At 70.9% G+C, this 340,935-nt stretch carries 296 protein-coding genes, 1 tRNA gene and 5 pseudogenes; 154 read left to right on the forward strand and 148 right to left on the reverse strand.

What is annotated here, in order from left to right:
• Positions 1-96, reverse strand: a pseudogene (locus ACZ4LX_RS01695) (IS5/IS1182 family transposase); the annotation flags it as partial.
• Positions 97-368: 272 nt separating this feature from the next.
• Between ACZ4LX_RS01695 and ACZ4LX_RS01700 the strand changes: the two are divergent.
• The 4 genes from ACZ4LX_RS01700 (at position 369) to ACZ4LX_RS01715 (ending at position 3,776) form a co-directional block, all read left to right on the forward strand.
• Positions 369-449, forward strand: coding sequence for a tryptorubin family RiPP precursor (locus ACZ4LX_RS01700; protein ID WP_362637633.1), 81 nt, complete (start codon positions 369-371; stop codon positions 447-449).
• Positions 450-563: 114 nt separating this feature from the next.
• Positions 564-1,610 (forward strand): cytochrome P450, encoded by a 1,047-nt coding sequence (locus tag ACZ4LX_RS01705; protein ID WP_467636927.1) that lies wholly within the window; start codon positions 564-566, stop codon positions 1,608-1,610.
• Positions 1,611-1,926: 316 nt separating this feature from the next.
• Positions 1,927-3,129: a S8 family peptidase gene (locus tag ACZ4LX_RS01710; RefSeq protein ID WP_467636931.1), complete on the forward strand. Its 1,203-nt coding sequence runs from the start codon at positions 1,927-1,929 to the stop codon at positions 3,127-3,129.
• A 263-nt stretch (positions 3,130-3,392) separates the two neighbouring features.
• Entirely contained in the window at positions 3,393-3,776 is a 384-nt protein-coding gene (locus tag ACZ4LX_RS01715; protein WP_467636935.1) for a nuclear transport factor 2 family protein, read from the forward strand.
• A 4-nt stretch (positions 3,777-3,780) separates the two neighbouring features.
• On the opposite strand, the gene ACZ4LX_RS01720 is transcribed toward ACZ4LX_RS01715, so the two are convergent.
• Both ACZ4LX_RS01720 and ACZ4LX_RS01725 read right to left on the reverse strand, forming a co-directional pair.
• Positions 3,781-4,617 (reverse strand): ABC transporter ATP-binding protein, encoded by an 837-nt coding sequence (locus ACZ4LX_RS01720; RefSeq protein ID WP_467636938.1) that lies wholly within the window; start codon positions 4,615-4,617, stop codon positions 3,781-3,783.
• Positions 4,618-4,631: 14 nt separating this feature from the next.
• Complete coding sequence (locus tag ACZ4LX_RS01725) at positions 4,632-5,501, reverse strand: aldo/keto reductase (protein WP_467636943.1); 870 nt, start codon at positions 5,499-5,501, stop codon at positions 4,632-4,634.
• Positions 5,502-5,597: 96 nt separating this feature from the next.
• Here ACZ4LX_RS01725 and ACZ4LX_RS01730 point away from each other — a divergent pair, with 96 nt between their 5' ends.
• Both ACZ4LX_RS01730 and ACZ4LX_RS01735 read left to right on the forward strand, forming a co-directional pair.
• Positions 5,598-6,182 (forward strand): TIGR03086 family metal-binding protein, encoded by a 585-nt coding sequence (locus ACZ4LX_RS01730; RefSeq protein ID WP_467636946.1) that lies wholly within the window; start codon positions 5,598-5,600, stop codon positions 6,180-6,182.
• Positions 6,183-6,250: 68 nt separating this feature from the next.
• Complete coding sequence (locus ACZ4LX_RS01735; RefSeq protein ID WP_467636953.1) at positions 6,251-6,883, forward strand: mycothiol-dependent nitroreductase Rv2466c family protein; 633 nt, start codon at positions 6,251-6,253, stop codon at positions 6,881-6,883.
• Positions 6,884-6,912: 29 nt separating this feature from the next.
• Here ACZ4LX_RS01735 and ACZ4LX_RS01740 read toward each other — a convergent pair whose 3' ends face one another.
• The 14 genes from ACZ4LX_RS01740 to ACZ4LX_RS01805 all read right to left on the reverse strand — a co-directional run bounded on the left by ACZ4LX_RS01740 (position 6,913) and on the right by ACZ4LX_RS01805 (position 20,477).
• Positions 6,913-7,674 (reverse strand): sirohydrochlorin chelatase, encoded by a 762-nt coding sequence (locus ACZ4LX_RS01740; protein WP_467636957.1) that lies wholly within the window; start codon positions 7,672-7,674, stop codon positions 6,913-6,915.
• Positions 7,675-7,679: 5 nt separating this feature from the next.
• The gene (locus ACZ4LX_RS01745; protein WP_467636964.1) at positions 7,680-8,603 is read right to left on the reverse strand and encodes an ABC transporter permease; all 924 of its coding nucleotides are present in this window, start codon (positions 8,601-8,603) and stop codon (positions 7,680-7,682) included.
• Positions 8,590-9,378 (reverse strand): ABC transporter ATP-binding protein, encoded by a 789-nt coding sequence (locus ACZ4LX_RS01750; protein WP_467636967.1) that lies wholly within the window; start codon positions 9,376-9,378, stop codon positions 8,590-8,592. The genes ACZ4LX_RS01745 and ACZ4LX_RS01750 overlap by 14 nt, the downstream gene beginning before the upstream one ends.
• A 33-nt stretch (positions 9,379-9,411) precedes the next feature.
• Positions 9,412-10,527 carry an aliphatic sulfonate ABC transporter substrate-binding protein gene (locus ACZ4LX_RS01755; RefSeq protein WP_467636971.1) on the reverse strand — a complete coding sequence of 372 codons (1,116 nt, stop codon included), beginning with the start codon at positions 10,525-10,527 and terminating at the stop codon, positions 9,412-9,414.
• A gap of 245 nt (positions 10,528-10,772) precedes the next feature.
• Entirely contained in the window at positions 10,773-12,116 is a 1,344-nt protein-coding gene (locus ACZ4LX_RS01760; RefSeq protein WP_467636974.1) for a sulfate adenylyltransferase subunit 1, read from the reverse strand.
• Between the two features lies 1 nt (position 12,117).
• Positions 12,118-13,053, reverse strand: coding sequence for a sulfate adenylyltransferase subunit CysD (gene cysD, locus ACZ4LX_RS01765; RefSeq protein WP_467636977.1), 936 nt, complete (start codon positions 13,051-13,053; stop codon positions 12,118-12,120).
• The gene (cysC, locus tag ACZ4LX_RS01770) at positions 13,050-13,595 is read right to left on the reverse strand and encodes an adenylyl-sulfate kinase (protein WP_401961581.1); all 546 of its coding nucleotides are present in this window, start codon (positions 13,593-13,595) and stop codon (positions 13,050-13,052) included. Before cysC ends, cysD begins: the two co-directional genes overlap by 4 nt.
• 23 nt (positions 13,596-13,618) lie before the next feature.
• A complete protein-coding gene (locus ACZ4LX_RS01775) occupies positions 13,619-14,335 on the reverse strand; it encodes a phosphoadenylyl-sulfate reductase (RefSeq protein WP_467636981.1) in 717 nt (238 codons plus the stop codon).
• Positions 14,332-14,511 carry a hypothetical protein gene (locus ACZ4LX_RS01780; protein WP_467636984.1) on the reverse strand — a complete coding sequence of 60 codons (180 nt, stop codon included), beginning with the start codon at positions 14,509-14,511 and terminating at the stop codon, positions 14,332-14,334. Before ACZ4LX_RS01780 ends, ACZ4LX_RS01775 begins: the two co-directional genes overlap by 4 nt.
• Positions 14,508-16,205 (reverse strand): nitrite/sulfite reductase, encoded by a 1,698-nt coding sequence (locus tag ACZ4LX_RS01785; RefSeq protein WP_467636987.1) that lies wholly within the window; start codon positions 16,203-16,205, stop codon positions 14,508-14,510. Before ACZ4LX_RS01785 ends, ACZ4LX_RS01780 begins: the two co-directional genes overlap by 4 nt.
• A gap of 114 nt (positions 16,206-16,319) precedes the next feature.
• On the reverse strand, positions 16,320-16,403 hold the full coding sequence (locus ACZ4LX_RS01790; protein ID WP_309486338.1) for a putative leader peptide: 84 nt from the start codon (positions 16,401-16,403) through the stop codon (positions 16,320-16,322).
• A gap of 168 nt (positions 16,404-16,571) precedes the next feature.
• Entirely contained in the window at positions 16,572-17,171 is a 600-nt protein-coding gene (locus ACZ4LX_RS01795; RefSeq protein WP_467636991.1) for a GNAT family N-acetyltransferase, read from the reverse strand.
• A 135-nt stretch (positions 17,172-17,306) separates the two neighbouring features.
• Positions 17,307-18,587, reverse strand: coding sequence for a helix-turn-helix domain-containing protein (locus ACZ4LX_RS01800; RefSeq protein ID WP_467636994.1), 1,281 nt, complete (start codon positions 18,585-18,587; stop codon positions 17,307-17,309).
• Between the two features lie 252 nt (positions 18,588-18,839).
• Positions 18,840-20,477: an acyl-CoA dehydrogenase family protein gene (locus tag ACZ4LX_RS01805; protein ID WP_467636997.1), complete on the reverse strand. Its 1,638-nt coding sequence runs from the start codon at positions 20,475-20,477 to the stop codon at positions 18,840-18,842.
• A 74-nt stretch (positions 20,478-20,551) separates the two neighbouring features.
• Between ACZ4LX_RS01805 and ACZ4LX_RS01810 the strand changes: the two genes are divergently transcribed.
• Positions 20,552-21,667, forward strand: coding sequence for a YihY/virulence factor BrkB family protein (locus tag ACZ4LX_RS01810; RefSeq protein ID WP_467637803.1), 1,116 nt, complete (start codon positions 20,552-20,554; stop codon positions 21,665-21,667).
• Between the two features lie 146 nt (positions 21,668-21,813).
• Positions 21,814-22,503: a helix-turn-helix domain-containing protein gene (locus tag ACZ4LX_RS01815; protein ID WP_467637000.1), complete on the forward strand. Its 690-nt coding sequence runs from the start codon at positions 21,814-21,816 to the stop codon at positions 22,501-22,503.
• Positions 22,504-22,510: 7 nt separating this feature from the next.
• Here the strand turns inward: ACZ4LX_RS01815 and ACZ4LX_RS01820 are convergent, their stop codons facing one another.
• On the reverse strand, positions 22,511-22,903 hold the full coding sequence (locus tag ACZ4LX_RS01820) for a VOC family protein (protein ID WP_467637003.1): 393 nt from the start codon (positions 22,901-22,903) through the stop codon (positions 22,511-22,513).
• Positions 22,904-23,062: 159 nt separating this feature from the next.
• Between ACZ4LX_RS01820 and ACZ4LX_RS01825 the strand changes: the two genes are divergently transcribed.
• Together ACZ4LX_RS01825 and ACZ4LX_RS01830 are read left to right on the forward strand one after the other, a co-directional pair.
• Positions 23,063-23,758, forward strand: coding sequence for a hypothetical protein (locus ACZ4LX_RS01825; RefSeq protein WP_467637006.1), 696 nt, complete (start codon positions 23,063-23,065; stop codon positions 23,756-23,758).
• A complete protein-coding gene (locus ACZ4LX_RS01830) occupies positions 23,755-24,384 on the forward strand; it encodes a hypothetical protein (RefSeq protein WP_467637009.1) in 630 nt (209 codons plus the stop codon). The genes ACZ4LX_RS01825 and ACZ4LX_RS01830 overlap by 4 nt, the downstream gene beginning before the upstream one ends.
• A gap of 142 nt (positions 24,385-24,526) precedes the next feature.
• Here ACZ4LX_RS01830 and ACZ4LX_RS01835 read toward each other — a convergent pair whose 3' ends face one another.
• Genes ACZ4LX_RS01835 through ACZ4LX_RS01845 form a run of 3 tightly spaced genes read right to left on the reverse strand, consistent with a single transcriptional unit; the run spans position 24,527 to position 27,896 of the window.
• Positions 24,527-26,095 carry a 3-hydroxyacyl-CoA dehydrogenase gene (locus ACZ4LX_RS01835; protein ID WP_467637013.1) on the reverse strand — a complete coding sequence of 523 codons (1,569 nt, stop codon included), beginning with the start codon at positions 26,093-26,095 and terminating at the stop codon, positions 24,527-24,529.
• 53 nt (positions 26,096-26,148) lie between these two features.
• A complete protein-coding gene (locus ACZ4LX_RS01840) occupies positions 26,149-26,925 on the reverse strand; it encodes a CoA-transferase subunit beta (RefSeq protein ID WP_467637016.1) in 777 nt (258 codons plus the stop codon).
• A gap of 53 nt (positions 26,926-26,978) precedes the next feature.
• Entirely contained in the window at positions 26,979-27,896 is a 918-nt protein-coding gene (locus tag ACZ4LX_RS01845) for a CoA transferase subunit A (RefSeq protein WP_467637807.1), read from the reverse strand.
• A gap of 200 nt (positions 27,897-28,096) precedes the next feature.
• Between ACZ4LX_RS01845 and ACZ4LX_RS01850 the strand changes: the two genes are divergently transcribed.
• The 4 genes from ACZ4LX_RS01850 to ACZ4LX_RS01865 all read left to right on the forward strand — a co-directional run bounded on the left by ACZ4LX_RS01850 (position 28,097) and on the right by ACZ4LX_RS01865 (position 32,528).
• Complete coding sequence (locus ACZ4LX_RS01850) at positions 28,097-28,993, forward strand: LysR family transcriptional regulator (protein WP_467637020.1); 897 nt, start codon at positions 28,097-28,099, stop codon at positions 28,991-28,993.
• 139 nt (positions 28,994-29,132) lie between these two features.
• Positions 29,133-30,359 carry an acetyl-CoA C-acetyltransferase gene (locus ACZ4LX_RS01855; RefSeq protein ID WP_467637023.1) on the forward strand — a complete coding sequence of 409 codons (1,227 nt, stop codon included), beginning with the start codon at positions 29,133-29,135 and terminating at the stop codon, positions 30,357-30,359.
• 288 nt (positions 30,360-30,647) lie between these two features.
• Complete coding sequence (locus tag ACZ4LX_RS01860; RefSeq protein WP_467637026.1) at positions 30,648-31,991, forward strand: MFS transporter; 1,344 nt, start codon at positions 30,648-30,650, stop codon at positions 31,989-31,991.
• A 78-nt stretch (positions 31,992-32,069) separates the two neighbouring features.
• Entirely contained in the window at positions 32,070-32,528 is a 459-nt protein-coding gene (locus ACZ4LX_RS01865) for a MaoC family dehydratase (protein WP_467637029.1), read from the forward strand.
• Between the two features lie 144 nt (positions 32,529-32,672).
• Here ACZ4LX_RS01865 and ACZ4LX_RS01870 read toward each other — a convergent pair whose 3' ends face one another.
• The 4 genes from ACZ4LX_RS01870 to ACZ4LX_RS01885 form a co-directional block, all read right to left on the reverse strand.
• Positions 32,673-34,127, reverse strand: coding sequence for a sialate:H+ symport family MFS transporter (locus ACZ4LX_RS01870; protein WP_467637032.1), 1,455 nt, complete (start codon positions 34,125-34,127; stop codon positions 32,673-32,675).
• 63 nt (positions 34,128-34,190) lie between these two features.
• Positions 34,191-34,871 carry an N-acetylmannosamine-6-phosphate 2-epimerase gene (locus tag ACZ4LX_RS01875; RefSeq protein ID WP_467637035.1) on the reverse strand — a complete coding sequence of 227 codons (681 nt, stop codon included), beginning with the start codon at positions 34,869-34,871 and terminating at the stop codon, positions 34,191-34,193.
• Positions 34,868-35,833, reverse strand: coding sequence for an ROK family protein (locus ACZ4LX_RS01880; protein WP_467637038.1), 966 nt, complete (start codon positions 35,831-35,833; stop codon positions 34,868-34,870). The genes ACZ4LX_RS01875 and ACZ4LX_RS01880 overlap by 4 nt, the downstream gene beginning before the upstream one ends.
• The gene (locus ACZ4LX_RS01885) at positions 35,830-36,789 is read right to left on the reverse strand and encodes a dihydrodipicolinate synthase family protein (protein ID WP_467637041.1); all 960 of its coding nucleotides are present in this window, start codon (positions 36,787-36,789) and stop codon (positions 35,830-35,832) included. Before ACZ4LX_RS01885 ends, ACZ4LX_RS01880 begins: the two co-directional genes overlap by 4 nt.
• A gap of 152 nt (positions 36,790-36,941) precedes the next feature.
• Here ACZ4LX_RS01885 and ACZ4LX_RS01890 point away from each other — a divergent pair, with 152 nt between their 5' ends.
• The gene (locus ACZ4LX_RS01890) at positions 36,942-37,637 is read left to right on the forward strand and encodes a FadR/GntR family transcriptional regulator (RefSeq protein WP_467637044.1); all 696 of its coding nucleotides are present in this window, start codon (positions 36,942-36,944) and stop codon (positions 37,635-37,637) included.
• Between the two features lie 43 nt (positions 37,638-37,680).
• Here ACZ4LX_RS01890 and ACZ4LX_RS01895 read toward each other — a convergent pair whose 3' ends face one another.
• Positions 37,681-38,307 (reverse strand): TetR/AcrR family transcriptional regulator, encoded by a 627-nt coding sequence (locus ACZ4LX_RS01895; protein WP_467637047.1) that lies wholly within the window; start codon positions 38,305-38,307, stop codon positions 37,681-37,683.
• Positions 38,308-38,436: 129 nt separating this feature from the next.
• On the opposite strand from ACZ4LX_RS01895, the gene ACZ4LX_RS01900 reads away from it, so the two are divergent.
• Both ACZ4LX_RS01900 and ACZ4LX_RS01905 read left to right on the forward strand, forming a co-directional pair.
• Positions 38,437-39,561, forward strand: coding sequence for an ABC transporter permease (locus ACZ4LX_RS01900; protein WP_467637050.1), 1,125 nt, complete (start codon positions 38,437-38,439; stop codon positions 39,559-39,561).
• Positions 39,558-40,250, forward strand: a complete 693-nt coding sequence (locus ACZ4LX_RS01905) for an ABC transporter ATP-binding protein (RefSeq protein WP_467637053.1) — start codon at positions 39,558-39,560, stop codon at positions 40,248-40,250. Before ACZ4LX_RS01900 ends, ACZ4LX_RS01905 begins: the two co-directional genes overlap by 4 nt.
• 60 nt (positions 40,251-40,310) lie before the next feature.
• On the opposite strand, the gene ACZ4LX_RS01910 is transcribed toward ACZ4LX_RS01905, so the two are convergent.
• The 5 genes from ACZ4LX_RS01910 to ACZ4LX_RS01930 form a co-directional block, all read right to left on the reverse strand.
• On the reverse strand, positions 40,311-41,498 hold the full coding sequence (locus ACZ4LX_RS01910; protein ID WP_467637056.1) for an FAD-dependent monooxygenase: 1,188 nt from the start codon (positions 41,496-41,498) through the stop codon (positions 40,311-40,313).
• 98 nt (positions 41,499-41,596) lie between these two features.
• Entirely contained in the window at positions 41,597-43,033 is a 1,437-nt protein-coding gene (locus ACZ4LX_RS01915; RefSeq protein ID WP_467637059.1) for an exo-alpha-sialidase, read from the reverse strand.
• A gap of 69 nt (positions 43,034-43,102) precedes the next feature.
• Positions 43,103-44,401: a GDSL-type esterase/lipase family protein gene (locus tag ACZ4LX_RS01920; RefSeq protein WP_467721045.1), complete on the reverse strand. Its 1,299-nt coding sequence runs from the start codon at positions 44,399-44,401 to the stop codon at positions 43,103-43,105.
• A 36-nt stretch (positions 44,402-44,437) separates the two neighbouring features.
• The gene (locus tag ACZ4LX_RS01925; protein ID WP_467637066.1) at positions 44,438-45,418 is read right to left on the reverse strand and encodes an acetylxylan esterase; all 981 of its coding nucleotides are present in this window, start codon (positions 45,416-45,418) and stop codon (positions 44,438-44,440) included.
• Between the two features lie 175 nt (positions 45,419-45,593).
• Positions 45,594-46,313: a FadR/GntR family transcriptional regulator gene (locus ACZ4LX_RS01930; RefSeq protein WP_467637068.1), complete on the reverse strand. Its 720-nt coding sequence runs from the start codon at positions 46,311-46,313 to the stop codon at positions 45,594-45,596.
• A 169-nt stretch (positions 46,314-46,482) separates the two neighbouring features.
• Here ACZ4LX_RS01930 and ACZ4LX_RS01935 point away from each other — a divergent pair, with 169 nt between their 5' ends.
• From ACZ4LX_RS01935 to ACZ4LX_RS01955, 5 genes are all read left to right on the forward strand, one after another.
• Complete coding sequence (locus ACZ4LX_RS01935) at positions 46,483-48,078, forward strand: ABC transporter substrate-binding protein (RefSeq protein WP_467637071.1); 1,596 nt, start codon at positions 46,483-46,485, stop codon at positions 48,076-48,078.
• Between the two features lie 217 nt (positions 48,079-48,295).
• A complete protein-coding gene (locus tag ACZ4LX_RS01940) occupies positions 48,296-49,246 on the forward strand; it encodes an ABC transporter permease (RefSeq protein ID WP_467637073.1) in 951 nt (316 codons plus the stop codon).
• Between the two features lies 1 nt (position 49,247).
• Positions 49,248-51,221, forward strand: coding sequence for a dipeptide/oligopeptide/nickel ABC transporter permease/ATP-binding protein (locus tag ACZ4LX_RS01945; protein WP_467637076.1), 1,974 nt, complete (start codon positions 49,248-49,250; stop codon positions 51,219-51,221).
• A complete protein-coding gene (locus tag ACZ4LX_RS01950) occupies positions 51,218-52,225 on the forward strand; it encodes an oligopeptide/dipeptide ABC transporter ATP-binding protein (RefSeq protein ID WP_467637081.1) in 1,008 nt (335 codons plus the stop codon). Before ACZ4LX_RS01945 ends, ACZ4LX_RS01950 begins: the two co-directional genes overlap by 4 nt.
• On the forward strand, positions 52,222-53,157 hold the full coding sequence (locus ACZ4LX_RS01955; RefSeq protein WP_467637085.1) for a dihydrodipicolinate synthase family protein: 936 nt from the start codon (positions 52,222-52,224) through the stop codon (positions 53,155-53,157). The genes ACZ4LX_RS01950 and ACZ4LX_RS01955 overlap by 4 nt, the downstream gene beginning before the upstream one ends.
• An 86-nt stretch (positions 53,158-53,243) precedes the next feature.
• Here ACZ4LX_RS01955 and ACZ4LX_RS01960 read toward each other — a convergent pair whose 3' ends face one another.
• On the reverse strand, positions 53,244-54,143 hold the full coding sequence (locus tag ACZ4LX_RS01960) for a chaplin (protein ID WP_467637090.1): 900 nt from the start codon (positions 54,141-54,143) through the stop codon (positions 53,244-53,246).
• Between the two features lie 360 nt (positions 54,144-54,503).
• Between ACZ4LX_RS01960 and ACZ4LX_RS01965 the strand changes: the two genes are divergently transcribed.
• The 6 genes from ACZ4LX_RS01965 to ACZ4LX_RS01990 all read left to right on the forward strand — a co-directional run bounded on the left by ACZ4LX_RS01965 (position 54,504) and on the right by ACZ4LX_RS01990 (position 57,746).
• Complete coding sequence (locus tag ACZ4LX_RS01965; RefSeq protein WP_467637097.1) at positions 54,504-54,905, forward strand: rodlin; 402 nt, start codon at positions 54,504-54,506, stop codon at positions 54,903-54,905.
• Positions 54,906-55,193: 288 nt separating this feature from the next.
• Entirely contained in the window at positions 55,194-55,427 is a 234-nt protein-coding gene (locus ACZ4LX_RS01970; protein WP_467637100.1) for a chaplin, read from the forward strand.
• Positions 55,428-55,899: 472 nt separating this feature from the next.
• Entirely contained in the window at positions 55,900-56,190 is a 291-nt protein-coding gene (locus tag ACZ4LX_RS01975) for a hypothetical protein (RefSeq protein WP_467637103.1), read from the forward strand.
• Between the two features lie 187 nt (positions 56,191-56,377).
• Positions 56,378-56,788 carry a rodlin gene (locus ACZ4LX_RS01980; protein ID WP_467637108.1) on the forward strand — a complete coding sequence of 137 codons (411 nt, stop codon included), beginning with the start codon at positions 56,378-56,380 and terminating at the stop codon, positions 56,786-56,788.
• Positions 56,789-57,012: 224 nt separating this feature from the next.
• Positions 57,013-57,216 (forward strand): hypothetical protein, encoded by a 204-nt coding sequence (locus ACZ4LX_RS01985; RefSeq protein WP_467637111.1) that lies wholly within the window; start codon positions 57,013-57,015, stop codon positions 57,214-57,216.
• A gap of 119 nt (positions 57,217-57,335) precedes the next feature.
• Entirely contained in the window at positions 57,336-57,746 is a 411-nt protein-coding gene (locus ACZ4LX_RS01990) for a rodlin (protein WP_467637114.1), read from the forward strand.
• Between the two features lie 129 nt (positions 57,747-57,875).
• Here ACZ4LX_RS01990 and ACZ4LX_RS01995 read toward each other — a convergent pair whose 3' ends face one another.
• Positions 57,876-58,376: a DUF5949 family protein gene (locus ACZ4LX_RS01995; protein ID WP_467637117.1), complete on the reverse strand. Its 501-nt coding sequence runs from the start codon at positions 58,374-58,376 to the stop codon at positions 57,876-57,878.
• A gap of 371 nt (positions 58,377-58,747) precedes the next feature.
• On the opposite strand from ACZ4LX_RS01995, the gene rsgA reads away from it, so the two are divergent.
• On the forward strand, positions 58,748-59,926 hold the full coding sequence (gene rsgA, locus ACZ4LX_RS02000; RefSeq protein ID WP_467637120.1) for a ribosome small subunit-dependent GTPase A: 1,179 nt from the start codon (positions 58,748-58,750) through the stop codon (positions 59,924-59,926).
• Positions 59,927-59,995: 69 nt separating this feature from the next.
• Entirely contained in the window at positions 59,996-61,423 is a 1,428-nt protein-coding gene (locus ACZ4LX_RS02005; protein ID WP_467637810.1) for a DNA-3-methyladenine glycosylase 2 family protein, read from the forward strand.
• Here the strand turns inward: ACZ4LX_RS02005 and ACZ4LX_RS02010 are convergent.
• Together ACZ4LX_RS02010 and ACZ4LX_RS02015 are read right to left on the reverse strand one after the other, a co-directional pair.
• Positions 61,348-61,830, reverse strand: coding sequence for a DUF456 domain-containing protein (locus tag ACZ4LX_RS02010; protein WP_467637124.1), 483 nt, complete (start codon positions 61,828-61,830; stop codon positions 61,348-61,350). The genes ACZ4LX_RS02005 and ACZ4LX_RS02010 overlap by 76 nt on opposite strands.
• Before the next feature lie 103 nt (positions 61,831-61,933).
• Entirely contained in the window at positions 61,934-62,923 is a 990-nt protein-coding gene (locus tag ACZ4LX_RS02015) for a helix-turn-helix domain-containing protein (protein ID WP_467637128.1), read from the reverse strand.
• Positions 62,924-63,133: 210 nt separating this feature from the next.
• Here ACZ4LX_RS02015 and ACZ4LX_RS02020 point away from each other — a divergent pair, with 210 nt between their 5' ends.
• The 9 genes from ACZ4LX_RS02020 (at position 63,134) to ACZ4LX_RS02060 (ending at position 76,647) form a co-directional block, all read left to right on the forward strand.
• Positions 63,134-66,904 (forward strand): S8 family peptidase, encoded by a 3,771-nt coding sequence (locus ACZ4LX_RS02020; protein WP_467637131.1) that lies wholly within the window; start codon positions 63,134-63,136, stop codon positions 66,902-66,904.
• Between the two features lie 141 nt (positions 66,905-67,045).
• Positions 67,046-68,671, forward strand: coding sequence for a protein phosphatase 2C domain-containing protein (locus tag ACZ4LX_RS02025; RefSeq protein ID WP_467637135.1), 1,626 nt, complete (start codon positions 67,046-67,048; stop codon positions 68,669-68,671).
• A gap of 113 nt (positions 68,672-68,784) precedes the next feature.
• The gene (locus tag ACZ4LX_RS02030) at positions 68,785-70,527 is read left to right on the forward strand and encodes a pyruvate dehydrogenase (RefSeq protein WP_467637138.1); all 1,743 of its coding nucleotides are present in this window, start codon (positions 68,785-68,787) and stop codon (positions 70,525-70,527) included.
• 85 nt (positions 70,528-70,612) lie between these two features.
• A complete protein-coding gene (locus tag ACZ4LX_RS02035) occupies positions 70,613-71,818 on the forward strand; it encodes an NAD(P)/FAD-dependent oxidoreductase (RefSeq protein ID WP_467637141.1) in 1,206 nt (401 codons plus the stop codon).
• Between the two features lie 177 nt (positions 71,819-71,995).
• Positions 71,996-72,364 (forward strand): (2Fe-2S)-binding protein, encoded by a 369-nt coding sequence (locus ACZ4LX_RS02040; RefSeq protein WP_467637144.1) that lies wholly within the window; start codon positions 71,996-71,998, stop codon positions 72,362-72,364.
• On the forward strand, positions 72,345-73,799 hold the full coding sequence (locus tag ACZ4LX_RS02045; protein ID WP_467637147.1) for an FAD/NAD(P)-dependent oxidoreductase: 1,455 nt from the start codon (positions 72,345-72,347) through the stop codon (positions 73,797-73,799). The genes ACZ4LX_RS02040 and ACZ4LX_RS02045 overlap by 20 nt, the downstream gene beginning before the upstream one ends.
• 62 nt (positions 73,800-73,861) lie before the next feature.
• Positions 73,862-74,770, forward strand: a complete 909-nt coding sequence (locus ACZ4LX_RS02050; protein ID WP_467637150.1) for a dihydrodipicolinate synthase family protein — start codon at positions 73,862-73,864, stop codon at positions 74,768-74,770.
• Between the two features lie 83 nt (positions 74,771-74,853).
• Positions 74,854-75,855, forward strand: a complete 1,002-nt coding sequence (locus ACZ4LX_RS02055; RefSeq protein WP_467637153.1) for a proline racemase family protein — start codon at positions 74,854-74,856, stop codon at positions 75,853-75,855.
• Positions 75,856-75,924: 69 nt separating this feature from the next.
• Positions 75,925-76,647, forward strand: a complete 723-nt coding sequence (locus tag ACZ4LX_RS02060) for a GntR family transcriptional regulator (protein ID WP_467637156.1) — start codon at positions 75,925-75,927, stop codon at positions 76,645-76,647.
• Between the two features lie 182 nt (positions 76,648-76,829).
• On the opposite strand, the gene ACZ4LX_RS02065 is transcribed toward ACZ4LX_RS02060, so the two are convergent.
• Entirely contained in the window at positions 76,830-77,948 is a 1,119-nt protein-coding gene (locus ACZ4LX_RS02065) for an FAD-dependent oxidoreductase (RefSeq protein WP_467637159.1), read from the reverse strand.
• 53 nt (positions 77,949-78,001) lie between these two features.
• Between ACZ4LX_RS02065 and ACZ4LX_RS02070 the strand changes: the two genes are divergently transcribed.
• On the forward strand, positions 78,002-78,694 hold the full coding sequence (locus ACZ4LX_RS02070) for a TetR/AcrR family transcriptional regulator (RefSeq protein WP_467637162.1): 693 nt from the start codon (positions 78,002-78,004) through the stop codon (positions 78,692-78,694).
• Positions 78,695-79,238: 544 nt separating this feature from the next.
• Positions 79,239-81,623, forward strand: a complete 2,385-nt coding sequence (locus ACZ4LX_RS02075; RefSeq protein WP_467637165.1) for a M9 family metallopeptidase — start codon at positions 79,239-79,241, stop codon at positions 81,621-81,623.
• A gap of 164 nt (positions 81,624-81,787) precedes the next feature.
• On the opposite strand, the gene ACZ4LX_RS02080 is transcribed toward ACZ4LX_RS02075, so the two are convergent.
• A complete protein-coding gene (locus ACZ4LX_RS02080; RefSeq protein WP_467637168.1) occupies positions 81,788-82,180 on the reverse strand; it encodes a guanyl-specific ribonuclease in 393 nt (130 codons plus the stop codon).
• Between the two features lie 131 nt (positions 82,181-82,311).
• Positions 82,312-82,902, reverse strand: a complete 591-nt coding sequence (locus ACZ4LX_RS02085) for a TetR/AcrR family transcriptional regulator (RefSeq protein WP_467637171.1) — start codon at positions 82,900-82,902, stop codon at positions 82,312-82,314.
• Between the two features lie 228 nt (positions 82,903-83,130).
• Between ACZ4LX_RS02085 and ACZ4LX_RS02090 the strand changes: the two genes are divergently transcribed.
• Together ACZ4LX_RS02090 and ACZ4LX_RS02095 are read left to right on the forward strand one after the other, a co-directional pair.
• On the forward strand, positions 83,131-85,053 hold the full coding sequence (locus ACZ4LX_RS02090; protein ID WP_467637174.1) for a serine/threonine-protein kinase: 1,923 nt from the start codon (positions 83,131-83,133) through the stop codon (positions 85,051-85,053).
• Between the two features lie 156 nt (positions 85,054-85,209).
• Positions 85,210-85,608, forward strand: a complete 399-nt coding sequence (locus tag ACZ4LX_RS02095; protein ID WP_467637177.1) for an ATP-binding protein — start codon at positions 85,210-85,212, stop codon at positions 85,606-85,608.
• Between the two features lie 52 nt (positions 85,609-85,660).
• Here ACZ4LX_RS02095 and ACZ4LX_RS02100 read toward each other — a convergent pair whose 3' ends face one another.
• Positions 85,661-86,740: a DUF2637 domain-containing protein gene (locus ACZ4LX_RS02100; RefSeq protein WP_467637180.1), complete on the reverse strand. Its 1,080-nt coding sequence runs from the start codon at positions 86,738-86,740 to the stop codon at positions 85,661-85,663.
• Between the two features lie 227 nt (positions 86,741-86,967).
• Positions 86,968-87,816: a (2Fe-2S)-binding protein gene (locus tag ACZ4LX_RS02105; protein ID WP_467637183.1), complete on the reverse strand. Its 849-nt coding sequence runs from the start codon at positions 87,814-87,816 to the stop codon at positions 86,968-86,970.
• 146 nt (positions 87,817-87,962) lie between these two features.
• On the opposite strand from ACZ4LX_RS02105, the gene ACZ4LX_RS02110 reads away from it, so the two are divergent.
• Positions 87,963-88,727, forward strand: coding sequence for a GntR family transcriptional regulator (locus ACZ4LX_RS02110; protein WP_467637186.1), 765 nt, complete (start codon positions 87,963-87,965; stop codon positions 88,725-88,727).
• A 702-nt stretch (positions 88,728-89,429) separates the two neighbouring features.
• On the opposite strand, the gene ACZ4LX_RS02115 is transcribed toward ACZ4LX_RS02110, so the two are convergent.
• Both ACZ4LX_RS02115 and ACZ4LX_RS02120 read right to left on the reverse strand, forming a co-directional pair.
• Positions 89,430-90,215 (reverse strand): hypothetical protein, encoded by a 786-nt coding sequence (locus ACZ4LX_RS02115; RefSeq protein ID WP_467637189.1) that lies wholly within the window; start codon positions 90,213-90,215, stop codon positions 89,430-89,432.
• 323 nt (positions 90,216-90,538) lie between these two features.
• A complete protein-coding gene (locus tag ACZ4LX_RS02120; RefSeq protein WP_467637193.1) occupies positions 90,539-92,260 on the reverse strand; it encodes a PucR family transcriptional regulator in 1,722 nt (573 codons plus the stop codon).
• A gap of 283 nt (positions 92,261-92,543) precedes the next feature.
• On the opposite strand from ACZ4LX_RS02120, the gene ACZ4LX_RS02125 reads away from it, so the two are divergent.
• From ACZ4LX_RS02125 to ACZ4LX_RS02185, 13 genes are all read left to right on the forward strand, one after another.
• Positions 92,544-93,434, forward strand: a complete 891-nt coding sequence (locus ACZ4LX_RS02125; protein WP_467637198.1) for an FAD binding domain-containing protein — start codon at positions 92,544-92,546, stop codon at positions 93,432-93,434.
• A gap of 2 nt (positions 93,435-93,436) precedes the next feature.
• On the forward strand, positions 93,437-94,030 hold the full coding sequence (locus ACZ4LX_RS02130; protein WP_467637202.1) for a (2Fe-2S)-binding protein: 594 nt from the start codon (positions 93,437-93,439) through the stop codon (positions 94,028-94,030).
• 3 nt (positions 94,031-94,033) lie between these two features.
• Positions 94,034-96,418, forward strand: a complete 2,385-nt coding sequence (pucD, locus tag ACZ4LX_RS02135) for a xanthine dehydrogenase subunit D (RefSeq protein WP_467637207.1) — start codon at positions 94,034-94,036, stop codon at positions 96,416-96,418.
• A gap of 249 nt (positions 96,419-96,667) precedes the next feature.
• On the forward strand, positions 96,668-98,125 hold the full coding sequence (locus tag ACZ4LX_RS02140; RefSeq protein WP_467637212.1) for an NCS2 family permease: 1,458 nt from the start codon (positions 96,668-96,670) through the stop codon (positions 98,123-98,125).
• Positions 98,126-98,162: 37 nt separating this feature from the next.
• Entirely contained in the window at positions 98,163-99,314 is a 1,152-nt protein-coding gene (locus tag ACZ4LX_RS02145; RefSeq protein ID WP_467637215.1) for an XdhC family protein, read from the forward strand.
• Between the two features lie 108 nt (positions 99,315-99,422).
• Positions 99,423-103,178, forward strand: a complete 3,756-nt coding sequence (locus ACZ4LX_RS02150) for a S8 family serine peptidase (protein WP_467637219.1) — start codon at positions 99,423-99,425, stop codon at positions 103,176-103,178.
• Positions 103,179-103,420: 242 nt separating this feature from the next.
• A complete protein-coding gene (locus tag ACZ4LX_RS02155) occupies positions 103,421-103,723 on the forward strand; it encodes an urease subunit gamma (RefSeq protein ID WP_362557614.1) in 303 nt (100 codons plus the stop codon).
• Positions 103,720-104,046: an urease subunit beta gene (locus ACZ4LX_RS02160; protein ID WP_467637223.1), complete on the forward strand. Its 327-nt coding sequence runs from the start codon at positions 103,720-103,722 to the stop codon at positions 104,044-104,046. Before ACZ4LX_RS02155 ends, ACZ4LX_RS02160 begins: the two co-directional genes overlap by 4 nt.
• A 1-nt stretch (position 104,047) precedes the next feature.
• A complete protein-coding gene (locus tag ACZ4LX_RS02165) occupies positions 104,048-105,751 on the forward strand; it encodes an urease subunit alpha (protein WP_467637226.1) in 1,704 nt (567 codons plus the stop codon).
• Complete coding sequence (locus tag ACZ4LX_RS02170; RefSeq protein WP_467637229.1) at positions 105,751-106,416, forward strand: urease accessory protein UreF; 666 nt, start codon at positions 105,751-105,753, stop codon at positions 106,414-106,416. The genes ACZ4LX_RS02165 and ACZ4LX_RS02170 overlap by 1 nt, the downstream gene beginning before the upstream one ends.
• Before the next feature lie 67 nt (positions 106,417-106,483).
• The gene (ureG, locus tag ACZ4LX_RS02175) at positions 106,484-107,134 is read left to right on the forward strand and encodes an urease accessory protein UreG (RefSeq protein WP_467637813.1); all 651 of its coding nucleotides are present in this window, start codon (positions 106,484-106,486) and stop codon (positions 107,132-107,134) included.
• Positions 107,131-107,847 (forward strand): urease accessory protein UreD, encoded by a 717-nt coding sequence (locus ACZ4LX_RS02180; RefSeq protein ID WP_467637232.1) that lies wholly within the window; start codon positions 107,131-107,133, stop codon positions 107,845-107,847. The genes ureG and ACZ4LX_RS02180 overlap by 4 nt, the downstream gene beginning before the upstream one ends.
• 91 nt (positions 107,848-107,938) lie before the next feature.
• A complete protein-coding gene (locus ACZ4LX_RS02185; protein ID WP_467637235.1) occupies positions 107,939-108,682 on the forward strand; it encodes an SDR family NAD(P)-dependent oxidoreductase in 744 nt (247 codons plus the stop codon).
• Here ACZ4LX_RS02185 and ACZ4LX_RS02190 read toward each other — a convergent pair.
• Together ACZ4LX_RS02190 and ACZ4LX_RS02195 are read right to left on the reverse strand one after the other, a co-directional pair.
• Complete coding sequence (locus tag ACZ4LX_RS02190) at positions 108,669-109,931, reverse strand: MFS transporter (RefSeq protein WP_467637816.1); 1,263 nt, start codon at positions 109,929-109,931, stop codon at positions 108,669-108,671. The genes ACZ4LX_RS02185 and ACZ4LX_RS02190 overlap by 14 nt on opposite strands.
• Before the next feature lie 222 nt (positions 109,932-110,153).
• Positions 110,154-111,194, reverse strand: coding sequence for a hypothetical protein (locus ACZ4LX_RS02195; protein WP_467637238.1), 1,041 nt, complete (start codon positions 111,192-111,194; stop codon positions 110,154-110,156).
• Between the two features lie 181 nt (positions 111,195-111,375).
• On the opposite strand from ACZ4LX_RS02195, the gene ACZ4LX_RS02200 reads away from it, so the two are divergent.
• From ACZ4LX_RS02200 to ACZ4LX_RS02215, 4 genes are all read left to right on the forward strand, one after another.
• Positions 111,376-111,936 carry a dihydrofolate reductase family protein gene (locus tag ACZ4LX_RS02200; protein WP_467637241.1) on the forward strand — a complete coding sequence of 187 codons (561 nt, stop codon included), beginning with the start codon at positions 111,376-111,378 and terminating at the stop codon, positions 111,934-111,936.
• A 228-nt stretch (positions 111,937-112,164) separates the two neighbouring features.
• Complete coding sequence (locus tag ACZ4LX_RS02205; RefSeq protein ID WP_467637245.1) at positions 112,165-112,521, forward strand: hypothetical protein; 357 nt, start codon at positions 112,165-112,167, stop codon at positions 112,519-112,521.
• A gap of 6 nt (positions 112,522-112,527) precedes the next feature.
• Positions 112,528-113,442 (forward strand): hypothetical protein, encoded by a 915-nt coding sequence (locus ACZ4LX_RS02210; protein ID WP_467637247.1) that lies wholly within the window; start codon positions 112,528-112,530, stop codon positions 113,440-113,442.
• A 44-nt stretch (positions 113,443-113,486) separates the two neighbouring features.
• Positions 113,487-114,464 (forward strand): hypothetical protein, encoded by a 978-nt coding sequence (locus ACZ4LX_RS02215; protein ID WP_467637250.1) that lies wholly within the window; start codon positions 113,487-113,489, stop codon positions 114,462-114,464.
• Positions 114,465-114,719: 255 nt separating this feature from the next.
• On the opposite strand, the gene ACZ4LX_RS02220 is transcribed toward ACZ4LX_RS02215, so the two are convergent.
• The 10 genes from ACZ4LX_RS02220 to ACZ4LX_RS02265 all read right to left on the reverse strand — a co-directional run bounded on the left by ACZ4LX_RS02220 (position 114,720) and on the right by ACZ4LX_RS02265 (position 126,507).
• Complete coding sequence (locus tag ACZ4LX_RS02220) at positions 114,720-115,859, reverse strand: zinc-binding dehydrogenase (RefSeq protein WP_467637253.1); 1,140 nt, start codon at positions 115,857-115,859, stop codon at positions 114,720-114,722.
• The gene (locus ACZ4LX_RS02225) at positions 115,856-116,158 is read right to left on the reverse strand and encodes a putative quinol monooxygenase (protein ID WP_467637256.1); all 303 of its coding nucleotides are present in this window, start codon (positions 116,156-116,158) and stop codon (positions 115,856-115,858) included. The genes ACZ4LX_RS02220 and ACZ4LX_RS02225 overlap by 4 nt, the downstream gene beginning before the upstream one ends.
• A gap of 7 nt (positions 116,159-116,165) precedes the next feature.
• On the reverse strand, positions 116,166-116,825 hold the full coding sequence (locus ACZ4LX_RS02230) for a glycerol-3-phosphate responsive antiterminator (protein ID WP_467637259.1): 660 nt from the start codon (positions 116,823-116,825) through the stop codon (positions 116,166-116,168).
• Between the two features lie 43 nt (positions 116,826-116,868).
• Positions 116,869-118,422, reverse strand: coding sequence for an FAD-binding oxidoreductase (locus tag ACZ4LX_RS02235; RefSeq protein WP_467637262.1), 1,554 nt, complete (start codon positions 118,420-118,422; stop codon positions 116,869-116,871).
• On the reverse strand, positions 118,419-120,092 hold the full coding sequence (locus tag ACZ4LX_RS02240) for a glycerol-3-phosphate dehydrogenase/oxidase (protein WP_467637265.1): 1,674 nt from the start codon (positions 120,090-120,092) through the stop codon (positions 118,419-118,421). Before ACZ4LX_RS02240 ends, ACZ4LX_RS02235 begins: the two co-directional genes overlap by 4 nt.
• 78 nt (positions 120,093-120,170) lie before the next feature.
• Positions 120,171-121,724 (reverse strand): FGGY family carbohydrate kinase, encoded by a 1,554-nt coding sequence (locus ACZ4LX_RS02245; RefSeq protein ID WP_467637268.1) that lies wholly within the window; start codon positions 121,722-121,724, stop codon positions 120,171-120,173.
• Between the two features lie 82 nt (positions 121,725-121,806).
• A complete protein-coding gene (locus ACZ4LX_RS02250) occupies positions 121,807-123,261 on the reverse strand; it encodes an MFS transporter (RefSeq protein ID WP_467637271.1) in 1,455 nt (484 codons plus the stop codon).
• A 246-nt stretch (positions 123,262-123,507) separates the two neighbouring features.
• Positions 123,508-125,061, reverse strand: coding sequence for a peptidoglycan-binding protein (locus ACZ4LX_RS02255; RefSeq protein WP_467637274.1), 1,554 nt, complete (start codon positions 125,059-125,061; stop codon positions 123,508-123,510).
• Between the two features lie 214 nt (positions 125,062-125,275).
• A complete protein-coding gene (locus ACZ4LX_RS02260; protein WP_467637277.1) occupies positions 125,276-125,998 on the reverse strand; it encodes a nitroreductase family protein in 723 nt (240 codons plus the stop codon).
• 47 nt (positions 125,999-126,045) lie between these two features.
• The gene (locus tag ACZ4LX_RS02265; protein ID WP_467637280.1) at positions 126,046-126,507 is read right to left on the reverse strand and encodes a nitroreductase family deazaflavin-dependent oxidoreductase; all 462 of its coding nucleotides are present in this window, start codon (positions 126,505-126,507) and stop codon (positions 126,046-126,048) included.
• 226 nt (positions 126,508-126,733) lie between these two features.
• Here ACZ4LX_RS02265 and ACZ4LX_RS02270 point away from each other — a divergent pair, with 226 nt between their 5' ends.
• The 3 genes from ACZ4LX_RS02270 to ACZ4LX_RS02280 all read left to right on the forward strand — a co-directional run bounded on the left by ACZ4LX_RS02270 (position 126,734) and on the right by ACZ4LX_RS02280 (position 129,362).
• Positions 126,734-126,973 (forward strand): phosphopantetheine-binding protein, encoded by a 240-nt coding sequence (locus tag ACZ4LX_RS02270; RefSeq protein ID WP_467637283.1) that lies wholly within the window; start codon positions 126,734-126,736, stop codon positions 126,971-126,973.
• Positions 126,970-128,217 (forward strand): beta-ketoacyl-[acyl-carrier-protein] synthase family protein, encoded by a 1,248-nt coding sequence (locus ACZ4LX_RS02275; protein ID WP_467637286.1) that lies wholly within the window; start codon positions 126,970-126,972, stop codon positions 128,215-128,217. Before ACZ4LX_RS02270 ends, ACZ4LX_RS02275 begins: the two co-directional genes overlap by 4 nt.
• Positions 128,218-128,441: 224 nt before the next feature.
• Positions 128,442-129,362 carry an alpha/beta fold hydrolase gene (locus tag ACZ4LX_RS02280; protein ID WP_467637819.1) on the forward strand — a complete coding sequence of 307 codons (921 nt, stop codon included), beginning with the start codon at positions 128,442-128,444 and terminating at the stop codon, positions 129,360-129,362.
• 18 nt (positions 129,363-129,380) lie between these two features.
• Here ACZ4LX_RS02280 and ACZ4LX_RS02285 read toward each other — a convergent pair whose 3' ends face one another.
• The 3 genes from ACZ4LX_RS02285 to ACZ4LX_RS02295 form a co-directional block, all read right to left on the reverse strand.
• Positions 129,381-131,789 (reverse strand): endonuclease/exonuclease/phosphatase family protein, encoded by a 2,409-nt coding sequence (locus ACZ4LX_RS02285; RefSeq protein WP_467637289.1) that lies wholly within the window; start codon positions 131,787-131,789, stop codon positions 129,381-129,383.
• Positions 131,790-132,120: 331 nt separating this feature from the next.
• The gene (locus ACZ4LX_RS02290) at positions 132,121-132,486 is read right to left on the reverse strand and encodes a nuclear transport factor 2 family protein (RefSeq protein WP_467637292.1); all 366 of its coding nucleotides are present in this window, start codon (positions 132,484-132,486) and stop codon (positions 132,121-132,123) included.
• A 294-nt stretch (positions 132,487-132,780) separates the two neighbouring features.
• Positions 132,781-133,233, reverse strand: a complete 453-nt coding sequence (locus ACZ4LX_RS02295; protein WP_467637295.1) for a DUF5709 domain-containing protein — start codon at positions 133,231-133,233, stop codon at positions 132,781-132,783.
• A gap of 283 nt (positions 133,234-133,516) precedes the next feature.
• Between ACZ4LX_RS02295 and ACZ4LX_RS02300 the strand changes: the two genes are divergently transcribed.
• Positions 133,517-133,747: a DUF6296 family protein gene (locus tag ACZ4LX_RS02300; protein ID WP_467637298.1), complete on the forward strand. Its 231-nt coding sequence runs from the start codon at positions 133,517-133,519 to the stop codon at positions 133,745-133,747.
• Between the two features lie 313 nt (positions 133,748-134,060).
• Positions 134,061-134,645, forward strand: coding sequence for a TerD family protein (locus ACZ4LX_RS02305; protein ID WP_467637301.1), 585 nt, complete (start codon positions 134,061-134,063; stop codon positions 134,643-134,645).
• Positions 134,646-134,773: 128 nt separating this feature from the next.
• Here ACZ4LX_RS02305 and ACZ4LX_RS02310 read toward each other — a convergent pair whose 3' ends face one another.
• Positions 134,774-135,655, reverse strand: a complete 882-nt coding sequence (locus ACZ4LX_RS02310) for a DMT family transporter (protein WP_467637304.1) — start codon at positions 135,653-135,655, stop codon at positions 134,774-134,776.
• Between the two features lie 154 nt (positions 135,656-135,809).
• On the opposite strand from ACZ4LX_RS02310, the gene ACZ4LX_RS02315 reads away from it, so the two are divergent.
• Positions 135,810-136,970 (forward strand): winged helix DNA-binding domain-containing protein, encoded by a 1,161-nt coding sequence (locus ACZ4LX_RS02315; RefSeq protein ID WP_467637307.1) that lies wholly within the window; start codon positions 135,810-135,812, stop codon positions 136,968-136,970.
• Positions 136,971-137,142: 172 nt separating this feature from the next.
• Here the strand turns inward: ACZ4LX_RS02315 and ACZ4LX_RS02320 are convergent, their stop codons facing one another.
• Complete coding sequence (locus ACZ4LX_RS02320) at positions 137,143-137,985, reverse strand: LuxR C-terminal-related transcriptional regulator (protein ID WP_467637310.1); 843 nt, start codon at positions 137,983-137,985, stop codon at positions 137,143-137,145.
• A gap of 128 nt (positions 137,986-138,113) precedes the next feature.
• Between ACZ4LX_RS02320 and ACZ4LX_RS02325 the strand changes: the two genes are divergently transcribed.
• Positions 138,114-139,790: an AMP-binding protein gene (locus ACZ4LX_RS02325; RefSeq protein ID WP_467637313.1), complete on the forward strand. Its 1,677-nt coding sequence runs from the start codon at positions 138,114-138,116 to the stop codon at positions 139,788-139,790.
• Positions 139,787-141,394 carry an AMP-binding protein gene (locus ACZ4LX_RS02330; protein ID WP_467637316.1) on the forward strand — a complete coding sequence of 536 codons (1,608 nt, stop codon included), beginning with the start codon at positions 139,787-139,789 and terminating at the stop codon, positions 141,392-141,394. The genes ACZ4LX_RS02325 and ACZ4LX_RS02330 overlap by 4 nt, the downstream gene beginning before the upstream one ends.
• 99 nt (positions 141,395-141,493) lie before the next feature.
• Here ACZ4LX_RS02330 and ACZ4LX_RS02335 read toward each other — a convergent pair whose 3' ends face one another.
• The 3 genes and pseudogenes from ACZ4LX_RS02335 to ACZ4LX_RS02345 all read right to left on the reverse strand — a co-directional run bounded on the left by ACZ4LX_RS02335 (position 141,494) and on the right by ACZ4LX_RS02345 (position 142,843).
• Entirely contained in the window at positions 141,494-141,751 is a 258-nt protein-coding gene (locus tag ACZ4LX_RS02335) for a hypothetical protein (protein WP_467637319.1), read from the reverse strand.
• 10 nt (positions 141,752-141,761) lie between these two features.
• A pseudogene (locus ACZ4LX_RS02340) lies at positions 141,762-142,067 on the reverse strand (GNAT family N-acetyltransferase); the annotation flags it as partial.
• A 53-nt stretch (positions 142,068-142,120) separates the two neighbouring features.
• The gene (locus ACZ4LX_RS02345; protein WP_467637322.1) at positions 142,121-142,843 is read right to left on the reverse strand and encodes a hypothetical protein; all 723 of its coding nucleotides are present in this window, start codon (positions 142,841-142,843) and stop codon (positions 142,121-142,123) included.
• A gap of 305 nt (positions 142,844-143,148) precedes the next feature.
• Between ACZ4LX_RS02345 and gcl the strand changes: the two genes are divergently transcribed.
• Entirely contained in the window at positions 143,149-144,924 is a 1,776-nt protein-coding gene (gene gcl / locus ACZ4LX_RS02350; protein WP_467637325.1) for a glyoxylate carboligase, read from the forward strand.
• Positions 144,925-145,173: 249 nt separating this feature from the next.
• On the opposite strand, the gene ACZ4LX_RS02355 is transcribed toward gcl, so the two are convergent.
• A complete protein-coding gene (locus tag ACZ4LX_RS02355; RefSeq protein ID WP_467637328.1) occupies positions 145,174-145,443 on the reverse strand; it encodes a hypothetical protein in 270 nt (89 codons plus the stop codon).
• A gap of 298 nt (positions 145,444-145,741) precedes the next feature.
• Between ACZ4LX_RS02355 and ACZ4LX_RS02360 the strand changes: the two genes are divergently transcribed.
• On the forward strand, positions 145,742-146,143 hold the full coding sequence (locus tag ACZ4LX_RS02360) for a DUF6896 domain-containing protein (RefSeq protein WP_467637331.1): 402 nt from the start codon (positions 145,742-145,744) through the stop codon (positions 146,141-146,143).
• Between the two features lie 371 nt (positions 146,144-146,514).
• On the opposite strand, the gene ACZ4LX_RS02365 is transcribed toward ACZ4LX_RS02360, so the two are convergent.
• The 3 genes from ACZ4LX_RS02365 to ACZ4LX_RS02375 all read right to left on the reverse strand — a co-directional run bounded on the left by ACZ4LX_RS02365 (position 146,515) and on the right by ACZ4LX_RS02375 (position 150,036).
• Positions 146,515-147,972 carry a catalase gene (locus ACZ4LX_RS02365; protein WP_467637334.1) on the reverse strand — a complete coding sequence of 486 codons (1,458 nt, stop codon included), beginning with the start codon at positions 147,970-147,972 and terminating at the stop codon, positions 146,515-146,517.
• Between the two features lie 271 nt (positions 147,973-148,243).
• Positions 148,244-149,143: a 2-hydroxy-3-oxopropionate reductase gene (locus tag ACZ4LX_RS02370; protein WP_467637337.1), complete on the reverse strand. Its 900-nt coding sequence runs from the start codon at positions 149,141-149,143 to the stop codon at positions 148,244-148,246.
• A 50-nt stretch (positions 149,144-149,193) separates the two neighbouring features.
• On the reverse strand, positions 149,194-150,036 hold the full coding sequence (locus ACZ4LX_RS02375; RefSeq protein WP_467637340.1) for a TIM barrel protein: 843 nt from the start codon (positions 150,034-150,036) through the stop codon (positions 149,194-149,196).
• Between the two features lie 465 nt (positions 150,037-150,501).
• Between ACZ4LX_RS02375 and ACZ4LX_RS02380 the strand changes: the two genes are divergently transcribed.
• From ACZ4LX_RS02380 to ACZ4LX_RS02415, 8 genes are all read left to right on the forward strand, one after another.
• Positions 150,502-151,671, forward strand: coding sequence for a lactonase family protein (locus ACZ4LX_RS02380; protein WP_467637343.1), 1,170 nt, complete (start codon positions 150,502-150,504; stop codon positions 151,669-151,671).
• 85 nt (positions 151,672-151,756) lie between these two features.
• Positions 151,757-151,996 (forward strand): YkoF family thiamine-binding protein, encoded by a 240-nt coding sequence (locus ACZ4LX_RS02385; protein ID WP_467637821.1) that lies wholly within the window; start codon positions 151,757-151,759, stop codon positions 151,994-151,996.
• Positions 151,993-152,370 carry a helix-turn-helix domain-containing protein gene (locus ACZ4LX_RS02390; protein ID WP_467637346.1) on the forward strand — a complete coding sequence of 126 codons (378 nt, stop codon included), beginning with the start codon at positions 151,993-151,995 and terminating at the stop codon, positions 152,368-152,370. The genes ACZ4LX_RS02385 and ACZ4LX_RS02390 overlap by 4 nt, the downstream gene beginning before the upstream one ends.
• Before the next feature lie 176 nt (positions 152,371-152,546).
• Positions 152,547-153,056, forward strand: a complete 510-nt coding sequence (gene uraD, locus ACZ4LX_RS02395; RefSeq protein WP_467637349.1) for a 2-oxo-4-hydroxy-4-carboxy-5-ureidoimidazoline decarboxylase — start codon at positions 152,547-152,549, stop codon at positions 153,054-153,056.
• A gap of 29 nt (positions 153,057-153,085) precedes the next feature.
• On the forward strand, positions 153,086-153,478 hold the full coding sequence (gene uraH, locus ACZ4LX_RS02400; protein WP_467637352.1) for a hydroxyisourate hydrolase: 393 nt from the start codon (positions 153,086-153,088) through the stop codon (positions 153,476-153,478).
• 7 nt (positions 153,479-153,485) lie between these two features.
• Positions 153,486-154,418 (forward strand): factor-independent urate hydroxylase, encoded by a 933-nt coding sequence (gene pucL / locus ACZ4LX_RS02405; RefSeq protein ID WP_467637355.1) that lies wholly within the window; start codon positions 153,486-153,488, stop codon positions 154,416-154,418.
• A gap of 228 nt (positions 154,419-154,646) precedes the next feature.
• Complete coding sequence (locus tag ACZ4LX_RS02410; RefSeq protein ID WP_467637824.1) at positions 154,647-156,017, forward strand: 8-oxoguanine deaminase; 1,371 nt, start codon at positions 154,647-154,649, stop codon at positions 156,015-156,017.
• 304 nt (positions 156,018-156,321) lie between these two features.
• Entirely contained in the window at positions 156,322-157,758 is a 1,437-nt protein-coding gene (locus tag ACZ4LX_RS02415) for a nucleobase:cation symporter-2 family protein (RefSeq protein WP_467637358.1), read from the forward strand.
• Between the two features lie 166 nt (positions 157,759-157,924).
• Here ACZ4LX_RS02415 and ACZ4LX_RS02420 read toward each other — a convergent pair whose 3' ends face one another.
• The 3 genes from ACZ4LX_RS02420 to ACZ4LX_RS02430 all read right to left on the reverse strand — a co-directional run bounded on the left by ACZ4LX_RS02420 (position 157,925) and on the right by ACZ4LX_RS02430 (position 160,251).
• Positions 157,925-158,788, reverse strand: a complete 864-nt coding sequence (locus tag ACZ4LX_RS02420; protein WP_467637361.1) for a chitosanase — start codon at positions 158,786-158,788, stop codon at positions 157,925-157,927.
• A gap of 171 nt (positions 158,789-158,959) precedes the next feature.
• A complete protein-coding gene (locus ACZ4LX_RS02425; RefSeq protein ID WP_467637364.1) occupies positions 158,960-159,271 on the reverse strand; it encodes an SH3 domain-containing protein in 312 nt (103 codons plus the stop codon).
• 188 nt (positions 159,272-159,459) lie between these two features.
• On the reverse strand, positions 159,460-160,251 hold the full coding sequence (locus ACZ4LX_RS02430) for a chitosanase (RefSeq protein ID WP_467637827.1): 792 nt from the start codon (positions 160,249-160,251) through the stop codon (positions 159,460-159,462).
• A 108-nt stretch (positions 160,252-160,359) separates the two neighbouring features.
• On the opposite strand from ACZ4LX_RS02430, the gene ACZ4LX_RS02435 reads away from it, so the two are divergent.
• Positions 160,360-161,043 carry an alpha/beta fold hydrolase gene (locus ACZ4LX_RS02435; protein ID WP_467637367.1) on the forward strand — a complete coding sequence of 228 codons (684 nt, stop codon included), beginning with the start codon at positions 160,360-160,362 and terminating at the stop codon, positions 161,041-161,043.
• Positions 161,044-161,064: 21 nt separating this feature from the next.
• Here the strand turns inward: ACZ4LX_RS02435 and ACZ4LX_RS02440 are convergent, their stop codons facing one another.
• Complete coding sequence (locus ACZ4LX_RS02440) at positions 161,065-161,670, reverse strand: TIGR03086 family metal-binding protein (protein ID WP_467637370.1); 606 nt, start codon at positions 161,668-161,670, stop codon at positions 161,065-161,067.
• A 237-nt stretch (positions 161,671-161,907) separates the two neighbouring features.
• On the opposite strand from ACZ4LX_RS02440, the gene ACZ4LX_RS02445 reads away from it, so the two are divergent.
• The gene (locus ACZ4LX_RS02445) at positions 161,908-162,885 is read left to right on the forward strand and encodes a fibronectin type III domain-containing protein (protein ID WP_467637373.1); all 978 of its coding nucleotides are present in this window, start codon (positions 161,908-161,910) and stop codon (positions 162,883-162,885) included.
• An 83-nt stretch (positions 162,886-162,968) separates the two neighbouring features.
• Here ACZ4LX_RS02445 and ACZ4LX_RS02450 read toward each other — a convergent pair whose 3' ends face one another.
• The 5 genes from ACZ4LX_RS02450 to ACZ4LX_RS02470 form a co-directional block, all read right to left on the reverse strand.
• Positions 162,969-164,174, reverse strand: a complete 1,206-nt coding sequence (locus ACZ4LX_RS02450; protein ID WP_467637377.1) for a vWA domain-containing protein — start codon at positions 164,172-164,174, stop codon at positions 162,969-162,971.
• Between the two features lie 4 nt (positions 164,175-164,178).
• Complete coding sequence (locus ACZ4LX_RS02455) at positions 164,179-165,414, reverse strand: sigma 54-interacting transcriptional regulator (protein ID WP_467637382.1); 1,236 nt, start codon at positions 165,412-165,414, stop codon at positions 164,179-164,181.
• The gene (locus tag ACZ4LX_RS02460; protein WP_467637385.1) at positions 165,411-167,174 is read right to left on the reverse strand and encodes an ankyrin repeat domain-containing protein; all 1,764 of its coding nucleotides are present in this window, start codon (positions 167,172-167,174) and stop codon (positions 165,411-165,413) included. The genes ACZ4LX_RS02455 and ACZ4LX_RS02460 overlap by 4 nt, the downstream gene beginning before the upstream one ends.
• A complete protein-coding gene (locus tag ACZ4LX_RS02465) occupies positions 167,171-168,307 on the reverse strand; it encodes a leucine-rich repeat domain-containing protein (RefSeq protein ID WP_467637388.1) in 1,137 nt (378 codons plus the stop codon). Before ACZ4LX_RS02465 ends, ACZ4LX_RS02460 begins: the two co-directional genes overlap by 4 nt.
• A 106-nt stretch (positions 168,308-168,413) precedes the next feature.
• A tRNA-Cys gene (locus ACZ4LX_RS02470) sits at positions 168,414-168,489 on the reverse strand.
• Between the two features lie 234 nt (positions 168,490-168,723).
• On the opposite strand from ACZ4LX_RS02470, the gene ACZ4LX_RS02475 reads away from it, so the two are divergent.
• The 4 genes from ACZ4LX_RS02475 (at position 168,724) to ACZ4LX_RS02490 (ending at position 175,779) form a co-directional block, all read left to right on the forward strand.
• Positions 168,724-171,012 carry a glycosyl hydrolase family 18 protein gene (locus ACZ4LX_RS02475; RefSeq protein ID WP_467637391.1) on the forward strand — a complete coding sequence of 763 codons (2,289 nt, stop codon included), beginning with the start codon at positions 168,724-168,726 and terminating at the stop codon, positions 171,010-171,012.
• A 314-nt stretch (positions 171,013-171,326) separates the two neighbouring features.
• Positions 171,327-174,458, forward strand: a complete 3,132-nt coding sequence (locus ACZ4LX_RS02480; RefSeq protein ID WP_467637394.1) for a CHAT domain-containing protein — start codon at positions 171,327-171,329, stop codon at positions 174,456-174,458.
• Positions 174,455-174,862, forward strand: coding sequence for a hypothetical protein (locus ACZ4LX_RS02485; protein ID WP_467637397.1), 408 nt, complete (start codon positions 174,455-174,457; stop codon positions 174,860-174,862). The genes ACZ4LX_RS02480 and ACZ4LX_RS02485 overlap by 4 nt, the downstream gene beginning before the upstream one ends.
• Positions 174,859-175,779 (forward strand): hypothetical protein, encoded by a 921-nt coding sequence (locus tag ACZ4LX_RS02490; protein ID WP_467637400.1) that lies wholly within the window; start codon positions 174,859-174,861, stop codon positions 175,777-175,779. Before ACZ4LX_RS02485 ends, ACZ4LX_RS02490 begins: the two co-directional genes overlap by 4 nt.
• Positions 175,780-175,963: 184 nt before the next feature.
• Here ACZ4LX_RS02490 and ACZ4LX_RS02495 read toward each other — a convergent pair whose 3' ends face one another.
• Positions 175,964-176,386 carry a MarR family winged helix-turn-helix transcriptional regulator gene (locus ACZ4LX_RS02495; RefSeq protein WP_467637403.1) on the reverse strand — a complete coding sequence of 141 codons (423 nt, stop codon included), beginning with the start codon at positions 176,384-176,386 and terminating at the stop codon, positions 175,964-175,966.
• 202 nt (positions 176,387-176,588) lie between these two features.
• On the opposite strand from ACZ4LX_RS02495, the gene eno reads away from it, so the two are divergent.
• Complete coding sequence (gene eno, locus ACZ4LX_RS02500; RefSeq protein ID WP_467637406.1) at positions 176,589-177,890, forward strand: phosphopyruvate hydratase; 1,302 nt, start codon at positions 176,589-176,591, stop codon at positions 177,888-177,890.
• 193 nt (positions 177,891-178,083) lie between these two features.
• Here eno and aceB read toward each other — a convergent pair whose 3' ends face one another.
• Both aceB and ACZ4LX_RS02510 read right to left on the reverse strand, forming a co-directional pair.
• Complete coding sequence (gene aceB, locus ACZ4LX_RS02505) at positions 178,084-179,703, reverse strand: malate synthase A (protein WP_467637409.1); 1,620 nt, start codon at positions 179,701-179,703, stop codon at positions 178,084-178,086.
• A gap of 234 nt (positions 179,704-179,937) precedes the next feature.
• The gene (locus ACZ4LX_RS02510; RefSeq protein WP_467637412.1) at positions 179,938-180,573 is read right to left on the reverse strand and encodes a nucleotidyltransferase family protein; all 636 of its coding nucleotides are present in this window, start codon (positions 180,571-180,573) and stop codon (positions 179,938-179,940) included.
• A 218-nt stretch (positions 180,574-180,791) separates the two neighbouring features.
• Between ACZ4LX_RS02510 and ACZ4LX_RS02515 the strand changes: the two genes are divergently transcribed.
• A complete protein-coding gene (locus ACZ4LX_RS02515) occupies positions 180,792-181,094 on the forward strand; it encodes a DUF5955 family protein (RefSeq protein WP_467637831.1) in 303 nt (100 codons plus the stop codon).
• A 67-nt stretch (positions 181,095-181,161) separates the two neighbouring features.
• Here the strand turns inward: ACZ4LX_RS02515 and ACZ4LX_RS02520 are convergent, their stop codons facing one another.
• Complete coding sequence (locus tag ACZ4LX_RS02520; RefSeq protein ID WP_467637415.1) at positions 181,162-181,800, reverse strand: response regulator; 639 nt, start codon at positions 181,798-181,800, stop codon at positions 181,162-181,164.
• A complete protein-coding gene (locus tag ACZ4LX_RS02525; protein ID WP_467637418.1) occupies positions 181,797-183,035 on the reverse strand; it encodes a sensor histidine kinase in 1,239 nt (412 codons plus the stop codon). Before ACZ4LX_RS02525 ends, ACZ4LX_RS02520 begins: the two co-directional genes overlap by 4 nt.
• Before the next feature lie 110 nt (positions 183,036-183,145).
• Between ACZ4LX_RS02525 and ACZ4LX_RS02530 the strand changes: the two genes are divergently transcribed.
• Together ACZ4LX_RS02530 and ACZ4LX_RS02535 are read left to right on the forward strand one after the other, a co-directional pair.
• A complete protein-coding gene (locus tag ACZ4LX_RS02530) occupies positions 183,146-184,237 on the forward strand; it encodes an ABC transporter permease (protein ID WP_467637421.1) in 1,092 nt (363 codons plus the stop codon).
• A 109-nt stretch (positions 184,238-184,346) separates the two neighbouring features.
• Entirely contained in the window at positions 184,347-185,027 is a 681-nt protein-coding gene (locus tag ACZ4LX_RS02535; protein ID WP_467637425.1) for an ABC transporter ATP-binding protein, read from the forward strand.
• A gap of 70 nt (positions 185,028-185,097) precedes the next feature.
• Here ACZ4LX_RS02535 and ACZ4LX_RS02540 read toward each other — a convergent pair whose 3' ends face one another.
• A complete protein-coding gene (locus tag ACZ4LX_RS02540; RefSeq protein ID WP_467637428.1) occupies positions 185,098-185,898 on the reverse strand; it encodes an IclR family transcriptional regulator in 801 nt (266 codons plus the stop codon).
• Positions 185,899-186,248: 350 nt separating this feature from the next.
• Here ACZ4LX_RS02540 and allB point away from each other — a divergent pair, with 350 nt between their 5' ends.
• From allB to ACZ4LX_RS02555, 3 genes are all read left to right on the forward strand, one after another.
• Positions 186,249-187,592, forward strand: coding sequence for an allantoinase AllB (gene allB / locus ACZ4LX_RS02545; RefSeq protein ID WP_467637431.1), 1,344 nt, complete (start codon positions 186,249-186,251; stop codon positions 187,590-187,592).
• 2 nt (positions 187,593-187,594) lie between these two features.
• The gene (gene alc, locus ACZ4LX_RS02550) at positions 187,595-188,710 is read left to right on the forward strand and encodes an allantoicase (RefSeq protein ID WP_467637434.1); all 1,116 of its coding nucleotides are present in this window, start codon (positions 187,595-187,597) and stop codon (positions 188,708-188,710) included.
• Positions 188,711-188,802: 92 nt separating this feature from the next.
• Positions 188,803-189,129 (forward strand): putative quinol monooxygenase, encoded by a 327-nt coding sequence (locus ACZ4LX_RS02555; protein ID WP_467637437.1) that lies wholly within the window; start codon positions 188,803-188,805, stop codon positions 189,127-189,129.
• Positions 189,130-189,147: 18 nt separating this feature from the next.
• On the opposite strand, the gene ACZ4LX_RS02560 is transcribed toward ACZ4LX_RS02555, so the two are convergent.
• The 5 genes from ACZ4LX_RS02560 to ACZ4LX_RS02580 all read right to left on the reverse strand — a co-directional run bounded on the left by ACZ4LX_RS02560 (position 189,148) and on the right by ACZ4LX_RS02580 (position 192,508).
• The gene (locus ACZ4LX_RS02560; protein WP_467637440.1) at positions 189,148-189,978 is read right to left on the reverse strand and encodes an aldo/keto reductase; all 831 of its coding nucleotides are present in this window, start codon (positions 189,976-189,978) and stop codon (positions 189,148-189,150) included.
• A 48-nt stretch (positions 189,979-190,026) separates the two neighbouring features.
• Complete coding sequence (locus ACZ4LX_RS02565) at positions 190,027-190,263, reverse strand: hypothetical protein (protein WP_467637443.1); 237 nt, start codon at positions 190,261-190,263, stop codon at positions 190,027-190,029.
• A 377-nt stretch (positions 190,264-190,640) separates the two neighbouring features.
• A complete protein-coding gene (locus ACZ4LX_RS02570; RefSeq protein ID WP_467637446.1) occupies positions 190,641-191,255 on the reverse strand; it encodes a TIGR03086 family metal-binding protein in 615 nt (204 codons plus the stop codon).
• A gap of 43 nt (positions 191,256-191,298) precedes the next feature.
• The gene (locus ACZ4LX_RS02575) at positions 191,299-191,733 is read right to left on the reverse strand and encodes a hypothetical protein (protein ID WP_467637449.1); all 435 of its coding nucleotides are present in this window, start codon (positions 191,731-191,733) and stop codon (positions 191,299-191,301) included.
• 130 nt (positions 191,734-191,863) lie between these two features.
• On the reverse strand, positions 191,864-192,508 hold the full coding sequence (locus ACZ4LX_RS02580) for a TetR/AcrR family transcriptional regulator (RefSeq protein ID WP_467637452.1): 645 nt from the start codon (positions 192,506-192,508) through the stop codon (positions 191,864-191,866).
• Between the two features lie 150 nt (positions 192,509-192,658).
• Between ACZ4LX_RS02580 and ACZ4LX_RS02585 the strand changes: the two genes are divergently transcribed.
• From ACZ4LX_RS02585 to ACZ4LX_RS02600, 4 genes are all read left to right on the forward strand, one after another.
• Positions 192,659-193,582, forward strand: coding sequence for a DMT family transporter (locus tag ACZ4LX_RS02585; RefSeq protein ID WP_467637455.1), 924 nt, complete (start codon positions 192,659-192,661; stop codon positions 193,580-193,582).
• Between the two features lie 376 nt (positions 193,583-193,958).
• The gene (locus ACZ4LX_RS02590; RefSeq protein WP_467637460.1) at positions 193,959-195,176 is read left to right on the forward strand and encodes a sensor histidine kinase; all 1,218 of its coding nucleotides are present in this window, start codon (positions 193,959-193,961) and stop codon (positions 195,174-195,176) included.
• The gene (locus ACZ4LX_RS02595; RefSeq protein ID WP_467637464.1) at positions 195,173-195,895 is read left to right on the forward strand and encodes a response regulator transcription factor; all 723 of its coding nucleotides are present in this window, start codon (positions 195,173-195,175) and stop codon (positions 195,893-195,895) included. The genes ACZ4LX_RS02590 and ACZ4LX_RS02595 overlap by 4 nt, the downstream gene beginning before the upstream one ends.
• Before the next feature lie 192 nt (positions 195,896-196,087).
• Entirely contained in the window at positions 196,088-196,507 is a 420-nt protein-coding gene (locus ACZ4LX_RS02600; protein ID WP_467637467.1) for a PaaI family thioesterase, read from the forward strand.
• A gap of 96 nt (positions 196,508-196,603) precedes the next feature.
• On the opposite strand, the gene ACZ4LX_RS02605 is transcribed toward ACZ4LX_RS02600, so the two are convergent.
• Entirely contained in the window at positions 196,604-197,608 is a 1,005-nt protein-coding gene (locus ACZ4LX_RS02605) for a Gfo/Idh/MocA family protein (protein WP_467637471.1), read from the reverse strand.
• Between the two features lie 591 nt (positions 197,609-198,199).
• Here ACZ4LX_RS02605 and ACZ4LX_RS02610 point away from each other — a divergent pair.
• The 8 genes from ACZ4LX_RS02610 (at position 198,200) to ACZ4LX_RS02645 (ending at position 206,185) form a co-directional block, all read left to right on the forward strand.
• Positions 198,200-199,213: a sugar ABC transporter substrate-binding protein gene (locus ACZ4LX_RS02610; protein ID WP_467637474.1), complete on the forward strand. Its 1,014-nt coding sequence runs from the start codon at positions 198,200-198,202 to the stop codon at positions 199,211-199,213.
• Positions 199,210-200,259, forward strand: a complete 1,050-nt coding sequence (locus ACZ4LX_RS02615; protein ID WP_467637477.1) for an ABC transporter permease — start codon at positions 199,210-199,212, stop codon at positions 200,257-200,259. Before ACZ4LX_RS02610 ends, ACZ4LX_RS02615 begins: the two co-directional genes overlap by 4 nt.
• Positions 200,256-201,116 carry an ATP-binding cassette domain-containing protein gene (locus ACZ4LX_RS02620; protein WP_467637480.1) on the forward strand — a complete coding sequence of 287 codons (861 nt, stop codon included), beginning with the start codon at positions 200,256-200,258 and terminating at the stop codon, positions 201,114-201,116. Before ACZ4LX_RS02615 ends, ACZ4LX_RS02620 begins: the two co-directional genes overlap by 4 nt.
• A gap of 175 nt (positions 201,117-201,291) precedes the next feature.
• Complete coding sequence (locus ACZ4LX_RS02625; protein WP_363076083.1) at positions 201,292-202,455, forward strand: ROK family glucokinase; 1,164 nt, start codon at positions 201,292-201,294, stop codon at positions 202,453-202,455.
• Positions 202,456-202,469: 14 nt separating this feature from the next.
• Entirely contained in the window at positions 202,470-203,060 is a 591-nt protein-coding gene (locus ACZ4LX_RS02630; protein WP_467637483.1) for a hypothetical protein, read from the forward strand.
• Positions 203,061-203,364: 304 nt separating this feature from the next.
• The gene (locus tag ACZ4LX_RS02635; RefSeq protein ID WP_467637486.1) at positions 203,365-203,991 is read left to right on the forward strand and encodes a class I SAM-dependent methyltransferase; all 627 of its coding nucleotides are present in this window, start codon (positions 203,365-203,367) and stop codon (positions 203,989-203,991) included.
• 327 nt (positions 203,992-204,318) lie between these two features.
• Positions 204,319-205,152, forward strand: coding sequence for a PIG-L family deacetylase (locus tag ACZ4LX_RS02640; RefSeq protein ID WP_467637489.1), 834 nt, complete (start codon positions 204,319-204,321; stop codon positions 205,150-205,152).
• A 394-nt stretch (positions 205,153-205,546) separates the two neighbouring features.
• Positions 205,547-206,185 (forward strand): SUKH-4 family immunity protein, encoded by a 639-nt coding sequence (locus tag ACZ4LX_RS02645; RefSeq protein ID WP_467637492.1) that lies wholly within the window; start codon positions 205,547-205,549, stop codon positions 206,183-206,185.
• 51 nt (positions 206,186-206,236) lie between these two features.
• On the opposite strand, the gene ACZ4LX_RS02650 is transcribed toward ACZ4LX_RS02645, so the two are convergent.
• The 3 genes from ACZ4LX_RS02650 to ACZ4LX_RS02660 form a co-directional block, all read right to left on the reverse strand.
• A complete protein-coding gene (locus tag ACZ4LX_RS02650) occupies positions 206,237-207,055 on the reverse strand; it encodes an SAM-dependent methyltransferase (RefSeq protein ID WP_467637495.1) in 819 nt (272 codons plus the stop codon).
• An 82-nt stretch (positions 207,056-207,137) separates the two neighbouring features.
• Positions 207,138-207,389 (reverse strand): DUF397 domain-containing protein, encoded by a 252-nt coding sequence (locus ACZ4LX_RS02655; RefSeq protein WP_467637498.1) that lies wholly within the window; start codon positions 207,387-207,389, stop codon positions 207,138-207,140.
• Positions 207,386-208,252: a helix-turn-helix domain-containing protein gene (locus ACZ4LX_RS02660; RefSeq protein ID WP_467637501.1), complete on the reverse strand. Its 867-nt coding sequence runs from the start codon at positions 208,250-208,252 to the stop codon at positions 207,386-207,388. Before ACZ4LX_RS02660 ends, ACZ4LX_RS02655 begins: the two co-directional genes overlap by 4 nt.
• A 306-nt stretch (positions 208,253-208,558) precedes the next feature.
• Here ACZ4LX_RS02660 and ACZ4LX_RS02665 point away from each other — a divergent pair, with 306 nt between their 5' ends.
• Both ACZ4LX_RS02665 and ACZ4LX_RS02670 read left to right on the forward strand, forming a co-directional pair.
• On the forward strand, positions 208,559-209,011 hold the full coding sequence (locus ACZ4LX_RS02665; RefSeq protein ID WP_467637504.1) for an ATP-binding protein: 453 nt from the start codon (positions 208,559-208,561) through the stop codon (positions 209,009-209,011).
• Positions 209,012-209,157: 146 nt separating this feature from the next.
• Positions 209,158-209,538 carry a hypothetical protein gene (locus tag ACZ4LX_RS02670; RefSeq protein ID WP_467637507.1) on the forward strand — a complete coding sequence of 127 codons (381 nt, stop codon included), beginning with the start codon at positions 209,158-209,160 and terminating at the stop codon, positions 209,536-209,538.
• A 139-nt stretch (positions 209,539-209,677) separates the two neighbouring features.
• On the opposite strand, the gene ACZ4LX_RS02675 is transcribed toward ACZ4LX_RS02670, so the two are convergent.
• Positions 209,678-210,898: a metallophosphoesterase gene (locus ACZ4LX_RS02675; protein ID WP_467637510.1), complete on the reverse strand. Its 1,221-nt coding sequence runs from the start codon at positions 210,896-210,898 to the stop codon at positions 209,678-209,680.
• 997 nt (positions 210,899-211,895) lie between these two features.
• Between ACZ4LX_RS02675 and ACZ4LX_RS02680 the strand changes: the two genes are divergently transcribed.
• On the forward strand, positions 211,896-215,363 hold the full coding sequence (locus ACZ4LX_RS02680; protein WP_467637514.1) for a S8 family serine peptidase: 3,468 nt from the start codon (positions 211,896-211,898) through the stop codon (positions 215,361-215,363).
• 24 nt (positions 215,364-215,387) lie between these two features.
• Here ACZ4LX_RS02680 and ACZ4LX_RS02685 read toward each other — a convergent pair whose 3' ends face one another.
• Positions 215,388-215,729, reverse strand: coding sequence for a response regulator transcription factor (locus ACZ4LX_RS02685; protein ID WP_467637518.1), 342 nt, complete (start codon positions 215,727-215,729; stop codon positions 215,388-215,390).
• Between ACZ4LX_RS02685 and ACZ4LX_RS02690 the strand changes: the two genes are divergently transcribed.
• Positions 215,713-217,320 carry a S8 family serine peptidase gene (locus ACZ4LX_RS02690; RefSeq protein WP_467637522.1) on the forward strand — a complete coding sequence of 536 codons (1,608 nt, stop codon included), beginning with the start codon at positions 215,713-215,715 and terminating at the stop codon, positions 217,318-217,320. The genes ACZ4LX_RS02685 and ACZ4LX_RS02690 overlap by 17 nt on opposite strands.
• Here ACZ4LX_RS02690 and ACZ4LX_RS02695 read toward each other — a convergent pair.
• The 3 genes from ACZ4LX_RS02695 to ACZ4LX_RS02705 form a co-directional block, all read right to left on the reverse strand.
• On the reverse strand, positions 217,209-217,865 hold the full coding sequence (locus ACZ4LX_RS02695) for an AAA family ATPase (protein ID WP_467637526.1): 657 nt from the start codon (positions 217,863-217,865) through the stop codon (positions 217,209-217,211). The two genes, ACZ4LX_RS02690 and ACZ4LX_RS02695, sit on opposite strands and share 112 nt — an antisense overlap.
• 362 nt (positions 217,866-218,227) lie before the next feature.
• Complete coding sequence (locus tag ACZ4LX_RS02700; protein ID WP_467637529.1) at positions 218,228-220,123, reverse strand: alkyl/aryl-sulfatase; 1,896 nt, start codon at positions 220,121-220,123, stop codon at positions 218,228-218,230.
• A gap of 248 nt (positions 220,124-220,371) precedes the next feature.
• A complete protein-coding gene (locus ACZ4LX_RS02705) occupies positions 220,372-220,698 on the reverse strand; it encodes a hypothetical protein (protein WP_467637532.1) in 327 nt (108 codons plus the stop codon).
• Positions 220,699-220,744: 46 nt separating this feature from the next.
• Between ACZ4LX_RS02705 and ACZ4LX_RS02710 the strand changes: the two genes are divergently transcribed.
• Positions 220,745-221,443 (forward strand): LuxR family transcriptional regulator, encoded by a 699-nt coding sequence (locus ACZ4LX_RS02710; protein WP_467637535.1) that lies wholly within the window; start codon positions 220,745-220,747, stop codon positions 221,441-221,443.
• Between the two features lie 181 nt (positions 221,444-221,624).
• On the opposite strand, the gene ACZ4LX_RS02715 is transcribed toward ACZ4LX_RS02710, so the two are convergent.
• Positions 221,625-222,116 (reverse strand): GNAT family N-acetyltransferase, encoded by a 492-nt coding sequence (locus ACZ4LX_RS02715; RefSeq protein ID WP_467637538.1) that lies wholly within the window; start codon positions 222,114-222,116, stop codon positions 221,625-221,627.
• Between the two features lie 293 nt (positions 222,117-222,409).
• On the opposite strand from ACZ4LX_RS02715, the gene ACZ4LX_RS02720 reads away from it, so the two are divergent.
• From ACZ4LX_RS02720 to ACZ4LX_RS02740, 5 genes are read left to right on the forward strand one after another with little or no spacing between them, the layout of a single operon-like run.
• Positions 222,410-223,270 carry a DUF4132 domain-containing protein gene (locus ACZ4LX_RS02720; RefSeq protein WP_467637541.1) on the forward strand — a complete coding sequence of 287 codons (861 nt, stop codon included), beginning with the start codon at positions 222,410-222,412 and terminating at the stop codon, positions 223,268-223,270.
• On the forward strand, positions 223,267-228,528 hold the full coding sequence (locus tag ACZ4LX_RS02725) for a hypothetical protein (protein ID WP_467637544.1): 5,262 nt from the start codon (positions 223,267-223,269) through the stop codon (positions 228,526-228,528). The genes ACZ4LX_RS02720 and ACZ4LX_RS02725 overlap by 4 nt, the downstream gene beginning before the upstream one ends.
• Positions 228,525-229,748 carry an ATP-binding protein gene (locus ACZ4LX_RS02730; protein WP_467637546.1) on the forward strand — a complete coding sequence of 408 codons (1,224 nt, stop codon included), beginning with the start codon at positions 228,525-228,527 and terminating at the stop codon, positions 229,746-229,748. The genes ACZ4LX_RS02725 and ACZ4LX_RS02730 overlap by 4 nt, the downstream gene beginning before the upstream one ends.
• Positions 229,749-229,751: 3 nt before the next feature.
• Positions 229,752-233,789 carry a vWA domain-containing protein gene (locus ACZ4LX_RS02735; protein WP_467637548.1) on the forward strand — a complete coding sequence of 1,346 codons (4,038 nt, stop codon included), beginning with the start codon at positions 229,752-229,754 and terminating at the stop codon, positions 233,787-233,789.
• On the forward strand, positions 233,786-235,627 hold the full coding sequence (locus ACZ4LX_RS02740; protein ID WP_467637551.1) for an RAD23 family protein: 1,842 nt from the start codon (positions 233,786-233,788) through the stop codon (positions 235,625-235,627). The genes ACZ4LX_RS02735 and ACZ4LX_RS02740 overlap by 4 nt, the downstream gene beginning before the upstream one ends.
• 27 nt (positions 235,628-235,654) lie before the next feature.
• On the opposite strand, the gene ACZ4LX_RS02745 is transcribed toward ACZ4LX_RS02740, so the two are convergent.
• The 7 genes from ACZ4LX_RS02745 to ACZ4LX_RS02775 form a co-directional block, all read right to left on the reverse strand.
• Positions 235,655-236,419: an SDR family oxidoreductase gene (locus ACZ4LX_RS02745; RefSeq protein WP_467637554.1), complete on the reverse strand. Its 765-nt coding sequence runs from the start codon at positions 236,417-236,419 to the stop codon at positions 235,655-235,657.
• Entirely contained in the window at positions 236,416-237,387 is a 972-nt protein-coding gene (locus ACZ4LX_RS02750; protein WP_467637557.1) for a fumarylacetoacetate hydrolase family protein, read from the reverse strand. The genes ACZ4LX_RS02745 and ACZ4LX_RS02750 overlap by 4 nt, the downstream gene beginning before the upstream one ends.
• A 144-nt stretch (positions 237,388-237,531) precedes the next feature.
• Positions 237,532-238,470 (reverse strand): VOC family protein, encoded by a 939-nt coding sequence (locus tag ACZ4LX_RS02755; RefSeq protein ID WP_467637560.1) that lies wholly within the window; start codon positions 238,468-238,470, stop codon positions 237,532-237,534.
• 20 nt (positions 238,471-238,490) lie between these two features.
• The gene (locus ACZ4LX_RS02760) at positions 238,491-239,489 is read right to left on the reverse strand and encodes an amidohydrolase family protein (RefSeq protein ID WP_467637563.1); all 999 of its coding nucleotides are present in this window, start codon (positions 239,487-239,489) and stop codon (positions 238,491-238,493) included.
• Positions 239,486-240,616, reverse strand: a complete 1,131-nt coding sequence (locus ACZ4LX_RS02765) for an FAD-dependent oxidoreductase (protein WP_467637566.1) — start codon at positions 240,614-240,616, stop codon at positions 239,486-239,488. The genes ACZ4LX_RS02760 and ACZ4LX_RS02765 overlap by 4 nt, the downstream gene beginning before the upstream one ends.
• Before the next feature lie 23 nt (positions 240,617-240,639).
• Entirely contained in the window at positions 240,640-241,602 is a 963-nt protein-coding gene (locus tag ACZ4LX_RS02770; protein WP_467637569.1) for a cyclase family protein, read from the reverse strand.
• Positions 241,599-242,597 carry a fumarylacetoacetate hydrolase family protein gene (locus ACZ4LX_RS02775; RefSeq protein WP_467637834.1) on the reverse strand — a complete coding sequence of 333 codons (999 nt, stop codon included), beginning with the start codon at positions 242,595-242,597 and terminating at the stop codon, positions 241,599-241,601. The genes ACZ4LX_RS02770 and ACZ4LX_RS02775 overlap by 4 nt, the downstream gene beginning before the upstream one ends.
• A 136-nt stretch (positions 242,598-242,733) precedes the next feature.
• Here ACZ4LX_RS02775 and ACZ4LX_RS02780 point away from each other — a divergent pair, with 136 nt between their 5' ends.
• From ACZ4LX_RS02780 to ACZ4LX_RS02795, 4 genes are all read left to right on the forward strand, one after another.
• Complete coding sequence (locus ACZ4LX_RS02780) at positions 242,734-243,663, forward strand: LysR family transcriptional regulator (RefSeq protein WP_467637573.1); 930 nt, start codon at positions 242,734-242,736, stop codon at positions 243,661-243,663.
• Positions 243,664-243,738: 75 nt separating this feature from the next.
• Complete coding sequence (locus ACZ4LX_RS02785; protein WP_467637577.1) at positions 243,739-244,023, forward strand: alpha-L-rhamnosidase N-terminal domain-containing protein; 285 nt, start codon at positions 243,739-243,741, stop codon at positions 244,021-244,023.
• Between the two features lie 47 nt (positions 244,024-244,070).
• Positions 244,071-244,298 carry an alpha-L-rhamnosidase-related protein gene (locus ACZ4LX_RS02790; RefSeq protein WP_467637837.1) on the forward strand — a complete coding sequence of 76 codons (228 nt, stop codon included), beginning with the start codon at positions 244,071-244,073 and terminating at the stop codon, positions 244,296-244,298.
• A 12-nt stretch (positions 244,299-244,310) separates the two neighbouring features.
• On the forward strand, positions 244,311-244,514 hold the full coding sequence (locus ACZ4LX_RS02795; RefSeq protein ID WP_467637840.1) for an alpha-L-rhamnosidase C-terminal domain-containing protein: 204 nt from the start codon (positions 244,311-244,313) through the stop codon (positions 244,512-244,514).
• A gap of 261 nt (positions 244,515-244,775) precedes the next feature.
• Here ACZ4LX_RS02795 and ACZ4LX_RS02800 read toward each other — a convergent pair whose 3' ends face one another.
• The 3 genes and pseudogenes from ACZ4LX_RS02800 to ACZ4LX_RS02810 form a co-directional block, all read right to left on the reverse strand.
• Entirely contained in the window at positions 244,776-245,639 is an 864-nt protein-coding gene (locus tag ACZ4LX_RS02800) for a hypothetical protein (protein WP_467637860.1), read from the reverse strand.
• A 329-nt stretch (positions 245,640-245,968) separates the two neighbouring features.
• Positions 245,969-246,358 (reverse strand): annotated as a pseudogene (locus tag ACZ4LX_RS02805) (hypothetical protein); the annotation flags it as partial.
• Between the two features lie 150 nt (positions 246,359-246,508).
• A complete protein-coding gene (locus ACZ4LX_RS02810) occupies positions 246,509-250,186 on the reverse strand; it encodes a S8 family serine peptidase (RefSeq protein ID WP_467637580.1) in 3,678 nt (1,225 codons plus the stop codon).
• 443 nt (positions 250,187-250,629) lie between these two features.
• On the opposite strand from ACZ4LX_RS02810, the gene ACZ4LX_RS02815 reads away from it, so the two are divergent.
• Entirely contained in the window at positions 250,630-251,319 is a 690-nt protein-coding gene (locus ACZ4LX_RS02815; RefSeq protein ID WP_467637583.1) for a DUF6882 domain-containing protein, read from the forward strand.
• Positions 251,320-251,506: 187 nt separating this feature from the next.
• Here the strand turns inward: ACZ4LX_RS02815 and ACZ4LX_RS02820 are convergent, their stop codons facing one another.
• From ACZ4LX_RS02820 to asnB, 6 genes are all read right to left on the reverse strand, one after another.
• On the reverse strand, positions 251,507-252,421 hold the full coding sequence (locus ACZ4LX_RS02820; protein ID WP_467637586.1) for an ArsR/SmtB family transcription factor: 915 nt from the start codon (positions 252,419-252,421) through the stop codon (positions 251,507-251,509).
• Positions 252,422-252,699: 278 nt separating this feature from the next.
• Positions 252,700-253,488, reverse strand: coding sequence for a nucleotidyltransferase domain-containing protein (locus tag ACZ4LX_RS02825; protein ID WP_467637588.1), 789 nt, complete (start codon positions 253,486-253,488; stop codon positions 252,700-252,702).
• Between the two features lie 28 nt (positions 253,489-253,516).
• Positions 253,517-253,795 (reverse strand): PqqD family protein, encoded by a 279-nt coding sequence (locus tag ACZ4LX_RS02830; protein WP_467637591.1) that lies wholly within the window; start codon positions 253,793-253,795, stop codon positions 253,517-253,519.
• 56 nt (positions 253,796-253,851) lie between these two features.
• Complete coding sequence (locus ACZ4LX_RS02835; protein ID WP_467637594.1) at positions 253,852-255,096, reverse strand: MFS transporter; 1,245 nt, start codon at positions 255,094-255,096, stop codon at positions 253,852-253,854.
• A complete protein-coding gene (locus ACZ4LX_RS02840) occupies positions 255,093-256,130 on the reverse strand; it encodes a diiron oxygenase (protein WP_467637597.1) in 1,038 nt (345 codons plus the stop codon). The genes ACZ4LX_RS02835 and ACZ4LX_RS02840 overlap by 4 nt, the downstream gene beginning before the upstream one ends.
• Positions 256,131-256,141: 11 nt before the next feature.
• Positions 256,142-258,310, reverse strand: coding sequence for an asparagine synthase (glutamine-hydrolyzing) (asnB, locus tag ACZ4LX_RS02845; protein ID WP_467637600.1), 2,169 nt, complete (start codon positions 258,308-258,310; stop codon positions 256,142-256,144).
• A 580-nt stretch (positions 258,311-258,890) separates the two neighbouring features.
• On the opposite strand from asnB, the gene ACZ4LX_RS02850 reads away from it, so the two are divergent.
• The 3 genes from ACZ4LX_RS02850 (at position 258,891) to ACZ4LX_RS02860 (ending at position 263,556) form a co-directional block, all read left to right on the forward strand.
• Positions 258,891-261,785: a type 2 lanthipeptide synthetase LanM family protein gene (locus tag ACZ4LX_RS02850; RefSeq protein WP_467637603.1), complete on the forward strand. Its 2,895-nt coding sequence runs from the start codon at positions 258,891-258,893 to the stop codon at positions 261,783-261,785.
• 213 nt (positions 261,786-261,998) lie between these two features.
• Positions 261,999-262,865: a class I SAM-dependent methyltransferase gene (locus ACZ4LX_RS02855; protein ID WP_467637605.1), complete on the forward strand. Its 867-nt coding sequence runs from the start codon at positions 261,999-262,001 to the stop codon at positions 262,863-262,865.
• 49 nt (positions 262,866-262,914) lie between these two features.
• Positions 262,915-263,556, forward strand: coding sequence for an MSMEG_1061 family FMN-dependent PPOX-type flavoprotein (locus tag ACZ4LX_RS02860; RefSeq protein WP_467637608.1), 642 nt, complete (start codon positions 262,915-262,917; stop codon positions 263,554-263,556).
• Between the two features lie 56 nt (positions 263,557-263,612).
• On the opposite strand, the gene ACZ4LX_RS02865 is transcribed toward ACZ4LX_RS02860, so the two are convergent.
• The 4 genes from ACZ4LX_RS02865 to ACZ4LX_RS02880 form a co-directional block, all read right to left on the reverse strand.
• Positions 263,613-264,473: an NAD(P)-dependent oxidoreductase gene (locus tag ACZ4LX_RS02865; protein WP_467637611.1), complete on the reverse strand. Its 861-nt coding sequence runs from the start codon at positions 264,471-264,473 to the stop codon at positions 263,613-263,615.
• A 61-nt stretch (positions 264,474-264,534) separates the two neighbouring features.
• Positions 264,535-265,344: a cupin domain-containing protein gene (locus ACZ4LX_RS02870; protein ID WP_467637614.1), complete on the reverse strand. Its 810-nt coding sequence runs from the start codon at positions 265,342-265,344 to the stop codon at positions 264,535-264,537.
• A 123-nt stretch (positions 265,345-265,467) separates the two neighbouring features.
• Positions 265,468-266,739 carry a phosphotransferase family protein gene (locus ACZ4LX_RS02875; RefSeq protein WP_467637618.1) on the reverse strand — a complete coding sequence of 424 codons (1,272 nt, stop codon included), beginning with the start codon at positions 266,737-266,739 and terminating at the stop codon, positions 265,468-265,470.
• A gap of 298 nt (positions 266,740-267,037) precedes the next feature.
• Positions 267,038-267,928, reverse strand: a complete 891-nt coding sequence (locus ACZ4LX_RS02880; protein WP_467637624.1) for a hypothetical protein — start codon at positions 267,926-267,928, stop codon at positions 267,038-267,040.
• Between the two features lie 526 nt (positions 267,929-268,454).
• On the opposite strand from ACZ4LX_RS02880, the gene ACZ4LX_RS02885 reads away from it, so the two are divergent.
• From ACZ4LX_RS02885 to ACZ4LX_RS02935, 11 genes are all read left to right on the forward strand, one after another.
• Positions 268,455-269,477 (forward strand): phytanoyl-CoA dioxygenase family protein, encoded by a 1,023-nt coding sequence (locus tag ACZ4LX_RS02885; protein ID WP_467637629.1) that lies wholly within the window; start codon positions 268,455-268,457, stop codon positions 269,475-269,477.
• Positions 269,474-270,514: an Inducer of phenazine A gene (locus ACZ4LX_RS02890; RefSeq protein ID WP_467637633.1), complete on the forward strand. Its 1,041-nt coding sequence runs from the start codon at positions 269,474-269,476 to the stop codon at positions 270,512-270,514. Before ACZ4LX_RS02885 ends, ACZ4LX_RS02890 begins: the two co-directional genes overlap by 4 nt.
• A 219-nt stretch (positions 270,515-270,733) precedes the next feature.
• Complete coding sequence (locus ACZ4LX_RS02895; RefSeq protein WP_467637636.1) at positions 270,734-272,974, forward strand: iron-containing redox enzyme family protein; 2,241 nt, start codon at positions 270,734-270,736, stop codon at positions 272,972-272,974.
• A complete protein-coding gene (locus ACZ4LX_RS02900; protein WP_467637639.1) occupies positions 272,967-274,805 on the forward strand; it encodes a carbamoyltransferase family protein in 1,839 nt (612 codons plus the stop codon). Before ACZ4LX_RS02895 ends, ACZ4LX_RS02900 begins: the two co-directional genes overlap by 8 nt.
• Positions 274,806-274,838: 33 nt before the next feature.
• Positions 274,839-274,979 (forward strand): hypothetical protein, encoded by a 141-nt coding sequence (locus tag ACZ4LX_RS02905; RefSeq protein WP_467637642.1) that lies wholly within the window; start codon positions 274,839-274,841, stop codon positions 274,977-274,979.
• Positions 274,980-275,735: 756 nt separating this feature from the next.
• Complete coding sequence (locus ACZ4LX_RS02910) at positions 275,736-276,677, forward strand: sterol desaturase family protein (RefSeq protein ID WP_467637645.1); 942 nt, start codon at positions 275,736-275,738, stop codon at positions 276,675-276,677.
• A gap of 42 nt (positions 276,678-276,719) precedes the next feature.
• Entirely contained in the window at positions 276,720-286,184 is a 9,465-nt protein-coding gene (locus tag ACZ4LX_RS02915; RefSeq protein WP_467637647.1) for a non-ribosomal peptide synthetase/type I polyketide synthase, read from the forward strand.
• Entirely contained in the window at positions 286,174-287,856 is a 1,683-nt protein-coding gene (locus tag ACZ4LX_RS02920) for a phytoene desaturase family protein (RefSeq protein ID WP_467637650.1), read from the forward strand. The genes ACZ4LX_RS02915 and ACZ4LX_RS02920 overlap by 11 nt, the downstream gene beginning before the upstream one ends.
• Complete coding sequence (locus ACZ4LX_RS02925; protein WP_467637653.1) at positions 287,853-289,571, forward strand: phytoene desaturase family protein; 1,719 nt, start codon at positions 287,853-287,855, stop codon at positions 289,569-289,571. Before ACZ4LX_RS02920 ends, ACZ4LX_RS02925 begins: the two co-directional genes overlap by 4 nt.
• Complete coding sequence (locus ACZ4LX_RS02930; protein WP_467637656.1) at positions 289,568-290,623, forward strand: MDR family NADP-dependent oxidoreductase; 1,056 nt, start codon at positions 289,568-289,570, stop codon at positions 290,621-290,623. The genes ACZ4LX_RS02925 and ACZ4LX_RS02930 overlap by 4 nt, the downstream gene beginning before the upstream one ends.
• 50 nt (positions 290,624-290,673) lie before the next feature.
• Entirely contained in the window at positions 290,674-291,864 is a 1,191-nt protein-coding gene (locus ACZ4LX_RS02935; protein WP_467637659.1) for a cytochrome P450, read from the forward strand.
• 143 nt (positions 291,865-292,007) lie between these two features.
• Here ACZ4LX_RS02935 and ACZ4LX_RS02940 read toward each other — a convergent pair whose 3' ends face one another.
• The 9 genes from ACZ4LX_RS02940 to ACZ4LX_RS02980 form a co-directional block, all read right to left on the reverse strand.
• Positions 292,008-292,745: a class I SAM-dependent methyltransferase gene (locus tag ACZ4LX_RS02940; RefSeq protein WP_467637662.1), complete on the reverse strand. Its 738-nt coding sequence runs from the start codon at positions 292,743-292,745 to the stop codon at positions 292,008-292,010.
• A gap of 305 nt (positions 292,746-293,050) precedes the next feature.
• Positions 293,051-293,530, reverse strand: a complete 480-nt coding sequence (locus ACZ4LX_RS02945; protein ID WP_467637665.1) for a hypothetical protein — start codon at positions 293,528-293,530, stop codon at positions 293,051-293,053.
• 32 nt (positions 293,531-293,562) lie between these two features.
• Positions 293,563-293,898: an SDR family oxidoreductase gene (locus ACZ4LX_RS02950; RefSeq protein WP_467637843.1), complete on the reverse strand. Its 336-nt coding sequence runs from the start codon at positions 293,896-293,898 to the stop codon at positions 293,563-293,565.
• Positions 293,835-296,057: a CoA-transferase gene (locus ACZ4LX_RS02955; RefSeq protein WP_467637846.1), complete on the reverse strand. Its 2,223-nt coding sequence runs from the start codon at positions 296,055-296,057 to the stop codon at positions 293,835-293,837. Before ACZ4LX_RS02955 ends, ACZ4LX_RS02950 begins: the two co-directional genes overlap by 64 nt.
• A 58-nt stretch (positions 296,058-296,115) precedes the next feature.
• Positions 296,116-297,174, reverse strand: coding sequence for a 3-oxoacyl-ACP synthase III family protein (locus tag ACZ4LX_RS02960; RefSeq protein ID WP_467721050.1), 1,059 nt, complete (start codon positions 297,172-297,174; stop codon positions 296,116-296,118).
• 51 nt (positions 297,175-297,225) lie between these two features.
• Positions 297,226-297,636, reverse strand: a complete 411-nt coding sequence (locus ACZ4LX_RS02965) for a hypothetical protein (RefSeq protein ID WP_467721053.1) — start codon at positions 297,634-297,636, stop codon at positions 297,226-297,228.
• Positions 297,596-299,236 carry a benzoate-CoA ligase family protein gene (locus ACZ4LX_RS02970; protein ID WP_467637674.1) on the reverse strand — a complete coding sequence of 547 codons (1,641 nt, stop codon included), beginning with the start codon at positions 299,234-299,236 and terminating at the stop codon, positions 297,596-297,598. The genes ACZ4LX_RS02965 and ACZ4LX_RS02970 overlap by 41 nt, the downstream gene beginning before the upstream one ends.
• Before the next feature lie 123 nt (positions 299,237-299,359).
• On the reverse strand, positions 299,360-300,328 hold the full coding sequence (locus ACZ4LX_RS02975) for an aminotransferase class V-fold PLP-dependent enzyme (protein WP_467637849.1): 969 nt from the start codon (positions 300,326-300,328) through the stop codon (positions 299,360-299,362).
• On the reverse strand, positions 300,262-301,032 hold the full coding sequence (locus tag ACZ4LX_RS02980) for a hypothetical protein (protein WP_467637677.1): 771 nt from the start codon (positions 301,030-301,032) through the stop codon (positions 300,262-300,264). The genes ACZ4LX_RS02975 and ACZ4LX_RS02980 overlap by 67 nt, the downstream gene beginning before the upstream one ends.
• 561 nt (positions 301,033-301,593) lie before the next feature.
• Here ACZ4LX_RS02980 and ACZ4LX_RS02985 point away from each other — a divergent pair.
• On the forward strand, positions 301,594-302,274 hold the full coding sequence (locus ACZ4LX_RS02985; RefSeq protein WP_467637680.1) for a helix-turn-helix domain-containing protein: 681 nt from the start codon (positions 301,594-301,596) through the stop codon (positions 302,272-302,274).
• A 44-nt stretch (positions 302,275-302,318) separates the two neighbouring features.
• Here the strand turns inward: ACZ4LX_RS02985 and ACZ4LX_RS02990 are convergent, their stop codons facing one another.
• Positions 302,319-303,203, reverse strand: a complete 885-nt coding sequence (locus tag ACZ4LX_RS02990) for a universal stress protein (RefSeq protein ID WP_467637683.1) — start codon at positions 303,201-303,203, stop codon at positions 302,319-302,321.
• 199 nt (positions 303,204-303,402) lie between these two features.
• Between ACZ4LX_RS02990 and ACZ4LX_RS02995 the strand changes: the two genes are divergently transcribed.
• Both ACZ4LX_RS02995 and ACZ4LX_RS03000 read left to right on the forward strand, forming a co-directional pair.
• Positions 303,403-304,308, forward strand: coding sequence for a universal stress protein (locus ACZ4LX_RS02995; RefSeq protein ID WP_467637686.1), 906 nt, complete (start codon positions 303,403-303,405; stop codon positions 304,306-304,308).
• Positions 304,309-304,413: 105 nt separating this feature from the next.
• Positions 304,414-304,872, forward strand: coding sequence for an Hsp20/alpha crystallin family protein (locus tag ACZ4LX_RS03000; RefSeq protein ID WP_467637689.1), 459 nt, complete (start codon positions 304,414-304,416; stop codon positions 304,870-304,872).
• Between the two features lie 82 nt (positions 304,873-304,954).
• Here ACZ4LX_RS03000 and ACZ4LX_RS03005 read toward each other — a convergent pair whose 3' ends face one another.
• Positions 304,955-305,572, reverse strand: coding sequence for a CBS domain-containing protein (locus ACZ4LX_RS03005; RefSeq protein WP_467637692.1), 618 nt, complete (start codon positions 305,570-305,572; stop codon positions 304,955-304,957).
• A gap of 95 nt (positions 305,573-305,667) precedes the next feature.
• A complete protein-coding gene (locus ACZ4LX_RS03010) occupies positions 305,668-307,095 on the reverse strand; it encodes an MBL fold metallo-hydrolase RNA specificity domain-containing protein (protein ID WP_467637695.1) in 1,428 nt (475 codons plus the stop codon).
• 167 nt (positions 307,096-307,262) lie between these two features.
• Here ACZ4LX_RS03010 and ACZ4LX_RS03015 point away from each other — a divergent pair, with 167 nt between their 5' ends.
• The 3 genes from ACZ4LX_RS03015 to ACZ4LX_RS03025 are packed head-to-tail and all read left to right on the forward strand — an operon-like array spanning position 307,263 to position 311,505.
• A complete protein-coding gene (locus ACZ4LX_RS03015) occupies positions 307,263-308,342 on the forward strand; it encodes an alcohol dehydrogenase catalytic domain-containing protein (RefSeq protein WP_467637698.1) in 1,080 nt (359 codons plus the stop codon).
• Positions 308,339-309,109, forward strand: a complete 771-nt coding sequence (locus ACZ4LX_RS03020) for an HAD family hydrolase (RefSeq protein WP_467637701.1) — start codon at positions 308,339-308,341, stop codon at positions 309,107-309,109. Before ACZ4LX_RS03015 ends, ACZ4LX_RS03020 begins: the two co-directional genes overlap by 4 nt.
• Entirely contained in the window at positions 309,106-311,505 is a 2,400-nt protein-coding gene (locus ACZ4LX_RS03025) for a glycoside hydrolase family 65 protein (protein ID WP_467637704.1), read from the forward strand. The genes ACZ4LX_RS03020 and ACZ4LX_RS03025 overlap by 4 nt, the downstream gene beginning before the upstream one ends.
• Positions 311,506-311,554: 49 nt before the next feature.
• Here the strand turns inward: ACZ4LX_RS03025 and ACZ4LX_RS03030 are convergent, their stop codons facing one another.
• Complete coding sequence (locus ACZ4LX_RS03030; protein ID WP_467637707.1) at positions 311,555-312,538, reverse strand: Acg family FMN-binding oxidoreductase; 984 nt, start codon at positions 312,536-312,538, stop codon at positions 311,555-311,557.
• A 385-nt stretch (positions 312,539-312,923) separates the two neighbouring features.
• Between ACZ4LX_RS03030 and ACZ4LX_RS03035 the strand changes: the two genes are divergently transcribed.
• Positions 312,924-313,784, forward strand: a complete 861-nt coding sequence (locus ACZ4LX_RS03035; RefSeq protein ID WP_467637710.1) for a universal stress protein — start codon at positions 312,924-312,926, stop codon at positions 313,782-313,784.
• A gap of 286 nt (positions 313,785-314,070) precedes the next feature.
• Positions 314,071-315,804 carry a sensor histidine kinase gene (locus tag ACZ4LX_RS03040; protein ID WP_467637714.1) on the forward strand — a complete coding sequence of 578 codons (1,734 nt, stop codon included), beginning with the start codon at positions 314,071-314,073 and terminating at the stop codon, positions 315,802-315,804.
• A gap of 24 nt (positions 315,805-315,828) precedes the next feature.
• On the opposite strand, the gene ACZ4LX_RS03045 is transcribed toward ACZ4LX_RS03040, so the two are convergent.
• The 9 genes from ACZ4LX_RS03045 to ACZ4LX_RS03085 form a co-directional block, all read right to left on the reverse strand.
• Entirely contained in the window at positions 315,829-316,521 is a 693-nt protein-coding gene (locus ACZ4LX_RS03045) for a response regulator (protein ID WP_467637718.1), read from the reverse strand.
• 108 nt (positions 316,522-316,629) lie between these two features.
• Positions 316,630-317,277, reverse strand: coding sequence for a CBS domain-containing protein (locus ACZ4LX_RS03050; protein WP_467637721.1), 648 nt, complete (start codon positions 317,275-317,277; stop codon positions 316,630-316,632).
• Between the two features lie 46 nt (positions 317,278-317,323).
• Positions 317,324-318,325: an Acg family FMN-binding oxidoreductase gene (locus tag ACZ4LX_RS03055; RefSeq protein ID WP_467637724.1), complete on the reverse strand. Its 1,002-nt coding sequence runs from the start codon at positions 318,323-318,325 to the stop codon at positions 317,324-317,326.
• Positions 318,326-318,436: 111 nt separating this feature from the next.
• The gene (locus ACZ4LX_RS03060; protein WP_467637727.1) at positions 318,437-319,345 is read right to left on the reverse strand and encodes a universal stress protein; all 909 of its coding nucleotides are present in this window, start codon (positions 319,343-319,345) and stop codon (positions 318,437-318,439) included.
• A gap of 293 nt (positions 319,346-319,638) precedes the next feature.
• Positions 319,639-319,953, reverse strand: coding sequence for a universal stress protein (locus tag ACZ4LX_RS03065; protein WP_467637730.1), 315 nt, complete (start codon positions 319,951-319,953; stop codon positions 319,639-319,641).
• A complete protein-coding gene (locus tag ACZ4LX_RS03070) occupies positions 319,884-320,345 on the reverse strand; it encodes a universal stress protein (RefSeq protein ID WP_467637733.1) in 462 nt (153 codons plus the stop codon). Before ACZ4LX_RS03070 ends, ACZ4LX_RS03065 begins: the two co-directional genes overlap by 70 nt.
• The gene (locus tag ACZ4LX_RS03075) at positions 320,308-320,514 is read right to left on the reverse strand and encodes a universal stress protein (protein WP_467637735.1); all 207 of its coding nucleotides are present in this window, start codon (positions 320,512-320,514) and stop codon (positions 320,308-320,310) included. The genes ACZ4LX_RS03070 and ACZ4LX_RS03075 overlap by 38 nt, the downstream gene beginning before the upstream one ends.
• 163 nt (positions 320,515-320,677) lie before the next feature.
• Positions 320,678-321,349, reverse strand: a complete 672-nt coding sequence (locus ACZ4LX_RS03080; protein ID WP_467637852.1) for a CBS domain-containing protein — start codon at positions 321,347-321,349, stop codon at positions 320,678-320,680.
• A gap of 71 nt (positions 321,350-321,420) precedes the next feature.
• Positions 321,421-322,098 (reverse strand): CBS domain-containing protein, encoded by a 678-nt coding sequence (locus ACZ4LX_RS03085; RefSeq protein WP_467637738.1) that lies wholly within the window; start codon positions 322,096-322,098, stop codon positions 321,421-321,423.
• A gap of 279 nt (positions 322,099-322,377) precedes the next feature.
• Between ACZ4LX_RS03085 and ACZ4LX_RS03090 the strand changes: the two genes are divergently transcribed.
• Complete coding sequence (locus ACZ4LX_RS03090; RefSeq protein ID WP_467637740.1) at positions 322,378-323,274, forward strand: universal stress protein; 897 nt, start codon at positions 322,378-322,380, stop codon at positions 323,272-323,274.
• 141 nt (positions 323,275-323,415) lie between these two features.
• Here the strand turns inward: ACZ4LX_RS03090 and ACZ4LX_RS03095 are convergent.
• Together ACZ4LX_RS03095 and ACZ4LX_RS03100 are read right to left on the reverse strand one after the other, a co-directional pair.
• A pseudogene (locus ACZ4LX_RS03095) lies at positions 323,416-323,837 on the reverse strand (DUF302 domain-containing protein).
• Between the two features lie 122 nt (positions 323,838-323,959).
• A complete protein-coding gene (locus ACZ4LX_RS03100; RefSeq protein ID WP_467637855.1) occupies positions 323,960-324,685 on the reverse strand; it encodes an FAD:protein FMN transferase in 726 nt (241 codons plus the stop codon).
• Positions 324,686-324,853: 168 nt separating this feature from the next.
• On the opposite strand from ACZ4LX_RS03100, the gene ACZ4LX_RS03105 reads away from it, so the two are divergent.
• The 3 genes from ACZ4LX_RS03105 (at position 324,854) to ACZ4LX_RS03115 (ending at position 326,091) form a co-directional block, all read left to right on the forward strand.
• On the forward strand, positions 324,854-325,042 hold the full coding sequence (locus ACZ4LX_RS03105) for a transposase (protein ID WP_467637743.1): 189 nt from the start codon (positions 324,854-324,856) through the stop codon (positions 325,040-325,042).
• The gene (locus ACZ4LX_RS03110) at positions 325,039-325,386 is read left to right on the forward strand and encodes a tyrosine-type recombinase/integrase (protein ID WP_467637746.1); all 348 of its coding nucleotides are present in this window, start codon (positions 325,039-325,041) and stop codon (positions 325,384-325,386) included. The genes ACZ4LX_RS03105 and ACZ4LX_RS03110 overlap by 4 nt, the downstream gene beginning before the upstream one ends.
• Positions 325,387-325,782: 396 nt before the next feature.
• On the forward strand, positions 325,783-326,091 hold the full coding sequence (locus ACZ4LX_RS03115; RefSeq protein ID WP_467637749.1) for a hypothetical protein: 309 nt from the start codon (positions 325,783-325,785) through the stop codon (positions 326,089-326,091).
• 53 nt (positions 326,092-326,144) lie between these two features.
• Here ACZ4LX_RS03115 and ACZ4LX_RS03120 read toward each other — a convergent pair whose 3' ends face one another.
• A complete protein-coding gene (locus ACZ4LX_RS03120; protein ID WP_467637753.1) occupies positions 326,145-327,020 on the reverse strand; it encodes an IS5 family transposase in 876 nt (291 codons plus the stop codon).
• An 82-nt stretch (positions 327,021-327,102) separates the two neighbouring features.
• On the opposite strand from ACZ4LX_RS03120, the pseudogene ACZ4LX_RS03125 reads away from it, so the two are divergent.
• A pseudogene (locus tag ACZ4LX_RS03125) lies at positions 327,103-327,894 on the forward strand (IS30 family transposase); the annotation flags it as partial.
• Between the two features lie 460 nt (positions 327,895-328,354).
• Here ACZ4LX_RS03125 and ACZ4LX_RS03130 read toward each other — a convergent pair.
• The 5 genes from ACZ4LX_RS03130 to ACZ4LX_RS03150 all read right to left on the reverse strand — a co-directional run bounded on the left by ACZ4LX_RS03130 (position 328,355) and on the right by ACZ4LX_RS03150 (position 331,825).
• Positions 328,355-328,780: a hypothetical protein gene (locus tag ACZ4LX_RS03130; protein ID WP_467637757.1), complete on the reverse strand. Its 426-nt coding sequence runs from the start codon at positions 328,778-328,780 to the stop codon at positions 328,355-328,357.
• Between the two features lie 236 nt (positions 328,781-329,016).
• Entirely contained in the window at positions 329,017-329,565 is a 549-nt protein-coding gene (locus tag ACZ4LX_RS03135) for a DUF6082 family protein (RefSeq protein ID WP_467637761.1), read from the reverse strand.
• Positions 329,566-329,988: 423 nt separating this feature from the next.
• Positions 329,989-330,618, reverse strand: a complete 630-nt coding sequence (locus ACZ4LX_RS03140) for a hypothetical protein (RefSeq protein WP_467637765.1) — start codon at positions 330,616-330,618, stop codon at positions 329,989-329,991.
• Positions 330,615-330,809: a DUF5999 family protein gene (locus ACZ4LX_RS03145; protein WP_467637858.1), complete on the reverse strand. Its 195-nt coding sequence runs from the start codon at positions 330,807-330,809 to the stop codon at positions 330,615-330,617. Before ACZ4LX_RS03145 ends, ACZ4LX_RS03140 begins: the two co-directional genes overlap by 4 nt.
• A 461-nt stretch (positions 330,810-331,270) precedes the next feature.
• Complete coding sequence (locus tag ACZ4LX_RS03150; protein WP_467637768.1) at positions 331,271-331,825, reverse strand: ATP-binding protein; 555 nt, start codon at positions 331,823-331,825, stop codon at positions 331,271-331,273.
• Positions 331,826-332,169: 344 nt separating this feature from the next.
• Between ACZ4LX_RS03150 and ACZ4LX_RS03155 the strand changes: the two genes are divergently transcribed.
• The gene (locus ACZ4LX_RS03155; RefSeq protein WP_467721057.1) at positions 332,170-332,913 is read left to right on the forward strand and encodes an SDR family NAD(P)-dependent oxidoreductase; all 744 of its coding nucleotides are present in this window, start codon (positions 332,170-332,172) and stop codon (positions 332,911-332,913) included.
• 9 nt (positions 332,914-332,922) lie between these two features.
• Here the strand turns inward: ACZ4LX_RS03155 and ACZ4LX_RS03160 are convergent, their stop codons facing one another.
• A complete protein-coding gene (locus ACZ4LX_RS03160; RefSeq protein ID WP_467637775.1) occupies positions 332,923-334,311 on the reverse strand; it encodes a hypothetical protein in 1,389 nt (462 codons plus the stop codon).
• A gap of 209 nt (positions 334,312-334,520) precedes the next feature.
• Between ACZ4LX_RS03160 and ACZ4LX_RS03165 the strand changes: the two genes are divergently transcribed.
• The 7 genes from ACZ4LX_RS03165 (at position 334,521) to ACZ4LX_RS03195 (ending at position 340,252) form a co-directional block, all read left to right on the forward strand.
• Positions 334,521-336,041 carry a radical SAM protein gene (locus tag ACZ4LX_RS03165; protein ID WP_467637778.1) on the forward strand — a complete coding sequence of 507 codons (1,521 nt, stop codon included), beginning with the start codon at positions 334,521-334,523 and terminating at the stop codon, positions 336,039-336,041.
• Positions 336,025-336,735 carry an aspartate racemase/maleate isomerase family protein gene (locus tag ACZ4LX_RS03170; RefSeq protein WP_467637781.1) on the forward strand — a complete coding sequence of 237 codons (711 nt, stop codon included), beginning with the start codon at positions 336,025-336,027 and terminating at the stop codon, positions 336,733-336,735. Before ACZ4LX_RS03165 ends, ACZ4LX_RS03170 begins: the two co-directional genes overlap by 17 nt.
• Before the next feature lie 11 nt (positions 336,736-336,746).
• The gene (locus ACZ4LX_RS03175; protein ID WP_467637784.1) at positions 336,747-337,556 is read left to right on the forward strand and encodes a hypothetical protein; all 810 of its coding nucleotides are present in this window, start codon (positions 336,747-336,749) and stop codon (positions 337,554-337,556) included.
• Between the two features lie 17 nt (positions 337,557-337,573).
• Positions 337,574-338,392: a PfkB family carbohydrate kinase gene (locus ACZ4LX_RS03180; protein ID WP_467637787.1), complete on the forward strand. Its 819-nt coding sequence runs from the start codon at positions 337,574-337,576 to the stop codon at positions 338,390-338,392.
• Between the two features lie 25 nt (positions 338,393-338,417).
• Positions 338,418-339,371 carry a nucleoside 2-deoxyribosyltransferase gene (locus ACZ4LX_RS03185; RefSeq protein WP_467637790.1) on the forward strand — a complete coding sequence of 318 codons (954 nt, stop codon included), beginning with the start codon at positions 338,418-338,420 and terminating at the stop codon, positions 339,369-339,371.
• Positions 339,368-339,865, forward strand: coding sequence for a hypothetical protein (locus ACZ4LX_RS03190; protein ID WP_467637793.1), 498 nt, complete (start codon positions 339,368-339,370; stop codon positions 339,863-339,865). The genes ACZ4LX_RS03185 and ACZ4LX_RS03190 overlap by 4 nt, the downstream gene beginning before the upstream one ends.
• 81 nt (positions 339,866-339,946) lie before the next feature.
• The gene (locus ACZ4LX_RS03195) at positions 339,947-340,252 is read left to right on the forward strand and encodes a MazG nucleotide pyrophosphohydrolase domain-containing protein (protein ID WP_467637796.1); all 306 of its coding nucleotides are present in this window, start codon (positions 339,947-339,949) and stop codon (positions 340,250-340,252) included.
• Between the two features lie 46 nt (positions 340,253-340,298).
• Here the strand turns inward: ACZ4LX_RS03195 and ACZ4LX_RS03200 are convergent, their stop codons facing one another.
• Positions 340,299-340,523 (reverse strand): hypothetical protein, encoded by a 225-nt coding sequence (locus ACZ4LX_RS03200; RefSeq protein ID WP_467637799.1) that lies wholly within the window; start codon positions 340,521-340,523, stop codon positions 340,299-340,301.
• Positions 340,524-340,935 lie beyond the last annotated feature (412 nt).

The following is a 340,935-nucleotide window of genomic DNA, read 5'->3' on the forward strand; positions in this document are numbered from 1 at the left end:
TTTGCACCGGCAGTCACCTTCACGGGTGAGGATGACCATGGTGACCCACTCGACCAGGGCGTGAGGCAGGTCGAGTGCGGCAGGATAGGGAACCATCAGGGCTCCTGGGTTGCTGAGTTGAGGCGTCGAACACGTCCCTCAACGGCACGGGAGCCCTGTCCGTTGTGCACCCCGGTCCCACACCGCATCGTCACCCGACCGGTGGCCACTCTGAAAACGCTCATTGACAACATCATTTGCTCTGGGCTGTACTCCTGTCGGCGGTCGGGAGTGATGCGGAATTCCTCGAAAGGGAAGTCCGGATCACGGACATGGCCAAGCCGTGTTTCCGTGCAGGTAAATTCACAGCAAAAGATGGAGGTGCTGTTATGAAGTTCCTTTTTCAGCTGAAGAACAAGATGACGCCGGAGAAGAGCCTGAAGTCGTACGCCTGGTACCTCTGGTACTGAGCCGGCAGACGAGTCCAGCCGGCCGAGGGGCACCGCCCCTCGGCCGGAGCCCGTGCCCGGTGCGGCCCCACAGGCCCGCCGGGCACGGGCGCCTCCCGCCTCTTGGAGACCACGATGCAGATATCCGGTACCGGCAGCCGTGCCCGGGACGTCGCCTTCGCGCCGAGACTCCAGGCGCTCCTGCGAGAGCACCGGGGCGAGGAGGTCTTCCGGCTCGACTCCGACACCGTCGGTGTGGCCGGAGCCGGCCTGATGGACCGTATCCTCGCGGCCCGGCCCGCCACCGAGGCCGAGCGGCCGACCTTCAAGCCCCTCCACGGGCGGTCCGTCTCGCGGGCCGAGGCCGCCGCCGTCATGCAGGCCGTCGGCCGCGATGTCCGTACCGCCCTGAAGAAGCCCGTTCCCGGGAACGCCGACCTTAGTGGTGAGTGGCCGCACGTGGGCCACGTGTACCTGCGTGATCTGATCCTCGGCGCCGACCCCTACCGGCTGCGCGTCCTGATGGACCGCGTCCTGGAGCTGACGCCCCGGCTGACCTGGTCGGTCATCGCCGCCGGGGCGGCCCTGCCGGGACGGCTCCGGCCCGGCGCCCCCGTCTCCGCCATCGCCGGACTCACTGCCGAGGCCAAGGGCTACGGGGACCGCCGCTACGCCATGGGCCTCTACCGCCGAGGGGCGGCTCCCGTCTGCTTCACCGTCTCGACACTCGTGGCCAACGCGCTCTGGCTCGGATCGCCGTTCGACGACGCGACGCCGAACCGGAACATCATTCACGAGTCCCTGCGGCTGCTGCCGCCCTCCTGGAACATCCTGCGGAGGGCCTCCCCGGAGTATCCCGGGCTCGATCCCCGGATCGGGCCCGGCGACGACATCCTGCTCCTGCCCCTGCTGAGCCACCGCGACCCCGCGCTCTGGGAGGACCCCGACGTGTTCCGGCCGGAGCGCTGGGACGGTCTCGATCCGGACGACCTGCCCGGCTACCTGCCCTTCGGCCATGTGTCCGAGCGCTGCTGGGGACGGCACATGGTGATGCCGCTCGCCGAGAGGCTGCTCGACCTGGTGCGCGGCGGCGGTCTGGCCGTCGACCCCGCGCAGACGGCATCGGATGTCCCCCTGGCCGGGCTGATGGGCGTGACCGGGGTCCGGATCGTCCGGCGCTGAACCTTCTGGCCTTCTCGCCTTCCCGGCTCCGCGCTTTCCCGGCTCCGCCCCGTCCGTGACGAGACGTCATGGACGGGGCGGAGCTCTGCGCGCGGGGCTCCCGACCGCTGAAGCAACCGCCGTGACTGTGGGGGCTTGTGACGGATTTGGGTGCGGCCGGTCGTTTTTCTGTGACGAACCGTTGTTGAGGAAGTCACAGGCGCCAGAGGGGTCTTGATCTGTGCGTGTCAATCAGTAAGGGTTTCGAATCAACCCCCGGAGATCTTCCGGCCGGGGGTCAATCCCCCCACAAAGAATGACGAGGAGACCCCTCTTCATGGCAATTCACAAGCACGCACGCCGGTTCAAGCTGACCGCAGCCATCACCGCGGTGGCCGCCGCGGCCGGAGTCACCCTGCTGTCCGGCCCGGTCGCCGGAGCGGCCCCCGCCCCCGCGATGGGCAAGGTCTACGGCGCCGACGCGGCAACGGCCGTCTCCGGCAGCTACATCGTGATGCTGGACCAGAAGGCCGACAAGGCGAAGCTCGCCAAGGAGTACGGCGGCAAGCTGCAGCGCAACTACAGCTCCGCCATCAACGGCTTCTCCGCCAGCGGCCTTTCGGAGACCGAGGCCAAGCGCCTCGCCGCCGACCCGGCCGTCTCCAAGGTCGTCCAGAACAAGAAGTTCCACATCGACGCCACCCAGGACAACCCCCCGTCCTGGGGCCTGGACCGCATCGACCAGGCGGAGACCGCCGGGGACAACGCGTACACCTACCCGGACAGCGCGGGCGAGGGCGTCACCGCGTACGTCATCGACACCGGGGTCCGCACCACGCACGAGGAGTTCGAGGGCCGGGCCAGCTCGGGCTTCGACGCGGTGGACAACGACGACAGCGCCGACGACGGCAACGGTCACGGCACCCACGTGGCCGGCACCATAGCCGGGGCGACGTACGGCGTCGCCAAGCAGGCCAAGATCGTCGCCGTCCGGGTCCTCGACGACTCCGGCTCGGGCACCACCGAGCAGGTCGTCGCCGGAATCGACTGGGTCACCGAGAACCACGAGGGTCCGTCCGTCGCCAACATGAGCCTCGGCGGCGGCGCGGACGAGGCACTCGACGCGGCGGTCCAGAAGGCCATCGCCTCCGGCGTCACCTTCGCGGTCGCCGCCGGAAACGACTCCAGCGACGCCGGCGAGGGTTCCCCCTCGCGCGTCCCCGAGGCGATCACGGTCGCCTCGTCCACCGTGGACGACACGCAGTCCTACTTCTCCAACTACGGCTCGGTCGTGGACATCTACGCCCCGGGCTCGGACATCACCTCGTCGTGGAACGACAGCGACGACGCGTCCAACACCATCTCCGGTACGTCCATGGCGACCCCGCACGTCGTCGGTGCCGCCGCCGTCTATCTGGCGGGGCACCCGGACGCCACCCCGGAGGAGGTCGCGACGGCTCTGACCGACGGCGCCACCCCGGACGCCATCAGCGACGCCACCGAAGGAACGGCGAACAAGCTGCTGAAGATCGTCGAGTAGAACGGTCCGGCGTGTGGGGGGCGGCCGACTCCGCCCCCCACACACCGGCCGGTCGCACCGGGGCGCCTTCCCGCCGGCGGCCACCGCGCTCTCCCCCACGGGGCGCGGCGGCCGGACGGTGCGGGAAGATCGTCCTATGGTGTGCCCATGACGATGTACGCGGCGCCGCCGCCCCGGACGAGCGGAAACGGCCGCCAAAGGCCCACCGCGGCCGGGCCTCGCAAGCAGCCCACCGCACCCGCGCGAACGGCCGGAGGCAGCGCATGAGCGAGCCGCTGCCCGGCGTGGCCGCAGCGGTCGAAGGCGAACTCCGCCTCCTCGACCCGGTGGTCCGGGCCTCCACCGAACTCCTCGTCCAGGTTCTCCACCCCGACTTCTACGAGGTGGACACCACAGGCCGCCGCTGGGACCGCGCGATGGTCATCACCGCGCTGATCTCCGACGAGGCCCCGCGGCCCGGACAGCTCACCGCCTCACGGATGCGCGGGGTCCAGCTCGCCGACGATCTCGTCCATGTCACCTTCGACACCGAGGCCAAGGGCAGGCGCGCCCACCGCAGTTCGCTGTGGAGGCTCACCGAGTCGGGCTGGCTGCTCTATTACCACCAGGCCACCCCCTTCGTCGACGCGGTGGCCACCTCGGGGTGAGGGGTCAGCGACGGGCCGCCCGCTGGGCGCGCGCCGTCCACCGTCCGTCGGTGCGGGTGATCCGTACCGGATGGCCGAAACAGTCACTGACCTGATCGGTGGTCAGCACCTGGCCGGCCGGCCCCCGGGCCATGCACCGCCCGCCGCGCAGCAGCATCGCGTGCGTGGTCGACGCGGGCAGCTCCTCCAGATGGTGTGTGACCAGCACCGTCGCCAGCTCCGGATGCTCTTCGCGCAGCGCGTCCAGGCTTTCCAGCAGCTGCTCGCGGGCCGCCAGATCCAGCCCCGTGGCCGGCTCGTCGAGCAGCAGCAGCCGGGGCTGCGGCATCAGCGCGCGGGCGATGAGCGTACGGCCGCGCTCGCCCTGCGAGAGCGCCGGCCAGCGTGACTGCGTCTTGCCGCCCATGCCCAGCATCTTCAGCAGCCGCTCGGCCCGCTCCCGCTGCCCGGCACCGGGCGACCAGCGCGGGACCGGCTCGACCGAGTTGGTCAGGCCGGTCAGCACCACCTGGCCCACCGTCAGCGGGGAACGCAGCGGATGACGCGGATCGACATGCCCCAGCAGAGTCCGCAGCTCCCGCAGATCGACCCGCCCGAGCGTGCGCCCCAGCACCTCGACCGAGCCCCGGGTGGGATGGGTGACCGCGCCCAGCAGCCCGAGCAGGGTGCTCTTTCCCGCGCCGTTGGCACCGAGCAGGGCCCAGTGCTCCCCACTCCGGACGGTCAGCGAGACCGAGTCGAGCAGCACCTTCCCGTCCCGTACGAGAGAGACCTGGTCGGCCCGGATCACCGGCACCGGGACGGCCGGGGTGTGCTGGGGGGCGGGGGCGGTCGTGGTCACGTGCGGGTACTCCTTCATTCGGCGGCGAGCGCCTCCAGGCGGCTCATGTCCTCGGTCGTCAGCCGGATCTCCCGCGCCCCCAGGTTCTCCGCGAGATGGACGGGTGAACCGGTGCCCGGGGTCGGGCACAGCACGGGGGAACGGTGCAGCAGCCAGGCGAGGGCGATCTGCCCGCGGGTGGCACCGTGGCCCTGCGCGACCTTGTCGAGCTCGGTGGCGCTCTCGCCGGTCAGCGCTCCGTCGGCCAGTGGGAACCAGGGGAGGAACGCCAGGTCATGGGCCTCGCACACCTTCAGCACCGCGTCCGACGCGCGGTCGAGGAGATTGAAGCGGTTCTGCACCGAGGCGATCCCGGTCAGGGAGAGCGCCTGCTCCAGCTGCTCGGCGGTGAGGGTGTCCAGACCGATGTACCGGATCTTACCTTCCTGCCGCAACGCGTCCAGAGCGCCCAGCTGCTCGGCCATCGGCACCTGCGGGTCCAGCCGGTGCAGCTGGTACAGGTCGATCCGGTCGGTCCGCAGCCTGCGCAGACTGGCCTCGCACATGGCGCGCAGCTGCTCGGGCCGTCCCGCGATGTGCCAGTCGCTGTCGCTGGTCCGTACGACACCCCCCTTGGTGGCGATCACGAGGTCGTCGCGGTACGGGTGCAGCGCATCGGCCACCAGCTCCTCGGCCACCTCCGGGCCGTAGTTGTCAGCGGTATCGATCAGGGTGACCCCCTGCTCGACCGCCGACCGGAGCACCGTCAGCGCGTCCTGGCGGTCCCCGCGCGGGCCCCAGTAGCCGGGGCCGGTCAGCTGGGCGGTGCCGTAGCCGAGACGGCGCACCGGCAGTTCGCCGCCGAGGAGGAAGGAACGATCGGGGGAAACGAGCGATGTGGTCATGTATGAACATTAGTCCGGTTCTCCGGCGCCCCTTCGGCCGCTCCCTGTCGCGTTTCTTCAAGACCGGGGACGGTGGTCCTCCCTAACGTGCTGCCCATGAAGACCGAGCACACCCACATGACCGAATGCGCCGCCGAAGCCGCCCGCGTGGCCCAGGGCATCCGCCCCGGACAGCTCGACGCCCCCGTCACCCCCTGCGCCGGCTGGGACGTCCGAGGGCTCATCAACCACTGGGTGCTGTACACCTCGCACGGCATGGAGCACCGCGCCCTGCGTACGGACATCCCCGAGGAGCTCACGGCCCGTGACTTCACGGCCGACGACGACTGGGCCGGGCAGTACGCGGCCCAGCTGGACCGCGCGGTCGCCGCCTGGTCGGACCCCGCCGCCTGGGAGGGCGAGATCGGCACCGGGGCGTCGGCCACCCCGGCCGCGGACACGGCCGCGATGCTCATCGAGGAGACGGCCCTGCACGGCTGGGACGTGGCCCGGGCCACCGGACAGGAGTTCCGGCTCTCGGACGAGGCCGCCGCCCATGTCCTGGGCATCGTCGAACGGACCGCGGCGCTCTACCGCCGGTACGAGGGCTTCGCCGACGAGGTCGCCGTCGACGCCGGGGCCGACGACTTCACTCGCGCCCTGGCCCTGAGCGGCCGCGATCCGCAGTGGACCGCCGCATAGAAGTGGCCCAGCTCCCCGGATGCCGAATGGCCCGTGGGGGTGAGCCACCGGCTGGCTAGGGTCGTTCCATGACCACTCACCGCAGCCCGGACACGGGCAGGGCCGTTGTCGACTTCTTCTTCGACCCGGCCTGCCCGTTCGCCTGGATCACCTCCCGCTGGATGCTGGAGGTGGAACAGCGGCGCGACATCGAACTCCGCTTCCACGCGATGAGCCTCCACCTGCACAACACCGGCAACGAACTCCCCGACTGGTACCGCACCCTGGTCGACAAGTCGGTCAATCCGGTTCGCGTCGCCGTCGCCGCGGCCGGACTTCGCGGCGACGGCGTGCTGCGAGACCTGTACACGGCCTATGGAACCCGCATCCATCAGCAGGGACGCGAGGACTTCGACGAGGTGATCGCCGAGTCCCTCGACGAGCTCGCACTGCCCGCCGAACTGGCCGAGGCCGCGCACGACCCGGCGTACGACGAGGCGGTACGGCGCAGTCACGACGCGGGAAAGGACCCGGCGGCCGACGGATACGTGGGCACGCCCACCCTCCACGTCGACGGGACGGTGTGGTTCGGACCCGTGCTGCGGGCGGTGCCGAAGGGCGAGGAGGCGGCCCGGCTGTTCGACAGCTTCCGGGTGCTCGCCGGCTGCGAGGACTTCTTCGAACTCAAGCGGACGCGCACGGGCGGCCTGGACAAGGGCTGAGCCGCACCCCCGGGCCGAACGGCGGTCCGCTACGCGCTGACCCGGGTGTTCCGGGCGTCCAGGAGCCGCGCCTCGTCGTACCGGTCCAGCAGCAGCCGCGCCAGTTCCGGCGACGGGCCCAGCACACCGGCCAGCACATCCGCCCCGGCCCCGGCCGCTCCCGCCGCGATGCGGTCCGGGAGCCGGCCGGGCGCGATCACGTACGGGGCGACCGCCACCCGGCGCACACCGTCGGCCCGCAGGGCCCGTACCGCGTCCTCGGTACGGGGATGGGATGCGGAGGCGAACGCAGGCCGCACGGAACACCAACCGGTGTGCCGCAGCTCCCGCGCGATTTCAGCGATCACTGCGATCGCCTCCGGGTCTGTGGAGCCCGCCGAGGCCAGGACGAGCCCGGTCGAGCTTCGGTCGCCGGGGCGGACCCCGGCTTCGTGCAGCCGCCGCTCAAGAGCGGCGTTCAGCAGCGGCGACGGGCCCAGCACCTCGGCCTGCCGCACCCGCAGCCTGGGCAGCCGCGCGCGTGCCTCCCGCAGGACCGCCGGGATGTCGGACTTGGCGTGGAAGGCGCGGGTGAGCAGCAGCGGAAGCGCCACCACCTCACCCGCCCCCCGCGCGTCCAGCCCTTCCAGGACCCGGGGCACCGACGGCGCGTTGAAGTCCAGGAAACCGGTCTCCACCCGCAGGCCGGGCCGCAGCGCCCGTACCCGCGCGGTGAGCGCGTGCACGGTCGCCGCGTGCCGGGGATCACGGCTGCCGTGGGCGATGACGAGGAGCACCGGATTCCTGGTCATGGCACTCAGCTCTTCACGAGGAGACCGCGGCTGCGCAGCACCCACCGCTCCAGCGGGCTGAAGATGAGCAGATCGATCGCGATACCGACGAACAGGATCAGGAGAATGGCGAGGAAGATCCCCGGCATGTCCGCGTTGTTGCGGCCGTTCTCCAGCAACTGCCCCAGACCCAGGCCCAGATCGGGCGACGAGGCGATGATCTCGGCGGCCATCAGCGAGCGCCAGGAGAAGGCCCAGCCCTGCTTCAGTCCTGCCAGATACCCGGGCAGGGCCGCCGGCATGACGATGAACCAGGTGCCCCGGAGACCGGTCGCGCCCAGGGTCCGGCCCGCCCGGAGGAAGAGCGGCGGTACCTGGTCGACGCCGGAGACCAGACCGTTGGCGATCGAAGGCACCGCGCCCAGCAGGATGACCGCGAACATCATCGAGTCGTTCAGGCCGAGCCAGATCACGGCCGGTGCCACCCAGGCCACGGACGGCAGGGACTGCAGCCCGGACAGGATCGGGCCGATCGCGGCACGGACGAACTTCACCCGGGCCACCAGCAGTCCGAGCGGCGTACCGATGGCGACCGAGAGCAGGAAGCCGAGCAGACCGCGCGAGACGCTGGTCCACACCACCTCCAGCAGGGTCCCCTGCCGCCACATGTCGCCGACGCTGTCCCAGACCGCGGCGGGCGAGGGCAGCTTGTAGTCCTCGGTCACCTGCGCCCAGACGAGCAGCTGCCACACGACGATGACCAGGGCGACCGCCAGCAGCGGAGGCAGGACCTTGCGCAGCAGCACCTCGCGCACCGGGGTCCGGTGCACCTGTACGGCGTCCAGCGCGTCCAGACCGGCCTCCAGACCGGCCAGGTCGTCCTGCTTTCCCGCGCCGGGCCCGATCCCGCCGGACTCCGGTGCGCCCGACTTGATATCAGTGCTGGCCATGACGGCGGATCTCCCCACGCAGTTGTTCGGTGATCTCGACGGAGAGCTCCGCCACCGCGGTGTCCTCGATACGGCGCGGCTGCTCGATGTCGACCTTCCACTCATGGGCGACCCGGCCGGGGCGGGAGGAGAGCAGCACCACACGCTCGGCGAGGCGGACCGCCTCACGCACGTTGTGCGTGACAAAGAGGACCGAGACGTTCGTCTCGCGCCAGATCCGGGTCAGCTCGTCGTGCAGCACGTCCCGGGTGATGGCGTCGAGTGCCGCGAACGGCTCGTCCATCAGCAGCAGTTGACTGTCCTGGGCGAGCGCGCGGGCCATCGCGACCCGCTGCCGCATCCCGCCCGACAGCTCGTGCACGCGCTTGCCGTACGCCCCGCCCAGGCGCACCAGCTCCAGCAGCCGCTCCGCCTCCGTACGGCGTTCCGACTTCGGCACGCCGCGCAGCCGCAGCGCCAGTTCGATGTTCTTGCCCGCGGTCAGCCACGGGAACAGGGCGTGCTCCTGGAACATCAGGGCCGGCCGCCCGCCGGGGGTCTCGATGGTCCCCCCGGTCGGGCGGTCGAGTCCGGCCACCAGGTTGAGCAGCGTCGACTTTCCGCACCCGGAAGCTCCCAGGAGGGTGACGAACTCGCCCGGGGCGACATCGAGGGTGATGTCGTCCAGGACCAGCTGCGCTCCCGTGGGTCCGGCGAAGGACTTCGAGACATGTGCGATACGGGCGGCGTGCCCGACCTCGACACGGTCCTCGGCCTTGGTGAGGGTGTTCGCCATGGTCGTCACCTCCTGGGGTCTTCGAGCGGCTGGTTACTTGACGCCGAGACCGGCGTCGGCGACCTCGGGCTTGCCCGCGGCCTTGAGGACCTTGTTCAGGGGCTTCAGGTCGTAGATGCCCTTGAGGTCGGGCTCCTCCAGCAGGCCGGCCTTCACCGCGTGCTCGGCCTGCGCGTCGAGCGTGGCGGCCAGCGGGTCGTCGGTGATCTGGATCGACTCCCAGGCCGGGTCGATGATCTCGGCCGGCAGCTCCTTGCCGGTGAGCTTCTTCAGCGCGGTGTTCGCGGAGGCCTTCGCCTTGCCGGGGTTGGCGTTGATCCACGCGTTCGTGTTCACCGAGCCGCGCAGCACCGCCTCGACGACGTCCGGGTGTTCCTTGAGGAACTTCTGCGACACGATGATGTTCGTGATCACGAACTTGTCGTCGGGCCACAGCTTCGACTCGTTCAGCAGCTCCTTCGCACCCTCGGCGACCAGCTTGGAGGCGGTCGGCTCGGGAACCCAGGCGCCGTCGATGGAACCGGACTTGTAGGCGTCCGGGGTCACCTTGTTGTCCGTGCGGACGACGGAGACGTCACCCTTGCCGCTCTGGGCGTCGACCTTCCAGCCCTTCTCGGAGATCCAGTTGAGGAAGGCCACGTCCTGGGTGTTGCCGAGCTGCGGGGTGGCTATCTTCTTGCCCTTGAGGTCGTCCAGGGTCTTGATCTTGTCGGGGTTGACGACGAGCTTCACGCCGCCGGAGGCCGAACCGCCGATGATCCGGAGGTTCTTGCCGCTGGACTTGGTGTATCCGTTGATGGACGGCGAGGGGCCGATGAAGCCGATGTCGATCGAGTCGGCGTTGAGCGCCTCGATCTCGGACGGGCCCGCGTTGAACGTCGAGGTCTTGAGCCGGGTGCCGCCGAGTTCCTTCTGGAACAGACCTTCCTGGTCGCCCACGAGCGCGGTCGCGTGGGTGAGGTTGGGGAAGTACCCGATCCGCACGGTGTCGGCGGAGAGCTTCTTTCCGTCGGCGGCGACGTTCGCCTTCCCGGCGTCGTCGTCGTTCGCCTCGGAGCCGTAGCCGCAGGCGGTGAGCGCCACGGCGAGCAGGGGCAGGGCGGCGGCAGCGGCAATGCTGCGGCGCAGCGTGGTACGGGGGGCAGACACGGGAGGTTTTCCTCTCGGAGGCCCGGTGCTCACGTCCCTCGGAAGTCCGGGGACGCGGCCGGGAAGTCGGCAGGTCTTCGTCTGAACTGGCGGTACAGGCGGTGCGGTTGATGCTGCCGGGCGCGCAGGCAGTGCGCGTACGTCAACGCGCACATCGCGCAACCCCGCCCTGGCCGCTGCCGAGGGCGCCGCTGCCGACACGGCCGCCCTCCTTCGCGAAGGTCGAGAAGACGTCGGTGCTCATGTCAGAAGTCCCACTCCGCGTCGTCGTCCGCCGGTGCCCCGGCCTGAGCGACGGCCGCGAACGAGGCGCCCGCCATCCCGGCCGAGAGGGTGGTGCCGTCCGCCGGGTCGATCAGCAGGAAGGAACCCGTGCGGCGGGAGTCGGCGTACGCGTCGAGCGCGAGGGGCTCGGCCGTGCGGACGACGACCCGGCCGATGTCGTTGGCGACGAGCCGGCCGGGTGCCGGGTGCTGGGAGAGGTCGTCCAGGGTCAGCCGCGAGGGGATGTCCTTGACGATCGCCTTGACCGTGCGGGTGGTGTGCTTGATCAGGACCCGCTGGCCCACGGTGAGCGGCTGGTCCGCGACGTGGCAGACGGTCGCCTCGACGTCCTGGGTGACGGCGGGGGAGTCGTTCACCGGGGCGATCAGATCGCCGCGCGACACGTCGATGTCGTCGGCCAGACGGAGGGTCACCGACTGGGGGGCCCAGGCGATGTCCACGCCGGCCCCGAGCAGATCGATCCCGGCGATCGTGGACGTACGGCCCGAGGGCAGCACGGTGACGGGCTCTCCGACGCGGAACACCCCGGCTGCGATCTGGCCCGCGTAGCCGCGGTAGTCGGGGTGCTCGGCGGTCTGCGGCCGGATCACGTACTGGACCGGGAATCGGGCGTGGCAGGCGGTGAGGTCATGGCTGACCGGGACCGTCTCCAGGTGTTCCAGGACGGTCGGGCCGCCGTACCAGTCCATGTGCGCGGAGGGTTCCACGACGTTGTCGCCGGCCAGGGCGGAGATCGGGATCGTGGTGATCTCCGGGACGCCGAGGGAGGCCGCGTAGGCGGTGAACTCCTCCGCTATGGCGGCGAACACCGGCTCCGCGTAATCGACCAGGTCCATTTTGTTCACGGCCAGCACCACGTGCGGGACGCGCAGCAGGGCCGCGACGGCGGCGTGCCGGCGGGTCTGCTCGACGACGCCGTTGCGTGCGTCGACCAGGACCACGGCCAGCTCGGCCGTGGAGGCGCCCGTCACCATGTTCCGGGTGTACTGCACATGGCCCGGGGTGTCGGCGAGGATGAACCGGCGCCGGGGGGTGGCGAAGTAGCGGTAGGCGACATCGATGGTGATGCCCTGCTCGCGCTCGGCCCGCAGCCCGTCGGTCAGCAGCGCCAGGTCCGGCGCCTCCTGGCCACGCTTGCGGGACGCGTCCTCGACCGCCTCCAGCTGGTCGGTGAGGACCGACTTGGAGTCGTGCAGCAGCCGTCCGACGAGGGTGGACTTGCCGTCGTCGACGGACCCCGCGGTGGCGAACCGCAGCAGAGTGGTGGTCGACAACTGCTCGGCCGACTGAGTAGGTGTGGTCATTTTAGAAGTACCCCTCGCGCTTACGGTCTTCCATCGCTGCCTCGGACATCTTGTCGTCGGCGCGGGTCGCGCCCCGCTCGGTGAGCCGGGAGGCGGCGATCTCGGTGATCACCGCGTCCAGCGTGGTGGCGTCGGAGTCGACGGCACCGGTGCAGGACATGTCGCCGACCGTGCGGTAGCGCACCTGACGGGTCTCGACCGTCTCGTGTTCCTTGGGGCCGCCCCAGTCGCCCGCGGTCAGCCACATGCCGGAACGGTTGAAGACCTCGCGCTCATGGGCGAAGTAGATCCCGGGGAGCTCGATGCCCTCGCGCTCGATGTACTGCCATACGTCGAGCTCGGTCCAGTTGGAGATCGGGAAGACCCGGACGTGCTCACCGGGGGCGTGCCGGCCGTTGTAGAGCTGCCACAGTTCGGGGCGCTGGCGGCGCGGGTCCCACTGGGAGAACTCGTCGCGCAGCGAGAAGACCCGCTCCTTGGCGCGTGCCTTCTCCTCGTCGCGGCGGCCGCCGCCGAACACGGCGTCGAAGCGGTGCTGCTGGATCGCCTCGGTCAGCGGCACGGTCTGCAGCGGGTTGCGGGTGCCGTCGGGGCGCTCACGGAGCTTCCCGGCGTCGATGTACTCCTGGACGGACGCGACATGCAGCCGCAGTCCGTGTTCGGCGACCGTGCGGTCGCGGTACTCCAGGACCTCGGGGAAGTTGTGCCCGGTGTCCACGTGCAGCAGCGCGAACGGCACCGGCGCGGGCGCGAACGCCTTGAGTGCCAGATGCAGCATCAGGATCGAGTCCTTGCCGCCGGAGAACAGGATCACCGGCCGCTCGAACTCCCCCGCCACCTCACGGAAGATGTGCACCGCCTCGGACTCCAGTGAGTCCAGGTGGCTGAGTGCGTACGGATTGTCGGTGCCTTCCGACACAGTCGCGACGGTCGTCACGCTGCACCCCTCTCGCTCAGCAGCGCGTACAGCTCCGCCGCGGACTCCTGCACGGTCTGCTGGTGGGACTCGATCCGCAGATCGGGCGACTCCGGGGCCTCGTAGGGGTCGTCCACCCCGGTCAGCCCGCTGATCTCGCCCGCCGCCTGCTTGGCGTAGAGCCCCTTCACATCACGTACCGAGCACACCTCGACCGGAGTGGCGACGTGCACCTCCAGATATGCGGTGCCCTCGGCCTGGTGCCGCTTGCGGACTGCGTCGCGGCTGTCCGCGTACGGGGCGATGACCGGGACCAGCACCTTCACGCCGTTGGCCGCCAGGAGTTCGGCGACGAAGCCGATCCGCTGGACGTTGGTGTGCCGGTCCTCGCGGGTGAAGCCGAGGCCCGCCGAGAGGAACTCGCGGATCTCGTCGCCGTCGAGCACCTCCACCCGGTGGCCCTCGCCGCGCAGCCGCCCGGCGAGTTCGTACGCGATGGTGGTCTTGCCCGCGCTCGGCAGACCGGTCAGCCAGACGGTGGCGCCCGTCTCCGTCACGCTCATCGAAGTCTCCTGATCATTCGTCATCAGTCGTGCAGCCCGCATTCGGTCTTGCCGCGCCCGGCCCAGCGTCCGGCCCGCGCGTCCTCACCCTCCAGCACCCGCCGGGTGCAGGGGGCACAGCCCACGGAGGCGTAACCGTCCATCAGCAGCGGGTTGGTGAGCACCCCGTGCTCGGCGACGTACGCGTCGACGTCGTCCTGGGTCCAGCGGGCGATCGGCGAGACCTTGACCTTCTGCCGCTTCTCGTCCCAGCCGACCACCGGGGTGCCGGCCCGGGTGGGGGACTCGTCACGGCGCAGCCCGGTCGCCCACGCCGTGTACGAGGTCAGCCCCTCCTGGAGGGGGGTGACCTTGCGCAGCTTGCAGCACAGGTCCGGGTCGCGGTCGTGCAGCTTCGGCCCGTGCTCGGCGTCCTGCTCGGCCACGGTCCGTCGCGGGGTCAGCGTGATGACGTTGACGTCCATCACGGCCTCCACCGCGTCGCGGGTGCCGATCGTCTCGGGGAAGTGGTAGCCGGTGTCGAGGAAGACCACGTCCACCCCGGGCAGCGCCCGGGAGGCGAGATGGGCGACGACCGCGTCCTCCATCGAGGAGGTGACGCAGAAACGGCTGCCGAAGGTGCGGGTGGCCCACTGGAGGATCTCCGGCGCGGGCGCGTCCTCCAGCTCCCGGCCGGCCCGCTCGGCCAGCTCCCGGAGCTCCGTCGCGGTGAGGTCCCCGGTCCGCTGAGTGTCCGTCATATCCCGTCCCCTTCGCCGTCGTTGCGCGCCGGCCCCCGGGTCAGCAGGCCCAGGAACTTCAGCTGGAACGCCCGGTTGCAGGAAGCGCATTCCCAGGCCCCGTGCCCCGCCTCGTGCGGGCGCAGGTCCTCTTCGCCGCAGTAGGGGCAGTGGAACGGCGCGGCGCGCTCGCTCATGACAGCGACTCCGCACTCGCCCTGGCCGCCCAGGTCGCGAAGCGCTCGTCGTCCTCGCGCTCCTCCTGGAACTTCGCCAGGACCCGCTCGACATAGTCGGGCAGTTCGGCCGAAGTGACCTTCAGACCACGGACCTTGCGGCCGAATCCGGCCTCCAGCCCGAGCGCGCCGCCGAGGTGTACCTGGTAGCCCTCCACCTGGTTGCCCTCGTCGTCCAGCATGAGCTGGCCCTTGAGGCCGATGTCCGCGGTCTGGATGCGGGCGCAGGCGTTGGGGCAGCCGTTGATGTTGATGGTGAGCGGTTCGTCGAACTCCGGCAGGCGGCGCTCCAGTTCGTCGATGAGCGCGGCGCCGCGCGCCTTCGTCTCGACGATCGCGAGCTTGCAGTACTCGATGCCGGTGCAGGCCATCGTGCCCCGGCGGAACGAGGAGGGCCTCACCTGGAAACCGAGCGCCTCCAGGCCGGCCGACAGGGAGTCGACACGGTCCTGCTCCACATCGAGAATGATCATCTTCTGCTCGACGGTGGTGCGGACCCGGCCGGAGCCGTGTTCCTCTGCGAGTTCGGCGATCTTGGCGAGGGTGGAGCCGTCGACCCGTCCGACCCTGGGCGCGAAACCGACGTAGAAACGTCCGTCCTGCTGCGGGTGGACACCGATGTGGTCGCGCCACTTGCTGCTGGGCTCCGCGGGCGCGGGACCGTCCAGCAGCGGACGCTTGAGGTACTCGTCCTCCAGCACCTGACGGAACTTGGCGACCCCCCAGTCGGCGACCAGGAACTTCAGCCGGGCGCGGTTGCGGAGCCGGCGGTATCCGTAGTCGCGGAAGATCCCCACGACTCCGGCCCACACATCCGCCACCTCGTCCAACGGGACCCAGGCTCCGAGGCGTTCGGCGAGGCGCGGGTTGGTGGAGAGGCCGCCGCCGACCCACAGGTCGAAGCCCGGACCGTGCTCGGGGTGCTCGACACCGACGAAGGCGATGTCATTGATCTCGTGCACCACGTCCTGCACCGGGGAACCGGAGACCGCGGTCTTGAACTTGCGCGGCAGGTTGGAGAATTCGGGGCTTCCGATGTAGCGCTCGTGGATCTCGTCCAGCGCCGGAGTGCCGTCGATGATCTCGTCCGCGGCGATACCGGCCACGGGGGAGCCGATCATCGTACGGGGGCAGTCGCCGCAGGCCTCGGTGGTGGAGAGGCCGACCGCCTCCAGCTTCTCCCAGATCGCCGGGACGTCCTCGATGCGGATCCAGTGCATCTGGACGTTCTGACGGTCGGTGATGTCCGCGCTGCCGCGGGCGTACTGCTCGGAGATCTCGCCGATGACGCGCAGCTGTGTGGTCGTCAGCCGTCCGCCGTCGATGCGGACCCGCATCATGAAGTACTTGTCCTCGAGCTCCTCGGGCTCCAGGACCGCCGTCTTCCCGCCGTCGATCCCGGCCCGGCGCTGTGTGTACAGACCCCACCAGCGCATGCGTCCGCGAAGGTCGTTGGGGTCGATCGAGTCGAACCCGCGCTTGGAGTAGATCGTCTCAATGCGTGTCCGCACGTTGAGACTGTCGTCGTCCTTCTTGAACTGCTCATTGCCGTTGAGCGGGGTGAAGTGCCCCAGCGCCCACTGGCCTTCGCCGCGGTGGCGTCCTGCCTTGCGGCGCGGCGTGGCGGGCGCGGGCTGTTCCGGGGTAGCGGCCATGACAGTACGTCCTTCGGGACTGCGGGAGGGCGGCTCTGAACTGCACACTCGCGTCTGGGCGCGGCGGTGCGCAGGATGTGCAGAGAAAAGTGGATCGCGGCGGTGCTGGGAATCTCAGCTCGCCGGACAGATGGCGCTGGACATGCGGCCGAGGTCGACGTGGCGTCGACTCACCAAGGCAATTCCAGTTCCAGACATGACGGAAGCGTGTCACGCGGATCTCGGAGCAGTCCACCACTATCCATGATGTGGACGAGACTGTCCCGACAGTTGAGACAATGTGGCGCCCGTCACGCGTGTGACGGGCGCCTGCCGGCCGGAAAACCGGACAACCACGTGCATTTCTTAAGGGAGTTGCTGCGGAAGCTACGGCCGGCCGGATTCCGGCCACGGGCCGGGAGTCACGACCTCGGGCTCCAGTTCCGTCCTGGTGTCGAACAGACGGAAGCCCCGGCGCAGGTAGTTGCCCATGGCGTGCGGCCCGTCCTTGGAGCAGGTGTGCACCCACACCCGCTTCGTCGCGTCCCGTTCCGGCCACCGCTCCGCCAGGTCCCAGGCGCGCGCGACTCCGTACGAGAGCAGATGACCGCCGATCCGGCGTCCCCGGAAGGCCGGGAGAAGACCGAAGTACATGATCTCGACCGTGCCGTCGTCCTGCGGGTCCAGCTCCACATATCCGGCCGGCGTCCCGTCGGCGTACGCCACCCAGGTCTCCGCGCCGGGCCGCCCCAGCACTTCCTCCCACTGCGCGTACGACATCGACAGCCGGTCCGTCCACTGGATGTCGCCGCCGACCGCGGTGTAGAGGAAGCGGCTGAACTCGGGCAGCGGCACCTCCGACCGGACGATCCGTACGTCCGCCCCGGGCACGGCCGAGGGCCGCAGATCGTCGGGCGAGGTCTGTTCCAGGGACCAGATGGTCACCTCGGCGAGGGCGGGGCCGGACGGGTGTTCGGGGTTGCTCATGACTGCCAGAAAACCATGCCCCGGCGCCCGGGCCCAAGCCGGTACCCGGAAGCGGGGCGCACCGGACCTGCGGGAACGGTGATCCTGTGGGGGAGGGCCGACCTGCGACAACCGTGATTCCGCGGGAAAGCGTGGTCAAGGGGCGCTGCGCGCCGCCACCACCACCGGTGCCTTCGACCGGGGCAGCAGATCGCCCGGATACTCCGGGCGGATCACCTCCACCTCGACCCCCTCCCCGAAGCGGTACGGGCGGTGCGCCAGCACCTCCGCGAGATGGCGCCGCAGCCGCGATATCTCGGCCCGGACCGTCACCGTCCTGGTCGGATCGCCGAAGAGGTCCTCCGCCAGCTCGGACGCCGTACGCCCCTCCGGGTGCAGGGCCAGCGCGTACAGCAGCTCGGCGTGGCGCGGGGAGAGCCGTTGCGTCCGGGTGCCCACCGGGCTCACCACATTCACCGCCAGGCTCCCCGGCAGGCTCAGATTCAGCACGACCCGGCGCGGAGGGCTGTCCATCGCCCCGTCCGCCACCTGCACCAGCCAGCCGCCCGGCAGGGGCTCCACCCGGCACATCCCGAGCGAGGGCAGCCACACCCGGCCCGGCTCCAGGGACTTCGGCAGCGGGAGCCGGTCCACCGGAGGCATCCCGGTGACCGCGGCCAGCCAGCCGTTGCCGTCCACCGCCAGGGCCCGGCCGCCCAGCCGGCAGAGCATCGGCGCCGCCACCGACCGCAGCCGGTCGATCGACTGCAGGTGCTGGGTCCTGATCTCGCTCTCGGCCAGCCGTGCGACCGAACCGACCAGGGCGAGCGTCGCCGGATGGAAGGTGGCCGCCGGACCACTGATGTCGACGATCCCCATCAGCCGGCCGTCGCGCGGATCGCGCACCGGTGCCGCCGCGCAGGTCCACCCGTGCAGACTGCGGACGAAGTGCTCCGCGGAGTGCACCTGCACCGGGGCGCGCGCGGCGAGCGCCGTACCGATCGCGTTGGTGCCGATGGTCTCCTCCGCCCAGGCGGCGCCCTCGGCCAGGCAGATGGCGTCCGCCAGCCGCAGCACCCCCGTGTTGCCCTGGCGCCACAGCACCCGGCCCTCCACATCGGTGACCACCATGATCTGCTGGGAGGCGTCCGCGATGTTCACCAGGCCGTCGCTGAGCAACGGCATCACCTCGCCCAGTGCGGAGCTCCGGCGCCGGTGCTCGACCTCGTCCACCTCCAGCGGCACGCTGTGGGTGCTCTGTTCCGGATCGATTCCACTGCGCATCGCCCGGTCCCAGGAGGCCCCGATGGCGGCCCGGGGTGCCGCGAGCATCCGGTCACCGGCCATTTTCGCCGCGCGGGCCCGGTGGATCAGGCGGTTGGCCCGGCCGGGCTCCTGGGCACCGAGCCGCATCACGTCGACCGGGCTTGTCTCCATGCCGGATTCCCCTCTTGCCTGTGCCGAGCCCTGGTCAAGGGGCTACCGGCCCCATCCTGCCGGTGTGGGGGCCCCGTCACCGCAACTCCGCACAATGGTTGCAACCCTCTGCAACTCTGGCGACTGCCCCCCGACCGTACAAGAGTGACGGAACACCGAACGACGGGGTTTCGGCCCCGGAGTCCGGTTGTGTACAGCATGGGGGGTGGTGCCGTGTCGGCGCAGCACCACCCCCTGTTGCTGGCCCCGGGGTCAACGCTCCACGGGCCGGGCCCGTTCCACGACCGAGGCCAGATCCAGGGTGTGCGGCAGCGTTCCGAAGGCCGAGCCCCGGTCCCCGCCCAGGCGTGACGCGCAGAAGGCGTCGGCCACCTCCGGCGGAGCCCAGCGGACCAGCAGCGAACCCTGGAGGACCAGCGCCATCCGCTCCACGAGCCGGCGGGCGCGTGCCTCGATTCCCTGCAGATCGGCCAGCTCGGTCAGCAGATCCCTGATCGCCCGGTCCAGCCGGTGGTCCGCGCCCCGCGCCCGGCCGACCTCCTGGAGGAACGCGTTCAGCGCCTGCGGCTCGCGCCGCAGAGCCCGCAGTACATCCAGCGCCTGCACGTTCCCCGAGCCCTCCCAGATCGAGTTGAGCGGCGCCTCGCGCAGCAGCCGGGGCATCCCCGACTCCTCCACGTATCCGTTGCCTCCCAGGCATTCGAGTGCCTCGGCCACCAGCGGCGTGCACCGCTTCGTCACCCAGTACTTCGCCGCGGGCACCGCGATGCGCAGGAACGCCGTCTCGCTCTCGGTCCCGGCGTCGTACGCGGCGGCGAGCCGCATCGCCAGCACCGTCGCCGCCTCCGACTCCAGCGCCAGATCGGCCAGCACGTTGCGCATCAGCGGCTTGTCCACCAGCACGCCGCCGAAAGCGCTGCGATGCGTGGTGTGGTGGACGGCCTGCGCCACCGCCTGCCGCATCAGTGCCGCCGAGCCGGTCACGCAGTCCAGCCGGGTCGCCGCCACCATGCCGATGATGGTGCGCACCCCGTGCCCCTCCTCACCGATCCGCCGCGCCCACGTACCGTCGAACTCGACCTCCGCGGAGGCGTTGGACCGGTTGCCCAGCTTGTCCTTGAGCCGCTGGATCGCGAACGTGTTGCGGGTGCCGTCCGGCAGCACCCGGGGCAGCAGGAAGCACGTCAGTCCTCCGGAAGCCTGCGCCAGCACCAGGAATCCGTCGGACATCGGCGCCGAGCAGAACCACTTGTGCCCGGTGAGCAGATACTCCCCCTCGCCGGACAGCGGCTCGGCACGTGTCGTGCCGGCCCGCACGTCCGAGCCGCCCTGCTTCTCGGTCATGCCCATGCCCAGCAGCGCCCCGGCCTTCCGCGTGGCCGGCCGCAGTTCCTGCTCGTACACGTGCGAGGTGAGCAGCGGCTCCCATACGGCGGCCACCGCCGGATCCGTCCGCAGCGCGGGCACCGCCGCATGCGTCATGGAGAGCGGGCAGCCGTGGCCCGCCTCGGCCTGCGTCCACACCAGGAAGCCGGCGGCCCGGCGCACATGCCCGCCCGGCCGGTCCCAGGCATCGGTCAGACCGGCGGTGACGGCATGGCCGAGCAGCCGGTGCCAGGCCGGGTGGAACTCCACCTCGTCGATCCGGTGCCCGTAGCGGTCATGGGTCCGCAGCCTCGGTGGATTGTCGTTGGCCCGCGCCCCCCACTCCGCGGCCTGGGCGGACCCGGCGGACCGGCCGAGTGCCGTGAGCCCACTGCGCGCATCGTCGAGAAGGTCTGCCGGAAGGTGCCGCTCCACGGCTTCGGTGAGTGCCAGGTCCGCACCGAATACGTCGTAGCCGAGGAGAGGAGGGGCCTGGTTGGACACTGTGTGGGTGGTGGCTGCCATGCCGATACGGTAAGGACGTGCAGGCAGCAAATGAAACACCCGAGCGGCCACCGGGCCGGCTCCACCGGGCCAGAGTGCTCTACCGCAACGTGTCCAAGCGCCAGCTGGCCTGGCAGTTGCTCAAGGACACCGTCAACTCGTGCATGGAGTACCGCATTCTGGGACTCGCCGCCGAGGCGGCGTTCTTCACCCTGCTGTCCCTGCCCCCGCTGCTGCTCGGACTGATCGGCCTGCTCGGTTACGTCGACGAGTGGACCAGCACCACCACGGTCGCCTCCATCGAGCGCAACATCCTCAGCGCCGCGCACACCGTGCTCTCCGAACGCGGCGTCAACGACTTCGCCAAACCGCTGCTGGCGGACGTCACCACGGGGGCCCGGCCCGACGTCATCTCGATCGGCTTCGCGATCGCGCTCTGGTCCGGTTCCCGCGCGGTCAACGTCTTCATCGAGACCATCACCGTGATGTACGGGCTCGACGGCCAGCGCGGCATCGTCAAGACCCGGATGCTCGCCTTCCTGCTGTACGTGGTGGCGCTCCTGCTGGGCGCGGTCGTGCTGCCCCTGCTGGTGGTCGGCCCCGACCGGGTCGTGGAGTTCATCCCCTGGGGCACCGAGCTCATAAGCGTCCTGTACTGGCCGCTGGTGATACTGCTGTCCATCGCCTTCCTGACCACGCTCTACCACGTGTCCGTCCCCGTCCGCTCACCGTGGATCGAGGACATGCCGGGCGCTCTGATGGCCCTGGCGATGTGGGTGATCGGCAGCTTCCTGCTGCGGATCTATCTGACGAGTACGGTCGAGGGGCCCACGATCTACGGATCGCTGGCCGCCCCGATCGCGGTACTGCTGTGGATCGGCATCTCCGCGTTCGCCGTGCTGGTGGGCGCCGCGGTCAACGCGGCCATCGACCGCGTGTGGCCGTCCGTCGCCACGGCGGCGGCCCGTGCGGCCAACGACCGGGCGCGCGCGGTACAGGCGGCCGAGTTCGTGGCCCGTACCCAGGCGGAGAGCTGGGACGGCGGCCCGGACGACGGGGACGAGGACGGGTACGACGACGGGGACAGCCCGTACATGCCCTCCGAGTTCCCGGAGCGGTGGTCGCGGTTCCTGCCGCCGGACGATGTGAAGTCCCGGCTCCAGCCGAGCCGCGAGAAGGAACCGGAGAGGCCGCAGCCGCCCGCCGAATGAGACCGGCCGCCGGGGGCGGACGGGCCGGTGGCACGGCCGCCGCAAGGCACCGCCGCCGCACCTTCCGCCCTCCGCCGGGACCCACCGCCGCACCCCCTCCCGACGCCCCTCACGTGGCGCCCGCGGCCGTGCGCGAGACTGGTGCCATGGGCGACGACTACGAGGAGCGGGCGTCGCGGATCGACGGCGCGCGGGTCTGGACACTGCGGGTGCCCCCGGGCGTGGTCCATCCCGTACTGCCCGACGGCTGCATGGACCTGCTCTGGACCGGCGGCCGGCTGCTCGTCGCGGGCCCCGACACCCGTGCCGAACCCGCGTCCGGCGGCAGCTGCGCGGGCATCCGCTTCGCCCCCGGCACCGCCCCCGCGCTGCTCGGCGTACCGGCGCACGAACTGCGCGACCGCCGGATCGCCCTGGCCGACCTCTGGCCGGCCGCATCGGTCCGGGAACTCACCGAGCGGATGGCGGCGGCCGCCGATCCGGCCGTCGCACTGGAGGACATCGCCGTGCGCAGGGCCGCGCGCACGGACCCGCCGGACCCGGTGATGAGACGGGTCGCCGCACATCTGGACGGCGGCCGCACCGTCGCCTGGACCGCACGGGCGGCCGGTCTCGGCGCCAGGCAGCTGCACCGCCGCTCCCTGGACGCCTTCGGCTACGGCCCCAAGACGCTCGCCCGGGTGCTGCGGCTGCAACGGGCCCTGGCCCTCGTACGGTCGGGAACGCCGTACGCCGTGGCCGCGCACGCGGCGGGCTGCGCCGACCAGGCGCACCTCGCCAGGGAGATGCGCGAACTGGCCGGCACCACGCTCACCGCGTACTTCGGCGCACCCTGAACGCGCCTCAGCCGGCCGGCGCGAAGAGCGAGACCGCGCAGCCGTCCGGGTCGAGGACCACCGCGTACCGCTGCCCCCACACGGCGTCCCACGGTTCCAGATGGCCCCGGTGCCCGGCCCCGGTCAGCTCGGCGTAGACCGAGTCCACCTCGGCGGGGCTGTCGCAGAGGAAGGCGAGCCCGAGCCGTTCCCCGCCCCTGGCCGGGGTCCACTCCGGGTCGAAGGAGCGGACGACGTCCTCGGTGTCCCACAGCAGGCGCTGCCCGCCCGGGAGGGTCACCTCGACATGGGGCGCCATGTCCGCGTCCGCGGGGATGTCGAGACCGAGCAGGCGGTAGAAGGCGAGTGAGGCGGTCAGATCCGCGGTCGTGAGGGAGATCGCGTCGATGCGTGGAGTCATGCCCCGACCGTAGAGGGGGAGGTCACCGCGGGTCTTGAACATATCGGTCGTGCCCCCGCCCGCCCGTGGCGGCCTCCGGCCCGTGACATAGGTTCGGGTGGGGCCGGGCACCGGCCGAGGGAGTGTGGAGCGGGACGAGAGGACCGGGGGCGGACAGGGATGACACGCGGACGGGCTGTCGCGCAGGCACCTCTGGTGGTGGCCTGCGCGCTGATGGCCTGGCAGGTCTGGCTGCTCTTCCACGTCGCCTCCGCCGAGGGTGCGCGGGTGAGGTGGACCTGCGACGAGGACGGCTGCGGCACCGACGATCTGGCGGGCGGTGCGGCGTTCATGGGTGCGGCGGCCGTCGCGGCGCTGGCCCTGATGGCCCGGCGGTATCTGCACCGGGCCGCGCCGGGCACAGCCCTCGCGCTTGCCGCCGCCGGGTTCGGGACGGGCTGGCGGACAGCCGTGGACACGGGGGACCGCCGGGCGGACGAGTCCGCCGACTGGCTGCTGACCGGGTTCACTCCAGCCGAATGGATCGCTGCCTCCTGGACAGCGGCCGGGCTGTTCGCCCTGGCCGCCGTCGCCGGGGCGGTGAGCAGCCTGCGCCGGACCAACGGACTGCACCGGCTCCGGCTGCGCGGCCGGCTGGCCACCGCCGACGCGGAACTCCGGGACTGGAGCCGGGTGGGGCGCCGCCGGGGCAGGGTCCTGGTGCGGTTCGAGGACGAGGGCGGAGTGGCGCACGAGTTCCCGGCCGTCGTCGGCCGGTCCGCGCTGGGACGCCGCGCGGTCGCGCTGTACGACGTCCGGAGCCCCGGCGACCCGACGGGCAGCCGGGTCTCCGTACCGCGAAGGGCGATCCTGTGAATCCGCGTGCCGTACCGCTGGGCCTGATCGCCGGAGGCGCGATGGCCGCCCTGGTGCAGGGGGCCGTCGACGGCCCCCGCTGGCTGCTGCTCCTCGGGCTGAACGCCACGGTGCTGGTCCTGATGGTGGCCGACCTGGTCACCCGGGTGTCCCGGGCGGGCACGGCGCCGGGCCTGCGTTCGGGCGGGCCCAGGGCCTTCGCGCCCGCGACGGTGCACGGCGTCAGGGCGGTGCACAAGAGGACCGGGCGGACCTCGGGCGACCCGGCATCACCGGAGACCACGTTCGAGTTCGACGTCACGGTCGCGCCGGAGGACCGCGAGCCGTTCCGTGTGAGGGTGCGCCACCCGCTGGACGTCCAGGACGCCGGGAGCAGGGGGACGATGGTCGTCGAATACGACCCGGAGCAGCCGTGGCGGGTGGTGGTCCCGCTGCGTCCCCCCGTGGAGTGGACCCGGCGCGCCCGGACGCCGGCCGGGGACGGAAGGGGAGACGGGTACGGAGGGGGAGACGGGTACGGACGGCCGGGCCGTCGCCTGGAGCCGCCCCGCCCCGCGCTGCCGGTCCTCGGCCTCGGCGTCGTGACGGCGGCCGTGCTGCTGGGGCTGATCCGGCTCATGGGGTGAAAGCGGACGGGGGCCGGCGGACGGGCACTTCGCGGTCCGGGCCGTTGGCTGCCACCCTGCCCGGTTCACGCCGGGCCGTCGGCCACCCGGTTCACGCCGGGCAGCCACCTGCCGGGTTCAGGCCGGCCCCCGACCGCCGGGTTCACTCCGGGCCGTCTGCCTCGCTGTCCAGGCACTGGGCCGGGGAGGTGCCCGGGTCCGTCAGGTCCAGGCCGAGGGCGGCGCGTTCGGTGACCCAGCGGGTCGGGCGGTGGCGGGGGTCGCCCGTCGTGGCGTGCAGCGCCCGCTGTAGCTCCAGCATCCGCGCCGCGCCGATCCGGTCGCCCCAGGACAGCGGGCCGAACGGGTAGCCGAGCCCGGTGGTGACCGCCGTATCGATGTCGGCGGGGGCGGCCAGTCCGCGCTCCGCGATCGACGCCGACACCGACACGATCGAGGCGAGCAGCCGCTGCGCGACCGAGCCCGCCGTGTCCCGTACCACGGAAACGGCGAACGGTTCGCCGCCGTAGGCCGCCCGCGCCAGCACCGCGCGCGCATCCCGTGCCGCCGCCGGTTCCGCTCCCGGGGTCACGGCGAGCACCCGGCGGCGTCCTGCCGCAGGTAGCGGATCCACGCCGAAGGTGCGGCCCGGGGGCAGCCCCTGGGCGGCCACCACCGAGGCGACCGAGGTCCCCCAGACCGGGACCAGCACCAGGGCCCCGGCCGGCGGTTCCTGGCCGGTCCCGACCGAGGCGCCCGTCGCGGTCAGCGCCGCCCGGAGCGCGGCCGCGTCCGCCTCGCCGGCCGGGGACGCGGCGACGACGTGCACCGGCCGGTCCCGGTCGCCGGTGACCGGTGCCTCCGGCGCGGGCGCGGCGGCCTCGGGGCCGTAGGGGAACCAGCCCTCACCCGTCTTGCGGCCGAACAGCCCGGCCGCGAGACGGTTCGGGGTCAGGTAGGACGGCCGGAGCCGGTCCTCGTGGCGGAAGCCCTCCCAGATCGAGTCGATCACCGCGGCGGTCACATCGAGTCCGGTGAGGTCCATCAGCTCGAACGGGCCCATCCGCAGGCCCAGCACGTCCCGCGCGATCCGGTCGATGCCCGCCGGGTCGGCGACCGTCTCCTCCAGCAGCGCGAGCGCCTCGGTCACCAGGCCGCGCCCGGCGTGGTTCACGAGGAAGCCGGGGGTGTCGGCGACCGTGACCGCGCGGTGCCCGCAGCTCTCCACGAGCGCGGTCAGCATCGGCGGGATCGCGGGCCGGGTGGTGGCGCCGGGCACCACCTCGACGATCCGCATCAGCGGGACGGGATTGAAGAAGTGCAGCCCGGCCATGCGCGTCGGGTCCTTGAGCGTTGCTGCGATCCGGGTCACCGAGAGCGAGGAGGTGTTGGTCGCGAACACCGCCGACTCCGGCAGCGCCTGCTCCAGCCGGCCGAAGACCTCCGCCTTGGTCGCGAGGTCCTCCCGTACCGCCTCGACGACCAGCTCGATGTCCGGACCGGCCGCCCACGGGTCGTCCAGCGGGACCAGCCGTCCGACGGCGGCAGCCGCGTCCTCGGCGGTCATCCGGCCCTTCTGCACGGCCCGTTCCAGCATGGACCGCACGAAGCCGGCCGCCTCGGCCACCGCCTCCGTCCGTACGTCGCCCAGCTCGACGGTGTGTCCGGCCGAGGCCGCCCACTGGGCGATGCCTCGGCCCATGGCTCCGGCGCCGACGATCCTGATACGCATGGTGGTTACGGTCCTTCCGACGGGACGGGAGTGACGGGACGGGCGGGTGCGGCTCAGCGGAGATACACGCGGTCCGGGTCGACATCCTCGCGCAGCAGCCTGAGCTCCTCCCCGGTCGGGGGTGGCACCTCGTCGACCGTGTCGGCGACCCGCAGGTCCCAGCCGGTCGCGGCCCGCACCTGGTCGACGGTGACACCGGGATGGACGGCGACCAGCCGCAGCTCCTCGCCCACACCCTCGCGGGCCATGATGCCCAGTTCGGTGATGACCCGGGTGACACCGATGCCCAGCGGGCGGATGCCCTCGGCGAGCGCGCGGTCGGGCCCGGGGGTGGTGCAGAAGTCGAGCTCCGCCGTGAAGGAGCGCGGATGGTGACGGCGCATCACCACGAAGACCTCGTGGGAGTTGGCCATCACCTCGACGGCGCCGCCCGAACCGGGAAGCCGGACCGAGGGGCTCTCCCAGTCGCCGATCACCGAGGTGTTGAGGTTGCCCCAGCGGTCGATCTGCGCGGCGCCGAGGAAGCCGACGTCGATATGACCGCCCTGGAGCACACAGCCGAAGAGCACCGGCATCGAGATCACCGCCTCCGCCCCCGTGATCAGGACCGCGTCGGCGATCGTCTCGGGCAGCTGCGAGGGATGGGCGCCGCACACCCCGGACTCGTACACCACCTCGATGTCCGGGGCGACGGTCAGCCGGGCCAGTTCGGTGGCGAGCGTCGGCAGTCCGATGCCCGCGAACACCGTCCGGCGCGCCGCCAGTTCGCGGGAGGCGACGACGGAGAGCAGCTCGGAAGAGGTGATGGTGCCGGGTGCGGTGACGGTCATGTCCCGTTCCTTCTCGTGTCCTGTGGGCTGATCCGTACGGAGCGGGGACGCGGTCACAGCCGCCGCCCGTAGTTCACCGGTTCGCTGAGCGCCTCACCCACGGCGAGCCCCTCCCAGAACTCGGCGCCCAGCCGCTCGACGTACTCCGCGTGGTCCGCCGTTCCGAGCACCCACTCGTCCAGCCACGCCCGGAGCCGCTCGGGGTCCTTGCTGATGTGCGACCAGGCCCGGTAGAAGGCGTTGTCCCGGTCGTAGTACCCCTGCGCGAAGGAGGGGTGGGCGCCGCGCGGGCATTGGACGACGGCGTCGACCGCGTGCGAGGGGACGAGCGTGCGGTTGGGGTCCGAGCGGATCACCTCGTCGTCGACGATCTCCTCGACGACGACGATCGCCTTGTCGGCCGCGTACACGGCCTCGGCCTGGATGCCGGTCAGCCCCCACATCTGGGTGTTGCCGCCGCGGTCGGCGCGCTGGGCGTGAATGATCGTCACGTCCGGGTTGACCGGCGGTACGACGTAGATCTGCTCGGGCTCGCCTTCCGGGCCGGGATAGGGCGAAGTGACCTTGCGCAGCGCGCTGTTGACGGACGGCAGATCACTGCCGCCGTAGGAGCGCAGCGGATAGAAGGGCAGCCGCTGCGCACCGGCGAGGTAGCGGCAGATCATTCCGTAGTGGCTGTACTCCTCGAAGGCGAGAGGCGCAGGGTCGGCGTTCTCCACCCGGCGGCGGAGCTCCCCGAGCGAACCGGCCGAGGAGTTGCCCACGAAGGAGGAGACCAGACGCGTCACACAGCCCGCGGCGATCATCTGGTCCACGACGATGTCCGCGGTCATCCGTACGACGGTGAGGTCCCGGCGGCCCTGGCGGATGATCTCGTGCCCGGCGGCGGTGGGGACGAGATGGGTGAAGCCTTCGAGGCAGACGGTGGCGCCGTCGTGGACGAACGCGGCGATCGCCGCCTTCATCGACATCGTCTTGTCTTTCCGGACCGTCGTGACCACGGTGCTCCTCTGCGTGTGCGTGCGCGTCGGTCCACCGTGCCAGCGGCTATTGATTGCTGTCCAATACCAAATTAAGGTCGGATCAAGACTTCTGGTTAATCAATTCATTGAGGCGGCCACCGGGAACCACCGAGACCGCCACCAGGAACCAAGGAGAAGGGGAGACGGGCGTGGAGCTGCGTCATCTGTCCGCATTCGTCGCGGTGGCCGAGGAACTGCACTTCGGCCGGGCCGCCAAGCGGCTGCAGATGGCCCAGCCGCCGCTGAGCCAGCAGATCCGTCAGCTGGAGAAGGAGCTGGGGGTCCAGCTCTTCGAGCGCAACACCCGTTCGGTGCGGCTGACCAGTGCGGGCGACTCGTTCCTCCAGCCGGTACGGACCGTGCTCGACGACCTCGACACCGCCGTCCGGGCCGCGAAGGCGGCCGGCCGGGGTGAGTACGGGCGGGTCAGCGTGGGCTTCGCGGGCGCCTCCAGCCACGAGACGCTGCCCCTGCTGACCCGTGCGGTGCGCGCGGCCCTCCCCGGGATCGAACTCGTCATGGCGGGCCAGACCTACGCCAACGTCGCGCTCGCCCGGGTCGCGGACGGCTCGCTCGACCTCGGGTTCGTGCGTCTGCCGGTGACCCAGCCCGGTGTGAGCTTCCGGGTGATCGACGTGGAGGAGCTGGTGTGCGCGCTGCCCTCCGACCATCCGCTCGCCGCCCGGGAGACCCTGCCGATCGAGGTGCTGGCGGGGGAGCCGTTCGTCTCCTTCCCGGCGAACGCCGGCTCGACCGTGCGGGACGCGATGGTCGGCGCCTGCGAGGCGGCCGGGTTCAATCCCCGTGTGGTGCAGGAGGCCCCCGACTCGTACACCATCCTGGCCCTCGTCGCCGCGGGCGTCGGGGTGACGCTGACGGTCACCTCCGTCCAGCACATCCAGCAGAACGGCCTCGTCTACCGCCCGCTCGCCGGAGCGCCGATCCGGCGGCAGGCGGCGCTCGCCTGGCGCGACGACAACCCCTCCGCCGCCCTGCGCGCGGTGCTCGCCGTCGCGGAGACCGCGCTGCCCACCCCCGCCCGCTGAGCTCCCACCGGGTCCCCGCCGGATTGAGACGCGCTGCGTCTTGAATCAGGGGCAACTGGATATTGGACCGGCTCAGTCGCGGGTGCAAGGGTCATTCCGCACCCTTGTCTGTTTCCGACCCGCCCCGGAAAGGTCCCCCGTGTCCGACCAGAACGATGTCGTGATCTGCGAACCGCTGCGCACCCCCATCGGGCGCTTCGGCGGTGCGCTCGCCGGGCAGACTCCGGCCTCCCTCGCCGCCCGCGTCATCGCCGAGGTGGTCGCCCGCACCGGAATCGACCCGGACCGGGTGGACGAGGTGATCCTCGGCCACGCCTACCCGTCGTCCGAGGCCCCCGCCATCGGCCGGGTCGCCGCCCTGGACGCCGGGCTCCCGCAGTCCGTCACCGGCATCCAGACCGACCGCCGCTGCGGTTCCGGACTCCAGGCCGTCCTCGACGCGGCGATGCAGATCAGGGCCGGGTTCAGCGAGGTCGTGATCGCCGGCGGGGTCGACGTGATGAGCGCCGCCCCCTACTACACCCACGAGGGCCGCTGGGGCATCAAGGGCCCCGGCCTCCAGCTCCACGACTCGCTCGCCCGGGGCCGGGCCACCGCCGGCGGAGTCCATCACCCGGTCCCCGGCGGCATGATCGAGACCGCGGAGAACCTCCGCCGGGAGTACGGCATCAGCCGCGCCGACCAGGACGCCCTGGCCCTGCGCTCCCAGCGGCGGGCCGGCCGGGCCATGGCCGAGGGACGCTACGACGCGGAGACCGTCCCCGTCACCGTACGCACCCGCAAGGGCGAGACGGTGGTCACCGCCGACGAGCACCCCCGCCCCGACACCACCGCCGAGCAGCTCGCCGCACTCCGCCCGGTCATGGGCAGGACCGACCCGGAGGCCACCGTCACCGCGGGCAACGCCAGCGGCCAGAACGACGCGGCCGCCGCCTGCCTGGTGACCGGCGCCGCCACCGCCGAACGCCTCGGCCTCACCCCGCTGGTGCGTCTGGTATCCTTCGCCCGCGCCGGAGTGCCCGCCGCCACCATGGGCATCGGCCCCGTCCCCGCCACCCGCGCCGCGCTCGCCCGCGCCGGGCTCACCCTCGCCGACCTCGACCTGATCGAGCTCAACGAGGCCTTCGCCGCCCAGGTGCTGGCCTGCACCCGCGAACTGGGCCTCGGCGAGAAGGACCACGAGGAGCGGATCAACGTGAACGGCTCCGGAGTCTCCCTCGGCCACCCCGTCGGCGCCACCGGTGCCCGCATCCTCGCCACGCTCACCCGGGAACTGCACCGCCGCGAGGCCCGCTACGGTCTGGAGACCATGTGCATCGGCGGCGGCCAGGGCCTCGCCGCCGTCTTCGAGCGCATCGCTTCCTGACCCCTCTCCTCACGTCCGCCCCCAGCGGCGCCGCCCACCGGGCAGCGCCGCCAGGGGTGTTTCCGGACGTACCGCACACTCAGGGGGTGCGCCGCACTCCATTGAGACGTCTGACATCTCACTGCACCAGTAATTCGGTATTGGACCGTTCAAGGTTCCGGCTGGCAACGTAACGCCATCACCTCCGCCGCCGTCCCCCGTCCCCACGCGGCGTGCCGGGCGTCACGGGCGACGCCCCCCTCGCAGTCACTGCCATCCGCTTGATCAACGAAGTTCACGGGAGCCACCATGAGTGCGTCCACCGCCACCGCACGAGAGCGCACCAGAGCCGCGAACCGCGCCGGATTCGGAGCCTTCATCGGCTCCACCATCGAGTGGTTCGACTTCTACATCTACGGAACCGCGGCCGCGCTCGTCTTCGACAAGGTGTTCTTCCCGGAACTCGAAGGCCCCGTGGGCACCCTGGTCGCCTTCGCGACCTTCTGGGTCGGCTTCCTCGCCCGCCCCATCGGCGGCATCATCTTCGGCCACTACGGCGACCGCCTCGGCCGCAAGAAGACCCTGGTCATCACCTTGCTGATCATGGGCATCTCGACCACGGCCATCGGCCTGCTGCCGAGCTACGCCTCCATCGGCATCGCCGCACCGATCCTGCTGGTCGCCATCCGCATGGTGCAGGGCATCGGCCTGGGCGGCGAGTGGGGCGGATCCGTGCTGATCGCCTCCGAGCACGCGCCCAAGGGCAAGTCGGTGCTGTACGGGGCGTTCGCCCAGCAGGGCTCACCCGTCGGCAACACCCTTTCCACCCTGAGCTTCCTCGCGATCAGCCGGCTGCCCGACTCCGCGTTCGTCTCCTGGGGCTGGCGTCTGCCGTTCCTCTTCTCGGCCGCCCTGGTCATCGTCGGCCTCCTCGTCCGGCTGAAGGTCGCCGAGTCCCCGGCCATGGCCGCCCTGATCAGAAAGAAGAAGGTCGTCAAGCTCCCGCTGACCGAGGTCCTGCGCACCCAGCCGATGCTCATCGTCCTCGGAATCGGCGCCTGCACCATCGGACTGTCGGCCACCTACTTCAAGTCGACGTTCGCCCTCTCCTGGGCCACCTCGACCCTCGACTTCAACCGCAGCTCGTTCCTGACGATCATCCTGGTCGCCAACATCACCCAGATCGTCGTCCAGCCGTTCGGCGCCGTCATCGCCACGAAGATGAAGAGCTGGTCCCGCGCGGTCACCGTGATGCTGCTGCCGGAACTCATCCTGATGCCGGCGATGTTCCTGCTGATCCGCACCGAGAACTACGGCCTCGCGATGGCCGGTGTCGCCGTCGCGACCATCCCGCACTGCCTCTACTACGCGGCCCTGGCCGGCATGCTCGCCAGCCGCTTCCCGGCCCACCTGCGCTACACCGGCATCTCGCTGTGCTACCAGCTCTGCGGCACGCTGCTCGGCGGTACGACTCCGATCATCGGCCAGTTCCTGCTGAACCGGACCGGCTCGATCACCGCCGTCATCGCCTACGCGGTCTTCCAGGTGGTTCTGACCCTGGGCTGCATGCTGCTCCTGCTCAGGCGCCCCAACCACGACGAGCAGGCGGCCGCACCGGCCGCCGCGCCCCGCACCGTCCCCGTCACCGCCTGATCCCCCTCACCGGCCGATCCCCTCTGGGACCGGCCGGGGCCCGGGCCCCCGCGAAACCGACAGAGAAAGGCCGGCCCCATGCCGCTTACCGTGCACGGCATCCCGGAGATCCTCACGCTGAACGGGCGTGATCTCGGCCGCTCCGAGTGGAAGGAGGTCACCCAGGAGCTCATCGACGCGTACGCGGCGGTCTCCGGCGACCACCAGTGGATCCACACCGACATCGAGCGCGCCGCCTCCGGCCCGTACGGACGCACCATCGCGCACGGCCACATGGTGCTGAGCTGGGGCATCCCGATGTTCGGCGAACTCCTCCAGGTGCGCGGCGTGGGCCGCGCCCTCAACTACGGCCTCAACCGGGTCCGCCACCCCGCGCCCGTCCCGGTCGGCGCCAGGGTCCGGTTGCACGCCCGCGTCGCCGAGGTCACCGAGGTCGCCAACGGCGGCGTGCAGATGACCCGGTCCTTCACCTTCGAGCTGGAGGGGTCCGGGAAGCCCGCCTGCGTGGCCGAGTCGCTGACCCACTTCTACCCGTGACCCGCGCACAGGACCGCCCCGCCGGCCGGCGGGGCGGTCCTGTGCGCGGTGGAGGGCCCCCGGGCCCCCGGGGCCACCGGCCCGGGACGGGCCCGGCCCCTCCGGCCCCTCCGGCCCCTCCGGCCGCACCTGCCGCTCCGGCCGCTACCGTTCCGCGTGAACGGGCTCGTCCGGAGCCGCCACCGCCAGGTGGTCCAGTTCGGCGTCCGGGTCCATCAGCCGGTTCAGCCGCGCCGGTACGTCGAAGCCGACCAGCAGCACCACGATCACCGTGCCCGCGAAGGTCAGCACCGCCAGCGCCTGCCCCAGGTCCATCCCGGAGGCGAGATGGGCCCCGAGCACCGGCGCGACCGCCCCGCCGAGCGCGCCCACGTTGTACGTGAAGCCGAGCGCCGCGCCCCTGCTCCGGGTCGGGAAGTGCCCGCCGATGTAGCGGGGGAGCAGCCCGGAGATGCCGAAGCTCGTCGCCTGGAGCAGGAAGAGCAGGATGCCGAGCAGCATCAGGTTGTCATGCACCGCGAAGACCGGGTAGACGAAGGCGAGCGAGGCCAGCAGCGTCAGCGCGTACGCCTTCTTCGTACCGATCCAGTCGCCCAGGAAGCCCGCCACCCAGCAGCCGACCATCGTGCCGAAGCCCGCGAAGTACAGGACGTCGGTGACCTGGTCCGTGGTGTAGCCCAGCTCCGTCTTCAGATAGGTCGGCAGCAGGGCCTGGATCGGCCAGGAGTACAGGAACGCGAAGAACAGCGTCACGATCATCGACAGGTACAGCACCCAGCCGCGCTTCCCGCCCAGCTGCACGGCGAACGCGGCGAGCGAGAGCCCCGCGACCACGGAGAGCACCGGCACCATGCCGGCCCCGCCGGGGGTGAAGACCAGGAACAGCGAGAGCGTGGCGACGACGGCGAGGACCGTGTTGGCGGTGGCGCGGGCGCGGGTCAGGAACAGCGGGCGGAACGGATTGGGCCTGGCACCCCGGTCCGCGACCGACTCCGTCCACTCCTCCGCCTCCGGCAGCGCACGCCGCATCCACAGCGCGATGGCGATCGGGACCAGGCCCAGGTAGAACATCCAGCGCCAGCCGAGCGAGGGCACCACCCAGTCGTAGACCTGCGCGGCGAGCACCGAGCCGACCGAGAATCCCGAGATCAGAAAGCCGCTGGCCCGGTTGCGCAGCTGGGCGGGCCAGCTCTCCATGACGTAGGTGGAACTGGCGCTGTACTCGCCGGCCATGCCCATGCCGATGGCCAGCCGGGCGGCGAACAGACTGTGGTAGTTCCACGCGAACCCGCAGGCGAAGGTGCCCACCGAGTACAGCAGGATGCTGAGCACCATGGACAGCTTGCGGCCGTAGCGGTCACCGATGGCGCCGAGCACGGCACCGCCCAGCCAGCGGGTGATGAACGCGGCGGATATCAGGCTGGCGGCCTGCACCGTGCTCAGGCCGAACTCGTCACTGATCTCGGTCAGCACGAGGGTGATGAGCACGAAGTCGAAGCCGTCGAGGACATAGCCGATCCAGGCGGCGAAGAACGACTTCCACTGGGTGCGGCTCACCTGGCGGTACCAGGGGAGCGTGGGGGGTGTTGTGGTCTGCACGGTGACTCCAGGATGCGGGACGGTGCTCACCTTTGAACAGCCGTCCCGCGTGGTGGGGGCAGGTCAGGGCCGGGCGATGCCTGCGACGAAGCGGGCGGTCAGGGCCGTGGGAGCGGTGATGGCGGTGCCGACGACGACGCTGTGGGCGCCGCGTGCCAGGGCCTCGGCCGCCTCCTCGGGGGTGTTGATACGGCCTTCGGCGACCACGGGTACGTCGATGGCGGCCGACAGCTCGGCGACCAGGCCGAGATCGGGGCCGGTCTGCTTCGGCTGGCCGGGAACGTAGCCGGACAGCGTCGTGGAGACGAAGTCCGCGCCCAGCGCGGCCGCCGTGACGCCCTCGGCGAGGGTGGACACATCGGCCATGACGAGGGCGCCGGCCGCGTGGACCGCCTCGACCAGCTCGGCGAACGTGGAACCGTCGGGGCGCGGCCGGTCGGTGGCGTCCGCGGCGACGACGGCGGCGCCCGCCTCGGCGACGGCCAGGGCGTGCCGGACGGTCGGGGTGATGAACACCCCGGTGTCGCCGTCCTTCCAGAGGCCGATGACCGGAAGATCCACGGCGGCGGTGATCGCGGCGACGACCTCCGGATCGTTGGCCCGGATCGCGGCGCCGCCACCGGCGACCGCCGACAGCGCGAGCCGGACCAGGGTGGACGTCTCCCGCATCGGATCGCCGGGAGGCGCCTGACAGGACACGATCAGCTTGCCCCGGAGGGTGGTGGCGAGTTCCTGCGCGGTCATCGGAGGGCTCCCGGTCGGTGGAGGGGAAGGGTGGTGGTGAGGGCGGCCGCGCCGAGCACGGCAGCGTCGTGGCCGAGCAGCGGAGCCTGCGGGACGAGCCTGCGCAGCGGCGCCATCAGCTCCCCGGCGAAGGCCGCCCGCAGGGCGTCCTCGTACAGCGCGCCGATCCGGGGGACCCCGCCGCCGACGACGACCCGGTCGGGACCGAACGCGTTGGCGAGCCCGCCGAGTACGTGGCCCGCGGCGGCCGCGCCGGTGGTGATGGCGGTGACGGCATGGGCGTCGCCCCGCGCGGCGCGCGCGGCGACGGTCTCCAGCCGGTCCACGGGCGCGCCCGTCAGCCGCTCGTAGTGGGCGGCGATCCCGGGCCCGGAGGCGATGACCTCCAGGTGCCCGGTCGCCCCGCAGGTGCAGGGCAGCCCGGCGGCCTCGGGGCTGGGCAGATGGCCGAGGTGTCCGGCGATACCGGCCGCGCCGTGCAGCATGCGGCCGTCGGCGGCGATGGCGCCGCCGACTCCGGTGCCGATGGCGGTGAAGATCAGGGACCCCTGGCCCCCGGACTCCGCGTTCAGGGCGGCGAGCTCCGGACCTGCTGTGGCACGCACGTCGTTGTCGCAGGCCACCGCGTAGCCGGTGCGGTCGGCCAAGCCGGCCCCGAGGGGTGTGCCCGCCCAGCCGCGGATGGAGTCGGTGGCGCTGGTGACCATGCCGGTACGGGGGTCGACGATCCCGGCCGCCGCGATGCCGAGCACCGCGGCGTCGTGGCCGGGATCGACCTCGGCGGCGGCCGCCGCGAGTGCGTCGAGCACCGCCGCGGCGCCGTCCCGGGCCGGGGTGGGCAGGCTGTGCCGGGCCAGGACCGTGCCGTCCGCCGCCAGCAGCGCGGCGGCGATCTTCGTACCGCCGAGGTCGAGCCCGACGACGGGCCCCCCGGCCGGTTCCGGCTGTGCCGTTGTCGTCATCGGACCGGCGGCAGACCGGCGGCGCGCAGCCGCCCGGAGACGAGCGCGACGGATTCGGCGGACAGCTGGATCTGCGGGAACGCCGTGTCACCGCACGCGATGATGCCCAGCAGCTGGAGTGCCGACTTGAACGAGCCGAGCGCCGAGGAGCTGCGGCCCATGTCCGCCTCGGGGCCGACGTCGACCATGGCGAAGAGCTCGATCAGCCGCTCCTGCTCCTTCGCGGCCAGCGTCCAGTCCCCGGCCCGCGCGGCCTCGTAGAGCCGTACGTAACCGGCCGGGTCGACATTGCCGATGCCGGGGACGACACCGTCGGCCCCTGCGAGCAGGGCCGCGTCGACGGTCAGCTCGGAGCCGGTGAGGATGCTGAAGCCCGGGACCGGGCCGTTTCCGCGGTTCTCGCGGCCGCCCAGTTCGACGATGAGACGGCGCAGCCCGCCCTCGTCGCCGCTGCTGTCCTTGAGCCCGGCCAGGGTGCCGTCCTCGGCGAGCTCGCGGATCAGGGCGGCGGACAGCTTGCTGTGTACGGCGACGGGGATGTCGTACGCGAACAGCGGCAGGTCCACCTCGGCGCGCAGCCGGCGGAAGTGCCCGGCGATCTCCTTGGCGTGGGTCCGCGTGTAGAAGGGCGCGGTCGCGACCAGGGCGTCGGCGCCCAGGGCGGCGGCGGCCCTGGCGTGCTCGATGACGCGGGCCGTGGTGGTGTCGATGACTCCGGCGAGGACCGGGACGCGGCCGTCGGCCGTGTTGACGACGGTCTCCAGGACGGTGGCGCGCTGTTCGTCGGTGAGGTAGGCGACCTCGCTGGTGGACCCGAGCGCGAAGAGTCCGTGCACGCCCCCGCCGATGAGGTGCTCGACGAGTCGTACGAGGGACGTGGTGTCGATCTCCCCGCGGGAGTCGAGCGGGGTGCAGACCGGCGGTACGACGCCGTGCAGCGGTGCGGTCAGAGACATGGTGAAAGGCTCCAGCTGATGGGGACACCGATCCGTGGCCTGAGCGGCTATCCGGATCGAGACGTGAGACGTAAGATGTCCTATGTCTGGCTTCACCTTAAACAGATGCTCCTGTGACCGGTCAAGGGGCAACGGCACCTCAGGAGGATGTTGTGGCGCGGCCCACCATGGCTCAGGACATCGAGCGCTGGATCAAGGAACTGATTCTGGAGCGGCGGCTCGCGCCGGGCGACGCACTGCCCACCGAGGCCGAGCTGATGGAGCTCTTCGGGGCCGGACGGGTATCGGTGCGCGAGGCCCTCAAGTCGCTCCAGGCGGTCAATGTCGTGGAGATCCGCCGGGGTTACGGCACCTTCGTCGGCTCGCTCTCCCTGTCGCCGTTCGCCGAGGGCCTCGCCTTCCGCGCGGCCGTCCGGCACCGCCAGGGCGAGCCGGGACTCGCCGAACTGATGAAGGTGCGGGAGGCGTTGGAGGCGGGGCTCGTCGGGACCGTGGCGGCCGGTGTCCCGGACGAGGACCTCGATGTGCTGCGCGCCCTGGTCGCGAAGATGGACGAGGAGGCCGCCTCGGGCCGGGTGGCGCGCTCCACCGACCGGGCGTTCCATCTCGCGCTCTACGCCTCGCTGGACAACCACCTGCTCAGCGAGGTGCTCGACGCGTTCTGGGCGGCGATGGACCGGGTGCGCGAGGACTTCGACGACGGCCACCAGGACCCTTCGGTCACCTGCGACCAGCACCGCGAGATCGTCGAGGCGGTCGCCGCGGCCGACGGCCTGCGCGCGGTGAGGGCGATGCGCACCCACTTCGACGGCATCCGGGACCGGCTGGAGCCGGCGCCGCTCCCGTAGCCGGGGCGGGATGCGTGGCCCGGCCGGTGCGGACGGGGCGGGGTTACGGCCGGCCGTCCCCGTTCGGGCCGGTGGCTGCCGGGCCGGTGTTCCCGGACCCGGTGATCGCGGTGACGGCCATCCGGACCGCCCGGTCCGTCACCGCCGCGCTGTCGTCGCCGTTCTCGATCGCCGTGGTGGCCGCGTTGACGATGCCCTGGAGGAGCAGCGCCGTGCGCCGGGGGTCCTGTTCGCCCAGCTCCGTGAGGGCGCCGATCAGCGGGGTGAGCAGCTCCCGGTGGACCCGTGCGGCGCTCTCCCGTACCACCGCCGCGTCCCGGACCCCGGCCAGTGCCTGGGCGATCCGGTGTTCGCCGCCGCGCACGAGGTCCAGCTGCGAGGACACATAGGCGGCGATCTTCTCCGCGGGTGTTCGGGCCGCCGACATGCCTGCCCGGATGGCGTCCGTCCACCGGGGCATCGCGTCCTCGACGACGGCTGCCAGCAGCTCGGGGCGGCCGGGGAAGTACTTGTACACGCTGTTGCGGGCGAGGCCCGTGACCCTGGCGACCGAGGCGAAGGTCACCGCGTCGGCGTCACCGCCCTCCAGGAGTTCACGCGCCGCCCGCACCAGGGCCAGCCGCTGCTGGGCGTGGTGCTCGGCGACGGTGGCGGCTCTGATCCTGGGCACCGGACCAGTCTAGAAGCCCCCGCGCGGGCCCCCGCGCATCGATGACCCCCCCACTTGGGGACGGTGCGTCCCCATCGTCTATGTTGGCGACACACCGTCCCTAACATCTATCCACCGAAGGGAACCTCCGTGTTCCTCGCTCTGCTGGAACTGCGCGCCGCCCGAGGTCGCTTCCTGCTCATGGGGTCCGTCGTGGTGCTCGTCGCCGCACTCGTCGGCATCGTCTCCGGCTTCACCACCGGACTGGGCGACGACACCGTCTCCGCGCTGCGGCGCCTGCCGGCCTCGCACCTGGTCTTCTCCTCGGACGCCCGGTCCGACCAGTTCGCCCGCAGCCTCCTCGACGAGAAGACGGCGGCCGCCTGGCGTGCGGACGCGGACACCGGGACGGCCCCGCTGGGGGTCTCCATCACCCGCGGTACGACGGACCGGGGCGCCGAGGTCGATCTCGCCGCCTTCGGAGTCGAGCCGGACTCCTTCCTCGCCCCCTCGGTCACCGAGGGCGACGGACTCGCCGGAGCGGGGGCGGACAGCATGGTGATGTCCGCCAAGCTCGCCGACGAGGGCGTACGCGTCGGAGACACCCTCGTCATCGACCGGCTCGGCATCGAGCTGCGCGTCGTGGGACGGACCGAACGCTCCAGCTACGGCCATGTGCCCGTCGCCTACGTCCCGTTGAAGACCTGGCAGCGCATCCGCTTCAGCACCCCGGGCGCCCCCGCGTCCGCGACCGCCGCCGTCCCCGGCCAGTTCAGCGCCCTCGCCCTGCGCACACCGCCGGACGGGACCTCCACGGCCGCCCTCGATGCCCGGCACTCCACCACCACCCTCACCAGGGAGAAGGCGTACGAGGCGGCCCCCGGCTACACGGGCGAGCGGGTCACCATGAACTCGATCCAGGTCTTCCTCTATCTGATCGCCCCGCTCGTGGTCGGCGCCTTCTTCGCCGTCTGGACCGTCCAACGGCAGCCCGAACTCGCCCTGTTGCGGGCGCTGGGCGCCTCCCGGCGGCGGCTGCTCGCCCACACCGTGCTCCAGGCGGCCCTGGTCGTCGTCCTCGGCACCGCGGCCGGTGCCCTGCTCGCCGGAGCGGTCGGGCTGCTCGTCGGGGAGCAGGTGCCGTTCAGCCTGCCCGCCGCCACCCTCGCCGGCACCATGTGCACCGTCGCGGCCGTCGGCCTCGCGGGCACCGTCCTGACCCTGCGCCGGGTCACCCGCGCCGACCCGCTGACCATGCTGGGAGCCAACCGATGAGCCTCGAACTGAGCGGCGTCACCGTCGCGTTCGGCAGCGACGATGCCCGCACCACCGTCTTCGACGGCCTCGACGTCACCTTCGGGCCCGGCGAGATGACGGCACTCGTCGGCCCTTCGGGCTCGGGCAAGTCCACCCTGCTCGCCGTCGCGGGCGCGCTGCTGCGGCCCACCGCGGGGCGGGTCCTGCTGGACGGCGAGGACCTTGCGGCGCTCTCCGAGGCCCGGCGGGCACGGGCGCGCCGGGAACGGATCGGCTATGTCTTCCAGAGCGGCAACCTGCTCTCCGGCCTCACGGTCACCGATCAGCTGCTCGCCGCCGTGTACATCAGCGGCGAACGGCCCCGCGCGTACCGGTCGCGCGCCGAGGAGGCGCTCGCCCGGGTGGGACTGGGACACCGTCTGCGGCACCGCCCCGAACAGCTGTCGGGCGGTGAACGCCAGCGCGTCGCCCTGGCCCGCGCGCTCCTGCTCTCCCCGAAACTGCTGCTGATCGACGAGCCGACCGCCGCCGTCGACCGCTCGCAGGCGGGTGACCTGGCCGCGCTCCTCGCCGAACGCACCCACCAGGACGACTGCGTCACGGTCGTGGCCACACACGATCCGGCCGTGGCGGAGGCCGCCGACCGGGTCGTGGACATGGCCGGGCTGACCGTGGGGCCGGCCCCGTCCGCGCTGCGGGGCCGCTGAACCGGCCTGCGGACGTGCGGGGACGCGGCGCCCTGGTTCCCCGCACGTCCTTGGCCGGGCTCAGCGCCGGATGTCGCCGAACAGATAGCTGCCGGCGCCGTCCAGTGCGGCCCGGCTCCAGTGCGCCACTTCATCCGGGCCCATCGCCGCCCAGTCGGGGGTCCGTTCGACCATGGCGTGCCCCAGCCTGCGGCCGAGGGCGACCAGGCGCGCACCCTCGTCCGACCGCTCGTCGGCGTACCGGTGCAGTGCCTCGGCGGCCGACGACGAGGCGCGCAGCACGCGCTCCAGGCAGAGCGCGTCCCGCAATGCCTTGGTCGCGCCGCTCGCGGTGTGCGGCCGGGTGATGCTCGCCGCGTCGCCCGCCAGCAGAAACGGCGGCTGCGCGACCCGGGGCACATGGAAGTCGGCGACATCGTGGCACGCCAGGGAGGTGTGCGTACCCCGGCCGACGATCTCGGCCCAGTCCGCCGGGAAGTGCTCCTCGGCGACGCGTCGCACGTACTCCTCGCGCGGCGCGCGCCACGAGGGCGGGGGAGGGGAGCCGTAGATGGCGTAGGCCAGCAGCCGGGAACCGTCGACGGCCCCCGGAATGAGGTAGAAGACGCCGTGCCCGCCCCGGAATCCCAGGGTGATCCAGGCAGCGCGCACCAGCTCCAGGGGGCGCGGGTGTCCGGCGAGCGCGTCGAGAGGGAGGGTGCCGCGCCACACCACGTACCCCGCCGGAACCGGCCGCACCCGCGGGGCGACGGCCGCACGGGTGACGGACCGGGGTCCGTCCGCCCCGACGACGATGTCGTAGGGCTCCTCCGAGTCCGCCGTACGGATCACCGCACCGCCCGACGGGCGGCGCAGCACCTCCGTGACGGGCCGTCCCCGGTGATACGTCACGCCGTCGGCGTTCGCCCGCAGCGTCCGCCACAGCAGCCCCCAGTGACAGGGCGTCACCGCACTTTCCTGGCAAGCAAGTTCACGGGCGGATCGTCGGCCCGGCTCCCGTGTGAGCCAGACCCGCGAGAGCACCGGAGCGGTCGGCATGCCGGCGTCCAGATATCCGGCCGCGACCAGCTCCGCATGGAGCGGCGGCGGGACGACGATGCCGAACCCCCGGTCCTCCAGCACCCCGTCGCTGCGCTCATGGACCGTGACCTCGGCTCCGGCCCTGGCGCCCGCGATCGCCATCGCGCAGCCCGCGACGCTCCCGCCGACCACCCCGATGCGTAATCCGGCTCCCGCCACGTCCGCCACCACCCTCTCCGTCACTGTGCGTGGTGACCATTGAACGGGGTGTCGGTGGCCCGCGTCCAGCCGCCCCGTGGCGGCCGGACGCGGGCCCGTCGTCCGGGCTACGGGGTGACGGTCACCGTCGCGCTGCCCGATGCCTGCTTGCCGTCGGACCGGAAGGTCGCGGTGAGTGTGGCGTTCCCCGAGGCACCCGCGGGGATGGTGACCGGGACCTTGATATTGGCGCCCTCACCGGGCCTCGTCGCGGGGAACGCGGTCTGCTTCGCCGTCCAGCCGCTCGGCACGGTCAGGTCGACGGTGCCCGCGCTGCGGGTGACGTCCATCCGGTTGACGACCCGGACCGTCACCTCGGCGCTCGTGCCCGCCTTGAGGGTCGCGGGCGGGGTGATCGTGATGTCGGCACAGGTGCCGCCGAGCCACTTCAGGTCGAACGAGGAGTACGTGATGTGCTCGTAGTTGCCCCGCTCGTACAGCAGGCCGAGCCGTCCGTCCGGCAGGCGCGTCAGAGTGGAATAGGCCGCGGCACCCGCGTCGACGACCTTCTTGATCGGCCAGGTCTTCCCGTTGTCGCAGGACATCTTGACCGTGAGGTTCTTCCGCGACGTGGCCTCGGTGTTGCTGAACAGCAGCCAGGACGACTGCGGGTTCGAAGCCGGGGCGTCGGGTGCGTAGCGCATGACGGAGGCGTTGTTCGCCGGGTCGGGGAGCTCGGTGTCCTGGACGAACGGCGTGTAGGTGACCCCGCCGTCCGAGGAGTACGCGATCGTCCGGTACGGCGCCGACCGGTTGTTGAGCATGACCGTGCCGTCGTTCAGCTCGACCGTCTTGTTCTCGTCCCCGCCGGGCCCGACCGGTGTGCCCATCTGCCACGTCGCGCCGTGGTCGTCGCTGTACGCGCTGACCGCGTAGTTGGCGCTGTTGTTGCGGATGGCGTACTGCTGGATCAGCCGGCCCTTGTGCACACCGTTGCGCAGCTGGATGCCCTCGCCGGACGCCGCGAACATGCCGCCCCAGGCCGGGTTCTTGATCTGCTTGGTGATCCGGCGGTGGGTCCAGGTCAGACCGTCGTCGTCCGAGTAACTGTAGTCGGCCTGAAGGACGTTGGGGTCGGACTCGTCGTTTCCGGTGGCCGAGCCGAAGAAGCCCTGGTTCACCCCGGCCGCGTAGAACAGGAAGATGCGGCCGGTGGTCCGGTCGACCAGCAGGCTCGGGTCCCCGTAGCCGGCGGGGGCGGCGTCCTTGCGGACCACCTGCTGTGCCTGCCACGTCGTGCCGCCGTCGGTGCTGCGGCGCAGCACGATGCCGATGTTGGACGGCAGGTCGCCGAGAGTGGGGCGGGCGTCGTAGGCCGCCAGGACCGTGCCCTTGACCGAGGTGGTCAGGGCCGGGATGCGGTAGTGGGGCGAGCCGACTCCGTCGACGGTCAGGTCCTGGGAGGTGAGCGTGCCGGGGGCGGGGGACACGGCCTGTGCGGTGCCGGTCGTGGCGACCACCAGCAGGGCGGCGCCGAGCAGGGCGACAGGGACTGTTCGCTGCATGGACGATCTCTCTTCTCGGAAGGGGTGGTGCTTCTCGAAGGGTGGGAGACTTGGGGGAGCGCGCCGGGGCTACGGGACGACCAGGGAGCAGACCCGGCTGTTCGCGTCGAAGATCCGCAGATCCTTGATCATTCTCAGGACCATGCGGTGATGGCCCCGCTCGTTGGGGTGGAGCCCGTCGCTCAGCAGCGACAGCGGGACCTGGCCGCCGTTTCCGTTCAGCCAGTCGGCGTGGTGGTCGATGAACACGGCCTTCTGCTGGGCCGCCACCTCGCCCATGACCTGCGCGTACTGCGACAGGTTCACCCGGCCCGGCCACCTCGCCGGGTCGACCGGGTTGGGTGACTGGAGCACCGGCACCGGTGAGCCCGGCAGGGCGCGGACCGAGCCCACGAGCGAGACGAGATTGGCCCGGTAGGCGTCGAGGCCGAGTCCGGACGTCGCGATGTCGTTGGTACCGATCATGATCGAGACGACGTGCGGCGAGAAGGCGGTGACCCGCTCGCCGAACCGTGCGACGAGTTCGGCGCTGGTCGCGCCGCTCACCCCGGAATCGATCACGAAGTCGCGGTTCTTCGGCTTGCCCAGCTCCCAGCGGACGCGCTCCGTCCAGTGCTCCGGGTAGCTGCGCCGGCCGTTGGTGTGCAGTGCGCCGTGCGTGATGCTGTCACCGGTGACGACCCAGGTGGCCGGGGTGTCGCTGTTGAGGATCGTGGAGATCCGGCCCAGGTCGGCGAGATCGGGGCGGGGGCTCTGCGCCACCAGTTCGCTCTCGCCCAGGACCCGGTCCCAGACCGCGGCCCGCTCGATCGTGCCGGTGCAGAACCACTCGCCGCCGGGGTGGTCGCTGTCCACGTTGCGCCCCAGCGCGAGGGCGGTCGCTCCGGAGACGTTCTTGAAGAAGGAGCGCTGCGCCGTCTCGAAGACCGTGCGCCCGCCGGCGTGCAGCCTGGTGCCCGAGGCGTCGACGGTGACGGCGACGGTGTGGCGCTGCCCGTCGTCATAACGTGTCCTGGTCATGACATTAATGAGCACCGTGCCCTTCTCGCGTACGGAGAACTGAAGGGCGCCGCCGCTCAGATTGAGCGTGATGTCGGAGGAGGGGGCGGTGGGGTCCGAGGCGCTGATCAGCGTCATCGCCTGGTTGTGGCTGGTGGTGCGGAAGGTGACCACGATGGTTCCCGCGGTGAGCGGGGCGAGTACGCCGGCCTGGTTCGACAGGTCGACGTACTCGCTGCCGTCCAGGTCCACAGGGGTGTCGTGGTCCAGGAGCGGGCCGCTGCCGGAAGCGGCGGCGAAGGCGCGGGAGCCGAGCTGGGTGCCCAGGGCTGCCGCGCCTGCGGCAAGGAGCATGGATCTTCTGCGCACGGAAGGTGCCTCCGGTCAGGAGTGGCCGGCCTGCCCCTACGGCAGGCCTGCGAACAGGGAGCGCACCCAGGCGAGTTGTTCCCGCTGCTGGTACTCCGCGCCGCCCTCGTGCCCGTTGAACGCGTAGATCCTTACGTCCTTGGGCCCGGCGTAGCCGTTGTAGGCGGTGAAGCAGGTGGAGGGCGGGCAGATGTCGTCCATCATCGCGATGGAGAACAGCGCGGGGGCCGTGGCCCGGGTGGCGAGCAGTGCGGCATCGAAGTACGACAGGGTGGTGAAGACGGACTCGGTGCGGTCGCGGTGGAGCTTGAGGTACTCGGCGATCTCGGTGAACGGCGGGCGGCCCGAAATCTCGGCCCCTCGCCGGAAGTTGCACAGGAACGGCACGTCCGGCATCACCCCTGCCAGCCCGGGCACGAGCCCCGCGACCGCCAGCGCGATCCCGCCGCCCTGACTCACCCCGGTCACCACGATCCGGTCCGGATCGATCTCGGGCCGCTCGCGCACCGCGTCGACGCAGCGCACCGCGTCGGTGAACAGCCGCCGGTAGTAGTACGTTTCGGGGCTCCCGATGCCCCGGGTGAGGAATCCGGGCACGACGCCGGCCGCACCGCCGTCGGGGTCGGCGGTGTCGCCGCCCGCGGCCGACCAGCCCTGGCCGCGGGTGTCCATGAGCAGATGAGCGTAACCGGCCGACGCCCAGAGCAGGTTCTCGTGCGCCAGGCCCCGCCCCCGGCCGTACCCCAGGAACTCCACGACGCAGCCGAGCGGCCGGTCCGCCCCGGCCGGCATCCGCAGCCAGCCGCGCACCGGCTGCCCGGCGAAACCGGGAACCGTCACGTCGTACGTACGGACCTGGGTGAGCCCGGTCTCCACCGGTGCGAACACGGGCTTGTCCGACGCGCACGACCGGGCCTCGTCCAGGGTCCGCGACCAGAAGGCGTCGAGGTCCGCCGGAACGGGAAGTGCCGGCCGGTAGTCGCGGCAGTCCGCGAGGGAGAGGTCCGTGAACGGCATGGAGGTGCCCTCCTGGGAGGTGGTGCGGGAAGGGCCGGGTGCGAGGTGACGCACTGACCCTCAGACAGATGACGTCAGATGTCCTATCGGCAAACGGACCCTAGGCACCCATCGCGTGGGCCGTCAAGGGTCCGCCCGTCCCGTTCCGCAGCCCCCGGGTGGTCGGGGCGGTGGCTCAGCGCCGCGCGCGGGCCTCGGAGATCCGGCGGCGGACGGGGGCGTAGTGCTCCCCGAGCGCCTTGATGAACCCGGCGATGTCGCCCGCCCGCGCGGCGTCCACGATGTTCTGGTGGGCGGCGATCGTCTCCGTCTCGTCGGAGTGTGTGAAGCCGTCCAGGTGCGGCGCGACGATCGCGTACACATCCCAGAACGCCATGGAGAGCTGCCCGATCAGATCGTTGCCGAGGGGGGCGACGAGCAGGGCGTGGAAGGCGCGGTCGGCGGCGACGAAGCCGTTCCCGTCCTGGGCCCCGGTCGCGCGCATGGTGGCCACCAGGCCGTCCAGGGTGTCCAGCTGTTCCGGCGTGAGCAGCGAGACGATCCGGTCGGCCCGGCCGCGCTCGAAGAGCTCGCGTACGTCGACCAGGTCGGACATCACCTGGAAGTCGTCGTCGGGTGAGAGGAGTCCGCGGAAGGTGAGGCTCTCCACCAGCGCGGACAGGCTCAGCCGGCCGACGTAGGTGCCGTGCCCGTGCCGGACCTCGACGATGTCCAGCGCGTTCAGGATCTTCACGGCCTCGCGGACGCTGGAGCGGCTGGCGCCGAGGGCCTCGCACAGGGCGGGCTCGGTGGGCAGCGGGTCCCCGGGGCGAAGCCTTTCTTCGAGGATGTACCGCTTGATGCCGTCGACGACTTCCTGCCGGAGCAGCTGCCGGCCGGGCCTCGTTCCGGACATATGTGAACTCCCCACCTCTTGACCCCTCTCGATTGTCAAGCTACGTTCCCACGCTATCAAGGCATCAGACATCTGACGTCTGATGCTTCAGGTTCCGCGGTCCGTGTGAATCTGCGCCGGACCCCCCGTTTTTACCCCTGACGCCCCACCTCAAGTCCCTGGAGGACCCGTGCCCGAGCTGAGATCAGCCGGTGTCGAGCGCCGCACCTTCCTGCGTTACACCAGTGCCGTGGGTGCCGCGGCCGCCATCACGGCGGGCCTTTCCGCGTGCGGCGGTCCCTCGTCGACCACCAACGGCTCGACGGGCAGGAGCAGCGGCAGCGACCTCATCGAGGCCGGTCTGTCCTACCCGCTGTCCACCGGCTTCGACCCGATGATCACCTCGGGTGCGACCCCGTACGCGGCCAATATGCACATCTTCGAGGGGCTGGTGGATCTCGATCCGGCAACACTCGTGGCACGGCCCGCACTCGCCACCGAGATGCCGAAGAAGATCAACGCCACCACCTACCGCGCCACGCTGCGCAAGGGCGCGACCTTCCACGACGGATCGGCCGTCACCGCCGACGACGTCGTGTTCAGCTTCGAACGCATCCTGGACCCCAAGAACGCCTCGCTGATGGCGCAGTTCGTGCCCTTCATCGACACCGTCAAGGCCGTCGACGCCTCCACGGTCGAGTTCAAGCTCACGTACCCCTTCGCGCTCTTCCCGTCCCGCATCGCCGTGGCCCGGATCGTGCCGAAGAAGATCGTCGAGGCGGACGTCAAGGGATTCGACGCCAAGCCCGTCGGCTCGGGGCCGTACAAGTTCGTCTCGGCGACCCGCGAGGACAAGATCGTCTTCGAGAAGTTCGACGCGTACAACGGCGCGCACCCCGCGAAGGCCAAGAAGATGGTCTGGCGCCTGATCTCGGACCAGTCGGCCCGCGTCAGCGCCATGCAGTCCGGCCGTGTCCAGGCCATCGAGGACGTCCCGTACATCGACGTGAAGGGACTCTCCGCCTCGGCGAAGACCGAGTCCGTGCAGTCCTTCGGTCTGCTCTTCCTGATGTTCAACACCGCCGACAAGCGGTTCGCGGACAAGCGGGTCCGCCAGGCCCTGCACTACGCGCTGGACACCGAGAAGATCATCAAGACCGCCATGGTCGGGAACGCGTCGGCGGCCACGGGCTACGTCCCCGCCACGCACCCCGACTACCACGAGGCCGCCACCGTCTACACGCACGACGTGGCCAAGGCGAAGAAGCTGCTCGCCGAAGCCGGCGTGAAGGACCTCAAGTTCACCGTCCTGACCACCGACACCGGCTGGGTCAAGGACATCGCCCCCCTCATCAAGGAGAGCTGGGCCGCCGCCGGCATCGAGGCCACCCTGGGCATCGCCCAGTCCGCGGCCCAGTACGCCAAGGTCGACAGCGGCGACTTCGAGGTCCTCGTCGCACCGGGCGACCCCTCCGTCTTCGGCAACGACGCGGACCTGCTGCTGCGCTGGTTCTACTACGGCTTCTGGCCGGAGAACCGTTACGGCTGGTCCAGGACCACCGAGTACAAGAAGGTCAAGCAGCTCCTCGACAAGGCCGCCCAGGCCGGCGACGAGGCAACCCGCAAGCAGCTGTGGGGCCAGGTCACCGACCTCGTCGCCGACGAGGTGCCGCTCTACCCGATCCTCCACCGCAAGCTGCCCACCGCCTGGAACGAGAAGGGTCTGACCGGCTTCAAGCCGCTGCCGACCACCGGCCTGTCCTTCCTGGACGTCAGCCCCTCCTGACCGGCGATTCCCGCCGGGCCGTACGGAAGTCCCCGCACAGGCCGCCGTACGGCCCGGCCCCAGCCCTCCCGTCCGGATCGGACCGGGCCGACCGGCCCGGTCCGGACGGGAGCCCCGGACCGGCGCCGCCCGCCGCGCGCCCGACAACCCGGTCCGGGACACCGAGCACCCCCGGTGTCCCGGACCGGACGACCGCCCAATCGCAAGGAACCCGACGATGGTTGCTTTTCTCCGGCTCGCGCTGCGCCGCGTCGCGATGATGCCGGTGATGATCCTCGGCATCGCGTTGCTCGTCTTCGTGGTGCTGCAGTTCTCGCCGGTCGACCCGGCCTTCAACGCGCTCGGGGAGAGCGCCACCCCCGAGGCCCGGGAGGCCTTCGCCGAGGCCAACGGGCTCAACGACCCGTTGCCCGTCCGCTACTTCGACTTCCTCGGCCAGCTGTTCCACCTCGACCTCGGGATGACCGTCCCGCCCAGCCAGCCCGTGGCCGACCGGATCACCGCCGCCTTCCCGCTTACCCTCCAGCTCACCGTGCTCGGGCTCGTCATCGCCATCGTGCTCGCCGTCGTCGGCGGCGTCCTGGGCGCGATGTACCGGGACCGCTGGCCCGACCAGCTCTTCCGGGTGCTGTCCATGGCCGGCGTCGCCGTTCCGTCCTTCTGGCTCGGGGTCCTGCTCATCCAGCAGTTCGCCCTGAACACCCAGATCTTCCCGACCGGCGGATACACCAACATCGCCGACTCGTTCGGCGGGTGGCTCAGAACGATGATCCTGCCCGCGGTGTCACTGGCGGTGCCGGTCGCCGCCTCACTCGCCCGCCTCATCCGCACCTCGATGGTCACCGAACTCGACCGGGACTACGTGCGAACCGCGCAGGGCAACGGTCTGCCGGTCTTCCTGGTCATCCGCTCGGTCCTGCGCAACGCGCTCGTCACGCCGCTCACCGTGCTCGGAGTCAAGGTCGGCTACCTGCTCAGCGGCGCCGTCGTCATCGAAGCGATCTTCGACCTGCCCGGTATGGGCAAGCTCATCCTCGAAGGTGTCACCGGAGGCGACGTCGCCCTGGTCCAGGGCACCGTACTGACCATCGCCATCGCATTCCTGGTGGTCAACGTCATCGTCGACCTGCTCTACCTGCTGGTCAACCCGCGCATCAGGACGGTGTGACATGTTCGCCACGGGCCGTCTGGCCAAGAAGCTCTCCCGACCGGGCGTCGCCTTCCGCGCTCTCCCGGCAACCTCCCGCGTCGCCCTCGGCGTCCTGATCGTCGTCGTCCTCGGCGCCGTACTCGCCCCTCTGCTCACCCAGGACCCCCTGGCCACGGGCAACCCCGTCCAGGCCCCGAGCGGTGAGCACTGGTTCGGCACCGACCGGGCGGGACGCGACGTGTTCGCCCGCGTCGTGCACGGCTCGCGCTACTCGCTGGTCATCGGCCTCGGCGCGACCGCCTGCGCCCTGGTCGCCGGGGCCCTGCTCGGCTCGCTCGCCGCCACCTCGCGCAAACTGGGCGACGAGTCCGTCATGCGCACCCTCGACGTCGTCATGTCGTTCCCGCCGATCGCGCTCGCGGCCGTCCTCGTCGCCGTGTTCGGCACCAGCGTCCCGGTGATCATCTTCACGATCGCCTTCGTGTACACCCCGTCGCTGGCCCGGGTGGTCCGTGCCAACGTCCTCTCCCAGTACGGCGAGGACTACGTCGCCGCCGAGAAGGTCATCGGTGCCCGGCGCGGCTACATCGTGCTCCGTCACGTCGCCGTCAACTGCATGGCCCCGGTCATGGTCTTCGCGACCGTCATGGTCGCCGAGGCCATCATCTTCGAGGCCAGTCTCTCCTTCATCGGCGCCGGTGTGCAGGACCCCGACCCCAGCTGGGGCAGCGTGCTCGCCTACGGCCGGCAGATCCTCCTGGCGGGCGGCTGGTGGGCCACCTTCTTCCCCGGCCTGGCCCTCCTGATCACGGTCCTCGCGCTCAACATCCTCTCCGAAGGCCTCACCGACGCCTCGGCGGCACCCAAGAGTGCCCGCGCCGCCGCCGACCCCGCCGCGACCACCGCGCCGGACCCGGTCGAGGCCGCCGCGACCGTCGACATCGACGCGGCCCTCACCAAGCTCGCCCAGCACATCAACGCCACCGAGCCCGCCATCACACCGGTCCGCGCCGACGCCGAGGAACTCCTCGTCGTACGCGATCTGGCGATCCGCTTCCCGGACCGCTACGGCGAGATCCCCGTCGTCGACAAGCTGAACTTCACCGTCCACGAGGGCGAGACCCTCGGCCTGGTCGGCGAGTCCGGCTGCGGCAAGTCCATCACCAGCCTCGCCGTCATGGGCCTCCTCGCCCGCAACGCCGAGGTCAGCGGCGAGATCCTCTACCGGGGCAAGGACCTGCTGAAGCTCCCGCCGAGGGAACGCCGCGCCCTGATGGGCCCCGAGATCGCGATGGTCTACCAGGACGCGCTCTCCTCCCTCAACCCCTCCGTGCTCGTCGGCACCCAGCTCAGGCAACTGACCTCGCGCGGCGGTACGAAGACCCCCGCCGAACTCCTGGAGCTCGTCGGCCTCTCACCCGAGCGCACCCTGCGCAGTTACCCCCACGAGCTCTCCGGCGGCCAGCGCCAGCGCGTACTCATCGCCATGGCCCTCTCCCGCAGCCCCCGCCTCCTGATCGCGGACGAGCCGACGACCGCCCTCGACGTCACCGTCCAGGCCCAGGTCGTCGAACTCCTCATCCGGCTCCGCGACGAACTCGGCTTCGCCATGGTGCTGGTCTCCCACGACCTCGCCCTCGTCGGCGATCTCTCCCACCGGGTCGCCGTGATGTACGCGGGCCGGCTCGCCGAGGTCGGCGACACCCGGGCGGTCCTCACCGACCCGGCCCACCACTACAGCCGCGGGCTCCTCGGCTCCGTCGTCTCCCTGGAGGCGGGCGCAAAGCGGCTCCACCAGATCCGAGGCGTCGTCCCCGCACCCCAGGGCTTCGGCGCGGGATGCCGGTTCGCCGGTCGCTGCGGCGCGGCGACCGACCTCTGCCGCACCACCACCCCCGCACTCACCGGGCGCGGTGGTGCGAAGGACCACGGCCTCGCCTGCCACCACCCGGCCGGCGCCGCCGCGATGAAGCTCGAAGGGAGCGCCCTGTGATCAGGCTCAACGGCGTTCACGTACGCCACAAGGCACGCAGCGGAGGTCTCTTCAGCCGCGACGCCGTCCACGCGCTGACCGATGCCACGCTGGAGGTCAAGCGCGGCGAGATCGTCGGCCTGGTCGGTGAGTCGGGCTGCGGCAAGTCGACGCTGGCCCGGGTGCTGACCGGACTCCAGAAGCCCACCGAGGGCGAGGTCCTGTTCCACGGGCGTGACCTGTGGGCCATGTCGGGCGCCGAACGGCGGGGCGACTTCGGCTCGGCCGTCGGCGTCGTCTTCCAGGACCCGTCCACCGCGCTCAACCCCCGGCTCACGGTCCGCCAGATCCTGCGTGACCCGCTCGACGTGCACCGCCGGGGCACCCGTGAGGAGCGCGAGGCCCGCGTCGAGGAACTGCTCGACCTGGTCGGCCTCCCCGGACACACCCTGGCCGCTCTGCCCGGACAGCTCTCCGGCGGCCAGCGCCAGCGCGTCGCCATCGCCCGGGCCCTGGCGCTGGAACCCGAACTGATCGTCGCCGACGAACCGACCTCCGCCCTCGACGTCTCCGTACGCGCCCAGGTGCTGAACCTCCTCGTCGATCTGCGTGAACGGCTCGGCCTCGGCATGGTGTTCATCTCGCACGACATCCAGACCGTGCGCTACCTCGCCGACCGCATCGCCGTCCTCTATCTCGGCCGCATCGTCGAGGAGGGCCGGGCCTCCAACGTGGCGGGCAGCCCCAGCCACCCGTACACCGAGGCCCTGCTCTCCGCGACGCCCAGCCTGCTGGAGACGACCGAACGCATCGTGCTCACCGGCCCGGTGCCCTCAGCCACCAACCCGCCGCCCGGCTGCCCGTTCAGCACCCGCTGCTGGAAGGCCGACGAGGCGTGCACCACGGCCTTCCCGGCCGAGACCGTCGGGCCGGACGAACACCGCTGGCACTGCGTCCACCCCCAGACCTCCGCGTCCCCTTCCGGGGACCCGACCCCCGTACCGTCCGCAAGGAGCACCGCATGACCGCCCGAACCCCCCGCTACTCGGGAGTGATCCCGCCCGTCGTCACCCCGCTCACCGCGGACGGCGAGCTCGACCGTCCCTCCCTGGAGCGGGTCGTGGGGCATCTCCTCGACGGCGGTGTCAGCGGGCTCTTCGCCCTCGGCAGCTCCGGCGAGACCGCCTATCTGACGCCCGGACAGCAGGACGAGGTCATCGGGGCCATCACCTCGGCGGCCGCCGGCCAGGTGCCGGTCCTCGTCGGCGCGATCGAGACCACCACCAACCGGGCGATCGAGCGCGCCCGCCGGGCAGCCGAGCTCGGCGCGGACGCCGTCGTCGTCACCGCGCCCTTCTACACCCGCACCCACGACCTGGAGATCGACCGGCACTTCCGGGACATCGCCGCCGCCGTCGACCTGCCGGTCCTCGCGTACGACGTGCCGGTCTGCGTACACAGCAAGCTGGACCCCGAACTGCTGCTGCCGCTGGCGGCCGACGGGGTGCTGGCCGGTGTGAAGGACTCCAGCGGGGACGACGGCTCGTTCCGCCGGCTCGTCATCGGCGCCCGCGAACTGCCGGACTTCTCCGTCCTCACGGGCCACGAACTGGTCGTCGACGCCATGATGCTCGGCGGCGCCGACGGCTCGGTCCCGGGGCTCGGCAACGTCGACCCGCACGGGTACGTACGCCTTCACGAGGCCGCGGTCCGCGGTGACTGGGCGGCGGCGAGGGCCGAACAGGACCGCCTCGTCGCGCTCTTCGACATCATCCGCGCCGCCCGTCCCGGTACCGCGTCCGCCACAGCGGCCGGACTCGGCGCGTTCAAGACCGCGCTGATGCTGCGCGGGATCATCGCCACCAACGTGATGAGCCCGCCGATGCGCCGGCTGGACGCCGCCGAGACGGCGACGATCGCCGAGTGCCTCGACCGCGCGGGACTCTCCCGGGTCTGACGGCGGGGAACGGCACCCGGACGCGAACAGGTCCGGCCGGACAGCAGCACGCTGTCCGGCCGGACCTTCTTCGTGTCGGGGCTACCTCACTTCTGCGCGGCGCGGCTGCGGCGCATCAGCAGGCCGCCACCGAGCACCAGCGCGGCGCTGGCGCCACCCGCGATGCCGAGGTTGCCGTCGGCACCGGTGTGCGCCAGCTGCGGCGGCTTGTGGTGCGTGGCCGGCGTGTGGTGCCAGGTGTGGGCCGGCGGGTTGTGCGGGTGCCACGCGCGGGTGGGCGGGTTGTGGGTCGGGGGGTTGTGCGTGGGCGGGTTGTGCTTCGGGGGGTTGTGGGTCGGCGGCTTGTGGTGGTCGGGCGGGCAGTTGTGGTCGTGGTGGTGTGTCGGGGGCTTGTGCGGCTTCGGCGGCTTCGGGGGCTCCGGCGGGTTGTGGTGGTGGCCGCACGGGCAGTCGTGGTCGTGGTGGCCCGTCGGCGGCTCGTGCGGCTTCGGGGGCTTGTGCGGCTTCGGCGGCTTGTGGGGCTTCGGGGGCTTCGGGGTGTCGACCTCACCCGACTCGTTCTCGCACTCGTTGCCGAAGGCGGGGTTCAGCAGACCCACCACGTCGACCGTGTTGCCGCAGACGTTGACCGGAACGTCGACCGGCGCCTGGATCAGGTTGCCCGACAGCACACCGGGGGAGCCAGCGGCGAATCCGTCGGCGTCCGCGCCCTGCGCGTCACCGGCCTCGGAGCCGCCGTACTCGTCCTCGTTCTCGCACTCGTTGCCGAACGCGGGGTTCAGCGCACCGATCACGTTGACCGTGTTGCCGCACAGGTTGACCGGGATGTGCACAGGCACCTGCACCGCGTTGCCCGAACCCACACCGGGCGAACCGATCGCGGCACCGTCGGCCGAGGCGTCGGCGAACGCGTAGCCGCCGGAGGCGGTCAGGATGCCTGACGCCGCCGCCATGACGAGCACGCTTTTACTCAAGGCTTTTCGCATGGGTTGCCCTTCCTTAGGACATCTCGTGCGGGGGTTTCGACCCGCAAATTCGTACATCAGGCGGTCCAGCAACCGTCGGGCCTGCCAGTTCTGCTGCACGGGCGTCCCGTCGGACGAGCTCGACGACACACATAACGACGACATTGCGTGGGAGAAACGTGGAACTCGTGTGAATCCTGTGACCACTCGGAAGGATTACGGATGTGTGTCCAATTGACGCTTCCGGTCCATTCCGCGTGGACTTTTCGTACGGATGTCCGCGCGGCTTCGGCATTCGAGTGAAAGGAGATAACCAAAGGTCCGGAAGTCAGTTGGTCAGTGCGCTCCGGTACGGGGCATCCAGTACGAGAAGGGTTCATTGTGATCAAGAAGGTCCTGGCTACGGGTGCCGTCGCCGCCTCCATCCTCGGTCTCGGCGCCACGCAGGCGATGGCCATCGGCGACGCCGGCGGTACGACCTCCCTCAACGGCAACGGCGCCTCGCAGTCGTTCGGCAACGCCGAGACGCACGGCGACGGCAGCCCGCAGTTCGGCCTGGTCCAGGGCTCGCTGAACAAGCCCTGCATCGGCCTGCCGGCCAAGGCCAACGTCGGTTCGCTCATCGGTCTCATCCCGGTCGCGGTCCAGGACATCAACGTCCTGTCCTCCCCGCAGAACCAGCAGTGCACCGAGAACTCCACCCAGGCCAAGGGTGACGAGCCGCTGTCGCACATCCTGTCCGGCATCCCGGTCCTCTCCGGCAACGGTGCCGGCAACAGCTGATCCAGCTGTGAACAGGCCCGGACCGTCGGCATTTCCCGTCCGGCGGTCCGGGCCTGCTGCTGCCCTTTGCCGAGTACGCCGGAAAGGGCGGATCACCACTGCGGTGGCAGCAGGTGACCGGAGCTGTGGCATTCGGGCGGATTCGCGAGAATCTCCCCGATGAAGAGTTTCGCTTACCGTCTGAAATCGTTACGAATTGCAGCGGCGGAGTTACGAGCGATCAGGACCGCGCTCGTGCGGCACGAAAGTCGTGACCGCTCCGGACTCCGTCGAAAGAAAGGGTTGAAAGTGAAGTACACCAAGATCGCCGTCGTCGCCGCCGGAACCCTCATGGCGATGGGTGCCGCTGCCCCGGCCTTCGCCGACTCCGGCGCAGAGGGTGTGGCCGCGCACTCCCCGGGCGTGCTGTCCGGCAACACCGTCCAGGTTCCGGTCCACGTTCCGGTCAACGTCTGCGGTAACACCGTGAACGTCATCGGTCTGCTGAACCCGACCTTCGGCAACTTCTGCGCCAACCACTGATTGCCGCACGCCGAATTCGTTCGGCACCGGTCTGCCCCGGATCGCATTCCATGCGATCCGGGGCTTTCCTCTTTTCCGCGCTCCGTCCCGGGAGTTCGCGGCCCCCTCGATGCGGCGGAACGGCCGGAGGCGTTCCGTCGGCCCGGGGAGCGGTGCGCCGGCGGCTGGGGGTGGATATCCGGTCGGGACCGCGTTACGGAGCGCCGGCAATGCACCACCGAACCGTGTCCGCTGTCCCCTCGCGTACGCGCATCAGTGATGAGGCATGCAATCTGCCGAGGTCTGAGGGATCCCGCCAGGGATTGCCGGACCAGCCCTCGGAGGACGGCTCGAGAAAAGCGCGGCCGTCCAGTTGCCCGGCCGCAATCGGATCGTTATTCAGAGGGAAAGCGGCAGAAGTCACAGCTAAAGAAGGCTGGTGCGGTGCGAGAACGCGACCGAAACGGATGCCGCCGCAGAAGGGAACCCGAAAGTGAAGTACGCGAAGACAGCCGCATTTGTCGCCGGTTCCGTGGTCGCTCTCGGAACGGCCGCTCCCGCCTTCGCCGTTACCAACGCCACGGCCCCGAGTTTCAGCCTCGACGGCGGTATCAACCAGGTGGTGGCCGCGGCCCCGCAGGCCGTCGACCCGGTGGTCGGCACCGTCGGCGATGCCGCCGAGGCGCTGCACAAGGACGGCACCGTCACCAAGGTCGCAGGCCAGGCCACCGGTGCGGTCAAGGGCGCCGCCCCGCTCGTGGGCGGCCTCCCGATCGGCGGCTGACCCGCCCTCACCACGGCGTCCGACGCCTCACACCCAGGCACACGCACTTCTCCGGTGCCCCACACCCCGTATCCGTACGGGGCACGGGAAAACCGTTCGAGTGAAGCGCCACAACCATTCCCGCCACCGCGAGTTGATCAGTTCGCTCCGGACAGCCGGGCACCATAAAACCCAGAAGGGCTATCTCATGATCAAGAAGATTATGGCTTCGGCGGCCGTCGCTGCTTCCATCGTCGGCGTCTCCGCGGCCATCGCGCCGCAGGCCATGGCGATCGGCAACGAGGGAGGCACCACTTCGGTCAACGGCAACGGTGCCATGCAGTCCTACGGCAACTCCGCCACCCACGGTGACTGGAGCCCGCAGTTCGCGCTCATCCAGGGCTCGCTGAACAAGCCCTGCATCGCCCTGCCTGCCAAGGCCAACGTCGGTTCGCTCCTCGGTGCCATCCCGGTGTCGGTCCAGGACCTCAACGTCCTGTCCTCCCCGCAGAACCAGCAGTGCACCGAGAACTCCACCCAGGCCAAGGGTGACGAGGCTCTGTCGCACATCCTGTCCGGAATCCCGATCCTGTCCGGCAACGGCGTCGCCAACGACTAGTCGTTCCCGAGGCGCCCGCTGCTTGCGAGGCGTCAGCGGTCCCTGATGCACGCGTGGGGCCGACCCGTTGTCCGGGGCAGCCGGAATTTTCCGGCCGCCCGGACGGGTCGGCCCCACGTCGTGTGCCGAGGCGCGGCCGGGGGCTCCCCCGAAAGGACGGGTCCGCTGAGCCGGCTGCCGTAGTCGCGGCGAAGGCTTCGCGTCGTACCGGGTAAGGGCCATTCATGGACCAGCGCGACAGCCAACGACCGCGGGACCCGCACCGGTACCCGCAGGACAGCACACCGATCTACGACCGTCTCCTCGCCGAGTGGCAGGCGGCGGCCCGCCGTGACGGGGCTCCGCCGGGCGGTGCGGAGTCCGGGCGGACCAGCGTGGGCGGCTTCGTCCCGGGAGCGCGCATCTCCGTCGAGGGCGCGCGCGGTTGACGCCGCGACAACGAACTTGCGCAGGAGTGAACCCATTTGGGTGGAACCGCGGAACCGAAACCTCCGCAAGAGGTTGATCAGTACGTTCCAGAACGGAACGCTCCGAAAGGTGAAGCGTGATGAAGAAGATGATGGCCGGCGCGGCAGTGGCCGTTTCTCTGGTCGGCCTCTCGGCCGCCATGGCCCCCTCGGCCATGGCGATCGGCAACGAAGAGGGCACCACGTCGGTCAACGGCAACGGCGCCAAGGACTCGTTCGGCAACAGTGTGACCCGGGGCGACGGCAGCCCGCAGGTCCAGCTCGTCCAGGGCTCGCTGAACAAGCTCTGCCTCGGAGCACCGATCAAGGCCAACGCGGGCTCACTCGTGGGCCTCTTCGTGCCCGTGGCGGTCCAGGACATCGATGTCCTGTCCTCCCCGCAGAACCAGCAGTGCGCCGAGAATTCCACCCAGGCCAAGGGCGACGAAGCGCTCTCGCACCTGGTGAACGGCATTCCGGTCCTCTCCGGGAACGGCATCGGCAACAGCTGAGCACCGACACACACTGCGGGCGGCCCGGTATCTGGGCCGCCCGCAGTGCGTGGTCGCGGCACCCGGGCACGCGTCGATGCCCACCACTCCGCGGGGGTGGTGGGCACCGGTGCGCGCGCTCGGGGGAGGTCAGCGCAGGCTGCCCACCGGAAGAACGCAGTGGGCGGAACTTGCGATGACCTCCGGGTCGCCCGCGAAGAGGCGCAGCTCCTCCTCGCCCACCGGAAGCCCTGGTGCTCCCTGGGGCCAGGGGCGGGTGGCGAACATCGCGTGCACCTCGCCCTGTTCGGCGGCAGCCGCCAGCCACTGGGGCGGTACGGGGTACTGGGCACTGAAGTGAGGCAGCGTCAGGACTGCCTGGCCGGCCTGGACGAGGAGCTTCACCGGGAGGCCCGGCGTCTCGTCGGCGCGCACCGGGGCGCCGCCGGCCGGGAGTCCGCAGCGGCCCAGGGCGATGCGCATGGCGGCCAGGCCGACAGCGGGCCCTTCCGAGCCGTCGCCCAGTGAATAGACGAGCAGGAAGGCGACGTCGTGATCGCCGTGGGGGTTCTCGCCGCTCCAGCCGATCAGGCTGAGCGTGCCCAACTGGGCCTGGGTGAACGTGCCGGTGGCTGTCTGGGGGGAGGTCATGTCCGGCACCCTAACCGTCCGCGACCGGTCGATCTCCATGCGTATCACTCGATCGAGGGAGAGCCTGTGATATTCCGGCCGCGACACCTGGCACCTCTCCGTTCAGGTCCGAACGGAGGCCCGTGATTAATCGGTTGACGCCGCCCGGCCGCCGCGGGCTATCGTGTGGCTCGTTACGGACGGCGGAGAAGACCGCTGGTGCCGGACCGTGCGGGAAACCGGAGGTGAGGACATTGATGACTGTCGTTGCGGTGGGCGCTGCCCACAAGCCGAAGAGCATCGTTCCCACCCCCGTGGCCACCGGCTGACCTACTTCAAGAATCTCCGCGCCGCAGTGCGCGTTGCCGGGGCCACCCTGTGAAGGGTTTCCCTTGTCTTTCTCGTTTTCTTCTCCCTCTTCTCTCTCCACTCCTCAGGACTCCTCGTCGTCGCACCCGCTGTCCGCCTACGGCTGGGACGACGGCTGGGCGGCCGAGTTCGCTCCGTACGCGGAACAGGGGCTCCTCCCGGGACGCGTGGTGCGGGTCGACCGAGGGCAGTGCGACATCGTCACCGCCCACGGCACGGTCCGCGCGGACACGGCGTTCGTCGTCCCCCGGGACCCGATGCGGATCGTCTGCACGGGCGACTGGGCCGCCGTGGACCCCGACGGTGACCCGCAGTTCGTCCGCACGCTGCTGCCGAGGCGCACGGCCTTCGTCCGCTCGACCTCGTCCAAGCGCTCCGAGGGCCAGGTGCTCGCCACCAACGTCGACCACATCGCCATCTGCGTCTCGCTGGCCGTCGAGCTCGACCTCGGCCGGGTGGAGCGGTTCCTCGCCCTGGCCATGTCCAGCACCGGCGGTGACGCGCTGCTGCACGATGGTCCGGCGGGCGGGGGCGGGACCGCCGAGACCCTTGTCGTGCTCACCAAGGCCGATCTGGTCCCGGACGCGGTCACGCTCTCCCATCTCGTCCAGGACGTCGAGAGGCTCGCGCCCGGCGGGCAGGTGCTGCCCGTCAGCTCTGCCACCGGTGAGGGTGTCGACGTGTTCGCCGCCATCGTCTCCGGCGGAACGAGCGTGCTCCTCGGGGCCTCCGGTGCGGGCAAGTCCACCCTCGCCAACACGCTCCTCGGGCACGACGAGATGGAGGTGCGGGCCACCCGTGACATCGACGGCAAGGGCCGGCACACCACCACGACCCGCAATCTGCTGGTCCTGCCCTCCGGCGGTGTCCTGATCGACACCCCGGGACTGCGCGGCGTCGGTCTGTGGGACGCGGAGACCGGGGTGGGCCAGGTCTTCTCCGAGATCGAGGAGCTGGCCGGGCAGTGCCGGTTCCACGACTGCGCGCACGAGGCCGAACCGGGCTGCGCGGTGCTCGCCGCGATCGAGGACGGATCGCTCCCCGAGCGACGCATCGACAGCTACCGCAAGCTGCTCCGCGAGAACCGGCGCATCGTCGCCAAGACCGACGCCCGGGTCCGCTCGGAGATGCTGCGCGACTGGAAGCGCAAGGGGGCCGAGGGCCGGGCCGCCGTGGCAGCGAAGCGGGGTCGCGTACGGTAGCCGGGGCTCCTGGCCGACGTCCGAAAACCGCGAGTGCGGCAGTGTCCGGGGGTGCACACTGGACGTGTGATGGACGAAGAGACCAGGTACGAGGCGGTGAGCAGCCGCGACGCGCGTTTCGACGGGGAGTTCTTCTTCGCCGTCGAGACGACCGGCATCTACTGCCGGCCGAGCTGCCCCGCCATCACCCCTAAACGCAAGAACGTCCGCTTCTACCCCACCGCGGCCGCCGCCCAGGGCAACGGCTTCCGGGCCTGCCGCCGCTGCCGCCCGGACGCCGTCCCCGGCTCCGCGGACTGGAACGTCCGGGCGGACGTGGTCGGCCGCGCCATGCGGATGATCGGCGACGGTGTGGTGGACCGGGAAGGCGTCCACGGTCTCGCCCACCGGCTCGGCTACAGCTCGCGGCAGATCCAGCGGCAGCTCAACGCGGAGCTTGGCGCGGGACCCGTCGCCCTGGCCCGCGCCCAGCGCGCGCACACCGCACGGGTCCTGCTCCAGACCACCGCGCTGCCCGTCACAGAGGTTGCCTTTGCCGCCGGGTTCGCCAGCGTGCGCCAGTTCAACGACACCATCCGGCAGATCTACGCCCGCACCCCGAGCGATCTGCGCGCCGAGGCGGGCACCGGGCTCGGGGCCGGCGTCCGGGAGGGGCGCGCCGCCGGCATCCCGCTCCGGCTCGCGCACCGGGGGCCGTACGCGGCGCGCGAGGTCTTCGATCTGCTCGCCGCCGAGACGGTCGCCCGGATCGAGGAGGTCGGCGGGGAGACCGGGGCCCGGACCTACCGCCGCACCCTGCGCCTGCCGCACGGCACGGGTGTCGCCGCCGTGGACGAGCGGTCGGCCGGCAACTGGCTGGAGGCTCGCATCCACCTCACGGACCTGCGCGATCTGACGACCGCGGTGCAGCGGCTGCGCCGCCTCTTCGACCTGGACGCCGATCCGTACGCCGTGGACGAACTGCTCGGCGCCGATCCGGCGCTCGCGGCGGGGGTCGCCGCGCGCCCGGGGGTGCGCTCGCCCGGTACGGCGGACCCGGAGGAGTTCGCCGTACGGGCGCTGCTGGGCCCGGTGGCGGCCGGTGAGCTGGTCGAGACGTACGGGAAGGTCCTGGACGTGCCCTGCGGCGGGCTCACCCATGTGTTCCCCGAACCCCGTGTCCTGGCCGGCGCGGTGTCCGGCCCCGCGCTGCGCGCGCTCACCGTCGCACTCGCCGAGGGGGAGGTACGGCTCGACGCGGGGGCCGACCGGGACGAGGCCGAGCAGGCGCTGCTACGGCTTCCCGGGATCGGCCCGGCCACGGCGGCGCTGATCCGGATGCGCGGCCTGGGCGACCCCGATGTGGATCCGTACGGGACACCCGGCTCGGGGCGCTGGCGGCCATGGCGCTCCTACGGTGTACGCCGTGCTTGGGCGGACTGTCAGCCCCAGATGGCCGCGCCCAGCCACGCACCCGCCACCAGCAGGCACGCGAACAGCTCGACGAGCACGGAGTAGCCGGTCGCCCGCATCACCGAGCGGACCGACGCCCAGCCCGCCCCGCGGCTGCCCAGCCGCAGCCTCTCCGCCCCGTAGATCACCCCCACGTACCCGGCGATCGCCCCGACCACCGGGACCACGAAGAAGCCGGTGATCGCGCCGATCCCGCCGAGCATCAGCGTCCGCCGGGGCGCCCCGGACTCGCGGGGGCGGCGGGGCGGCAGCAGGGGTTTCAGCGCCTGGTTCAGCAGCAGCAGAGCGGTGGCCCCGATCAGGACACCCCAGGCGGCCGGTGTCATGTCCGTCAGCGCCCACCACAGCACGGCCGCCCAGACGATCGCCTGCCCCGGCACACCGGGCACCAGCACACCGATCAGGCCGAGCAGCATGACCAGGCCGACGGCGACGAGCTGCCACACACTCATTTGACCAGCCTGCCGGAATCCGGCCGGTCCCGCCCGTCGTCGTCACCCGGCCCCGAGCCCGTCGGCGCAGCTCAGAGGCGCGACGACGGGCGCAGCGGCGCGCTCAGAGGCGCGGTTCGCGGGCGACCCAGCCCCGTTCGTACGCGTGCCAGCCCAGCTGGAGCCGGGTCGACACCGCGGTGAGCTCCATCAGGCCCTTGACCCGGCGCTGCACCGTCCGCAGTCCCAGGTCCAGCTGCTTCGCGACGCTGGCGTCGGTCAGGCCGGCCAGCAGCAGCGACAGGATCTCCAGGTCCGTCGGATCAGGGCCCGTGAATTCCTCGTCGATTCGGCCGCTCTCGGCGAGCCGTAGCGGCATCGCTTCGCGCCACACCGCCTCGAAGAGCCCCCTCAACGACTCCAGCAGTCCTGATTCGTGCACCACAAGGGCCGCTGCCTCCGCGCCCCGACGGGTCAGCGGCACCATCGCCATCGCTCCGTCCGCCACGACCAGCTTGGTCGGAACCCGGTCCACGACACGGCACTGCTCGTCGCGGCTCAGCGCCGCCGACAGCTCCAGGATCCCCGACGGCAGTGCCAGCACCTCGCGCTCGACCACCACCCGGAACGACACCCCGCGGGTGGCGGCCCGCTCCTCCGACTCGTTCTCGATACCGCTGACGGCGATCGGATTTCCGGTGACCAGGGCGCACACCTCACTCGTCGCGCCCAGCTGAATCTGATGGAAACGGTGGGCCACGGCGCTCGCTCCGGTGACCACCTCGACCAGATCGTGCACGGCGGGCTCGGCGGCATCCGCCCGGTACTCCTCGGCCAGCAGCGCGGCCGCCAGCTCCGCCTGCTCCAGCTCATGGCGCTGCTGGGTCAGCAGCGCCCCCAGCGCGACCCCGGGCGGCGCCGCGACCCAGCGCCCCGTACGGGCCGACGACTGGGCGGCCAGCCCCTGCTGCTCCAGCCGCCGCAGCGCCCGCTCGGTGTCCCGCTCGGGCAGTGCCAGCCGGTGTGCGAGATCGGAGACCTCCGCGGCTCCGACCGCCACGAGCGCACGGTAGGCCGACTCCTGTGTCTCATCGAGACCTATGGCTCCCAGCATCCCCGGATTCCTCCCGGCCGCGTTGTTCCCTGTCGAGTCGTGCTGCTCGGCCGCCCGGCCGTGGCGGGAAACAGCCACGGCGTAAACCCGCCGGGGCACATCATCCCTGTACAGCCCCGCACTCTGCCAATGTGGCGCCACCGCAGCACCAACAACATCTGGAATACGGGCTTTTGCTCGTCTTTATTCCGGTTTCACTTGGGGAGAGCGATGCGTCCGATATCGCGTACGGCACTGGGGGCGGCCACCGCCGCCGCCCTCGCCGTCATGGTGATCGCACCGTCCGTGGCAGCGCCACAGGGCGACGCGACCGTCGAAAGACCGCTGACCGGCAGTGCGGCTTCGGCCGCCAGGGGGACGAAGCCGGTCACCGTCACCCTGGTCACCGGCGACAAGGTGCTGGTGAGCACCGACAGTTCGGGAAACGCCTCCGCCGCCGCCCTGCCCCGCGAGGACGGCACGGTGCCCCTCGTGCAGACCCGCCGCTCGGGCCAGGACCTGTACGTGTACCCGGAGACCGCGGTGAAGGCGCTCGCCGGGGGCACCGTCGACGAGGAACTCTTCAACGTCACCGGGCTGATCCGTCAGGGGTACGACGACGCGCACGCGGACTCCGTACCGCTGATCGCGACCTACTCCAAGGACATCGCACGCAGCGCACCCGTCACCCCGCGCGGAGCCGAGCGCGGCCTCGCCCTCCCGGCCATCGACGGTGTCGCGCTCAAGGCCGACAAGAAGCAGACCGCCGGATTCTGGTCGGACGTCACCGGCGCCGGCCGGTCCCGCTCCGCCGCCGGACTGAAGAAGCTCTGGCTGGACCGCAAGGTCGAGGCCGGCCTCGACCGCTCCACCAAGCAGATCGGCGCCGACCTCGCCTGGGCCGCCGGCTACGACGGCAAGGGCACCAGGGTCGCCGTCCTGGACACCGGCGCCGACGCCGAACACCCGGACCTCAAGGGCCGGATCACCGAGTCGAAGAACTTCACCGACTCCGACACCACCGAAGACCGCCAGGGCCACGGCACCCACACGCTCTCCACCGTCGGAGGCAGCGGGGCGGCCAGTGACGGCAAGAAGAAGGGCGTCGCCCCCGGCGCCGACCTGATCGTCGGCAAGGTGCTCAACGACAGCGGCTCGGGTGACTCCTCCTGGATCATCGCGGGCATGCAGTGGGCCGTCGACCATAAGGCCGACGTCGTCTCCATGAGCCTGGGCAGCCAGACCCCCACCGACTGCACCGACCCGATGAGCCTGGCCGCCGAGGAGCTCGGCAGGAGCAAGGACACGCTCTTCGTCATCGCGGCCGGCAACGCGGGACCGACGCTCAACACCGTCTCCTCGCCCGGCTGCGCGCCCAGTGTGCTCACCGTCGGTGCCGTCGACCGCGACGACTCCACCGCCCGGTTCTCCAGCCGCGGTCCGGCGATCGTCACGCACACCCTGAAGCCCGAGATCGCCGCCCCCGGAGTCGACATCTCCGCCGCCGCCGCGGGCGGACGCGGGGTCTACGCCTACCGGTCGATGTCCGGTACGTCGATGGCCACCCCGCATGTCGCGGGCGCCGCCGCCCTTGTCAAGGAACGCCACCCCGACTGGACGGCCCAGCAGATCAAGGCGGCCCTCGTGTCGTCCGCGAAGAGCGACATCCCCGGAGACGTACGCGAGACCGGCGGCGGCCGGCTGGACGTCAAGGCCGCCATCGACACCACCCTCACCGGCGCACCCGCCGTCCAGGGCGGAACCTTCAACTGGCCGCAGGACAAGACCGACCGCACCACTGTGCAGATCCCGTACACCAACACGGGCGACAAGCCGGTGAAGCTCTCGCTCACGGTCCAGGGCGTCACGGGCAACGACGGCTCGGCCGTCCGGTCCTCCGTCGCCGCACTCGGCGCGAAGAGCGTCACCGTGCCGGCCGGAGCAACCGTACAAGTCCCGCTGAAGCTCGATCCCACCGCGAAACTCCAGGACAGCCAGTACGGCGACGTCACCGGCCGGGTGCTGGCCACCGCCACCGGCGGCGGCAAGGTATCCACCCCGTTCTCGCTGTACGTGGGCGCCGAGACCGTCACCCTGCGCGTCAAGCTGATCGACGGCAACGGCAAGCCCGCCACCGGTTCGTCCTCGCTGGACGTCATCGGCACCGACACCGCCACCGGCGAGCGCCGCTTCAACAACGGCTCGGCCGACCAGGTGTACCAGGTGCGCCCCGGCGCCTACTTCGTCTCCAGTTTCATCACCTCGGCCGACCCCGAGGATGCCGCGGGCCTCCTCGCCAGGTCGGTCGGATATCTGGCCAGGCCCCAGCTGAACGTCACCAAGGACACCGTCCTGGTGCTGGACGCACGCAAGGCGCACCGGATCAAGCTGAAGACCGAGGACCGTGCCACCGAGACCCGCGGCACCACCCTTGCCTTCGGCCGCAGCTGGGACGACGTCTGGCTGCACTCCGGGTCGATCTCGGGCACCGGCATCGTCAAGGACTACCTGGTCGACATCCAGGGCAGGGCCCGGGACGGCGACTTCGAGTTCGACAGCTTCTGGCGCGCCTACGCTCCGCAGATCGAGAAGCTGGCGGTCGTCGGAGGCGCCACCCTGCATCCCGTTTCCGCGTCCTACGGGTCCGTCAACCTCGACGGAACCGGCCAGGCCGCACTCGTCGACGCGGGCACCGGCACGCCCGACGAGCTGAAGGCCGCCCAGGTGTCGGGCCGGATCGCACTGGTCCGCGTCGGGGACGGCGGCTCCATGACCGCCCAGGCGCGCGACGCCGCGGCTGCCGGCGCCGTGGCGGTCATCGCGCACCGCCCGTCCGCCGGTCCGTGGAAGCCGTCCGTCGGATACGGTGCGGCGCCCCTGCCCTCGCTCGGCATCCAGGCGGACGAGGCGGCCGACCTGACCGCCGCGCTGGCCGCCGGACCGGTGAGACTGAGCTGGAAGGCCATCGCGTCCAGCCCGTTCGTCTACAACCTGGCCTTCCCCGAGACGGGCACCGTCACCTCGGACCGCACGTACAGGGTCAAGGACAAGGCGCTCAGCACGGTCGAGTCCACCTACGAATCCATGGGCGTCAGGACCGACTTCGTCGATACGCTGCTCGTCGCCCGCCCCTACGGAGCCCGGTACGGCATCGGCGCGTTCGACACCGTTCCCGCTCCGGGAAAGCGCACCGAGTACTACTCGGCGGGCGACAGCACCTGGCAGCAGGCACTCTCGTCCAGCTTCCCGTGGGGCGAGCTCATGATGGACACGTACCGTACGTACAAGGCTGGTTCGAAGCGTACGGCGAACTGGTACCGGGGCATCGTCGGTCCGTCCGTGCCCCGTGACGACCAGGGCGAGCAGATGCTCGCCGCCGAACGCCAGGACAACCTGATCGGTGTCGCGCCGGGCTTCTGGAGCGACAGCGAACACAGTGGCCTCCAGGGCTCCTTCGGTGACATGGGAGGCATGCGGCTCACCAGTGGCGGCCAGGTGATCGGCGAATCCGGCTGGCCGAACGGGGTGTTCGCCGTCCCTGCGGAGGACGCCGCATACGAACTCACCCTGGTGACGCGTAAGTTCGGCCAGCCCGCGAGCGTGTGGAAGCGGTCCACCTCGACCGAGACCACCTGGAAGTTCCGCTCGCACCGGGACGAGAACGCCTACTCGCAGGGCATTCCGCTGCTCTTCCCCGGCTACGGCCTGCCGTCGGACGGCATGAAGACCCTCGAAGCGAAGGACGGCCAGCGGATCGGACTGAGCGTCACGGGCCACGCCGGCTACACACCCGGCAAGGTCACCGAGGCCAAGGTCTCGTACTCGTACGACGGCGGCGGGACCTGGATCGAGGCCACCACCGCTCAGCGGGGCGGCCGTTGGAGCGCGACCGTGAACCACGCGGGCGCGGCCGGAAAGCCGGTCACCCTGAGAACCGAACTGACGGACGCCAACGGCAACTCCGTCGTCCAGACCGTGACCGACGCCTACGCCGTGCGCTGACGTCGCGTCATCCGAGCCGGTCCGCCGGGCGTCCTTCCCGTGGGGGGTGGGGCCGCCCGGCGGACCATTTCCATGACGGGCCTCGGCCACATTTTCCCGATGCCCCGTTTTCGCACGGCCTCCGCGGTGGACAATAAGGGCATGAGTCAGCAGGGGGAGAGGCCCGCCGCCCATGAGGACGACTGGTGGCGCAGGCTGTACGACGAATCCGCCCCGGACGCCGGGGCGAGCCGGGCGGCCGACAGTCTCGACGACCGCTTCGACTCGGCTTCGGACGCGGTGGGGCCCGACGGCGGTGAGGCGTACGAGACCGCGGCCGCGGCGCCCGAGCCGAGGGTGGCGACGTCCGCCGCCACCCGAACGGGGGCGGACTCACCGGCCCCGCCGCCCGAGGTGACCAGCCGCGCCCCGTGGGAGCCGCCTTCCGGCCCCCAGCGGCCCCGCACCTTCGCGGCCCCGCCACCGTCCTCACCGCCCCAGCCCCCGTCTCCGCCCCCGGCTTCCGCGACGCCGCCACCGCCCCCGGCATCCGAGCCGGTCCGGGCCGCTGAGCCGGCGCCTGAAACGGGGACGCGGCGGGCCGGGACACCGGAACCACCGCCGGTCCCGCAGCCGCTCGCCGATCCCCGCATCGCCCAGGACGTCCCCGCCGGGCAGGAGGCCGGGGCGTCGGCGCCCACCAGCCCAGGGAGGCCCGTCGACTCCGAACCCGCCGTCGACTCCGAACCCGCCGCCGTCGCGGAACCGGCCGCCCCCGCTCCCGTCCCCGAGGCGCGGGCACCGCATCCCCCCGTCGCCCACGTGGGTGCGAGGCCGCCCACGTACGAGGCCGAGCCCACCGCGCTGCCCGCGAGCGACCCGCGCGAGCTGGACGGGCTCGTCGCCGATACCGTGCTCGACGGCGCCCGGTACGGCACGTACACCCTGCGGGCCGCTTCCGTACGGGGCGACTCCGCCCGCTTCCGGGGAGAACCGCGGCGTGACGCGCTGCTCACCGCGCGGTTCGGCACCGCGGAGGGCGCACTCGTCCTCGTCGCCGTCGCGAGTGGCGACCGCTCGTCCGAGCACGCGCATCTGGCCGCGGCCGACGCCTGCCGCTGGATCGGTGAAGCCGTCGGGCGCAGCCATGCCCGGCTCTCCGACGACATACGGGCAGGGCGCCGCGGCGACCTCAAGTCCGGACTGCACCGGCTCACCGACCGCGGCTACGGCAAGCTGCGCGCCCGGGCCGCCGAACTCGGCCGCGAACCGCACGAGTACACGACAGGTCTGCGCTGCCTGCTGCTGTCCGCCGACCCCGAATGCCGTACCCGGGTCTTCTTCGGTGTGGGTGGCGGAGGGCTCTTCCGGCTCCGGAACGGCGGCTGGCAGGACCTCGAACCGATCGTTCCGCAGCCCGGCTCGCTCACCGGCGAAGCCGTGGTGGGCTACGGTTCCGCGGTGCCCGAGAGCGGGCCCGAAGGAGACCGGCTGACCATGGATCTGGGGGTCACCACTGCCCCGCCTCCGTACATCGAGGCCCCGGTCCCGCCGCCCGCCGAGCCGTTCCGCTTCCGCGCGTCGGTCGCCCGGCCGGGCGACACCCTGCTGCTCTGCAGCCCCGGCCTGTCCGAGCCGATGCGTGGCGAGCCGGCACTGGCCGAGGAGCTGGCCGGACGCTGGACACCGGCCCGCCCGCCCGGCCTCGGCGCGTTCCTGGCCGACGCCCAGCTCAGGGTGAAGGGGTACGCCGACGACCGGACGGCGGTCGGCGTCTGGGAGGCGTAACTGCCCGGACCGTGGGTTGATGGACTCCGGAGAACCCGTCCGGCCGGGGTTTCACGCCCCGGTATCAGGACAGCCGGACGTGCACGGAGCACAGGCAGAGGGAGTGCGCACCCATGGCCAAGCAGAACGTGTCGGAGCAGTTCGTCGACATCCTCGCCCGGGCGGGCGTCAAACGCCTGTACGGGGTGGTCGGCGACAGCCTCAACCCGGTCGTCGACGCGATCCGCCGCAACCCGGACATCGACTGGATCCAGGTCAGACACGAGGAGACGGCGGCGTTCGCCGCCGGCGCCGAGGCGCAGGTCACCGGCGAGCTGGCGGCCTGCGCCGGTTCCTGCGGCCCGGGCAACCTGCACCTCATCAACGGCCTCTACGACGCCCATCGGTCCATGGCCCCCGTGCTCGCGCTCGCCTCGCACATCCCGTCGGGCGAGATCGGCCTCGGCTACTTCCAGGAGACCCATCCGGAGCTGCTCTTCCAGGAGTGCAGCCACTACAACGAGATGATCTCCAACCCGCGGCAGATGCCCCGGCTGCTCCAGACAGCCATTCAGCACGCGGTCGGCCGGGGAGGTGTCGCCGTCGTGTCGATGCCCGGCGACGTGGCCTCGCAGCCTGCGCCGGAGAAGTCCGTCGAACATGCCCTGGTGACTTCGCGGCCCACGGTGCGGCCGGGGGACGCGGAGATCGAGAAGCTCTGCCGGATGGTTGACGAGGCCAAACGGGTGACGCTGTTCTGCGGCAGCGGCACGGCGGGTGCGCATGCCGAGGTGATGGAGTTCGCCGAGCGGGTCAAGGCCCCCGTGGGCCACGCCCTGCGCGGCAAGGAGTGGATCCAGTACGACAACCCGTACGACGTCGGCATGAGCGGGCTGCTCGGCTACGGCGCCGCGTACGAGGCCACCAACGAGTGCGACCTGCTGATCCTGCTCGGCACGGACTTCCCGTACAACGCCTTTCTTCCCACCGATGTGAAGATCGTCCAGGTCGATGTGCGCCCGGAGCACCTGGGACGCCGCTCCAAGCTCGACCTGGCGGTCTGGGGCGATGTCCGCGAGACGCTGCGCTGTCTGACCCCGCGGGTGAAGGCCAAGAGCGACCGCAAGTTCCTCGACCGGATGCTCAAGAAGCACGCGGACGCGCTGGAGGGCGTGATCAGCGCGTACACGCGCAAGGTGGAGAAGCACGTGCCGATCCACCCGGAGTACGTGGCCTCGGTCCTGGACGAACTCGCTGACGAGGACGCGGTGTTCACTGTCGATACGGGCATGTGCAATGTCTGGGCGGCCCGCTATCTGACGCCGAACGGCAAGCGCCGGGTGATCGGTTCGTTCAGCCACGGCTCGATGGCCAACGCGCTGCCGCAGGCCATCGGGGCGCAGTTCACCGACCGGAACCGGCAGGTCGTCTCGATGTCGGGGGACGGCGGATTCACCATGCTGATGGGGGACTTCCTGACCCTCGTCCAGTACGACCTGCCGGTGAAGGTCGTGCTGTTCAACAACTCCTCGCTGGGCATGGTCGAGCTGGAGATGCTGGTCGCGGGTCTGCCGTCGTTCGGCACGACCAACAAGAACCCCGACTTCGCGGCCGTCGCACGGGCCTCGGGGGCGTACGGCGTCCGTGTCGAGAAGCCCAAGCAGCTGGAGAGCGCCCTCCGGGACGCCTTCACGCACAAGGGGCCGGCGCTCGTCGATATCGTGACCGACCCGAACGCCCTCTCCATCCCGCCGAAGATCAGCGCGGACATGGTGACCGGCTTCGCGCTCTCCGCCAGCAAGATCGTGCTGGACGGCGGAGTGGGCCGGATGGTCCAGATGGCCCGCTCCAACCTGCGCAACATGCCCCGTCCGTAAGGTCCGCGGCAGAGGTGACGAGGCATCAAATGCGGTTTGATGACGCCCTCTTGGCGGGGTCTGGGCAATGTGACATATTACTGCCGTGTTCACGAGACAGCGTTTCGACGTGGTCGTCGTCGGCGCCGGAGTGGTCGGTGCCGCCTGCGCGTACTACGCCGCCCGGTCCGGACTCTCGGTCGCGGTGGTGGACAGCGGACCGGTCGCCGGAGGCACCACCGGAGCGGGGGAGGGGAACCTCCTGGTGTCCGACAAGGTGCCGGGCCCGGAGCTGGATCTCGCGCTCCTGTCCGCCGCGCTCTGGCAGGAGCTGTCCGAAGTGCTGCCCTCCGCGGTCGAGTTCGAGCGGAAGGGGGGCCTGGTCGTCGCGGCAGGCCCCGAATCGCTGGCCACCCTGACCGCGACCGCTGCCGGGCAGCGAGCGGCGGGCGTCCGGTGCACCGCGGTGGCAGCAGATGAACTGACTTCTACCGAACCGCACTTGGCGTCCGGGCTCGCCGGAGGGTTCCTCTACCCCCAGGATGCCCAGGTCCAGCCTGCCCTGGCGGCGGCCCATCTCGTCCGTGCGGCCCGCGACACCGGAGCCGTCCTTCACCCGGGACAGGCGGTCACGGCCGTGCTGACGGCCCCGACGGGCGCGGTGCGCGGCGTACGGACCCGTGCGGGCGATCTGCTCGCCCCGGCGGTGGTCAACGCGACGGGGGTACGGGGCGGGGTGCTGGCGGCGCTGGCGGGCGTGGAACTGCCCGTGCTGCCCAGGCGTGGCTTCGTCCTGGTGACCGAGCCGCTGCCGCCACTGATCAGACACAAGGTGTACGCGGCGGAGTACGTGGCCGATGTGTCGAGCGCGTCCGCCGCTCTGCAGACCTCCCCCGTCGTGGAGGGCACCCGGGCCGGGCCGGTCCTGATCGGCGCCAGCCGTGAACGGGTGGGCTTCGACCGGACGTTGTCCGTCCCTGTGGTCGCACAGCTGGCAGCAGCGGCGTCCGCGCTCTTCCCGGTGCTGGCCCATACCCGGGTGCTGCGGGCCTACCACGGCTTCCGTCCCTACCTGCCCGACCACCTTCCGGCGATCGGCCCCGACCGCCGGGTGCCGGGGCTCTTTCACGCCTGCGGTCACGAGGGCGCGGGCATCGGGCTGGCGCCCGCCACGGCCGCCCTGATCACCGCCTTGATCCGAGAGGAGAAACCGGCCGTCGACCCCGAGCCGTTCCGCCCGGACCGGTTCGACACGGGCCCCGGCCCCGGCCCCGGTGCTGGCCCCGGCTCCGGTACTGGCCCCGGAGGCTGACCGTCCGGTCCGAAGCCACCCGACAGGCCTCCGAGGCCGTCGCCGTGACACGTACACCCCCGAGAAGCCCGTCGTACGCCCCGAGAAGCCCGCCGAACCCTCCGGGAAGCCCGCCGAACTCTTCGGGAGCCTCGGGAAGATCCGGACTGCCCGACCGCCGACTGAGCAGGAGCCCTGGTGAGACGTCCCCGCATCCGTACGGCCGCACGAACCCCGGCAGCCCTGGCCGGCGCCGATCCCGGCCCCGCCTTCCAGATCACCTTCGACGGCCGCCCGGTCCCCGCCCTGCCCGGCCAGAGCATCGCGGCCGCCCTCTGGGCCGCCTCCGTCCTCACCTGGCGCACCACCGGGGTGACCGGACGGCCGAGGGGTGCCTTCTGCGGGATCGGATCCTGCTTCGACTGCCTGGTCACCGTCAACGGCCGCCCCAACCGGCGTGCCTGCCTGCTGCCCGCCCACCGCGGCGATGCCGTCACCACGCAGGAAGGGGACGGGCATGCCGTCACCACGCAGGAAGGGGACGGGCATGCCGGATCCGTCCGCTGAGCCGCCCGCCGCCCGGTACGAGCGCACCGAACTCGCGGTGGTGGGTGCGGGTCCCGCGGGGCTGGCAGCGGCCGTCACCGCGGCCGACGGCGGACTCGACGTGGTTCTGCTCGACGCCGCGGACACGCTGGGCGGTCAGTACTACCGTGCCCCCGCCCCCGGCCTCGGTGCCACCCGGCCCGAGCAACTGCACCACGGCTGGGACGATTTCACCGATCTCATCGCACGGCTCGACCGGCATCGCACAGCAGGCCGGATCCGCCGGCTGGCCGGCCACCACGTCTGGGCCGTGGAACGGCGCGGGGCGGACTGGACCCTGCACGCGGTCACCGGGCCCGACGGCCGGGACGGGGCCGGTACGCTCGACGCCCGTCGGCTGCTCGTCGCGACCGGCTCCTACGAGCGCCAACTCCCGTTTCCCGGCTGGACCCTTCCGGGAGTCGTCGGAGCGGCCGGGGCGCAGGCCATGCTGAAGTCCGGCCTGGTGCTGCCGGGCCGGCGCGTCGTCGTCGCCGGCAGCGGACCGCTGTTGCAGGCGGTCGCGGTCTCCCTCGCCCGCGCGGGCGCCCGGGTTCCCGCGCTGGTGGAGGCCGCCGGATACGCGGCATACGGGCGTGCGCCGATGGTGCTGGCCACCAGCCCCGGCCGGCTCGCCGAGGGGGCCCGGCACGGTGCGGCGCTGGCGCGGCACCGGGTCCGGCCGCTGATGCGCCGGGCGGTCACCGCTGTCCACGGCACCAACCGGGTGGAGGCTGTCACGGTGAGCCGGCTGGACCGCGACTGGCGTCCGCTGCCGGGGACCGGGCACCGGATCGAGTGCGACACCCTGGCCGTCGGGCACGGTCTTGTGCCGCAGCTGGACCTCGCCGTGGGGCTGGGCTGCGCCACCCGGTGCGGCGCGGACGGCTCGGCCGCGCTGGAGCTCGACGAGGAACTGCGTACCACCGTGCCCGGGGTCTGGGCCGCGGGCGAGACCGGCGGCATCGGCGGCGTCCACCTCGCCCTGACCGAGGGCGAACTGGCCGCCCACTCCGTGGTCGTGGACGCGCGCGGCAGACAGGCAGCGGCACGCGTGGCAGCGCTCCGCAGGGCCCGCCGGCGGATGCGCGCGTTCGCCGCGCTGATGGCCGCTGTGCACCGGCCGGGGCCGGGCTGGACCGGCTGGACGACGACGGACACCGAGGTCTGCCGGTGCGAGGAGGTCACCGCCGGCGCCATCCGCGCGGCCATCGGCGAACTCGGCGCCGGAGACAGCCGCACGGTCAAGCTCCTCACCCGGGCCGGAATGGGCTGGTGCCAGGGCCGGACGTGCGGATTCGCCGTGCGTGAACTCGCCGGCTGCGCAGCCGAGACCGGAGGCGCCGACCGCCGCCCGATCGCCTGTCCGGTCCCCCTGTCCGTACTTGCCCGTGCCGTCCGCCCCGAGGACACATGAGGGCGCGCACCCCACGACCCGGCGCACCTGCCCACCTGCGACACACCTTCCAAGGAGCCCGCATGACGACGAACACCCATGAGCGCAACCGTCCCTGGCGGGGCGTCATGGTGGCCACGCCACTCACCTTGCGCGAGGACCGGTCCATCGACTTCGGCGCGTATGCCGCACATGTGCACGACCTCGTCGCCCAAGGGTGCGACGGCGTCGTGCCCAACGGCTCGCTGGGGGAGTACCAGACCCTCACGGACCAGGAGCGCGACCAGGTCGTGCGGGTCGCCGTCGAAGCGGCCGGGGACGGAACGAGGGTGATGCCCGGCGTCTCCGCGTACGACAGCACCCAGGCACGACGTCGCGCCGAGCAGGCGGCCGAGGCGGGTGCGGGTTCCGTCCTGCTGCTGCCGCCCAACGGATACCCGTGCGACGACGCGGCGGTCCGTGCGCACTACGCGGAAGTCGCCTCCGTGGGCCTGCCGGTCGTCGCGTACAACAATCCGTACGACACCAAGGTCGATCTGACACCGCGGCTGCTGGCCCAGCTCCACGCCGACGGTTCCGTCGTCGCCGTCAAGGAGTTCAGCGGTGACGTCCGCAGGGCCTACGAGATCGCCGAGGAGGCCCCGGGGCTCGACCTGCTGGTGGGCGCCGACGACGTCCTGCTGGAACTCGCCCTGGCGGGGGCGGTCGGCTGGATCGCCGGCTGCCCCAACATGCTGCCCGCGGGCTGCGTCGCGCTGTACCGGGCGGCGGTGTCCGGGGACCTGGGCACCGCGCTGCCGTTGTACCGCCGGCTGCACCCGCTGCTGCGCTGGGACTCCAAGCCGGAGTTCGTCCAGGCCATCAAGGCGTCGATGGACATCGTCGGGCGGCACGGCGGCCCCACCCGGCCGCCGCGGCTGCCGCTCGACGACGGCGCCCTGGCTGCTGTGCGCGCGGCCACCGAGAAGGCGCTCGCCGAGGGCCTCGACTAACCGCACCCGGCGACCCGCCGGCACAACCTGAACTCCACCGACGGTGCTTCGCACCGGACCGGCCGGACGAACGAGGGGGACACTTGCGCACGCGTCACATCTTCCACGCCGTCGACTCGCACACCGAAGGCATGCCCACCCGGGTGATCACCGGAGGCATCGGCACGCTGCCCGGCGCCACCATGGCCGAGCGCCGCGCCCACTTCATGGCGCACCGGGACGCGGTGCGGACCCTGCTGATGTACGAGCCGCGCGGCCACGCGGCCATGAGCGGGGCGATACTCCAGCCGCCCACCCGGCCCGATGCCGACTTCGGGGTCCTGTTCATGGAGGTCTCAGGCTGTCTGCCGATGTGCGGGCACGGCACCATCGGGGTGGCCACCGTTCTGGTGGAGACCGGCATGGTGGAGGTCACCGAGCCGGTCACCACGGTGAAGCTGGACACTCCCGCCGGGCTGGTGAGCGTCGACGTCCGGGTCGAGGACGGCGCCGCCGTCTCCGTCACCCTGACCAACGTCCCCGCCTTCAGTGCCGGACTCGGACTCACGGCGAAGGTCGCCGGCCACGGCACCGTGCCCTACGACCTCGCGTACGGCGGAAACTTCTACGCCATGGTCCGACTGGACGATCTGGGACTTCCGTTCGACCGGTCCCGCAAGGGCGAGTTGCTGGCCGCCGGGCTCGCCCTGATGGACGCCGTCAACGCCGGCGACCGCCCGGTCCACCCGCTCGACCCCGCCATCCACGGGCTCAAGCACGTCCAGCTGATCGCCCCCGGCTCGGACGCCGTCCGTTCCCGGCACGCCATGGCCATCCACCCCGGCTGGTTCGACCGTTCGCCGTGCGGCACCGGAACCTCCGCGCGCATGGCCCAGCTCCACGCGCGGGGGGAACTGGCCCTGGACACCGACTTCGTCAACGAGTCCTTCATCGGTACGGAGTTCACCGGCCGGCTCGTCGCCGAGACCACCGTGGGAACGCTGCCCGCCGTCGTTCCCACCGTCACCGGGCGTGCCTGGATCACGGGGACCGCCCAGTACTTCCTCGACCCGGCCGATCCGTTTCCCGAGGGCTTCCTGCTGTGAACCGCCAAGTCCGTGACGGGCAACGTCACATTGTATTCTTGGGCTCCGCACGGTGCTGGAGGAACAGACATGGCCCGCCTGACCTCGCTCAACGTGATCTCGGCGCAGGAGCATCTGCGCGACCAGGTGGCGCACGCACTGCGAGCGGCGCTGATCTCCGGCGAACTGAAGCCGGGAACCGTGTACTCGGCGCCCGCGCTCGCCTCGGACTTCGGGGTCTCCGCGACGCCCGTCCGTGAGGCGATGCTCGATCTGGCCCGTGAGGGCCTGGTCGAGGCCGTCCGCAACAAGGGTTTCAGGGTCACCGAACTGACCGAGCAGGACCTCGACGACTTCACCGAACTCCGCGCCATGATCGAGGTGCCCACCGTGGGGAGGATCGCGCGGATGGGCCTCACCCAGGAGTTGGAGGCGCTGCGGCCCGTAGCGCTGGAGATCGTCGAGGCCGCCCGTCGGCACGACATTCTGGGCTATCTGGAGGCGGACCGCCGGTTCCATCTCGCCCTGCTGGCGCTGGCCGGGAACCGGAGGCTGGTCGATGAGGTCAGCGAACTGCGCAAGCGTTCACGGCTGTTCGGCCTGAACCGGCTGGCCGAGTCGGGGCAGCTGATCGCCTCCGCGGAGGAACACGTACAGCTGCTGGACCTGGTGGTCGCAGGTGACGCCCCGGGGGCCGAGGCCTGCATGCTCGCCCATATGTCCCATGTCCGGTCTCTCTGGGCCGACGGCAGGCAGGACGGGGCCGAGCGCGCAGGCGAGGCGCCCGAAGGGGTGCCGGTCCGGCGGGCCTGAGGTTTTCGCGCTCCGGCCCGCCGGCTCCGAGGTCTTCGGGCTCCGGCCCGCCCGCTCCGAGGCCTACGGGCTCCGGTCAGCCGGCTCCGAGGTCTTCGCGCGGTTCCGGGGCGGCTGTTGCCCCGGACGGAGCGGTGCCCGGCTTCCGCCCGCTACCCGCTCCGCACTGTTGTGTCCGGCGCTCAGGATGGCTGGACCTGGTCGAACAGGGCGAGGGCTTCGGCGGGGTCCGGGCTCACGAGGCGTTCCAGACCGGCTGCCGTGATCTTCGCCCATCGGCCGGCCCGTGCCCACATCCGTTCCTCGAAGGCGCGGACGGTCGCGTCGAGGTCTTCGGGGCCGGCGGCGATGGACTCGGCGAGTTCGGCGCCTTCCAGCAGGGCGAGGTTCGCGCCCGCCCCCAGGGGTGGCATCAGGTGGGCGGCGTCACCCAGGAGCGTCACTCCGCGGACATGGGCCCAGGTGTGGGACACGGGCAGTACGTGGATCGGTCGGTGGACGAACGCGGGGCCGTGGCGGAGGAGGCCGAGGACGGGGGCGGCCCAGCCGTCGAAGAGGGCCAGCAGGCTGGAGCGCGCAGCTTCGGTGTCGGCCGGGTCCAGGTCCGTGTGCCAGTCGAGCGGCGCGCGGAACTGGGCGTACACCTTGACGTGGCCGCCGCTGCCGCGCTGGGCGACGAGCGCGCGGTTCACGCCGTACACGGCCACGGAACCGTCGCCGACAAGCCGCGCGAGGCCGGGGTGGCGGGTGTCGACGTCGTCCAGGGAGGTTTCGGCCACGGCGACGCCCGTGTAGTGCGGCGTCGCGGACGAGACCGCCGGACGGACCCGGGACCAGGCACCGTCCGCACCGACCACCAGGTCGAACGTCTCCTGCCGGCCTTCCGCGCAATGGACCGTTACGCCGTCCCGGCTCCCTGGCACCACCTTCGTCACGACCCGCCCCCACTTCACGTCCAGCGGGCCGAGCAGCAGATCGCGGAGTTGACCGCGGTCGATCTCGGGATTGGCCCGGTCGCCCGGGCGGGGCCGCCAGTCGCGCAGGACGGTCCCGTCCGTGTCCAGGATGCGCATGGCCTGCCCCTCGGGCCGGGACAGGGCCTGGAACCCGGCCAGCAGCCCCGCCTTGTCCAGCGCGAGCTGACCCAGCCCTGCGTGCAGGTCCAGCGTGCCGCCCGGGGGACGGGCATCGGAGGCGGGATCGCGTTCGAGGACCGTCACAAGGTGGCCATGACGGTGCAGGACGCGGGCGAAGGCAAGGCCCGCCGGTCCACTTCCGACCACGGCGATTCGGTGTCTCATGGCGATACACTGTATTGAGATGATGCGCTGTATCGCAACAGTACGATGTGACCATGACTGTGTGGGACCGGCCGGAGCCGCCGAATCGCCCCGTGCCGCTCGACCGGGCGCGGATCGTCGTCGCCGCCATGGCGCTGGCCGACGAGGGCGGACTGGCGGCGGTGTCGTTGCGCAAGGTCGCGGCCCGCCTGGGCGCCGGACCGATGCGGCTGTACGGATACATCTCCACCAAGGAGGAGTTGTTCGACCTCATGGTGGACGAGGTCTACGCCGAGATCCTCCCCGAGGAGCGGCCCGGTGACTGGCGCGAGGCGCTGGGTGTCCTCGCCCACCGCACCAGGCGGGCCGCCCTCCGTCACGAATGGCTTGCCGACCTGCTCGGTGGCCGTGCGGCCCTGGGCCCGAACGGCGTCGCCGTGGCCGAGGTCACGCTGGCCGCCCTCGACGGCCTCGCCGACGTCGACACCGCCATGCGTGCCGTGGAGACGGTCAGCGCCTACTACAACGGCGCGATCAGGCGCGAGATCACCAACCTGCGGGCCGAGCGCGCCACGGGCCTGTCCTTGAGCGAATGGCAGCGCGCCTCCGGCCCGCGTCTGGCGAAGGAGCTGGCCACGGGCCGCTTCCCGGCGCTGGCCAAGGCCGTGTACGACGGTGCGGACGTGGACGCCGAGTCGTCCTTCGCGACCGGCCTGGACTGGGTCCTCGACGCGGTGGCCGTCAAGCTCGCCCGGCCGTCGGCCTGAGGGCTGTCCCGCCGGGAATCGCGGGACAGCCCTCAGGGCCTCCCGGTCGGATCAGGCCGGGCTCGCGGAGGCCGGGCGGAAGACCTTGGGGCCTTTCGGCCTCGGCCATGCCGAGCCCGCGAAATCCGGCGCGACTCCGGCGGTCGGTCCTGACACCCGGTCGCCGCCGAAGTCGTACCTGAACCCGCACCCGAAGTCGTACCTGAACCCGCACCCGAAGCCGTACCCGAACCCACCCCGCACCCGCGCCCCTCTGCCGCGCAGGAGATCGTCCCCCGGCCGCTGCGCCGAGGTGCATCGAGCCGCGATCGGAACTCCTCGGGATGTGGTGGCGCCCCGACAAGCAGGGTGTGGCAGAGGGCAGTTGGCGTGCGGATGAATGTACGCACAGCTCCTTCCAAAAGACATGTGACATGTGCCATTGTACTGACGCGTGCTTGAGGTCGTGCTCATGTCATGAGTCGGATCGGTCGTCCGGGCCTCGACCGCGCCATCCCCCACGCCGCGCAACGTCGTGCGGCACCACACCGCTGGGAGGCGGCACGTGAAGAACCGAACGGTTCGACAGAGATTCACCGGCTTGTCCACCGCGGCCCTGGCCGCCTGTCTCGGCGTCGGCATGCTTTCCGCACCGAGCCGGGCCGCCGAGCCCCGGCCCTCCATACCGGCTGCGATCACCACAACTGCTGCCGCGGGCAAGTCCGTTGCTCCCGGGGCCCCCGAGCCGGGCGGCCCGGCAGCGCAGCCACTCACCGCGCCCGTCCAGGACCCCGGCCACGTGACCGGCACGGCCCTGAAGCCCGCCGACCGGGCACCGCAGACCGCGTCCAGGGACGCGCTGGAGCGGGACTACGACGACCCGCGTGCCACCGCGCCGAGCCACCCGGCCCCCTCGATGAAGGCCAAGTCCCGCTCCGCCGCGCGGGCCGCCGGAATCGCCCCCGCCGCCGCGTGCTCCGTCGCCGACTTCACCAGCCGCACCGGCAGTGGCCTGGTGCAGCAGATCAAGTCGTCGACGACCGCATGCGTCAACACCCTGTTCACGGTCAAGGGCAACGACGGCTACCTCGCCTTCCGCGAGGCCCAGATGGTCACCGTCGCCCAGGCCCTGCGCGACGGATCGGCCGCGTACCCGGGTGACAGCAGCACCGGCATGCCCCAGCTGGTGCTCTTCCTCCGGGCCGGCTACTACGTGCAGTACTACGACCCCGCCACCGTCGGCGCATACGGCGACCCGCTCCGCACCGCCATCCAGGGCGGGCTCGACGCCTTCTTCGCCTCCGCGCACGCCTATGACGTCACGGACGCCAACGGGGAGACCCTGTCCGAAGCCGTCATCCTCATCGACAGTGCCGTGCAGAACGCCCGCTACCTCTCCGTCGTCAAACGCCTGCTCGCCGACTACGACTCCTCGTACGACAGCTCCTGGTACATGCTCAACGCCGTCAACAGCGTCTACACGGTGACCTTCCGAGGCCACCAGGTGCCCGAGTTCGTCAGCGCCGTCCAGGCCGACCCGAGCCTGCTCGACGCGCTCGCCGGCTTCGCCCGCGACCACCTCGGGCTGCTGGGCACGGACCGCTCCTACCTGACCTCCAACGCCGGGCGCGAGCTCGGACGTTTCCTCCAGGAGGAGTCGCTGCGGCCCAAGGCACGCCCGCTCGTCGTCGACCTGCTCGGCCGCAGCTCCCTGACCGGGAACACCGCACCGCTCTGGGTCGGTCTCGCCGAGATGGCCGACTACTACGACCGGGCCAACTGCACCGTGTACAACACCTGCGACCTGGCAGCACGCATCAAGAGCGCCGTCCTTCCCGTCGAGTACACCTGCAGCGACAGCATCCGCGTCCTTGCCCAGCAGATGTCCTCGTCCGACCTCTCGGCAGCCTGTACCAGCCTGAAGGGCCAGGACGCCTACTTCCACGAGATCGCCGGCGACAGTGGACCGGTCGCCGACGACAACAACACCACCATCGAGGTGGTCGTCTTCGATTCGAGCACCGACTACCAGACCTACGCCGGAGCCGTCTACGGCATCGACACCAACAACGGCGGCATGTACCTGGAGGGCGACCCGGGGGCAGCCGGCAACCAGCCGCGCTTCATCGCCTACGAGGCCGAATGGGCGCGCCCCGACTTCCAGATCTGGAACCTCAACCACGAGTACACGCACTACCTCGACGGCCGGTTCAACATGTCCGGAGACTTCGAGGACGGCCTCACCACGCCGACCGTCTGGTGGGTCGAGGGCTTCGCGGAGTACGTCTCCTACTCCTACCGTGACGTGACGTATGACGACGCCGTCACCCAGGCCGCCGCACACACCTACACCCTGAGCTCCCTGTTCGACACCACCTACGAGAACGCGGACCAGACGCGCATCTACAACTGGGGTTATCTGGCCGTCCGTTACATGCTCCAGTCGCACCGGGCTGATGTGGACCGACTGCTGGGCCTCTACCGCAGCGGTGACTGGAACGCTGCCCGCACCCTGCTCACCTCCACCATCGGCGGCCGCTACGACGCCGACTGGAACACCTGGCTGACGGCGTGCGCGGCCGGCGGCTGCACCACCACCAGCCCGCCGACCGATCCCGCGGCCGAGTGCACCGCGAGTGACGTCCGGGAGCTCGGCGAGGACTGCACCCGGAGCGGACAACAGGCCACCCAGGGCAACTACTCCTACCTGTACCTCTACGTGCCCGCCGGAACCGCCCGGCTCACCATCACCACGAGCGGCGGCACGGGCGACGCCGACCTGTACTACAGCGCCAACGGCTGGGCCACCACGGGCGCCTACACCTCACGGTCGACCGGCAGCGGCAACGCCCACACGCTGACGGTCGACAACCCGGCCGAAGGAGCCCACTACATCAGTCTCCACGCCGTGCGGGACTTCGGCGGAGCGAAGGTCTCCACGCAGTACTGACCGGCCGCCGCGGGGCCACGGACGCGGCCGGCCGCGTCCGTGGCCCTCGGAGCAGTCGCAGGGTGCCGGGGGCGGTCTCGGCCGGCCGGAGGTCCGCGCCGCAGGTGGGGGGCTACGGCGCGGACCGGATCGGGGGAGCCGCCCGAAGGCGGCCCGGGTGCCTCTCAGCAGCCGTGGTCGACGAGGTCGAAGGTCTCGTAGTGGTCGGCGGTGTAGTAGTCCTCCTCGAACTCCTCGCCCGTGACGATGCGTCGCGCACCGCGGGTCGAGGAGCCGGGGGTGATCACGGTGTACTCGTGGTAGTAGCCGGTGCTCTGTCCGGGCAGGACGCCTTCGCGGTTCTGGAAGACGGTCCCGTCCTGGCTGTACGGGAAGGGACCGCCGGCGTCGATGAGGTCGAGGGTGTCGTGGGCCTGCGACGGCAGCGCCGAGTAGCAGATGCTGCCGACCGAGGCGGTCGTGGCGTTCGCGGTCGCCGCGATGGGACCGCCGACGAAGAGGACGGACAGGAGGGCGGCGATGCCGCCGAGCGTGGTGATCCGTGGGGGGATTCGCATAGCCACCATGATGACGCGCGTAGATACGGTCCCGTCAACGCCAACAAGGGTGAATTTTTGTGAAGTTAACCGAAGGGAAGGAGAACGCGCGCGCCGTGCGAGCGGGCGCACGCTGTGACTGCGCGGCTCGTTCAGGGGCTGACGGAGCGCCAGACGCGGTCCGGGACCGTGCGCGCGGCCTCCTCGATGTCGATGTCGCCGACCGAGAGCCAGCGGCGCGCGATGCCCGTCACCGGGCCCAGGACCAGGGATTCCACCACGGGCAGGGGGAGCCGCACGAGTTGACCCGACTCCTGATGGGTGTGCAGCCAGGCCGCGAGCGGGGCCAGCCGGGCCTCCTGGGCCCCGCGGATCCGACGGGCGTGCGCGGTGATCTCGCGGTCCGCGGTGACGGAGTGCATGAGCCGGGACGCGTCCGGGTGGGTCTGGACGAAGTTCAGATAGGCCCGTACCACCGCGTGGACGCCGGTACGGGCGTCCGCGGCCCGTGCCAGCTCTCCGCCCAGTTCGTCGAGGAGGCGGCCCAGCCAGGATTGCGCGAGCGCGGCCGGGACCCCCGGAAGGCTGCCGAAGTGGTGGTAGATGCTTCCCGCGCTGACGCCGCTGGCCGAGGTGAGCGCGCTCAGAGTGAGACCGGCCTCGCCGTGCGACGCGTAGATGTCCAGTGCGCAGTCGAGTACGTGTGCGGCGGTGGCCTCGCCGCGTTGCTGCTTCGGACTCATCGGTGCCGCCCCGGCTTCCGGTTCCGGCGTCCCCTCGTGGGCCCGCCCGCCGGTACCCAGAGTAGGAGAACGTTCCAGAATCATTTCCGGAAACAGTTCCAATAGTTACGAGCTGTGCCCCAAACTGAGCACTCGCTGCTCCAATTCGCCTCTGTACCGGGCGGGTTCAGGGAGCGGTGGCGGTCCCGGGGGACTGCTCGACGGGACTCACGGGGAGCGTGCTCGAACATGACCAGCGTGCACAACGACGGCCACGGGGACGGCGAGGACAACCTCGACGGCGGCATCAGGCCGCTGGCCGCCACCGACCCGGTCCGCATCGGGCCCTATCTGCTGCTCGGCAGACTCGGTGCGGGGGGCATGGGACGGGTCTATCTCGCCCGTTCCGAGGGCGGCCGCACGGTCGCGGTCAAGGTGGTGCACCCCGAGCATGTCGCAGATCCGCGGTTCAGGGCGCGATTCCGGCGTGAGGTCGACGCGGCGAGGCGCGTGGGCGAGCGCTACACCGCGCCCGTCCTCGACGCGGCTCCCGACGCGGAGTCCCCCTGGGTGGCCACGGGCTACGTTCCCGGCCTCTCCCTGGAACAGGTGGTCCGGGGCCATGGCGTGCTCCCCGTCGAGTCCGTGCTCGCCCTGGCCGACGGGCTTCTGCGTGCGCTCAAGGACATCCATTCGGCCGGCATCGTCCACCGCGACCTCAAACCCTCGAACGTGATGCTCACGGTCGAGGGCCCCAAGGTCATCGACTTCGGCATCGCCCGCGCTGTCGAGACGTCCGTCGATTCGCTCCTCACCAGTACGGGAATGGTGATCGGATCGCCCGGCTTCATGGCGCCGGAGCAGATCCGCGGCGAGAGCGCGGGTCCGAAGAGTGACGTGTTCACCCTCGGCTGCGTGCTGACGTACGCGGCGACCGGCACGCTCCCCTTCGGCCACGGGGTGAGCAACCAGCACGCGGTGATGTACCACATAGTCGAGGCCGAGCCCGATATCGCGCGGGTCCGCGACGAGGCCCTGCGCACCCTGATCGCCCGCCTTCTGGCCAAGCCGGTCATCGAACGCCCTTCTGTGGACGCGTTGTTGGCCGAGCGCGGAAGTGCGGGAACCGCCCCGGGGGAGTCGTGGCTGCCGGCCGCAGTGGTGGGCCGTCTCGCGCGGCAGTCGGCGCGGCTCCTGGACGCGGAGGCGGCGCCGGTACGGCAGGAGGGCGTCGACCGGGCAACGGTCGGCCTGCGGGCGCCGGAGGAGGTGCCCGAGGTTGTCCCGACCGGCGCGAAGGCCGAGCCGAAGGGCGAACGGGAGCGGCGGCGGCGCCCCTGGATCGTGTCCGTACCGCTGGTCGTGGTCCTGGCCGGGGGCGGCGGCACGCTGGCGATACTTCAGCCGTTCGGCGGCGACAGCCCCGGTCACGCGTCCCCGCCCGTCGCTGCGACGTCGCCATCCGTTCAGGCGTCCGCACCGGCCCCGAGCAGCTCGCCTCCCCAGGGCGGCAGGAGCCCTCAGGCGTCCGGCAGCAAGAAGAAGGGCGACGGTGCAACGGAGGACGGGAGCGCCGGGGGTCCGGCCGGCGGTGACACGTCGTCCGTGGGTGGCTCGGGTGCGGGTTCGTCCGACGGCGGGGAAACCGTCTCGGGAGGCGGCACCGACGCCACGGGCAGCGGGAGTTCGGGGGGCGGAGCCTCAAGCGGCAGCACGGCGGGTGATGGCTCGGGCGGCACCTCGGGATCCACGAGTTCGGGCGGCACCTCCGGGTCCACCACGGCCGGCTCGGGCGGTACTTCGGGCTCCACGGGCTCCACGGGCTCCACGGCCGGTTCGGGGGGCGGGAGTACGGTCCCGTCGTCGTTCACGGGCACGTGGAAGTACGGCGACGCCTACAACGTGGGGCAGCCGGGCACGATCACCATTTCCGGGACCGGCGTCGTGCGCCTGACCGACCTCCCGGTCAACAACTGCCCGTACGAGGCCAAGGTGACCTCCACGGCCAACGGCAACAGCCGGATCAACATCGGCCCGGCCGGGCTCGTCGGAGCCAACCCGGGCTACTGCAACGAGACGCTCGACGCGTCGTATTTCACCCTCAACGGCAACGGCATCCAGCACAACGTCGGCGCCGCCCATGCCGACGGCTACTACTACAAACGGGCCTGAGCCGGCCCGGCCGCCGACCGCCGGCCGCCGACCGAAAGTAGCCGGAATCACCTTCCTCGCGACGTATCCGCAAGCGTGACAGCGCGTAGGCGGGGCATGCATTGCGTGAGTACCTTCGGAAACAGGGGGCGATTCACTGTGCGGGCGGGGGAAAAGATGGAGCGTCAGGATGTGGCCCGACTGCATCGCAGAGTCGGCCGTGCCGATCTGGCGGCGGTCTCGGAAGTGCGGGGCGCGGTGCGGGAGTTATTGCGGTACCGCTGGAAGGAGGAGCCCGCGCAGCTGGCCGAGCTGCTGCTCAGTGAACTCGTGACCAACGCGCTGGTCCATACGGACGACGGGGCGGTCGTCGCTGTCAGTGTGGCTCCGCGGAAGCTGCGCGTGGAGGTGCGGGACTTCGTCCCGGGCATGCCCGTATCGGACGTACCGAACGCCGACGACGGTACGCACGGCAGGGGACTTGTCCTGGTGGAGAGTCTCGCGGACTCCTGGGGAGTCAGCCCGCACGCCCTGGGAAAGATGGTCTGGTTCGAACTGGACGGCGAACGGCCCTGACGGTCCGGTCGGATCGTCAGGGCCGTTTCCCGCAGCGCCGTCGGCCGTGGCATCAGCCGAACTGCTGCTCCAGGTCCTTCAGTTTCTGCTCCAGCGAGTCGAGCCTGGGCAGTGCCTGGGTGTCGTCCTCGGCAGTGAGGTCGACCGTTCTCGGATCGGTCGTGCCCAGCTCAGGCAGGCCCCCGGAGTTCGGGCCGTTCACGGCTTGCAGGGATGGCCGGGGTCGCAGAGGCAGCTGACCCGGCTCGGATATGGCGGGCTCCGCGACGGACTGTGCGGAGCCCGTCGCCGGGGCGATGGCCGGTACGTCCATCGGGGGGCCTCCCCGGCCGACCCGTCCCCAGGCCCGGTTCTGCCGGTTCAGGGCCTTGATCTGCGCCCGGTCCAGCTTTTCCTGGTCCCGCCTGCGGAGACGGTTCTGCTCCTTCTCCCTGCGGTCCTCGCGTACCTCGTCCACGGCTTCGTCCAGCGTGCGTACACCTTCGAGGAGCATCAGCGACCAGGCGCCGAAGGTCTCCCGGGGTGCGCGCAGCCACCGTACGATCCGGATCTGAGGCAACGGCCTCGGCACCAGGCCCTGTTCGCGCAGTGCCGCCACCCGGGTCTGCTTCAGTGCCCGGTCGAAGAGCACAGCCGCCGAGAGCGACATTCCCGCGAAGAAGTGGGGAGCACCCGCGTGGTTCAGGCCGCGAGGAGCGTGCACCCAGTTGAACCAGGCGGCGGCGCCGGCGAAGGTCCACACCAGCAGCCGCGAGCCGAGGGCCGCGTCGCCGTGGCTGGCCTCGCGGACGGCGAGCACGGAGCAGAACATCGCCGCTCCGTCGAGGCCGAACGGCACCAGATACTCCCAGCCTCCGGAGAGGCCGAGATTCTGCGTGCCGAAGCCGACGAGCCCGTGGAAGGAGAGTGCGGCGGCGACCGCCGCACAGCAGAACAGCAGCACATACGAAGCGGTGGCGTAGAGCGCTTCCTTGCGTCTGCGCCTTTCCTCGCTGCGTTCCCAGGAGTCCTCGGCCGCGGGTGTGTCAGACGCGCGCTTGCCACGCGCGACCACCGCCACAGCCGCCATGACCCCCGCCAGCAGTACGGCAGCCGGAAGCAGCCAATCAAGCGATATGTCGGTAAGTCTCATGCGCGGTCCCTTGCGTTGCGATAGGGCGTTTCGGCCGCCATCGTGCCGGGGATCGCGTCGCGTTCAGGCGGTTTCGGTGCAAGAGAACGCCAATGGGGTGGCGGAGCCGACGGATAACCGCGTTCTGGTCGAATGACCGTATGCCGCAAGCGAGTTGTGTTCGATTTATGTCACTCGTGCGGGCGGCGTGGATCGTCGATCGGTACCGCCCGCACGGGCCGTGCGGATCAGGGTGCGGGCGTCAGTTTCCGGACGCGGTCCGCGTCGCAGGTGCGCGGGCAGGTGACGCAGGTGTCCTCGGGGCGCACCGTGTAGAACATGCAGCAGCTGGCCCGGTCCCGAGTGGGCAGCGACTCCCCGTCCGGTCCGGTCAGTTCGCGGAAGCCCGCGTTGCCGACGTACGGCTTCGTGGTGCCCGGCAGAAGCGCCTCCAGCTCGGCCATCGCGCGCCGCTCCTCGCCGAGGAGATGGGCGATGTACCAGAGGCTCTCGACGATCTCGTCCGTCGCCATGCCCCACAGGGCCCGCTTGCCGCGCCGCATGCGCGGGCCGAAACCCTCCAGCACCGGGCCGAGGTGGTCGGCCACGGCCATGAGCACCTCGGCGCGCAGCGCGGCCTCGTCGGCCACCACGTGCGCGCCCGGCAGTTCCGCGGCCGGATCGCCGGGGAGGCAGGAGAATTCCCGTACGCGCACCGTCAGATGGCCCAGCGCACGGTGGAAGGCGACGTCCTCGACCGGGATCCGCGGCACCCGCCGGTGCAGGAACCACGGCACTGTCACCAGCAGGCAGGCCGGCCACGCGTAGCGGTGCAGCCCGAAGCCGGCGACCACGTCGGGCCGGGCCCGTTGCCCGTAGTCCCGCAGCACCTGTGCGTCGTCCCAGGCGAGGAAGGCGTCGAGTCCGCTGCCACCGGCGGCGAGCTCGTGGGCGCCCACCCAGCCGGTGCCGCCGGGGGAGGGCTCGCCGTCCGTGAGCGCCTCGGCGCGCAGGCCGGGGAAGACCTCGGCCAGGCGCGCGTACGCGTCCGTCACCGCCGAGGTCGTCGTGCTGGGGAGCAGAGTGGGCAGGGTCATGCAGGGACCACCGAATCGCGATCGTTTGCAGGTAAGCCTTACCTTACCCGACGCGATCGATGTTTGAACTGCGGCTTCCTCCGCCTATCGTGCACACGAGGCGCCGCGCACGCGAGCCGCGCCCGCGAACGGCCGAGGAGGTACCCGTGGAGCAGGGCGGAGCCCGTGAGGGCATGTGCACACCGCATGCGTCCGCCGCGCCCATGACCGCCTCCTCGTCCCTCCGGGTGCCCGAGCAGGCCCGCGGTGAGCACACCCACAACGAGCCGCCCGCTCCTCGGACCCAGGTGCGGCGGCACTCCGTGCGCGGTCAGATCCTGGACGCCCTGCGCGCCGCGCTCGTCGACGGCGAGCTGGTTCCCGGGCAGGTCTACTCGGCCCCGGCCCTCGGCGCCCGTTTCGGGGTCTCCGCCACCCCCGTGCGCGAGGCGATGCAGCAACTGGCTGCGGAAGGGGCCGTCGAGGTCGTACCGAACCGAGGCTTCCGGGTCGCCGAGCGCGAGCCCGGTGAGCTCACCGACCTGGCCGAGGTGCGTGCGCTGCTCGAAGTGCCCGTCATGCTGCGTCTCGCCCGCACCGTCCCGCCGGCCGGCTGGTGCGCGCTGCGCCCGCTGGCCGACGCCACTGTCGCCGCGGCGGCCGTCGGTGACCGGGCGAGCTACGCGGAGGCGGACCGGGCCTTTCACGGGGCGGTTCTCGCGCTCTCCGGCAACCGGCAGCTCGTGAGGGTCGCCGACGACCTGCACCGCCGCTCCCAGTGGGCCCTGGGCCCTGTCCCGGCCACCCGCCGGGCCGACCTCCTGGCCGACGCCGTGGAACACGCCGCGCTGCTCGACGCGCTGATCGCCGGGGACGTGTCCGTGGTGCAGTCGCTGGTGAGCGAACACTTCACCGGCTCGGCGGACCGCTGACCTCGCGCGACCCGCCGGCCCCGGCCTTCCGGGCTCTCCCGCCCCGGCCGCCGGTCCCGTCCGTCCGGGCGGCCGTCGCCGCGGTCCGCTGTGAGTACTCTGTGCCTCTCATCACATGATCGTTTTCGAGGGGCGGGGATGATGCGGAACCGGGGACTGGGCGGGTCGTTCACCATGCTGGCGGTGCTGGCGCTGGCGTCGGCGGGTTGCTCCGCAGCCGGCAGCTCGGACGGGCGGCCTTCCGGGACGCCGGTTCCCGTGACGGCGTCGCCGAGCGCGAGCCCCACGCGTACGGCTGAGGATTCCGCCCCGCCTTCGCGGGCGCCCTCCGGGACCCCGTCCGCCTCGGTGACCGGGGTGGCCTCCGCGACTCCGTCCGCCCCCGGTGCCGCCGTCGTCCCCGCGCCCCCGACGAGGAAGCCCGCACCGGTGAAATCCCCGGTCGTGCCGCCCCCGCGCGACGGTGGCGGGCAGAACGGGACCCCCGCCACCACGGTGCCGCAGAACCCGAACCGTGGTCCGAACCCGCCGCCTGCTCCACCGCGCCCGTCACCGACGCCCGAGTTGAGCGACGCGCGCTGGAAGCCCGGCGACCCCGTGGACGACCGCACCTGACGGTCCCCGGTCCGGTGGAGACCCGCACCCGACGGCCCTCCGGCCGGCGCGGGCTCGCACCTGGCGTTCCCGGTGGCCGGCCCGTACTCAGTTCGCCTCTGCCGTCCTCGGACCCGGTGGGTCCAGATGCGGTGCCAGCCAGGTCGGCACACCGCCGAGCAGCCGGAACAGCCGGCCGGCCTCGGCGCGCAGCCGCGTCGCCGTCTCCGGTTCGGGCTCGGCGTCCGCCATCGCGATGAGCGCCGGTGCGGTACCGATCAGATAGCCCAGCTCCTCCCTTATCCGCAGGGACTCGGCGAAGCCGTGCCTGGCCTCGGCCAGCTCGCCCTCGCGCAGGGCGATCAGGGCCAGATGGCGCCAGGTCGAGGAGAGCAGCAGCGCGTCGCCCTGGGCGGTGGCGCCCGCATGGGCCCTGCGGTACGCGGCGCGGGCGGCCTGGGGTGAGTCGGCGATGTTCTGCGCGATCAGGCCCCGCCGGAAGTCGAGCAGCGGACGGCCCGGGGCGGCCGGGGCCAGGAGCGCCGCGGCGCGGCTCAGCGCCACCCGGGCCTCGTCGGCCCGGTCCCGTACGCCGAGCAGGGTGGAGGCATAGGCCAGATAGCCGCGCTCGCAGGCGGCCGCCCCGCGCTCGTCGTCGTCGTGGGCCATGGCCTCGGCGGTGCGCAGCGCGTCCTCGGCGTCCGTCCAGCCCTGTCCGGTGTACAGGCACCGCTCGGTCAGCAGGGCCGTGCGCTGGAGGGCCGCGGCCGGGTCGGTGGTGGCGTTGTGTTCGAGCAGTGCCGCAGCGTCCGTCCAGCAGGCGCGTGACCGCAGCCGCCATACCGCTGTCTGGAGCGGCGGATCGTCATCTGCTGTCGTTCCGGAACCAGACATGGCGGTATGCGCCACATTGCCCTCCCCGAGCGCGCCATCGAGCTGTGGAGAGTGTCCGGTCGTCGGGGGTGGCATCGCGGGGCCGGTTGCGTACATCTGCGGCGTTGTCGTCAGGCGGCATGGCGCCGCCATGCCTCGATCCTCCGCCTTGCAGCCGCACGCACCCGGTCCGCTCCTTCACCCACCCCTCGATGGCCGGACGCTCTGAGTCTGGCCGCATCACAGCACGGAATGGCATGCCGGGCCAAGAGGGCGAGGCAATGTCAGGTGAAACTTTTCACAATCGGCGGGAGCCCCGTGGTGGCCGCAACGGCCCCCGGGAGTCAGCTCATACGCAGGGCGAGAAAGAAATCGAGCTTGTCCTCAAGGCGCGAAAGGTCACGCCCCGTCAACTGCTCGATTCGCCCGATCCGGTAGCGCAACGTGTTGACGTGCAGATGCAGCCGGGCAGCGCAACGGGTCCATGAACCGTCGCAGTCCAGGAACGCCTCAAGTGTCGGAATCAGCTCCGCGCGGTGGCGCCGGTCGTAGTCGCGCAGCGGGTCGAGCAGCCGTGCGGTGAACGCGCGACGCACATCGTCGGGGACGAACGGCAGCAGCAGGACGTGCGAGGCCAGTTCGTGGTGGCCGGCCGCGCAGACCCGCCCGGGACGCGCCGCCGCCACCCGGCGGGCGTGCCGGGCCTCCTCCAGCGCTCCGCGCAGCCCCTCGGCCGAATGCACCGAGGCGCTGACCCCCAGTGTCAGGCGCCCGTCGTCGGCGAGGCCGGCGGAGAGCGGGGCACGCACGGCGGCCAGCAGGGCGTCGGCGTGCAGTGCGGGGTCGCTCTTCAAGGCCTCGCCATCGGCCTCGTCCGCCTCCGGCGGGGCATCGGCGAGCGCGGGCAGCGGTACGAGCGCGATGGCCTCGTCACCCGAGTGGGCGACCGCGATCCGGTCCGCGGAATCCGGACCGGCCACCGCCGGGTCGACGAGGATCTCCTCCAGCAGCGCCTGGGCGACGGGCCCGCCCGCGATGCCCGAAGCGGCGCCGCCGGGCGCGTTCGGCTCGTCCCACTCGACCCGGGCCACCACCACCTGCCAGTGCGGCGCACTTCCGAGCCCGGGCAGCAGCACCGGGGCGGCCACGCGCAGCCTGGCGGCGATCTCGGCCGGCGGCGCACCTGCCTGGACCAGCTCCAGAACCTCCTGGGCGAGCCTGCGGCGCACCGAACGGGCCGCGTCGCGCCGGTCCCGCTCCACCGCGATCAGCTGGGTGACTCCCTGGAGCAGATCGAGCCGGGCGGCCGGCCAGTCGCCCGCGTCGGCCTCGACGGCCAGCAGCCAGTCGGAGAGCACCGACTCCCGCACATCGCGCGAAGCGGGCCCGGCACCTTTGCCGTGATGATGGATCGGGAAGAGCGAATACGTCACCCCGCCGACGGTGGCCCGGTGCGGGGCGCGGCGTCCGGAACGCATCGCGGCCAGATGCGCCCCGGCCAGCTCCGCACCGGCCGCTCCGGACAGCGGCACGCCCGCGCCGGCGATCCGCCTGCCGGTGGGCGACAGCACCCAGGCGCGCAGGTCCAGGTCGGTGCCGAGCAGATCGAGGACCACCTCGGGCCCGCCGCCCGCCGGCCCCGAGGTCATCAGCCGGCGGTGCCGGTCCACCACCGCGGCCAGGTCGCCCGCCCGCTCACCGGACACCTGACGCACCACATGCTCGGTGATCGTTGCGAACGCGACGGTCTCGTTCACGGCGAAGAGCGGCAGCCGGTGGCGGTCGCACGCCTCGATCAGATCGTCCGGGACGGCTCCGAGCTCCGCCTCGCCCGCCGCGAGCCCGGCGACCCCGGCCCCCGTGAGAATCCGTACGAACGGCTCCGAGTCCGTCGCGTCCCGGTGCCAGGCCAGCCCGGTCAGCACCAGCTCACCGCCCGTGAGGTAGCGGCTGGGGTCCCGCAGGTCGGTGGTCATCACGCCGCGGACCGGCCGTTCCAGCTCTTCGTCGCCCCCGAGCAGCCGCAGGCCCAGCGCGTCGGTCTCCAGAAGTGCGCGCAGCCGCATCTCGTCGCCGCCGATCTCATTCGTTGGTGCGGGTGAAAACTGGGTATTGCGGTGAGGTCACCGATCCCCGCCATTCGTTCGAATCTACAAGACGAGCGTGGAGAGCAGCCAACTCCTTCATGGTTTCGGTGACTGCACCAGGTGGAGCATCGCTTGTGTACTGGGCCACGCACAGCGTGAACAACTCAAGAACGACCAGCCGAGGGCAGGCCGTCCCCAGCCCGACGAATGTCATTCCCGGCGAACGACCCGATCGACCCGATTGAGAAGAAGAGAGCCAACCATGGACTTCCTTCGCCCCGCCAGCTGGGAGGAGGCGCTCGCCGCCAAGGCCGAGCACCCGACGGCCGTGCCCATCGCGGGCGGTACCGATGTGATGGTCGAGATCAACTTCGACCACCGGCGGCCCAAGTACCTCCTGGACCTGAACCGCGTCGGTGACCTGAACGAGTGGGAGGTGGGCCGGGAGAACGTACGGCTCGGCGCCTCGGTCCCGTACAGCCGCATCATGGACCACCTGCGGGCCGAGCTGCCCGGTCTGGCACTCGCCTCGCACACCGTCGCATCGCCGCAGATCCGCAACCGGGGCGGCGTCGGCGGCAACCTGGGCACCGCCTCGCCCGCCGGGGACGCCCACCCCGCGCTGCTCGCCGCGGGGGCCGAGGTCGAGGCCGAATCCGTCCGCGGCACCAGGATGATCCCGATCGACGCCTTCTACACCGGCGTCAAGCGCAACGCCCTGGAACCGGACGAGCTGATCCGGGCCGTGCACATCAAGAAGGCCGACGGGCCGCAGCAGTACTCCAAGGTCGGCACCCGCAACGCGATGGTCATCGCCGTCTGCGCCTTCGGTCTGGCCCTGCACCCCGAGGCCCGGACCGTGCGCACCGGCATCGGATCCGCCGCCCCGACACCCGTACGGGCGAAGGAGGCCGAGGCCTTCCTGAACGCCGCGCTGGAGGAGGGCGGGTTCTGGGACAGCCGCGCGGTCCTCACGCCCTCGATCGCCAAGCAGTTCGCCCTGCTCGCCGCGGGCGCCTGCAACCCCATCGACGACGTGCGAGGCACCGCGAGCTACCGCCGTCACGCGGTCGGGATCATGGCCCGCCGGACCCTCGGCTGGACCTGGGAGTCGTACCGCGGCAACGGCCGCAGCACCGAAGGAGCCGCCTGATCATGCGCGTCAATTTCACGGTCAACGGCCGCCGCCACGAGGCCGACGACGTCTGGGAGGGAGAGTCCCTCCTCTATGTCCTGCGTGAGCGGATGGGCCTGCCCGGTTCCAAGAACGCCTGCGAGCAGGGCGAGTGCGGATCCTGCACGGTCCGCCTGGACGGTGTGCCCGTCTGCGCCTGTCTGGTCGCCGCCGGCCAGGTCGAGGGCCGGGACGTCGTCACCGTCGAAGGCCTCGCCGACTTCGCCGCCCACCGCTCCGAGGCCCATCCCGGCACCGGCTGCGCCTCCGGCGCCTGCGGTGTCACGGTCGACAAGGCGCAGCGCTGGAAGGCCGCGCCGTCCGCCGAAGAGGCCCGCGAAACCGGCGAACTCTCCCCGATCCAGCAGGCGTTCATCGATGCCGGAGCCGTCCAGTGCGGCTTCTGCACCCCCGGACTGCTGGTCGCCGCCGACGAGCTCCTGGAGCGCACCCCGGAACCGTCCGACGCGGACATCCGCGAGGCGCTCTCCGGAAACCTCTGCCGCTGCACCGGCTACGAGAAGATCCTCGACGCGGTCCGCCTCGCGGCCGCCCGCGCGGAAGAGGCGGTCTAGGCGATGGGCATCACCGGTTCCCCCACCAGCATCAACCAGGGCACGCCCACCAAGGGCGGCATCGGCGAGTCCACGCTGCGCCCCGACGGGATCCTGAAGGTCACCGGGGAGTTCGCGTACTCCTCGGACATGTGGCACGAGGACATGCTCTGGGGCCACACCCTGCGCTCCACCGTCGCGCACGCCGAGATCGTCTCGATCGACATCTCCGAGGCGCTCGCCACCCCCGGTGTCCACGCCGTCCTCACCTACGACGACCTGCCGGCCGCGATGAAGAACTACGGCCTGGAGATCCAGGACACCCCCGTCCTCGCCCACGGCCGGGTCCGCCACCACGGCGAGCCGGTTGCGCTCGTCGCCGCCGACCACCCGGAGACGGCCCGCCGCGCCGCCGCGAAGATCCGGATCGACTACCGCGAACTCCCGGTCATCACCGACGAGGCCTCCGCGACCGCCCCCGACGCGATCCTCGTCCACGAGGGCCGCGACGACCACCACATCGGGCACGTACCGCACCCCAACATCGTGCACCGCCAGCCCATCGTCCGGGGCGACGCGGAGGCGGCCAGGGCCCGCGCCGATGTCGTGGTCAGCGGCGAGTACGTCTTCGGCATGCAGGACCAGGCCTTCCTCGGCCCCGAGTCCGGTCTGGCCGTACCCGCCGAGGACGGCGGCGTCGACCTGTACGTCGCCACCCAGTGGCTGCACTCCGACCTCCGCCAGATCGCCCCCGTCCTCGGACTGCCCGAGGAGAAGGTCCGGATGACGCTCTCCGGCGTCGGCGGCGCCTTCGGAGGCCGCGAGGACATCTCGATGCAGATCCACGCCTGCCTGCTGGCGCTCCGCACCGGCAAGCCGGTGAAGATCGTCTACAACCGCTTCGAGTCCTTCTTCGGCCACGTCCACCGGCACCCCGCCAAGCTCTGGTACGAGCACGGCGCCACCCGTGACGGCAAGCTCACCCACATGAAGTGCCGCATCGTGCTGGACGGCGGGGCCTACGCGTCCGCCTCCCCGGCCGTCGTCGGCAACGCCTCCTCCCTCGCCGTCGGCCCGTACGCCGTCGACGACGTCGAGATCGAGGCGATCGCCCTTTACACCAACAACCCGCCCTGCGGCGCGATGCGCGGCTTCGGAGCGGTCCAGGCCTGCTTCGCCTACGAGGCGCAGATGGACAAGGTCGCCGCCGAACTCGGCATGGACCCGGTCGAGTTCAGGCAGCTCAACGCCATGGAACAGGGCACACTGCTGCCGACAGGACAGCGGGTCGACTCGCCCGCACCGGTCGCCGAACTGCTGCGCCGGGTCAAGGCCAGGCCGATGCCGCCCGAGCGCCAGTGGGAGAGCGCGGGCGAGCACCCGGACATCCGCGCACTGCCCGGCGGACTCTCCAACACCACACACGGCGAAGGCGTCGTACGCGGCGTCGGTTACGCGGTCGGCCTGAAGAACGTCGGCTTCTCCGAGGGCTTCGACGACTACTCCACCGCCCGGGTGCGCATGGAGGTCATCGGCGGCGAACCCGTCGTGACCGTGCACACCGCCATGGCGGAGGTCGGACAGGGCGGCGTCACCGTGCACGCCCAGATCGCCCGCACCGAACTGGGTGTCTCCCAGGTCACCATCCACCCGGCCGACACCCGCGTCGGCTCCGCGGGTTCGACCTCCGCCTCCCGGCAGACGTACGTCACCGGCGGCGCCGTGAAGAACTCCTGCGAGGCGGTCCGGGAACAGGTCCTGGAGATCGGCCGCCGCAAGTTCGGTACGTACCATCCCGCCTGGGCCACCGCCGAACTCCTCCTGGAAGGCGGCAAGGTCGTCACCGACGGCGGCGAGGTACTGGCCGGTCTGGCCGATGTGCTGGAGGGCGAGGCCGTCGACATCGAGCTGGAGTGGCGCCACCGGCCCACCGAGGCCTTCGACCTGCGTACCGGACAGGGCAACGGCCACGTCCAGTACTCCTTCGCCGCCCACCGCGCGGTCGTGGAGGTCGACACCGAGCTGGGCCTGGTCAAGGTCATCGAACTGGCCTGCGCCCAGGACGTCGGCAAGGCCCTCAACCCGCTCTCCGTCGTGGGCCAGATCCAGGGCGGCACCCTCCAGGGCCTGGGCATCGCCGTGATGGAGGAGATCATCGTCGACCCGAAGACCGCGAAGGTGCGCAACCCGTCCTTCACGGACTACCTCCTGCCCACCATCCTCGACACCCCGGCCATCCCGGTCGATGTGCTCGAACTCGCCGACGACCACGCCCCGTACGGGCTCCGCGGTGTCGGCGAGGCCCCCACCCTGTCGTCGACCCCGGCCGTCCTCGCGGCGATCCGGAACGCGACGGGGCTGGAGCTCAGCCGGACCCCGGTCCGCCCGGAGCACCTCACCGGCACCTGACCGGGGCTCCTCCACAGCTCTCCGGGCGGTGCGCGCCTCCAGGGAACGTCACCACGTCCCCGGCCCCCACCGCCCGGGGAACCCAAGTTCCGCACCACTGGCGGTTCTTGATCAATAGTCACCTCTTCTCACGTATGAACAGTCCGTCTCGGGCCGTCCCCCGGGTCGTGCAGCCAGAGCATTCATCCCAAATCCCGCATCTTCACTCACCATCGCGGGTGCCCCTGTGAACCTTGGGAGTCAGGCATCATGACCCAGCAGTCAGTGGAACCGAAGACCGGTGCGGAGGACGCGGGAGCGGGCTCGCGCGTCCCCGCCGGCAGATCGTGGCTCGACCGGTACTTCCACATATCCGAACGCGGATCCACCCTCGCCACCGAAGTGCGCGGCGGCGTCACGACCTTCATGGCCATGGCGTACATCCTGCTGCTCAACCCGCTGATCCTCGGCGGCAAGGACGTCGACGGACACCTCCTCAGCCAGCCCGGACTGATCACCGCCACCGCGCTCGCGGCCGCGGCGACCACCCTGCTGATGGGGTTCGTCGGCAAGGTCCCCCTCGCGCTCGCCGCGGGGCTCAGTGTCTCCGGTGTCCTGTCCTCGCAGGTCGCCCCGGAGATGACATGGCCGCAGGCCATGGGCATGTGCGTGATGTACGGGCTGGTGATCTGCCTGCTGGTGGTCACCGGCCTGCGTGAGCTGATCATGAACGCGATCCCGCTCCCGCTGAAGCACGGCATCACCATGGGCATCGGGCTCTTCATCGCCCTCATCGGCCTCTACAAGGCCGGCTTCGTGGGGAAGGGCACCGCCACCCCGGTGACGCTCGGCCCGGCCGGTGAACTCGCCGGCTGGCCCGTCCTCGTCTTCGCGGTGACCCTGCTGCTGATCTTCATGCTCCAGGCCCGCGACATCCCCGGCGCGATCCTCATCGGCATCGTCGTCGGGACCGTCGTCGCCGTCGTGATCAACAAGGTCGCCGACGTAGACCCGAAGATCTGGAGCAGCGGCCCGCCCGAGCTCAGCGGTTCGGCGGTGTCGTCACCGGACTTCTCCCTCTTCGGCGACGTCGAGTTCGGCGGCTGGGGCGACGTGGGTGCGATGACGGTCGGCTTCATCGTCTTCACCCTGGTGCTGGCCGGCTTCTTCGACGCGATGGCGACCATCATCGGTGTCGGCACGGAGGCTGGGCTGGCCGACGACCGGGGCCGGATGCCGGGTCTGTCCAAGGCGCTGTTCATCGACGGCGCCGGCGGTGCGATCGGCGGCGTCGCCGGCGGCTCCGGCCAGACGGTCTTCGTCGAGTCGGCGACCGGGGTCGGGGAGGGCGCCCGGACCGGGCTCGCCTCCGTCGTCACCGGACTCTTCTTCGCAGCCTGCCTCTTCTTCACCCCGCTCACAGCGATCGTCCCGGCCGAGGTGGCCTCCGCCGCCCTGGTCGTCATCGGCGCCATGATGATGCAGAACGCCCGGCACGTGGACTGGAGCGACCGCTCGGTCGCCGTCCCGGTCTTCCTCACCGTGGTCCTGATGCCGTTCACGTACACCATCACCACCGGTGTGGCAGCGGGTGTCATCTCCTACGTCGCCATCAAGGCGGCCCAGGGCCGGGCCCGTGAGGTGGGCGCCTTCATGTGGGGGCTGACCGTGATCTTCACCGTCTACTTCGCCCTGCACCCGATCGAGAGCTGGCTGGGCGTCAGCTGACACCCCGCCCCCTCACACATCCGCCGAGGAGACCGAGATGCTGGACATCGCCGATGAGCTCGACCGGTGGGCCGGGCAGGGACGCGACTTCGCCGTGGCCACTGTCGTCGCCGTCGGCGGCAGCGCGCCCCGGCAGCCGGGCGCCGCGCTGGCCGTCGACCGCGACGGGACGGCGGTCGGCTCGGTCTCCGGCGGGTGTGTGGAGGGCGCGGTGTACGAACTGTGCCGGCAGGCGCTCGACGACGGGACCACCGTCCGCGAGCGGTTCGGCTACAGCGACGACGACGCCTTCGCCGTCGGTCTGACCTGTGGAGGCGTCATCGACATCCTGGTGACACCGGTGCGGGCGGACGATCCCGCCCGTGCGGTGTTCACCGCGGCGTTCGCCGCGGCGGCGCGGGGGGAGGCGGCGGCGGTCGCCCGGATCACCGACGGGCCCGCCGAACTCCTCGGCCGCCCCCTGCTCGTACGGCCCGACGGCAGCCACGAGGGCGGCCTCGGCGGGCACCTTGAGCTGGACCGCACCGCGGCGGCCGAGACCCGGGCCATGCTGGACGCGGGCCGCACCGGCACCGTCACCGTCGGCGCGGAGGGTTCGCGGTGCGGGCAGCCGGTCACCCTGCTCGTCGAGTCCAGCGTCCCGCCGCCCCGGATGATCGTGTTCGGGGCGATCGACTTCGCCTCCGCGCTGGTGCGGGCCGGGAAGTTCCTCGGCTACCACGTCACCGTGTGCGACGCCCGCCCCGTCTTCGCCACGAAGGCCCGGTTCCCCGACGCCGACGAGCTGGTCGTCGACTGGCCGCACCGCTACCTGGCCGGCACCGGTGTGGACGCCCGTACGGTCCTGTGTGTCCTGACGCACGACGCCAAGTTCGATGTCCCGCTCCTGGAGGCCGCCCTGAAGCTGCCGGTCGCCTACGTCGGGGCCATGGGATCGCGCCGCACCCATCTGGAGCGCCACGACCGGCTGCGCGAGGCCGGGGTCACCGAGCTCGAACTCGCCCGGCTGCACTCGCCGATCGGCCTCGACCTCGGCGCCCGTACACCCGAGGAGACAGCCCTGTCGATCGCCGCCGAGATCGTCGCCGACCGGCGCGGCGGCAGCGGTGTCCCGCTCACCGGTGCCCACACCCCGATCCACCACGGGGGCGCCCCGGCAGCGGCCCGGCGAATCGCACCCGCGGCCTGAGAAGCGGGTCGCGGGTGGCACCGCCCGGACAGGCGGATCCCCGCCGCGGCGGTTTTCCGCCAGCGACATCTGCTGACGAACCGGCGCGCCAACCGTTAGATCAGCTGCATGACTTCGACACCCTCCACACCCGCCGGCCGGGCGAGACCCGTCCGCACGCGGCGCCGAGCCCTCCTGATAGCGACTTCCGTCGCTCTGGTGAGCGGCGCGCTGCTGCCCGTCACGGGCTCCGCCACCGCCGCCGCGGGCCCCGCTCCCGCCGCCACCGACCGGGGCACCCCGGTCCACGCGTACGACATCACGCTGGTCACCGGCGACGTCGTCCACTACACCGATGGCGTGGGCAAACAGGACACGGTCACCGTGGACCGCCCGGAAGGCGCGGTGGGCGGGGTCCACGTCCAGCAGGCCGGGGACGACATCTACGTCCTGCCCGACGAGGCCGACGGCCTGCTCGCGGCCGGCAAGCTGGACCGCCGCCTCTTCAACGTCTCCACGCTCGTGAAGATGGGGTACGACGACAAGCGGTCCGGCTCCATCCCGCTGATCGCCACCTACCCTGCGGGCAAGGCCCGTTCGCTGCCCGCCACCCCGCGCGGCAGCAGGACCGTCCGGGTCCTGGAGTCCGTGCACGGCGCGGCGCTGAAGGCCGGCAAGGACACCGCCCGCGCCTTCTGGGACGACGTCGTCAGGACGCCCTCGGCCCGGTCACTGGGCAACGGCATCGCGAAGCTGTGGCTGGACGGCCGTGTCGAGGCCGCGCTCGCTGACTCCGTCCCGCAGGTCAACGCCCCGCAGGCCTGGGCCGAGGGGTACGACGGCAAGGGCATCAAGGTCGCCGTCCTGGACACCGGCATCGACGCCGACCACCCGGACGTCAAGGACCGTGTCCTGGAGACCAGGAGCTTCGTGCCGGGCGAGGAGGTCGACGACAAGAACGGCCACGGCACCCATGTCGCCTCCACTATCGCGGGTTCCGGCGCCGCTTCGGACGGCGCCAACAAGGGCGTCGCCCCGGCGGCCGGCCTGCTCGTCGGCAAGGTGCTGAGCGACGAGGGGTCCGGTGCCGACTCCGGCATCATCGAGGCGATGGAGTGGGCGAAGGCGGAGGGCGCCGACGTCGTCTCCATGAGCCTGGGCTCCAGCGTCCCGGACGACGGCACCGACCCGATGTCCCAGGCCGTCGACGCGCTTTCGGCCGACGGCGGACCGCTCTTCGTGATCGCCGCGGGCAACGCCTACGGCGCCGGCACCATCGGCTCGCCCGGCTCCGCCGACAAGGCGCTCACCATCGCCGCCGTCGACAAGCAGGACTACCGCGCGGACTTCTCCTCCATGGGCCCGCTGGTGCGCTCCTACGGCCTCAAGCCGGACCTCTCCGCACCGGGCGTCGACATCAACGCCGCGGCCTCGCAGTCGGTCCCGGGCATCGAGGGCATGTACCAGTCGATGTCGGGCACGTCGATGGCGACCCCGCACGTCGCGGGCGCCGCCGCCATCCTGAAGCAGCGTCACCCCGACTGGTCCGGCCAGCGCATCAAGGACGCGCTGATGACCTCCTCGAAGGTGCTGCCCGACTACACCCCGTACGAGCAGGGCACCGGCCGGCTCGATGTGAAGGCCGCCGTCGACACGACGATCGAGGCCACCGGCTCCGTCGGAGTCGCGGCCTACGACTGGCCGCACAGTCCGTCCGACCCGGTCGCGGAACGGACGATCACCTACCGCAACTCCGGTACCGAGGACGTCACCCTCGACCTGGCGACGGACAGCGAATCGGACGCGTACACGCTGTCGGTGAAGCAGCTGACCGTACCGGCCGGCTCGACCGCCGGGGCCGTGCTCTCGCTCGACCCGTCGAAGGCCGCCGCCGGCACCACGTTCTCCGGGCAGGTGATCGCGAAGGACGCCTCGGGCGCCACCGTCGCGCACACCGGCTTCGCGATGAACAAGGAGCGCGAGCTCTACGACCTGACGCTCCGGCTCCGTGACCGCTCGGGCGCGCCGATGGACGGCTCCGTCGTCCTCGCCGCCCTCGGCGACACGAACCTCAGCCCCGTCGAGGTGCCGGGCGACATCACGCTGCGGCTGCCCCCGGGCGACTACACCGCGTGGTCCGCCGCCGAGGTCGAGGGCGACAGCGCCGACTCCCGGGCCATCGCCTTCCTGGCCGCCCCGGAGATCATCCTGGACAAGGCCACCACCGTGACGCTCGACGCGTCGAAGGCGCGCAAGGTCAGCGTGCGGACGCCGCAGGAGACGGAGACCCGGCAGCTGCGCTACGACATGGCGCGCACCGCACCGGACGGCACCGTCCAGCGCGACGCCTACCAGATCCCGCCGACGTACGACCAGTTGTGGGCGAGCCCCACCGAGAAGGTCACCCGGGGCAGCTTCTCCTTCCTGACCCGCTGGCGCCAGGGCGAGAAGCTGATCGGTCTGACGGCCGGCGGCCGTGATGTGCCGGTGGCGGTGCAGGGCGGTTCGTTCCTGGCCGAGGACGGCCGGCAGCGGCTCGCCACTGTCTTCGCGGGCAACGGCGCCCCGGCCGACTACCAGGGCCTCGACGTCAGGGGCAAGGCCGTCGTGATCCGCAGCAGCGAGGCGGTGGCCCCGGCCGACCGTGCCTCGGCCGCGATCGCGGCCGGCGCCAAGGCGCTGTTCGTCGTCAACTCCGGAGACGGCGTGCTGATGGAGTCCTACGCCGACTACGGCACCACGCTGGCCATCCCGGTGGCCTCCGTCCAGCGGCTGGCGGGCGAGGAACTGGTGAAGTCCGCCCGGCGGGGCACGAAGGTGACGGTCCAGCAGCGGAAGTTCGCCCGCTACGTCTACGACCTGGTCGACCGCCACGACGGCACGATCCCGGACCGCTCGCTGGCCTTCGCCCCGGCCACCCGTCAGCTCGCGAAGGTGGAGAACACCTTCTACGGCCACCGGGAAGCCGTCGGCGGCGGCTACCGCTACGACATCCCCGACTACGGCTTCGGCATCGGTTTCGCCGAGTACGAGAAGTACCCCGCCACCCGCACCGAGTGGGTCAACCCGCTGCCGGGCGCCTCGTTCTGGTACGAGGACCACTCCGTGTTCAACGAGAGCGGCACGGACACCGCGCTGGAGCAGCGGAGCGCCGACCTCGACTACACGGCCGGCCGCAGCTACGCCGCCGACTGGTTCGGGCCGGTCGCCCGGCCGCGCCTGGGCACCGCCTTCTGGGGCCCCAACCGCTCGCAGTACGGCGACATCCAGTACAACCTCACGCCGTGGACGGACTCGGGCGCCGGCCACTCGGGCGCCATGCCGGACAAGGAGTACGACACCGGGACGGTCGCCGTGTACCAGGGCGACAAGCTGCTGGACGAGTCGCCGGGGCGCGCCGGATACGTCTGGGACCTGGCCGCCGAGAAGCTGCCGTACCGCTTCGTGCTCGACGCCTCGCGCGACGCGGACACCTGGAAGACCTCCGTGCGCACCCACACGGAGTGGGCGTTCGTCTCGGGCGCGCTGGATCCCGAAGGCCCCTCCCAGGCCGACATCCCGCTCCTCCAGCTCGACTACGACGTGGCGACCGACCTGGCCGGTGACGTCAGGGCCGGCAAGTGGACCGAGATCGGTCTGTCCTCCACCACGCAGGAGTGGCTGGAGGGCGCCGTGAAGGCGACGAAGGCCGCTCTCTCGGTCAGCTACGACGACGGGAAGAGCTGGAGCGCGGTGCAGCTGAAGAAGGACGCGGCCGGTTCCTGGACCGCCCGCTTCAAGACCCCGAAGAAGGGCGCCACCGCTGTCTCGCTCAAGGCGCACGCCGAGGCCGGCGGCGGTCTCGCCGTGGACCAGGAGATCATCCGGGCCTTCGGCCTGAAGTGACCTGCTGAGGTCCTCCTCCGAGGCGGCCGCGCATCCCGGTGACGGGGTGCGCGGCCGCCTTTTTCGCACGTCCCGGATGACCAAAATTTGTCTGCTTTGCCCGTATATGGCAGGCGATAACGCCAGAAAGGGATTTTTTGCGGTGCGGTGCGAGTTGCCACGGCGCCACCCGGAGGCTTATAAGAGGGACGTGGCCAAGGCGATTCCGGGAATTCCGGGGACTGCCGCCATGGAGGTTTCCCATGTTTCTCACTCCGTCCGACACGGAGAAACTGCTGCTGAGTGTCGCGGGAATGGTCGCCCGCGACCGGCGGGAGCGGGGCGTGCGTCTCAATTACCCCGAGGCCGTCGCGCTGCTTGCCTGCTGGGCGATGGAAAGGGCACGCGAAGGGGCCCGCGTCGCCGACCTCATGACCGCGGGGCGTTCCGTCCTCACCCGCGCTGATGTGCTGGAAGGCGTCCCGGAGATGCTCCGTGACGTCCAGGTCGAGGCGACCTTCCCCGACGGGCGCAAGCTCGTCACGATCACCTCGCCGATCCCGTGATCCCCGGCGAGATCCGGACCGGATCCGGCGTGCTGCACATTAATTCCGGTCTCCATTCCATTCGGCTGACCGTGGTGAACGACGGGGACCGGCCGATTCAGATCGGCTCCCATTTCCATTTCTTCGACGTAAATCCCGCACTTTCCTTCGACCGCCCGGCGGCGAGGGGATTCCGGCTCGATATTCCCTCCGGTACGTCGCTGCGTTTCGAGCCCGGCGTCGGCGCGGAGATCACTCTGGTCGCGCTCGGCGGGCGCGCGACGGTGCCCGGCATCGTCGTGCCCGCCGTGTCCGGACAGCCCTTGGTGAAGGAGGCCGTGTGACATGGCACAACTGACCCGCGCCGCCTATGCGGCGCTCTACGGACCCACCACCGGCGACCGTGTGCGGCTCGCCGACACCGACCTCTGGATCGAGATCGAGGAGGACCGCTGCTTCGGCGGCGAGGAGGCCGTCTTCGGCGGCGGAAAGTCCATCCGTGAATCCATGGCCCAGGCGACCACGTCACGCGCCGAGGGCGCCCTCGACCTGGTCATCACCAATGTCGTGGTCCTCGACCACTGGGGCATCGTCAAGACCGACATCGGCGTCCGGGCCGGCCGGATCGTCGCCCTCGGCCGCTCCGGCAACCCCGACATCGCCGACGGGGTCCACCCGGACCTCGTGATCGGACCCGGCACCGACGTCGTCTCCGGCGAGGGCCGTATCCTCACCGCCGGGGCCGTCGACACCCACGTCCACTTCCTGATGCCGGAGACCCTGCACGAGGCCCTGGCCACCGGCACCACGACCGTCATCGGCGGCGGCACCGGAGCCACCGAGGCATCCAAGGCCACCACCGTCACCCCCGGCGCCTGGAACCTCGCGATGATGTTCCGGTCCCTGGAGAACGTCCCGCTCAACGTCATGCTGTTCGGCAAGGGCTCCACCGTCGGCGCCGAAGCCCTGCGCGAGGCGGCGCTCGGCGGTGCGGGCGGGTACAAGGTCCACGAGGACTGGGGTGCCACGCCCGCCGCCATCGACGCCGCGCTGAAGGCCGCCGACACCTACGGTCTCCAGGTCGCCCTGCACGGCGACAGCCTCAACGAGGCGGGCTACGTCGAGGGAACCCTCGACGCCATCGCCGGACGCGGCATCCACGTCTTCCACGCCGAGGGAGCCGGCGGCGGCCACGCACCCGACATCATCACCGTGGCCTCCCACCCCAACATCCTTCCGGCGTCCACCAATCCGACGCTCCCGCACACCGTCAACACCGTCGACGAACACCTCGACATGCTGATGGTGTGCCACCACCTCAACCCGCGCGTCCCCGAGGACCTGGCCTTCGCCGAGTCCCGCATCCGTGCCACCACCATCGCGGCCGAGGACATCCTCCACGACATCGGAGCCCTCTCCATCACCTCGTCCGACGCCCAGGCCATGGGCCGCATCGGGGAGGTGATCTGCCGCACCTGGCAGGTCGCCCACGTCATGAAGCAACGCTTCGGGGACCGGGACAGCCTCCTGCCCGCCGACAACGAACGCGCCCGCCGCTATGTCGCCAAGTACACGATCTGCCCCGCCGTCGCCCACGGCATCGACCATGTCATCGGCTCCGTCGAACCGGGCAAGCTCGCCGACCTGGTGCTCTGGGACCCCGCGTTCTTCGGCATCCGCCCCGCCGCCGTCATCAAGGGCGGCATGGTGGTGCACGCACCCCTCGGCGACGCCAACGCCGCGATCCCCACCACCCAGCCCGTGCTGCTGCGCCCCACCGCCGCCGCCGGGGCCGCCCCGCACCTCTCGGTCGGCTTCGTCTCCCCGGCCGCCCTGGCCGACGGACTCGTCGAACGCCTCGGCCTCGTACGCGAACTGGTCGCCGTGCGCCCCACCCGCCACCTCACCAAGGCCGACCTGCCGAACAACACCGCGCTCCCGGTCATCGAGGTCGACCCGGAGACCTTCGCCATCCACATCGACGGGGAGCTCGTCGAACCGTCGCCCGCCACCGAACTGCCGCTGACCCAGCGGTACTCCATGTTCTGATGGGATCTCTCGCCTCACTCCTGCTCGGCGACGGACGGCTCCCGGTCGGGGCGTACACCTACAGCGCGGGGCTCGAACCCGCCGTCGCCGCCGGGCTCACCCGTGACCGCATCCCCGCACTGCTCAGGGCCCGGCTGCACACCACGGCCGTCACCGAGGCGGCCGCCGCCGTCCTCGCCCTGCGGGCCGCCGCGCGGGACCGCGTCGACTACGAGCCCGTGCAGCACGCCCTCGCGGCACGCACCCCGGCCGCGCCCCAGCGCGAGGCGTCGGCGGCGCTCGGCCGGGGCGTGCACCGGCTGGCCCGGCGGCTGGCCCCGGACGACCCGGCGGTCACCGCGCTAACCGGCCTGCGGCCCCGGCCCCTGCGGCCGGTCGCCCTCGGCGCGCTCGGAGCCGTACTGAAGGTCTCCGAGGAGGAACTGGCACACGCCGTCGTCTACGACGAGCTCCAGACCATCTCATCGGCCGCCCTGAAACTCCTGCCGGGTGACCCGCTCGACTCGGTCGCCTGGATCCTCGCCGCCGAACCCGACGCGGCACGGGCGGTGACCGCCGCCCTCGCCGTACGGAGCCCGGACCGACTGCCCGCCCGTACGGCCCCGCTCACCGAACAGTGGGCGCTCGAACACGCACGACGCGAACGGAGACTCTTCCTTGCCTGAGAACGACACCACCCCCACGCGGTGCAACAACCCCCACTTCCACGAACCCCTCAACCAGCCGCGCGCCCTGCGCCTGGGCGTCGCCGGCCCCGTCGGCACCGGAAAGAGCTCCATCCTGGCCACGCTGTGCCGCGAGCTCGCCGGCGAACTCTCCATGGCGGTCGTCACCAACGACATCTACACCGACGAGGACGCCCGGTTCCTGCGCTCGGCGGGTGTCCTGCCGACCGAACGCATCCGGGCCGTCGAGACCGGCGCCTGCCCGCACACCGCCATCCGCGACGACGTCAGCGCCAACCTCGACGCGGTCGAGGACCTGGAGGAGGCGTACGGGCCGCTGGACCTCGTCCTCGTCGAGAGCGGCGGCGACAATCTCACCGCCACCTTCAGCCCGGCCCTCGCCGACGCGCAGCTCTTCTGCATCGACGTCGCGGGCGGCGGCGACGTGGCGCGCAAGGGCGGGCCCGGCATCACCGGCGCCGACCTCCTGATCATCAACAAGACCGACCTCGCGCCGTACGTGGAGGTGGACGTGGCCGCCATGGTCGCCGACGCCGAAGGGGCCCGTGACGGGCTTCCCGTCCTCGCCCTGTCGAGGAAGGACCCGGCCTCCGTCGCCGAACTCGCCGACTGGGTCAGGTCACTGCTCGCCCGGCACCGCGCGGGCAGCCATGTACCCACGGACCCGGGCCCCATGGCGCCCCACAGTCACTCGTGAACGAACCGGTGGTGGTGGGCGTCGAGTGCGACGCCTCGGGCCGGCACCTGGCCCGCGAGCTGCGGCCCGGCGCGTTCCTCGCCCCCCGCCCCCTGATGCCGGCCGCCGACCGGATACGGATCGCGCTGGTCGGCACCAGGGCCGGGCTGCTGGCGGGCGACGACCTCGGGCTGCGGATCTCGGTCGGTCCCGGCGCCCGCCTGGAGCTCGTCGAACCCGCCGGTCTCGTCGCCTACGACCACCGGGGCGGCAGCTCCCGCTGGCAGGCCCGCGTCGACATCGCGGAGGGCGGCGAACTCCTGTGGCACGGGCTGCCGTTCGTCGTCTCCGACGGGGCGGACGTCGTCCGCGTGATGGACGCGCGGCTTGCCGCAGGGGCCCGGATGCTCTGGCGCGACACCCTCGTACTCGGCCGCTCCGGTGAACGGGGCGGAAGCCTGCGGGCCACGACCCGGGTGACGTACGACGGCCGTGAACTCCTCGTCGAGGACCTCGACCTGACCGACCCGGAGCTGCGCGGACTGCCCGGGGTCCTGGGCCGCCACCGCGTGATCGGCGCCGTCACCGCACTCGGTGCGACCCCGGCGGGCCCGCCGCACCCCTACCGCGCCGAGCTGGCGGGCCCGGGGGCGCAGGTGCGGCTGCTGGACACGGCCGCCCCGACTGTCGAGGCGGAGCTGAGCGCGGTCTGGGAGTCCTGGCTCACCCCTTGATGTGCATCATGCATATGCGGTGTATTGTGCATATCAAGGGGTGTCGTGCGGGGGAGCGGCGCCGGACGGAGCAAGTCGGAGGTACAGCGCAATGACACTGGAGAACAAGGTCGCCGTCGTCACCGGAGGTGCGTCGGGCATCGGCGAGGCCGTCACACGGATCTTCGTCGAGCGGGGCGCCCGGGTCGTGGTCGTCGACCTCCGGCAGGAGGCCGGGGACACCCTCGTCGCCGACCTGGGTGACTCGGTGGCCTTCCTGCGGGGCGACGTCTCCGACCGGGCGGTCGCCGATCTGGCGGTGGCCACGGCCGTCGAGCGTTTCGGCGGGCTGGATGTCCTGGTGAACAACGCGAGCGCCTCACGCGTGCGGCCCTTCACCGAGCAGACCGAGGACGACTGGAAGCTCGCCCTGGACACCGGCCTCTTCGCCACCCGCAACTTCATGCTCGCCGCGTACCCCGAACTCCGCAGGAACCGGGGCGCGGTGATCAACTTCGCCTCGGGCGCGGGCCTCGACGGTCAGCCGAACCAGGCCTCGTACGCCGCCGCGAAGGAGGCGATCCGAGGCCTGAGCCGGGTCGTCGCCAACGAGTGGGCCGCCGACGGGATCCGGGTCAACGTCGTCGCACCGATGGCCAGGACCGCGGGCGTCGCCGCCTGGGCCGAGGCCAACCCCGAGCAGTACGCCCTCTCCGCCGCCAAGGTCCCGCTCGGCCGCTTCGGCGACCCGCGCACGGACGTCGCGCCCGTCATCGCGTTCCTGGCGAGCGACGACGCCCGTTACATGACCGGCCAGACCCTGATGGCCGACGGCGGAGCGATCAAGCTCCGCTGACCGTGTCCGGGGTTCCCGCCGCCGCTGTCCGGTGGCCGCGGGCCCCGGCGCACATCACCGCGGCCGAGCACACCAGCGCCGGGGCCGCCGCCAGGGCGAAGCACACCGCGAGCGGCAGCCGGTCCACCAGCAGTCCGACCAGGGCGCTGCCGCTCGCGGAACCGGCGTTGAACGCGGTGTTCACCCACGCCCCGGCCTGGGTGCGCCGGTCCTCTTCCACCGACGCGTCGGCGATCAGATACGCGGTCGTGAGCGCCGGGGCGACGAACAGCCCGGCGACCGCGATCAGCGCGACCAGGACGAACAGCCGGGGCGAGAGACCGGCCAGTACCAGCGTCGCCCCCAGCGCGGCGGCCGTCACCGGCAGCCGGGCGCGGTCCGACGAGCGCCACCGCACCGCCCCGTAGGCCAGCCCGCCGACCGCGCTCCCCGCCGACAGCCCTGCCAGCACCCAGGACACCGAGGCGGCCGAGTGCAGCCGCTCGGTGAACGCCACGACCAGCAGCTCCAGCGATCCCAGGCCCAGGCCCACGGCTGCCGTCACCACGACCGCGTGCCGCAGCGGGGCGATGCCGCGCAGCCGCAGCCGGGGTGCGGCGGACTTCCCGGACTTCGCCCCGGACGCGCCGCCGCGCGGCACGGCGGGCGAGGTGGCCAGGGCCGTCGCCCCGGCGAACACCAGCACCGCGCCGACGAGCACCCCGGTCGCGGGGCGGGAGACCGTCAACATGACCCCGACGAGCAACGGGGCCGTGATGTACATCAGCTCCTCGGCGACACCGTCCAGGCTGTACGCGCGCCGCAACAGCTCCCGGTCCGGGACCAGCGAACTCCACACCGCCCGCATGACCGGGCCGAGCGGCGGGGTGCAGGCGCCCGCCGCCGCGGCGAGCGCGCCGAGCAGGACGGCAGGGGCTCCCGGCCGCCAGGTGAGCAGGGCCAGGGCGATGAGCAGCGCCGCGTACACCCCTGCCATCGGCGGTGCGATCCGGCGCGCCCCGTGCCGGTCGATCAGCGCGGCACGGGCGGGGGACAGGAGGACGCTCATGGCCCCGAACAGGGCCATGACACCACCGGCGACCGCGTACGAACCGGTGGCGTCCTTGATGGCGAGCAGCAGGGCGAGCGGGACGATTCCGTAGGAAAGCCGCCCCAGCAGCGCGGCGCCGAAGGGGCGCGCGGCGTGCGGGACACGGAGGACGGAGACGTACGAAGGCGCGCGCGGGGGCGCGGAAGGTGTGGACACGATGACATTCCTCGTGAGGGCGGCGCGTCGGCACAGCGCCGTGGGCGTGCGGGGACTCCGGAACGCCGCACCCGGGACAACGGGTGCGGACGGGGCGGGGTCCTACGCACGGAGGAATGACATGCGGGCAAATTATCAGAGTGGACGCGGCGACGGCAGGGGACCTGGACGTCCCACCGAGCGCGGCAGGGCCCTGGACGTCCCGCTGTCCGCCGCAGGGGTCCGCTACCCGCTGATCTCCGGGTTGGCCGCCAGAACGGTCTCGGTGGCCGTCCACAGCCGGTGCAGGAACCCCAGCACCTCCGCCCGCCGGGCCGCCAGGTCACCCGCCGCCCCGATCCCGGTCAGATCGGCGACCGCGGCTCGGAACGCGGGCGTCCGCTCCGCGTGCAGCGCCGGGGCGTCGACCGACAGCACCGTGTGGCAGCGGGCAAGGGTCGCGATGATCCAGAAGACGGCCTCGCGGTGCTCCCCCCGCTCCAGCAGCTCCAGGCTGCCGTCGACGGCGATGGGCCGGGCGTCGGCGGTGAGGTCGCTGCTGAAGAAGAACGGGGTGCGCGCGACCGGCACCGTGGCGTCGAACGTCCTTGCCAGCTCGCCGACATGGTGCCGGACCGTATCGGCGGACACCTCCGCGCAGCCGAGCAGTTCCAGCAGTTCCCGGTGGAACCCCGACAGCCCGTACGCGTCGAGTACCTCGCGCACGGCCCGGTAGCGCAGCCGGATGGTGGGGTTGCGCAGGGCGGCGACCAGCAGGACGTGCGTGGTGACCCCGGTGGGGAACATCCAGGCCGGCACCTGCTCGTGGAAGGGGGCGTCGGGACCGGGCGCGGCCAGCCGGGACTCGACACGGTGCCGGGCGTCCAGGCACCGGCGGCGCACCTGGCTCCGCTCGGCGAACCGGGGTGCGACGGCCGCGTACAGGGCGCGCAGCGCGCCGGTGGGATCGTCGATGACGGTGTCCGTGCGGAAGCTGCCCGCCAGGTGGTACGAGGAGAGCACGGCCTCCGGATCGCGGAGCTCGGCCCACGGTACGTAACTGACCTCCAGCAGCGCGCCCTCGTAACGGAGTTTGCCGGGCTTGGCGGGCGGCGCGTCGGCCTCCGTGACAACCATGACGTCGATGTCGGACGAGACCGCCAGCTCGGCGTCGTCCGGCCGGCCGACCGTCGATCCGCTGAAGTAGGCCCCTCGGTAGCCGGGGGCGGGGCGGGCGTGGGCGGTCACCCAGTGGGCGGCGGCGGCGCGTGCCGTTCCGACTCTCATGCGCGCGACTCCTCGGGGGCGGCCGGGGCGGGCTCCGGACGCCTCGCCTGCCCCCGACTCCTACGGGGCGCGCCCGCCGTTCGTCAAGCGCTTCCGTCGGGTCCCGTGTCCTCGGGCCGTTGCCGGGTAGGGTCGATTTCGTTCCGCAGACCTGTCCCCGAAGCTTCCGGTGAGGCGCGCGATGCGAAAGATCATCTACTCCATGTCGATCTCCCTCGACGGCTTTTTCGAGGGCCCGGACCGGGATATCGGCTGGCACCGGGTCGACGACGAACTGCACCGCTACTTCAATGAGCAGATCGCCGAGCTGGGCGGCTTCCTGCACGGCCGGGTCGTCCACGAACTGATGGCGGACTTCTGGCCCACCGCCGACCAGGACCCGGCCAACGCGGGCCCGATGGCCGACTTCGCCGTCATCTGGCGGAACATGCCGAAGTACGTCTACTCCCGCACGCTGGAGCGGTCGGACTGGAACACCACCATCGTGCGCGATGTGGTCCGCGAAGAGGTCATGGCCCTGAAGGAGCAGCCCGGCGGCGACCTCGGGCTCGGCGGCGCGGACCTCGCCGCGTCCTTCGCGGCGCTCGATCTGATCGACGAGTACCGGGTCTACGTCCACCCGGTCCTCATCGGCCGGGGAAGGTCCATGTTCCCGTCGACGGACACCATGACCGCACTCCGGCTCGCGGGGACGCGGACCTTCGGCAGCGGGGTCGTGGAACTGCGGTACGAGCGGGAGTGAACGTCCTCGCCGGAGCGGGGTCCGGCTCCCGCCCGCCGTGGCGCCGGACGCCCTCGCCCCTGCCGGGCACTCACTGAGCGGCGCAGAATTGAGTCGCTTGCGTGTTCAACTTGCCTGATCCAAGGGAACATTGACTGCATGAGTGACCTTGGCGCAAGGTCTTGGCGGTCGGTGGCGTGGCGGGTGGGGATCCCGGTCCTGGTCTTTGCGGGTAGTACCACGGTGGTGATGACGCTCAGATTCTCCTGGACCCCGCGAGCCGACAGCGACCGGTGGGCCGTGGCGATGGTCGTTGCCGTGTTCCTCAGCGGCTTGGCGGTCAGCGCCTTCGAGTGGCTCCGCGGCAGCGGCAGCCCGCCCGGGCCCGACCCGGCCTGTGCCGACAGGCAGGAGGTCACCGCGGGCCGGGACAGCGAGAACATCGTGGCCCGCGGCGACATAGGCGTCGCCGGGACGGGCTCACCGGGACGGGCCGCGCGAAACAGCCCGGCGGCACCGCTCCATCAGCGCGTGAAGTCCGGCCGCCGCAGCCGGAACACCGTGGCCGGCGGAAACGTCGCGCTCCCGCCGGAGGAGAGGGAGTAGCGGCCGGTGGGTGACGGGGACCGCCAAGAAGTGCGTCAGCAGGTCCGCTCCGGCAAGGGAAGTGTCAACACCCTGGCCGCGGGCGATGTGGGCGACGTACATGTGACGAACCATTACTACAGGGCGAAGTGGACCGGTGCGATCGCGTCGGCCATGATCCTCGTCTTCGGCGCGTTCTATCACTTCGCCCCGGACATCAAGGACGCGCTGGCCAGTGGCCCGCCGCTGCTTGCCACGGTTCAGACCAGGGACAGCGTCGTGAACCACAACGGGGCGTGGCTGTTCCCGGGAAGGCTTCTGAGCGCCGGACAGACCCTCCGCACCGACCAGGTGGCCGCGATCATGTCGAAGCGGTCCGACGAGGTGGACACCTATGAGACGACCACGCTGGTGACTCTTGAGGGCAACCGCAGCCACACCGTTGACATCACGGGCATGCGCATCAAGGTCCGCAGCAAGGCCGCTCCGGCTCCGGGCGGGACCCTGCTCGTCTATCCGTCCCAGGGCGAGGACACCAACATCAAGATCGGGTTCAATCTCGACGAACCGGTCCCCGTCCCCCGGAACGCCGATCGTGAGGGAGAGGCCTTCGGCGGACGCTACTTCGACGACCACTCGGTCTCCGTCAAGGAGGGGGAGGTCGTGAACTTCGGCTTCACCTTCGAAACCGTCGAGTGGGATGTCACCTATGACCTCGTGTTCGACGAGGTCGTGGACGGCCGGCACACCACACAGACCGTGACCAACGGATCCCGGCCGTTCCGCACCAGGGGATTCGCCCCGGCCTACGACCAGGCGGTCGCCCCGGACAGTCGGGACGGGGCCTTCGCCGTCACCGGCCGCGCGGAGGCGATGGAAGCGATGTGCGGCACGCCCTGCACGGTCCGGCTGGCCCAGGGCGCTGCGGCCACGGCGAAGTAGGTGGGGAACGGGTGAAGCCGGCCAGGATGAGCAGGAACCGCGCAATGACGCTGGTGCTGATCGTCGCGGTGATCGTGGCCGGGCTCGCCGGCTATCTGGCAGGACAGCGCGATGCCGGGGCTCCGGACTCCGCCACCCCGCACGCCGACGCGACCACCCGCGTCCCGTCGAGGTCCACCGCCGTACCCAGCCCCAGCCCGACCGGCGACAAGCCGTCCGCCTGGTGCGCCGCCGCACCCAACAAGGTCATCGAACCAAGGCCGAAGGTCGAGCTCCTGTTCTCCACCGCCACCTGGCGGAGCTGCACCACCAAATTTTCCCGCGGTGGAGCCGGGAAGGGAGGCGTCCGGTACAAGGTGGACGCGACGCTGCCGGTCTTCTGGTCGGCGAACCCGGCGGTCGACGCGCTCAACTCGAAGCTCAGGAGCCGTATCGAGGAGGAAGCGAAGAGTCTGCTGGCCGCCGTCGACGGGACCAGGTCCGACGTGGCTCAGGGCACGGAATTCAGCCTCTCCGAACAGCCCAGGATCAACCAGGTCGGCCGACTGGCCGTGATCCAGTTCACCGGACAGGTATATGTCGGCGGCAACCACGGTGGGGTGATCGACGACTGGATCAACATCAACACGGACACCTGGACGATCCTGGACAAGGACCAGATCCTTCTTCCCGCCGCCCGGCGAACCGCGGGTGCCACCCGGCTGGCCAGGCTGATCGCCCCGAAGATCATGGGTGAAAGCGTCTCCTGCACCACGGACGCGGAAACCCTCCTCGCCGGCGGCCAGACCCCCGAGGGAACGGTCACTCCCAGCAGCTATCACAAGAACATGGAGATGGGCCTGCAGTTCGGCGGTCAACTCGTCGTCGACTTCCCCCCGTACTACCTCTTCTCCTACGGCTGCGGCATCGGCCGCGCCACGCTCGATCTCCGCGACCTCAGCGGACTGATCAACCCGGAAGCGGCCGCTCTGGCCATGGCAGCCGTCGCACCCGAGGTGGAGCCTTCTCCCTTCAGAGGCTGAAACGAGGGGTGTTGGGCCTGTTGAACCGCGACGGCGGAATGCCCGTGTCGTCGCGTCCGTCGTCGGCGGCGCAGCCCGGAGCTTCGAAGTTCTTTTGGCGGCAAGGGAGTTACCGGGGCCGTTCGGAGCGCTGACCGACCGGAGCAGCCCGGTCGGGCGGAGACGCGCGCAGCGCCCGAGGCCGCGGACGAGACGGCCCCGCACCCCTCGCGACACGGAGGCGCCCGCCGGGCGGCGGGCGCCTCCGGCAGGGGCTCAGGCCCCCAGCAGTCCGGATGTGTCGAGCACTTGACGGATCGCCCGGCCCGAGGCCAGCTCCTCCATCGCGTCGTTGACGTCGTCCAGCGGGAGTGTGCCGGTGTGCATCTCCTCGACCGGCATCAGCCCCGCCCGCCACAGGTCCAGGAACCGGGGGATGTCCCGGCGCGGGACCGCGTCGCCCATGTACGAGCCGAGCAGGGACTTGCCCTCGCCCGCGAACGCCAGCGCCGGGACCTCCAGAACGCGGTCGGGGGCGGGCAGGCCCACCGAGACGACCTTGCCGCCCCGGGCCACCGCCGCCAGGCACTCGGCCATGACCTTCGGGCTGCCCACGGCCTCCACCGCCACCTCCGCCCCGCCGGACGTCAGTTCGCGGATCGCGCCGAGCGCCTCGTCGGGGGCGTACGTGTGCGTCGCACCCAGACGCAGGGCCAGCTCGCGCTTCTCCGGCACCGGGTCGACGGCGACGACCGGGTAGGCGCCGGCGGCCCGTGCCCCCAGCACCGCCGACAGGCCCACCCCGCCCAGCCCGTAGACCACCGCCGACTGACCGGGGCGCAGGGCGGCCGTGTTGATCACCGCGCCCGCGCCCGTCAGTACCGCGCAGCCGAACATCGAGGCGACGGTGAACGGGATGTCCCGGGGGATCGGCACCACGGACTCCTGGGCCACCACCGCGTACGAGGAGAACGCCGAGACGCCCAGCTGATGGTGGACCGCGGAGCCGGAGGCGTCCGTCAGCAGGGAGGGGCCGTGCAGCAGGGCGCCGGAGCCGTTCGCCGCCGCGGCCTGCGCGCACAGGGCGGGGCGGCCCGCCGCGCAGTCGGCGCAGAAGCCGCAGCTCGGTACGAAGACCAGGGCGACATGGTCACCGGGGGAGATCCGGTGCACACCGGGGCCGGTCTCCTCGACCACGCCGACCGCCTCGTGGCCCAGGGCCATCGGCAGCGGCCGGACCCGGTCGCCGTTGACGACCGAGAGGTCCGAGTGGCACAGGGACGCGGCCGCGACACGGACCAGGACCTCGCCCTCGCGCGGGGCGCCGAGGTTCAGTTCCTCCACCTCGACGGGGCGGGTGGAGGAGTAGGGCCGGGCCGTCGATATGCCGCGCAGGACGACTGCCCGGGTCTTCACGCGCCCACCTCGTCCCGGGGCGCGCAGCGCAGGACGTCGCGGCTCTCCAGGAGCGGGACGACCTTGCCGAGCACGATCTCCCGGAAGTGCGGGGTCGCGCAGTGTGCGGTGAAGTCGGCCTCGGTCGCGTACTCCTCGTAGAGCACGATCGCCTGCGGGTCCTCGGTGCCCTGATGGACCCGGTAGGCGAGGTTGCCGGGCTCCGTGCGGGAGGCGGCGGCCATGGTGTCGAGAAGCGGGAGGACGGTGTCCTGCTCGCCGGGCCTGGTGCGGTAGCGGGCTACGACTACGTATGTCACGTCGGTACTACTCCTGGGGTGGGGCCGGCCGCTTCAGCGCGGACGGCGGGACCGGCGGCAGCTGATCGCGGCGCAGATGCCACAGGCGGGGGTCGGAGGTGGCGGCCGCGGCCGAGCCTAGGGCCAGCGCGAGCGCCACGTCCGCGGGGCACTCCACGAAGCCCGCGGCCACCGACGGGGACATCGCGCGCTGTGCCTGCGCGCTCATCCGGGCGATGATCGGGGCGGGCATGACTTCGACCAGGTCCGGCGCCCCGCGAGAGATCGCGTCCGTGGAGCGGCGCAGATTGGACCGGTCGGTGACGAACACCTTCATCATGGTCAGCAGGCCGAGCGGCCGGCCCTTCTCTATGAGCGAGAGCCGGGTGCTGACGACGCCGTGCGCGCCCATGTTCTTGATGAACTCCAGCGCGCCCCGGTCCTGAGCGAGACCGGGGCTGCTGTCCACGTTCACGAACACGAGCTTCCCCGCCCGGCCCAGCGCCGGTACGACCTGGGGCAGCTGCCCCACCGCGAACGACGCGAGGATGCACACCTTGGCCGGAGCGGTCAGGAACTGCCGCAGCGGCTGGGTGCCGACGACCGACGCGATGACGGGCACCTCGGCGAACGCCGAGGTGAGCCGGGGATCGAGCGGTGCGCCGGACCGGGAAGGGGAGGGGGTCATGGCATGGCCTGCCTGGGATGAGGGGTTCGCGGCTGCTGCTGGATCAGCTCAGCGGAGACGTACCGAATCGGCTGGGAAGGCCCAGTTTGCCAGGGTTGAGAATGCCGGCCGGGTCCAGGGCCGCCTTCACCGCGACGAACGTGGCGAAGCCCGCGCCGAGGGATTCCTCCAGGTAGGGGCCGCGCAGCAGTCCGCAGCCGTGGTGGTGGCTGAGCGCCGCCGCGTGCTTGATGAGGACGGCGTTCGCGGCGTCCCACACCGAGCGGTACCAGTCACGGCGTGCCTCGGGTGCCACCTCGCCGCGCAGCGAGAAGTAGACGCAGGCGCCGTCGGTGTACGCGTGGGACTGGTGCGCGGAGGCAGCCAGGGTGCCCGGCACCGACTGGATCGCGGCGACCACCTCGTCGTAGATCACCGGCAGATCGGCCCAGGACGCGGCCATCTCCAGGGTGTCGGCGACGAAGCCGGGGCCGGGCGTGAAGCCGTCCGCGGACTTGCCGACCAGCATCCGCTCGTCGAGCCAGCGCTCGAAGACGGCCTGCGAGTCCAGCTCGGCGCCGTACGCGGAGCAGACCTCGGCCGCCACCTTGATCGAGGCGTCCACGATCGCCGGGTCGCCCTCGTCGGCGATCAGCAGGAGGTTGGTTCCCGGGTGGCCGAAGTGGGTGCCGGACTCCAGGGTGTCGTACAGCCGCAGCACGGCCGGGGTCGCACCCCGCTGCATGATCGTGCGGCAGGCGTCGAGGCCCTCGGCGAACGTCGCGAAGCCGAACGCGACGGCGTTCGCGTACTCCGGCAGCGGGTGGACGCGCAGCCGGGCCGAGACGATGACGCCGAGCGTGCCCTCGGAGCCGATGAACAGCTGGCGCAGGTCCGGGCCGACGGCGGCGCGGGCGTAGTCGCCGTAGGTGGCGCGGGTGCCGTCCGCGTGGATGACGTCCACGCCCACGACCATGTCCTCGATCTTGCCGTAGCGCGTCGAGAGCTGACCGGCGCCTCGGCAGGCGATCCAGCCGCCGACCGTGGAGACGGCGAACGCCGAGGGCCAGTGGCCGGTCGTGACGCCGTACTCCTCCTGGAGCTGCTTCTCGAAGAGGTCGCCGAACATGCCGGCCTGGACGTCCACCACGTTCGACTCGGCGTCGAAGCCGGTGATCTCGTTCAGCCCGCACACGTCCAGGACGACCCCGCCGAACACGGGCAGCGCCGCGCCCGTGACGTTGGAGCGGCCCGCGGACGGCGTGACCGGGATGCCCGCCTCGTGGCAGATCCTCAGCACGGCCGCGATCTGGTCCGCGTCGGCCGCCTCGACGACCACGGCGTCCGGCGTCGCGGGTCGGCCCTCGGTCTCGCCGATCATCGAACCGGCCCACCAGTCACGGGTCCGGGTGACGACCTCGTCGCGCTCCACGTGCACGGCGTGCGCGGCCTCGCGCAGCGCCTCGATCACGGCCTCGGGAACCTCGACGGGGTTGTTCTGGAGCGCGGCCTCACCGTCGCCGATCGGGGTGTTCTGCGCCCACTTGGCGAAGCTCGGGGCGCCGATCGTGTAGTTGCCCCGGTTGAACGGGTGGGTGATGGTCTGACGGCTGATCATGCTGCTGCCCCTTCGAGGAGTACGGACTTTTCGTGACGGACGGCCGCGAGGTAGTCGGAGACGGAACGCTCCACCTCGGCCTCCGTGAGGTTCAGTTCCCGGCCGAGGATCGCGCCGACCGCGCCCGCCGCCTCGGCGGAGGCGTCCCGGGCGAAGAGCCGGGCGCGGGTCCGGCGGGAGAGGACGTCGTCGACCGAGCGGGCCAGCTCGGCGCGGGCCGCGTACACGACCTCGGCCTTCGTGTACGGGAGTCCGGCGACGACCGGCTCGGCCAGCGTCGGGTCCTCCTGGATCAGGTCACCGACGAAGCGCGCCTCGGTGCCGAAGCGCTCGCCCAGATGGGCGGCGATCCCGCCCGACGCGGCCACGGCCTCGGCGTCGTACCCGGCGCCGCCGAGGAGCGGAAGGTCGGTGGTGCGGCTCTTCGCCTTGCGGCCGAGAACCGTCATCACCTTGTCGATGACGAGTTCACCCATGTGCCGGCTGGTGGTGAGCTTGCCGCCGGTCACCGTCACCATGCCGGTGCGGCCGACACTGATGTGGTGGTCGCGGCGCATGTCGAGCGTCGCGCCCTCCTTGCCGCCGACCAGCGGACGCAGCCCGCCGATCGAGCCGACCACGTCGTCCGGGGTGAGCTTCCCCTCGAAGGCGGTGTTGGCGCCCTCCAGCAGGAAGTCCATCTCCTGGCGGGTGCAGTGCACGTCGTCGGGGGAGCCCTGGTAGTCCTCGTCCGTGGTGCCCAGCACCACGCTGTTGCCCCAGCGGGTGCAGGTCGCGCGGCGGGCCCGGCCCGGGATCGGCACGGTGACCGTGCAGTTGATCCGCACCTTGTCCCACGGCACCACGATGTGCACGCCCTTGGCGGGCCGCACCTGCGGCTTGTGGCCGTCGACGGCCTTGGCGTCCAGCTCGTCCGTCCACACCCCGGTGGCGTTGACGACGGCCCGCGCCCGGATGTCGACGCTGTCGCCGTCCACCCCGACCCGCGCCCCGGCCACCTTGCCGGCCTGCATCAGCAGCCCCTCGGCCTTCGCCCCGTTGAGGACGGTCGCGCCGAGTGCGGCGGCGGTGCGCACGATGGTCAGGACCAGCCGGGCGTCGTCGGTGCGGGCGTCGAAGTACATCAGCCCGCCCTTGAGGTTCTCCGCGCGCAGCGTCGGCGCCTGCGCGAGGACCTCCGGAACGGTCAGCCGCTGGTGGAGCTTGCCGATCCGCCAGCCGCCGACCAGGTCGTACGTCCACAGCAGACCCTCGAAGCCCTTGGCGAGCCGGGCGTCGAAGATGCCCTCCTTCTCCAGGATCGGGAAGAGGAACGGCAGCCGGTGCACCAGGTGCGGGGCGTTCTTGCGGAAGCGGTGCCGCTCCAGGAGCGAGTGGCGTACGAGATTGACGTTGCCCTGCTCGATGTAGCGCAGACCGCCGTGCACCATCTTCGAGGACTTCGACGACGTGCCGGACGCGAAGTCGTCCTTCTCGACCAGCGCCGCGCGCAGCCCCCGCGAGGCGGCGTCCAGCACGGCGTACGCCCCGGTGATGCCGCCGCCGATGACGAGGACGTCGTACGTGTCGTCGGCCAGCTGCCGCTTGGCCGCCGCGCGGTCGAGCAGCAGGGGGGTGCGGCGGGTCGCCGCGGCGCTGCGCCGCGGTTTCCTGGCGGGCATGGTGATCACAACATCAACTCCTGGTGTTTCAAGGTGCGGCGGCCGCGTGGTCGGGCGGCCGCCGCCGTCTGACGGTGAGGGGCGCCGTCAGTGGGGGGTGAGGGGTGTGAGAGCGGGGTCCTTGAGATGGCCGATCAGCACGTCGCGCCAGGCGGCCCGCTGGGCGGAGCGTTCGTCCGGGCCGGTGGACGGCTCGAAGATCCGGCCGCGCGGCTGCGCCTCCACGACCTCCTCCAGCGAGCCCCACATGCCCTGGGCGACACCGGCCAGATACGCGGTGCCGCGCAGGCTGGCGGTCGCCGAGTCGGCGACCCGCTCCAGCGGCAGACCGGTCAGGTCGGCCTGGATCCGCATCAGCGGGTCGCTGCCGGCGACCCCGCCGCCGACCCGGAGCCGGGTGAACGGGGCGCCCATCGTGTCGGCGACTCCGTCGATCAGGTCGCACACCGAGTGCGCGATGCCGTCCAGGACGGCGCGGGCCAGATCGGCGCGGGTGGTGGCGAGGGTGAGCCCGGTGAGGGAGGCGGTGGCCTCCGGGTGCCAGACCGGCGTCCGTACCCCGGCGAGCGCCGGTACGAAACGAGGGGTGCGGCCCGGCCGGGTGGGGACCCGGCCGGCCTCCTCACCGAGCTCCTTCGGCGAGGCGAACAGGCCCAGGTCGTCGCAGAGCCAGCGCAGCGCCGAACCCGCCGTGGAGGTGTAGGCCTCCAGGCTGTAGTGACTGGTGCCGCCCTGCCGGTAGCCGGGCTGGGCGAGCACCCCGGAGATGTCCGGCCTGGGCAGGGCGGGCGTGGTGCCGGTCGCCGCGTCGACGAACGCCCCGGTCCCGTACATGCACATGCCCTGCCCGGCGGCCAGGCCGCCGAGCGCGATCAGTGCGGCGTGCTGATCGCCCATGGAGGCGGCCAGCGGGACGGAGATGCCGAGGGCGGCCGGGTCGGTGGTGCCGAATCCGGCGTCGTCCGAACGGAGTTCGGGCAGCAGGTCGAGGGGGAAGCCGAGGTGGCTGATCCACTCCTCGTCCCAGGCGTGCGCCTTCAGCAGGTAGCCCCCGCTGGAGGCGGCGTTGGTCGGGGTGGTGGCGTGCACGGCGCCGCCCGTGAGGCGCCAGATGAGCCAGGTGTCGACGGTGCCGAAGAGCAGCCGGCCGTCGCGGTGGGCGGCCGCCACCTCCGGGTGCGCGGCGATCTGCCGCGCGGCCCAGAGGAACGGCGCGCGGGCGCCGACCGGCCGGCCCTGGCGGGCGGTGAGGACAGCGTCCCACCGCGCCTCGTGAGCGGTGAGCTCGGCGGCGTACCGCCGGTCCTGCCACACCACGGCGGGCAGCAGCGGCCGCCCGGTGACCCGGTCCCAGAGCATCGCGGTGGCCCGCTGGGTGGAGAGGGCGACGGCGGTGAGCTCGATCCCCTCCGCCCGCGCCGCGCCGACGGCCCGGCGTGCCACGTCGAGGGTGGCCGTCCAGATCTCCATCGGATCCTGCTCGACGGAGAGGTCGTCCGGATGGCTGACCGCGATCGACCGGTAGAACACCTCGTGCGCGGCACCGGAGTCGAGGACGACTCCGGCCCTGGTGCCGGTGGTGCCCTCGTCGATGGCCAGCACACCGCGCCGGGGGGAGGCGCCGGGGAGCGTCTGCGTCATTGCAGCCCTTTCATTGCGAGCATCGCGAGCGTTACGGAGGGGGAGAGGGACCATCGTGTGGTGCGGCAGGCACGGCGGACGGTCAGCGCGCGGTGACGGACTCCGCGGATTCCTGCGAACCGGCCGGCGCGTCGGCCGGGCCCGCCTGCCGGGCAGCAGCCTCGTCGGGCGAAGCGGCCTTCATCGGGTCCCACTTGATGGCCAGACATGTGATCAGGCCGAGCAGCGGGACGATCGAGAGCACCAGGAAGGTGTCGGCGAGGCCGAGCGACTCCTTGATCTGCGGGAAGAGGTAGAGCCCGGCGACACTGCCGAAGCTGCCCACCATCCCGGTGACACCGGTGCCGAGCGCGCGCACATCACTGCTGTACGAGAGCGCGGCGATGGACTTGCCATTGGCGCCGGGACCCGCGGAGTGACAGAGGATGAAGAGCACCGGCAGCAGGAACGCCACGGCCGTCGGGACCTTCTCGAAGGTCAGCCCCATCGCGATCAGGGCGACGAACACCCCGGCGAACCCCGCCGCGGAGCTGAGCCGCAGTCCGAGCCGGCGGCCGAAGTACGCGGACAGCAGTCCGCCCGCGATGCCGAAGGCGTTGAACACCATGGAGCCGATCGTGGCCTTCTCGAAGCTCTCGCCGAAGATCGTCAGGCTGATCAGCGGGAGGTACCAGCCCACCGCGAAGTACTGCATGGACTGCCCGAGCGAGATGACCGAGGACAGGATCGTGCGCGGCAGGTACTCGCCCTTGAAGAGCAGCCCGGCCTGACGGAAGCCGATGGCGGGTGCGGCGGTCGCGGCGCGGGTCGCCTCGTCGGGCTTCCCCGCGACGGCCTTGATCCCGTAGATCCGGTCCAGGTTGAGGACGGACTCGTCCAGCCGGCCCTTGCTCGCCAGCCAGGTCGGGCTCTCCCTGAGCATCAGCCACTGGCCGATCAGCAGCGCGACGGCGACGACGGCGGCCGAGCCGACCGACCAGCGCCAGATGTCCGCGCCCACGTTCAGGTTGAAGAAGAGGAGGGCGAGCGCGAGGTTGCTGGTGGTGGCGACGTACCAGACGGCCTGCCACAGGTTCAGCCGGCCACCCAGCTTGGCGGGGGTGTATTCGGCGAGCAGCGCCATGGCGACGGCGAAGTCGATGCCGTACGCGACACCCACCAGGACCCGGCCGAGCCAGACGACGGTGAAGTCACCGGCGAACGCGGCGAGCAGGGCGCCCGCGATGGCGAAGACCTTGGCGATGAGCAGCGGGGGGACCCGGCCGATCCGGGTGGCGAGCCAGCCGCCGACCGGGTTGAAGATGATCGCCAGGGCCGGAGCGGTGGCCGTGAGGATCGAGACCTGCGTGCTGGTCAGCTCCATCTGGGACGTCATCGGCCCCAGACCGGCGCTCAGCGCTGCGTTCGAGTAGGCGTCGAGGAACAGCCCGCCGAACACGAGGAACCAGATGACTTGCGCCCGGCCGGTGATCTTTCCCAGCCCATCGATGAGCGCAACGACGTCGGCGACGCCTTTGACGCTCGGACGTTGTGCCATGAATCCGCCTTCGAGGAAGACCCATCGGCGGCACGGGGAGCACAAAGAAACAGGCATGACGAAACCACCGACAGGTGGTCTATGTCTGTGCCTGTCAAAACACTGCGGAAAGCGCCGCAGCACGTGAAGTGCGACTACACGAGGAGATTAAGAACGTGTCAGGAGAAACGTCAAGGGTTTCCGGCAGGTTACCCAAACGTGACGACGCGGCCCCCGGGACCTTTCCGAGGCCCCGGGGGCGGCCCGTCAGCGCCCCGCCTGGAGCGCCGCCCATGTGTCCGGTCCCACGATCCCGTCCGCGGCCAGGCCACGGCTCGTCTGATAGCTCCGCACCGAGGTCGCGGTCCCGGGGCCGAAGCTCCCGTCGACCCCGACCGTCGAGCCGAGCGCCGCGGTCAGCGCGCGCTGGAGCCGCTTCACGCCGTCGCCCGATGCGCCCTCGGCGAGGGTGGAGGTGGCGCCCGCCGACAGCAGCGCTGTCCAGGTCCTGGCCCCCACGACGCCGTCCGTCTCCAGACCCCGGGCGGTCTGGAACGCCTTCACCGCGCTCAGCGTGGCCGGACCGAAGCTGCTGTCCGCCGCGCCCGCCGGGTAACCCTGTGTGTTCAGCAGTGTCTGCACGGCCTTGACCTGGGCCCCCGTCGATCCGCTGCGCTGTGTCGCGTACGCGGTGAAACTCAGCCCGTCGGCGCCCGTGCCACCTCCGGTGCTCCCGCCGACCAGCTCCATGTAGCGGGTCCAGTCCCAGTACGCTCCGGGGTCGGTGTGGTCGTTGCCCGGTGCCTCGCTGTGCCCGATGATGTGCGCGCGGTCCTTCGGGATGCCGTACCGGTCGCACAGGTACGCGGTCAGGGCGGCCGAGGACCGGTACATCGAGTCGGTGAACCAGGACGGGTCGTCGATGAAGCCCTCGTGCTCGATGCCGAGCGACGAGGCGTTCGCGCTCCGTGCGTGGTAGGCGGTGTTGCTGTCGCGCACCATCTGGGTGATCTGGCCGTCCGAGGAGCGCACCACATAGTGGGCGCTCACCTGGGAGGCCGGGTCCTGGAACCAGCTGATCGAGCCCGCGTACGAGCCCTGGGTGACATGGACGACCACCTTGTCGATCGCCGCCGAGCGGCCGGTGGCGTAGTTGTTCGTGTTGGCCGGGACCCAGAGCGCCGACGGGTAGTCGGTGCTCCGGGTGCTCACGTCCGTGGTGGTGAGCGCCCCCTTGTCCGGTGACACCGGGCGCCCCGTCACGGAGATGTGCTCGCCGTCCGGGGCGACGGTGTCGAGCCCGTCCGCCAGGAAGGTGTAGACCGTGTCGGCGTAGAGGACGGCTGCGGCGCCCTCGGCACCGCTGTACCGCGCGACGGCCGGATACCAGGAGCCGAGGTCGTCGCGGTCCCGGGCGTCGAGCCCGAGCTTGTCCGCGTAGCCGCGCAGCACCGCCGCGCCGCCCATGATGTTGGCCGCTGTGTCGGCACGGAGTTCCGCGAGGGGCTTCCCGGTGAGGTCGGCGGCCCGCTCCAGGGTCCGGTTCGTGGGGTTGCTGACCAGATGCATGACGCCGTAGCCGTTGGCCTGGCTGGGGCGCCCGGAGTGGCCGTCGAGCCGGGTCTCGCCGTATCCGACGGCGGCCAGGAGATCGCGCGGGACGTCGAAGGCCTCGGCAGCCTGCTCGAACGCCCGGTTCATCGGGTGTCCGGTGTCCGTCGCGGCGAGGGCCGGGGTACCGGTCGCGGCCAGGACGGTGGCGGTGAGGGCCGCCAGCACCGAGGCGCGGGCCTTGGTGTGGGCGGCGGCACGTGTGGGCATACCTGCTCCTGCTCTGTGGGGGAGAAGAACGGCCCCGCGCCCGGTGGGGGGTGGGCGGAGGGGCCGTAGCCCGCTCAGAGTATCTACCTGTTCAGGGCATGACAACGATCGGGGTGTGTGTCGAAATCCCCTTCACTCAAATGGAGTTGGGGCCGGCACGGAGCGGGCCGGGGCGCCCCGCCCCGCCCCGGCGGGCGGGGCCGGGCGGCCGGTCCTACCAGCGGTCCCGGTGGATGACGTCGGTCACCGGCCGACGCCGGACCGGACCGAAGTTGCCCTGCGGCCACCCGACGGGAATGGCGGCGAAGGTCTCCATGTCCCCGGGGATGCCGAGCGCGTCCTTCCACTCCTGCTCCAGCATCAGGTGCCAGATGGTCACATTGGCCGCGAGCCCCAGCGCGCGGGCGGCGAGCAGGATGTTCTGGACCCCCGGGTAGACGCAGGAGCCCTCGGCGAGCGCCTGGAAACGGGGCTGGGTGGCCATCATGCGCTCGACCCCCGCCGGACCGAGCGCCTGCGCGTAGGCGGCCAGGCCTTCTTCCTCCAGCCTCGGCTCCGGGAACCGGTAGCAGGGCACGATCAGCGCCGGTGTATCGGCGAAGTGGTCGCGCTGGTACTCGATCGCGGCGACCATGCGGCCGTACGCCGCTTCGTCCATGCCCTTCGGGGCGTACTTCCCGGTCGTCGCCAGATAGGCGTCCACACACCGCTTCCACAAAGGTGCCAGACGTGCCATCACCTCACGGTCCGTCACCACCACGTACTCGTAGCACTGCATGTTCCCACCGCTGGGGCCCCAGACAGCGGCCTGGACGAGCTGCTCAAGCGTCTCGTCCGGCACGGGCTCCGGCTTGAGGCGGCGCATCGCGCGCATCGTGGACATGGTGGAGAACAGGGCCTCGGCCGTTCCGGCCGTCCCAGTCGATTCGGTCGTCATGATCGCGGAGCATACGGGCGAAGCCGCTCCGTGGGGAGGCCTGTTGGTCAGTCCTCGGCCGGAGCGGTCCGCCGCAGCCGGACCACCGGGATGTCGCGGTCGGTGCCGCGCCGGTACTGTGCGTACCGGGGGAAGACCTCCACCAGATGAGGCCACACCCGCTCCTTCTCCTCGGCGGACAGGGTCTCGGCGACGGCCCTGAAACGCTCGGGGCCCACCCGCAGCCCGACCGACGGCTCGGCGAGCAGGTTCAGGTACCAGAGCGGATGGCTGTCCGAGCCGCCGTTCGACCCCACGATCAGGTAGTCGTCGCCGTCGCGCCCGTACATCAGCACCGTGCGCCGCAGCGCGCCGCTGCGGCGGCCGGTGTAGTCGAGCAGCAGACAGGGGACGCCGAGCTGCGTGGTGCCCTTCGTGCCGCCCGACGACTCGTACAGCTCGGCCTGCTTCGCCACCCAGGCGTTCGGGCTGACGCGTGCGGGTGCCTCGTCGCCGTTCTCCACTGCCATACCGGTCCCTGCCTCTCGTGTGCCTTCCGCCCCATCGTCGCACTCCGGCGTGCGCACCAGCGGATTCGCACACCTGGACAGCCCCCCACCGGACGGGGGAACGCGGACCGGACCCGCCGCCGGCAGGGCGTATAAAAGGTTCCTCCGGACCAGCCGGCGTCCTCCGACGGCACTCACACCTTCACGCGGCAAGGCGTCACCGCGTACGACAGCGGAGGAGTGCCCCATGAGCACGGCAGACGAGATCAGCACCTTGCTGGTGGCGAACTTCGGGACCGATCCGGAAGCGATCCGCCCCGAGGTGCCGCTGCGACAGCTCAGGCTGGACTCACTGGCCCTGGAGGAACTGCGGCTCCTCATCGAGGACCGGCTGGACGTCGACCTGGACGACGTCCAGCTGACCTCGCGCGACACCGTCGCCCGGCTGGTCGATGCCGTGCACGCGCACCGGAAGGCGGCGGCATGAAGGCCCCGCACCGCCCCGAACCGTTCGCCGCCGCCGTCACCGGCATCGGTCTCGTCACCGCGGCAGGCGTCGGTACCGCCGCCACCTGGCGCGGGGTGTCCGAGGCCGCCGACGCGCCCTCGGTGCGGCACCGGCCCGAACTCCACGACCTGCCCTGCGACTTCATGTACACCATCACCGGCCTCGACACGAGGGCCGTGCTCGGCGTCGCCACCCAGCGGCTCATGGACCGCTTCTCGCAGCTCGCCGTCATCGCCGCCCGTGAGGCCGTCTCGGACGCCGGGCTCGACCCCTCGGTCTGGGACAGCGGCCGAGTCGCCGTCGTCATCGGCTCCGCCCACGGCGGACTGCCCTTCTACGACGAGCAGCACACCGCACTCACCGAGCGCGGCGCCCGCCGGGTCTCGCCCAAGCTCGCCCCCCTCACCGTCGTCAACGGCGCCGCCAGCAGCGTCGCCACCGACCTCGGCGCCCGAGGCCCCAGCCAGGCCGTCTCCACCGCCTGCTCCTCCGGCACCGTCGCCATCGGCACCGCCCACCAGATGCTGCGCACCGGCGCCTGCGACATCGTCGTCGCGGGCGGCGCCGAATCCGTCTGCTCCCGGCTGCTGATCGCCAGTGCCTGCCAGCTGAAGGCCGTCTCGACCCGGCGCGACGACCCCGAGGCGGCCTGCCGCCCCTTCGACACCCACCGCGACGGCTTCGTCGTCGGCGAGGGTGCCGGCCTCCTCGTACTGGAACGCCCCGAACACGCGGCGGCCCGGGGTGCGGCCGTCCGCGCCCACATCGCCGGATACGGGGCCTCCAGCGACGCGTACTCCGCCGTCGCGCCCGACCCCGACGGGCTCGGCATCGAACGTGCCCTGCGCACGGCACTCGCGGATGCCGGGGTGGCCGCCGCCGACATCGGCCACGTCAACGCCCACGGCACCTCGACCGTGGCGAACGACCTGATCGAGGCGACAATGCTGCGCCGGGTCCTGGGCGAGCACCCCCTCGTCACCTCGACGAAGGCCATGACCGGTCACACCCTGGGCGCGGCGGGAGGCATCGAGACCGCGCTGACGGTCCTGGCCCTCCAGCACCAGCTCGTGCCGCCCACCGTCAACCTCGACGTCCCCGACCCGGAGATCCCCATCGAGGTGGTGAGCAAGGAGGCCAGGCCGGGCGTGTTCGACGCGGCGGTCAAGACCTCGCTCGGCTTCGGCGGGCACAATGCCGCACTCGTCCTCACCAGGGCCTGACCGCGCAGCGGACCGGATTCCTGTCCGAGATCCCTGTCCGCGCCCCGCCCCGGCACGCAATCGCGCCGAGCCGGGGCGGGGGACAGGCGGCTCCCCCGCGTGACCCGCGCACCCGCACACCGACCGCAGACCGCACGCACCGGCCGCCGCCGCGCCCGCGCTCCGCGCGGACGACGGGGAACTCCGGACCCGACCCGAGGACCAAGGACCAAGGACCGATGACCATGCCCGACGAGACCATCCGGCATCTGTCGGTGCGCGGGCTGCGCTACAGCTACCGCACCCTGATCCAGCCCGCGCCCCGCACCGAACCGGTCGTCGTCCTCGGCGGCGCGCTCCAGGGGATGTACGGCTGGCCGCAGATGGACGAGCATCTGGGCCCGCTCGCCCAGGTCGTCACCGCCGACCTGCCCGGCATGGGCGGCGCCGATCCCCTGCCGCCCGGCACCGGCGACGACCTCCTGCACGCTGCCGTCGAGGGCATCATCCACGACCTGGGCGTGGCCCGGGTCAACCTCTTCGGTTTCTCCTACGGCACGTCGATCGCGTTCGGCTGCGCCCGGCGGAACCCCGGCCGGATCGCCCGGCTGGTCCTCGGCGGCGTACCGGCGCACATCAGCGACACCCAGCGCAGTCAGTGGGGCCGGGCGGTCGACCGGCTGGGCGCGGGGGATGTGGAGGGGCTCGCCACGCTGACCGCCGAGGCGCTGATGTGCCTGGACCCGGGGCGCCGGGTGCACCGCAGGGAGCTCGCGCGGCGCTATGTCCGGCGCTCGTTCGTGCACGCGCTCACCCATTCCCCGCACGCGGCCCAGTCGTTGCGCCGGGCGCTGGACCACCGTCCGGACTTCTCCGGCGGGTTGAGCGGAGTGCCCGCGCTCGTCTTCGCGGGTGAGCACGACACCGTGACCTCGCCCGAACGGCAGCGCGCCTTCGCCGAGACGATCGAGGGCAGCCGCTTCCTGACGATCGGCGACTCCGACCACTGGGTCGTGCTGGAGCGGCCCGACGATGTGGCGGACCTGGTGGCCCGCTTCTTCACCGACCGCCCCCTGGAGCCGGCGCCCGCCCTGGGGCCGCTGCCCGCTCTGCCGCGCCCTCGCGCGGGCGCGGCAGCTCCGGTCGGGCCGGGGCCGGGCGGCTGAGCCGCCCGGCCGGCGGGATCAGGGGCGGCCGTCGGCCTTCAGCCGCACGATCTGCGGGTCGTGGTCGCTCGCCTGGTCCGCGAACTCCGCGTTGATGTGCACCACGTCGTAGTCGAACCGCCGGATGCCGGGGCTCGTCAGGATGTGGTCCAGCGTCTGCGAGTTGCCGTCGTACACATAGCTGTACTGCTCGTTCGCGGGCAGCGTGGTGATGAGCGGCTTGAGCGCCTTCCCGGCGGTCAGCGCGGACATCGTCGGTGAGAACGCGAAGTCGTTCAGGTCGCCGAGCGTGACGACCCGCGCCGACTTGTCCGCCGCCAGCAGCGACTTCACGAAGGTGTTGACCTCCGTGGCCTGCTGGATCCGCTTGCTCTCCGAGCTGCGCGAGGGCTCCTGGTAGCGGCCGTGCAGCGGCTGGTCGCCGCCTTTGGAGGCGAAGTGGTTGCCGATGACGAACACCGGCTTGCCGTGGAAGCGGAACTCACCGACCAGGGGCTTGCGGCTGTCGTCCCACGCCGCGCTCGCCGGGTTGATCCGGCCGGGTGACACCGACAGCGTGACGCCCTTCCTCGTCGGCACCGCCGCCACCGCGGTCGTCGCGTCGCCGCCCGCGCGGTCCACGAAGGAGACCCGGTGCGGGTTGAAGAGGAAGACGTTGCGGATGTTGCCGCCCGGCTCCCCGCCGTCCTGGCCGTCCTGCGGGGCGACATAGCGCCAGGAGTAGCGGGGCCCGCCCGCCGCGACGATCGCGTCGGTGAACCGCTTCAGCGTGGCCTCGGAGCCGACCGTGCCGTCCTTGACCGCGCCGTTGTCGTCCTGGATCTCCTCCAGCGAGACGATGTCGGGGGAGGAGAGGTTCACCGCGACGCCCTCGGCGAGCGTGTCGAACTTGGCCTGCTCGTCCAGCGCGTCCAGGTTCTCCACGTTGTACGTGGCGACGGCGAGTTCGCCGCCCTTCTGCTTCCGTGTGACCTCGCGCTTGAGATGGCGGTCGGTGAGCGTGCCGAGCTGGGTCGCCTGGAGGTTGTAGCCGCCGTACGAGGCGTAGTCGATGACACCGGTGGTGGTGCCGGACAGCACGTCGCCGACGTTGCCGACCGGGAAGGGACGCGTGGTGTCGAGCGACATCACCTTGATCCGGCCGGTGTTCTGGTCGGTGTACGAGGAGTAGAGCGTCCCGCCGCGCCGCGTCGGGTTCTGCTTCGGGGCGACGGTCACCCAGATCTCGTCGTACGCGGTGGTGGCACCGGTGACCCGGGTGTCGGTGATCTGTACGCGGGTCCCTTCGAGCGACTCGTAGAGGTCGAGGGCGTAGGCCGACGGGTCCAGGGGCAGCGCGTCGATCGAGCCGCCGCCCGCCGAGGGGGTGTAGGCGGCGGGCACCGACGCGGCGTCCAGAACCACCGGGGCAGGCAGCGCGTTGCCCGAGGAGAGGACCGTCGTGCGGGGGGAGGTGATCTCGGTGACGGACTGGGTGGTGGTCGAGGCGTAGTACTCGTCGACCGCGCCGCTGACCAGCACCGAGTCGCCCACCGCGACGGCCGGGGCGGCCGAGCCGGTGTAGACGAAGACACCCTCGCCGGTGCGCGGGTCCGCGTCCGGCGCGGTGTCCTGGATCCAGAAGCCGCGCGAGCCCGTGGTGCGTACCGCGGTGACGATGCCGGGAACGCCGGTCACCGCCTTGCCGTCGAGCGGGGAGACCCGGGTGGTGCCCTGGATGTCGTGCACGCGCACGGTGCCGGGCTCGGTCGGGTTGCCCGGGTCGCCCGGGTCCGTGCCGCCGCCCGACGTCTCACCGGCCGCGTTGACCGGGGTGGGGGCCGCGGCGGACAGGTCCGCGGCGTTGTCGTCGGTGTCCGCGAGCGAGGCCGCGCGCGCCACGGAGGCGGTGGCGGAGGCGCCGGTGGCCGGTCCGCTGCCTTCCCGGACGACGGCGGAGCCGTAGCCCACCAGGTCCACGACGCGGGTGTCGGCGGCACAGTCGGCCGCCGTCTTGCAGGTCAGCGGCGTGGTGCCGGAGACCAGCGCGACGGTGCCGCTGGCGGCGGACATGGCGACGGTGCCGGTGGCGTCCGGGGCGGGCAGGGCGACGGTGCCGCCGGTGCCCGCGGCCTGGGCGAGCAGATAGCGGCCGCCGGGCGCGACGGAGCCCGTCAGCGCCGAGACCTGCCACAGCGAGCCCGCCGACGGGGCCCCGGGAAGGTACTGGACGCTGAACCCGGACAGGTCGTAAGCGGCGGAGCCGGAGTTGGCCAGCTCGACGAAGTCGCGGGTGAGCGTCGCTCCCGAGTTCCCGCCGCCGCCGTAGACCTCGGAGATCACGGCGGTCGACGACGGGGTCGCGAAGGCGGCGGGCAGTGCGGTCGCCGAGAGGGTTACGGCGACCGCGCCGGCCAGCAGGACGGAACGGGTTCTGGATATGCGCACGGAAACTGCCCCTCAGAGTGTGGTGAGGGAGCACAAGCTATGCGCGTAGAACCGGTGATGACAAGGCATCAGAGGTTAATTCCGGAAAACGCTCCGGCGCTGCGCGGGCGGTGGCGCCGTCAGCGGCGCAACGCGTCGCGCCACACGCTGTCCGAGCGCCCCCGCCGCGCCGGCTCGGGTGCTGACGGTCATCGCCCGGACGGTGGTGCCACGGGCGGGCTGATCGGCCCGTTCACCCCCGAGGCCCACGCGACCGGACCCGTTGCCGCCGCCGCCGCCGTCGCCGCCGTCGAGGGCGACGGCCGGCTCCGTGTACACCGCTCGCGCGGTTTCAGGACACCGGCACCCGGTCCAGGAACCCGCTGACCGTGCTGATCCGCCCGTCGTCGGCCAGCGCGACGACGTCCGAACCGGCGACGGGCGCCGAGCCGTCGGGGGCGACCAGTTCCCACCCGAAGCGGACGAGGGAGTGGTGCCCGTCCACCGCTCCGGCGGGCCGGAAGGCGAACCCGGGGAACTGCTGCTGCGTACCGCCGACCGCGGCAGCCAGTGCCTCGTGGCCGCGTACGTCGGTCAGCGGGTCGGTGTACGTGGCGTCCTCGGTGAACGCCGCGGCCACGGCCTTCTCCCGCTCCTCCGGGGTGGCGGCGTTCCAGGCGGCGAAGTAGCGCTGGACGGCGTCGTCGTAGGCGGTCATCGTGCGGTCCTCTCATCGGGCCCCGGCCGGGGCCGGGAGCGCTGTGCTCGTGAGGAACACGATGTCCGACGGGGTGGAGGGCGTCGATTACCTCCGAGGTAAGGGCTGCATGCGGGGCGGGGGCGGGTGGCTCGCCCGGCCGGGTCCCCCGCGCGTCACGTCCGGGGCGTCGCTTCCCCCGCGTGTCGTACGCCTGGCCGTCGCTTCCCCCGCGCGTTACGTCCGGGGCGTCGCTGCTCCCGTGTCACACCCCTGGCCCCCGGCCTCTGGCCCTCGCTTCTCCCGCCTTCGCTTCTACGCCTGACCGTCCGGAATGACGTGCATGGCCGCCTCCTCGGCTGACGCCCCGGCCCCGTCGATCCCGACGTCCTCGCCGGCCATGCTGTCCGGTTCGTCCAGATCCAGCTCGCGGGTGAGCCGACCGGCACGTGCGTCCCCGACCTCGGAGTCCCAGGGCTCACCTTCCCCGTCGGGCACATCGCCCACGCCGTCGCCGCGCGCATCGGTGTTCTCCGGCACCTCCCGGGCCAGCCGGGCGTCCAGCGTCTCCCCGCTGAGCTGCTCGGACCCGGTGGTTCCCCGGTCCTCCACGGCCCACGGCCGCTCGGGAGGCGAGTACCCCTCGTCCAGGACGTCGGCGAGCTGCCGGTGGTCGAGGGTGTCCGCCTTGTCGAGCTGTTCGACGGGGTCGGAGGCCTCCGGCTGCTGGGGCTGGTACACATCGTCGCCCCGGTCGGCACCTTCCATGACGATTCCCTTCCCGGTGTCGGGGATCCCGGGTCATGCCTGCCGTACGACGCGGGAGCAAGGGGCAAATCTGCCCCATTGCCTATGAACTTCCCATACCTCTTCAGGATAGGCAGCCAGAGCCGGGCCCCGCACCGTGCGGACGTGCGACCGTGCGCGGGCGGGCACGCCCGCAGTGCGAGACCATGGAGGTGTGGGCCGGACGACGGATGCCGCGCAGGCGCGGTCCCGTCGCACAGTCCGGTCGGCGCAGACTGCCCGAGGCCGTCGTGGAAAGGCCGTCATGGATTACCCGGAGAGCTATCAGCTGGTGTTTCAGACGTCCGCGGTGGAGGACGACACGGTGATCGTCCGGCGGACCGCGCAGTCAGGAGCGGGCGGATACCCGGTCTACGAGGACGAGACCGGCATCGTCCGTGCGGAGATCAGCGAGCGCGGAGAGGTGCGCATGCTCGCCAGTGGCGGGCACCAGCTCCTCGGCACGCCTCTGGTCGTGCCGGAACCGACCGTCTGAGCCGGCTGCCCCCCACGCCCGTGTCCACCCCGTCCCACCTCGTCCCGTCCCGGTCCCGGCCGCGGGACGGCACTCCTGGCAGACGTCGCCGACCTGGGCCGCGGTGTCAGGGGGTTCGAGGGGCCGTGTGCCCCGGCGTCATCGAGATCGCGGATCCCTATCACGCGGACACGTCCACCGGCATCGTGCCGACGCAGGACAATTCGTCCTGAGCCGTCAGACACTTGGTCGAAATTTTGCCCCTGGTGGGCTGCCTGCGGAAGACACCAGGCACACTCAACGTGTAGGAATCTCGCCACGAAGAGGATCACGCATGATCACGTTGAAGAAGGAAGACGGCCCGGCGGATCTGGACGGGGTCACCCACCTGTCCATCGGGGTGTCCTGGGACCCCACGGTCGGAGCGAGTGGCGGGGTGATGGGGAAGCTGCGTCAGAAGAAGGGCACCGACCTCGACCTGATCGCCATCGCGATGCAGGGCGCGGATCCCGTCCGGCTGGCCGGCCTCGATTCCCTGGACCCGCTGGGCAACGGCTCGCTGACGCACAGCGGCGACAACCAGACCGGGCACGGCGACGGCGACGACGAGACCGTGACCGTCGACTTCGCCCGGGTGCCCGGCAACATCACGTCCATCGTGTTCATCGCCGCCGCGTACAAGAAGCGCAGCTCCTTCCAGAGCGCGCGCAACATCAGCTTCAAGGTGTACGACGCCACGGGCGGCAGCAGCCAGCAGGTCGCCGACATCTGGCCGAGCCTTCTCAGCAACGACAACGGCTGCGCCGTGGCCAAGGCCATGCGGGCCGGCGGCAGCTGGAAGCTTGAGGTGATCAACGAGACGGGGAAGATCAAGCAGGGCGACGAGCAGGCCCTGATGCGCTTCGCGGTCAGCAAGTAGCCACTGGGCACCGGCTGCTGACCCCTGGTCACTCACCAGCGGTCACTGGTCGTCTGCCACTGACGGCCACCGGTGACCGGCCACCGGCCATCGGCAGGCACCCGGCCCCGGCCCGTACGCGCGGCGTTTCAGTTCACCCGCCGTGTACGGGCCGGGGCCGCCGCGTTCCCGGAGGCCAGCGGTGAACGCGCCAGCTCCACGCAGCCCATGGCGATCAGGCCGAGCGCGAGCAGTTCCGGGAGCACCCACCAGCCGGTGCGCAGGTCCTCGCCGAACAGGGTCACCCCGTACAGCACGCTGATCAACGCGTCGCCCAGGGTCAGACAGGGCTGGACAGCGACCAGCGTGCCCGCCTGCAACGCGTTCTGGAGGAGGAACAGCGCGCCGACGCCCGCCGCGGCGGTGGCGTAGAGCTGCCAGGACGTGAACAGCGCCGACGCTCCGCCGCCGTTGTCGAGCCGGGCCATCGCGTCCTTCATCAGCGCTGCGGTGAGCGCGTACGCGCAGGCTGCGGCCAGCCCCAGCAGCGCCGCCCGGGGATTGCCCCGGGTGGCCATGGCGCCCGCGATCAGGGCCGCCTCGAACAGGCCCGTCAGAATCAGCGCCGGTACCCACGCGGCCCCGTTCACCATGGCGCTGCCACCGCCCGGAGCGGCCGACGCCATCCCGAGGGCCAGCCCCGACGTCACGGCGGCCACCCCGAACCACACCGCCCGGGGCAGCCGCACCCGCATCACGAAGCCGGCGATCAGGAGTGTGGCGGGCAGCTCGATCACGAAGATCGGCTGCACCACCGCGATCGGGCCGGTGGCCAGCGCCACGGCCTGGCAGACGGCCGCGACGATCACCAGGCCGATGCCGGCCAGCCACACCTTCTGGCGCAGCAGACTGCCGATCAACGACAGCCGCATCGCCTCGCTGTCGGGGACGGTGAGGGCGGCGCGGCGCTGGAGTACGGAGGCCGCGCCATTGCTGAGCGAGGTCAGGACGGCGAACAGGACGCTGATCACCGGTCCATGATGCGGGCGGCAGGCGTGCGATCCGGGATCCCGGCGGGCCACGGCATGGCGCCGGCTCGGCGCGGGGACCGCCGGCCCCGGAAACAGCCGCCGCTGTCGGCCAACAGGACCGAACCCGACCGCGCGGCCGCGTAGCGTGCCGTCCATGGCCGTGAAGAAGAAGATCTCTGCCGCCGCAGCCCGGCCCGCCGTGCTCTCGCCGCGGAAGCTGGGGCGCGCGACCCTGGAGCGCCAGCTCCTGCTCAGTCGTTCCGCGATGAGCGCCCGGGACGCCGTCCGCCACCTTGTCGGCCTTCAGGCGCAGAACACCAGGCCGCCGTACTTCCAGCTGCTCGCCCGGCTGGAGGGCTTCGATCCCGCCGAACTCGCCGGGCTGATGGAGTCGCGTGACGTCGTCCGCATCGTCACCCTGCGCTCCACCATCCACACCCACACCGCCGACGATGCCCTGACTCTGCGCCCCCTCGTGCAGGAGGCCCGCGACCGGGAGCTCAGGATCTTCCGGAAGGGTCTCGTGGGCGTGGACCTGGACCGGCTCAGCGATCTCAGCAGACGGTACGTCGAGGAGGAGCCCCGCACCCCGAGGGAGATCCGCGAACTGCTCCTCGCCGAGTGGCCGGGCGCGGACCCGCAGGCGCTGAGCACGGCAGCCCGCTGCCTGCTGCCGCTCGTACAGACCACCCCGCGAGGCGTGTGGGGAAAGAGCGGCCAGGTCGCGCTGACCACGGCGGAGCACTGGCTCGGCAGACCCTCCGAACCGGCCCCGGCGCCCGATGCCACCGTGCTGCGCTACCTCGCCGCGTTCGGGCCCGCGTCGGTCAAGGACATGCAGTCGTGGGCCGGGCTCACCCGCATGCGCGAGGTCTATGAACGCCTCCGCCCGCGGCTGGTCACCTTCCGGGACGAGAACGGCGTCGAGCTCTTCGATCTCCCCGACGCCCCCCGCCCCGCCGAGGACACCCCGGCCCCGCCGCGCTTCCTGCCCGAGTTCGACAACGTCCTGCTCGGCCACGCGGACCGGACCCGTGTCATCCCGCCCCGCTTCAAGGGACGCAACGGGGTGGGGAACCAGGCGTACGGCAGCGTGCTGGCCGACGGATTCCTCGCCGCGGTCTGGCGGCTGGAGGAAGGCCGGGGCGGCGCGCCGACGACCGTCACCGTCCAGGAGCTGCGTCCCTTCGGCGCGGCCGAGCGGGACGCCGTCACGGATGAGGCCGTGGCCCTGCTCTCAGCGATGACGAAGGCGGCCACCGACAGCACGGGCCACGACGTCCGGTTCGCCTCGTTCATCGACTTCGACCGCTGAACGGGCTTCCGCGGGGCAGTTCCTCAGGTGCCGACGCAAGCGCGCCCCGCCGGCCCCTCGCCCCCCACCGACTCCCCCGCCGGCCCTCGCCCCGCACCCACTCCGCCGTCGGCCCCTCGCCCCGCACCGCGTCCGCCGCGGGGGCTACGGCAGCAGCCCCCGCCCGCCGGGGCTACGGCAGCAGTCCCGCCCGCCGTGCCGCGACGACCGCCTCCAGCCGGGTGTGCGCGCCGAGCTTCCGCATCGCGGAGCGCAGGTAGCCCTTCACGGTCTCGGGCCGCAGCCCGAGCCGGTCCGCCGCCACCGCGTTCGTCGCGCCCGAGGCGACACACGCGAGGACGTCCACCTCACGCGGTGCCAGCTGAAACGTGCGCGACCCCGGTTCCCGGGCGCCCGCCGCAGCGGCGAGCCGCCCGCACACCGCGAGCAGCTCCTCGCGCAGGGCCGGGTCGAGGACCTTCGGCGCGAGGGCCCGCAGCTCTCGGTGCGCCTCCCGGACGCCCTCCCACGCCCCGGGCACGGCCCGGGGGTCGGTGACCTCGTCCCGGGCCACCGCGAGGAGCTGCTGCACCTCGTCCCGGACAGCCAGCGTCTGCTCCACGTCGCGGGCCGCCGCGACCGCCGCGTCGAACGTACGGTCCCCGAGCGTGAGGGGCTCGCGCAGTGCGCCGTACAGCACCCCCCGCACCTTGCGGCGTACGACCAGGGGCACCGCGACCACCGAACGCAGACCTTCGGCGGCCACCGCCGCGTCGTACTCGTGGCTGATGTGGCGCGAGGACTGGTAGTCGGTCACCGCGCACGGGCGCGACAACGCGATCGACTTCCCCCCGAGACCGCTGCCGGCCGAGATCACCAGCCCCCGCAGGGCCGTGGTCTGCGCCCCGTTCAGCTCCGCGATCCTGGCGTGGCGGGTGTCGGAGAGCAGCCCGCCGAAGGCTACGGGCAGCCCGCTCGCCCGGCGCAGCCGCAGCAGCGCCGCTTGCATCTCGACCGCATCGACCGATTCCGGCACGCTGACGCCTTTCCGCCCCGGCTCCGGGGAACGCATCATCCCCCACGGCACCCCCGTTCGGGGGTGGTGAGACCTGAGTCACTGTTTACATGATGTCAGGAGCGTCGGGTCCGTAATAAGGAGGGCACATGTCGGCAACCAGTGCGACGGAGACGTTCCGGGCTGCCCGGGACTTTCTGCTTCGGCACCGCGAGGACTACACCGCGGCCTACGAGGGCTTCAGCTGGCCCCGTAGCGATCACTTCAACTGGGCGCTCGACTGGTTCGACGTCATCGCCGAGAACAACGACCGCACCGCCCTTCACATCGTGGAGGAGGACGGCAGCCGCACCGAGACGTCCTTCGCCCGGATGTCCGCCCGCTCCAACCAGGCGGCGAACTGGCTGCGTGCCCAGGGCGTGCGGGAGGGCGACCGTATCCTCGTCATGCTCGGCAACCAGACCGAGCTCTGGGAGACGGCCCTCGCGGCGATGAAGCTGCGTGCCGTCGTCATCCCCGCGACGCCGCTGCTGGGCCCCGTGGACCTCCGCGACCGGGTGGCGCGCGGCAAGGTGAGGCACGTCCTGGCCCGCGACGCCGACACCGCCAAGTTCGACGAGGTGCCCGGCGACTACACCCGCATCTCCGTCGGCGCGGACACCAAGGGCTGGATCTCCTACACCGGGGCCGACGCCCAGCCGGAGACCTTCACGGCGGACCGTGAGACCGACGCCGACGAACCGCTGATGCTCTACTTCACCTCGGGCACCACCGCCAGCCCCAAGCTCGTCGAGCACACCCATATCTCCTACCCCGTGGGTCACTTGTCGACGATGTACTGGATCGGGCTGAAGCCCGGCGATGTCCACCTGAACATCTCCTCGCCCGGCTGGGCCAAGCACGCCTGGTCCAACCTGTTCGCCCCGTGGAGCGCCGAGGCAACCGTCTTCATCTTCAACTACACCCGCTTCGACGCCGGCCGGCTGATGGCCGAGATGGACCGCTCCGGCGTCACCAGCTTCTGCGCCCCGCCCACCGTCTGGCGCATGCTCATCCAGGCCGACCTGACCCAGCTGAAGACCCCGCCGCGCGAGGTCGTCGCGGCGGGCGAGCCGCTGAACCCCGAGGTCATCGAGTCGGTCCGGCGCGCCTGGGGTGTCACCATCCGCGACGGCTTCGGCCAGACGGAGACCGCCGTCCAGGTCGCCAACACACCCGGCCAGGTTCTGAAGGCCGGTTCGATGGGCCGCCCCAGTCCGGGCTTCAAGGTGGTGCTCCTCGATCCGGTCAGCGGTGAGCCCGGCGCCGTCGAGGGGGAGATCTCCCTCGATCTGTCGGCCCACCCGGTCGGCCTGATGACCGGATACCACGGCGATCCGGAACGCACCGCCGAGGCCATGTCGGGCGGCTACTACCGCACCGGCGACATCGGCTCCCGCGACGCCGACGGCTACATCACCTACGTCGGGCGCGCCGACGACGTCTTCAAAGCCTCCGACTACAAGATCTCCCCGTTCGAGCTGGAGAGCGCCCTGCTGGAGCACGAGGCGGTCGCCGAGGCCGCGGTCGTGCCGGCCCCCGACCCGGTGCGGTTGGCCGTGCCGAAGGCGTACATCGTGCTCGCCGAGGGCTGGGAGCCCGGACCGGAGACCGCCAAGGTGCTCTTCGCCCACTCCCGGTCCGTGCTCGCCCCGTACAAGCGGCTCCGCCGGCTGGAGTTCGCCGACCTGCCCAAGACCGTCTCGGGAAAGATCCGCCGTATCGAGCTGCGCGAGCGTACGGCGCAGGGCGCGGGCACCGAGTACAGCGAGGGGGACCTCGCATGACGGGACTGTCCTACGCGCACGGCACGGGCGCCACCCCCCTGCTGGGCGACACCATAGGCCGCAACCTCGACCGGGCGGTCCAGGCGTACCCCGGCCGTGAGGCCCTGGTCGACGTACCGTCCGGGCGGCGCTGGACGTACGCGGAGTTCGGCGCGGCCGTCGACGAACTGGCCCGCGCACTGATGGCATCGGGCGTGGCCAAGGGGGACCGGGTCGGGATCTGGGCCATCAACTGTCCCGAGTGGATACTCGTCCAGTACGCGACCGCGCGCATCGGCGCCATCATGGTCAATATCAACCCGGCATACCGGGCACATGAGTTGGAGTACGTGCTCAAGCAGGCCGGGATCACCCTCCTGATCGCCTCGCTCACGCACCGCACCAGCGACTACCGGGCCCTGGTCGAGGAGGTCCGGGCGAACTGCCCCGCCCTGCAAGCGGTGCACTACATAGGCGACCGCTCCTGGGACGAACTGCTCTCCGTTTCGGCAGCGGTGACGGCGGATCAACTCGCCGCCAGAGAAGCCGGACTGTCCTGCGACGACCCGATCAACCTCCAGTACACGAGCGGCACGACCGGCTTCCCCAAGGGGGCCACCCTCTCCCACCACAGCATTCTCAACAACGGCTATTTCGTAGGGGAACTGGTCGCCTACACCGAACAGGACCGGGTCTGCCTTCCCGTTCCCTTCTACCACTGCTTCGGCATGGTCATGGGAAACCTCGGCATCACTTCGCACGGCGCCTGCATCGTGATACCGGCCCCCGCGTTCGAACCCGCAGCCGTCCTGGCCGCGGTCCAGCAGGAGCGCTGCACCTCGCTCTACGGCGTTCCCACCATGTTCATCGCGGAGCTGAACCTTCCCGACTTCGCCTCCTACGACCTCTCCACGCTGCGCACCGGCATCATGGCCGGATCGCCGTGCCCGGTCGAGGTGATGAAGCGCGTCGTCGCCGAGATGCACATGGACGAGGTGTCCATCTGTTACGGCATGACGGAGACCTCCCCGGTCTCCACCCAGACCCGCCGCGACGACGACCTGGAGCGCCGCACCGGCACGGTCGGCCGTGTGATGCCGCACATCGAGGTCAAGGTCGTCGATCCGGCGACGGGTGTGACGCTGGAGCGCGGGGAATCGGGCGAACTCTGCACCCGTGGCTACAGCGTGATGCTCGGTTACTGGGAGCAGCCCGAGCGGACCGCGGAGGTCATCGACGCGGGGCGCTGGATGCACACCGGGGACCTCGCGGTGATGCGCGGGGACGGCTATGTGCAGATCGTCGGCCGGATCAAGGACATGATCATCCGAGGCGGCGAGAACGTCTATCCGAGGGAGATCGAGGAGTTCCTCCACCGCCACCCGAAGATCGCCGACGTGCAAGTGGTGGGCGTGGCGGACGAGCGGTACGGCGAGGAGATCCTGGCCTGCGTCATCCCGGCGGACCCGGCCGATCCGCCGAGCCTGGAGGAGGTCACGGCCTTCTGCCGAGAGCAGCTGGCCCACTACAAGATCCCGCGCCTGATCCAGATCATGGACGCCTTCCCGATGACGGTCAGCGGGAAGGTCCGGAAGATCGAACTTCGGGAGAACTACGGCCGGTAGGTGTCCCGGTGTGCATTCCGGTGGGCGGCGCAGCAGGTGTTCCGGTCCGTCTCCCGGCGGGTGTCCCCGTGAGTGTCGGGCGCGGGCGCGTGGGCGCTGTCAGGCGGCTTCGATGATGTCGCCTGCGGTGCCCTGGGTCGCGGCCGCCCATTCGATCAGGAGCACTTCGTAGGCGGCGGACTCCTTCGGGGACCAGTCCTGGCCGGCGCGCGCGTCCACGAGCGCGCGGATCGCCTCGTTCGCCTCGACGGCGGCGGGGTGGGCCGGTTGCGCGGGGAAGACGCTGTGCGACGGAGCCTCCGGTGTCGCCGATCTGGAAGTTATCGCGGGTGGTGAAAGCCGTGGAGTTAAGACCATGCGCCCCACTCTAGGCCCCGCCACCGACAACAGACCGAACATCTGTGTCCCCTGGCTCGAACGTGACCGATAGCACTCCCTGTGGCCGGGTGGTTTCTGTGAGGTGCGGCACGTCGCGTCGCATGCAGACCCGGGGCCACCGGTCGAGACCGTGTGCCGCCTCCTCGGCACGAATCCGGCGCAGCCCGTCGGTGAGGCCGGACCCCGGCAGGACCTGGAAGCCCAGCCGGGTGTAGTACGGGGCGTTCCAAGGCACTTGGGAGAAGGTGGTCAGGGTCAGCGCGCCCAGGCCGCCGACCGCCGCCCGGTCCGCGACCTGGTCGGCCGGCACGGCTCAGGCCCTGGTGCGGAGCGGTTCGCCCGCAGAGCTCAGGCGCCGCTGCTGAGCAGTTCGTCCGCGGGGCTGTTCACCGGCTGCGGGGTCCCGGTGAGGTCCATGACGAACAGGGGGATACCGAGCCCGTCCGCCCGTTCCCGCGCGTCGGGCGCGTATCCAGCGAGCGAGAAGAACACGCTCGACACGTCGTCGCTGAGCGAGTTGAGCCACAGGCATTCGATATCCCGCAGAGTGGTCGGCCGGGTCGTGGCGTCGACCTGGGCGATCAGCCCGGCCGCCCGCAGGTCTATCCCGGAAGCCGGACGTTCGGCGGTCTGTGTGACGTCGTGGTAGCCCAGCCACTTCAGGTACAGCGCGGCGGCGCCCACCGCGTCGCGCGCGGTACGGATCGTCAGCGGCCGGAAGGCCGGCCGCGGGGCCGGAGCCGTGCGCGGCAACGGTATGTGCGAGGGCCGCACGGACCGGGACGGGGAACCGCCCGTACGGCCGGAACCCGCCACGGGCCGGACCGGGATCCGCAGGACGGTCCCGCACGGGCAGCACAGCTCGGGCTGCGGCCACTGGTCGTGCCGCCCGCAGCCGTGGCAGCGCACGGTCACCCAGTCGTCGTTCCAGGTGCGGTGGGTGATCGGTGTGACGGGGCCGCCGCGCAGCAGGGGCGGAGCGGTCGGCGCGCCGCACGGACACGGGTAGACGGGCGTGACGTACGCGTGGTCGCGGCGGCAGGCCGGGCACCGTACCGGCACTGGTTCCACCCTCGGACTCCTTCCGGTCCACGGACGCGGCCCATGGCATGCGGCTGGCCCCAGGGCCCGGGCCGCTCCGCTCCGTACCCCCATGCTCCACCAGGAGCGAGGCTCGGGGCAGGGAATCGGGGTACTTCGAGGTGCCTGTCCGTGCCCGGTGCCCCCGGCCGCCTCTCTTGACGGCCGTCCGGCCGCACCTTAAGTTTGCTTCCGTATAACAGAAGAATGTTTCCGTCATGCGGAATTGGTGCTCTCAGGTGGCGCGACAGAGCCCGACTCCACCCAGGTTCGAGCAGGAGCACTCAATGCCTCGAATGACCGCTGCCCGAGCGGCAGTTGAGATCCTCAAGCGTGAAGGCGTCACCCATGCTTTCGGTGTGCCGGGCGCCGCGATCAACCCCTTCTACGCGGCGCTCAAGGCCGTCGGCGGGGTTCGTCACACGCTCGCCCGCCACGTCGAGGGCGCCTCCCACATGGCCGAGGGCTACACCCGGGCCCGCCCGGGGAACATCGGCGTCTGCGTCGGCACGTCGGGTCCGGCCGGCACCGACATGATCACCGGTCTGTACTCCGCCATCGCGGACTCGATCCCGATCCTGTGTGTCACCGGCCAGGCGCCGACCGCGGTGCTCCACAAGGAGGACTTCCAGGCGGTCGACATCGCCGCGATCGCGAAGCCGGTCACCAAGGCCGCCACCACCGTCCTGGAGGCCGCGCAGGTTCCCGGCGTCCTTCAGCAGGCCTTCCATCTGATGCGCACCGGCCGTCCCGGCCCGGTCCTCATCGACCTGCCCATCGATGTCCAGCTCACCGAGATCGAGTTCGACCCCGAGCTGTACGAGCCGCTGCCGGTGCACAAGCCCGCCGCGACCCGCAAGCAGATCGAGCGCGCTGTGGAGATGCTGAACGACTCCGAGCGCCCGCTGATCGTCGCGGGAGGCGGCATCATCAACGCCGACGCCACCGAACTCCTATTGGAATTTGCCGAGGTGACCGGCATCCCGGTCGTTCCCACCCTGATGGGCCGGGGGATCGTCCCCGACGCGCACGCCCTCAACGCCGGCATGGTCGGCCTCCAGACCTCGCACCGCTACGGCAACGCGACTTTCCTGGAGTCCGACTTCGTCCTCGGCATCGGCAACCGCTGGGCCAATCGGCATACGGGCAGCCTGGACGTCTACACGAAGGGACGGACGTTCGTCCACGTCGACATCGAACCCACCCAGCTGGGCAGGATCTTCGCCCCCGACCTCGGCATCGTCTCCGACGCCGGGGCCGCCCTGGAGCTGCTCATCGAGGTGGCGCGCGAACTGAAGTCGGCCGACATGCTGAAGGACCGCTCGCGATGGGCGGCGTCCGCGCGGGAGCGCAGGGCGACGCTCCAGCGGCGCACACACTTCGACAACGTGCCACTGAAGCCGCAGCGCGTGTACGAGGAGATGAACAGGGCGTTCGGCCCCGAGACCCGGTACGTCACCACCATCGGCCTCTCGCAGATCGCGGGCGCGCAGATGCTGCACGTCCACCGGCCGCGCCACTGGATCAACTGCGGCCAGGCGGGCCCGCTCGGCTGGACCATCCCGGCAGCGCTGGGCGTCGCCACGGCCGACCCCGAGGGCTCCGTCGTCGCGCTCTCCGGCGACTACGACTTCCAGTTCATGCTGGAGGAGCTGGCAGTCGGCGCGCAGCACCGCATCCCGTATGTGCACGTCCTGGTGAACAACTCCTACCTGGGGCTGATCCGTCAGGCGCAGCGCAACTTCGACATCGACTTCCAGGTCAACCTGGAGTTCGAGAACCTCAACTCCCCGGAGCTGGGCGTCTACGGCGTGGACCACGTCAAGGTCGTCGAGGGCCTCGGCTGCAAGGCGATCCGGGTCACCCAGCCGGACGGGCTGCTGCCCGCCTTCGAGGAGGCGAAGAAGCTGGCGGCGGAGCTCCGGGTGCCGGTGGTCGTCGAGGCGATCCTGGAGCGGGTCACCAACATCGCGATGAGCGGTACGGACATCGCGTCGGTCAACGAGTTCGAGGACGTGGCGACGGAGCCCGGCCACGCGCCGACAGCGATCCGCCCGCTCGTGACGGGCTGAGTCCACCGGGCCTGCGGTCCCGTTCCCGAAGAGCACCTGCGGAGGCCCGTGGGTGCTCCTTCGGCCTGCCGCCCGGCAGGAATCGAAGCTGCGACATCCGCTTCAGGAGTTCGAACCGAGCCCGTTCCGGGCGCTGTTGCGGACTGGTGCGGCGGCCGGACTGAGGTGCTGATATGTGTCGCCGTCCGGCCTCGTCGATGTCAGCCGTTGATGTCGGTCCGAGCGAGCCGGCCTTCGCCTCCTGGCTCCTCATCCGGGTCGGTAGTCCCAGAAGCAGTAGGCGCACGAGCCACGTCCCTCCGCCGTGGCTTCGGCCAGCGCGACACGACGCCGAGGATGAGTGTCCATGCCCTTGCTCAGGGCGTACTCCTGTCCCTCTTCCAGGGCCCTGCAGGCCGAAGAGCGGTGGAAGACCTCGCCCCCGGCTGTGATGTGGACGAACTTGACCAAACCCTCGGGGACAGGAGCGCAGTCCACGCACTGTTGGACGACCAAGTCGTGTATGCATCGCTCTTCCATGCCGTCAGGGTAGTCAGCGGGTCTGACGGGGACACCCAGGTTCAGGCCGATCCGAACCACAGAGGCCAACCTCCAAGGAAGGCCGCCCTCTTCGTCCCGATGCGATTCGGGACGCCCGCCGCCCTTCCACGGTTGTTCGTGGTTGTGTCGTGACGGTCACGCAGCCGGACACTCGGGGTGACTCCCACGCGGGGCCGTGACGCGGGTGCTCACCGATCGTTGCGGAACGTTGTCCTGTGGAGACGCCGGCGGCCCATGGAACAATCCTTCAGCCACGGGCCAGGGGGGATGACGACGCATGGAGCGGGTTGGGGCTGCACGGGACCTCGTGTTTGGTTATATCCGCGCTCTGAACGCGGTTGACGAGGCCATGAGGGCGGCGATTCCCTCGCTTGAGCGACTCGCGGAAGTCATCGGCCTGGTCCGTTCGAGCCGGATCAGCCGCAGTGGGCACATCGGCACATACTCCTACACGGTTCATGGGGCAGGGTGCCGTTTCGTCTGCGACAACGGTGCCGAGGTTGATGTGGACTTCGCAGCCGACGGAAGCGAAGTCTTCGACCTCTGGCGGCTGCGCTTGTACGGACTGAGTCTGCCGGAGCCTCATGACGTCACGGACGAGGACCTACGGGCCGCGGTGCGGCAGCTGCGACCGCTCCTGACCGAGGTACGGCCGGGGTGGTTCGGCGTAGCCAATTGATCGAGCGCTCAGCCTGAAGCGCCCTCCAGTGGAAGGTGGTCCCGGAAGTACTGCGAATCCAACCACTCCTCCTGCACGAAGAGCGGCCGCGTCAGGCGTGCTGCCCGGACCTGCTGCGAGCGCAGAAGAACCCCGAAATCCGTCAGGGGGTGAGCCGGTGGGGCCGGTGGCCGCCGGATCCGGCGAACAGGGGCCGCGGCAGGGGTGCGAAGGGGGGCCGTCCGGGGCCTTCAGGTCAGGGGACCGGGCCGCCCGTCCACGTACCACCGCACTGGCATCGCACCACTGCCGCGGCTCCGTCCTGCCCGCGCCGCGCACAACCCCTCATCCGGGTGGGCGCCTCGGCGCGGGCAGGGTCCTGTGCCCCGGGCTCAGTCCTCGCGCAGGGCGTGGACGGCCTCCTCCACGCGCTTGCCGTACTCGGCGTCCGCGGCGTGGAAGTGGGCGAGGTTCTTCTCGATCACGTCGTCACGGGTGACCTGCGACAGGCCCCCCGCGATGTTGGCGATCAGCCGGCTCTTCTCGTCGTCCGACATCAGCCGGTACAGCTCACCCGCCTGGTGGAAGTCGTCGTCCTTCGTGTGGGCGGGCGTCTCGTGGGTGCCGGTCCAGCCCTGGACGGCCAGCGGGGCGGAGTGCGCCGTGTTCGTCTGGGCGGGGCCCGCGTACGAGTTGGGCTCGTAGTTCTTGTCGTGCCGCGCCCCGTTGCGGGTGGCGTGCAGTCCGTCGCGCCCGTAGTTGTCGACGACGGCCGTGCGCGGCGCGTTCACCGGCAGCTGGGTGTGGTTGACGCCCAGCCGGTAGCGGTGCGCGTCCGCGTAGGCGAACAGCCGGCCCTGGAGCATCTTGTCCGGGGAGGGGCCGATGCCGGGCACGAAGTTGTTCGGGGAGAACGCCGCCTGCTCCACCTCGGCGAAGACGTTGTCCGGGTTGCGGTCCAGGACCAGCCGGCCGACCCGCTGGAGCGGATAGTCGCTGTGCGGCCACACCTTGGTCAGGTCGAACGGGTTGAAACGGTAGTCCGCGGCCTCGGCGGCAGGCATGACCTGCACATGGAGCGTCCAGGACGGGTGCACACCGCGCTCGATGGCCTGGAGCAGGTCCGTCTGGTGGGAGCTGGAGTCCTTGCCGACGAGCTCGGCGGCCTGGTCGGCGGAGAGCGAGCGCACGCCCTGGTTGGTCTTGAAGTGGTACTTGACGAAGAAGGCCTCACCTTCGGCGTTCGTCCATTGGTAGGTGTGCGAGCCGTAGCCGTTCATGTGGCGGTACGAGGCGGGGATGCCCCGGTCGCCCATCAGCCAGGTGATCTGATGCGTCGCCTCGGGGGCGTGTGCCCAGAAGTCCCATACGTTGTCCGGCTCCTGACGGCCCGTGAACGGGTCGCGCTTCTGCGAGTGGATGAAGTCGGGGAACTTGATGGGGTCCTTGATGAAGAACACCGGAGTGTTGTTGCCGACGAGGTCGTAATTACCCTCGTCCGTATAGAACTTGAGAGCGAAGCCGCGGGGGTCGCGTACCGCGTCCGCGCCGCCGAGCGAGTCGGCGACCGTGGAGAACCGGATGAACGCCTCGGTACGGCGGCCCACCTCGGAGAGGAAGTCCGCACGGGTGAAACCGGTGACGTCGTCGGTCACCTCGAAGTAGCCGTACGCGCCGGAACCCCGGGCGTGCACCACGCGCTCCGGTATGCGCTCCCGGTTGAAACGGGCGAGCTTCTCCAGGAGATGACCGTCCTGGAGAAGGACCGGGCCGCCGGCGCCGGCGGTGGCGGAGTTCTGGTTGTCGGCGACCGGGGCGCCGGACTCGGTCGTAAGAACGCGCTGCGTCATGGTGTCGGGCGACCTTCCGTACGGGAGCTGCTGAACTGCGACGGCCTGGAGCTCCAGGAGCGTAGGTACGCTCCGAACCCGGCGTCAACAGTTTGTTGAAATTCAAGGGTGAAGGTGGTGCGCGGAGAGGTGTTCCGGACGGTGCCGACGCCTGGGCGCGACAGAACAGGTGTCAGCGCCGGCACCGTCCGGAAGTCTGTGGCCGGGTACGCACCCGACGGGAGGGAGGCGATGCCGGCCGGGCCCGGCAGAGGGGCCCGGCCGCTGCGGATCAGGCCTGGACGGGCCGGCCGGACAGGCGCTCCACCGACCGCAGCAGCGCCGAGTGGTCCAGGCCGCCGTCGCCCTGTGCGCGCAGCGAGGCGATGAGCTGGGCGACCACGCCCCCGACGGGCAGTGCGGCACCGACATCGCGGGCGGCGTCCGTGACGATGCCCATGTCCTTGTGGTGCAGGTCGATGCGGAAGCCCGGAGCGAAGTCCCGGTTCAGGAAGTTGTCCTTCTTGCGGGCCAGTACGGTCGAACCCGCCAGTCCGCCGCCCAGGACGTCGAGGGCGGCGGTGAGGTCGACCCCGGACTTCTCCAGGAAGACGACGGCCTCGGCGCAGGCCTGGATGTTGACCGCGACGATCAGCTGGTTGGCGGCCTTCACCGTCTGCCCGGAGCCGTGCGGACCGCAGAGCACGATAGTCCTGCCCAGCGCGTCGAGCAGCGGCCTCGCGGCGTCGAAGTCGGCCTGTTCGCCGCCCACCATGATGGACAGCGCGGCCTCGACGGCACCGGCCTCGCCGCCGGAGACGGGGGCGTCCAGGACCCGGATGCCCTTCTCGCGGGCGTTCTTCGCCAGGTCCACGGACGTCTGCGGGGTGATCGAGGACATGTCGATCAGCAGCGCGCCGCGCCTCGCGTTCTCCAGGGTGCCCTCGGGGCCGTACGCGACGGCCTCGACCTGCGGGGATGCGGGCACCATCGTGATGACCACGTCCGCGTCCCGGACCGCCTCGGCGATCGAGCCCGCGCCGGTCCCGCCGGCCGCGGCCAGCCGGTCGACCTTGTCCTGTTCCAGGGTGTAACCGGTGACGTCGTAGCCCGCCCTGATCAGGTTCTCCGACATGGGCGAGCCCATGATGCCGAGCCCGATCCACGCGACCTTGGGGAGGTTGTTGCTCATGAGGGTGCCTTCCGATAAGCCTGTGTACGCGTACGAGGGGGAGTCCGCCGCTATCGGCGGGCGGCCCGCGCGGTGGCCGGGAGCCATCCGAAGGACTCGGCGCTCGGCCGGTCGCCGGGCTTGTACTCCAGGCCGACCCAGCCGTCGTAACCGGCCTTCGTCAGCTCGTCGAGCAGTTGCTCCAGCGGGAGGGTGCCGGTGCCGGGTGCGCCGCGCCCCGGATTGTCGGCGATCTGGACGTGACCGGTCCGGCCGGCGTACTCCGCGATGACCCGGTTCAGGTCCTCGCCGTTCATGGACAGGTGGTACAGGTCCAGGAGGAACTTCGCGTTGCCGAGGCCCGTCGCCGCGTTGACCCGGTCGACGACCTCGATGCCGGCCGCCGCGCTGACCAGCGGGTAGCGCGGCGACTCCGGCTCGTTCAGGGTCTCGATCAGCAGGACGGCCCCGATGTGGTCGGCCGCGCGGGCGGCGAGGACCAGGTTCTCCAGGGCGAGTTCGTCCTGCGCGGCCGGGTCGACGCCCTCGGCCCGGTTGCCGTAGAGCGCGTTTAGCGCCTTGCAGCCGACCGAGGCGGCGAAGCCGGCCGCCACCTCGATGTTGGCCCGGAAGCGGTCCGACTCCGTGCCGGGCACGGAGAGCGCGCCCCGGTCGGGTCCGGGCAGCTGTCCGGCGTAGAAGTTCAGCCCCGTCAACTGGGTGCCCGCGTCGTCGAGCGCCTTCTTCAGCGCGTCGAGTTCGGCCTGCGGAGGGGTGGGTGTCTCGGTCCATGGCCACCACAGCTCGACCGCCGTGAAGCCCGCCGCGGCGGCTGCCGCAGGTCGCTCCAGGAGCGGGAGTTCCGTGAAGAGGATCGAAAGGTTCACATCGAAGCGCTGGTCCGGGTAGCCCATGAGGGTTGCGGCGCTCCTTCCGTATTGCGGAAGTTAATTTCTGCTTAACGGAAGATTGGCTGGGGGTGGGTGCGTTGTCAAGAGGGTGTGGCGCATGGATGCCGTCGTGCGCCCGGTTCCGGCTGCGGATCGTGCGTGCCGTCGTGTGTCCGGCTCCCGCCGTGAACCGTGCCTGCCGCCCTGCGCCCGGAAGGACCCTGAACCGTGCCTGCCACCCTGCGCCCGGAAGGACCGTGAACCATGCGTGCCGCCCGTCGCGGAGACCGTGTACGCGGCAACGCCCGGCGGGCGTGCTGCCGCAGCGGCGATCGGGCCCCCGCGCGTCAGAGGCGCGTGGTGCCCGGCGGCCCCACGCTCCCGGCCGTCGCGGCCCCGCGCACTCGCCGGTGCGTCCTTGCGCGGGCCTTCGGGGAAGGCCACTGTGGCTGACACATCCGATGCCATCGACCCCACGAGGTGCCTCGCATGACACCCCCCACCAGCCGCCGCGCCGTCCTCGGAGCACTCCTGGCGGGCGGCGCCCTCGCCGCCGCCCCCGGGCTTCCCGGCGGACACCGCCCCGGCCCGGCGCACCGCCCCCCGGCCCACTCCGCGCGCCGGACCGGGACACTCCTTCTGGGCACCTACACCTCGACCACCCCGGGAGGCACCGGCATCGGCGTCGCCTCGTACGACACGGCAACGGGCCGCATCACCTCCCGCACCGTCATCACCGGCGTCGAGAACCCCTCGTACCTCGCGCCGCATCCCAACGGCGGCACGCTGTACGCCGTCGACGAGCAGGACAACGGCGGCGTCACGGCCGTGGCGCTCGCCGAGGACGGCACCTTCCGGGTGCTGGGGACGCGGCCCACCGGTGGTGCGGGCCCCTGCCACCTCTCGGTCCACCCCGGCGGGCGGTGGCTGCTCAGCGCCAACTACACCTCCGGCAGCGTCGCCGTGCACCCGCTCGCCGCCGACGGATCGGTGGGGGAGCGCACCGACCTGGTCGCCCACACCGCGCCCGCGCCCGGACCCGGCCAGAACGGGCCCCATGCCCACCAGATCGTCACCGCCCCCGACGGCGGCCACGTCCTCGCCGTCGACCTGGGCAACGACACGGTGTACACCTACCGGCTCGACGAGGACCGCGGCACTCTGGAACAGCTCTGGTACGCGGCGCTGCGCCCCGGGGCCGGACCGCGCCACCTCACCTTCCACCCGGGCGGCCGCCACGCCTACCTGGCGTGCGAGCTCGACAACACGGTCGTCGTCTGCGGCTACGACCCCGCCACCGGCGTACTGACCCCCGGCACCCCTCAGTCCACCGGAACGGGCGAGGGCACCAGCTACCCCGCCCAGCTCCTGGTCACCGCCGACGGCCGCTTCGCCCACCTCGCCAACCGGGGGCACAACAGCCTCACCCGGTACGCCGTCGAGGGCGGCGGGGCGACGCTGCGGCTGCTGGACACCGTGCCGGTGGGCGGCGACTTCCCCCGGCACACCGCCTACTCCCCGGACGGTTCCCTGCTGTTCGCCGCCAACCAGCGGTCCGGCACGGTCACCGTCTTCCGGGTCGACCGGGACTCCGGCGCCCTGAGCCCGTCCGGGACCCCGTTCCCCGCCCCGGCCGCGGTCTGCGTGCTGCCGCTGTAGACCTTGAGCGGGTTAGGGTCGTGCCCGAGCCGCGGGTCGCCCCGGACGCGGCGCGACGCATGAGGGAGACACAGTGCGCTTGAGAGTGGAGTTCACCACCGAGCCCTTCGATCTCGACGAGGCACCGGCCCACGCGGTCGTGGCCCGCGAGGTCATCCAGTCCGCGGAACTGGACGCGGTCGACGTCGGTCCCTTCGGCAACACGGCGGAGGGGGGCGCCGACAAGGTGCTCACCGCGGTGGACTCCCTGCTGCGCCAGGCCCTGGCGTCCGGCGCCACCCGGGTGTCGCTCCAGGTCAACGTCCTCGGGGAGGACCCGAAGTGACGGAGCCCGCGGATCACCCCCTGGTCGCCGCGGTCAAGCCGCTCGTCGACGCCATGGGCGCCGAGCTGCTGGGACCCGAGCAGGCGGAGGCCGACGACGTCGTCCTGGCCTGGGAGGGCGAGGACGTCGTAGCGGTACGGCTGCCGCAGCTCTCCGACTCGCTGGACCACATCCTGGCCGCCATGGAGCGCCGGCACGGCAAACCGCTCGCCGAGCTGGACCGCAGGACCAAGCAGGAGGTCGTGCGGACGCTTGAGGCACGCGGCGCCTTCTCGGTGCGGCACGGCGTCGAGACGGTGGCGGGGGCCCTGGGGGTCAGCCGGTTCACCGTCTACAACTACCTCAACAGGGAAATCGCCGCCAAGGACGACTAGTTGAGTCGTCGAGCGCATGTAAACAGCACATGAACGTGCGGGCCGTCGTCCGGATCATCGGGCGACGGCTTTTTACATGAACGGAATTTCAACAAAGTGTTGACGTGGTGTTGTGGAGGGCGTTAGCTATCCGCAGCCCGACCCACGCACAGCGAAAAACAGCCACGGAGGCTCCCGTGACTTCGAGCACCACACCGGGCCTCGCCCGGTTCAACACCCTGGCGGACGACGCGGCGGCCACCGTGCTGCACGAGGTGTGTGCGAGTGCGGCCTGGGGGAGAGCGATCCTCTCCCGGCGTCCGTACGCCACCGGGGAAGCCCTGTACTCCGCGAGCGACACCGCCACGGCGGCACTCGGCACGCAGGACCTGGCCGAGGCCATGGCCGGTCACCCGCCGATCGGCCGCCCGAAGCCCGGGGACGCGGCTTCCTCCCGTGAACAGCGGGGGATGGCCGGCGCCACCGAGGAGCTCAAGGCCGAGATGCTCGCACTCAACCTGGCCTACCAGGAGCGGTTCGGACATGTCTTCCTGATCTGCGCCACCGGGGCCACCGGTGAACAGATGCGTGACGCGGTGAAGGCCCGCATCGGCAACACGCCCGAGCGGGAGCGGGAGATCGTGCGCACCGAACTGGGCAGGATCAACCGCATCCGCCTCACCCGTCTCGTCACGGACGACTCGTAAGAGCTCGTAACAGAAGGAGAGTGAAGGTCTTGAGCACCTTCGCCACCGCATCGGTGTCCACCCACATCCTGGACACCAGCATCGGCCGCCCCGCCGCAGCCGTCCCCGTCGCACTCGCCGCCCGCTCGGGCAGTGACGCGCAGTGGGTGACACTCGGCGGATCGGCGACCGATGCGGACGGGCGCTGCAAGGACCTGCCGGCCCTGCCGGAAGGCACCACCCACGTACGGCTCGACTTCGAGACCGAAACGTACCTCACAGCCAAGAAGCAAGCCGAGGCGCAGCAGGACGCCCCCCGCGCAAGGGACAGCGGTGCGTTCTTCCCGGAGGTGGCGATCACGTTCGCCGTCACTCCGGGCGAGCACTATCACGTACCGCTGCTGCTCAACCCGTTCGGCTACTCCGTATACCGAGGGAGCTAGCAGACAGATGCCCACGATTCTCGGCCAGAACCAGTACGGCAAAGCGGAGAACCGCGTCGTCAGGATCACGCGGGACGGCGACACCCACCACATCAAGGACCTGAACGTCTCGGTCGCACTCTCCGGCGACATGGACGAGGTCCACTACTCCGGCTCCAACGCGAACGTCCTGCCCACGGACACCACCAAGAACACGGTGTTCGCCTTCGCCAAGGAGCACGGCATCGAGTCCGCCGAGCAGTTCGGCATCCACCTCGCCCGTCACTTCGTGACGTCGCAGGAACCGATCGAGGTCGCCCGCATCCGGATCCAGGAGTACAGCTGGGAGCGGATCGCCACCTCGGACAGCAGCTCCCGGTTCATCGGATCGGACGAGGTCAACCACTCCTTCGCCCGCAAGGGCCAGGAACTGCGCACCACGCAGATCACCTTCGACGGCGAGAAGTGGGAGATCATCTCCGGTCTCAAGGACCTCACGGTGATGAACTCCACCCACTCGGAGTTCTGGGGCTACGTCAAGGACAAGTACACAACGCTCAAGGAAGCGTACGACCGCATCCTGTGCACCGACGTCGCCGCCGCGTGGCGCTACAACTGGACCAGCGACGCCGACCGGATGCCGAACTGGGAGAAGTCGTACGCGCAGGCCAGGAAGCACCTGCTGCAGGCCTTCGCAGAGACGTACTCCCTCTCGCTCCAGCAGACCCTGTACCAAATGGGTTCGCGGGTCATCAACAGCCGCAGCGAGATCGACGAGATCCGCTTCTCGCTGCCGAACAACCACCACTTCCTGGTGGACCTGGAGCCGTTCGGGCTGAAGAACGACACCGCCGACGGCGCGGTCTACTTCGCGGCCGACCGTCCGTACGGGCTCATCGAGGCCACCGTGCTGCGGGACGGCGTCGAGCCGAGAATCCCGGTCGACCTGACCAACCTCTGACGTGGCGCCGCGCCGGTCCCGTGCGTCCACAGCGGACGGGACCGGCCGGGGCGGCAACCTGTGCTCAATCATCTCGGCACCCACAGCCACCCGGCCGTGGCACTCAAATCCTCCTGGGGTCCTGCCGTGCCCACATCGCTGACGAGAGAAGGAAGCACCATGGCAGCATCGGCATCGGCATCGGCACCGGCACCGGCACCGGCGTCGGCACCGGCGGAGTCCGGCCGAGTGGAACGCATCGTCATCGAGAACTGCGCGATCGCGACCGTCGACTCCGACGACACCGAGTACGCGTCGGGGCACGTGGTCGTCGCGGGCAACCGCATCGAGTCCCTGGGTGCCGGCCGGGCACCGGAGGGGCTGGAGCACGTCGTTCGCAGGATCGACGGCACCGGACACCTGGTCACGCCCGGCCTGGTCAACACGCACCACCACTTCTACCAGTGGATCACCCGCGGTCTGGCCACCGACCACAACCTCTTCGAGTGGCTGGTCGCGCTGTACCCGACATGGGCGCGCATCGACGAGCCGATGGTGCGCGCCGCCGCGCAGGGTTCGCTCGCCATGATGGCCCGCGGTGGGGTCACCACCGCCATGGACCACCATTACGTCCATCCCAGGGGCTCCGGCGACCTCTCCGGAGCGATCATCGGCGCCGCCCGGGACATGGGCGTACGGTTCACCCTCGCCCGAGGCTCCATGGACCGCAGCGAGAAGGACGGCGGACTGCCGCCGGACTTCGCCGTGGAGACGCTGGACGGCGCACTGGCCGCCACCGAGGCGACCATCGACGCACACCACGACACCTCCTTCGACGCGATGACCCAGATCGCCGTCGCGCCCTGCTCGCCGTTCTCCGTCTCCACCGAACTGATGAGACAGGGAGCCGAGCTGGCCCGCCGCCGTGGCGTGCGGCTGCACACGCACGGCTCGGAGACCGTGGAGGAGGAGAAGTTCTGCCACGAGCTGTTCGGCATGGGGCCGACCGACTACTTCGAGTCGACCGGCTGGCTCGGCGCCGACGTGTGGATGGCGCACTGCGTCCATATGAACGACTCCGACATCGCCGCCTTCGCCCGCACCGGCACCGGCGTCGCCCACTGCCCGTCCTCCAACGCCCGCCTCGCCGCCGGTATCGCCCGGGTCCCGGACATGCTCGCGGCGGGCGTCCCGGTCGGCCTCGGCGTCGACGGCACCGCGTCCAACGAATCCGGCGAACTCCACACCGAACTGCGCAACGCCCTCCTCGTCAACCGCCTCGGCCCGCACCGCGAACGCGCCCTGAACGCCCGTCAGGCCCTGCGCCTGGGTACGTACGGCGGCGCCCAGGTCCTCGGCCGCGCGGACCGGATCGGCTCGCTGGAACCGGGCAAGCTCGCCGACCTCGTGCTCTGGAGGATGGACACGCTCGCCCATGCCTCCATCGCCGACCCGGTGACCGCCCTGGTCTTCGGCGCCGCCGCCCCCGTCACCCTCTCACTCGTCAACGGCGAGCCGGTCGTCGAGTCCGGCCACCTCGTCACCGCGGACGAGGACGCCATCGCCCGCGCCACCCGCGACGAGGCCCGCCGCCTCGCGCGGATCGCCGCCGGGGCCTGAGAGGCCGCCGGCCCGGCACCCCCGATACCGGCCGGCCGAGGGGGACGGCCCTCGGCCGGCCGCCGCGGACCCGAGCGGGGTCCACGGCAACCGGTGCGGGAGGCGCGCACCCAGACGTACGCGCCTCCCGCACCGGCGAACCGAGCTGCCCGCACCAGCTGCACGACCTGCCCCACCTGCATCAACGCACCACACGGGGCCCGGTCCGGCGGACACGTCCGGCACATGTCCCGGCGACCGGTCCCGGCACCACCTCCCTGACACCCACGTCGCCGCAGACGTGTACCCGACCGGAGGAACCGCCGTGGCAGCTACGCCCAGGTTTCGCAACGACGCAAGTGCAGCACCCGACCCGGAGCAGGACCGGTCCGACCGGAAGCATCCGGTCGACGAGACGCTTCCCCCACTGAGAATGTTCACCAGCGGCCTCCAGCATGTGGCCGCGATGTACGCGGGCGTGGTGGCCCCGCCCATGATCGTGGGACCCGCCGTGGGCCTCACCGCCAAGGAGACCGCCTTCCTGATGGGGGCGAGCCTGTTCACCGCGGGCATAGCCACCCTGCTCCAGACACTCGGCTTCTGGCGCATAGGCGCCCGGCTGCCGTTCGTCAACGGAGTCTCGTTCGCCGGGGTGACCCCGATGGTGGCGATCGGCAAGGACAGGGGGCACGACGGCATCGCCGTGATCTTCGGCGCGATCATCGTCGCCGGACTCCTCGGCTTCGTCCTCGCTCCCTACTTCTGCAAACTGGTCCGATTCTTCCCGCCCGTCGTCACCGGCACGGTCATCACCCTGATCGGTGTCTCCCTGCTGCCGGTCGCCTTCAACTGGTCCCAGGGCGGCAATGCCACCGCCGACGACTACGGCTCCACCACCAACATCACGATGGCGGCTGTCACGCTGGTGGTCGTCCTGGCACTGCGGAAGCTGCTGAGCGGCTTCCTCCAGCAGATCGCGATCCTTCTCGGGCTCGTCGTCGGCACCCTCATCGCGATTCCGGTCGGCATCACCGACTTCGGCGCCATCAAGGACGCCGATGCCGTCGGCTTCCCCACCCCGTTCCACTTCGGAGCGCCGCAGTTCGAGATCGCCGCGATCGTCTCGATGTGCATCGTGATGCTGGTCTGCATGACCGAGTCGACCGCGGACATGCTGGCCCTCGGCAAGATCGTCGGCCGGCCGGCCGACGAGCGGACCATTGAGGGCGGTCTGCGCGCCGACACCCTGGGCAGTGCCGTCAGCCCCTTGTTCAACGGCTTCATGTGCAGCGCCTTCGCCCAGAACATCGGGCTGGTCGCGATGACGAAGGTCCGCAGCCGCTTCGTCGTGGCCGCGGGCGGCGGCATCCTCATCCTGCTCGGCCTGTGCCCGGTGGCGGCGTCCGTCATCGCACTGGTGCCGCTGCCGGTGCTGGGCGGGGCGGGCATCGTGCTCTTCGGCTCGGTCGCGGCGAGCGGCATCCAGACGCTGGCCACCGCCGCATTGGAGAAGGGCGAGAACGCGCTGATCGTGGCGGCCGCCGTGGGCATAGGGCTGATCCCGATCGCGGCGCCGGAGTTCTACCACGCCTTCCCGAAGGACCTGCTCGTCGTCCTCGACTCGGGGATCTCGACCGGGTGCGTCGTGGCGATCGTCCTCAACCTGGCCTTCAACCACCTGGGCCGGAAGCCGGACGCGGGGGAGGAGCCGGAGCGCCGGGACCCTGAACCGGCCGGCCAGGCGCCGGTCGCCGTGCACTGACACCTGGACATGGCGCTGTGGCGCGTACGGTTCCACCCGCGAGGGGCGGCCGTACGCGCCACAGTTGCTTGCCTGCTTGTCCTGCCTGCCGGTCCGGAGGCTGCCGGTCAAGGTGACTGCCGGTCAAGGTGCCTGCCGGACCGGGGTGGCTGCCGGTCCGGGTGCGTCAGCCGATGTGGAAGCTGTCGCCGTAGACCTTCCAGTCGAGCGGCGGGTCCAGGTCCAGGTTGCCTTCGTCCAGGAAGACCCGCTGGGCGGTGTCCACCCGGCTGGTGTCCTGGTGGGCCTCCTCCTGCTGCATGGCCCAGACCCGCGCGTCCAGGAAGGCGTTGAGGTAGGTGACCTCGTCGCCGCCCTGGGCCGGCGGCTTCGCCTTCGCGAGAGCGCGCTTGCGGATGGACCCGAAGCTCGTGCTGTCGTCGCCGCCACCGTGCATCACGATGGCGTCGTAGTACGCGAACTGGCCGAGCGTGCCCAGTCCGTCGCTCTTGCCCCGGCTGACCGCCGGGTCGAAGTACACCCGGTCGCGCTCGTCGTTCTGGGCCTGCTGGAACGCCGGATCGGCGGCAGCCGTCTCCCAGGCCTCGGTGAAGCCGGGGTCCAGGCCGTCGTGCGAGTCGGTGCCGTCCACGTCGCGCAGGGCCGGCAGATACTCCGCGAGGACGTTGTCCGGCTTCCGCTCGGTGTACAGCTCCACCAGGTCGAGCATGTCGCCGGTGCCGGAGCAGAAGCCGATGATGCCCGCCGTATAGCCGCGGCCGTCGTCGATGTCCTCGATGTAGCGGTACTGGTCCTTCCAGTCCAGCGAGGAGTTCTCCGCGCTGGAGACCAGTTGCATGGCGATGTCCTTCTTCGCCGGATCGTCCAGCCCGGTCGCGGCTGCCTCCTGGTGGTGAACCGCCGTGGGGACGGATTCGGTGCCGGCGAAGGCCGTGGCGGGGATCGCCGTGAGGGTCAGGCCGAGCGCGACGAGTGCGACGCGCACGGATCGGTTGTTGCGACGTGCGGTGCGCTTGTGGGGAGCGTGCACCAGTCCTCCAAGGGAGTTCGTCGTTCCGATTGTTCTGTTAGGAAGCTTTCCTATCAGAGTCGAGCGAGAGCCGTACACCCCTGCGACGCAAATGGGTTGGGCGTGTCCCGGACACGCGAAAGCCCCGCACCAGGCGCGTGGGGTGCCTGGTGCGGGGCTTGGCCTGCGGGATCAGCAGTCCAGATAGGCCACGTGGATCCACACGCCCGTGCGACCGCCCCACAGGTCGCCCATCACCCAGTTGCCCTGCTGGCCGCGGTAGTCGAGATTCTGGCCCCGGTTCACCTGGCCCAGCACGGGGTAGTCCGTGCCCGGTCCGCCGCGGAAGTTCACCCCGTTGTCGTTGACCGTGCAGACCGCGGCCGGTGCCGCCGCCACTCCGTGCGCGGTGACCGTGCTCGGTGTGGCCTGGGCGGCGGGGGAGACCGCCAGCCCGAGACCGGCGGTCAGTACGGCCGCGGCCAGCAGAATCTTCTTGATCATGTCGCGAACTCCTCATTGCTCCGGCCCACGCAGCGTGTGCCGTCCGCCCGCCTCAACGGGCCGGCCGGCCTCCGGGAAACGGGGGCGGGGCATCTGTCGCACGCGATTGAAAGTGCAGGTCATATGCGGTGCGCACCGGCGCACACAGATGTTGCGGCCAGTGCTCCGCGCGCCCATCGATCATGGGTTTACGAGCCGTCAGGACCCTTGATCAGATAGCTGTCGCCGTACACCTTCCACCGCAGCGGTGTCTCCAGACCGAACCTGCCCTGGCGCACGAACACCCGCTGGGCCGTCTCGACCCGACTGGTGTCGGTGTGCGAGGGCTCCTTGCGCATCGCCGCGACCCGGGCGTCGAGGAAGGTGTCCAGGTAGGTCCGCTCGTCACCGCCCCGGGCCGGGGGCAGGTCCTCGGCGAGCGCCTGACGGCGCATCGTCCGGAAACCGACGGTGCCCTCCGTGTCACCCGCCCCGTGCATCACATAGGCGTCGTAGTAGATGAACTGGCCCAGCGCCCCCAGTCCGTCCTTCTTCGCCTGTTCCACCGCGGGATCGAAGTACGACCGGTCCCGCTCGGTGTCCTGGGCCGAGCGGAAGGCCGCGTCACCGGCGGCCCTGGACCACGCCTCGGTGAACGGGCGCCCGAGTCCCGTGTGCGCGTCGGTTCCCTTCACCGCCCGCAGGGCGGGCAGGAACCGCTCCAGCGGGTTTCCCGGCCGGGCCTTCGCGTACCGCGCGACCACGCTCAGCATGTCGCCCGTACCGGAGCAGAAGCCGATGATGCCCGCCGTGTAGCCGCGGCCGTCACCGATGTCCTCGATGTAGCGGTACCGGTCCTTCCAGTCCAGGGTCGAGTTCTCCGCGCTGGAGACCAGCCGCATGGCGATGTCCTTCTTCGCCGGATCGTCCAGCCCGGCCCCGGCTCCCTTGCCGGACAGCGCGCCCGCCCCCGTACAGCCGCACAGCACGGCGACGGCCATGACGAGTGCGGCGAGGGGGCCGGTTGGGGAACGCGGGGCGTGGCTCACCTGTCCACCCTGCCAGGCCGCGGGAGTGATCTTCCCTCATTCGGCTGTAGCGTCAGGGGCATGGAAGATCAGTCTGTTGTGGATGTCGGCGACGTACGTCTGGCGTACCGGACCTGGGGCGACCCGTTCGGCTCGCCCGTCGTACTGCTGCACGGCCTCGGCGATTCCGCCGCGAGCTGGGAGGCGGCCGGGAGCCTGCTCGGTCAGGAATGGCGGGTGTACGCCCTCGACCTGCGCGGTCACGGGGAGAGCGACTGGCCCGACGAGTACGACTTCGAGCTGATGCGGGACGACGTCCTCGGCTTCCTGGACGAGTGCGAACTCGACCGGGTCGGTCTGGTCGGCCACGGCATGGGCGGTGTCGTCGCCCACCTGCTCGCCCAGGAGCACGCCGACCGGGTGGAGCGGCTGGTGCTGGTGGAGACCCCGCCGCCGTTCCCGGGGGCGGCGGGTCCGGACGTCGAGCCCGAAGGGCCGGTCGACTACGACGAGGCCGTCCTTCCGGCCGTGCGGCGTCAGCTGGCCGACCCCGATCCGGCGTGGGCGGAGGGCCTCGGCGAGATCGTCGCCCCGACGCTCGTGCTCACCGGTGGCCCGGCCAGCACGATGCCGCAGGCCCGCCTCCAGGACATGGCCTCGCTGATCCCGGACTGCCACCTCGTCACCGTCGGCGGCGGCCACCGGGTGCACCAGGTCCACGCCGACCAGGTGGCCCAGCAGATCACGGAGTTCTTCACCAGCTGACGCGTGACGGTGGCCCCGGGCTCAGCTCTCCGGCTGCCAGTCGGGGCGCCGTCCGCTCCGGGCGACCGCACGGTCCAGCAGCGGCGCGTCGTCCGGAACCGGGACCGGCGGACCGAATGGCGCGGTGGGCGGCGGGTTGTCACCCAGGTCGGCCAGGAGCGCCAGCGTGTTGCGCAGATGCTCCTCCTCGGCCCCGTACGGCTGGCCGGTCGACCTCGCCAGGTCCCAGCCGTGCAGCACCAGTTCGTTGAGCGCGACCATCCCCGCCACCTGGCCCGGCAGGTCCACGCTGCCGGCCTGCGTCATGCCCTGCCAGGCGTCGGGGGAGCGCCAGGCCGCCACCATCTCGTCGAGCGCCAGGGGCAGCGTGGAACGCCAGTCGTCCGCCGGTACCCCCGACTCCACCGAGGGGGGCGTGCCGGTCGTCGCCCCCAGCTCCTTGCGCGCGGCGTCACGGAAGGCCACCGCCAGCCCGCCGACATGGGCGAGCATGGCGCCCACCGTCACATCGGGGCAGGGCGTCGGCGCGGTCAGGCGGGTGTCGTCGATGGCGTCGAGCAGTCCGGTGATCCGCCGGGCCGCGGGTCCGAGGTCGAGCGGGAGTGCCGCGTTCGTCTGAGTTTCCATACCTGTGCAGACTGCCCGAGCCTCCGGGACTCATCGCCCGGCGCACCGTGCGATGAGTCCCGGGGCGGCCCGGACGGGTGGTGATCGCGGCCGCGGCGTCAGCGACTCGCGCGGTACGTCATCGGTCTGCGGCGCACACCGGCACATTGCGGAACGTTCCGCTCCGACCCCTTGTCGGGGACCCCCGGCGCGTGCGATACAGGTCTGGACCATTGCAGCCGGACGGAAGGCACCCCCGTGCAACGCCCCCACACAACCGCCGCGTTGGCCTGCTCCGCCGCCCTGCTCCTGGCCGCCCTCACCGCCTGCGGCTCGGAGGCCGAGACGGACACCGACAAGCCGACATCGCCGCACGGAGTGACCGCCCAGGCAAGCAGTGCCACCTCCGCGCACGTCATGTGGGAAGCGGCCACCGACGACACGGCCGTCACCGGCTACGAGGTCTACCGCCAGGGCAGGAAGGTCAAGTCCGTCCCCGCCACCAGGGTGATGACCGACGTCGACGGGCTGGCCGCCTCGACCGCGTACACCTTCACCGTCCGTGCCCGGGACGCCGCGGGGAACCTCTCCGCGCCGAGCGCCGCCGCGGCCGTGACCACCCCGGCGCCGACCCCCGCCGACCACGAGGCCCCGACCCGGCCGTCGAAACTGCGCGGCAAGGCCGACGGCGGCCGGGCCGCGACCCTGTCCTGGGGCGGCTCCACGGACGACGTCGGCGTCACCGCGTACGACATCTACCAGGAGGGCTCGCGCATCCACAGCGTGCCCGGTACGCGGACCACGGCCCGGCTCACCGGCCTGCGGCCCGGCACCATCTACACCTTCACGGTCCGTGCCCGCGACGCGGCCGACACCTCGTCGTCCGACAGCGCCCCCTTCGACCTCACCACCCCGACCGCACCCGGCGCACCCGCCAGTACCGCTCCCACGGACCTGCGGATCACGAGCACCGCCCAGGGCAAGGAGTACGCCGTCGACCTGGACTGGAAGCAGCCGGAGACCGGCGGGAAGATCCCTGCCTACCAGCTGTACCTGGACGGCCGGCTGACCACCACCATCGTCTGGGGCGGCGAACCGCCCGCGGGCCGGGCGAGCTACCGGCTCACCGTCACCGACCCGCGCGGCACCCGCTATTCGATGAAGATCCGCGCCAAGCTGCCCGACGGGAAGTGGGGCGGCTTCTCCGCGGTGCGCACGGTCGTGCTCGGAGGCTGAGCCGGCCGAGGACCGGTGCCGTCCCGGTCGGCGGGAGTCGTGCACGGTCACCGCCCCCGGCGGCCGTGCCGGCGGCGCCCGGGTCAGCCGGTGACGCGCACCGTCTCCACCCAGGGCGGCGGCTGCGGGGCGTCGTCGCCGATGAGCGCCGCGACGAGCCGGCACGAGGGCGACTCCCCGGGCCAGGGGGTGAAGCCGTCGGTGAGGACGACCACGATGCCCGGTCGCTCCGGGGCTGCCAGCGCCGAGGCGATGCCCACGCGCATGTCCGTGCCGCCGCCCCCGCCCAGGGTGATCTGCTCGGCGGCCGTCACCCGCGAGACGGCGTGCACATCGGCGTCGCAGGCCAGCACGGAGACCCGGTTGCCCCTGATCCCCACCTCCCGCAGCACCCCGGTGACCTCGCCCAGCGCCGCGGCCAGCTCCGCGTCGCCCATCGAGCCCGAGGTGTCGACGACGACGGCGACCCGGGGCAGCGGCCGGCGCAGACTCGGCAGCACGACACCACGCAGGGCCGCGCCGCGCCGGGACGGACGGCGGTAGGTGTAGTCCACCGCCCCGGAGGCCCAGGCCGCCGCCTCCCGCACCGCACCGGCCAGCGCCTGCCGCCAGTCGACGGTGGGCTCCAGGATCTCGTCCGCCCACCGCTGCCAGCCCGCGGGAAGGGTGCCCCGGCTGCGCCGGTGGGCCCGCATCGCCTCGGCGGTGTGTCGGCGCAGCGCCTCGGCCTCGACCGGGCCGAGCCGGGCCGGTCCGGCGGCCCCGGAGAGGTCCCAGGGCGAGGGCCGCCCGTGCGCCCCCGACCCGCAGTCGTGCGGGTGCGGGGGCGGACCGGGCGGCAGCGCGGGAAGGTACGTCTCGAAGAGCTGACCGGTGGGCAGGCCGAAGAGCCGGGGCTCCACCCGTCCGGCCGGCAGCGCCAGCCCGTCCGCGACGAGGTCGTCGTTGATCTCGCAGTCCTGGGCGACGTTGACGCGGTGGTGGTCGCGCTGCTGCGCGGCGGGGAGCAGGGCCGCCCGGCCGTGGTGGTCGCGCAGCAGATGCGCGACCTCGTGCACCCACACCCCGGCGAGCTGGGCCACGGGTGTCCGGGCGACGAACGACGGGGAGACGTAGACACGCCAGTGCCGGTCCACGCCCATCGTCGGCACCTCGTCGCTCTCGACCACCGACAGGGCGTACAGCGCGGAGGCGAGGTAGGGCCGCTCGGTCGCCGCCCGGTAGCGGGCGGCGAGCAGTTTGGTCCGGTCCAGCCGGAGCCGCGCGGCCGACCCTTCCGGCCCCGTCATCCGCTCAACCGCCCTGCGACAGCGCGCCGGACATCTGGAGCAGTTCCACGAAGGCGTCGATCCCCTCCGGCACCGGCCACTCGGTCTCCCGCATCGAGGCCAGGTCGACCGCGGCCCGCGCCGCGACGTCCGGCACCCCCGCCTCGACGGCCTTCGCCAGCACCGCCCAGCCCGCCTCCCAGCGCCGCCGGGTGAGATCGCCCTGGACGGCGGCGACGACCGCGATGAGAAAGGCGAGCTGCCGGTCGCCGCGCTCGGGCAGGGCGAACGCGTCGGGGTCGGCCAGCACCCGGTCGGGGTCGGGCAGATCCAGGTGCTCCAGGTACGACAGCAGCTCGATGCCCGCCCCGTCGCCCACAGCACCGGTCAGCGCGGCGGCGACCGCCTCCCGGCCGGCCCCGGTCGCGTACCCCGTGGCGAGCAGCCGCAGGGCCATGTCCCAGGTGCGGGGCGAGGGCCAGGCACGGCCCCGGCTCTCCGCGTCGGCCGGGAGGTGGTGGACGAGACCCGGACGGGCGGTGAGGAAGCCGGAGACCGCGCCCCGGGCACGGGCCACCGAACCCGGCACCCTCGCGGCCTCGACGACGGGGACCGATGCCTCGGGCCAGGTCCCGGCCATGCCGCGCGCGACGGTGCGCGGATCGTGTGTCCACTGCAGATGCACGAAGCGGTTGGCGAGCGGAGGGCTGAGATGCCAGCCGTCCGCCGCGCTCGACGGCGGGTTGGCCGCCGCCACGATGCGTACGGAATCCGGAAGCGTCAGGCTTCCCACCCTCCGTTCGAGCACGACCCGCAGCAGGGCCGCCTGCACGGCCGGCGGAGCGGACGACAACTCGTCGAAGAACAGCAGCCCCTGGCCCCGGTGCGCGAGCCGGACCGCCCAGTCCGGCGGTGCCATCGGCACCCCGGTCACCGCGGGGTCGTCACCGACGACGGGCAGCCCGGCGAAGTCGGACGGCTCATGTACGCTGGCGATGACGGTTTCCAGCCCCAGGCCGAGGCCGGCGGCGAGCTGCTCCAGCCCGGCGGACTTTCCGATGCCCGGCTCACCCCAGAGCAGGACCGGCTGATTGGCCGTCACAGCCAGTGCGAGAGCCTCCAGTTGGGGACTCGCGACGTTTTCGGTCCGTGCCGTGCGCAGTCTGCGGTTGAGCGCGTCGGCGGCGTCCAGCGGGCTTGCCGAGGGGGCGGCAGGGCCCTGCGGCGTCCGCCCCGCGGTGTCGCGGGTGTCGGTGCTCATCCGTCCTCACCCTCTTCCTCGTCCTCGTCGTGCCCGTCGTCCTCCCATTCGTCCCACCACTCCGACCCGATGTCGGGATGCTCCTTCTCGACCCGTTCCCCGAGGAACTCCAGTTCGGTCCGCCGGTACTTGCGGATCATCTGGGCCAGTGAGAGATCGGTCTGGTCGGTGACGTCGATCGCGGCCCCGGCGTCGACGAGGGCCCGCACGAGCGCCGCCGACCCCCGGCCGGAGACGGCGGTGCTGAGCGGAGTGCGATCCCGGTGGTCCCTGGCCTCCAGGTCGAGGCCGGCGTCCAGCAGCCTCGGCAGCAGGGGCTCGTGGTCGAGCAGGGGCAGGAGATGGAGCAGGGTGCGGCGGCCTCGGTCCTTGATCCGCAGATCGATCCCCGCGTCCAGCAGCGCCACTACGCCAGGGGTGTCCCCGTGCTGGGCGCGCAGGAAGAGTTCACGCCGCTGGGCGTCGAGGGCGCGGGGGAGCCGGCCGGATCCGGAGACGCAGCGGTGCTCGACGGCGAAGCAGCCGCTGACCGCGCCGCCGAAGGCACGCAGGGCCCTCTCACGCTGACGTTCCTGCGTGCTGTGCGGTGAGGTGAGGGTCCCGTCGCGGAAGCGGACCTCGTGCCAGGTGCCTTGGCACCTGACCCGCACCGGTTCCGGAAGCGCCGGTCCGGGCGGGCCGAACGGTCCGTCGAGGCCGGGGAAGAGCGCCTCCGCCACCAGCGGATGCAGTTCGGACGGGGTCACTTGGCCGTCCCGCAGGAGATCGAGGTCGGGCAGCCTCCGCCAGACCGCCTCCGGGAGAAGGACGGCGCCCACGGCTTCCTCGCGGGCCACGACGCTCATCCGCAGCCGGCCGTCGCGGCCGGTGAAGTCCAGCAGGACGCGCGCCCGCCAGTCCTGACCGATCTGGAACCGCTCCGCCTTTCCGTGTTCCGCGAGACGGCGCACCTCCGCCTCCAGCCGGGGCAGGTCCAGGGCCAGTTGGGCGATGACGTCCTCGGGTGCGGTCCGGGACCACGAGGGCATGGTGGGCGGCGTCGGATCCCATTCGATTCCGGCGGCGGCCAGTGCCTCGGCCACCCTGCCGCTCCGGTGCAACAGGGTCACCCACTCGGCGTGGCCCACCGCGTCCTCGGGGCCCGGATCCGTTGAGGGGAGCCCGGTCGCCGCGAGGGGTGTGCCGTCCTCGTCGAGGAAGGGCAGCCGGGCCCCGCCGCCGTTCCGTGCGCGCAACTCGCCCGCGCGGCGCACGTCCCAGAGGTGTCCGACGGTCCGCCAGTCCTCGACTCCGCCGCGGAACAGCCCGGAAGCGATCCGGCGTCCCAGCGGGCCGAAGCGCAGCGAGAGCCGCTGCGGCCCGTCGGCCATCGGGGGCGTACGCAGGTGCAGATAGGGCCCTCCGGCCTCCGCCCCGTCCCCGGCGTTGCCGTAGCCCGCGAGGACCACGGTCCGGTCGGTGGCGAAGGTGGAGCGCCCGCTGAGGATCCGCGGCAGATGCCAGCGGACCAGGTCCGGTGCGAGGCTGCGGAGGTCGTCCTCCAGCGCCTCGGCCACGGCGGCGCCGTGGCGGGCGGCGACCGCGACGGGATCGAGGTCCACGTCGAAGCCCGCTGCCGCGCAGGCTCCCCGCCAGTCGCCCGACTCCCGTCGCGCGCCCGAGGCCTCGGTCATGGAGCGGGGCACCGCGTAGCGGCGGACCTGCCTCCAGCTCGCGGACTCCTGCGGGGAGAGGAAGCGGTCGGCGTCCTGCTCACTCATCGGTAGAGGCTCCTGACCGCGCGCAGGTCCGCGTGGGCCCCGCCGTCCGGGCGCAGCACCGTGGAGAAGGACCGCTTCACCCTGCGCGGCAGCCCGGGGCCCAGCCCCACGTACTCCAGCCGGGACTCGTGGCCGACGGCGGCGAGCAGGGTCTTGGCCCCTCGGCCCGTCAGCCCGGTGTGGCTGAGTTCGAGCCGCCGCAGCGGACTGCCACGCAGGGCTGCGGCCAGTGCGTGCGCTCCGAGGTCGCCGGTGGTGTTGGGCGGTGCGCCGAGGCCGCGCTGCGAGGGTGGCCGGCCCAGGTCCAGGGCCTCGATCCCGTCGAGCGCGTCGGCGAGGGCACGCGCCCCGGCGGGGCCGATGCCGTTGCCGCCGAGTCCGAGCCGCACCGGGCGCGCGGGGTCGGCGGCCGCCGCCAGCACGGCGGCGCCCGTGTCGCCGAGGTGGTTGGAGGGCAGGTACAGCTCCCGGACGCCGGCGTCCCTGATCAGCCGGGCCAGCAGCGGGGCGTCGTCGGCGCCGAGCCCGTTGCCCCCGAGGAACAGCCGCTCGACGGGCCGGGAACGTCCGCTCAGTACGTCCAGCAGGGCCCTGAGTCCGTCCGCGGTGACACCGGTGTTGACCAGGTCGAGGGTGCGCAGCGCGGTGTCGCGGCGCAACAGCGGCACCAGGGCGTGAACCCCGGCGTCCCCCAAGGGGTTGCGCTTGAGCCAGAGGGCCCGGACGGTGCCGTCGCCGCCCAGCGCTCCGGCGAGCGCCGTGACGCCCTCGACGCCGATGCGGTTGCAGCCGAGATACAGGGTGTGCAGTCCGTGCCCGTCCTCGGCGACCGCGTCCGCGACGGCCCTCGCGCCCTCGTCCCCCAGGGAGTTGGTGCCGAGGAGTACGTGGGAGGCGTGCGGAGAGCGGGCGACGGCGGGCATCACCAGGGCCGCGCCGGCCGCGCCGAGCCCCTGCTTGCAGAGATCGAGCCGCCCGTCGGCACGCAACGTGCCCAGCGGATACGTCTCATCGGCCTCGACGGGGTGCTCCGCTGCCAGCCGTTCGAGCAGCGGACCGAGCAAGGCCGTATCGGCGACGGGAAGGTCCGGGTGCTCAATGGCCGGACAGCGCACCGGCGTCGGCTGCAACATCGCTTCTCCCCAGATCCCCCGCCGGTCCCCGGACGGGGGAGGGCGACCGCGCGCTCCGCCCGCTCGGGACGAACCGACGCCGTCGACTCTCCGCTACGAAAAAAGGTGGCAAGACCGGTCGGATTCGAACCGACGTCCTCCAGCTTGCTGCTAGGGCGCGACGACCTCTGCGCTACAGCCTTGCCGTCGGTGATCCTAGCGGCGGCGCCACGTAATCCGCACACCAGTACCCCGAGTTGCCCGTTCACCCGGGGCGGGGCCGGACGGCGAGGGCCTCCGTTCGCGGGCGGACCCAACTGGTCTGTACCTCTTGACGAGTTGGTCCAGACCAATTACCTTCCCCTGTGCTCCATGGAACGACATGCATCCGCTCCCCCCGAGGGCCGCTCCGCCGGTCCCAGCCGCAAGGGAGAACCATGTTCGAGCACATGCCCCTCAGACGGAGGACGGCGACCGCACTGCTCGCCGTCCTCGCCCTCCTCCTCGCCCTGCTGTCCCTCCAGACCGGCCCCGCGCACGCGGCCGGCAAGCTCACGGCGACCTTCACCTCCGCCGACAATGGCCCCTGGTGGAAGGGCACCTACGTCCTGCGCAACGACACCGACACGGCCGTGACCGGCTGGAGCCTGGAGTTCGACCTGCCCGCCGGCGTGGCGGTCAGCTCCTCGTACAACGGCACCGTCACCACACAGGGCAGCCACATCACCGCGGTCAACGCCCACTACAACGGCACGGTCGCCGCGCACAGCACCACCGAGCCCTACAGCTTCTGGTTCGTCGCCACCGGCCCCCTCACCGCGCCCACCGGCTGCCGGATCAACGGCGACAAGTGCGACGGGTCCGCCGACGCCCCGCCCGGCGTACCCGGCGGGCTCAAGCAGACGGATGTGACCGCCCGCACCGCCTCGCTGTCCTGGACGGCCGCCGCCGCGGGGGACTTCCCCGTGGCCTCGTACGACATCCTGGCCGGCGGCAAGGTGGTCGGATCGGCCACCGCGACGACCTCCGCCACCGTCACCGGGCTGACGCCCGCCACCGCCTACTCCTTCACCGTCCGGGCCAAGGACACCCGGGGCAACACCTCCGCCGAGAGCGCCCCGCTGGCCGTCACCACCGTCGACCCGGCCACCGACACCTCACCGCCGACGGCCCCGGGCGCCCTGCACGCCACCGCGGCCGATTCCTCGTCCGTCACGCTGGCCTGGACCGCCGCCACGGACAACCAACGGGTGGCCGCCTACGACCTCTACCGAGGCTCCGCCCTGGCCACGACGGTCTCCGGCACCACGGTCACCGCCACCATCGGCGGTCTGTCGCCCTCGACCTCGTACTCCTTCACGGTCAAGGCCCGTGACGCGGCGGACAACGCCTCGCCCGCGAGCAACACCCTCACCGTGAAGACCGACGACATCGTCGGAGCGGGCAACTACGCGAAGGTCGGCTACTTCGTCCAGTGGGGGATCTACGGCCGCCAGTACTTCGTCAAGAACCTCCATGACTCCGGCGCCGCCGGGAAGCTCGACATCGTCAACTACGCGTTCGCCAACATCGACCCCAACAACCTCACCTGCCTGAACGGCGTCACCAAGGGCACCACCGCCGACCCGCAGGACCCCGAGCAGGGCACCGGCGCAGGTGACGCGGACGCCGACTACGCCCGCCCGTTCAGCGCCGCCCAGTCCGTGGACGGTGTCGCGGACGACGGCTGGGGCAAACTGCGCGGCAACTTCAACCAGTTGAAGAAGCTGAAGCAGCTCCATCCCGGCCTCAAGATCGTGGTCTCTCTCGGCGGCTGGACCTACTCGAAGTACTTCTCCGACGTCGCCGCCACCGACGCCGCCCGCAAGAAGTTCGTCTCCTCCTGCGTCGACATGTACATCAAGGGCAATCTGCCCGAGTACGGCGGCGCGGGCGGGCCCGGCACCGCGGCGGGCATCTTCGACGGCTTCGACATCGACTGGGAGTGGCCCGGCACCGGCACCGGACACCCCGGCAACCACTATTCGCCGAGCGACAAGGACAACCTCACCCTGCTGCTCGCCGAGTTCCGCAGGCAGCTGGACGCCCTCGGCGGCGGCCACCGCCTGCTCACCGCCTTCACCCCCGCCGACCCGCAGAAGATCGGTGAGGGCTGGGACCTGGGCAAGGTCTTCGACTCCCTCGATGTCGCCAACGTCCAGGGCTACGACTTCCACGGCTCGGGCAGCGACAACTCCTGGGAACCGAACCGCACCGGCCACCAGGCCAATCTCTACACCGACGACCAGGACCCGTACGACTTCCACTTCAGCGCGGACGCCGCCATCAAGGCGTACACGGACGCCGGCGTCGAACCCCGCAAGCTGACCCTCGGCATCCCGTTCTACGGCCGGGGCTGGCAGAACGTCACCGACGGCGGGGCGGCCGGTGAATGGCAGCCCGCGGGCGGGGCGGCCCCCGGCCAGTTCGCCGAGGAGGCCGGCACCCGGGGCTACTCCAACCTCATCGGCGCCTACCCGACGATGGCGGTCCACCACGATGAGCAGTCGGTGTCGGCCTACGGGTACACCGGCAGTCAGTGGTGGTCGTTCGACGACACGTGGTCCATCGGCAGGAAGACCACGTACGTCAAGGACAAGGGTCTGCTGGGCGTCATGATCTGGGAGATGTCGGGGGACACCTCACAGGGGACGCTGATGAACGCGCTGGACACCGGGCTGAAGTAGGGCACCGGGCGGGGAACGGATACCGGCTCGAAACCCGGGATCCCCGGCCGGTCCGGAGAGCTCTCACTCCGGACGGAAGAGGCGGAGGTCCCGCTGCCGCGACGCTCGGCAGTGGGACCTCCGCCTTCCGGCGGGAAGCCGGCCCCGCACGAGGTGCCGCCGCGGAGCGGGAGGCCGGACCCGGGGGGCAAACCCGGGCGTCCGCGCGTACGTTGCCCGACGCCGCACCACAACTCGCCAGGAATGCCTAGGATTCCGGGCCCCGAGGCTCCAAGCTCGTAGGGGTGCGGTACGGCCGAGGGAGGGGTTTCACGGTGCGGAGCGATGATGCGCGCGACAAGAGGCGAACCCTGAAGAGCGCCGCGGAGTTCAAGGAGCGCGGGGACTACGCACAGGCGGCGGCCCTGCTCGACGAGCAGATCAGGCGTGCACCCGATGTCGAACTGCTCACCGCGGCAGATGATGTGATCTTCGCCGGCTTTCGCGCCGGTGAGTTCGGCGTGGTGCTTTCCCTCACACATACGCTGTGGTCCCTCTTGCGGGCTGTTCAGGGCGACAACCCGGGCATCGTGGAGCGGGCCACCACGGTCATGCTCTTCGCGGAGCGGACCGGACAGGGCGACCTGGCCCGGCAGATGGCGGACTACGTCCTCGGAGCGAGACGCGGATATCTGCCCGACCGCCACCCCGACCTCCTTCTCGCGCTGACGGACGCGGCACGCCTCCACCTCGCGTCGGGCGACATCGAAGCGGCCCGGCCTCTGTACGAAGAGCTGGCCGGGGGCCTGCCGGGAGAGGGGCCGCAGGACAGCGCGGACGCGTCGGCGCGGGCGTCGGCGCACTGTCTGCTCGGCGAGCTGACTCTGCGTCTCGGAGAGGGCGACGCAGCCGATGAGCACTGGAACCGCGCCCTGACCTGGGCGGAACACCTACCCGGCAGCCGCCCGCTGCGCATCGCCGCACATCTCGGCCTCGGACGACTGTCCCTGGCGTTCTCCGACATCTCCGGTACCGCGCGTCATCTTGAGCGGGCCTACGAACAGACCCGCCTGGTTCTCGGCACTCCCGGAGAGCCGGTCTGGTACGGCCCGACCACTGACGCGGCAGCCGTGGCCGCCATGCTCTTCGATCTCGGCATCGCCCATCGCGACAGGCGCGACCTCCTCGGCGCGGAGCGGGCGCTCCAGGAGGCGATCGATCTGTATGCGGCCCTCGCGCAGCGGGGTTCGGTGGCCGACGCGGTCGTGGCGCTCGGCCATGTCTACCTGGCGCACGGGGCGTTCGAGGCAGCCGAGCGGCACTTCGTGCACGCGCTCGTGATCTTGGACGGGCTCACCGGGCCCCGGCCGCAGACCAGACTCCGGGCCCTGACGAACCTGGGTGCTCTGCGGGAGCAGCAGGGGCGCGTCGACGAGGCCGGACGTCTGCTCGGTCAGGCCGCCGAGTCCGTGACGGACGACACCTTGCCGCAGCAGCGCTCCTCACTGCTGAACAACCGTGGCCGGCTGGCCTTCAAGTCCTGTCGGGACCGGGAAGCAGCCCGTTTCTACCAGGAGGCTCTGGATGTGTGCCGGGCGGAGGAGGACAACCTGCCCGGCGTGCGGGACATCCTCTTCAACCTTGCCGAGGTGCAGCTGACACTCGGCGACACCTCGACGGCCGTGTCGACGTTTCAGGAGGGCCTGAGCCTTGAGGACGCTCAGCTGTCCTCGATCCTCGGAACAGGTTCGCAGCGAGAGTGGCTCGAAGCGGTCACGAATGCCCAGTTCCGCGCCGACCAACTGCTGGACATGGTCGTGACCTTCCACCACGGGGACCCCGCCTACGTGGAGGCGGCCGCGGACGTGCTGCTGAGCCGCGCCGGTCTCGCGACCGCGACGAGCCTGCGGACCGTCCCGACGAGGGGTGACGCGGACCCCAGGGCCGATGAACTGCGGCAGGCCCACAGAAGACTGAGCAGAGCCGTCGGGAGCAGGAAGCTGGCCGGCCCGCCCGAGGGAGGGGAGCGCGACCACGAGGCAGGACTGATCGAGGACCGGTTCCGGCTGGAGGCCATCGAGTCCGAACTGGCGATCCGTGTGTACGGCGGTTCGAGCATCGAGGCGTTCGCCCTGCGGTGGCGCCGGATCGCGGAGGCTCTGCCCGCCGGCACCGCGCTGGTCGACCTGCGGCGCCACGTCTCGTTCGACTACGCGAGCGACGACCGGACGGCCCACCTCGTCGGCGGCCATCGCTATGCCGCGCTCGTCGTGCACCCGCACAGGCCCCCCGCGCTCGTCCCGCTCGGTGCGGCCGACGCGATCGATGCCGCGGCGGTCGACGTGGTGGCCGCCTTCAGCGGACTGAGGCCGGCCGACGACACCGCGGTCTCCGCCGTACGCGAGGCGGTCATCGACCCGCTGCTGCCACAGCTGGAGGGAGTTCGCGCGGTCCTGATCGCCCCGGACGGAGAACTCAGCCGGCTTCCGTTCGAAGCCGTACCTCTCGGCGACGGCAGGCTCGTCATGGACGAGTACGAGGTGAGCTACCTGGCGAGTGCCCGGGACGTCCTGAGGATCGGAGCACCCTTGGAGCCCGCCGGCCCGTCGCTCGTCGTGGCTGATCCCGACCTGGACCTGAGAGCCTCTGCCGCCGGGCCCCGGGAGTCCGTCGAGGCCGCCTTCGGCCCGCTGCCCGCCGCCCGTGCCGAAGCCGAGCACATCGCGGGGCTGCTCGGTGTCGTACCCGTGCTGGGCGGCGACGCCGTCAGGGGAACGGTGACCGGCGCCACCAGTCCCGCAGTGCTCCATGTCGCCACCCACGGATTCTTTCTGCCGGCGATCACGCCGGATCTCCTGGCCCCCGAGAAGATCCAGGTCGGCGCTGCCGTGCGGCCGGCCGACAAGGACCGGCGGCTGATGACGCTGAACGGGATCCTGGCCACGCCGATCGGCTTCACGGCCAGCAGCGACAGCGCCTTCCGGCGCCTGTCCGGGGAGGGCCTGGACGACCCGATGCTGCAATCCGGCCTGGCTTTCGCGGGCGCCAACACATGGCTTGCCGGGGAAGATCCGCCACGCGAGGCCGGAAACGGTGTGGTCACGGCGGCTGACCTGGCAGCCACCGACCTGAGCGCGACCAGGCTTGTCGTGCTCTCCGCGTGCGACACGGCACTCGGCGAGACCCGGACCGGCGTGGGGGTCTTCGGGATGCGGCACGCGGTCTCGCTCGCAGGCGCCCGCACGCTCGTGATGAGCCTGTGGAAGGTGCCCGACAAGCAGACCCGCGAGCTGATGACCGAGTTCTACGCCCGGGTGATGGCCGGCGCCGGCGTGGCGGAAGCGCTGACCGCCGCCCGGGGGGTGCAGCGCCTGAAGTACCCGCATCCCGTTTACTGGGCGGCGTTCGTCTGCCAGGGCGACCCGGGCCCTGTCCGGCTCACGCCGGTGGAAGGGGAGCACACGTGACCGGTGTCGCCGAGGTCATCGCTCTGCTGAGGCCGCTTCCGAGCCCCAACCCTTACCCCGCGGTCATCGTGGACGGCGAACAAGACCTTTCCCGTGCGCTGGCAGCGGTACTCCAGTACTTCGACGCGGACGACGACCGCGAAGCCGTGACGGTCCACTCGGCCGGAGAAGAGCGCGGACTGCTCCACCGCCGGGAGGTCTACAGCCTGCCGCCACTATGGCTGCACGCGCGGAACTACGGGGCTTCCGACCGGGCGGCCCTGCCCGGCGATGTGCGGTACGAGCTGATCACCCTGCGCTGTCCCGTGCCGAGCTGCTCCCGCCGTCTCTCCCTGATCCTCTATCCGCCCCGGCCGCCGCGATGCCCGGTCCACCCCGAGCGGACGCTGGTGGTCGCCGGATGAGTGCCATGCTGCCACCCGGTCTGGGCCAGGACCACGGACGCCGCTTCTCGGTCATCGGCACCCTTCCGACGCTGGCCGTGCTCCTTACCGTGCTCGCCGAACTCGCCTCGGGCGCTCCGTCACAGATGCCCAGCAGGAAACAGCTGGTCAGCACCATGACGTCGCTCGTTCCCGGTGAGTGGGTGCTGCTCTTCCTCGGCGTGACCATCGCCGCGCTCCTGCTCCAGCCTTCCCAGCGGCACCTCGTCCGCTGGTTCGAGGGCTACCCGCTGACACGAGGGGCCGGTGCGCTTCTGGGGCGTCCGCTCACCGCGCGGTGGCGGCGGCGCTGGGAGCGGCTGAACGCCCTGCAACAGCGGGTCCGTCCTCGTCCTGAGGACCTGCCTGTGATGTCCGAGGCCGCAGCACGTCTGGCCAGGCTGCCACGCGCCCCGGACCGGCTCATGCCGACCAGGCTCGGAAACACGCTCCGTGCCGCCGAGGACCGGCCCGCCGATGCCTACGGCCTCGACACGGTGGCCGCCTGGCCGGAGCTGTACGCGGTCCTTCCGGAGCGGATGGCGTCCCTCGTCGACGATGCCCGGGACCAGCTCGACATGGCGTGCCGGATGACGGCGGCGTTCGCGGTGACGGGCGTCCTCTCGGCGGCGATTCTCCCGTACAGCCGGTGGACGTTCCTTGCCGTGGCGTTCCTTGTCGCCTCCGCCCTGACCTACCGAAGCGCGACGGCCGCGGCGGAAAGCTACGGCCGACTCGTCAACGCGGCCGTGAATCTTCACCGATTCGACCTTCTTGCCGCCTTCCATCTGCCCCTGCCCGCCACACCGGACGAGGAGCGCGCGCGGTTCGGGGCTCTCTCGATCCTTCTGCGCCAGGGCCTGCCAGCCACCGGACCCTACGAGCACACAGACGCGTAGGAGCCGGCCGCTGAGGCTGTGAGGCGCGGCCGCGCGAGGGACAGGCCCCGGCGCAGCGGCTGAAGCAAGGTGGTTTCCAGGGGGCGTCGTGCCGGTCACCGTGCGCCGGCCCCCTGGGCGGGGCATTCTTCCGGGGCCTCGGTCCAGGGCCTGCCAGAGCACCCGCCGGCACCGCCACCGCTGGTCAGCGCGCGGCGAGCCGCTCCATCAGGGCGGCGCTGCGGGCCAGCACCTCCCGCTCCTCGCCGGTGAGTTCGGCCTCGATGACCTGGGCGAGCCACCCGGCCCTGCGCCCGCGCTCCGCGTCGAGTGCGGCATGCCCGGCGGGGGAGAGCTCGACCAGGGTCTTGCGGCCGTCCGTGGGGTGAGCCCGGCGGACGATCAGGCCCTGCTCCATGAGCAACCCGACCGCTCGGGCCATGGACTGGGGCCGCACCCGCTGATCCGCGGCGAGGTCGCTCGTCGTCATGGCCCCGTCGCGGTCGAGGGTGCCGAGTACGGAGACCTGGCCGTGCGGGATCCGGTCCTCGTGCTTCACGCGTCGTGTGAGCTTGCCCATCGCGGTACGCAGTTCGGCGGCGACGGCAGCGGGTTCCGGGGTGGGCATAAGGCACTTTAACCGGTGATCACCAGCGGGAGGGCGCCCCCTGTCCCCGCCGCAGAATTCAACAGCAAAACTGAACAGCAGAACTGAACAGAGAAGCTGAACAGCAAAACTGAACAGCATTGCTGTAGAGTCAAGCGTGTCGCGGCACGCGCCAGTGCTGTCGCAGCAGGGCCGCGACGGGTGTCAACGCGAAGGACCTTCCATGGTTTTCACGGCAGTCGAATCCACCGTCATCCAGTCCGTCACCGCCCGCAGGGTCCTCGACAGCCGGGGCAATCCCACGGTCGAGGCCGATGTCCTCCTCGCCGACGGTTCCCTGGGCCGCGCCGCGGTCCCGTCCGGCGCCTCGACCGGCGCGCGGGAGGCGGTGGAGTTGCGTGACGAGGACCCCAGGCGCTGGCACGGCAAGGGCGTCGACCGCGCGGTCGCCCACGTCAACGGCGACATCGCGTCAGCGGTCACGGGACGTGACGCCGACGACCAGGCGGGCCTCGACGCCGCACTTGTCGCACTCGACGGCACGCCGGACAAGTCCCGCCTCGGCGCCAACGCGCTGCTCGGCGTCTCGCTCGCCGTCGCCAAGGCCGCCGCGGCCGCCCACCGCCTGCCTCTCTACCGCTACCTCGGCGGCGCCGACGCCCGCCTGCTCCCGCTGCCGATGATGAACATCGTCAACGGCGGCGCCCACGCCGACAATCCGCTGGACTTCCAGGAGTTCATGATCGCTCCGGTGGGTGCGGAGACCTTCGCGGAGGCCGTCCGCATGGGCTCCGAGGTCTTCCACACGCTCCGCCGCGACCTGCTGTCCGCGGGACACGCCACGGGCGTCGGCGACGAGGGCGGATTCGCTCCCGCGCTGCGCACGGCGGAGGAGGCGCTCGACTTCGTCATGGCCGCCATCGAGCGCACCGGATACCGGCCCGGCACGGACATCGGACTGGTGATGGATCCCGCCTCGTCGGAGTTCTTCCGGGACGGTACGTACGTGTACACGGGCGAGGGCGTGCGGCGCACCCCCTCCGAGCACGCGTCCCACCTGATCAAGCTGATCGACGCCTACCCGATCGTCTCCATCGAGGACCCGATGGCCGAGGACGACCTGGAGGGCTGGCGGGAGCTCACCGCAGCTGTCGGTGACCGCTGCCAGCTCACCGGTGACGACGTGTTCTGCACCGACGAGGCCCTGCTGCGCGAGGGGATCCGTACCGGCGTCGGCAACTCCGTCCTGGTCAAGGTCAACCAGATCGGCACCCTGACCGAGGCCCTCGCCGCGGTGGCCACCGCGCAGCGCGCCGGCTGGACCGTCGTCATGTCGCACCGCTCCGGCGAGACGGAGGACACCACCATCGCGGACCTGGCGGTCGCGACGGGCTGCGGCCAGATCAAGACCGGATCGCTGTCCCGGTCCGACCGTACGGCGAAGTACAACCAGCTCATCAGGATCGAGGAGGAGCTGGGCGCATCGGCGCGGTACGCGGGCGGGGCGGTTCTGCGCCGCTCCTGACCGGGTCCGCGACGTGTGGCCCGGGGGCGGGGTGGAGTCCGCCCCCGGTGCGCGGCCCGGGGAGCGCGTCTCGCCGAGTGTCCGGGCGCCATGGCCGCCTTCGTGGAGTGTGCCGCACAGGGCAGGCCGCTCCTCGGGCGGCGATGCCCCACCGCCGGATGTTCCGGTGGTGGGGCATCGCACGCCGCGTGGCTCAGCGCAGCTGCTCGTACGCCGGAAGCGTCAGGAAGTCCGCGTAGTCATGGTCCAGGGAGACCTGGAGCAGCAGATCGTGGGCCTGCCGCCACCTGCCGGCGGCGAAGGCCTCGTCGCCCACCTCTGCGCGGATCGCGGTCAGTTCCTCGGCCGCGACCCTGCGCGCCAGCTCCGCCGTGGCGTGCTCACCGTTCTCGAAGACCACGTCCGCGTTGATCCACTGCCAGATCTGCGAGCGGGAGATCTCGGCCGTGGCCGCGTCCTCCATCAGGTTGAAGATGGCGACCGCGCCCATGCCGCGCAGCCACGCCTCGATGTAGCGGATGCCGACCGCGACGGCGTTGCGCAGGCCGTCGTACGTGGGCTTGGCGTGCAGCGTATCGATGGCGATCAGGTCGCCCGCGGCCACCGAGACGTCCTCGCGCAGCCGCTCCTTCTGGTTCGGCCTCTCGCCGAGCACCGCGTCGAAGGAGGCCATGGCGATCGGGACCAGGTCGGGGTGGGCGACCCAGGAACCGTCGAAGCCGTCGTGCGCCTCGCGGTCCTTGTCGGCCTTGACCTTCTCGAACGCGACCTTGTTGACCTCGGCGTCCCGGCGGGAGGGGATGAAGGCCGCCATGCCGCCGATCGCGTGGGCGCCGCGCTTGTGGCAGGTGCGGACGAGGAGTTCGGTGTACGCCCGCATGAACGGGGCGGTCATCGTCACCGCGTTGCGGTCCGGCAGGACGAACTTCGGGCCGCCGTCACGGAAGTTCTTGACGATGGAGAAGAGGTAGTCCCAGCGGCCCGCGTTCAGCCCGGAGGCGTGGTCGCGGAGCTCGTAGAGGATCTCCTCCATCTCGTACGCGGCGGTGATCGTCTCGATCAGGACCGTGGCGCGGACCGTGCCCCGCGGAATGCCGGTGTAGTCCTGGGCGAAGACGAAGATGTCGTTCCAGAGGCGGGCCTCCAGGTGCGACTCCGTCTTCGGCAGATAGAAGTACGGGCCCTTGCCGAGGTCGATGAGGCGCTGCGCGTTGTGGAAGAAGTAGAGGCCGAAGTCGACCAGCGCGCCGGGAACCGGGGTGCCGTCGAGCTGAAGGTGGCGCTCGTCCAGGTGCCAGCCGCGCGGGCGGGTCACGACGGTCGCGAGCTCGTCGGCCGGCTTCAGCGCGTACGACTTGCCGGACTTCGGGTCGGTGAAGTCGATGGTGCGGGCGTAGGCGTCCCTCAGGTTGAGCTGGCCGGTGACGACGTTCTCCCACGTCGGGGCGGAAGCGTCCTCGAAGTCGGCGAGCCAGACCTTGGCGCCCGAGTTCAGGGCGTTGACGGTCATCTTGCGGTCGGTCGGACCGGTGATCTCCACCCGGCGGTCGTTCAGGGCTGAGGGTGCGGGCGCGACCTTCCAGGAGTCGTCCGCGCGGACCGCTTCGGTCTCGGGCAGGAAGTCCAGCGTGGAGGTGCGGGCGATCTCGGCGCGGCGCTCACCGCGCCGGGCGAGCAGCTCGTTGCGCCGGGGCGTGAACCGGCGGTGCAGCTCGGCCACGAACGCGAGGGCCGCGGGGGTCAGGACCTCGTCCTGCCGGGGCAGGGGCTCGGCATCGACGATGGCCAGCGAGGACGGCGCTGGTGCGGACATGAGCTGTCACTCCTTCAGCGGGCGGTGCGGGCGACGTCTCACGGCCGCCGGGACGCCTGCAACGGCACGGCGTGCCATGGCTCCGGGATACGGCCGTGGTCGCCGTCTGCGGTGCAGAGGGCTTCTGACCAGTGGATAGTAGTTTCCTCATAGTGGAAGTTCAATGATTTGTTGATGTCGAGATTCTCCGGGTCGACAGAAGTGGGCGGACGGTGGCGCGGCGTGCCGGCACGTTCACTCGTCGAGGCGTGACAGGTCTTCCGTCGTGTCGATGTCGTGGGCCTGAGCCACATCCGAACACTCGACGAGCGTGATCGCGTCGCGGTGCTCCCGCAGATACGCCCGGGCGCCCTGATCGCCCACCGCGCCCGCCGCGACGTCCGTCCACAGGCCGGCCCCGAAGAGCACCGGATGGCCGCGCTCCCCTCCGTACGAGGCCGCCGCAAGGCTCGTCCGGGTGCGGTACGCCGCCCGTACCCGGGCCACCGCTTCCGCGCCGATGCCGGGCTGGTCGACCAGGAGGACGACCACCGCGTCCGCGCCCGTGCCGGTGAGGGCGTCGAGCCCCGCCCGCAGCGAGGAACCCATGCCCGCGGTCCACTCCGGGTTGACGCCCACCGTGCAGCCCGTCAGCTCGGCGCGTGCCCGCACCTCGTCGGCCGCCGCGCCGAGGACCACATGCACCGGGCCGCAGCCGCCTTCCCGGAGGGCGCCCGCCGCACGGTCAGCCAGGAGGCGGCCGCGATGCTCCAGCAAGGCCTTCGGGCGCCCGCCGAGCCGCCGTCCGCCGCCCGCCGCGAGCAGCAGCCCGGCGACGACGGGTGAGCCGGTGGGCGAGGGCGGGACGGGGGTGTGCGGTGTGCTTGTCATTCCGCCTGGATACCCCAGACGGGCCGTTCCCGCACGGACCGGAACGCTCGGTCGGCTCGCGTCCGTGCGCGTGACACTCCGAGTTCCGTCCGCGGAGTGGCGCCCGGTACCTGTCATGGCGTTAACTTGCCCGCACTCCCGGACACTTGACCACGGTTCGGGTATCGGTCGAAACACTGGCACCAAAATGTGCGAGGGGGAGTGCTTTGTTGAAGAGCGTGGGGCAGGCGCGGGTGACCAGCAATGGTGAGGACCCGAGAGTCACGGAGTTGCGTACGGCCGTTTCCCGGCTCCGCCGGGAGCTGGCCGGACATCCCGCGGAATTCCCCGACCGCGCGATCGCCGAGGACGAACTGGCCTCGCTGGATGCCATGGCGGTCGGTGGCGTGCCCGAGATTCCCCGGCTCCGCCGGTCGCTGCTGCTGATCGCGGGGGCGGTCGGCTCGGTCAGCGCCCTGGCGTCGGCACTCAGGGACGTACGGATCGCGGTGGATCTGTTCGGCGAGCCGCCGCGGCGGTGAAGCCTCTGCGACGAAGCCGCCGGAGCGGGGCGGGGGCCCGCCTCGGCGGCTTCATCGGTTTCGGGCGTCAGCGGCGGATCAGCCTGCGGGCCGTCGCCGCCGCCACGGCCGCGGTGCGCGAGTCCACGCCCAGCTTGGCGTAGATGTGCACCAGATGGGACTTCACCGTCGCCTGGCTGAGGAAGAGCCGCTTGCTGATCTGAAGGTTCGACAGCCCCTCACCGACCAGTTGCAGGACCTCCAGTTCGCGCTTGGTGAGCGCCTGGGCCGGCATCCGCATGCGGTCCATCAGCCGGTGCGCGACGGCCGGAGCCAGCGCGGAACGGCCTGCCGCCGCCGTACGGACCGCGGCTGCCAGTTCCTCCGGCGGGGCGTCCTTGAGCAGATAGCCCGCCGCTCCCGCCTCCACCGCCGCCAGGATGTCGGCGTCGCTGTCGTACGTCGTCAGGATCAGCACCCGGGGCGCGTCCGGAGCCGCGGTGATCGCTGCCGTGGCCTCCGAACCGTGCAGTCCCGTACCGAACTGCAGGTCCATCAGGACGACGTCGAACCCACCGGCCGCGGCCAGGGCCACGGCCCGTTCGGCGGTGGCCGCCTCGGCGACGACGCGGAAGTCCGGTTCGGTGTCCAGGACGGCCCGCAGGCCCGCCCGTACGACCGGGTGGTCATCGGCGAGCAGCAGTCTGATCGGAGCGGTCTCGGTCATGCGGCGTCCTGTCCGGTCCGGCCGACGGGAAGCGGCAGCGGCAGGGTCAGGGCGACGGCCGTGCCCTGTCCCGGCGCCGATTCGACACTCAGCGTGCCGCCCAGCGAACGGGCCCGGGACCGCATGGCCGGCAGGCCGAAGCCACCCGTCCCCGTTCCCGTCCGGTCCTTCGTTTTCGCCCCCGCGCTCGCGGCGGGGCCGTCGGTGAAGGCGAAACCGTGGCCGTCGTCGACCACGTCCAGCGCCACCGAGGTGTCCATGAAGCTCAGGGTGATCTCCGCCCGCCGCGCCTCGGCGTGCTGCACCGTGTTGGCCAGCGCCGACTGTGCGGTACGCAGCAACGCCACCTCGTACGGTGTGGGCAGTTCCACCGGGGTGCCGCTGACTGCGAAACTCACCGTGAGCGAGGCAGTGGTGGTGCGGGCCGACAGCCGTTCGAGCGCGGCGGCCAGCGAGCCGTTCTCCAGGTCGGGCGGGGTCAGTGCGCGCACGAACCGACGGGCCTCGGCGAGGTTGTCCTGGGCGGCCTCACGGGCCCTGCGCACATGGGCGGAGGCGGGAGCGTCCACCGGAAGGGAGCGTTCCGCGGCGCGCAGCAGAAGCTGGATGCTGGAGAGGCCCTGCGCGAGGGTGTCGTGGATCTCGCGGGCCAGCCGTTCGCGCTCCGCGAGCGTCCCGGCGGCGCGTTCCGCCTCCGCCAGCTCCGCACGGGTCGAGACAAGCTCCTCGATGAGCTCGCGGCGGCGCTCGCTCTCGCGGAACAACGCGTCGTACCCGAGGACCGTGGCGACCGCGACCGCCGCCCCGAGCAGCGGGCCGATGAACGTGCCGGGGTTCACCGGCTCGCCGTGCACCAGAAAGCCGGTGATGGCGGCCGCGGCCGTCACCACCACGGCGGGAAGGCTCCAGGGCAGCGGCAGCAGGTGCAGCTGGAGGAAGTAGAGCGGGAAGGCCAGCCACAGCGCCTCCGGCGACAGCGCCAGCAGGACCAGCCAGCACGCCCCCAACGCCGCGAGCCAGAGCGCACCGGCCCGGGTCCGGGGCTGCACGGCCGGTGCCAGGGCACCCGCCGCGTACACCGCGGCCAGCACGGCAGCGACCGTGACGACGGCCTCCGTGCGCGGGGCGTCGTTGCTCACGGCCTTCACCGCGGTGAGGGCCAGCAGCCCCAGCAGCAGGGCGTGCAGACACAGCCGCAGCGCGGTGGCGACCGGGGGATGGGCACGATTTTCCATGGTTCGTCCAGCGTAGACGCGGGGTGTGCGGGGCCGGTCAATCGAAAGGTTGATGTCTCGACCGGCCCGCGGGCGATGTTTCCGAAGCCGGGAAATCCGAGGCTGGTGTCATGTTCGTCGCATGGAGAGATCTTCGGTTCGCCAAGGGCCGGTTCGCGCTCATGGGCTCGGTCGTGGTGCTGATCACGCTGCTCGTGGGCCTGCTGTCCGGTCTCACGGCCGGACTGGCCCGGGAGAACACCTCGGCCGTCACGGGGCTGGACGCCGACCACATCGCCTTCGCCGCCCCGCCCGACGGCCAGTCGGTGTCCTTCACCGATTCGACCGTCCGGGAGACCGCCTGGCAGAGCTGGGCGAAGCGGCCGGGGGTCGAGTCGGCGCAGCCGCTCGGCATCCGCACGCTGAACGCCGCCGCGGTGGCGGGGGAGCGGACGGCGGCCGTCTCGGCGTTCGGGGTCGAGCCCGGCAGCGGTCTGGCGCCACCGGGCACGCCCGCCGGTCCGGGCACGGTCGTGCTCTCCGAGCAGGCCGCCGAGGATCTGGCGGCCGGCACCGGTGACCGGCTGCGGCTCGGCGGCGCCGAGGTCACCGTGACCGCGGTCGCCGGTGACGCCTCGTACAGCCACACGCCGGTCGTGTGGACGGCACTCGCCGACTGGCAGCGGTTCGGGGCCGACGGCGAGCGCACCACGGAGCACGCCACGGTGATCGCGCTGACCACCACCGACGGCGCGGACCTGGCCGCCGGGGACCGGGCGGCGGGCACCAGCACGCTCACGCTCGACGGCTCCCTCACCGCCATCGGTTCCTACCAGGCCGAGAACGGCTCCCTCCAGCTGATGCGCGGCTTTCTCTTCGCCATCTCCGCCCTGGTCATCGGCGCGTTCTTCACCGTCTGGACGATCCAGCGCAGCGGCGATGTCGCCGTCCTCAAGGCGCTGGGCGCCTCCACGCCGTATCTGCTGCGCGACGCACTCGGCCAGGCCGTGGTGATGCTCGTGATCGGTACGGGAGCGGGCACCGCGCTGGCCTTCGGCATCGGCGCACTGGTCAGCGGCGGGGCCGTGCCCTTCGTCCTTGAGGCGTCGACCGTCCTCGTCCCGGCCGCTGTCATGATCGCCCTCGGCGTGGTCGGGGCGGCGTTGTCCATCCGGCGGATCACCGCGGTCGACCCGCTCACCGCGCTCGGGAGCGCCCGGTGACCGCCGCCCCGCCTTTCCCCAGCCCGGTGGTCATGGCCCCGCCTCCCGCCGGTCCGGTGGCCATGGCCCCGCCTCCCTCCACCCCGCACACCACGCCCCGGAGCGCCCGATGACCCTCACGCTCACCGATGTCACCCTCACCTACCCCGACGGCGACGGACGGCTCACCGCACTGGACCGCGTCGTGCTCGACGTACCCGCGGGCACCCTCACCGCTGTCGTCGGCCCCTCCGGTTCCGGCAAGTCGAGCCTGCTCGCCGTGGCGGCCACCCTGGTCACCCCGGACGCGGGCGCCGTCGTCGTCGCCGGCACGGACACCGCGGGACTCGGCCGCGCGGACCGGGCGGCGCTGCGGCGCGAGCGGATCGGCGTCGTCTTCCAGCAGCCCAATCTGCTGGCGTCGCTGACCGCGGCCGAGCAGCTCCAGGTCATGACGCGGCTGTCCGGCGGCGCGGCCCGGACCGCCAGGCACCGGGCCCTGGAACTGCTCGACGCGGTCGGCCTCGCCGACAAGGCCGACCGCAGGCCCCACCAGCTCTCGGGCGGCCAGCGTCAGCGGGTCAACATCGCGCGGGCCCTGATGAACGATCCGGCGCTCCTGCTCGTCGACGAACCGACCAGCGCCCTGGACCACGAACGGGGATCGGCGGTGCTCGATCTCCTCGTCTCGCTGACCCGGCAGCGGTCCACGGCGACCGTCATGGTCACCCACGACCGGACCCACCTGGACCGGATGGACCGGACCGTCACGATGGAGGACGGCAGGCTGACCGCCCCGGCCCTCACCTGAGTACCGGGAGCGGACGCGGCGAAGGGGTGGTCCGGAGAGCGAAAGCCCCGGACCACCCCTTCGCCGTGTCTCAGCCGGCCGTCCCGCTGCCGGCCAGCGTCTCGGACAGTTCCTTCGCGGCCTGCTGGAGGATCGGCACGATGCGCTCGGTGGCCGCCTCGGTCACCCGGCCCGCCGGCCCGGAGATCGAAATCGCCGCGGAGGTGGGGGAGTCGGGCACCGGGACCGCCAGGCAGCGGACACCTATCTCCTGCTCGTTGTCGTCCACCGCGTAGCCCGCCCGGCGGACCTGCTCAAGGGCTTCCAGGAAGCCGTCCGCCGTGGTGATCGTCTTCTCGGTGGCGGCCGGCATACCCGTGCGTGCGAGCAGGGCCCGCACCTCGTCCGGCGGTGTGTGCGCCAGGAGTGCCTTGCCGACGCCGGTGGAGTGCGGCAGCACCCGGCGGCCCACCTCGGTGAACATACGCATCGAGTGCTTGGACGGCACCTGCGCCACGTATACGACCTCGTCGCCGTCGAGCAGCGCCATATTGGCTGTCTCGCCGGTCTCCTCGACCAGCCGGGCCAGATACGGGCGGGCCCAGGTGCCGAGCAGCCGTGAGGCGGACTCGCCGAGCCGGATCAGGCGCGGGCCCAGCGCATAACGCCGGTTGGGCTGCTGGCGTACGTAGCCGCACACCACGAGCGTGCGCATCAGCCGGTGGATGGTGGGGAGCGGAAGCCCGCTGCTGGCGGAGAGCTCGCTCAGGCCGACCTCGCCCCCCGCGTCGGCCATCCGCTCCAGCAGATCGAAGGCGCGCTCAAGTGACTGCACACCGCCGCTGGAACCGGCGGGCCTGGAGTCGGAAGTGCTGGCGTGGGACGGCGGCACGTCAACGGTCCTTTCGAAGCGGAGGAGCGAGGCAGCAGCCTACCGGGCACTTCCCGATCGGCCCACTGCCGCCAGGGCGGGGTCCTGGCCGGTCAGAGCTCGTTCGTCCGGGTGTCCGGGGCCGGTTCGGCGGTCGGTCCCACCACCGGTCCCACCGTCGGGACGGCGTCGAGCACAGCCCATTCTACATTCCGTACTCCGAAATCAGACTTTTACCTTGTGGAAATATCCGGCCTCGGCCACGCGTGGTGGGCTGGGCGCTCCGAGCGGAGGATGGGGTCTTGACGGGTCGCTGTCCCGAGTGAAGACTCCTTCAACAGTTCGTTGAATTCATCGAGTGGGGAGCACGGGTGTCCGGTACGGATGTGGAGCTGGTACTGCGCTCGACGCGCGTCGTCACCCCCGGGGGCAGCCGGCCCGCCTCGGTCCACGTCGCGGACGGGACGATCGTCGCCGTGCTGCCGTACGGCACCGAAGTGCCGGACGGCGCCCGGCTGGAGGACTTCGGTGACGACGTCCTGCTGCCTGGACTCGTGGACACGCACGTCCATGTGAACGACCCCGGCCGCACCGAGTGGGAAGGGTTCCGCACGGCCACCCGCGCCGCCGCGGCCGGCGGGATCACCACCCTGATCGACATGCCGCTCAACTCCCTCCCGCCGACCACCACCGTCGAGCACCTGCGCGTCAAACAGCGGGTGGCCGAGCCCAAGGTGCATGTCGACACCGGTTTCTGGGGCGGCGCGATCCCCTCGAACGTCAAGGATCTGCGCCCGCTGCACGAGGCCGGGGTGTTCGGCTTCAAGTGCTTCCTCTCGCCCTCCGGCGTCGAGGAGTTCCCCGAACTCGACCAGGAACAGCTGGCCGGGTCGATGGCCGAGATCGCGGGATTCGGCGGCCTCCTGATCGTGCACGCCGAGGATCCGCACCACCTGGCGTCCGCGCCGCAGCGCAGCGGTCCCGCCTACGCCGACTTCCTCGCCTCCCGGCCCCGCGCCGCCGAGAACACCGCGATCGAAGGGCTCATCGCCCACGCGAAACGGCTGAACGCGCGCGTCCACATCCTGCACCTCTCCTCCTGCGACGCACTGCCGATGATCGCCGCCGCCAAGCGCGAGGGTGTCCGCGTCACCGTCGAGTCCTGCCCGCACTTCCTCACCCTGACCGCCGAGGAAGTCCCCGACGGGGCAACCGAGTTCAAGTGCTGCCCGCCCATCCGCGAGGCCGCCAACCAGGACGCGCTGTGGCAGGGCCTCGCCGACGGCACCATCGACTGCGTCGTCTCCGACCACTCGCCGTGCACCACCGACCTCAAGACACCGGACTTCGCCTCCGCCTGGGGCGGCATCTCCTCCCTCCAGCTCGGGCTCCCCGCCATCTGGACCGAGGCCCGCAGGCGCGGCCACTCCCTCGACGACGTCGCCCGCTGGATGTCGGCCGCCCCCGCCGAGCTGGCCGGACTGACCGCCAAGGGCGCCATCGAGGCCGGCCGCGACGCCGACTTCGCCGTCCTGGCGCCCGACGCCACCTTCACCGTCGACCCGGCCGGGCTCTTCCACCGCAACCAGGTCACCGCGTACGCCGGCCGGACCCTGCACGGCGTCGTGCGGTCGACCTGGCTGCGCGGTGTACGGATCGCCGTCGACGGCACCCTCGCCGAGCCCACCGGCCGCCTCCAGACAAGGAACACCTGACCATGACGGCGACAGCGCACTTCACCGGCGACGCGAACCCGTACGGAGGCGGCGACCCGTACGCCGACTACCGCACCGCCGAGCTCCCCTTCACCCACCTCGTCGACCTCGCGGACCGGCGGCTCGGGGCCGGCGTCATCGCCGCCAACGACGAGTTCTTCGCCGAGCGCGAGAACCTTCTCAACCCGGAGCCCGCACACTTCGACCCGGAGCGCTTCGGCCACAAGGGCAAGATCATGGACGGCTGGGAGACCCGGCGCCGCCGCGGCGCGGGCGCCGCGCAGCCCCACCCGGTGGACGAGGACCACGACTGGGCGCTGGTACGTCTCGGCGCACCCGGTGTCGTCCGCGGCATCGTCGTCGACACCGCCCATTTCCGGGGCAACTACCCGCAGGCGGTCTCCGTCGAAGCCGTCTCGCTGCCCGGCTCGCCGTCCCCCGAGGACCTCCTCGCCCCCGACGTGAAGTGGACGACGCTCGTCCCCCGTACGGCAGTCGGCGGCCACGCGGCCAACGGGTTCGCCGTCGACGCGGCGCGGCGCTTCACCCATCTGCGGGTCAACCAGCATCCCGACGGCGGCATAGCCAGACTCCGGGTGTACGGCGAAGTGGCCCCGGACCCCGACTGGCTGACGGCGCTCGGCACCTTCGACCTGGTCGCGCTGGAGAACGGCGGCCGGGTGCGGGACGCGTCGGACCGCTTCTACTCCCCGGCGACGAACACCATCCAGCCCGGCCGCTCCCGCAAGATGGACGACGGCTGGGAGACCAGGCGCCGACGCGACAAGGGCAACGACTGGATCCACTACCACCTTGTCGAAGAGGCGGAGATCCGTGCCGTCGAGATCGACACCGCTTGCCTGAAGGGCAACTCGGCCGGCTGGGCGTGCCTTTCGGCCCGGGACGCGGACGGCGGCGACTGGGCCGAGGTGCTGCCCAGGACCCGGCTGCAGCCCGACACCAACCACCGCTTCGTCCTGCCGGCAGCCGTACGGGCCGCAGAGGTCCGCATCGACATCTACCCGGACGGCGGTATCTCGCGGCTGCGCCTGTTCGGCTCGCTGACCGGCCGGGGCGCCGCGCGGCTGGCGGCCCGCCACGCCGAACTGGGCGGCTGAGCCGCACCCCTGCCGAGGTCTGTCCGTAATCGGGCGATACCGTGGGGATGCGGGACCCTGTCCGGGTTCTCGCATCCCCCACAGGAGTCGCCATGATCTTCATCGCCGTCAAGTTCACCGTGCGCACCGCCGAGCGCGACAACTGGCTGCCCGCCGTCGAGGAGTTCACCCTCGCCACCCGGCAGGAGCCCGGCAACGTGTTCTTCGACTGGTCCTACAGCGTCGAGAACCCGGACCAGTTCGTGCTGCTGGAGGCGTTCGCGTCGCCCGAGGCCGGAGCCGCCCATGTGCAGTCGGCGCACTTCGCCGCTGCGATGGACACGATGGCGGACCTGGTGGCGGAGGTGCCCGAGATCATCAACGTCGAGGTGCCGGGCGAGGGCTGGTCCCGGATGGCGGAGGTGCAGCCGCGCTCGTAGGACGGCGCGGCGCCCGGCTCAGAACTCCTCGTGCACCTCGGGATCCCCGCCGAACCGCTCCTGCGGCCCGGCCGAGATGCGCGCCAGCTCGTCGGGCGTCAGCTCGAACCCGAACAGATCGAGGTTCTCGCGCTGCCGCCCCGGGTCGGCCGACTTCGGGATCGGTACGGCGCCCAGCTGGGTGTGCCAGCGCAGCACGGCCTGGCCGGGCGTCACACCGTGCGCCCCGGCGGCGGCGACGACCGCCGGGGCGGCCGTCAGATCGCGCCCGCGCCCCAGCGGACTCCAGCTCTCCGTGACGATGCCCTTGGCGGCGTGCACGGCCCGCAGCTCCGCCTGCGGCAGCCTCGGATGCATCTCGATCTGGTTGACGGTGGGCAGCACGCCCGTCTCCTCCTCCAGCCGCGCCAGATGGTCCGCGGTGAAGTTGGAGACCCCGATCGACCGCACGAGTCCGTCTTCGCGCAGCCGGACGAGCGCCCGCCATGTGTCGGCGTACAGATCGACACGTGGCAGCGGCCAGTGGATGAGATACAGGTCCACGTAGTCCAGGCCGAGATTGCGGCGGGACTCCTCGAACGAGGCGAGGGTCTTCTCGTACCCGTGGTGCCGGCCCGGCACCTTGGTGGTGACGAGGACCTCCTCGCGCGGTACGCCGCTGCGGGCGATGCCGCGCCCCGTCCCGGTCTCGTTGCCGTAGTTCAGCGCGGTGTCGACGAGCCGGTAGCCACGCTCCAGCGCCCCGGCGACCGCCTCCTCGGCCGCGTCGTCGTCCAGCGGCCAGGTGCCGAGTCCGACCGCGGGGATCGTGCGGCCGTCGTTGAGGGTGTGCGCCGGGGTCGTGGGCATGGTCGTCTCGTCCCTTCCGTACGGATCGCTGCCGGGCCAGCCTAGGTTTCAGTACCGTCCGCGCGGTCCCGCCTCGCGGTGGAGCCCGGCGATGACCTCGTCGACCCGGCCGCGTTCGTAGCCGCGCCGCACCAGATCGAACGCCACCACCCCGGTCGGCGGGGCGCCCGCGAGGAGCCGGGTGAGGTAGGCCTCGACCTGGTCGCGGTCGTATCCGCGCCGGGCGATACGGAATCCGAACCGCTCGTACAGCGGCTGATCGTCCTTGTTGCCCGGCACGGACATGTGAGCCTCCTCAAGGCGGAATCGCTGCCCTCACCCTGCCACGCTCAGGCCGCGTGGCCACCGTCCACGACCATTTCCGCACCGGTGGTGTACGCCGGCCGTCACTGGCCAAGTACGTGCTGAGCTCGGCCACTTCACCCGGCCGGACCGCCCCTCGTGCCCGCTCGGGGTGTACCGGCGCCGAACTGTGCGGCCGCCGTGCTCCGGGACATCCGGCCGCCGCCCGGCAGTTCGGGCCGACGGTGTGGATCGCCAGGAGGCTCCTGTCCGTTGCCCGCCGTACCGGCGGGAACAGGCAACGTCCTCCGGCGCACCGGACACCGGCGGGGGAGGAGGGCACCCGCTCCGTCGCGGGACGGGGGCCGGAGGCGGGCCGGTCAACTGCCCAGCGGTGGCCTCCAGTCCGGCGAGCGGCCGAGCGCCGACAGCACGAGCCGGAACGTGTCGGTGGTGGCTCCCATGTCCTGGCCGGGCTCCAGGGCCGGCCGGAAGGCCGCACCCGGCTGTTCGCGCCGCGCCCCGCCGGGGACGCGCAGGGCGATGGGCAGGGCGGCCTCGACGACGGCCGGTGGGAACGTGACGGGGATGCCCAGTGCCGCCGCGACGTCCCAGGAGTGCGCGACGTAGTCGATGAAGTGGAACCCGATCGCGGTGGTCGGGGCGAACGCGGCCTCCGGGTCGATCTCCGGGAGTGCGAACCGCCTTTCCCGTACGTCCGGTCGGGCGAAGCTGTCCAGGAGGGCGTGGGCCGTCCCGCTGTACCACCCGACCGGATCGTTCCCGGCCCGCCGGGGTTCCCAGACGGCCGGACGGGCCCCCTCGCCCCGTGCGGCGGCGGCGAAGCCGATGTGCTGGGTGCCCATGTGCTCCACGAGGAGCCGCAGGGTCCAGAGGTCGCAGGGGGTCGGCCGGTCCCAGTCACCGGGGCCCACGTGTTCCACCACGCGGATCGATTCCAGCACTGCGGTCCGGTCGAGCCGCACGATGTCCATATCCGGTCCCTTTCGCGAGGTGTGCCTCAGGGGGCGAGTGGGCTCAGAACCCGGCTGCGGGCCACGGATCGTCGCCGGAGAGCAGACGCCGGGCGGATTCGCGCAGTGCGGTGCGGCCGGTGAACGGGGTGCGCCAGGTGGCGGAGCGCAGTGTGCCCCGGCCCCGGTACGCGTGCACGATGCGCCGGTGGTCGGGGCGGGCGACGAATCCCAGCAGGTGTTCGCGGGTCGTCCAGACCGTGATCGATCCCGAGCGGTCCATCCGGAGGCCGAGGTCCGCCCACAGCCACATGCCGACCGCGCCGGGCGTCTGCGGCCAGGTCCTGCGCAGCCGCATGCCGGCCGCTCCGACGGAGAAGGTGGTCCAGGGGCGGTGCGTGACGAATTCGGTGACGGAGACGACCACGTCGCTGCCGCGGCCGGGTGGCTCGGCGGCCGGGCCGTCCTGCCATGCCGTGCTCCAGAGGGTGTGCGGCACGAGTGGCCCCTTCCGTGATTCGGCGCAGTCGTCCGCGCCGGGTGCCCGCCACAGTACAACTAGACGAACGGTCGTGCTGTTTCTTTTTGGCGGTCCGCGCACGTTCTGCCGGAGCCGGTGGTGCCGGCTACTACGGCACGGCGGGCAGCGACGAGGTGTCCACCGCCACCGCTCGCAGGCATCCCAGGATCGCGCGAGTCGCCCTCGTGTAGCCCTCGGAGCTGTCACGGAGCACTGAATCACCGTTGGCCAGCTCAAGGAACGCGATGATCTCGAAGGCGATCTGCGGGACATCGCAGTTCTCGCGGATCTCGCCCAGCGCCCGTGCCTCCTCGATCCGCCGCTCCACGAAGGCGACCCAGCCCGCCTGCGCGGCCGCGATCGCGTCGTGCACCGCGCCGTCGCGGGCATCGAACTCGGCGATGGCAGCGTAGAAGAAGCAGCCGCCCGGGAAGACCCGCCCCTGCGAGTACGCGATCCAGGCCTCGCACATCCGCCGGATCCGTCCGAGCCCCGCGGGCGTGGCAAGGATCGGCCGCACGACATGTTCGTCGTACACCGCGACGGCGGTCCGCACGGTCGCCAGCTGGAGCTCCTCCTTGGAGCCGAAAAGGGCGAACACGCCGCTCTTGCTCAGCCGGAGGTCGGTGGCCAGCCGGCCGAGGGACAGACCGTCGAGGCCCTCGACCGACGCGACCGCGGCCGCCCGGGCGAGGATCAGCTGCCGGGTGCGATTGCCCCGTTCGACCCTTCCGTCCTGGCGTTCTCCGGCCATCCGGCGACTCCGTACTCCGTGAGGTGCGGGCGGCTGCCGTCGAACCGGTCCCGGGGCTCGCCATTGTAGGAGGAGGCCCGGTAGCGTGATCGTTCCGCGTGCGAGCCAGTGAGGTCTCCACATCAGCCTGTGGAGAACCAGGAGATCCGGGTGTCCTCCGTCGCCGTGCCCGTCCTCGCCCCGCCACGCCGTGCGTGGCTGACCGATCTGCCCGTCCTGCTCGTCGCCGTGGTGTGGGGCTCCAGCTATCTGGCGGCCAAGGGCATTACCACGGCACAGACCGTCATCGCGGTCCTCGTGCTGCGGTTCGCCGTCGTGCTGCCCGTCCTGGTGATCGCCGGATGGTCCCGGCTGCGGGCGCTGAGCGCCGCGCAGTGGCGGGGCGCGGGACTGCTCGGCCTGGTGCTCAGCGGGATCTTCCTGGTGGAGACGTACGGCGTCGTGCACACCTCGGCGACCAACGCCGGGCTCATCATCAGCCTCACCATGATCTTCACCCCGCTCGCGGAGGCCGTCGTGACGCGGACCCGGCCGACTGGGGCCTTCCTCTCCGCTGCCGGACTCTCCGTCGCCGGAGTGGTGCTCCTGACCCAGGGCGGCGGCTTCACCAGCCCGTCGGCGGGCGATCTGCTGATGCTGGCCGCCGCCCTCGCCCGCACCCTCCACGTGCTCCTGATGGCACGTATCAAGTCGGTCGGGTCGGCGGACTCGCTGTCGCTGACGACGGTCCAACTGGGCAGCGCCGTAGCCGTCTTCGCCCTGCTGTCCGCCGCCCCCGGCACGGGGGAGTCACCCTGGTCGGTCGCCGCCGGGTTCGGTGCCCGGGAGTGGGGCGGGCTGCTGTTCCTGTCGGTCTTCTGCACGCTCTTCGCGTTCTTCGTCCAGATGTGGTCCGTACGCCGCACCTCACCGTCCCGGGTCAGCCTGCTGCTCGGCACGGAACCGCTCTGGGCCGCCGCCGTCGGCATCGCGATCGGCGGTGAACGCCTCGGCGCCCTCGGGGTCGCGGGCGCGGTGCTCGTGCTGGCCGGTACGGCGTGGGGGCGCCGCAACGCGGGCCCCGTCACTTCTTGAGAGCCTCGCTCCCCGCCCCGTCGCCCCCTCCTTCTTGATCGAGTCCGACGCGATCATGAGGGCGACCCCCGTCACCACCAGCACGAGGGAGGCGAACAACGAGTGGTCGCGGATGAACGGCAGCCGCCGCACCACGCTGAAGAACCTGAACCAGTCGAACCATTCGTGGAGCAGCCCGGCGGCGCCTTGGAGGAAGACCAGGAAGCCGACCGTCTCGCAGAGTTTCTTCATGAGAGGAGCCTGGCCGGCCGTGCTCCGGCACCGCGTCGGCCGGTCGTCTGCGCGGCCGGTCCGAAAGTCTCCTCTTCCGCGACTTTGGTCGCTGTGCGGCCCGGAACGCGCGGAAGCCGCCTCGCCGCTGCGTAGCTTTGCCGATATGACGCGTACCGAATACCCCTGGCTGCTGCCCTCGGCGATGGCCGACCCCGAACTGCCCGGGGACCGGGGCGGCCGGTCGCGCCGCACCGTCCGGGACTGGGCCGTCGACATCGTGGCCTTCCTCTGCGCGGCGGGCATCGGGATGGCGACCCTCGCCACGATCGAAGCCGACGGGAGCACCCCCGACGGCGTGGTCATTGCCGACTCGCTGATCGGCGCCCTGGCCTGCTGCGCCCTGTGGGTGCGGCGCCGGTGGCCCGTCGGCCTCGCCGTGGTCCTGACCCTGCTGTCCACCGTGGAGCCCGTCGCGGCGGGAGCCCTGCTGGTCGCGCTGTTCAGCCTGGCGGTCCACCGTCCGTTCCGCCCGGTGGCCCTCGTCGGTGCGGGGGCGCTGCTGGTCACCCCCGTACAGCCGTATCTGCGCCCCGACCCGTCCACCTCGTTCATGGCGTCCACCGTCATCGGGCTGCTGCTCGTCCTGCTCGTGCTCAGCTGGGGCATGGTCGTACGGTCCCGGCGCCAGCTCGTCGTCACCCTGCACGAGCGCGCCCGGCGGGCCGAGACCGAAGCCGGACTCCGTGCCGAGCGGGCGCAGCGGCTGGCCCGCGAGGACATCGCCCGCGAGATGCATGACGTCCTCGCCCACCGGCTGACCCTGCTCAGCGTCCACGCGGGCGCCCTCGAATTCCGTCCCGACGCGCCCCCGGCCGAAGTCGCCCGCGCCGCCGGAGTCATCCGGGACAGCGCGCACGAGGCGCTCCAGGACCTCCGCGAGATCATCGGCGTCCTGCGCGGCCCCGGCGACAGCGACGGCGACCGGCCGCAGCCCACCCTCGCCACGCTCGACACCCTCGTCGCCGAATCCCGGCAGGCCGACATGAAGGTCACGCTCGACAACCGGATCGCCGACCCGGACGCCGCCCCCGCCGCCACCGGCCGTACGGTCTACCGCATCGCCCAGGAGGGCCTGACCAACGCCCGTAAACACGCGCCCGGCACCGAGGTCACCGTCACGGTCACCGGCGGACCCGGCCGGGGGATCACCGTCGAGGTGCGCAATCCGGCCCCCGCCGAACCCTTCGAGCGCGTACCGGGATCCGGCCAGGGCCTCATCGGCCTGACCGAGCGGGCCACCCTCGCGGGAGGCCGCCTCGACCACGGACCGGAACCGGACGGTGGGTTCGGGGTGCGGGCCTGGCTACCGTGGTCCTCATGACCATCCCGGCTCCCACCTCCCCGCCCCGGCCCGTCCGGCTGCTCATCGTCGACGACGACCCGCTCGTACGGGCGGGGCTCACCCTCATGCTCGGCGGCGCCGACGACATCGACATCGTGGGGGAGGGGGCCGACGGCAGCGAGGTGGCCGAACTCGTCGACCGGCTCAGGCCGGACGTCGTCCTGATGGACATCCGGATGCCGGTCATGGACGGGCTGACCGCCACCGAGGCGCTGCGCGGCCGCCCGGACGCACCCGAGATCGTCGTCCTGACGACGTTCCACGCCGACGAGCAGGTGCTCCGCGCCATCCGCGCCGGAGCCGCCGGCTTCGTCCTCAAGGACACCCCGCCCGCGCAGATCGTGGACTCGGTGCGCCGGGTGGCGGCGGGCGACCCCGTTCTGTCGCCCGCGGTCACCCGCCAGTTGATGGCCCGCGCCGCGGGCTCCGGCCACGAGGACCGGGTGGGCCGCGCCGAACGGGCCCGGCAGCGCATCGCCCTCCTGGCCGACCGGGAGCGCGAGGTGGCGGTCGCCGTGGGGCGCGGCCGTTCCAACGCGGAGATCGGCGCCGCCCTCTATCTGAGCGTGGCCACGGTGAAGACCCAGGTCTCACGCATTCTCGCCAAGTTCGACTTCAACAACCGGGTCCAGATCGCGCTGCTGGTCCATGACGCGGGACTCCTCGACGACGACGGCGGCGGCACCGGTCCGTCCTGAACGCATCGGACCGGCGAGGACGCCGGCGTCCGGTGCGTCGGTGAAGGGGGCCGACTGGTCGACAGGGATGCGCTGTTCACGCAGACTCGCCGTACTCCACCTCAACAGACCCGGCCTTCGCCACCGACTCGCCGTTCGTGCCCGATCCGCCCTTCGCGACCGACTCGCCGGTGAGACAGAAAGGATCCCGCCATGACCGGAATCGACCTTCCGATGGCACAGAAGGTGCTCGACAGCCAGCCGTTCAGCGCCCTCGTCGGCACACGGATCACCGCCTTCGGCGACGGCGCGGCCACGCTGGAGATCGACAGCCGCGAGGATCTGCGCCAGCAGAACGGATTCCTGCACGGCGGCGTCGTCGCCTACGCCGCCGACAACGCCCTCACCTTCGCTGCCGGGACGACGCTCGGCCCGGCGGTGCTGACCGGAGGTTTCTCCATCCAGTACCTCCGGCCCGCCATCGGCGCCACGCTCGTCGCGCGCGCGGAGGTCGTCCACACCGGCCGTCGGCAGGCCGTCGCGCGCTGTGACCTGTCCGTCGTGGACCAGGACGGACGCGAGACGCTCTGCGCGGTCGCCCAGGGCACCGTCCTGAGCGCCACCACGTCCTGAAGGAGCTCCGCTCGACCGCCGAAGCGGCCGACTCCGGCGGCACGGTGACACCGGCCGGCGACGAGCTCGTGGCGAACGGCGGGAGGGGCGCCCGGGTCAGGCGGACGGGATCTCCGCCAGCTCCACCGGGCGCCGCTCGCGGCGCGAGACCTCGCAGGCCTCCGCGACCCGCAGCGCGTGCAATGCCTCCCGGCCGTCACACGGATTGGCCGCCTCGCCGCGCACCAGGCGGACGAAGGCGCCCAGTTCCGCCTCGTACGCTGCGGCGAAGCGTTCCAGGAACCCGCGCCAGGGCCTGGCCGGGGCGGCGGGACCCCGCGGTTCGGCGGAGGTGAGCGGTGTGCGGTCGTCGACGCCGACCGCGAGCTGGTCGAGGTCGCCCGCGAGTTCCATCCGCACGTCGTACCCGGCTCCGTTGCGGCGCGTCGACGTCGCGGTGACCAGGACGCCGTCGTCGAGCGTCAGCAGCGCGGCTGCCGTGTCCACGTCGCCGGCCGCCCGGAACATCGCGGGCCCGGCGTCCGACCCGGTGGCGTACACCCGCACCACCTCACGGCCCGTCACCCAGCGCACCATGTCGAAGTCATGGACCATGCAGTCGCGGAACAGCCCGCCCGAGAGCGGCAGATACGCGGCGGGGGGCGGCGCCGGATCGGACGTCACCGTCCGTACGGTGTGCAGCGGGCCGAGCGCTCCGCCTCGCACCGCGGCGCGTGCCGCCGTGTACCCGGCGTCGAACCGGCGCATGAAACCGAGCTGGAGAACGCTGTGCGCGCGCTCCGCCGCGCGGAGCGCCCCGAGTGTGCCCGCGAGATCCAGGGCGACGGGTTTCTCGCAGAAAGCGGGTACCCCGGCCTGGGCGGCCCGGCCGATCAGCTCGGCGTGGGCGGACGTGGCGGAGGCGATCACCACGGCGTCCACACCGGCGTCGAACACCTCCGACGCCGTGGCCACCGCGCGCGCACCGGTCCGGCGGGCGACGCCGGCCGCGCGGGCCGGGTCGGGGTCCGCCACCACCAGCGCCTCCACCGAGGGATGGCGGGCGAGGACGCCCGCGTGGAAGGAACCGATCCGGCCGGTGCCCAGGAGTCCGATGCGCATGGACCCAACGTGCCGCCCACCTGGGATGATGTCAACTATATGTCCTGACAAATCGATCCATTTCAGTGGTGAACGCGGGAAGGTGACGGGGGCGGTGCTCTCCGGCCAACAGGACACCATTCAGTACAACAACAGGGCGGCAACAGGACGACAGGGCCATCGGGGATGCGGATGTGCGAGTCACACTCGGCATGCCGGAATCTGCCACCGAAGAGGCAGGCTCCTCGGCGGGAGCGAGGGCACCGCCCCTGCTCACAACGGAACGCGTCACCTTCGACCCCACAGCGCGGATGGCTTGATCCGGATCCCCCCGCCGGCGGGCCTCGCGCTACGCCCTCGATTTCCAGCTCCTCGTACGGTGACACGGGGCCCCGGCTCTCGTACGGTGTCACAGGCTTCCCGGCTACCCGTACGGTGACGACGGCCGCACCCGGCCGCCCCGCCGCCGTACACGCCCCGGTCCGACACACGCGCCGCGCCCCTCCGGGCGACGGCGGCACGGGCTCGGGGATACTTGCCCAGCCGGGCCGGGACCGTATGGCCCCGGCTCCACCAGCAGCACAGCGAGCAGCACAAGAAGGGCACGGCGTCGTGGCAAGGGTTCGGACAGGGGTACGTGCGATGGGCGCCGTGCTTGCGGCGGTGCTCGGGGCCTCCCTCATGGGATGCAGCAGCACCGGCGGCAAGCGGGCGGAGGAGCGTGCGGCGCAGGCCGCGGCCGAGGGCCGGTCCGCGGTGAACACACCCCGCTGGACCTTCGCCATGGTCACCCACTCGGGCGACGGTGACACCTTCTGGGACATCGTCCAGAAGGGCGCCGACATGGCGGCCAAGAAGGACAACATCAACTTCCTGTACTCGCACAACGACGAGGCGCAGCAGCAGGCCCAGCTCGTCCAGGCGGCCATCGACAAGAAGGTCGACGGGCTGATCGTCACGCTCGCCAAGCCCGACGCCATGAAGGACGTCGTCGCGAAGGCCACCAAGGCCGGCATCCCGGTGATCACGGTGAACTCGGGCTCCGCCGAGTCCAAGCAGTACGGCGCGCTCACCCACATCGGCCAGGACGAGTCGATCGCGGGCGAGGCCGTCGGCGACGAGCTCAACGCGCGCGGCCGCAAGAAGGCCCTGTGCATCCTGCACGAGCAGGGCAACGTCGGTCACGAGCAGCGCTGCGCCGGGGCGAAGAAGACCTTCGACGGCCAGATGCTCAACCTGTACGTCGAGGGCACCAACATGCCGGACGTCCAGGCCTCCATCGAGGCGAAGCTCCAGGCGGACAAGGACATCGACGCGGTCGTCACCCTCGGTGCGCCGTTCGCGGACGCCGCCGTCAAGGCGAAGAAGACAGCGGGCAGCAAGGCCGAGATCGACACCTTCGACCTGAACGCCAAGGTCGCGGCCGAGCTCCAGGCCAAGACCCTCGGCTTCGCCGTCGACCAGCAGCCCTACCTCCAGGGGTACGAGGCCGTCGACCTGCTCTGGCTCTACCGCTACAACCGCAACGTGCTCGGCGGCGGACGCCCGGTCCTGACCGGCCCGCAGATCATCACCTCCGACGACGCCGCCCAGCTGGCCGAGTACGCGGACCGGGGAACCCGATGACCGCGGGGCCCGGTACCTCATCCGCCGTGGTGGACGAGCGGCTGGTGCGTACCTCACCGCTCCGTAAACTGCTCGGCCGCCCCGAGCTCGGCTCGGTCGTCGGCGCACTGGCGGTCTTCCTCTTCTTCGCGATCGTCGCCGACAGCTTCCTGCGCGCCACCAGCTTCGGCACGGTGCTGTACGCGGCCTCCACCATCGGGATCATGGCGGCGCCGGTGGCGCTCCTGATGATCGGCGGGGAGTTCGACCTCTCCGCGGGTGTGATGGTCACCAGTTCCGCGCTGATCTCGTCGATGTTCAGCTACCAGATGACGGCCAACGTCTGGGTCGGCGTCTTCGTGTCCCTGCTGGTCACGCTCGCCATCGGCGCGTTCAACGGCTTCATGCTGACGCGTACGAAACTTCCGAGCTTCATCATCACGCTCGGTACGTTCCTGATGCTGACGGGCCTCAATCTGGGGTTCACCAAGCTCATCAGCGGCACCGTCTCGACGAAGACCATCGGCAACATGGAAGGCTTCGAATCGGCCCGCAAGCTCTTCGCCTCGTACTGGACGGTCGGCGGTGTCGAGCTGAAGGTGACCATCCTGTGGTGGGCCGTCCTCGTCGCCGTCGCCACCTGGATCCTGCTCCGCACCCGCTTCGGCAACTGGATCTTCGCCGTCGGCGGCGGGGCCGACGCGGCCCGCGCGGTCGGTGTCCCGGTGATCCGGACCAGGATCGGTCTCTACCTCGGGGTGGCCTTCGCCGCCTGGGTCTCCGGACAGCACCTGCTGTTCAGCTACGACGTGGTGCAGTCCGGTGAGGGCGTCGGCAACGAACTGATCTACATCATCGCCGCCGTCATCGGCGGCTGTCTGATCACCGGCGGCTACGGCTCCGCGATCGGCTCGGCGGTCGGTGCCTTCATCTTCGGCATGACCAGCAAGGGGATCGTCTACGCGGAGTGGAACCCGGACTGGTTCAAGTTCTTCCTCGGAGCCATGCTGCTCCTGGCCACCCTGCTCAACGCATGGGTACGCAAGCGCGCGGAGGCGACGAAATGACGGCCCCCAGGGAATCGAGCGGGCCGGCGGACACCGACCGGCGGGCGCTGGTCGAGCTGGACCACGTCAGCAAGTACTACGGCAACATCAAGGCCCTCCAGGACGTCTCTCTGGAGGTCCACGCGGGAGAGATCTCCTGCGTCCTCGGTGACAACGGGGCCGGGAAGTCCACCCTGATCAAGATCATCGCGGGGCTGCACCGGCACGACGCCGGAAGCTTCCTGATCGACGGCGAGGAGACCACGCTCGCCAATCCGCGCGATGCCCTGGACCGGGGCATCGCCACGGTCTACCAGGACCTCGCCGTCGTCCCGCTGATGCCGGTCTGGCGCAACTTCTTCCTCGGCTCCGAGCCGACGACCGGCAAGGGGCCCTTCAAGCGCCTCGATGTCCGGCTGATGCGGGAGACGACCCGTTCCGCGCTGCTGCGGATGGGTATCGACCTGCGCGATGTCGACCAGCCCATCGGCACCCTGTCCGGCGGCGAGCGCCAGTGCGTCGCCATCGCGCGGGCCGTCCACTTCGGCGCCAAGGTCCTCGTCCTGGACGAGCCGACCGCCGCGCTCGGGGTGAAGCAGTCCGGGGTGGTGCTCAAGTACGTCGCGGCCGCCCGGGACGCAGGACTCGGCGTGGTCCTCATCACGCACAACCCGCACCACGCGTACCTCGTCGGAGACCGCTTCGTGCTGCTCAAGCGGGGCGCCATGGCAGGCAGCCACACGAAGGACGGCGTCACGCTGGACGAGCTGACCCGCCAGATGGCGGGCGGCAGCGAGCTGGACGAACTCAGCCACGAGCTGGAGCGCGCCCCCGGCCCGCCCGCCCGTCGTCCGGGCGGGGACGACCCCGCCGCGTGACCGTCTCCACACCTGGTCCCGCCCGCCCGGCGGGCCCGGCATCCGGGCCCGCCGGGCGCCGGGCGGCAGACCGGTTGCGGCACGCACCCCGTCCGGCAGTGGCAGAATCGACTCCGGCGGGCGCCGTCCGCCGCCGGAAGCACGACACACCGGCCCCCCAGACCCCGCAGGGACGATGAGCACGTACCGCGACTTCACCCACCGCGGCTCCGCCCGCGCCACCGTCCTGCGGACAGTCGGCACCAGGGAGCGGCGCTCGCACCTTACCGCGCCGCGGGTGCCCACGGTCGGGATCGACATCGGCGGGACCAAGGTGATGGCCGGCGTCGTCGACGCCGACGGCAACATCCTGGAGACCCTGCGCACCGAGACGCCCGACAAGTCCAAGAGCCCCAAGGTCGTCGAGGACACCATCGTCGAGCTGGTGCTGGACCTCTCGGACCGACACGATGTGCACGCGGTGGGCATCGGGGCGGCCGGCTGGGTGGACGCCGACCGCTCCAAGGTCCTGTTCGCCCCGCACCTGGCCTGGCGCGACGAGCCCCTGCGCGACGCCCTCGCCTCCCGGCTCGTGGTCCCGGTCATGGTGGACAACGATGCCAACACCGCCGCCTGGGCCGAATGGCGCTTCGGCGCCGGCCGCGGCGAGGACCACCTCGTCATGATCACGCTCGGTACCGGCATCGGTGGCGCGATCCTGGAGGACGGTCAGGTCAAGCGCGGCAAGTACGGCGTCGCCGGTGAGTTCGGCCACATGCAGGTGGTGCCAGGCGGTCACCGCTGCCCGTGCGGCAACCGGGGCTGCTGGGAGCAGTACAGCTCCGGGAACGCCCTCGTCCGGGAGGCCAGGGAACTGGCCGCGGCGGACTCCCCGGTGGCCCACGGCATCATCGAGCGGGTCAAGGGCAACATCCCCGACATCACCGGGCCGCTCATCACCGAACTCGCCCGCGAGGGCGATGCGATGTGCATCGAGCTCCTCCAGGACATCGGCCAGTGGCTCGGCGTCGGCATCGCCAACCTGGCAGCCGCCCTCGACCCCTCCTGCTTCGTCATCGGAGGCGGTGTCAGCGCTGCCGACGACCTGCTGATCGGACCGGCCAGGGACGCCTTCAAACGGCACCTCACCGGCCGCGGCTACCGCCCCGAGGCCCGCATCGCGAAGGCGCAGCTCGGGCCCGAGGCAGGTATGGTCGGCGCGGCCGACCTCGCCAGGCTGGTGGCCCGCCGCTTCCGGCGTACCAACCGCCGGCGCGTGGAGCGGTACGAGCGGTACGCCCAGATCTACGACCAGGCCGCCAGCACCATCCGTAACACGCGCAACACCCGCACTTCCTAGGGATCCCCACACCCATGACCGCAGCCGAGCACCCCGTCGTGCCGCGCCAGTCCCCGCCGCCCGACGAGGATCCGGCGCCCGAGGAGCGGCGCCGTACCATCCGCCGGCGCCTGATCACGGCGACCATCATCGTGCTGCTCATCGGCTTCCCGGCCGGCTATCTGCTGATCTCCGCCGGGCAGAGCCGGCGCTCCGGCCAGGACAAGGCCGCCGAGGCGGCGGCGCAGGGACTCCGCGAAGGCTGGCCTTCGCGCATGCTCCGCCGGATCTTCGAGGTGCCGATCCCCAAGGACGCCGTGGAGGTCCAGTACTACGAGACCAACAACTGGAAGGCCAGCCGGATGTACGCGCAGTTCCGCACGACGTCCAACGGCCTCGACCGGTTCCTCACCCAGGTGGGCACGGGGCGCGCCGCGCTGGAGGCCGGCCGGGTCACCGTCGGTGAGCGCGACACGAAGATCGCGGGCTGGTACTTCGGCGACGGTGTCGCGTGGGCGGGCACCACGCACACCAACAAGGACCCCCGGCCCACGCAGGACATCACTGTCGACATGACCGATCCGGCGTCGCCCGTCGTGTACGTCGTCTCCGCTGCGACACCCTGACCCGGACCCGGAGCTGTCCGGTCACTCGCAGCCGTCCGGGCACTCGGTCACGGCACGGGGGCGCCCTGACCGCGCCGAACCCGGCCCAGCCGCACCGCACCCCGGCCGCACCGCACCCCGCCCGGACCGCCACCGCCCGGACCGAATCCGCCGACTGCTCCGGAGGCGGGTCCGGGTCGGGTCCGGGGCGGTTCCGCCGGGCGTATCCGTGGAGCGGTTTGCGAGGTTTGCGCCCACGGGGGCACCATCTGCGATGGCATCGTTTCGCCCCTCAGGGCGAGGCCGACCGGAAGGCGTGCGGAACATGACTGGGCAACGCGACCGCTGGGCGGAACTGACCGGAGGAGAAGCTGGGGAGGAGTACGCTCAGCGCTTCGCGCGGCTCGCCGAATCGGGCCACGACGTACACGGCGAGGCCGCGTTCTGCGCCGCGTTGCTGGAGCCCGCCGCCCGCGTGCTCGACGCCGGATGCGGCACCGGCCGGATCGCGATCCGGCTGGCGGAGCTGGGATACCACTGCACCGGCGTGGACGTGGACTCCTCGATGCTCGCCGTCGCCCGCCGCGAGGCACCCGAGCAGGAGTGGATCCTCGGCGACCTGACCCACCTGGACGCCCTCGGCCTGGAGCCGGGCTACGACCTCGCCCTCGCTGCCGGAAACGTCATTCCTCTGCTGGCCTCCGGCACGGAACAGGCTGTCGTCCGCCAGTTGGCCGCCGTACTCCGCCCCGGTGGCCTGCTGATCACAGGCATGGGCCTGGACGCGGCACACCTGCCGCTGCCCGAGGCGACGGTGACCCTTGAGGAGTTCGACCAGTGGTGTGCGCGGGCCGGACTGACCTTGCGGCAGCGCTGTGCCACCTGGAGCGGCGATCCGTACGACCGGGGCGCCGGCTACGCGGTCAGCGTGCACGCCCGCCCGGCCATGTGAGTCCGCGTCCGTGCTCCGGACTCTCCGGCCTTGATCCACTGTGAGCTCCGAGCGGGGATGCCTGGGCGGGGGCTGCCGGTGCGGGGGCCGTCGGTGCCCCGCAGGTGGCCCCGCACCAAGCGGCCGGGACCGGCGGGTCGCCGATCGGCCGCGCCGGGAACAGCTGGTCCATCCCTCGCTGTTGCACCGACCGGGGGACCGGTACCGCGCGGGCGGGGGGAACGCGGAGGCCGCACGTCCGTCCCCTCCCCAGGATCCGGCCCCGGGAGCGCGGCACGCCTGCCGGGCTCCCGGACCACGACGTATTTTTTGCAGGAGGACCCTTTCATGACTGACCGGCCGTTGACACTCATGGCAGTGCACGCCCACCCCGACGACGAGGCCACCGGAACCGGCGGAGTGCTCGCTCGGTACGCGGCGGAAGGAATCCGCACTGTTCTTGTGACGTGTACCGACGGCGGTTGCGGTGACGGACCGGGAGGCGTCAAGCCGGGCGACCCCGGGCACGATCCGGCGGCCGTCGCCCTGATGCGCCGTCAGGAGCTCGAGGCGAGCTGTGAGGTCCTGAAGATCAGCGATCTGGAGATGCTGGACTATGCCGACTCCGGGATGATGGGCTGGCCGGGCAACGACGCCCCCGGGTCCTTCTGGCGGACTCCCGTGGAGGAAGGCGCCGCCCGGCTCGCGGAACTCATGCGGCACTACCGGCCCGATGTGGTCGTCACCTACGACGAGAACGGCTTCTACGGCCACCCCGACCACATCCAGGCCAACCGCATCACCATGGCGGCGCTGGAGATGACCGGGCTGACACCGAAGGTGTACTGGACGACGATGCCGCGCTCGATGATGCGGCGCTTCGGGGAGACCATGCGCGAGTTCGGCGAGGACATGCCCGAGCCGGATCCCGCCGAGGCCGCCGCGATGGCCGAGATCGGCCTCCCCGACGACGAGATCACCGCGTGGGTGGACGCCACCGCGTTCAGCGGTCAGAAGTTCGACGCGCTGGCCGCGCACGCCAGTCAGGGCGAGAACATCTTCTTCCTCAGGATGGGCAAGGAGAGATTCGGCGAGTTCATGGGCACGGAGACCTTCGTACGTGTCAGGGACACCACCGGCGCACCCGTACCCGAGACGGATCTCTTCGCCGGACTGCGCTGACCCGGGCCCTCCGGCCGGGGCCCGGCCCACCGCGTGGCCGGGTATGCCTCCGAACGTCGCCGGACCCGCGTCCGGGGTGCTCCCGCGTACCGTCATGCGGCAGCGCCGCGCGAGTTCCTGATTTCCGCGTCAGTGGATAATCGGAGCGAGCGGGCGCTGCCGCGGTGGCCGTGCCTTCCCCTGGGCGTCCCACGAGGTACGTGCAGCCGCCCAAGGGCTGTCCCGCAATACCTGGCGGGCGCACGACGACAGCTACGGCACCTCGCTGCGTTGTCGGAACGCCCGAATACATCCAGTATGCGGGCGCCCCTCCGCCTTGCGATGCACCGCATCTGACGCCGCGCGCTGATCCACCAGGTATTGCGGGACAGCCCTTAGCCCGGAGAATCAGAGAGTGCTTTTCGACGTCACCCGCAGCGAAGTCGCAGCCGTCTTCGGCGAGGACCGGCTGGAAACTCTGCCCGCCGCCGCTTTCCCGCTCTCCGCGGTGGACACCGAGGGCGCCCGTCTCCTGATGTCGGTCGGCATCCCCGGCGGGACGCTGTCGCTGCGTGAACCCGACGAGGATTCGGGCCTGCTGCCCCTCGTCCGGGACGTCGTCGAGGTCGAGGACTGCGAGGGCGCATCGGAGGGCGCGGGCGCATGGCCCGTCGTCGGGTGGCTCAACGCCCACCTGGCACTCGACCCCGGTTCGGGCATGGTGTACGCGATCGACGCCGACGGGGAGACCGTGTGCGCACTCCACACGGACGTCTCCTCGCTCATTCAGGTCACCCTCCGACTCCAGTGCGTGCTCGATGAGTTCGCCTTTGATGCCGATGCCGATGCCGACGCCGATGCCGACGCCGACGGCGAGGAAGCAGGCTTCGAGCGCCTGGAGCGGGAGATCGAGCGCATCCGTCAGGAGACGAGCAGCGTGGACCCGCTCCCCTTCCAGGACGACGAGACCGTCTGGGCAGTGGTCGGCGAGGAGATCGCCGCCGGCCAGCGCTTCATGTACGGCAGCCCGGGAGACCGCCGGCTCCACGGGTGAACGCCGATCGGCACCGCCCGTTGCGGCCGGTGCCCAAAACGGCCGGAACGGCTAACGCTTGATCCCGACGCCCGCCAGCAGGCTGATCTCGGCGTCCGCGATCTCCGGCTCACCCGGGACGGGTCCGGCGGCCCGCCAGCGGTGGCAGCAGCAGATGCCGGGGGCGATGAGGTCCAGTCCGTCGAAGAAGCGGGCGACGTCGCCGTGCGAACGGAAGTTCACCGGAGTTCCCGCGTTGGTGTAGGCCTCAGCGACCCGGTTCCAGGTGTCGGGGTCGAAGTCGGGCGTGCAGTGGTTCATGGCCAGCGCACTGCCTGCCGGGAGCGGGTCGAGCAGCCGGCGGACGATGCTGTACGGGTCGTGCGGATCGGTGATGAAGTGCATCAGGGCGTTGAGGGAGAGGGCGATGGGCTGGTCGAAGTCCAGGACGTCCGAGTCCATCACGGCGTCCATCAGGGCATCGGGGTCGGTGGCGTCGGCCTCGACATAGGCCGTGCGTCCCTGCGTCGTACTGCGCATGAGGCGTTCGGCGTACTTCAGGACGAGGGGGTCGTTGTCGGCGTACACGACACGGGCCGCCGGCACCACGGACTGGGCGACCTGGTGCAGGTTGGGCTCGGTCGGGATGCCCGTGCCGATGTCGAGCCACTGGCGGATGCCGTGCTCCTGCGCCAGGACACGCGTGGCCCGCTGCATGAACGCCCGGTTCTCGCGAGCGGTCACATAGAGACCGGGGTGCGCCTCTGCCGCGACCAGGGCCGCTTCCCTGTCGACCTCGAAGTGGTCCTTGCCGCCGAGGAAGTAGTCGTACATCCGGGCCGAGTGCGGCCTGCTCGTGTCGAGACTCCGGCCGGACTGCCTGGCGGTCATGTTCTCCCTTTCATCGGTATCTCTGTCGGCCCGGAAACCGGGTGCGGGACCGGTGGCTCTGCCACTCCCGCGCACCGCCGGGTCATCCGGCGGCCAGGTGGTCGGCCAGCCCTTCCTTGACCCCTCGGACGAACGCGGCGATCTCCTCCGGCGCGTATATCAGTGCCGGACCGGCCGGGTCGGTCGACTGCCGGACGGCCACCCGGCCGTCGGCGAGCTGTTTCGTCTCGACGCACTGACCGCCGTTCGGCCCGCTCCAGGGGCGTTCCCAGCCCTGCTCCCCGAGGTCGCTGGCCGGCATGCCGTTGTAGATGGTCCCGTCGGTGATCGTCATGAGTACTCCTTGCGCATGCGGTTCAGGAGCGCCCTGCTGTCCTCGGACGACGTCTGCAGCGCCATCCGGGTGTGTGCCTCCAGATGGGAGACCACGTCCGCGCGCTGGTCGAGATAGACGGCGGCGGACAGCAGTTCGCTGTAGACGATGTCCGGCAACTCGGGTTCCTCGAACCGGAAATACGTGAAGGGGGCGCACGCTCCGATGTGCGCTCCCGCTGTGAAGGGCACGATGTCGAGGCTCACGTGCGCGAGCTCGGAGATGTCCAGAAGCCGCTCCAGCTGCTCTCGCATCACCTCGGGGCCGCCCACCACCCGGTGCAGAACGGCTTCCTCCATGACCACCCACAACGTGGGTGCGTCTTCCCTCTCCAGCAGGCTCTGGCGGCGCAGCCGCAGCTCCACGCGGCGGGTGAGCTCCTCCTCGCTGCCGTTCGGTATCCCGCCGCGCAGCACGGCGTGTGCGTAGTCGGGTGTCTGCAGAAGACCTGTGACGTACTGGGGCTCGTACGTGCGCAGGGTCTTGGCGCCGGTCTCCAGGCTGACATAGGCGGTGAACCAGCTGGGGACGGCATCGCGATAGGAATGCCACCAGCCGGGCTTGTTGGCCTGCTCGGCCAGGTCGACGAACTCGTCGATCTCCTGGCGTTCCGCGCCGAAGGTCTCCAGCAGCTTCTCGACGTAGAGAGGCTTCAGCGCCACCTCGGCCTTCTCCAGCCGACGGATCGTCAGAGACGTCACACGCAGAGCCTTTGCCGCGTCCTCCAGCGAGGCACCGGCAGCGATCCGCATTTCCTGCAGCCGGCGGCCGAGGATCATACGAAGGACTGTCGGTGCGCTGGTGCCGGAACGGGCATCGCTCACGCGCAACCTCCTGATGGTCCTTCAACGCAACCATTCTGGCACCGACTTGATGTAGATGCCAAGGTGATAACCGCGCTGCTGAAATTATCAGGGAGTCGGTTGCAGCAGGTGACCTGTCACCCGCATAGTGGTTGCGTGAGCGGTCAAGTCACAGTTACTGCGCAGAATCCGGTCCCCGATGGGACGCGTGATGCCGACGCCGTCGGCGGCACCCCGCCGCCGGGCGCCCGTCTCGGCATACGTCTCTCACCGCCCGCACCCCCTCGCCGTACCCGTCCCACCGGCAGGTACTGGAAGGCGACATCAGTGACTTCGACCGCAACTTCCACCCCGCTCCCCGCCCCGGCCGGGCCGGCGCCGTGCCGGGAGCACTGGTTCGGCCTGCCCGCGCTGCGCACGAGTGCGAGATCCGCCCGCGACACCGTGCGCGACCGGCTCCGTGCCTGGGAGCTGCCCGGTGACACCTGCTGCGACGCGGTGCTGCTGGCCTCCGAGCTGACCACGAACGCGGTGCTCCACGCCGGCGGCGGTCAGATCCTGTGCGGTCTCATACTGACCGGCGACGAACGGCGCCTGCGCATCGAACTCCACGACGACGGCGGCACTCCGGTCCGCCTTCCCGGGCACCACGCGGGTCCGGGCGAGGAGAGCGGGCGGGGCCTGCTCCTCGTTCAGCAACTCGCGGACAGCTGGGGATCGGCACGCTCCACGCGGAGCGAAGGAAAGTTCGTCTGGGCCGAGTTGACGGTTCACCCCTGATGTCGCGGGCCTCGGACGACACCGCACACGATCCCCCGCGCGCCACCGCACACGACGCTTCTGCCGGCAGCGACCGCACCGCTCCCGCTGCTTCCCTTCGCGCGGCGAGGAACCTCTCTTCCTCGATTCCTCTACAGAAGGCACCCATGACCCCCCACGGTGAAGCCGCTTCCCCTGTCGTGCTGTACGTATGTGCCGACCGATCGCGCGGTGTGCCGGGGGAGGCAACGCGGCGCGCCCGGACGGAAGGCCAGACGTTCGCCCGGGAGCGCGGACTGACGATTGCCGAGGTCGTCACCGACACCTTCGGTGAGCCCGACCCGGCGCAGCGCAGGGGGTGGCGGCGGGTGCGGCAGCTGGCACAGACGGGCGACGTCGACGCGGTGCTCGTCCGCTGGCCCAGCGCCATCGCCCCGGAGTCCGCGCGTGAGCTACGGAATCGGGAGGCCGCCTGGCTCCGCGATCAGGGCGTCCGGGTCCGCTACACCTGGGCACCGCTGTCGGCGAGGGGCGCCGAGGCCGGGTGATCCCGCTCGGCGATGTGCCGGATCCGGGGTCGGGACGCGGTACCGCGGGATGTGCCGGGCGTCGGAGGCGTCGGCGGTGGCTCCGGGGCTCGCGGTTCCGGCCCGGCCGCCGAGGACTCGGCCGCCTGCGCCGGGCCGCTCACCGGGACGGTGCGGGAGGCCCCTGCGGAGAGCGGAGCACGAGCAGAGTGATCTCGCTGGGGGCGAAGACGCGGAACGGCGGGCCCCAGAAACCGGTGCCGCGGCTGGTGTAGAGAAGGGTGCGGGCACCGTGGCGGCTGAGGCCGGCGAGGGCGGGCTGGTCGATGCGGACAAGATGGTGGAAGGGCCAGATCTGGCCGCCGTGGGTGTGGCCCGAGAGCTGGAGATCGATGCCGGCCGCTGCGGCCCGGTCGATGAACTTGGGCTGGTGGGCCAGGAGCAGGACGGGCAGGCCGGGGTCGGCGCCGTCCAGTGCTCCGTCGAGGTGGGCCCGGTGGCCCGCCAGTCCGGAGGACTCGGCGGTGACGTCATCCACGCCCGCGACCACAAGGGTGTCGCCGCCGCGTTCGAGGAGCAGATGACGGTTGCGCAGCGGCTCCCAGCCCAGCTCGTCCATCAGATCGACCCAGCCCTGGGCCTCGCTGTAGTACTCGTGGTTTCCGGTGACGTAGACCCGGGCCCGGGTGGCTCGCACGGTGGCGAGGGGAGCCGCCTGGGCGCGGCGGCGTTCGGCCGTGCCGTCCGCGATGTCGCCGGTGTGGCAGACCAGATCGGCGTCCAGGTCGTTGACCTTCGCGCAGACCCGTGCCGACCAGCGGGCGCGGTCGAGCGGGCCGTAGTGGGTGTCGGTGATGAGCGCGACGCGAGTGCCGTCCAATCCCGCTCCCAGCCGCGGAAGCTGTACGTCGAGCCGGCGCACCCGGGGTACCCGGCGGGCCTCGGCGTACCCCCAGGCAAGCAGCACGGCGGCCACGCCGAGGACCGCCCAGCCGACGATCCGGGCCCGGCCCTGCCCGTCGCCCACGCCGGCCAGGGCGGGGCGCAGCAGGACGCCGAGCAGGACGGACCAGGTGAACAGCACCCAGCTGACACCGAGGAGGGTGTCACCGACGATCGACGCCCGGTCCCGCTGCCGCCGGCCGTGGCCGCGCACCATGGCGAGCGGCATGGTGAGCAGACCCAGGACGAACAGGGCGGTGCCGCCCAGCGCCACCGGGAGCGGCCAGTTCTGGCCCGCGTGCAGAAGCACCCAGCACGGCACGGCCCACAGCAGGACGGGGGCGACCAGAGGGACGTAGCGCATCAGGCGGCGCAGGCGACTCCGCGGGGCCGTCTGCGCCGCACCATCCGCGGATCGGGCTTCACTGGTGTCGGTCACGCTTGCGCTCCTCAAGTACCGGGACTGCCGGCGGGCACTGTACCCGGTCGTCCTGGTGACCCGAGCCGGAGATCCGATGCCCAGGGGGCTCGTCCTGACGGACGCCGGCGGCGGTCAGCTGTCGCCCCGCCCGCTGCCGTCGTCCTTCCGGCCGCCCACCACCGCTGATATGACCCACGCCGCGAGAGCGACGAGGAAGAACACGACAATGATCGTCGGAAGTGCTGATGCCACAGCTTGTCCCCTTCTGGGGTTCCTGACCGCTTGTGCTCGAAGTGCGGTACACCTGCCATGAGTTGAGGAAATCGAGTGCGCGCGCACGACCTCCGCGCCCGGCAGGACCGACAGGTCTCCCGGCAGGGGAGACCGGATCCTACGCGGACCCGATATCGGCCCGCCGGTGGGGCGTTGGCGGGCCTGGAGCGGACCTTCCCGCCACGTCGGGTCTGGACGGGACCTTCCCGCCACGTCGGGCCTGCGCCGACCTTCCCGTCACGTCGGGCCGGTCCGGGGCGTCCCTCGCGACGGAGGCAGCGGCACGGGCCGCAGCTCCGGGCGGCACAGCCCGGTGCCCGCCCGCGGCCCGGTCGTTGCTCACTTCGGGTCCCGCGGCGGTGATGGCGGTTTGACGACACGTCGTGAAGACGCCACCGGTCGCCCTTCCGCGGTGTTCCGTCACGCGCCGATGATCGGGCGAACGTCCCCGGCGCAGTCCAGAGCGGAGCACGACAGACATGACCCATGTTCCGGAACAAAGACGCCTGTCCCTGATGATGGCGGCTGCCGTCCTTGCCGCCGTGGCGGGTGCGGCGCCATCGGCTGTCGCCGCGCCCCACCCGGACCCCACGCGGAGTGCCCTCGGCGTGCTTGCCTCCCTCGACGGCCAGGAGCGGCAGGCGCTGCACCGGATGGCGACGCCGGACATCGGCGGACTGCATGTCACGGACAAGGCGGCACCGCGACGGGCGGCCCGGAGACCGGCAGTACCGATGACGGCGTGGCCCGCCTGCACGCCGAGGGCATCACGGGCAAGGGCGTCAAGGTCGGCATCATCGACACCGGGATCGACTACCGGCACCCCGACCTCAAGGGCGTGTACGCGGGCGGCTACGACTTCGTCGACGACGACGCCGACCCGATGGAGACCACGTACGAGGACTGGAAGGCGTCCGGCCAGGCCGAGACCAACCTGGGTTCGACGTACTACACGGAGCACGGCACCCACGTCGCCGGCATCATCGCCGGGCAGGGCGCCGACGAGAAGGCGCGGGCCGCCCACGGCGTCGCCCCCGGCGCCTCCGTCCACGCCTACCGTGTCCTCGGCCCGTACGGCAGCGGCCGCACCGGCAACATCATCGCCGCGATGGACAAGGCGGCCGACGACGGCATGGACGTCGTCAACATGTCGCTGGGCGCGGCCGTCAACGATCCGCTCAGCCCGCAGTCCATAGCCGCCGACAACCTCGTCCTCGCGGGCGTCACCACCGTCATCGCCGCCGACAACAGCGGGCCGGAGCCGGGCACTGTGGCTACGCCGGCCGCGGCGGCCCTCCCGCTGACGGTCGGCGCCCACAGCGCACCGCTGACCCTGCCCGCGTACACACTGACGGCCGGTACGGCGGCGGCGCAGGGCCGGCTGCTCGCCCAGCCCTACGGCGACGCCCTCGACAAGGTGGCGGGCCGCTCCCTCGCGATCGTGGAGGCCGGCACCGGCACCGCCGCCGGCTACACCGGCAAGGACGTCACCGGCAAGGCCGCCCTGATCCGGCGTGGCGGCATCCCGCTCGACGAGAAGGTGAGGCGCGCACACGACAAGGGTGCGGCGGCCGTCCTCCTCGTCAACGACAACGCCGACGAGGGGCACATCCCGTTCTACATCGGTGAGAACCCGAACTATGTTCCGGCGTTCTCGCTGACCGCGGCGGACGGTGCCGCACTGATGGCGGCCGGCGCCGACGTCTCGTTCACCCCGGCCGGTACTTTCCGGCTCGGCGACGGGATGCCGGCCGACTTCAGTTCGCGCGGCCCGGTCTACGGCAGCGCCGCCATCAAGCCCGAAGTCACCGCCCCCGGCGTCAGCGTCCTGTCGTCCGTCCCGACCGGCATCGTCGACCCGGCCGGCCATGACTACACATACGCGTACGCCCACCTCAGCGGAACGTCGATGGCCGCGCCGTACGTCGCCGGAGTCGCCGCGCTGATGCTCCAGCACGACCACCGGCTGAGCCCCGACGACATCAAGACGTCGCTGATGAACACGGCGACCGCGCTGCCCGGTGACGTCAGCGTGTTCGACGCCGGTGCCGGCGCCGTCGATCCCTATGCGGCCGTGCACACCACGGCCGCGGTGCAGGTCCCGGAGACCACCCCGCACATCACCGTCGACGGCACACGGACCGAGGTCGACGCCGTCGCCGGTGCGCTGGACCTCGGGGTCCTGCCGGTGGGCCGCGCCACGAGCCTCACCCGCACCCTGCGCGTGGTCAACGACAGCGGCAGACCCGTCACATACGACGTGCGCACCGCCTTCAGCCGAGGCTCCGGCAGCTCCGCGGACGCCGGTGCCGCGCACATCACCCTGACCACCGCTGACCGGATCAAGGTCGGAGCCCATGGCAGGAAGTCCCTCGCCGCCGCCCTGCGTGTGCCCGCCGCCGCCGGGGCCGGCTACTACGAGGGCACGGTCACGCTGACACCCCGGAAGGGCAGCGGGCTGTCCGCGCTGCACGTCCCGTTCGCCACGCACGTCGCCGAATCCGGGTTCGCGGAGATCGACATGACCAAGTCCGTCATGTCGACCGGACTGGGTTCCGACCAGGGAGCCGTCGGGTCCGGCGCGGCCACCTTCGATCTGAGGATGGCCGGACAGCTGCGCAGCATCGACATCTTCCTCGCCGACGCCCATGGCAAGGACCTCGGCTACATGGGCGGCATCAACACCGTCGGCCTCACGGAGGGAGTACTCTACGGCCCGGCGACGGTGGGCCCCTGGTACTTCCCGCTGACCGGCGACAGGGCCACCCCGTTCAACCCGCGCGGCCGGTACGTCGACGACGGCCACTACAAGCTGCGCATCGTCGGCACGGACGCGGCCGGCGGCACCGACAGCGAACTGCGCGACGTGTACGTGGACACGGAACTGCCCACGTACGAGGACGCCTTCGGCGCCTGGGACCCGGCCCGGCCCACCGTCGTCGAACGGCCCGCCGACGCCACGTCGTTCCACGTGAAGGGCACGCTGCTGGACGCCCAGGCCGACGACATCCGCGCCGCGGGCATCGACGTCGGACAGAGCGACAACCGCCTCTACTACTCGCTCTACAGCCCGAACGCGCCCGAAGCGAGCATCCCGGCGGGGACCGACGGGTCCGTCGACGGGCAGGTCAAGCTCCCCGTCGGCCCGCCCGTCGCGAATCTCAAGCTGTGGCCGACGGACGCCGCGGGCAACATCAGCGGCGTCCGGCAGGTCAGCATCATGAAGAAGGGCACGCCCTATGTGATCGGCGACGCGAGCGCGTCCTGGGCGCGGGCCGGGGACCGTGTCACGTACACGCTGACCGCGCACGAGCTGAAGAACTGGAAGACGTTCACTTCGCAGATCCGTTACGACGACCGCAACGTCAAGCTGGTCGGCGTCGAACCGGCCGAGGAACTGAAGGCACACGGCCCGTCCGTGATCCGCCGCACCGACGTGCCGGCCGGATCGTCGTCGTACAGCACCCTCTCCTTCGACGTCGCCGACAGCGAGGGTCTGAGCGGCGACTCGATGCCGTTGCTGAAGCTGACGTACGAGGTGACCGGTGGTGTCGTGACGGCGAACGCCGGTCTGTACACGGGCACCACGACCGCCACCGACACCACGGGCGTCAGGACGAACCTGAACATCCAGTTCTACGGTGTCGTGCGGATGCTCAATCCGACCTCGTCCTTCGTCGCCCGCCCGGCCGTCCAGGCCCTGCTGACCAGGGAAGGCGCGTACGACATCCTCCGCGACCACACAGCCGACGGCATCGAGGCGACGCTCACCGCTCCCGACGGCACCAGCCGCGAGGTCGCCGTGGACAGGTCGGGCCGGATCTCCGCGGACGGGCTGACTCCGTCCGACAAGCCGTACCGGTTCCGGGTGACGGCGCCCGGTCACTTCACCTGGACCGAGGACATCGATCTCGGCCTGGACGGCAGCTGGGGGGTGGCCGGCAACAGGGCCGGCTCTGCGGCCGCCCTCGTCGCCGGTGACGTCAACGGCGACGACGTCGTCGACATCCGGGACGCGGCCGCCGTGTACGCGGCGCGCGGGACGGCCGACCGCGCCGCCGACATCGACCACGACGGTTCCGTCGGCGCGAAGGACCTCGCCTGGGTGAAGAACAACTACCCGTCGCAGAACAGCAGCGCCGACCGGTACACCGACCCGGTCAAGCGCCTGCGCGGCAAGTCGCTGGAGGACTACCTGGACCTGATGTAGCCGGACGGCCGTCGTGCCGGGTGCTCACACCCAGTTGTTGCGCATCGCGTACCAGCCCAGCTGGACGCGGGACGTCACGGCGGCCAGATCCATCAGCGCCCGTAACCGGCGCTGCACCGTACGCGGCGACGTGCCCAGCTGATGGGCCGTCGCCGCGTCGGTGAGCCCGGACAGCATCAGCTGCAGAATGCGGCGGTCGGTGGGACTCAGGTCGCCGTCCTCGCGCAGATACGGACGCGAGCGGCGCCACACCGACTCGAACAGCTCGGTCGCCAGCACCACGAGCGGCGGCCGCAGCTCCAGCGACCGTCCGGGCTCCACCTGGACCATGGCCGTCTCGCCGTCCGCGATGAGCAGTTTGATCAACGGCTGGTCGACGACCCGGACCTGGTGCCCGCGAGGACTGCTCACCGCCGCACTGACCACGACCCTCGGCATACCCTTCCTCGGCGCTCTCCCGGCCGTCGCCGCCGACACCGAACCGGTCCCGCCGACCACCCTGCAGAGCAAGGCGGACAGCGCCCTGCTCCAGGGCTTCACCCGGCACGACAAGGTCTCGTTCCGGGTGCAGCTCGACTCGCAGGCCGACACCTCGGCGGCGAGGAAAGCCACCACCAGGGCCGGTCGGGGCCGTGCCGTCCTGAAGGCGAGGACCGCGTACGCCGAGAAGTCCCAGCAGGGACTCACCGCACTGCTGAAACAGGCCGGGGCGTCCTACGAGACGTACTGGATCAGCAACACCGTCAAGGTCACCGGCGACAAGGCGCTCGCCAGCAGGATCGCCGCACGCCCCGACGTCGCGACGGTCGAGGCCGACGACACCATCCCGCTTCCGCCCACCGCCAACGGCACCAACGAGGCCGGCGTCGACGGCATCGAGTGGAACGTCGACCGCGTCAACGCGCCCAAGGTGTGGAACGAGTACGGAGACCGGGGCGAAGGCACCGTCATCGGCAGCATCGACACCGGCGCCGACTACCAGCACCCCGCCCTCGCCGCCGCCTACCGAGGCCTGAAGGCCGACGGCACGTACGACCACTCCTACAACTGGTTCGACGCGACCCGCACCTGCGGCACGGTGAAACCCTGTGACGACCAGGGCCGCGGCACCCACACCATGGGCACCATGGTCGGCGAGGACGGCACGGGCAACGCGATCGGCGTCGCGCCAGGCGCCCGCTGGATCTCTGCCAAGGCCTGCACCCCGCAGGGCTGCCCGCGCGACGCGCTGCTCGCCGCCGGGCAGTGGATGCTCGCGCCGACCGACGCCGACGGGGAGAACCCCCGCCCCGACCTCGCCCCCGACGTCATCAACAACTCCTGGGGCGCCAACGACCTGGACACCTGGTACCAGGCGATGGTGCAGGCCTGGCGGGACGCCGGGATCTTCCCGGCCTTCTCCAACGGCAACACCGGCCCCGGCTGCGACACCGCCGGCTCGCCGGGCGCCTACACGAACACGTACTCCTCGGGTGCCTTCGACAACAACAACAGGATCGCCTCGTTCTCCTCACGAGGCCCCGGTGCCGACGGCACCGTCAAGCCGAACATCGCGGCCCCCGGTGTGAACGTGCGCTCGGCCGTCCCCGGCGGCGGCTACACGGCGAAGTCCGGTACGTCGACGGCCTCGCCGCACACCGCGGCGACCGTCGCCCCGCTCTGGTCGGCCGCCCCGGCGCTGCGCGGTGACATCGCCGCCACCGAGGGCCGTGCTGAACAAGTCGGCCACCGACGTGGACGACACCAGCTGCGGCGGCACCGCGGCCTTCAACAACGTGTACGGCGAAGGCCGGCTCGACGCGTACGCGGCCGTGAACGCGGCCCCGCGCGACCACATCGGCGCCCTCACCGGCACCGTGACCGTTTGACGGCGAACCGGCCGCCGACGTCGAGGTCGCCGTGTCCGGCCCTCGCATCGCGGACAACCGCGAGGCATGCCTCGCGGTCGAGGCGGTGAACGGTCTCCTGAACGACCTGTGGTTGCCGCATCAGAGCTGCGAGATCCGCCCGTCGAGGGCCGGATTCGGCGAGCTCCTCGGCGCGGTACGTCACCAGGACGCGCAACGCGAACCCCGGACGGGCTGCGTGCCGGGCCAGGTGGCTCAGGAGCTGGGAGGAGCTCGAATCAGCGGCGTGCAGATCGTCGAGCACCAGCAACACCGGCTGCACGGCTGCCAGTTCACCGAGGAGGCCCGCCGTGGCGCGGAACAGCCGGTCCCGTTCGTCCTCGGGGCTGCGGTCACCGAGGGTCCGCATCCGCCCCAACGACGGCAGGAAGGCCGCCAGCTCCGGGTACTCCGAGCCCACCCGGGCCCGTTCGGTCACGTCCTGCTCGGCCAGCCAGCCGTCGAGCGCCTCGGCGAACGCGCCGTACGGTGTGTGCCCCTCCGCGTCATGACCGGCACCCCACAGGACGGCGGATCCGGCCGCGGCGGCGAGCCGTGCGGCCTCCGCGGCCAGCCGGGTCTTGCCCACCCCGGCCTCACCGGTCAGGATGCGCACCGGTGGACCGTCGACGGAGAGCAGCCGGTGCAGCCGATGGCCCGGAGTGAGGGCAAGCAGCTTGACCAGGGTCTGAGCCGTCAGCCGCGGCCAGCGGCCGGTCGGTTAGGGACCCGCGTCACGCCTTGCCCAGAACCGTCCGAAAAGGTGCAGACGTAGCAAAGGGGCCATGCGGTGTTGGGAGATGGAGGGTGTTTTCCGCACGTTCATGGGGGCGCCACTCTAGCCGAGCCCCTTGAGCCCCTTGAGCCCCTTGAGCCCGCGAGCCCGGAGCGGGCCGGGCGCGCGCTGCCGGTCACTGCCGAGGTGCCGGACAGACCCGCGCCCGCGATGCCCGACGCCGGGACGAGCAGCCCTCGGGATCAGGGAGTGACGATCGTGAAGTCCGGGTTCGGAGGGCTGAGGTGGCCGAGGAGTTCGGTGATCTTCGCCGCGTCACCGGTGATGGTGGCGCGCCCCGCGAGCTCCGACGGAGGGAGACTGCCCAGCAGGACGGCGCGCAGCGCGGACTCGTCCAGAGCCACCTCGACGTCCGGCGAGGAGACAGCCGGTCCGGTTCCGGCGATGTGGGTGAGCACGCCGTTGCGCAGCCGCAGGGTGACGGGCTCCCCGCCCGTCACGTTCCAGCGCACGGTGATGTCCGCGTCCCAGCTGCGCGGACCGTCGACACGGATGGACAGTGCGTCGAAGAGCTGGTCCAGCGACAGGGCCCCGAGGAAGTCCGGGGACGCGGTGACGGTCGGCGACCCGACCGGGCCCCGGCGGAGTTCCAGAGCGCCCGTCAGGTAGAAGTTGCGCCAGGTGCCGTTCTCGCTGCCGTACCCCAGCTGCTCCAGTGCGTCCGCCTGAAGTGCGAGGGCCTCCGCATGGGTGGGCTCCGCGAAGACGACGTGGTTCACGACCTGCGCGACCCAGCGGAAGTCGCCCGCGTCGAACGCCTCCCGTGCGCGGCGTACCACCTCGTCGGCGCCTCCCATGAAGTCCACATACCGCTTCGACGCCTCGACGGGCGGGTGTTCCCACAGGTGGGCGGGGTTGCCGTCGAACCAGCCCATGTACCGCTGGTAGATGGCCTTGGTGTTGTGACTGACGGAGCCGTAGTAGCCGTGGGTGTGCCAGGCCCGCTCCAGCGCCGGAGGCATGTCCATCGCCTCGGCGATCTCCAGGGGTGTCATTCCCTGATTGATCATCCGCAGGGTCTGGTCGTGCAGGTAGGCGTACAGGTCGCGCTGTTCCGAGAGGAAGCGCTGTGCCCTCTCCCGCCCCCAGACGGGCCAGTGGTGGGAGGCGAAGGCGACATCGGTGGCGTCGCCGAACAGGGTGACCGCCTCGGTCAGATAGGCGGCCCAGACCCGTGGGTCGCGGACCTCGGCGCCCCGGAGGGTCAGCAGGTTGTGCAGGTTGTGGGTCGCGTTCTCGGCGAGGCACAGGGCGGCATGGTCGGGGAAGTGGATGTTCAGCTCGGAAGGGGCCTCGGTGCCGGGGGTGAGCTGGAAGACCATGCGGATGCCGTCGATGGTCTCCGTCTGACCGGTACGGGTGATGTCGAGCGTCGGCGGGATCAGGCCGACCGATCCCGTCGAGGTCGTCTGCCCCAGACCCGCGCCGATCTGTCCCTGCGGGCCCTTGGGCAGGGCGGCCCCGTACATGTAGGCGGCGCGGCGCGCCATCGCCGTGCCCGCGTACACGTTCTCGCTGACGGCGTGTTCCAGGAAGCCCTCGGGCGCGATCACGGGCACACCCCCGGCGACCTCCTCCTCGGAGACCACGCCCTTCACTCCACCGAAGTGGTCGACGTGGCTGTGCGTGTACAGAACGGCGGTGACCGGGCGGTCGCCCCGATGGCCGCGGTAGAGCGCGAGGGCCGCGGCGGCGGTCTCGGAGGAGATCAGCGGGTCGATCACGAGGACGCCACGCTCGCCCTCGACGACCGTCATGTTCGACAGATCGAATCCGCGGATCTGGTAGATGCCCTCCACGACCTCGAACAGTCCGTGATCGGCGACCAGACGGCTCTGCCGCCAGAGGCTCGGGTTGGCGGTGGGCGGGCAGCCCTCCGCGAGGAACCCGTAGGCCTCCAGATTCCAGACCGCCCTGCCGTCGGCCGTGCTGATCTCGCTGTTCTGCGCCGTCCCCACGAACCCGCGGCGGGCGTCGTCCATGTCCTGGGTGTCATCGAACGGGAATCGGCTCAGTACAGCCTCGTTGGCCCGGCTGATCGAAGGCTGGGCAGGCTTGGACTGGGTGTTCGCGGACATGGTGCGCTCCCTCGCGGCAGAACCGGGGCAGCCCGTCGGCGCCCCTGCCCGCCAGCCTTGCCGCAGAGTCACCCCGCTGCCAGCAGAACTACTCCGAACGGATCATCCGCGGTCCGCATCGGCCCTGGCGCGGCGGGGAGCGGACCGTGCCCGGCCGATGCGGACCCCGCCCGGCCGCGCACCATGAGGAGGGGCGGCCGGACTCCCCAAAGCCCGGCCGCCCCTCCTCATGGTGTGTCAGGTCCCGATCAGCAGCGGCCCGCAGGACGGTCGCGCTTCACGAGGTTCGTGTATCCGGTGGTGCCGTCCAGCCACAGAACGCGCAGGCCCTCGTCGGCCGCGCCGTACACCTGGTCGCCGTGGTTGCAGGACATGCGCCGGGCGCCGCCCTTGCCGTCGGGGGCGATCTGGTAGAGCTTCGGCAGCGTGTCGTTGGCCCACGAGGTGGCCGGCGGGAGCGTGGTGATCGTGACCGCGTCGTCCGAGGCCGTCAGCGAGTAGGCGTAGAGCGCGTCCGCGCCGGTCTCCGGGGTGACGGTGACCGGGTTCGCACCGTCGTAGTCCGCGCGGCGCACGGCAGCCTGGCACAAATCAGCTGAGTTGGAGGAGCTGACCGGTTCTGTGGACCGGATAGCGGCCCAGCTGATGAGTTCCGTGAACACCCCTCGCGCCACCGGTATCGAGACGGTCAGGGGCGGGGCTGCGATCGCCGCGCGAGTGGGTTCGCTGCTGGCATCGGCGAGCGAGGAGGTGGCGCTGCTCGACCGGCCGCCCTACGCGGCCAGTCAGCCGGACGGGATGCCTGCGCCCCTCGATGTGGCCGAACCCGTACGTCGCGGGGTGCGGGTGCGCGTCGCGGTGGACCGCGAGGGGCTGAGCTTCCACGGGCGCGCCCGGGGTCTGGGTGATCTGGCCGTACAGGGCGTGCAGATACGGGTGGGAACGGATCTGCCGACGAAACTGATCACGGTGGACCGGCGGGTGACCCTGCTGCCGCCCACCGACGCGGCCGACCCGACTGCTTCGGCCCTGGTGGTGAGCGACTCGCTCCTGAGCAACGCGCTGGTGCCGCTGTTCGAGTCGGTCTGGGAGCGGGCCGTCCCCATCGGGTCCGTCACGCGCGACCGGATCACGGACGAGGACCGCGAGCTGCTGACCATGCTCGCTTCCGGGCTGAAGGACGAGGCGATGGCCCGGCGCCTCGACGTGCACGTGCGCACGGTCCGCCGCCGCATCACCCGCCTGATGCAGGACCTGAACGCGGAGACCTGGTTCCAGGCCGGAGTGCGGGCGACGCTGCGGGGCTGGCTGACGGTGTGAGAGCGGTGCGGCGGGGCGCTGGGCCGACAGTGCGAGAGCGGTACTGCGGGGCCGGGTGACGGTGTGGGGCAGCAGCCGGTCCAGGCGGTGGCCGGGCGGCGCGGTTCGTCGCTGCGGCGTTCACGGATGGGTCGCCGTCCCCGTGCAGCCGCTGGTGGGAGTGGGGGAGTGACGGAAGCGGTCAGCTCTGCCGGCCCTCGGGAAGACGGAACTCCATGATGAGCGTCTCGCCTTCGCCCGGCACCGGCCGGAAACCGGCCTTCTCCCAGGCGCGCACGGCCCGCGGGTTTGCTCTCAGGGGATCGACGGTGACGCGCCGCCAACCAGGACTCCCGCCCAAATGGGCAAGGAGCGCGCGAGCGGCATCCGGTCCCAGCCCCCGGCCTCGCGCCTCCGGTGCCAGCACCATGTCGATGCCACCCTCGTCCGCCCCGGCGTGCCAGTACTGCGCGTAGCCCACCGGTGTGTTGCCCGCCAGTACCAGAAAGGACTCCACACGTGGCCGGCGCCGCCCCACGTACTTCTCGGCAACCTCGTCACGAGACTTCGGTACGCCACCCCAGTGCTCGACGAAGTCAGGGGAGGCGAACCACCGGGCCAGCAGGTCCAAGTCGTCCTCGGTCGCCGGGACAAGACGGGTCAGTACCCCGTCGAGGACTGTTCCCTCGGGCATGAGCCGTTCTCCATCGGTGTGGAAGTGCGGGCACGAAGGGAAGTTACGGCATCGCGGAATCCGGTGCACCGTCCGGGAGGAGTCCACTGGGCCGCGAGCGCCGGCGGAAGGCGGGCCGGCCGGGCGGTCCGCTGCGGGGGAGGGCGGGCGGACGGCGAAGCGGAGGGGGCCGGGCCGATTGTCAGTGGGGACGCCTAGAGTCTCTCCCACTCGTCACGGTGCGTTGCCGTCGGCGGGCTTCTTCAGCGTGCCGCCGGTTGGGCGGCCGTCCGGATCAGCGGGGAGAACAGCGCATGGGGTGGGTTCCTGCGGGCGACTACGAAGTCGCCCTGGAGGCGGGCAAGGTGGTCTGCCGCAACGGGAAGGGCCGGCGGCTGAAGTCCGTTCCGGCCGGACTGAAGGACGACCCGGCGGTCGTCGGGCTCCGGCAGCTGACCGAGTGGCTGGAGCGCCACACGCAACGGTGTCTGACCGATGTCGAGCAGTGGATGGTGCGTTCGCTGCCCGTCCCCACGGCCGTGCTCGCCCAGGTCTGGCCCGATCCGGCGTGGCAGGCGGCCCTGCGTGACGTGGTGGTCACCGGCGCGGACGGCGGGGTCGCCGGGTTCCTGCGCGATGTCGACCCCGACCGGGGCCTCGGCCTCGTCGACCTGGACGGCGACACGGTCCGCATCACCCCGGACGTCGTCAGCGTGCCCCACCCCGTCCTCCTGGACGACCTCGAAGACCTGCGGGAGTTCGCGGTCGAGCTGGGGGTGAGCCAGAACGTCGAGCAGCTGTTCCGCGAGGTGTGGCACCGCCCCCCGGGGCTCGGTCCGGACACCGCCTCCGTGGACACCTACGCCGGCGGCACATTCAAGGAACTGCGCTTCCTGCACGGCCGCGTCACCCAGCTCGGGTACCGGTCACGCGGCGGATACGCGGTCTGCCCGGTCATCGAGGACGGCACCACCGCCGAAGCGCGCATCTGGATCGGCGAGCACGACGGGTACGACGAGTACGGCACGGAGACGGGCTCCCTGGGCTGGACCGACCTTGCGGGGCGCGCGCTGACGGCCGCCGAGGTCGGCCCCGTCGCGTGGTCCGAGGGCATGCGCATGGCGGCGGCGCTCTACGCCGGCCGCGACGTGGCGGACGAGGAGCAGGCGGCATGAGCACCACGACGAACACCAACGTGAACGCGAACACCAACACCAACGCGAAGACCATTGTGAACGCGATGACCGCCAACACCAACGCCGACGCGAACGCGAGCACCGTGTCGGCGGACGCGCCGGTCCTCCCCGCGCAGGCCGGGGGCGACAGCGCCGCCACCGCAATCTCCACCCCCGCATCCGAGGCCCGTGCGGCGGCCCTGCTGGACGCGGGCGCGATCCTCCCGGCCGGAACCACCGACCGGGACGACGCCGACGCGCTGACCGCCCGCACCTACACGCACACCGCCCTCGGCGACCGTTCCGTGGTCCGGCTCGTGCCCGGCACCCTCGGCGAGGCCGAGGACCTGGCCCTGGAGTTCCTCGGGCTGGCCCGGACCGCCGAGGCTCCCGTGGTGGGCCAGGTGCGCCGCGAGACACTGGGCTTCCCCGCCTGGGCACTGGTCAACGATCCGGCCAACGGACACCACGCCCTGGCCCTGGTCAAGGACATCGAGCGGCTGGGCCGGCAGGCCAGAACCCGCGCCGGAGCGGCGAAGGAAGGGTTCGACGCACTCGGCACGCGGCTCGGCCGGGCGGTTCCCCACTTCCTCCCCACTTACTACGAGCAGGTGGCGCGCCTCTTCCTCCAGGCGGAGAACACCACCTACGCCGCCTCCTTCTTCGGCAAGGCCCGCGAGGCCGAGCGGGTGCACGGGCTGGTCGTGGACGAGGACCGGCAGCGGGCCGTCTTCCTGGAGTTCGCCTTCGCCGGCGCACTGACGGTCAAGGCGCTGCGGCAGTATGTGCGCGACCTGGTGGCCCGGCTCGCACCGGCGGACGCCTGGGCGCAGTTCCGCTGTCTGCTGGTCGAGCGCTGCGGGGCGGGCATGCCGCCGTACGCGGCGCTGCCGCAGGACGTCCGCGCGCTGGTCAAGGCCGCCGGACTCGACCGAGAGGCCGCCGAGCTCGAACTGGTGGCCGATCTGATCGGCTCTCCGGGGGTCGTCCGCGCCCCCGGCTCGTTCTGGTCGGCCTACCGCTCCGCGCTCGTCGTCCTGGCCCGACGGGACGAGGAGGTGCGGGCCCGGCTCCTCGGCTTCTTCCCGGAGACCTTCAGCGAGAACGGCCGGGACACGGACGGCGAACGCGGCTGGCTCGCCCTGCTGGCCGAATCCGGTGCCGAGGAGCTGCTGACCGCCCTTCCGGACACCTCCGACAACGCTCCCGGGGACCCGTCCGTCTCCCCGGCGGACTGGCTCGCCCGCTGGGAGGCGCACCGCCGGCGCAACCGGGCCATCGCAGGCCGGAGCCCCCAGACCCTCGAACTCGCCGCACGGATGACGGACCGGCTGCGCGCCGACGGGCGCCCCGTCGAGCTGTTCCAGGGCCGCTGGCAGCGCACCGCCGACCTGGACCTTCTCGACCTGTGCCTGGCCTCGGGCGTCCCGGTCACCGAGCCGGACAACCAGGAGACGGGCACCGCCAATTCCCCCGATGTTCCGCTCGGCCCCTGGCTCGTCGACACCGTGCCCGGCACGCGGGATCTCGCAGCTGTGGCCGAACACCCGTTCTTCCGCGCCCTTCTCCGCCGCAGCGTGGGCCGCCTCGGCGAGGGACACGGCCAGCGGCTGAGCGACGCCGGGATGGCGAAGCTGGCGGCGCACCCGGTGCTCGCCGAGATCCTGAAGGAGTGGCTGACCGCCTGTGCCGAGGAGTACACGGCCGCGCGAGGGCTCCCCGGACTGCAGACTGCTCTCAACAAGCTCTCTGCGTTCCGTGCCGTGATCGCGGACGTCGCCCCGGAGGCCGTACGGCTCCTCAAGGGCCACGATGTCGTGCCGCTGCTCGCCGCCACCCTGCGTACCGGCGTCCTGGACGAACTGGGCTGGCCCGCGCTCGACGAGAGCTACGCCGAACTCGCCGCCGAGGCCGCCGCCGCGCCTCAGCAGCGCCACCGGTCGCAGGGCGTCGGTGTCACCGGTGCCTGGCCCGCGTTGATCCTGAACACGCTCGAACGGGCCGTCGTCGTCGGCCCGGAAGGCGTTCTGCTGCGGCACACCCTGCGCCTGCCCGCCACCGTCGACCACTGGCGGACGCTCGCCTTCCGGTACGTCGACGGCGAGTTGCTGGTCATCTGGTGGGAGGACAGCAAACTGCGCGGCTACTGGTCGCACCGCCCCGCCGAGGTGTTCACCGTCGGCGGGGACCAGATCTCCCGCTGGGGCGGCTCCGGCCCCTCGGACGAGGTGTGTGTGCCCCTGCCCACCGGAGGCCGTGCCACCGGCGGCAAGGCCCTGCACGCCGGCGACACCTCCCTGCCGCCCCAGCGCGCCGTCATCTCCGACGGCACCGGGCACTGGCGTGAAGGCCACCAGGGCACGCAGCGGGTGTGGCTGGAGTACGACCCGGCCGGCGGCACGCACGGCCGGGCCTCCCTCCCCGCCTTCCTCCGCTCAGGAGTGCGGGACGGCACCCGGCTGCTCACCGAGCACTGCCAGGTGCTGCCCCTCCAGCCCGGCCTGGAGACCACCCCGTTCGGCACGGACGGCACGGTCCTCGGCCGCTGGATCCGCCGCACGGTCACCGAGCCCGGCACGGCCGATCCTGCCGACGGGCACCGGATCGTCACCGGCACCCCTGACGGCCACACCGTGACCCTGCCGCAATCGCTGCCCGGCGGCGACACCCCGGTGCCGCTCGGCGGCCTCACCCTGCCCGGCGGGTCACGGCCGGTCGCGTCCCTGCACCACCGCCGCGTCGAGCTGTACCCGGCGGACACCGACGGCACCGGTGGCAGCCTGTGGTCCGTCACCCCCGACTCCTCCGGTGGGAACGCCGCGGCGGGCACCCCCTACGTGCCTCCCGTCACCTACTGGCACGCTCTGCGTCCGAGGGACGAGAAGGGCTCCGGCGTGCTGCGGAACCTGACGGAATCCCGGGCGGGAGAGCTGTTCGAGGAGGTCGCCGCCGCGGTCGCCCGGTACCTGGAAGTGCTCCGGGCCGCCAAGACGTACACCGGACCCTCGGCGCGGGAACTGAGCGAGGAGGCCGTCGCCCGGGTGCTGCCCGAGGTGTCCGACGCACGGCTCCTCGCGGGCGTCACCGCGCTCGTCCGCAACGCGGTGGACCGGGCGGCCTCGGCCGCCCAGTACCTGGAACCGCCCAAGCCCGTGCAGCCGGCCACTCCCCGGAACACCGCGCGCACCCAGGGCATGTTCTTCGAGTACGAGCCCGAGCACGGCGACGACACGACCCTGCAGATCGCGTCTGCCTGGAACTCCGAGCGGATGCGCGGTGGTTGGTGGGGAGGCGGTCGCCGGTGGAGCGTGATCCGGCAGATACTCGCCGTCAACCACGTCCTCGGCGGCGAGCCGGCGTTCGGCAGGCCCGTCCCGTCCAAGGTCCCGTTCACCCCCGTGGACGGCTGGCAGCGGGACGAGTACACCGTTCCCTGCGAGTCGCTGATCTGGACCTCGCTCCTCGACAATCTGCCCGAACTGGCCTACCGGGCCGCCTCGGCGACCACCTCACCCGAACACCGCACCGGTCTCCTCCTGTTCCTGGAGACCATCGCCGCAGGCCCGCTGGCCGACCCCGCGGGCACGGTCCGGCAGGTGGAGCTCGTCGAGCCGATCCCCGCAGGGACGACCGGGCAGAGGCGGCCCGAGGCCGTGCACCGCCTCGGCCAAGTGCTGCGCAAGGGCGCCCGCACCGTCGTGGTCCTCGCCGAGCGAGGCCGGAACTCCCGGGACGACGCGGCACGCTGGCTTGCCCTTGACCACGACCCGACCGGCGCCTTCGGCCCCGTCCCCGGTTTCACCCTGGACCACGAGCAGGTCCACCGGCAGGGCATCGCCCCGGACCGGCTCACCCGGCTCACCGCCCTGGTACGGGAACAGGGCCCGGCGCCCTGGCGTCCGGAGTCGGCCGAGGCGTTCCACACCGCCACCGGAATCGGGCCCCTCCAGTCCGTCGCCCTGCTGTCGGCAGCCGTCCAGGAGCCCGGCGCCGAGACGCTCGCGCTGCTGGGGGCGAAGACACGTGCCTTCGAGGCCGCCCAGGCCGGAGTCGACGCCCTGCCCAGCGACGACCGCCACGCCGTGCTCCGGGCACTGCTGCCCGAGGACCCGGCCGAACTGTGGTCCACGGGACCCGGCATCGGGGCCGCCGCCGAGGTCTGGCAGAAGCGCCTGGCCTCCCTCGTCCGCGTCCCCGAAGAGCTGGACCTCGACCTGTCGGGAACCACCCTGGGCAGTGTCGACCTGATTCTCAACGCGAACGCCCGCACCTGGCTCGCCCACGGCACCGATGTCCAGGACGGCACCGGACGGCCGGGCCTGCGCCGGGTGGAGGCACGCGGTGCGGTCACCTCGGTCCTCACCGCCCTTCGCACACTCGCCTACACACTGCCGTACGGGCACCCTCTGCGGGCACACCTGCCCGTCGGGCTCGCGGCCCTGCGCGACCGCCTCGCCGATCCGGGCCTGGTGCTGGACCTCGGTCTGACCTGGACCGAGTCGGGGAGCTCGATCGGAACCGTGGTCCGTGCCGCCCACGGGCTCCCCACGTCCGGCGGCGCCGGACCCGACGGCCTGGTCCGGGCCGGCTCGGCGCTGCTCCTCGGCCCCGGCTACGGCGACAACGAGAAGCTGCTGATCCGCCCGGCCGGCCTGACGGGCCCCGACGACCCGGCGTTCGGCCTCGTCGAGGGCACCGTGGGCCCGCACGGCATGGGAGATCTGTTCGCCGTGCGCACACTGCTGGAGGAGGCGACCGAAGCGATGGCCTCGGCGGGCGCCCCCGACGGATCCGCGCAGTACCCCGCCCAGGACCCGACGCGTGCGGTGCAGGACCTGGTGGCCGAGTCCGTCGACGCCCTCGGTCTGAGCGCGGACGCCGCAGCTCTCTACCTGATGCTGCTCGCCCTGCCCGACCCGACGGACCGCAACTGCGTCCGCTGGACCGGATGGAAGCCGGCCCGCATCAAGAAGGCCAGGGCAGAACTGGCCGCGACCGACCTCGTCGTGGAGGCGAAGCGCTCCCGCGCCGGACGCACCCTGTTCCTCCCGTGCGGCTGGCTCGAACGAGGCGCCCCCGGACTGCCGTTGGAGACGTGGAAGGAAAGCCTGTACCCCGTGGCAGGGTCCGCCCGGACCCTGCCACGACTCCCCGTGCCCGCGCTGTTCGCAGCCGCCTGGGCACGAGTCCGCGGCGGCGACGCGCCCGGCTTCGAAGAACTGGACACCCGCGCACACCGGAAGGGCCGCCGCCGATGACGAACGACACCACGACCACCGGGGGAAGCACCGCCACGAGTAGTGTCCCGGAGCAGGCGACGGAGCCCGGCCGGGAGCACCGCCAGGTCACGCCGCCCGAGGACCGGTACGCCACCGAGCTGGCCTTCCTCGCCGCCCACGACTGCGGACCCCGCCCGCCCGGCTGGCTCCTCACCCCGCGCGCCGTCGTCACCTTCGTGATGGGCAGCGCGGGCGACGCACTCGGCCTCCCGAAGGGAGCCCGGCCCTCGGCCGGGGTGCCGCCCCGTCTGGTGATCGAGCAGAAGTTCGTCGGCGAACGCGCACTGGTCGAACGGTGCGTGGTCACTCTCGCGGGAGAGCGCGGACTGCTGCTCGTGGGCGAACCCGGCACCGCCAAGTCCATGCTCTCCGAGCTGCTGTCCGCGGGGGTCTGCGGGACCAGCGCACTTACCGTGCAGGGCACCGCGGGCACCACCGAGGACCAGCTCAAGTACGGCTGGAACTACGCGCTGCTGCTCGCCCAGGGCCCCACCGAGCAGGCCCTGGTGCCCTCCCCGGTGCTTGCCGCCATGACCCGGGGGGCCGTCGCCCGTGTCGAGGAGGTCACCCGCTGCCTGCCTGAGGTCCAGGACGCCCTCGTGTCCCTGCTCTCCGAGCGGCGGATCGCGGTCCCCGAACTCGCGGGAAGCGAGGGCGCCCAGGTGCACGCTGCCCCCGGGTTCACCCTCATCGCCACCGCCAACCTCAGGGACAAGGGCGTCTCGGAGATGTCCGCCGCGCTGAAGCGGCGTTTCAACTTCGAGACCGTGGGTCCCATCGGGGACGTGGACGCCGAGACCGCGCTCGTCCGGCGCCAGTCACGGGCATCCGTCGAACGCGCGGGCGCCGTCTACCAGGTGGACGACGCGGTCCTCGAAGCCCTGGTCACCGCCTTCCGGGATCTGCGCGGAGGTCTCTCCGCGGAGGGCTGGGAGGTCGAGCGCCCTTCCACGGTGATGAGCACGGCGGAGGCGGTCTCCGTCGCGGGCTCCCTGGGCCTGGCCGCCGCCTACTTCCCTGGCGACCGGGACGTGCTCTCCCTCCTGCCCGGCCATCTGCTCGGCGTCGTCCGCAAGGACGACGCCGCTGACGCGGCACGGCTGCTGGGGTACTGGGACGGTCCGGTGCGCAGGCGCGCGGAGCAGGGGTCGGCCACCTGGCGCGCCCTGTGGGACATGCGCGCGGTGCTGGAGAACTGACCGATGAGCGAATCGACCGCCGCCGGGGCACGGCGTGTTCCCGAGGTGCGGCATGTTCCTGACACGTGCTCCGTGCTCGATACGAGGCCCGTTGCCGAGATGCGGTCCGTCGCCGAGGTGCCGGCCGCTTCCGGGTCACAGGGTCCGGCGGACGGGCCGGCCACCCCTGCGCAGGGTCCGGCGGACTGGCCGGCCACCCCGGAAGCCGCTGTGGCGGCCCTCGCGGCCAACGGCCCCGGGGCGCCGTTCCTGATCGGGGTGCGCCACCACGCGCCCTCGCTGGCGGCCGCCCTCCCGGCGCTGCTGGACGCGGCGGCTCCCGATGTCCTTCTCGTCGAACTGCCCGCCGAGTTCCAGCCCTGGCTGGGCTGGCTTGCCCACGAGGAGACCGAGGCCCCGGTGGCGCTGGCCGCCGTGCCCGACGGCGGGCCGGGCTCGGCAGGCGAACGGGGGCCGGCCTTCTACCCGTTCGCGGACTTCTCGCCCGAACTGGTCGCGCTGCGCTGGGCGGCCCGAAAAGGGGTTCCGGCTGTGGCATGCGATCTGCCGCTGGCCGACCGGGCATGGGCGGCAGGCGGTCCGGACACCCCCGACTTCACGCCCGTGCCCGGCCCCGACTTCACGCCCGTGCCCGGCTCCGATTCCGCGTCTGTACCAGGGGCAGGGCAAGGGCTGTCCGCCGCGCTCCGGTCCCGGCTCACCGGCCGGGACGGCGACGACCTGTGGGACCGGCTGGTGGAAGCCCTCGCGCCCGGTTCGACACCCGAGGCGCACCGCCGTGCCGCCCTGCTCACCGGCTGGGCGCTGCGCCACGAGGCGGAGGCGCGGGGTGGGGTCGATGCCACGGACCTGGTGCGCGAGGCATGCATGCGCGGCCATGTCGCCGAGGCACTGGCGAGCGGGCGACGGCCCGCCGTGGTCGTGGGCGCCTTCCACACCCCGGCGCTGCTGCCGTCCGTCGAGCGGAGCCCCGCACCGGGCACGTCCGCACCGGCGCCTGCACCGGACGCGCCCGGGGTGCCCGGCCAGGACGCGCCCGCTGCCGCACCCGCCCCGGAGGCGGCGGGCCATGTGAACGGCGCCTCCGGGACGGCGGAGTGCACGGTTTCGCTTGTCCCGTACACGTACCCGCTGCTCGACTCTCGGTCCGGCTACCCGGCCGGCATCCGGGACCCGGAGTGGCAGCACACGGTCCTGGACGCCGCCGGGGACCCGGCCGCGCTGCACGAGGCGCTGATCCGTACCTCGGTCCGCGTCTGCGCCGCCCTGCGCGAACAGGGCCACCCCTACGGCCCGGCGGACGGCCGGGAGGTCGTCCGGGTCGCCGGTGACCTGGCCCGTCTGCGCGGCCTGCCCGCCCCCGGCCGAGGCGAATTCCTGGAAGCCGTGCAGTCGGTGCTGGGACGAGGCGAGACCTACGGGACGGGGCGCGCCGTCGCCCGGGCCCTTGAAGGCGTACTCGTCGGGACCCGTACCGGACGGCCCGCGCCCGCCGCACCGCGCAGCGGGCTGGGCCCCGCCATCGAGGCCGAGACCGCGGCGCTCTCCCTCCCCGGCCCCGAGGACGCGCACGAGAAGAAGCCGCGCGACCTCAGGCTCGACCCGGCGCGCTCCACCCTGGACCGACGCCGCGAATTGCTGCTGCGCAGGCTGACGGTGTGCGGCATCCCTTATGCGCAGGAGCAGGAGGTGACCGGCGCGGCGGGCACGGAGGGACTCACGACGCGCTGGCAGGTGCGGTGGACCCCGGCGACGGCCGCGATGCTCACGGCGGCCGGGGCCCGCGGCGTCACTCCGGCCCAAGCCGCCGAGGGCGTACTGCGACAGCGTCACGCGGCCGAGCGCGCGGAGGGCGGCGCGACGGCCGCCCAAGTCGTCCGCGGCCTCACGGAGGCCGCCCAGTGCGGGCTTTCGGCCCTGGCCGACGAGCGACTGACGGAGCTGGCGGCGGTACTGCCCGCGAGCGGCACCCTTCCCGAACTCCTCGCCGGGCTCGACCTGCTGGACCGAATCGACGCCGGTCATCTGCCGGGCCTGGCCGGGCCACCCGACAGCCCCGCGGCCCTGGACGCCCCCGCCTCCGGCCCCGTCCCTGCCTCCGCTTCCGTCACCGACCGGGCTGCCCGCACCGCGCGCGCGGCTGAACTTCTGACCTCGGCCGCGGTCCGTCAGGTCGACGGCCTGACCGGCTCCGAGGAGCCCGAGGGCGCGCGCGCACTGCTCGAACTGGCCCAGCGGGCCGACCGGGTGGGCGGCATCCGGCTCACCTCCGCCCTCGCCCGACTGGCAGCAGACGGAACCCCGTTGATCGCCGCGGCCGCCGGAGCGGTCAGGGTACTCACGGGCCATGAGGAGGCCGGGGCATTCGGGGGGCGCGTCGCCTCCTGGGTGGACGGAGCCGTGGACAGCGCCTCCCGGGCCGCTCTCTCCGCCCGCCTCACCGGCGTCCTGACGGTGGCGGGGCCGCTCCTGGCCGTCGGCGTCGGTGCCCTGGAACCTTTGCTGAACCGGGTCGTCGAGCTGGACGACGCCGCGTTCATGGTCCGCCTGCCGGCCCTGCGCGGTGGCTTCGACACCCTGAGCCCGGCCGCCCGGGACCGGCTGCTGGACACCGTCGAGGAGCGGTTGGGCGAACGGGTGGACACCCTGGACGCCGACGATCCGGCCGAGTTGGCCCGTCGGACGGCTGCCGACCTGGCGGCCCGCGCGCTTCTGGCAGGCCTGGGACTGCCCGTACCGCCACCCGCGCACGACGAACGGCTCCCACAGCCGCCCGCCCACCCCGCAGCCTCCGCCACACCCTCCGCCGAAGCTGCGCCCGCCCCTCCCGCAGAAGCCACCCCCATGCAGGCCCCCGCCTCTGCACCCCTCGCAGCAGCCACCCCCGCACCCCTCACCGAAGCCGCCCCCGCGCGGCCCCCCGCCCCGACCCTCGCGCCCGCCGACCGCTGGCGGCTCGTGCTCGGCCGACGCCCGGAGCAACTACCGTTCGGAGCTGCCAGGTTGGCGACCGCCCTGGACGAGCTCTACGGAGCGGGACACGGCGAGGGGTCGCGCGGCGGTCTGCCCGGTCAGGGTTCCGGATCGCGCGGCGGCCGGGAGCCGTCGTTCCCCGGTGTCCGCGAGTGGTCCGAGGAACTGGCCGCGCTGTTCGGTCCCGGTATCCGCGAGGAGGTCCTCGCCACCGCGGCCGCGGCAGGCCGGCAGGACGTCCTCGCCGAACTGGACCCCGCTGCCGTCGCGCCCTCCGTGGAACTGCTCCGGACGATCCTGCGGTACGCCGGCGGCCTTCCCGAGGCCCGCCTTGCGGCGCTCAGGCCCCTGGTCCGCCATCTGGTCGACGAACTGACCCGGCAGCTCGCGACCCGGCTGCGACCCGCACTCACCGGTACGATGTCGGCCCGGCCCACCCGCCGTCCCGGCGGCCGGCTGGACCTGCCGCGCACGCTGCGCGCCAATCTGGCCACCGCCCGTTGGACGGTCGACGGAACGGTCCAGGTGATCCCGGAGAAGCCGGTGTTCCGCAGTCGCGCCCACCGGTCGGCGGACTGGCGCCTGATCCTGGTCACCGACGTCTCCGGATCCATGGAGGCGTCCACGATCTGGTCCGCGCTGACCGCCTCGGTCCTTGCCGGGGTGCCGACGCTGAGTACTCATTTCCTGGCCTTCTCCACGGAGGTCGTCGATCTCACCGGCCATGTGCACGATCCGCTCTCCCTGCTGCTGGAGGTGAGTGTGGGTGGGGGCACGCACATCGCCGCCGGGCTGCGGCACGCCCGTAGCCTGATCGCGGTGCCCACCCGCACCCTCGTCGTGGTCATCAGCGACTTCGAGGAGGGCGCGCCGCTCGGCGGACTGCTGGCCGAGGTGCGGGCCCTGGTGAACACCGGCTGTCACGTCCTCGGGTGCGCGAGTCTCGACGACGCCGGCCGGCCCCGCTACTCGACGGGCGTCGCCGGGCAGCTCGTCGCCGCCGGGATGCCGGTGGCGGCTCTCAGCCCACTCGAACTTGCCCGCTGGATAGGGGAGAAGACCGCATGACCGCCGCCCAGTTGCCACCCGTCGCGCCGGAGGTCACGGCCACATTGGTGGAGGATCTCTCGCCCCGGCTGCGCAAGCGGCTGGACGCGGCGGTCACCAAGCTCGGCGCCCGCCCGACGCACCGCGACGGGGACACGGTGACGATCGCTGTCGACGACGAGACGGAGTTGCGCCTGCATGCCCCGGGTGGCGTGGTGGCGACGACGGACGCCATCACCTGTGGTTGCCTGCTTGCCCCGGCCTGCGTTCACCGCGCGGCCGCGGCCTGTGCCGCCCCCACGGCGGACCCGGTGCCGGAGCCGGCCGCCGGGCCCACCGGCGAAGTCCCCGCACCGGCCTCCACAGCGGAGACTGAACCCACCCCCGCGCCCACGCCCAACCGCGCCCCCACTCCCGAATCCGCCTCCTCGCCCGACGGCGCCTCCTCGCCCGAGGCGGCGAGTCCGGACCAGTGTGCGGCGGCCGCCGCCCTGTGGTCGGCGGGAGCGGCCGTGCTGGAGGCCGGCGTCGACGGGGCCGGCGCCGTCACCCAGTCGGGTCTCCTCCGCGCCTCGCACACCGCCAGGCTCCGTCACCTCCCGCGCGCCGCCGCGGCCGCGCTGTCCGTCGTCACTCTGCTGCGCGCGGCCCGCTCCGGGGACCCGTCCTACCGCACCGCCGACCTCGTCACGTCCCTGGCCGAACTCCTGGGTACCGCACACCGCGTGGGGATGGCGTCCGGGGCGGAGCTGGCCGCGGTCAGAGGCCGCGCGCGCCGTCCGTACAGCCCGGACGGCTCGCTGCGCCTGTACGGCCTGTTCACCGAACCCGTGGTCACCGACTCCGGACACGGAGGCGTCCGCACCTGGGTCGTCGGCCCCGACGGCCGCCTCTGCACCGTCGGCGACGTGGCACCCGGCGGCGTCGGGCGTGCCCTGGGCGTGGCCGACCGGGCCGTCCGGCTGGGGGACAGCGCGCTCACCCACCGGGAGCTGGGCCGGGCCGGCCTGGCGGTCTCGGGGGCGACGGTCTCGCCGGACGGCAGACTGGGCGCCGGGAAAGGCGTCAAGGCCGTCACCGCCCGGGGCGTCGCGTGGACGGAGCAGCCGCTCTCCGCCCTGTGGGAGACACCGCCGTCCGAACAGGCCGCCCGCGCGCTGCGAGCCACGTCCCGCTACGCGGACCCGGACGGCGGCGCCAGTGACCTGCTCTTCCTGGACGTCGAACTCATCGGCTTCGTAAGGGAGCCGGGTGGTGTCTGCCTGCTCGCGCTGTGCGAGGGAGCCGGTTCCGTTCGGCTCACCGTCGCCGACGACGACCCCGGGCTGGCCCACCGCGAGAATCTGATGCTGCTGGCCGCGGCGCCCGGGACACGGCTGAGGATCATCGGCCGCCTGGTGCCCGCCCCGCATCCCCGGCTCACCGTTCTCGCCTGCTCGCACCCCACCGGCGAAGGCACGGTCGATCTCGGCCTCGACCGTCTGCGCCGCGCCGACCTCCCTGACCCGGCCGCTACCCCGCACCCCGCCCCGCCCCAGCCCGGAGAGCCCGTGGAGCGTTCGCCCCTGTACCTTCTGGAACGCCGGGTCGAACAGACGGTCACGGCGGGCCGCGCCGCCCTCGGCATGCTCGGCGACGTCACTGCCGAATCCCACCGCATCCGCCGCGCCGGCCTCCCCACGGCCGCGGGACTCCTCACTGCTCTGTGCGCCTCGGCGGCCCAACGTGATCGTGACCTCTTCGGCCGCCTGCTCCCTGCCGACACCGACGGCTTCGCCACCCACTGGCTCACCGCCGCCCGGTACACGGCCGCCGTGGCCGAGTCCCTGTGCGCGGCAGCCTGGGAACCGACGCGGTAGGCCCCGGCCCAGCGCCAACCGCCCGTTTCAGGGACCAAGAGACAGAGGCGAAGGGCGAAGGGCGTCGGAGAGGGACTTGACGCCGCCGTGCGCGGTGAGGCCGCCGTCCACGGGTATCTCGGCTCCGCTGATGAACGACGACCGGTCGGACATCAGAAAGACCACCAGGGGAGCCACCTCGTCGACGCTCCCGGTGCGCCCCAGCGGGGTCTCGCGGATGTTGGCCTCGCGGAAGGCCGGGGCCGCCGACGCGGTCATCTCGGTCTCGATGTAGCCGGGATGGATCGTGTTGACACGGATGCCGAGGGGACCGAGTTCCAGGGCGGCGGCCTTCGACAGGCCACGCAGGGCCCACTTGCTGGTCGTGTAGGCGACCGGATAGTGGGCGGTGAGGGCCGCCGAGGAGCCGACGTTCACGATGGAGGAGCCCGGCGGCATCAGGGGCATGAGGTGCTGGATGCCGAGGAGAGGGCCGGTGACGTTGACCGCGTGGACGCGTGCCATGTCGTCCGGGCGTACGTCGCCCACGCGGCTGCGCCAGGTGATTCCCGCGTTGTTGACCAGACCGTGCACCTGCCCGTACGTCTCCCGCAGTTCGGCGGCGAGAGCGGCCCAGCCCGTCTCGTCGGCCACGTCAAGGCGACGGCACCCGTGCACGGGTTCGACATCGGTCGCGATGACGTGGGCGCCCTCGCGGGCGAGGGCGGCCGCCTCGGCGGCGCCCTGGCCGCGGGCCGCGCCGGTCACGACGATCACCCTGCCGAGCAGTATCCCGGAGGGCCGGCCGGTCACGGCCGCTCCAGGTCGCGGCGCCGGCCCACAGGCAGCTCGATCGGCTCGACACCGGGGACCACGGTGTTGGTGAGAGTGCCCAGGCCCTCGACGGTCAGGCTGACGGTGTCGCCCGGCCGCAACGGCGGCGGGGTCTGCGTGCCCCGCCGCCCCCAGAGCTCGGCGAGGCAGCCGCCGTTGCCACAGGTCCCCGAGCCGAGGACGTCGCCCGGCACGACGCGGGTGCCGCGGGAAGCGTAGGCGGTCATCTCCTCGAAGGTCCAGCTCATGTGGGACAGCAGGTCCTCGCCGACGGTCTCCCCGTTGATCCTGGCGGTGAGGGCCAGCCGCAGGAAGCCTTCGGCGTCACGGTGCGGTTCCAGCTCATCGGCGGTCACCAGACAGGGGCCGAGGGCGGTCGCGGTGTCCTTGCCCTTGCAGGGGCCGAGGCCGACCTTCATCTCGGCGGACTGCAGATCACGTGCGGACCAGTCGTTGAAGACGGTGTAGCCGACGATGTGGTCGCGTGCCCGCTGCGGGGTGAGGTCGCGCCCCTCGCGGCCGATGACGGCACCGACCTCCAGCTCGAAGTCGAGCACGGTGGAGCCGGGCGGCACCGGGATCCCGTCCTGGGGTCCGTAGATCGCGTGAGGGTTGGTGAAGTAGAAGGTCGGTGCCGCGTACCACTCTTCGGGCACACCGGCGACGCCGTCGACCGACCGGCGCACACCTTCGACGTGCTCCTCGAAGGTGACGAAGTCGCGTACCGAGGCGGGCTGGAGCGGAGGCAACAGCCGGACCTGGGAGACATGGGGGCCTGCCGGCACATCCAGTGCTGCCGCACCCGCGGCGAGCAGTCCGGGCAGCCCGTCGGTCTCCGTGAGCAGCGCCGTGAGAGCGGTGACGCCGGGCAGGGGGAAGAGCGTGCCGTCCTCTTCCACGACGGCCACCCGGTGGCGGCGCTGATGTTCGTAGGCGGCGAAACGCATGGTGCGGCTCCAGAAGGGAGGGCGGGGATGACGCTGCGGCCGTGTGAACGACACGGCCGCAGCGGCCCCCGGGAGGAGAGGAGACGAACAAGGGACGGGGAAACAGGAGAAGGAGAGGAGAGGAGGAGGGAGAAGCGTTCCGGCTCAGACCGGCGGGGCGATGAACACGCCTCGGTCGGGGTCGTTGAAGGACTCCTTGGCGACGAGTTCGTTCATCGCGTTGGCCGTGCCCCACTGGTCGGTGACCTCGGGGCGGGAGAAGTCGTAGACGTGCGGGTGCCAGGTGTCCTCGTCGAGGTTCTCCAGCTCCGTCGTGTATTCGACGGTGTTGCCGTGCGGGTCCAGGAAGTACGTGAAGGTGTTGTCGCCCGCCATGTGCCGCCCGGGACCCCAGATCTTCTTGAACCCGGCGCGCATGACGCGGCCGGAGCCGCGCATGTACTCGTCGATGCCGCGCATCTCGAAAGAGACGTGGTGCAGCGCGGTGTGCGGGCCCTGGGCGATGGCCATCGAGTGGTGCTGGTTGCTGATCCGCATGAAGTGCATGACCTCGCCCATGTGCGGCGAGGAGAGCGTGTCGGAGAGCGCGAAGCCGAGGTGGCGCTCGTACCACTCCCGCGTGCGGTTGAGATCCGGGGAGTTGAGCACGACATGGGAGAGCTTGACCGGGATGGCCTCCTTCTCCTCGATCTTCCGGTGCTGCCGTACCTCGACATCGGCGGAGACCTCGATGGTGCGCCCGTCGACATCGAAGAAGCGGAATCCGTACCCGCCGCCCGGGGTGTCCACCGCGCCTGGCTGCGAGATGAGCCGCACGCCGCCGGCCATCAGCCGCTCGGCGAGGGTGTCCACGTCGGCGGGGTTCGCGGCCCCGTACGAGACGAGGTCGAGGCGCTTCTCCTCGGCTTCGCGCAGCCGTACGACGTACTGCTCCGGGGAGCCCTCGGCGGCGAGGAACGAGATCCCGGAGTCCTCGGCGACCTTGGTCAGACCCCAGACACCGGCGTAGAAGTCGAGCTGCTTGTCGTAGTCGGGTACGGCGAGGTCGACATGCCGCAGGTGGGTGAGCAGGCGTGCGTTCATGGTGGTCCTCCTCTTTGAGGTCAGGCGAGTCGCAGAAGGGCGGCGGCGTTGCCGCCGCGTACCGCGTCGAAGTCGGTCTCGGACAGCTGTGCGGCGCGCAGAGCGCCGACCGGATCCTCGGACCCCATGTCGAAGGGGAAGTCCGATCCGAGCAGGACCCGGTCGGCCCCCGCGGCCTCGATCAACGAGCCCAGCACCCGCGGGTCGTGTACGAGGGAGTCGAAGTGGATCCGCCTGAGATAGCTGCTGGGCGGATGCGCGCACCCGGCGCCCGCGTCGGACCGTGCCGACCAGGCATGGTCGGACCTGCCGATATGGGTGGGCAGGTAACCGCCGCCGTGGGCGGCGATCAGCTTCAGTCCGGGGTATCTGTCCAGGACCCCGGAGAAGATCAGGTGCGAGAGGGCCACGGCGTTCTCCGTGGGCTGCCCGACCGTGTTGGACAGGTACCACTGGTCCAGGCGCTCGTCGAGGGTGCACCCGAACGGATGCAGGAAGAGAACCGCTCCTGTCTCCTGGGCCCGTGACCAGAACGGCTCGTACGCGGGATCGGACAGCTCCCGACCCGGTGCGTGGCTGGAGATCTCCACGCCGGCCAGCCCCTGTCCGAGGGCGTGGTCGAGCGCGCCCGCCATGAGGTCCGGATGCTGGAGAGGGACCAGCCCCAGCCCGCGCAGCCGCTCCGGTGCCCGGGCGCAGTGAGCGGCGGTGGCCTCGTTGGCGAGCCGGCAGAGCTGCTCGGCCGTGTCCCGGCCCGCCCAGTAGTGGTAGTGCGAGGGGGAGGGGCTGACCAGTTGGACGTCGACACCCTGGGCGTCCATCACCGTGAGGCGCGCGGCGACATCGGTCAGCCTCGGGATGCGGGCGCGGACCATGGGGCCGCTGACGGCAAGGGCGTCGGGGCCGTTGCGCCGGGCGTCCAGCTCCTTGGCCTCGGCGTGGCCGGGCAGGCCGTTGACGAGTGCCTCGATCTCGGGAAGGAGGACGTGCGCGTGCACGTCCACGGTCGGGAAGGTCACGGCAGCTCCCGGAGCATGGTCATGGTGCGGCCCATCAGACCGGGCACGTCGGCGTCGCGGACACCGTCGAGCTGCCACTTGCCGATCTGTACGGAGGCTTCCACGACCGGGCGGACGCGGGCGACGCGGCGCTCGTAATACGCCTGGAGCAGTGCGTCGTCCCAGGTCCCGGCCTCGGTCAGCAACTGCGCGAGGACCCAGGCGTCCTCCAGGGACAGGGCTGCGCCCTGGGCGAGAGTGGGCGGGCAGCAGTGCGCGGCATCGCCGACGAGCACGACCCGGCCGCGGTGCCAGGAGCCCTCGACGAGCATGCGGTCGAACCAGGTGTAGTTGACCTTCGTGGGGTCGGTGATCGTCGCGGTGATCTCCGGCCAGAAGCCGCCGTACGCGGAGGTCAGGCTGCGCATCTCCTCGGCATGGGTCTCCGGCGGGATGGTGGCGCGGTCGCGGTTGGCCTCGACGACGTACGCGTAGAGCGTGGTGTCGCTGGTGGGGCAGTAGCCGGCGATGTAGGCAGGGCCGCCGTAGGCGAGGTCGGTGCGGGTGAGGGCGGCCGGGCGGGGGGCCGCGACACGCCAGATGGCCATGCCGGTCGGCTCCGGCTTCTCGGGGATGCCGATCGCGGCGCGGGTGGTGGAGCCGAGGCCGTCCGCCGCGATCACCAGGTCGTAGCGGCCCTCGGTGCCGTCGGTGAAGCGTACGGTGACCCCGTCGTCGTCCTGGTCGAAGGCGGTGGCCCTGACACCCAGGCGCACCTGGGCTCCGCTCGCGCGGACGGCGTCGATGAGGATCCGCTGCAACTGGGGACGCTGCATGCCGACGGTGGCGGGCAGATCGTCGCCACCGCTGCGGATGTCGTCCTGCGCGTGCAGAACGGTGCCGTCGGGAGCGGTGATGCCCACCGACCCGAACCCGTAACCCGACGCCCGCACCTGCTCCCACACACCCAGTTCACGCAGTACGCGCAGGGCGTTGCCCTGGAGGGTGATTCCGGAACCCGCCGTGGCGTTCCAGTCGTCCCGTGCCTCGATCAGGTCGACGCCGAGGCCGGCGCGGCGCAGCAGGACGGTGACGGCGTTACCGGCCGCGCCGCCGCCGATCACCAGGACCGTGCGTTGGTTGCTCATGGGGAACTCCCTTGTTCCTCTGGTTACTTGACGGCGATCGGATTGACCGGGCTGCCGACCGCTCCCGTGATCGGCAGCGGGGCGGCGGTCAGCCAGAACGCGTAGGAGCCGTCCGCCGCGCAGTCCTCGGCGAGTGCTTCCAGGTCCCACATCTCGCCGATGAGCAGACCGATGTTGGGGATGGCGACCTGGTGCAGCGGCTGGAAGGCGTGGTCGAACTCGTTGGGCCGGACCTCGAAGCCCCAGGTGTCGGTGGCGACGGCGGCGATCTCCGTGGCGTGCAGCCAGCCGGCCGTGGTGAAGGACAGGCCGGGAGCGGGGCCGCCGGCGTACTCGCCCCAGCCGTCGCGGCGGACCCGGGCGAGCTGTCCGGTGCGCACCAGGACGATGTCGCCCCGGCCCACGTTCACACCGTGGGCCTCCGCAGTGGCCGCCAGGTGTTCCGAGGTGATCGCGAACCCGTCGGGCAGTTCGCCGTTCTCACCGATGACCCGGCCGACATCGAGCAGCACTCCGCGTCCCGCGACGTGCGAGGCCATGTGCTCGATACCGGTGACGAGATCGCCCTCGGAGGTGACGACCTTCTCCGCCGGGCGTCCGTTCCACGCCTTGCCGTGGTCGAAGATGTGGCCGAGTCCGTCCCACTGGGTGGAGCACTGGAGCGGCATCGCGATGACGTCGTCGGCGCCGCCGATCCCGTGCGGGAAACCCTGACCGGTGACGACGGCATCGGTGCCGGTGTCGAGCATGGTGTGCACGGGGTTGGTGCGCCGCCGCCAGCCCTTCTGCGGTCCGTTCATGTCGAAGCGCTGGGAGAGGGAGAAGCTGACGCCCCGGCGGATGAGGGCGGCTCCCTCGCGACGCTTGGCCTCGTCGAGGAAGTTCAGGGTGCCGAGCACGTCGTCCTCGCCCCAGCGGCCCCAGTTGTTGTACGCCTCGGCGGCCGCGTTGACGGAACCCTCGGGGTCGGTGCGGTCGAGGGTCATGAAGGCTCCGCCACGCAGCGGGTGCGCTGCACGCCGAGCCCGGTGACCGAACCCTCCATGACGTCCCCGTCGCGCAGCAGCCGGCCCCAGTGCATGCCGTTCCCGGCCGGGCTGCCCGTCAGCACCACGTCGCCGGGCAGTAGTTGGGCCGACTGCGAGATGTACGCCACCACACGCGCGACGTCGAAGATCATGTCCTGGGTGGACTCGTCCTGCATGGTCTCGCCGTTCAGCTTCAGCGTCACCCGGAGGTCGTCCGGATCGGCGACCGACGAGGCGGGGACGATCCAGGGGCCGAGCGGGGTGAAACCGGGCGCGTTCTTGCTGCGCAGCCAGTCCGTGCCGATTTGCGGCATGTCCCGGCGGAACACCGTGGCGCGATCGGTCAGGTCGTTGGCGATCGTGTAACCGGCGACATGGTCCAGTGCCTCGTCGGCGGACACCCGGTAGGCGGGCCGGCCGATCACGACCGCCAGCTCCAGCTCCCAGTCGGGCTTCTCGGCCCACGCCGGAAGCACCACGTCGTCGTACGGGCCGGTGATCGCGCTCGGCAGTCCGATGAACACGTACGGCAGGTCCTCGGCCGCCCGCCGGTCCATGATCTCCGCCGCCTCGGCGCGCCGTTCCTCCTCGGGACGGTCGTCGCCCGGGGCACGGTGCGCGACGTGCAGATCGATGACGTGCTGACGGTAGTTCGCACCCGACTGGAAGATCTGACGGGGCTCGACGGGGGCGTGCACCTGATGGTCCGCCAGCGGTTCGAGCCGCTGTCCGGCCTCCTCGGCCAGCGCGTCCAGCCGAGGGCGGGCGGCCTCCCAGTTCTCCAGAAGGCTCCGGACCGTCAGCCGGTCGTCGTCGAAAGCGGCTCGGAGGTCGAGTACCCGGGCATCGGGCGTGACGAGAGCGGGGAACGTGGGTCCGTCCGGTGCCGAGAGCGTGGCGAGGGCGAACGGTCCGGCGAAGAGCGCGGACGCGGGTGCGGGTTTCACAGAGATGTCCTCCTGATGGCGATGTGCCTAATCTGGACCCGCCACCCGCAATCATGGAAATAGATTATGTGGATGCCAGTCATCTATCGTGTTTATTCACGCTGGTCGGCGCCGTTCCGCATGGACCGCAAAGGGAATGCCCGTGAACCTGTCCCGCCTGGACCTCAACCTGGTCGTCGCCCTGCGTGCTCTGCTGGAGGAGCGCAACGTCACGCGTGCCGGACAGCGCGTCGGGCTGAGCCAGCCGGCCATGAGTGCCGCCCTGGCGCGGCTGCGCCGCCACTTCGACGACGACCTGCTCGCCCGGGTCGGCGGTCACTACGAACTCACCGCCCTCGGTCAGGTTCTGCTCGACCGCACCGCGACCGCCCATGATGTGCTGGAGCGCCTGTTCGCCAGCCAGGCCGACTTCGACCCGGCGAGTGAGAGCCGCGCGTTCAAACTGATCGCCTCCGACTACGCGGTCGCCGTGTTCGGTACCGAGCTCGCCCGCGTCGTGCACGAGGAGGCCCCCGGCATCCGTCTGCGCTTCACCCAGCCCCCGGCCGCGATCGTCGACGACACCGCCACCCTGCTGAGCGCCACCGACGGCCTGCTCATGCCGCACGGGGTCGTCAGCGACTTCCCCGCGACCGACCTCTACGAGGACAGCTGGGTCTTTCTCGTCGCGGACGATCATCCGAGTGTGGAGGACCGGCTCACCCGTCAGGACCTGGCCCGGCTGCCGTGGGTCACCTACCAGCGCACCTACGACGCCCCGGCCGTACGCCAGCTCGGCATGCTCGGCGTCGAGCCACGCGTGGAGGTCTCCGTCGACAGCTTCCAGCTGCTGCCGCTGCTGGTCGCCGGCACCCGGCGCATCGCCCTGATCCAGGCCCGCCTCGCCCATCTGATGGCCCCCCTCGCCGCCGTCCGGGTCCTGCAACCGCCGTACGAAGCAGTGCCGTTGCAGGAGGCGATGTGGTGGCACCCGGTCCACACACACGACGCCGCACACATCTGGCTGCGCGAAACAGCGGCCCGGGTCGGCAGGCGCATGACCGACGCGCGCGACGCACCCCCGCCGTCCTGAAAGGCTTTGAGCCAGCGGCCCGCCGGTGCGGCGGTGGTGCCACGTCGTACTAGGCGTGGGGTCATCGTCGTCTGCATGGCCCGGTCCCGCCTTCCCTCCACACGCTCGATGAGCATGCGGGCGGCGGCGGAGCCCATGGTGTGCCCGGCTTGGTCGACGGCCCTTCTCGCCCAGCTGGAGCTGACGTACGACGACGGAACCACGGCCCTCATGGCGACGGACAGCACCTGGACCGCCGCACCCGGCCCGATCCTCACCAGTGGTCTGTACGGGGGCGAGACCTTCGACGCCGGACGGTACGCGGCCCTGGCCGCCGAGGTGACGGACGCCTTCCGTCGCCGGTACGTCCTTCCCCCCTGATCTGCGACGCACTCACCGACACCGGCCACCTGGACCTCGCCTACCGACTGCTTCTGCAGACCGAGTGCCCCTCCTGGCTCTACACCGTGACCCGGGGCGCGACCACCGTCTGGGAACGCTGGGACAGCCTGCGGCCCGACGGCACCCTGAACCCGGGCGGCATGACCTCGTTCAACCACTACGCGCTGGGCGCCGTCGCCGACTGGCTGCACCGAGTCGTGGGCGGTATCACGGCCACGGCCCCCGGATACCACGAGATCTCCTTCCGGCCGTGACCCGGCCGCGACATCGCCTGGGCCCGCACCAGGCACGAAACCCCTTACGGGACAGCGTCCTTGTCCTGGGAAGTGACAGCCACCGGCATGACGGCACGCTGCACGGTTCCCGAGGGCTGCCGTGCTGTTGCCGAGCTCCCCGGCTGCGAGCCGGTCACCCTGCACGCGGGTGAACACGTCCTCGACACCGCCGAACTCGTCGGGAGAGCTGTCTGAAGGAATCGCACCCGCACGTACCGGAGCCGCACGTAACGGAGCCGCATGTACCGGAGTTGTTCGTCATTGGCGGCGCCACCGGCAGGAGCCGTGGGAGACGGAACCGCAAGAGGCGGGACAAGCATGCGAAAGCTCCCGGCAGAACGGGTGTTCTCGGTGGAGAACCCGTCTGCCGGGAGCTTTCGCCGTCGCGGGGATGTGCTCAGTCTGCTCGGAGCACGCCCACCGACAGCCGGTGAGCCCGCTGGGTGCGGACCGGGGCTACTCGCAGGTGCCGGCGAACGTCTTCCGGGTCAGCACATCGGTGGAGGCGGCGGTCGTGTCCAGCCAGACGACACGCTGACCGTCACCGGGGGACGGGGCCAGCTGGGCGCCCGAGGAGCAGGAAACCCTGGACAGCTCCGGCTCCTCACTCGTCACCAGATCGGCGGTCTTGGTGACCTGTACCTTGCCGGGGGTGTTCCACACTCCCATGCCGCCCTCGAAGTCGTACGTCGAGAACGCGAAGTAGTTGTCGTTGACGGAGAACTGGGCGAGGTAGAGGTCCGGGAGGTTCTTGAACTGCTTGGCGCTGCTCAGGTCATCGAGGGGGGCGGACCAGAAGGTGCTGTACGAGAAGATCAGGAGGTTGCCGGTCTCGCGCCAGTACACCCGGTCCGAGGTGATCTGGACATCCGACACCGTGTTGGTGCGGTAGTAGGTGATCTTCCGGGTCTGGGTGGTTCCGGTGGCGAGGTCGTGGACGCTGACGAACTTGCCGGTTCCGTCCCGCCAGGTGATCTTGCCCTTCTTCATGGCGAGATTACCGGCGGTGGTCCCGGCCTCCGGGGTCACGTTGCGAGTCCTGCCGTGGCGGTCGCGGAACATGACGTCCTGCTCGCCGTCGGCGGTGATGCTGATGTAGGCGAGCGCGCCGTTCTCCGTCACCGGCTCGGTCTCGTCCGCGTCCGGGCTGTCGACGAGCTTCTTGATCGCGCCCTGGCCCTTGGCCCCGGTCCGGTAGACGCCGATGCCGTCGGCCGCGATACGGGTGAAGACGATGCGGTCGTCGTCGAGCGACGGGTCGAGCAGATGAGCCTCCTTCTCCGCCAGCTCATGCTTCGGCTTCTTGCTGAAGCGGCCCACCGTGATGCCCAGGGAATGGCCGCCCCGGTCCCACGCGACGGGGTCCTCGTGGCTGATCGCGTAGACGTCGCCGTTGATCTGGGCGGCCTGCTCGTCGATGCCGGCGTAGACCTCGTAGGTGGGCAGAACGTTGGAGGCGAGAGTGGTGCCGTCGTGTGTTCCGCTCTTCTGCTCGAAGGGAGAGCCCGGCGTCGAGCGCGAACATGCGCCGCTTGGCGAGGGCTTCGGTCACCTTGGGTGTGGTGGAGACCGTGAGGTCGGTGTGGAGCGTGCCGGTCGCGGAGGTGACCTGCTGCCCGCCGTCGGCCAACCTGCGTCTGCACCGCGTACTCGGCGCCGAAGACCGGGACACCGTCGTGCTTCTGCTGGAAGCGCACGGCGGACTGCTTCCCGGCGCCGGTCGTCCGGACAGTGGCCAGGTTGGATACCGGTACCCGGTACGTGTCCTGATGGGCCTTCAGGTAAGCGCGGGCCGCCTCCGCGGGGGTGCCCGGACGGGCCGATGTGTCCAGGCCCTGCGTCATTGCCGGGGCGACGGGCACCGGGGCCGTGGTCGCTGACGCACCGGCACCGATGGCGGCGTCGTTCGTGTCCGCCACGGCCGGTGTGGTCAGCAGCGCGGAACCGGTGGCGGCGACGACCACACCGGTAGCCAGCATCCGCCGGAATCTGGATGTCCTCACAGAACTCTCCCCATCTCGTTCCAGTGCGGGGCACATGCGCTCCACCCGGGTCTTGGCGTCGATGGTTCGGTAAAGGGACCATGCGTGTACAGAGAGTCGTGTGGGCGAAGTGCCGGGGTCCGGTGCGGAGTTGCTCCGCGCCCGGGCCCCGGCCCTCAGACCCCCTCCTCGGAGGGGGCGCTGCGGCTACCGCACGGCCACAGCCTGGATGATCTCCTGGCTGACGGTGCCGCCCTTGTTGTCCTTGGCACCGGCCTTCAGCGAGACGGAGGCGGCGTTGCGCGGGATGCTCAGCGTGCCCTTCCAGGAAGCGCCCGAACCCTTCAGCTTCACGGACTTCCAGGTCTTGCCGTCGTCGTACGACACCTGGAGGGTGCCGCCGCCGAGAGTGCCGGTGCCGGCCGCGCCGTTGACATACTCGGCGGACAGACCGATCGGCAGCTTCTTGCCCGCACGCACCGTGCCGGCGAGGTCCGTGTCCACGTCGTAGTTGAGGTTGATCAGCGGCAGGAACGTGTACGCGCCGACCGGCGTGGCCGCCGACCTGAACGTCCACTCACTGTGCGCAGTGGTGCCGATGCCCCACACCTTCGGGTCGAGCGAGGTGTCGGTCGCGACCTTGAACGGCAGCTCCGAGCCGTCGGTGACACCGAACTGGGCGGTGCTGCCGACCTTGCGGCCCGCGCTCTCGCCGTCCACCCAGGCCTCGGTGTACTGCTTCATGCCGGCGGTGCTGCTGTACGGGTCTCCGAAGCCGGTGTGGTCGGGGCCGCCGTCACCCCAGCCCGGGATGTTGAACCGCAGCGTGTTGCCCTGTCGCTGCTGGCCCCAGCCGAGACCGCTGCCACCGTAGGGGTGCCAGACCGGCTTGAACCACTCGAGTTCGTTGTGCTTGCCCGCCCGGTAGGTGACGCGACCGGTGCGCTGCTCCAGGTCCTCACCGAGGTTGACGGACTCGTGCCACTGCTGACCGTCCTCGACCGACACGTAGTCGGTGCGGTGGCCCGGGAACGTGCGGTTCTCCTGGAAGCCGCCGGCCGCGGCGAAGGAGGGATCGATCGAGTAGCGGTATTCGGAGCCCGCCTTCTTCTCCCTGCCGTAGAACGTGGTGTCGACGGTGGCCAGTTGCGATGAGCGCGGCTCGAAGAGCAGGCTCCGGTCGGGGATCGCGTCCTTGTACCCCTTCGACAGGTCGTAGACGTAGTCGAGTTCACCACCGGGCGTGCCCGTCGTCTCGACGCGCTTGCCCTTGCGCTCCATGGTCAGCAGCCGGGCGTAGTCGGCGGCGTCCACACTCGTGATCTGGAGCGGACGCGCGGTGCCGTCCGCGTGGTAGAAGCTCACATTGAGACGGCCCGGGGCGTCGTCCGTGACGAACAGCGCCTTGGCGCCCGCGTCCTGGGCGGCCTGGGCGATCTGCGCCGGGGTGAGCGTGCCGTCGACGTGCACGAGGGCGGCCTTGCCCTTGACGTTCTTGCGCGCGTAGTCGGCGGGAGTGCCGGCACCGACGCTGACGAGTTCCAGGCGGCTGCGGCCCTTGATGAGGGTGGAGCCGGGCTGGTTCCACGTCTCCTCGACGCCCTTGGTGGCGACCTGCGGCTGACCCTCGCGCCAGGTCGTGCGGAAGGCGTACGTGCCGTCCTTGACCTTCTCGGTCGGTGCGGCGAGCAGGGTGTCGTACTTGATGGGCATGAGGACCATGCCGAACATGTCGGTGCCGCCGGTGTTGCGGTCGTACTGGATCACCGTCTGGTGCGGCTCGGTGTCTTTGGCGACACGGGTGCCGACCTCGCGCAGCTTGCTGCCGTCGAGGGTGATCTCACGGTCGCCGTCGAGCGTGATTCCCGGACTGGCCAGGTAGCCGAGGCCGAGGGAGTCCTTGCCGTGGGTACCGCGTACGTCGAGGAACGAGTTCAGGTAGTAGCTGCCCGGCTTCAGCCGCAGTTCGACCGTGCCGGAGTCGTCGACGACGGCAGCCTCCGCCTGGGCGTCCTTCACGAGCTGCTTGTAGCTCAGCCTGGCGGCGGTCGGCCGGCCGTCCCGGTCCTTGACGTGGACGGTGAGCGTGTAGCGCTCCTCCTCCTTCACCAGGCCGAACGCGGTGTGCGCGACGGTCGCACCACCCGATGTGGCCACGATCTGACCGGAGTTGGTGCCGATGACACCCTTGGCTCCATCGCCCGTCACCGTGGTGGAAGCGGTGCCGTGCGCGGGCACGGTCAGCCGGGAGTCGGCGAGCGTGACGAGGCCCGCGGTGCCGCCCCGGACGGCGAGGTCCAGTTCCACCGCGGTGTCCGAGGCATTGGCGTACGTGACCGTCTTGGTGACGGGCTCGTTGTTCTCGTACGGCCAGCCGTACATGCCGAGGTCGACGCTGCCGGTGGCGGTGACCTGCGCGGCAATCGCGTCAGGCACCGAGACGCGGCCCGCGCCGATCGCGTAGGCGGAGGTGTCGAGCTGCTTCGAGGACGACATGAGGGCATCCTTGAGCTGCTGCCCCGTCCAGTCCGGGTGCCGCTGCGCCAGCAGCGCGGCCATGCCCGCGACGTGCGGCGTCGCCATCGAGGTACCGCTCATGGTGGTGTACGAGCCGGAGCCCTCCACCAGCGAGGAACGGGCCGCGAGAACGTCCACGCCGGGCGCCGAGACATCCGGCTTGAGGCCGCTGTCGCCGAGGCGCGGGCCCTGGCTGGAGAAGGCGGCGCGGTTGTCGTTCGAGTCCACCGCGCCGACCGTGAGGGCGGAGTCGGCGGCGCCCGGCGAGCCGATCGTGCCGGGGCCGTAGGCGTTGCCCGCCGCGATCACGAAGAGCGCGCCGGTCTCCTGGGAGAGGGAGTTGACGGCGAGGGACATCGGGTCGGTGCCGTCGCTGCCGGTGTCGGAGCCGAGCGACATCGAGATGACCTTGGCCTTGATGTCCTTGGCGGCCCACTCCATGCCGGCGATGATCTCCGACTCCTCGCCGTAGCCCCCGTCGGAGAGGACCTTGCCGACGGCGAGCGTGGCGTCGGGGGCGACGCCCTTCTCCCTGCCGTCGGAGGCGGCGCCCGATCCGCCGACCGTGGAGGTGACGTGCGTACCGTGCCCGGCACGGTCGGCGACTTCCTGACCCGCGATGAACGACCTCGACTCGGTGACACGCGAGGCGAGGTCGGGGTGCGTGGTGTCGTACCCGGTGTCGAGGACCGCGACCTTCACGCCCTTGCCGGTGAGTCCGGCCTCCCACGCCTTCGGGGTGCCGATCTGGGCGTTGGACTCCTCCATGTCGGCCTTGACGCGGCCGTCGAGCCACACCTTGCCGATGCCGTCGGAGAATCCGGCCTTGGCGGTCAGACCGTTCCAGAACGTGCGGCCCTTGTCGGCGTCGAACGCCGCACCGCCGATGGCACCCAGCGTGCGGGTGCGCTCGGCCCCCCTGGGCGCGGCGGCCGCGGTACGGGCGGCCTTGCCGGAGTAGGTGACGATCAGCGGGGTCGCGTCGGCCGCGGTGTCGGCGAGGCCCTGTTCCAGCAGGCCGGTGACGTCGAAGAGCCGCTGGTCGAGCTTGCCGGAGGCCAGGTAGGGGAGGACCTCGTCGGGTGTGACGGTGATCCGCCCGTCGGTCACCTCGGTGCGGACGAGCCCGTCCACACCCTGGGGGCGCTTGACGTCGATGGTCTGCTGACCGCCGCCTATGTCGGTGACGGTCACCTTGTCGCCGGTCACCAGGGTCACCGTGTGGGCGGCGTGGGCGGCCTTGGTGCTCGGGGCGGGCACGGCGCTCTGCGCGGTCGGCGCGGCCGACGCACCTGCCATGGGCAGGAGCGCGAACGCCAGCCCGGCCGACAGCAGGGCCGCGCCGTGTCGCGCGGTACCTCTTGTCATCGTTGCTCTTTCCTCGTAGATGCGTCAGATGCGTCAGATGCGTCAGATGCGGGGGTGGCATCCGAGCGCTTCGAAGAGTGTCGGGCGAGTGGAGCGCGAGAGCGCGGACCGGAGCTGGCGGAAAGCTGCCCCGGCAGGTTCCCGCCAGCCCTCCCAACGGCGAACGGCACCCCCTGACACGTGCGCCACGCCGGGCCCCTGGGCCCGATGGGCCGTCGCCACCCTGGGGAGGTGTACCGGCTGGGAATTCCCCGCAGGTGTACCTGCGGGGAATTGCCGGAGGTGTGGTCCGTCTCCCTGCGGCGAACGGTCCGGAACGGTGGGTGCCGGACATCGGAGCTGAGCCCATCTCGTCGGCCGAATCGCCTGGCGGACACCGGTAAGGCCCGGCTACGCGGCATTGGGCTGACTGCTGTTGGGCTTCGCCCACTACGCTTGTGATCATGACAAACGGATTCAGCGACCAGTTCCTGCTTGAGGCGGACCGGCACTCCGTCTGGGGCGCCGCTCAGCTCGAAACGCTCATGGCGTACTTGCCCGAGACGCCGTGGAGCGCGGACCTGCCGACGTGCTCGTACCGGCAGGGGGAGGTACAGCTACGGGTCGGGGTTCTCGGGACGTACGACATGGAGGCTGATTCCTGGCTGTGGGGCTGGGCGAATCCGGGGCTCGGCGGGAGTGAGGTCGTGGCGTTGTCCACTGCGGTGAAACGGTACGGACAGACGCACGGGATACCCGAGTTCACCGCTGCGGAACTTGATCTTTCCGGGTTCGAAGACCCTCGGCGGGCCGCCGAGATGCTGGCCTTCGCGGGGATGGGTGTGGCCAACGCCCCCGGGTACATCGGGCAGCCCGCTGGGCCCGGCACACGGGTGTACTTCCTGCCCGACGACCCGAAGGTGCCGAGTGCCGAACTCGATCCGATCGCTCTGCCGCGCGTCATCATGGCCGGGGTCTCGCTCATCGGCCGTTCGCCGCAGCAGGCTGTCAAGGGGTACTTCGAGCACCACGGAGTGCCCCAGCGCATGGAAGGCGACCGGCTGATCGCTGATCTGCCGACGGGGAACGCCGCCGTTGTCTCCTTCGACGGGATGGGGCGGATCGGGAACATCCAACTCACTGTCGGCGGCTGACCGTTGGCGGTGCCGTCGCAGCGCAGCGCAGCGCAGCGCAGCGCAGCGCGGTGCTGGGACGTCGGCAGCGCCGTCGCGCAGGTCTCCGACCCGGGACCACGCTGCCGCCGGTCGTTCCCGGTTCGCTGGGCCCGACGAAGACCGAAGAGGCGTCTCCCCGGGAGGTCCCCTCCGGCCGAACCGTCGGTCAGTCCAGTTCTCTCAACAACGCAAGCCCGCCCTGGTCGAGTTGGTAGAAGACGCTCGCGCCGATGCGCTGCTTCCACACGAGTCCGCTGCCGGACAGCACGGCCAGGTGCTGCGAGACGGTGCTCTTTGCCAGCCCCACGGACTCCGCCACGGCGGTGGTTGTCATCGGCAGTTCGAGGGCTCGCACCACTTGCGCGCGTCCCTTCCCCAGGAGCAACGCGAGCCGGTCCTGGCTCCGGCTGCCGTCGCCTCCCGCGGTCAGTACCCGCAGGCGGCCCGTGGCCCGCGCCTGATAGGACATCGCCACCCCGGCACAGTCCTCGACGAGCAGCCTCAGGCCACCGGAGAACACGGTGGGCACGAGGAGCAGCCGGGACTTCGTGATGGTCAGGTCCAGGTCGCGGTGGTAGGGCACGGTGAGGCGGGGCCTGGTCCACAGGACCCGGCCACCCAGCTCGCCCAGCATCGCCTCGGGGCCCTCGACGGCGAGCGTGCGGCCGCGGAGCAGGATCTCCTCCTCCAAGGAGGAACGGATCCGGTTCCAGTGGGGGGCGAGCGCGTACTCCCAGTACCGTGTCAGCAGGGAGTAGACGTGCCGCTCCTCCGGCCGGTTGCCCTTGGCGCGTCGCAAGTGGTCGAGTTCGGCCGCGAAGGTGCTCCGCGCGGGATCGGGCAGGGGCACGAACCCGGAAACAAGACGCGACAGCCCGGGGTCACGCAGCACACCGGCCAGGTCGCGCGCCAGCCCCGTAGGCATCGTGAGCCGTACCGCCCGGGCCCACTCCGTGTACGGTGCGGGAGTCTCGCCCCGGTACCGGGCCAGGAGGCCGATGCTGCCGAAGGTCTCCCACAAGGGACTGAAGGTCAGGCGAACGGTGCGGAGGGTGTCCTCGTCTACGTCGATCCTGATCACGAAGCCGTGTACCGACCGCTAGGGAGTGTGCCGAAAGGAGCGCCGTCCGCCCGGAGGGCGGGATCGGAGGCGTCCGGTGCGTGCGATCGCAGGGCGGAGCGTCGCCCCGGTTCCGGGTGTGCCGGGGGGATCCCGACAACGCGGCGTGCGCGCGTGCCGGGCGTCGCCGGGCAGGCGGGACTCTCGGCACACGCCCCAGTTCGTAGCGCCACTTCGTCATCCTCTGTTCGATACTCCGTGAGGTATGCGTCCAGGACCCCGGCGCCGGCCGAGTGCCGTCACGAGACGTCCACCCGCATGGCGATGTCCTGGCAGAGGGCGAGCACGTTCTTGATCCAGGGGAGCGGGTCGGCGCTGTCGTACGCCTGCAATGTCTCGACCGCCCAGTACTCGTCGAAGGTGAGAACCCCGGGAGTGGCGGCCTTGAACCTGTTGGCCCGCCATTTGGGCTGGTGACTGCCGAACTCCCCTTCGCCTTCGAGGAGCGCGTCGACGGAATGGCCGAAGGCCAGCCGAGCCGAGAGCACAGCACTCTCCAGGTCGCCCGCCTCCATCTGCCCCAGCGCGTCCTCGACGTACGTGTCCGCCTCTCCCAGGGAGCGGGCGATGACGAACGAGCGGAACGCCGTCCCGGCGAGGCGAGCACGCCGCTCCTCGATCCACTCGGCGCCGATCAGGGGAAGGCAGTGCACGAGACGGGCGAGGGTGAGCTCCTCAAGGGGTACGAGAACGTTCCCCGCGATGGTGCCTCGTTCGTACGCCTCCCATGAGACCTTGGCGAGCAACTGGTCGATCTGCGCATCGCACCAGTACTTCACCTCCCACCGCTTCTCCTGCGCGTAGAAGACCTCGACGCTCAGGAAGGAAGGATCCAGCGGCACCGGCATGGCATCGCTCGTCTCGGAGGTGTGGAGCGGGTTCGAGACAACGTAGATGTCATAGTCGCTGCGGGGGTTGTGCCAGCCACGGGCGACGGAGCCGACGACGAAAGCGGCCTGGGTTCCTTCGGGAATCAGATGCCGTTCCCGCAGCGGAGCCAGCCAGTCTTCCTCGATTATGTTCGTCATGCTGTACGCCTCTCTCCGGCAACGTGTCTCACCATTCGACGATCCCCTGGTCCGCCAGGCCGTCAAGGAACTCCACGACGTCCGTCAACGCCTGTTCCTCGCCGACGCCGTACTCCTGGGCCACCTGCCGTGCCACGTCAAGGGTGGTCCGGCGGCCGTCCAGCGAGGCGAAGATGAACGCGGCGATGTCCTCCAGGAGCAACGCCCGGTCCTCGTCCCCGATCAGGAAGTCGTCCTTCATCCGGCGGATCCTGATCCCCAGCACCCGGCGCGGCACGGAATCGCTTCGCTCGACGGCCTCATCCATGGGGATTGATCTCTCCTTCTTCGCAACGGTTCCACAAGGGCTGGACGTGTCCGGTGTCAGACCCGGACCTCGCTCAGGTCATGGAGCTTCCGCACGGTGCTCATGATGAGCACCACCGGTGCCAGCAGGAAGCCCGCGCACACCACCCACAGCGCAGGGCGCAGACCGAGCGCGGAGGCGAGCACACCGCTCAGGAGGGCGCCCAGGGGAAGCGCGCCCCAGGAGATGAAACGCACCGTGGCCATGACTCTGGAGAGGAGTTCCGGTGGCGACTCCACCTGGCGGTGCGTCCTGGTGATGATGCTGCCGATCACCACAGCCATCGCCACCGCGGCGTTGCCGACGATGAAGTAGCCGATGCTGCCCAGCGTGGTCGTCACCGGTATCACCAACGCCAGGGCGCCGCCGACGACCCCGGACACGATCATGGCGCGCGCGGTGCCGAGCCGTGCCGACATCCTGGTCGCCACCATCGAGCCGATCAGCGATCCGACTCCGTCCGCGGCAATCACGAGCCCCACCACGGTGGAGGACGCCCCCACCTCCCGCACCAGGTAGAGCGGGGTCAGTGCCATCAGGGCCGCGGTGAAGAAGTTGCTCACCGTCGCCCAGATCACGCACGGCCTCATCACGGGGTGCCGCATCACGAAGGCGCATCCCTCGCGAATGAGCGCCCCTGCCGGTACCTGCGGCAACGCCTTGGGCCTGCGCTCGGGGAGAGTCCACAGCACCACGGCCGATATGAGGTAGGTGACGCAGTCGATCACGAGGACGTTGACGGCGCCCATGACCTTGATGAGCAGTCCGCTCACGGACGGCGCACCGGTCTGGGTGACAGCCTCGGTGGCCGAGATCAGGCTGTTGCGCGCCGTCAGTTCCTCCTTGGAGACCAGCGCGGGCAGGAATGTGGAGTTGGCGATGTCGAAGAGCACGCTCGCCAGGCTCGTGATCAGGGCTGTCAGGAGCAGATGCCCGAACGTGAGCCGGTCCAGCCACCAGGCCATCGGGATGGAGCCCATGGCCACCAGGCGTACCAGGTCCATCGTCACCTGCAGGCCGCGCAGCGGAACCTTCTGCGCGATGACTCCGGCCGGCAGCCCCAGGAGCAGCCAGGCGGCCTGGCTCGCTGCGGCCAGCAGCGTCACCTGGAAGGTCGTTGAGTGCAGGCTGGTGAGCGCGACGAGCGGCAGTGCCACCGCCGTGATGTTCGACCCGGTGCGGCTCACGCTGGAGGCGAACCAGAAGCGCCAGAACGTGCGGGAGTCGGTCCCGGTGCCGGTGGAGGCTGGGCTGATAGTCATCCGGCGAACTCCTTCGGGGCGTCGCCGTGCTTCTCGTGACCCGGCCCCAGCAACTCGGCCTCCTCGAAGGCGGCGAAGGTGGTCCTGTCCTCCAGCGCTCCGACCTCACCGAGGTAGCGCGTCAACTGGGACGCCGCATCGGCGACACCGCTGCGGAGCCGGCCGGGCGGCCAGCTCTCCGTGATGGCCTGGTCGATCTGTTCCCCGGTCAGGCCGATGTCCCGCAGATGACGTGCCGTCTGCGTGTAGTCGGGCTCCAGGAAGGCGTAGACCACCTCGGGGATCAGTGGACCGACCGCCTCCCGTTCGGCGCGCCCGAGCGCCGGCCACAGATGGGTGAGCAGGGACCTGAAGTAGACGTGGTGCCGGCCCTCGTCCTCCGCGTGATCACGGATGATGTTGCGGACGGACAAGGGCAGTCTTTCGTCGCGCGGAATATGGGACAGCATCCCCGAGATCAGGGTCTCGCTCACTATGGCGAACAGCAGGCCCTCGACGCCCCGCACGTGGTGCGGCAGCCGTCCGCGTATCCCGTCGAGCCGCAGCAGGAAGGCGGGAGGCGTACAGATCCCTCGCAGCGCCCATGGCACACGGGTCTCGGCCTCGATCTCGCAGGCGAACTCGTGCGAGAACTGGGCGTGCCAGGCCTCGTCCGTGACGATCTTGTACGCGTCCGACCGCATGCGGCCGGGAAGGAAGAGCCCCGAACGGCCCCGGCTGATCTTCGTGGCGACGGGGATGACCGCGAGGGTCTCCAGCTCCGTCGTGAACTCCAGGTAGTCGTAGAGCCGTTGCAGGAGCAGGCCCTTCACGGCCGCGCTCCCCTTCGCCACGACGAGGGGATGCCGCACCACCGGGTACAGCTCGGGCGGGAAATAGAGATCCGGCTCCGCGGCGGCGAAGTGCCGACGGGGGCGGCGGCGCACGCTCGCCAGGTCGTCCCAGCGTTCGAAACGGCTCACGTACTCCGGACCGCGCGGGCGCTCGGCGGCCTTCCCGCGGAGCAACTGCTCCTCGAACCGCTGCACATACATGCGCGCTCCCGTTAGGCGACGAAGAGGACAAGCCGCTGGTCGACGAGCGTGTCCAGTTCCTCTTCCACGGACTTGAGTTCGACGTCGGCCGCACTGAGCACGGCAGCGAGGGTGGATGTCCCGTCGATCCGTTGAAGCACCCCGACGATCGGGCTGTCCGGTTCGAGCACGAACTCGATCTGACCGTCGTTCGCGAGGTACTGGTCGCCACTGGCATGGGACAGCAGCAGGAGGCCCTTGGCGTAGACGGGCACCGCGTTCAGGTCGTGGCGCCGTGCCGGCTCGAAGAGCTGCCTGGTCTCTTCCATCAGGTCCTCGTGTACGCGGAGTTCGGTGCGCACCGCACCCGCGTCCATCGACTCGATCCTCGGCGCGGACGTCGCCATCTCGGCGAGCAGCCCCATGTTGACAATGCGCGTCAGCAGTTCCACGGAGGGCGAGTCGCTCGTCCCCTCCGTGAAGTCGTCCAGCCGCCGCCGGATCCGGTCGGCGTCCAGGTAGGCGTCCGCACCGGGCGCCGCGAGGGCACGTTCGACCAGTTCGCGCCCGTTGCCGTTCATCAGCCGCGCCAGCATGCCGTAGGCGTGGTGGGTGCCGTTGCCGTAGAAGAAGGCGACCTTGGGCCGCTCGGCGATGCTGCGCGGAACCCGCGACCCCACGGCGTCGCGGAGTATCCGCTTGTCCCACAGCAGCCGGGGGCGGAGGTGTGCCGGGATGGACGAGGTGAGTTCCACGATCCGGTGGTCGAGGAACGGCACACGGGCCTCGACACCGCTGCCGGCCGCGGTCCGGTCCTCGTGCCAGACGTTGTACTGCTGGACCTTGCGGTACTCGGACAGCACGTACGACGCGTAGACGTCGGCGTCCCCGCCGGGGCCCGGCGAGCGGAGGGCGTCGTCGGACAGGAACGCCTCGTTCTCGCCCCACCAGTAGCGCAGGCCGGGCATCCGGTCGAGCCGCGTGGCGCGGTCCATCCCGTCCAGCCCCGCGATGAAGGCCGTCCAGTCGTCGCCCACGCCCTGGGAGTAGCCGCCGTTGAACTCGTCGCTGGCCGCGCCGAGCAGCATGCCGCGCAGCTCCGGCCGCACCTGGCGGGCGAACCGGTGCAGTTCGTGCTTGTAGTACACCTCCGGACCGACCATGGGGCTTTCGGTGAGCCAGACCAGGCGCCGCCACTCCTCGGGCGTGGGCGTGAGGCCGGGCTCGAAGAGCACCTGGTGGTTGTGGACCCCCCACTGGCGGGACAGCCGGCTGGAGTGCTCGGCGTCGCCGTTGGCGCGGGTTCCGCCGGTGAGGGCGGTGAATGTGTGGAGTTCCTCCACCTGCGTCCTGGCCAGGGCCAGGACGATCGACGAGTCGATCCCCCCGGACAGGAAGAGCCCCAGTTCGGTGTCCGCGGTTGCGCAGTCCCGGACGGACTCCTCCAACAGGTCGCCGTACCTCTCGACGAAGGCCTCGGCGCTGGTCGACTCGTCGGCCTCGGTGGGCAGTTCCCAGTAGCGGTGCTCCGTCGTCCTGCCGCCGCGGAGGTCCACGCGCAGCACGGTGGCGGCGGGCACGCTCTCCACGCCCTCGAACCAGGTGCACATCCGGTCCGCGTTGAACCGAGGGGCGGCGGAGACGGCGGGGACGGCCAGGGCCTTGTCCCAGGCGAACCGGCGGGGCGTCGCGGGATCGGCGAAGAGGCCCTTGATCTCGGACGACAGGACGATGCGCTGGTCGTTGCGGTGGTAGTACAGCGGCTTGATGCCGAAACGGTCGCGCGCCAGCACGAGTTGGCCGCGTGCGCGGTCCCAGAGGATGATCGCGAACATGCCGCGCACGTCGCGCAGGAAGTCCAGGCCGTGTTGACGGTAGAGGTAGAGCAGGACCTCGCAGTCGGAGCCGGTCTTCAGCACCACGTCCGACGGAAGCCGGGCGGCCAGCTCCTTGTGGTTGTACACCTCGCCGTTGGCGATCAGGACGAGATTGCCGTCGTCGCTGACGAGCGGCTGGGTACCGTCCTCCGGGTCCACCAGGGACAGCCGGGTGAAGGCGAGGCCCACCGGGCCGCTGCGCAGCAGCTCGCGCTCGTCGGGGCCCCGGTGGTGCAGCAGGTCGGCGAAGTCGCGCAGAAGGGCGTCGTACTCAGGCCCGAGGTCCTGTCCATCGAGCCGGGCAAATCCTGCGAGTCCACACATGAGTCGTCCTTCGGCGGCGCGTTACCCGTTTTTCGGATGGGGTGGCAAGTGCACCCGGCGAGCGGGCGCACTTGCCTGCGGCCTTGATCAGGCCGTACCACGCAGAACGGTGCCCTGGGTGACGGGCTTGGCGGCGGGCTTCGTGTACTTACGCATGCAAATCCCTCCTCTCGTTGTGGTGTACCGGCTGGGGCCCGGCGGCGTTGATGCCGCTGGCGTCCGTTTCACCGGCCACCGGAGTCAACCACGGCGACAGCGGCCACGACCAGATGTTTCGGTTCTCACCGAATCACCTTTTCCCTTTGCCCGGATCACGCGTGGATTGCCGGGAGTGCGGTGCTGCTCCTCTTTTTCCGTACCGCATCGGAACGGTCTTCGACATCACCGAAACCCGCACTTGTCCGGGGGTGTGAGCGGTTGTATAGATGGGCATGCAACCGGGCGTGCGCGGTGTTCCCGGCCCGATGCGCCGAATGCCTGGCACGGCCTTTCCCTCCTTGCCCGTACGGGCCCGAAACGGGAGGCATGCAAAGGCCGTGGACCACTCTTATGGAATCACTGCTTCCGGAGCGAGATTGTGATGCACAGCCAGGACCACCCGTCCTCGTCCCTCACGGGCACGACCGGCGGCCTCCACGACGCGTGGCACCGCCTGCCGGGCCGCGCGTGGCCGGGAGAAGCCGCCGACGGGGACCTGGCGCTGCTGGGCTGGATCGGTCCGCCGGCCGTGTCCGCGCAGGAGGATCTGCGACGACGGCTTGGCGAGGCGCGCCCGGGGATGCCCCTGCCGGACCGCTCCTCGGCGATCCTCGCGCTTCCTTCCGCCCGATTCCTGGCCATGGTGAAACCGATGCTGGTCGAGGAGCTGACAGCGACACGGCGGGACCGTGACCCGGACGGGCGGGACGGGCGGGACTGGCAGGACTGGCAGGACCCGGGAGTGCGGGGCTTCGAGCGCTTCACCGCCTCGCTCCGCGCCCCGGAGACCGCTCTCGCTCTGCTGCGGAAATACCCCGCGCTGGACCGGGAACTGACAGCGGAGTTCGACCGCTGGGCCGCCTCGCGTCTGGAATTCGTGACACGTCTGGAGTCCGATCTGCCCCTGCTCCGGGAGCAACTGGCGGTGAAGGCCGAGTCCTCGGCCGATGTGGAAGCCGTCGACTTCGGGGCGGGAGACGCCCACGACGGCGGGCGCGCGGTTGCCGTCGTCTCCTTCCGCGAAGGCCCCGGAGTCGTCTACAAGCCCCGCTCGCTCGCCTGCGACGCGGCGTTCGCGGGATTCATCGACTGGCTCGGCGACCGGGGGCTGACACACCGCCTGCGGCCCGCGCACGTTCTCGACCGGGGCACCCACGGGTGGTCGGCACACTACGCGCCGGCCCCGTGCCCGGACCGTGACTCCCTGCGTCGCTTCTACTGGCGGCAGGGCGCGTTCCTCGCCGTGTTCCATCTGCTGCGCGGCTACGACATGCACTTCCAGAACCAGGTGGCGGTCGGCGAGGACCCCGTGTACTTCGACTTGGAAGCGCTGTTCTACGCGGAGTCCTCGGATCCCGGCTGGCTGGACGACGCGGAGGACGTGGTGGCACGGCGGCTGCGCGACTCCGTGCTGGCGGTGGGCCTCCTGCCGCACCGGCTCGTCCGTACCGACGAGCACGGTGTCCGGGCCATGGAGATGAGTGGCCTGGCCGGCGGTGCGGCGCGCGGTGAGTTCTGGGCCCACCCCCGCATCGAGTACCGCGATCCCGGTACGGACCGTATGGCACCGGTCCCCGCCTTCCACCCGGTCGAGGAGTACGGCAACCGCCCCACCGTGGAGGGCCTCCGCCACGCTCCGGAGGAGATGGCCGACGACCTGGTCGCGGGCTTCGCCCACTGCTACCGCCTGCTGCTCGCGGAGCGTCCGGCGCTGTCCCGGGCCGACGGGCCGCTGGCCCGGTTCTCCGGGGTCCCCGTGCGCGCGGTGTTGCGCGACACCTTCCAGTACCGCAGTGTGCTCACCGGGTCCTGGGACCCGGCCCTGCTCGCGGACCCGGACCTGCGCCACGACCACCTCGGAAGCCTCGCACGGCGCGATGCCGGGCACGCCGTCGAGGACAGCGAGTGGCGTCAGCTCGCGTGCGGCGACATACCCGCCTTTCGGACCTCCCCCGACAGCACCGGCATCGCGGATCACCGAGGGGTCCTGCTGCGGGACTTCTTCGTCCGCACCGGCGCGGACGCGGTGCGGGAACGCCTCGCATCCTTCTCGGAGGAGGACCTGCGGGAGCAGATCTGGTTCGTCGAGACCTCGTTCGCCACGCGCCAGGAGGGCGGCCACCGGTGCCTCCCGGCCCCCTCGGTGCCCGGCTCTCCGGCCGCCGGTCCCGATCCGGACCTTGCCGTCGCCGCGGCCCGCGCCATCGGGGACCGGATCTGCGACTCGGTGATCCGCGGCGAGGACGGGCTGGTCGAGTGGTCATCGCTTCGTATGGCGGCCGACCGCTTCTGGCTCGTGGAGTCCGGCGGTATGGGGCTCGACCGGGGCGTCAGCGGCATCGCGCTCTTCCTCGCCGAGCTGGGACGGGCCACCGGGGCGGATCGCTACCGGGCGCTGGCCCAGGACGTCCTCGCCGCCCTGCTGGACCCCGATGACATGCCCGAGCCGGAGGAACTGGCGGGCCTGGGCATCGGGGCGTACGACGAACTGGGCGGCGTCCTTTACCTCCTGACCCGGGCCGGTGAGATCTGGGACGCCCCGGAGCTGCTGCGTTCCGCCCACCGGCTGGTGCCGGCGTTCACCGCTGCCCTGCGGGAGCCGCAGCCCCTGGACGTGATGACTGGGGTGGCCGGGGCGGCGCTGGCCCTCGTCGCCCTCCACCGGACCGACCCCAGCGCCCAGGCCCTGGAGGCCGTCCGGGCCGCCGGGGCCGGCCTCGCCGACCTGGAGGAGTCCGCCGTCCCCGGGTTCGCCCACGGCCTGGCGGGCCGGGCCCACGCGCTGACCGCCGTCGCGAGCCTCACCGGCGACACGGCGCTGCTGGACCGGGCCGCCGAGGCGCGCGAACGCGTCGCCGGCGGGCGTCTCGCCGACGCCTCCTGGTGCCGGGGGAACGCCGGTCTCGTCATGGCCGAGGCGAGCGGCCTTCGGCTCGTCGGCGGTTCGGAGCGGCAACGGCCCCACAGGGTGGACCTCGTCGTGGCGGGCGTGGCCCGGGGGGTCGGCGACGATTCCCTCTGCCACGGAACCCTCGGCCTGGTCGAGGCGCTCCGCACCACCGCAGAGCACACGGGCGACGAGGAGACGGCGCGGGCGGCGCGGCAGGCGACGGCCGACGTCGCCCGGCGGGTCCTCGCCGGCCGGGTGGTCACCGGCGTTCCCCGGGGCACGTGGACGCCCGGACTCCTGGACGGGGCCGCGGGGATCGGATACGGCCTTCTGCGGGCCGTGGCACCGGACCGGGTGCCGAACGTGCTGCTGATGTCGACGCCGTGAGTTCCCGTCGGCGGGGCGCCGGGCGTGAAGCTCGGTGGGACCGGAATGGAAAGCAGGCGGCGTGCCTCTCGCCGCTGCCGCATTTCCAGCCGGACGTCGTGCCGTTTCCCCGAATTCACTCCTTCCTGAATATCCCAGCACCTGTCCGCAATCCCGACATATGCACGCACTCGAACGTTGACAGTCCGACAGGGGGCAATCATGCTGTCACACATGCCTGCTTTCCCACAGAAGGAAAGTCCCTTCACCTACTTCAGCGGGGACGCGGCCCTCTACGACCAATCGAGACCCGCCTATCCGGAATCGGTGATTTCTCGAATAGTCGACGCCATGCCCGGATGTGACGTGGTCGACGCGGGGTGTGGCACGGGCATCGAGGCGCGGCAGTTCCAGGCCGCCGGGTGCACCGTACTCGGGGTGGACCCCGACGCGCGGATGGCCCGGCACGCGCGCGGCACGGGCGTCGATGTGGAGGTCTCGGCCTTCGAGACCTGGGAGCCGAAGGGGCGGCTGTTCGATGCCGTCGTCTCCGGGACGGCCTGGCACTGGGTGGATCCGTCGGCCGGAGCGGTGAAGGCCGCGCAGGTGCTGAGGCCGGGGGGTGTGCTCGCACCGTTCCACCACTCGTCCCACACCCCGCCCGAGTTGGTGGAGATCGTCAGCGGCAGCTCGCTGCCCGCCTGGACGACGCGCTCTGCGGAGGCGTACCGGAGGGTCGCGCCCGCGTCCGCGTTCGACGCCGACGGCCGTCGGCGGTCGGCCATGGATCTCTACCAGCCGATGTTCGACATGTTCGCCGACGGAATCCGGGGGACGGGCTGCTTCGAGGAGCCCGAGGAGTGGCGGCTCGACTGGGAACGCGTGTACGCGCGGGACGAGTGGCTCGCCCAGGTCCCCACCCAGACCGCCCTCGGAGGGCTCCCGCCCGAGGAGCTGGCCCGGATGCTGGAAGCCACGGGGAAGGCGATCGACCGGATGGGCGGGAGCTTCATCATGACCTACACCACCGTCGTCGTGACAGCGGTGCGTGCGGACAACGACAGCGCCGGCCCCGGTCGGCGTGGCGCCCGGCAGGGCTGATCCGCCTCGTGGCGACGGCCCTTGTGAACTCTCCCTGGAAGTAGGTTTCTTGAGCGACCACCAGCACCTCGGATACACGGAGGTCGACTCCGCCGCCGAGCTGCGCGAACTGCTGGGCGAGCCCAACCGGCGCGCGGTGAACAGGGCGCGCCCCCGGCTCCACGCGTACGACAAGCAGTGGCTCACCATCTCGCCGTACTGCGTACTGGCGACCTCGGATCCCGATGGCAGGTGCACGGCGTCCGGGCGGGGAGACCCTGCCGGTCATCTCTTCCATGTGCTCGACGACACGACGATCGCCGTGCCCGAGCGGCCCGGGAACAAGCGGGGAGACAGCCTCTTCAACGTGCTCCGCAACCCCCGCGTCGGGATCATCTCGCTGGTTCCCGGCTCCACGTCGGTGCTGCTCGTCAACGGGCGGGCCCGCGTTCTCCGGGACGCACCCTTCTTCGACGAGATGACGCTGCGCGGGAACCGCCCGAAGCTCGCGCTGCTGATCGAGGTGGAGGAAGTCACCTACAACTGTCCCAAGTCGCTGATCCGGTCCGGACTCTGGCAGCCGGACACCTGGCAGTCCGAGGTGCTTCCCCCGATCGCCACGCGCATCAAGGAGGTCGAGGCTCCGCCCGAGACCGTGCGGGAGCTGGAGGAGCACTACGCCCCGCAGAACTACGCCAAGCGCCTGTACTGACGGACGGTGGGGGAGGGGCGGCGGAGTTCTCCCCTTCCCTCCCGCGTCAGTCCGGGTCAGGCCGGATCCCGGCCGCGCAGATAGCCCGCCAGAACCGAGTAGTCCAGCTCGCCCAGTCCCGCGGCCACCGCTTCTCCCGCCAGCAGCCGCGCTTGGCCCGCCAGCCGCATCCGCGTCCCGCTGTGGGCCGCCGCAGCCTCCGCGATCTCCATGTCCTTGGCGAAGAGCCTCAGCCGCGAGTCCGCGGGGAACTCGTCCTGCTCGATCATCGCCCGCTTGCGCAGCACCAGGGGGCCGACCCGGGTCCGCTCCAGCTCGTCGAGCGTCAGGCTCCGGTCCAGGCCCAGTCCTTCGGCGAGCGCCAGTCCCTCGGCCAGCAGGGCCATCATCGGGGAGACACACGCGTTCAGGACGCACTTGAGGGCCGAAGCGGCGCCCAGCGGACCGCAGGGCACCACCGTGCCGAGCGTCCTCAGCACCGGATCGGCGAGGCGGCACGCCTCCTCGTCGCCGCCGGTCAGGACCCGGAGCTGACCCGTCACCACCTGGGGGACGCTGCCCGTCACCGGGGTGTCGAGCAGATGTACACCCGGCGGGATTCCTCCGGCCAGTTCGACGATCTCGTGCGGCGCGATCGTCGACATCTGCGCGATGACCCGAGGCCGGCCGGCGGCCACTCCCTCCGGCCCGCCCACCACAGCGCGCACGGCGTCGGCGTCGCTCACCAGCACGAGAGCCACCTGCGCCCCCGCCGAGGCCGCCGCGGGTGACATGGCCACCCTCACCCCGCCGCCCTCGAAAGAGGCGGCCCTGGCCTGAGTACGGTCCCAGACGCTGACCTGGAACCCGGCCTCCGCGAGCCGCTCGGCGACCGGCCGGCCCATCAGTCCGAGGCCGCAGACCGCCACGGCCGTCACCGCGCCCCCCTGCGGCGGATCGCGGTCACGGCCGGCCCGGCCGGCCGGACCCGGCCCCCGCTCACCGGGCCAGCCCGGCGGTCTCCGCCGGGTGCACACCGGAGAAGGACAGTCCCGCGGCCAGCAGCGCGTCGAGGTCGGCGTCCGATCCGGACACGTGCAGGTCGGTGAGGAGCCCGCTCGGCGGCATCACCGCATGGAGCCACGCCGGGGACGACACCTCCACGGGGTCGCCGCACGTCGCACGCCACATGTCCGACAGTTCGATGGCGAAACCGGTGCCCGAACGCCTGACAGTGATCTCGGCCGGTCCGCGCTTCGAGCGGTACTTCGCGGGCGTCCGGTGCACGGGGGTGGCGCCCCTGACGTCGTCAGCGGGGCCCGAGTAGATGTTGAACACCACAGCCGGGCCATCGAGCACGTAGGTGAGGTGCCAGGTACCGAACGGCACCACGGACAGCTCCCCGGGCCCGCAGACCTGGAACGCCACGAACGGCTCCTCACCGCCCTCGCCGGTCATGCTGCTCAGCATCAGCACGCGCCCGCTGAGCACCTGGAACACCTCCAGCTGGTCGGCGGGGTTCCAGTGCCCGGTGGAGCGGAACGGCTCTCCGCCGGGCAGCATGCCGTGCTCGTAGACAACCTGGTCGGCCGACCACAGCGTGGCCCCCGATCCGGAGGGACCCGGTGCGGCGACCCGGGAGGGAAGCACATCCCGGACCGCGGAGTACAGGCGGTGGTCGAAGCCGTTCGCGACCGCCGCGGCTACCACGGCCTCGTCCGCGAAGAGCGCGTCCGGACCGCTCCCGGCGCCCTCACGGAAGAAGTCCGACAGACGCCGCTCCACGAGACGGTTGTCAGTGGGCTGCAAAGGGAACACCTCGTATCGTCGTGCTCGAACATCCTTCGAGCGGTATCGGGCGCTTGCGGGAACAGGGAGACCAACAGCCGGGCGGAGAAAGCCGATCGGGGCGGGCCTCGACAGCGCAAGCGGTCACAGCGGGGTGGGGGAAGCCGTGGCCCACCCGTTCACCGTGGCCAGGCAGTCCAGGTGCGCCGCGGGATCGTTCTCGGGTTCGCCGGGGCCGGACAGCAGGTCGTCGAGCAGGAGCAGCCCGCTGAGGTAGAGCCCCAGGGCGAGTTCGCGACGGGTGGCCTCACCGGAGACCCCGGGGAAGGCGCGGTCCGTCCGGTCGGAGAGCCGGCAGGCCGACTCCGACAGGACGTGGAAGGCGTGCGTGTACAGGAGCCGCCGCCGCCAGAGCGGGTCGGTGCGGCCGAGGCCGTGGAAGAACTCCACCGTGTCCAGCAGGGCAGGCAGGCTCGCTGCGGCCCGGCCGTACGCCGGCAGAGGGCGGCGCAGGCGGACCTCCCGGCCGGCGGAGCCGTCCTGGCCGATAACGAATCCGCCGCTCATCGCCGCGTCGAACAGCGTCAGGCTGAACAGCGCCTTCGCGGCGTCGTACACCGGGTCCCAGTGTTCCTCGATGCCACGTGGATCCAGCACGGTGAACCCTGCTCCGCCCACGCGTCCGCAACCGGGCTCCTCCGCCGGACGGACCATGAGGTTGCCGAGGTTCAGGTCGCCGTGGACGGGGAAGTACAGCCGGACCGGCTCGACCGCCGTGAGCACGTCCGGCCGGGCCGCGGCGCGGCGGAGCAGCTCCCGCGCGCCGGGAACGGTACGCCCGTTCACCTGTAGTTCCGGCTCGTCCACCAGCGGCCCCAGGTGCTCTCGCAGCAGGGGAAGCCGCCGCGACAGCCGGTCCAGGTGGGTGCCGAAGCCATGGCCTGGCGGAGCGGGGACCGCGTCGGCCGCGTAGCCGTGGGTGCCGAGGACCGTGAACACCGATCCGAGCGTCGCCAGGAAGCGCTGCTCCCCCTGCTCGGCGTCGTTCAGCAGCGTGGTGGGCGGGACGCCGTCGACCCGGGGCATCGCGTATGCCCCCCAGTCCGGGCCCCGCCACTGGCCGACGAGCGGCACGTAGTAGGGCCTCAGGCCCGGCAGTTCGCGGTGGATCCGGGATATCTGCGTGGGCTTGCGCAGGAAGGAGCCCAGGTCGTGGCCGTCCACGACGCCGGGCCAGGCGTGCAGGACCTTGACGACGACCGCCTCGGCGTCCGCGTCCTCGCACATGTACACGTGCGCGGGGGTGCCGCCGCCGGTGAGCGGCAGCGCCCGCCGCAGCCTCAGCTCCCCACGCACCTCCGGGGGAATCCGGTCGAGAACGTCCGCCCCGGAAGAAGGCACACCCGTGTTGGCCATCGATGTATCCGCCCTTCGCACCGAGCACGTGTTGACAGGGGCCGCGCCTCCCGCCGGTTCGCACCGGCGGGAGGGCTGACTGGGGCGGGAGCTGTCGCGCGACCGTGACAGCTCCCGCGCGGGACCGGGCGCGGCTAAGGGCTGTCCCGCAATTCCTGGCGGGCGCACGACGACAGCTACGGCACCTCGCCGCGTTGTCGGAACGCCCGAATACATCCAGTATGCGGGCGCCCCTCCGCCTTGCGATGCACCGCATCTGACGCCGCGCGCTGATCCACCAGATATTGCGGGACAGCCCTTAGCCGCTCCCCCGGCCGAGCCCGGCTTCCGCCCGCACCGGCCCGACGTCGGAGACCACGATGTCGTTGACCGCGTCGAGCACTTCCTCGGCGGTGGCGTCGTCGCCGTCGACGACGTGCCAGCCCCACTGGGCTGCCATCCGCTCGTACTCCGCCAGCAGGCCGCTCTGCAGCTCCATGAAGGACTCCCGGCTGGACCGGCCCGCGAATCCCATGTCCTCCACCGGTCCGACACCGCCGCGTCGGGCGACGATGCGCCGGTAGCACTCCTCCGGGGTGACGCGCAGGAAGATCCCGATGTCGGGCTGCATGAACCGGGTGGTGTAGCAGTCGGTGATGAAGTCACGCATCCTGGCGATGATATCGCCGGAGAGGTCGTCGCTCGGGACCTCGCGCGCGACGCTCAGGACCTTCATCACGTTCTTGTAGCCGAAGCTCTCGGTGACGACGATCTTGCCCCTGGACGTGCTCTCGTTGATGAACTCCGCCTGAATCAGCATGTCGGCGACGAATTCGAGCATCGCGGACGCGGCCATGCCCGAGCGGTGGACGCCGACCGGGGCGACAGTGCCGAGCTGTTCCAGCTTGGCCTCGGTGAAGTCCTCGTAGAGCGGGGGGCCGTGCTGCACGTCGAGCGAGGACGAGTCCGTGGCACCGCCGTAGCGCGACCGCCAGGTCTCGACGAGGAGCTGCCGCAGAGTGATGTGCGGGAATTCGGCCCGGTCTACCTTGGCTGCGAAGTCCCGCCATCTCTGGAACTCGGAAATGTATCCCTGGTCGGCCAGCCGTGCGGTGAGGCCGTGAGCGACAGTGGTCTTGCCTGCTCCATCCAGTCCCAGGATTCCGACATAGAACCCTCGGTCTGCTCCAGCCGCATCCGTCATAGCCATGGAAATGCCTTCATGTAAGTTTAGCGTCCATTCGCTCGATGCCCTGGCGATACCACCGCACCCTGTTCCCGCGTGAGGAACTTTCGTCGCTCAATCATCTCGGGGGAAGGGCGCAGACCCACACAAGCTAGCCGCCCTCCGTGCGCAGGGCAAGGCTTCAATGGCGCGCTTCACGTGCCGCCTCGGGCACAACACCGCAGCACAGGGCGTCGGTCCACGCCGAGAACTTGCGCAATGCAGGGCGGATGCCGGAAGCGGAATAAAGGTTTCCACAAAGGGAGATCGCCCGTGATCGGCGGATTGCGCGTGGCTTATCCGCCTACCGCTCCCAAACCCCACCGACTTGGACGAAACGATGGACAAAGGACATTCAATGCAGCAGAAAGGAAGTTGACGCACTCCGCGCTCGATGATTAGCTCGCTGGTCGAGGAAGAGAAAGCGGGATGATGGGACGCCCTCGCGTATCTCCGGCTCATCGCTGCCTGGTAAAGAAACTCCTTGAAGTAGAGATTCTGAACGGAGTGCATGATGGTCAGCACCGAACATGACTGGCGTGGGCTGAGCGACGACGAACTCTCGCGGTATGCGGCCCAGGGGTACCTCCACCTGCGCGGCGTGTTCAACGAAGCGGAGATCGACTTCGGGCGGAAAATCGTCGACCGTGCCGTGCACACCATGACCGTCGACGGCGAGGACCTGGTGTCGTACCACCCGAGCTACTTCGAGGAGGGCAAGCGGCAGGACCTGGTGCGGGTTCGCAATGCCATAGCCCAACAGCGCGCCCTGGCGTACTTCCTCGACCACCCCCGGCTTGTCGGGCCGATGACCTCGCTGCTCGGCGAGGGCCTGCACGTGCTGGGCTCGGAGGTCTTCCGGCGCGACATCGATCAGTCGCCCCACGAGCCCTGGCACATCGACGGCGGCCCCGCGATGTACGACGTCAACATCGACCACTCGGGACGCAGCCTGCAGGCGAAGGCGCAGATCTTCCTCACCGAAGTGTCCGAACCCCGTTCCGGGAACTTCCTGTTGATCCCAGGGAGCCACACCTGGCCCGCTCCCACCGTCGCCGACATCGAGAAGATGAACCAGCAGCAGCGCGAGGGCGGGGTCCCCGGGGCGCTGACCGTGCGCGCACAACCCGGCGACGTGCTGCTGTTCCCGTACTCGCTGTGGCACGCCGTCGACTGCAACGTCCGTGCACCGCGCAAGAGTTTCATCCTGCGGTTCGGACACCTGTGGCACCGGCCGCACGACTACACGGCGCAGCCGGCCTCCGTCCTCGACGACCTCTCGCCGCGCCTGCGCCGGATGTTCGGCGACTTCGGGGCCCAGGCACACCCGATGGACCACTACAAGCCGACCGACCAGTCGGCAGTGATGGCCCGGGGCGGCGACTACACCTCGCTGATCCCCGCCGAGCTGGTGGAGGAACACGGCGCCGGCGCGTACGGTCCGTCGTCCTGGGCGGACCGTGCACCGTGGACGGTCTGCAACGAGACTCCCGCCGGTGTCGCGACGAGCGACGGAGGAACGCTGTGCCCGTGAAGCTCCAGCGGTACGAACTGACCCCGCAGATGCGGGACTACGACGAGTTCAACGGCGCCGCGGAGCGCAACTACCTGCCCTATCTCATGTACTTCGGCAGGCCTGACTTCTCCTCGCCGACCATCAACACCGACCGGTCCGGCTTCCGCCTCAGCACCGGACCGGACGGCCTCAGCGCCTCCGCCGGGGGGCATGTGCCGCCAGGGCCCGTGCGCATCATCACCGGAGGATCCACCACCCTCGGGGTGGGCGCCACCGGCGACCACATGACGCTGGCCTCCCTGCTGTGGAGCCGGTACGCCCCGTCCGAGCCGTGGCTCAACTTCGCCGGCCACTGCTTCAACCCGGTCCAGGAGGCGCTGCTGCTGACTCTGTACCGGCATCGGCTGGGCGACATCAGCGAGATCGTCGTCTTCTCGGGCGTCAACGCCATGATGCTGGCCCGGCTGCCCGAGTGGCAGCAGGGCGACCACGGAGCCTTCTTCTTCTGCGGCGAGTACTTCGAGCAGATGGAGGAGCTGCGGGAACGCAACCGGGGCCGGTCCGGGCGCTTCGGCCGCCGCGCGAGGAGGGCGGCCCCGAAGGCCGCCGTCGCGACCTTCGACGACGTGCGCCGCGACATCGGCACGGTCATCGGCTCCGCCGTGGACAACACGCTTCGCCAGCTCGACACCCTGCGGCGCGTGGCCGGCCACGGGACCCGTGTGTCGTACGTCCTCCAGCCGATGTCCCGGTGGATGCGGCCGACCTCCACGCCGCAGGAGGAAATCCTCTTCGAGGAGCGGGACCGCATCTACAAGCGGGGCGTATGGGAGGAGCTGTACGGGGACGTCGCGACGCCGGACGTCGCGCGCGAACTCGCCGGGGCGCTCCGCGTCGGCTGCGAGAAGCGGGGGGTCCGGTTCCTCGACCTGAATCCCGTCGTCGCCGAGGCCACCACCCCGCACGACTGGCTCTTCGTCGACCGCGTCCACTACAACGACGCGGGCCACGAGATCGTCGCCAGGGCCCTGGCGGAATCTCTCGAACTCTCCTAGATCCGGCGTCTCAAGTCACGCAGTGCGCGCACTGCCCGAACGAGGTGGGGCATGTCCTTTCTACGCAAGCTCGTCGACAAGATCTTCCGGCGCGGGAAGCGCCGCGGCCGGAAGGACGACGCGTCGATCTACCCGATGTTCTGAGAGCCCCGCCCGGTGTTCCGGGAGCGGGCCCATCCCGCTCGGCATCTGTGACACGTCCACCCTTCAGGAGCTCCCATGCACCATGACGCGAGCAGCGACGGCACCGACGCACCCGCCTCGTCCGCGTGGGGCGTCGGCGCCGGGCACATCTGTCGCGCGCTCTACGCGCGCGCCGCCGATCCCGAGGCGCTCGTCCCCGGTGGCGCGCTGGTCGACCGGATCCGCGCGGAGCTGCTCCAGGACCCTGCCGACACCGGCCGGCCGCTCGACAGCCTGATCGCGGAGGCCGCCGCGTGGTCGTCCGCGGCGGCCGAGGAACACCGGGCGGTCGGGCGCCTCACCGACGACGAGGGCCGGCTGCTCCTGGTCCGGAGGGCGGCCCTCGGATGGGCGCCCCTCGGCCTCGCCGCCGGGGCGTGGCTCCAGTGGCTGACGGCCCCGGGCACCGCGGACTCGGCCCTGTCGCTCCGGATCCTCGCCCTCTACGCCTCCGATGCCGGCGTCGGCCACCCGGGCGCCGCCAGGGGCAGCGCCTACCTCGGCCTGCTGCGGCGGCTGCGAGCCTCGGAGAACGCAGTACCGCTGGCGCGTCTCGCCGGTGACCGGAGGATCGCGGACGCGGCGTTCCGCCTGCCCGCCCTGCTCCTCCTGATGAGCCGGCGGCCCGACGACTTCCGCGACGAACTCATCGGGGCAGACCTGTGCCTGCGGGCGGTGGGCGCGCCGCCGCCGCTCGCTCCGGCCGGGCCGGAGCCGGACGCCGTCCGGGCGGCGATCGACTACTCCTCCGCTGCGGACGACGGTCCCGCGCCACTGGAGCGGTGCCGTGCCGTCGCGGAGGCCCTGGTCCGGTCCGGTCCGGAGGCCGCGGCCCGGGTGCACGCGGGCTTCCGCTGGGCGCTGTCCGCCCTGAAGGTCCAGGACGACGCCCTGCGCGAGGAGTTGCACGCGTCGCTCGATCCCGCCTTCGACATGGCGGAGCTGCTGCGTCTGCGCGCCGGGGAAGGGGCGTTCTACCACGGTCACGTCCTCCTGGAGGACCGGCCGCTGTCGGAGTGGCTGGTGGACTGCCGACGGGACCCGGGGCCGTTCCTCGACGTCCTGGCACGCAGCAGGCTGGTCAGACCGGGCAGGTCCGGTGTCAGCCCCCTGCTCACGGGGCTGGTCGGCGAGCGCGGCCCGATGTTCCGGGTCTTCTCGCCGGACGACCTCTCCGTCATCGGCCGGTGGATCGACGCCCTGCCGGGCCGCCCCCCGCGGGTCGCCGGGTCCGGCGCGCCCGCCCGCCCGCCGACTGCCGCCGAACGTCCGCCGGATCCGGACCCCTTGGCGGCGCTGTCCGGTCTGCTGGAGACCGCGGCGCCGTCCGGGGACGGCCCACGCGACCTCCGGGAGGCGTACCACGCGCTCATGGTGCGGACCGGCAGCCCGGAGCTCAACGACTGGTGCCTGCGGTACGTACGGGAATGGCTGGCCCGCGCGCGGTACCGGATGGACTCCCGGTCCGTGCCGCTCCCGCAGCGGTGGACGGCCGAAGGCCTGCGGCCCTGGCTGCTGGCGCAGCACGACCGGCACGGGGCGCAGTTCGAGGAGAGCGCGGACCTTGCGCTGCCGTCGCGCGAGGCTGTGGTGGACGACGCCGTGCAGACGGCCCCGCTCACCCTGATCGACGGAAGTTGGCTCCAGGGCTTCACCGACTACGAACTGGCCTCGTCGGACATCGGGCACTCGCTCTTCTCCACCTACTGGGACGAGCTGGGCAACGGCGAGGCCGATCTCAACCATCCCTTGATCTACCGCCAGGTCCTGAAGGAGATGGCCGTCGAACTGCCGCCCACGGCCTCGCCGGAGTTCGCGCGCTGGCCGGGCTTCCGCGACGCGTCGTTCGAGCTGCCCGTGTACTGGCTGAGCGTCGGGCGCTTCCCGCGCACCTTCCTTCCCGAGGTGCTCGGCCTGAATCTGGCCATGGAACTGTCCGGGGTGGGCGGCGCCTACCGCAGGGCCGGGCTGGCCCTGCGGGAGTACGGCTTCAGTACCCGCTTCGTGGACATCCACAACACCATCGACAATGTCGTCACCGGGCATTCCGCCTGGGCGGCCGACGCAGTCGATTCCTGTATGGCGAGCCTGCCGGACCGCGCCGGGCCGGGCAGCCGGGCGGAGGTCTGGGAGCGGGTGCGTGTCGGATACCGCTCCCTCAGCCCGCCCACTGGATTCATGGCCCGGCGGGCCGGCCGTCGCGGCCGGCCCGCCGGAACCCGGCGGCGCGGTCACACGTCGTTCGTACCTGGGGCGGAGGAGCACACCGGTGTCTGACCTGGTTCTCGGAATCTCGGCCTTCTACCACGACAGCGCCGCCGCGCTCGTGCGCGACGGAGTCCCCGTCGCGGCCGCACAGGAGGAGCGTTTCAGTAGGAAACGGCACGACTCCTCCTTCCCCGCCCAGGCGGTACACAGCTGTCTGGAGGAGGTGGGGGCGTCCCTCGCGGACGTCTCCGCCGTCGCGTATTACGAGGACCCCCGGCTGAAGTTCCGCAGAGTGCTGGCCACCTTGGTGGGCACCGCGCCGATGGCTGCCGCCTCCTTCCGTGAAACGCTGCCGAACTGGCTGCGGTCCGACGGCAAGCTCCGGACGGTCCAGGTCGTCCGGCGCGAACTGGAGTCGCTGGGCCTGGGCGAGGTGCCCGAGATCGTGGCCCGGCGGCACCACGAGTCCCACGCGGCCTCGGCGTTCTTCCCCAGCCCGTACCGCTCGGCCGCCGTGCTGTGCGTGGACGGGGTGGGCGAATGGGCCACCACGACGTTGTGGCACGGCCGGGACACCGGGCTCGAACCTCTGGCCGAGATCCGGTTCCCGCACTCACTGGGGCTGCTGTACTCCGCGTTGACCTACTTCTGCGGCTTCAAGGTTGATTCCGGCGAGTACAAGCTGATGGGCCTGGCACCCTACGGCACGCCCCGGTACGCGGGCCTGATGAGGGAACGGCTGATCGACATCAAGCCGGACGGGTCCTTCCACATGGACATGCGGTACTTCGAGTACCTGCGCGGGCGAGTGATGACCGGCCGGGCGTTCGAGAAGCTTTTCGGCGGTCCACGACGCACTCCCGAGGGGCCGCTGACGCAACGCGAGTTCGACCTGGCCGCGTCTGTCCAGGAGGTTACCGAGGACGTGATGCTCCGCCTGGCCCGTACCGCACGAGAACGCACCGGGGAGGCCACGCTCTGCCTGGCCGGAGGAGTGGCGCTGAACTGCGTTGCCAACGGGGAGATCGTGAGGAGCCACATCTTCGACGAGGTGTGGGTGCAGCCCGCCGCCGGGGACGCCGGTGGGGCGCTGGGGGCGGCGATGGCGGTGGCGATGGAACGGGGAGCGGTGCGCGACCACGTCGGCAGCGGGCGGGACGCGATGTCCGGCTCGCTGTTGGGCCCGGCCTTCAGCGACGAGCAGATCGCGGCGTACCTGCGCGCCCACGGCATCCCGCACCACCGCCCGGACCCCGGCGGCCTGGCCGACGACGTAGCGGCGGCACTGGCCGAAGGCAGGATCGTCGGCTGGTTCCAGAACCGCATGGAGTTCGGCCCCCGGGCCCTGGGAGCCCGCTCCATTCTGGGCGATCCGCGCGATCCGGCCATGCAGTCCGCGATGAACCTCAAGATCAAGTTCCGGGAGTCGTTCCGCCCGTTTGCGCCTGCCGTGCTGGCCGACGACGCGCAGGACTACTTCGAACTCGGCCAGGAGAGTCCGTACATGCTGGTGGTGGCGCACGTGGCGGCGGCCCAGCAGCTGCCGGCGCCCGAGACCGAAGCGACCGGACTCGACCTACTGCGCGTGCCGCGTTCCACGGTCCCCGCAGTTACCCACGTCGACCGTTCCGCGCGCGTGCAGACGGTCACCCCGGACACCAACCCGGCCTTCCACGAGCTGCTGACCGCCTTCAAGGCGCGCACGGGCTGCCCGGTCCTGGTCAACACGTCGTTCAACGTCCGAGGCGAGCCGATCGTGAACTCGCCGCACGACGCCTACACCTGCTTCATGCGCACCGACATCGACATGCTCGCGATGGGCGGTTTCGTGCTGCACAAGAGCGAGCAGCCCGCGTGGTCCGAAGAAGGTGACTGGCGCGCGGACATCCCCCTCGACTGACCGCTCCCGCCCACCACCCGCACAGCAGAGGTCGTGAGAGACACCATGCTCTTCATCGTCTACTTCCTGGTCGTCACCCCGGTCGGCATGGCGAGCCGCCTGTTTCACGACCCGCTGACGCGTCGCCGCAGACGGCGGGCGAACACCTACTGGGTCGAACCCGCGGATCGCTGACGGTCACACCGGATTCAGCGCCGGAACCTTCTACGGTTACGCCGGCATCGGTCCCCGCGGCCACAGCATCGGTGACAACCCCGACGAGCTCCGCGAACTCACCGCCGCGTTCCCCGGCGCCTTCATCCTGTCCTGGCCCGGGCGAAGAAGAACGCAACGGCCCCCCGCGTCATCCCAGGCCCTCCGTCATCCCCGGCCTCGCGCACATCTGCGCCGAACCGGCCGGCCCCTTTCCCGCGCAGCCGCGTTCGAGAGCCCCGTTGCCGCAGCGGACCAGGTCGCCCCGCCCGGAGCCCCGCGCTTCCGCCGGGGCGTTCGGGCTGCGGTTTTCGTGCGGGCGCACTGCTCTCCCCCCGGACGCGCGCCCGGGCGTGGAGGGCGCGTACCGGCGCAGCGGAATGCGCCGTCCTTTGTCATCGCGATGATCCTACGAAGTAATTGCTCACACAAATGAAATCCCCTCTGCTGCGAGGCTCCTCTCCCTTTACCTCCCGCGACCAATAGGGTCAGGCGATTTCTGTGAGTCGGGCATGATTAAAGCCGCGAGATCGGGAAATAGATGATCTGGGCTGATGGGGGGTAGGGGCATCAGTTCGCACCGCGGCCGAATTCAGGCGGGGCCGGGTGTCTGAAATCCGCCAGCGCGGAACCCAGGGTCGCCCCCTGGGTTCACCAGTGCGCCGAAGGGCGCTCTGACCTGCTCTGATGTGATGCATTGATCCTTCTCCCGGTTACTGTCTCCTGTGGGGGTCACGGATGGACGAGCGTGAGCGTGTCGCCGATGGCGAAAACTATTCGGCCGGCTATTCGGTTGCACGGAAGGGGTCGTTCGGTAATTCAATGGCCCGGTTTCTTTGTGTGGCCGCCTATCCCGCTCTGCTGCTCGCGGTCATTCTCGTCGGGGTGTTCGCGGTGCGGCAGCGGTGGGATCCGGCATGGGTCAGCCCGCTTTTCCTGCTCGGGGTCATCGCCTACCTCGTCGTCCTGGAGCAGCTGGTTCCCTACGACCGGAACTGGCACCCGGGAAAGCGGGAATGGCGCCTCTACGGCATCTACTTCCTGCTCACCATGGCCGGAAGCGGGCTGGCGCAACTGATCGTCGCGCTGGCCATCGGCCTCATCACGCCGGCGGAGCCGACCCACCACCTGGGGATCGAGATCCCGGGCGCGCTCCTCGCCGGATCGCTCACCAGCTACCTGGTGCACCGGCTGGGCCACCGCAGCCCCCTGCTCTGGCGGCTGCACGGCATCCACCACGTGCCGGAGAAGGTCAACGTCGCCAACAACGGCGTCAACCACGTGCTGGACATCGTCCTGGCGCAGGGCCTGGTCCAGCTGGCCCTGGCCCTCGCCGGATTCTCCCGGCCCGCCGTTCTGGTGGTCGGGCTGTTCGTCACCGCCCAGGGCTACTTCGTCCACGCCAACATCGACGTCCGTATCGGACCGCTCAACCACCTGCTGGCCAGCCCCGAGCAGCACCGTCTGCACCACAGCACCGATCTGGCCGAAGCCGGTCACTACGGCTCCGACCTGTCGTGCTGGGACCACCTCCTCGGCAGTTTCACCTGGCGTCCCGGCCGCGAACCTGCCGCCGTAGGTCTCCATGACCCCGCCACCTTCCCCGGCACCGGAGAAATCCTCGCCGCCCTGCTGCACCCCTGGCGACGCCGCCCCGCGCCGGGCCCCGAACCGAAGTGACCGCCGTCCCCCGACGCTCCACCACGACTTGAGGAGTTCGACATGTCCGACGCGAACAACCGGGCGTTACGGGCCAAGGTGGCGATTGTCGGGATGGGCTGCCGCCTGCCCGGCGGAGCCTCGGACCACCGCACGTTCTGGCAGAACCTGGTGGCGGGCAAGGACTGCATCACGCCCACCCCGCCCGACCGGTACGACGTGGGGAGGCTCGCCAGCCGGTACCGCGACAAACCAGGACGCCTCGTCGGCGGCAGGGGCGGATACATCGACGGTTTCGACGAGTTCGACCCCGCGTTCTTCGGTATCAGCCCCCGTGAGGCCGACCATATGGACCCGCAGCAGCGCAAGCTGCTCGAAGTGGCCTGGGAAGCCCTGGAGGACGGAGGGCAGCGGCCCGCCGATCTCGCGGGCGGCAATGTCGCCGTCTACGTCGGGGCGTTCACCCTGGACTACAAGATCCTGCAATTCGCCGACCTGGGCTTCACCTCGCTGGCGGCCCACACCGCGACCGGCACCATGATGACGATGGTGTCGAACCGCATCTCGTACTGCTTCGACTTCCGCGGTCCCAGCCTGTCCGTCGACACCGCGTGCAGCTCCTCCCTGGTCGCCGTCCACCTCGCGTGCCAGGCGCTGAACAACGGGGAGAGCGACCTCGCACTGGCCGGCGGCACCCTGCTGCACATGGCCCCGCAGTACACCATCGCCGAGACGAAGGGCGGATTCCTGTCGCCCGAAGGCCGCTCCCGTACGTTCGACGCCGCCGCGGACGGTTACGTACGCGCCGAAGGCGTCGGCCTGGTCGCGCTGAAACGGCTGGACGACGCGGTACGGGACGGGGACCGGATCCACGCGGTCATCCTCGGCAGCGGCGTCAACCAGGACGGCCACACCAACGGCATCACCGTGCCCAACCCCGACGCCCAGGTCGACCTGATCCGCAGGGTCTGCGCCGAGGCGGGCATCACTCCCGGAGACCTCCAGTACATGGAGGCGCACGGCACCTCGACCCCGGTCGGCGACCCGATCGAGGCGAACGCCCTGGCCCGCGCGCTGGCCATCGGGCGGTCCCCGGGCGCCCGCGCCTACGTCGGCTCGGTCAAGACGAACATCGGCCACACCGAATCCGCCGCCGGGATCGCCGGCCTCATCAAGACCGTCCTGAGCCTCAAGCACCGCACGATCCCGCCCCACATCAACCTGAAGAACCTCAACCCCGCCATCGACCCCGCGACGCTGCCCTACGAGATCCCCACCCGGCCGACCGACTGGCCCGAACACGAGGGACCCGCCCGCGCGGGCGTGAACTCCTTCGGCTTCGGCGGCACCAACGCGCATGTCGTCCTGGAGGAGGCACCTCCCAGGACCCGCCCCGCACCGCCCGCCCGGCGGTCCTGGAGCATCCTGCCGCTCAGCGCCCGCAACCCGGACGCCCTCAAGGAGATGGCGGCCGGGATCCGCGGCGAACTCGCGGGCGACAACGGCCCGGCCGTGGTCCTCGACGACCTCGGCCACACCCTGGCCCACCGCCGCCAGCACCTGCCCGAACGGCTGTCCGTCGTCTACTCCTCGGCCGCCTCCCTCGACGAGGCCCTGGCCGCCCACGAGCGCGGCGAGCCCCACCCCCGTGTGGTCCACGGCCGTGCCCGGGAGTCCGCCGACCGGAAAGCGGTCTGGGTCTTCACCGGAATGGGCCCCCAGTGGTGGGGCATGGGCCGCCAACTCCTGGAGAGAGAACCGGTCTTCCGTGACGCCGTCGCCGCCTGCGACCGGGCGATGCGAGAGTTCGCCGACTGGTCCCTCATCGAGGAGATGACCGCCGACGAGTCCGTCTCCCGAATGAGTGAGACCTGGCTCGCCCAGCCCGCGAACACCGCCGTGCAGATCGGCCTGGCGGCCCTGTGGCGGTCCTACGGGGTGCGCCCGGACGCCGTGGTCGGCCACAGCACCGGCGAGATCGCCGCGTTCCACGCCGCGGGCGTCTACTCCCTGCGGGACGCGGCCAGGATCGCCGTCCACCGCAGCCGCCTCCAGCAGACCCTGGCCGGCACGGGCACCATGCTTGCCGTGAGCCTGTCCGAGGACGAGGCGGAGCGCCGTATCCGCCCCTACGACGACCGGGTCTCCGTGGCAGCCGTCAACAGCCCCACCGCGATCACCCTGGCCGGGGACAAGGCGGCTCTCACCCTGCTCGCCGAGGAACTGCGCGCCGAGCAGCAGTTCGCGAAGTTCCTCACCGTGGAAGTCCCGTACCACAGCGTCGGCATGGAACGGATCAAGGACGAACTTCTGGACGCGCTCGCCCCGTTGGAGCCGAATCCGGTCCAGGCGCCGCTGTACCTCACGGGCATGGAGGGAACCGCCCGGGGCGAGGAACTGGACGCCGCCTACTGGTGGAGGAACGTCCGCGACCGGGTGCGCTTCCGCTCGGCGGTCGATCGGATCGCCGGTGACGGTCACCACGTCTTCCTGGAGATCGGTCCCCACCCGGTCCTCGGCCACGCGATCCGCGAATGCCTCGACACCACCGGCACATCCGGTCTCACCCTGCCGTCTATCCGCCGCCGGGAGGATGAGAGCGAGCGCTTCGCCGCCTCCCTCGGCCGGCTCCACACCCTCGGCGTCCCCGTCGACTGGAAGCTGCTCCAGCCCGCCGGCCGGCCGGTCACCCTGCCCCGCCACCCCTTCCGGCGCGACCGCCACTGGACCGAACCCCGCCCGGTCGCCCAAGTCCGCCTCGGCGACCACGACCACGCCCTTCTCGGGCGTCGCACGGACGCCACGGAACCCACCTGGCAGGCCCGTCTGGACACCGAGGACCTGCCCTACCTCGCCGACCACCGCATCCAGGGCACCGTGGTCTTCCCCGCCGCCGGCTACGTGGAGATGGCGGCCCAGGCCGTCCTGCGGCTCACCGGCGGCACCACGGCCGTCCTCGCCGACATCGAGCTGCGCAAGGCTCTCGTCCTGCCCGACGGCGAGGACCGGACCGTCGAGGTGTCACTCTCCCTGGAGAACGCCGCCTTCACCATCGCCTCCGCGACCGGGAACGACGGGGAGCGGGCCGTGCACGCCAGAGGGATCGTCCGCACCGGGCAGCGCCGCCGCACCACCCCGCCGCTCGACGCCCCCACGATCCGGGCCCGCAGCCTGCGCCACCTCGAAGGCCCCGACTGCTACACCGCGCTGGCCGCTCTCGGCTACCACTACGGCCCCGCCTTCCAAGCCGTCGAAGAGGTCTGGATCGGCGACGGGGAAGTCCTGGCCCGGATCCGGCCGCCCCGCGCGATCGGCGGCGACGCCGCGGTCCACCACCTTCACCCCGTCCTCCTCGACGCCTGCTTCCAGACCCTGCTGACCCCGCTCATCCTCGAAGGTCCCGCCCGGGACACCGGGATCAGGCTGCCGCTCTCGCTGGACGAGGTCGCCCTCGAACCCATCGGCGACCAGCCGTTCTGGGCCCACGCCACCCTGCTCCCCGGCAACGCGGACACCACCCTCGGCGACATTGCCCTGTACGCCGACGACGGCACATCGCTGGGCCGCGTGCAGGGCTTCCGCGCCGTCGACGTGCAGAAGGCCGCCACCGCCGTCGCCCGCACCACGATCGACTCCTGGCTCGCCGAACCCGTCTGGACCGACTGCCCGCCGCTGCCCGCCCGCGACACCGTCACCGTCACCGAGCCGGGAACTCCCGGACCCGGCACCGTACGGAACGAGCCGTCCGGGACGGACGGCGTACCGCACCCGGCGCGGCCGGACGGACCCGAGGAAGCCGCGCGGGACCACGGATGGCTGGTCCTCGCCGACGCCGGGGGCGTCGCGGACGCCTTCGCCGCCCTGGCCGCCGCCCGGGGCGAACGCTGCCGCTCGGTCCGCAGGGGCCAGGCCTACGCCGCGTCCGCCGACGGCTCCACGTACACCGTCGACCCGGTGTCCGACTCCGATCTGCGCCGCCTCTTCGCCGACCTCGACCGCGACGGCGGCCCCTTCCGCGGGACCGTCCTGCACCTGTGGAACCTCGACGCCCCCGCCCTCGCGGAGTGCGACCGGACCGCCCTGCGCGACCACACCGGCGCGGGCGCCTACTCCTTGATCGCCCTCGCCCGGCTGCTGTCGGCCCGAGGCGGCGGAGGCCGCCTGCACATCGTCACCCGGGGCGCCCAGCCCGCACTGCCGGGCGAGGGACCCGAACCCCTCGGGGCGCCCGCCTGGGGCATCGGCCGTGTCCTGCGGCACCAGGAGCTGATCGGACATCCCGGCAAGATCGTCGACCTCGACCCCCGGCGGCGGTCAGGCCCCGAAGGCGACCGGGCCGACGCCGAGGCGCTTCTCGCCGAGGCCCTGAGCGACGACGAGGAGGAGATCGCCCTGCGCGACGGTGGCCGCCGCACGAGCCGCCTGCGCCCGGCGGAGTCCCTGACCCGGCCGTTGCCGCTGCGCCTGCGGCCGGACGGCAGCTACCTGGTCACCGGCGCTTTCGGAGCGCTCGGCCGACTGCTGTGCCGCACCCTCGTACGCCGCGGGGCCCGCAGGCTCGTCCTGGTCGGGCGCACCCCCGTCCCGTCCAGGGAGAAGTGGGCCGGCACCGACCCCGCCACAACCGAGGGCAGGGCCGTGAACCTTCTCCGCGAGCTGGAGGCACTCGGAGCCCAGCCCGTCCTCGCGACCTTCGACATCACCGACGAGGACGCGCTGGCCGGCTGGCTCGACGCTCACCGGCACAGCGGGGCGCCGCCGATCCGAGGGGTGTTCCACCTGGCCGGCCAGGTCCGTGACACGCTGGTCGCCGACCTCGACCGGGCCGACTTCGACGCCGTCCACGACCCCAAGACCGTCGGCGCCCACCTCCTGCACCGGCACCTGCGGGACGAACCTCTCGAACACTTCGTACTCTTCGCCTCGATCGCCTCCCTGCTGACCACGGCAGGCCAGACCAACTACGCTGCCGGGAACGCCTTCCTGGACGCCCTCGCCCACCACCGCCGCGCCCAGGGACTGCCCGCGCTCAGCCTCGACTGGGGTCCCTGGGCCACCGGGATGATCGAAGAACTCGGCCTGGTCGACCACTATCTGCACAGCCGGGGCATGAGCTCGCTGTCACCGGACGCCGGCATGGCCGTCCTGGAGCGCGTCATCGGCCAGGACCACGCCCAGCTCGTCGTCGCCACCGTCGTCGACTGGCCCGCCTTCCTCGCCTGGTACCCCTCCCCGCCACCGCTGGTCGCCGACCTCGCGGCAGCCGCCGCCCCGAGCCGCGACGCCGCCTCCGGCAACGGGTTCCTCGACACGTTCCGCGCCGCGGACGCGGAGACCCGCCGCACGCTGGTCGCCGAACGGTTCGCCGCGCTCTCCGCCACCGTGCTGCGCACCGGCGCCGACCGGATCGACCCCGCCACCGGTCTCGGCGAACTCGGCCTCGACTCACTCCTCGCCATGGAGTTGCGGGCCCGCATCCACGCCGAACTCGGCGTCACCCTGCCCGTGGTCGCCCTGCTCAGCGGCACCCCGGCCGGGGAACTCGCCGCCCAGCTCCACGACGGCCTCAGCGCCCTGGCCTCGGCCGAAGGCTCCGACGGGGCGGCGGGAGCCGTCGAACTCCACACGGACGAGCGGAGTTACCCGCTGACGCAGAACCAGAAGGCGCTCTGGTTCCTCAAGCACCTCAACCCCGACGGGTACGCCTACAACATCGGCGGGGCCGTCGAGGTCGACGTCGCCCTCGAACCGGACCTGATGTTCGAGGCCGTCCGCCGCCTCATCGCCCGCCACCCGGCGTTGCGTACCAACTTCCACCTGGTGGACGGGCAGGCCGTGCAGCGGTTCTCCGAGGACGGCCCGAGCGACCTCGCCCTCTTCGACGTCCAGGGCGAGGACTGGGAAAGCATCCACGCGACGATCGTCCAGGAGTACCGCAAGCCCTACGACCTCGCGCAGGACCCCCTGGTCCGCTTCCGTCTCTTCAAGCGGGGACCGGACCGCTGGATCATCATGAAGGCCGTCCACCACATCGTCTCCGACGCCATTTCCACCTTCACCTTCATCGAGGAACTCCTCGCGGTGTACGAGGCGTTGCGCCGCAACCGTGAACCGGAGCTGCCGCCGGTCAAGGCCCGCTACCTCGACTTCCTCAACCAGCAGAACGCGTTTCTGGCCGGGCCGGAGGCGGCGGGCATGCTCGCCTACTGGCGCTCCCACCTGCCGGCCGAGGTCCCTCTCCTGGCGCTCCCCGTCGACAAGCCCCGCCCGGCGGTCCAGACCCACAACGGGGCCTCCGAGTTCTTCGTCCTCGACGCCGCGCTCAGCGCCCGCGTCCACGCCCTGGCCCGCGCCCACGGCGTCACCCCGTTCATGGTGCTGCTCAGCGCCTACTACCTCCTGCTGCACCGCTACTCCGGGCAGGACCACATCGTCGTCGGCAGCCCGGTGACCGGCCGCACCCGGCAGGACTTCGCCTCCGTCTACGGCTACTTCGTCAACCCGCTCCCGCTCCACGCCGATCTGTCCGAGGACCCGGCCGTCGCCGAACTGCTGCAGCAGGTCCGCCGGACCGTGCTCGGCGGTCTGGACAACCAGGAGTACCCCTTCGTACTCCTCGTCGAGGAGCTGGGCCTCCAGCACGACCCCAGCCGCTCCGCCGTCTTCCAGGCGATGTTCATCCTGCTGACTCACAAGGTGGCCACCGAGCAGTACGGATACCGGCTGGAGTACATCGAACTACCTGAGGAGGAGGGGCAGTTCGACATAACACTGTCTGCCTACGAGGACGAGGCGGAGGGCCGCTTCCACTGCGTTTTCAAGTACAACACCGACCTCTTCCTTCCCGAGACCATGCGCCGCATGGCCGCCCACTACACCCGGCTCCTCGACGGGATGACCCTCGCGCCGGGCGAACAGGCGACCTCCCGACTGGAGATGCTCGACGAACGGGAGAGGGAACAGCTCCTCGATGGGTGGAGCCGCCCGGAACCGCCGTCCACCGGGTCCGCCGAGGAAGAGCCCTTCACCCCGGTGCAGACTCTCATCGGCCGCGCCGCCGCGGAACACCCCGCCGCCGTCGCCGTGACCATGCCCTCCCTGCGCGGCGAGGCGTACCGGCTGACCTACGCGGAGCTGGACCGGCAGGCCGATGACACCGCTGCCCGGCTCCGTACGCTCGGCATCGGCGAGGGCTCGGTGGTCGTGCTGTGCCTGCCGAAGTCGCCCGAGCTGATCACCGCCCTGCTGGCCGTACTCAGGACCGGCGCCGCCTACCTCCCGCTGCGGCCCGACCAGCCCCCGGACCGGCTCGCCCACCTCGTATCGGCCACCGGCGCGGAACTCGTCGTCGTCGCGGACGACGCCGGGCCGGAGCAGACCGGGACCCTGACCGTCCCGACGCTGTCCCTCACCGGCCTCGCCGGCACCGCCCCGCATCCGGACGGACCGACGGCCGGGACCTGCCCCGACTCGCCCGCCTACATCATCACCACCTCCGGCTCCACCGGCCGCCCGAAGGCCGTACGTGTCAGCCACCGCAACCTCGCCTCCGCATACGCGGCCTGGCGGCAGGAGTACCGGCTGGAGACCGAGGTCCGGGTGCACCTCCAGATGGCCGAGCCGTCCTTCGACGTGTTCACCGGAGACCTGGTGCGCGCCCTGTGCTCGGGCGGCACCCTCGTCCTGGCCGACCGTGACCTTCTCTTCGACACCACGCGCCTCTACCGCACGATGCGCCAGGAACGCATCCAAGGTGCCGAGTTCGTCCCCGCCGTCGTCCGCGGCCTGATGGACCACTGCGCGCGGGAAGGGCTGCGGCTGGACTTCCTGCGACTGCTGGTGGTCGGCTCGGATGCCTGGAGCGTGGGGGAGTACCGCCGGCTGGCCGAGCTGTGCGGACCCGGCACCCGCCTCATCAACTCCTACGGCCTCACCGAGGCCACCATCGACAGTGCCTGCTTCGAAGGGCCCGCCGACGATCTGGAGGCCGGCGCCATGGTCCCCATCGGCCGGCCCCTCCCCAACAGCACCCTCCACGTCCTCGACACCCACGGCGAACCGGTACCGCCCGGGGTGCCCGGTGAACTCTGGGTCGGCGGACAGGGCGTCGCCCTCGGCTACGCCGGAGACCCGGAGCAGACCGACGAACGATTCGTCACCCGTGTCCTCGGCCGCGCCGCCGATGCCCGCCCCGAACGCCTCTACCGCACCGGCGACATCGCCCGCTGGGACGCCCACGGCCGGGTCCACCTGCTCGGCCGGACCGACGGCCAGGTGAAACTGCGAGGCCACCGCGCCGAGATCGGCGAGATCGAGGCCCACCTCGTCCAGTGGCCCGCGCTCGCCAGGGCCGTCGTCACCGTACGCCCCGACACGGGGGGAGACCCGGCGCTCTGCGCCTACTGCGTGACCGCGCCCGGCGCCGCGCTGGATGTCCGGGCCCTGCGCCGCCACCTGGCCCGCTCGCTGCCCTCGTACATGATCCCGTCCCACTTCGTCGAACTGGCCGCCCTGCCGCTGACGGCCAACGGCAAGGTCGACACGGCCGCCCTGCCCGCGCCCCGGGCCGAGGCGGGGAACCGGCCCCACGAGGAACCGGTGACCCTGTACGAGATCAGTGTCGCCCGGCACTGGAAGACCCTCCTGGGACGCGAACAGGTCGGGCTGGAGGACGACTTCTTCGAACTCGGCGGCAGCTCGATCAAACTCATCGAGCTCATCCACCACCTGCGGACCGAGTTCGGCGTCGGCGTCCCCGTCAGCAGGCTCTACCAGGTCACCACCCTCCACGGCATGGCCGCCACCGTCGAGGACGTGCTCCACGGCACCAGCGCCGACGAACTGCCTTTCCTCACCTTCAACGCCGGACAGCGCCCCGCCCTGTTCTGCTTCCCGCCCGCCGGCGGCCACGGGCTCGTCTACCGGGGGCTGGCCGCTCACCTTCCCGACCACACCGTCATCGGCTTCAACTACCTCCCCGGCCAGGACAAGACCGCCCGGTACGCCGACCTGATCGAGACCGCGCAGCCCGAGGGCCCCTGCCTGCTCCTGGGCTACTCCCTGGGCGGCAACCTGGCCTTCGAGACCGCCAAGGAGCTGGAACGCAGGGGCCGCCGCGTCGGCCACGTCGTCATCCTCGACTCCCGCCGCATCCTCACCGCCCATGAACCGGACGCCTCCGGCATCGCCGCCTTCGAGAGCGAACTCGCCGAGCACCTGCGCAAGCACACCGGCTCCGATGCCGTCGCCCGCGAGACCCTCGCCCACGCCGCCGAATACCTCGCCTTCTGCGGCCGCACCCCCAACACCGGCACGGTCGCCGCGACCGTCAGCGTGATCACGGACGAGGACAAAGCCGCCCTCTACGCAGCCGGGGAACACGGCACCTGGCACGGCAGCTCCACCACCGCCACCGCCGCATTGCGCGGCTCCGGCGCCCACGCGGACATGCTCGACGCCAAGCACCTGGCCCGCAACGCCGAACTGGTGCGCTCCGTCCTGACAGGAGAGCCGGCCCATGGCGGATGACGACGGCAGCGACTGGACCAGCAGGGAACGCACTCCGGGCACCCCGCCCCGCGTCATCGTCATCGGCGCGGGGGTGGCCGGCCTCGCCACCGGCTGCTACGCCCAGATGAGCGGAGCCAGGACCCGTGTCTTCGAGAAGCATGTGCTGCCGGGCGGCTGCTGCACCGCATGGTCGCGCGACGGGTACCTCTTCGACTACTGCATCGAGTGGCTCATCGGCACCGCCCCGGGTAACGACGCCCACCAGGTGTGGAGCGAACTCGGAGCGCTGGACGGCAAGTCGGTGACCAACTTCGAGCTGTTCAACAAGGTCGAGGACGAACACGGGCGGTCGGTCACCTTCTACAACGACCCCGACCGGCTGGAGGCCCACCTCCTGGAGCTCTCGCCCGCCGACGCCCCCCACATCCGGGCCTTCACGCGGGACCTGCGGCGCTTCATCGACATCGAGCTCTACCCGTTCCTGACCGCGCCCGCCCTGCGGACCGTACGGGAGAGGGCCGAGACCCTGCGTACGGTGCTCCCCGCCTTCCGGCTGTTCTGGCGGACCGCGGCCACCCCGATGCACGTCTTCGCCGACCGGTTCCAGGACCCGCTGCTGCGCAAGGCGTTCCGTAACATCTTCTTCCAGGACCCGGAGGGCTTCCCGCTGCTGCCGTACCTCTTCAACATGGCGGCCGCCCACCACGGCAACGCGGGCTTCCCGCAAGGCGGTTCGCTCGGCCTCGCCCGCTCCGTCGAGGAGCGCTACCGCAACCTGGGCGGCACGGTCACCTACCGGGCCCGCACGGAACGGATCCTTGTCGAGAACGACCGGGCGATCGGCGTCGAACTCCGCAACGGGAAGAGGTACTTCGCCGAACACGTGGTCTCCGCCTGCGACGGTCACACCACGGTCTACGGCCTCCTCGGCGGCCGGTACACCGGCCCCCGCATCGACAAGCTGTACAGCGACCTCGTGCACCGCCCCGGCGCCCTCTTCCCCGCCGTCGTCTCCGCCTTCGTGGGCCTGCGCGGCGACCTGGCGCCGGACGAGGCGCACAGCACCACCCACCTTCTCGGCCCGGACGACGCGAGCCGCCTGCCCGGAGCGCTCCAGGACAGCCTCGTCGTGCAGGCACGCTCCCGGTACTCCGGGGGCTTCGCCCCGCCGGGCCACTCCGTCCTGCACTGCACCTACTTCAGCGACTACGCACACTGGAAGGACCTGCGTACCCGCAACCGCAAGGAGTACCGCCTGCGCAAACGCGAAGTCGCCGACTTCGTGCGGGACTTCCTGGAACGCCGCACCCCCGGCATCGCCGACCGCATCGTCGTCACGGAGGTCGCCACCCCTGCCACGACCCACCGCTACACCGGAAACCGGGGCGGCTCCATCCTCGCCTGGAAGGCGTTCTCGGAGGCCGACGACATCGCGGCACGGCTCGTCGGCAAGGACCGCATGCGACTGCCGGGCCTCAGCGGCTTCTCCATGGCCGGCCAGTGGATCGGCATGGGCGGCCTGATCCGCGCGGCCTCCACCGGACGCTTCGCCGTCCAGTACCTCTGCCGCGAACTCGGCCTGGAATTCCGGGCCTGGGAGAGCGAGGGAACCGAGCCGTGGCACCCCCGGCAGCTGGGACACCTGCCCCAGCTGGACCGGTGGTCGGCACGGGAGAGGGAGGACTCATGAGGCGCGACACGAACCGGACCCGGCCGGGCACCCGCCCCCGGGAGACCATGATCATCATCGGCGCCGGACTCGGCGGCCTCTCCACCGGCTGCTACGCCCAGATGAACGGTTACCGGACCCGCGTCCTGGAGATGCACGAGATGCCCGGCGGCTGCTGCACGGCCTGGGAGCGCGGCGGCTTCACCCTGGACGCGTGCGTCAGCTGGCTCCTCGGCAGCGGCCCCGGCAACGAGATGCACCAGATCTGGCTGGAGCTCGGCGCCCTCCAGGGCAAGGAGATCCGGCACTTCGACGTCTTCAACATCGTGCGCGGCACCGACGGCCGGGCCGTCCACTTCTACTCCGACCCGGACCGGCTCGAAGCCCACCTCGTCGCCCTCTCGCCCGCCGACGCCCGGCTGGTGCGGAAGTTCTGCGCGCAACTGCGCAGCTTCCGCAAGGCACTCGCGGTCTACCCGTTCCTCAAGCCCGTCGGGCTGATGGGACACCGGGAGCGCTGGCGGATGCTCGCCTCGTTCCTGCCCTACTTCAACGCCGTCCGCACCACCATCACCGTCCTGATGACCGACTTCTCGGCGAAGTTCAAGGACCCGCTGCTGCGGGAGGCGTTCAACTTCATCCTGTACGAGAAGCATCCGGCCTTCCCCGTCCTTCCGTTCCACTTCCAGCTCGCCTCGCACGCCAACCTCTCCGCGGGCGTCCCCGAAGGCGGCTCCCTCGGGCTCGCCGAGTCGATCGAGGCCCGCTACCGGAGACTCGGCGGCGATGTCTCGTACAACACGAAGGTCGAGTCGGTGATCGTCGAGGACGACCGGGCGGTCGGCGTCCGGCTCAGTGACGGCGCCGAACTGCGCGCCGACATCGTCGTGTCGGCCTGTGACGGCTACACCACGGTCATGAAGCTCCTGGGGGGCGAGTATCTCGGCGAGGACTACCGCAGGCTCTACACCGAGACCATCCATGAACCCGGCATGGTCTTCCCCGGCTACTTCACGCTCTTCCTCGGCCTCTCCCGCCCCTTTCCCGAGGGCGACCCGTGTACGACTCACCTCATCGACGAGGCCATGGCGGCCGAGCTGACCGGCATCCGCCACCCGAGCATCAATGTCCAGTTCCGCAGCCGCCACTACCCCGAGCTGTCACCGGACGGCACCACCGTCGTCTACGCCACCTATTTCTGTGACATCGCCCCCTGGCGGGCCCTGGACGAGGGGCCCGAACAAGTCACCCGCGTGCGCGGCGGCCAGACGCTGCACACCCTTCCCGTACGGCACGGGCGCGGCTACTACGCGGCGAAACGCCGGGCCCGCGAGGGGCTCATCGGCTTCCTCGACCAGCGCTACCCCGGACTGCGGGAGGCGATCGTCGTCCGCGACGTCTCCAGCCCCCTGACCCAGGTCCGCTACACCGGCAACTACGACGGAACCGTCCTGGGCTGGCAGCCCTTCGTCGAGAGCGGCGAGACCCTCGAAGAGCTGATCAAGAAGCACGGCCCGGGGCTGCCCGGGCTGCGCGACTTCTACCAGTCCGGAGTCTGGGCCACCACCGGCGGTCTCATCCGGGCCGCCGCCGCCGGCCGTCACGTCATGCAGTTCATCTGCCGCGACGACGGTAAACCCTTCACCGCGTCCCTCGACCTCACCGCACCCCCGCCGACGCATCGCGTCATTCCCGTACCCGTTCGATCCGCCGCACCGACGGAGAGGAAGCCATGAAGATCGAGAAATGGGTGGTCCGCGAACACGTCGAAGGCGTCCCCGACGTGGGCCGTGTCTACGAGAAGGTCGTCGAGAACGTCGACGTCGCCCTCGCACCCGACGAGATGCTCCTGCGCACCCGGTACGTCTCCGTCGACCCCTACCTCCAGGGCATCGCCCTCGACACACCGGTCGGCGGGCACATGGGCGCCGACTCCATCATGGAGGTGGTGGAGGCGGGACCGGACGCCGCCCACCGCGTGGGCGACCTCGTCCAGGGCTTCGGCGGCTGGCGCACCCATGTCATCTCCACCGGCGCGGCCGAACTCTGGCAGACCGGCACCTTCCCCATGGTCTTCCCGGACTTCCGCAGGCTCGACCCCGGATGGTACGACGACGTCCTGCCGCTGCCGACGGCCCTCGGCGTGATGGGCGGCCCCGGCATGACCGCCTGGGGCACCCTCACCAAGTACATGACGATCAGCCCCGGCGACACCCTCGTCGTCAGCGGGGCCTCCGGCTCGGTCGGCTCCCTCGTCGGCCAGCTCGCCGCGCTCGAAGGGGCCCGGGTGATCGGCACCACCTCCTCACCGGAGAAGGCAGAGTTCCTTACCGGGCTCGGCTTCGAAACGGTGATCGTCTACCGGCACGGGGACAGTGCGGACACGGTCGGCGCCGCCCTGGCACAGGCCGCCCCCGACGGCGTCGACCGGTACTTCGACAACCTCGGCGGCACGGTCACCGACTCGGTGTTCCCCCTGCTCAACGTCGGGGCCCAGGTGGCGGTCTGCTGGCAGTGGGCGACCCAGGTGGGCAATGAGTATGCCGGCCCCAGGCTCCTGCCGTACCTGATGTTCCCGCGCGCCACTGTCCGCGGAATCTTCTCCATGGAATGGTTCACCGAAGAGAACTGGCGGGACCTGCACACCGAGCTGGGCGGCCGGGTCCGTCGCGGCGAGGTCGTCTACGACCACACCATGTACCACGGCTTCGACAACATCCCCGCCGCCTACGCCAGCCTCTACGCCGGACAGGCGGCCAACCGGGGCAAGGTCCTCGTCGCACTATGACCCCGCCCACGCCCCGTCCGCACCCCCGACGGCCTGCTCCAGGAGGTACGTTGACCGCCACCGAGCCCGCGCCCCCCGCGCAGGTGCCGCTGCACCGCCTGCACTTCGACGAACCGGGGCCGCCCCGTCCGGCCGAACTGCCAGGCGGTGCCCCCGCCTGGCTGGTCAGCCGCTACGCCGACGTCCGGCAGGTGCTCTCCGATCCGAGGTTCGGCCGGGCCCTGCTGTACGCCCCCGACGCACCGGCCCTCTCCGACGTACCCGACCTCGTGAACAGCCCCGACCTGATGTTCAACCAGGACGGCCCCGACCACCTGCGGCTGCGCCGCACACTGCGCCGCGCGTTCACCCCGCGGGCCGTCGCCCGCTGGCGGCCGTGGATCGCGGCGATCGTGGAGGATCTCCTCGATCCGCTGGAGGCCCTGCCGCAACCGGCCGACGTGATCGCGCAGTTCGCCCTCCCGCTGCCGGTTGCGGTGATCAGCCGGCTGATGGGGCTCGACGCACCGGTCCGGGACAGGATGCGCTACTGGAGCGAGCACGCCTTCTCCGACGGCACCCACGACCGTGAGCAGGTGGTCTGCGCACTGAAGGAGTTCAGCGCGTTCGGGGCGGACCTCCTCGCCGAGCGGCGGCGGGTTCCCGGCGACGACCTGGTCAGCGGGCTGGTCGCGGCCGCAGACCAGGAAGGGGGCATCCCCGAGGCCCACTTGGTCAGCCTCGTGTGCGGGCTGGTCGTCGGCGGCCACGACAGCACCCTGACGATGCTGGGCAACGCACTCCTCTACCTCCTGGGCGAACGTCGAGAGACGTGGCCCCGCCTCGGAGCCGATGAGGAGACGGCCGGACGCGTCGCGGACCGGCTCATTCACCTCGTCCCGCTGGGCGACGACCGGGGCAGCACCCGGCACGCCGCCACGGACGTCGAGGTCGGCGGGGTGACGATCCCGGCCGGCGCGATCGTGCTCGCCGACTGCGGCATGGCCAACCGCGACCCGGCGGTCTTCCCGCCCGCCACCTTCCACGACCTGTTCGCCCCGCTGGAGGCCCCCACGCTCTCCTTCGGCGCGGGCCCCCACTACTGCCTCGGCGCCTGGCTCGCCCGTACGGAACTCCAGCTGGCCCTGCACCGGCTGGCCGCCCGCTTCCCCGGTCTGCGCCTGGCGGCACCCATGGACACGGTCTCCTGGCGGGTCGGCACGACCTCCCGCAGCCCCCAGCGGCTCGCCGTCAACTGGTAGGCGCGGCCACAGGCGGCCCGGGCGGCCGGCAGTAGAGGACGAAGTACTCGGTGGCCGGTCAGCCGTCCGGTAGCCGAAGCCGCAATACCGTGAGGGTGATGCGGCCCGCTCGCAGGGCCCCCGGACCGTCCAGGGGCTTCACGTCAGCCCTTCTCGCACGTGATGACCGAGGCATGCGGGCAGTCCAGACAGGGGCGCCAGAACTCCTCCCCGTACCGGGCCAGCCCCTCGTCGGACACGTGCGGGGCGGGCCAGGTGATCGCGTCGAAGCCCGACTCACGCAGTGCTCTTTCCAGGGTTGCGCGAGTCCAGTAGCGGGCGGTGATCTGTTCGTCGTAGCGGCCGAAGCACAGCTCCAGCGTCACGCGTGACCCGTCCGCCCGCGGCTCGGCGTCGGAGAGCCGCAGCCCGTAGCATTCGTAGTACGGGCGCTCCCCGTGGTAGTCGGGGTTGAGGGGAAGCGTCACGAACCGCCCCCTGGGCCGCAGTGCGGAAGCGGCGAGGGAACACAGGCCGAGCAACGCCGGGTAGTCCTCGGCGTACGGCAGGACATACACGCCCAGCGCGCGGCCGAAGGCGCCGGGCTCGACGTCGGGCGACGTGGTGGTGTAGTCGATGCCGAGGCGTTCAGCGGCTTCCCGCCGCCGGGCGACAGCGATCATGCCGTCGGAGATGTCGTATCCGACCACACGGGCTGCGCCCCGGTGTTTCATCTCCCGGCTGTAGAGCCCCGTACCACAGCCGATGTCGGCCACCCGCTCACCTCTGAGAGGACCCAGCTCCCTGAGCACACTCGGTTTCTCCAGATGGGCGCGCCACGGCAGGCGGAACATCTCCTCATACATGTCCCCGTACGCGTCGAACCGGCTCGTGGGTGCCATCAGGTGCCCTCCTTCGCTGCCCTCTTCAAGCCAGCCAAGCCGCATGGACGCCCACAGGGAACCGGCTGGAGTGCGGCCATGCGTGAACGCGTTGAACATGTGCGCGGTCCGCCGGCCGCCCACGGAGTGCGGATGGCCGAACGGGGCACGACCTCGAAGGCCGAGCTCGTGAGCGAGACAACGCATGGTCGCGGTCGGGGCTGCTTCGGTGATTCCGAGGACGTGCGGTTGGACAGGACAAAGCTGTCGCCGGTCGACGTAAGGGGACGACGAGACCTCGTCGTCCCCTGAGCAGCTCGGGCAGTTCAGTCATCGCGGCTCTCCGGCGAGTCGTCGTTCCTGGTTGCCTCCCGTGTCTCCTCGGCCTGGTCCAGGGGCGGGAACCAGGCGTCGAGCGAGGCGATGCCGTGCCTCTGGTAGTCGTCCGCCGCACGCTGGAGATGGCCTGCGGCCACTGCTGCGGGCACGGGGCCGGTCCACATGGCCAGCCGGGCAACGGCTTCGAGCAGTTTCTCGCGTTCAACTCCCAGGTGGAGCAGTGTGCGGGCGAACATGCCGGCAGGGCCGAAGCAGTGCGGCGCGTACAGCACACACATGCCGATCAGGTAGTTCTCCTCGATGCTGAGCATCCTTGTGTCGGCCTCTGTCCGGTGACAACGATGCAGACTCTCGCGCAGGCCGGGGTGCTCGACCTGTTCCAGGAACCGGCTGTGCCGCAAGCCCGCATCGGGGCCGAAGAGCGCGTCGAGGTAGGCCTCGGACGCGGCAAGGGGGTCGTCCGGCATCGTGGCGGGCCTTTCGGTGGAAGGCTGGGGGCTCAGCGGGGCTGCTGGAGGGGCAGGAGGAGGGTTTCGCCAACGACGACATGCTCCGGCCGGGTGACCAGCCAGTGGATGGTGTCGGCCACGTCGTCGGGGTGCAGCCAGTGCGGCACGTGCTCGGCCAGTCGTGTCCGGGTGCTCTCGAACCCGGGCACTTTGTGGTGGATGGGGGTGTCGACCAGTCCGAGGTCCACGAGGGAGACCTTCGTACGGGTGGAGCTCAGCTCGATGCGCAGCGATTCGGTGAGGTTCTCCAGCGCGGACTTGCTCAGTGCGTAGGGGCCGTATCGGCCACCGTCAGGCCGTAGAGGAAACCGGCGCAGGCACAGCAGAGGTCGAAGGCGACGGCCCTGCGCACCCCCAACCGCGTTGCCAACTGAGGTGCCAGTTCCGGGATGTAGCGGCGGTGGGTCCAGTTGGCGAGATTGATCAGGTCGATGTCCGACGCCGGTGTACCGGCCCGGCGCAGCGCCGTTTCGGCCGCTCGCGCGGCCATGTCCGGCACACTGCCGCCCTCGGCGGCCCAGTGCCGCTGAGTCACTCCGATGCGCTGGGACTGAGCCTCGGTCAGGGGAGTGTCCAGCGGGGGAAGCATGTCGTCGGTGAGCGGTGAGCGGTGAGCGGTGAGCGGTGGGCCGGGCAGATGGCTGCTGAAGCCGGTGATGGAAACCTGGGTCATGGCCTCGTCGACCTCCGGTCGGTGGGGTGAGGAGCTGTGCCGAGAAGTGGTGCCGATGCGGTGGGAGTGCCGGCGCTCTCCTTCCGGAAGGCTCGAAGGAGTTGCAGTTCCAGCACCGTGGGTGCCGGTCCGGGAGTGTCCGACGAGCGGCGGGGGAGTGGTCGCCAGCCGCAGCGCCGGTATGAGAGCGGGGCGGCCGGATCGACGTCGTGCACGGTCCAGCCGGTGGGGCCTGCCGTGCCGTCGGGCGCCGTGCCGTCGGTCGCCGGGTACTGGGTCGCCGGGTGCTGGGGAGGCGAGGGGGTTACGGACGAAGGTGGCGGTGTCCGTCACGACATGGGTCACATGGAATCCGGGCGTGGTCACGTAGTCCACGCGCGGCACCATCCGCTGCGGTGTGCAGCGGGTGAGCACGATGACTTCGTCGGCCGCCGAGCCGATGTCGTGGGCGCCACCGGATCCCACCAGGAGGCGTCCGTCGGCTGTCCGCGTGCTGTTGATGTCACCGCAGGGTGCGATCTGGCCGGCGCCGATGACTCCCAGACAGCGGTTGTCCGCACCACAGGTGAGAGTGGAGAGTACGTCCTCGATGCCCGTCAGGCGGCGGGATCCGGCGACGGCTTCGAGGCTGAGCGGGAAAGAGCTGCTTGCCGGGCCGCAGTCGATGTCGTACATCCCCGTTTCGACCATGACCGGCACCTCGGAATCGCGGTTGCTCAGCAGCGTGCGGGCCAGCCGGGCAGCATCGTAGGAGTGGCCGATTCCGGCCAGAATGACGCGGTACTGCCGACGTTCGACCCGGTCGGCGATGACCCTGGCCGCACGGATGATCATCAGTTCCGTGGGTGAGGGAGGGGCCGCACTCGCCGTCGCAGGCCGGCGGGGAGCGCGCCCGGGCGCGACGGTGGTAGGGGAACGGAGTGCTGCCAGGCGCTCGGACCCGACGGCCGCCCGGTATCCGTTCGGACCGTCGGCAGCGAGGATGCGGTCGAGGAACGGCCGCATACGGGCGGGGTGCTGTGCCGCTTCGCGCCACAGCAGATAGTGCTCGACATCGTCCCGGTACCGCGTGGCAGGCATACCCGTAGGTACGTACAGAGGTTGGGGATGTGCTCCGTAGGGCTCCGGACAGACGACCAGGACCCGGTGCGGTGGCAGCAGGAACGCATGGGGCATCGCAGCGAGCTCGGCGGGCTCCACCACACGCTCGACCGTGACCACGGCGCCCCGGACCGCTGCCGCGGCTCCCCAGTGCCCCTCGCCGTACGGTGCGAAGAGGGCGACGCGGCCGGTCGGGTCACCGAGCGGGGCATGCAGAAAGGTGAGGTCCGGGCGCAGGGTGGTGAGCAGCCCGACGCACCGCCGCGGATCGGTGGGGACGGCCGGGTCGGGGACGGATTGCAGGCGGCCCGCGGCAGCGAGTTCCGCAATGAGGGTCGTGTCCGGCGGTGCGGGGACGACGGCATAGGGGAGGCCCATGGCGCCCGCCCGAAGGGCCTCGACGAACCCCCGCAGTGACCAGTGCTGAAGCTCGGCGCCCTCCGCGGCCAGCCGGGAGTACTGCTCGTTCGGCCGTGGCTGGGGATAGTTGTCCCCGAAGAAGCACGACAGATAGCGGCGGCCGAGCCCCAGCAGGGCGAGCAGATGCGCGGTGGAATGGAATCCTGTGGTGCTCAGCACCAGGGCGGGCCGTGAGCCCTGGTAATGGCGTGCTACCTGGCGGACCGCGGCATTGGAGCGGCTGGGGGTGGACGCGAAGTGCAGATGGTCCCCGGGCGAGGTGAAGGCGGCGACCGCCTCCGCCAGTGGCATGACTTTCACGGAGACTCCTTCCGGTGCTGGGCTGCACGGGTGGACGGGCAGCCGTGGCTCAGTAGCGGTACAGGGCGGCGCCACCGTTGATGCCGGCTCCAGCGGCGGGGGACAGGACCAGATCGCCTCTGCTGACGACCTTGCGTTCGATCTCGTCCGCGAGGCAGGCGGGGATGCTCGCGCTCCCGGAGAAGCCGGTGGTTCCACCCCGCCACAGCACCTTTTCGGTGGGCCACCGCAACTCCTCGGCCAGCCTCCGGACGCCGTCGTAATGCCCCTGGATGGGCAGCAGCCAGTCGACGTCGTCCGGGGCGAGGCCATTGCGGTGAAGCAGTTTCCGGGCGCTGGAAGCCATGGCTCCGAGGGTGGCCCGGCCGGCCGCGGCTCCTCGCATGATGAGCGACGTGCCGTTGTCACCGAAGGCGATGAGGTCGAGTCCCGTAGGGTCTGTGTGCCCGGTGTGGTCCAGCAGGCCGTTCACCGGCCCGCCTCTCGGTCCGCGCTCTCCGCGGCGCAGCACCATGGCGCCCGCGGCATCGCCGAGGATGAAGCAGAATGCCGAGCGGTTGCTCTCCGCCACGGCCAGTCGGCTGGTCTGCTCGACACACACGATGAGTCCGGCCCGGTGATTGGGGTCGTGCAGCAGTCCGTCCATCACCTGGAGGGCCCTGACAAAACCCGCGCATGCGGCGGACTTGAGGTCCACTCCGACGCAGTCCGTACGACGCAGGGCGTCGCGGATGACGAGGGAGGAGAGATCCCCGTTCCCCGGACGCCCGGCCTCGGGAGGATTCCAGTACGGCGCGGTGGTCGACGACACGGCGAGAACGACATCGATCTCCTCCCGCAGCTCCGGTGCCGCCCCGAGCGCACGCTCCACAGCGGTCCTGGCGAGCGTCCAGGTGTTCTCACCGGGACCGCACCAGTAGCGGCTCTCCATGCGCGTGCTGTGCACCAGGGCGGCGCGGTCGGCGGGCAGCGGGAAACGGCAGCGTTCGAAGAAGTCGCCGTTGCCGACACGCACCTGGGGGTACGCATGCCCGGTGGAGGCGATCTCCAGTGAATGATCCTTGCCCTGACGGGCGTTCACTCCATGGGGTCCGATTATTCGAGCCATGTCAGTCCCTCGGTTCATGTGAGTCCCTCGGTTCCGCATGAGTGCCTCGGATCATGGGTGCGCCTGGGTGCAACCGGCGAACATCAGAGCGGAGTTGTGCCCGCCCAGGCCGAATGACAGGCACACCCCGTTGCGTTGGGCGGAAGAGAGCGGATCGCTGCTGCCGAAGGAGATGTCGGAATGCTCCGTTGATCCGTCCACGGCGTTCAACGAGCGGATCAACCGCCCGTGATGCAGCATCAGAACGGCTGCGGCCGCGTTGACCGCACCGGCCGCTCCCGGCGTGTGGCCGTACACCGGCTTGGTGGAGATCAGCGGCACCCTGCCGGAGCGGTGCCCGAACACCGAACGCGTGAGGCGGGTCTCGGACGCGTCGCTGGCGGCCACACCATTTCCGTGACCGACGACGAATCCGATTTCGTCACTCGATGTGCCCGACTCTTCCAGCAGCTGCCGGACCACACGAGCAGGCCGGACCGCGGACGGATCCACGTGCGTGGGATGCCGGCCCGTGCCCCCGTTGGATCTTGCCGGTGCCGGTGGCCGGAAGTGAGTCGAAGACGATGACGCGGCGGGGGCACTTGTAGGAGGCGAGGCCGGTGTGGCAGAAGCCGATGAGCTCGTCCGCACGGATGGTGTGGTCCGGGGCTGCCACCACACAGGCCACCGGCCGGTCCAGACCGTCCCCGTCCGGAACTGCCACGACCGCCGCCCGGAGGACCGAGGGATGCTGGAGCAGGCGGTCCTCGACCTCGGTGGGAGATACCCAGATCCCGCTGCTCTTGATCATGTAGTCGGCTCGGCCGAGACAGGTGTAATAGCCGTCCTCGTCCCGGGTGAAGAGGTCTCCGGTGGCCATCCATTCGCCCTGGAAGACCGTCCGGCTGATCTCGGAGCACGACCAGTAGCCGGTGGCGGCCGAGGGTGTGTTCACCTGCAGCACGCCTGCCTGGCCGGTGCTCGTCGGTTTTCCGTCCTCGGCGAGGACGCGCAGCCGACAGCCGGGGACGGGGGTGCCCACCGTTCCCCGCCGTACGGCGCCGGGCCGGTTGGACAGATAGATGTGCAGTGCTTCGGTGGATCCCAGACCGTCGATCAACTCCACGCCGAAACGCTCCTGGAACCGTTCGTGCAGTGCGGAGGGCAGCGGTTCACCTGCCGAGACCGCGATCCGAACGGACGCGAACAGGTCGTCGGGCACGTCCTTGGCGCGCAGCAGGGCGGCGTAGGCCGTGGGGACGCCGAAGAACACGCTCGGGTCGTCGTCCCGCAGTCGCCGGGCGATGCTCGTCGGCTTGGCCCTGTCGGGGGTGAGGATGACTGCCGCACCGGCCGCCAGCGGGAGGACGCAGGAGTTGCCGAGGCCGTAGGCGAAGAAGAGCTTGGCCACCGAGAAGCAGCGGTCCTCCGGCCTGATGCCGAGGACCTGCTGCCCGTACGCCTCCGCAGTATGACGAAGACTCCCGTGCCGGTGCATCGCGGCTTTGGGAGTACCGGTGGTGCCCGATGTGTGGAGCCACAGGGCGGGCGAGTCCTCGGTGGTGCGGTCGGGGGAACCGTCGGCGGGCGAGCTCGAGGCTCCGGCGGCCAGAAGGTGCTCCCAGCGCAGCCGGGCCACGCCTCCGGGAGGCTGGACCGGAGCGTCGTTCAGCACGACGACGGCGGTGAGGTCGGACGACGGCGGAACATGGGCCAGGGCCTGCTGTGCGGTCCGGGCGAATTGTGGGCCTACGAGAAGGTAGTGGGCCCTGGAATCGCGGAGCGTTACCGCGACTTCGGCGGCAGTGCTCATGGTGGACACCGGCACAGCGATGGCTCCGACACGCATGACCGACAGCAGGGCGGTGAGCAGATCAGGTCCGTCGGCGGCCAGGAGTACGACGCGTTCCTCCGGCCGTAGATCCGCGGCGCGCCATCCGGCGGCCGAATCAGTCACACGGCGGACGAGTTCGGTGTAACTGACCGGACCGTACGGGCCGACGACAGCAGGCCGTTCGCCGTGACCCCGCTCGGTCTGACGGTCCACCAGGTATGCGGAGGCGTTGAACAGTTCGTGGCTCATACCTCCTCGCCGACGGAGAGGCGGTTGTGCGGGGTGTGCGTGACCGCGGGGGTGGTTTCCATGGTGCGGTCCTCCTCACGTGGGTGCCGCCGGACATGCTGGAGAACGTGGTGCGGAGGGTGGTCAGGTGCGTCCTCGGCACAGCCGCAGGAGCTCCAGCGCAATGCGGGTTCCCGATGGCCCGAGCCGGCTGTGGAAGCGCTCCACGACCTCCCTCTCACGGGCGAGACTGGTGCCGGGAATGGACCCTTCCACGCTCGACAGCCGGATGCCGCGTGAGACATGACTTCGCGCGGCGAGCAGTCCGATGAGATCGTCGTCCAGGGCGTCGATGAGAGAGCGCTGCCGGGCGATCTGCGCAGTCGCTCTGCGCGCGACGCGGGGCGGCCGACCCGCGCTCGGCTTCTCACGCGTACGCCGCTGAGCCCAGTCGTCGAGCCGTCCGAGCAACCGCTCGATGTCCTCCTCGGTGTTGAAGCTGTGGCAGGAGACACGCACCCCGCCCACCCCGGAGATGTAGCGGACTCCCACGGCAATGTCCTGGGTGAGGAGATAACGCGTCACGGCGACGTCCGGCGGCCCTTGTCCCACGCTGAACGTCACGATGCCCGATCGCTGGGGCCGGTCCCGAGGGGAGACGACATGTATGCCCCGGCGGTCAAGGCCCTCGATGAGCTGATCGGTGAGATGGCCGATGCATTCGGCGATTCGGTGCTGCCCGAGTTCCAGGACGAGCGAGAGGCTGGCGGACAGCCCCATGGCGCCGGCGTAGTTCGCCGTGCCTCCGATCTCCCACGCGCGGGCCTCACCCGTGAACTCGCATTCCTGAATCGGTGCCAGTTCAGGATGAAGAAAGGATTCTCCCCAGGTGCGAGCAGGCGGCCGGGCTGCGAAGAACCCGGCGATGGGCCGCCGCATCCTGGCGCGGGCCTTGGGCGAGAGATAGAGAATCCCCGTGCCGAACGGTGAGTTGAGCCACTTGTGACCGCCACGGGCGAGCACGTCGACGGGGGTCTCCCTGACATTCAGCGGCAGAGCTCCCAGATGCTGTGCGGCATCGATGACCAGCCAGATGTTCCGGGCCCGGCACAGCTCCGAAAGTCTTGGGCGATCTCGGCAAGCTGCTCTTCGAGGGGGCGGCCGGGGGTGTCGGCCCATTCGCTCGCCCGGTGCGGCTGGCCGCCGCTCAGGACCAAGCGGAGGCGTTCGGACGGGGTGTAGTCGAAGCGGGGGATTCTGATCCAGGAGTGCTTCCGGGCTTCGGCGAGTTCCTTCTCGGTCGAGACATGCTCGGTCCGGTCCTGTTCTTGCTGGACGACGAACCCCACCGTGAGCCCTTGCGCGGTGATGGTGAAGTGGGGAGACGCATTGCGGCGGTGGTGACACGGGGGTGCAGAGCCGGGCCGTCCCACCGAGCAGGCGTGTCGTTCGGACTCGGTGGCGGTGATCAGTGCCTGGATGAGCCGTAGGGCACGTGCTTGGACGGGCTTGGTCAGGCCCAGCGATCGGGGTTCGTTTTGTATGGCCCGGACCACGCTGTGCGGCCGAGTGAGTCGGGAGGGGACAGGGACAGGGGCGAGGACGGCTAGGCGCCAGGCCGGGGTGTCGACGAGCTTGATCTCGTATCCGTCACGGCACCAGCCTCCGTGCAGCTCCTTTGTCTTCGGGAGCCTTGTCGATCTGCGAGCGGCCGCGATCCGGGACGGCCAGTTCACAGAGTCCCGGCCGGTGGTGGTCCTGACGATCCGGCCACCGGCGTCCGCGAGCTCCTGCAGCAGCTGTTCCGTGAACGTCACGCGATTCTGTTGGGGAGGGCTTGGCTTTCGCGCGATGGCCGGAGCGTCCTGTGTCCGGGGTGACGGCCGTTGTGGAGCGGTGGCCTGAGTCATGCGCGGGCGCGATCCCGGGGGAGGGTACGTGCCGTGGGCGAGGTAGTGCTGGCCTGCACTCGTCAGGACGACGCTCCACTGCCCGCCTTTCCGGGAGACCGTGACCAGGCCCCGGTTCTGCAGTGCCTGGCAGGTGGTCTTGTAGGAGCTTGTCTCCCACACGTCCTCAGTACATCCCGCTCCCACCCACTGCAGCACCGAGAGCTGGCCCTCATTGACCGGCCGTTTCAAGGGCACCACCTTTGATCCTGGGCTTTCATTGACGGTGCGGATGCTGTCAGCGGTAGCGGAAAGGGGTGGGCTGTTCGGGCTGCATTCGCTCGAAGGAGCGACCGATGCCGGCTCATCCGCAAAGACAAAGACGCTCCCTTCGCCGCAGAACACCATCGCGTTTCTACCCTGCGCCAGGCCCCGACTCTCGCTAGCTTTGGCTTCTACGATGTGCCTCGACAGACAGGGAGCCCGAGGATGCCCTCACCACCGCATTCGGCGAGAGGTGACATCGGCCGACGTGTCGCCACGCGTCGCAAGCAGCTCGGCCTGTCCAGACAGGATGTGGCGCTGCGCGCAGCTGCCGCCCCCGGCTACATCGAATACGTGGAGGAGCACTCGTCGGCGGCCCCGGGTATCGGCTTTCTGCTTCGGCTGGCGAACGCCCTCGAAACATCCGTCGAGGAGCTGACGGGCGCGACCGAGGAATTGCCTGCGGGGCTTGCAAGAGCGGCCCGGCAGGCCCAAATGGTGGAACTCGACGAATCGGAGTCCTGGACCCTGCTCGGCGATCACGGTGTGGGGAGGGTTGCACTCGCCGAAGGGGACGGGCCGGTCGTGCTGCCCCTGAACTACCAGGTTCTGGACGGTGAGGTCATGTTCAGCACTGCCGAGCACTCCCCGCTCGCCGCCGCCGACGGCACAGAGATCGCGTTCGAGGCCGATCACATCGACGACGCCTTCAGCAGAGGGTGGAGCGTGCTGCTCGTCGGGCCCGTCCGTGCTGTGGCGGAGGAGGAAGCGTCCCGCCGACTCAGAGAGGCTGCGTACTCGGCCCCGTGGGCGGGGGGAGGGCGCCGGCACGTCATGGTGCTCTCGCCGCGACGCATCACAGGGCGCAGGATCGTCGTGCCTGGTGCACCGGGCGACGGCGGCTGATTTCGGGGTACACCGAAGCTCGGCTCCGGCCCTGTCCGATGTGCTCACTCGTGCGGGACGACGGCGACCGGCGTGTCGCTGTGATGGATCGCGGCCTGCGCGACGTGGCCGAGGTGAGAGCCTGCGGGGCCGCCCCGGCTGCGCCGTCCGACCACCAGGAGGGCGGCACCCCGGGAAGCATGGATCAGTTCAGCCGCCGCCGGGCCGGTGACCGCCTTCTCCGTCACCGTGACTTCGGGGAACCTGGACCGCCAGGGCCGGATCATGTCTGCCAGCCCTTCGGTGACACGCTGTCCCAGTTCGACGCCGATGCCCGGGTCCATGATCGCCGCATGTCCGTACGCGGCCGGCAGGGACCAGCTGTGTACGGCCCTGAGATCCTTGCCCGTGCGGGAGGCTTCGCCGAATGCGAAGGCGATGAGCGGGTCGCACGGATGACGGATGTCGAGCCCGAGAAGAATGTCCGAGTCCGCAGGGCCGACCGTCTCGGTCGACGATTGAGGCCCTGTGGCGCCTTCTGCTCGTACGAGGATCACCGGTTGGCGCGAGGTGGCGACCACCGGGAGGGAGATCGAGCCGACGAGGAAGCCAGCGACTCTGCCGAGTGCTCGTGACCCCAGCACCATCACCTCGGCGTCGTTCGCGGCGCTCGTGAGTTCATCGGCCGCTCGACCGTGCTTCGCAACAGTCGTTACCTCAAGGCCGGGATGGCTACTGCGGACCCGGTCGGCGGCGTCGCGCAGCAGGTTCTCGGTGCGGTCAGCCTCCGCCTGGGCAAAGTCCCGCGGTGTCTCAGGGCTGATCGGCGCCTCTTCCACATGCAGAAGGAGGAGTGGAACGTTCCGTTGCCCGGCCTCCTGAGCAGCCCATCGCGCTGCCGCAGCACTTTCGGGCGAGCCGTCCACTCCGACGGTGACGTGACGAGTCATGACAGGGCCTCCTCGGACCAGGTTCCGGATGGGGAACCACGTATGTGCCGGGTGCGGAACCAGGTATCCAGCCTCGCTGGGCGCTTTCGGTAGCGGGAGGGCCGACAGGTCTCGATCGGGGCCAAAGGGCCCCTCCTCGTTTGCCGCCGCTCGGTGCGACGGTGGTCGAGTAGCCGTGGGCCACTCCCGAGGAGGAGCCATGACCAGCGACTTTCCGGCTTCCCCGGAACTCGGGGCCGTTGTCGTCGGCATAGACGCATCCCCGCAAGCACGGGCGGCTGCCCTGTGGGCGGCCGCGGAAGCCGACCGTCGCGGGAAACCGCTGCACATCGTCCACGCCACCGACACCGACCGGCGCGCCATCCTCTCGTCAGCCGACACCATCCAGGCGCTGCGCGAGACGGCACGCGACCTGCTGGCCGGCACGGCAGATGCCGTGGGTGAGCGGTTCCCCGGACTGACGGTGACGAAGGAGCTCAGCCGGCAGGAGCCGGTGGCCGGCCTGTACGCGGCTGCCGGGTCTCGGGGAACGATCGTTGTGGGGAGCAGAGGGCTGGGCGGGTTCGGTGCCTTGATGCTCGGTTCCGTAGGTCTGGGCGTGGCCGCGCGGACGAAGGTGCCGGTGATCGTCGTACGAGGCGAACTGGACTGGGCCGAGACGCGTGAGGTCACTGCGGCCGTGTTCGGCGCGTCCGATCTCGACTGGCTGACGGTCGCGGCCGCCGAGGCACAGGTCCGTAAAGCGTCACTGCGTCTGTTGAGTGTGTGCAACGTGCTGGCTCATGTCGGCAGCGTCACCACCATGCTCGACGACATCGGCGGGATCGCCGAGCAGAGAGTGCACGAGGTGTCCGCCATGGCCGACCGCGTCCGGGCGCGCTGCCCCGGCCTCACGGTCACCCATCACGTCGAGACGGGAACAAGCGTCCCCGGTGTCCTCGTCGAGGCGACGGCCCGTACCGACCTGCTGGTCATGGGCAACAGGCATCGAGTGTTCCGGTCGGGACCGGCGCTGGGGCGCGTCAGCCATGCGCTGCTCCATCACGGTCAGTGTCCCATCGAAATCATTCCCCCCGACTTCGCGGTGGCGGGCGATGAACCGTGACGGCGCCTGTCGCGCACGACGCTCCACGCTCTCCGGACGTATCGCCACTGTCGGGGCGGGGGCGCCGCACCAGGGTGGCCACATCTCCGACGAAAGGAGCACGTGATGACACGTGCGAAGGCTGAACATAGGCGCAGCTTCCTCCCTGATCTCGCGGACTGGTTCGGCAGCGAGTTTCCCGGACTTCCCGGCTGGCGTCCCGGGTCCGCCGCTCACTCCATCCCGATCGAGGTGTCGCACCAGGAGGGCGAGTACGTCCTGCGCGCTCAACTGCCGGGCATGGAACCGGAATCGGATATACGTGTCACGATCGACGACAACCTCATCACCGTGCACGCGGACCATGCCGAGTCGCAGGAGGACAAGGAGCACTCCGAGTTCCGTTACGGATCCTTCCGGCGGACGGTGCGTCTGCCCGGCACGATCCGTCCTGACAAGGTCGATGCCTCATATACGGACGGTGTCCTCACTGTTCGCGCCGCGCTGTTGGACCGGTCGGAGGAGAGCGAGTGCCAATCCTGCAGGATCTCTTCGGTACGGCCGCTCTCCCCCTGGACGTCGTAGTTCTTATTGCGGCCTTTCCCGTTCTTGTCTGGGGCACGGACGAACTCCGACGCGCGCGGCGTCGCAGTCATCGATGATCGCGTCAGGGGGATTCGGCAGCGGTGAGTTCGCACCGCACGTCCACGATGCCCTCGACACCTTGTGCCAGCCGGGCGGCCACCGGTATCAGAGTCCTGTCGTGTACCTCGCCGGATAGGGTCACGACCCCGTCAGTGACGTCTACCCGCACGTGTGCCGACGGCAGGGGGAAGAGACGTTCGACGACCTGATGCCGAATGTCGTCGGCGAGTTCGGCATCCGGCCTGAGGAACACCTTCAGCAGGTCGGACCTGCTCACGATGCCTGCCAACGTGCCCATGTCGACGACAGGGAGACGTTTGACGTGATGGGTGGCCATGAGGCGTGCGGCCTGCGGCAGAAGCGCGCCCGGGGAGACGGTGACGGCCGGACTTGTCATCAGGTCTCTGGCATACAGGGAGCCGGCCTTTCCCGTGTCCCCCAGGCGGCGCATCTGTTCGATGAGACCGGGGCCCCGCTCGTGAAATTCCTCCTTGGGAAGCAGGTCCGCTTCCGAGACCACCCCGATGACATGATGCTCTTCTTCGAGAACGGGAAGGGCGGTGACCTTCCACCGGGCCATGGCTTCGACGATCTCCTTGAATCCGGCTCCTGGTGCAACTGCCACGACCTTCTTCGTCATGACGTCGGCGACGTTGTAAGGGCGTGTGCTCATGGTTCTGTCCTCAGCGGAGTTGACGGTGGGGCGGACGATGAACCGGGGACGGTGGTTGTGCGTCATCGGATCAGCACCGCCTCGCCGGAGCGCGGGACGACGGCCGTCCAGCCCAGCTCGTGGTCGATGCGGGCCCGCAACACCTGAGATGACGTCTCCTCGCCGTGAACCAGATAAGTGGTGTGCGGTGGTGGAGCGTTGCGCATCCAGTCGAGAATCTGGCCGGCATCGGCGTGCGCGGAGAAGTGCGGCACGTCGGCCACCTCGGCGCGCACCGGAACGTATTCGCCGAACATCTTGAGGGCGCGGGCACCCTCCAGCAGGTCTCTGGCACGGGTTCCGGCGGCGGCGAAGCCCACGATGACCACGCTGTTGCGGCGATCGGGCAGCAGCCGGTGCAGATGGTGCAGGATGCGGCCGCCCGTTGCCATACCTGCCGAGGAGACGATGACGCACGGGCCCCGGGACCTGTTGATGGCGATGGACTCCTGCACCGTCCGGGCGGCCAGGAAGGGTTCCGGGCTCAGCGCGTTCGGCCCTCGGTCGAGGACCTCGGGCCGCAGCTCGGAAGACCGGTTGCGCAGTGCGTCCCGGTACACGTCCAGGGCAGCGAGAGCCATGGGGCTGTCGACGTAGATCGGCACGGATCCCGGCAGCACTCCGGTGTCTCGGAGCCCGGCCAGTTCGTGCAGGACGACTTCGGTGCGGTCGATCGCGAAGGCGGGAATCACGACGCTGCCTCCCCGGGACACAGTGCGCCCAATGACCGAGGCGAAGCGGGACCGGCCGATCTCCTGGTCATGGCGGCGGTCGCCGTAGGTGGACTCCACCAGCAGCACGTCGGCACCCGAGAACGGCTCCGGAGGCAGGAGCAGGGGATGGCCCGGGCGGCCGAGGTCGCCGGAGACGGCAAGACTGTGCCCGTCCTCCAAAGTGAGGTGCGCCCACGTGGCGCCGAGGATGTGACCTGCGCGGTGCAGGGTCACGCGGGTGCCGGCCTCGATCTCGGTCTCGCTGCCGACAGGAATGGGATCGAAGTACGACAGGGTCTTCTCCACGTCGGTGTCGTCGTACAACGGCTCTGCCGGGTGGTGCTTGGACCAGCCGTCCTCGTTCGCGTGCTGGGCGGCTTCCATCTGGAGGCGGGCGCTGTCACGCAGGACGATCTCTGCGAGCCGGGCGCTGTCGGCACTCATCAGAATCGGTCCCCGGAATCCCTGTCGGACCAGTCGGGGCAGATAGCCGCAGTGGTCCAGGTGCGCATGGGTGACGACCACGGCGTGGACGTCGCGCGCGTCACGGGCGAGCTTCCCCCAGTTGCGGCGTCTCAGGTCTGCGAAACCCTGGAAGAGGCCGCAGTCGACGAGTATCCGGGAGCGGTCGCTCTCGACCAGGAACTTGCTTCCGGTCACGGTTGCCACGCCGCCCAGGAAGGTGAGCAGTGCGGGTCGGGGGCCGGTTCGGACGGGCCGAGGAGTTGCTTGGGACATGGGCACCCCTTGACGTGAGTGGGCACTTCCACCATGGCACCGGGTGAAAGATGCCGGATGGGCCCGCCAGGGACCCTTCTGGGGCCGACCGGCCCATGCAGTTCCGCGGGGCGCGGGGTGAAGCTGGCTGTGACCTCGTGGACGAGAGACAGGAAGCAGGCCACGTCATGAAGGCACTCCTCTTCTGCGGCCCCGGCCACATCGAGTGGGGGGACGCGCCGGACCCGAGACTCGAGGACGCCGCCGACGCGATCGTCCGAGTCGACGCCGCGACGATCTGCGGGACGGATCTGCACATCATCAAGGGCGATGTGCCCGAGGTGGAACCCGGGCGCGTGCTCGGCCACGAAGCGGTGGGCACCGTAGTGGAGACGGGGCGCGACGTCCGCGAGGTCCGTCCCGGTGACCGCGTCCTGATCTCCTGCATCTCCGCCTGCGGGCGGTGCCGATTCTGCCGCGAGAGCAGGTACGGCCAATGCCGAGGCGGCGGCGGCTGGGTCCTCGGGCACACCATCGACGGCACACAGGCGGAGTACGTCCGGGTGCCCTTCGCCGATCTCTCCGTCCACCCGCTTCCCAGCGCCGTCGACAGTTTCGACGCCGTGCTCCTGGCCGACATCTTCCCGACCGCGTACGAGGTGGGCATTCTGAACGGCGCGGTACGACCGGGCGACACCGTTGTGGTGGTCGGCGCGGGACCCATCGGTCTGGCGGCCGCCGTCACCGCTCGCCTATACTCTCCCGAACGGGTCGTCGCCGTGGACTTGACCGAGCCCCGACTGGCTGCTGCTCGCTCCCTGGGCGCGGAGGCGACAGCACGTGCCGACGAGCGTCCGGAACAGCTCGTCGCAGACCTGACAGGCGGCCTGGGGGCCGATGTCGTCATCGAAGCCGTCGGAGTTCCAGAATCGTTCGAGATGTGCACCCGCATGGTCCGGCCGGGCGGCCACGTCGCGAACATAGGCGTCCACGGCAAGCCGGCTGTCCTGCACCTCGAAGACCTCTGGATCAAGGACATCACCATCTCCACCGGCCTTGTGGACACCTCGTCCACCTCCATGCTGCTGCGCCTGCTGGCAGCCAGGAGGCTGCTGGCGGCAGAGCTGATCACCCACCGGTTCGAGCTGGGGCAGATGGAGGAGGCGTATGCCGTGTTCGCGCGCGCGGCGGACACCGGAGCACTCAAGGTGGCGCTGGGCGGACCGCAGCACAACACTGTCAGTGTTCGCGCCCCGGCCGGCCGATGACCATCGTGCGTGGTGCCTCGCACGTACGCGGGATCGTCTTCGACACGGACGGTGTGCTGCTTGACTCCGCCTCCATGCATGCTGCGGCGTGGAAGGAGGCTTTCGACGGCTGTCTGGAGGCGCTGGCGTCCGAAGGGAGGAGGCAGGCACCCTTCGATGCGGACGGGGAGTACCGGCGGCTCGTGGACGGAAAGCCGCGGTTCGACGGGGCCCGCGCGTTCCTGGAGACCCGCGGTCTCGCACTGCCCTCCGGAAACGCGGACGACCCACCCGGCTGCGCGAGTGTGTGGGCGGTTGCCGCACGCAAGGAGCGGGCCTTCACACAAATACTGCGAACCCGGGCAGTCCCGTCATTCACGGACGTCACACCGGCACTCGGCGCGCTGCGGGCGGGGGGCACGAGGTGCGCGGCCGTATCCGCATCCAGGCATGCCGGAGAGCTCCTGGAATCAGCCGGCATCCACGGACTCTTCGACGCAGTCGTCGACGGCGGGGAGGCGGCACGACTGGGCCTCGCAGGCAAACCGGACCCGGCCCTGTTCCTGGAAGCGGCATCCCGCCTGCGTGTGCGCCCCCGGCACGCCGGGGTGGTGGAAGACGCGGTCGCCGGCGTGGAGGCAGGACGACGCGGAGGGTTCGGCCTCGTCGTCGGCGTGGACCGCACGTCAGACCGCCGACAGGCAGCGGCGCTGACCGATGGCGGCGCCGACCTGGTCGTCCGGGAACTGACCGAACTCATCGGGCCCCCACCGGGAGTAGCCCCATGACAGCTGCCTGGACCTGGAACTACAGCGTGTACGACCCGACGGCGGTGCACGTCGTCGAGACGCTGTGCACGCTCGGCAACGGAAGGTTCGCCACGCGTGGCTCCGCACCGGAGTGCCGGGCGGACACCGTCCACTATCCCGGGACCTATCTGGCGGGATGCTACGACCGCCTCACCTCGGTGGTGGCCGGCCGACGGGTCGAGAACGAGGACATGGTCAACCTGCCGAACTGGACGCTGCTGCGCTACCGCTGCCTGCCCGAGGGGGGGCCGCCCGGCACGTGGCTGACCCCCGACTCCGAGGATCTGCGACGGTACAGCGTCAGTCTCGACCTCCGTGCCGGGATACTCACCCACCGTCTGCTCTTCCGGGATGCCGAAGGCCGCGGTCTGCGCGTCACCCATCACCGGATCGTCCACATGGGTACCCCGCAGCTCGCCGCGCAGCGCAGCCTGTTCCGCGCGTACGGCTGGAGCGGCACCCTCGAAATCGAATCGGTCCTTGACGGTGACGTCACCAACGCCGGTGTGGAGCGCTACCGCGAACTCGACGGACGTCACCTGCGGGCCCATAGCGCCGGGTCGGAACCCGGCGCAATCGCCTGGCTCACCTGCCGCGCAGCCGCATCAGGTGTCCGGTTCGCTCTGGCCGCCCGCACAAGGACCGTTCCTGCCGTACCGGTCGTGGACGACCACACCGAGACCGCCGCCGTGCAGCGCTGTGTGCTTCCGATGTCTTCCGGCGGGTCCGCCCTGGTCACGAAATCCGTCGCACTGCACACCTCGCGCGATCGGCCGGCCGACGATCCCCTGGCAGCAGCCGTGGACGACGCCGCGCACGCGCCCCACTTCTCCGCCCTCCTGGCCGCACACCGCTCCTCCTGGCAGCGCCTGTGGCACGAGGCGGAGCTGCATGTCCCCGGAGACGCGGGACACATCCTGCGCCTGCACGTCTTCCACGTGCTGCAGACGCTGTCCTCCCACTCCGCGGAACTGGACGTGGGCGTGCCGGCCAGAGGGCTTCACGGGGAGGCGTACCGGGGGCATGTCTTCTGGGACGAAGTTTTCGTGCTGCCCTACGTGACCATGCACTTTCCCGAGGTCGCCCGCGCCCTGCTCATGTACCGCCACCGCCGGCTGCCCGCGGCTCGGGCCGCGGCGAGGCAAGCCGGAGGCAGCGGCGCCATGTATCCGTGGCAGAGCGCCGGTTCGGGGCGGGAGGAGACGCAGTCGCTGCACCTCAACCCCCGGTCCGGCCGCTGGCTGCCCGACCACTCGCACCTCCAACGGCATGTGGGCTCGGCGGTCGCGCTCAACGTCTGGCGATACGCGCAGGCCACGGGAGACCGCGGGTTCCTGCACTCCGCCGGTGCGGAGATCCTGCTGGAGGTCGGCCGGTACTGGGCGGGCGCAGTCACCTTCGACGCTGTACGACGGCGTTACCGGCTGCGGGGAGTCGTCGGACCCGACGAGTACCACGATGCCTACCCGGAAGCCGAGATCCCTGGGATAGACGACAACGCCTACACCAACGTGACCGCGGCCTGGGTACTGGCCCGTGGCCTCGACCTGCTCGACGAACTGCCCCAGGCACGGCGCCGGGAACTGATGGAGCAGCTCTCCCTGGACGAAACGGAGCGGGAGCGCTGGGACGACATCTCCCGCCGCATGTATGTGCCCTTCCACCAAGGCGTGGTCAGCCAGTTCGAGGACTACGACCGGCTCGAGGAACTGAACTGGGCTCGGTACAGCCGTCGCTACGGGGACATCCGCAGACTCGACCGGATCCTGGAGGCGGAGGGTGACTCGGTCAACCGGTACAAGGCGTCCAAGCAGGCCGACACGCTCATGCTCGGCTACCTCTTCCGGCCCACCGATCTCGCCGGACTGTTCACCCGGCTCGGGTACCGGCTCGATGACGAGGCATGGCGGAAGACCGTCGCTTACTACGCGCAGCGCACGAGTCACGGCTCGACTCTTAGCAGTCTTGTCCACGGCTGGGTTCTCGCTCGCCAGAAGGGGCCGAAAGCGTGGAGCTATGTGGAAGAGGCACTGCTCAGCGACGTGGCGGACATCCAGGGCGGAACCACCGGCGAAGGCATCCACCTGGGTGCCATGGCGGGCACGCTGGACATGGTCCAGCGTGGGATCACCGGGCTGGCCGCCGGGTCGGAGGGGCTCCACGTGGATCCCGTCGCCCTGGCCGCAATCCCCCGGTTCTCGTTCACGCTGTGTTTCCACGGCCATCGTGGCATCCGGATCCGCATGATGCCCGGCCGGATCGGCATCAGCGTTCCCGCCTCGCCACTGGGCCCGCTCGTCGTGTTGCTGGCGGAGGGACGACGGGTCACGGTGCCTGCCGGGGGAGAGAGATGGTTCCGGCTGCCTCGCCACTGACCGGAAGAGCACATGCCAAATACGGTCACCTGCTGTCCTGAACAAATGGTCACCTGATGGTGAGGACCTCGTTGACCGGCCTGCGCGGAGTGGCCGCTCCCGTGGGACCGTAGCCGAGCCTGAGCAGCATATGGACGAAGCCGGTGGCGGAGCTGGGATCGCGTGCGAAGGACCGGAGTTCGGGCCATTCGAGCGGCTGTGACATCAGCGAGGTCGCGAGTCCGTCCAGGGTGGCCTGCAGAAGCACGCGCTGCAGGGCCTGGCCTGCCCTCAGCCAGTCCACGGGCCTGTCCTTGACTGTGCCGAGCAGCGCTATTTGCGGTTGCTTCTCGAAGGCTGCCTCGACGCGGTCCCGCCCGGTGTGCAGGGTGTCGAAGTCACGTACGGGGGCGCTCACGCCGAACTGCCTCGGGCCGAAGGCATCACTGGGGATCCCTTCGGTGCTCGGCCCTTCGCCGGCCCTGCCGGTGCGGGTCCAGGCGGCGATCTCCTCGCGCATCGAGGTACTGGCCGACTCGAAGAGCTCCGAGTCATGGACGAGTTCCATGACGGTTTCCGTGTGCCAGGTTCCTGGGACGGTGAGTGTGCAGCCTTCCAGTTGAGCCGCTGCGGAGAGTCCGTCGAGTATCGCCGTCGGAATCTGCTCGTCGGAGAAGGGGAAGCGGCTGGTGTGACGCTGTCGTACGGCGGGATACAGCGCCGACAACTCCCTTTCCGGGGAGTCGGCCTCCTGGAGCACCACATCGGCCAGATGCCAGGAATCCGACGAGTGGGGGAGCAGATCCGGGCGGGCAGTCCAGCCGCGATGGGCCGCAGCAACACGAAGATTGAACAGTGCGGCGCCGCACCCCAGGTGCAGGCCACGATTGTCCGGGTCACCGACCGGCATGGTCCGGACCGGATCGCCGTACACGGCGAGGATCCCGGTACCGGTGGAGAGGACGAATTTCCAGGGCTGGGAGTTGTGCATGGAGGGCGCCGTCACGGCATCCTCGACCAGCGATGTCACCACTGCCGCATCATCGTCAGCCATCGTCATGAGGGGTCCTGTCTCTGCATGTGATCATCGGCGTCACGTGATCGGCGCCTCAGTGCGACGTCCGGAACTGCTCTCAACCACAGTTTCCGACTGGAATGACTGGCACGGGAGGGGCCGAACGGGTCTTGGCCCGGGCCGACCGGGCCGCTCCGCACTGCTTTCCGGTCTGGACCGCCGCCGCGATGGGACCTTTGGGCCCCTTCTTGCCCCTGAGGACCCCTGACCGGCGCGGCCTGTGATGACAGTCTCAAGGTAAGTCCGTGCCCCGACGCTTACACCAACCGGACCGGCCGGCGAGGCACGGTCTCTGCCCGCCGGCTCACGCGCACCGTTCAGTCGGACTCATCACCCGCTCCGTACCGGACATGGGGAACCTGTCATGAGCAGCAACGTGGATCGCCGCGAAATCGTCGTCGGTATCGACCCCGTCAAGGACTGGCACCTGGCTCTGGCATGGGCCGTGGACGAGGCCCACCGCCGCGGGTCGGCGCTGCGGCTCGTCGTTGTTGTCCCGCCCCGGCTCGACACCCAACACGTGGACGACACCCCTCGCCAAATGGAACTCGAACGCGTTGGTGCGGATGCGCTGGAGGCAGCGGGCGCCTGGTCGCAAGCCCGATGGCCGGACGTGGGGACGACGGCTTCGCTCCTGGGCGGACGTCCTGGGCCGACGCTGGCGCATCTCTCGAAGGAGGCGCTCATGGTGGTGCTCGGCTCACGGCATCTGAACCGTGCGGAGGAGTTCCTCAGCGCCGGCTCTCTCGTGGTCCCCGTTGCCGCGCAAGCGCACTGCCCGGTTGTCGTCGTCGGCGACGTGGAGCACAGCACCCAGGAGCCGCAGTACCTGGTGGTGGGTGTCGACGGAAGCGAGTCCTCGAAGGCAGCCTTGGCCGTGGCCTTCGAGGAGGCCGCCCTGCGCGGTTGCGCGCTGCGCGCCATCGCGGTGTGGCAGCCCCCGGTTTTCTCGCTCCACCGGGTTGATGACTCCCTGCGAGCCGAGCGTCGCCTGTTGTCGGAGACCGTCGCCGGCTGGGCGGAGAAGTACCCGGACGTCCGGTTGCACCACGAGGTCCTGACCGGGTCCCCCGTCGAGGTTCTGGCAGAGGCTGCCGAGCATGCCCTGGCCGTGGTGGTGGGACGCAAGGGGCAAGGTGGCTACAGCGGAATGCGCGTCGGCTCCGTCGTTCACGGTCTGCTGCACCGCGCAATGTGCCCGGTGATCACTGTCCCCGCCGTGTGAAACGGTTGTGGCGACTCCGGCGGTGCGGAGAACGGGTTCCCTGCCAGATACCGAATGCCTGGGCTCTTCGAGTCGGAATCGGCCCGCCGCTTGCCGAACCCTCGCAGGGGGACATCCGCATCCATGCGCTGCGCGGGCTGGGGCGTACGCCGCACGGGGAGGCCCTCGCGTGTCACGTGGAGTAACAGCACAGCGCTCCGAGATGAGCGGACGGACGCGCGGGCTTAGGTTGGGAACACGCGCGGCACCGCGCTGTCCGGCCTCGTCGTCTCCTCGGAGGTATGCCATGGGCCGGGAGGACTCCCAGGACCGGGCGGCCAGGATTCCGCGCCTGAGACTCGACGAGCTGCTGGAGGAGCTCCAGGGCCGCTTGGACGAGGTCCGGGGAACGAGCAGTCGCCTGAACGGCCTTCTCGAAGCCGTCATGTCCGTGGGCCGGGAACTTGACCTTCCGCAGGTTCTGCGCGGGATCGTCGAGGCTGCCGTCACGCTGGTCGATGCCGAGTATGGTGCTCTGGGCGTGATCGGGAACGACGAAAAACTGGCCGAGTTCATCCCCATCGGCATCAGCGACGACGTGCGGGAGCAGATCGGCCACCTCCCCGCCGGGCACGGAATTCTCGGTGAGCTGATCCGCCATCCGGTGCCGCTGAGGCTGAGCGACCTCTCGGAACACCCGGCCTCCTACGGCTTCCCGCCCCATCACCCGCCCATGCGTTCGTTCCTCGGCGTGCCCGTCCGGGTCCGCGACGAGGTCTTCGGCAATCTCTACCTCACCGAGAAGAGGGGAACCCGGAACTTCGACGAGGAGGACGAGGCGGTCGTGGCCACCCTGGCTGTGGCAGTCGGCATCGCCATCGAGAACGCCCGTCTCTACGAAGAGGGCCGGCGCAAGCAGAGGTGGCTGGCCGCGAGCTCCGACTTCACGAGCGCCCTCCTGTCAGGTTCCACGGAGTCCGAGGTTCTCGAAGGAATGCTGGAACGCGCCGTGGACATCGCCGGTGCCGACCTGGGGGCCTTCTACCTTGTCGGGCCGAACGGAGAACTGACCGGATCGCTCGCTCGGGGGGAGGCGGCCGATGCCCATCGAGGGATCGTGCTGCCGAGCAGCCGGGGGACTCTTGCCGCTGCCGCACTTGCAGAGAACGGGCTCCTCACAGTGGCGGACGTCGGCAGCGACGCCCGTGTCACGGCGCAGCCGGAGCGGTGGGAGGGCTTCGGGCCGGCAGTGGCAGTCAGCGTGGGGACCAAGGAGAACCTGAGCGGCGTCCTGGTCCTGGCGCGACGTCGAGGCATGCCCCCGTTCGCAGGCGCCGAGGTTGCCGCACTGCCGAGCTTTGCCAGGCAGGCCGCCCTGGCACTTGAACTGGCCGACCGGCGAAGAGACGCTGAACAAGTGAGCATCCTGGAGGACCGCGACCGGATCGCGCGCGACCTTCATGACCTGGCGATCCAGCGACTCTTCGCGACGGGGATGACGCTGCAGAGCGCGCGCCCGTTCGTCGACCACCCCGAAGCCACCGAGCGGCTGAACCGAGCCATCGACGATCTCGACGCGACCATCAAGATCATCCGCACCACCATCTTCGGTCTCAGGGAGCACGAGACGCAGGGAGAGACTCCCAAACTCAGATCCAGAGTCCTCCAGACGGCGGACAACGCCACGCCTGCACTGGGCTTCGCCCCTGCCTTGCGTATGGAGGGCCTGATCGACACAGACGTCCCTGTGGAGGTGGCCGATCAGGTGATCGCGGTCATCGGGGAGGCGCTGAGCAACGTCGCCCGCCATGCGCGGGCGCGCCAGGTGGAGGTAGCGGTGGTCGCTGACGCCGGCCAGCTGGCGGTGACCGTGACCGATGACGGTGTCGGTATGCCGGAAGTAACCCGCCGCAGCGGCTTGCGAAATCTGGCAGAGCGGGCGGAGCGCCTGGGCGGGACTCTGTCCGTCAGCGCATGCCCGATGTCTCGCGGGGGAACGGTGCTGGACTGGCGGGTGCCGCTGCTCCCAGGAGACGCCTGACCAGAGTGCGTATGCGTGAGTAGATCAGCTCTCCTGTTCCCTGTGCTCCCGTACTTCCGCCGCGATGACGGCCGCCTGCACACGGCGTTCCACTCCCAGCTTCCCGAGAAGCCGGGAAATGTGATTCTTGACGGTCTTCTCGGACAGATACAGCTGCCTGGCGATCTGACGGTTGGTGAGGCCCTCGCCGATCAGCTCAAGGACGGACCGCTCCCGCTCCGACAGCACCGAAAGTCTCTCGTCCTGCGGGGGACTGCCCGTCTCGGGATCGCGCAGGGAGCGCAGTAGCCGTGCCGTGGTCGCGGGATCCAGCATCGACTGGCCCTTCGCCACCGTCCGCACAGCAGCCACCAGATCCGACCCGTTGATCTGCTTCAGTACGTACCCGGCGGCCCCCGCCATGATCGCGTCGAGCAGGGCGTCCTCGTCGTCGAAGGACGTCAGTATCAGACAGGCCAGGCCCGGCATGCGTGAGCGCAGTTCCCGGCACACGGTGATGCCGTCACCGTCGGACAGCCGGACGTCGAGCATGGCGACATCCGGCCTGAGTGCCGGCCCGCGAGCCAGGGCTTGGCTGGCGGTGGCTGCTTCGCCGACAACCTCCAGCCCAGACTCTGCGTCCAGGAGGTCGCGGATTCCCCGGCGGACCACTTCATGATCATCGAGTAGAAAGACACGGATCGCTGCATCAGCTGATGCGGTCGAGTCGTCGGACATCTGCAGTCCCTGGAGGTCGGTAGGCGCGCTGCCCCTCCTGCCGACATTGTCTCAGGGACAAGCCTGATGCACCCGGGGAGCGATGCTCCGCCCCTGCGTGGGTGCTGCCTACGCAGAGACGCCTGGCGGATGCTCGTCGAGGTCCATGCGTACGTCCACGACGCCTTCGACGGCCCGGACGGCCTGTGCCAGCAGTGGCACCATGGATCTGTCCCGCAGCGAGCCACTGAGCGTGACGACTCCATCCTCCACCACGGCATCGATCCGGAGCGGTGGCGAGATCTGGCCGAGCACGCTGTGCCGGACCTCCGCGACGAGTTCTGCGTCCGGCCTGAGGAAGACCTTGAGCAGGTCACCTCGGCTCACCACTCCTTCGAGCAGACCGACGTCATTGACCACGGGCAGCCGCTTCACCCGCTTGCGCGCCATGATCTGAGCAGCCTCGGCGATCGTCGCGTCCGCGTGAACGGTCACGGCCGGGCTCGACATCAGACCCTCCGCCAGTACCGCACCGGCCTTGGAAGTCTCGTCGAGCGGCGCGAGGCGGCCGGGACCGTCCCTCCGGAGCGCTTCCTTCGGTAGGAGATCGGCCTCCGACACCACGCCGACGACACGGCCCTCGCCCGCGAGGACCGGCAGCGCGCTGACCTTCCACTCGGCCATCAGACGGACGATCTCCTTGTACGGGGCACGACTGCCGATCGCGACGGCGGTGTGGGTCATGACGTCGCTGACGGTGTGCGGAGAATCAGTCACAGGGCCCTCCGGGAAATCGGTCGACGTGCCGTATCGGCATCCGTTTCTACGGTTCGATGACCAGCACCTGACGGAGAGGACGACGCGGTGTGCGAGGACCCACGGGGCCGTATCCCATGCGGACGATCACCTGAGGATGTCCCGCGCCCAGCACGGGGTCCCGCAACGTCCATCGCAGCTCGGGCCACTCAAGTGGCTGTGTCGCGAAGGAGGCGCAGACGCCCTTCGTGGTCGCCGAGAGCAGGACGCGCTCCAGCGCCTGGCCGGCCCTGAGCCAGTCCAGCGGACGATCGCCGTTCGTGCTCAGCAGGCCCAGCTGAGGCCGACGCTCGAACCGGACCCGGATACGTCCTGGTAGGGCGGCTGTTCCCACGAAGTCGCGGGTGGTCGAACTGCCGGATGCGTCCCCCGGGCCGAACGCGTAGTCAGGAACTCCGTCGACGGGTGCGTCGGCCTTCGTGTCGCGGGTCCAGTAGCGCTGTTCCGCATCACGCGCAGGGTCCATGCGGTCGCAACCCGCGGCATCGCTGATCAACTGGAGCACGGTGTCCAGGTGGATGGAATCGATGAACCGGAAATCCGCATGCTCAGCAAGTGCAGCATCGGAGAACAGCGAGCGGAGTTCCGGGGGAATCGGCTGCTCGGTGAAAGGGAAGCGGCAGGTGTGTCTGTCCTGTATCGCTGAATGCAGCTCCGCGAGCTGCGGGTCTGCCGCTCCTGCCGGACCGTCCGTCAGCGGAGCCAGACGGGCTTCGGCCAGCAGGGCCTGATCCGCCGGTGCGGGTAGGAGCGCGCTCACCGCTGCCAGACCGTGGTGGGCAGCTGACACTCGCAGGTTCAGCAGAGCGGCTCCGCAGCCCATGTGAAGTTCGCGGGTCGAGGGGTCCGCCTCCGGCATGGTGCGTGCGAAGTCGGCCCGTGGCGTGATGACGTGGGTGGATCGGGCGTAACGGAACTGCCAGGGCTGCGAGTTATACAGGGAAGGTGCGGCAGTTGCGTCGGCTACCAGAGCGGTCACCGTGGTGTCGCTCGGCGAAGTGGTCAGCATCCGAATCTCCCGGCGAAACTGTGCGGAAGTGCTACTCATCCAGCCTCGGCCTGCGCGCACGGGCACGGATAGGGGCCGTTCTTCCCCGAAGAGGGCCGGATGGCCGCGTGGTCAGTCCTGGGGCACGACCGCGACCGGCGCCGGAGAATGGTGCAGAACCGCGTGGGCGACGTGCCCGATGCGCGGCTCCCGGGGCCAGTAGCGATTCGTTCGCCGGCCGATGACGACCAGCGACGCTCGCACCCCGGCCTCGACGAGGTGACGCGCAGGCGATCCGATCCCGCTCTGCTCACTCACGGACACGCCCGGGTACTCCTTCGACCACGGTTTCAGCAGGGAGCGCACCATGCTCGCTCCTTCGGCCGCGATATCGGCTCGCCAGCGCAGGTCGCCGCCGATGCCCTGCACGTAGCCCACCGGAGGATTCCAGCTGTAGACGATCCGCAGGTCTCCGGAGCGCACGGCCGCCGCTTCGAAGGCGAACCGCAGTACACCATCGGTGGTGGGACCCAGATCGATGCCGGCGACCACCGGACCGCCGGTGTCCCGCCTCTCCACTTCCTGAACGCGCTGCGCCAGGTCCGCATCGTCGGCGGGCGGCGGCGTTCCCTCGGGACGCACGAGCACCACGGGCCGGTGTGTGTGGGCGACTGTCGCCATGGCGACGGATCCCATGAGGAAGCCGGTGAGTGCTCCGAGGCCCGCTGTTCCGATGGCCAGGAGCTCTGCCTGGGCAGCCTCCCGGCACAGCATTTCGGGGGGTGGCCCGGTGAGCTGCTTCGTGCTTATGTACAGGTCAGGAAATCTATGTGTCAGTTGCGCTGCGGCCTCCTCCGGCAGGCGCCGTGACCACTGTTCCGGCATTTCCGTCCCGGAGAGTGGGGCGTGGGAGTAGGGCTGCCATTCCCAGGCGCTCACAAGGCGCAGGGGAAGGCGCCGGATGCTTGCCTCGCGGGTGCCCCAGGCGGCGGCGAGGCTTGCCGGCGTTCCGTTCAGGCCGACAGTCACAGGGCGTGGCACAGCGCACCTCCAGGTACGGTCGTGGTGTCTTGCTTCTCCACGATGGGGTGGCGCGAGCCCCCAGCGCATGAGCCGTCGAGGCTCTGTCCTGGGCCGTTCGACCCTTTTTGAGGGCGCCACTCCCGTGCACCGAGGGCGCCGACATCGGCGCCCTCGGTGCGGATGCGTATGGGTGAGGCGGGCCGTAAATCTGGAGCGGGGCGTGGATAGTGAGCCCCTCGCCGCCATGCATGTCTGACTGATCGAGCCGTGAGCGTTGCCCGGAGCGTTGAACAGGGGCGACGGGCTATTCGCTAGGCGTGTGCGATGACGGCGACGGGAGTGCTGGAATGGTGGAGGACCGCGTGGGTGACCGGCCCGATGTGTGTTCCGACCGGCGACTGTCGAATGCGGCGGCCGACGATGACGAGTCCTGCCTCTGACCTGCTGTCGAGGAGGTCCGTGGCGGCGTGCCCGACGCTCGCTCGAGTGGTGACGTTCACAGCGGGGTGTGCTGCCCTCCAGGGGCTCAGCGCGTCTGCCAGCGCGGCGTTCGCGTTCAGTTCGAGCTGGGCATCACTCGCGGATCGAAGGCGGCGCCATATCCGAACAGTGGAGGCAGTGACCAACTGTGCAGGACGTGAAGGGTGCAGGCCCGCCGTGCGGCTTCATCGAAGGCGAACGCGAGCAGAGCGTCGCAGGGGCGGCTGATGTCCACTCCCACCACCAGGTCATGCGACGCGTGCCGACCGCTCGTGGGTGGTGCCGACTCGTCACCGGCCCGCACCATGACGACCGGCCGGACCGTCGCCCGGATGACCGCCATCCCGACCGACCCGAGTACGTACCCTGTGACACTGCTCAGCCCGCGTGCACCAAGGACGATCATGTGTGCGTTCGCGGCCGCGTCTCGGAGAACGTCAGCCGGCTTGCCGACGAAGGACACTGCACTGACTTGAAGTTCGTTGTACCTCCTGCGTAGCTCATCGGTGGTTTCGCTCAGCAATGCCTGGACTCTCATGGGGTGCGTGTCGATCGTGGGGACAGGGAGGGCGAAGGGGGGGCCATCGGTCCACGGCGTGGACGAGCCGGAGGGACAGCTTCCGCAGAAGTGCCTCTCGCGCTCCCCAACGGGCTGCCGTGTTGCTTGCGGGGGATCCATCGAGTCCGACCACGATGACGTCGTTCATGGGTGCCTTCCCTGGCGGGGTTCGTATGAGGGGAATCTCTTTCCCCTGCCTCTGCCGAGGAGGAGCAGCGGGCCGGGTCGGGCTATCCGGTCCTCAGCTGTGGCTGCTTCGGGCGTACCGACCCGACAGTGCGTGCCGCCGCGCGAGATCTTGGCATCGAGTCTCAGGCTGCTGGATCAGGCAGGTCGTCGGCGTCGTAGTCGAGGTCGGTGGAGACCGAGACCACTCCGTCGACCGCGGCGCACATGCGCTCGATTGCCGGGACTACGCTCCGGAGCGCAATCCGGCCACTGAGCTCCACCCGTCCGTTCCGCACCTCGACGGTGAGAGCGGCCGCATCGAGGCACAGCGTGTCGGTGAGTACGTCCTCATCGATCTCCCGGCGGATGTCGGCGTCCTCGCGGAGGAAGAGCTTCAGCAGATCTCGGCGACTGACAATCCCCACCAAGCGATCCGCATCGTCGACGACGACGAGCCGCTTCACGTTGTGCACCTCCATCAGCCGCGCGGCCTCAGCCACGGTCCAGTCCGGACGGGCGCAGACGGGCGGCGCTGACATCAGCTCTTCGGCGCGCGTTCCCTCGGCTTTGGCCCGCTCCCACGCCTCCAGTCCCGGTACGGCCGGCTGGCCGTCCGGTGCGGTGACCAGGTCGGCGGTCTTGCGGAGCAGGTCACCCTCCGAAACCACCCCGGCCACCCGGTCACTGCTGTCCAACACCGGCACCGCGGTGACACGGTGTTCCGCGAGCAGGCGTGCGATCTCCTTGAACGGGGCATCGCCGCGTACGCTCACCACCTCACGGGTCATCAGTTCTTCGATCCTGCGATGCCGCATCATCCGCTCCTTCCGTGCACACGGCCCGGACGTTCTCGCCTCAGGCATGCCCGGTGCCACCCGAGGAGACCTCATCGAGGCTGGTCCACGTCGAGGGCGAGATTGTCGTAGGTGTAGTCGATCGACTCGTGCAGGGTCACCACTCCGTCCACCCAGCGGCAGAGGCGCACGATGACAGGGATGTCGGCGCGCTCGTGGACATGCCCCGTCAGCGTCACGACTCCCTCCTCCACGGTCACGTCGATCGCGTCAGGGGCCAGGCGCAGGGTGCCGACCAGGACGTCGTGCTTGATCTCGTCGCGGATCGCGGAGTCGCGGCGGAGGAAGGGCTTGAGCAGATCGCTGCGGCTGACGATTCCGACGAGCCGCTCGGTCTCATCGGATACGGGGAGCCGTTTCACTCCTTTACGGTGCATCGTCCGGGCCGTCTCGACGAGACTCCATCCCGACTGCGCTGTGACGCAGGGCGAGGTCATCAGGTCGGCCGCCGTCTCCGCGTCGGGCATCCCGCGTTCCTCGGACAGTAGCCGGACGCCCGCCCAGCGGCCCTCCAGGTCCGGAAGTTCAGCAGTGGCCCGCAGCAGGTCGGCCTCGGAGACCACGCCGAGAAGGCGCCGGTTCTCGTCGACGACGGGAACCGCCGAGATGTCGTTCTCCCTGAAGAGACGGGCGATCTCTTTGAAGGAAGTCGCAGGATCGGCCGTGACCACGTCGTGCGTCATCACCTCGAAGACGGTGCGGTGCTGCATGACGTTCCTCCTTCACGGATGTGCCGTACGCGGGGCACCTCCCACTCTGGTGCCGGGTCCGAGGCCGTGGGCAGTGCCGAACGGTCCCCTCCCGGGACCATCGGCCCTTCGAACGCAGGCCGGCCGGGACACAGTGGCAAGGGAGGAGCCCTCGTCGCGGACGGATGGAGGGGCGACGTGGCCGTGCGGGTCATGTTGGGGCCGGCCGGCCCTACCCCGCGACGGACTCCGGTGCGAACGTGGACCGAGCCACCTTGCACTGGGAAGGCGGTGGGGACGATGGAATCACCCTTGGTGGTAGGAGTGGACGGGTCGGACGCCAGTCTCACGGCAGTGGACTGGGCAGCCGACGAAGCGGCACGACATGGACGGCCGCTGCGCATCGTGCACGCCTCACTGTGGGAGCGGTACGAGGGGGTCGTGCCGGCCTTGACCACCGACCGGCCCGCCGATCAGATCCTTGCTGAGAACATCGTCGCTGTGGCCGGGGAGCGGGCAGAACGCCGCCAACCAGGACTCACCGTGACCACGGAGGTGCTCGCCGAGGACGCGTCGCGAGGTCTGCTCAGGGAGGGAGACGAGGCCGCAGCCCTTGTTGTCGGATCCCGGGGCAGAAGTCGAATCGCCGACCTGCTGCTGGGATCGGTCAGTCTCACCGTGGCCGCACGTGCCCACTGCCCGGTTGTCGTCATCAGAGGAGACCGGCAGGCACTGGAGGCGCGACATCAGCGCATTCTGCTGGGCATCGGGGGCAAGGACGTGGATGCGCCCGCCGTGCGGTTCGCCTTTCGCGAGGCGGCAGTCCGGCACGCGGAACTGGAGGTGCTCCACACCTGGCGTCGGCCGGCGCACGAGCCGGTCGAGCACCCACTCCTCACCGGCGAGGTGACGGAATACGCGCAGAGGGCGTCCGCGCTGCTCGACCGTGCCCTGGAGACGACTGCGCTTGAAAATCCCCAGGTGCGCGTCCGCAGGAGCACGGTCGAGGGCCCCGCCCACAAGGTGCTGACACGTCGCTCGGCCGCCGCAGACCTGTTGGTTGTCGGAGCACGACGGAGCGACGCGCGGTTCGGTCTGGAACTCGGCCGGGTCGCCCACCGGGCGCTGCACCACGCTTCGTGTCCCGTCGCCGTCGTGCCTTGGTGCCGCCCGGCGTCCGAGGACGAAGATCTGTGAACGCACCGGCCGTCCTGCGGCTTGCCGAGGGCACCGAACGCAGGTGTGGTCGCCGATCCCCGCTCACGCGCACTATTGCGGGCGGGGAGCGGTAGGCGCCGAATTGGCATGCGTTCCTTCCTCCCACCGCCATGTAGTTGATCATTCCGATCCGTATGAGTGCCCGCCACCTCTTTCCTCCGCGAGAACTGCGAGGGCGGCGTCGAGGAGGCGGGTCGCCTGCTCCGCGACAGGCTCCATGGCGTCAAGGGCGGTCAAGACGACCATGGTGGCGGGTCGATGGCCCGCACGACAACGTGGTCGCCATCCGCTCGGACAACGACATTGCAAGGCAGCGATAGCCCGACTGACGGGTCCGCGTCCAGTGCCTGCCGGGCCAGAGCCGGATTGCAGGCACCGAGAATGAGGTACCGCTCCGTTGCGTGACCGAGCTTCGCCTTCAGCGTGGCCTGCATGTCGATCTCCGTGAGCACGCCGAAGCCCTCGTCGGCCAGAGCCTTGCGCACAGCGGCGACGGTCTCGTCGAAGGTGCCACGCAGTGTCACAGTGCGCTCGTAGGACATGGTGGGAGACCTCTTCTCTTCTCGCGATCGGGGGCGCACCTCCAGGGTGCGGGCCGGCCTCGGCAGGCGCAGCTGGACAGCCGGCGAGCCGGATTCGTGCCGGCCCATCGGCTGAGGCCACCTCACCCTCCGTATCGACTGAACCCCGACGTCCGCCAGACCCGGCCGTTGGGCAGAATCGCGAGCGCCTCGTAGCCATCCGTCGTTTCCAGCCAGTCCCGCGCGTCCCGGCCCCTGGCGAAGGCTGCGGTGGCGTAGGCGTCGGTCATGGTCAGCCTGGGCCCGATGACGGTGAGGGCAGCGAACGCCGTGGCAGGTGCACCGGTGTGCGGGTCGAGTATGTGGGCACCACGTTCGGCGGTGCCCGAGGTGGCGATGGCCATGGTGCGGTCGGCGGTGATGACGGTGGCCAGTTCGCCGGGGTGCAGCGGGTGGGCGATGCCGACACGCCAGGGGCCGTTCACGGTTGCTTGGCCGCGGAGCTGGAGGTCGCCGCCGCCGTTGACGCAGCTGTTGTGCGCGCCTGATGTGTGGAGAAGTCGGGAGGCGGCTTCGGTGGCCCAGCCCTTTACGAGCCCCGAGGGGTCGAGCGTTCCGGCTGGCGTCGTGCTGAACCAGCCGTCGGTGACACGGGTGGCATGCGCGCAGAGGGCCAGCACTTCGTGGACTTCGGGAGGGCAGTCGCCGAGGTGGATCTCGCCACGGCCGAGGCGGCTGATGTGGCTGTCGGGGCGGTAGGCGGAGAACACGGCGTCGACCCGGTGGAGCAGTTGTACGGCCTCCTGGACGGCGTTGTGGATGGCCGGGGTGGGCTTGTCCCGGATATCGAAGGAGAAGACCGTGCCCATCACGTGCTCGACGTGACGCAGCCCGGTGCGGTGTCAGGCATGGGCCTGATCCAGTGCGCTCTGCAGGGACTGGATGTAGCCCCGGCTGGTGTAGCTGGCGCCTGGGGTTTGCCCGCGTTTGTGGACATCTCTTGAGGGTCAGATCGTGGGATCTGGCATGGAGGTGTCGTGGTGGGTACAGCCCGGTATTCGGAAGAGTTCAAGCAGGACGCGGTCAAGCTGGTGGCCTCCACCGGCCGGTCCGTCAACTCGGTGGCCAAGGACCTCGGCGTCAACACCGAGTCCCTGCGGCAGTGGGTGCGTGCGGCCGAGGCGGTCCAGGCCAGCGGGGGTGGTGAGCCGATGACCCCCCGATGACCCCGGTGGAGCGTGAGGAACTGAAGCGGCTGCAGGCGTACGAGGGCAGCGGGTACGTGATGGTGGACGACCTCGGGGCGCCACTCGATGTGCGGCAGTTGCGCGAGCAGGCGTACAAGGTCATGGCCGGTAACGCGCTGCGGCGGGTGCGTTTGTACGATGCCCGTGCGAGTTGCTTCACCTACCTGGCGAACCATGGGGTTCCCGACCACCTTCTTGCCCGCTGGGCGGGGCACGCCGACGTCAGGACGACGAAGCGCTGGTACGTGAAGCCGGACGTGGAGGACCTCCGCTCGACGGCGGATGTCTGGAGTGGTCTGACCGTTCCCCGGCCCCTGTCGTGAGAGAAATGTGAGACGTGGGAGCGTGGTCGGGTGAGTGAGACAACTACGAATACCTTGCAATACCGCTTTGACGGGCCAGAAGACGCACCAGTCCTGATTCTGGGGCCCTTCCCTTGCGACAACATGGCACATGTTGTAAAGGCCTTCCAGCGGGGTCCAGTTGGTGCAGCGGAGTTGCGTAGTGCCAGGTCAGGGACTTGTGGTGCGGGGGCGTCCGCATGGTCTGTGAGAGCTGAGTGAGAGCTGAGCCGCGAAGAAGCCCCACCGGGCGGGGGCTTGAGTTCTAGGCCGTGTATCGAAAGTCGCTGAGAGGCAACGTTGTGGCGGGTTGGAGCGTCCATGCGATTGCCGGACTCGGCTTGGCCAGGGTGTTGAGGGGGGCTCATGGAGCGGGGCATGGGGAAGCAGGACGGCCCAGGGCGAGAGCTGAACGTTTACGAGAAGGTTCTCGCAGAGGACCGCCGCGTCATGCGCGAGGTGTTCCGTGTGCGCATCGGCGGTGCCCATGCCGGGCTCGTCATAACGGCCTTCATCGTGGTCTTGTTCGCTGCCATTGGCGGCACCGTATGGGCTCTGATCGTTGGCGGAGCGGTTGCGTTCTGGTTCACCGTGGCCCTTACCGCGGTTGTCGGTGGCGGTCGCCGAGGTTGGGCCGCAGTCAAGCGCGCTTACCTCTTGACTTTCGGATGGGCCGGCTGGCTGTGATCGTCGGCGAGGGGACGGCCGATGCGAGCAGGCAGGATCGACAGCTCCGTCCGTTACAGCCATTCTCCGATTGCGGCGACAAGGACGGTGGCTTCGAAGCGGACGGCGAGTTTGTCGAATCGGGTGGCGACCGCCCGGTGTCTCTTGAGTCGGTTGATCCCGCACTCGACCGCATGGCGCTCGCGGTAGTCGACCGGGTCGAAGCGCGGCGGCCGGCCGCCGCGGGAGCCGAGCCTTCGGCGGTTGCGCGCCTGGTCGGCCTTGTCCGGGATGGTGCAGCGGATCCTGCGGCGGCGCAGGTAGGCGCGGTCCCTTTGGGAGGCGTACGCCTTGTCGGCACCCACCCGGTTAGGGCGGACGCGTGGCCGGCCCGGCCCAATGCGAGGCACGCGGATCTTCTCCAGCACGGGCTCGAACTGTGGTGAGTCCCCGCGCTGTCCCGCCGTGATCACGATCGACATGGGCTTCTGTCCCTGCTCGACGGCCAGGTGCAGCTTGGTGGTGAACCCGCCGCGCGAGCGTCCCAGCCCGTGATCGACGGGCTCGGTGAACACACCACCCGGCGGTTCCTTCTGCAGGTCACCCTGCTTGCGGGCTCCGGCCGCATGCTGATGGGCACGGCAGACCGTGGAGTCGACGCTCAGGTCCCACACGATCGCGCCTTTCGCATCGGCCAGGGACTGCAGCCGGGTGAGGATCCGGTGCCAGGTGCCGGCCCGCTGCCACCGGCGGAACAAGTCGTAGACCCGGCCCCACGGCCCGTACTCGACAGGCACGTCCCGCCACGGAACACCGGTCCGGACCCGGAACCGTATACCGTCGATCAGCCGCCGCCGAGGCCAGACAGGTGGTCGCCCCGACTTCGTGCCCTTCGGCAACAACGGCTCCAGCACTGCCCACTGCTCGTCCGTGAGATCTCCCCGACCCATGAACCGTGATCATTCACAGCCCAAGATCCACTTTCGACACACGGCCTAGTAGTCGTCGCAACACCCCAGCTCAGGGGATGCGATGGAGTTCGAGATCCGGGAGAACCGGGGGCTTGGCGGAGGGCGCCGCCTGACGCGTGAGCGGGAGACATACCTTCAGCTCATGCAGCAGGGCTATGGCAACGGAGAAGCCAGCCGGATCGTCGGGATCAACCGGCGGACCGGGAAGAGATGGCGCAACGGCTGGCACTCGCCGACCAGTGGGAAGCCGAAGCCTCCGATCCGTTCGGAGGCTTCGGCTTCCGGTGTGTCCGGCCGGGCCAGATACCTCCGCGAGGAGGACCGCATCCACATCGCCGACCGGCTGCGCGAGAAGGCATCCATCCGGCAGATCGCCTCCGAGCTGGGCCGCAGCCCGTCCACGATCAGCCGGGAGATACGCCGCAACGGCGCTCTGTGGCGGGGCAAGGACTGGGTCTACCGGCCGCACGTCGCCCACCGTCGCGCCGAACAGCGCCGCCCCCGGCCCAAGGTGGGCAAGATCGGCCAGAACCCCGAGCTGCGGGACTTCATCCAGCACCGTCTCTCCCTGCGCTGGAGCCCTGAACAGATCTGCCAGGCTCTGCGGACCGCCTTCCCCGACCGGCCGGAGATGCACGTGGTCCACGAGACGATCTACCAGGCCCTCTACGTCCAGGGCCGCGGAGAGCTCCGCCGCGAACTCACCAAAGCCCTGCGGACCGGCCGCGCCCGCCGCCGGCCGCACCGGCAGTCCTACAAGCGCCGGCCCCGCGCCATTGCGAACATGGTGCTGATCAGTGACCGGCCTGCCGAGGCCGCCGACCGAGCCGTTCCTGGACACTGGGAGGGTGACCGTGCGACACGAAGTCGCACGAATTTGAGTGGACTGACCGATTGGAGAGGCAGTTGATGAAGCTGTAGGTGCAGTCACGGGTCCGTGTCCGTATGACCCGTCCCCACCCTTGACGTGCGATGCCGGTAACGGCGTGGTGCGAAGCTCAAGGGAAAGCCCAAGGGCTTCCGTTCCATCCGGGAGTTACCGGCAAGGGGAAGACCGGACGGGTGAAAGCAAGTGAACTCCCGATGATGCCTCGTGATCCCAAGCCCCGCCGATGGAAGGTTGCAGTGGGGTGCAAGGCTGGCCGCTGAGAAGCGGCAGGCGCTGGCCGGTAGAGGTCACTCCGGCCAGGTGGACACCGCCGCCTCGGGGTAAAGGGAGCACCCACCCCCGGTCGTATCTCATTCGTGTGGAACGTGGAAACCCCGTTGGGGTCCGGGCCTTCGTAGCCCGGTCGGCCGACCGCAAGTAAGGCTCAACTCCCCAGCGGGAACAGGATGGCCCAAGAAGCCAATGCCGGAAGCCGAAAGGAAACGGGAACCCGGGGCAGCGGGGTGAGGTTGGTTTCGACCAGTCGGCCGAGGGCCCGCATGTCCTCGGCCGTCGGCAGCTCGATCAAGAGCATCGGGCCCGGGTCGAGCCACGCCGTCTCCACGAGCTCCACCTTGTTGGCGATGATCCCCTGGCCCTGGAGGGCTCCCTGCACGTCGCCCAGGGTCCAGGGGTGGGCGTCCGAGGGCATCAGCCGCACCTGGCAGCCGCCGGGCGGAATGCCCTGGGGCACCTCGGTGTAGGTGCCGCCGAACCGCAGCGCCGCGACCAGCTCTCCGGCCGTGTCGGCCACAGCCTCCATCTCAGCTCGGCTATCGAAGGTGGTGCGGGCCGTGGGGTGCAACGTCATCGGTTCTTCCTGCCTGACGAGATAAGGGTCGGTCTGCCCGATCGCCGGTCGGAACGGGCGGTGAGCGGGGGTGGTGGACGGGCCGGCCGAGCAGCGCTTGAGCTGTTCGGCCGGGACGCGGGCAGGCGTCGCCTCGTTGCCTGCGGGGGAAGGGAGTGCCGGTCACGTTTCCGGCAGTCCGTCATCGGCAGGAGGCCCGGGTCTGTGCCGCGCGGTGCAGCGGTGCGCGGACTTGGTCAGGCGCCCGCGGTCGCCAGCGCGTTGGCGGCACTCGCGGCGCTCGCGAGGATCTGGTGGAACCGCTGGTGGCGCTCGTCGTCCTGGGTCTCGGCGGTCCGCCAGGCTCCGTTCCTGCGCCAGTACTCCCGGACGGCCCGGTGCGTCATCAGCGCGTCGGCGACAAACCGGAGCCGGTCGTCCGAGATGAACCCGAACCGGTACCTCAACGCCAGTGTGCAGAGGTAGCGGTTGACGTCCAGCGACTCCCTGTAGTCGACGCCCTCCGGCACATCCGCGGGCCTCCACGTGTCCGCGAGGCTCCTGTGCTGGGTCAGGGTCTCCAGCCACCGGTCGTGGAACCCGGTGACGGCGGCATCCAGGTTCTGCCGGTGGTGCAGCTCCGTCTGCGCGGCGTGCGCGTCCGCGACGGTGGTGATCTTCTCCAGGTGCTCGTCGTGGTGGATGGCCTGCAGCTCCTGGGCCTCCAGGTGGTGGCGTTCTCGCTGGAGGTGGTACAGGACTCCGAGGACGGCGAGGCCGGCCGCGGCGTAGTACGGGAACTTCATCGGGTGCCCTTCTGAGTGGCCGTCTCCGAGCGGACGGCGTCGGCGGCACGGGCCAAGGCGCGGACGAGGCGAGCGATGTTCTGCGCTCGTCTGGCCACGGCCCGCCTGGTGTGAACAGGAGATCGCTGGTCAAGCCGACGGGACGCTTCGCCCAGGACCGCCGTGGCCGTGGCCTGGCCAGCGAGCTCGGCGGCAGCATCAAGTAGTCGAATTCGAGGCGCGCGGCGAGGTCCCTTGCGTGGGCCGTGAGCTCATCGAGCAGGTCCGCTGCGACGTCGGTCCCCGGCAGGTCAGCGGCCGGGCCCGCGAGGTCCCAGGCGAGCACCCGGTCGACGACCGGCCGGATGCCGTCCACGGCGAGCTGGGCGGCGCTGCCAGCGGGCGGCAGCGGTGCGAAGCGCTGGGACACGGGCAAGGCGGGGATCACTCCACACCCGCCAGCGGCAGCAACTCGCAGACAGCAGCCCCGAGGCAGGCCGAGCGCCACGTCTGCGCCGCGACAGTCGTCGGGTCCTCCGCCAGGGCGGTGACCGCTGCCCTGCGCAGAAGTGCGAGCACATCGGGGTGGTGCGCATGCTGTTCCGCGACGAGCGGGATGAGGTGATGCGCGGCCGTGGCCAGGGCCCCGAAGATCTCACTGCGCTCCCGAGGGAAGGAGAAGCTCCGTGTCGCCCACCGTGCCCGGCTTCTGCGGCACATCTCCTTGATGCCGGTCCCGCTGAGGTCCGTGCGCGGCAGAGCCAGCGGCACCAACCGCACGAGCAGACCGCTCAGCTCGGGAGGGGCCGTCACGGTCACGGGCAGGTGCGCGAGCACGACCGGGCGCGCCCCACGTTCCACGAGGATGAACTCCCTCTCGCTCAGCACGCGGACGGCCCTGGCGACGGCATTCTGGTCGGACACCACGGCCACGGCCAGCTTCGCCCGCGCGGGCAGCTGGGACATAGGCGGGAACACGCCGGCCCGGATCAGCGTGATCACCCAGTCGGCGATCTCCGTCGATCGGTCAGAAAGTCTGGTGCTGGGAGCGGGCTCGTTGGCGCGCGCACTCATGCTGCCGCCTTGGGGATGGGACGATGCGGAGCGATGATCTCCCCGTCGGGCAGCAGCTCGCCGGTGTCCTCGAAACACAAGGCACCGTTGCACCGCCGGCCCCACCCCTGCTCAGGTCGGTAGACGACCAGGCGGGCCGCCTCATGGGCGGGAGACTCAGCTACAGGACAGGGCGGTTGATGCGGACACACGGGAATCCCCGTACATAAGGGTGGCCAGGAAGCGGTGCGGCGGGCGGGGAAGCCGGAGGACTTCCCGGCCTGCTCGCTCTTCGCGAGGGTGATGTCGGTGGCGCCGGAGGGGGAGATCGGAGCGGTGTTGAGCCGCAGGCGGTCCTCCCGGCGACGGGGTGCTGTGCCCTCCGGCAGAGGCAGAACGGTTCCCGGCGGGCGCCCGTCGACGGCAACCAAACGGGTCAAGGGCGCGCACGACTATGCGTCGCGGTGAGCGTCGGCCGTACCGCTCAGACGCTGGCCGTACCAGTGAGGCTCGTTGAGCGACGCCTCCTCCATGGAGGGGAATTGAGGCGTTCCGGCCATCGTTGCTCGCTCCTCCGTGCTCACCACCGCACGCCATCGAAGAGGCGAAGTTCCCAGGAGGAAAGCTCCCGTTCGGGGGAGGTCGGCTCGGCTCCGCGATCCGCGTCCACGGGTCAGAGCTCCCTGACGCCGACGAGTACGCGACCGAGCAGCTTCGGGTCGGCACGGAGGCGTCCGCGCTCGGTCGAGGGCAGACTACCCATCGACTGTTCCCGGCTCTGCCGCGCAGAGGACAGACTGACCTCGGCCCACACCACCTTGCCGGGGAGGCCCCGGGCCGGGTGATGGCCCCAGCGGTTGCTCACCGCGGCAACGATGAGGATCCCCCGCCCGCTCGTCGCCTCCACCCCGGGCTCCGTCAGCACGGGCGGCCTCGCGTCGTGGTCCCACACGGACACCCGAACGGCGTCACGATCGATCTCCAACGCCAGCTCGAAGGTCCGCACGTCGAACTCCGAGGAGTAGATGGATACCTCCTCGCCCGCCTCCTTCGGGTGCCGTACCGCGTTCGTGGTCAGCTCCGAGACGATGAGCTTTACGGTCTCCACGACCTCGGCCGGCACTCCCCAGCAGGAGAGGACGTTGGTCGTGTGGAGCCGCGCCAGTCCCACGGCGTTGGGGGTGTCGGCCAGCTTGAGGGTGTCTCGCGGGGGTAGTGCCTCGGACATGGTGCCTCCCGAGTCGGGAGAGGAGCGCGGGGTGCCGCTGACTCTCGCTTCGTGTGGGGAACCGCCTGATCCCGGGTCGACGGCTGAGCTGGTGAGCTGCCGTTCCGGAGTCGATTCGGTCCCAGGCCCTTTGCGTCGATGTCGGCTGAGTGCCGCCCTACCGTTCGTTCAGAGCCGGGTACGTCCATAAGGGAACCGCTGCGATGCCCTGGTCAGAAGGGTGCATGCAGGATGTCTTCGACCACGCAGGTTGGCACGGTTGCATAGGGAGTGCACGTATGACGAACACACGGCATGGCCGAGAGCGGCGAGCATCGGCAGGACGGTTCGCTGGTCGCCGCTTCATGGTGACGGGAGGCTCCAGAGGGTTGGGCGAGCACGTGGTGCGCCTGCTCCTGTCCGAAGGCGCGCAGGTCGCGACGTGCGCCCGCAGGCCCGAGCACCTGGAGATGCTCCGCAGCTCGGTGGATACCCCAGCTGATCTGTTCGTCCGGGCCCTGGACGTGTCTGTGCCGGAGCTGCTGGAGGGGTTCGTGGAAGACGCGGTCTCGAGGCTTGGCGGGCTGGACGGTGTTGTCGCATGTGCGGGCGGTGCGCATGGGAGGGGGATCGCCGAGGCGTCTGCCGAGGACTGGGCGGCTACGTGGAGGACGAACGTCGGCCACGTTGCCCGGCTGGTCTCGACAAGCAGTCCGCACCTTCGGGAGGGGGGAGGCGGATCGATCGTCGTGGTGGCCTCGGTCTCCGGTTGGAAGCCTGGACCGCAGGCTCAGTACGGTTCGGCGAAAGCGGCCCAGATCCACATGGTGGCCTCCCTGGCCAGAGAACTGGCTCCCGACGGGATCCGCGTGAACGCGGTCTCTCCGGGATCGATGCTTATCACGGGGAAGCGGTGGGACCGGATGCGGCGCGAAGACCCGCTGGCCTTCGAGCGCTTCAGTGCGGAGTTTCCTGGGGGCGAGCTGGTACGGCCGGAAGAGGTCGCAGACGTGATCGCGTTCTTGCTCTCTGACCAGTCCCGAGCAGTGACCGGGATCAACCTGCCTGTCGACAAAGGCCAGAACGCACCGACGCCGGAGGGGTACTGACCGTTGCCGTCAGGCCGCTGTGCCGAGTATCGGCCTCGCCTTCCGCTCGAAGTCGCGGACGACGGCTCCCCCTCGATGAGGGGCAAGCCGTGCGCGGAAGTCGCGTAGGGCTTGAACAGACCGTTCGCTGTGAACACCGGCGAGCAGATCGACGGCATTACTTGCGGTTCCGACCGCCTCGTCCAACCTGTTCTGCTGGAGGAACGCGGTCGCGAGCACCGAGCGGCTGATGGCCTGACGACGTCGCCGGTCGGTGTTCGCCACGACGGATGCCAGGGCGAGGCGCTCGGCCTTCCCTGCCTCACCGAGGTCACGGTGGACCAGCGCCGCCTCGGCTTCAAGATAGTGGTGATCCAGGAAGCGGACCCAAGGCGATTCTTCCTCAGGCCCCCGGCTCGCCTCCATACCTTTGTTGGCTGCCAGGAGGGACGACGTAGCCCGCTGGGAATCGCCCAAGACGGCGTATCCGCGGGCAGCCATGGCGTGCAGGCGCATCAGACCGAGCGGGCTGCCCGCGGACTTGGTCGTCGCGATGCCTGTTCTCGCAAGGGCGACTCCCTCGGTGGGGTTGCCGAGGCTCGTGGCGAGGTGCGACATGCCGGCCAGGATCTGCCCGCCGAGCACGCGGTCGCCGCCCTCGGCACACAGCCTCAGCGCCTGAATCATGTAGCGCTCCGCGAGTCCGTAGTCGGCGGAGTCGTACGAGCACCAGCCGGCCATCGCCGCCAACTTCGCGGCCGAGGTGTAGAGAAGCCGACGTTGGTGTGAGGGCACGTTGCGCTGCTGAAGCATGGGGGAGAGTTCGGTACTGAGGTAGTGCACGATGCTTGCTCGAACCCCACCACCGCCGAACCGGTTGTCCATCTCGTCGAACATCTGGATCATCGCCTGGACCTGCTCGACGGGGCCGCTGTCAGCGGCCACGGCGAGACGAGGTGCCTGCTCGTCCTCCAAGAGCCACAGCATCCAATGCCGTTGGGGATCGACGAGGGCAGCCGCAACGTACGGCACAGCGCCGAGAAGGCTGCGCCGCGAGATGTCCGTCGACCCGAGCTCCGCGAGCGTATGAAGTGTTTCACCCACATCTTCACGGTACGTCAAGGCCCGTGCGACCACGGGACGCTGCGACTGCTCGGCGAAGCCGATGTCCGCAGGTGATACGAGGCGGCCTAAAAACCCGGACAACGCTGCGGCGATGAACTCGGGGGTGCGGCCTCTGGGGGTCATCCCCTGCTGTAGCCATCGGGACACCGATGCCTTGTCGTAACGGGATACCTCACCCTGGAGCGCACCCAGTTCGTTGACCTTGCGCGCCAAGGCGGCGTGCGAGCAGCCGGCCTCCTCCAGCACTGCCGCGAGTGCGGCGTTGGCCTCGCCGCTCTTCTTCGAACTGCTCATGTGCTGATGATGCCTTGTGGATCACTCTGCGTCCCAGCCTTCGGACACAGAGCCATAGAAGTGCAACCCCCGTACAACCGAACAACCCCGTCACTCCCTCCTCCCGAGCCGTGCCAACACTGACACTGGAGGGGCTGTCGGGCCCACGGGCCTTCCCGGCGACGACGCCGCTGGAGAGCCACCGAGCCCTCGGCACTGGAGGGAGAACCATGCAGCCTGTAGTGATCTTGGACTGCTTCACCGTCGAGCCGAGCGGTCTCGGCGTACCGCCCTACTTGTCGACCTACGTTCGTAACGCTTGGTCGGCACTGCGGCGGGCTCGGCCGGACGCCGACGTCCGGTACGTGACCATCGACGACGTCCGCTGGTTCCTGGCCGGAGGCGAGCCCACCGTCGAACCACCCCTGAGCGACCGGCTCACCTACTCCACCACCGTCAACCGAGACAACGCTGTTCAGCTCCTGCGCGACGCCGAGATCGTGCTCGTCATCGCCGGAGACGCGGTTCCGTCCGTCCATCTCCACGCGGTGAACGGATCATTCGAGGAGATCGCCCGCGCGCTCGCCCGTGCGCGGGGCCGCCGGTACCTGCTCGGACCGCTGTCCACCTACGCCTTGGACTCCCCCGCGGAGTACGCGGGGCTGTTCGACGCCGTCCACACCCACACCGTGACGGCCCGCGACCTCCTGCTCGGCAGTCGGCGTCCGGCCGACTACGAGCAGATGCGACGCGAACGCGATTCGTTCGCCGGTCTCGTCGACCAGATGCCCTGGCGCCCGATCGCCGAGCTGGAGCTGTACCGCGGCTGCACCCGTCGTAAGTTCTGCGATTTCTGCAACGAGCCGGCCAAGTCCCCCCTCGTGGCCTTTCGCGAGGTCGACGATGTCGTCGACGAGGCGGCTCAGCTCTACGCCGCCGGCATCCGCAACTTCCGACTTGGTCAGCAGACCTGCTTCTTCTCCTACCGCCACCGGGACGAGGACGCGATCCGCGCCCTGCTCAGCGGCATCCGTGAGCGCTGCCAGGAGCTGGAGGTGCTCCACATCGACAATGCCGACCCGCTGGCTGTCGCTGCGCCCGTCGGCTTGCGCATCGCCAAACTGGTGGTGGACTTCTGCACCGAAGGCAACTGTGCGCCGATGGGCATCGAGAGCTTCGACCCGGTCGTCATCGAGCGCAACACCCTCACTTGCACGCCCGAAATCCTGGTGCGCGCAGTCGATCACGTGAACACGGCTGGTGCTGCTCGCGGTCCTGGTGGTCTGCCGATGCTTCTCCCGGGCCTGAACCTGGTCTACGGCCTTCCCGGGGAGACTCACGGCACCCACCTGGCGAACCTTCGCGGTCTGGCCGGGATTTTCGACGCCGGCCTGCTGTGCCATCGGACGAACGTGCGTCTGGCGAGGGCGTTCCCCGGCACCCCGCTCGCCGCACTCGGTCAGCAGGAGCCGTTGCCGTCGGCCGAGCACTTCGCGTCGTGGAAGGCGGACATCGACCACACCTGGGATCAGCCGATGAAAGAGCGGGTGTACCCGACCGGCCTCCGTGTGCCCGGCCTCCACTCCTACTTCGTCAGTGAAGAGGGCACCTACTGGCGGCGGCTTGGCTCGTACTCCATCCAGGTCGTCGAGCGAGGCATGGCGGTGCCGCTCGGTACTACCGGTGACCTCGTGGTGACCGGCCACTCGCCGCGCATGATCTTCGGAGAACGCGTTGCATCTGCTTCCTGACGGGACGCTCGCGACGCTGGAGGCCCTGGACGCGGTGGCGGACCGCACCGTCCGCGCGGGTCTGCTGCTGCCCTGGGCCAACGTCGCCGTGGAGACCGAGCTTCCCCGCCTCCGCCTGCGCCACACGATCTTCCACCACGCGCGGCTCGTGCCCGCGTCCCGGGCGACGGCGATCGACGCCTCCTTCTGGCACGGGCTGCGCGGAGCATCGGCCCGGGCGCTGGACTCGTTGTCGCACGTTCCGCTCGATACGGTGATGTTGGCGTGCACGTCGGCCGGTTTCACCGGCGGCCCGCCGCTGCCGAGCGGCACGATCACCGCCTTCGACGCTCTCCTGCGGGCACTGACCGAGGCGGCCGTGACGCGTATGGTCCTCGCCACGCCCTACCCCCGCCCGGTGACCGCAGCCGAAGCCGAAGCGTTCACCGAGGCCGGCATGGAGGTCCTGGCCCACGCGAGTATGGGCCTGACCGACGGGTACCCCGACGTCACCCCCGATCAGGTGCTGGGCCTGGTGGAGCGGCTGCCTCAAGCTGCCCTCGACGCTGCTGGAGCCATCGTCCTGTCCTGTACGGGGTGGCACACCCTCTCAGTGATCGCCGAGCTGGAGCGCCGGTTCGGGAAGCCCGTGCTGTCTTCGAATCTCGCCATGGCGCTGCTGGCCGCCCGAATTCCTGCTGGAGTCGGTCTATGACGATCCAACGCGTGAAACCGAAAGCAGTCGAGATCCGTCGCGTCCACCGACTCGTTGCCTGTGCCGCCGGCCTGCCGGAGGTGCGAGCCGAGGTGGAGGCCAATCACGACGAGAACCGCTGGTGGCCAACGACGATCAGTGACCCGCGTGTACGGATGCTCGCCGCCGGCTGGTCCACCCGGGTCTCCTACCGGATGGTCGACACGTACGCCGGAGTGATCAAGTCAGCGGAGACCCGCGGCTTCGACGACCTCGTCGCGAGCACGGACGCCGAATTGGCCTCGCTGGTGCGCTCCATCGGCCTGCCTCAGGCCCGGATCGACTACATGCGCTCTCTGGCCGAACTCCTCCAGTGCTGGGAGAAGGAGGGCATCGATCCGACGGCCGAGTCGGCGGATCTCGACGCCCTGGTCCTCGACTTCGCCACACGGGTGCGAGGTGCGTCCTTCAAAGTCGCCCAGTGCGCACTGCTCACCGCTCGCGGGTACCACTGCGGCATCATCCCGGTGGATTCCGGCATGGTCGCCAAACTGGCGCCCGCTCTGGGCATTGAGCTCCCGTCGGGCGCCGTCGCCCACGAGCGGATGCGGTACGTACTCGAAGCGGTTGTTCACGCTCGCCCGGCCGAGTTCCGCTCTCTGGTCACCGCCTACGAGCATCAGGTCACCATTCCGGACGGCGTGGAGCCCACGTGGTGGGTGCACCTGGTCCTGATCTATTTCAAGCGCCTGTATCTCAACGGGCCCTCCCCGCGGCTCTGTCGTCGACGACCGGTCTGCACGAAGATCGTCGGCTGCGCGCACCCGACCTGGAATGTCTGACCTATGGGGGAGAGCGCGTGGACCGGCTCGACGTGATCGGCAACATCAGCCGGGACCTGACCCGATACCCGGACCACCGGGGCGGGGCCCGGCTCGGCGGCGCAGCCCTGTTCGTGTCGCTGGCGGCGACGAAGGCCGGCCGCCGGGCGACTCCCGTCTGCGTCCTCGGGAACGATCTCGCCCACCTACCCGAGGCGCCCGGCCTCGACGTGCTCGACTGGTCGGGATGGCGTCCGGCCGACGGTACGTCAACGGCCTTCGACCTGGAGTACGACCTGCATGGCGAACTGGTGCAGGTGCGCACGGACTACGGCGTGGCAGCGGCTCTGACCGAACACGCGCTGGAGCACGTGAGTGCGCATCCCCGCGCTACTTTTCACGTCTGCTGCCGTCGCCCGCTGAACGTTGAGGCCGTACTCGGCCAACTCGCCAAATCCTCAGCCGGGTTCAGCGTGGACTTCTTCCGGCCGAGCGCGGAGGCGATGATCCGTGCCGCCTCACCCTGGCTGCCGTCGGCGACCACCCTGTTCGTCAACGCCGCCGAGTACCGCCTCCTGGACCGTGCGGTCGACTGTGGCGCGCTGCCGGAAGTGGTCGTTACTGACGGCCCCCGGGCCGCTGTCGTTCGCGCGTTCGGGCGGCAGGTAGCCTCCGCCGTTCCGCCACCGCAAACTGCCTTCGAGGTCTCCGGTGCCGGAGACACCCTCGCTGGCACCTATCTGGCCCACCGTTCGCGCGGCGCGACCACCACCAAGGCTCTGGCGGAGGCGACAGCAGCCGCAGCCAGGTACGTCGCGGCTCCTTCCCTCCCCATCCCCGCGCCGCGTCGCGGCTGACCTACCGACTGGAGGACCTCTCCCCGTGCCCTTCTACGTAGCCCACCGGCTCTTCGCTGCCCACGACCGTGCCCTCGCTGCCGATCTCGCCGATCGCCTCGCCACGAAAGTCGGTTTCGATCGCGTCTTCCTGCCGTTCTGCGACACCGACGAGGAGGACCTCGTCGCCGAGGTCAAGGGACGCCGCCTGTTCGAGCTGGACCGCGACCGCCTCGGGCGCCTCAACGCCATGATCGCCATCCTGCACGGCCCGAGCCTCGACGACGGGGTCTGCATGGAGATCGGGTACGCCATCGCCTCCGGAGTTCCCGTCGTCGTGCTCACCACCGACTTCCAGACCTACTCGATGACCGAGGCCAGCACCCGCCTCGATTTCCCTGACCCCCTCCTCCAGGCCGTGGCCACCCGCATCGTGCGCGTAGCCACGCTCGGACCGTCGCCGCTCCCGTCGGTCCCCGGCCAGTCCCGGTTCAAGGGCTTCCAGGCCCGCAACGCGGCCCAGACGAGCACGGCCATCGAAACGGCCATCGACACCCTGCTCGACCTTCCGGCTCGCGTTCCCCTTCCGACAGGATCCCCAGTGCCCCGCAGTGCGGCCGTATACGTCGAGCCGTCGCCGTACCTGCCCCGGCGCATGGACCACCTGACCGAGAGCCTGGCGGGCGGCGGTCACACCGTGGTGGAGCCCCAGCGCTTCTCGGCTCCTGACCCGATCGCAGGGTCCTTGGCCGACCTGTCTGCCGTTCGTTCAGCCGCGCGGTTGCTGGTCGACGTCTCCGGGCCCGAGACACCGCCCGGTGCCGCCCTGCTCATCGGCGCCGCGCTGGCCAGCGGCGTACGGATGGCTGCTCTTCAGGGCCACCCGACGTTCACGCACGCTCATGGCCGCGAGCCCAACCGGCGGAATCTCATGATCCAGTACGCCGTTGACGCCCACTTCAGCAGCGACGAGGCCGCCCTGTCCTGGCTGGTCGCATGAACCTCGACGAGATCGCCGGCTACCAGACCGTCGTCCTGGAGGGCTGTGACGGGGTCGGCAAGAGCACACTCGGCGAGCGCCTTTCGGCGCATCACGGCTTCACCGTGGTCCACTCGCCGAGGACACCCGACCATCTCAACCTGGCCAGCCGCTACCGGACCATCCTGGACGGGACCGGCAGAATCCTCTTCGACCGGTGCTTCATCAGCGAGTTGGTGTACGGCCCACTTCACCGCGGTCGCTCCCGGATCAACTGGTCTGAAGCGATCGATCTGGCCGAGAGTGTCATCACGCGCTCCGGATTGCTCGTCCACCTGACTGCTCCCCCCGCCGTCATCCATCAGCGACTCCTGTCCCGCGATGGCGAGGCAATCAGCGTGGAGGAGATCACCGCACTGGTGACGGGTTACGAGCGGGTCTTCTCCACGCTCGCCGACTACACCCGCGTTCTCACGCTCGACACCTCGCTTCGCGATCTTCCTCCGGCAGGGTGACGGGTCGACGAAACCAGCCCGTGGGGCACAGCGCTCCCGCTACGCTTCTGGGGCACCTGCTGTACCACCGCTGGAGGAGCCTTGCAGATCAGAGACGCCCAGAAGCTCGCCTGGGAGAACAAGGAACTCAAGGGGTTCAACACCACCGACGTAGCCCTGGAGTTCGGCCTCCTGAACGCGGAGACCGCCGAAGCCTTCACTGCCTGGCGCAAGGGGCTGCCCGACCTTGCGGAGGAGCTGGCCGACGTCTTCCTCTACCTGACGGCCGTGGCGCAAATGAACGGCGTGGACCTGGACTCCGCGGTCGCCCGGAAGATCGAGAAGAACGCAGGCCGTACGTACGAGCGGAACGAGCACGGGGCTTTGATCCGGACGAGCGCCTCCTAGACGCTCCGGTGGTCCCGCGCGACCGAGCGAGCCTTTTCCGTCTTGATCAGGCGGCGAGTTCGAGGGCGACGACGGGTTTGACGGCGACGGTGAACCGGGGGATGCTGCAGCGGAGGTTCCAGGACTTGAGAGTCGCCATGGCGCCTTCACCGAGGCTGCGGATCTTCGTGTGGTCCCCGTTGTGACGTCGGCGCCTGCCGCGCGGGTGCTTGCCACGGATCGGCACGCGGATCGCAGGGCCGGCGCCCTGAAGGGATCCAGAGGCGAACATGGGCCCACTTCCCTGCTCACCATGTCCATACCCCGCCCATTCGTGGAGCTGGTCGGGGCGATCGGATGACGATCTCACCCTGGCGCGACCTCGACTTCCGAAGGCTAACGTGCTGTCACGGTTGCACAACCTCTCCACTTTCACCGGACGGCAACGCACGGAGGTGCCTCCCGCCCCGGTTGCGAGCCAAGCGGAGCGGCAGAGGCGCGGTCAACGTCAGCTCCGGTCGATGTCAGTGAGCCTTTTTCAACCTGGCTGTGGCGGTGAGGTGTTGGAGGTTGCCGGCTGTACGGAACGACGAAGCTCCTGGTAGACGGGTTCTCGACCAAGATCACCCGTGTCCGCCAGGAGCTTCGCTTGCTTGTCTACCCCTCGTCGATCGATCTGTCCAGCGACACCCTGCGCTACCTGA

The sequence above is a fragment of the Streptomyces sp. NPDC026062 genome, from assembly GCF_055568375.1.

Bases quoted from the DNA above. Each gene is read 5' to 3' on its own strand.
- ACZ4LX_RS02700 (WP_467637529.1), bottom strand. From the start codon at position 220,123: ATGTCCGCGAACACCCAGTCCAAGCCTGCCCAGCCTTCGATCAGCCGG.
- ACZ4LX_RS01955 (WP_467637085.1), top strand. From the start codon at position 52,222: ATGACCGCCCGAACCCCCCGCTACTCGGGAGTGATCCCGCCCGTCGTC.
- ACZ4LX_RS02155 (WP_362557614.1), top strand. From the start codon at position 103,421: ATGTTTCTCACTCCGTCCGACACGGAGAAACTGCTGCTGAGTGTCGCG.
- ACZ4LX_RS02330 (WP_467637316.1), top strand. From the start codon at position 139,787: ATGACGGGACTGTCCTACGCGCACGGCACGGGCGCCACCCCCCTGCTG.
- ACZ4LX_RS02230 (WP_467637259.1), bottom strand. From the start codon at position 116,825: ATGACCCCCTCCCCTTCCCGGTCCGGCGCACCGCTCGATCCCCGGCTC.
- ACZ4LX_RS02030 (WP_467637138.1), top strand. From the start codon at position 68,785: ATGGCCAAGCAGAACGTGTCGGAGCAGTTCGTCGACATCCTCGCCCGG.
- ACZ4LX_RS02715 (WP_467637538.1), bottom strand. From the start codon at position 222,116: ATGCCCGAGGGAACAGTCCTCGACGGGGTACTGACCCGTCTTGTCCCG.
- ACZ4LX_RS02855 (WP_467637605.1), top strand. From the start codon at position 261,999: ATGCCTGCTTTCCCACAGAAGGAAAGTCCCTTCACCTACTTCAGCGGG.
- ACZ4LX_RS02990 (WP_467637683.1), bottom strand. From the start codon at position 303,203: ATGACTCGTCACGTCACCGTCGGAGTGGACGGCTCGCCCGAAAGTGCT.
- ACZ4LX_RS02850 (WP_467637603.1), top strand. From the start codon at position 258,891: ATGCACAGCCAGGACCACCCGTCCTCGTCCCTCACGGGCACGACCGGC.
- ACZ4LX_RS02590 (WP_467637460.1), top strand. From the start codon at position 193,959: ATGACGCGTACCGAATACCCCTGGCTGCTGCCCTCGGCGATGGCCGAC.
- ACZ4LX_RS03035 (WP_467637710.1), top strand. From the start codon at position 312,924: ATGAGCAGCAACGTGGATCGCCGCGAAATCGTCGTCGGTATCGACCCC.
- ACZ4LX_RS02425 (WP_467637364.1), bottom strand. From the start codon at position 159,271: ATGATCAAGAAGATTCTGCTGGCCGCGGCCGTACTGACCGCCGGTCTC.
- ACZ4LX_RS01790 (WP_309486338.1), bottom strand. From the start codon at position 16,403: ATGTCTGGAACTGGAATTGCCTTGGTGAGTCGACGCCACGTCGACCTC.
- ACZ4LX_RS01990 (WP_467637114.1), top strand. From the start codon at position 57,336: ATGAAGAAGATGATGGCCGGCGCGGCAGTGGCCGTTTCTCTGGTCGGC.
- ACZ4LX_RS02305 (WP_467637301.1), top strand. From the start codon at position 134,061: ATGATCACGTTGAAGAAGGAAGACGGCCCGGCGGATCTGGACGGGGTC.
- ACZ4LX_RS02960 (WP_467721050.1), bottom strand. From the start codon at position 297,174: ATGGCTCGAATAATCGGACCCCATGGAGTGAACGCCCGTCAGGGCAAG.
- ACZ4LX_RS01880 (WP_467637038.1), bottom strand. From the start codon at position 35,833: ATGACGACAACGGCACAGCCGGAACCGGCCGGGGGGCCCGTCGTCGGG.
- ACZ4LX_RS02020 (WP_467637131.1), top strand. From the start codon at position 63,134: ATGCGTCCGATATCGCGTACGGCACTGGGGGCGGCCACCGCCGCCGCC.
- ACZ4LX_RS03055 (WP_467637724.1), bottom strand. From the start codon at position 318,325: ATGCTGACCACTTCGCCGAGCGACACCACGGTGACCGCTCTGGTAGCC.
- ACZ4LX_RS02335 (WP_467637319.1), bottom strand. From the start codon at position 141,751: ATGGTCTTAACTCCACGGCTTTCACCACCCGCGATAACTTCCAGATCG.
- ACZ4LX_RS02535 (WP_467637425.1), top strand. From the start codon at position 184,347: ATGACCCTCACGCTCACCGATGTCACCCTCACCTACCCCGACGGCGAC.
- ACZ4LX_RS02825 (WP_467637588.1), bottom strand. From the start codon at position 253,488: ATGACGAACATAATCGAGGAAGACTGGCTGGCTCCGCTGCGGGAACGG.
- ACZ4LX_RS03025 (WP_467637704.1), top strand. From the start codon at position 309,106: ATGACAGCTGCCTGGACCTGGAACTACAGCGTGTACGACCCGACGGCG.
- ACZ4LX_RS01875 (WP_467637035.1), bottom strand. From the start codon at position 34,871: ATGACCGCGCAGGAACTCGCCACCACCCTCCGGGGCAAGCTGATCGTG.
- ACZ4LX_RS01845 (WP_467637807.1), bottom strand. From the start codon at position 27,896: ATGTCGATGAAGGCGGCGATCGCCGCGTTCGTCCACGACGGCGCCACC.
- ACZ4LX_RS02300 (WP_467637298.1), top strand. From the start codon at position 133,517: ATGGATTACCCGGAGAGCTATCAGCTGGTGTTTCAGACGTCCGCGGTG.
- ACZ4LX_RS03110 (WP_467637746.1), top strand. From the start codon at position 325,039: ATGACCCCGGTGGAGCGTGAGGAACTGAAGCGGCTGCAGGCGTACGAG.
- ACZ4LX_RS02670 (WP_467637507.1), top strand. From the start codon at position 209,158: ATGACCCCCCACGGTGAAGCCGCTTCCCCTGTCGTGCTGTACGTATGT.
- ACZ4LX_RS02375 (WP_467637340.1), bottom strand. From the start codon at position 150,036: ATGGGCTACCCGGACCAGCGCTTCGATGTGAACCTTTCGATCCTCTTC.
- ACZ4LX_RS02600 (WP_467637467.1), top strand. From the start codon at position 196,088: ATGACCGGAATCGACCTTCCGATGGCACAGAAGGTGCTCGACAGCCAG.
- ACZ4LX_RS02750 (WP_467637557.1), bottom strand. From the start codon at position 237,387: ATGCGTTTCGCCGCCTACGAACATCAGCGCCGCCACCGGGTGGCCGTC.
- ACZ4LX_RS01885 (WP_467637041.1), bottom strand. From the start codon at position 36,789: ATGTCTCTGACCGCACCGCTGCACGGCGTCGTACCGCCGGTCTGCACC.
- ACZ4LX_RS02595 (WP_467637464.1), top strand. From the start codon at position 195,173: ATGACCATCCCGGCTCCCACCTCCCCGCCCCGGCCCGTCCGGCTGCTC.
- ACZ4LX_RS02380 (WP_467637343.1), top strand. From the start codon at position 150,502: ATGACACCCCCCACCAGCCGCCGCGCCGTCCTCGGAGCACTCCTGGCG.
- ACZ4LX_RS01915 (WP_467637059.1), bottom strand. From the start codon at position 43,033: ATGCAGCGAACAGTCCCTGTCGCCCTGCTCGGCGCCGCCCTGCTGGTG.
- ACZ4LX_RS01905 (WP_467637053.1), top strand. From the start codon at position 39,558: ATGAGCCTCGAACTGAGCGGCGTCACCGTCGCGTTCGGCAGCGACGAT.
- ACZ4LX_RS03190 (WP_467637793.1), top strand. From the start codon at position 339,368: ATGAACCTCGACGAGATCGCCGGCTACCAGACCGTCGTCCTGGAGGGC.
- ACZ4LX_RS01705 (WP_467636927.1), top strand. From the start codon at position 564: ATGCAGATATCCGGTACCGGCAGCCGTGCCCGGGACGTCGCCTTCGCG.
- ACZ4LX_RS02090 (WP_467637174.1), top strand. From the start codon at position 83,131: ATGACCAGCGTGCACAACGACGGCCACGGGGACGGCGAGGACAACCTC.
- ACZ4LX_RS02930 (WP_467637656.1), top strand. From the start codon at position 289,568: ATGAAGATCGAGAAATGGGTGGTCCGCGAACACGTCGAAGGCGTCCCC.
- ACZ4LX_RS02145 (WP_467637215.1), top strand. From the start codon at position 98,163: ATGCTGGACATCGCCGATGAGCTCGACCGGTGGGCCGGGCAGGGACGC.
- ACZ4LX_RS02290 (WP_467637292.1), bottom strand. From the start codon at position 132,486: ATGACCGCCTACGACGACGCCGTCCAGCGCTACTTCGCCGCCTGGAAC.
- ACZ4LX_RS02200 (WP_467637241.1), top strand. From the start codon at position 111,376: ATGCGAAAGATCATCTACTCCATGTCGATCTCCCTCGACGGCTTTTTC.
- ACZ4LX_RS02235 (WP_467637262.1), bottom strand. From the start codon at position 118,422: ATGATCAGCCGTCAGACCATCACCCACCCGTTCAACCGGGGCAACTAC.
- ACZ4LX_RS01725 (WP_467636943.1), bottom strand. From the start codon at position 5,501: ATGACCACATCGCTCGTTTCCCCCGATCGTTCCTTCCTCCTCGGCGGC.
- ACZ4LX_RS01835 (WP_467637013.1), bottom strand. From the start codon at position 26,095: ATGCGTATCAGGATCGTCGGCGCCGGAGCCATGGGCCGAGGCATCGCC.
- ACZ4LX_RS02205 (WP_467637245.1), top strand. From the start codon at position 112,165: ATGACGCTCAGATTCTCCTGGACCCCGCGAGCCGACAGCGACCGGTGG.
- ACZ4LX_RS02995 (WP_467637686.1), top strand. From the start codon at position 303,403: ATGACCAGCGACTTTCCGGCTTCCCCGGAACTCGGGGCCGTTGTCGTC.
- ACZ4LX_RS02170 (WP_467637229.1), top strand. From the start codon at position 105,751: ATGGGATCTCTCGCCTCACTCCTGCTCGGCGACGGACGGCTCCCGGTC.
- ACZ4LX_RS02370 (WP_467637337.1), bottom strand. From the start codon at position 149,143: ATGAGCAACAACCTCCCCAAGGTCGCGTGGATCGGGCTCGGCATCATG.
- ACZ4LX_RS02455 (WP_467637382.1), bottom strand. From the start codon at position 165,414: ATGAGCACCGACACCCGCGACACCGCGGGGCGGACGCCGCAGGGCCCT.
- ACZ4LX_RS02810 (WP_467637580.1), bottom strand. From the start codon at position 250,186: ATGACAAGAGGTACCGCGCGACACGGCGCGGCCCTGCTGTCGGCCGGG.
- ACZ4LX_RS02050 (WP_467637150.1), top strand. From the start codon at position 73,862: ATGACGACGAACACCCATGAGCGCAACCGTCCCTGGCGGGGCGTCATG.
- ACZ4LX_RS03045 (WP_467637718.1), bottom strand. From the start codon at position 316,521: ATGTCCGACGACTCGACCGCATCAGCTGATGCAGCGATCCGTGTCTTT.
- ACZ4LX_RS02525 (WP_467637418.1), bottom strand. From the start codon at position 183,035: ATGGAAAATCGTGCCCATCCCCCGGTCGCCACCGCGCTGCGGCTGTGT.
- ACZ4LX_RS01750 (WP_467636967.1), bottom strand. From the start codon at position 9,378: ATGGCGAACACCCTCACCAAGGCCGAGGACCGTGTCGAGGTCGGGCAC.
- ACZ4LX_RS03135 (WP_467637761.1), bottom strand. From the start codon at position 329,565: ATGAAGTTCCCGTACTACGCCGCGGCCGGCCTCGCCGTCCTCGGAGTC.
- ACZ4LX_RS02465 (WP_467637388.1), bottom strand. From the start codon at position 168,307: ATGTTGCAGCCGACGCCGGTGCGCTGTCCGGCCATTGAGCACCCGGAC.
- ACZ4LX_RS02690 (WP_467637522.1), top strand. From the start codon at position 215,713: ATGAGCAGTTTGATCAACGGCTGGTCGACGACCCGGACCTGGTGCCCG.
- ACZ4LX_RS02495 (WP_467637403.1), bottom strand. From the start codon at position 176,386: ATGCCCACCCCGGAACCCGCTGCCGTCGCCGCCGAACTGCGTACCGCG.
- alc (WP_467637434.1), top strand. From the start codon at position 187,595: ATGACGGCGACAGCGCACTTCACCGGCGACGCGAACCCGTACGGAGGC.
- ACZ4LX_RS02510 (WP_467637412.1), bottom strand. From the start codon at position 180,573: ATGACAAGCACACCGCACACCCCCGTCCCGCCCTCGCCCACCGGCTCA.
- ACZ4LX_RS01925 (WP_467637066.1), bottom strand. From the start codon at position 45,418: ATGCCGTTCACGGACCTCTCCCTCGCGGACTGCCGCGACTACCGGCCG.
- ACZ4LX_RS02015 (WP_467637128.1), bottom strand. From the start codon at position 62,923: ATGCTGGGAGCCATAGGTCTCGATGAGACACAGGAGTCGGCCTACCGT.
- ACZ4LX_RS02265 (WP_467637280.1), bottom strand. From the start codon at position 126,507: ATGGCAGTGGAGAACGGCGACGAGGCACCCGCACGCGTCAGCCCGAAC.
- ACZ4LX_RS02010 (WP_467637124.1), bottom strand. From the start codon at position 61,830: ATGAGTGTGTGGCAGCTCGTCGCCGTCGGCCTGGTCATGCTGCTCGGC.
- ACZ4LX_RS03090 (WP_467637740.1), top strand. From the start codon at position 322,378: ATGGAATCACCCTTGGTGGTAGGAGTGGACGGGTCGGACGCCAGTCTC.
- ACZ4LX_RS03040 (WP_467637714.1), top strand. From the start codon at position 314,071: ATGGGCCGGGAGGACTCCCAGGACCGGGCGGCCAGGATTCCGCGCCTG.
- ACZ4LX_RS02605 (WP_467637471.1), bottom strand. From the start codon at position 197,608: ATGCGCATCGGACTCCTGGGCACCGGCCGGATCGGTTCCTTCCACGCG.
- ACZ4LX_RS02125 (WP_467637198.1), top strand. From the start codon at position 92,544: ATGGACTTCCTTCGCCCCGCCAGCTGGGAGGAGGCGCTCGCCGCCAAG.
- ACZ4LX_RS03155 (WP_467721057.1), top strand. From the start codon at position 332,170: ATGGTGACGGGAGGCTCCAGAGGGTTGGGCGAGCACGTGGTGCGCCTG.
- ACZ4LX_RS01710 (WP_467636931.1), top strand. From the start codon at position 1,927: ATGGCAATTCACAAGCACGCACGCCGGTTCAAGCTGACCGCAGCCATC.
- ACZ4LX_RS02095 (WP_467637177.1), top strand. From the start codon at position 85,210: ATGGAGCGTCAGGATGTGGCCCGACTGCATCGCAGAGTCGGCCGTGCC.
- ACZ4LX_RS01815 (WP_467637000.1), top strand. From the start codon at position 21,814: ATGGGCGACGACTACGAGGAGCGGGCGTCGCGGATCGACGGCGCGCGG.
- ACZ4LX_RS02250 (WP_467637271.1), bottom strand. From the start codon at position 123,261: ATGGCACAACGTCCGAGCGTCAAAGGCGTCGCCGACGTCGTTGCGCTC.
- ACZ4LX_RS01760 (WP_467636974.1), bottom strand. From the start codon at position 12,116: ATGACCACACCTACTCAGTCGGCCGAGCAGTTGTCGACCACCACTCTG.
- ACZ4LX_RS02275 (WP_467637286.1), top strand. From the start codon at position 126,970: ATGAAGGCCCCGCACCGCCCCGAACCGTTCGCCGCCGCCGTCACCGGC.
- ACZ4LX_RS01735 (WP_467636953.1), top strand. From the start codon at position 6,251: ATGACCACTCACCGCAGCCCGGACACGGGCAGGGCCGTTGTCGACTTC.
- ACZ4LX_RS02100 (WP_467637180.1), bottom strand. From the start codon at position 86,740: ATGAGACTTACCGACATATCGCTTGATTGGCTGCTTCCGGCTGCCGTA.
- ACZ4LX_RS02635 (WP_467637486.1), top strand. From the start codon at position 203,365: ATGACTGGGCAACGCGACCGCTGGGCGGAACTGACCGGAGGAGAAGCT.
- ACZ4LX_RS02875 (WP_467637618.1), bottom strand. From the start codon at position 266,739: ATGGCCAACACGGGTGTGCCTTCTTCCGGGGCGGACGTTCTCGACCGG.
- ACZ4LX_RS03020 (WP_467637701.1), top strand. From the start codon at position 308,339: ATGACCATCGTGCGTGGTGCCTCGCACGTACGCGGGATCGTCTTCGAC.
- ACZ4LX_RS02185 (WP_467637235.1), top strand. From the start codon at position 107,939: ATGACACTGGAGAACAAGGTCGCCGTCGTCACCGGAGGTGCGTCGGGC.
- ACZ4LX_RS02360 (WP_467637331.1), top strand. From the start codon at position 145,742: ATGGAGCGGGTTGGGGCTGCACGGGACCTCGTGTTTGGTTATATCCGC.
- cysC (WP_401961581.1), bottom strand. From the start codon at position 13,595: ATGAGCGTGACGGAGACGGGCGCCACCGTCTGGCTGACCGGTCTGCCG.
- ACZ4LX_RS02730 (WP_467637546.1), top strand. From the start codon at position 228,525: ATGACGAACGACACCACGACCACCGGGGGAAGCACCGCCACGAGTAGT.
- ACZ4LX_RS03010 (WP_467637695.1), bottom strand. From the start codon at position 307,095: ATGTCCCAAGCAACTCCTCGGCCCGTCCGAACCGGCCCCCGACCCGCA.
- ACZ4LX_RS03015 (WP_467637698.1), top strand. From the start codon at position 307,263: ATGAAGGCACTCCTCTTCTGCGGCCCCGGCCACATCGAGTGGGGGGAC.
- ACZ4LX_RS01780 (WP_467636984.1), bottom strand. From the start codon at position 14,511: ATGAGCGAGCGCGCCGCGCCGTTCCACTGCCCCTACTGCGGCGAAGAG.
- ACZ4LX_RS02910 (WP_467637645.1), top strand. From the start codon at position 275,736: ATGGACGAGCGTGAGCGTGTCGCCGATGGCGAAAACTATTCGGCCGGC.
- ACZ4LX_RS02530 (WP_467637421.1), top strand. From the start codon at position 183,146: ATGTTCGTCGCATGGAGAGATCTTCGGTTCGCCAAGGGCCGGTTCGCG.
- ACZ4LX_RS02070 (WP_467637162.1), top strand. From the start codon at position 78,002: ATGACTGTGTGGGACCGGCCGGAGCCGCCGAATCGCCCCGTGCCGCTC.
- ACZ4LX_RS03115 (WP_467637749.1), top strand. From the start codon at position 325,783: ATGGGGAAGCAGGACGGCCCAGGGCGAGAGCTGAACGTTTACGAGAAG.
- aceB (WP_467637409.1), bottom strand. From the start codon at position 179,703: ATGTCCGCACCAGCGCCGTCCTCGCTGGCCATCGTCGATGCCGAGCCC.
- ACZ4LX_RS02085 (WP_467637171.1), bottom strand. From the start codon at position 82,902: ATGAGTCCGAAGCAGCAACGCGGCGAGGCCACCGCCGCACACGTACTC.
- ACZ4LX_RS01865 (WP_467637029.1), top strand. From the start codon at position 32,070: ATGCCGCTTACCGTGCACGGCATCCCGGAGATCCTCACGCTGAACGGG.
- pucL (WP_467637355.1), top strand. From the start codon at position 153,486: ATGCCCACGATTCTCGGCCAGAACCAGTACGGCAAAGCGGAGAACCGC.
- ACZ4LX_RS02195 (WP_467637238.1), bottom strand. From the start codon at position 111,194: ATGAGAGTCGGAACGGCACGCGCCGCCGCCGCCCACTGGGTGACCGCC.
- ACZ4LX_RS03150 (WP_467637768.1), bottom strand. From the start codon at position 331,825: ATGTCCGAGGCACTACCCCCGCGAGACACCCTCAAGCTGGCCGACACC.
- ACZ4LX_RS01740 (WP_467636957.1), bottom strand. From the start codon at position 7,674: ATGACCAGGAATCCGGTGCTCCTCGTCATCGCCCACGGCAGCCGTGAT.
- ACZ4LX_RS02720 (WP_467637541.1), top strand. From the start codon at position 222,410: ATGGGGTGGGTTCCTGCGGGCGACTACGAAGTCGCCCTGGAGGCGGGC.
- ACZ4LX_RS02115 (WP_467637189.1), bottom strand. From the start codon at position 90,215: ATGTCTGGTTCCGGAACGACAGCAGATGACGATCCGCCGCTCCAGACA.
- ACZ4LX_RS02435 (WP_467637367.1), top strand. From the start codon at position 160,360: ATGGAAGATCAGTCTGTTGTGGATGTCGGCGACGTACGTCTGGCGTAC.
- ACZ4LX_RS01860 (WP_467637026.1), top strand. From the start codon at position 30,648: ATGAGTGCGTCCACCGCCACCGCACGAGAGCGCACCAGAGCCGCGAAC.
- ACZ4LX_RS02005 (WP_467637810.1), top strand. From the start codon at position 59,996: ATGGACGAAGAGACCAGGTACGAGGCGGTGAGCAGCCGCGACGCGCGT.
- ACZ4LX_RS02925 (WP_467637653.1), top strand. From the start codon at position 287,853: ATGAGGCGCGACACGAACCGGACCCGGCCGGGCACCCGCCCCCGGGAG.
- ACZ4LX_RS01785 (WP_467636987.1), bottom strand. From the start codon at position 16,205: ATGGCCGCTACCCCGGAACAGCCCGCGCCCGCCACGCCGCGCCGCAAG.
- ACZ4LX_RS02985 (WP_467637680.1), top strand. From the start codon at position 301,594: ATGCCCTCACCACCGCATTCGGCGAGAGGTGACATCGGCCGACGTGTC.
- ACZ4LX_RS01825 (WP_467637006.1), top strand. From the start codon at position 23,063: ATGACACGCGGACGGGCTGTCGCGCAGGCACCTCTGGTGGTGGCCTGC.
- ACZ4LX_RS03120 (WP_467637753.1), bottom strand. From the start codon at position 327,020: ATGGGTCGGGGAGATCTCACGGACGAGCAGTGGGCAGTGCTGGAGCCG.
- ACZ4LX_RS03030 (WP_467637707.1), bottom strand. From the start codon at position 312,538: ATGGCTGACGATGATGCGGCAGTGGTGACATCGCTGGTCGAGGATGCC.
- ACZ4LX_RS02815 (WP_467637583.1), top strand. From the start codon at position 250,630: ATGACAAACGGATTCAGCGACCAGTTCCTGCTTGAGGCGGACCGGCAC.
- ACZ4LX_RS03000 (WP_467637689.1), top strand. From the start codon at position 304,414: ATGACACGTGCGAAGGCTGAACATAGGCGCAGCTTCCTCCCTGATCTC.
- ACZ4LX_RS01715 (WP_467636935.1), top strand. From the start codon at position 3,393: ATGAGCGAGCCGCTGCCCGGCGTGGCCGCAGCGGTCGAAGGCGAACTC.
- ACZ4LX_RS03075 (WP_467637735.1), bottom strand. From the start codon at position 320,514: ATGAACGACGTCATCGTGGTCGGACTCGATGGATCCCCCGCAAGCAAC.
- ACZ4LX_RS02580 (WP_467637452.1), bottom strand. From the start codon at position 192,508: ATGGCCGGAGAACGCCAGGACGGAAGGGTCGAACGGGGCAATCGCACC.
- ACZ4LX_RS02270 (WP_467637283.1), top strand. From the start codon at position 126,734: ATGAGCACGGCAGACGAGATCAGCACCTTGCTGGTGGCGAACTTCGGG.
- ACZ4LX_RS02325 (WP_467637313.1), top strand. From the start codon at position 138,114: ATGTCGGCAACCAGTGCGACGGAGACGTTCCGGGCTGCCCGGGACTTT.
- ACZ4LX_RS01820 (WP_467637003.1), bottom strand. From the start codon at position 22,903: ATGACTCCACGCATCGACGCGATCTCCCTCACGACCGCGGATCTGACC.
- ACZ4LX_RS01930 (WP_467637068.1), bottom strand. From the start codon at position 46,313: ATGTCCGGAACGAGGCCCGGCCGGCAGCTGCTCCGGCAGGAAGTCGTC.
- gcl (WP_467637325.1), top strand. From the start codon at position 143,149: ATGACCGCTGCCCGAGCGGCAGTTGAGATCCTCAAGCGTGAAGGCGTC.
- eno (WP_467637406.1), top strand. From the start codon at position 176,589: ATGGTTTTCACGGCAGTCGAATCCACCGTCATCCAGTCCGTCACCGCC.
- ACZ4LX_RS02450 (WP_467637377.1), bottom strand. From the start codon at position 164,174: ATGACGGGGCCGGAAGGGTCGGCCGCGCGGCTCCGGCTGGACCGGACC.
- ACZ4LX_RS01840 (WP_467637016.1), bottom strand. From the start codon at position 26,925: ATGACCGTCACCGCACCCGGCACCATCACCTCTTCCGAGCTGCTCTCC.
- ACZ4LX_RS02620 (WP_467637480.1), top strand. From the start codon at position 200,256: ATGACGGCCCCCAGGGAATCGAGCGGGCCGGCGGACACCGACCGGCGG.
- ACZ4LX_RS02940 (WP_467637662.1), bottom strand. From the start codon at position 292,745: ATGGCACCCACGAGCCGGTTCGACGCGTACGGGGACATGTATGAGGAG.
- ACZ4LX_RS02625 (WP_363076083.1), top strand. From the start codon at position 201,292: ATGAGCACGTACCGCGACTTCACCCACCGCGGCTCCGCCCGCGCCACC.
- asnB (WP_467637600.1), bottom strand. From the start codon at position 258,310: ATGTGTGGACTCGCAGGATTTGCCCGGCTCGATGGACAGGACCTCGGG.
- ACZ4LX_RS03130 (WP_467637757.1), bottom strand. From the start codon at position 328,780: ATGACGTTGCACCCCACGGCCCGCACCACCTTCGATAGCCGAGCTGAG.
- ACZ4LX_RS01795 (WP_467636991.1), bottom strand. From the start codon at position 17,171: ATGAGCAACCCCGAACACCCGTCCGGCCCCGCCCTCGCCGAGGTGACC.
- ACZ4LX_RS03100 (WP_467637855.1), bottom strand. From the start codon at position 324,685: ATGGGCACGGTCTTCTCCTTCGATATCCGGGACAAGCCCACCCCGGCC.
- ACZ4LX_RS03005 (WP_467637692.1), bottom strand. From the start codon at position 305,572: ATGACGAAGAAGGTCGTGGCAGTTGCACCAGGAGCCGGATTCAAGGAG.
- ACZ4LX_RS02725 (WP_467637544.1), top strand. From the start codon at position 223,267: ATGAGCACCACGACGAACACCAACGTGAACGCGAACACCAACACCAAC.
- ACZ4LX_RS02080 (WP_467637168.1), bottom strand. From the start codon at position 82,180: ATGCGAATCCCCCCACGGATCACCACGCTCGGCGGCATCGCCGCCCTC.
- ACZ4LX_RS02105 (WP_467637183.1), bottom strand. From the start codon at position 87,816: ATGACCCTGCCCACTCTGCTCCCCAGCACGACGACCTCGGCGGTGACG.
- ACZ4LX_RS02520 (WP_467637415.1), bottom strand. From the start codon at position 181,800: ATGACCGAGACCGCTCCGATCAGACTGCTGCTCGCCGATGACCACCCG.
- ACZ4LX_RS02260 (WP_467637277.1), bottom strand. From the start codon at position 125,998: ATGACGACCGAATCGACTGGGACGGCCGGAACGGCCGAGGCCCTGTTC.
- ACZ4LX_RS02785 (WP_467637577.1), top strand. From the start codon at position 243,739: ATGGCCCGGTCCCGCCTTCCCTCCACACGCTCGATGAGCATGCGGGCG.
- ACZ4LX_RS02355 (WP_467637328.1), bottom strand. From the start codon at position 145,443: ATGGAAGAGCGATGCATACACGACTTGGTCGTCCAACAGTGCGTGGAC.
- ACZ4LX_RS02560 (WP_467637440.1), bottom strand. From the start codon at position 189,978: ATGCCCACGACCCCGGCGCACACCCTCAACGACGGCCGCACGATCCCC.
- ACZ4LX_RS02295 (WP_467637295.1), bottom strand. From the start codon at position 133,233: ATGGAAGGTGCCGACCGGGGCGACGATGTGTACCAGCCCCAGCAGCCG.
- ACZ4LX_RS02840 (WP_467637597.1), bottom strand. From the start codon at position 256,130: ATGTATGTGCAGCGGTTCGAGGAGCAGTTGCTCCGCGGGAAGGCCGCC.
- ACZ4LX_RS02555 (WP_467637437.1), top strand. From the start codon at position 188,803: ATGATCTTCATCGCCGTCAAGTTCACCGTGCGCACCGCCGAGCGCGAC.
- ACZ4LX_RS03200 (WP_467637799.1), bottom strand. From the start codon at position 340,523: ATGTTCGCCTCTGGATCCCTTCAGGGCGCCGGCCCTGCGATCCGCGTG.
- ACZ4LX_RS02630 (WP_467637483.1), top strand. From the start codon at position 202,470: ATGACCGCAGCCGAGCACCCCGTCGTGCCGCGCCAGTCCCCGCCGCCC.
- ACZ4LX_RS03165 (WP_467637778.1), top strand. From the start codon at position 334,521: ATGCAGCCTGTAGTGATCTTGGACTGCTTCACCGTCGAGCCGAGCGGT.
- ACZ4LX_RS02460 (WP_467637385.1), bottom strand. From the start codon at position 167,174: ATGAGTGAGCAGGACGCCGACCGCTTCCTCTCCCCGCAGGAGTCCGCG.
- ACZ4LX_RS02895 (WP_467637636.1), top strand. From the start codon at position 270,734: ATGCACCATGACGCGAGCAGCGACGGCACCGACGCACCCGCCTCGTCC.
- ACZ4LX_RS02945 (WP_467637665.1), bottom strand. From the start codon at position 293,530: ATGCCGGACGACCCCCTTGCCGCGTCCGAGGCCTACCTCGACGCGCTC.
- ACZ4LX_RS02915 (WP_467637647.1), top strand. From the start codon at position 276,720: ATGTCCGACGCGAACAACCGGGCGTTACGGGCCAAGGTGGCGATTGTC.
- ACZ4LX_RS02615 (WP_467637477.1), top strand. From the start codon at position 199,210: ATGACCGCGGGGCCCGGTACCTCATCCGCCGTGGTGGACGAGCGGCTG.
- ACZ4LX_RS01800 (WP_467636994.1), bottom strand. From the start codon at position 18,587: ATGGAGACAAGCCCGGTCGACGTGATGCGGCTCGGTGCCCAGGAGCCC.
- ACZ4LX_RS02970 (WP_467637674.1), bottom strand. From the start codon at position 299,236: ATGAGCCACGAACTGTTCAACGCCTCCGCATACCTGGTGGACCGTCAG.
- pucD (WP_467637207.1), top strand. From the start codon at position 94,034: ATGGGCATCACCGGTTCCCCCACCAGCATCAACCAGGGCACGCCCACC.
- ACZ4LX_RS02490 (WP_467637400.1), top strand. From the start codon at position 174,859: ATGAGTGCCATGCTGCCACCCGGTCTGGGCCAGGACCACGGACGCCGC.
- ACZ4LX_RS02140 (WP_467637212.1), top strand. From the start codon at position 96,668: ATGACCCAGCAGTCAGTGGAACCGAAGACCGGTGCGGAGGACGCGGGA.
- ACZ4LX_RS02065 (WP_467637159.1), bottom strand. From the start codon at position 77,948: ATGAGACACCGAATCGCCGTGGTCGGAAGTGGACCGGCGGGCCTTGCC.
- ACZ4LX_RS01700 (WP_362637633.1), top strand. From the start codon at position 369: ATGAAGTTCCTTTTTCAGCTGAAGAACAAGATGACGCCGGAGAAGAGC.
- ACZ4LX_RS02165 (WP_467637226.1), top strand. From the start codon at position 104,048: ATGGCACAACTGACCCGCGCCGCCTATGCGGCGCTCTACGGACCCACC.
- ACZ4LX_RS02245 (WP_467637268.1), bottom strand. From the start codon at position 121,724: ATGACGCAGACGCTCCCCGGCGCCTCCCCCCGGCGCGGTGTGCTGGCC.
- ACZ4LX_RS01995 (WP_467637117.1), bottom strand. From the start codon at position 58,376: ATGACCTCCCCCCAGACAGCCACCGGCACGTTCACCCAGGCCCAGTTG.
- ACZ4LX_RS03070 (WP_467637733.1), bottom strand. From the start codon at position 320,345: ATGAGAGTCCAGGCATTGCTGAGCGAAACCACCGATGAGCTACGCAGG.
- ACZ4LX_RS02885 (WP_467637629.1), top strand. From the start codon at position 268,455: ATGATGGTCAGCACCGAACATGACTGGCGTGGGCTGAGCGACGACGAA.
- ACZ4LX_RS02835 (WP_467637594.1), bottom strand. From the start codon at position 255,096: ATGACTATCAGCCCAGCCTCCACCGGCACCGGGACCGACTCCCGCACG.
- ACZ4LX_RS02765 (WP_467637566.1), bottom strand. From the start codon at position 240,616: ATGAGCAACCAACGCACGGTCCTGGTGATCGGCGGCGGCGCGGCCGGT.
- ACZ4LX_RS02045 (WP_467637147.1), top strand. From the start codon at position 72,345: ATGCCGGATCCGTCCGCTGAGCCGCCCGCCGCCCGGTACGAGCGCACC.
- ACZ4LX_RS02255 (WP_467637274.1), bottom strand. From the start codon at position 125,061: ATGCCCACACGTGCCGCCGCCCACACCAAGGCCCGCGCCTCGGTGCTG.
- ACZ4LX_RS03160 (WP_467637775.1), bottom strand. From the start codon at position 334,311: ATGAGCAGTTCGAAGAAGAGCGGCGAGGCCAACGCCGCACTCGCGGCA.
- ACZ4LX_RS01985 (WP_467637111.1), top strand. From the start codon at position 57,013: ATGGACCAGCGCGACAGCCAACGACCGCGGGACCCGCACCGGTACCCG.
- ACZ4LX_RS02120 (WP_467637193.1), bottom strand. From the start codon at position 92,260: ATGCGGCTGCGCGCACTTCTGGAGACCGACGCGCTGGGCCTGCGGCTG.
- ACZ4LX_RS02315 (WP_467637307.1), top strand. From the start codon at position 135,810: ATGGCCGTGAAGAAGAAGATCTCTGCCGCCGCAGCCCGGCCCGCCGTG.
- ACZ4LX_RS02770 (WP_467637569.1), bottom strand. From the start codon at position 241,602: ATGACCCTCGACCGCACCGACCCCGAGGGTTCCGTCAACGCGGCCGCC.
- ACZ4LX_RS02430 (WP_467637827.1), bottom strand. From the start codon at position 160,251: ATGGCCGTCGCCGTGCTGTGCGGCTGTACGGGGGCGGGCGCGCTGTCC.
- ACZ4LX_RS02955 (WP_467637846.1), bottom strand. From the start codon at position 296,057: ATGCCACTGGCGGAGGCGGTCGCCGCCTTCACCTCGCCCGGGGACCAT.
- ACZ4LX_RS02280 (WP_467637819.1), top strand. From the start codon at position 128,442: ATGCCCGACGAGACCATCCGGCATCTGTCGGTGCGCGGGCTGCGCTAC.
- ACZ4LX_RS02130 (WP_467637202.1), top strand. From the start codon at position 93,437: ATGCGCGTCAATTTCACGGTCAACGGCCGCCGCCACGAGGCCGACGAC.
- ACZ4LX_RS01960 (WP_467637090.1), bottom strand. From the start codon at position 54,143: ATGCGAAAAGCCTTGAGTAAAAGCGTGCTCGTCATGGCGGCGGCGTCA.
- ACZ4LX_RS01940 (WP_467637073.1), top strand. From the start codon at position 48,296: ATGGTTGCTTTTCTCCGGCTCGCGCTGCGCCGCGTCGCGATGATGCCG.
- ACZ4LX_RS02655 (WP_467637498.1), bottom strand. From the start codon at position 207,389: ATGACGATCACCGACGGGACCATCTACAACGGCATGCCGGCCAGCGAC.
- ACZ4LX_RS02920 (WP_467637650.1), top strand. From the start codon at position 286,174: ATGGCGGATGACGACGGCAGCGACTGGACCAGCAGGGAACGCACTCCG.
- ACZ4LX_RS02880 (WP_467637624.1), bottom strand. From the start codon at position 267,928: ATGGCTATGACGGATGCGGCTGGAGCAGACCGAGGGTTCTATGTCGGA.
- ACZ4LX_RS02640 (WP_467637489.1), top strand. From the start codon at position 204,319: ATGACTGACCGGCCGTTGACACTCATGGCAGTGCACGCCCACCCCGAC.
- ACZ4LX_RS02565 (WP_467637443.1), bottom strand. From the start codon at position 190,263: ATGTCCGTGCCGGGCAACAAGGACGATCAGCCGCTGTACGAGCGGTTC.
- ACZ4LX_RS03085 (WP_467637738.1), bottom strand. From the start codon at position 322,098: ATGCAGCACCGCACCGTCTTCGAGGTGATGACGCACGACGTGGTCACG.
- ACZ4LX_RS02735 (WP_467637548.1), top strand. From the start codon at position 229,752: ATGAGCGAATCGACCGCCGCCGGGGCACGGCGTGTTCCCGAGGTGCGG.
- ACZ4LX_RS02060 (WP_467637156.1), top strand. From the start codon at position 75,925: ATGGCCCGCCTGACCTCGCTCAACGTGATCTCGGCGCAGGAGCATCTG.
- ACZ4LX_RS01730 (WP_467636946.1), top strand. From the start codon at position 5,598: ATGAAGACCGAGCACACCCACATGACCGAATGCGCCGCCGAAGCCGCC.
- ACZ4LX_RS03080 (WP_467637852.1), bottom strand. From the start codon at position 321,349: ATGCGGCATCGCAGGATCGAAGAACTGATGACCCGTGAGGTGGTGAGC.
- ACZ4LX_RS02365 (WP_467637334.1), bottom strand. From the start codon at position 147,972: ATGACGCAGCGCGTTCTTACGACCGAGTCCGGCGCCCCGGTCGCCGAC.
- ACZ4LX_RS02570 (WP_467637446.1), bottom strand. From the start codon at position 191,255: ATGGACATCGTGCGGCTCGACCGGACCGCAGTGCTGGAATCGATCCGC.
- ACZ4LX_RS02755 (WP_467637560.1), bottom strand. From the start codon at position 238,470: ATGAACGCACGCCTGCTCACCCACCTGCGGCATGTCGACCTCGCCGTA.
- ACZ4LX_RS01945 (WP_467637076.1), top strand. From the start codon at position 49,248: ATGTTCGCCACGGGCCGTCTGGCCAAGAAGCTCTCCCGACCGGGCGTC.
- ACZ4LX_RS02440 (WP_467637370.1), bottom strand. From the start codon at position 161,670: ATGGAAACTCAGACGAACGCGGCACTCCCGCTCGACCTCGGACCCGCG.
- ACZ4LX_RS02025 (WP_467637135.1), top strand. From the start codon at position 67,046: ATGAGTCAGCAGGGGGAGAGGCCCGCCGCCCATGAGGACGACTGGTGG.
- ACZ4LX_RS02650 (WP_467637495.1), bottom strand. From the start codon at position 207,055: ATGACCGCCAGGCAGTCCGGCCGGAGTCTCGACACGAGCAGGCCGCAC.
- ACZ4LX_RS02830 (WP_467637591.1), bottom strand. From the start codon at position 253,795: ATGGATGAGGCCGTCGAGCGAAGCGATTCCGTGCCGCGCCGGGTGCTG.
- ACZ4LX_RS01745 (WP_467636964.1), bottom strand. From the start codon at position 8,603: ATGGCCAGCACTGATATCAAGTCGGGCGCACCGGAGTCCGGCGGGATC.
- ACZ4LX_RS02740 (WP_467637551.1), top strand. From the start codon at position 233,786: ATGACCGCCGCCCAGTTGCCACCCGTCGCGCCGGAGGTCACGGCCACA.
- ACZ4LX_RS01775 (WP_467636981.1), bottom strand. From the start codon at position 14,335: ATGACGGACACTCAGCGGACCGGGGACCTCACCGCGACGGAGCTCCGG.
- ACZ4LX_RS01980 (WP_467637108.1), top strand. From the start codon at position 56,378: ATGATCAAGAAGATTATGGCTTCGGCGGCCGTCGCTGCTTCCATCGTC.
- ACZ4LX_RS02475 (WP_467637391.1), top strand. From the start codon at position 168,724: ATGTTCGAGCACATGCCCCTCAGACGGAGGACGGCGACCGCACTGCTC.
- ACZ4LX_RS03140 (WP_467637765.1), bottom strand. From the start codon at position 330,618: ATGAGTGCGCGCGCCAACGAGCCCGCTCCCAGCACCAGACTTTCTGAC.
- ACZ4LX_RS02150 (WP_467637219.1), top strand. From the start codon at position 99,423: ATGACTTCGACACCCTCCACACCCGCCGGCCGGGCGAGACCCGTCCGC.
- ACZ4LX_RS02215 (WP_467637250.1), top strand. From the start codon at position 113,487: ATGACGCTGGTGCTGATCGTCGCGGTGATCGTGGCCGGGCTCGCCGGC.
- ACZ4LX_RS01805 (WP_467636997.1), bottom strand. From the start codon at position 20,477: ATGGCAGCCACCACCCACACAGTGTCCAACCAGGCCCCTCCTCTCCTC.